Raw genomic sequence first — 447,795 nt, 5'->3', positions numbered from 1 at the left:
AGCTGGCACCCAGCCAAGTTCGGTGGCGATGGGCCCGAGCAGTGAATCCTTGATCATTTCACCCGTCCTTCCTGCCTGAGACGGCAAGTAATTCTGTCAATTGGATGCCCACCGCTTGCGGCGTGATCGCTGCCAGCTGATCGCGGTGGCACGGCCTGCGTATCGTCGCACGGGCTTCGAGAGCCTGGAGCAGCGCTTCGGCAAGCGCGCCAGGGTCTCCTGCCGGGACCAGGCGCGTGCAGGGTGGAGCGTCCGCAACCAGTTCACGGATCGCGGGGGAATCACGGGTGACCAACGGCTTGCCTGCGGCAAGGATCTGGAACACCTTGTTCGGGATCACGCTGGCGGCTTTGTCCGACGTACCGAAGATGCCCAGGCAGACGTCGGCACTGCTGATCGCGCGTCGCAGTTCCGCATATTCGACCCAGTCGATCCAGTGCAGGGTCGCGATGGGATCCGCATCCAGCATTGCTCGGATGCGCGCTGCTTCCTGGCCGCGGCCGATCAAGGTCCACGTGACAGGCGCATCCCGGAGCAGCCTGGCGGCCGCGACGATGGTCCCGATGCCGTGCAGGGGGATGAACTGGCCATAGAAGACGACGCGCAGCGGGCCTTGGCCGGAGGTCGACGGCGGGGCGTCGGCGCTACCGGGAAGGGTCTCACTGGAAGGGACAGGCGCGAAGACGTCGGTTTCCACGCCCACCATGACCCGGCCACAGCGGCCCTGGGGGAGGCCGAACAGCGACTCCATTCGTCGCGCGTGCGTACCGGTGTCCATGAATGGCGCGTCGGCCAGCCGCACGCCCGCCCATTCCGTGGCACGGATCAGTTTCGCCAGCGGGTTGCGCCGACCGATGAGCGCACGATCCAGGACGATGGTGTCGTAGGCGGACAGGAACCAGTCCAGCGCAATGCGCGCCCGCCGCAGCCGCGAAAAAGGCCAGATCACGAACACGTCCGGAATGGAGGGGTATCCCACCAGGACCCAGTCGTGCGGGGGCAGTCGCATGTAGCGCATCAGCAGCGCCGGGTAGCACTTCAGCGCATTCAGTGCCAGCCGGAACCACGTGCCGACGCTCCTGATCTGGCTCTTGTCCTCGATTCCCGCCCACAGGTCGGCGCGGCACTCGATGACTTCGACACCGCATTCGCGCAGTCCCTGCAGCAGTATCCGCACGCGCGGCTTGCCCGTGTCGCAGGTGCCCCACAGCACCACCCGGCCGATGCCGGGACTGGCGTGCGGGGCTTCGCTCAAAGCGCGGCTTCCAGCTCCGGCAGCACCTGGAACAGGTCGCCCACCAGCCCGATGTCGGCGATCTCGAAGATCGCCGCGTCGGCGTCCTTGTTGATCGCAACGATGGTGCCGGCGTCCTTGATGCCGGTGAGGTGCTGGATCGCGCCGCTGATGCCGATCGCGACGTACAGCTCGGGCGCGATGATCTTGCCGGTCTGGCCGACCTGCATCTCGTTGGGGCAGTAGCCGGCGTCGACCGCGGCGCGCGATGCGCCCACGGCGGCGCCGAGCTTGTCGGCGAACTTGTAGATGACGTCGAAGTTCTCCGCCGAGCCCACGCCGCGGCCGCCCGAGACCACGCGCCTGGCGGCCTGCAGGTCGGGACGGTCGGAGCTGCCCGCGGCCAGGCCGACGAAGCGGGTGTGCGTGGGCAGCGTGGCGTCGACGCTGGCGGCCTCGACCGCGGCGCTGCCGCCCTTGCCGGCTTCCTTCCAGGACGCGGTGCGCACGGTGGCGACCACGGCCTGCCCGGCGGGGGCCTCGACGGTGACGATGGCGTTGCCGGCATAGATCGGGCGCTTGAAGGTGTGTTCGCCCTCAACCGACATCAGGTCCGACACCTGCGGCACGCCGAGCAGCGCGGCTACGCAGGGCATCAGATCCTTGCCGAAGGTGGAACTGGGACCGAAGACGTGGCTGTAGCCTTCGGCCAGCTTCGCCACCTGCGGCGCCAGCACCTGGGCGATGGCGTTGGCGTTGGCGTCATTGGCGACGGTGAGCACGCGGCTGACGCCGGTGATCTGCGCGGCCTCGGCGGCCACCGCGGCCGGGTCGGCCGCCAGCACCACGATGTCGATGGCTTCCGGCGACAACGCCTGCGCGGCGGACACGCACTTGGCGGTGGAACCGTTGAGCTTGCCGTCCTGGTGTTCGGCAACGATGAGAACCTTGGCCATCAGAGCAACCCCTTGTCCTTCAGTGCGGCAACGAGCTCGGCCGCGTCCTTCACCATCACGCCCCTGCTGCGCTTCGCGGGCGCGGCGTGCTGCGTGGTCTTGAGCCCCTGGCTTTCTTCCACGCCGAGGTCAGCCCAGGCGATCGACTCCATCGGCTTGGACTTGGCCTTCATGATGTCGGGCAGCTTGATGAAGCGCGGCTCGTTCAGGCGCAGATCGGTGGTGATGACCGCCGGCAGGTCCACTTCAAGCGTTTCCAGGCCGGCGTCGACCTCGCGGGTGACCGTGGCCTTGCCGTCGGCGACCTCGAGCTTCGAGGCGAAGGTGGCCTGCGGGCGGCCCCAGATTGTGGCCAGCATCTGGCCGGTCTGGTTGGCGTCGTCGTCGATGGCCTGCTTGCCGAGGATCACGAGATCCGGCGACTCCCTCTCGACCAGCTTCAGCATCGCGCGCGCGGCGGCGAGCGGCTGCACGTCCTGGCCTGCCTCGGTCACGACGTGGATGGCGCGGTTGGCGCCCATGGCCAGGCCGTTGCGCAGGTGGGCCTGGGCGTCGGCGGGGGCGATGGTGGCGACGACCACTTCGGTGGCGATGCCCTTGTCGCGCAGGCGCAGGGCCTCTTCCAGGGCGATTTCATCGAAGGGATTGGCCGACAGCTTGACGCCGTCGGTGACCACGCCGGAGCCGTCCGGCTTGACCTGGATGCGGACGTTGTAGTCCACCACTCGCTTGTAGCCGACGAGGATCTTCATCGTTGCGGTGAGTCCTTGGGGGAGAAAGTGCGGAACCTGGCGATTTTAGCCGGCAGCGGACGCGTGTGCGAATGTGACGCGGCCTGGCGGTCAGCCGCGGGCCGCGCCGGGATCCAGCACGCGGCGCCCAAGCAGGAACGTGACCGGGACGCTGGTCGCCACCGACAGCAGCGGTGCCAGGCGCGGATCGATGCCCAGGGGGCCGATGGCGAGTTCCAGCACGCCCGCGCCGACGACCCAGCCAGCCAGGCAGACCAGCGGCCACGCCGCGAAGCTGCGCCAGCTGCGCTGCGCGCGAAAGGCGTAGCGGCTGTGCAGCAGGTAGCCGAAGCAGACGCCGAAGACGAAGCTGGCCGCGTAGGCGCCCTGTGGCGGCAGCCACGGCAGGAACAACCAGTACACCACCAGGCAGGACAGGGTGTTGACCGCGCCGACGGCCACGAAGCGCAGCAGGATGGCTGTGCCGCCGTCACCGCGCAGCACGGAAAGGATCCCGTTCATGGCCCGGCCGCGACCAGGGCCAGGAACTCCCCGTAGTCACGGATGTAGTCGTCGGCATCGTAGGCCTGCGACGCGAACACGAGCAGCACGGCGTCGGGCGAGTACTGGAACTGCGTGCCCCAGGTCATCGGCGGCAGGTGCAGGCCGCTGTCGGGCGAGTCCAGCAGGAATTCGCGGCGCTGGCGGCCGTCGTCGGCCAGCACCCGCACCGAGCCGTGCGTGCAGAGCAGGAACTGGTGGCATTCGCGGTGTGCGTGCTCACCCCGGGTTTCGCGCGACGGCACGCCGTACACCAGGAAGTAGCGCTGCGGCGAGAACGGCAGGTCGGCTTTGAACTCGCCCACCGACAGCGAACCACGCAGGTCGATGAAGCGCGGCATGCGGTGCAGGCGCGCGCCGCCGTCGCCGTGCGGGGCCCGCGGGCCCGGGCCCGCGGTCTTCGCCACGCCGGCATCCGCGGCACCGTCGCTGTCGCATTCGGCATCGGTGACATAGCCCACGATGCGCGCGGGATTGCCGACCACGATCGCGTTCGCAGGCACCGAGCGCGTGATCACCGCGCCGGCGCCGATCATCGCCCCGCGCCCGATACGCAGGCCCGGGAGCAGGGTGGCATTGGCTCCGATCGACGCGCCGTCCTCGACCACGGTCTCGCTGTACTGCTCCGGGCGCTTGCGGCTGCGCGGGAACGGGTCGTTGCTGAAGGTGGCGTTGGGGCCCACGAAGACATCGTCGCCCAGGCGCACGCCGTCCCAGAGCTGCACGCCGCACTTGATGGTGCTGCGGTCGCCCACCACCACGTCGCCTTCGATGAACACGCCGTCGCAGACGTTGCAGTCGCGGCCGATGCGCGCACCGGGCAGCACGTGGGCGAAGGCCCATATCCTGGTACCCGCGCCGATGTCGTCGCTTTCGCACAGCGCGTTGGGATGCACGAAATGATCCATCAGTCATCGCCCTCGAAGGTGTCCTCGGAGTGCACCAGGGCCAGCGGACGCCCCTTGGTGTTTTCGAACGTGCGCCAGGCATAGCTGCCGACCACGCCCAGGCCGAGGGTGTTGATGGCGCCGAAGAACAGGATGGTGAACACCGTTGCCGCGTAGCCGGGGACGGTGACCCATCCCGAAACGCGGGCCACCAGCACCACCAGCGCGAGCAGCGCAGCCGTGGCCAGGGCCAGGGCGCCGGTCAGGAACAGGATCCGGACCGGCAGGTCGCTGAAGGCGAACACGCTGTCGGAAAAGTAGCGGAGCTTCTTGCGCAGGGTCCAGGCGCTGCGGCCGTGTTCGCGACGCCGGCGCGAATAGGGCAGGAACACGCGGCGGCCACCGAGCCAGAACAGCTGGGCCAGAAGGCTGGTGTTGGACTCCTGTAGAGCCAGCAGGCGATCGCGGAAGTCGGCGGTCACGGCGAAGATGTCGACGCCGCCGCGCGGGATGTCGGGCATCACCAGTCGGCGGTAGAGCGACCAGAACATGTTGGACGCAAGTCGCGAGAACGCCGGGTCTTCGCGGCCGTCGCGCACGCCGAAGCCGACGTCCGCACGGCCGTCGCGCAGCGCCTCGAGGAAGCGGGGCGCGAGCTCCGGCGGCTCCTGGAGGTCGGCGGCCATCACCGCGATCACGCGTCCGCGCGCGCGCCCGAGGCCGACGCGGATCGCGGGGAACGCGCCGAAGTTGCGCGTCAATTCGACCAGCTGTGCGTTGAAGCCCGCGCCGGGCAGCGCGGCGCGCAGCAGGGCATGGCTGTCGTCGGGGCTGCCGTCGACCACGAACACCGCCTCGAATCCGCCTTCCACCTGCCGTGCCAGCCCCGTCAGCGCCTCCAGCAGCTGCGGGATCGAGCGGGCGTTGCCGTACACCGGTACGACCACGCTCAGGGCCGGGTTCAGAAGCGGTTGCATGCGTTGATCACCCTTTCGACCTCGCGATCGGTCAGTTCGGGAAAGCAGGGCAGGGACAGCACCGTGCGCGCGTGGCGTTCGGTGACCGGCAAGGACAGCGCCGCATGGCGCGCGCCGAAGCAGGGCTGCCGATGGTCGGGCAGGGGGTAGTGCACGTCGCTGGCGACGCCGGCCGCCGCCAGGTGCGCGCCGAGCTGGTCGCGTGCGTCGCAATGCACGACGTACAGGTGGGCGACATGGTCTTCGCCGATGGGCGCGGGCACCGTGATCGCGGGGTTCCGGATGCCGTCGGAGTAGCGGTTGGCGACCTCGCGACGGCGCTGGTTCCAGCCGTCGAGCAGCGGCAGCTTTTCCGAAAGCACCCGCGCCTGCAGTTCGTCCAGGCGACTGTTGCGGCCGCCGCGGGTGGCGTTGACGTACTTGCGTTCCCAGCCGTACTGCCTCAGCGCGCGCAGCCGCGACGCGACCGCGGCGTCGCCGGTGGTCACCGCGCCGGCATCGCCCAGGGCACCGAGGTTCTTGGTGGGGTAGAAGCTGAAGGCCGCGGTGTCGCCGAACGCGCCCGCGCGCCGGCCGTCGCGCGCGCGCGCGCCGTGAGCCTGCGCGCAGTCCTCGACCAGGGCGATGCCGCGCGCGCTGCAGGTCGCGGCGATCGGCTCCATCCGCGCAAGGCGGCCGTACAGGTGGGTAGCCACGACCGCGCGCAGCGGGCGGTGTTGATCGCAGGTGCGTTCGAGCGCGGCGGGATCCAGCGTCGCGTCTTCTCCGACGTCCACGAACACCGGCTCCGCACCGCAGGCCAGGGTGGCGGTGGCTGCGTACATCGCGGCGTTGGCCGCCATCGCCACGCGGTCGCCGGGACCCACGCCCGTCGCCTTGAGCGCCAGTTCCAGGGCATCGCTGCCGTTGGCCACGCCGACGCAGTGCGCGGTGCCGCAGTATGCGGCGAACTCCGCCTCGAACGCGTCCACGCCGGCACCGAGCACGTAGTGGCCGCTGTCCAGGACCGACGCCATCGCGGCAAGCAGCCTCGTGCGCAGCGGCGCGACATGGCGGGCCAGAGAGTTCAGCGGAACGTGTTCGACTTCCATGCGTCATGCCGGGACGGTGGTCCCGCATTCTGACAGAACCCGTTGGATGCCTTGGCCGGCACAGCGGCGCGCGGGGACGGGCCACGTCCAAGCTATGATCCGCCGGGGCCGGCAGGCGGCGGGGACAGCATGCGACGGGGGAACATGGACATCGACGGGCGCGCCGCGCAGGGCCTGCACGCGGGCTGGCTGCTGCTGGTGCTGGCCGCGGCGTATCTCGTGTTCGCCTTCGGGCTGACGCCCAACAGCCCGTTCCCCTATTACCCGGACGACTTCTCGTTCCTGGCCGGTTCGCTTGTCGACATGGGCTGGAGCTGGAAGCGCCCGGTGTCGACCAACATCATCTTCCTGGTGGCCGCCTGCGGCCAGGTGGCCAGCTACGCGATCCTCGCCGCGTCCACCGTGCTGGTCGCATGGCTGGTGCTGCTGCTCCTGCGCGATGTCTTCGGCGTCGGCATCGGCGTGCTGCCGGCGGCCGCCTGCGGCGTGGTGCTCTTCAGCCATGCAGGCGCCTTCGAGCACGGCAAGTACCTCGGGCTGATGACCAACCTCGTGTCCCACGGGTTTGGCCTGGCCAGCCTGCTGCTGCTGTGGCGCGGCTGGCGTGGCGGGACGCCGTGGTCGTGTCTCGTCGCCGCGCTGGCCTACCTGGCCAGTGCGTTCGCCAAGGAGGACTTCCTGCTGCCCCCGCTGCTGCTGCTGGCGCTGCTGTGGACGCTCGATCGCAACGCGGGCGCCGCGCGGCCGGGGCGCCTTGCAGTGCGCGCGCGGCTGGTGCTGTCGCTGCTGTTCGTCGCGATTGCCTGCGGCTCGCTGGCCTGGAGCGCATACGATCGCAATCCCTTCGTCGCCGGGCTGTTCTCGCCGGAGACCAGCAGCGCGTCGTACGCGGTGGAGCTGGCGCCCGCGGCGCTGCTGGGCGCGCTGCGCAAACTGTTCATCGGCTACACCGGCATGGCCACGCTGCTGTCGGCCGGTGCGTGCGCGGCGCTGTGCGTGGTGCCGGCGCTGCGGCTGCGGCTGCTCTGGTTCGCCGCGACCGTGCTGGCGCTGGCGCTGCCCTACGCGCTGATCCCGAACAACATGCCCGGGTACCGCGCCTATGCGTGGCTGCCCTGGATGGCGGCAATGCTTGCCGTCGCGCTGGCGCATTGGCAGCGCGTGCAGGCGCGGGCCGGCGGGCGCCGGAAGGGCGCTGCGGTCCCCCTGCTGGCCGCGCTGCTGGTCGCGCTGCTGGCGGCCTGGAGCCACCACGAAGCGCGCCTTGCGCTCGCCCAGCGCTATGCGGCGGGCGAGTCGGTCAACCGGCGCATGCTGGAGCTGCTCGAATCGGCTCGCGCGGAGCTCGGGGGTGCGCCGGTGGTCGGGCTGCAGGGGCTCGACGGGCCCTCGCCCTGGTGCGGCAACGGCACCCTGTTCCTGCACCGCAAGCGCGGCTTCGAGCAGCGCTGGCTGGTGTTCGCGCCGGGGCCGACGCCCTGCTACCAGAATCCCGTCGCGGGCCGCCGGGCGCGCCACGACCTGCGGCTTTCGGTAGCGTCGCCACTGCAGGCCTGCGCGATGGGCGCGCTGCCGGTGCTCGCGTTCGAAGCCGACGGCAGTGGCCGGCTGGTGACCGCGCGCGAGGTTTGTGCGGCGGCAAGCGGACCGGGCGCCGCGCGCTAGTCCAGCGGCATGCGGCCGGGACCCCGCCACGGCCGCGCCGGACGCTCGATGCGCACGGCATGGCTGCCGGCCGCGGGAATGGCGATCGCCGACTGGTAGCCGTTCACGCGGAACATCGCCACCGGTTGCCCGTCGAGGGTCGCGTGCCAGCGGGCGGTGGGGTCCTCGTTGAGGACCAGCAGGCCCGGACCGGGGGCGTGGACGGTCGCCACGAGCAGGGTCCTGTCGTTGCGCGTGCTCGTGATCCGCCCGTCCAGCCGCCCCGGGCCGGCATGGGCGTCGGCATCGAAGCCGGGGGGCAGGTCGGCGGCGCGGACCATGGCGCGCACCGGGGAGGTGCTGCCAAGCCGGCGCAGCGCATCGACCGGTGAATCGACCACTTCGACCCCCGCGGACAAGAAGAACAGCCGCGGCAGCGCCTGCGGATCGGTGCGCAGCACCAGGCCCGGGCGCAGTGCCTGGTCGCCGGCGCGCGCGGCGTCTTCCGGCCAGAGCGACCAGCGGACGCCGTACAGCGCCGACACGGTGGGGTTGGCTTGGGAAAGGAGCTGGTACTTGGCGTATTCCGTCGGGCCGATGCCGCCGTGGATCGAGCGGAAGCCATGCATGGTCCAGGCGTGCGTGAGCAGGTGGGCGTTGGCGACGCCGGGGCCCAGCAGGAAGCGGTACCGGTCGAGCCCCTCGAGTCGCGACGCGAGCGCCGCGGCATCGGCATGCGCCTGGACGCGGTCGGGATGGAACAGCATCGCGTCGTCGTGCGCGAACGCGATGTTGTGGCGGAAGGGTGTCCAGGCCGTGGCGAAGAACAGCAGCGCACATGCGGACACGAAGCGCGCCCGGCCGCCCGCGCGGCCGCGCATGCACCAGGCCAGCGCGGCGAAAGCCAGCAGCAGTGCCGCCAGGGCGCCGGCCCGATAGCCGGTCCCGGACGCCAGGATGGCCGCGACCCCGGCCGCGAAAGCCAGCGCGGCGAACCAGGCCCAGCCATCGCGTGCCAGCCCGGGCGGGTCGCGCTCGCGCAGCGACTGCAGGCCCAGCGCGGCGACCGGCAACAGCAGCACCACCGCCAGGCAGGACCACCAGATGAGCTCGCGCACCTTGTTGGCAAGCGGGAGCGTTGCCAGCAGCGGCGCCAGCGGTGCGAAGCAGGATGCCGCCGCGAACAGGCCACAGGCGAGCAGCGCGCGCGCGCTGCGGTTGGCGGCCGTTGCCGGAAGGTGCCGGGCGGACACGCACAGCGCCGCGACCACCACCGCCGCGCCGAGAAAGACGTTGCCGATGCCGCGCCGGTATTCGAAGGACAGCAGCAGGCTGGCGTCGGCCGGCGCCAGTGCGTGGTGCCGCAGCGCGGCCAGGGGCACTGGCTGGTGGCCGATGACATGCCCGCCACCCTCGCCCAGCCAGCGGATCGAGCGGCCGTGGAAGGCGAGGACTTCCGACAGGTAGGGCCAGCTGGCGACGAACACGGCCAGAGCCGCCGCCCCGAGCCAGGCGCTGGTCGCGGCCCATGCGCGAAGCGCCCCGGCATCGCGCGCGGCCGCGGCCTGCGCGGCCACCAGCAGCCATGCCCAGCCCGAAGCCCAGGCCGCAAACACCAGGTTCTGCGCTGGATGTGCGTGCACCAGCAGGATGGCGGCCAGCGCCAGCAGCAGCGCCATCGGCGCCTGCCGCTGCCAGCCCGTGCCCCGGTACAGGCGGACCTCCGCCGCCAACACCCAGGGCAGCCACGCCATGCCGGCGATGATGTGCGGCCAGCCCGCGGCGGCGCGCACCGCAGGGAACCAGGGAATCGCCAGCGCCACCACCACCGCCGGCGCGGTGCGAACGCCCAGCGCCCGGGCCAGGGCGTACGTACCCGCGCCAAGCAGGGCCAGGTGCAGCAGGATGATGGCGTTCAGCCGGTCGAGGGTGGCGGCCGGCGAGGCGTCCGCGCCCGCCCAGTTGAAGTAGAGCGGGTAGAGCACGTGGTAGTTCGGGTTCGACCAGTTCGACTCGCCGGCCCGCACGCGCTCGGTGTACATGGCCGCGAGCAGGCCTTCTTCCTCGATGGCGTGGCTGGCCTCGTTGAAGAACGCCAGCAGCATGTCGGCCTGGTCGGGGCCGCGGGCGAGCGTCTGCCCGGCGTAGTGCACGCGCGCGATCGCGAACACCGCGAGCGCGACCAGCACGATGAGCGCGATTTCGCGCAGCAGCCCGTGCGTCCGGGCCTGCGTCGGGATGCGGGGCGAAGCGATCGCCACGCCTCAGTCCAGCGCGCGCAGGGCGCGGTCGGCGGCCTCGAGCACGCGGTCCATGTGCGGGTCGAGGCCGATCCACATCGGCAGCCTGAAGATCCGCGCGGCGATGTCGTCGGTGACGTCGAGCCCGCCGTGTGGGCGGCCCATGCGCGCGCCCGCGGGCGACGAGTGCAGCGGCACGTAGTGGAACACCGACAGCACGCCGTCGGCGCGCAGCGCGTCCAGGACCCGGCCGCGCGCCGCGGTGTCGGGCGCCAGCAGGTAGTACATGTGCGCGTTGTGCTCGCAGTGCGCGGGCACCACGGGCCGGCGCACCCGCCCGGCGCGCTCGTGCCCATCGGCCCAGTCGTGGTAGCGGCGCCACAGGGCGAGGCGGCCATCGGTTAGCTCGCGGGCGTGGTCGAACTGGGCGGCCAGGAAGGCGGCGGTGACTTCGCCCGGAAGATAGGACGAACCGAGGTCGCACCACGTGTACCTGTCGACTTCGCCGCGGTGGAAGCGGCCGCGGTTGGTGCCCTTCTCGCGGATGATCTCGGCGCGCCCGGCCAGCGCCGGATCATTGACGAGGAGCGCGCCGCCCTCGCCGCACATCACGTTCTTGGTCTCGTGGAAGCTGAGGGTGCCGAGTGCGCCCAGGCTGCCCAGCGGCCGGCCGCGATAGCGCGACATCACCGCCTGCGCGGCATCCTCGACCACCAGCAGGCCATGGCGCGCGGCGATGTCGAGGATGGCATCCATCTCGCAGGCGACACCGGCGTAATGCACCACGCAGATCGCGCGCGTGCGCGGGGTGACCGCGGCTTCGACCAGGGTTTCGTCGAGGTTGAGCGTGTCATCGCGCACGTCGACGAAGACCGGCGTCGCGCCGCGGAGCGCGAAGGCGTTGGCGGTGGAAACGAAGGTGTAGGAGGGCATGATCACTTCGTCGCCGGGGCCGACATCGGCCAGCAGCGCGGACATCTCCAGCGCCGCGGTGCAGGAATGGGTCAGCAGCGCCCGGGCCGCGCCCGTCTCGCGCTCAAGCCAGGCGTGGCAGCGGCGGGTGAAGGCGCCATCGCCGGACAGGTGCCCGCTCGCGTGCGCCGCGGCGATGTTGGCGAGCTCGCCGCCGGTCATGCGCGGACGGTTGAAGGGGATCATCGAGGGCCTCCGCGGCGTGCGACCACCACCCGGCTGCCGCCGGCCGGGAAGCGCAGGCCGATGGCGTGCAGGGCATCCTCCACGCGCATGACGCACGCGAAGGCGGCATCCAGCGGGCGCGGCAGGGCGAGTTCGGCCAGTGCGTCGTGATCGGCGCCCGGGCGCTGCGGCCGCAGCCTGGACAGCGCCATCACCGGCAGCAGCAGCGCGGTGAGGCTGCTGCTCCACGCGGGTTCGAAGCCGGTCTCGCGCAGCTTGCCCTCGAGCTCCCCGCGGGCGTAGCGGCGCACGTGGTGCGCGTCGTCGTCCTGCCTGCTCCACAGCCAGGGGTGCTGCGGAACGCTGAGGACCACGATGCCGCCGGGCCGAAGCGCGCCGTGCAGGCTGCGCAGCGCAAGCACGTCGTCGTCGATGTGTTCGAGCACGTCGTAGGCGCCGATGGCGTCGAAGGCCGCGTCGAAGGGCAGGGCGCGGGCGTCCAGCCGCAGCAGCCCCGCACGGGGCACCCGCTGGCGCGCGAACTGCAGGCTGCCGGGAAGGTATTCGCTGCCGGTGACCTGCCACTCGGGGAAGCGCGCGGCCACCGCCGAGAGCACGAAGCCGGTGCCACAGCCCACCTCCAGGTAATCACGCACGCCGCCGCCGTGGCGGCCGAGCAGGCGCAGCAGCAGGCGGTTGCGGGCCCGGAACCAGAAGTTGCCCGCTTCCAGCGCGGCCAGCCTCGGGAAGTGCGCGGCGTCGAACCCACCGGCACGCGTGCTCATGCGGCCACGCACCAGGCCTGGGAGAAGGCGCAGGCGCGGCCGTGGTCGTCGTGCAGCCACGCGTTTGCACGGAGCATGCCGCCAAGCGACGGCCAGCCCGCGCGCACGGTGAGCACGTGGCCGCGTCCGGCGGCCAGGCCGGCCAGTCGCAGCGTCGACCGCGAGACCGGCACCAGCGGGACGCCCGCGGCCTGCGATGCGAGCGCGGCGAACTCCCCGTCGGGCAGCCGGCCATCCGCATCCCCCGCGGCCGCGCCCGGCGCGTGGCGCGTGGCCACGGGGCGCGCCGCGGCCGAGAGCATCGCGTTGACGTGCAGGGTGTCGAAGGCGGCATACAGGTGGAAGCCCTCGCGGCTCCAGACCTTCTGCACTGCGAAATTGTCGGCCTTGGTGGACATCCGCATTTCGCCGAAGCCAAGGTCCCGGTAGTGGGCCTGCGTATGGCGGATCAGGTCGGAGAACAGGCCGCCGCCCGCTTCGGAGGGCAGCACCCCGTAGATGCCGCCGTTCGCGATACCGGCCTGCCGGTCCGCCTGGCAGCTGGCGAACGCGATGGCGCGCCCTTGGCGGCGTGCGATCCAGGTGGTGGTGCCCGGGTCGCTGCGGTGGCGCAGCGCCCATTCGCGATAGCCGGCCAGCGCCAGCGAACGCGTGAACAGCGGATTGGCGAGGTAGTGGCTTGCATAGCCGCCGAAACTGCCTTCGACCAGCGCGCCCACGACCTCGTCGTCCCCGGCGGTAGCCAGTGAGATCGTGACGTCGCGATTCACCACCGGCCGCGCGGCGTAGCGGGCGAGGTCAAGCGTGTAATAGACCAGCACGCCGGCATCGATGACGTCGAAGCCCTGCGCGACCAGCGCGCGGACCGGGGCCGAGCTGCCCACCGGCAGGCGGTAGATGGCGACGTCGGCGGCGCTGTCGAGGAGGCCCGGCAGCGGGTCGCCGTCGAGCCGGGCGGCGCGCCAGACCTCGAGGCCGAAGCGCGCACTGTCGAGTGCGGAGCGCGCGAGAGTGGAGCGCTCAAGCATCGCCGGGTTCCGGCCCGTTGAGTTCGCGTTCCACCACGTAGGCGGGGCGGCGCTTTCCGTCCTTGAACACCTGGCCGACGTACATGCCCACCACGCCCACGCAGAACATCAGGATGCCGCACAGCAGCCAGATCGACGCGATGATGCTGGTGTAGCCGGCCACGCCGGTGCGGCCGCTGGCCCAGAGGTAGACGGCGGCCAGCACCACGCCGAACGCGAACAGCGACACCGACATGCCCGCCTTCACCACCAGGCGCAGGGGCTTTTCCGAATGCGAGAGCACCACGCCAAGGGCGAGACGCGCGGCCTTGCGCAGGCTGTAGGCACTGCGTCCGCGTGCGCGCGCGGCGTGGGTGACGGGGACCGATTCCGAAGGCAGGCCGGTCCAGCGCACCATCAGCGGGAAGCAGCGGTCGCTTTCGGGCATGGACAGCAGCAGCTCGATCACGCGGCGGGAGTACACGCCGAAATTGGCCACGCGGTGGTCCTGGGGGACGCCGGTCAGCCAGGCGAGGAATCGATAGAAGCACCATGAGCTGAAGCGCTTCCCGATCGCGTCGCGTCGCGCGCTGCGCTGCGCATGGACGATGTCCGTGCCGGCGCGCGCGCGCTCGAGCAGCGCGGGGATTTCCTCGGGCTGGTCCTGCAGGTCGCAGTCCATGACCACCACGTGTGCGCCGCGCGCATGCTCGAGGCCGGCGTAGATCGCAGCGTGCTGGCCGAAGTTGCGCGAGAGGCGCAGGCCGCGCACTTCGGGATGCAGGCGCGCGAGCTCATCGATGCGCTGCCAGGCATCATCCGGGCTGCCGTCGTCGACGAGCAGGATCTCGAGATGCTCCGATGCGGCAAGCGCGCGCTTGCTGCGTTCCACGAGTTCCTCCAGGCAGCCTGCGCAGCCGTAGACCGGTGACACGATGCTGAGCGTGGGCGGGAGGGTGGGTGCAGGCATGTCGCAATAGTGCCGCAACGCGGCAAGGTTGGACATGCCCGGGAAATGGCGCGTCGCTATACTCCCGGGCCGACAGGACGCTTGCCGCGGACACCATGGCGCCGAGTCCATCTTCCGTTTCCGGACCGAATCCGGCGCTGCGCGTGCTTCCATGGATGCTCGCGCTGGCGGCGCTGGCCAACGCATTCGCGTTCGCCGGCCGGATGGCGAATCCGCTGGTGTATTCGGACAACTGGACCTTCATCGACACCTTCCTGCGCGTGGCGCTGGACGAGGGCGCGGGCTTCGGCGACTTCCTGGTCAAGCGCGCCGGCGTCGACCACGCCCAGCCGCTCAACAAGCTGTTGATGCTGGCCAATGCGCGCTGGTTCGGCCTGGATTTCAGGCTCGAATCCTGGTTCGGCCTGGCCTGCGCGGCGACCGGCTGGCTGCTGCTGTGTGCGGTCGTGCTCGGGGACCGGCGCCGGGCCCGGGCGCAGGCCGTCGGCCCATGCGCGGCGGCCCTGCTGCTGGCCGCCATGGTTTCGGTGCAGGTATCGCCGGCCACGGCCGACGTCTACGTCTATCCCATGGTCACCATGGCGCACGCGTTCTACCTGCTGGGCTTCGCGACGCTCGCGGGCGCATGGCACGCATACCGCGGCAATGCCGCCTGGCCGATGGCGCTGGCAGCCGCGGCGGCGGGCATCGTCGGCGACGACTCGGCCGTGCTGCTTGTGGCCGCGGTCGCGCCGGCGCTCGTCCTCGCCGGCCTGCGCGAGGGACGCATGCGCGACGCGACGCGGGTGGTCGTGCTCCTGGCACTGGTGCTGCTGGCGTGCCGCGGCATCTACATGGCGTTCGGCGAGATCAGGGGCAGCACCCACCCCGACTTCAACGTCGGCTTCGCCGAGCGCGCGGCGGGCCTGGCCGGGCAGTGGCGCGACGCGTGGCGGTGGCTGGTGACCCCGCTGACTGCGGGCCTGGTGCCGGCGTCGACCCTGCGCGCGGCTTTCGGCGACGGCTGGGAGGCGACGCGCATCGCACTGGCTGCGCTGGTGGCCATCGCGCATGGCTGGTTCTGGCGGCGCGCGCTGTGCCTGCGTCCGGGGGCCACCTGGTTCGTCGCTGTGGCGTTGATGCTGCTGTTCTATGCCATGGTCGCCGGAATCCTCTACGGCCGGGTGTTCGTGCGCGGCGCGGACTTCCTGGAACAGGGGCGCTACGCGGTTTTCTACCAGCTCGGCATCGTGGCGCTGCTGCTGATGGCGCTGGCTCCCGGCGCCCAGCGCGGCGTGCGTGGCGGCGCGCTCGCCGGCGGCGTGGCGCTCGTGCTGCTGGCAAGCCAGGCCGTGTTCGCGGTCCATGCCTGGGACCGCTTGCCCGGATACCGCGCGGCCTACGTGGCGATGGCGCGCGACATGGCGGCGGTGGCGCGCGACCCGCGGACGCCGCCGCAGCCGTGCGCGATCGGCATCGACATCTGCGTTCGCCCGGAGGCGACGCGGATCGCACTGATGGCGATGTTGGTGGAGCATCGCCTGAACCTGTTCTCGCCGCGGTTCCGCGCGAGCCACCCGGACCTGGCCGAAGCCGCCGGCCCGCGCCAGGAGACGCCCGCGCGTTGAGGTCAGAGATTCTGGTAGTTCGGCCCCGAGCCGCCTTCCGGCGTCACCCAGGTGATGATCTCGTACGGATCCTTGATGTCGCAGGTCTTGCAGTGCACGCAGTTGGCGGCGTTGATCTGCAGCCGCTTGCCGGTCCCTGCGGGGCCGTCGGGGTCGTCGACGATCTCGTACACGCCGACCGGACAGAAGCGCGTGCAGGGGTTGCCGTATTCCTCGGTGCAGCGGGTCACGCAGACTTCGGTGTCGTGCACCAGCAAGTGCACGGGCTGGTCTTCGTCGTGCTCGGTGGCGGCGAAGTAGACGCCGGCCAGGCGGTCGCGCGGAGGCAGTTCGCGCTGTCCCCAGTCGCGTTCGGGCTGCACGCGCGTGCCGAGTTTGTCGAGCGATGACCAGTCCGGGGTGACCTTGAGCGTCCACGGCGTATGGCCGCCAACGGCGGTCTCCAGCGCGGCGTTGGCCAGTCCGAACCACAGCCCTTTCTTGAAGCCGGGCTTGATGTTGCGCACGGCGCGCAGCTCGCGCATGGCGTCGGAATCGCGCAGTTTGGCGTCATAACCTTCCGGCGCCAGCTCGCCTGCGGCCAGGTGTTCGGCGGCCAGCATGCCGCTGCGGATCGCCTGGTGGGTGCCCTTGATCTTGGGCACGTTGAGGAGCCCCGCGGTGTCGCCGATCAGCAATGCGCCGGGCATCTCCACCTTTGGCAACGACTGCCAGCCGCCGCTGACGATGGCGCGCGCGCCGGCGGAGAGGATGTTGCCGCCCTCGAGCAGCGGCTTCACCGTGGGATGGTTCTTCCACTGCTGGAAGGCTTCCCAGGGCTTGTAGTCGGGGTCGCGGTAGTCGAGGCCGCTGACGTAGCCCAGCGCGACCTGGTCGTTGTCGAGGTGGTAGAGGAAGCTGCCGCCGTAGGTGGCGTTGTCGGCCGGCCAGCCCAGTGAATGCACGATCCTGCCGGGTTGCGCACGGCCGGCAGGCAGCTGCCAGAGCTCCTTGATGCCGATCGAGTAGGCCTGGGGGTCGCTGTCGGCATCGAGCTTGAAGCGCTTCACCAGGCGCTTGGTCAGGTGTCCGCGCGCGCCCTCGGCGAGCACGGTGACTTTCGCGTGGATGTCGATGCCGGCGGTATAGCCCGGCTTCTGCGAGCCGTCGCGGGCGACGCCCATGTCGCCGATGCGCACGCCGATGACCTTGCCATCGTCGGCGTGCAGGGTCTGCGCGGCGGCAAAGCCCGGGTAGATTTCCACGCCCAGGGCTTCCGCCTGCGGAGCAAGCCATGCACACATGGCGCCCAGGCTGACGATGAAGTTGCCGTGGTTGCGCATGCCCGGGGGCACGATCGGGAACTTGCGGCCGCCATCCTTCGTCAGGTACCAGAGCTCGTCTTCGGCGGCGGGGATGCAGACCGGGGGCGGGTTGTCGCGCCAGCCGGGGAGCAGAGCGTCCAGCGGCTCGGGTTCGATCACCGCGCCCGACAGGATGTGGGCGCCGATGGTGCTCGACTTCTCGATCACGCAGACCGAGATGTCCGGGTTGACCTGCTTGAGCCGGATCGCGAACGCCAGGCCAGCAGGGCCGGCGCCGACGGTGACGACGTCGTACTCCATGACGTCGCGCTCGGGCTCGGGTACCTCGACGGTGGCATTGGGATCTGCTTGCGGATTCATGCGGGCGGCCCGTGTGGTGATGCACGGATTGTCGCGGCTGCGCGCGCAGGCGGCAAACGCGCCCTGTAGGAGCAGCTATAACTGCTCCTACTGTGGGAGCGTGTTTGCGTGGGCTTCGCCGGCTTCCAGCGTCCAGGCGGCGACGTCGCGGCCCAGGGCCTCCAGTGCGCGGGTGTAGGCCTCGGCGACGCTGGCCACGTCGGTGGCGGCGGCGGGTTCGGCGATGGTGAAGGTGCGGGTTGCGGCGATGCCCTGCGCGCGCGCATGCAGCAGCTTTGCGTGCAGTTCGATGGTGGCGCGGGGCACGGTGCCGCCGGCATAGTCGGCTTCGAAGCGGCGCAGGTCCAGCAGCAGCCGGTAGTCAGGCGCGATGCCGCTGCCGCGGCGGGCCACGCCGGGCGCGTGCCCGGAATCCTCCAGCGTGCGCAGGATCACTTGCTCGACCATGTCCGAGGGCGCACGCGCCCAGCTGGCGCCGCCGTAGACCTGGAGCTCGCCCGGCGTGGGCCGCACCGCGATGCGGAAGGTGTCGACGGTGCGCGCCGCCGTTGGCGGATTGATCGAAAGCTGCCAGTCCACGTGTGGCCACGACGGGTCGGCAGCGACCCGCGGGTCGGGCGCGAAGATCGCGCCGCGTTCGCGCTCGCCGCCGCCGAGGATGGAGCAGGCGCCCAGTGCCAGCGCTACCGCAATGAGGGCGCCACGGGCGAGGAGGGTGGTCGGCTTCATTCGGGTTCGAACTCCTTGGGTGCGTCGCGGCCAAGCAGGTAGCGCGTCGGGTTGGAATCGAAGCGGTCGCTGATCCGGCGCAGGTCGCGCACCAGCGAGCGCAGCTCGCCCAGCGTGGGCCCGAGCTGGGCCAGGCCGTCGTTGGCGAAGCTGTTGATGGCGTTGCGGTTCTCGCCCAGGATCGCGTCGGCGCTGCCGGCCGCGGAATCGACCCGTGCCAGCGTGGATTCCAGCTGCGCGACCATGCCCGGCAGCTTCTGGACCAGCTCGCGGTCGATCCCGGACATGGCGCGGTTGGAGGTCTCCACCGCCTCGATCAGCTTCTCGCTGGCCACGCGGGTGTTGGTGATCAGCGCGGCCAGGTCTTCGCGCTGGCCGGCGACCGCGCCGGTCATGCCTTCGATGTGCTCGAGCGTGTTGGCGATGCGCTCCACGTTCGCCTCGCTCAGCACCTGGTCCAGGCGCGCCACCAGGCGGTTGGCGGTGTCGGCGATGTTCTGCAGCGCCGAGGCCTCGGTCAGGATCACCGGGACGTCGTCCTTGTCCTGTGGCAGCAGCCGCGGTGCGTCCGGGCTGCCGCCGGTGAGCTGGATGAAGGGCGCGCTGGTGAGGCCGGCGATCGACATCTTGGCGCGTGTGTCGACCTTCACAGGGACGTCGGCATGGACCCGGATCCGCGCCACCACGCGGCGCGGATCCTGCGGCGCCAGCGAAAGCGAGTCCACCGTGCCGACCGCGATGCCGTTGTATTGCACCGTGCCGCCTTCGGTCAGGCCGGTGACCGGCTCATCGAACACGACGTGGTAGGCCTGCCAGTTGCGGTCGCTGGAATACTTCGCCGCCCACAGCCCGAACAGCAGCATGGCCACCGCCACCGCCAGGGTGAAGGCGCCGATGAGGATGTAGTTGGCCTTGGTTTCCATCGATCAGGGCTCCACGGCGGCGCGTTGGCCCGCCTCTCGTGCCGCGCGGCCGCGCGGGCCATTGAAGTATTCCTGCACCCAGGGGTGGTCGAGGCGCTGGATGTCCCCGATGGTGCCGGTGGCCACCACTTTCCTGTCGGCGATCACCGCCACGCGGTCGCAGATAGCGTACAGCGTGTCCAGATCGTGGGTGATGATGAACACCGTCAGCCCGAGCGCCTGGCGCAGGGTGAGGATGAGGTGGTCGAAGGCCGCGGCGCCGATCGGATCCAGGCCCGCGGTGGGTTCGTCCAGGAACAGCAGCGGCGGGTCCAGCGCCAGCGCGCGGGCCAGCCCGGCGCGCTTGCGCATGCCGCCGGAGAGCTGCGAGGGCAGCTTGTCGATCGCGTCCGCCGGCAGTCCAGAGAGCTTGACCTTGAGCAGGGCCAGCTCGCGGCGGAGGCCGTCCGGCAGCCCGGGATGGTGCTCTTTCAGCGGCACTTCGACGTTCTCGCCCACGCTCAGCGACGAGAACAGCGCGCCGTCCTGGAACAGCACGCCGGTGTTGCGCTCGATGTGCAGCCGGCTGGTGGCGTTGTCGGCGCGGGCATCCACGCCGAGGACTTCGATCGTGCCGGCGTTGGGCGTGCGCAGGCCGATGATCGAACGCATCAGCACCGATTTGCCGCTGCCCGAACCGCCGACCACGCCGATGATCTCGCCCTGGCGCACGTCCAGGTCAAGGCCGTCATGGACCACCTGCGCACCGAAGCGGTTGACCAGCCCGCGCACGCGGACGATGGCGTCGTCGGCGCTCACCAGCCCACCTGCATGTACCAGATCGCGGCCGCCGCATCGAGCAGGATCACCAGCGAGATCGTCTGCACCACGCTGGACGTGGTGCGTTCGCCCAGCGACTGTGCGGTGCCCTCCACCTGCAGGCCCTCGAGGCAGCCGATCAGTCCGATCACCAGCGCGAATACCGGCGCCTTCGACATGCCGACGAAGAAGTGCCGCAGTTCGATGGTGTCCTGCAGCCGCACGATGAAGGCCTGCGGCGGGATGCCGACCTCGAACGCGGCCACCGCCATGCCGCCCAGCAGGCCGGAGATCATGGCGATGAAGGTCAGCAGCGGCAGCATCACCAGCAGCGCCAGGATCCGCGGGATCACCAGCAGGTCGATGGGGTCCAGGCCGAGGGCCCGGATCGCATCGACCTCCTCGCGGCTGACCATGACCCCGATCTGCGCGGTGAACGCGCTGGCGGTGCGGCCAGCCAGGAGGATCGCGGTCAGCAGCACGCCGAACTCGCGCAGGAAGGCGAAGCCGACCAGTTCCACCACGAACATCGAGGCGCCGAAGTCGGCCAGGATGGTGGCGCCAAGGAAGGCGATCACCGCGCCGACCATGAACGACAGCAAGGCCACCAGCGGCATCGCATCCAGCCCCACCTGCTCCATGTGGTGCACGGTGGACGTGAGGCGCAGGCGCCGGGGCTGGCGCACGATGCGCCCGATCTTGGCCAGGCTTTCGCCGAAGAAGCTCACCAGCGCCACGATCTCGCGACCGTTGTGGTGCATGGTCTCGCCCAGGCGCGCGAGCGCGGCGGCGACGCCGTATTCGCGGCGCTTCCTCGGGCGGTCGTCGGCGACGTCCTCGATGGCGGCGACCAGGGCCAGGTGGTCCTCGCGGAATCCCAGTGCGTCGTCCGCCAGGCCGCGACGGTGCGCGAAGCGCAACAGCAGCAGCACGCCCATGGTGTCGAGGCGCTCGATGCCGGTGGCATCCACCGTCGCCGCGCCGTCGGGCGCGCCGCCCAGTACCGCCGACACCGCCTCGGCATTGTCGAGCGTCCAGCCTCCCGACAGGCGCAGGGCGTCGCCGTCAAGAGCGAGCGTCGGTGGGCTGGCGTTGGCGGCGGGCATCGGGTGGTGGCGTGGGCTGTCGGCGGAGGACTGCAGGCGAGGATACCGAACACGGAGCGCTGCGCGCGTGCCATCCTTTGCACATGTCGCGCCCGATCCCCCAGGAAGCCTACGCCCCCCGCATCGCCTTCATGGTCGAATTGGCCGAGCACCTTCATGCCTACGGCACCACGGGCCCGCGCCTGGAAGCGTCGCTGGAGATGGTGGCGGAGAAGCTCGGCCTGGAGTGCGAGCCATGGACCAACCCCACCGGCATGGTGCTGTCCTTCAGCGACCCGATGCGCCCGCCCGGCGACAGCGACACCACGCGCGTGATCCGGATGCCTCCGGGCGAAAACGACCTCGGCCGGCTCTGCGACGTCGACTCCATCGTCGAGGACGTGATTGCCGGCAACGTGGGCCTGGGCGAGGGGCACGCCGCGCTGCGCGCCCTGGACCGCCCGCTGACCGGGCGCCAGAACCTGATGCAGGTGCTTGGATTCGGCATGGTCGCCGCGGGCGTCGCCGGCCTGTTGCGCCTGCCGTGGCTGGATATCGCCACGACGGCGATGGTCGGCCTGGTCATCGGGCTGCTGCAGGTGGCTGCGCGCACGCGGCCGCGGCTGCGCGAAGCAGGCGATGCGGTCAGCGCGATGGTCGCCGCGTCGATCACCATCCTGGTGGCGGCCTACGTCGCGCCGCTCAACCTCAACACCGTGATCATTTCAGCGCTGATCGTGCTGATGCCGGGCCTGGCGCTGACCAACGCGGTCAACGAACTGACCAGCCAGCACCTGATGTCCGGCACTGCGCGCTTTTCCGGCGCGGTGGCGACGATGCTGATGCTCACCGTGGGCACGATGGTCGCGCTGGGCGCCGCCGCAATGGTCGGCATCGAGCCGCAGGTACGCGCCTGGCGGCCGCAGCCGGACTGGGTGGAATGGTGCGCGCTGGGGCTCGCCGCGTTCGCGTTCGCGGTGCTGTTCCGCGCCAAGACCCGCGACTACCTGCTGGTGGCCGCCGCCGCCGCCACCGGCTACCTGGTGTCGCGCTTTGCCGGGCAGGCCTGGGGCAGCGAGGTCGGGATCTTCATCTCGGCGCTGGTGATCACCGCCGCGGGCAACGGCTATGCGCGCTGGGCCGGGCGCCCGGGCGCGGTGGTGCGGGTGCCGGGCATCATCCTGATGGTGCCCGGTAGCTCCAGCGTGCGCACGCTGATCACCTCGGTGCAGCAGCAGGACCTGGTCGTCGGCCAGACCGCCGCGCTGGCGGTGGTCAATATCCTGCTGGCGATCGTGGCCGGGCTGATATTCGGCAACCTGCTGCTGCCGGCGCGGCGGAGCCTGTAACGCGACTTTCCCGCGGATCGCCCCCAACTGCTCCGGAGGGGCGGATGGGGGCAATCCCTCGGGAAACCCTTACTTCGCGATCAAGAAATCCTCGCGGGTCTTCCCCTGCGCGACCTGCTCGGCAAGCCAGCGCGGCTGCTTGCCGCGGCCGGTCCAGGTCTGCTCCGGCTGCGCCGGGTTGCGGTACTTCGGCGCGACCTTGATGCCGGTCTTGCGCGGCGCGCGGGTCGGCTTCGTTGCGCGCGTGCCGGTGGCGGCTGCGCCGGACGCCGTCCCGAACAGCTCCTCGATCGTGTAACCCTCGGCGGTCGCGAGAGCCTTCAGGCGCGCCCGCACGGTGGTGATCGGCTTGCGCTTCTTGAGCGTGGTCTTGCGCTTCTTCGCCTTGTTGATCAGCGAGTCGAGTTCCTTCGCCGAGAGGGTGTTCAGGTCGATTGCCATGCTGTCTCCGATTATCTTGCGGGGCGGTGCCGGGATGCGGCGAATCGATGATCATAATCGGCGCGTGGGCGCGCGGCCATTATTTCGCGTGGTCGTATCGATTATCGCGGCGTATACCCGGTGCCGGTCCGCGTCCCGGGAGGGCCGTGAAGCCTCAGGCTGCCAGGCGCGCCAGCAGCGCTTCGCGATCCAGGTTCTCCGATTCCGCCGAGCTGCGCGCACGGTATTCGAAGGTGCCGGCTTCCAGGCCGCGCGCTGAAACCACCACGCGGTGCGGGATCCCGACCAGCTCCATGTCGGCGAACATCGGGCCGGGACGCAGGCCGCGATCGTCCAGCACCACGTCGATGCCCTTCGCCGCGAGTTCGTCGTGCAGCGCGCTGGCGGCCGCGGCCACGGCCGGGTCGTTCTTCGGATTGATGATGCAGACCGCGACCGTCCACGGCGCCATCGCCTCGGGCCAGAGGATCCCGGCGTCGTCGTGGTTCTGTTCGATCGCCGCGGCGACGATGCGCGACACGCCGATGCCGTAGCAGCCCATCATCGGCACCGCCGCCTTGCCGCCGGCGTCGAGCACGGTGCAGCCCATGTCCCGGGCGTACCTGTCGCCGAGCTGGAAGATGTGGCCGACCTCGATGCCGCGCATGATGCGCAGGGTGCCGCCGTCCTCGGCGCGGTCGCCTTCGAGCACGCTGCGGATATCGGCGACAAGGTCCGGCTCCGGCATGTCGCGGCCCCAGTTCACGCCGGCGATGTGCAGGCCGGGGCGGTTTGCGCCGACCACGAAGTCGGCCATCGCGGCGACCTCGACGTCTGCGACCACGCGCACGGGCTTCGCCGGTGCCACCGGGCCCAGGAAGCCCGGCTCGCAGCCCAGGTGATCCAGGATCTCGGCTTCGGTCGCCATGCGGTAGTCGCCCAGGCCGGCGACCTTGGCCAGCTTGATCTCGTTGGCTTCGTGGTCGCCGCGCACCAGCGCCAGCACGAACTGGTCGCGGCCTTCGGCGTCGTGGCCCATCAGCGCGACCGATTTCACCGTGTGCGCAAGCGCGATGCCCATCAGCTCCGCCACCGCCTCGCAGGTCTTCTGCGTCGGGGTATCGATGTCGCGCATCGTCGCGGCCGCGGCCGGGCGCGGACCGGGTGCCGATGCGCGCGCGGTCTCGACGTTGGCGGCATAGCCGGCGGCGTCGTCGCGGCCGGTGTCGGACCAGGCGATCAGGTCCTCGCCGGAGTCGGCCAGCACGTGGAATTCCTGTGAGGCGTCGCCGCCGATCGCGCCGGTATCGGCCAGCACCGCGCGGAAGCGCAGCCCCAGGCGGGTGAAGATGCGGGTGTAGGCGGCGTGCATCTTCGCGTAGGACGCGGCCATGCCCTCGGCGTCGACGTCGAAGGAGTAGGCGTCCTTCATCAGGAACTCGCGCGCGCGCATCACCCCGAAGCGCGGCCGGATCTCGTCGCGGAACTTGGTCTGCATCTGGTAGAAGGTCACCGGCAGCTGCTTGTAGCTGGCCAGCTCCTGGCGCGCGAAGTCGGTGATGACTTCCTCGTGCGTGGGGCCGTAGGCGTACTCGGCGTCCTTGCGGTCGCGGATCTTCAGCAGCTGGCCGCCGAACTTCTCCCAGCGCCCGGTTTCCTCCCAGAGCTCGCGCGGCTGGATCGAGGGCATCAGCATCTCGATCGCGCCGGCGGCGTCCATTTCCTCGCGCACCACGGCCTCGACCCGGCGCAGCACGCGCAGGCCCAGCGGTGTCCAGGTATAGATGCCGGCGGCGAGCTTGCGGATCATCCCCGCCTTGAGCATCAGCTTGTGGCTGATGAGCTCGGCTTCGGCGGGCGTTTCCTTTTCAGTGTGGAGGTGGAACTGCGACAGGCGCATCGGCGGCTTCATCGGTCTGGTGGCGTGGCCGCTGATTGTGCCATGCAGCACGCGCGTCGCCGCCCCAGCCGTGCCCGTCGCCGCCGGGCCTACTGCCTGCGCCCGTCCACTTCGATGCCGTCACGGGGCTGGATGTCGACCTTCTCATAGCGCCGGCCTCGCGGCGGCGGCTCCTGGGTCACCTGCACCACGCCGGCGTCATCGGTCCAGCGATACAGCACCGGGCGCGCGTCCTCGTAATTGGCCGCCGCCGCCTGGTCGGCGCGCTCGCGACGCGCCTCCGCGGCCTCGGGCGCCTCGCGCGAGAACCACCAGGCCACCGCGATCCCGGCGGCGAGGCCGGCGACGATGGCCCAGCGGGTCTGCATGTCGGCGCGCGCCCGGAACGGTCAGGGCGTGCAGTACGCCTTGACCGCGGCCTGGGCCAGCTCAAGCTGGCTGGTGCGCTGGTCGGCGTCGAGCACGGTGTCGGGCGTGCCGTCGCCGTCGGTGTCCTGCATCACGTTGCCCTCGCCCTCGAGCGCGGCGATGTTGGCGCGCGCGGCGGTGCAGTTTGAATTCTCCGCCGCGGCAACCGGTTCGGACGACGTGGTCGGCGCAGCGGCGCCGGTCGAGGTGATCAGGCGGTGTTCGTAGCTGCCCTTGTCCGGTGGCGTCTGCGAGTAGTGGGTGACGCCGTTGGCGTCCTTCCACTGGAAGACCTCGCCGGCGGTCTGCTGGGCGAAGGCCGGGCTGGCGGCGATCACCAGGATGGCGCCGAGGACGATGCGGTGCATGTGGAACTCCTGCCTTGGAGGGCGATGACCCGCGATTGCAGCACCGGGGCGTCGGCGGCGCAAGCGGCGGAGCGCGGTTGTGTGACCGCGCGGCGCGCCGCGGCAGCGGCCGCGGCGGCGGTACACTTGCGGTCATGGACCCGAATCCCCAGCCGCCGCGCCGCGCCCGCGGTATCTACCTGCTGCCGAACCTGTTCACCACCGGCGGCCTGTTCGCGGGCTTCTTCGCGATCATCGCCGCGTCGCAGGGGCGGATCGAGGCGGCGTGCATCGCGATCTTCGTGTCCGCGATCCTCGACGGCCTCGACGGCCGCGTCGCGCGCCTGACCAATACCCAGAGCGACTTCGGCATGCAATACGACTCGCTGGCCGACCTGGTGAGCTTCGGCATGGCCCCGGCGCTGGTGATGTACCACTGGTCGCTGGTGGCGATGAAGCTCGACGGCAGCACCCTGGGCAAGGTCGGCTGGCTGGCGGCGTTTCTGTACGCGGCCTGCGCCGCATTGCGCCTGGCGCGCTTCAACAGCCAGGTGGGCACGGTCGACAAGCGCTGGTTCATCGGCCTGGCCAGCCCTGCCGCCGCCGGCATCGTGGCCAGCTCGGTGTGGACCATGCACAGCCTGGATCTGAGCGGTGAGTCGATGCGCTACGTCGCGCTGGCGATCACGGTGCTGAGCGGCCTGTTGATGGTCAGCATGTTCCGCTACACCAGCTTCAAGGGCAGCGGCAGCGGGCCGGGTGCCGACCGGGTGCCGTTTTTCTCCACGCTGTTGATCGTGGCGGCGCTGATCGCGCTGTGGATCGATCCGCCGAAAACGCTGCTCACGGTGCTCGGCATCTATGCGCTGTCGGGCCCGGTGACGTGGCTGTGGCGCCTGCGCGGCCGCCGCGGCGCGCGCGCGGAGTGAACGCGGTGGCCTGGGATCCCTGGCAACGCGACGTGCTGGAGGCGCTGGGCCACCAGGTCTACGCGCGTGCGCCGCGGGCGGAAGACCTGGTGCCCGATGCTCCGCTGGCCCATGCGCTGCTGCGCGCGGCCGGGCGCGGGCCCGACTCCGCCGGCGCCGCCGAGCTGCTGCGCAGCCTGCCGCCTCTGGCCGCGCTGCGTGCCGATCCTGCCGCCAAGCGCGCGCTGTGGCCGCGGCTGCGCGCCCTGCGACGCGGGGCCGTGCCGGGATGAGCGCGGTGGTGGTGGCCGACGCGGCGCAGCGTCCGGTCATGCGGCCGATGCGCATCGAAGACCTCGATGCGGTGATGGTGGTCGAGCTCCGTGCCTATCCGTACCCGTGGTCGATCGGCATCTTCCGCGACTGCCTGTTCGCGGGCTATCCGGCCTGGGTGCTGCTTGAAGGCGGCGCCTTCATAGGCCACGGCGTACTCAGCGTGGCCGCCGACGAGGCCCACGTGCTCAACATCTGCATCGACCCCGCGCGCCAGGGGCGCGGCCACGGCCGCTGGCTGCTGCGCGCGATGGTGGAGGCCGCGCGCGGGCGCGGCGCCTGCCGGGTGTTCCTGGAAGTGCGGCCGTCGAATCCGGCAGCCATCGCCCTGTACGAGGACGAAGGCTTCAACGAAATCGGCCGCCGCCCGCGTTATTACCCGGCCGACAAGGGCCGCGAAGATGCGATCGTGATGGCGATGGAGCTGTTGGACTTCACCGGGCTGTAGGAGCAGCTATAGCTGCGACCCCCGCGAATCGGTTGCCCTCACGGACCACGGCGAAAACCGGTCGCGGCTATAGCCGCTCCTACAGTGGCTGCCGCAGGTGGCCGGCGGCACCGGCGGCGGCAGCATCGGTCAGAGGCGCGCGCGCTGGGCGGCGAGGGCTTCGTGCTGGGCGGTCCAGTCGGCCAGGCGGGTGCGCTCCTGTTCGACCACGGCGGCGGGGGCGTTGGCGACGAAGGTTTCGCTGGCCAGCTTGCCTTTCGATTTCGCCAGCTCGCCGGCCACGCGCTTGATCTCTTTGTCCAGGCGCGCGCGCTCGGCGTCGAGGTCGACCAGGCCTTCCAGCGGCACGAACAGCTTCAGTTCGCCGACGAGCGCAGCGGCGGCCGGCGGCGGGTCGCCGCTGATCGACTCGATGCCTTCGATCCGGGTAAGGAAGCCAAGCTGCGAAGAGAATCGCGCGAGGCGGTCGGCGTCCGCGGTGCTGCCGCCCGACACCAGCAGGCGAACGGACTTGCCCGGCGACACGCCGAGTTCGCTGCGAATGCGGCGCAGCGCGGAGACCATGGCCTTGAGCCATTCGACGTCGGCGGCGGCGTCGGCATGGTCCTGGCCGGCGAAGTCGGCCGCCCGCGGATAGGCGCGCGTCATGATGCTGCCGCCTTCGATGCCCAGGCGCGGCGCGACCTGCTGCCACAGCTCCTCGGTGACGAAGGGCGTGAGCGGGTGCAGCAGGCTGAGCAGGCGCTCGAGCACGTGCAGCAGGGTGTGACGGGTGCTCGCGGCCGCCGCGGCATCGCTGCCGTTGAGCGCGGGCTTGGCCAGCTCGACGAACCAGTCGCAGTACTCGTGCCATGCGAACTCGTACAGGCACTGCGCAAGCAGGTCGAAGCGGTAGCTGGCGAAGTGGGACTCGGCCGCGGTGGCGACGGCGGCAAGGCGCGAGAGGATCCACTTCTCGGGAGCGGTCACGGGCTGCGGCGCGCCCGGGAGCAGGCCGGCGTCGCCGGTGTTCATCAGCACGAAGCGGGTGGCGTTCCAGAGCTTGTTGCAGAAATTCTTGTAGCCCTCGGCGCGGGCCAGATCGAACTTGATGTCGCGGCCGGGGCCGGCGAGCGCGGCCATGGTGAAGCGCAGCGCGTCGGCGCCGAAGGCGGAAATCCCCTCCGGGAACTCCTTGCGCGTGGCCCTGGCGATCTTGTCCGCCATCTTCGGCTGCATCAGCCCGGCGGTGCGCTTGGCCACCAGGTCGTCCACCGTGATGCCGTCGATGATGTCGATCGGGTCGAGGATGTTGCCCTTCGACTTCGACATCTTCTGGCCGTCCTTGTCGCGCACCAGGCCGGTCATGTAGACGTCGCGGAACGGCGCGCGCCCGGTCAGCTGGTCGGTCAGCATGACCATGCGCGCGACCCAGAAAAAGATGATGTCGAAGCCGGTGACCAGCACGCTCGACGGCACGAAGTCGTCGAAGCCGCGCTCGCGCATGGCGACGGCGTCCGGCCAGCCCATGGTGCTCATCGGCCAGATGCCGGACGAGAACCAGGTCTCGAGCACGTCGTCGTCCTGGCGCAGCGCCACGTCGGCGCCGAGGCCGCTGCGCGCGCGCGCGTCGGCTTCGTCGCGGCCGACGTGGGCGTTGCCGGCATCGTCGTACCAGGCCGGGATGCGGTGGCCCCACCAGAGCTGGCGGCTGATGCACCAGTCCTGGATGTTCTCCATCCAGTGGCGGTAGGTGTTGATCCAGTTCGGCGGCACGAAGCGGATGTCGGGTTCGGCACCGTCGCGGCCCTCGAAGCGCTCGAGCCCGCGCGCGGCCAGCGTGTCCATGCGCACGAACCACTGGTCGGTGAGGTAAGGCTCGATGGCCTGGCCGGTGCGGTCGCCGCGCGGCACCTGCAGTTTGTGCGGCTTCGTCTCGAGCAGCAGGCCGAGGGCTTCGAGGTCCTCGAGCACCGCCTTGCGCGCGAGGTAGCGGTCCATGCCGCGGTACTTCTCCGGCGCGTTGGCATTGACCGCGGCATCGGGCGTGAACAGGTTGATCATCGGCAGGCCATGGCGCTGGCCGACCGCGTAGTCGTTGAAGTCGTGCGCCGGCGTGACCTTGACCACGCCGGTTCCAAACGCGCGGTCAACGTAGGCGTCGGCGATCACGGGCACCTGGCGCCCGGTCAGCGGCAGGGTGACCGTCTTGCCGATGAGGCCCGCATAGCGCGCGTCATCCGGATGCACCATCACCGCGGTGTCGCCGAGCATGGTTTCCGGGCGCGTGGTGGCGACGACGAGGTAGTCGCGGCGTTCGCGCAGGGTTTCGTTGCCGTCGGCGTCGCGTTCGACGTGCTCGTAGCCGGCACCGTCGCCCAGCGGGTAGGCGATCGACCACAGGAAGCCGTCTTCCTCCTCGTTAAGCACTTCGAGGTCGGAGATCGCGGTCTTCAGCACCGGGTCCCAGTTGACCAGCCGCTGGCCGCGATAGATGAGCCCCTGCTCGTGCAGCTGCAGGAAGGCCTCGACCACGGCCGCCGACGGCGCCGGGTCCATCGTGAACACCTTGCGCGACCAGTCGCCCGACGTGCCCATCCGGCGCATCTGGCGCTCGATGGTGTCGCCGGACTGGCCCTTCCACTCCCACACCTTGTCGATGAAGGCCTCGCGCCCGAGCGAGTCGCGGGTGTCGCTGCTGCCGCTGGCGGCGAGGTTGCGCGACACCACCATCTCGGTGGCGATGCCGGCGTGGTCGCTGCCCATCTGCCACAGGGTGCGGAAGCCGCGCATGCGGTGGTAGCGGATGAGCGCGTCCTGCAGCGTGTGCTGGAACGCGTGCCCCATGTGCAGGGTGCCGGTGACGTTGGGCGGCGGCAGCAGGATCGAATACGCCGGGCCGTCGCCGGCGGGCGCGAACGCACCGCTGGACTCCCACTGCGCATAGAGGCGGGATTCGAAGGACTTGGGGTCGTAGCCGGTGGCGAGGGTCATCGGAGGGCTCTGTGTCGGGGCAGGGCGGGGGCGGGCCCCCGCGTCACATGTCGAATTTCTTCAGGTCGAAGCCGCGCGCCTTGTACTGGGTCCAGCGTGCACGCAGCGGGCCGCGCGCGGATTCGTCGGCCGGGACCACCTCGAGCACGCGCTCGAAGGCGCCCTCGACCGGCGCGTCACGCAGGTTGAGCACCAAGGGGCGCAGCGGCACGTCGGTCTCGGGTGGGACGATGAGTACGTCCGCTTCCTCCTCGTCGCCTTCCTCGTCGTCCTCGAAGCCGGCACCGGCGATCTGGTGCGGCACGTAGGCGTCGGGGTCGAACGACCACAGCAGGTCGTCGAGCTGCTCGGCCTGGGCCATGTCGCGGGCCAGCACCAGCATCGGCTGGCCGGCGGCCACCGCTTTCTTCGCCAGCTCGCAGACCAGCAGCAGGGGCTGGTCGCGGAAGCGGGGCTTGGCAATCAGGTAGAAGTCGGCGCGCATGTTCGGTCCCGGGTCAAAGGCCGGGCCGGGAGCGGCTTTTCGCGTGCGAAAGCCGGCCCCGGCCGCGGGCGTCCTACTTGGCGGCCTGGTCCAGCAGCCACTGCGACAGCAGGCCGACCGGACGGCCGGTGGCCAGCCCGTTCTTGCCGCTGTGGCTGGCACTGCCGGCGATGTCGAGGTGCGCCCAGCGCTGGCCCTCGGTGAAGCGCGACAGGAAGCAGCCCGCGGTCACCGCACCGGCCCAGCGGCCGCCGATGTTGTAGACGTCGGCGAAGCTGGAATCGAGCATGGTCTGGTACTCGTCCCACAGCGGCAGGCGCCAGGCGCGGTCGAACACCTCTTCGCCGGCCGCCAGCAGCTCCTGGCCCAGGTCGTCGTGCTTGGTCATCAGGCCGGTGGCGAAGCTGCCCAGGGCGACCATGCAGGCGCCGGTGAGCGTGGCCACGTCGACCAGGGCCTGCGGCTTGAACCGCTCGGCATAGGTCAGCGCGTCGCACAGGATCAGGCGGCCCTCGGCGTCGGTGTTGCCGATCTCGATGGTCTTGCCGGACATGCTGGTGACGATGTCGGAGGGGCGGTAGGAGTTGCCGTCGATCGCGTTCTCGACCGCAGGCACCACCACCACCAGGTTCACGGCCAGGTCCATGCCGGCCGCGGCCACGAACGTGCCCAGCACCGAACCGGCGCCGAGCATGTCGTACTTCATCTCCTCGATGCCGCCCTGGGTCTTCAGGTTCACGCCGCCGGTGTCGAAGGTGATGCCCTTGCCGACCAGCACGTAGGGCTGCGCATCGCCGCCGTTGTTCCACTTCAGCACGATCAGCTTGGGCGCGTTGGCCGAGCCGCGGGCGACCGCCAGCAGCGAGCCCATGCCGAGCTTTTCCATGTCCTCGCGCTCGAGGACCTCGCAGGAGGCCTTGTCGAACTTCGCGGCGAATTCCTGCGCCTGGCTGGCGAGGTAGGCCGGGTTGCAGATGTTCGGCGGCAGGTGGCCGAGCTCGCGCGTGAACTCGACACCCGCGGCGATCGCCTGGCCCTGGGCCAGCGCGGCAGCGTCATTGCCTGCGATGTCGAGGCGCTCGAGGCCCTTTTCGTCGCGCTTCTTGTTCTTCTCGCCCAGGGTCGCGGTGTAGCGATAGGCAGCATGGCCGGCGGCGATGGCGGCCTGGCGGATGGCCCAGGCGGCGTCGCGGCCGGAAACCTCGACCTCGGACAGGGTCAGCAGCGCCGAACGCACCGGACCGGTGCGGAGCGCGCGCACGGCGTCGGCCACGGCCTTCAGGTACTGCGGCACCGCGAACTTCGCCGATTCGCCCAGGCCCACAACCAGCACGCGCGGTGCAGCCACGCCGGGGACGTCGTGCAGCAGCGAGGTGCGGCCGGTGGCACCGCTGATGTCGCCGCGGGCGGCGAGGGCGGACAGGCGGCCGCCGCTGGCCTCGTCAAGGGTGCGGGCGGCGGGCGTCAGGGTCTTGTCGGCGTAGGCGCCGACCACGATGCAGTCGACGTCGGCCGTGGCCGGGGAGGCGCTGTTCAGGGCTAGTTTGAGGGTCATGGGGTCCTGTACTGGGGTTTGGCGTGAAGTGTTCCTTACAATCCGCAGTCCAGAATGCGGCGATGCGCCGCGGCGCCAGCATGCTGGCGCGGCCTGACGGTGTATGGACGAACCCCCGATTCTAATGCAAGGCCGCATACGGATGCCGAAGCTCGACACCTACCTGTTCCGCGAATTCGCCCAATCCACGTTCGCGGCCCTGGTGGTGCTGATGATCGTGAGCCTGGGCGGGGTGTTCGCCGAGGTCCTCGGCGACATCGCCCGCGGCCGCGTCCCGGCGGGGCTGATGCTGTCCCAGCTGGGCCTGCAGGTGCTCAACTACTTGCCGCTGATCCTGCCGCTGGGCCTGATGCTGGGCCTGCTGCTGGCCGTGGGCCGGCTGTACCGCGACTCGGAGATGCCGGTGCTGGTGGCCACCGGCGTCGGCCCGCGGCGGCTGCTGCGGCCGCTGATGATGCTGGTGCTGCCGGTGGTGGCCTTCATCGGCGCCTGTTCGCTGTGGCTGGGCCCCTGGGCCAACGACTACTCCCAGCGCATGGTCGCCGAGGGCAATCGCAACCTGCTGCTGGCCGGACTCGAGGCCGGGCGCTTCGTCGAGCTGCCCGGCGGCAGCGGCGTGGTCTACGTGGGTGCGATGTCCGGCGAGGGCTCGGCCCTGGGCCGGGTCTTCATCTACCGCCAGGACGAGGAGCGCATGGACGTCACCACCGCGCGCAACGGCCGGCTGGCCGTCGACGGCGCCGAGCGCTACCTGGACCTGGGCGAAGGCTTCCGCGTGGAGGGCCCGCTGGCCGAAGGCCTGGATTTCCGGATGATGCGCTACGCGCGCAACGAGATGCGCCTGCCCGATGCCGAAACCCGTCCCGCCGACGAGGATCCCGAGTACGACAGCACCCTGGCGCTGCTGGGCGACTCGCGCCCCGAGGCGCGCGCGCAGCTGCACTACCGCATCGCGCCGCCGCTGCTGGCACTGGCCTTCGCCCTGCTGGCGGTGCCGCTCGCGCGCAGCCCGCCGCGACAGGCCCGCTACGGGCGGATCGCACTCGGATTCCTGGCCTACGTGGTCGGCATCAACCTGATGCTGCTGGGCACCAAGTGGCTGGCCGACGGCAAGATCCCGCTGCAACTGGGACTGTGGTGGCTGGTGTTGCCGCTGCTGGCCGTCGGCACCTGGCTGTATTTCCGTGACGGCCACGTCGGCGTGCCGCGCCGCGCCCGTGGCGTGGGGACGGCGCGATGATGCCGTTCCCGAAGATCCACGACCTCCACGTGGCACGCGTGGTGGTGGTGACCGTGCTGCTGGTCTGGGCGGTGCTGGTCGGGCTGGACGCCGTGCTCGCGGCGGTCGACGAGATCGACAACATGGGCCAGGGCGAGTACGGCTTCGTCAGCGTGCTGACCTACGTCGTCTACAGCCTTCCGCGGCGTGCTTACACCATGTTCCCGACGGCCGCGGTGATCGGCACGCTGATGGGCCTGGGCCAGCTGGCGGCGTCGTCCGAGCTCACCGCGCTGCGCGCCTTGGGCGTGTCGCGGCGCCGGCTGAGCGTTTCGGTGGCGGTGCCGCTGGCCCTGCTGACCGGGGTGATGATGCTCAGCGGCGAGACCCTGGGGCCCGGCGCGCAGCGCAGCGCCGATGCCATGAAGGCCGCCGCGCGCTCCAGCGACATGATCGTGGCGCAGTACTCGGGGCTGTGGGCGCGCGAAGGCAACACCTTCCTCAACGCCCGCGACGGCCGCGAGCGCAGCGAGGGAGACGAGGCCTGGCTTGAGCTCAACGACGTGCGCCTGTTCGAATTCGACAACGACGGCCGGCTGGAGTCGGTCGCCCAGGTCGGCACGGCCGAACACCGCAGCGGCGGCTGGCTGCTGCGTGACGTGCGCCGGGTGACCTTCGAGGAGCGGTCGGTCACCGAGGTCCGCGTCGATGAGGAGCGCTGGGAATCGCAGCTTGATGCGGTGGCGCTCGCGGCCAGCGCGGGTGGTGCCTTCCGGCCGCGCTACATGTCCGCGCGCGACCTGGCCCAGGGCATCGAATACCGCCACCGCAACCGGCTGGACGCCAGCGAATTCGAGGAGCACTACTGGGGGCGCTGGTTCTACCCGGTCAACGTGCTTGCGCTGTGCCTGGCCGCGATGCCCTTTGCGTTCGGCTCACTGCGCAGCGGCGGGCTCGGGCGCAGATTGTTCATCGGCGTGGTGTTCGCGCTCATGTTCTGGATGCTGCAGAACCAGGTCGCCAAGCTGGCGGCGGTCTACGGCTTCGACTACCGGCTGGCTTATGCGATGCCGCCGCTGCTGATGCTGACGGTGTCCTGGCTGCTGTTCCGGCGGCGCAGCGGCTGACTCCGCGGTTGCGCGACAGGGCGCGCCCGTTGGAGAATCCGGCCCGACGCTGCGGGTGTCGGGCCCCGGCCCGCGGTGGGGACGTCTGCGTGGATGGGGCACCACACATGGAGAAGCAAGCAATGCATGACAGCATGCGAGTGATCGCCGCCGCGGCGATGATCGTGGGCGTCGGCCTGTTCGCGGCCGGGGACGCCGATGCCCGTCGCGGTTCGAAGGCCAAGGAAGCGCCGGCCTGGATGAATGCCGAGGGCGAAGTGACCGATTCGGCCGCGGTGGAGGCAGGCTATGGCGAAACCGTCACCGGTCTCGGTGACTGGGAAGGAGAAATCACCGGGAAGCCGGCGCCGGACACCAGGTTCACCCAGCTGGAGATCGGCATGCCGATGAAGCAGGTGACCGACATCATCGGCCAGCCGACCGATCAGGGCGTCTACATCACCGGCAAGGCGTTCATTCCGTTCTACTTCGGCTCCGACCGGCACCGCTACGAGATGGCCTACAAGGGCCAGGGCCGGCTGGTCTTTGCCGGCAAGGGCTGGGACAGCGGCGGTAACCTGATCTGGATCATCCACAACAAGGACGACTCCGGATACCGCGAGTAAGCGTACGCAGCACCGAGGTATCCAAGGGCCCCGCTTGAAGCGGGGCCTTTCTTTTGGTCCCTCTCCTGATCGAGGGCACGAGTTTGAATCCCGCGCCGCCCACGCCGACAATGGCGCCCCCTGAACTCTGGCCGCAATCCCCATGCCCATCCTCCGCATGACCGACCTCGACCTTGCCGGCAAGCGCGTGCTGGTCCGCCAGGACCTCAACGTGCCGGTGGCCGACGGTCGCGTGACGTCCGACCAGCGCATCCTCGCGTCGCTGCCGACGCTGAAGGCGCTGCTCGATGCCGGCGCCGCGGTGATGGTGATGTCGCACCTCGGCCGGCCGACGGAAGGCAGCTGGAGCGAGGCCGATTCGCTGGCGCCGGTGGCGGCGCGACTGTCGGAGCTGCTGGGCCGCGAGGTGCCGCTGCTGCGGGATTACCTCGACGGCGTCGAGGTCGCGCCCGGCCAGCTGGTGCTGCTGGAGAACTGCCGCATGAACGCCGGCGAGAAGGCCGACGACGATGCCCTGTCGAAGCGCTACGCCGCGCTGTGCCACGTCTTCGTCATGGACGCCTTCGGCACCGCGCACCGCGCCCAGGCGTCCACCCACGGTGTGATCCGCCACGCCGCGCAGGCCGCGGGCGGTCCGCTGCTGATGGCCGAGATCGACGCCCTGGGCAAGGCGCTCAAGGAGCCAGCGCGTCCGATGCTGGCGATCGTGGCCGGCTCCAAGGTCTCGACCAAGCTCGAGCTGCTGTCGTCGCTGGTCGGCAAGGTCGACCAGCTGATCGTCGGCGGCGGCATCGCCAACACCTTCATCGCCGCCATGGGGCACGGTGTCGGCAGCTCGCTGCACGAAGCCGACCTCATCGACACCGCGAAGCAGATCATGGCCGACGCCCGCGCCCGCGGCGCCGACATCCCGGTGCCGACCGACGTGGTGGTGGCGCCGGCCTTCGCCGCCGACGCACCGGCGACGGTCAAGGCGGTGGATGCCATCGCCGAGGGCGAAATGGTGCTCGACATCGGCCCCGAAACCGCCGCGCGCTATGCGGAGATGATCGCTTCGGCCGGCACCGTGGTCTGGAACGGGCCGGTGGGCGTGTTCGAGTTCGACGCCTTCGGCAAGGGCACCGAAACGCTGGCGCGCGCGATCGCGGCGTCGAAGGCGTTCTCGATCGCCGGCGGCGGCGACACCCTGGCCGCGGTCGACAAGTACGGCATCGCCGACGGCGTGTCCTACATCTCCACCGGCGGCGGCGCCTTCCTCGAGTTCCTTGAAGGCAAGGCGCTGCCGGCGGTCGTGGCGCTGGAGCAGCGCGGCGGCTGACTGGAAACGGCCCGGCGGACCGGCCCGGGCCGAAGCGCGGCATCCGATCGCCATGTGGCTCGGCTAGCATTGGGGTCCGTTCCCGAATCGCCCAGCGCAAGGCCCAGCATGTCCGAATACCGCCGCGGTACCCGCATCCTCGCCACGTTGGGTCCCGCAAGCGATGCGCCGGGCGTGCTCGACGCGCTCGTGCGCGCGGGCGTCAACGCGGTGCGGCTGAACTTCTCTCACGGTGTGCCGGCCGATCATGTGCGGCGCGCGCAGGAGGTCCGCGAGGCCGCGGCGCGGGCCGGGGTCGAGGTCGGCATCCTTGCCGACCTGCCGGGTCCCAAGATCCGCATCGACCGCTTCGAGGGTGGTCGCGTGCAGCTTGGCGCGGGCGATCGCTTCGAACTGTATGCCCGCGAAAACGCGCCTCCGGGCGGCGTCGGCGGCGTCGGCGTCAGCTACCTCGGGCTGCCGGGCGACGTGGCCGAGGGCGATGTGCTGCTGCTCGATGACGGGATGGTGCAGCTGCGCGTGCTGTCGGTCGAGGGCGACACCATCGCCACCACCGTGCTCAACGACGGCGTGCTCTCCGATCGCAAGGGCCTGAACAAGCAAGGCGGCGGCCTGTCCCTGGGTGCGATCACCGAACTCGACCGCGAGCTGATCAAGGTCGCGGCCGACATCGGCGTCGACTTCATCGCCGTGTCCTTCTGCCGCACCGCCGACGACATGCACGAGGCGCGTCGGGTCGCGCACAGCCACGGCTGCGATGCCGCCCTGGTGTCGAAGATCGAGCGCGCCGAGGCGATCGAGAACCTGGCCGAGATCATCGACGCCAGCGACGTGGTCATGGTCGCGCGCGGTGACCTTGGCGTTGAAATCGGCGACGCCGAGCTTCCGGGCATCCAGAAGAAGATCATCCGCGAAACCCTGGCCCGCAACCGGGTGGTGATCACAGCCACCCAGATGCTGCAGTCGATGGTGGAAAGCCCGATGCCGACGCGTGCCGAGGTGCTGGACGTGGCCAACGCCGTGATCGACGGCACCGACGCGGTGATGCTTTCGGCCGAGAGCGCCGCCGGCGCATATCCGGTGGCCGCGGTGGAGGCGATGAGCCGGATCTGCGTCGGCGCCGAGAAGCAGTTCGAACACGACACCGATTTCGAAGCGGCCCAGCGCGGGCTGCAGCGCGCCGACCAGGCGATCGCGATGGGCGCCATGTTCCTCAGCGAGCACATCGGCGTGGCCGCGATCGTGGCCATGACCGAATCAGGCGGCACCGCGCGCTTCCTGTCGCGCTTCCGCTCCAGTGCGCCGATCTATGCGTTCTCGCGCCATGCCGGCGCGCGCAGGCGCATGAGCCTGATGCGCGACGTGTTCCCGATGGCCCACGACAGTCGCGGCCAGGGCGCCCGCGAGGCCGCGCGCGACGCCGTGGGCCTGCTGGTGGCCGCCGGCCTGCTGTCGTCCGGCGACCGCGTGGTGTTCACCAGCGGCGAAGCCATGGAAACCCACGGCGCAACGAACACCCTGCGCCTGCTGCAGGTCGGCGATGACGGCGGCGCCGAGGGCCTCGGCAGCCTGTGACCGCACCCTTCCTGGCTTTGTAGGAGCAGCTATAGCTGCTCCTACAAAGGGGGGCGGCTGTGGCGGCTGCCACGGGGGCGTGCCGGGGGCGACCGGCTATACTGGCCGGCCCTGCCGCCTGCCCGGAGTCCCGAAGAATGAGCATCGAACAGCTTGCCGAAACCGCCCTCGCCATGGTCGCCCCGGGCAAGGGCATCATCGCCATCGACGAGTCCTCCGGCACGATCGCCAAGCGCTTCGCCGGCGTCGGCATCGAGAACACCGAGGAGAACCGCCGCGCCTACCGCGAGCTGCTCCTGACCACGCCGGACCTGTCGGAGTACATCAGCGGCGCGATCCTGTTCGACGAGACCCTGCGCCAGAAGACGAAGGACGGCGTGCCCTTCGCCCAGTACATGACCGAGAACGGCATGATCCCGGGCATCAAGGTCGACAAGGGCACGCATGCCCTGGCCGGTTTCCCGGGTGAAGTCGTGACCGAAGGCCTCGACGGCCTGCGCTCGCGCCTGGAGGAGTACTACAAGCTCGGCGCCCGCTTCGCCAAGTGGCGCGCGGTGATCAACATCGGCGACGACGTGCCCTCGGGCACCTGCATCGAGGCCAACGCCCACGCCCTGGCGCGCTATGCCGCGCTTTGCCAGGAGCAGGGCCTGGTGCCGATGGTCGAGCCGGAAGTGCTGATCGACGGCAACCACGACATCGAGACCTGCTACGAAGTCAGCGAGGTCACCCTGCGCGCGCTGTTCGACGCCTTGTACAACCAGAACGTGGCCCTCGAGGGCACGATCCTGAAGGCCTCGATGGTGCTGCCGGGCAAGGACAGCGGTGAGCTGGCGCCGGTGGAAGAGGTCGCCGAAGCCACCCTGATGTGCCTGAAGTCGGCGGTGCCGGCGATCCTCCCGGGCATCGTGTTCCTGTCCGGCGGCCAGTCCGACGAGGACGCCACCGCGCACCTGGACGCCATGAACCGCATGGGCCCGAACCCGTGGCCGCTGTCGTTCTCCTACGGCCGTGCCATGCAGTCGGCCGCGCTGAAGCTGTGGTCGCAGGACCTGGTCGGCAACTACGACAAGGCACAGGCCACCGTGTACGAGCGCGCCAAGGCCAACGGCCTGGCGGCGCTGGGGCAGTGGTCGCGCGGCTGATCGCGTTATCGGCGCGTGTCCGCGCCATCACGCACGAAAAAGGGCGGCCATGGCCGCCCTTTTTCATGGTCACGAATCAGCAGCAGTGTGTAGGAGCAGCTATAGCTGCTCCTGCACAGGCGGGAGACTGCGGCCGGGAATCAGGGCAACCCGGCCAGCCACTCGTCGTCGCTGCCCTCGGCGACGCCCTCGAACAGCGGGGTCGAGAAGTAGCGCTCTCCGGTATCCGGCAGCATCGCCAGGATCACCGCGCCTTCCTCGGCATCCTTCGCCACGTCCAGTGCCGCGGCGACGGTCGCCCCGGCCGAGATGCCTGCGAAAATCCCTTCCTCCGCCGCCAGCTTGCGCGCGGTGGCGATGGCAACGTCGTCGGCCACGGACAGCACGCGGTCGGCGGCTTCGCGGTTGAGCACTTCGGGAATGAAGTCCGGGGTCCAGCCCTGGATCTTGTGGGGGGTGAAGTCGGCACCCTGGAGCATGGCGGCCACGGCCGGCTCCGCGGCCACGACTTCGACCCCGGGCCGGGCCAGCTTGAGCATTTCGCCCACGCCGGTGAGGGTTCCGCCCGTGCCCCAGCCGCTGACGAAATGATCCAGGCGGCGGCCTGCGAAGTCCTGCAGGATCTCGGCGGCCGTGGTGTTGCGGTGGTACGCCGGGTTGGCCGGGTTGGCGAACTGGTCGGCCAGGAACCAGCCGTGTTCGTCGGCCAGTTCCTTCGCCTTGCGCACCATGCCGGTGCCGCGCTCGGCGGCCGGGGTCAGGATCACCTTGGCGCCATAGGCGCGCATCAGCTTGCGGCGTTCGACCGAGAAGCTCTCGGCCATGGTGGCCACGAACTTGTAGCCACGCGCGGCGCAGACCATAGCCAGGGCCACGCCGGTGTTGCCGGAGGTGGCTTCGACCACGGTGTCGCCGGGCTTCAGCAGCCCGCGCTGCTCGGCGTCGAGGATGATGGCAAGCGCCAGCCGGTCCTTGACCGAGCCGCCGGGGTTGAAGGATTCGACCTTCGCATACAGCGTCACCCCTTGGGGCGCGATGCGGTTCAGGCGCACGACGGGCGTGCCGCCGATGGTGTCGAGGATGTTTTCGTGGATCATGGCGTCGTCCTGGGTTTGTGGGAGGGACGTGTCCCCGGGTCCGTCCGCGGGGCAGGGCCAGAGTGCGCCGTAACGCACGAGGGCGCCACCGGTTGACCGGAACGGCGCATTCCGCGCACGGGCCTCATGGCATACGTCGCCGACACACGGGGTCGATAGAATGCACGGCTTCCCTTTGCCGCTGCTGCCCACGATGTCCGACGCCCCCATTTTCCGCTCCGGCCCAAAGGCCTGTTGCGCCATCCTGCTTGCCCTGGTCCTCGCGGCCTGCGGCGCGGAGGGCGAGGCAGACAGCCAGGGCGGTGGCCCGCCCGCGGTGGTGGTGACGACCGCGGCGGTGTCCACCCGGCCTTTCAACGACCGCATCCGCGCGTTGGGCACGGTGAAGGCGCGCGAAGCGGTGGAAGTGACCGCCAAGGTCAGCGAAACCGTGGACCGGGTGCATTTCGAAAGCGGCGACGTGGTGGCCGCCGGCGCGCCGCTGGTCACGCTCAGCGGCGAACAGCAGCAGGCGTCGCTGGCCGCGGCCCGTGCCACAGCCAAAGAGGCCGACAGCATGCTGAAGCGCCAGCAGGAACTCGCCGCGCAGCAGCTGATCGCGCGCGCAACGCTGGACACCCAGCGCGCCACCCGCGACAGCGCGCTGGCCCAGGTGCGGCAGATCGAAGCCAACCTCAGCGACCGCGTGGTCCGCGCGCCATTTGCCGGCGTGCTTGGCGTGCGTCAGGTCAGCCCCGGCGCCCTGATCACGCCCGGGACCGTGGTCGCGACCCTCGACGACCTGTCATCGGTCTACGTGGACTTCCCGGTGCCCGAGGCCCACCTGTCGCACGTGGCCACCGGCCAGCGCATCACCGGCACCAGCACCGCCTGGCGCGGCCGCGGCTTCGAGGGCGTGGTCAGCAACGTCGGTTCGCGCGTGGATGCGACCAGCCGTGCCTTCAGCGTGCGCGCCGATTTCGCGAATCCCGAACACCTGCTGCGTCCGGGCATGCTGATGCAGATCGAGCTCGAGCGCACCGAGCGCGAGGCGCTGCTGATCCCCGAGATCGCCGTGGTCCAGGTGGGCCGCGAGTCCTTCGTCTATCGCGTGCGGCCCGACGCCACCGTCGAACAGGTCGTGGTCATGATCGGCTCGCGTGCCGGCGGCATGGCCGAGATCGTCTCCGGCCTCGAGCCCGGCGAGCGCATCGTCGTCGACGGCACCGGCAAGCTGCGCGACGGCAGCGCGATCGTCGAAGCCGGGCCCGGCGAAGTGGATACCAGCGAAGCCGGCGGACCGGGCGAGGGCTGAGCCATGATGCTGTCCGACCTCTCCATCCGCCGCCCCGTGTTCGCGACGGTGATGAGCCTGCTACTGATGGTCATCGGGGTGATGGCGTTTTCGCGCCTGACCCTGCGCGAGCTGCCGGCGATCGATCCGCCGATCGTCTCGGTGGACGTCAACTATCCCGGCGCGTCCGCGGCGGTGGTCGAGACACGCATCACCCAGGTGCTGGAGGACGCCCTTTCGGGCATCGAAGGCATCGAGATCATCCAGTCGCGCAGCCGCAACGGGCGCTCGTCGGTGACCCTGGAATTCACGCTGAACCGCGACATCGAGGCCGCGGCCAACGACGTCCGCGACGCCATCAGCGGCGTCGCCGACCGCATGCCGGACGAGGCCGACCCGCCCGAGGTCGAAAAGGCCGACAGCGATTCCGACACCATCATCTGGCTCAACATGAGCTCGGCGACGATGGACACGCTGGAGTTGTCCGACTACGCCGACCGCTACATCGTCGACCGCCTGTCGAGCCTGGACGGCGTGGCCCAGGTGCGGATCGGCGGCCGCCAGCGCTATGCGATGCGCGTGTGGCTGGACAGCGCGGCGATGGCCGCGCGCGGCATCACCCCCAACGACATCGAGTCGGCACTGCGCGCCGAGAACGTCGAGCTGCCCGCCGGGCGCATCGAGTCCGGCAGCCGCGACTTCACGCTCCGCGTCGAGCGCAGCTACGTCGAACCGCAGGACTTCGCCGCGATGCCGCTGCGCAAGGGCGCCGACGGCTACGTGGTGCGCCTGGGCGACGTGGCCGAGATCGAGCTGTCCTCCGCCGAGCGGCGCGCGTATTACCACAGCAACGGCCAGCCCAATATCGGCCTGGGCATCGTCAAGACCTCGACCGCCAACGCGCTGGACGTGACCCGCTTGGCGCGCGCGGCCGCGGTGGAAATCCAGAAGTCGCTGCCCGAGGGCACCAGTATCTTCGTCGCCTACGACGATACGGTGTTCATCGAGGAGTCGATCAAGCGCGTCTACTGGACGCTGATCGAGGCGATGGCCCTGGTGCTGGTGGTGATCTGGCTGTTCCTGGGCAGCTTCCGCGCGGCGCTGATCCCGGCGGTGACGGTGCCGGTCTGCCTGCTGGCGGCCTTCATCCCGCTGCTGCTGTTCGGCTACTCGATCAACCTGCTGACGCTCCTGGCCCTGGTGCTGGCGATCGGCCTGGTGGTGGACGACGCGATCGTGGTGCTGGAGAACATCCAGCGCCGCGTGGACCTGGGCGAGCCGCGGCTGGTCGCATCGCAGCGCGGCACAAAGCAGGTGGCGTTCGCGGTGATCGCGACCACTACGGTGCTGGTGGCGGTGTTCCTGCCGGTGGGCTTCATGGAGGGCAACACCGGCCGCCTGTTCCGCGAACTGTCGGTGGCGCTGGCCGGTGCGGTGGCGCTGTCGGCCTTCGTCGCGCTGACGCTGACGCCGATGATGGCCTCGAAGATGGTGCGCCCGCACAGCGAGGAGAAGTCGAACCCGGTCAACCGCTGGTTCAATGCGCGCCTGGGCGCGGTCACCGGTGCCTACGGGCGCGCGCTGGCGTGGATGGCGGACCAGCGGCCGCGCCGGGTGCTGGCGGGGATGCTGCTGGTGATGCTGGCCTGCCTGGCCGGGTCCTGGGGCCTGTCGCGCGTGGTGCCTTCGGAGCTGGCGCCGGCCGAGGACCGCGGTTCGTTCTTCGTCTCGATCGTCGGGCCCGAGGGCGCCGGCTTCGACTACACCGTGCAGCAGGTGCAGGAGGTCGAGAAGGTGTTCGCCAAGCGGGTGGCCGAGGAAGGCAGTGCGATCCGTCGCTACAACACCCGCGCGCCGGGCGGCTGGGGAGCGAGCGAGGAGATGCATACCGGCAACGTGATCGTATTCCTCGAGGACTGGGACAAGCGCGGGCAGAGCACGGCCGAGGTCGCCGACTCGCTGCGCTCCGAACTCGGCACCCTGAGCGGCGTGCAGGCGCAGCCGCGCGTGGGCGGCGGTCTCGTGGGCAGCCGCGGGCAACCGATCCAGATGGTGCTCGGTGGGCCGGAGTACGAGGAAATCTCGGGGTGGCGCGACCTGGTGATGCAGCGCATGGAGGCGCATCCGGGCTTCTTCTCGGTCGACTCCGATTACAAGGAAACGCGGCCGCAGATGCGCGTGAACATCGACCGCGTGCGCGCCGCCGACCTCGGCGTGAGCGTCACCGACATCGGCCGCGCGCTGGAAACCATGATGGGCGGCCGCCGCGTCACCACCTTCGTCCAGGAGGGCGAGGAGTACGACGTGCTGGTGCAGGCCGGCCGCGCCGGCCGCGCCGAGCCGGCTGACCTGGCCGCGATCGAAGTCCGTGCGCGCAGCGGCGAGCTGGTGCCGCTGTCCAACCTGGTGACGCTGTCTGAACTCGCCGAGGCGGGCAGCCTCAACCGCTTCAACCGGATGCGTGCGATCACCGTCACCGCCGGCCTTGCGCCGGGCTATCCGATGGGCGATGCGCTGGCCTTCCTCGAAGACGTCGTGCGCACCGAGCTTCCCGACTACGCCCAGGTGGACTGGAAGGGCGAGTCGCGCGAGTTCACCAAGGCCGGCGGCGCGGTGCTGCTGACCTTCACCCTGGCGCTGCTGGTGGTCTACCTGGTGATGGCGGCGCAGTTCGAAAGCTTCGTGCATCCCTTCGTGATCATGCTGACGGTGCCGCTGGCGGTGCTGGGCGCGCTGCTCGGGCTGGCATTGACGGGCGGCACGATCAACCTCTTCAGCCAGATCGGCGTGGTGATGCTGATCGGCCTGGCGGCCAAGAACGGGATCCTGATCGTCGAGTTCGCCAACCAGCTGCGCGACGAGGGGCGCAACATTGGCCAGGCCATCGTCGAGTCGGCGACCGTGCGCCTGCGCCCGATCCTGATGACCGCGATCGCCACCGCGGCGGGCGCCCTGCCGCTGGTGCTGGCGGGTGGCCCCGGTTCGGCCAGCCGCGCCACCATCGGCGTGGTGATCATCGCGGGCGTGGCGTTCTCCACGCTGCTGTCGCTGTTCGTGGTGCCGGCCCTGTACACCTTGTTCGCACCGTTCACGAGCTCGCCGGAAGCGGTGGCACAGGAGCTCGAGAAGCAGCAGCGCGAAGTGCCGAGCGTGGGCGGACACGCCTGAGCCACCGGCCGCGTTCGCGCGGCCGGTTCGCATTTGCCCGCTGATCGTGGAGAATCGGGCCGGTTCCGGCCAAGGTGAACATGGCGCCGGTGCATCGCGATCCACCACCGGAGCCAGCACTTGGACGAGATCCTCAACACCTTGAACGGCCTGATCTGGAGCAAGGCGCTGATCGCGCTGTGCTTGGGCGCGGGCCTGTACTTCTCCATCCGTACCCGCTTCATGCAGCTGCGCAGCGTGCCCGAGATGATCCGCCTGCTGCTGTCGGGCAAGTCGTCGGAAGCCGGCGTGTCTTCGTTCCAGGCACTGGCGATGTCGCTGTCGGGGCGGGTGGGTATCGGCAACATCGCAGGCGTCGCGACCGCGATCGCCTTCGGTGGCCCGGGTGCGGTGTTCTGGATGTGGGTGATGGCTTTCCTCGGCGCGTCGACGTCCTTCGTGGAGTCGACGCTTGCGCAGATCTACAAGGAGAAGGACGACGAAGGCCGCTACCGCGGCGGCCCGGCGTACTACATCGAAAAGGCGATGGGGCAGAAGTGGTACGCGTGGCTGTTCGCGGTCGTCACCATCGTTGCCGCAGGGTTCTTCCTGCCGGGCGTGCAGGCCAACGGCATCGCTTCGGGCATGGAGAATGCCTGGGGTATCGCGCCTTCGGTGACCGCCACGGGCGTCGTGCTGGCGTTGGGCTTCATCATCTTCGGCGGCGTCAAGCGCATCGCGCGCTTCGCCGAAGTAGTGGTGCCGTTCATGGCCCTGGCCTACATGCTGGTGGCCTTCGTGGTCATGGTGCTCAACGCCGAACAGGTGCCGGAGATGTTCAGGCTGATCTTCCGCAGCGCCTTCGGCATGGAGGCGGGCTTCGGCGCGATGCTCGGCCTGGCGGTGGAGTGGGGCGTGAAGCGCGGCATCTATTCGAACGAAGCCGGACAGGGCACCGGCCCGCACGCCGCCGCCGCCGCCGAGGTCTCGCACCCGGCCAAGCAGGGTTACGTGCAGGCGTTTTCGATCTACGTCGATACGCTGCTGGTGTGTTCCGCCACGGCGTTCATGATCCTCTCCACCGGCATGTACAACGTCGGCATGCCCGACGGCGCGATGCTGGTCGAGGCGCTGCCCGGCATCGAGGCCGGGCCGGGCTTCGCGCAGGCGGCGGTGGAGTCGGTGCTGCCCGGCTACGGCGCGGGCTTCGTGGCGCTGGCGCTGCTGTTCTTCGCCTTCACCACGATCGTCGCCTACTACTACATGGCCGAAACCAATATCGCCTACATCAACCGGAAGGTGCATCGCCCGTGGATGACGCTGGTGCTGCGCGTGGCCATCCTGCTCGCGGTGATCGTGGGCGCGGTGCGTTCCGCGGGCGCGGCCTGGACGCTGGGTGACATCGGCGTGGGGCTGATGGCCTGGCTCAACATCGTCGCGATCCTGATCCTGCAGAAGCCGGCGCTGCTGGCGCTGCGCGATTACGAGCGGCAGAAGAAGCAGGGCCTGGACCCGACCTTCGACCCGGAGTCGCTGGGCATCCGCAACGCCGCCTTCTGGGTGCGCGGGAAGAAGGACTGACATGGCGAAGGCCGGTGGCAACGACGAGGTCCGCCTGCATGGCCTGAACGCCGTGCAGGCGGTGTTCGCGCGCCGCCCGGCGGCGATCCGCAAGCTGTACCTGGCCGAGGCGCTGATCCCGCGCCTGCAGCCGCTGCTGAAGTGGTGCGTGGCCAACCGCGTCGGCTACCGCGTGGTGGATGAAGACGACCTGCGCAAGCTCGCGGCCAGCAGCCACCACGAGGGCGTGGTCGCCGACGTGCTGCGCGAAGCGCCGGTCGCGCTGACTACGTGGCTGCAGGACGTGGGCGAAGGCCCGGTCTGCGCGCTGTGGCTGGACGGCGTCGGCAACCCGCACAACCTGGGCGCGATCCTGCGTTCGGCGGCGAACTTCGGTGCCACGGTGTTCCTGCCCAAGCACTCCCCGCTGCAGCTGTCGGGCGCTGCCGCGCGGGTGGCCGAGGGCGGTGCGGAAGCGGTGCCGCTGGTGCGCCTGGGCCGCGAGGACAACGCCATCGCCCAGCTGCGCGGCGCCGGCTTCACGCTGGCCGCAACCGTGGTGCGTGGCGGTGGTGACGTCTTCGCCACCGAGCTGCCGCCACGGCTGGTCTATGTGCTGGGCGCCGAGAGCGAAGGCATGTCCGAGGCGCTGGCCGATGCCTGCGACCTGCGCGTCTCCATCCCAGGCACGGGCGCCGTCGAAAGCCTCAACGTCTCCGCCGCTACCGCGGTGCTGCTCGCCCGTTGGTGGCAGGCGCGCGACTGAGGTTTCCCGGAGGGGTGGGGCCGGGAAAAGCTTTTGCCACGGATTTGCACGGATCGGCCGCGGATTTACACGGATCAGGCCGAAGCAAGGTCGCTGCCGGAAACCGTTCCCGAAACAAAAGTCGGCCAGAGCGTGATGCGGATGCTTGCCTTGGCCTGATCCGTGTAAATCCGCGTAAATCCGTGGCAAAAAAGCCCTTTGCCGTCAGGTCACGGCGTCACGGCGTCACGGCCGGCGCGCTGCCGAAATCTCCTTCCGCATCCGCCGCCAGGTACGCGAACACCGCATACGCTGCGGCGTTCTGCGCCAGCGCCGCCGGGTCGATCTTGTCCAGGGTGTCGTCCGGCGTGTGGTGCAGGTCGAAGTAGTCGGTGCCGTCCTGGCCGAGCCAGGCCCAGGTGGCGCCGGCGCCGGAGATGCCGATCACGTCGGGACCGGGGCCGCCTTCGTCGGAGCGCTCGATGCCCAGCGGCGCGAGTGCCTCGGCGATGCGGGCCTCGGCGGCTTCGGCGTGGGCCGGCGCGCCGGTGTTGAAGGCGTAGATGCGGCCGGCGCCGAAGTCGCTCTCGGCGACCAACTGGTGGCGCGCGACGTCGGCGCCGTGCTTCTCCGCGTAGGCGAACCCGCCGAGCAGGCCCTGCTCCTCGTTGGCGAAGGCGACCACGCGGATGCTGCGTGCCGGGCGCCGTTCGAGCGCCGCGATGTGCACCGCCGCCGCCATGGTGATGCCGACGCCGGCGGCGTCGTCGACCGCGCCGGTGCCGAGGTCCCAGGAGTCGAGGTGCGCGCCGATCAGCACCACCTCGTCCGGGCGACTGGCGCCGGTCATCTCGCCGATCACGTTCTGCGAGGTGTATTCGCCGTCCCAGCCGCAGTCCAGGGCCAGGCTGATGCGCACCGGACCGCGCTTGAGCAGGCGCGTGAGCTGGTCGGCGTCGGGTACCGACAGCGCCGCGGCCGGTACCGGTTCCAGGCCGTCGTCAAAGCGGGTGATGCCGGTGTGCGGGTTGCGGTGCGAGTCGGTGCCGGCCGAACGCATGATGAAGCCGATGGCGCCGGCGCGGATCGCTTCCGACGGACCGCGGCTGCGCACGCGCGAACCCGGGCCGTAGCCGCTGCCGTCGCGGGCGCGCTCCATGCGATAGTCGACGAAGGCGATTTTTCCGGCCAGCGACCCTGCCGGAGCCGCTTCCAGCTCCGCCAGGCCGGCGAAGCGCACGATTTCGCCCTCGACCGTGCCGCCGGGACTGCCGCCAAGCGCGGTCAGGGCCAGCGGCTGGGCGTTGGCGCCCAGGACCGCGGCGTGCTCACTGCGGCGCACCCACTTCGGGAACGTGACCGGCTCGGTCCAGACGCGGTCGAAGCCGAGCTCGGTGAACTTCGCTTTCGCCCACTCCACCGCGCGCGCATCGGCCTCGCTGCCGGCCAGGCGCGGGCCGATCTCGGTGGTCAGCGATTCGGTGATGTCCCAGGCGAGCGGGCTTGCCAGCGCGGCCTCGCGCAGTCGCGCCGCCGTCGCCATGGACGCGTCGGGAATGCGGGTTTCAACCGACGGCGACGTGGCGGTCGGGGCCGCGCCATCGGCGGCGATGGCGGCGGTGGCCGGGATCATGGACGCGGCGATCGCCACGGTGAGCAACATCGGGACCAGGCGCATGACGCTCCGCTGCACTGAAAGGACGAAGCCGCGAGCTTAACAAGCCGCGGCTCCGTGTCGATGTGCGTGAAGTCCTGCCCGGTGGGCGGGCGCGCTATCGCTTCAGCGAATCGCGGATCTCGCGCAGCAGCAGTACGTCCTCGGACGGCTCCTCGGGTGCAGCCGGTGCTTCCTCGGGCTTGCGGCTCATGCGGTTGATCGCCTTGACCACCATGAAGATCGCGAAGGCGACGATCACGAACTGGATCAGCGCGTTGATGAACTCGCCGTAGCCGATCACCACCGCCGGCACCACTTCGCCGGCGGCGTCCACGGTTTCGGCCTTGAGGGTGAGGACAAGCTCGGAGAAGTCGACTCCACCGATAAGCATGCCGATCGGCGGCATGATCACGTTGTCCACCAGCACGGTCACGATCTTGCCGAACGCGGCGCCGATGACCACGCCGACGGCGAGGTCGACGACGCTGCCGCGCATCGCGAACTCCTTGAACTCACTCATCATGCCCATCGCGTTCTCCCTGGTCTTGCCGTTGGTGGCGATGGTCAGACTACACGCGCCGGCGCGATCCGGCAGCGCAGCACGATGGCGTCGTCCAGGCGGGCCTCGCATTCGTCACCCGGGACCAGGGCGGCCACCCCGGCCGGGGTGCCCATGAACACCAGGTCCCCGGCGCGCAGGGCATAGAGCTTCGACAGCTCGTGCAGGATGTCGGGCACGTCCCAGATCAGGTCCGACAGCGGCGCGGCCTGGCGCTCGACGCCGTTCACGGCCAGCGACAGGCGTCGCGGAGCCAGTTCGCCGATGTCTGCCGCAGGAACCAGTTCGCTCAGCGGCGCCGACTCGTCGAAGCCCTTGCCGGTGTCCCAGGGCAGGCCGGCCTTCTTGGCCGCGGCCTGCAGGTCGCGGCGGGTCAGGTCCAGGCCGACGCCGTAGCCGAACACAAGCGCCGTGGCGGTGGCGGGATCCAGCACGCCATCGGGCGCATCGCGGCCGAGCGCCACCACCAGCTCCACCTCATGGTGCAGGTCGGCGGTGGCGGGCGGGTAATGGATGGTGCTGCCGGTGGTCGCGGCATCGGCGGGCTTCATGAAAAACACCGGACTGCCGCGTTCGGCCTTCGAGGCCGGTGCCTGAGCGCCCATCTCGCGGGCGTGGTCGGCGAAGTTGCGGCCCACGCAGTACACGCGGCGCACGGGGAACTGGCCACCGCCGCGCACGGGCACGCGGGCCGGCGCCGGCGCGGGGATCACGTCGGTCATGAATGGCTCCAGGAACGGGCGCGCGCTGGCGCTCAGTAGGGCAGGGTATGCGCCGGCTTGTCGACGACGCGGTATTCGGCGTCGACCACGGTACCCACGCGCGCCTGCGGCTTGCCGCGACGGCTGAAGATGCGCCGGACCAGGCCAGCCGCGAGCATCGCCGTGCCGACCACCACGCCAAGCACCAGCAGCATGGCCAGAAGCGCCAGGCCAAGCAGGCCGACCGCCATGCGCAACAGCGGATGCCGCGGCTTGCGCGGCGCGAACATGGCGCCGAGCTGGCTCGCATCAAAGCGGGCGTGGAAGGTGCGGAAGCTGCTGTTGATCATGCGGTAATGCCAGAATGTGAGGACTTGGTGATGACGTGAGTATCAGGGCCATGGCTCCGGAAGATGTAAGTGAAACGTTAACCGCCGGTGAAACCGCGCCGCTGCTGACGCTCGACGCGCTGGCCGCCGGGGGCTTCGCGGAAGCCGAGGCCCTGGTCGACGGCGCCGCTGAATCGGTCATCCTCCATCGCGATGCCGGTGGCGACGTGCGTGCCTGGCTGAACATCTGCCCGCATGCCGGGCGACGCCTGGACTGGGCGCCGGGTCGCTTCCTGGAATCGAAGGACGGGCTGCTGGTGTGCGCCGTGCACGGCGCCAGCTTCGAGACCGTGGGTGGCGTTTGCGAAGCCGGCCCCTGCCGCGGCGAATCCCTGCGCGCCGTGGCCGTCGAAGTGCGCGACGGTGCCGTCTGGCTTGCCGCCACGCCCTGACGCGCTCTTGTAGGAGCAGCTATAGCTGCGACCGGTCCCTCCGGAGACGCTGATCGCCCGGAATGAGGGGGGCAGCTACCGGTCGGGTCGCTCAGAAAATCAGGTTCACAAGCGTCACCACCACCGCCAGGTAAACCGCCGACAGTGCGGCGCCCACGCGCCACAGGTCGCGGGCGGAGTAGTCGCCGGGGCCGGTCACCATCGACACCACCGGGTTGGATGCGGTCACCAGGTTATTCGAAGCCGACAGGGCCACGATCAGCGCGAACGCGGTCGGGTCGCCGCCTGCGGCCAGCGCCAGGTTGATCGCCAGCGGCACCATCACGATGGTCGCGCCAACGTGGCTGATGACCAGCGAGAACACCGAGGTCAGCGCGGCCACGGTAAGCTGGATCACCCACACCGGCAGCCCGCTGGGCAGCTCTTCGATCGTGTGGCCTGCGATCCAGGCCGCCGCGCCGCTGGTGTCCATGGCCCAGCCCAGGGGGATCAGGCAGGCCATCAGGAACACCGTCTTCCAGCTGATCGCCGAATAGGCCTCGTCCATTTTCAGCACGCCGCAGACCAGCATGCCGGCGACGCCGGTCATCAAGGCGATCGAGGTCGGCAGGTCCGAGCCCAGGGCGACCAGGATGGTGACCGCGAAGATCGCCATCGCGATCTTGAACTTGTGCGGCCGCTGCTCGCCCTTGGGATAGTCGGTGACCACCACGAAGTCGCGGTTGGCCGCGGTCTTGGCCAGGTCCTGCCAGATGCTGTGCAGGACCAGCATGTCGCCGGCGCGCAGCGGCAGGTTGCGGATGCCCTCGCGCAGCACCTCCTTGTCGCGGTTCACCGCCAGCAGGCTGATGCCGTAGTTCTTGCGCATGGCCAGTTCGGCCTGGGTCTTGCCGATGAATTTCGAGGTCGGTGGTACCACGGCTTCGGAGATGCCGGCGCGGCTGGGGTTGAACAGGTCGCCGAACTCGCGCAGCCGGCTCGACATGCGCAGCATGTTGTTCTGCGAGAAGTCCGCGATCTGCTGCCGCGGACCCATCGCACCGATCACGCTGCCGACCCAGATGCGGGCGTCCGCGGGCGGCGCCAGGCGCGAGTCGTTGCCGGTCTTCAGCGCCAGCAGCAGCGGCGCGCCGTGCAGGCTTTCGGCTTCGCCGAGCGCCATGCCGACCAGCGGGCTGTCGGCGCTGACGGTGAGTTCGAAGACGTCGCCCTCGATGCCGTAGGCGCGCGCAAAGTAGCTCTGCGTGCGTGCCGGGGTCACGCTGCCGTCGCTCTCGCCGCCGCCGCCCAGCAGCCTGTCGCCGAAGAAATGGAAATAGGCCAGCGCGAGCACCAGCAGGGTCAGGCCGATCGGCAGCGGCGCGAACATCGGCAGCGGCTCGAGCGTGGCCACGCCGGAGGGCAGGTTGGCATTGGCCGCGACCAGCAGGTCGTTGAGCAGGATCAGCGGGGAGTTGCCGACCATGGTCAGCGAGCCGCCCATGATGATCGCGGCGCAGATCGGCAGCAGGAAGCGCGACAGGCGCAGGCCGGTGCGCGAGGCCAGGCGCGAGGCGACCGGCAGGTACAGCGCCATCACCGACGGATTCTGCATGAACGACGAGTTGAGGCCGGCGATCGCCGAGGTGTAGAGCAGCAGCCGTTTCTCCGCGCCCTTGGACCGCCGCAGCAGCCAGGCCGCCAGGCGGTTGAGCGCGCCGGTGCGGTCCAGGCCCATGCCCAGGATCATGGTCGCGATGATGCTGATCACCGCGTTGGACGAGAAGCCGTTGAAGATGTCCTCGGGTGCGACCAGGCCGGTCAGGCCCAGCACCACCAGGACGACCAGCGCCACCAGGTCGGCGCGCACGCGTTCGAACAGGAACAGCCCCATCACCATCGCCACCAGCCCGAGGACGAGCTTCATGTCGGTGGTGAGGGCCAGCGTCTCCATGTCCTGCGTCTAGTCCCCGGTCCTGCCGTGCGGCCTGCTTTCGTCGAGCATCCCGTCGTGGGGCACCCTGTCATAGAGCAGGTCCCACACGCCGTGGCCGAGGCGCTGGCCACGGCTTTCGAAATGCGTCTGCGGGCGCCACATCGGCCGCGGCACGTGGCCGCGGGCGCCGGCGCGGTTGCGCAGGCCCTCCGTGGCGTCGAGTACGTCCCACATCTGCCCGGCATAGTCGTGCCAATCGGTGGCGAGGTGCAAGCGGCCATCGGGCGCGAGCTTGCGCACCAGCAGCGCGGCGAACGCGGGATTCACCAGCCGGCGCTTGTTGTGGCGCTTCTTGTGCCAGGGATCGGGGAAGTAGATGCGGACTTCGTCGAGGCCCGCATCGGCGACCTCGTTCTCCAGCACTTCCACCGCGTCGTGGTGGTAGACGCGGACGTTGTCGCTGCCGTCTTCGGCGAGCGCGTTGAGCAGGCGACCGACGCCGGGCGCATGGACCTCGATGCCGATGTGGTCGCGCGCGGGGTCGTGCGCGGCCGAATGGCGCAGCGCCTCGCCGTTGCCGAAGCCGATCTCCAGGATCCGCGGCGCGCTGCGGCCGAAGGCGGCGTCGAAGTCGCGCGGGGTGCCGGCGTAATCCAGCCCGAAGCGCGGCCACAGGTCATCGAAGGCGCGCTGCTGCGCGGGCGTGAAACGGCCTTGGCGCAGCACGAAGCTGCGCACGCGGCGATTGCCGTCTTCGACCGTGAACGGCTTCGGCGGCGCCTTGGAACCAGGACTCGAGAACGGATCGGTCACGCCGCGGGACACCGGCTTTTGTGGGAGCGGCTACAGCCGCGATTGCCGGCTGTCCCGGACGGGAAGGCAATCGCAGCCATAGCTGCTCCTGCAGGGGCGGGAGCGAGGGTCATCAGCCAAGGAGACCGTCGACCGGGGACGAGGCGCTGGCGTAGCGCTTGCGCGGGATGCGACCGGCGCGGAAGGCGGCGCGGCCGGCCTCGACGGCGAGCTTCATGGCGTGCGCCATCAGCACCGGTTCGCGCGCGCCGGCGATGGCGGTGTTCATCAGCACGCCGTCGCAACCGAGCTCCATCGCGATCGCGGCGTCGGACGCGGTGCCAACGCCTGCGTCGACGATGATCGGCACTCGGGCGTTGTCGATGATTTCCAGCAGGCTCCACTTGTTCTGGATGCCGAGGCCGGAGCCGATGGGCGCGGCCAGCGGCATCACCGCCACGCAGCCTATCTCCTCCAGCTGCTTGGCCAGGATCGGGTCGTCGGAGGTGTAGACCATGACGTCGAAGCCGTCGGCGACCAGCAGCTCGGCGGCCTTCAGCGTCTGCACCACGTCCGGGTACAGGGTCTTCCGGTCGCCCAGGACCTCCAGCTTGACCAGCTTGTGGCCGTCCAGCAGTTCGCGGGCCAGGCGCAGGGTGCGCACGGCTTCCTCGGCGGTGTAGCAGCCGGCGGTGTTGGGCAGGATGGTGTAGCGGTCGGGCGGCAGCACGTCGAGCACGTTGGGCTCGCCCGGGTCCTGGCCGGACGCGCGGTTGAAGAGCGGGGTGCGGCGGATGGCCACGGTGACGATCTCGGCGCCCGCGGCCTCGGTGGCCAGGCGGGTCTCGTCGAGGTCCTTGAACTTGCCGGTGCCGGTGAGCAGGCGGGAGCGGAAGGGCGTGCCGGCGATGACGAGGGCGTCGTCGCCGTAATTGTCTGGACTGGTCATTGCGCCATTATTGCGCAAGCGTTGCCGTTCAGCCGCCCCCCAGGGCGTGAACGACCTCGATCCGGTCCCCGGCCTTCAGCGCGTGTTCGGCGTGCAGGCTGCGCGGGATGATGGTGCCGTTCACTTCCACCGCCACCTTGCGCCCCGCCAGCTCGCTGGATTCAAGCAGGGCGAGGACAGTGCAGGGGCCGGGAAGGGTTTGGGCTTCGCCGTTGAGGATGATGTTCATGGCGGGCATTGTCGCCCGCCGGCGGCGCGATTGCATGTCCGCGCCCCGGTGTTGCCGCAGTGCACATTGAGTGGCACGCCGCCCGCGTGGAAAGATGGCGGATTCATATCGGGCGCAGGCGCCTTGATATCCCCCCCGCAAGGAATCCACGATGCCGAAGCCCCGCACCCTCCGTCGCACCCTGCTGACTGTCGCGCTCGCGCTGGCCGCGCTGCCGGTGGCCGCCGTCGCCAATGACCAGCCGTTCTCGCAGACGGTGTTCTTCGGCGACAGCCTCACCGATGCCGGCTATTTCCGGCCGCTGCTGCCGCCGGAAGTGCAGGCGGTCACCGGGCAGTTCACCACCAATCCGGGCCTGGTCTGGTCGCAGTGGCTGGCGCAGCACTACGGCACCGACGCCTCGCCCAACGGCAATGGCCAGTCTGGCGACAACTACGCTGCCGGTGGCTCCCGCAACGGCGTCGACGTCAACGGCGCGCTCGGATTCACGCCGTCGCTGGCGACGCAGGCCACGGCCTACCTCACCGCCAACGGCGGCCGCGCCGATGCGGATGCCCTGTATACGGTCTGGGGCGGTGCAAACGACCTGTTCGCAGTCGCCGCCGACCCGGCCAATGCCCAGGCGATCATCGGCGGCGCGGTGGCGGCGCAGGTCGGGATCATCGGCAGCCTGCAGGCTGCGGGCGCGCGCTACGTGCTGGTGCCCAATATCCCGGACCTCGGCCTGACCCCGGCGCAGATCGCCCAGGGCCCGGGCGCGCAGGCGCAGGCCACGGCGCTTTCGACCATGTACAACGAGACCCTGTTCGGCGCGCTGGCGGCCAACGGCCTGAGCGTGATCCCGGTCGACGCCTTCAGCTTCCTGCGCGAGGTGACGGCCAATCCCGCCATGTTCGGGATCGGCAATGTCACCGGAACCGCCTGCATGCCGCAGATCACCGCGCAGTCGCTGACCTGCAACCCGACCAGCCTGGTGAGCCCGGACGCGCCGCAGACCTATTTGTTCGCAGACGGCGTGCATCCCGCCAGCGGCGCGCACCGCGCGCTGGCCGACCTGGCCATGGCCGCGATCGAAGGCCCGCGCCAGATGGCGGTCCTGCCGCATTCGGCCGCAGGCACCGGCCGCAACCGCGCCGCGCGCGTGGACGCGCAGATCGCCGGCCGCGGCGATGCTGCGGGTTCGCGCTGGTGGACCGACCTGCGCGGGGACTTCCAGCGCTATGCGCACGGCGACCACTACGACGGCGCCGGTCCGGCGCTGACGGTCGGCATGGACTGGGGCAACGACAGCCTCGTCTATGGCGGCTTCATCGGTTACGGCGCGCAGGCCAATGACTGGGGCAAGCGCCGCGGCGAATGGGACCAGGCCGAGATTTCGGTCGGCGGCTACCTGGGCTGGAAGAGCGACGCCGGCGGCTGGATCAACGGCCAGCTCAGCTACACCAGCCTGGACTTCGACATCGAGCGCCAGGTGACCCTGGGCCCGGCGCTGCGCACGCACACCGGCTCGACCGACGGCAGCAACCTCGGCCTGGCGCTGCAGGGCGGCTGGGAGTTCGGCGAAGGCGCGCTGCGCCACGGTCCGGTGCTTGGCGTGGTCATGCAGCAGATCGAGATCGACGGCTTCAACGAGAGCGACCCGGCGCTGTCGACCTCGCTGGGCTACCTCGACCAGGAATTCGATTCCACGGTCGGCAGCGCCGGCTGGCAGCTCGCCTACGAGATCCACGATCACCTGCAGCCCTACGCGCGGCTGACCGTCGACCGCGAATTCGAGGACGAGGCCACGCAGGCCTTCGCCCGCTCGCAGTCGGTCACCGGCTCGCTGCCCTACGCCGTGCCCGGCGTCGAGTACGACCAGTCCTGGGTGACCCTGACCTTCGGCGCGCGCACGCAGCTGTTCGGCATGGACGCCAACATCGGCGCCAGCGTCAACAGCGGCGAGAAGCGTGGCAAGCACGCGATGGTGTTCGCCAGCGTCGGCGCCGGCTTCTGAGTCCCGGCCCGCCGCGCGGCCAGTCCGTGCGGCCGGCCCGGCCGGCGTGCACGCGCGGCGTTGCCAAGGCCCGCGACCGGGCCCTAGACTTGTGCCAGATGCGGGTGTAGCTCAATGGCAGAGCAGAAGCTTCCCAAGCTTACGACGAGGGTTCGATTCCCTTCACCCGCTCCATTTCCTCCCGGCCCATGGAACTCGCGGGCGACCTGCGGTCGCCGACGTGCATGCATCTGGTAATGGGATTCATTATCATCTGCTGTCCCCACGCCCGGAGTCACCATGAAAAACCTGTCCCTGTTGTTTGCCGGCCCCTTGCTTGCGCTGGGCCTTTGCGGCACCGCGCATGCGGACGAGCGCCCAGAGCATTTCGAAGGCGAGGCCTCGGCCACGCTTGACCAGGCGCTGGCCAACTTCGCGAATTACAACGCGCAGCTGGCCGCGGTCCTGGCCGAGGACGACATGCGGCCGGAACACACGGCGAAAATCCACGAGCTGACCTATACCCTCGAAAACGCGCTGGAGAAGATCGCGTCCGAGCTCGATGACCTGGCCGAAACGCTGGAATCCGTGCACGTGGCGTCGGAGCGCTACGAGGTCGACACGGTGAGGGCGCAGGGTCGGAAGTACCTCGATACCGCGGCCAAGATCGCCCGCTGAGCCATTCCCCCACGGCCACGTCCAGGCGCCACGTCGATGAAGCTCGCCATCCTGTCGCGCAACGGCAAACTGTATTCGACCCGTCGCCTGGTCGAGGCCGCGCGCCAGCGCGGGCACAGCGCCCGGGTCCTGGATCCGTTGCGCTGCTACATGCGCATCGGCAAGGAGGGCTTCGCACTGCGCTACAAGGCGCAGTCGCTGGCCGGCTACACCGCCGTGATCCCGCGTATCGGTGCTTCGATCAACCGCTACGGCAACGCCGTCCTGCACCAGTTCGAACTGATGGGTTGCCATACGCCCAACCCGTCGGCGGCGATCATGGCCGCGCGCGACAAGCTGCGCTGCCACCAGCTGCTGGCAGCGCAGGGCATCGACATGCCGGTGACCGTGTTCGGCGACAACCCCGACGATACAGACGACCTGCTGGCGATGCTCGGCGCGCCGCCGCATGTGATCAAGCTCACCGAAGGCACCCAGGGGCGCGGGGTGATGCTGACCGAGAAGGCGTCGGCTTCGCGCGGGGTGGTTGATGCGCTGCGCGGCCTGTATGCGACCTTTCTGCTGCAGGAGTTCATCGCCGAGGCCGGCGGTGCGGATATCCGTTGCCTGGTGGTGGGCGACGAAGTGGTTGCGGCGATGCGGCGGCAGGCGCCCGAAGGCGATTTCCGCGCCAACCTGCATCGCGGTGGCAGCGCCGAGGCCGTTGCGGTGGATGCGGACGTGGCGGCGGTGGCCGTGCGCGCGGCGAAAGTACTGGGCCTGGGCGTGGCGGGGGTCGACCTCGTGTCCTCCGCGCGCGGCGCGCTGGTGCTGGAGGTCAATGCCTCGCCTGGCCTGGAAGGCATCGAGCGTTCCACCGGTGTCGATGTCGCGGGGAAGATCATCGAATTCGTCGCGGCGGCGGCCATCGGGGCGGGAATGGCCTCGCGGACGCGTGCGAGGCGAGCGCCCCAGAAACGAAATTTGACGGGAATTTAACGCCCCTTTAATCAATCCGCGAGTAGCTTTGCCCACGAGCAACGTGTTTCGCGTGCTTCGGAACTCTCCAGTCGTCAGCTGTGGATTGTGGTCAATCGGGTCAACACCTACTTGGGCCCGGGCGAAATTTTCGCCCGGGCCATTTTGTGCCCGCAATTGTGCGAGTCTTGGCGGGCAGGCAGAATCAATCGGCCTGCAGCCCCACGGTACGGGGCTGTCCGCGTCCCACTCCAACATCACTTCGGGGGTTCGAAATGTACAAACCGGTTCTGTTGTTCCTTCTGGCGTTGCTCGTGTCGGCTCCGGCCGTCGCAAATATCAGTGCAGGCGGCGAAGCCTTCCAGCCCGGCAATGGGCTGGACCTGAGCAGCTCGTTCAATGCCCAGCGCGACGCCATCATCAAGGCCCTGGACGATGGCGAGACCTACAGTGAGATCGCGGCCGATGACGCGCAGGTCGTCAAGGCGTCGCTGGCACGCATCACCAGCCTGCTGGCCAGCAGTGCCGGGAGCGTGGACCAGCTTCCGCACAACACCAAAATCCAGGTGTTCAACGAGCAGGAGCGGATCAACACGCTGCTGTCGCGCGCCCATGCGGACAGCCGCATGGTCTGCAGGCGTGAGAAGGTCACCGGTTCAAACATGTCCACCAACGTATGCATGACCGTGGGCGACCGCCGTCGCGCCGCGGAGGCCGCCAGGGACTTCATGAAGAACAATCCCAGGGCCATGTCCCGTCCCACCGAAACCTGAGGTTCCAGTGCGCATCCTCGTCATCGAAGACAACCAGGACATCGCCGCCAACATCGGCGATTACCTCGAAGACCGCGGTCACACGGTCGATTTCGCCGCGGACGGGGTCACCGGCCTGCACCTGGCGGTGGTCCACGACTTCGACGCCGTGGTGCTCGACCTCAACCTGCCCGGGATGGACGGCCTGGAAGTCTGCCGCAAGCTGCGCAACGAGGCCCGAAAGCAGACGCCGGTGCTGATGCTGACTGCTCGCGACAGCCTCGACAGCAAGCTTGCCGGCTTCGATTCCGGTGCCGACGACTACCTGATCAAGCCCTTCGCGCTGCAGGAGGTCGAGGTCAGGCTCAATGCCCTGGCGCGCCGCGGCAAGGGCGTGCAGACGCGCGTACTCGAGGTCGGGGACCTCGAGTACAACCTCGACACCCTCGAGGTGCGCCGCGGCGGCAAGCTGGTGCAGCTCAATCCCACGGCGCTCAAGATCCTGCAGTCGCTGATGGAGGCCTCGCCTGCGGTGGTCACCCGCCAGGAGCTGGAGACCCGCGTCTGGGGCGAGGAGCTCCCGGATTCCGACAGCCTGCGCGTGCACATCCACGGCCTGCGCGCGGTGATCGACAAGCCCTTCCCCACGCAGCTGGTGCAGACCCGCCACGGCATCGGCTACCGGATCGCCGTGCCCGATGTCCCAAGCTGAGGGCGACGCGCCTTCGCCGAAGGCATTCGGCCGGAGGCGCTACCGCCGGCGGCTGCGCAGCCGGATCATCCTCTCGTTCGTCCTGCTTGGGCTCGGCCTGACCGCGATGTTCGCGATCGCCGCCGTCTTCGTTGGCGCGGTGGTGGAGGACCAGACCGTCGGCAGCGTGCTCAAGCACAACGTCGACGAGTACGCCGAGCGCTTCTACAAGGACCGCAGCGCCGAGTGGGCGCCGTTGAGCAGCGTGCGCGCGATCGTCTATGGCCCCGGGCGGCTGCACAACGTGCCGCCGGACTGGGCCGAGCTCGAGACCGGCGTGTACAACATCACCGGCGAGGAGGACGGCGAGCCGTTCGTCTACCGGCTGGTGGTGAAGAAGGACGCGGAGTACTGGTTCTTCCTTGCCCAGGACATGACCAATACCGCCGAGGTGCGCGCCCGGATCAAATTGATCCTGATCGCCGCGGTGGTCCTGTTCACCATGCTGGCCGGCGTGATCGGCTGGTGGTCGGCATCGCGGGTGATGCGGCCGGTGTCGGAGCTGGCCAACCTCCTCGGCGCATCCGGCGACAGCGCACGCCCCGGCGCACTGGCGCCGCATTTCCCCGACGACGAGGTCGGCGAGCTGGCGACCGCGCTCGACGACTACGCCGCACGCCTGACCGAAGTGGTGCAACGCGACCGGGAGTTCAACGCCGACGTCAGCCATGAGCTGCGCACGCCGCTGGCGGTGGTCAAGGGCGCGGTGGAGCTGCTGCTGTCGCGCCCCGACATCGACGACAAGACGCTGGCACGCCTGCAGCGCATCCAGCGTGCCGAACAGCAGTGCACGGACCTGATCAGCGCGTTGCTGCTGCTCTCGCGCGCCGAGCGCGGACATGGCAGCACCGATGTCTGCCGCGTTGCCGAGCAACTGCTGGAGGCCCATCGTTCGCAGCTCGGCGGCAAGGCGCTGGAACTGCGCCTGGAGGGCGAGGCCGGGCGCCTGATGGTGGACGCGCCGGAGGCGGCGGTTTCGGTTGCGCTGGGCAACCTGATCGGCAACGCCGTGAAGTACACCATGGCCGGCACGATCGTGGTCCGCCTGCACGACAACGCGGTCGACGTGATCGATTCCGGGCCAGGCCTCAGCGCGGAGGACGCCGCGCACCTGTTCGAGCGCGGCTACCGCGGCAGCCACGCCGCGCACACCCACGGCGGCGGCATCGGCCTGTCCATCGTGCGCCGCCTGTGCCGGCTCTACGACTGGCAGGTGCGCGTGGTACCGGGCGCCGAGCGCGGCGTGGTCGCCACGCTGTACTTCGATGCCGGGGACGCGGCGACCGGCTGATGCCGGCCCGGCACCCGCTTGTGCCCGGCGCCATGGCCGCCTATGAAGCCAGCGGTTCCAGCCAGCCGCGGGTATCCGGCGTGCTGCCCTCGAACAGGCCGAAAAACAGTTCCTGCAGGCGCAGGGTCACCGGGCCGGCGCGGCCGGCGCCGACCTGGTGGCCGTCGACCGAGCGGATCGGCGTGATCTCGGCGGCGGTGCCGCACATGAACAGCTCGTCGCACAGGTAGAGGTATTCGCGCGGCAGGTCGCGCTCGACCACGGCGATGCCGGCGTCCTTCGCCAGCTGGATGATCGAATCGCGGGTGATGCCGTTGAGGAGCGCGGCGCTCACCGGCGGCGTGTGCAGCGCGCCGTCGAAGACCAGGAACAGGTTCTCGCCCGCGCCTTCGCTGAGCAGGCCGGTCGAAGCCAGGGCGATGCCCTCGCCGAAGCCCAGGCGCCGCGCCTCGCGCGCCACGAGCTGTCCCGACAGGTAGTTGCCGCCGGCCTTGGCGCCGGCCGGGATGGTATTGGGCGCGAAGCGCTGCCAGCTGGAGACGCAGGCGTCGATGCCCTCGCTGAGTGCGCCCTCGCCCAGGTAGGGACCCATGTGCCAGCTCGCCACCGCGACGTCGATCGGCGTCTCCGCGCTGAGCCCGAAGCCGCCCAGGCCGCGCCACGCCACCGGCCGCAGGTAGGCCTGTTCCAGTGCGTTGCGGCGGACGACTTCGTGGCAGGCGGCGTCGAGTTCTTCCAGCGTGTACGGGATCACCATGTCGTAGATGCGCGCCGAGGCGAACAGGCGGCGGATATGGTCCTGCAGACGGAAGATCGCGCTGCCGCCGGGGGTCTTGTAGGCGCGGATGCCCTCGAATACGGACGAGCCGTAGTGCAGCCCATGCGACATCACGTGGGTGTTTGCTTCCGCCCAGGGCTTGATGCCGCCGTTGTGCCAGATCCATTCCGGGTACTGCATCGCGTTGCTCCGCCTTGTGGAATCGTCATTGTGGCGCAGGCGGCCGTGCCGCTGTGCGCTCAGAGCGCGATCCACCAGCAGTCCATGTGTCTGCGCAGTCCGAAGGTGGTGCTGGACGGGGTGATGCCGTCGGCAAGCACCTGGTCGATGCGCAGCGCGACCGGGCGCCGCGGAGGCTCGGGCGTCGCCGGCGGTGGCGGTGGCGGTGGAGCGGCCAGGGTCGCCGGTATGCCCCACGGCGGCTGGCCGGTGGGCGCGACCACGGTCCGGGCCGGGCGAAGGGCGGTGATGTTGAGCAGCGGGCGGCTGGCGATCGCGTCAAGCCGCTCGACCAGCGCATAGGCGCTGCGCGTGGACATGCCGGGCCAGTGGTAGCTGCGGGCCAGCCGGTTGGTGTCGCGGGCGTCGATGGCCGCGGTGACTTCGAACACAAGGTCACGCAGGCGGCGCGAGCAACCGCCGCGGTAGCGTGGCGCGGCGTTGGCACCGGTGCCGCCTTCGACCGCTGGCCGGCTCTCGATCGCGCCCAGCGAATCGCAGCTGCGATCGGTGTATACGGTCCCGCCGTCGGACGTGGTGCACTGCCGGATCTGGGCGTGGGCGGGCGTGGGCAGCGCCGCGGCCACGGCGAGCATCGCCATGGCCGATAGCAGTGCAGCGGCCTGGGCGGGGTGTCGCAGGTACGGCATCGGGCAAGGGTACCGCGCCGGGCTGCCGCGCAGAAGCGCGCGCGGCGCGGGGTTCAGCCCAGCCTGTCGAGGACGGCCGCGGTCGGGCGCGCGAGGTTGAGCGTGTAGAAGTGCAGCCCGGGGGCGCCGCCGTCGACAAGGCGCCGGCACAGGTCGGCGACGAAGTCCGCGCCCAGCTGGCGGATGCTGTCCACGTCGTCGCCGTAAGCCGCCATGCGCTTGGCCAGCCAGCGCGGGATCTCGGCGCCGCAGGCATCGGAGAAGCGACGGAGCTGGCTGAAGTTCACGATCGGCATCACGCCGGGCACGATCGGCACCTCGACGCCCGCCGCCCGGACCTCCTGCACGAAGCGGAAATAGGCGTCGGCGTTGTAGAAGTACTGGGTGATCGCGCCGTTGGCACCGGCATCGACCTTGGCCTTGAAGTGGCGCAGGTCGACGAGGGCGTCCTCGGCCTGCGGATGGGTTTCCGGGTAGCAGGCGACTTCGATGTGGAAATGGTCGCCGTGCTCGGCGCGGATGAAGGCGACCAGGTCGGCGGCGTAGCGGAACTCGCCCGGGTGGCCCATGCCCGACGGCAGGTCGCCGCGCAGCGCAACGATGCGGCGGCAGCCGACTTCGCGGTAGCGCGCCAGCAGGGCGGCGATCTCGGCGCGGGTGCCGCCCACGCAGGAGAGGTGCGGCGCGGCATCCAGACCATGGTCGTCGATCAGGCCGCGCACGGTATCGCCGGTGTAGCTGAGCGTGGAGCCGCCGGCGCCGAAGGTGCAGGAGACGTAGTCGGGTGCCCAGGCCTTGAGCCGGGCCGCGGTGCGGTCGAGCTGGGCGCGCTGGGCGCCGTCCTTGGGCGGATAGAACTCGAAGCTGATCGGGATCATCGGTGGGCGTCCGTCGGGGATTGGTGAATCATATCTCTTTATCGCGATGGATCTTAAGAGAGTCCTGCGGCTGTTAGAGTCACCGGCCTATTCGAGTCCAGGACAGTCGAAATGGCGGACAGGCAGCACGTCTATCCCATCGGTATCCCCGGCCATCCCTGGGGCGAGGCCGAGCGTCTGGCATGGCGCGCGGCGCAGCGCCGCCAGCGCAGCTACCGCGACGAGGTGCTGGCCGCGGTCGAGGGCCTGGCCACGGATTGGGATGTGGTCGAATACGGCGGGCTCGCGTACGACACCGGCCGTTATCCGCTGCTGGCGCTGCGGAGCCGTAGCTGGGACGCGGCGCTGGCGGTGATGCTGGTCACCGGCGGCGTGCACGGCTATGAGACCAGTGGGGTGCATGGCGCCCTGCAGTTCGCCTCGCAGCATGCGCAGGACCATGCCGGTCGCGCCAACCTGGTGGTCGCCCCCTGCGTGAGTCCGTGGGGCTACGAGCATTTCCAACGCTGGAACCCGGAGGCGGTCGATCCCAACCGTTCGTTCCTGCCCGACAGTCCGGCGCCCGAATCCGCGGCGCTGATGCGGTTCACCGAAGGGCTTGGCGGACGCGTGCTGATGCACATCGACCTGCACGAAACCACCGACACCGACGAGTCCGAGTTCCGCCCGGCGCTGGCCGCACGCGACGGCAAGCCTTTCGAGCCGGGCTCGATCCCGGACGGCTTCTACCTGGTCGGTGACAGCGACAACCCGCAGCCGGGCTTCCAGCAGGCGGTGATCGCCGCGGTCGATCAGGTGACGCACATCGCGCCGGGCGACGCCCGTGGTGAAATGATCGGTTCGCCGGTCGTCGCCCACGGCGTGATCAACTATCCGGTCAAGGCGCTGGGCCTGTGCGCCAGCCTGACCGATGCGCGTTACGTCACCACCACCGAGGTCTACCCGGACAGCCCCTCGGCGACGCCGGCGCAGTGCAACGCGGCCCAGGTCGCGGCGGTACGCGCGGCGATCGACTACGCATTGGCGCACGTGGCCTGAGCGTTGGCGGCTGGCGGCAGGCATCGCACCGCAGGTCATCACGCTACCGGTTGCCGGATGCAAGGGGGAGCGCGGTTGATGCAGGCCGGGCCGATGCGCGATGCTGCCGTCCCCCACAGGATTGGCGGATGCCTCAAAGGACGGAGACATGGACGGAGACATGGACGGACACATGGACGGACACATGGACGGGACCAGCCACCTCGAGACCCTGCTGTCGCTGGGCCTCATCGACGAGCGGATCCACCGCCTGGCCGTCGCGCGCCTGCGCGATCCCGGGACCGGCGATCCCGGCTTCGCCAATGCGGGCCAGATGCTGGCATGGCTGAGGGACGAGGGCATCCTCGAGCAGGGTGGGGACGACGACGAATACCTGGCGCGGCTGGATGATCCCGGGAATGCCGAGGCGGTCGAGCAGGTCCTGCAGGATTTCCTGCACGCAAGCCGTGCATCGGCCCCGGACCCGTCCGGCCGGGGCTACGGGCTCCTGAGCCTGGTCCTTGGCGCGGTGGCGGTGGTCGTCCTGGGCGCTTTCGTCTGGGACCTGCTGGTAGCGAGCCGTACGCCAAGTTGCGGCGACAAGGGCATCCTGTCGAGCCTGCGTTCGGGCGCCTCCGCACTGGCGCGCGCGGAGGAGCGGAAGAACCCGCTCGCGGCAATGAACGACCGTGCGGCGGGGAACGGCCTGGGGCGTCAGGTCATGCGCGCCAGCTTTCGCCAGCCGCAGGAGATTGCCTACCTGCAGGAAGAGCGTGTCCGCCTGTGCAGCGTGACCGTGGTTCTCGACGACCAGCAGGATGAGATCGGCTACAGCATCACCCCCACCGAAGGCGGCTACGAGCTGCGGGGCGCTCACAGCGAATGGCTTCGCGCCAAGTACCGGCCGGTCGCCGACGCCGGCGCACCCCTGGGTACTCCGGTGATCACGGAGGCGTTCCGGGTGGCGTCGGACCGGCTGGAGGCTGGGACCGGCATGGCGCGCAAGCTGGCGCGGCAGGGGCCTGCATCGGAGCTCGACCGCGAGGTGCTGCCGCTGGGACCGTGTGTTGGGGGCGATGCCGGTGTCGTGACCTGTTCACTGCTGTTCCAGCGGAACGACCGCCTGATCCAGGCCCTCGGCGGCAGCGGCCTGCAGCTGGTGAAGGGTGACTTCGACTTCGTCAGCGAGGGCGCTGGCTGGCGCGCCGCGGATGGATTTGACGACAGGTACGTCGAGGCCGTGGCGAAGGGCCGGATCGATGAGCTGCTGGTCCAGCCGGGTGCCGAATAGGCGCTGCGGCGTTCACCGGTGCAGCACAGGGCCGGGCGCGCCAAAAGCAAGCGGGCGCCTTCCGGCGCCCGCGGCTGTCGCAACGACCGGCTTTCCCGGTCAGTAGCGGTAGTGCTCTGGCTTGAACGGGCCTTCCACCGGCACGCCCAGGTAGTCGGCCTGTTCCTGCGTCAGCTTGGTCAGCCTCACGCCGATCTTCTCCAGGTGCAGGCGCGCGACTTCCTCGTCGAGCAGCTTGGGCAGGATGTAGACCTTCTTCTGGTACGTGTCCTTGTTGGCCCACAGGTCGATCTGCGCCAGCGTCTGGTTGGCGAACGAGTTCGACATCACGAAGCTCGGATGACCGGTGGCGCAGCCCAGGTTCACCAGGCGGCCTTCGGCGAGCAGGAACATCGCGTTGCCGTTTGCGAACACGTACTTGTCCACCTGCGGCTTGATGTTGATGATCTCCACGCCGTCCACCGCCTTCAGCGCATCGACCTGGATCTCGTTGTCGAAGTGGCCGATGTTGCAGACGATGGCCTGGTCCTTCATCGCGGTCATGTGCTCGACGCGGATGATGTCCTTGTTGCCGGTGGTGGTGACGTAGATGTCGGCCTCGCCGAGGGTCTCCTCGATGGTCGCGACCTCGAAGCCCTCCATCGCTGCCTGCAGCGCGCAGATCGGGTCGATTTCGGTGACGATCACGCGCGAACCATAGGCACGCAGCGACGCCGCGCAGCCCTTGCCGACGTCGCCATAGCCGCAGACCACGGAGACCTTGCCGGCCAGCATCACGTCCAGCGCGCGCTTGAGGCCGTCGGCCAGCGACTCGCGGCAGCCATACAGATTGTCGAACTTCGACTTGGTGACCGAGTCGTTGACGTTGATCGCCGGCACCAGCAGCTGGCCGTCCTGGGCCAACTGGTAGAGGCGGTGCACGCCGGTGGTGGTCTCTTCGGAGACGCCCTTCCAGTCGCGGACCACGGTGGTCCAGAAGCCGGGGCGCTCTTTGGCGACGCGCTTGAGCAGGTTCTTGATCACCTGCTCCTCGTGGCTGGACGCGGGGGCGTTGACCCAGCTCTCGTCGCCCTGCTCGAGCTCGAAGCCCTTGTGGATCAGAAGGGTCACGTCGCCGCCGTCATCGACCACCATCTGCGGGCCGAGAAATTTATCTTTACCGTCGGCGCCCTTGCCGTCGGGGAAGCTCAGCGCCTCGAGCGTGCAGTCCCAGTACTCCTCCAGCGTCTCGCCCTTCCAGGCGAACACGGGAGTGCCGGTGGCGGCGATGGCGGCGGCAGCGTGGTCCTGGGTCGAGAAGATGTTGCACGAGGCCCAGCGCACGTCGGCGCCGATGTCCTTCAGGGTCTCGATCAGCACCGCGGTCTGGATGGTCATGTGCAGCGAGCCGGTTACGCGCACGCCCTTGAGCGGGGCGCTGGCGGCGTGCTTGCGGCGGATGGACATCAGTCCCGGCATCTCGTGCTCGGCGATGTCGATCTCCTTGCGGCCCCAATCGGCCAGGGAGATGTCGGCGATCTTGTAATCACCTTCCATGGAGAAGGTCTTGGCAACGGCATTCATGGTGCAGCTCCGGTTTCTTGTGCCCGCTCCCGCTTGGGAGGGGGTGGGGTGGGGAACCGGGCGCCGTTCGGGTGCGATCCGCCGAGCCTGGCCGTGCTGGTTCCACGGTCGCAGCGCCCCTCGGCGGAGGCGCGGATTATATCGCCTGCGGCTCGCGGGCGAACTGCCGAGGCTGTCCCTGCCCCAAACGGCGGCTCCCGTGGCGGCCGGCGGGACCGCAACCTAGGGTCGCACCGGGTTCAGGGCGCGCCGTGCTTTCACTAGTCTGGGCCCATCCCCCGGAATGATCGGACGCGTGACCATGGCCATCACAGCAATCGGATACACCCAGCCCGCCCCGCCGCCGCCTGAGCCGCCGAAGCAGTACGAAATCGCGCGCGGCGACAGCATCGACAGCATCGCCAAGGCACATGGCACCACCCCGCAGGCGCTGATCGGTGCCAACCCGCAGCTGTCCAATCCCGACACGCTGTACCCCGGCGACATGCTCGACCTGCCGGCCGCCGCCGCCGAACAGGCCGACGCGGGCGGCTCGGCCAAGGTCACCGGCGACGAAACCGCGAAGACCGGCACCGAAGCCAACGGTACGAGTTCGAAGCGCGAAGCCAGCGTCGGCGTGTCAGACGACGGCGTGACCGTGGGCGGGAAGCAGACCGACAAGACCACCACCACCGATGCCGACGGCAACAAGTCCACCAGCGGCACCAGCGTGGGAGGCAGCGTCGCGGTCGATCCCGACAAGGGCACCCTTTCCTTGGCGGGCAACGCCGGGTTCACCGAGAGCGTCAAGAACTCGAAGGGCGTCGGCCTGAGCTTCGGCATCGACGGCAGCACCACGGTCGTGACCGGCCAGAAGACCGAGGACGGCGTCACCACCTACACCGCGTCCAGCGACGTGTCGGTGACGCTGAATGCAGGCGTGGACGTGAAGCAGGCAGGCCTGGAATACGGCCGCACGGACGGCATCAAGGCGTCCTACGAAGTCTCGATGCCGGAGCAGGCGGCGAAGAACACCGACCTGGCCAGCGTCAATCCGTTCGATCCCGCGTCGATGCCGACCGGCACGATCATCAAGATCGACGGTTCCAGCTATTCAAGCAACGAGTTCAAGGCCACCTTCCGGAACATCGCCGCCGAGACCAAGGTGACCAACGAGGAGGGCACCAGCCTCCTGGTGGAGAAGACCGGGGCCGACACCGTGCGGGTGACCGCCGGGCCGACCGAGGCCATCCAGGCGTACAACGGAGTGGGCCTGGATTTCGAGCAGGTCAAGGTCATGCTGGGCAATGACACCAGCCTGAGCAGCGCCACGCTCAAGACCGCGGAGTTCGACCTGTCCACGGCCGAAGGGCAGGCCGCGTACAGCGACTTCGTGGCCAACGGCAACATGCCTGTCGACAACGGCACCGGCGTGTCGGAAGTGAAGACCATCGAGAAGATCGACTATTCCTCGCAGGCCAAGGTCGACGTGAAGCTTGGCCCCGTGGAGCTCGGCCTGGACGGCGCGAAGAACACCGGCAATTCGGTGGTCACCACGTATCCCGACGGCACCATGGAGCGCACGTTCGACGTGCAGTACAGCGACAACGTGCCGATGACGCTGACGCAGAAGTACGATGCCGAGGGCGAGGAAATCATCGGCGAGCGGCAGTACGCATTCACCATGAAGGTCGACGAGAACACGGCGCAGATGATCAACGCCGCGCAGACCGGTGACGTGGACAAGGCGCATGACGGCCCGGTGCAGCCAGGCGACACCATCACCATCAGCTATACCGAGGCCGAAATGGCCGAGCTCCAGGGCCATGCCGAAGGCGCGCTCGAGGCTACCGACGGCATGGATTCCAGGCTGCGCGTCCTCACCCAGGACTACGATGGAAACCCGGTGGAGACTTTCGATTTCGCGCTGGGCCTGGCCCGCAACCTGGGTGGAACGGAGTACGGCAGCGCCGAGAGGCTGTTCACCATCTCGAGCTCGGCCGATGGCAATTACGCCGATGGCAACTATGTGCAGTTGCCGGGCACGGTGACGGTGCAGGACGGCTGACCGCATGCGATGGCAGTGCCGTGGCGGACATGACCGTCGCCACGGTACGCGGGGGTGGTGCACGGGCTAGGCTCGGGGTTTGCCTTGAGCAGGACCCACGCCTTGCATACGCCCGCATTGAAGTACCTCGCCGCTCCGTTGCTGCTCGCCTGCCTGGCGATGGTGCCGGCGCCATCGCAGGCCCGCGACACGGCTCCAGGCGCCGCGACCGCCAGCGACACCACCAGCGACACCAATGGCTACCGCCTGCCGGTGCCCGCGCTGCGCGCGATCGTCGACGCGCCACAGGTGCCGCGCCTGTCGCTGTCGCCCAAGCGCGACCTGATCGCCTACATGCAGGTGCCGTCGCTGCCGGGCATCGATGTCGTCGCCCAGCCCGAACTCAAGCTCGCCGGCCTGCGCATCCACCCGCGCACGCAGTCGGCCAGCGCCTTCAGCTTCATCGATGACCTCTGGCTGCAGTCCGTGGACGACGGCGCCGAGCGCCGCATCCAGGGCCTGCCGCAGCCGCTGGCGCTGGCGTCCCTGCAGTGGTCGCCGGACCAGCGCCACATCGCCTTCAGCCACGTCGACCAGCGCGCCGGGCACGTCGAGCTGTGGCTGGTCGACGTGGCCGCTGGACGCGCGCGGCGCTTGATCGAACAGCCGCTGGGCACAGTGGTCGGCAGCGGCTTCGACTGGCTGCCCGACGGCAGCGGGCTGATCGCGCTGCTGCGGCCCGAAGGGCAGGGCGCGGCGCCGGAAAGCGACGGCATTCCCCGCGGCCCGAACATCCAGCAGACCGACGGCGGCGGCCAGGTGCAGAGCCTGCGCACCTACCAGGACCTGTTGGGCAACCCGCATGACGAAGCCCTGTTCGCGTATTACATGACCCGCCAGCTGGCGCGGGTCGGGCTGGACGGGCGGGTCGCGCCGATCGGTGGGCCGGAGCTGTACGTGGGCGCATCGGTGTCGCCGGACGGCAGCCACTTGCTGCGCCAGCGCCTGGAGCGCCCGTTCTCCTACGTGGTGCCGTATTCGCGGTTCCCGCGGCGCATCGACGTGATCGGAATGGATGGCAGGTTGCTGCATACCGTGGCCACGCTGCCGCTGGTGGAAGGCCTGCCCACGGGCAATGACGCCGTGGCCACCGGCGTGCGCCGCATCGCGTGGCGCGCCGATGCGCCGGCGACGCTGGTCTGGGCCGAGGCGCAGGACGGCGGCGATCCCGCGCGCGAGGCGGCGGTGCGCGACCGCGTGTTCGCCCATGCCGCGCCCTTCACCGGCGAGCCCGGCGTGCTCGCCGACCTGTCGATGCGCTACGGCGGCGTGCGCTGGGGCCACGGCGGGTTGGCGCTGCTGACCGAATCCTGGCGGAAGACGCGGCAGACGCGCGAATGGCGGCTTGCCCCCGACAGCGCAGCCGCGCCCGTGCTGCTGCGCGAAGGCTCATACGAGGATCGCTATGCGGATCCCGGCACGCCGGTGATGCAGCTGGACGATCGCGGCTTCGCGCGACTGCTGACCACCGGCGGTGGCGAAACGATCTACCGCATCGGCGACGGTGCTTCGCCGGAGGGCGACCGGCCCTTCGTCGACCGGCAGGACCTGGCCGGTGGCGGCGTGGAGCGCCTGTTCCAGTCGGAGGCGCCCTGGTACGAAGCGCCGTTCGCGCTGCTGGATGCGGAGGCGTCGCGCATCCTCACCACACGCGAGTCCCCGGTCGAACCCGCGAACATCCTGCTGCGCACTCTCGGTGCCGCTGCGGATGCCGAACCGGTCGTACTGACCGACTTCCCGCATCCAACGCCCGAGCTGCGCGGCGTGAGCAAGGAGCAGATCCGCTATTCGCGCGCGGACGGCGTCGAGATGACCGCCGACCTGTACCTGCCGGCCGGCCATGACGCAAAGCGCGACGGCCCGCTGCCGATGCTGATGTGGGCCTATCCGCGCGAGTTCAAATCCGCGGATGCCGCAAGCCAGGTGCGCGGCTCGCCGCATCGCTTCAACCGCATCAGCTACTGGGGGCCGCTGGCCTGGCTGGCGCGCGGCTATGCCGTGCTCGATGGCCCGACCATGCCGATCATCGGTGAAGGCGACGCCGAGCCCAACGACACCTACGTGAAGCAGCTGGTCGCGAGCGCGCAGGCGGCCGTGGACGCAGTGGTGGAGCGTGGCGTGGCCGACCGCGACCGCATCGCCATCGGCGGGCATTCCTACGGTGCGTTCATGACCGCCAACCTGCTGGCGCACTCGGACCTGTTCCGCACCGGCATCGCGCGCAGCGGCGCCTACAACCGCTCGCTGACGCCGTTCGGCTTCCAGGCCGAAGAGCGCAACTACTGGCAGGCCACCGACGTCTACCACGCGATGTCGCCGTTCAACCACGCCGACAGCATCAACGAGCCGATGCTGATCATCCACGGCGAACAGGACAACAATTCCGGCACTTTCCCGATGCAGAGCGAACGCATGTACGCGGCGATCAAGGGCCTGGGCGGCACCGCTCGCCTGGTGATGCTGCCCAACGAGTCGCATGGCTACCGCGCGCGGGAGTCGATCCTGCACATGCTGGCGGAAACGGACGAATGGCTGGAAACGCACGTCAAGGACGCAGGGCCGAGGTAAGGCCGAAACGACGGAGGCGACGATGCAGGCTGGGCCGGCAGGCGTCCATCCATCTTCAACTGACGGGAGGACGGCCATGCCGTTGAGTGGGCGTATTGCAATTGTCACGGGTGCGGGCGGTGGACTTGGCCGCCAGCACGCCCTTTACCTTGCGCGCAAGGGCGCGCGCGTCGTGGTCAACGACATCGGGAGCGGGCAGGCCGAGGCCGTGGCCGCGGAGATCCGCGCTGCCGGCGGCGAAGCCCTTGTCGCGGCCGGTTCGGTTACCGACGAAGCCGCGGTCGCGGCGATGGTCGCGCACGCGCTCGAGACGTGGGGGCGCATCGACATCCTGGTCAACAACGCCGGCATCCTCCGCGACAAGAGCTTCGGCAAGATGGAGCTGGAGGCCTTCCGCCAGGTCGTCGACGTGCACCTGACGGGCGCGGCGATCTGTACCAAGGCGGTGTGGGAAACGATGCGCGCGCAGGGCCATGGGCGCATCGTGATGACCACGTCCTCGTCGGGGCTGTGGGGCAATTTCGGCCAGGCCAACTACGGCGCGGCGAAGATGGCGCTGGTCGGGCTGATGCAGACCCTGGCCATCGAGGGCGCCAAGTACGACATCCGGGTCAACTGCCTGGCGCCGACGGCGGCCACGCGGATGATGGAAGGCATCCTGCCGGAGGAGCAGCTGGCGGCGCTGGATCCGGCGCTGGTCAGTCCGGCGCTGCTGCCGCTGGTGGTGGAAGGCGCTCCGACGCGTGCGATCGTCTGCGCCGGCGGCGGGCATTTCGCGCGCGCGTACGTGACTCTCACCGAAGGCCGGTACATGGGTGCCGGCGACGATGCCGGTGAGCGCCTGATCGCCGAATGGGATGCGGTATCCGATCCGGCAGGCCAGGTCGTACCCGAGTACGGCTTCACCCAGGCCGAGCGCGAAGTGGCCAGCGCGCAGGCGCACGCGCCGCCGTCCGTGCCGGCCTGAGCGCCAATAAAACCTGTAGGAGCAGCTATAGCTGCGACCTGCGACCCGTGACCGGTAGCGATCGCAGCTATGGCTGCTCCTGCAAAAACGCGGGGAGGGGCTGCGGTCCGCAGCCCCCGGTCCTCAGAGCTTCGCGGCCTTGCGCAGCTCTTCGGCCTTGTCCGTCTTCTCCCAGGAGAAGGCGGTGGCGGTGTGCGTCTTGCCGGCGGCGTCCACATAGCTGACGTCCTGCGGCTTGCGGCCGAAGTGGCCGTAGCTTGCGGTGCGCTGGTAGATCGGGTGCACCAGGTCCAGCATCTTGATGATGCCGTAGGGGCGCAGGTCGAAATGGCGGCGGATCAGCTTCTCGATCACGTCGTCGCCGACCTTGCCGGTGCCGAAGGTGGTCACCGAGATCGAAGTCGGCTCGGCGACGCCGATCGCGTAGCTCAGCTGCACCTCGCAGCGGTCGGCAAGGCCCGCGGCCACCACGTTCTTGGCGACGTAGCGCGCGGCGTAGGCGGCCGAACGGTCGACCTTCGACGGATCCTTGCCCGAGAACGCACCACCGCCGTGGCGCGCCCAGCCGCCGTAGGTGTCGACGATGATCTTGCGGCCGGTGAGGCCGCAATCGCCCACCGGGCCGCCGATCTCGAACTTGCCGGTCGGGTTGATGTGGTACTTGGTGCCCTTGTGCAGCCACTTGGCAGGCAGCACGGGCTTGAGGATTTCTTCGCGCACGGCTTCGATCAGGTCCTTCTGCCTGATGCCCGGCGCGTGCTGGGTGGACAGCACCACGGCGTCGATGGCGGTGGCCACGCCGTCGTCATAGCGCAGGGTGACCTGGCTCTTGGCGTCCGGGCGCAGCCATGGCAGCGGCGACTTCCTCTTCTTGCGCACCTTGGCCTGCTGCTCGACCAGCCGATGCGACAGGTGGATCGCCGCGGGCATGAAGCTCGAAGTCTCGTTGGTGGCATAGCCGAACATCAGGCCCTGGTCGCCGGCGCCCATTTCCTCGGGCTTCTTGCGGTCCACGCCCTGCGCGATGTGCGGCGACTGCTTGCCGATCAGGTTCAGCACGCCGCAGGTGGCGCCGTCGAAACCGACGTCCGAGGAGTTGTAGCCGATGTCCAGGATCACCTTGCGTGTCAGGGCCTCGAGATCGATCCACGCGCTGGTGGTGATCTCGCCGGCCACGATCGCGACGCCGGTCTTGACCATGGTTTCGCAGGCCACGCGGGCAGCCTTGTCCTGGGTCAGGATGGCGTCGAGCACGGCGTCCGAGATCTGGTCGGCGATCTTGTCGGGATGGCCTTCGGAGACCGATTCGGAAGTGAACAGAAAGGACGGGCTGGTCATCGCGACTTATATCCCTTGATGCGGATGAAAGGATGGGCGGGCATGATACACGGGCGTGGAGCCATGTGCATTCTGCAGGCTGGCAATGATCCGGACGTAAAGGCGCGGTCCGGGCGCGTTGGCGTCCGGTTCACGCTGCGCCTGCCGCGCCTTGTCGCGCCATGCCGCGGGCTACCATTCGTCGATGGATTCCCTGACCCAGATTGTCCTTGGCGGCGCCGTTGCCGCGGCCATCGCACCCGCCGCCCACCGTCGCGCCGCGCTGCTCGCCGGCGCCGTGCTCGGCACCCTGCCCGACCTCGATTCGCTGCCGCTCCTGTTGCTCACCGACGACCCGGTGGCGCTGATGACCCTGCACCGGGGCGCCAGCCATTCGCTGTTCGTGCTGCCCTTGCTGGGCTGGTTGATCTGGGCGTTCTTCCGCCGCCGCGGCGGACGCGTGGCGGACGCGCCGCGACGATGGTTCTGGGCGATCCAGCTGGTCCTGCTGACCCATCCGCTGCTCGATGCCTTCACCGTCTATGGCACCCAGCTGCTGTGGCCGCTGCCGCTGCCACCGGTGATGTGGTCGAGCATGTTCATCATCGATCCGCTGTACACGATCTGGCTGCTGCTGGCCTGCATCGCGGCGTTTTTCTTGCGTGAACGCGTCGCCGCCCAGCGCGCGCTTGCCGTGGGTCTGCTGCTGAGCACCGCCTACCTCGGCTGGTCGATGGCGGCCAAGGCCATGGTCGAGCACGAGGCCGAGCGCGCGCTCGCCACCGTCGGCCTCGCCGATGCTCCGCGCCTGTCGGTGCCGATGCCGTTCAACACGCTCCTGTGGCGGGTGGTGGCGATGACGCCCGATGGATATGTCGAAGGCTTCCATTCGCTGGTTGCCGACAAGGGGCAGATGCGCTTCCAGGCCTGTCGGTCAGACCACGCCGCGCTGGTGCAGGCCGCGGACATCCCTGCCGTCGCCCGGCTGGCCTGGTTCAACCACGGCTTCATGGGCGTCCGCGAAGTCGATGGCGAACTGCTGCTGGCCGATCTGCGCATGGGCAGCGAGCCGGACTACTTCTTCGATTTTGCCGTCGCCCGCCGCGGCAGTGGCTGGCAGGCGATCCCGCCGCGGCAGCTGCGGGTCGAGCGCGACCTCGGTGCCACCTGGGACGCGACCTGGCAGCGGATCTGGAACGAACCGGCCGGTGGTCAGAACGCCGCGGCGGCCTGCACCCGGATGTAGCGCTTCCAGTCTTTGCACGCGCTGCGCTGCCGGCCCAGTTCCGCGGTGGCCTGCCAGCGGCAACCGCCGATGAAGCGGCGCCGCGGGTCAGGCGGCCGCTTCGAGGCCCGGCGCCACGCCTGCGGCCAGCGCGTCGAAATAGTCCCGGGTCAGGTCGATCTGCGCGCGCGCGGTTTCGGCGCGGTTGACCACGGCGCGGAAGGCGGCGTTCTCCGGGCGGTCCTTCGCGTACCAGCCCAGGTGCTTGCGCGCTATGCGAACGCCGGACTGTTCGCCGTAGAACGCGTGCAGTGCTTCCAGGTGGCCGAGCAGGATGTCGCGCACCTCGAGCAGGCGGGGCGGCGGCAGGCGTTCGCCGGTGGCGAGGAAGTGCGCGATCTCGCGGAAGATCCAGGGCCGCCCCTGCGCTGCGCGACCCACCATCACGGCGTCTGCGCCGGTGTGTTCCAGCACGGCGGCGGCCTTGTCGGGCGAGTCGATGTCACCGTTGGCGATGACCGGGATGCGCAGCCGTGACTTGACCTCGGCGATGGTGTCGTACTCGGCGTTGCCGGTGTAGTGCTGGTCCCGGGTGCGGCCGTGCACCGCGAGCGCCGCGACGCCGCAGTCCTCGGCGACGCGCGCGATCGCCACCGCGTTGCGCTGGTCCGCGGCCCAGCCGGTGCGGATCTTCAGAGTCACCGGCACGTCCACCGCCGCGACCACCGCCGAAAGGATGCGCGCCACCAGCGCCTCGTCGCGCATCAGCGCGGAGCCGGCCCAGGCGTTGCAGACCTTCTTCGCCGGGCAGCCCATGTTGATGTCGATGATGCGGGCGCCATGGTCGACGTTGTAGCGCGCGGCGTCGGCCAGCTGCTCCGGCTCGGTGCCCGCGATCTGCACGCCGACCGGATCGGGCTCGCCGGCATGGTCCATGCGCCGCAGCGATTTTTCCGTTCCCCAGAACCGCCGGTCGGAAATGGTCATCTCCGACATCGCGAGCCCGGCGCCCAACCGCTTGCACAGCAGCCGGAACGGCTTGTCGGTGACCCCGGCCATGGGCGCGAGGACCACGTCGGGGGCAATGATGTGGGGACCGATGCGCATGACGTTATTGTCGCCGATCGCGGCCGGCGTGCCGGCCGCAGGCGATGCCGGGTCAGCGTTCGAGGTGATAGAGCTCGAAGCCGTTGCCGTCGGCGTCGAGCACCATCAGCAGCTCCCGTGGCCCGATCCGGAGCAGCAGGCCGGCGCTGTCGTGCTCGCCGGGCAGCGAGGCATCGGGCCGTGCGATCCGCGTGTATGTGCGTGGCGCCTCCTCGTTGACCGTGCGCGCGCCGAGGAACGCCAGGCCCGGCCCGTCCATCGGGTACAGGCGCCCGCTGCGGCGCTGGGAGCCGCTGGTCTTGGCGAAGCGGTGGCCCGTGCCGGCGCTGCTGATGCGGGCGTCGAAGAATGGATAGCCGTAGCCCCTGCCGTCGCCGATCTGGATGGAGCGCACGCGCCAGTTGCCGTCGATGTCGCCCGGTGGGAGCGGATCCTGCGCGCGCGCGAGCAGGGCACGCGCCTCGCGTGACGCCTCGTCGGCGCCGGAGGCCGCGCTCCTGGCACGAGCCAGCGCATCGTCGACCATCGCCCGGTGCGCAGGCAGGACCGCGGCGTCCCATCCGGTCGCCGGCGGCAGCTCGGTGGGCTCCTGCAGGGGCCGCGCACGCTCCTCCGGCGTCGGCTCCGGCATGGGGCGATCAGGGCTTGCCTGCGCAGGCGTCGACGTCGCTGGTGGATCTGCCGGCGCGGGCGCGCTGTTGTTGGCGCAGGCTGAAAGCAGCACCACGGTGGCGGCGAGCAGGGCGGTCTTCATCGGGCGGTCTCCGTTGGGCTCCGCAGGCACGCTGCCGCAGCGGGGATGAGCCTGCGATGAAACAGAATGCGTGGATACGGGAGCGGCCGGGCGTCCAGGCCTGGATCAGTCCGGGAAGCGGGCGGCGACGTCGCCTGCAGACGGCATCGAGTCGGCCGCGCCCGGGCGCTCGGTCGACAGCGCGGCGTAGCGCGTGGCGAAGGTGACATGGCCGGCGAACGGCCGTGCCGGCGCCAGTGCCAGCGACGCCGCCAGCGCGCCGTTGAATGCATCGCCGGCGCCCGTGGTGTCGACCACCCGCACCTTGGCCGCCGGGCAGCGGTAATGGGGCAGGGCGTCGCCGCGCAGGCTGTCCTCGCGATGCGAGACGAAGCAGCCGGCGGCGCCGAGCGTCAGCACCACGGTGCCGCGCGGCAGCAGGGTCCGGCAGTGGCGGTGCAGGCGTTCGCCATCCATCGCGGCAAGGCGTGCCGGATCGACGCCGCCGCCGCAGTGCCGTGCCAGCAGGGCGGCGAACTCGGTTTCGTTCGGAGTGAGCAGTTCAGCCACGGCCAGCAGCTCGCGGCTGCAGGCGGCATTGGCAGGCGCCGGGTTGAGGATGGTGTGGGCGCCGCTGGCGCGCGCCAGGCGCAGCGCCTCGACGATGGCCTCGACCGGCGATTCGATCTGTGCCAGCACCACGTCCGCGGCGGCGATCGCCTCGCCCTGCGCAGCGACGAATCCGGGCGTCAGCGTGGCGTTCGCACCCGGGCCGATGACGATGCTGTTGCGGCCGCCGGCATCGACGAAGATGCCCGCGGTGCCGGTTGCTGCCTCGCTGTCCCGGGCGCGCAGGTCGATGCCGTGGGCGGCGGCCAGCCGGCGCCCCAGGCGGCCACCATCGTCGTCGCCCAGGGCGCAGACAAAGGCGGTGTCGGCGCCGGCGCGTGCCGCGGCCACCGCCTGGTTGAAGCCCTTGCCGCCGGCGCCGGTCGCGTACTCGCCCGCGAGCGTTGCGCCTGCCAGCGGCAGCTCCGCGCAGTGCCAGACGTGGTCGACGTTGAACGAGCCGACGACGACGACGCGAGACACGGTCCTGCCCCGCTCAGGCGCCGATGTGCGTCAGCACGCCGGCGATGGTCGCGGTCATCAGCGTGGCGACGGTGCCGCCAAGCACCGCGCGCAGGCCGAAGCGCGCCAGGTCCTGGCGGCGGTCGGGCGCGAGCCCGCCGATGCCACCGATCTGGATCGCGATCGAGCTGAAGTTGGCGAAGCCGCACAGCGCGTAGGTGGCGATCAGCCGGCCTTCGTCGCCCAGGCTCACGCCCTCCACGCGGCCGTTCACGATGTCGGCCAGCTGCAGGTAGGCCACGAACTCGTTGATCACCACCTTCTGGCCGATCAGCGAACCGACGGTGCCGGCATCGGTCCAGGGCACGCCGATCAGCCACGCCACCGGTGCCAGCACGTAGCCGAAGATCGTCGAGAGATCCGTGGGCTTGCCGATCGCGGCCGCCAGGCCGGTCACGTCGCCCAGCCAGGTCAGCGGCGCATTGATCATCGCGATCAGGGCGATGAAGGCCAGCAGCATCGCGCCGATGTTGAGTGCCAGCTTCAGGCCGTCGCCGGCGCCGGCCGCAGCGGCGTCGATCAGGTTGCTGGTGGTCTTCTCGACCTCCATCTTCACCGTGCCGCGGGTCAGCGGCTCGCCGGTCTCGGGGATCAGGATCTTGGCGATCACAAGCGTCGCCGGCGCGGCCATGATCGAGGCCGCGAGCAGGTGCTTGGCGTAGTACGCCTGCTGCGCCGGGTCGCCGGCACCGAGCATGCCGACGTAGGCCGCGAGCACGCCGCCGGCGATGTGGGCCATGCCGCCGATCATCATCGTGATCAGCTCGGACTCGGTCATGCGCGAGATGTAGGGGCGCACCGTCAGCGGCGCCTCGGTCTGGCCGATGAAGACGCTGGCGCAGACGCTGGTGGTCTCGGCGCCGGACACGCGCATCACCTTGGTGATCGCCAGCGCCATCACGCGGACGATGAACTGCATCGCGCCCAGGTGGTAGAGCACGGCCATCAGCGAGGCGAAGAAGATGATCGTCGGCAGCACCTGGAAGGCGAAGATGAAGCCGTAGGTCTGCACGTCCATCAGGCTGCCGAAGATGAATTCGGAGCCGGCGTTGACGAAGGCCAGCACCTGCACGAACAGCTGGCCCAACCAGTCGAAGACCTCGCGCCCGCCGGGCACCAGCAGCACCAGGGCCGCGAATGCGATCTGCAGGGTGACGCCGGTGCCGACCAGCTTCCAGTCGACGCGTCCCTTGTTGTTGGAGAACAGCCAGGTGATCCCGATGAGCACGGCCAGGCCAAACAGGCCGAAGCCAATCCGCGTCAACACTTCCATCGTGATCCCGATCCCCATGCTACGGCCGCGAGCGCGCGGCGACGGGGCAGCGTAGTGCAGGCCGGGGAGCCGGGCAACCGGAACTCAGGGATCGCGGGCGACGATCCGGTTGCCGCCGGGGGCCTTGGCGGACTTGAGCCGGCGGTCGGCGCAGCCGAGCAGGCCCGAGGTGCTGGCGCCATCCTGCGGCCAGGCGGCAAGGCCGGCGCTGAAGGTGAACGCGAAGGCGTCCTGGCCACGCTCGGGCAGGAACGGGCGCTCGGCCAGGGTGCGGCGCAGGCGGTCCAGGCGCTCCCACGCGCTGCCGACGGGGCAGTGCAGCACCATCACGAACTCCTGGCCGCCGATCCGGGCCAGGGATTCGTTGTCGGCAAGCATCTCGCTCATCGTCGAGGCGATGTGGCGCAGGGCCCTGTCTCCGGCCTGCGGGCCGGCCTCGTCGTTGACGCGCTTGAAGCGGTCGATGTCGAGCAGCACCAGGGTGAGCGAGGCGCTGGAATTGCGCGCAGTGGCGAAGACGTGCGGCATCCGCTGCAGCAGCCACGAGCGGTTGGGCAGGCCGGTCAGGCTGTCGTGTCCCGACAGCTCGACCAGCGACTGCATGCGACGGACGATCGCGACGGCCGTGCCGCTGGCGACCACCACCAAAAGCAGGCGCAGCGCGTGCGCACCCGGCGCGGCGGCGCCGGCGTCCGGTGGCACCAGGCCGTCGCCCGCCGAGGCGCGCATGGACAGCACCGCTGCCAGCGCCGCGTACTGCAGCAGGGCGAGTCCGCCGGCGAGCAGGGCCACGCGGCCGTCGGCACGCAGGGCGGTCAGGCCGATCGCCACCAGGTAGAACGACCAGGCGCCCACGTCGTGGATCCCGGTCGCAGCCTCCCTGGCCGCCAGCATCGCGAGCACCGTGGTGACCAGGGTGACGTCCCAGGCCGCGGTCGCGAACGGCAGCCACGGACGGTGCATGCGCGCGAGCACCAGCCACAGCAGCGACACCGCGCTGGCGAGCACCACCGCGCCCAGGTAGAAGAGGATCCGGCCCATGCCCGAGCCCGACGCCGCGGCGAGCAGTGGCAGCGGCAGCGCGAGCACGGTCAGCAGCAGGCGGATGCGCGCGACCAGGCGTTCGCCGCTCGCGGCCAGGTCGCGCATGACTTCGTCGGGCGGCGCCATCAGCTGCCGCAGCATGTCGCCGAACCTGCCTTCGTTGGCGTGCATCGTGCCGTGTCCCCTTGCCTGCGGGGTGAGGATAGCGCGGCGGCGCGCGTAGACTGCGTTCCCGGGCAGGCAAATGGAGTGACAAGCGATGGAATATCGCAGGCTTGGCGCCTCCGGACTGGCGCTGTCGGCGCTGTCCTTCGGCGCCTGGACGACGTTCGGCAAGGGGGTCGCGCGCGGCGAGGCGCGCAACCTGCTGGCCGCCGCCTGGGACCATGGCATCAATTTTTTCGACAACGCCGAGGGCTACGCCCACGGTGAGGCCGAGCGGGTAATGGGCGACGTGATCGTCGACCTGCGCCTGCCGCGCGACGGTTTCGCGGTGTCGAGCAAGGTGATGTTCGGCTCGGTCGCCGATCCGCGGCCGATGCAGAAGGGCCTGTCGCGCAAGCACGTGCACGACGCCTGCCACGGCGCGTTGAAGCGGCTGCGCGTGGACTACCTCGACCTGTACTTCTGCCATCGCCCCGATCCCGACGTGCCGGTGCTGGAAACGGTGGCGGCGATGGACACGCTCGTACGCCAGGGCAAGGTCATGTATTGGGGCACGTCGGAATGGCCGGCGGCGCTGGTCCGCGAAGCGCATGCGGCGGCGCGCGCCAACCACCTGCAGCCGCCGACCATGGAGCAGCCGCAATACAACCTGCTGCACCGCCGGCGCGTGGAACTGGAATACGCGCCGCTCTACGCCGAGCTGGGCATGGGCACGACGGTGTGGTCGCCGCTGGCCTCGGGGCTGCTGACCGGCAAGTACGACGGCGGCGTGCCCGGAGGGTCGCGGCTGGCGCAGGAAGGCTGGCTGCATGACCTGGTGATCGGCGAGGCCGGCGAGAAACGTCTCGAGCGGGCACGGCGCTTCACCGCGCTGGCCACGGAGCTGGGCGCGCGGCCCTCGGCGCTGGCCATCGCCTGGTGCCTGCGCAATCCGCACGTGTCCACGGTCATCCTGGGGGCAAGCCGCGTGGCGCAACTGCTGGAAAACCTCGAGGCGCTGGACCTGGAGGCGCGGCTGGAAGAGGGCGCATGGCGGCGGATCGAAGCCGCGACGGATGACTGAAATCCCCTGTTGACAGGCAAATGAGAATCATTAGCATTGGGTGCTCCCCTCGATGAGGAGCATTCGATGCTTGCCTCCCTTACCCACCCGACCAGCTTCGACGGCGCCACCGACGCGCCGTCCTGCGAGGCGCCGCCGACGCAGTGTGCCCATCAGGAAGAGATGGACAGCGCCGTGCTGCTGCATGGCCAGCGCGAGGTGCTCATCCGCCATGGCAACGAGGTCTATCGCCTCCGCCATACGCGCAACGACAAGCTGATCCTGACCAAGTAGCGCGCACGTCGCCAACGCGCAGCTGCTCCCATACCCCGGCTCGGCGATAATGGCGGACCGTCCTCCAGGAGCCAGCCGTCCATGACCCGCAAGACGATCCTCAACGATTCCCATCGCACACTCGGCGCGAAGATGGTGGACTTCGGCGGCTGGGACATGCCGCTCAACTATGGTTCGCAGATCGAGGAGCACCACGCGGTGCGCCGCGATGCCGGCATGTTCGACGTCTCGCACATGACCGTGGTCGACCTGCACGGCGCGCGCGTGCGCGACTTCCTGCGCAAGCTGGTCGCCAACTCGGTCGACAAGCTCAAGGTCCAGGGCAAGGCGCTCTACACCTGCATGCTCGACGACCAGGGCGGGGTGATCGACGACCTGATCATCTACCACCTTGGCGAGGACTTTCATCGGCTGGTGGTCAATGCCGCGACCCGCGACAAGGACCTGGCGTGGATCAACGCCCAGGCCGAAGCCTTCGGCGTCGAGGTCCGGGTGCGCGACGACCTTGCGATCATCGCCGTGCAGGGCCCGCAGGCGCGCGACAAGGTGCTCGGCCTGGTGCACGGGGACGATCGTGCCGCTGCAGGCAAGCTCGGCAAGTTCGCCAGCCGCGACGTCCGTTCGGTCGACGGCGCGCCGCTGTTCATCGCGCGCACCGGCTACACGGGCGAGGACGGCTTCGAGGTCGCGTTGCCGCAGGAGCACGCCGTGGCGTTCTGGGATGCGCTGGTCGCCGCGGGCGTGCGGCCCGCGGGCCTGGGTTCGCGCGACACCCTGCGCCTGGAGGCCGGGCTGCCGCTGTACGGCCAGGACATGGACGAGTCGGTCACGCCGTACGAAGCCGGCCTCGGCTGGACCGTGGCGCTGGACGAGGGTCGCGACTTCAACGGTCGTGCCGTGCTCGAGGCCCAGCGCGACCGTGGCGACGCGCGCCAGGTCGTCGGCCTGGTGATGGACGAGAAGGGCGTGCTGCGCCACGGCCAGAAGGTGCTCGCCGCGAGCGGCGAAGGCGAGATTCTCTCGGGCACCTTTGCACCGACGCTCGGCAAGTCGATCGCCCTGGCCAGGATCCCCGCCGGCGAGGCGGGCGACGTGCGCGTCGACATCCGCGGCCGCGAGGTTCCCGTGCGCGTGGTCGCCTACCCGTTCGTGCGCGACGGCAAGGCCCGCGAGGGCATTTGATTTCCACCCCGGGCGCTTCGCTACACTAGCCGTCCACCCCAGCCACGCTGTTTCCGGAGTACCAGCAATGAGCGATATCCCCGGCGATCTGAAATTCATGAAGTCCCACGAGTGGGCCCGCGTCGAAGGTGACGGCAAGGTTACCGTCGGCATCTCCGACCATGCCCAGGGCCTGTTGGGCGACCTGGTCTACGTTGACCTGCCCGGCGTTGGTGACAGCGTCCAGGCAGGCGTCGGCTGCGCCGTCCTGGAGTCGGTCAAGGCGGCGTCCGACATCTACGCACCGGTGTCCGGCACGATCGTCGAGGTCAACTCCGCGCTGGCCGATACGCCGGAGACGATCAACGAAGACGCCTTCGGCGAAGGTTGGCTGTTCGTGATCGAGGCGAGCGAGCCGGGCCAGATCGACGAGCTGCTTGCACCGGACGATTACGCCGCCCTGATCGAGGGCGACGACTGACGCATGCGTCGCTGCGCGGATGCGCGGCATCGTCTCGTGGAACGCCGGGCATTGCCCGGCGTTCCTGTTTTCGGGAGCTTGAAATGGCTGCCAAAGACTCGCGCACTTCCGCGCAAAACGGTCATTGCCGCGCCACCAACGGCGTCTTCGCGTCGTGCGCGTACACAAGACCTGCACACCGTCGAACCGGTTGCCGGCATCGCGTCGACGCATGCCCCGTGTTGCGCCGCGTGCGTTGACGGTTCCGGTCGCGACGTTCTGATACCGCTTAAAACAAGTGCTTTTGCGCGTGCATCTCGAAGTCTGTCGAACGCCGGCCCCGGGCTTGCCGCGGCGGCATCGATCGCTTGCAACGCGAAGGCTGGCGACCTGGACGCTTGCACGCCGGCCTTCGGGCGAAGACGGGTGTTGACAGGAAAAAAAAGCGTGATTAGGTTTCGGCACAACAACACGATGGTCACAGAAGAGAGTGAGTGCGACCCGGACAACAACGCGTGACACAACTCAGTCCTCCGCCCGGATGGTCGTAATGGTGGACTCAGGCGTTGTCTTCTTCGCGAAAACTCCAGGCCCATGCATGCATGCAACCCGCGGCGCGATGCGCAGCGGGTTTTTTCGTGCCAGGCAGCACCGGATCCGGAGCGACGCGCGCTGCGCGTCGTCGGTTGGCCGTGGGTCCGATACCCGCGGTGTGTTTCGTACTGGGCAGTAGTACCTGCAAGTTCCACTGACGAGGAGAGCCATCACATGGCCACTAAGAAAGTCGCAAAGAAGAAGGTCGCCAAGAAGGCGGCCAAGAAGACCGCCAAGAAGGCAGTGCGCAAGGCGGCACCGCGCAAGGTCGCGAAGAAGGCCACCAAGAAGGTCGCCAAGAAGAAGGTTGCAAAGAAGGTCGCCAAGAAGGCCGTGAAGAAGGCCGTGGCGAAGAAGGCCACCCGCAAGACCGCGAAGAAGGCGACCAAGAAGGCGGTGAAGAAGGTCGCAAAGAAGACCGCGAAGAAGGCCACCAAGAAGACCGCGAAGAAGGCGGTAAAGAAGGCCACCCGCAAGACCGCCAAGAAGGCTGCGAAGAAGACGGCCAAGAAGGCAGCGAAGAAGGTTGCCAGGAAGAGCCCGGCCAAGAAGGCAGCCAAGAAGGCCACCAGGAAGACTGCGAAGAAGGCGACCGGGAAAGCGGTGAAGAAGACCGCCGCGAAGAAGGCCGCTGCGAAGAAGGCTCCTGCAAAGAAGGCGGCGAAGAAGACCGTCCGCAAGGCTGCGACCAAAAAGACCGCCAAGAAGGCGGCGAAGCGTGCGCCGCGCAAGGCGAAGGCACCGGCCGTTTCGATCCCCACGGCGCCCCTGCCGCTGATCTGACCAGTCCCCGATTGCCGTCGACATGACCCCTCTCCCCGCAGCCCAGGCGGGGGAGGGGTTTTTTCATGTGCGCAAGGTCAGTCCGGCTTTGCGGCGGACGTGGCGGAGCCGCCGCTGCCCCTGGAATCCGACGCGGACGCACGGCCCACGGTAGTCGTGGCACGGTCGTGTGCCGCGGCATCGGCCAGCTGCAATTCGTCCACTTCCTCGAGGTCGACGTCCAGCCAACGCTGTGGACCCAGGCCGATCGCGCTGTCGAGGATCGTCGGCAGCAGGCCCGTGGGCAGGCTGCTCTCGCCGTTCCACAGAACCACCACGCCCAGGTCCCGCTCGGGCATCAGTGCCATCAGGCCGCGATAGCCCTGGACCGCGCCGGCGTGGAAGACGACGCGGTGCCCGGCATAGTCGTAAACGCGCCAGCCGAGCGCGTAGCCGGCGTCATTGAGGCGTTCGCGCCGCCAGCCCGAGCTGCGCATCTCGCGCGGCGTCGACACCAGGGGTTGCTGCAGGGTGGCCAGCAGCGGGGGCGGGAGCACGTCGGGGCGCCGCCCGGACTGCGCGATCAGCCATTGCGCCATGTCGCTGATGCTGGCGTTGACGCCTGCCGCCGGCGCGATCCGGTAGTAAGTCGGCTTGGGCGTGAGCGAACGCCAACCGCCGCCGGCGCGCACGTGCGGCTTTGCCCAGCGCGGACTGGCCTGGATGCCATCGAGTCCGTAGCTCGCGTCGTCCATGCCCAGCGGCTTGAAGATGCGGCCGGTCACGGCCTCGCTGAAGAACTGGCCGGTAGCCGCGAACACCACGTCGCCGACCAGGCTGAAGGCGACGTTCTGGTAGCTGTAGCACTCGCCGACGCCGCAGGTCATGGGTGCGTCGGCCAACCGCTGCACCAGGTTGCGATAGTCCGCGTTTCGCTCGATGTCGCGATCGTAAGTGTTGCGGCCCAGTCCCACGCGGTGGCTGAGCACGTCGGCGACGGTCAGCTTGCCGGCGGCATCGGGCCGGGAGAAGCGCAGCGCCGGCATGAAGTCGGCGACGTTGCTGTCCCAGCGCAGCGAACCTTCGGCGACCAGCAGGCCGGTCACCGTGCCCGCGAAGGGCTTGGACAGGGAGGCCAGGCGGAAGACGGTGTGCGCGTCAACCGGCTCGGCGGCGCTGACGTCGGTGATGCCATAGCCGCGCGCGCTGATCACTTCGCCCTTGTGGACGATGGCCATCGCCAGGCCGGGCACGCGCTGGTTGGCGACCACCGCCTGCGCCATCGCCTCGAAGCGTGCGGCGTCGAAGCCGCTGGCCAGCGGCATGGATGCGGTGCCAGGCGGCAGCAGCGGCGAACTGCCGCCGGTCACGGGTGTCGAATGCGTGGCTGGCGCGGCCAGCGCATCGGCCGGCAGTTGCCACTGGAGCTCCGCCTGTGCCGCCGTCCCGGCCGCTATCGGGGTCAGGCATGCAAACAGGCCGGCAGCAAGGAGAAGGCGGCGAGGCGTTCGCGCTGCGTCTTTCATCGGGCGTTTTCCCTGCGTATGCTGCGACTGCGGGGTGATCATATGCCCCCGGTTCCGCATTTGCATGAACAAGGGGAGCTTTGATGTCCAGCCTACTGATCCTGCTCGTAATTGCCGCCGTGGTCGTGGTTGCGTTGATGTGGGGCGTCGGCATCTACAACGGCCTCGTCACCGCCCGCAACGCATTCAAGAACGCTTTCGCGCAGATCGACGTGCAGCTGCAGCGCCGCTTTGACCTGATCCCGAACCTGGTCGAGACCGCCAAGGGCTACCTCACGCACGAGCGCGAGACGCTGGAGGCGGTCATCGCCGCGCGCAGCGCCGCGATGTCGGGACTGTCGGCCGCCAAGGCCAATCCGGGCGATGCTGCGGCGATGGCCGAGCTCGGCCAGTCGCAGGGCCTGCTCAACGGCGCCCTCGGGCGGCTGATGATGGTTGCCGAGGCCTATCCGGACCTCAAGGCCAACCAGAACATGATGCAGCTCACCGAAGAGCTGACCTCCACCGAGAACCGCGTCGCCTTCGCGCGCCAGGCCTACAACGACTCGGTGATGGCCTACAACATCAAGCGCGAAGTGTTCCCGTCCAACATCCTCGCCGGCATGTTCAATTTCGATGCCGCGGCGCTGCTGGAGATCCCGGCCGACAAGGCCGAGGTCCGCGAGGCGCCGAAGGTCCAGTTCTAGCGCGCGATGAACTTCTTCGAGCAGCAGGCGCAGGCCCGCCGCAGCAGCACGCGCCTGTTCGTCCTGTTCGCGATGGCGGTGCTCGGCATCGTGCTGGCGATCGACGTCGCGGTTGCGTTCGTGGTGGGTCCCGACTGGGGCGTGCTCGCGTTCACCACCCTGGCCACGCTGGCGGTGATCGGGCTGGGCTCGATGTACCGGCTGGCCTCGCTGCGCGGCGGCGGTGACGTCGTGGCACTGCAGTTGGGCGGTACGCCGGTTCCGCAGGACTCGACCGATCCCTCGCTGCGCCGGCTGCGCAACGTGGTCGAGGAGATCTCGATCGCCTCGGGCGTGCCGGTGCCGAGCCTCTACGTGCTCGAGAACGAGGCCGCGATCAACGCCTTCGCCGCCGGCTACTCGACCAGCGACGCGGCGGTCGCGGTGACGCGTGGCGCGCTGGACCGCCTCAACCGCGACGAGCTGCAGGGCGTGATCGCGCACGAGTTCAGCCACGTCCTCAACGGCGACATGCGCCTGAACATCCGCCTGATGGGCGTGCTGTTCGGCATCCTCATGATCAGCCTGATCGGGCGCAAGGTGCTGTACCTGGGCGGTGGTCGCAGCCGCAACGCCGCGGCGGTGATGGTGGCGGCGCTGGTCGCGCTGGCGGTCGGCAGCATCGGCATGTTCTTCGCACGGATGATCAAGGCCAGTGTCAGCCGCTCGCGCGAGCGCCTGGCCGATGCCTCGGCGGTGCAGTTCACGCGCCAGACCGCGGGCCTGGCCGGCGCGCTGAAGAAGATCGCCGGCCTGCCCGACGGCGCGCGCCTGAGCGACAAGGCCGATGCCGAGGAGGCGAGCCACATGCTGTTCGGCGACGGCGTCGGTTTCAGCGGCCTGTTCGCGACCCACCCGCCGATCCTCGAACGCATCCAGGCGCTGGAGCCGGGCTTCCGCGGCGAGCAGCTCGAGCGCATGCGCAGCCAGTGGGCGCTGGCGCCGCCGTCGGGCCTGCAGGAAGACCGGATGATGGGCCTGGACGCGCATGCCGGCGTGCTGCCGGCACGCGATGGCCTGCTCGACGTCACCCCGCCCATGGTGTCCGCCCAGGTCGGCAGCCCCGAAGCCGACGACTACCACCGCGCCGACGCGATCGTCCACGGCATGCCCGAAGCCCTGCGCACGCTTGCGCGTTCGCGCGAGGCGGTGCTGCCGCTGGTGCTCGGCCTGCTGCTTGATGGCGACGCCACCATCCGCGGGCACCAGCGGGCCGAGATCGCCGCGCGCCTGGGCGATGGGGTGGCCCAGGGGGCGCTGGCGCTGCACGGCGGCGACCTGGTCGCCCTGCACCCGATGCAGCGCCTGCCGCTTGCCGCGATCGCGTTCCCGGTGCTGCGGCGGCGGCCGCGGCCCGAACTCGAGGCCTTCCTCGATACCGTGCACGCGGTCGTCCACTGCGACGGACGGGTGTCGCTGTTCGAGTACTGCATGGCGCGCCTGCTCGAGGTGCAGCTGCGGGAGTCGCTGGATCCGCGGCGCCACGCGCGCTTCGGCCGCCGCAAGCCGGGCAGCGTGCGCCAGGAGTTCGCGACCCTGCTCGCGGTGGTGGCGCAGGCCGGCAGTCCCGACGACCCCGCGGCCGCGCAGCGCGCCTATCTCGCAGGCCTGCAGCGCGTGCTGCCGCGCGACCACGTGGCCTACGCGCCGCCGGCCGCCGGCGTGCTCGCGCTTGACGAGGTGTGGCCCGCGCTCGATGCGCTGGAACCGCTGGCCAAGCAGGTGATGGTCGAAGCGGTGACCGCGGCGGCCAGCCACGACGGGCGCATCTCGGTCGCCGAATCCGAGCTGCTGCGCACGATCTGCGGCGTGCTGCACTGTCCACTTCCGCCGGGGCTGGAAGCCGTGGCCTGAGGCGGGGCTGATGGCGCGCCGGCGCGCGCCAAGGTGGCGGCGACGGTCGCCGATCGGATAACGTGCCGCCACGACGGCGGCGACTGCAAGGCAAGGGTTCGATGATCAACGATCAGTCGGGTGCCGACAGGCAGCTGGGACGCTTCCGGGCCGCGCTCGTCGCATCGCCGCCGCTGTGGTGGGCGATGCTGTATTTCTTCAGCCTGCTGTGCGGCTACTACGTGCTGCGCCCGGTGCGCGATGCGATGGGGGCGTCGTCCGATGCCGCAGCGGTGTTCCCGCGCGGACTGATCGCACTCGGCGAGCGCTTCGGCATCGAAGTCGGCGAGTTCACCCTGCAGCTGCTGTTCACCGCCACCTTCATCGCGATGGTGCTGCTGCAGCCGCTGTACGGCGCGCTGGTGTCACGCTTCCCGCGAAGGGTCTTCCTGCCGGCGGTGTACCTGGTGTTCATCGCCTGCCTGCTGGGCTTCTGGTGGGCGTTCGACAGCGGCATCCCGGGGCGCGGTGCGGTGTTCTTCGTCTGGGTGGCGGTGTTCAACCTGTTCGCGGTGACCGTGTTCTGGAGCTTCATGGCGGACGTGTTCGACAACGCCAACGCCAAGCAGTTCTACGGTTACATCGGGGCCGGCGGCACCATCGGTGCGCTGGTCGGCCCGGCGATCACCCGCTTCCTGGTCGGTCCGGTGGGCGTCGCCAACCTGCTGCTGGTGTCGGCCGGCTTCCTGGCCGTGTGCCTGCTGTGCATCATCAAGCTGCGTCCATGGGCCCTGGCGCGCGAGCGCAGCCACGGCGGGAGTGCCGATGGCCGGGCGATGGGCGGCTCGATCCTGGCCGGCCTGAGGCTGGTCTGGCAGCGGCCGCTGCTGCGCGCGCTGGCGGTGCTGATGTTCTTCGGAGTCGGCGTCGGCACCCTGCTGTACAACGAGCAGGCGGCGATCGTGCGCGCCGCCTTCGACACCGCAGAGGAGCGCGCGGCGTTCTACTCGATGCTCGACTGGGCGATCAACGGCCTGACCATCGCCATCCAGCTGCTGCTGACGCGCTTCCTGCTGCAGCGCTACGGCATCGCACCGCTGCTGCTGCTGCCGGCGTTGGCGATCGTGCTCGGCTTCGCGGCGCTGTCTGCGTCGCCACTGCCGATGCTGGTGGCGATCGTGCAGATCGTGACCCGTGCCAGCGAGTTCTCGCTGGCCAAGCCGGCGCGCGAGACCCTGTACACCCGCGTGGAGCGCGAGGAGCGCTACAAGGCCAAGGCGGTGATCGATACCGCGGTCTACCGCGGCGGCGACCTCGCCTTCGTCTGGGTGCACAAGGCGCTGGCGGTGCTGGGCTCGGGCATGGTGTTCCTCGCCGGCCTGGGCGTTGCGCTCGGCATGGCCTACGGCGCATGGCGCGTGGTGCGCGCGGAGCGCGTGCTTCCGCAGGACCCCGGCGCGGGCCCCGTGGATGGACAGCGCAAGCCGACGTGATCTGGTCGAAGCCGGCCGCGCCTACGCTGCCGCGATGGAGACCGCGGCCTATCCGGTGAGCGCCGCGAGCGCGAACAGGGCTGCACCGGTTGCGAACGCCACGTTGAGCCCGTGGACCATCGGATGGTTGACGCGCAGCCACACGAACTGGGTGGCCAGGCGCAGTGCCCAGAATCCGGACATGCCGAGCAGCAGCGCGTGCCCCAGCGGCGTATCGGCCAGTTCGCGGGGATGCCGCAGGCACAGCACCGCGACGAGCAGGAACACCCAGACCAGCTGCACGTTGGCGATCTGCAGGATCGCGCGATTGGGCAGCGTGGTGCCTTCCAGCGTCCGCGGCCATTTGAAGAGGGCCCAGAACGCCAGGTGGAACAGGGCGAACCCCAGGCTGTGGATGGCGCACAGCAGGAGCAGCGTCTGCGTGGTCACGGCCGCGCGGGCTTCGGCGCAGAGGCCATCAGGCGCCCCCTGGCATGCATGGCTGCGGCTCAGGCCGCCTCGCGCGTCCCGTCCGGGCGATGCAGGTCGCGGTAGCCCGCCGAGCGCAGCTCTTCGGTATCGAAGTCGTCGACCGTGATCGCGTCGAGGGTCATCACGCGCAGCTCTTCCAGCTGCGTGCGCTCTTCGGCGGTGATCCAGCCTTCGCGTACGCCCTCGTCAAGCTGGCTGGCGAAGTCCAGGGCCTCGATGCCTTTGTTCTTCAGCGCCTTGAGGAACTTGCGCTCCACCGGCTCGGCGGCAACGGCCGCGGCCAGGTAGCTGTTGATCCGGCCCGCCGGGTTGTTCGCGCCCGGCGTGGTGAACACCCCTTGGGCCAGGCGATCGCGGGCTTCGTTGGGCGTCATCAGCAGCGCGGCGACGCGGTGGCCGAGGCGATCGCCGGGGGCTTCCGCGCGGCGTCCCAGCGGGAAGATCAGCAGCCACATCAGCCAGCCCACCGGCCGGATCGGGAAGTTCCGCAGGGCCGCGGAAAGCGCGGTTTCGATCTGGTGGATGCTGTCGTGGTAGGCCCAGGCCAGCAGCGGCCGGTCGGCCACGGGCGCGCCCTCATCGTGGTAGCGCTTGAGGATGGCGCTGGTCATGTACAGGTGGCTGAGCACGTCGCCCAGGCGGCCCGACAGGGATTCCTTGAACTTCAGCTTGCCGCCCAGCATCAGCATCGACACGTCGGCCATCAGCGCGAGGTTGGCGGAGTGGCGGTTGAGGCGGCGGAAGTAGCGCTTCGTGTAGTCGTCGCCCGGCGCCTTGCCGAAGCGCGAGCCGGTGACCGCGAACCAGATCGAGCGCACGGCGTTGGAGATCGCGTAGCGGATGTGCCCGAACAGGGCGGAGTCGAAGGCCTCCAGGCCCGCGCGCTCGTCGGGGTCCTGCGCCGCCTTCATCTCCTTCATCACCCACGGATGGCAGAGGATCGCGCCCTGGCCGAAGATCAGCAGGCTGCGGGTCATGATGTTGGCGCCCTCGACCGTGATCGCGATCGGCGAGGCCTGCCAGGCGCGGCCGGCGAAGTTGCGCGGCCCGAGGATGATGCCCTTGCCGCCGATCACGTCCATGACGTCCCTGGCGACCTCGCGGCCCATCTCGGTGCAGTGGTACTTGGCGATCGCCGATGGCACCGCCGGCACGTCGCCACGGTCGACGGCGGCGGCGGTGGCCTGCGACAGCGCGCTGATCGCATAGGCCTTGCCGCCGATGCGGGCCAGGGCCTCCTCAACGCCTTCGAAGCGGCCGATCGACAGGCCGAACTGCTTGCGAATGCGCGCGTACGCACCGGTGGTGATGGCGCCGGACTTGGCGCCGCCGCTGGCGGTGGAAGGCAGGGTGATCGAACGCCCGATCGACAGGCACTCGCTGAGCATGCGCCAGCCTTCGCCGAAGCCGTTTTCCTCGCCGATGATCTGGCTCAGGGGCACGAACACCTCGTGCCCGCGCACGGGTCCGTTCTGGAACGGCGAGTTGAGCGGGAAGTGGCGGCGGCCGACGTCCATGCCTTCGACCCCGCGTGGCACCAGGGCAAGGGTGATGCCGATGTCGCGCACGTCGCCGAGCAGGCCGTCCGGGTCGTACATGCGGAACGCCAGGCCGATCAGCGAAGCCACCGGAGCCAGCGTGATGTAGCGCTTGTCGAAGGTGAGCTTGACGCCCAGCACCCGGGCGCCGTCCCACTCGCCCTTGCAGACGATGCCGAAGTCGGGGATCGAGGTCGCGTCGGAGCCGGCGAACGGACCGGTGAGGGCGAAGCAGGGCACATCGCGGCCGTCGGCCAGGCGCGGCAGGTAGTGGTCCTTCTGCGCCGGGGTTCCGTAGTGCATCAGCAACTCACCCGGGCCCAGCGAGTTGGGTACGCCCACGGTGGAGCTGACCACGCTGGAGATCGTGGCGAGCTTCTGGATCACCTTGTGGTGCGCAAGCGCGCTGAAGCCGAGGCCGCCGTATTCCTTCGGGATGATCATCCCGAAGAAGCGCTGGTCCTTCATGAACTGCCACAGCTCCGGCGGCAGGTCGGCGCGGACGTGGGTGATGTCCCAGTCGTCGGTCATCGCGCACAGCTGCTCCACCGGGCCATCGAGGAAGGCCTGCTCTTCCGCGGACAGTTCGGGCTTCGGCTGCGACATCAGTACGTTCCAGTCCGGCGCGCCCGAGAACAGCTCGCCCTCGAAGCCGACCGAGCCGGCCTCCAGTGCGATGCGCTCGGTCTGCGACAGCGGCGGCAGGATCTTCCGGTAGAACTTCAGCAGGGGTGCGGTGACCAGCGGCTTGCGGATCATCGGCAGCAGCAGCGGCACCGCCACCAGCGCGGCGATGGCGATCGCGACCAGGGTGGCGGTGATGTTCGCGCCAAGCAGCCAGCAGGCGGCGAGGCCGGCGGCGGTGATCGCCGCCCAGGTGGCCAGGCGCATCCGGTGGTAGGCGGCGAACGCGCCGACCAGCAGCAGGACGAGGAAGGGGACGACGATACTCATGGCACGGTCTCCGCGAGCGTTGCGCTCGCCTTCGGCTGGTGGGAGCCAGTGTGCACCCGGCGCCAGGCGCGGGTTGCCTCACTGGCCATACGGGTCAGTATGGATTTTGCAGGAAGTACTGTCAACGCCGCGAGGCGGCCGATACTGTCCCGCACGCCGGCGTATGGATACACTCCGGGGAATGAAGAAAACCGCCGCGAAAAGCGAACGCAGCCGGCTCAGTGCCGAGGACTGGGCCGAGGCCGCGCTCGACCTGATCGCCGAACAGGGCGTGGCCGCGGTGGCGGTCGAGCCACTGGCCCGCCGGCTGGGCGTCACCAAGGGCAGCTTCTACTGGCATTTCCCCTCGCGCGACGCGCTGCTGCAGGCGGCGCTCGAGCGCTGGGAGGCCCATGAGGAGCATGACGTCTTCGGCAAGCTGGAGGCGGTGTCCGACCCGCGCGAACGCCTGCGCGCGCTGTTCCAGATGGTCGCGCGCGAGTTCAAGTCGCACGTGGTCTACAGCGCCCTGCTCAAGGCGCCGGACCACCCGGCCGTGCAGCCGGTGATCGACCGCGTCTCGCAGCGTCGCCTCGACTATCTCACCGCGTCCTTCCGCCAGGCCGGACTGGGCCGCACCGACGCCCGGCATCGCGCCCGGCTGACCTACGCCGCCTACGTCGGCTTCCTCCAGCTCAACCTGCAGCTGCACCAGGCGCGGATGCCGCAGGAGGAGTTCGACGAATACGTCGAACACCTGATGGATACGCTCGTCCCCCGCTGAGCGGCGTGGCGCGCCCGGCGGCCCGCGATGGGGATTGTCTTTGACGCACTGCAGCACGGGGGCGCGGGCTGCGCTGGATAGAATTGCGTGTCCAGCCTGAAAGCAGCGCACTTCGGAGGCGCGAGACATGAATGCAGTTCCCCAGCAGGGCGCGAACGCGACGCCCGGCACCCGGCTTGCGTCCCTGCAGCAATGGGTCGACGAAGTCGCGGCGCTGACCCGTCCCGACCGCATCGTCTGGTGCGATGGCAGCGATGCCGAAGCGGCCGCGCTGCAGGAGGCCATGATGGCCGACGGCACCCTGCTGCCGCTCAACCAGGACACCCATCCGGGCTGCGTCCTGCACCGCTCCAGTCCCGATGACGTCGCCCGGGTCGAACACCTGACCTTCGTCTGCCACGAGCGACGCGAGGATGCCGGCCCCAACAACCACTGGATGGCCCCGGCCGAGGCCCACGCCAGGATCGATGCCCTGTTCGACGGCTGCATGCAAGGCCGCACCCTGTACGTGGTGCCCTACTGCATGGGGCCGATCGACTCGCCGCTGGCGCGTTGCGGCGTCGAGATCACCGACTCGCCCTACGTCGTCGCCAACATGCGGGTGATGACGCGCATGGGCGCCGACGCCCTGGCGCGCATCGAGCGCGAGGGCCTGGAGCATGTCGCCCGCGGGGAGCCCGACACCTTCGTCCGTGGCCTGCATTCAACCGGCGAGCTCGACCCGAACCGCCGCTACATCATGCATTTCCCCGAAGAGCTGGCGATCAAGTCCTACGGCTCCGGCTACGGCGGCAACGCCCTGCTGGGCAAGAAGTGCCACGCCCTGCGCATCGCCTCGCACCAGGCCCGCAACGAGGGCTGGCTGGCCGAGCACATGCTCATCGTCGGCATCGAGAACCCGCAGGGCGAAGTCCATTACGTCGCCGCGGCCTTCCCGAGCGCCTGTGGCAAGACCAACCTGGCCATGCTGATCCCGCCGGAGTCCTACCGCGAGAAGGGCTGGAAGGTGTGGACGGTCGGCGACGACATCTGCTGGATGCATCCCGGCGAAGACGGCCGGCTGTGGGCGATCAACCCGGAGGCCGGCTTCTTCGGAGTGGCTCCCGGCACGTCGGAAAAATCCAACCCCAACGCCCTGGCTTCGATCCAGCGCGACACCATCTTCACCAACGTCGCAGTCACCGACGACGGCCAGCCCTGGTGGGAAGGCCTCGACAAGCGCGTGCCGGCGAAGGATTGGCAGGGGCGTGACTTCGACCCCGCCAAGGGTCCGGCGGCGCACCCGAACTCCCGCTTCACCGTCAGCGCGAAACAGTGCCCGACGTTCTCCCCGCACGCCGAGGATCCGCAGGGCGTGCCGATCAGCGCGATCGTCTTCGGTGGCCGCCGCTCGGGCCTGGTGCCGCTGGTCTTCGAGGCGCGCGACTGGGCGCACGGTGTGCTCGTGGGTGCGGCGATGGCGTCGGAAACCACGGCCGCGGCCACCGGCGCGGTCGGCGTGATGCGCCGCGACCCGATGGCGATGAAGCCGTTCTGCGGCTACAGCTTCGCCGACTACTTCGCCCACTGGCTGTCTTTCGACCAGCCGGGTGCGAAGCTCCCGAAGGTCTTCCACGTCAACTGGTTCCGCAAGGATGCCGGCGGCCGCTTCATGTGGCCCGGTTTCGGCGACAACATGCGCGTGCTGGAGTGGATCATCGGCCGCGTCGACGGCGGCGCGAAGGCCGATGCGGCAGTGATCGGCCACGTTCCGGCAGAGGGCGCGCTCGATCTCGATGGTGCCGACGTGTCCGCGGATGCGATGGCCGAGCTGCTACGGGTGGATGAAGCCGGCTGGAAGGCCGAGGCCGCCAGCGTGGCGTCCTACCTTGACGAACTGGGCGTTCCGGGCGATTCGGCGCTGCGCCTGAGCCTCGAGCCGTTGCAAGGCGTCGCGACAGCGAGCTGAGGCGGGCCGGACCCGTTGGCAGCGTGGCTGCCAACGGGCGGGGCCGCGGAGTGGCGGTCACGCGCAGTCGATGCCGGCCGCTTCCAGCATGGTCCTGAGCGGCCCGAGCCGGTGTTCGTAGCGTTTCCACCGCCCCAGCGCGGTGGTGTACATCGGTGCCCGTACCTGCACCGCGCTCGCAGTGGAGACGGGCGTGGTGTTTTTCTCGAACGCCAGGCAAGCGTCGTCCCATTCAAGCCCGCAGTGGGAGATGATCGCGCGGCTGTTCCGCTCCTGCTCCAATACCAGCGACTCGTACTGGACCTCGAAGATCCGTCCGGGGAATGCCGCCTTCCAGTGCGCCATCAGCCTGTCGAACAGGATGTAGTAGTGCCCGATGTCGAGCAGGTCGTAGGAATAGTCGAAATAGGGCGATTCCGGCGCGAACAGCTGCCTGAAGTTGCCGAGACAGGTATCGAGCGGGTGCCTGCGGACACAGATCAGCTTCGCCTTTGGCAGTGCGCAGGCGATGTATCCGAGGTACAGGAAGTTGTGTGGGAGCTTGTCGGTGAAATGGGGCGCGGAGCCCGTGAAAGAGCGGGTGCTGGCGACGTAGTCGTCCCCGAGCTTGCGCCAGTCCAGGGCATCCGTTCCCGCGCCGGCGATGTGTGCCGGGTTGAACATCTCGAACCCCGGGCCGCCCATGGCACGCTTCCAGACAGAGGCGAAATTGTGCAGTTCACCGGCGGACTGGACCTTGGGATGGCTGGACACGATGCGGTCCACGAGGGTGGTCCCGGTGCGCGGCATGCCGACGATGAAGATCGGGTCGACCGCATCGCTGCCGCGAATGGCCGGAACAGGGCAGGGGGGCGGGAAGGCCGAGGCCAGCGCATCGAATAGCGCTTCGTCCTTTGCCGTTGAATATTGCAGCAGGTGCCCTGGTGCGCCCTTGCCGGTGACCCAGCGATCAAAGGCGCCATCGTGGTCGCCGATGTCCTCGAGCTCCTTGGCCAGCGCCATGTTCAGGAACGTGGTCGCGGTGACCTTGCCCTCGGCAGCCGTGGCCAGCGCCGACAAGCGTTCGATGTGGTTGGACTCCGTCGTTTGCCTGCGCAGTTGCGACAGGGAATGGTGGGCCCGCCAGTGATGCGGATCAAGGCGGACGCTGGCCTCCAGCTCACGCTCGGCGCCATCGATGTCGCCCAGGAAGGTCAAGGCGGTGCCGAGGTTGAAGCGGAGCCCCGCATTGTCTGGATCCAGGCGTATCGCCTGTCGAAAAGCGGCTGCCGCACGTTCATGGGCGTTGCACTGGACAAGGACGACCCCGAGGGTGTCGAAGCCGAGCGCGTGCTCGGGATGAAGAAGGGCTTCGGCCTGGCCAGCTGCATCGAGGGCCGCATCGTAGTCCTGCGACGACGCGCAGGCCCTTGCCAGGTACAGGTGGAAGTCGGGGCGCCGCGGGTCGAGGGCGATGGCCTGCCTGAAGTGAGCCTGCGCGCCGATGGCGCCGTGCTGTTCAAGCAGGGCCACGCCGGCGATGAAATGGATTTCCGGGTCGGCTGCGCCAAGGTCGATCAGGCGCAGGGCTTGCGAATGCGCTTGGCCCCATTGCCGGCGGTTCAGGGCGGCAATCATCTGTTGCTTGGGGACGCCGGTGTCCATGGATGGTCGTTAACCTCGTGTTTTCAAAGGCGAAAAAAACTACAGCCCCTTTCGGGGCTGTAGCGTCAAGCGTAGCGGAAGTTCAGAGGATCAGAACTTCTGCTGGTAGCGCATGTAGATGAAGCGTCCGATGTCGTGGCCACCGTAGAACGCGAAGCCCGAGTTCGGAGCCGAGAAGTAGACCGGCGGATCCTTGTCCAGCACGTTGTTGGCACCCACCGCGATGCGGGCGTTCCACGGAGCATTCCAGCTGACCTGCAGGTCGTTGAACGTGGTCGAACCGACCTCGTTCTGCGACACGATGTTGCCCAGGGTGTCCGGAGCCTGATAGTTCGGGAGCGAGCAGTGCTCTTCGAAGTAGCAGCCTTCCTTGGTGCCCGAGTTGTAGCGCATGCCCCAGCTGACCGCGAAGTCATTCAGGGCCCAGCTCAGGTTGAGGTTCGAGCGGACCCGGAAGGTGCCGCCGAAGCCGTTCGCCTGGCCCGGGATGACGCCTGCATCGTCGGTGGACTTGACCTCATACAGGCTGACGTAGGTCGTGGCCCAGCGGGCACCGAACCGGCCGTAGTCGGTATCCATGCTGTAGTTCACGTCGAGGTCGAAGCCTTCGGTCTCGACGTAACCCGCGTTGCGCGAGCCGTACAGCAGCTCGGTGACGATGTTGCCCTGGCCGGGGTCACGCGAGAACAGTCCGCAGCGGCTTTCGATCAGGCTCACGTAGCAGTCGCTGAGGATGTCGTTCGGGTGGTCGCCAACCACCGTGTTCTCGATCAGGATGTTCCACCAGTCCAGCGCCACGCTCAGACCCTGCACCTGGCTGGGGCTGTACACGAGGCCGATGGTCTTGGACTCGGAGAACTCCGGCTGGAGCAGGGGGTTGGAACCCGAGGTGAACGCGACCGGAGTCTGAGCGCCAGGCGTGGTGGTGGGCACGAAGCCCTGCTGCAGCTGGCGGTAGCCGACGGGCACGTCCTGGAGGCAGCGGGCCGTACCGGCGGCGGAACCGTAGAGCGTGTCGCAGGGGTCGCGGAAACCGGTGGTGAAGGTATCCGACGTACCGCCGTACAGGTCGCCGATGGTCGGGGCGCGGAAGCCCTCGGCCCAGGTGCCCCGGACCAGCAGGTCGTCCATCGGACGCCACTTCACACCGAACTTGTTGTTGGTGGTGTCACCGAAGGTGTCGAAATCCGAGTAACGGCTGGCAACGTTGAGGCTCAGCTCCTTGGCGAAGGCCATATCGGCAAGGATCGGAATGTTCAGCTCGAGATAGACCTCGTCGACCGAGTACGAACCGTAGGTCGGACCCGACGCCAGGTTGGTGGAGTCACCCGACTGCGCGATGGAGTCCGGAGTGAAGCCGCCCTCTTCCTTGCGGTACTCGTAACCCACGGCGAAGCCCAGGTCGCCGGCCGGCAGGGTGAACAACGAACCCGCCAGGTTGGCGTAGTAGTTGTTGGTCTCGGTCTTGCCGCTCGCGTGCTCTTCCTTGAACAGATAGTTGACCAGCGACGGATCGTCCAGCGAGTTGGCCACGGCGCCCGTGCCGAAGCCGGCAAAGGGGTTCCACGGCACGCAGCCGGCGATGACGTTACCCGGGGTACCGCAGACGATCTGGCCCTGGCCGTTCATGAACGACGGACCCACTGCGTCGCGGACCGCGGGGATGTAGAAGTTGCCGTTGTTGGTGATGTAGGTGTCGGCCTCGTTGTACATGTAGCCGACGTCCCAATCGAAGTAGCGCTCGCCGATTTCGAACGAGCCTTCCAGCCCCGCGTTCAGGCGCCACGTGGTCTGATCGGTTTCGGTGGTGCGCGGCACTTCCCAGCCGCGACGGCGCCAGTTGACCGCGGACGCGCCGCCGGTCGGGTTGAAGTAGCTGTCCGCGGCCATCGGAGCACCGAGGGCCCCTGACTGGGTCGGGTAACCCGCGATCTGTCGGTCCGACTCGCGCTTGGTGTAGCCCATGTCGGCAACGAAGCGGATGTTGTCGGTCAGGTCATAGTTGGCGTTGACGAACAGCGCGCGGCGCTTGAGCGGCGTCATCGCGTGCATCTGGTCGGACGGGATGCTGGTGTCCGCATCGGTCTGGTCGTGCCAGCCGCCGGGACCGATGGTATCGCTGCCGCGGTCGGCAACCTGCCAGGGATCGGTGTTGGCGGCACTCGGGAGACGCCAGTTGCCCCACTGCCCGACGGGCGTGGTGCTGTACTGCGGATAGCCCGGGTAGCTGTCCTTGGAGAACCAGCGGTTGCGCGCCCACACGCCTTCTTCCTTGTGGGATTCGGCAGCGATGGTGACCGAGCCGCGGTCGCTGGTCATGCCGACCAGGAAGTCGTAGGTCTGCTTCGTGCCGTCGCCTTCGCCGTACTGGCCGAAGTAAGCGTTGGCCTCGGCACCCTCGAAGTTCTTGCGGGTGATGATGTTGATCACGCCGGCCATGGCGTCCGAGCCATAGATGGAGGAGGCACCGTCCTTCAGGACGTCGATGCGATCAACCATGATGGTCGGGATGGTGGAGATGTCCTGGAAGCCATCGGGGCTGATGCCCAGGCGCTTGCCGTTGACCAGCACCAGGGTGCGCTGTGCACCGAGGTTGCGCAGGTCGATGTACTGGCCGCCAGCTTCGGCGTTGGCGGTCAGCGGCGAGGTGCGGCTGAACGTCGGGGAACCGGCCGACGGGATGTTCGCCAGGATATCGGCAACGGTGTTGAAGCCGCCGGCCTGGATATCGTCGCGGCTGATGGTCATGACCGGCTGGGCGGTTTCAACGTCAACCTGGCGGATGCGCGAGCCGGTGACTTCGATGCGGTCCAGCGTGGTCGCCTGGTCCGTGGAGCTGGCTTCCTGTGCAAATGCTGCACCAGTGCCCACGAGCGTGGTGGCACCTGCAACGAGCGCGAAAGTGATCGCGTCGCGGAGCTTGGTGGTCTTAAAGGTCATCTCTCTCTCCGAGTGAGTCTTGGGTAAATCCCATGGGAACCCCACCGGTGGAGTCAAGACAGACACCAAGCCCGGCAAGGCCGCTGCCGATAGTAGCTCCGCCTGAGCAAAAATTAAAGTGTTGTTAATAATTGCGCGCTCCGCCAGGGAAGTCTGCGCAAAATCAAGGACTTAGAGGTCCTGCTCGTACCTGATGTAGGGCACGGTGCCTTCTTCGTCACGACCATTGAGGTTCGGCGAGAACGGATTCCGGCCCTTGGTGACGAGATTGTCGGCGCCCACGGTGAGCTGGCCGCTCCATGGCGTGCGCCAGGTGAGCCCCAATCCGACGCCTTCCCACCGGGGCTGGCCCGGGGTTTCGACGACATGGCCGACGATGCTGGCGCCGAAGCGGCCGTAGCCGCCGCCGATCGTCAGGCTGCGCGAGGTCCAGGCGTCGCCGATGCCGAGATGGGTGGCTTCGGCCGGGGTCATCAGCGTGGCTTTCGCCATGGTGCCGGCGATGGCGACCACGCCTTCGCGGCCGATATTGTGCTGCGCGAAGACGGTCAGGTCGTTGACGTCGACCGTGGCGGCGGCGCCGCGGTTGCCCGTGGCAAGCCATGGCGGAAGGGTGCCGTGGCCGCTGCCGGCGCTCAGGCCCAGGCGCGTGTTGGTGCCGGCCTGGAAGGCTGCGGTACCGCTGGCATGGCTGCCGGAGTCGTCTTCGAAGCTGGCGAGCATGCAGTTGTCGGCAAGGTTGCCCAGCGCGCTGGCCAGGCCGGTCTTGCGGTCGCAGAACACGCCCAGGGAATTGCCGGCATCCAGTCCGAAAGCAGCATCAAGCGCGCTGTCGCCGAAGCCCGCGGCCGAATTCGCCTCGGCGGGCTCAAGCAGGAGCAGGGCTTCGATCTTGCCGCTGGACTGGTTCCATACCGGCAGCACGGCCTGGCCGCGCTTGCCCTGCAACGTCTGCCCGTGCGCGCCCGCTGCCACGCCGAGGGCGAGGACAAGGGAGAGGGACAGCTGTGCAAGGCGCGTCTTCATGGCGTGCCGGATAGACCCCTGACAGATGGCGGAAGTTCCGCCTCGATGATGGCTCCGACTCTAGTCGATTCATGTTTTCTTAACAATCCCTCCGCAGTCACTGCAGTCCCGGCGGAGCAGCCATTGGGCTCAGCTTGGCCGTGAAGAGGGCGTGCAGGGCGCCGGCGTCGAATTCGTAGGCCTGGCCGCAGAACTCGCAGCGGACCTGTGCGGTGCCGTCGATCAGGGCGGCCTCGGCTTCGTCCCTGCCCAGCGAAACCATCATCGCCTCGACCCGCTCGCGCGAACAGGAACAGGCGAAGGCCAGCGGCTTGCCGCCTACCACTTCCGGTGACTCCTCATGGAACAGGCGGTGCAGCAGCTCCGCCCCCGGGGTGGCCAGGAGCTCGCCTGCTCCCAGGGTGGAGAACAGCGCGCTGGCACGGTCCCAGCCGTCATCGTCGCCTTCGTCGGCGGGGAGCTTCTGCAGCATCAGTCCGGTGGCGGCGTCCCCGCCGGCGGCGAGCAGGATCCGGGTCGGCAGTTGCTCGGACTGGATGAAGTAGTCCTCGAAGGCCCGCGACAGGTCGGCGGCGTCCAGCGGTACCAGGCCCTGGTAGCGCGCGGCGTCGCGGCTGCCGACGCCGGGGTTTTCGATGGTGATCGCAAGCAGGGCGCCCTCGCCAAGGCCGTCGATCCCGCTGATGTCGCCGGCATCCTCCGCCATGCGCGCGATGCCGCGCAGGGTGCCGGCAGCGGTGCATTCGGCGAACAGGGTGCGCAGCGCGCCCTCGCCGCGCAGCTGCACCGAGAGGCGGCCGTCCACTTTGACGTGGCCGGTGAACAGCGCCGACGCCACCGCGGCTTCGCCGAGCAGCCCGCGCGCCACCGGTGGGTAATCGTCGCTGGATGCGATGCGGCGCCAGGTTTCGCCCAGGTGCACGTGTACTCCGCGCACGCCGGCGCGCGGCAGCAGGAAGCGGGTCAGGTGGTCGTGGGGCTCGGGGGCGTTTGCGGCATCAGTCATGCGGGGGGATCCGTTGCGCGTTGTGGTGGGGCCGTGCGGCTGGATAATCGCCGCATCGACCCGTGCGGGCGAACCGTGGAGATGGGGATGGAGTCGGGAAGGAACAAGGATGACGCGACGCCGTCCGCGTCGCGCCACGGCCGCCGCCGGCGCAGCCGATGGCACTGGTTGTGGAAGCTGCCGTTGCTGCTGGCGCTGGTGAGCGTGGTGCAGGTGCTCGCGCTGCGCTTCATCGATCCGCCGTTCTCGACGTTCATGGCCATCCGCCAGGTCGAGGCGCTGCGCGCGGGGGATACCGGTTTCCGGATCGCCTACGAATGGCGCGACCTCGACCGGATCGCGCCGTCGCTGCCGCTGGCGGCGGTCGCGGCCGAAGACCAGAACTTCGCCGGCCATCGCGGCTTCGACCTCGAGGCGATTGAACGTGCGCGCGCCCACAACGCCCGCGGTGGCCGCACCCGCGGTGCGAGCACGATCAGCCAGCAGTTGGCCAAGAACCTGTTCCTATGGAGCGGGCGCAGCTGGGTCCGCAAGGGGGCGGAGGCCTGGTACACGCTGCTGATCGAGGCGCTTTGGCCGAAGCAGCGGATCCTCGAGGTGTACGTCAACGTGGCCGAGTTCGGCGACGGCATCTACGGCGCGCAGGCGGCGGCGCGCAGTTACTGGGGCAAGGACGCCGACACCCTGACGGACAACGAGAGCGCACGCCTGGCGGCGGTGCTGCCGAGCCCGCGACGCTACAGCGCGCATCGCCCCGGGCCATACGTGCAGCGGCGCGCGCAGTGGATCGAACGCAACATGCGCAACCTCGGCGGCGAGGCCTGGCTCGGGGCGCTGGAGTGACGCCGGTGCACGCTAGGATGTCGGCATGAGCCGTGACCGACTGACCGTGGTGGTGGCCGCCTTCAACGAGGCGGCGGCGCTGCCGGAGCTGCATCGCCGCCTGGCGGCCGTGCTGGCGCGGCTTGCCGCCGCCGATGGCGTGGCCGGCAGCGTGCTGTACATCGACGACGGCAGTACCGACGGGACCTGGGCGGTGATGCGGGATCTCGCCGCCGCCGACGCGCGGGTGTCGCTGCTGCGGCTGTCGCGCAACTTCGGCAAGGAGGCGGCGCTGACGGCCGGGCTGGATCGCGTGGTTTCGGGCGCGGCCGTGATCCTCGACGCGGACGGCCAGGATCCGCCGGAACTCATTCCGGAGCTGGTCGCGCGCTGGCGCGAAGGCTTCGACGACGTGCACGGCACCCGGCTGGCGCGCGAAGGCGACGGCTGGTTCAAGCGCGCCTCGGCACACCTGTTCTATCGCGTGATGCAACGCCTGTCGAAAACCCCGGTGCCGGCCGACACCGGTGATTTCCGCCTGCTTTCCCCGCGCGCGCTGGCCGCGCTGCGCGAACTGCGCGAGCGCCACCGGTTCATGAAGGGCCTGTTCGGCTGGATCGGCTTCAAGCGCGTCAGCGTTCCCTACCGGCGCGAGCCGCGGCTGGCCGGGCGCAGCAAGTTCAACGCGTGGCGACTGTGGAACTTCGCGCTCGAGGGCATCACCAGCTTTTCCACCGCGCCGCTGCGGCTGGCCACCTATCTCGGCATCGCCACGGCGCTGTTGGCGTTCGGCTATGGCCTGTGGATCATCGCCAAGGCCCTGGTCTGGGGCGATGCGGTGGCGGGCTGGCCGACGATGATGTCGGTGATCCTGTTCCTTGGCGGCGTGCAGCTGATGGCGCTGGGCCTGATCGGCGAATACCTCGGCCGGCTTTACGAGGAGTCGAAGCAGCGGCCGCTCTACCTGGTCGATACCTGGTCCCCGGCCGAAGGGGTATGCTCGGGCGTGCCCCCCACGATCGACGAGCGAGGTCGCGATGCGCACGGTAAGGCAGCTGCTGGAATCCAAGGGTCCTGAGGTCCATGCGATAAGTCCGGATGCGGCGGTGATCGACGCCATCCGGCTGATGGCCGAAAAGGGTATCGGCGCACTGGTGGTGCTGGATGCGGGAGGCGGGCTTGCCGGGATCGTTTCCGAACGCGACTACGCGCGCAAGATCGTGCTCGACGGGCGCTCGTCCAGGGACACGTCGGTGCGCGAGATCATGACCGCCGACGCGGTGACGGTCGGTCTCGACGACGTCGCGCCGGCGTGCATGCAGCTGGTGACCGAGCGCCGCATCCGCCACCTCCCGGTGGTGGTGGACGGCCGAGTGGTGGGCCTGGTCTCGATCGGCGACCTGGTCAAGGCGGTGATCGAGGAGCAGCAGCTCGAACTCGATCACCTGCAGCGCTACATCACCTCCTGAGCGGTGTCCTGCGCCCCTGTGTGGGAGCAGCGGCTATAGCCGCGATCGCCTTGCCATTGCAGGAGCGGCATGGTCGACCGGTAAACCATTCGCGGCTATAGCCGCTGCCACAAATGCAGCTCCTGCAAGTGCGCGCTACCGCGCGTACTCACCGCCGCAGTCGCTGTCTTCGCCGCCGCCAAGCTCCAGCGTGGCCAGCAGTGCTGCCGGGGGCGCGATGCTGGCGAGCGTGAGCGCGATCGCGCCGCGGAGGCCGAGCCTGGCCATGTCGGGACGGAAGCCCGGATCGAGGAAGCTGCCATCGACCACGAGCGGCGAGCGCAGCGCGAGGATGCTGCGGTCCTTGGGCCTGGGCCTGAGCTCCAGGTCCAGCTGCTCCTCGCGCAGGTCGACCGTGCCCTTGCCGACGATGATGGTGTCGCTGGTGTCGAATGCGAGCGCGCGCGCCGTCATCACCCCGTCTTCGACCGCGAAGTCGCCGAAGGCGCAGCGGATCGCCACCTTGCGATCCTTGCCGATCAGGAACTTGAGGGCTTCATAGATATCCAGGCCGGCGAGTTCGACCAGCAGGTTGCTGATCTCGCCGCGGCCCATGCCCAGCGCGATGTCGCCGTCGGCGGTGGCGAGCATGCGGGCCACGGAATTGCCGCTGCCGGCGATGTCGATGTCTCCGCTGATGCTGCCCACCGCATCGGCGGCGAGCTCGGAGTCCGGGAACAGCCGCCCCAGCTCGAGTCCGCGGGCGCTGATCGCGGCGTTGGTGCGGATCGCATCCTTGCGCGCGTCCATGCGCACGGTCGAGCGCACGCGGCCACCGGCAACGCCGAAGTCCAGCGGCTCCAGGCGCAGCAGCCCGGCCTCGAGCACGAGATGCGCGTCCATGTCGTCCAGCGGCCAGCCCGGTGCCTCGATGCGGGTCGCCTTCCAGCGAACGTCCGCGTCCATCGTGCGCAGTTTGTGCAGGTCGTAGGGCGTGTCCGGCAGCAGGCGGCCTTCGGCGGCGCGGGCGGCGGCCTGCGCCTTGAGCTCGGCGTTGCCCGATTCATCACCGTCGCTGTCGGGCGGTGCGCCGACGAAGCCGCCGAGATCGTCGAAGTCGAGCAGTTCGGAATGCAGGTCGCCCTCGAACAGCAGGCGCTCGCCGCCGGTGGTGACCTTCGCCGTGCCACCAAGGTCGCTGTCGCCGACGGTGCCGCTGAAGCCTTCGTAGCGCCAGACGGCGCCGTCGCGGACCAGGCGGCCGTCGAGCGCGTAGCGCGGCGTATGCGGCAAGGCGAGCCCGAGCAGCGGATAGAGGTCTTCCAGGTCCTTGCCCGAAAGCGCCATCTCTACGTCGAACGCGTCCAGCCGGAGCAGCCGGGTGATGGCGCCGCGGGCGTGTGCACTCGTGGCTCCGGCGGTTGCGCGCAGGTCGAGTGCGAACGGCGTATCGCTTGAGCTCAGTTCGAGCGGCGACGCGACCGCGCCGCTGAGTTCGAAGGCCTCGCCGCGCCAGTGGCCATCACCGTGCAGGGTGAGCGGGCGTTCGTCGACGTCTTCGCCCTCGTGGCTGGCTACGGCAAGGTCGATGTCGGTGCCGTTGGCCGCGTCGATGAAGCGCAGGCGCCCCTCGTCTACCAGCAGGCGGTCGATCCGCGGGCCGTCGCCGTTGCCCGGGGTGTCCTTGAAGATCCAGTTGCCGCCCTTGGCGCCGGTCTCCAGCAGCAGGTCGGGCCGGGCCAGGTGGAGCTGGGGAACGTGCGCGCTGCCGGTCAGCAACGAGAACGGGCGCACGTGCAGTTCGAGTGAATCGGCGGTCGCCATCTCGGGCGTGTCGGACCAGTCGGCGTTCCCCAGCACCAGCCTGTCGGCGCGGACGATCGTGGTGAGGCCCAGGTCGACATCGAGGTCGCCGCCGATGTCGAAGCTGCGCCCGGTCTGCGCGGACACCACGCGTTCCACCGGGCCCTTGAACCAGTTCCAGTCCCACAGCAGGAGCAGCACCAGCAGCGCGATGGCGGTCGCCGCGGCGGCGATACGCCAGGGATGCGCGCGGGCGCCGTCCAAGGCCTCGCGATATGCCTCGCGTTGCCGGGGCTCGGGTTGCTGGGGATGTTCCGTCGGCACGCGGCGTTCCGGTGTGGATGCCGGGCCACCTTCCACCGCGGGCGGTAAAACGACGGTGAACGGACGTGGGGGATGTTCAGCCGGGCAGCGTGACCTGGGCCATCACCGCGACGTAATGGCACACGCTGCCGGCGATGCAGAACAGGTGCCAGATCGCGTGCGAATAGGGGATCGATTCGCGATGGTAGAAGACCGTGCCCAGGGTATAGAACACGCCGCCGGCGACCAGCCAGCCGAAAGTCCAGGCGTCGAGTGCGGCCAGTACCGGCTTGATCGCCACCAGCACCAGCCAGCCCATGGCCACGTAGACCAGGGTCGACAGGCGCTTGAAGCGGCCGGTGTAGAACAGCTTGAACACCACGCCGGCAAGTGCCAACGTCCAGATCGCGGCGAACAGGCCCCAGCCCCAGGGCCCGCGCAGGCCGATCAGCGTGAACGGCGTGTAGGTACCGGCGATCAGCAGGTAGATCGCGCAGTGGTCGAACACCTTCAGCCGCCCCTTGAGCACCGGATGCTGGAACGAGTGGTACAGGGTGGAGGCGAGGTAGAGCAGCAGAAGGCTGCTGCCGAATACGATGGCCGCACCAAGCTGCCAGCCGTTGCCGTACAGCGCGGCCAGGGTGATCAACACCGCGCCGCCTGCAAGCGCGGCGGTCGCGCCGAGGCCGTGGGTCAGCGCGCTGGCGAGTTCCTCGCGCCTTTCGCGCAGACTCATGGTGGACACGATGGAATCCCGGGAGGATGAACGGGGTCGATCATGCCATGCGTTGGCGTATAGGAGATGCGGGCAGAAGAGAAAGGGCGAGAGCTTTTTGCCACGGATTTGCGCGGATTACGCGGATCAAGCCAAGACCATGGGTTGCTTCTCGCCTCGACTCACTCCGTCCCGCGAACGCGTGGCAGAACTTCTTGGGCCAGACCCGCGTAATCCGCGCAAATCCGCGGCTGAAAGCTCCTTCGCCTGCTGTGCTCTATCCGTGTAAATCCGCCCTGATCCGCGCAAATCCGTGGCAAAAACGCTCTTCCAGCCCCATCCGTGCGACAGACGCTCAGCCAGCGGCCTGGGTGTGGGCCTGTTCGCGGGTGGCCATGAACTCGACGTCGGGTGAGCGTTCGATGGCGAGCTGGAGGTTGACTCGGGTCGGGGCGAGATAGACCAGCTGGCCGGCGGCGTCGATGCCGAGGTTGGTCGCGTTCTTCTCGCGGAACTCCTCCAGCTTGCGTTCGTTGGCGCAGCGCACCCAGCGGGTGGTCACCACGCCCACCGGTTCGAAGATCGCATCCACGCCGTACTCGGCCTTGAGCCGGTAGGCGGCAACCTCGAACTGCAGCACGCCGATCGCGCCCAGGATCAGGTCGTTGGACATCAGCGGCCGGAAGAACTGCGTGGCGCCTTCCTCCGACAGCTGCGCCAGGCCCTTCTGCAGCTGCTTGAGCTTGAGTGGATCGCGCAGGCGGGCGCGGCGGAACAGTTCGGGCGCGAAGTTGGGGATGCCGGTGAACGAGAATTTCTCGCCCTCGGTGAAGGTGTCGCCGATCGAGATCGTGCCGTGGTTGTGGATGCCGATCACGTCGCCCGGATATGCCTCGACCGCGATCTCGCGGTCGCTGGCCATGAAGGTCAGCGCGTTGGCCAGCTTCATGTCCTTGCCCGTGCGCACGTGGAAGGCCTTCATCCCGGCCTCGAAGCGGCCCGAGCACACGCGCATGAAGGCGACGCGGTCGCGGTGCTGCGGGTCCATGTTGGCCTGGATCTTGAACACGAAGCCGCTGAGCTTCGGCTCACCCGGCGCGACGTCGCGGCCGGTGGTCGCGCGCGGCTGCGGCGAGGGTGCCTGGCGCACGAAGAAGTCGAGCAGCGGCTGCACGCCGAAGTTGTTCACCGCCGAGCCGAAGAACACCGGCGTCTGGCGCCCGGCCAGGTATTCCGCGGAATCGAAGCCGTGGCTTGCTCCCTGCACCAGCTCCAGCTCGTCGCGAAGTTCGCGCAGCATGTCGGCGCCGATTCGCTGCTCCACGCGCGGGTCGTCCAGCGACGGGAAGATCGTCGAGTCCTGGCGGGTGAAGTTGCGGCCCTGCTCGTACAGGTGGACCTCGCCGCTCAGCAGGTGGACCACGCCCTTGAGCCGCTTGCCCATGCCGATCGGCCATGTCACCGGCGCGCACTGGATGCCGAGCACGCTCTCGACCTCGTCCAGCAGCTCGATCGGCTCGCGGCCTTCGCGGTCGAGCTTGTTGATGAAGGTCATGATCGGCGTGTCGCGCATGCGGCACACCTCCATCAGCTTGATGGTGCGTTCCTCGACGCCCTTGGCGACGTCGATCACCATCAGCGCCGAGTCCACCGCGGTCAGCACGCGATAGGTGTCCTCGCCGAAGTCGGCGTGGCCGGGGGTGTCGAGCAGGTTGACGATGCGGCCCTCGTAGGGGAACTGCATCACCGAGCTGGTGACCGAGATGCCGCGCTCCTGCTCGAGCTTCATCCAGTCGGAGGTGGCGTGGCGTGCGGCCTTGCGGCCCTTCACGCTGCCCGCCATCTGGATCGCGCCGCCGAACAGCAGCAGCTTCTCGGTCAGCGTGGTCTTGCCGGCGTCGGGGTGCGAGATGATCGCGAACGTGCGGCGGCGGGCGGCTTCGGCGGAAACGTCAGGCATGGCGGTACGCGCCGCGCTGGCGCCGTCGGGTGTGCGGAAAGTCCGGGATTATACGGGGCTGGTGTGGGTCCAAAGAGCGTTTGCCACGGATTTGCGCGGATCAGGGCGGATTTACACGGATAGAGCAGAGCGGGAGAGAGAGCTTTCAGCCGCGGATTTACGCGGACTACGCGGATCTGGCCGGGGGACTTTTGCCACGCGTTCGCGGAAATGGAAGTAGATCAAGGCGAGGGGCAACCCATCGCCTTGGCTTGATCCGCGTAATCCGTGGCTGAAACGCCTTTTTTCCTCCGCTCTTTCCTGCCTTTGCCCTATCCGTGTAAATCCGCCCTGATCCGCGTAAATCCGTGGCAAAAATGCTCTCCGCTCTTCACTCCACCCCCGCCGCAGCCTCGCTGAAGCGGAGGATCCCGGCCGGGCCGAACATCTTGAAGGGCAGCGACACCAGGCGCATGCCGCGGTTGGCCTGGACGGCGAAGTGCAGGTGCGGGCCGCCGCTGTAGCCGGTGCTGCCGGAGCTGCCGATGCGCTGGCCGCGGCGCACGCGTTCGCCCTCGCGGACCTGCGCGCCGCCCGGGGCGAGGTGGGCGTACACGGCCATGGTGCCGTCGGCGTGCAGGATGCGGATGAAGTTCGCGCGCTCGGTGTCGGCGGGTGAGCCGAGGCCGCCGTTGCGGAAGCGGGCTTCCACCTGCATCACCACGCCGTCGCGCGCGGCCAGCACCGCGGTGCCTTCGGCGACGGCGAAGTCGACCGCATGGCGGTTCTCGTCGTCGCGGTGGCTGAAGGCGCCGCCCCAGCCCTGGCCGATGCTGAGCACGTGGGTCGCCAGCGGCCATGTGTATTCCACGTCACGCGGCTTGGCGCCCGGATGGCCGGGCACCACGTCCAGCAGGAGCAGGGCATCGGCGCGATCCACCCGCGACACCAGCACCCGGCCCCGCGATGGAACGGTGGCGCGTGCAGGCAGCGCGGGATGCGACACGGGTGCACTGCCGCTGGCGCGCAGCACGACCTCGATGGGGCCGGAGAGCAGATTCTCCGCCCAGGCCTCGGGGCCGTGGCCGCGGTCCACCACGTCCAATCGCGCAAGCGGTGCGGGATCCTGGCGCGTGCCTGCAACGGGTTCGGCGGCCCGCGCGGCGCCTGACGGCACGCAGCCCGCGGGCACCGGAATGCACCCTGCAAGCAGGATCGCGGCGGCGAGGAGGGTGCGCATCGGTCAGTGCAGGCAGGCGGTGTCCAGGCGCAGCGCCTCGACGATGTCGCCGAGGTCGAACGCGGTGACCGCACGGTCGTCGTGCACCGCGTACAGCACGCCGCCGGGGAACCGCGGCGTGGCGGCGGCGTGCAGGGCGATGCCGTCGGTGCGCGCCGTGGTTTCGCCATGGAAGCTGCCGACCGGCTCCAGGCTCTCGCGGTCGAAAAGGTGGAAACGCGTCAGCGGCGCCTGCTGGTCCACCGCCAGCCAGTAGCCGGCGGTGGCGCTGCAGGCCCACAACACCACGCCCTCGGCCTCCCCGGTGAACGTGTCTTCGGGCAGGCTGCGTCCGCTCCAGCGGCCGGTGAAGTCGTAGACGTGGATGTTCGACGGGCCGGTCTGGTCCTCCTCGGCGACCAGCAGGCGTTCGTGCGCCGGGTCGCCGGCGATCGACTCGACCATGTTCAGGCGCGCCGGCCCCGCGGTCTCGCCGAAGGATCCGAGATGGGCGGCATCCAGGTGGCCCTGGTCGTCGAAGCGCAGGCGGTAGCGGCGTACGCGCTGCGACAGCTCCTCGGCCGGAGGCACCACGTCGTGGCGCTCGCCGTACATGAAGCTGTCGGTGACGAAGACCTCGAGTTCGCGTGGCGCGCTTTCGTGCAGCCAGATGCCGTAGGGGCTGCGCAGCTCGTCGTGGCCGAAGCTCGCCACAGGCGCGAAGTCCGGCAGCGACAGCAGCTGCACGCGATGGTTGTCACGCTCGACCACGAACAGGATGTCGCCGAAGACCGCCAGGCCGTTGGGACGATTGAACGTACCCGGTGTTTCCCCGCGCGCGCCGACCGTGCGCAGTGCCGCGCCGGACTCGCCGTCGAACACCGACAGGCGGTGGGTGGACTTGCCGGTGGCGAGCAGCCAGGTGTCGCCGTCCCCGGAAACCCAGGTGACCACGGAGTCCAGCTCTTCGCCGTGCACGTCGGGCGAAATCCAAGCCTCGGTGACCAGCACCGAGGCCGGTGTAGCCGGCGACGTCGCGGAAGACTGGTAGGACGGACGGGGCGAAGGGGCGCCGGCGCAGGCGGCAAGCAGCAGGGCGAGCGCACTCGCAACGATGGGTCTCGACATGGCTTGATTATGCGGTGCGCAGCGCGCCTGCGGCGACCGGAAGAAGGACATCTCTTCATCCGCATAAAGCGATTGACATGTGGCGGATGCGCTGCCAAGCTGCCGCCATCCATCGAGACCGGCCGAGGGACAGGCCCGACGACGCCGGGGCAACTGGATGGGGCGCACGCCCCGTCCGCTGTGCCAAGTCCTGCGGGGACCTGTGTGTCCACCGGAAGATGGCTGCGGATCACCCTCGGGGTGGTTCGTCGCGTATTGCCGCTGCTGCGGCGATATCCATCGTTCGGCATGCCCCGCGGCATCGATGGCCTTGTCCACATACGGATATCGCCATGAGCCTCGAAGACCGCGTCGCCCCTGCCTCCACGCTTCCCGCAGCGTGTCCCATCGCACCCGTACCACGGCCTCTTCCCGCGGCCGGGGGGACAGGCCATGCCGCCCTGCGCGGCGAGATCGACGTGGTGCTGCCGATGCGCCATGCCGGTGCCCGCCGCCTTCGCCTGGCCTGGCAGCTGCTTGGGCCCGAAGGCGCGCCGGTGGTGCTGGTGTCGGGCGGCATCTCGGCTGATCGCCACCTCGCCGCCAGCGCCGCGTTCCCGCAGCGCGGCTGGGCAGAGGCGGTCGTTGGCCGGGGCCGCGCACTTGATCCATCGCGCCTGCGCCTGCTCGCCTTCGATCACGTCGGCGCCGACGGCAGCCTCGATGCGGTGATCGACAGCGCCGACCAGGCCGATGCCGCGGCGGTGCTGCTCGATGCGCTCGGCATCGCGCGCCTGCGTGCCTTCGTCGGCTACTCCTACGGCGCCGCCGTCGCACTGCAGTTCGCGGCGCGACACGGCGGGCGCCTGGAGCGGGTGGTCGCGGTCAGCGGTGCGCATCGCGCGCATCCCTGGGCCGCGGCCTGGCGTGCGCTGCAGCGCAAGGCGGTCGCGCTGGGGGGATTGCAGTGTGCGGAAGGGCAGGGCCTCGCGCTGGCCCGGCAGTTCGCGATGCTCGGCTACCGCAGCGGCGATGGTTTCGCGGAGCGCTTCGACGCGCCGGCCGAAGTGGTCAACGGACGCGTCAGGGTGGCATCGGAGGACTATCTGGATGCGGCCGGCGTGCGCTTCGTGGCAAGGACCCCGGCGCTGGCCTGGCAGCGGCTGTCGGAGTCACTCGACCTGCACCGGGTGGCGCCAGCGGACGTGAGGGTGCCGGCCACCGTGGTGGCGGTCGAGGGTGATCCGCTGGTGCCGCTGTCCGACGCGGTGGCGCTGGTGGAGGAGCTGGGGGGGCCGGCCAGCCTTCGCGTAGTGCGTTCGCCCCACGGCCACGACGCGTTCCTGAAGGACGATGGCCGCATCGACGCGATTCTTCAGCGGGCGCTGGCCGCGGAGGTGTCGGCATGAGCCGGCACGACCACGGCCCGGGCCACGAACACGACCCGGGCCACGGCGATGCGACCCGTGCCGTGCGCGCGGGCATCGACCGCGACCAGGCCTTTGGCGCGGTGGTGCCGCCGCTGGTGCTGTCGTCGAACTTCAGCTTCGAAGGCATCGGCGGCAAGCGCGAGTACGACTACACGCGCAGTGGCAATCCGACCCGCGACCTGCTCGGGGCGGCGCTGGCCGACCTCGAGGGCGGCGCCGGCGGCGTGGTGACCTCCAGCGGCATGGCGGCGATCACCCTGCTGCTGCACGCACTGCTCGAACCCGGCGACCGGCTGGTCGCGCCGCACGATGCCTATGGCGGCAGCTGGCGGCTGTTCGAGGCGCTGGCGGGCAAGGGCCACTTCGAGCTGCTCACCGCCGACCTGACCGATCCACGTGCGCTGGCCGACGCATTGGCGACGCGGCCGAAGCTCGTGCTGGTCGAGACGCCGTCCAATCCGTTGCTGCGCGTGACCGACCTGCGCTTCGTGATCGAGACCGCGCACCGCGCCGGCGCCCTGGTGGCGGTGGACAACACCTTCCTGTCGCCGGCGCTGCAGCAGCCGATCGCCTTTGGCGCCGACGCCGTGCTGCATTCGACCACCAAGTACATCAACGGCCACAGCGACGTCGTCGGTGGCGCAGTGGTGGCGGCGACCCCGGAGCTGCATGAGCGCTTCACCTGGTGGGCAAACGCGCTCGGCATCACCGGGGCACCCTTCGACAGCTTCCTCACCCTGCGCGGCCTGCGCACTCTGGACGCACGCATGCGCGTCCACCAGGAGAACGCGGAGGCGGTCGCGCGCCGGCTCGATGCGCATCCGGCGGTGGCGCGGGTCTATTGGCCAGGCCTTGAATCGCATCCCGGCCACGCCGTCGCGGCGCGCCAGCAGAAAGGCTTTGGCGCGATGCTGAGCGTGGATCTGCATGGCGGCGAGGCGGCGGCGCGTGCATTCGTCGACGGGCTGCAGTGCGTCACGCTTGCCGAGTCGCTGGGCGGCGTTGAAAGCCTGGTCGCGCATGCGGCCACGATGACCCATGCGGCGATGACACCTGCGGCCCGCGAGCGTGCCGGCATCGGCGCCGGCTTGCTGCGCCTGTCGGTGGGCATCGAGTCGCTGGCCGACCTGCTCTGCGACCTTGATGCCGCACTCGCGCGCGTCGATGCGGTCCTTGGCGCGATCGCGCGCCGACGGGTGGATGCATGAACGCAGCGGCCATCCATCCACCGCCGGCACGCCCGGATGGGCGATCCGCGGGTGCCGCGCGCCCCTCGCCACGGCTGGCGCTGCTGGGCACGGGCACGGTAGGCAGCGCCTTCGTCGCCCGCTGCGAACGCCTGCGTGGCGAAGGCGTGGATGTTCCCGCGTTTGCCTGGCTGTCCAACTCGCGTGCAGTGAGCGAAACCGGGGATCGGCCGCTGCAGGCGCTGGCCGAGATCGCCGCGGCGCCGGTGCGCCACGGCGCCTGGGCTCCATGGGTGGAGCGCGAAGGCCTGCGCCGCGGCGACGTCGTGGTTGACGCCACGGCGAGCGACCGCGTGGCCGGCTGGCACGGCGAATGGCTGGCACGCGGCGTCCACGTGGTGACCGCCAACAAGCTCGGCAAGGGTTCGGAGCTGGCGCGGGCGGAAGCCATCGCCGTCGCGCAGGCCGAGGGCGGTGCGCACTATGGCGACAGCGCCACGGTGGGTGCAGGCCTGCCGCTGCTGCGCTCGATCGCGGACCTGGTGGCCGGTGGCGACCGCATCCACGCCGTGGAGGGCGTGCTTTCGGGTTCACTGGCCTGGCTGTTCGGACGCTACGACGGCTCCCGGCCATTTTCGACGCTGGTGCGCGAAGCGCGCGAACAGGGCTATGCCGAGCCGGACCCTCGCGTTGACCTGTCCGGCGAGGACGTGCGCCGCAAACTGCTGATACTGGCGCGCGCGGCCGGGCTGCCGCTGGAGCTGCGGCAGGTGCGGGTGGAGTCGTTGCTTGACGGTGCGCTGGCCGCGGCCGGCCCCGACGAGGTGGAGGCGCTGTTGCCAGCGCTCGATGCAAGCCTGCGCAGGCGCCTCCTGCAGGCCCGGGGCAGCGGCGCGCGGCTTTGCTTCGTGGGTCGATTCGACGCCGGCGGCGCCGAGGTGGGCCTGCGCGCGCTGCCCGCGTCGCATCCACTCTGTGCGGGCGCAGGCACCGACAACCTGGTGGCGATCAGCAGCTGTCGTTATGCCACGCAGCCACTGGTGATCCGCGGCCCTGGGGCGGGTGCCGAAGTGACGGCTGCGGCGCTGCTGGATGACGTGCTGAGGACCGTGCGGTCGCTCAGCACTCGATGACGTTCACCGCCAGCCCGCCGCGGCTGGTTTCCTTGTACTTGTCCTGCATGTCGCGGCCGGTGTCGCGCATGGTCTTGATGACTTCGTCCAGCGTCACCTTGTGCTTGCCGTCGCCGCGCATGGCCATGCGCGAAGCGTTGATCGCCTTCACCGAGCCCATCGCATTGCGCTCGATGCAGGGGATCTGCACCAGGCCGCCGATCGGGTCGCAGGTCAGGCCCAGGTTGTGCTCCATGCCGATCTCGGCCGCGTTCTCGATCTGGCTGGGAGTGCCGCCGAGCGCAGCGGTCAGGCCCGCCGCGGCCATCGAGCATGCGACGCCGACCTCGCCCTGGCAGCCGACCTCGGCGCCGGAGATCGATGCGTTTTCCTTGTAGAGGATGCCAACCGCGGCCGCGGTAAGCAGGTAGTCGAACACGCCCTGCTCGCTGGCGCCGGGGCAGAAGCGCTCGTAGTAACGCATCACCGCGGGCAGGATGCCGGCGGCGCCGTTGGTTGGTGCGGTCACCACGCGGCCGCCGGCGGCGTTCTCTTCGTTCACCGCCAGCGCGTACAGGTTGACCCAGTCGAGCACGGTCAGCGGGTCGCGTATCCCGGCCTCGGGGCGTTCGGAGAGCTCGGCATACAGCGCCGGCGCGCGGCGCGACACGCGCAGGCCGCCGGGCAGGGTGCCGCCGTTGGCGATGCCGCGCTGGATGCACGACTGCATGGCATCGTGGATTTCGCGCAGGCCGGCGCGCACTTCATCCTCGCTGCGCCAGGAGGTTTCATTGGCCATCATCAGCTGGGCGATGCTGAGCCCGTGTTCCGCCGCCTGGGCCAGCAGCTGGTCGCCGCTGCTGAAGGGGTAGGGCACCGGCGTGGTATCGGCGACGATGCGGTCTTCGGCGGCCTCGTCCTGGTTGACCACGAAGCCGCCGCCGACCGAGTAATAGTCGCGGGTGGCGATCACTTCCTCGCTGGCGTCGTAGGCGGTGAAGCGCATGCCATTGGTGTGGTGGGGCAGCTTCTGGCGCTTGTTCATCACCAGGTCGCGCTTCTCGTTGAAGGCCACCGGGTGGCGGCCCAGCAGATGGACCTGCTTTTTACCGCGGATGCGTTCGAGCGCGGCGGGGATGATGTCGGGGTCGATGGTGTTCGGGTGCTGGCCTTCCAGGCCCATCAGCACGGCCTTGTCGGTGCCGTGGCCGCGGCCGGTCAGCGCCAGCGAGCCGAAGACCTCGGCGCGGATGCGGGCAACGTCCTGCAGGCGACCGGGTTCATCCAGCCAGTGCTCGACGAAGCGCGCGGCGGCACGCATCGGGCCGACGGTATGCGAGGAGCTCGGCCCGATGCCGATCTTGTAGAGGTCGAACGTGCTGACGGCCATGGCGTCCCGGAAGGGCTGGGGTATTGCCTATGATAGCCGTCGCCGCGTACGGGCCCGTGCGTCGGCGTACCCGAAGCGAGGCCTTGCCGCATGCCCCTGATCCTGTTCCAGCGCGACGACTGCCATCTCTGCGACCTGGCCCTGGAGGTGCTGGCCGCGGCGCGGGTGCCGGCGTTCGAGAGCGTGTTCATCGACGGCGACGAAGCGTTGGAGGCCGATTACGGCGACCGGGTGCCGGTGCTGCGCGACGATGGCGACGGGCGCGAGCTGGCCTGGCCGTTCGATCCGGCGAAGCTGGGGGATTTCCTGCGCCGCTGAGGCGCGGTGTACTTCAGCGAGTGGCTTCGAGTTCTATCCGCACTTCGACCGCATCGCCGATCATCGAATCCCATGCGGTGCTGCCGAAGTCCGCGCGGCTCAGCGTGGCGGTGGCGGAGAACCCGACGGTGTGGCGGAACGGCGGCAGCGGGTGGCGGCGCTCGGCGTTGCGGACGGCATCAAGCACCACCCCGCGGGTGACGCCGCGCAGCGTGAGCCCACCGTGGATGCGGGCGCGCCCGGCGTCCAGCGGTTCGATGCGCGTGGAGTGGAAGGCCGCGATCGGGTGCCGCCCGGTGTCGAGCAGCCCGCGCGCGGCGACCGCGCGGTTCCACGCGGCATCGCCGAAATCCAGCTGCGCGAGCGGGATCCCGACCTCCACGTGCGCGCCTTCCCAGGATCCAGGCACCAGGTGCAGCGTGCCCGTGGCTCCCGACACCGTGCCGATGGCCTTCGAGAATCCGGCGTGGTCGACCGCGATCGCGATCCTCGTGTGCACCGGGTCCAGCGTGTAGGCATGGGCATCGGGATGCAGCGCCGGGGCCGGGTTCGGAGGGGTCGGCACGGAACCGGTCGCGGGGTCGACTGCCGGCGACGCGCCGGCCACCGCTGCATCGCGCGATGGTGCTTGCGCACATGCGCCGGCCAGCGCGCAGAGCGCAGCCAGTGCCGCAGGTCGCAGGCCAGGTCGCCGGTGGATGGCAGGCATGGCGTCCCCAGGGTGTGGCCGCATGGACCGGTGGCCCGATTCTAGGCAGCTCCGGCGCGCGGCGAAACTTGCGCCGGCGTGCGGGCATTGCGAGGATGCCCCGGGGGTCGATCGGTGCCCGGCGCACCGTGGACATGGGGAGTTCAATGCGGGGTTGGGCAAGGGGCTGGTGGCTGTGCCTGCTGTCGCTGCTTGCGGGTGCGGCCGGCGCCAGCGTGCCGCAGCTGCCGCAGCCGCGGCAGGTCAGCGTGATCGACGGGCTGCCGTCCAACCGCGTCAACGCCATCGCCGAAGACCGGCAGGGCTATCTCTGGATCGCGACCCGCGACGGCCTGGCGCGCTACGACGGCGTCGGCTTCCGCATCTGGCGCGTTGGCGACGGGCTGCGCGACAACTTCGTGTGGTCGGTGCACGTCGACACCCGGGACAGGGTCTGGATCGGCACGGCGTCGTCCGGCCTGGCCATGCTCGACGTCGACCGCGAACACTTCACCTGGTACGACCGTGAAACGCAGCCGGAGATGGCGAGCAACGATATCTGGTCGATCAACGGCACGCCCGATGGCGACATCTGGTTCGGCAGTTCGGGGGGCGGCCTGCACCGGCTGTCCGCGGACGGCGCGCTGCGGCGCTATCAGCGCGATCCCGACGACGGCTCCAGCTTGCCCTCCGATGGCGTCTCGCACTTGGTCGTGGACCGCAGCGACGGCACCCTGTGGGTCGGCACCAAGGGTGGCGTCGCGCGCTGGAACGGAAGCGGCTTCGACAGGCTGCCAGCGGAGATGCTTGGCACGCAGATGGTCGACGGGATGGCCATCGACGACGCCGGCAGCCTGTGGATGGGCATCCACGGCGGCGGCATGGTCCGCCACGCCGACGGCCGCCTGGAACCCCTGCCGTGGACCGACCCGATGCTCGGCGAGGTGGCGCTCAACATGCTCATCCAGGACTCGCGGGGCGCGCGCTGGCTGGATACGCGCGGCGGGCTGGCCTGGGTCCACGAGGGACATGTCCGGAACGTGCCGCTGTACAGCACCACCAGCCGCGGCCTGGTGCGTCCGGCCTGGTCGAGCGCATACGAGGATCGCGAAGGCGGGCTGTGGTTCGCCAGCTCCGACTCGGGCCTGTGGCACCTGCCGGCCAACTGGCGGAACTTCACCGTGCTGCAGCGGCGCCTGGGCGATCCGTCATCGCCGGCCAACGCCTTCGTCTACAGCGCCGCGCCCGCGTCGCCGAACGCGGGCAACGGGCTGTGGCTGGTCGGCAGCGGTGGCACGCTCGACCACCTGTCGCCTGACACCGGCGTGATCGAACACCGGCTGGCGGCGGCCTGCGGCGCGCTGTTCATCACCGGGGTGACCGAGGCCACCGATGGCGGCGTCTGGCTCGGTTGCCAGGACCAGCTGGTGCACCTCGACCCGGACACCGGGAACGTGCGCCGCTGGCATGCCGACGGCAGCGCGGATGCGGCTCCGCCGGGGCGCATCGCCCAGTTCGTCGAACAGCGCGACGGCAGCCTGTGGCTGGCGAGCCACCAGAGCATCCAGGTGCGCGACGCGGATGGAACGGTGCTGGACACCCTCCATCGCGGCGACGGCCGCGGGCTGGCCGCGTCGACCGTGGTCGAGCACATGGTGCGCGCGCCGGACGGCGGGGTGTGGCTGGCCACCACCGATGGCCTGCTCGCCTGGAACGACGGCACGGCCCGGTTCGAGCGCGTGCGCGGCGCACCGGAGGCGGCGCTCTACAGCATCGCCTTCGATGGCCAGGGCGTGGCATGGCTGGCCGGCTATGGCGAGCTCGGTGCCTATGCCTGGGACGGCGACGCACTGGCCCCGATGCGCACATTCGGTGCCGCCGAGGGCCTGCCGATGGTCGCCCCGGGCGGCGTGGTGGTGGACGATGCCGGCGTGGTCTGGCTGACCACGGTGCGCGGCCTGGTGCGCATCGATCCGGAGAGCGGCCGCCTTCGTGTCTATGGCGTGCACGACGGATTGCCCAGCCACGAATTCAGCGAATACCCCGTGGTGGTCTCGGCCCAGGGCTATGTCGCCGCCGGCACCGCGGATGGACTGCTGCTGTTCCAGCCCGGCCTGGTGCAGTGGAGCCAGCGCACGCCGACGCTTGCGATCGAATCGGTGGACCTGAGGCGCGGCGACGAACGCATCGTCATGCCGCCGCACGACGAGATCCCGCTGCGCCACGACGACCGCGACCTGCGGGTGGTCGCGCGGCTGCTGTCGTTCACCGATGCCCATGCCCACCGCTACCGCTTCCGCCTCGATGGCTACGATCCCGGCTGGGTCGAGACCGGTGCCAGCGGGGAGCGGATCTTCGCGCGGCTGGCGCCGGGCACCTACCGGCTCAGCGTCCAGGCGCGCACCGCGGACCAGCAGTGGACTCCCGTGCAGGGCCTGCAGCTGCGCGTGCAGCCGCCATGGTGGCAGGCCGCCTGGGCGGTGGTGGCGTTCGCGACCCTGGGCGCGCTGCTGGTGCTGTGGATCGTGCATGCCTACCGGTATCGCCTGAAGCGGCGGCACGCCTGGCAGCTCAACAAGCAGAAGCGCGAGCTCGCCGAGCACGCGTCGCAGGCCAAGACGCGTTTCCTGGCCACGCTGGGCCACGAGGTGCGCACGCCGATGACCGGCGTGCTGGGCATGAGCGAATTGCTGCTGGGAACGTCCCTGGACACGCACCAGCGCAGCTATGCCGATGCCATCCGCCGCGCCGGCGAGCACCTCATGCGACTGGTCAACGATGCCCTGGACCTTGCGCGGATCGAATCCGGGAAGCTGGAGCTCGTGGTTCAGCCCTTCGATCTCGTGACCCTGCTGGAGGAGGTCGGCGGCCTGGTCGAGCCGATGGCACGGCAGCGCGGGCTGCGCTTCCGCTGCCACGTCGATGCGGGCACGCCGCGCTGGCTGCTCGGCGATCCCGGGCGCGTGCGCCAGATCCTGCTCAACCTGCTCGGCAACGCGGTGAAGTTCACCGAAGCCGGGAGCGTCTCGCTGCAGGCCGCGCCGATCGCCTCCGGTGGCGTGCGCCTGGTGGTGTCGGACACCGGCCCCGGGCTCAACGAGGAGCAGCAGGTGCACCTGTTCCGCCGCTTCGAGCAGGCCGAAGGCGCGCGCACCGCCGCGCGCTATGGCGGCAGTGGCCTGGGCCTGGCGATCTGCCAGGAGCTGGCGGTGGCGATGAAGGGGCGGATCGAACTCGACAGCACGCCGGGCCAGGGCACGGACTTCACCGTGGACCTGCCGCTGCCGGCTGCGTCGCCGCCGGCTGCGTCGCCGCCGGCGGCACCGGCCGCCGATGCCGCATCGCCCGCGCCGCGGGGCGCGCAGGCGCCGCTGTCGCTGCTCCTGGTCGAGGACGACCCCACGGTCGCGCGCGTGATCGCCGGGCTCCTGCGTGCGCAAGGGCACGAGGTCGTGCAGGTGCCGCACGGGCTGGCGGCACTCGGCGAGGTGGCGGGCACATCATTCGACATGGCGCTGCTGGACCTCGACCTGCCCGGGATCACCGGCCTGGCGCTGGCCAGCCAGCTGCGGGCGCGCGGGTTCGTCGCGCCGCTGCTGGCGGTCACCGCGCGCGCCGACGCCGAGGCCGAACCGCTGGCGCGCGAGGCCGGCTTCGACGGCTTCCTGCGCAAGCCGGTGACCGGCGCGATGCTGGCCGGCGCCGTGGATGCGCTGCGTCGCCCGCTCGCAGCCGGCTGTGCGGCGGTTCCGGAGTCCGGGTCTTCTGCGCCGGGGTGACGCGCGCCACGGACGCGGGGGTCGTGGCGCGCTATCGTCGGCGGTCCATCCCGACAGTCGCAGGAGTTCCCATGTCTGATCGAGCCACGCCCAGCGTCCACTTCGTGATCGCAGTGGTGCTCGTCGCCGCGGCAGCGTTCGCCCCCCTGCCGGCCGAAGCCACCCGGGTCGTCGCCCAGGCCACCGCTATCTGCCAGGGCGCGCTGCCCGCCTTCGAGACCCAGATCCGCAAGCGCCCGCTGGCGCTGCAGAACGAAGGCGGCACCAACGCCTACGTGACCTGTTCCTTCAACAACCCCGGCAACAACAGCGGCGGCAGCCGCGTCAGCGGATTCACCGTGTACCTGCAGAACATGTCGTCCGCGCGCACCGTCTCCTGCACCGCCGTCAACTCCGGCGCCGGGGCGAACGGCAGCGATGCCCTCTACGCTACGAAGTCGATCCGGGTGCCACGCGACCAGGACGGCAGCACCGCCCTGGTCTTCGAGCCCGGCGACTTCGTCGGGGGCGCATTCGTGCTGCCGGGGGATGCGGTCAGTATCTCGTGCAACCTGCTGCCCGGAATCGGGATCACCAGCACGGTGCTGGTCAACAACGCAAACTGATCAGCGTCGGCTGTGCGCGTGCACCTCGTCCACCAGCACGCGCACGTGCTCCGGATCCATGCCCGGCGACATGCCGTGGCCGAGGTTGAACACGTGGCCCTCGCGCGAGCCGCCGTTGCCGTCGCGGTAGCTGTCGAGTGCGCGCCGCACTTCGCGGCGGATGGCGTCCGGCGTCCCGTACAGCGTGGTCGGGTCGAGGTTGCCCTGCAGCGCGACCTTGCCGCCGGTGGCGCGCGCGGCGTCGCCCAGTTCGATCAGCCAGTCGACGCCGAGGCCTTCGGCGCCCGAGTCGGCCAGTTCGCCAAGGTAGGCGGCATTGCCCTTGCCGAACACGATCAGCGGCGTGCGGTCCGCGCCTTCGCCACGCTCCAGCTCGCGCGCGATCCGGGTGAGGTAGGGCAGCGAGAACTCGCGGTACATCGCCGGCGACAGCACGCCGCCCCAGGTGTCGAACACCTGCAGCGCCTGGGCGCCGGCCGCGCGCTGCGCGGCGAGGTAGGCGATCACCGCCCGGGTGTTGACCTCGAGCAGCGCGTGCAGCGCCTTCGGGTCGGTGTGCGCCATGGCCTTGATGCGGGCGAAATCCTTGCTGCCGCCGCCTTCGACCATGTAGCAGGCGAGCGTCCACGGGCTGCCGGAAAAGCCGATCAGCGGCACGCGGCCGTCGAGCTCGCGGCGGATCACGCGCACAGCGTCCATCACGTAGCCGAGTTCGCCCTCCATGTCCGGCACGCCGAGCTTCGCGATCGAGGCGGCGTCGCGCAGCGGGCGCTCGAACTTCGGGCCTTCGCCGTCGACGAAGTACAGGCCCAGGCCCATCGCGTCGGGGATGGTGAGGATGTCGGAGAACAGGATCGCGGCGTCGAGTTCGAAACGCTCCAGCGGCTGCAGGGTGACCTCGCAGGCCAGCTCCGGGTTCTTGGCCATGGCCAGGAAGCTGCCGGCCTTCGCCCGGCTGGCACGGTATTCGGGCAGGTAGCGGCCGGCCTGGCGCATCAGCCAGACGGGGGTGTGGTCCACGGGCTCGCGGCGCAGTGCGCGAAGGAAACGGTCGTTCTTGAGTGCTTGGGTCACGTCGGGATCCTGTAGTGCCGGCGCGCGGGGCTGCTCTAGGGCCGGGGAACGTCGGCGCCCTGCGCGAACGTCACCTGGAACCCGCGCTTGAGCTGCTGGTCGCGCGCCTGTTCCAGCGCGTGTGTCGCGCTGGCCTGGTCGAGGAACTGCTCGCGGCGCACCGTGCTGCGGCCGCCGATCTGCCCGCTTTCGCGCACCAGCATCCAGCCACCCAGGAGGTCGGGCTGGAGCATGAGCTGCACGAAACGCGGGGCCTCGGGGCCGCCGGGTCGCTGTTGGAGGAGCAGGCGCATCCGGGGATTGTAGCCGGGCGGCGGTTCAGCCCGCCCGGAGCACGTCCAGCACCCGCGCCTCGGGAACGCCGGCCACGACCCGCGCCCGGCCCGGCCCGTCCCACAGCACGAAGCGCAGGCCGTCGGCCTGGGCCTTCTTGTCCAGGCGCATGCGCGCCACCAGCGCGGCCGGGTCCAGGCCGCGGGGAAGCGCCACCGGCAGCCCGAAGCGTTCGAGCACGCCGCACAGCGCGTCGGCATGGGCCGCGTCCGCGAGTCCCAGTCCGGCCGACAGCCGGGCCGCCAGCACCATGCCCACGGCCACCGCTTCGCCGTGGTTGAGGCCGTCGTAGGCCTGCTCGGCCTCGATCGCATGGGCGAAGGTGTGGCCGAAATTCAGCAGCGCGCGCTCGCCGTGCTCGAACGGGTCGCGCTCGACGATCGCCGCCTTGTGCGCGCAGCTGCGGGCGATGGCCGTGGCCAGCGCGGCGTCCTCGCGCTCCAGCAGCGCGCCGGCGTGGCCGCACAGCCAATGCAGGAAGTCTTCATCGACGATGGCGCCGTACTTCACCACTTCGGCCAGGCCGGCGCGCAGCTCGCGGTCGGGCAGGGTGCGCAGCACGCCGGTGTCGGCGAACACGGCGCGCGGCGGATGGAAGGCGCCGACCAGGTTCTTGCCGGCGGCAAGGTCGACCGCGGTCTTGCCGCCCACCGACGAGTCGACCATCGCCAGCAGGCTGGTCGGCAGCTGCACGCAGTCGATGCCGCGCATCCAGCAGGCGGCGGCGAATCCCGCCAGGTCTCCGACCACGCCGCCGCCGAGGGCGTAGACGCAGGCGTCGCGGGTGGCGCCGAGGGCGGCCAGGGCGTCGATGGCGGCGCTGAAGCCGTCGAGTGTCTTGCTCGCCTCGCCGGCGGGAAGCACGAAGGCGTCCACGCGCGCATCCGGGCGTGCATCGCGCAGGGCGTCGCAGACCTGGCGCGCATACAGCGGACCGACGTGGCTGTCGCTGGCCACCAGCGCCTGGCGCCCGCGCAGCGGCATGGCCAGTGCCGCGCCGTCGGCCAGCAGGCCGGGACCGATGGTGATGGCGTAGGGCGCCGGGCCGCCCACGTCGATGCGTTGGCGCGCGCTCACGCCGCCGGCTCCGGCGTGGCCCGCGTCGCCGCGGCCGCGGTGCCGCGGCGCCACGTGGACTCCAGCAGCGCCGCCAAGCGCTGTGCGGCGTCCTGGGCCGGTGCCGGGGCGGGCTCGAAGACGAGGTCCGCCACCTCCGCATAGAGCGGATCGCGCTCGGTGGCCAGGCGCGCCAGGATCGACGCGCGGTCGCCGTGCGCCAGCAGCGGGCGGCTGCGGTCGCGGGCCAGGCGCTGCAGCTGCGCGGGCACGTCCGCATGCAGGTGCACCACGAATCCGTCCCGGGCCAGGCAGCGCCGGCTCCCTTCATCCAGCACCGCGCCGCCGCCGGTGGAGATCACCGCGTCCGGCCCGGCCAGCAGGGCGGCGAGCACGTCGCGTTCGCGCGCCCGGAAGCCGGCTTCGCCCTCGCATTCGAAGATGGTCGCGACGGTGGCGCCGGTGCGCTGCTCGATTTCCTGGTCGCTGTCGGCAAAGGCAAGGTCGAAATGCCGCGCCAGGCAGCGCCCGATCGAGGTCTTGCCGGCACCCATGGGGCCGACGAGCACGAGATGGCGGGCGGGATTCATGGGCGTTGGCGTGGCGGCGTCCAGGGTGTGCCGATGCTAGCAGCCGGCCACCGGCGAAGGCATGCCCTTAACGGTCGCGAGCCGAGGATGGCGTTCGCCACCAGTCCGGTGGCCAATGCGAAAGGAGAACACCATGTCGGTTGCCAAGGTCATCGAGATCAATGCGTCCTCGCCCACCAGCGTCGAGGACGCCGTGCGCAAGGGGCTGGCCAAGTGCGCGGAATCGGTGAAAGGCATCAGGGGTGCCTGGATCAACGAAACCAAGGTCGTCACCGACGGTGACGGCACCATCACCGAGTGGCGCGTGAACCTGCGCATCAGCTTCGTGGTCGACTGACCGCGGAGGCCGCAGCGGTCGGCCGCCGCCGCGCGTCCAGCGCGATGACGTGGTCGGCAATGCCCGGCAGGGTGCGCAAGGCCTGGCGGCTGGTTCGTTCGTAGTGCTGGACGAAGCGTTCGACGCCTGCACGGTCCATGCCGCCGCCGCCGCCGCCGGCGCTGATCGCGTCGCGCAAGCCCTGTTCCGCCTGCCATCGCCATTCCGGCACGATCTCGAACGAGGGCGGCTGAAGCAGGAGCAGGCGATCGATTCGCTGCCACAGAGCGGGATAGTCGCGTGCCAGCGCGTTGTTGCACCAGCGCCGCCAGCGGCCATCGCCGTCTTCCTCGCGTTCCAGGGCGTTGACCGGCGCGGCCAGCGTCGCGTCGTCCTCTGCCGGGGTACCCAGGAACCAGCCTTCGAACACGGCCAGGTCCACTGCGCCCGACGCCGGCCATCGCGCGTCCGGCAGGCGGTCGTCGGCAAGCTTGTCGAAGCGTGGCAGGGCGACATCGCGGCCCTCGCGCAGGGCGTCGAGCACGTCGATCGCGAGCGTGACCTCGTGAGTGCCCGGCGGTCCCCGCGTGGCCAGTAGCGGATGGACCTCGCGCGCCAGGCGCTGCCGGTCCGCGTGGCCCAGGTAGACATCGTCGATGGACAGAACGGCGCAGCGCAGGCTGCGGCTCCGGGCTTCCGCGGCCAGCTGTGCGGCGAAGGTCGACTTGCCGCTGCCCTGCAGGCCGCTGATGCCGAGGATGCGGACACCCTGGCGCAGCGCGTCGTCCAGTGTCGTGGACACAAGGCGGCTGTCGAAACCCGGGGTGGGCCTGTGCATCGGCGTCGCCATCCGGGCACGATAGCGCAGGTGCGCACGCGTCCCGCGCACGCCGACGACAGCAGAACCGCGGAGCCCCCAGCTTATGACCGACCTTTACGCCGAAGCCCTGCACACCTTCGACACGCTCTTTGACGAGGCGCTGGCTGCCGGCGAACCCGATCGCACCGCCATGCAGCTGGCCACCGCCACCGGCGACGGCCGCCCCTCGCTGCGCACTGTGCTGCTGAAGGCGCACGACGCGCGCGGCTTTGTCTTCTACACCCACCTGGAGGGCCGCAAGGGCCGCGAGCTCAAGTCCAACCCGCGGGCGGCCTTGCTGTTCCACTGGCCGCGCGTACGGCTGGGGGTTCAGGTGCGCATCGAGGGCGGCGTGGTGATCGTGGACGAGGCCGAAGCCGACGCCTATTTCGCCAGCCGTCCACGCGGCAGCCAGCTCGGCGCCTGGGCTTCGCTGCAGTCCGAGCCGCTGGAGTCGCGGGAGGAGTTCGATCGCCGCCTGGCCGACTGCGAGCGCGAGTTCGAAGGCCGCGACGTGCCGCGGCCGCCGCGCTGGACCGGCCTGCGCGTGGACCCGGAGCGCATCGAGTTCTGGTACGCCGCTGAATACCGCTGGCACGAGCGCTGGCTGTACGAGCGCGACCTCGCCGGTGGCTGCAGCAAGCGGATGCTCTATCCGTGAGCCGCGCCGCCTCCGCCATGCGCGGCCCCAGGCGCATCGTCTGCCTGACCGAAGAGCCCACCGAAACGCTGTATGCACTGGGCGAACAGGACCGGATCGTCGGCATCAGCGGGTTCACCGTGCGCCCGCCACGGGCGCGCCGCGAGAAGCCGAAGGTCAGCGCATTCACCAGCGCGAAGATCGACGCGATCATGGCCCTCGCGCCCGACCTCGCAATCGGCTTTTCCGACATCCAGGCCGACATCGCCGCCGAGCTCGTGCGCCGCGGCGTCGAGGTCTGGATCAGCAACCATCGCAGCGTCGAGGGCATCGTCGACTATGTGCGTCGCCTGGGCGCCCTGGTCGGCGTGCCGGAGCGTGCCAACGACTATGCCGATGCCCTGCAGCGTGGCGTCGAGGACGTCGAGGCCCGCGCGGCAACGCTGTCGCAGCGCCCGCGCATGTATTTCGAAGAGTGGGACGAGCCGCCGATCACCGGCATCCGCTGGGTGGCCGAGCTGATGCGCATCGCCGGCGGCGACGATGTGTTCCCGGAGCTTGCCGCCGAGCCGCTGGCGAAGCAGCGCATCCTCGCCGACGCGACCGAGGTGGTGCGTCGCGCGCCGGACATCATCGTCGGCTCCTGGTGCGGCAAGAAGTTCCGCCCCGACCGGGTCGCGGCGCGGCCGGGCTGGGACGCGATCCCGGCGGTCCGCGACGGCGAGCTTCACGAAGTGAAGTCGCCGCTCATCCTGCAGCCCGGCCCTGCGGCGCTGACCGACGGCCTGCTTGCGCTGGCCGACATCGTGCATGGCTGGGCAGAGCGACAGCAGGAGCGCGCCCGATAAGAGCGCGCTCGACAGGAGCGCGCTCGACAGGAGCACGCCGGAATGCGGCCGACGTTCGGCAACGGCGGGCCGGCTCGCGCGACTGCAGCGGGCTGACGGCCGCTGTGCGTGTCTGCCATGATCCCGACTCCAGACAACGGGACCGGTCATGAACCAGGCTGCGATGCACGACCTCGCACGACTGCTGCTGCGCATCACCCTCGGGGTGTTGATCCTGCTGCACGGCATCACCAAGCTGCGCGGCGGCATGTCCGGCATCGAGGGCATGGTGGTGGCGCAGGGCCTGCCCGGCTTCCTTGCCTATGGCGTTCTGGTCGGCGAGGTGCTGGCGCCACTCATGCTGCTGGCCGGCTTCCACGCGCGCATCGGTGCCGTGCTGGTCGCGATCAACATGCTGTTCGCGATCGCACTGGCGCACCTTGGCGAACTCGGCCAGCTCAATGCCAGCGGCGGCTGGGCGCTTGAGCTGCAGGGCATGTTCCTGGCCACGGCCATCGCCATCGCGCTGCTGGGGCCCGGGCGCTACGGCATCAACCAGCGCTGAGCCGCCGTTTCAGTCGTTCGCGGCCGAAAGTTCACGGCCGCGTGCGGCGGCGGCATCGATCGCTGCCGCGACCAGCGTGCGCAGGCCGCCGGCCTCGAAGGTTTCGATCGCCGCCTGGGTGGTGCCGCCGGGCGAGGTGACGCGGCGGCGCAGCTCAGCCGGCGCTTCGTCGGAGCCTGTGAGCATGCGGGCTGCGCCGAGCAGGGTCTCCTGCACCAGGGTGCGCGCGGCATCCGCCGGCAGGCCCTGGGCGCGCGCCGCGTCCTCCATCGCTTCGGCAAGCAGGAACACATAGGCCGGGCCGCTGCCGGAAACCGCGGTGACCGCGTCCATCAGCGCCTCGTCCTCGACCCAGACCGTCTTTCCGGTGGTCGCCAGCAGCGCCTGGGCGCGTTCACGGCCGGCAGCGTCGACGGCGGCGTTGGCGTGCAGGCCGGTGACGCCGGCGCCGAGCAGGGCGGGGGTGTTGGGCATGGCGCGGACCACCGCGGCATCGCCGCCGAGCCAGGACGCGAGCTGGCCGGCGGTGATGCCGGCGGCGATCGAGATCGCAAGCGGGCGCGAGGCACGGGCGTGGCCAGCCAGGCCTTCGCAGACCTCGCGCATCACCTGCGGCTTGACCGCGAACACCCAGGCGTCGGCGCCGGCCACGGCATCGGCCGCGCCGGCGTGGACCTGCACGCCGTAGTCGCGGGCCAGCGCATCGCGAAGCGCGTCCACCGGTTCGGCTACGTGGATGCCCGCCGGATCCGCGCCGCGGGACACCATGCCGCCGATCAGGCTGCGCGCCATGTTGCCGCCACCGATGAACGCGGTGGCCCGCGGCGTGGCGGATCGGGCATCGGTCCGTGGATCGGTCATGGCGTGGCTCCTGCAGCGACGGGGCCGGCCATTGTCGCCGAGCGCCGGCGCCGCCGCGACCGTCGCACCCGGGCGGGCGTGGCCCGGCTCAGGCCGGCGTGCGCGGTCCGAACAGCGCGCTGCCGATGCGGACCATGGTCGCGCCTTCGGCGATCGCGAGTTCGAAGTCCCCGCTCATGCCCATCGACAGCGTGTCGGCGCCGGGATGCGCCGCCAGCAGTTCATCGTGCAGCACGCGCATGGCCGCGAAGCCGGCGCGGCGGTGCCCCGGGTCGGGATGCGGTTCCGGGATCGCCATCAGCCCGCGCAGCGCGAGCGCGGGCTGCGCGGCGATGGCCCGGGCGAGTTCCGCCACGTCGGCGGGTGCGCAGCCGTGCTTGCCGGCTTCGCCATCGATGTTGACCTGGATGAGCACGTTCAGGGGCGGCCGTTGCGGATCGCGGGCCGCGGCCAGCGCCGCCACCAGCTTCGGGCGGTCGACCGACTGCACCCAGTCGAACAGCGCCGCCGCCTGTGCCGCCTTGTTCGACTGCAGGTGGCCGATCAAGTGCCATTCGATCCCGGTGCCCTCCAGGGCGGCGACCTTGGCCGACGCCTCCTGGACGTAGTTCTCGCCGAATGCGAGCGCGGCGCCGGGACGCAGGGCCGCCCACTCCGCGGCCAGGGCCGCGATCGCGCCGGCTTCGCGGGTCTTGCCCACGGCGACCAGGCGCGGCGCCGGCCGCGTTGCGCCGCGGATCGCGTTCTCTCCCGAAGCGGTCTCTTCCGAGGCGCGCGCCATGGCTTCAAGGACGCGCGCGAGGGGTCGATCCGGCATCTGCCTGCTCCTCCAGCACCGCTGGTTCTGTGACGCGTTTACGGGGCTATACTGCCTCCGGGGAGTACTCTGGCGCCAGCCGCGACGCGGTTGGGCGTCCCGCAATCAACTTGTGCACTGCCGCTGGGGAGCATGCATGGATATCGCCGAACTTCTGGCGTTCTCGGTCAAGAACAAGGCCTCGGACCTGCACCTGTCGGCAGGCCTGCCGCCGATGATCCGCGTCGACGGCGACGTCCGCCGGATCAACATCCCGGCGCTCGACCACAAGCAGGTGCACGCGCTGGTCTACGACATCATGTCGGACAAGCAGCGCCGCGACTACGAGGAATTCCTCGAGGTCGACTTCTCGTTCGAGATCGCCGGCCTGGCGCGCTTCCGGGTAAACGCCTTCAACCAGAACCGCGGCGCCGGCGCGGTATTCCGCACCATTCCGTCCGAGGTGCTGACGCTCGAGGACCTCGGCACGCCGCGGATCTTCAAGGAGCTGATCGACCAGCCGCAGGGCCTGATCCTGGTCACCGGCCCGACCGGTTCGGGCAAGTCGACCACGCTCGCGGCGATGGTCGACCACGTCAACAAGACCGAGTACGGGCACATCCTCACCATCGAGGACCCAATCGAGTTCGTGCACACCGCGCAGAAGTGCCTGATCAACCAGCGCGAGGTGCACCGCGACACCCACGGCTTCAACGAGGCCCTGCGCTCGGCGCTGCGCGAGGACCCCGACGTCATCCTCGTGGGCGAGCTGCGTGACCTCGAGACCATCCGCCTGGCGCTGACCGCCGCGGAGACCGGCCACCTGGTGTTCGGCACCCTGCATACCTCGTCGGCGGCCAAGACCATCGACCGCATCATCGACGTGTTCCCCGCCGGCGAGAAGCCGATGGTGCGCTCGATGCTGTCGGAGTCGCTGCGCGCGGTGATCTCGCAGGCGCTGTTGAAGAAGGTCGGCGGCGGGCGCACCGCGGCCTGGGAAATCATGGTCGGCATCCCCGCCATCCGCAACCTGATCCGCGAGGACAAGGTCGCGCAGATGTATTCCTCGATCCAGACCGGCCAGCAGCACGGCATGATGACCCTGGACCAGCACCTGCAGGACCTCGTCAAGCGCGCCATGGTGACCCGCCAGCAGGCCCGGGACTACGCCAAGGACAAGCGGCTGTTCGAGTAACCGGAGCACCACATGAGCGCCATCGACTTCACCTCCTACCTCAAGCTGATGGCCCATCAAAAGGCCTCGGACCTGTTCATCACCGCCGGCATGCCGCCGTCGATGAAGGTCCACGGCAAGATCTCGCCGATCACCCAGAACGCGCTCACGCCTCAACAGGCGCGCGACCTGGTGCTGAACGTGATGACGCCGCCGCAGCGCGAGGAGTTCGAACGCACCCACGAGTGCAATTTCGCCATCGGCGTGTCCGGCGTCGGCCGCTTCCGCGTGTCGTGCTTCTACCAGCGCAACCAGGTGGGCATGGTGCTGCGCCGGATCGAGACCCGGATCCCGTCGATCGAAGAGCTCAACCTCCCGCCGATCATCAAGACCCTGGCGATGACCAAGCGTGGGCTGATCATCTTCGTCGGCGCCACGGGCACGGGTAAATCGACCTCGCTTGCATCGATGATCGGCTACCGCAACCAGAACTCCACCGGGCACATCATCACTATCGAGGACCCGATCGAGTTCGTGCACAAGCACCAGGGCTGCATCATCACCCAGCGCGAGGTCGGCATCGACACCGACAACTGGGAGAACGCGCTCAAGAACACCCTGCGCCAGGCGCCGGACGTGATCATGATCGGCGAGGTGCGCACCCGCGAGGGCATGGACCACGCCATCGCCTTCGCCGAAACCGGCCACCTGGTGCTGTGCACGCTGCACGCCAACAACGCCAACCAGGCGATGGACCGCATCATCAACTTCTTCCCCGAGGACCGTCGCGGCCAGCTGCTGATGGACCTCTCGCTGAACCTCAAGGGCGTGGTCGCGCAGCAGCTGCTGCCGACGCCGGACGGCAAGGGGCGCCGCGTGGCGATGGAGATCCTGCTCGGCACGCCGCTGGTGCAGGACTACATCCGCGACGGCGAGATCCACAAGCTGAAGGAAGTCATGAAGGAGTCGACCAACCTCGGCATGAAGACCTTCGACCAGAGTCTGTTCGAGCTCTACCAGGCCGGCGAGATCTCCTACGAGGACGCGCTGCGCTACGCCGACTCCGCCAACGAGGTGCGCCTGCGCATCAAGCTCGCCCAGGGCGGCGATGCGCGCACGCTGGCGCAGGGGCTGGATGGCGTCGAGGTGGCCGAAGTAACCTGACGCGGCGGATCGGGTGCGGCGGCGCATCGCTGCGATTGCGACCCTGCATCCAGGTAAGAGTCAAACGGACGCATTGCCCGTCCTTCAGCAGTGCCAAAAAACAAAACAGGGGAAAGTTTGGATGAAGGGTTTCACGTTTGGAATCACGGCCATCGCGGCTGGCTTGCTGGTTGCTGCATCCGCGTCGGCTGCGCCGGTGATTCGCGCCCATACGGTCAACGCTGCCGGCGCGTGCAACGGCGCATTGCCGTCGTATGAGGGTGAACTCCGCAAGCGTCCGCTCGGCGTGCAGAACGAGGGCACCGCGCCGGCGTTCGTGACCTGCTCGCTGCCTGGCGACTTCTACGCGTCGGCTAACCTGATGCTGGTAGCGGCATTCACCAACCAGAACGCCGCGCCCGTCGACGTCAACTGCACGTTCGTCGACGGCATGACGCCGCCATTCGACGCACCGGCCTACTACCCGCAGACCATCACGGTGGCGGCCAACGGTGCCAACATCGGCGAGTGGCTCCCCCCGGAGGGTCAGGCCTTCAGCTCCCTGGCGAACGTGAGCTGCAGCCTGCCTGCAGGCGTGGCCCTCAACGTGCTCGAAGTGGCGTACGTGGAAGACAACGGCGTCGACGACCCGGTCTGAGGTTTCGCCGCACGACATGCCGACGGGGCGCGCAAGCGCCCCGTTTTCGTTGCTCGATCCGCCAAGGGGTAGGCCTGCACGTCAAGCTGGCGCAAGACCTGGGCGGCGTGGTTGGCCTGGGATGCAGCGTTCCGTGGTGTACCGGCAAGGGCGCCCGCGTGGCGCCCTTGCCTTTGCGCACTTTTTACCTTGCAGCGGCGACAATGGCTGGCCGATCCATCCACCTCTGGAGATCCCCATGGCTTTCACCCTGCCCAAGCTTTCCTACGCCTACGACGCGCTCGAGCCGCACATCGACGCGCAGACGATGGAAATCCACCACACCAAGCACCACCAGACCTACATCAACAACGCCAACGCCGCGCTCGAGGGCACGGAGTGGGCCGAAAAGAGCGCCGAGGACATCATCGCCAACCTCGACCAGCTCCCCGAGGACAAGCGCGGCCCGCTGCGCAACAACGCCGGTGGCCATGCCAACCACTCGCTGTTCTGGACGGTGATGTCGCCCAAGGGCGGCGGCAACCCGACTGGTGAAGTGGCCAAGCGCATCGACAGCGACCTCGGCGGCTTCGACGCGTTCAAGGAAGCATTCACCAAGGCCGCGCTGACGCGCTTCGGCAGCGGCTGGGCCTGGCTGTCCACGGACGCGTCCGGCAAGCTCAAGGTCGAGAGCAGTGCCAACCAGGACAATCCGCTCATGAAGGGCGTCGGCTCGGGCAATACCCCGATCCTGGGCCTGGACGTGTGGGAGCACGCCTATTACCTGAAGTACCAGAACCGCCGTCCGGACTACATCGGCGCGTTCTACAACGTGGTCGACTGGAACGAGGTCGAGCGCCGCTACAAGGCCGCCGTCGCCGGCTGATCCGCGCCCGGTCGCAAGGCCCAACGGAAGAACCCCGCGATCCTGCGGGGTTTTTTCATGGAGCCGGTCACGCCGATGCGTATCCGGGCTTGCGCGGCCGCGTGGTGCTGGCGACGATGCTGCGGTACCCGAGGAGGATCGCGCCAAAGATGGACATCGCCGACAGCCGCATCGCCACCGTGCACTTCACTCTCACCGACGCTGACAGCGGCGAGCAGATCACGAGCACGCGTGGGCACGAGCCCTTGACCTACATGCACGGCAGTGGCGGCATCGTCCGCGGCCTGGAGAATGCGCTGGAAGGACGCAGGGCCGGCGACCGCTTCGACGTCATCGTGGCTCCGGAAGACGGCTTCGGCCCTCGCCACGAGGCGCTGCTGCAGACGCTGCCGCGAACGATGTGGCGCGCGCCGTCGGAGCCGAACGTCGGCGACCGGCTGGAGACCACCACCGCCAAGGGGCCGCTGGAGGTGGTGGTCACGGCGGTGGATGCCGATACCCTCACCGTCGACGGCAATCATCCGCTGGCCGGGCGTCGCGTCCGTGCCGAGGTCGAAGTGGTCGCCGTGCGGGTGCCGACGCCGGACGAGGTGCAGTTCGGCCTCGGCTGAGGCGCCACCGCTGCCTGCTCAGGGACCAGCGGGGCCGGCGTTGTCGAACTGCCTCGGCTGGTCATCGCCGATCCGCAGGTCGGGCCAGCGTTGCGGAACCGCCTGCACCCGGCCACCCAGCAGGTCACGGCGCAGCGCGCGACGCCAGGCCCGCTCCGATGTCCCCGGTGGCCACGCCTGCAGGTTGGCCGTGATGCTCCACTCGCCCGCGTCGTCGCGGGCGAACAGCGCGCATCGCGCGCCATAGCCGTCCCCGAGCGTACACAGCAGCGGGTCGGCGACGCCGTCGCCGTCCAGGTCCGGGGTCAGCAGGATGCAGTCGTCGGCCACCCCGACGCACTCGTTCCTGCCCGGGCGTCCGGTGGCCAGCGCCTCCCACCAGTCGCCGTCGGGCGAATCCGCTCCCTCGGCCAGCTGGACCTGCGCACGCAGCTGCGCGATATCGCGCACCGGTCGTCCGGCGTCGTCGCTCTGCGGCGTGCCCCAGCGGCTGGTCCGCGCAATCACCCGCTCGAGCTCCGCGAGCCGTTCCTCGTTGCCTGCCCACGCGGCGTGGTCGCGCAGTGCAAGCGTGGCTTCGTAGCCGCGGCGGCCGCTGTCGTGACGCAACCAGTCGAGGTCGAAGTCGTCGGCTTCGGTACGGCCGTCGGCCAGGCGTTGCATCTGGCTGCCCACCGCGATCCGCTGCGCGTCCAGCAGCGGGGTATTGGCGAGGATCACCAGCGCCACCACGACCAGCGACATCATCCGGTTCACCGGCCGGATCGTGCCCAGCCAGTCGGAGCGGTTGCGCAGCGTCGCCCAGGCGTAGCCGAACGCGTAGCCGCACACCACCACCGCCAGCAGCACGGCCCAGAACCGCTCCGCGGTCCAGCCATGCTGGTGGATGCGCAACCACAGCGCATACAGCGCCAGCAGCGCGTACACCGGCAGCAGCACCAGGCCGGCATCGACCAGGCGCCGCAGCCAGCCCGGATAGGGGCGTTCGCCCTGGCCGTCCTGCAGCACCGAGTTGGTGAACGCCACCAGCAGGGCGACCACGGCAACCAGCGTCGCCGCCGCCGAACGCATGTCCCACAGCGGGGCAAGCCCGGTGAACGGCAGGCTGGCCACGAACAGCACGGCGATGAAGGCCAGCAGCGGCAGCAGGCCGGTGAAGATCGCGAACAGGATCTGTCGCGCCACCTGCACGGCGCGGTGCTGGGTCCGGCCGATAAGCACGCCCAGGCCGGCCATGGCGCCGGTGGCGAGATAGATGAAGGCGTCCTCGCGGAACAGCTCGCGGAAGAAGTCGATCTTCACCAGCGCGAACAGCGCGCCCCAGAGCCACAGGACCAGCCAGCAGATGCCGGTGAACAACCCCGCCAGCGCCAGCGTCAGCGCGTTCTGCCAGGCATGTTCGAACAGGCAGGGGTAGGGTGCGCGCCAGTGGCCGTGGGCCAGACGGCACTGCAACCAGGGCAGGGCGACGAACAGGCCGATGGCCATCGAAGCACCGAATGGTCCCAGCACGCTGCCGGCGTTGATCCCGGGCCCGCCGGTGGCATTCCACGACGCCCAGGTGGCCAGCCCGGCGAACACCACGGTCGCCGCGATCGCGTGCTGCCAGAAGCGCGCGTCGCGCAGGCGCACCACGCTCAGAGCCATCATCGTGGGCACGGCCAGCACCAGGGTGTACCAGCAGACCCGGCCGGCCAGCTCCGCGAACGGCCACCAGCCCGCGTCGTGCCCCTTCTCGGCGAGGTACAGCAGGCCGCCCTGGAGCACCGCCAGCAATACGATGAAGGCGCGCTCGTTGCGCGGCAGGGGGGCGTCTACGGACATGGAGGTTTTCCGCGGCGGTGGTGAAGGCGCCATGGTAGCCGGCAGCGCGCGCGTGGCGTCGCCACTGGATAGAATGACGCCATGCCGGTCCAGTCCACGCCACTCGCCAACCAGCTGCTGGTCGCGCTGCCCTCGCTGGCCGACGGCAACTTCGCGCGCACCGTATCGCTGCTCTGCCAGCACGATGCGGGCGGCGCCATGGGCGTGGTGGTGAACCGGCGCTCGGACTACACCCTGGGCGAGATTTTCTCGCAGATGGGCATCGCCTGCGGAGACGAGGCGCTGTGCGCGACCCCGGTGCTCGCCGGCGGCCCGGTGCACCCGGAACGCGGCTTCGTGATCCACGATGGCGAGCGCGACTGGGATTCCAGCCTCACCGTGGCCAACGGGCTGCGCGTCACCACCTCGCGCGACGTGCTCGAGGCGATGGCGCGGGGTGACGGTCCGGGCAAGGTCGTGGTGGCGCTTGGCTGCGCCGGCTGGAGCCCGGGGCAGCTGGATGCGGAACTGGCCGAGAACAGCTGGCTGACCGTGCCTTCCGATGAAGAGCTCCTGTTCGCGCTGCCGCTTGACGCGCGCTGGCAGGCCGCGGCGGGCCGCATCGGCGTGGACCTGGCGCACATGCCCGGTTACGCCGGACACGCCTGATGGCCACCATCCGCCACGACGGCACGGTGCTCGGCTTCGACGTCGGCGCGCGCCGCATCGGCGTGGCCGTGGGCAGCGCCTTCGGCCACGGCGCGCGCGCGCTGGAAGTGGTCGACGTACATGCGGACAAGGTCGACTGGGCCGCGATCGACAAGCTGCAGAAGGAGTGGCGCCCCGATGGCTGCGTGGTCGGCGATCCGATGACCCTGGACGGCGGCGACCAGCCGATCCGGCTGCGCGCGCGTGCGTTCGCGCACGAATTGGCGCGCCGCTATGCGGTTCCAGTGGTGATGGTCGACGAACGATCGAGTTCGATCGAAGCCGCGCAGCGCTTCGCCGTGGACCGCGCCGAAGGGCGTCGCCGCCGGCGCGATGCGGCCGCGTTGGACGCGGTGGCCGCCGCGGTCATCGTCGAGCGCTGGCTGGCCGCGCCAGGCGACGCCACCGTGGTCGATCCCGACGCCGCCGAACCGGACGCATCCGCATGACCCTGCAGTCGACCGGCGACGGCCGCCTGCGCCACCTGCTGACCCTGGAAGGCATGCCGCGGTCGACCTTGGTCGGGCTGCTCGACCGCGCCCAGGCCTTCGTCGACCACGGCGGCGGCGCCGATCCGCGCACGGCCCTGGCCGGCACCGCGGTATGCACGCTGTTCTTCGAACCCTCCACGCGCACGCGGCTGTCGTTCCAGCGCGCGGCGCAGCGCCTGGGTGCGGACACGCTGGCCTTTGACGCCTCCACTTCGTCGACCAGCAAGGGCGAGACGGCGCTCGACACACTGCGCAACATCGAGGCCATGGGCGTGCGCGGTTTCGTGGTCCGCCATCGCGAAGACGGCGCGGTGGCGATGCTCGCGGCCTCGGCGCAGCCGGGCACGGCCCTGGTCAACGCCGGCGACGGGCGCAGCGCGCATCCGACCCAGGGCCTGCTGGACGTGCTGAGCCTGCGCCAGGCCAAGGGCGCGGACTTCAGCGGCTTGAAGGTCGCGATCGTCGGCGACATCCGCCATTCGCGCGTGGCGCGCTCGGAGCTGCATGCATTGCGCGTACTGGGCGTCGATGAGATCCGCGCCTGCGGGCCGGCGAACCTGCTGCCCGACGACGCGACCCTGGCCGGCTGCAGCGTCGGCAGCGACCTCGACGCCGCGCTCGAGGGCGTGGATGCGGTGTTCATGCTGCGCCTGCAGCGCGAGCGCATGGAGGAGGGCCTGGTGCCCTCGCTCGAGGCCTACCACTGCGACTACGGCCTGACGGCCGCGCGCCTGCGCCGAGCCGCGCCGGATGCCGTGGTGCTGCATCCGGGTCCGATGAACCGCGGTGTCGAGATCAGCGACGACGTGGCCGACGGCCCGCAGTCGCTGGTCCTGCGCCAGGTGGCGAATGGCGTGGCGGTGAGGATGGCCGTGCTGGAGGCACTGCTGGCCTGAGCTGGCGCCGCGATCCCGCCTGACGCGGCAATCTTCACTGTAGGAGCAGCCATAGCTGCGATCGTGGATCCCGGTCGCAGCTATAGCTGCTCCTACGGAGGGGGTTTCGTCAGCGCAGCAGGACGACTGTCGCGAGCCCCAGGAAGCTGAAGAAGCCCACCACGTCGGTCACTGCGGTGACCACCACGCCGCCGGCCACCGCGGGGTCGACGTCGGCGCGCTTCATCGCCAGCGGCACCAGCACCCCGGCCAGCGCGGCCGAGGCGAAGTTGATCACCAGCGCGGCGGTGATCACCAGGCCCAGCATCCAGTCCTGGAACCAGGCGAAGGCCACCAGTCCCACGAAGCCACCGATCAGCAGGCCGTTGATCAGCGCCACCCGCAGCTCCTTCCACAGCAGCACGCTGGCGTTGCTCGCACCAACCTGGCCCAGCGCAAGGCCGCGCACCATCAGCGTCAGCACCTGCATGCCGGCGTTGCCGCCGATGCCGGCGACGATCGGCATCAGCACCGCCAGCGCCACGATCTGTTCGATGGTGGCCTCGAAGCGCCCGATCACCGCCGCCGCCATGAAGGCGGTGGCGAGGTTCACGCCCAGCCACACGATGCGCCCGCGCACCGCGCGCTTCACCGGCGAGAACAGGTCCTCGTCCTCGTCCAGGCCGGCGGCGCCCAGCGCCTGGTGCTCGGCCTGCTCGCGGATGATGTCGACCACGTCGTCGATGGTGATGCGGCCAAGCAGTACGTTGCCCTCGTCGACCACGGGCGCGGACACCCAGTCATGGTCGGAGAACTGGCGCGCGACCGATTCCGCGGACTCGCCGACGTGGATCGCGGTCAGCGCGTCGTCGATCAGTTTGTTGATCGGGCTGCCCGGATCGCGGGTCACCAGGTCCTGCAGCGCCACCCAGCCCAGCAGCTGGTGGCGGCGGTTGACCACGTACAGGTGGTCGGTGTGCTCGGGCAGTTCGCCGCGCAGGCGCAGGAAGCGCAGCACCACGTCGACCGTGGTGTCGGCGCGCACGGTGACCACGTCGGGGTTCATCAGGCGGCCGGCGGTGTCCTCGGCGTAGGACAGGGCCTGCTCCAGGCGCTCGCGGTTCTCGCGGTCCATCGACTTCAGGACTTCGTCGATCACCGTGTCGGGAAGGTCCTCGACCAGGTCGGCGAGGTCGTCGATGTCGAGGTCCTCGACCGCGGCGACGATCTCGTCGGGATCCATGTCCGCAAGCAGGCTTTCGCGCACCTCGTCGCCGACGTGGACAAGGACCTCGCCGTCGTCCTCGGCATCGACCAGGCCCCAGACCACCATGCGGCGGTCGGGCGGAAGCGATTCGAGCAGGTTGCCGATCTCGGCCGGCGCCAGCGTGTTGACCAGCCGCCGCACCGGCCCCAGGCGGCCGCTGTCGAGCGCATCGGACAGCAGGCGAAGCTGGCGCGCGGTCTTGTCGTGGCGGACGGCTTCGGCCATGGAATGCTTCCGAGGGGGCGCGTCGCGGAACGGTGATGCGCGACAGGGGTCAGGCGTTCATGCCTGCATTATCGCCCGCGCCGATCCCGCTGCCCACCCCGCGACCCGCTCGGCGATCCGCTCAGCGCCAGAGGCGTGCGCGGACCCGCCGCGCGGCGGCGAACAGCCGGCCCGCGAAGCTGCGGTCAAGCTCCGCCTGCAGTACACGCATGTCGCCGTACAGGCGGCGGTTGTGTGCGTCGCGACGGGCGAGCAGCTCGCGCAGCTCCTCGACGTCGCGACCGGTCAGCACGCGTCCCGGTGCGATGTGGGCAGGCAGCGGGCGATCGACATACACGGTGGAATGCGGCGATGCCGCCTCGTCCGCGGGCCGCTCGCGCGTATAGAAGTACAGCGCGATCGAGCGCCGGGTGAGCACGGCCCGCTCCGGCGGCAGGCGGATCGGCGGGAAACCGTGCCAGCTGTGCTCGGTGGTTTCGAAGATCACGCAGCGGTTGTACGCCGGCGCGACCGAGACCACTTCGTCGGCCGCCGGGTCGTGGGGATCGCGATGGAGCTCGAGCGCGCCGCCCCAGTCGTCTTGCCACTCCGGGTTGAGGTACACGATCAGGTTCAGGCGCCGGTGCCAGCCGGTTGCTGGGTGGTGGTTGAAGTCGATGTGGTTGTCGAGGCTCTGGCCGTCGCGGTTCTCGTGGGTGCCGCCGCCGAAATAGCCGGGGTCGTAGAGCAGTCCGTCGATGCCGGTCAGGCGTCCGGCCAGCTCGAGGAACGCGGGCGACTGGATGCAGGCGTCCAGCCGGGCGTAGGCCTCGCCCAGCCCGCGGATCCGCTCGACCGTCGACTTGCCGCCGGCGACTCCGTCCTCGTTGAACGCGTTGCCGTGCTCGAAGGCCGGGAACTGCGCGAGCAGCGCCTCGACGAACGGGGGCGCGAAGAAGCCTTCGATCACGCAGTGGCGGAAAGGCGCGGCGGCGAGGAAGCGTTGCCGGATCGCGGCCGCCTCCGCGACGACGCCGGGCGCGACGATCCCGGCGAGGGCGTCGCCGGCCGTCACGGCGCGGCCGCCGCTGCCGCCAGCCAGCGCGCGATGCCGGCCTCGTCGCGCGCGCGCAGCAGCGCGGGCGTGCGCCGCCGCAGCCCGGCAAGGTCGAGCCTGCGGATTTCGCGGCGCACTTCCAGCAGCGTCGACGGATGCAGGCTGAACTCTTCCAGCCCCAGTGCCAGCAGCAGCGGGGTGAACAGCGGGTCGCCGGCCATCTCGCCGCAGACCGCGGCCGGCCGGCCGTGCGCCCGCGCGGTGGCCAGCACCTGGTGCAGCAGCTGGATCACCGCCGGGTGCAGCGGGCTGTGGAGTTCCTGCAGGGCGTCGTTGCCGCGGTCGGCCGCGAGCAGGTACTGCACCAGGTCGTTGGTGCCGATCGAGATGAAGTCGACCATGTCGATCAACGCCGGCAGCGCGATCGCGGCCGCCGGCACCTCGATCATCGCCCCCAGGGGAATGTTGTCGGCCACCGCATGTCCCTCGCGACGCAGGCGCGCGCCGACCTGGCGCACGAGGCGGCGTGCGGCGACCAGCTCTTCGCGCCGCGCCACCATCGGCAGCAGGATCCGCAGCGGGCCATAGCCCGATGCGCGCAGGATCGCGCGCAGCTGGGTGGCGAACACCTCGCGCCGGCGCAGGGCCAGGCGCACGCCGCGCACGCCCAGCGCCGGGTTGGGCTCGCCGGGCAGCACGAGCCCGCTGTCGTCGGCCTTGTCGGCGCCGACGTCCAGGGTGCGGATGGTCGCGATGCGCCCGGTCATGCCGAGGACCAGATCGCGGTAGGCGACGAACTGCTCGTCCTCGGAGGGCAGCTCGCTGCGCTGCAGGAACAGGTATTCGGTGCGGTAGAGGCCGATGCCGGCCGCACCGAGGGCGTGTGCTTCGGCCACGTCCTCGCGGGCCTCGGCATTCGCATACAGGCGGATGTCGACACCGTCCAGGGTGCGCGAGGGTTCGCGGCGCAGGCGGTGCAGCTGGCGCCGCTCGCGCTTGCCTTCGCGCACGCGTTCGCGGTGCGCAAGCAGGTCGTCGGCGCCGGGATCGACGATCACCAGCCCCGTCGTGCCGTCGATCATCAGCACGTCGCCGTCATTGACCTGCGCCAACGCCTGCGGCGCGCCCACCACCAGCGGGATGTGCAGGCTGCGCGCGAGGATGGCGCTGTGCGACAGCATGCTGCCGCCCGCGGTCACGATCCCGATCACGCCGCGCGCATGCAGCCGCGCGACTTCCGACGGCCCCAGGGCGTCGGACACCAGGATTTCGCCGGCCACGCCCGTCGGCCTGGCGTCGTGGCGGTGCAGCGCTGCATGGATGCGGCCGATGACGTGGTCGATGTCCTCGATGCGGCTGCGGAAATAGGGGTCGTCCATGCTCTCGAACACCGCGGCCAGGCGGTTGCGCTGCATGCGCAGCGCGTAATCGGCGCCGTAGAGGTCACGGGTGATGAGATCGTCCAGGCCCTGCAGCAGTTCGGGGTCGTCAAGCAGCAGGGCGTGCAGGTCGAGGAACTCGCCCACTTCCTTGGCGAGCGCGCCGTGCAGGCGCGAGCGCAGGTCGCGGAGATCGGCCCGCACCATGTCGATGGCTTCATGCAGGCGCGCCACCTCGCCGGGTGCCGCGGCGCGGGTGATGCGCTCTTCGGCGACTTCCAGCGCATGCGGCTGCCGCACCCGGGCGCGGCCCAGGGCGTTGCCCCGCGATGCGCCATGGCCGGGCAGCAGCTGGCGCATCAGCTGTCCTCGTCGAATCGCCGCTCGAACAGTCCGCACACGGCGTCGGCGGCGGCCACTTCGTCCGGCCCTTCGACGCCCAGCTTGACCGCGGTGCCGGTGCCGGCTGCGAGCAGCATCACCCCCATGATGCTCTTGGCGTTGACCTCGCGGCCCTTGGCGGTGAGGGTCGCGTTGACGTCGTAGTCCGACAGCAGCTGCACCAGGCGCGCGGTGGCGCGCGCATGCAGCCCCAGCCGGTTGGAGACGGTGAGTTCGCGTTCGATCATGGCAGTCCCGCCTCAGGCGTCATCGTGCACCACTCCATTGCGCGCGCCCGCGGCGGCCACCGCAGGCAGTTGGTCGAGCGGCAGCTCGGGATAGTTCAATACCCGCAGCAGCATCGGCAGGCTCAGCGCCGAGACGCGGCGCACCGGCGTGCCCAGGTGCGCCAGGCGCGCGGCGAGGTTGGCGGGGGTGGCGCCATAGACGTCGGTCAGCAGCAGCACGCCGTCGCCGCTGTCGGCGCGACGCAGGGCGGCGCTGGCGGTTGCCAGCATGGCGTCGGGATCGGCGTCATAGGACATCTCGAAGACTTCGATCGCAAGCGGCAGCGTACCCAGAAGCCGGCCCGCCACCGCCTTGAACGCGGTGCCGATGCCAACGTGGGTGATGAGCAGGATGCCGACGGCCATCGATACAAATTAACAGAGCCGCATGACCCTCAGGAAGCGGCGCGTGCGGAAGCCACGGGTTCCAGCGATGCGCAGGGGCGGTCCGCGCCGGGTCCGGAGATCAATCCAGCCCGCGGTGATGGGTGGCGACTTCCTTCCAGCCCTGCGCGCGCGCGTGTTCCGCGGCGGCCTCGGCCAGGTAGACCGAGCGGTGGCGGCCGCCGGTGCAGCCGAAGGCGACGGTGACGTAGCTGCGCGTGGACGAATGCATGCGCGGCAGCCAGGCGTCGAGGAACCCGTTGACATGCTGCAGGTACTCGGCGACCTCCGGCTGTGCCGCGAAGAACTCGCGCACCGGGCCGTCGCGACCCGACAGCGGCCGCAGGCGGGCATCCCAGTGCGGGTTGGTCAGGGCACGGGCGTCGAACACGAAGTCCGCGTCCGGCGGCACGCCGCGGCGGTAGGCGAAGGATTCGAACAGCAACGACAGCGATGAATCCATGCTCAGCCCGAGGTCGGTCAGGACCCGGCGGCGCAGCTGGTGCACGTTCAATTCGCTGGTGTCGATGATGACGTCGGCCAGCGAGACCAGCGGGCGCAGCACCTGGCGTTCCAGCGCGATGGCATCCGACAGGGCCAGTCCAAGCCGGGTCAGCGGGTGCCGGCGGCGGGTGTCGGCGTAGCGCTTGAGCAGGATGTCGTCGATGGTGTCGAAGAACACCAGCTTCGGGTCGAAGCCCATCGCACCGACCGCGGACAGCCACTCCGGGATGCTGGCAAGGTCGCCGCGGCTGCGCACGTCGACTCCAACCGCGAGCTTCTGCGACGCGCGCTCGGGATGGGTGGCGCTGCGCACGAAGTCGGGCAGCAGCTCCGCCGGCAGGTTGTCGACGCAGTAGAAATCGAGGTCTTCGAGGGTGTTGAGGGCAACGGATTTGCCGCTTCCGGACATGCCGCTGACGATGATCAGCGAGTTGTTGGCGGTGTTCATTACATGCCCCGCTCAAGGAAGTGGGAGTGGCGCGCGAGGAAGGCCGAGGCCGGGTCCACGCCCTTGGCGCGCAGCACGTGCACGCGGGTCGCGGCTTCGGTCAGCACCGCGAGGTTGCGGCCGGGCATCACCGGCAGGGTGATCATCGGCACGTCCAGGTCCAGCACGCGGCGCGCGCCGAGGTCGCCGGTCAGGCGCACCATGCCGCTGGGGTCGCGTGCCTCGCGGGTGTCCTCGGGCCGTGCGAGATGGACGATCAGGCGCAGGTACTTGTTCCGCTTCACCGCGGTGTCGCCGAACATCTCGCGGATGTTGAGCACGCCAAGGCCGCGCAGCTCCAGCAGGTCCTGCAGCAGTTCGGGACAGGTGCCGTCGAGGACGTCGGGGGCGATCTGCGCGAACTCGGGGGCGTCGTCGGCGACCAGGCGATGGCCGCGGGTCACCAGCTCCAGCGCGAGCTCGCTTTTTCCGGTCCCGGACTCGCCGGTGACCAGCACGCCGATCGAGTAGATCTCCATGAACACACCGTGCAGCGTGACCCTGGCTGCCAGCGCACCGGCCAGGTGGTACTGCAGCACGTTGTACAGCTCATGGCCGCGGCGCTGCGACGACCACAGCGCGATGCCCGACTCTTCGGCCATCTCCACCAGGTCCTCGGGGCAGGGCTGGCCCTTGTTGACCACCAGCGCCAGCGGCCCGAACTGGAGGATCTTTTCCAGTGTTTCCCAGCGTTGCCTGGGTTCCAGGCCGTCGAGCCAGGCAAGCTCCTCGCTGCCGAGGATCTGCACCTTGTTGGGATAGATGATGTTGAGGTATCCGGCCAGCGACGGCCGGCGCGACACGGTGTCGACCGACTCGAGCTGGCGCGTGGCGCCGGCCCGGCCGGCGAGCCACTTCAGTTCAAGCCGTTCGCGGAGCTGGTCGAACAGCGCCTGCGCGGTGATCACCGCCTTCATGCCGATCGCGCCTCGGACGACCCACCCGAGCGCAGGAGCAGCGCACGCAGCGCGTTGATGTCCGGTGCGTGGCGTACTGACTGGCGGAAGTCGGTATCGGCGAACCGGCCCGCCAGTTCCGACAGGGTATCGAGGTGCTGCTGCGTGCGATCGCCGGGCACCGCCATGGCGAAGACCAGGTCCACCGGTTCGCCATCGCGCGCATTGAAATCGACCGGGTTCGCCAGCCTCAGGAAGGCGGCAAGCGGTTCGCTGCAGGAGTCGCTGCGGCAGTGCGGGATGGCGACGCCGTGGCCAATCGCGGTGCTGCCGACGGCTTCGCGGCCGCGAAGGCCGTTGGCGATCAGCAGGGTCCATTCCGGAGAGTCGCCGCCCAACAGGCGGGCGGCGACATCCAGGACCTGGTCACGGCTGCCGGGCGACACCACCTGCACGATGCGGCTGGCGGAGAGCAGGTCGGTGTATGGCATCCCCGGGCCTTCTGTGCCTCAGCCGAACTCGCCGTCGCGCACGGGATTCCCGCCGCGGCGATGGTGGTCGATCATTTTCTTCTTTTCCTTCACCAGCATCCGGTCGAGCTTGTCGGCGAGCAGGTCGATGGCCGCGTACATGTCGGCGGCGCGGGCATCGGCGTGGAGCGTCTTGCCGGCCACGCTGACGGTGGCTTCGGCGCGGTGGTCGGGCTTGTCGATGCTGAGCTGGGTGCGGACCTGCAGCGGCGGGTCATACAGCCGCGACAGGCGGCCAAGCTTGGTCTCGACGTAGTCGCGCAGTGCCGGGGTGACGTCCATCTGCTGGCCGTGGGTCTCGATGAGCATCGCAACCTCCTTCTCGGTGGGAGCCACAGCATCGCGCATGGCGGCGCAGTGGGTGTCATGGACAGGTTAACCCAGCCTCCGGGGGGCGGGAAGCGTCGACGTGGCGTTCAGGCGATCCGCACGCGCTCGTGCGAGGACGGGATGTTCAGCGCCTCGCGGTACTTGGCCACGGTGCGCCTGGCCACGGGAATGCCGCTGTCCTTCAGGCGTTCGGCCAAGCGTGCGTCGGAGAGCGGTTTGCGCGGATCTTCCGCATCTACCAGGCGCCGGATCATGTCCTGGATCGCGATGCTGGAGGCTTCGCCGCCGCCGCCGGTGTCGATTCCCGAGGCGAAGAATGCGCGCAGCGGGATGGTGCCGCGCGGCGTGTGTACGTGCTTGCGGGCAACCGCGCGCGACACGGTGGACTCGTGCATGCCGATCTGCGCCGCGACTTCGCGCAGGGTCAGCGGGCGAAGCGCCTGGGCACCGAACTCGAGGAAGCCCGACTGCTCGCGCACCAGGCAGTGGACCACCTTGAGCAGGGTTTCGCCACGGGCCGCGAGGTTCTTCAGCAGCCAGCGCGCTTCCTGCAGCCGTCCGCGCAGGTAGCCGGCGTCGGCGCCGACGGTGTGCTGCAGCATCTGTTCGTAGCCGCGATGGATGGTCAGGCTGGCGTGGCGGCCGCCGGCCAGCGACACCTTCCAGATGCCGTTATGGCGCGAGATGCTGCAGTCGGGCACCACGTAGGTGTCGTGCGGCATGCCGCCGATGCTGGAGCCGGGCCGCGGGTCGAGGCTGCGGATCAGCTGCAGCGCCATGTTGGCTTCGTCCTCGCTGCAGTGCAGGGCGTCGGCGAGGCCCGGGGCGCCGAGTTTGGCGATGCGTTCGATCAGGGTGGCCACCGCGCGCCGTGCCACCGCGTGGCCGGGCGTGTCGGGGGGCAGGGCGTCCAGCTGCAGCAGCAGGCACTCGCCGAGGTCGCGCGCGCCGACGCCGGTCGGGTCCAGTCGCTGCACCCGCTGCAGCACGGCGCTGATCTCGGCTTCATCGCACTGCAGGTCGGGGGCCATCGCTTCGGAGATGGCGGAAAGTGGCTCGCGCAGGTAGCCATCGTCGTCGATGGCGTCGACCAGGGCCTCGCCGATGGCGAGTTCGCGCGGCGACAGGTGGCTGAGGTTGAGCTGCCATGACAAATGGCCGCGCAGGGTTTCGGACTGGGCGATGCGCTCGGAGGCGTCGCTGCCCGCATCACCGTCGCCGCCACTGCTTCCACGCCCGCTGTCGGCCCATGCGCTGTCGCGCTCGACATCCCAGTCATGGTCGCTTGCCGCGCTTTCGGTCCCGGCGCGCTGGTCGTCGCTGCCGGATCCGTCTTCCGCCGATGCGGACAGTGGCGAGGATTCGTCCCATTCCAGCAGCGGATTGCTCTCGACGGCCGCAGTGATCTCGGCTTCAAGTTCGGGGATCGGGAGTTGCAACAGATGCAGCGCCTGACGCAGCTGCGGCGTCAGTACCAGGTGCTGTCCCAGCGATGTCTGCAAACGAGGCTTCACGGCGTTCCCGATCAAGCGGGGACGCACCCTCCGGTTTACAGTCGGAAGGACTCCCCGAGGTAGACCCGGCGCACGTCCGGGTCGGCCAGCAGCGCGTCCGGAGCCCCCTGCGCGAGCACGCCACCATCACTGAGGATATACGCGCGGTCGCAAATGCCCAAGGTCTCGCGCACGTTGTGGTCGGTGATCAGCACGCCGATGCCGCGATTTTTCAGATGGCGGACGATGCGCTGGATCTCGCCGACCGAGATCGGGTCGACGCCGGCGAAGGGTTCGTCGAGCAGGATCAGGCTTGGACGGGCCGCGAGTGCGCGGGCGATTTCCACCCGCCGCCGCTCGCCGCCGGAAAGGCTCGCGCCATGCTGGCCGGCCACGTGGGTGACCTGCAATTCGTCCATCAACGAGGCGAGTTCGGCCTCGCGGCCCTTGCGGTCCAGGTCTTCGCGCAGCTCGAGCACCAGCATGATGTTGTCGGCCACGCTGAGCTTGCGGAACACCGAAGGTTCCTGCGGCAGGTAGCCGACGCCCAGGCGCGCGCGCCGGTGCATCGGTTCGCCGGTGATGTCGCGGCCGTCGAGCACGATGCGTCCGGCATCGGCTGGGACCAGGCCGACGATCATGTAGAAACAGGTGGTCTTGCCGGCGCCGTTGGGGCCGAGCAGGCCGACGACTTCGCCCGCTTCCAGGGTCAGCCCGAACTCGCGCACCACTTCGCGCTGGCCATAGCGCTTGCGCAGGCCTTCGGCGACCAGCATCAGCCGCCGTCCTGGCCGTCCTGGCCGTCCTTGGCACCCTTGGGCAGGATGCGGGTGCGGATCTGCTGGCCGTCCTGGCCGCCACCCTGCACGCGGCCGGTGGCCATGTTGTAGACGATGCGACCGCCGGCCATGGTGCCGCGGCCGGGCTGGTTGATCTCGACGTTTCCGGTGAAGACCACGGTTTCGGTCTGCAGGTTGTAGTCGACGGTGCTGGCGGTGGCATCGATCGCGCCGCCGTCGTCGAGGTCCTGCTGCAGGCGCACCGGCGACCCCGTCAGGATCACCTTCTGGATGTCGCCACCGCCGCGACGCACGTCGGCCTTGGCGGCGCGCACATCGAGGGTGCCCTGCACGATGCGCACGTTGCCGGTGAAGACGCAGGGACTGCCGTCGTCGGCCAGCGAACAGTCCTGGCTGTTGGAGGTCAGGTCCATCGGCTGGCTGCGGTCGCTGGATTTCGCCCACGCGGGCGCGGCGGACATCGCCGCGGCGATGGCGAGAAGCGTCGTGAGGCTAGCGGCGCGTGGGGACATAGCGGGTCTGGACCTTGGAGGTGAGCTGGAAGCGTTTGTCGGCCAGGTCGGCTTCCATGCCCGTGCCGCGCATTGTAGTGCCGGGCTGGGTGATGGTCACGGCGGCGTCGCTGCGGGCCCGGCGCTGGCCCGGGAACACGTCCAGGGCCTCGGTTTCCATGCGCATTTCGCGGGTGCCGGCGGGGTCGGATACCACCACCACCTCGCCACGCAGGCGCATCTCCTCGCTGTCGGCGCTGATCCAGCCGGTGGCTGCGCGCAGGTCCCAGTACAACTCGCTGCCTTCTTCGGGCAGCAGGAAGACCGGTTCGCGCAGCGACATGGTTTCGTCCACGGGATTGCGATGCAGGTGCGGGGCGCGGAGGGTGAAGGCTTCCCGGCCATCGCTGTCGAGCGACACCAGCTGGAAGTCCTCGAGGATGTAGTCGGAGCGGTCGCTGGTCGTGGTCGCATCGTCGACTTCGGCGTGCTGCCGCCATGCCGACCAGCCGCTGGCGATCGCGGCAACCAGCAACACGAGGATCATCGCGGCGCGCCAGTTCATTGGCGCGCCGTCCCGGCGTCATCGACGGCGTCGTCGCTGCGCGCGGCCAGCAGCAGGTCGCAGAACTCGCGCGCCGCGCCGCGGCCACCGCGGGCCGAGGCCTGCCAGTGCACGCGGCCGAGGATCGCGGGATGGGCGTCGGCCGGCGCCGCGGCCAGGCCGGCGCCGGAGAGCACGGCGAGGTCGGTCAGGTCGTCGCCCATGAACGCCACCTCGTCGGCGGCCAGCCCCAGGCGCTCGCGCAGGCCGTCCACGCAGGCCTGCTTGTCCTTGATGCCGGTGTGGGCCTCGACGCCGAGGTCGCGGGCGCGGATTTCCGCCGCCGGGCTGGTGCGCGCGGTAACGAACGCGACCGCGATGCCGGAGCGGCGCAGCAGCGAGATGCCCAGGCCGTCATGGACGTGGAAGGCCTTGGTCTCGGTGCCGTCGCTGGCGATGTACAGGCGGCCGTCGGTCAGGGTGCCGTCGACGTCGAAACAGACCAGCCGGATGCGCGCGGCGCGCGCGAGCAGCCCGGGGGAGGGGGAGGCGGGAGGCGAGGTCGACATGGACGCGCGATCACACCACGCGCGCGCGCAACAGGTCGTGAATGTTCAGCGCGCCGACCGCGCGGCCATCGCCGTCCACCACCACCAGCCCGCCGATCTTGTGGGCTTCCATCAGCTGCGCGGCCTCGGCGGCGAGCGCGTCGGGACCGATGGTCCGCGGGTCGCGGGTCATCACGTCCGAGATCGGCGTGGTGCGCACGTCGATGCCGGCGTCCAGGCTGCGGCGCAGGTCGCCGTCGGTGTACAGGCCGAGCAGGCGGCCGTCGCCATCGACCACGGCGGTCATGCCCAGCATCTTGCGGCTGATCTCGGCCAGCGCTTCGCTCACGGTCGCGTCGGCGTGGATGCGGGGCACGGCGTCGCCGGTGTGCATGACGTCGGCGATGTGCAGCAGCAGGCGTCGACCGAGCGCGCCGGCGGGGTGCGAGCGGGCGAAGTCGTCGGCTGTGAAGCCGCGCGCCTCGAGCAGGGCCACTGCGAGCGCATCGCCCATCGCCAGCGAGGCGGTGGTGCTGGATGTCGGCGCCAGGTGCAGCGGGCAGGCCTCCTCGGGCACGCTGACGTCGAGGTGCACGGCCGCCGCCCGGGCGAGCGTGGAGCCGGGGCGCCCGGTCATCGCCACCAGTGCGTTGCCCTGGCGCTTGAGCACCGGCAGCAACTGCAGCAGTTCGTCGGATTCGCCCGAGTAGGACAGCGCCAGCACGATGTCGGCGTCGGTGACCATGCCGAGGTCGCCGTGGCCGGCTTCGCCGGGGTGCACGTAGAACGCGGGCGTGCCGGTGGATGCCAGGGTGGCGGCGATCTTGCGCGCCACGTGGCCGGACTTGCCCATTCCCGTGCAGACCACGCGGCCGCGGCAGGCCAGGAGCAGGCTGCAGGCGCGCGAGAAATCGCCATCGATGCGCGCGGCCACGGCCGCGAGGCCGCGGGCCTCGATGGCGAACACACGGTGGCCACTGGCCGCGAAGTCATGCGCGGCCGCGGCGTTCTCGGACTGTTTTCTGGTGCCGGACATTACGGGCCGGGCCCTTATTCGTTATGCTAACCCGTTCATCTTACGCGGATTTGTCCCCCGGCCTGCGGCCCCCCGCGCCGCCGGCGGCAGGCCGCTTACATGCCCTTCATGACCGGGACGACACCTTGAACGCAGACACCATCCGCAATCTCATCGAACAGGGCCTGCCCGGCGCGGAGGTCGAGGTGCGCGGCGATGACGGCGTGCATTTCGAGGCGCTGGTGGTGCATCCGGACTTCGCCGGTCGCCTGCCGCTGGCGCGCCATCGCATGGTCTACGCCACCCTGGGCGCGCTGATGGGCAACGAGATCCACGCCCTGGCGCTGCGCACCCTGACGCCGGACGAGCAGCGGCCGGCCTGATGCAGAAGATCGTTGTCGAAGGCGGGGTGCCCCTGGAGGGCGAGGTCCGCGTGTCCGGCGCCAAGAACGCCGTGCTGCCCATCCTGTGCGCGACGCTGCTGGCCGATGAGCCGGTGGAGATCCGCAACGTGCCGCACCTGCACGACGTGGTCACGACCGCGCGCGTGCTCGACGGGCTTGGCGCCGGCGTCACCCACGACGCCGACGGCAGCCACATGGTGGTCGACCCGCGCAGCGTCGACAGCCACATCGCGCCCTACGAACTGGTACGCACCATGCGTGCGTCGGTGCTGGTGCTGGGCCCACTGGTCGCCCGCCACGGCGCCGCCGAGGTCGCGCTGCCGGGCGGCTGCGCCATCGGCTCGCGCCCGGTCGACCTGCACATCCGCGCGCTGGAAGCGCTGGGGGCACGGATCACGGTCGAACACGGCTTCATCAACGCGCGTGCCGGCCGCCTGCAGGGTGGGCACGTGGTTTTCGACACGGTGAGCGTCGGCGCGACCGAAAACCTGCTGATGGCGGCGACGCTCGCGCAGGGCACCACGGTGATCGACAACGCCGCGCGCGAGCCGGAAATCGTCGACCTTGCCGACTGCCTGATGGCGATGGGCGCCGATATCGAAGGCGCGGGCGATTCGCGCATCGTCGTGCGCGGCGTCGACCGCCTGCACGGTGCGCGCCATGACGTGGTCGCCGACCGCATCGAGGCCGGGACGTTCCTTGTGGCCGCAGCCATCACCGGCGGCCGGATCACGGTGACCCATGCGCGCCCGGACACCATGGACGCCGTGCTGGAAAGGCTTGCCGCCGCCGGCGCCGACATCACCATCGACGGTGACCGCATCACCGCCGACATGCGCGGCCGCCGACCGCGCGCGGTCGACATCACCACCGCCCCGCACCCCGGGTTCCCGACCGACATGCAGGCGCAGTTCATGGCCATGGACTGCATCGCCGAAGGCATGGCGACGATCGACGAGACGATCTTCGAGAACCGCTTCATGCACGTGAACGAGCTGATGCGCCTGGGCGCGGAGATCCACGTCGACGGCAACCGGGCCACGGTCACCGGCGTCGAGCGCCTGAGCGGCGCACCGGTGATGGCCACCGACCTGCGTGCGTCGGCGTCGCTGGTGCTGGCCGGGCTGGTGGCCGAGGGCGAGACCGTGATTGATCGGGTCTACCACCTGGACCGCGGCTACGAACATATCGAGCGCAAGCTGTCGGGGCTGGGCGCGCGGATCCGCCGCATCGATTGAGGGGATACGAAAGGTTTCTATCCCGGTTGAGGGAGAGGCCTACGGCCGGCTAGGCGGAGTGGCTGGTTCTTCTCGAGGCTCTGCGGTGCTGACGTGACAGTTGGGGCGTTGTTGCGCCGGGAGCTGCTCCGTCCTGGTCCGCGCAGCCCGTCCCGCGCACAGGGGGTGTGCTCCCCCGGCCTGTCCGCGTCCTGCTCCCAAGGCCGGCCGCCGGCCATCCATGGCCGGCTGTACGCACACCCCCTGTGCATGGGACGGGCCGTGGCGTTTCTTGGCTTCGGGACGAAGGTCAAGAGCGGGCAGCGCGGACCCTCCCGAAGCAATCAATCGAAAGCCCCCTCAATCGGGATAAGAACCATACAAAAGGGCCCCGCGATGCAGGGCCCTTGTCGTATGGGTGCCGCGGCTTTTCGTCCAGCGGCGCCGGTCAGTCGACCGACGTCAGCTGCAGGTCCACATGGTCGCGACCATCCCGGCGCTGCAGCACCCGCGCCGGCACCGGCAGGCCATCCACGACCCAGGCGATGATTTCGCGCTTGCCGTCCTTGCGCACCACGCGCGTGGCCTGGTGCGATTTGCCGCCGACCTGGATGGTTTCTTCGCCGGCGACCTGGAAGGTCTGGCGCTTGACCCGGCCGTCCTCGACCAGCCGGTAGTCGAGTGGTTTGCCCGCGGCCACGTCGCGCACCAGGACCAGGTTCATCAGCATGCCGTCGAGATCGCCGGCGCGCAGTTTCACCGGCCCCGCGCGATCGTCCTTGACGTCGCCGGTCCAGCGCGCTTCGCCCCGGTCCCAGTCGTAGTCCGCGGTCACCGTCTTGCTCTTGACCAGCATCGCCGCAAGGCCGCTGGTGCCACGCTGGCTGTCGACGCTCTTGAGCGGACGCCATTGCTTGCCGTCGACCTCGAACGTGGTGCTCTGTTCCAGCTCCGCGCCCATGCCGCCGATATCGATGCGGTATTCCCAGCGATCCTTGCCGACGCTGGCCAAGGTCATTTTCGCGGTCGCTTCCATGCCCATGTACTTGGCCTGGTAATCGGCGCTGAACGCTTCGATCGCGAGGGCGGGCGTGAATGCGAGGGCCAGCGACAGGCCGGCACCGATCATCGCGGCACGGCCGCGCAGGGATTTCATGTACTGCATCTATTGGACTCCTTGGTATTCGACCAGCCGCAGGTCGATGGCGTCTTCGCCGTTTTCCCTCTGCAGGATGCGGACCGGCGTGGGTACGCCGCGCGCTACCCAGAAGATCGTTTCATCATTGCCGCCGTTGGTGCGTGAAACCCGCAGGGCCTGGTAGGACAGACCGTCGACTTCGACGTGCTCGGGGACCCCGGCCACCGAGTACTGGTGGTCACGCACGCGGCCGCCGTCCACGAACCGGTAGCCAAGGCTGCGCCCGGGCTCGGCATCGCGGACGATCGCGAGGTTGATCAGCAGGCCACTCATGTCGCCTTGCTGCAGCGCCACCGGCTCCCGGCGGGTTTCCTTGATGTCACCGCTCCACCTGGCGACGCCCGCATCCCAGTCGTACACGCCCTCGATTTCGCGGCCCATGAACAGGGCCTTGCGCCGGGTGTTCTGGCGGAGTGGGCGGTAGCGATCGTCGACCACGTCGAACACGGTGCCCTGGTCGATATCCAGGCGCACCCAGCGCGCAAGGCCGCGGTTTCCTGTCACGTCGAGGTCGATCTGCCAGTGCCCGCCATCCAGGCGCGTGAGGCGCATGCTGGCGGTGCCGGCGGGCTTGCCCTTGTTCCAGGCGTCGTAGGTCGCGACGAAGGGCTGCAGCGCGGGTGGGCCGTGGTCATCGGGGGCCGCGGCCGCGTCCAGCGAGGCCGCCGACGCTTCGCGGGCAGGGACCTGGTTGGCCGCCGCGGGCGCTGGCACGCAGACGGCAAGCAAGGCCGCCAGCCCGATATGGAAGAAGGTGTTCATGACCGGCGGATCATGCCCACAGGCGGTTGGCTGCCAGCTGAAGCGGCGCCTGCAGGGCCTGGCCGTCGAGCTCGACCGTGGCGCCGCGAAGGCGGATGCGGCCGGAGCACAGCAGCTCCAGCGCCGAGATCATCAGCGGATGCTCGACCCCGAGGACCCGGCGCGCGAGGGCGTCGGCGTCGTCGTCCGGCAGCACCGGCACCCGCGCCTGCGCAATCACCGGGCCGCCGTCGAGGTCGGCGCTGACGAAGTGCAGGCTCGCGCCGTGCTCCGCCACTCCGGCATCCAGTGCCCGTGCATGCGTGTCCAGGCCCTTGAACGCAGGCAGCAGCGAAGGGTGGATGTTGACGATCCGTCCCTCCCAGGGCGCGATCGCGTCGGCCCCGAGCAGGCGCATGTATCCGGCACAGATGATGAAGTCCGGCTCCACGGCTGCAACCGCGGCGAACAGCGCAGCGTCGAACTCGCCACGGCTGGCGAAGTCGCGAGGGCGCAGCGCGCGCGCCGGGATGCCCGCGTCGCGTGCGCGTTCGAGCGCAAAAGCCCTGGTGCGGTCACCGAAGGCTCCGGCCACCCGCGCATGCAGGCGACCGTCGGCGACCGCATCGAGGATCGCCTGCAGGTTGCTGCCGCGGCCCGAAGCCAGCACTGCCAGGCGGGGGGTTGCGGCCACGGATACTGCGCTCAGCCGATGCGCACGCGGGGCGTGCCGGCATCTGCCGGCACCACCGACCCGATCGTCCAGTGCGCGAGCGACAGCGCCTGGAGCGCGGCCGAAACCGCGGGCGCACGCGCCGGGTCCACCACCAGCACGAAGCCGATGCCGCAGTTGAAGGTGCGCCACATCTCTTCGGGAGCCACCGCGCCTTCGCGCTGCAGCCATTCGAACACCGCGGGCATCGCCCAGGCGCCGGCATCGATGTCGACGCCCAGCCCGTCGGGCACCACGCGCACGATGTTCTCGGTCAGGCCGCCACCGGTGATGTGTGCCATGGCGTGGATGGACGCGCCTTCGGCGCCGCGCAGCAGTTCCAGCACCGGCTTCACGTACAGCGCGGTGGGCGCCATCAGCGCGTCTTCCAGGCGCACGCCGCCGAGGTCGGTGTCGCCGGGGCGGCCGGCGCGGTCGTAGATGCGGCGGATCAGCGAATAGCCGTTGGAGTGCGGGCCGCTGGAGGCGATGCCGATGAGCACGTCGCCGGCGGCGACGCGGCCACCGTCGCGCAGTTCGGACTTCTCGACGGCACCCACGGTGAAGCCGGCCAGGTCGTACTCGCCGGGGGCGTACATGTCGGGCATCTCCGCGGTTTCGCCGCCGATCAGCGCACAGCCCGCCAGCTCGCAGCCCTTCGCGATGCCGCCGACCACCGCCACCGTGGTGTCGATGTCGAGCTTGCCGGTGGCGAAGTAGTCGAGGAAGAACAGCGGCTCGGCGCCCTGCACCAGCACGTCGTTGACGCACATGCCGACCAGGTCGATGCCGATGGTGTCGTGGCGGCCGAGCTGCTGCGCGAGCTTGAGCTTGGTGCCGACGCCGTCGGTGCCCGAGACCAGCACCGGCTCGCGGTACTTGCCCGACAGGTCGAACAACGCGCCGAAGCCGCCCAGCCCACCCATCACCTCGGGGCGGAAGGTGCGCTTCACCAGCGGCTTGATGCGTTCGACGACTTCATTGCCCGCGTCGATGTCGACGCCGGCGTCACGGTAGGTCAGCGGAGTGGGGCTGGTCACGATGGCTCGCCGCGCAGGAAAACGGCGATTTTAGCAGCCTCGAGGCCAACTTCATGGACGCGGCGGCGCGGCTGCGGCACCATTCCTGCCTGACACTGGTCCAGGGAACGACGATGCCCAAGGCGTTGCTGCTCGCGCTGCTCCTCGCACTTCTGCTCCCGGGCTGGGCCCATGCCCAGCGCGTGGAGGGCGATCGCGCCGGGGCCAGTGGCCTGTACCAGGCCGAAGTCACGGTTGGCAGCCAGGCGGAGGCGGCGCGGCAATCCGGCTTTTCGCGCGCGCTGGCGCAGGTCCTGGGCAAGCTTTCGGGCGATGCCGGCGTCGCCAGGCGCCCGGGGGTTTCGCGCGAACTGCGTCGCGCAGGTGATTTCGTCGAAGGCTACGACTACCGCCAGGACGAAGGCCGTTCGGCCGCCGGTTCGCCGACCTACAGCACGGTGCTGGTGGTGCGTTTCCGCGAGGACGAGGTCCAGGCCGTCGCCGGCGCGCTCGGCCTGCCGCTGTGGCCGGAGCCGCGGCCGAAGCCCGTGCTGTGGCTGGCGATCGACGACGGCAGCGGCCCGCGCCTGGTTGCGCTGGGGCAGAACAACGTGGCGCGGCCGGTGCTGGACCGGGCGATCGAGCGCGGCTACCGCCTCGGCCTGCCCAACGGCACGGCGGCCGAGAAGGCCGCAGTGGGCGCGATCTGGCGTGGCGATACCGCGGCGATCTCGCGCATTTCCGCGCGCTACAGCCCGCCGATGCAGCTGGTCGGCAAGCTCTATCGCGCCGGTGGCGGCTGGAAGGCCGACTGGACTTTCATCGACAACGGCCGCGTGCTCGCGACCTGGTCCGAAGAAGATGCGCAGGCGCGCCGCGCCATTGCCTCGGGCGCGGATGGTGCAGCCAATGCGCTGGTGCGTCGCTATGCCAAGGCCAGCCCCGTGGGCGAGCCCGCGGTCGAACGCGTGGTGGTGACCGGCATCAACAGCGCCAACGACTTCGTGCGCCTGTCCTCCTGGCTGCAGTCCACTTCGGTGGTGCGCGGCATCCGGCCGCTGCGGGCGACGCCCAACAGCCTTGAGCTCGAACTCGACCTGCTGACCGGCCTCGCGGGCTTCCGTCGCGTGCTGGATGAAGCGGTGCTGGTCGAGTCGGGCGGCAACATCGAGGGCGTGCCGCCCGAGTTCTACCTGCGCTGAGGACCTGGATCATGGACGAACACGCTGACGTGGTGGTTTCGCGTTTCCTCATGCGCCTGCAGTGGGCGCTGCTGCTCTGCGCCATCGGCTGGCTGGTGTGGCGGCTGGGCCCGGTGCTGACGCCGTTCGTGTTCGCGGCGCTGCTGGCCTGGATGGGCGACCCGCTGGTCGACCGCCTCGAGGAGGCCGGGCGCTCGCGCAACATCGCCGTGGTGATGGTGTTCACCGTGATGGTGCTGTTCCTGGTGCTTGCGCTGGTGATCCTGGTGCCGATGATCGCGGGCCAGATCAGGATCCTGGGTGAAGCCCTGCCGGGCTATCGCGACTGGCTGTTGCAGAGCGCCCTGCCGTGGCTCGAGGCGCGTACCGGGGTCGATATCGACGCCTGGATGGATCCGGCGCGGATGCTGGACTTCTTCCGCGAACACTCCGAGCGCGCTGGCGGCATCGCCGCGACCGCCTTGGGCGTGGTCTCGCGTTCGGGCATGGCGATGGTGACCTGGGCGGTCAACATCGTGCTGATCCCGGTCATCACCTTCTTCTTCCTGCGCGATTGGGACCTCATGGTCGAGCGCGTGGCCTCGGTGATCCCCCGTGACCATGTGGACACGGCGAGCCGGCTGGCGCGCGAGTCCAGCGACGTGCTGGGCGGCTTCCTGCGCGGGCAGTTCCTGGTGATGGTGATCCTGGGCGTGATGTACGGCCTCGGCCTGTGGCTCGTGGGCCTGGAACTGGGCCTGCTGATCGGCCTGATCGCCGGCCTGTTCACCTTCATTCCCTACATCGGCCCGGCCACCGGCATCGTCCTTGGCATCATCGCGGCGCTGATCGAGTACGGGGACTGGCAGCACCTGCTGGGCGTGTCGGTGGTGTTCGGCCTGGGCCAGCTGATCGAGAGTTACTGGCTGACGCCGAAGCTGGTCGGCGACCGCATCGGGCTGCATCCGGTGGCGGTGATCTTCGCGGTGATGGCCGGTGGCGTGCTGTTCGGCTTCGTGGGCATGCTGATCGCGCTGCCGGGGGCGGCGGTGGTCAACGTCATGCTGCGTTTCGCGCATGAGCGCTACACCGCCAGCAAGCTCTATGCCGGCCGCGCCGCCGAGGCGGACACGGGCGTGCTGGTGGACACCAGCGTTGGCGTGGCCGGTGGGCTGCCGGCGCACCTGCTGGTTCCGGCCACGGCCGTGGCCGGGGCGCCGATGGACCCCGCCGACATGCCCGCGGGGGGTGTCGAGCCCGGGCCGGCCCGCGACGGCGCGTGAACCGGCAGCTGCCGCTGGCGCTGCGCTATCCCCCGGACCAGCGTTTCGACACCTTCGTGGATGCGCCGCCTGGTGCCATCGGGCAGCTGCGCATGCTGGTCGCCGGCAGCGGCGAGTGGCTGTATCTCGATGGCGCGGCGGGCACCGGCAAGACGCACCTGGCGCTGGCGGCGTGTGCGGAAGCCGATGTCCCGGGACGCCGCGCAACCTACCTTCCGCTGGCGCTAGCCGCGGGGCGCCTGCATGAAGCGCTGGAATCGCTGGGGGACGGCCCCGGGCTGGTCGCTTTGGACGGACTCGAGGCGATCGCCGGCCGGCGTGACGACGAGGTCGCGCTGTTCGAGTTCCACAATCGCGCCCGCGCCGCGGGAAGCAGCGTGCTCTACACCGCGTCCGCGGCCCCGGCGGCGCTGCCTCCGGGGCTGCCGGACCTGCGCTCACGCTTGGCCCAGTGCGTACGCATCCCCTTGCAGCCGCTGGACGACGCCGGCCGCGCCGAGGTGCTGCGCCTGCGGGCGCGACGGCGCGGCCTGCAGTTCGACGAGGCCGCGATCGGCTGGTTGCTCAGGCGTGCCGGACGTGACCTGGCTGGCCTGACGACCCAGCTTGATGCGCTGGACCGGGCGTCGCTGGCGGCGCAGCGGCGGGTGACGGTGCCGTTCCTGCGCGAAGTGCTCGGGCCGAATGTCGGCCACGGGCCGCTTCAGGAGTCGTGAGCACTCCGCTGGGGAGGATGCCTGGCAGGGGCCATGGCTCCGATGCGCGGACCGGTGCTCAGCGGTGGTATTCGCCCGCGCGCTCGGGCTGGTAGGTCACTTCCTCGATCAGCACCTTGATGGCGCCGCCGCCGGGCTTGGGCCATTCCATCTCGTCGCCCTGGGACAGGCCGAGCAGGGCGCTGCCCACAGGGGCCAGCACCGAGATGCGGTCGGCGCTGCCGTTGGCATCGCGCGGATAGACCAGGGTGAGCTGGAAGCTCTCATCCGGGCCCACGCGGAAGCGGACCGTGGAATTCATGGTCACCGTGGTGGAGGGGACGTCCTTGGGGGCGACCACGTCGGCGCGCAGCAGCTCGGCCTCGAGCGCGTCGCGGCCGGGGAAGGCGCCGTCGGGAAGGGATTCGAGCAGGCTCTCCAGGCGCTCGGAATCCAGCGTCGAGATGGTGATCTTGGGTCGGGTGTTCACGCGTGCGTCTCCTGACAATGCGCTTTCCGCCAGCAACGCGCCCCGGGCGACGTCTCGCGTCGGCCGGGGCGCGGGTGGGCTGGCGGCTATTGGTGTTCGTTGCCGTCAATGTAGCTGCAGCCGGCCACGATCTCAATCGGTCCGCGCGATCCCATCGTAGCGCCAATGCCAGGGCTCGTGGACGATGCCGTGCGGGTTGTCGCGCGGATAGCTCATCGTGAAGCCGAGCGCCGCGGCGTGGGAGCGGAGCCATGCGAACGCCGCGGTCTGCTCGAAGGATTCCTCGGCCGCCGGCTCGCCGGGCGCGCTGATGTCGATGGCGCGGCCCGAATGGTGTTCGGACCAGCCGGGGGCCGCGTTGACGGCGAGGATGTCGTCGATGGCGAGCCCGCGCGCGAGCTTTCGCTCGATGATGCCGGCCTGGTATGCGTGGCTGCGGTAGCCGGACACGGCGTCCAGCACGATGCCGTCGCGGGCCGCCGCAGCCTTCAGGTGGCGCCAGCCGCGGGCGGCGTCCACGCGCAGCCAGAGCGCCCGCCGATAGCGGTCGTGGCCGGCAAGGTCCAGCCAGGCGGGCTCGGCCTCCAGTGCCAGCCCGGTGCGCGCGGCATAGGCCTCGCCATCGATGCCCAGGGCCTCCAGGCGCCCGGCCAGGCGCAGGGGCGGCAGGGTCGGCACCACGTCGATGCCGGCGCGCAGGCCGGCGTGCGGTGGATGCTCAAGCGCCTCGAGGGCGGCATCGATCCCGGGTTCGCGCGCCAGGCGCGGGACCAGCGGCAGCAGGCCTTCCGGCAGGTCGGCGGCGAGCAGCGTGCCGTCGCGCTTGCGCCGCAGCACCGTGCGTGCGCGGGCCAGGGCGCGGGCGTCGCGGTTGCCGCGGGCGCGCAGTACGCCGCCCGGCCAGAGTTCGATGTCCGGGGTGTTGGCAAGGATGGCGTCGCGACCGCGCATGGCTGGAAGGCTAGCGCCTGGTGCCGGCGTCCGCCATGGCGCGCAGCCGATCGAGCAGCGCCTGCGGATTCACCGGCTGCAGCAGGAGCCCGTGCCCGGCGGCCGTGGGGATCCACAGCAGGCGCTTGCCGCCGGCGGTGGCCACCAACGCCCGTTCGCCGCTGCGCAGGCGGAACCAGCCGCTGCGGAAGCCGGGGATGGAGACGCCGTTGGTCCGCAGCATCGCGCGGAATTCGGGCCGCTCGTCGGGATCGACCACGCGCGCATGCGCGAGGTCCAGCGCATCGAGGCCGAAGTGCCGGCGATAGAAGGTGGTGGCGAGCTCCAGCCCGCCTGCGTCCAGGCGCAGGCGATGGCGGCGGACCAGCGCGGCCAGCGCGCCCCAGAGCACCACGCAGAGCGCAGCGACGCTGGCGAAGGCGCGGACCGCAAGCGCGCCCTGGCCATCGCCGCTGCCGCTGCCCGAAAGCTCGGTCAGGCCGACCAGCACCAGCGGCAGGCCCACCACCAGCGCGAACAGCCAGGCTTGCGCGCGCGCCGAGGCCGGCACCAGCGCCGTGGCGGCATCCTTGCCGTGAATCACGCCGTGGCGGCCGCGGTCATCGCTCACTGTCATTTGCCTTCCCTTTTCGTGGAGCCGGTGGCGGCCCGTTCCGGCAGCCGTCCCGCCTTGCGCAGCGCCTCGCGCAGCAGGTATTCGATCTGCGCGTTGGCGCTGCGCAGGTCATCGTCCGCCCAGCGCTGCACGGCCGCGAGGATCGCGGCATTGATGCGCAGCGGATAGGCCTTCTTCTCAGCCACGGCGCGCCATCAGTACAGCGAGCCGGAGTTGACCACCGGCTGCGCGCCGCGGTCGCTGCACAGCACCACCAGCAGGTTGCTGACCATCGCCGCCTTGCGCTCTTCGTCCAGCGTGACCACGCCGCTCTTCTCCAGTTCGGCCAAGGCCAGTTCGACCATGCCGCAGGCGCCGGCGACGATGCGCGTGCGCGCGGCGACCACGGCGTTGGCCTGCTGCCGCTGCAGCATGGCCTGCGCGATCTCGGGCGCGTAGGCGAGGTGGCTGATGCGCGCCTCGAGCACTTCGACGCCGGCCGAGCCCAGTCGTTCGTCCAGGTGCTGCTTGAGTTCGTTGGAGATTTCCACGGGATGGCTGCGCAGCGACATCTGGCCTTCCTCGTTCTGGTCGTAGGGGTGGGTGGTGGCCATGGCGCGCAGCGCCGCCTCGGACTGGATATGGACGAAGCTCTCGTAATCGTCGACGTTGAATACCGCCTCGGCGGAATCCACCACCTTCCACACGATCACCGCCGCGATCTCGATCGGGCTGCCCTCGAGCTCGTTGACCTTGAGCTTGCCGCTCTCGAAGTTGCGGATGCGCAGCGAGACCTTGCGCTTGGCGAGGAAGGGGTTGTTCCAGCGCAGGCCGTTCTCGTGGACGGTACCGACGTACTTGCCGAACAGGCTCAGCACCGCCGACTGGTTGGGCTCGACCATGTACAGGCCGGCAAGGCAGAACAGCGCGATGCCGCCGATCGCGATCGGCGCAGCCAGCTGGAGCACGGCGCCGCCGTTGACCAGCGTCTGGAAGAAGAGCCAGCCGCAGGCCAGCGCGACCACGAGCAGGAGCAACAGCACTGGAATGCCGTGCATGGAGCGGATCGGGTTTTCCTTCATGGCGTTCTCCGGGGGGCGGGTGGTGGGCTGGTGTCGACTAGTGATATCTAAATGATATCTATATGTCAAGAGGATCGCGGCCACGGCGGTCCGACCTGCGATGATGGCGGCCTTGTGATCCGAGGGAGCCAGCCACCGATGAAAGGCCGCGACGGCTATGCCGTGTTTTTCTTCCCGCAGGCGATCGAAGCCCTGGGGGATGCCATCAAGCCGTATATCCAGGACAGTCCGGTGGTCGGCGCGCACGTGCCCTGCGACGAAGTCGATACCGGCGGGTCACTGATCGAGCTCACCATGAAAGGCCGCATGCCCACGGGTGACGATGTCACCCTGGAGCTGATGGTGCCGACGTCGATGGTGCGGATGATCGTGTCGCGGCAAAGCGGCGGCATGTTCGGCTTCGGGCCGCGCAGCCACGAGGCGGTTGCCCCGGTGGCGCTGCCGGTCATTGGCGCCTCGGCGCCGGCGGCCGAAGCGCCGACCGAAGCAGTGCCGGCAAGCGCCGGGACCGGCTCGCCGGCAGTGGTGGCCCCAGCCGAAGGGGATGCCGCCGCCAAGCCCGCACCCTGAGGCCAGGCGCGGGAACGCTGGTCAGTTGCCGAGGTCGATCCAGACCAGGCGGTGGTCGCTGCCATCGACGATGCCGGCGCCGTCAGTGCCGGGGGCCGGCCAGTACACGCCTGAATCCAGCGCTCGGAAACCGGTGGACGGCAGGGCGTAGTCCAGCCGCAACGGACCCGTGCGCGGACCGAAGTCGCCAGTGGCATGGGCCACGCTGCCGCGGCGGCCGGAGTGGTCGGCACCGGCGGCGTGCGCCGCGCCTTCGCTGCGCGGGGTCGCCATGCGCAATACGCGCGGGTGTTCGAGCAGCTCGATGATGGCCTGATGGCGGCCGTCGCCGTCGACCGGATCGTTGTTGAGGTCGCCGAGGATCACGAAGCGCGCGTCTGCAGCCAGTCCGCCGCAGTGGCCCGCGTCGTCGCAGAGCCACGACGCCTCGTCAGCGCCGATGTATTCACTCCACAGCCGGATTTCATCGTGGTTGCGCGCGCCGTTGCGGTCCTCCGGGCCGTCGAACACCGGCGGCGTCGGGTGCGAGGCCAGCATGTGCACGGTGCCAAGCGGGGTGCGTACCGGCACGTCCCAGTGCGATTTCGACGACAGCCGCAGCTGTTCCCAGATGGCGTCGGCGTACCAGGGCGCACCGGTTGCCGGATCCACCGGCCGCGCGGCGCCGGGCAGGGTGCTCCAGGGCAGGCGCTGGAAGGTGCGTGCGGCTCCGGCGTCGATGGGATGCATGGACAGCAGCAGCATCCCGTACTGCCCGGGATGCAGGCCATAGCCCCAGGCGTCGTTGCCGCGCCCGCGCGCGGCCGCCGCGTCTTCGCCCGGCGCGGGCAGGTCGGCGCCGACGTGTCCGCTGCGGTCGAGGTCGAGGCCGCTGGGCACGCCGGTGTTCACCGGCGCGATGTAGCGGTAGGGATAGTGCAATGCCTCGCCACCGCCGGGCTGCGGGACTTCCAGGTAGTCGCGCTGGAAGGCATCGGCCGCCAGGCCGCCGGCGTCGTAGTCGAACTCGTTGACCAGCACGACGTCGGGCCGGACCCGCTGCAGCACCGCGGCGACCTTGCGCGCATCGGCGTCGGCGGATTCGAGCCGGCGCAGCAGGCCGCCGGCGTCATCGGAATAGAGCGATGCGTTGTAGCTGGCGACGCGGAGGGTCTGGGGCGGGGTCATGGACTGTCCGGGATCTCCGTGGGTGTTGACGCGAACGCAGCCGGCAAGCAGCGCGCAGCAGAGCAGCGCGGCAAGGCGCGCGGTCATGCGTCACCCGCGCGGGCGAGTGCCTGCCAATCGCGGCCGTCAAAGCGTTCGAGGGGCTGGAAGCCGCGCTTGTAATCCATTTTCGTGTGTCCCTGAATCCAGTAGCCAAGGTAGAGGTGGCGGTAGACGTCGCGCCGGGCCCAGGCGAGCTGCTGCAGGATGGCCAGCGTGCCCAGGCCGCGCGCGGCCTCGTCGGGATCGTAGAAGGTGTAGACCGCCGACAGCGCATCATCCACCAGGTCGGTGACAGCCACCGCCAGCAGGCGCCCACCGGCGCGCAGTTCGAGGAAGCGCCCCTGCGACCAGCTGCCGACCAGGAACTGCGCGAACTCCGCCTTGCCATGATCGTCCATGCCGCCGCCGGGATGGCGGCCGACCAGATAGCGGCGGTAGAGCTCGAAGCGCTCGGCGTTCTCGTCGGCGGGGAGGATCCGCGCCTGCACGTCGGCGTTGCGCGCCAGGCAGCGGCGCTGGCTGCGGTTGGGCACGAAGTCGGCCACGGGGATGCGCACCGGCACGCAGGCGCGGCAGCCGTGGCAGTGCGGGCGATAGACCAGGTCGCCGGAACGGCGGAAGCCCCAGGCCAGCGCACGGGCATAGGATTCGGCCAGGCGCGGGTCGCCGGGATCGAGCACCAGGTCGCGTGCGGCGCGCTCCGGCCAGTAGCCGCAGGGGTGTTCCGCAGTGTGGAACAGGCGCAGGGGCGCGGGCTCAGCCATGGCGAACCCGGCGCGGAGATGCATGGACGGCGCGAAGCATGCAGGCAGGATACTGCGCCGTGTCGCAGCGGCTGCGAACCGGCTGCCAGCTGAATGCCGCCGGGCAACCGTCAACCGCATCCGGCGCCATGCGTTGACCGATGCACATGCAGCAATGCCGCTGCCAGCAAAGGAGTCACGCATGAAGCGTCATGCCCTGTTCTTCGCCACCGCCCTGGCCGTGGCTTCCCTTGGCGCCACCGGCCTGGCCGCCGCGCAGTCCGCGCCGGCCGCCAGCGCCACCCAGGCCACCGCCGCGGGCGAGGCCGGCAGCGATGCTCCGCGCGCCGCGAAGGGTGAGCGCCCGATGCGCCACGGCAAGGGCCACGCCGGCCACCGCGGCGGCCATGCCATGCGCGGCGGCATCGAGCGCATGGACAGCGATGAGGACGGCCGCATCAGCCGTGCCGAGTTCGACGCCGCCAAGGCCGCGGGGGAGGCCCGTCGCGCCGCCCGCATCGCCGAGCGCGAGCAGGCCGGTGCCGGCGAATCCCCGCGTCGCGCCCGTGCCGACCACGCTGGTCGCTCCGGCCGCGGCGGGATCGGCCAAGGTGCGCGCATGGGCTTCGATTTCGATTCCATTGATGCCAACAAGGACGGCTACATCGTCCGCAGCGAAGTGGCGGCCCACCGCGACCGCATGCAGGAGCAGATGCGCGGCAAGCGCGCCGAGCGCTTCGCCGAAGCCTTCGCTGCGGCCGATCTGAACAAGGACGGCAAGCTCAGCCGCGTCGAGATCGACGAAAAGATGCCGCGGCTGTCAAAGCGCTTCGCATGGATGGACGACAACCGCGACGGCTTCCTGAGCCGCGTGGAACTGGAAGCCGACAAGCGCCGCTGAGCCAAGCGTTCCGCTGATGGGGTGGCGCCGGTTCAGCCGGTGCCGGGCCCGCGCTCATGGCGCGGGCTTTTTTCATGGTTCTTGTCCTGATTGAGGGGCTCCGGGAGGGTGCGCGCTGCCCGCCTGCATCCTCGGCGGGCCCGGACCTTCGTCGCGGTCGGGAGCCAGGCTTCGGTCACCAGCGAACCCGCTCGGATCGTCACCGGACAAGCGGCACGGCCACGCCAGGGCGACCCCTACGAGCGCGAGCGCGCCCGCTCCTGACCTTCGTCCCGAAGCAGAAAAACTCCACGGCCCGTCCCGTGCACAGGGGGTGTGCGTACAGCCGGCCATGGATGGCCGGCGGCCGGCAGTGGGAGCAGGACGCGGAGACTGCCGGGGGAGCACACCCCCTGTGCACGGGACGGGCAGCGCGCATCCCAACGGAGAAGCTCCCGGCCCAACTGTCACGTCAGCATCTCGGAGCCTCGAGAAGAACCAGCCACTCCGTCGAGCCGACCATGCGCCTCTCCCTCAGTCGGGAGAAGAACCCTTTTTCATGGCCTCAGCCCTTGAGATACAGCAACACCAGCCCGCCGATGATCGCCACGTTGCTGATCACCACGCCGCTGGTGCCGAAGGTCAGCCGATACAACAGCTGCCTCGAGCGCGCGCCTTCGGGGTTGCGGATGGCGTCGCGCCGCAGCAGCGGCTGCATGGTCCGCGCCAACGGACCGAGCAGCTGGTAGTTCAGCACCGCGATCGCGGCCAGTGCCAGTGCATAGGTCGGCACCAGGCTGTCGAAGGTGAAGGCCGAGGCCAGGGTCAGGCCGACAGCCAGCAACGAGCTCCAGATGTAGGTGTTGTAGACGCGAAGGATCCCGCCGCGCTCCGCTTCGTCGTCGGCGTATGCGGTGAGCATCTTCCGGCACAGCCATGCGGTGACGAGGCCGGCGAGCAGGCCGCCGCCAAGCGCGCCCGCGGTGCCAAGCACGCCCTTGCCGAACACGCTGCCGATGACGCTGCCACCGACCTTGGCGAAGCCGGCCGCGGCGACCGGGCGGCTGAAGCCGAGCATCGCCGTGATGCCCACCGCGAACGCGGTGCCGGGCGCGGTCGAGCGGGCGAATTCGCCGACGCGCGACAGCAGGTCTTCGCGCAGGCTCTTGCGCGCGCGGGAGAGGCGCTTGCGCACGGCGGCGTCGGACAGGCCCAGCAGTTCGGCCACCTGGCGCGAGTTCTGGCCCTCGCGGTAATAGAGCAGCAGCACTTCGCGACTCTCTTCCGGGAGTTCGGAGATCAATTCGGCGGCCATGCGCTCGCGCTCGGCATCGATCAGCTGCTCTTCCGGCAGCGCCGAAGGATCGGCGGCATGGTTGATGGCGATTTCCGCGGCCTCACCGCCGATCACGCGCTGGCGGTGGCGACGCAGGTGGTCATAGGCCAGGTTGCGGGTGATCTGGCGCAGCCAGGGCAGGAAGCTTGACGGGTTCTGCAGGCGCTTGAGGTTCTGCCAGGCGGAGAGGAAGGCCTCCTGGGCGATGTCCTCGCTGGCGGTCGGGTCGCGGGTGATGGCCAGGGCCACCGCGGTCACCGTGTTCTGGCTGGCGACGATGATGCGGGTGTAGGCCTGCTGGCAGCCGCCGGCCGCGGCGGGCAGGTCGCGATGGATCAGGGCATCGATGGCGCAGGTGGTCATGGGCTGCTCGCGTGGCGGCACCGGTGGGGCGCCATCCTATCCAGACGCAGCCGCGCTGGAAACGTGACCTTCAGCGTGGGTCTTCGCGCAGCCAGTCCTGGCCTTCGCGGCGCACGGCCAGTTCGCGCGGCTCGTCTCCGCCCACGGCCAGGTGCACGGTGCCGCTGCCGGAGCCGTCGGTGGCGTAATCGGATACCTCCACCGGCAGGCGTTCATCGCCGCAGTCCGAAGCCGGCGCCACGTCGAGGCCCTCGGTGGCCAGCGCTTGCAGGAAGGCGGGGTCCGGGTCGGCACCGTCGATGCCGAGGCAGCCGCGCCGCGTGCCGGCCGCGACCAGCGCTTCGCGCAGCAGGGTGGCCGCCAGCGCGGGCGGCGTGGCGATCACGAAGGCTTCGTCAGGCAGCGTGGCGACAAGCGGCATGTCGGGAGCGGACGCCGTCGCGGGAGCCTGCGTGCGGGCCGGCGTGGACGCGCCCGGGACTGAGGTCGCCGCTCCGGAGGCCAAGGCATCGCCATCGCCACCACCACGACTGGCGCGGTAGGCGATCATCACCAACGCCACCATCACCGCCACCCCGAGCAGCAGCCCGTAGCGGAAGCGTCCGCCACCGCGCGCGGAGAGCGGTGAGCTGGTGCCTCCGGCCAGTGACGGCGGCGGCGGCATGAAGCTTTCGCTGCGGGGCGTGGTGTCCTGCAGCAGGCCGATTTCACGCAGCATGCGGCGCGCCTCGGGCTGCTGGTCGGAGCGGATGACCCAGACAGCCGGCCGCGGGCCGCTGTTGTTGCCGTCGCGATAGCTGAAGTTGCCCCGGATGGCGCCGCGGTAGGAGCGGCCGTTGCTGATCCGGACCTCGATGCCGGCCTCTTCAAGCAGCCGGGCCACCGCTTCGACGTTCTCGATGCGGGCGCTGGAAAACACCTGGCGCACGGCGTCAGCTCCGTGCCGGGACCTGCCCGGGCTGCCCTTCGACCACCCGGATCATCCCTTCCTGCGCGGTGCTGGCCACCAGCCGGCCGGCGCGGTCGTAGATCATGCCGCGGGCCAGCCCGCGCGAGCCCTGCGCGCTCGGGCTGTCGATGGAATACAGCAGCCAGTCGTCGGCGCGGAACGGACGATGGAACCAGAGCGCGTGGTCGAGCGAAGCCATCTGCACCTTCGGCTGGTAGTAGCTGATGCCGTGCGGGAATGTGGCCGTGCCGAGCAGGTGGAAATCCGAGGCGTAGGCGAGCAGCGCGCGGTGCAGCTCGGGCGCATCGCCGACCTTCTCGGCCAGGCGGAACCAGACCTGCTGGTAGGGCGGGCGCTTGGGCGGGTCGAGCTCGTCGCGCGGATAGACGTGGCGGAACTCGAACGGACCGCTACGGTCGAGCCAGCGCTGGATCTTGGTCGGGAGCTTCGCGAGCACCTTGTCCGGGATCGCGGGCGCGGGCTCCAGGTCCTCGGGCTGCGGCACTTCGGGCATGGACAGTTGGTGCTCGGCGCCGCCCTCCGGCTCCTGGAACGACGCGGCGCAGAAGAAGATGACCTTGCCGTGCTGGATCGCGGTCACCCGGCGCACCGAGAAGCTGCCACCGTCGCGGGTGCGGTCGACGTCGTAGACGATCGGATGCTCGATGTCGCCGGCGCGCAGGAAGTAGGCGTGCAGCGAATGCGCGCCGCGCGGCTGGGTCAGCGTGCTCTGCGCCGCCGACAGCGCCTGGCCCAGCACCTGGCCACCAAAGACGTACTTGGTGCCGATGTCGCGGCTCTGGCCGCGGAACAGGTTGTCCTCCAGGCGCTCGAGGGTGAGCAGTTCCAGGAGTTCGGACGCGGGGGCGGGGGTGCTGTTGGGCATCCGCCGATTATACGGTGGCGTGCGGTGAACCCCGGCCCTGCGATGCCCCCCGCGACTGCACTCCCTGTAGGAGCAGCTATAGCTGCGACCTCGACCCCGCGCCACGGCGGTCATGCAGTGGCGCGGTCGCAGCCATGGCTGCTCCTACAAAGGCAGGGGCAGGTGCAGGGGAAGGCGCTGCAAGGGCGTGGCTTCCAGCACGCGCTGCCATGGGAACAGCGGTCCCGGGTCGCGCTTCCGGGGTACCTGCTGCGCCGGATCGTCGCTCGCGGCAACCAGACCCGCATCGAGATCCTCGTGGCCGGCGATCCAGCGCAGCGCGGGCAGGTCGCGGGCCAGCGCCGCCAGCAGCGCCACCAGCGCCTCGATCTGGGCCTCCGGATACGCGTCCTCCATCGCTTGGTGGCGCGAATCCAGCCAGTCCGGCCAGCGCCCGGTGTTCACCAGTTCGACGCCCACCGAGCGCGGGTTGAAGCCGCGGACATGGTGCGCGACCCGCGCGGGATCCACCCAGCGCTCGACGGCCCCGTCGCGGTCCACGTACCAGTGGCCGCTGTTGCCGGTGGCGCTGGCCGGGTACAGCACGCGTTCGCCGTACTCGCGCGCGGTGGCGAGGTCCGGCAGCTCGGTGCAGTGGATGACCACCAGGTCGACCTGCGCCAGCGGGCGCGCCTCAAGCAGGGACTCGTAGGGCAGGGGGTCGATGCGCACGTCGCGGCCGGGGCGGGGGACGGCGCGATGCTAGCATTCACGTTCCCCCGAACCTCCCCGGACCCCATGACCGCACGCGGCCATTGCATCCTCTCGCACGGCTTCGAAAGCGGCCCCGACGCCACCAAGGTCACCGCGCTGGCCGAGGTCGCCGAACGCCTGGGCTGGAGCCACGAGCGCCCCGACTACACCGGCTTCGACGCCATGCATGACGTCAGCGACCTTGGCGACGTCGCCAGGCGCCTGGCCCACCTGCAGGCGCTCGCCTCCGCACGCGCCGCCGAAGGCCCGCTCGTGCTCGCGGGCTCGAGCCTGGGCGCCTGGATCTCCGGGCGGGTATCGCTTGAAGTGCCCGCGCGCGCGCTGTTCCTGATGGCGCCGCCGGTGAACCTGGCCAAGGCCTACCCGCTCCAGGCCGCCGCGGTGCCGACCGCGATCATCCACGGCTGGCACGACGAGCTGATTCCGGCCGCCGACGTCGTCGCCTGGGCGATGCCGCGCCGCGACCGCCTGCTGCTGGTCGACGACAGCCACCGCCTGTCCGCGAATGTCGAGGCCTCGGCCGCGCTGTTCGCCGACCTGCTGGGCGCGCTTTCGCCGTGAAATTCTTCGCAAGCTGCGGCAAGGGCCTGGAATACCTGCTGGCCGATGAACTCGTCGCGCTCGGCTGCGCGCGCGCCACCGCCACCGTCGCCGGCGTCAACGTCGAGGGCGAGCTGGCCGACGCCCAGCGCGCGGTGATGTGGTCGCGCCTGGCCAGCCGCGTGCTGTGGCCGCTGACCGAGTTCTACTGCGACGATGAGGGCACCCTGTACCGGAATGTCGTCGCGCTTCCATGGGCCAGCCACCTGGCGCCCGGCCGCACGCTGGCGGTCGATGCCCGCGTGTCCGGCGAAGGCATCACGCATGCCCGCTATGCCGCGCTGCGGGTGAAGGATGCCGTGGTCGACAGCCTGCGCGCGGAGACTGGCGCGCGCCCGGACGTCGACCTGGATGCGCCCGACCTGCGCCTGAACCTGGTGGTGCGCAAGGGCCGCGCAATCCTTTCCGTCGATCTGGGCGGCGGCTCCCTGCACCGTCGTGGCTGGCGCCGCGCGCAGGGCGATGCGCCGCTGAAGGAAACCCTCGCCGCCGCGGTCCTGCTGCGCGGCCAGTGGCCGCAGGTGCATGCCGAAGGCGGCGCGTTGCTGGATCCGATGTGCGGTAGCGGTACGCTGCTGGTCGAAGGCGCGGCCATGGCCGCGGACGTGGCGCCCGGCCTGCTGCGCCATGGCGAGGTGCAGCCTTCGCGCTGGAGCGGTTTCGACGCCGGCACCTGGACCACGCTGCGTGAGGACGCGCTGGCACGTGAGCGCGCGGGACGGGAGTCACTGCGACCGGTGTTTTACGGCAGTGACGTCGATCCGGCCGCGCTGCGCGCCGCGCATGAAAACGCGATCGCCGCCGGCTTCGGTGACGTGCTGCAGCTGGAAGAGCGCCAGGTCGCCGCGCTGCGGCCAATGGCCCAGGTCCGCGGCCTGGTCGCAAGCAATCCGCCCTACGACGCGCGCCTGGCCGCCGACGCCCAGCTCTACCGCGGCCTTGGCGATGCCCTGCGCCGGATCGCGCCGTACTGGCGCGCGAGCCTGCTGTGCGGAAGCCCGGACTTGGCGCGTGCCACCGGCCTGCGTCCGCAGAAGGTCTACCAGGTGTTCAACGGTGCGCTGGAGTGTTCGCTGCTGGTTGTCGACCCGGTGCAGCCGCCGCTGCGCGAGGACGCCACGCCGCGCCCCCTGTCGCCGGGCGCGCAGATGCTCGCCAACCGCCTGCGCAAGAACCTGCGCGCGCTGAAGTCCTGGCGGGTGCGCGAGGGCATCGGCTGCTACCGCGCCTACGACGCCGACCTGCCCGAATACTCGGCCGCGATCGATGTCTACACCGAGGCCGACGACCCCGACGCCACCTGGCTGCACGTGCAGGAATACGCCGCGCCGGCCGATATCCCCGATGCCGACGTGCGCCGCCGCTTCGGCGAGGTGCTGTCGGCCGCGCGCGAAGTCTTCGGCGTCTCGCGCGAGCGCGTGGCGACCAAGGTCCGCGCGCGCGGCAAGGGCGGCAGCAAGTACGCGGATGCCTCGGCCCTGCGCCGCGGCGAGTACATCACGGTGCGCGAGGGCGCGGCGCTGCTGCGCGTGAACCTGTTCGACTACCTCGACACCGGCCTGTTCCTCGACCACCGCCCGCTGCGTGCGCGCCTGCAGCGCGAGGCGCACGGCAAGCGCTTCCTCAACCTGTTCTGCTACACCGGCGCGGCCACCGTGCATGCGGCGGTGGGCGGGGCGTCCAGCACCACCAGCGTCGACCTGTCGGCGACCTACCTGCAGTGGGCATCGGACAACCTGCGCGGCAACCGCGTCGACGGCCGCATCCTGGGCGGCAGCGCCCACCGCCTGGTGCAGGCCGATGCCGTTGCCTGGCTGGAGGCCGATACCGGCGAATACGACCTGGTGTTTTGCGACCCGCCGACGTTCTCGAATTCAGCGCGCGCCGACGACTTCGACATGCAGCGCCAGCACGTGCAGCTGCTGCAGGCCGCGGTGGCGCGACTGTCGCCCGACGGCGTGCTGTATTTCTCCAACAACTACCGCCGCTTCCGCCTGGACGAGGAGGCGGTGGCCGGGTTCGCCCTGTGCGAGGACATCACCGCGGAGACGATCCCGCCCGACTTCGCCCGCAATCCGCGGATCCACAAGGCCTGGCGGCTGACCCGGCGCGACGGTTGACCCAGGCCCTGGAGGCCCGGGCGTCGGCAGCGGAACCGCAGCGTTTCGCCGACGGTGCTGTGCCCGGGGGCGATGCGGCACCATGATTGGGGTAGTCCCGACGAGGAGTTCCCCATGACCGTTACCCCGTTTGATTCCACCCGTGTGGTGCGCAAGGTGCGCGGCCATGCCGCCTCCGATGGCGCCGGCGTGAAGCTGACGCGGGTGATCGGGAGCACCGAGCTGCCCGACCTCGATCCATTCCTGCTGCTCGATGAATTCGGCACCGATCGCGCCGAGGATTACATCGCCGGCTTCCCGGAGCATCCGCACCGCGGCTTCGAGACCGTCACCTACATGCTCGACGGCCGCATGCGCCATCGCGACAACCACGGCAACGAAGGCCTGCTGGTGCCCGGCAGCGTGCAGTGGATGACCGCGGGCCGCGGCCTGGTGCATTCGGAGATGCCCGAGCAGGAAGAAGGCCGCATGCGCGGCTTCCAGCTGTGGGTGAACCTGCCTGCGAAGGACAAGATGATCGAGCCGCGCTACCAGGAGTTCGCGCCCGACCGCATCCCCCGGGTCGCGCCGGCGGACGGCGTGGACGTCCGCGTGGTGGCCGGGGAGATCGCCGCCGCCGATGGAAGCCGCGTGCGCGGGCCGATCGAACAGCCGGCCACCGACCCGCTGTACCTGGATGTGTCGCTGGCGCCCGGCGTGGCCTGGGAGCACCGGCTGCCCGAAGGCCAGAGCGCGTTCGTCTACGTATTCGAAGGCGAGGCCGGTATCGGCCGCGGCGAAGAGGCGCGCACGCTGGCCAGCCACGAGCTTGGCATCCTTGGCGGCGGCGATGGGCTGCGCGTGGAGGCCGGCGAGGCCGGCGCGCGCATGCTGCTGGTCTCGGGCCGGCCGCTGCGCGAGCCGGTGGCACGCCACGGGCCCTTCGTGATGAACACCCGCGAAGAGCTGATGCAGGCCTTCGTCGACTTCCAGCAGGGCCGGTTCTGAGGAGTACGGGGCGGCGGTGGGCCGCCGCCCCGGTCACGCTCGGGGATTGCCGGTGATCGGCGTGTCTTCGCGGCCCAGCCAGCCGTAGATCCCGCCACCAATGATCGCGCCGACGATCGGCGCCACCCAGAACAGCCACAGCTGGCCGAGCGCACCGGAGCCCGCGAACAGCGCCACCGCGGTCGATCGCGCCGGGTTTACCGAGGTGTTGGTGACCGGGATGCTGATCAGGTGGATCAGGGTCAAGGCCAGGCCGATCGCGATCGGTGCGAAGCCCACCGGCGCGCGGCCATGGGTCGCGCCCATGATCACCACCACGAACATCGCGGTCAGCACGACCTCGCAGAGCGCGGCCGCGGTGAGCGAATAGCCTCCCGGGGAGAGCGCGCCATAGCCGTTGCTCGCGAACGCGCCCGCCGCTGCCGGGTCGATCGCAAAGCCGGCGTTGCCGCTGGCGATGAGCAGCAGGATCCAGCCCGCGAACACGCCGCCGGCGACCTGCGCCAGGATGTAGGGCAGCAGCTCGGACGCCGGAAAACGGCCGCCGGCCCAAAGCCCCACGCTCACCGCCGGATTGAAGTGCGCCCCGGAGACATGGCCGAAGGCGTAGGCGCCGGTCAGCACGGTCAGGCCGAACGCCAGCGCCACGCCGTGGAAGCCGATGCCCAGCGGATTGCCGTCGCCTCCGAAATGCGCGGCCAGCACCGCGCTGCCACAACCGCCGAGCACCAGCCAGAACGTGCCGATGAATTCCGCTGCCAGCTTCCTGGTCATGCGTTCCTCCTCAATAGTGGTCGTGTGGCCGGGATGGCCACTCGCCTGCTGCAGAACGTCGGCGCCCAGCGCCGGAGGCCATGTCCGCGCTCCGTCGAACCGGGCGGCTTGACTCAGTTGGTCGAGAGGCGGATGACGTCGAAGCGCAGCTGCTCGGCCAGTGACATGGCCTCGGACAGCTGTGTTTCGTCGCCGCGCAACGAGATGTGGGCGACGCTGTCGCGATCCAGTTCGACCAGTGTCTCGCGCACTTCGATGCCGGAGGGTCCCGAGAGCTCGCTGCGGTACCACCAGGTGTCCTGGCCGTCGATCACGGTTTCCACCGTCCGGTTGCCACGGCGCGGGCGGAACGGCGCGTCGCCGGTGATCATCACCGCAAGCATTTGCGTGCCGTCGCTGGCGCGGATGGCCTTGCAGAAGGTGTAATCCTTGCCGTCGAGCTTTTCCCAGGCGAGGCCGCTGGTTGCCGGAAGCGCGGGACAGTCACTGCCGGACTGCGCATGCACGCTGCCTGCCGCAAGCAGAAAAGCCGTGGCCAGCACGGTGGTTGCTTTCATGGTTCCTCCCCCTTGGGCGGCACGGATCGATGTGCGCCTCGTTTGATCCTGTCTTGTGCGGCGCGACAAAATCCGTGACGTGCGTCACGTTTGCTGCATCCCGGAGGCTGTTTCCGTCGTATTCGTCACATTCCCGGTGGAAACAGGGCAGGCACGCGTGGACGTGAGCCAGGGGGTCACCCGTCCGCTTCGATCTCCCGCGTCAGCGCGTCCAGCCGCTGCGGCGTGCCGACATCGGTCCAGAGGCCGCGGTGGTGTTCGCCCGCGGCCATGCCCCGGGCCATCGCCGCGCGCAGCAAGGGTGCGAGCTTGAAGCGCGGCGGATGGGCATCCGCGCCCTGTGCATCGCCGATGACGTCGCGCCAGTCGCGAAGCAGCGCCGGCCGGTACACGCCGATGCCGGAAAAGGTCAGGCGCGGCGCACCGTCCGCATGCACCTGTCCTTCCGCGTCGAGCGCGAAGTCACCGCGTGGATGGTGATCGGGGTTGTCGACAAGCACCAGCCAGGCCTCGCCCTCGGGTGCCTCCGGCAGGCGCGCGAAATCGTAGTCGCACCACACGTCTCCATTGACCGCGATGAAGGGCTCATCGCCCAGCAGCGGCAGCGCGTGCAGCATGCCGCCGCCGGTCTCCAGCGGCGTGTCGCCCTCGTGGGAGTAGTGCAGGCGCAGGCCCCAGCGCGAGCCATCGCCCAGCACCAGCGGGAACTGCGGCGCCAGCCACGAGGTATTGATCGCCACGTCGCGTACGCCGGCGGCGGCCAGCTTTTCCAGGTGCCAGGCGATCAATGGTTTGCCGCCGGCATCAAGCAGCGGCTTGGGCGTGGTGTCGGTCAGCGGGCGCATGCGTTCGCCAAGGCCGGCCGCGAAGACGAGGGCTTTCAACGCGCCGCCCTCAGCCGGCCGCCGTCGCGGCCAGCGCGGGGCGCACATGGCGGTCGAGCACGCCGGCCAGCGGTGCGAGTTCCGGGTGTCGCGGCAGTACTTCGTCGAGGTAGGCGAGGAAGCGCGACGCATCGGCGAGGTATTTCGGCTTGCCGTCGCGGTGGTGGAGGCGGGCGAAGATGCCAAGGACTTTGAGGTGGCGCTGCACGCCGACGAGTGCGGCGTCGCGCAGGAAGCGCTCCCGTGACGCCGGCACCGGCACGCCTGCCGCCAGCGCACGCGCGTGGTAGCCGGCCAGCCAGCCATCGACCCGCGCCTGCGGCCAGCTGAGGAAGGCGTCCTTGAACAGGCTCACCGGGTCATAGGACACCGGGCCCAGCACCGCGTCCTGGAAGTCCAGCACGGCCAGTCCGCCGGCCACCGGCATCAGGTTGCGCGGCATGTAGTCGCGATGCACCAGCACGCGCGGCTGCGCCAGCGCACTGTCGATCAACACCCGGTAGACCAGGTCGAGGGCCTCCAGGTCGGCGCAGTCGAGGGTGGCGCCGAGGTGGCGGCCAAGGAACCATTCGTCGAACAGGTGAAGCTCCCGCGCCAGCAGGGCTTCGTCGTAGTCCGGCAGGTCGCTGGGCGCGGGGATCGCCTGGATGCGCAGCAGCTGGTCGATGGCGGCGTCGAAGTGGGCATCGGCGTTGCCGGTGTCGATGGCGTGGAGCAATGTGTCCACGCCAAGGTCTTCAAGCAGCAGGAAGCCGCGCTCCACGTCGCGCGCCAGCACGCGCGGCACGCGCACGCCGCCGCGCTCGAGCAGTTCGTGCATCTTCAGCCAGGGCCGGACGTCCTCCAGCGCGGGGGGCGAGTCCATCACGATCAGGCTGGCGTCGCCGGCGCCAGCCGTGCGCCAGTAGCTGCGGAAGCCGGCGTCGGTGGACGCGCGTTCAAGCGCAAGGCCGGGGCGTCCGGCGGCCATGCGCGCCCAGGCCAGGCGTCCGGTCGCGTGCGTTTCGTCACTGGCTGTGGTCATGCGGGTTGCGGTCCGTGGCCGGCGGGGCGGCGGTGAGCACAGGGTAAACTTCGCGCTCCTCCTTAGACAGCCAGGCACCTTGCCATGACGCAGCTGCAACCCGTGCTCCTCTCCGGTGGCTCCGGCACGCGCCTGTGGCCGCTGTCGCGCGAGGCGTATCCCAAGCAGTTCCTGGCGCTGACCGGCGAGCACACCATGCTGCAGGACACCTGGCTGCGGGTGGCGCCGCTGGCTGCACTGGCGCCGATCGTGGTGGCCAACGAGGAGCATCGCTTCCTGGCCGGCGAGCAGCTGCGACAGGTGGGCGTGGAAGGCGCGGCGATCATCCTCGAGCCGGTCGGCCGCAACACCGCCCCGGCGATTGCCGCCGCGGCGCTGCAGGCCATGGCCGGCAGCGCCGATCCGCTGCTGCTGGTGCTGCCGTCGGATCATGTGGTGCGCGATGCCGGGGCGTTCCGCGCCGCCGTGGGCGAAGCGTGCGCGGCCGCCGAAGCCGGTGCGCTGGTTACCTTCGGCATCGTGCCGGAGGCGCCGGAAACCGGCTTTGGCTATATCCAGGCCGGTGCGGGCAAAGCGGGTGCGGGCAACGGCGTGCGCGAGGTGCTGCGCTTTGTCGAGAAGCCCGACGCCGCCACCGCCCAGGACTATCTGGATGCCGGCGGCTACTACTGGAACAGCGGCATGTTCCTGTTCCGCGCCTCGCGCTACCTGGAAGAGCTGGGCCGCTTCCATCCGGACATGCTCGACGCGGTGCGCCGCGCCAGCGACGGCGCCACCCGTGACGGCGACTTCGTGCGCCTGGACAAAGACGCCTTCGCCGCCGCGCCGTCGGACTCCATCGACTATGCGGTGATGGAAAAGACCGACCGCGCCATGGTGCTGCCCGTGGACATCGGCTGGAACGACGTCGGCTCGTGGTCGGCGCTATGGCAGGTCAGCGAGCAGGACGCGGACGGCAATGCCGGCCATGGCGACGTGATCGCGATCGGCAGCCGCAACAGCTATGCCTGGTCGCGGCGCCTGGTGGCGCTTGTGGGCGTGGACGACCTGGTGGTGGTGGAGACCGACGACGCGGTGCTGGTCGCGCACAAGGACCGGGTACAGGAGGTCAAGGACGTGGTCGCGCGGCTCAAGGCCGATGACCGCAGCCATGCCGTGCTCCATCGCGAGGTGCACCGGCCCTGGGGCAGCTACGATTCCATCGACCAGGACGAGGGCTTCCAGGTCAAGCGCATCAAGGTCAAGCCCGGCGGCCGGCTGTCGCTACAGTCGCACAGGTGCCGCGCCGAGCACTGGATCGTGGTCCGCGGCACGGCGCGCGTGACCCGTGACAACGATGTCTTCGAGCTGCACGCCAACCAGTCGACCTACATACCGCTGGGCGCGAAGCACCGGCTGGAGAACCCCGGCACCGAAGTGCTGGAGCTGATCGAAGTGCAGTCGGGCGACTACCTGGGCGAAGACGACATCGTCCGCTACGAAGACGTCTACGGGCGCTCATGAGCGACGGGGCTGCGATCGACCGCCAGCTCGACCGGCTCGAAGCCGAGAGCCTGCACATCCTGCGCGAGGTCGCGGGACAGTGCCGCAAGCCGGTGATGCTGTACTCGATCGGCAAGGACAGTTCGGTGCTGCTGCACCTGCTGTTGAAAGCTTTCGCGCCATCGCGGCCGCCGATCCCGCTGCTGCATGTCGACACCACCTGGAAGTTCCGCGAGATGATCGCTTTCCGCGACCGTCGCGCCGCGGAAACCGGCGTCGACCTGCGCGTCCACGTGAATCCCGACGGCGTGCGCGATGGCATCGGTCCGCAGAGCCACGGCGCCAGCCGCCACACCGAAGTGATGAAGACCCAGGCGCTGCGCCAGGCGCTGGACGCCGGTGGCTACGACGCCGCGATCGGCGGCGCGCGTCGCGACGAGGAAAAGTCGCGCGCCAAGGAGCGCGTGTTTTCCTTCCGCGACGCCAACCAGCGCTGGGATCCGCGCCGGCAGCGCCCGGAGCTGTGGAACCTGTACAACGCGCGGGTGAATCCCGGCGAGAGCATGCGCGTGTTCCCGCTGTCGAACTGGACCGAGCTCGATGTCTGGCGCTACGTCCGCCGCGAAGGCATTCCGGTGGTGCCGCTGTACTTCGCCGCAGAGCGCCCGGTGGTCGAGCGCGACGGCACCCTGGTGATGGTCGATGACGCGCGTTTCCGGCTCGAACCCGGCGAGGCGCCGATGCTGCGCCGCGTGCGCTTCCGTACCCTCGGTTGCTATCCGCTGACTGGCGCGGTCGAGTCCGACGCCACAGACCTCGACGCGGTCATCGCCGAGATGGAGGCGGGCACGCAGTCGGAGCGCGCCGGTCGCCTGATCGACCACGCCGAAGGCGACTCGATGGAGAAGAAGAAGCGCGAGGGCTATTTCTGATGGCGAGTGACTTCCTGCGCCTTGTCGCCTGCGGCAGCGTCGACGACGGCAAAAGCACCCTGATCGGGCGCCTGCTGGCCGAGGCCGGCCGCGTGCCCGACGATGAGCGCGCCGCGTTGGCGAAGGCCAGTGCAATGCACGGCACCCGCGGCGGTGACGTCGACTACGCGCTGCTGCTGGATGGCCTGGAAGCCGAACGCGAGCAGGGCATCACCATCGACGTCGCCTGGCGCCACCTGGACACGCCGCGCCGCCGCTTCCTGGTCGCGGACTGCCCGGGACACGTGCAGTACACGCGCAACATGGCCACCGGTGCGTCCGTCGCCGACCTCGCGATCGTGCTGGTGGACGCCACTCGCGGGCTGCTGCCGCAGACCTTCCGCCACACCGCGATCGCGGCGATGTTCGGCGTGCGCCACGTGCTGCTGGCGGTGAACAAGATGGACCGCGTCGGCCACGATCGCGCCGCCTTCGAGGCGATCGCAGGCACGTACCGCGCGCACGCCGCGAAGCTCGGCATCGCGGATGCCGTCGCGATCCCGCTGGCCGCCGCGACCGGCGCCAACGTCACCGCGCGTTCGGACGCGATGCCCTGGTATGAGGGACCGACCGTGCTCGAACACCTCGAGTCCGTGCAGGTCGAACCACGCGACGCCGACCTTGCCGCGCGCCTGCCCGTGCAGCTGGTGCTGCGCGACGACGATGGCGGGCGCTGGCTGGCCGGCACCATCGCCTCGGGCACGCTGCGCGTGGACGATGCGCTGCGGATCGAACCCGACGGCGTGGCCGCGACCGTTGCCGGCCTGCGCCGCGGTGGCGTCGAGGTCGGCAGCGCCCATGCCGGCGACGCCGTCTCCGTGCGCCTGGCGGAGGACGTCGACGCCGCGCGCGGAGACGTGCTTGCCGCCGCCCGCGCGCCCCTGGCCGCCACCGACCAGTTCGTCGCCGACCTGCTGTGGTTCGATGAAGCCGCGCTGCTGCCGGGGCGGCGCTATCAGCTGCAGGCGGGGGCCCGCGTTGTCGGCGCGCGCGTCGGTGAAATCAAGCACCTGCTCGATCCCGAAACCCTGCAGCCGCTGGCCGCAAAGCGCCTGCAGGCCAACGATATCGGCGAAGTGGTGCTGTCGCTCGACGCACCGATCCCGTTCGCGCCGTTTGCCGACGAGCCGGCGATGGGCAGCTTCATCCTGGTCGATATGTTGAGCCGTGCCACGGTCGGTGCCGGCATGGTCCGCCACGGACTGCGCCGCGCCGACAACATCCACTGGCAGGTGCTGGACGTGGACCGCAACGTGCGCGCCGCGCTCAAGGGCCAGCGCCCGCGCTGCGTCTGGTTCACCGGCCTGTCGGGCGCCGGCAAGTCGACCATCGCCAACCTGGTCGAGCGCGGCCTGCTCGCGCGCGGCTGCCACACCTACCTGCTCGATGGCGACAACATCCGCCATGGTCTCAATCGTGACCTCGGTTTCACCGATGAGGACCGCGTCGAGAACCTGCGGCGTATCGCCCACGTCGCGCGGTTGATGACCGATGCGGGGTTGATCGTGCTGGTGAGCTTCATCGCGCCGTTCCGGGCCGAGCGCCGGTCCGCGCGCGCGCTGTTCGCCGAGGGCGACTTCATCGAGGTGTTCGTGGATACGCCGCTGGCCGAGGCCGAGCGGCGCGACGCCAAGGGCCTGTACGCCAAGGCACGCCGGGGCGAACTGCCCAACTTCACCGGCATCGACTCGCCCTACGAGCGGCCGGAAGATGCGGAGCTGGTGCTGGACACGATGTCCGGGAGTCCCGAGGCCCTCGCGGAACGCGTGATCGCCGCGCTCCTGGACTGAGGCCGGGCCGGGAAAGGAAAAAGCCGGGCGATGCCCGGCTTTTCCATGTGTGCGAAGTTCGCGCCGGCTCAGCGCCTGCGCTTGCCCTTGATGGCCTCGGCGATGAACAGCAGCACGATCGCACCGACCAGCGATGCGATGAAGCCGACCGGTTCGCCCTCCGCGTACCACCCCAGCATGCGTCCGACCCAGCCGGCGAAGAGCGCGCCAACGATGCCGAGCACGATCGTCATGATGATGCCGATGCCCTGCTTGCCGGGCTTGATCAGGCGCGCGAGTACGCCGACCACGAAGCCCACCAGGATGATCCAGAGCCAGCTGTCGCCACCGAATACGCCTTCCATGTGATCCCCTCGTTGTGGATTGAGCCCGCACTTTGGCAGGGCTCGCGCGCCTGCGCCAGCCCTCACCGGTCGCGTCGTGGCACCGCGCCACGAGGAGGGAGCGGGCAGGACCATGGCTCAGGACTGGGTGTCTCCAGGCGTCGGCACCAGCGCTATCCGTTCGACGTCGATCTCCTCGGTGTAATCCAGCCACACGCGAATCACCAGCTGGTCCGCTGTCGAATCCAGCCATAGCGGCAGGCGGATCCGGCCGCCGCGGCCGTGCGGTTCAACCTGCACCCATTCGCGCGCGCGGATCACCTTGCCGTCATCGGATACGGCTTCCAGCCAGAACGATTGCCCGGGTGGGCCGCGAGTGTGCAGGCGCAGCTGGTACCGGCCGGCCGCCAGCGGCTGGCTTTCCGCGCTCAGGGTCAGGGGCCGGCGTGGGCGCGGACGCGCGTCGGCGACCGTCTCCAGTGGCGCGTCGACCTGGATGCCCTGCTGCAGCTGCGTGTCCGGATACAGGGTCAGGCCGTTGCGGCGGTCCACCACCACTGCGCACCATTCACCGCTGGATGGATCGTCGAGGAATGCGGTGCAGCGGTCGACGTAGGCCAGGATGTTGTCCGGATCGCTGTCGGCGAACTGGCGCGGCGCGTCCTCCAGCACGATCGACTTGATGTTCCAGCTGGTGTCGTATTCGAGCATGACCGGTGGCTGGATCCGCTGCAGGCCAGCGACGACCAGGTCGTTTTCGATTCGCAGCGTGCGCGTCCGGGTGCCGGTCCACAGCTGCCGGGCGAAGCCCAGGTAGAGCGGATAGCGCGCGCCGTCGTCGGCCAGCGCTGCGCTGCTGGCGCTGGCCGAAGGCGTCTGCGCGAGCAGCGACCGGCCGAAGCCGAGCTTGCCCATTGCGGGGTCGAGCAACTGCAGCAGGGTTGCGCCCGAGTCCAGGGTGCTGCCAGCGCGGACGAGCTGCCGCGGCACCAATCCGGAGCCCAGGAACAGCAGCAGGTTTTCCCGGTCCAGCCCGGCCAGTACGTGGCTGAGATCGTTGGGCATGGCCAGGTGATCGGACGCCACCACGATCAGGGTGTCGTCAGCGTAGGTGCTGCCGCGGATCTTCCCGACCAGTTCGGCGATCAGCCGGTCGCTGCACGCCAGTGCGTGCAACAGGTCGATGTCGCCATGTTCGCTGTCGTAGCGGACGTCGTGGCATGCAACCGGCAGATGTCCGGCTGGATGGTGGGTGTCCATCGTCAGTGCGGTCAGCATGAACGGCTGGTCGGCGGCCGACAGCCGCATGAAATCTTCGAACACGTCCTCCAGCAGCACGTCGTCGTGCACGCCCCAGTTGGAGAAGTGCTTGCGTGCTACCCCCTTGTCGCGGAAATGACGCTGGTCCTTGACCGGATCGAAGCCATGGCTGGCAAGAAACTTGTCCTTGGCAGCAAAGGCGGTATCGGCGCCACCGCTGAAATGCACCGCATATCCCTGTTGCTTGAGGTAGTCGCTCAGGCAGTGGGCGCCGGGCAGGAAGCTCTCCATCCGGCCCATGCTGTTCTCGTCGCCACGGGCCGTGGTCAGCGGTACGCCGCATAGTGACGACACCATTCCTGCGATGGTCCAGCCGCTGCCGGGAGAAGATGCAAGACCGCGAAAATCCAGTGCTTCGCCGGCCAGGCGCGACAGGTTCGGCATCAGCCCGGGAAACGCCCGTGGGTCGAAGTAGGTGCGCTCCAGGCTCTCGGCATAGATCCATACGATGTTCTTGCGCTGGCGCAGTGGCCGGGCCGGGACCACGTATTCGGATGCCACCTGGGTCGGGTCGACGGGGCGCGACTCCTGGTACAGGCGCATCGCATCGCTGGCCAGCGGGCTGCCCAGCACGGCCATGGTGAATGCCGTCAGGAAGCCGGCGGACACCCAGACGTGGTGGCGGCGCTGTGGAGGTCGGCAGAGGCGCAGCCGCATGAGGGGCATGAGCGATAGCAGCGACAGCGCGATCAGGCCCGCGATCGGTCGTTTGAAGTCGCCGATCCCGGCGCCATCCATTCCGCTGGAGAGGTGGTACACCGTGGCGGCGTTGAAGCCATTGCCACTAAGCTGGTCAACGAACCACCACAGGCTTAAGGCCAACAGGAAGCTGCTGAGCAATGCCGCCTGCATCCGGGCACGGCCAGGGGCAATCAGCAACAGCGCCAGCATCAGGGCCACGCAGGTTCCCGGTACCCAGGTTGGCAGCGTCATGCCTCGCCGTTCCAGCGATGGCCGTTGGTTCGCAGCGGATGGAAGCTGCTCTTTCGTTGGGGACTCATGGGCAGTGATCGTCTTCAGCGCGGCCGGCGGACAAGCTGCCTGTCGCTTCCTGAATGGGATGTATTTCCATCGCGGCGCGCCCGGTCGGGCGGACGCCGCCACGACATCGGCCGCCGGAGTCGCTGGACTCGAAGGCGGCCGAACAGCCGCCTGTCAGCAGCAACCGTGGTCGCCGTGCCGCGTGCCGCTGTCGGCGGCGACGGCCGCGCCCGTGGTCTCGCCGCGCGCGCTTGCGGCCTGGTGGGCGGCGATCACCTGCGCCACGCTGGCCGTCACCCGCTTGCCCATGTCGATGTGCAGGAACTCGTTGGGTCCGTGGGCATTGGAGTGCGGGCCGAGCACGCCGGTGATCATGAACTGCGCGCCCGGGAACTTCTCGCCGAGCATGCCCATGAAGGGGATCGAGCCGCCTTCGCCCATGTACATGGCCGGGCGCTTGTAGAAGGCCTGGCTGGCGGCGTCGATGGCACTGTCCAGCCATGGCACCATCGCCGGGGCGTTCCAGCCGCTGGATGCCTTCTCGAGTTCAAGCCCGAGCTTCGAGCCGTTCGGCGGGTCGCGCAGCAATGCTTCCTGCAGCAGCTCGCCGGCGCGCTTGCCATCGAGCGTCGGCGGCAGGCGCAGCGACAGCTTCACCGCCGTCTCCGGGCGCAGCACGTTGCCGGCCGATTCCAGCGAGGGCATGCCGCCGATGCCGGTTACCGACAACGCCGGGCGCCAGGTACGGTTGAGCACCAGCTCGGTGAGCTCGTCGCTCATCGGCGTCATCCCGGGCAGGAACGGGAACTTGTCGAACACGGCCGTGTCGAGCACTTCGGCGCACTTGCGCGCCTGCGCGAGCCGTTCGGCCGGGACCTCCACGTGCAGGCCGTCCAGCAGGATGCGGCCGGTGGCCTCGTCCTCGATCCGCGAGAGCAGCTGGCGCAGCAGGCGGAAGCTGGACGGCACCACGCCCGAGGCATCGCCGGAATGCACGCCTTCCTCGAGTACCTTGACGCTGAAATTGCCGCCGGCGAGGCCGCGCAGCGAGGTGGTGCACCAGAGCTGGTCGTAGTTGCCGCAGCCCGAGTCCAGGCAGACCACCAGCGAAGGCTGGCCGATGCGGTCGGCGAGGTGGTCGACGTAGGCGGGCAGATCGTAGCTGCCGGATTCCTCGCAGGCCTCGATCAGCACCACGCAGCGCGCGTGCGGGACCTTCTGCTCCTGCAGGGCCATGATCGCGGTCAGCGAACCATAGATCGCGTAGCCGTCGTCGGCGCCGCCGCGGCCGTAGAGCTTGCCGTCGCGCAGCACCGGCTTCCACGGGCCGAGGTCGTCGTCCCAGCCGGTCATCTCCGGCTGCTTGTCGAGGTGGCCGTAGAGCAGCACGCAGTCGTCGGCGTTGCCGCCGTTGGTCGCCGGGATGTCGATGAAGATCAGCGGCGTGCGGCCTTCAAGGCGCACCACCTCCAGCTGCATTCCGGGGATCGACTGCGCGCGCGCCCAGTCTTCCATCAGCTTGACCGCGTCTTCCATGTAGCCATGTTCAACCCAGTCGGCATCGAACATCGGCGACTTGTTGGGAATGCGGATGTATTCCACGAGCTGCGGCACGATTTCGTCGTCCCACTTGGCGGATACGAACTTCTCGGCGCTGTCGGGGTTGATCAGGCTGGTGTCCATCGCGGATGCCCTTTTTCGGGGGGAAAGCCCGATTCTACGCCGCCGGCGTCAGGGTTTCCGGACGATGCGATGCGTTGCAGGCCGGCGCTTGCGCGGGCGTCGTGGCGATGGCCATGGCCTGCGGCAGGCGTCGAGACTGGCCACGCCGGCGCCAGGATGGCCCGGTGGAAAGGAAATCCAACCATGCAAGGAGAGCGCCATGATTCCCCTGAAGTCCGTACTCGCACCCGTGCTGTTGTCGTTGCTCATGGCCGGCAGCGCCTTCGCCAGTGACAAGGTCAACATCAATACCGCCGACGCCGCGACCATTGAAAGCGTGTTGGTCAACATCGGCATGTCCAAGGCCGAGGCCATCGTCGCCTATCGCAAGGCCAACGGCGCGTTCAAGAGCGCCGACGAACTGGTCAACGTCAAGGGCGTGGGCTTGAAGACAGTCGAGCGAAACCGCGACCGCATCGTCGTCGGTGGCGACGCGGCCAAGGCTGCCGCGGCCAAGGCTGCCGCGGCCAAGAAGCCGGCGCCCGCCAAGCCCGTCGCTGCGTCCACGCCCTGACACGGCTTCGTGTTCCGGGTGCAGGGACGCACCTGGCGCGGCAATGGCGTAGCGGGACGCAGGGACGCGTCCCGCGCGCCTTCGAAGGGCACGCAGGCGGCGCTACACTGCCGCCATGTCCAGCGACGCGGCCTTCGCACGCCACCTTCCCGCCAATGACTACCGGCGCCTGCGCTGGCGCAACGGCCTGGGCTGGACGCGCGAGATCCACGCAGCCTCTCGTGGCGCCGGCGAAGGCTGGGACTGGCGGCTGTCGATCGCGGAGATCGAAGCCGACGGGCCGTATTCCATCTTTCCCGGCGTGCAGCGCGAGCAGGTACTGCTGGCCGGCGAAGGCCTTGTGCTGGACTTCGGCGAAGGGTCGGAGCGCGTGCTGGCACCACCGCACGGACGCCAGCGCTTCAACGGCGAGGCCGCGGTGCAGGCCCGGCTGCAGGCGGGACGGGTCGAGGTGTTCAACCTGATGTGGCAGGACGGGCGCGTGGCACCGCAGCTGTGGCATCGGCCGCTGGTGGGTTCGATGCTGCTGTTCGTCGATCCGGGCGCCGCGTGGGTCGTGCACGTGATCGCGGGTCAGGCCACCGTCGGCGGCGACCATCCGATGCCGCTCCTGGAAATGGGCGACAGCGCCCTGCTGGATGCCGATGCCGCGCGCAGGCGGCGCTGCCTGATCGAAGGCGCCGGCGAGCTGCTGCTCATACGCATCGAGCCATCGCCGCCGAACAACATGTAGGAGCAGCTACAGCTGCGACCCGGACGGCCGCACCGCCCGCGGACCCTGCCGCAGGCATTCCAAGGGCACGACCCACGCACGGCTCGGGCCTCAATACACATCCCGCCGGTAGCGTCCGTCCACGCGCATCCGCTCCACCGCGGCATCGCCCAGGATGTCCCGCAGCGCGGCGTCCACGCCCGGCGCCATGCCCTGCAGGCTGCCGCAGACCAGGATCGTGGCGCCGTCGTCGACCCACTGGCGCAGGCGCGTGGATTCGGCGCGCAGGGCGTCCTGCACGTAGCCATGATGGATGGCCGCGGCGTCGCCGGCGACCGCCGGCGCGGGAAGTCCGGCGCCCTCGGCATCGCGCGAGAACGCAAGGTCCAGGCGCGCCAGCGCGTCGTCGCCGAGCCAGCGCAGGATGTCCTCGTGCAGGTGGAAGTCGCGGTCGGCGCTGCGCTCGCCGAACAGCAGCCAGCTGCGGTGGCCGCCGGCGGCGATGCGCTCGGCCAGGTGTGCGCGCAAGCCGGCGATGCCGGTGCCGTTGCCGACCAGCACCAGCGGCGTGCCGGCGCCGGGGCCGTGGAAGCCGGGGTTGGCGCGGATGCGCAGGTCGATCATGCCGCCAGGCTGGGCGTGGTCGCAGAGCCAGCCGCTGCCGATGCCCGGGCTGCCGTCCGGACGCAGCATGCGCCGCAGCAGCAGGCGCAGCCTGCCTTCCCCGGGGACCGATGCGACGGAGTATTCGCGGTGCGGCAACGGCTCCAGGCGTGAGGCGACGCCCTGGGCGTCGAGTCCCACGAGTTCGCCTGCATCGGGCAGGTGGGAGCGCGCGAGCAGGTCGCGCAGGGACACGCGTCCGTCGCCCACGCGCACCTGCGTCGCGGGATCCAGGCCGGTGGCGACGAGCAGGGCGACCACGGCCCGGGGTGCCTGGCGCGGACCAATTTCGGCGATGTCGCCGGCGCGCCACTGCGGGTCGCTGCCGGCGGGCGGCAAGAGCAGCACTTCGTGCACGGCGCCGCCGAGGCTGCCGGGATTGAGTTCGCGCCGCGCGGCCAGGCTCCAGGGCGCATAGCGTGCGGGCGACCAGTCCGGCAGCTCCGGGGCACCGGCCGCGACGCCGAGGTGGTGTTGCCAATGGCGCAGCGCGGCGGGATCGCCGTTGTCGACCTCGACGATGTCGAACAGCGGGCTGGCCCCCGCGTCGCGCAGCCACTGGTCCAGGGCGTGGCCGAAGGCGCAGTAGTTCTGGTAGCTGCGATCGCCCAGGGCCAGCACGGCGTAGCGGAGGCCGGGCAGGGCGATGCCGGCGTGCATCGTGTCGCGGATGAAGGCTGCCGCCGGGTCCGGCGCGTCGCCTTCGCCGGTGGTGCTTGCGACGAACAGCACCTGCCGCGTGGCGGCGAGCGAGGCGGCATCGAGCGTGGCGATGTCGCGCAGGCGGGGGTGCAGTCCGGCGCTGCGCAGTGCGTCCGCCGTGCGCCGGGCGAAGTCCAGGGCCTGGCCGGTCTGGCTGGCGTGGACCACGAGCCAGTCAGCGTCATCGGGCGCGTCGGCGCCAGCGGCTTCGGAGGCGACCTGCGCACGCGCGCTGCGACGGGCGTGGCGCAGCTTCGCGGCGCTGGCAGCCAGATAGGCGGCCGCAAGCAGGACGGCCAGCCATCCCTGCGTGGCGCCGGGCGGGCCGGGCCACCAGGCCTCGTCGTGCAGCGGGACGAAGGCCAGCGCGGCCGCGGACAGGGCGAGCAGGATGCAGGCCTGTGCGGCGCGCGCGCGCCGTGCGGCGGATGCTCTGCTCACTGCGGGAGTCGCCGTCTGAAGGCGTCCGTGGCGCGTTCGTGCATGCCCGTGGCGTCACGCAGTACGAAGCGCGCGGCCATGCCGCGGGCCTGCGCCAGTTCGAAGCCGCGCCCCGGCCCCAGCACGGTCAGCGCCGTCGCCCAGGCGTCGGCTGCGAGCGCAGTGTCGGCGACCACGGTCACGGCGGCCGGGGCGTGCTCGACCGGGGCGCCGGTGCGCGGGTCGATCGTATGCGAATACAGGCGGCCGCCGTGCTCGAAGCGGTGCCAGTGGTCGCCGGAGGTGGCGACCGCGGCGTCGTCGAGCTGGATCACGCAGGGTGCGGCAGCGCCATCGTCGTCCGGCCAGGCTTCGGCCAGGACCTTCCACGGCGTGCCGTCCGGCTTGCGGCCGTAGCCGCGCAATTCACCACCGACCTCGACCAGCGCGGCAGGCACGCCGCGCGCCTGCAGCCAGTCCACCACGGCGTCCACGCCATGGCCCTTGGCGATGCCGGACAGGTCGAGTCCGGCGCCACCGGGCTGCAGCGCCCGCTGGCCGGCCGGATCGAGAACGACCCGCTGCCAGCCGGTACGCGCGCGCGCCGCGGCCAGCGTCTCTGCGTCCGGCACGCGTCCGCCGCTGCCCCGGGGACCGAAGCCCCAGGCTTCGACCAGCGGCCCGACGGTCGGGTCGACGGCGCCGCCGCTGTCCGCGGCGATCGCCAGCGCTTCGTGCAGCACGTCGAAGAACGGCTGCGGCAGCGCTTGCCACCTACCCGCGGGCGCGCGGTTGTAGAGGCTGATGTCGGAGTCGCGCTCCCAGGTGCTCATCTGCGCGACCACGCGATCCAGGCAGGCCTGGATGCCGTCGTGCAGGACGTGCAGGTCGGCGCCGGACGGCGCCGCCACCGACGCCCGCCAGAGGGTGCCCATGGTGGCGCCGCCCAGCGCGTGCACCGCGAGGGCGGGGCGCGCGTCGACGGCGCCGTGCGGACCCATTACTGCGGCAGCACTTCCAGGGTGGCGACGTAGCCGAGGCGGCGACCGGTGGCCTGCGGCAGGCTGGCCTTGTCGTCCTGCAGGCCGGTTTCCAGCCAGTAGATGCCGGCCTCGGGCCAGGTCACGCGGAGCAGGCCGCCGGCGTCGGTGGTCGCGGCAATGTCGTCCTGGGCATTGCGGTAGCGGGTGCCGCCGCGAACGATCTCGAACTCGAGGCCGGCGGCCGGCTTGCCGTCGACCAGGATGCGGAAGGTCGCTTCTTCGCCCGCGAACAGGTCGTTGGGATGGGTCACCGGCTCCAGCTCGATGCCCGTGCCGGTGGCGACAAGCGCGGTCGCGTTGGGCGCGCCGTTGGTGACGAAGGTTTCGACGCGGCGGACGGTCTCGGTGACCTGCAGGTTCTGCGCGTCCTTCGGCACCTTGGTGGCCAGGTCCTCGGCGGTGGCGCTGCGCAGGAAGCCGCCGCGCGCGGCGGGACCGGTGGCGGGCTTGCCTTCGGCCTCGGCTTTCGCCTTCGCGGCCAGGCTTTCGGCCGTGTCCCAGCGCGCCGACATGCCGCTGCCGGCGTTGGCGATGCGGTAGGTGCCCTGCTGCACGAGCTGCACGTCGAAGGTGCTGCGGTACTTGCCGGTGGCGCCGTTCGCCAGCTCCGCACTGCTGCCGTCGGGCGCGGTCACGGTGATGCCGTCCAGGCGCATCGGCACGTGGTCGGGGAAGAACAGCTGGTTGGACACCGCGGCGTCGAAGGTCACCCAGACGTCACTACCGTTGACCACGGCCTGCGACGGGATGATCCACTGCTTGTGCGCGGATGCGCTCATGGGCAGCACGGCGGCGAGTGCAAGGGCGATTGCGATGGTCTTCTTCATCTTCGGTCTCCGGAAGGGAATGCGTGTCGTGTGGGCGGGTGGGTGGGATCAGGGCTTGATGGCGAGGCCCACCGCGCCGAGTTCGGTCTTGCCCTGGGCCTTGCCCGACTGCGCGGACGTCGCCGGCCAGTCGAAGGGGATCTTCAGCAGCTCGCGGCCGCCGACTTCGCGAACGGCTTCCACCACCACGCTGTAACGCCCCGGCGCGAGGCCGGACAGCCGCGGGTCGCGGGCGTTGAACTTCAGCGCATGGCGGCCCGCGGGACGGGTCGGGCCGCTGACGCCGTCCACCGGCATCTGCTGCGTGCGCCCGGACTTGCGCCACCACTGGCGCAGGTCGGGCAGCCACTTGGTGCCGTGGCCTTCGGCGGTGTCCTTCATCATGTACCAGACCGAAAGATCGGCCGCGGCCTTGCCGTCGGCACCTTCGACATAGACCGCGACGTAGGGACGGTGGTATTCGGCCACGGTCATCGACGGGACTTCGACCTCGACGGTCAGCTCCGCGGCGTAGACCGGCGTGGCCAGCAGGCCGCCGAGGACGATGGTCAGGGGAATGCGCATGCGTGGCCTCTCGTGGATCAATGGATGAACAGCAGGGCGAGCAGCACCGGCACCACCAGGCCCAGCCCCACCCAGGGCCAGGTGGAGGGGCGCTGGCGCGCGTGCATCTGCAGAAGGAACAGCCCGGTCAGCGTGAACACGATGCAGGCGATGGCGAAGATATCGATGAACCAGCCCCACGCCGGCCCGGAATTGCGGCCCTTGTGCAGGTCGTTGAGGTAGGAGACCCAGCCGCGGTCGGTGCGTTCGTACTCGACCGCACCGCTGGCCTTGTCGATGGCAAGCCAGGCATCGCGGCCGGGGCCGGGCATCGACAGGTAGACCTCGTCCTCCGACCATTCGGCCTCGCGGCCGCCGGTGGGTGCGCCGAGTTCGTCGCGCAGCCAGCGCTCGAGCTCTCGCGGCAGCGGCGCGTTGCCTTCGGCGTGGGCGTCGAGCTGCGGCAGCAGCGCCGCGGGCAACTCAAGCTGGCGGTTGTCGACCTCCGGGCTGCCCTCGATCTTCGCGGCGTGGTTGAGCGTGATGCCGGTGACCGCGAACAGCAGCATGCCGACCAGGCACACCGCCGAGCTGATCCAGTGCCACTGGTGCAGCGTGCGCAGCCAGAAGCCGCGGCGCTGGGCCGCGGCGTTGCCGGAAGGTGCGGAGGGTCGGGTCACGTCGGGCCGGCGTCGCGGGTCAGAACTGCACGTTCAGGCTGAGCCACAGGTTCCGCGACTTGTCCTTGTTGTTGTAGTCGTCGTAGTAGGTGGGCTCATAGGCGCCGGTCGGATCCTGCGTCCAGACGGTGCGGAAGCTGGTGAAGTCCTCGTCGAGCAGATTGTTGATGCGCGCGTTGAGGCGGACGTTCTCGCTGAAACGGTACTGCGCGCCGAGATGGAGGACGGTGTAGTCCTCGTAGTCGTGGCGGACGCCGTCGATCACGTCGCGGTAGCGCTTGGAGCGGGTTTCGGACAGCAGCTGCATGCTGAAGTCGTCGGTCGCCTGCCAATTCAGGCTGGCGTTGACCATGTGCTTCGCGGTGTTGGTCAGCGGCAGGCCCTTGTCCTCGCCGCTCAGCTGCTCGCTGTCGGTGAAGGTGTAGTTGGCGCGCAGCGACCAGGCCTCGCTGATGCCCCAGCGACCGGCGACTTCGGCACCCTGGATGCGCACCTCGTCGATGTTGATGTTCTGCGCGTACGTCGTGTAGCCGAGCAGCGCGAAGTCGCCGAGGTTTGCGCAGGGGCGGACGCCGCCGGTCTCCTCGCAGCTCTGGCTGGTCTCGCCGCGGGCGATCTTGTCGTCGAAATCGTTGCGGAAAATGGTGACGTTGAAGTTGTGCCCGCCCTCGGGCGCGGTCCAGTACAGCGCGACTTCGGTGTTGACGCTGGTTTCGGGCTCGAGGTCCGGATTGCCGACGAAGGGCGACGTGCCCTGGCCGCCGAAGCCGATGATGCCGTCGTACAGGTCGGTGGTCTTGGGCGTCTTGTAGCCGGTGCTGACGCCGCCTTTCAGGGTCCAGGCCGGGGCCAGGTCCCAGACCGCGTACGCGCGCGGGCTGAGGCGGCTGCCGAACATGTTGTGGTCATCGTGGCGCAGGCCGACGGTGATGGTCAGCGCGTCGACGGGATTCCAGTTGTCCTCGGCGAACACCGACCACATCTTGTGCTCCTGCACGGTACCGGCGCCGTCACCGCCGCCTTCCATGCCGAACACGCCGTCCTCGAGCTCGCCGTCGACGACCTGGCCGCCCACGATCACGTGGTGGTTCGCGCCCAGCGCGAAGTCGAGCTTGCCGTCGAGCGTGTACTGGCGGCTTTCCATGGTGCGCTTGGGGCGCGGCAGGAAGGCTTCGACCGCCAGTTGCTGGCGCTCTTCGCGGCCCATGCCGGCGTAGGGACCGGTTTCGCAGACGGCGGCGTTGTCGCAGTAGATGTCCTCGTGCAGCAGGCGCTCGGCGACGGTGAAGGGCAGGGTGCGGCCGTGGTTGGCGGTGTCGATATGCGACAGCGACAGGAAGCTGTTGCCGAAATCCCACTGCCCCTGGTGGGTCACGGACCACTGGTCGCGGGTGAACTCCTGGTCGGCGGCGTAGCCGACGCGCGGCGGGGCGCGCCAGATGCCGCCCAGCCCGTCCACCGTGCCCAGCGGATAGGTCTCGGTACCGAGGTTGTTGATGTACGGCGTGTTGTCGTACACCTGCTCGGATTTGTCGTATTCGAACACCACGCTCTGGAACTCGCCGGGCGTCCAGCTCAGGGTCACGCCGGCGCTCTTGTTGGTGTTGTCGACGGTCTTGCCGCCGCCGCCGAAGCCCAGCGAACGCTCGAACTCCGTGCCGTCGGGCGCGGTGATGACTTCGTACTCTGGCGTGGACGAATTGCGGTCGTACCACGAGCCGCGCACGCCCAGGCCCAGCGTGTCCTCGATCAGCGGGCCCATCACCGCGAAGTCGAAGGTGCTGTCGCTGCCGAAGTCGTCGTTTTCCTGCAGGTTGTGCGACACGGTGGCCGAACCCATCCAGCGGTCACCGACCTTGCGGGTGATGATGTTGATCACGCCACCCAGCGCGTCGGCGCCATACAGCGTGGACGCCGGCCCGCGGATCACTTCGATGCGCTCGATCATGTCCAGCGGCGGCACGTGGTTGAACTGGTTGCCGCCGAAGTTGTTGGGGTAGATGTCGCCGTGGTTGTTCTGGCGCTTGCCGTCGATGAGGATCAGCGTGTATTCCGGACCCATGCCGCGCATGCTGACGGTCTTCTGCCCGGTCTTGTCCGAGGTCTCGCCGACGTCGACGCCCTCGAGGTCGCGCACGGCGTCGGTCAGGGTCACGTAGGGGCGCGTGGCCAGGTCCTCGCGGGTGATCACGCTGATGCTGGCCGGCGCGTCGGTGAGCTTCTGCTCGAAGCCGGCGGCGGTCACCACCAGGGTGTCGAAGGTGGTGGCGTCGCCGCCGTCAGGCGTCGCGTCCTGCGCAAAGGCAGGCGACAGCGGCAGCAGGACGGTGATTGCGGAAAACAGGGCGGTGCGCACGGGCGCGCGGCGCACGCTCAGGCGGGCGGCGAGGGTGGACATGGACGGGCGAGCTCCGGAAATCAGTGGGGGTCCACGTCTGGCGGCGGCTTGACGGGGAAGGCGTGCGCGGCAACCCGGGGGCCGTCCGCACGCATTCAGCGGAACGCCATGGTAATGAGAACCATTAGCAACCGCAACGGGGAATCATTCACCCCAGCTCCCACACCGGATCCCCGCGGGTCCCGACGAGGTGCATCAGGGGCTCAGTCCCGGTCGTCCCTCGTCCACACCCCGCCATCCGCCTCCCGCTTGACCGGGAACTTCGCCACGGGCTCGTATGCAGGCGCGCACAGCGCACGGCCGTCGCGGACATCGAACTTCGCCCCGTGCAGCACGCACTCGATCGTGCCGTCAGCCGGTTCGAAGGTCCCGGCGGAGAGTTCGAAGTCCTCGTGGCTGCAGACGTCCTCCAGCGCATAGATCTCGCCGTCGAGGTTGAGCACCAGGATCGGTGCCCCGCTGACCTCGTCGAACACGGTCTTCATTTCGCCCGGCAGCAGCTCGGCGCCGGGGCAGACGAAGGTCCAGGCTTGGCTCACAGCATCTTCTCCAGAACCTCGAACCTGAGGTCGTCGCGACGGGGAACGCCGAAGCGGGTATCACCGTAGGGAAAGGGCCTGTATTCGCCGGTGCGGCGGTAGCCCAGGCGCTCGTACCAGGCGATCAGCTCGTCGCGCAGGTCGATCACCGTCATCCGCATGCGCGGCAGGCTCCATTCCCCGCGCGCGATGCGCTCGCATTCGACGACCACCGCGCGCCCGAGACCGCCGCCCTGCAGGGTCGGCTCCACGGCGAACATGCCGAAGTAGCCGACGCCGCCTGCGTCGGCGACGTGCGCGCAGGCGAGCGGCGCGCCGTCGCGCAGGGCCAGCAGCACGCGGCTGCGCGGTTGCCGGATGTCGGCGCGCACCACGTCGGGGTCGATGCGTTCGCCATCGAGGAAGTCAGCCTCGGTGGTCCAGCCGGCGCGGCTGGCCTCGCCGCGGTAGGCGCGGGTGACCAGGCGCACGATGGCATCGATGTCGGCGTCCGTCGCCGCGCGGAAGCGGAGTTCATCCATGGCGTGATTTTGCCTGTTCGCGCTCGCGTCACGCCAGCAGCTTGCGGACCTTGCGCAGCGCGGCGATGAAGGCGTCGATCTCGTCATGGGTGTTGTAGAACGCCAGCGAGGCGCGGCAGGTGGCGGTGACGCCCAGCCACTCCAGCAGCGGGTGCGCGCAGTGCTGGCCGGAGCGCACGGCCATGCCCTCGAGGTCGAGCAGGGTGGCGAGGTCGTGCGAGTGCACGCCGTCGATCGCGAACGAGACCACCGCGGCCTTGCCCGGCGCGGTGCCGAAGACGCGCAGGCCCTCGACCTTCGCGAATTCTTCGTCGAGGTGCGCCAGCAGCGCCTGCTCCCGGGCCTCCACGCGATCCATGCCCAGCGCCGACAGGTAGTCGACCGCGGCGCCCATGCCGACGAAGCCGGCGATGTTCGGCGTGCCGGCCTCGAACTTGCGAGGCGGGTCGTTGAACACGGTGCCGCCGTCCAGCCGCACCTCCTTGATCATCTCGCCGCCGCCGATGAAGGGCGGCATCGATTCGAGGTGCTCGCGCCGCGCCCACAGCGCGCCGGTGCCCGTGGGCGCGCACATCTTGTGCCCGGTGAGCGCGTAGAAGTCGCAGCCGATGGCGGTGACGTCAACGGGGCGGTGCGGCAGCGCCTGCGAGCCGTCGACCACGGTGACGATGCCGCGGCGGCGCGCCTCGCGGCAGATGTCGGCCACCGGGTTGACGGTGCCGAGCACGTTGCTGACGTGGGCGACGGCGAGCAGCTTCACCTCGCCGGTCATCTTCGCGCGCAGCATGTCCATGTCGAGGCTGCCGTCGGGCAGCAGGTCGACGACCTCGATGCGCGCGCCGGTGCGCTGGGCGACCAGCTGCCAGGGGACGATGTTGGCGTGGTGCTCCATGCGCGTGAGCAGGATCACGTCGCCGGGGCCAAGGCGCGGCAGCGCCCAGGAGTAGGCCACCAGGTTGATCGCGAAGGTGGTGCCGCTGGTGAGCACCAGTTCGTCCGGCCGCACCTTGATGAAGCGCGCCAGCTTGCCGCGCGAGGCCTCGAAGGCCTCGGTGGCCTCGCTGCCGAGCTGGTGGACGGCGCGGCTGACGTTGGCGTTGTGGCGGCGATAGAAATCGTCGACGGCATCGATCACCACGGCCGGCTTCTGCCCGGTGTTGGCGGAGTCGAAGTAGACCAGCGGCTTGCCGTGGACCTCGCGCGCCAGCAGCGGAAAGTCCCTCCGCACCGCGGCCCAATCAGCCATCACACGAGTACCTGCGCTTCGACCGCCCGGTCCAGCCTCGCCTGCAGCAATTCCCGGTGCGCCGGCGTCTCCACCACCGCCAGCAGCGGCTCACGCACGAACGCCGCGGTCATCAACGCCCGCGCCTCCGCTTCCGGCAGCCCGCGTGATCGCAGGTAGAAGATCGCGGCGTCGTCGAGCTGGCCGACGGTGGCGCCGTGCGCCGCAGTGACTTCGTCGGCGTGGATCACCAGCACCGGCTGGGTGTCGATCTCGGCGGTGTCGGACAGCAGCAGGTTCTTGTTCGACAGCTGCGCGTCGGTGCCATCGGCGCCCTCGCGGATCTCGATGCCGCCGTGGAACACGGCGCGGCCGCGACCGGCGGCCATGCCGCGCCAGAGCAGTTCGCAGCGGGTGTCGCGGGCGATGTGCTCGATGCCCAGGCGCGTATCGAGGTGGCGGCGGCCGGCGGCCAGCAGCACGCCGTTGGCGATCAGCTCGGCGTTGTCGCCCTCCAGGCGTACGTTGAGCTCGTGGCGCGACAGCGCGCCGCCCAGCTCCAGGTCCAGGCGCCGATAGCTGGCGTCGCGGGCAAGCACGGCGTCGGTGCGGGTGAACAGCGTGGCGCGGTTGGACTCGTCCTGGATGCGCGCGTGGCGCAGCACGGCGCCGGCGGCGAGATGCACGTGGGCGATGGCGTTGCCGAGGTGGGCGTGGTCGCCGCCGGCAATGTGATGCTCGATCACCGTGGCCGAGGCGCCGCGGCGCAGTTCGATCAGGTGGCGTGCGTGCCAGGCGAGGTCGCCTTCAGCCGGCAGTCCCAGGAACACCAGGTGCACCGGCACGTCCACCGCCACGCCTTCGGCCACGCGCAGCACGGCGCCGTCGTCGGCAAGCGCGGCGTTGAGGCGCGCGAAGACCTCGTCGGCGCGCTCGTAGCTACGGGCCAGCACATTGCTTTCGCGTGGATCGGGATCGGCCAGGGCCTCGGCCATCGACAGCAGGCGGGCGCCCTCGGGCAGGCCGGACGCGTCGGACAGCGCAGCATTGAAGCGGCCGTTGGCGAAGACCAGGCGCGGTGCCGGGATGTCGGCGAGGAGTGCCGGATCCACGTCCGCATGCGGCAAGGGCGCCGGCGAGAAACCGCGACGCTCCAGCGCGCGCAGTGAGGTGTATTTCCAGGCCTCGCTGCGCGCGTGCGGCAGGCCGTCGCGCAGCGCGGCATCAAGCGCGGCGCGGCGTGCGCCGCTGCCGCTGAAGCCGGTCGAGAGGGAGTCGAGCAGTGCGGTCATTACGCCACCGCCTCCGGCACCTTGCGCTCGCGCAGCCACTCGTAGCCCTGGGCCTCGAGCTGCAGCGCAAGCTCGGGCCCCCCGGACTCGACGATGCGGCCATCGGCCAGCACGTGCACGTAATCAGGCTTGATGTAGTCGAGCAGGCGCTGGTAGTGGGTGATCACCAGGAAGGCGCGGTCGGGCGAACGCAGCGTGTTGACGCCGTCGGCGACCTGGCGCAGGGCGTCGATATCGAGGCCGGAGTCGGTCTCGTCCAGGATCGCGAGCTTCGGCTCAAGCACCGCCATCTGGAAAATCTCGTTGCGCTTCTTCTCGCCGCCGCTGAAGCCCTCGTTGACGCCGCGGTGCAGCAGCTTGTCATCCAGGTGCAGGACGCCGAGCTTCTCGCGCACCAGCTTCAGGAACTGCATCGAGTCGAGTTCGGACTCGCCGCGCGCCTTGCGCTGCGCGTTGAGCGCGCTGCGCAGGAAGTAGGTGTTGTTCACGCCCGGGATCTCGACCGGGTACTGGAACGCGAGGAAGACGCCGGCAGCGGCGCGCTCCTCCGGGTCCAGCGCCAGCAGGTCGGCGCCCTCGAACTCCACCGTGCCCGCGGTGACGTCGTAACCGTCCCGACCGGCGACGATGTTGCCCAGCGTGGATTTGCCCGCGCCATTGGGGCCCATGATGGCGTGCACCTCGCCCGGCTTCACCTCAAGGCTCAGGCCCTTGAGGATTTCGCGATCGCCGGCAACGGTGGCGTGGAGGTTCTCGATCTTCAGCATGTCGGTCTCTTGTGTGTGGGAACAGCCGGCCTGCGGGCCAGCCCTTCAGAATTTCGGGGAAGCGTCTGTAGGAGCAGCTATAGCTGCGACCCTGACCTCCGTTACCGGGGCGCGATCCGGGCGACCTCAGCCCACCGAGCCTTCCAGGCTCACTTCCAGCAGCTTCTTCGCCTCCACCGCGAACTCCATCGGCAGCTCGCGGAAGACCTGCTTGCAGAAGCCGTCCACGATCAGGCTGACCGCGTCCTCCTCGCCCAGCCCGCGGCTGCGGCAATAGAACATCTGGTCGTCGCTGATCTTGGACGTGGTGGCCTCGTGCTCGACGGTGGCGCTGGGATTCTTCACCTCGATATAGGGGAAGGTGTGGGCGCCGCATTCCTTGCCGATCAGCAGGCTGTCGCACTGCGTGTAGTTGCGCGCGCCTTCCGCCTTCGAGCCGATCTTCACCAGCCCGCGGTAGGTGTTCTGGCCGCGGCCGGCGCTGATGCCCTTGCTGATGATCTTCGACTTGGTGCGCTTGCCGAGGTGGATCATCTTGGTGCCGGTATCGGCCTGCTGGCGGTGGTGGGTCAGCGCCACCGAGTGGAATTCGCCCGACGAGTCGTCGCCGAGCAGCACGCAGCTGGGGTACTTCCAGGTGATCGCGGAACCGGTCTCGACCTGGGTCCAGACGACCTTGCTGCGCGCACCGCGGCACTCGGCGCGCTTGGTGACGAAGTTGTAGATGCCACCGACGCCGTTCTCGTCGCCCGGATACCAGTTCTGCACGGTCGAATACTTGATCTCGGCGTCATCGAGCGTGACCAGCTCGACCACGGCCGCATGCAGCTGGTTCTCGTCGCGCATCGGCGCCGTGCAGCCCTCGAGGTAGGACACGTGCGAGCTTTCCTCGGCGATGATCAGCGTGCGCTCGAACTGGCCGGTATGCCCGGCGTTGATGCGGAAGTAGGTGCTGAGCTCCATCGGACAGCGCACGCCCTTCGGGATGAACACGAACGAGCCGTCCGAGAACACCGCCGAATTCAGCGCCGCGAAATAGTTGTCGCCCACCGGCACCACGGTGCCCAGATACTGTTTCACCAGCTCCGGATGTTCCCTGATGGCCTCGGACATCGAGCAGAAGATCACGCCCTTCTCGGCCAGCTCCTTGCGGAATGTGGTGCCGACCGAGACCGAGTCGAACACCGCATCCACGGCCACGCCGGCAAGCCTGGCGCGCTCGTGCAGCGGCACGCCGAGCTTGTCGTAGGTGTCGAGCAGCTCCTGCGGCACTTCATCCAGCGACTGGTACTTCGGGCCCTTGGGCGCGGAGTAGTAGCTGATCGCCTGGAGGTCGATGGGCGCGATCGAGAGCTTGGCCCAGTGCGGCACCGGCATGGTCAGCCAGTGGCGATAGGCGGCCAGGCGCCACTCGGTCATCCACTCGGGCTCTTCCTTGATCGCGGACAGGGCACGGACGGTGTCCTCGTCCAGGCCGGGCGGCAGCGAATCGGACTCGATGTCGGTGATGAAACCGGCGTCGTAGCGACGGCCGAGCTGCTCGTGGATCGCCTCGTTGGCGATGGGTTCGATGGGTTCGATGGGTGCTTCGATCTGGGTGGCCATGGGGGCTGCCTGGGTCTTCATATGGTGGCGAGGCGGGCGGGGATGCGCTTTGACGCACCAGGCCCGGCCCCGGGATGGGGATCGCGCGGCGCTTCGAGCATCTGCGCCAGGCTGACGCCGCGCAGGGCGTCGGCGACGATGTCGTTGATGCGCCGCCAGTTGGCGCGCGCGCCGCAGTGATCGGCGATGCCGCAGCTGGTGTCTTCAAGGCTGCATTCGGTCATTGCCAGCGGCCCTTCCATGGCCTCGACGATGGCGATCAGGCTGATCTCGGACGCCGGCCGCGACAGCCGGTAACCGCCGTGTGCGCCGCGGAAGGCCTCGAGCAGCCCGGCCTGTGCCAGGGGCTTGAGCAGCTTGCTGACCGTGGGCGGCTCCAGCCCCGCGCGCTCTGCCAGCTCGACCGCGCTCAGCACGCGCTCCGGCTCCGCGGCAAGCACGGTGAGCACCACGGTGGCGTAGTCGGTGAGGCGGGTGACGCGGAGCATGGGGGTGGCGATCCTCTAATCAGGACCGAAATTGTACCATTTGCGCCGGTCGCGTCCAACCCGCTTCCGCCGGCGCGCGAGGCACGCGAGATCGCAGCTGTGGCTGCTCCTGCAGGGGGTGGCGGCGCGTGTGCGATGGAAGAACGCACGCGCTTCCACCACAATGACCGTTTCCCAGCGAGACGATGCCGCAGATGGCCAAGAGCAAGGACAAGTCCGGCAAGAAGGACAAAAAGATCGAGGCCCGCCAATCGGAGATCCACGGCAACGGCGTGTTCGCCACCGAGCTGATCGAGAAGGGCGAGCGCATCGTCCGCTACAAGGGCAGGCTGCGCAGCCATGACGAGGTCGATTCCGAGTACGGCGAGATCGACGAGAACGGCCATACCTTTCTGTTCACGCTCAACGACGACTACGTCATCGACGGCAACATGGACAGCGGCGTCGCGCGCTGGATCAACCACAGCTGCGCGCCCAACTGCGAAGCGCTGGTGGAACAGGACGACAAGGGTCGCCCGCACAAGGACAAGGTGTTCATCGAAGCGCTGCAACGCATCGAGCCGGGCGAGGAGCTGACCTACAACTACGGCATCACCCTGGACGAACGCCACACGCCGAAGCTGAAGAAGCTCTGGGGCTGCCGCTGCGGCGCGCCGGAATGCACCGGGACGATGCTGCAGCCAAAGCGCTGACCGGCTAAGCGTTGACCGGCCTGGCGCGGCTCACGGCTGCAGTTCGCGCAGGTCCGCCGAAACGATGTGCCAGCCCGGCACCGCGCCTTCCACCACCGAGCTGCGCATGGCGAAGCTGCCGGCCTGGCGCTGCTCGCGGCCGTCCGCGCCGCGGCTGGTGATGGTCACCGGGACCTCCACGTAGCGCGAGCCGGCGGCGCCCTCCACGCGGCCCGGGGTGCCGATCGAGACGCGGATGACGCGGGTGTCCTGGAAGGCCGATGCGAACTGTTCCGGCGTGCGGCCGCTGCTGCGGCCACCGTCGGACCAGGCGGCATATGCGCGATTGAAGTCGCCGGCGCTGATCGCGTCGTAATAGGCGCGGACCGCGGCGGTCGCATGCTCCGCGGACGCTTCGGTGGAGGGCTGAGCGGGCATCGCGGCCGCGCCTGGCAGGGGCTCGGCGCCCAGTCCTGTCTCGGGATTGTCTTCCAGCGGCGGCAGCGTGCCCTGGCCCACGCGGACGTCCGCGAAATGCGGCAGCGTCTCCTGGCCGGAACCCGCACCATTCGCATCCGGCAGCGCGGGAAGCGCCATGCCATTCGAGAACAACGCTGCGCCCGGCTCGGCGACATCGGCCAGCGGCGCGGCCGAACCGGCAAGCGGGACGGCGCCGGGACCGGGTGCATCGGGCATGCCGGTCACGCCACCGCTGCCCGGCTGCGCGGGCGCTGGCAAGGCTTCGAAATCCTCCTCTGTGACCGCGGCAGGCGTGACGGTCTCATCGCCGCAGCCCGCGAGGGCGAATGCCAGTACGGCAATGGACAGCAGTTGCAGTGGGTACATGGCGGCGTGTGCGTGTGCGGGGCTGCGGCAGACGATACGCGCCGGCGATGAACGCATCGTCAGCGCCCGCTGCTGCTCCGGGAGCGTCGCCTCAGGGCAGCGAGGTGAGCACCCGCCGGTGCGGCTGCAGCCACGCCAGCAGCATCCCGAGCAACACCATCGCAACCAGGTCCAGGGCCACCTGGAGCAGCATCAGCGATAGCGGCAGCGGTTGCCCGACGAAGGCGAGGATATGCCAGGGCACGTAGGAGACGAGGGCCACCGCCAGCCCGAAGCGCGCGCCGCGGCCGAGGTCGACGCCATCGCTGGCGGGCATGCGCCGGTACAGCCAGGTCATTGCCAGGCCGAGGGACAGATACGCGGGAATGATCCATGCGGCCTGCGCGTTCGCCTGCTCCGACGAGCGATAGAGCTGGGCGAGCGCCTGGTAGCCGGGCCGCAGCAGCAGTCCGTGGACCAGGAAGCCGAGCAGCAGGCCGGCCGCGCCGACCACGATCCCGCAGATCCAGAAGCGCTTGTCCATGCCGGTCCAATGGAGCGCGGCGTGCCGCGCGATGGCCAAAGCCTAGCGCCGTGCCGCGCAGCCGTCGATCACGGCAGCTCGACCGCCGCGTCCGGTGCCATGCCGCCACGTGCGTGCGCATGCAGCAGAGGCAGCGGATCGATGGCGCCGCCTTGGCCATAGATGCCGTAATGCAGGTGCGGCGGGGTGCCGCGCGCGTTGCCGGTGTCGCCGACCATGCCCAGCGCATCGCCGGGCCAGACCACGTCGCCGACCGCGACGCCTTCTGCCCAGTCGTCCAGGTGCGCGTAATAGTGGCGCTGCCGCGCCGGGCCGGTCACCCAGACCTGGCGGCCGCCGAGCCCGCCTTCGCGCACCGCGGTGACGATGCCGCGCGTGGAACTCGACACCACCGTGCCGCGCGCCGCGAAGATATCGACGCCCTCGTGCCTGCGGTCACGCCCGCGCGGTGCGCCAAAGGTGTCGGCAACCCGGTTGGCCTCCACCCCCTGCACCGGCATTGCCACCGCAACCGGCGGCGGCATGCGCGAGAGTTCCCATTGCGCGCGTGCCTTGGCCATGAACGGCTGGTCCCAGGCCCAGTACGCCAGTGCAGCGAGTGCCGCCAGGACGAACAGCCAGGCGACCAGGCGTGCAACCAGGCGGACGGGCGCGGGCACCGTCAGCTGCGCTGGAGCTCGTTCGACAGGCGCTGGCGCAGGTCCTCGTCGAGCTTGAGCTGGCGCGCGAGTTCGTCGAGGTAGGCGCGCTCCATGAAGTTCTGCTCGTCGACCGCCATCAGGCTGGCCAGGTACATCTCCGAAGCGATTTCAGGCGTGGTCGCTGCGCGGGCGACCTCGGCCGGGTCCAGTGGCTTGGCCAGCTCGGCGTGCAGCCACTGCTGCACTTCGCTGTCCGGGTTCAGGCGTGCGAACTCGCCCTCGATCACCCCGCGCTCGCGCTCGTCGATGTGGCCGTCGGCCTTCGCCGCGCCCACCAGTGCGCGCAGGATCGCCTCGCTGTGCAACGCAGCCTGCGGCGGCGGCAGCCGGTCGACGGTCTGCGGCGGCGCGGCCTGGGTGGTGCCCTGCTGCGTTTTGTAGTCGCCGTAGGCCTTGTAGGCCATGACCCCGATCGCGGCCAGGCCGCCATAGGTCGCGAGCTTGCGCGTGGACTTGTTCTTGCCCAGCAGCAGGCCGAGCGCGCCGCCGGTGATCGCGCCCTTGCCGAAATCGGCGTTGAGCAGGCTGCCGCCCGCCGCTGGCTGCGCGCCCGATGCCTGGGTGGCGGACTGGGACTTGAGGAGGTGGTCGAGGAAGCCTTGCAGGTTCATGCGTGTGCCCTGGTGCTGCGTGGAGGGGGCCGGCATGCCGCCGGCGAACGGACGAGGATGCGCCGAGACGTGTTGCGGAAACGTTGTCGTGGCTCTGAAACGACTCGGGACGGCAATTGCCGTCCCGAGCAGGTGAAGCATTGGAGCGTCGCGATCAGGCAGCGGCGTCCTTCAGCTTCTTCAGCGGACGCACCTTGACCTTCACCGAGGCAGGCTTGGCAGCGAACCACTGCTCTTCCTTGGTGAACGGGTTGATGCCCTTGCGCTTGGGCTTGGCCGGCACCTTGACCGAGGTGATCTTCAGCAGGCCCGGCAGGGTGAAGCTGCCGATGCCCTTCTTGTTGACCGAACCCTGCACCGCGCCTTCGAGCGAGACCAGCACGGCACGGACGTCCTTGGCTGCAAGGCCGGTGGCCTCGACGATGTGCGCGACAAGGCCGGACTTGGTCAGGGCTTCCTTGATCGGCTTCGGCGCGGCCGGCTTGGCAGCAGCGACTTTCTTCGGGGCGGCCTTCTTAACCGCCTTGGTTGCTTTCTTCGCCATGTTTTTGTGATTCCGTTTATCGGTAATGGAGTAGTCGGGCCGACCCCGTCGGCAACCGCAATGTAGGGCATGCCCGGGGCCACGCCAAGTGGAAAACGCAGTAAAACCCGATCTTTCCTGCAGCGCACGGGCCCGGCCCGTGCTCAATCGTCGTCCTGGCCGGGATGCCAGGCAGCGGCCAGCGCCTGCTGCAGCTGCGCCGGAACCGGCTCGTAATGGCTGAAATCAAGTGAGTAACGGCCCCGTCCCGCGGTCGCCGACTGCAGCTCGGCAGGATAGCCCTCAAGTTCCGACAGCGGCACCTGTGCCTTGACCACGATGTCGCCGCCGCGCGCCGCATCGGTGCCGAGGATGCGCGCGCGGCGGCCGGCAAGCCCGCCGCTGATGTCGCCCATGTGCGCCTCGGGTGAGGTCACCACCAGGTCGACGATGGGCTCAAGCACCCTGGGCGAGGCCTTCGCCACCGCGTCCAGGAAGGCCTTGCGCCCGGCGGTCACGAACGCGATCTCCTTGCTGTCGACGGGGTGGTGCTTGCCGTCGTGCACGGTGACGCGTACGTCCTGGATCGGGTGCCCGGCCACGGCGCCGCCGGCCATCGCCTGCTGCACGCCCTTCTCCACCGCGGGGATGAACTGGCCGGGGATGGTCCCGCCCTTCACCGCGTCGACGAACTCGAATCCGGCGCCGCGCGGCAGCGGCTCCACGCGCAGCATGACCTCGCCGAACTGGCCGGCGCCGCCAGTCTGCTTCTTGTGCCGGTAGTGGCCTTCGGCCGCGGCGCTGACGGTTTCGCGATAGGCGATGCGCGGCGGGCGCGTGGAGACGTCCACGCCGTGGCGCTTGCGCAGGCGCTCGAGCTGGATGCGCAGGTGCAGTTCGGAGAGGCCGCGCACCACCGTCTCGTTGGTCTCGGCGTCGTGCTCGACCCGGAAGCAGGGATCCTCTTCCGACAGCTTGTGCAGCGCGGTGGCGAGCTTCTGCTCCTGGCCGCGGCTGCCGGCCTCGACCGCGAGGCCGAACATCGGCCGGGGGAAGGCCATCGGCTCGAGATGGATGTGGTCATGCTCGTGGCTGTCGTGCAGCACGGCATCGAAATGCAGCTCCTCGACCTTCGCCACCGCGGCAATGTCCCCGGCCACCGCCTGCTCGATCTCGAGATGCTCCTTGCCGTGGATCCGGTACAGGTGCGCGACCTTGAACGGCTTGCGGGCGTCGTCGACGAACAGCTGCTGGTCGCGCCTCACCGTGCCCTGGTGCACCCGGAACACGCCGAGCTTGCCGACGAAGGGATCGTTGATGATCTTGAAGACATCGGCGATCACATGCGCGTCGGGATCGGGGCGCGACGCGACCGCCTCCGCGCCGTCGCCGCTGCCGCTTTCGAACGGTGGCGGGTTGGCTTCGCCGGGATGCGGGAACAGCCGGGCGACCACGTCGAGGAACTCGCGCATGCCGGTGCCGGTGCGCGCGGACACGAAGCACACCGGCACCAGGTGGCCTTCGCGCAGGCACTGCTCGAAGGCGTCGTGCAGCTCGTCGCGGCCGAGCGCGGACTCGCCGCCGTCCAGGTAGTGCTCCATCACCGACTCCTCCACCTCGACCACCTGGTCGAGGATGAGCCGGTGCCAGTCGGCGACCGGGCCGAGGTCGCTGTCGCCACCGTCGCCGCCGCCGCCGTCGCCGTCGCCGTCGAAGCAGTCGACCACCCGCGTTCCGCCGTCGGCCGGCAGGTTGACCGGCAGCACTTCGGGGCCGAACGCTTCGCGCAGCTCGTCGAGCAGGCGCGCGCAGTCCGCGCCCTCGGCGTCGATGCGGTTGACCACGATGGCGCGGCACAGGCCCCGGCGCGCGGCGTGCTGCATGATCCGCCGGGTGCCGTGTCCGATCCCGGTATCGGCGTCGACCACCACCGCGACCGTTTCCACCGCCGACAGCGCCGACAACGCGGCGCCGCGGAAATCCGGATAGCCGGGCGTGTCGAGCAGGTTGAGGTGGACGCGGTTGCCGTCCGCCGCGCGATGGTCGATGCCGGCGATCGCGGCATCGATGGAATGCCCGCGCGAGCGTTCCAGCGGATCGAAGTCGGAAACCGTGCTGCCGCGCTCGATGTTGCCTGCCGCCTGGATCGCGCCGCCGGCATGCAGCAGGGCTTCGAACAGCGTGGTCTTGCCGGCGCCGGGGTGGCCTGCGAGGGCCACGTTGCGGATGTCTCGGGTTGCATGGGACATGAGTCCGTTTCTCCCTTGTCTGGGCGGAAAGGACGTCATGGCTGTCCGTCGCATCCTGCGACCGGGCCTGCGCGCGGCGGGCGGTCATGGCGGAAAGGCACAGTAGCGCGGCGCGTGCGCGGGCGTCGCGTTGCGACGCAGCATGCGCGTTGGGCAGGGCGCGCCGAACGTCGTCACCGCCAAACGCCGGCGTAACGATGGAGCCGCTAGCGTGTCGGGTCCATATGAAGAACGGAGCACGAACAATGGGCATCTCGCGCAAGGCCACCGCACACTGGGAAGGCGACCTCAAGTCGGGCCGCGGCAGCATCAGCACCCCCGCCAGCGGGCTGATGCAGGACACCCGCTACGGCTTCAACAGCCGCTTCGGCGACGAGAAGGGCACCAATCCGGAAGAGCTGATCGCCGCGGCGCACGCCGGTTGTTTCACCATGGCGCTGGCCAACGCACTGGCCGAAGCCGGGCATCCGGCCGACTCGGTGGACTCGCGTGCCGAGGTCGACCTGTCGATGGAAGGCGGGCCGACGCTGAGCGCGATCCGGCTGTTCACCAAGGCCAAGGTGCCGGGCATCGAGGACGCGAAGTTCCGCGCCATCGCCGATGACGCCAAGAAGAACTGCCCGGTGTCCAAGGCACTGTCGGCGGTGCCGATCACGCTCGAGGCCGAACTCCTCGCCTGAGGGTCCGGAGCATCAGCGGTACGCGGCGGGCATCTGGCCGCAACGGCACGTTGCCCCGCCGCGCGATCGCGGACATAGTCGGCGCGGTCCATCCACGGAGCCCCGCCGCATGCGCCGCAACGCCACCACGATCCTCGCCCCCGCCATCGCAAGCGTGCTGCTTGCCTTGGCTGGCAATGTCCTTGCCGCTGATGGCGAACAGCTCCTGACCGCGGCGCGGATCCATACGTCCGACGCCGACATGCCCGTGGCCACCGCGATGGTCTGGGGCGCCGACGGCCGCATCCTCGCGGTCGGCGACGCTGAAACGCTGGCCGCGCGCCACCCCGAAGCCGAGCGCATCGATGCTGGCGACGCCACGGTCATTCCTGGGCTGATCGACGCGCATGCCCACCTCATCGGCCTTGGCGAGGCACTGATGCAGGCAGATCTTGTCGGGGCGCGCAGCACCGGTGAGATCGTGGAGCGCCTGCAGGCCTTCGCGAAGGACCTGCCGGAAGGCGCTTGGCTGATGGGCCGTGGCTGGGACCAGAACCTGTGGCCGGACACCGCTTTCCCCACGGCCGCCGTGCTCGATGCCGCCTTCCCGGAGCGCCCGGTCGTGCTCGAGCGGATCGACGGACACGCGACCTGGGCCAACAGCGCGGCGATGCGCGCCGCCGGGCGCGATCTGTCTGGCGACTGGCAGCCCGAGGGCGGCCTGGTGCAGCGCGCAGACGGCCAAGCCACGGGCGTGTTCATTGATACGGCCTCGCGCCTGGTCTACGCGGCGGCGCCCTCGCCGGACGATGCGTGGCAGGACCGCGCCCTGGAGCGCGCGCTGCGCCACGTCGCAAGCCTCGGCCTGACGGGCGTGCACGACATGGGTACCTCCCGCGGCGGGCTCGAGCGGATGAAGCGCTTCGCCGACCGAGGCGCGCTCAGCCTGCGCGTGGGCGCCTACGCCCAGCGTGACAGCGGCCTGGTGGACGAGCTCTGCCGTGATGGTGCCTACAGCCACGCATCCGGCCGCCTGGAAATGCGCGGCGTGAAGCTGATGATCGACGGCGCGCTTGGCAGCCGCGGCGCGGCGCTGATCGAGGACTACAGCGACGATCCGGGCAACCGCGGCCTGCTGGTGCAGAGCGAAGAGGACTTCGAGGCCGCGGTGCGCCGCGCCCACGGCTGCGGCCTGCAGGTGGCCACCCATGCCATCGGCGACCGCGGCAACCGCCTGGTGCTGGATGTCTACGGGCGCGTGCTCGGCGACGATGTGGCAGGCGACCATCGCTGGCGCGTCGAGCACGCGCAGGTGATGGCGCCGGGGGACATCGGGCGTTTCGCCGGCCTGCACCTGGTCGCATCGATGCAGCCCACGCACGCGACCTCGGACATGGCTTGGGCCGGTGAGCGCCTGGGCGAGGCGCGGCTTGCGGGTGCGTATGCCTGGCGCAGCTTCGAAAAGGCCGGCGTGCCGCTGGCGCTGGGCTCGGATTTCCCGGTCGAGTACGCCGACCCGCGCCTGGGCCTGCTGGCCGCGGTGACCCGGCAGGACGCGCAGGGCCAGCCGCCGGGCGGGTGGCTGCCGGACCAGGTGTTGACCGCGAGCGAGGCGCTGCATGGGTTCACCGCCGGCGCGGCGTGGGCGGCCTTCGACGAAGACGAAACCGGGCGTTTGGCGCCGGGCCTGCGCGCGGACTTCGTGGTGCTGGGCGAGGACCCGCTGACGATCGCCGGCAGCGAACTTGATTCGCTCACCGTGCGTTCGACCTGGGTCGATGGGCGACCGGTGTACGAGGCGAGGCCGAAGTCGCCGCTATAGCGGCTCCCACAAAAGCGGCTCCCACAAAGGAGGCTCCGTACAAGCGCGGCTTCCTACAAGCGCGGCTCCTGCAGGGGGGCGGCGGGGCTACCAGTCGATGCTGCCGCTGACGATGCTGCGGGCGCGGCCGCCGGACCAGACTTCGCCGGCTGCATCCACGCGCAGTTCGATGATGGCGTCGTGGCCGACTTCGCGGCCCTGGCTGATGCGGTAGAAGCCGTCGTCGCCGGGCAGGGCGTCACGCTCGGCCAGCCAGGCGGCGAGCGTCGCGTTCGCCGCGCCGGATGCAGCGTCCTCGAACGGCGCCGGCGAGCCCACCCAGGCGCGAACGGCAAGGTAGTAGACCGGGTCCTCGCTGCGCGCGAACGCGCACAGGCCCATGGTCCCGGTGGCTTCGGCCAGGGCCGTGATCGCGGTCCAGTCGGGAGTCGCCGAGCGCAGTTCGGCTTCGTCGCGCAGCTCGGCCAGCCACCAGCGGCGGCCGCCGTCCATCAGCACCGGCGGCAGCGCCCCCGTGGCGAGGCCGGCAAGCGCATCGCGCAGGCGCGGGTCGTCGGCGCCGGCGACCTCGACCACGCTCGCGCGCGGCGTGCGTACGGCGACGGTGCGCGAAGCGCCCTCGCCATCCACGCGCAGCGGCAGTTCGCCCACCGCGCAGGACTGGACCAGGATGCCGTCGCGCGGCGTGACCAGGCCGCGGTCCAGCAGCACGTGCGCGGTGCCGACGCTGGGATGGCCGGCGAAGGGGACCTCGCGGCGCGGGCTGAAGATGCGCACGGCGTAGTCGGCCGAGGCGGTGGGCGAGGGGAAGACGAAGGTGGTTTCCGGCAGCCGCGTCCAGCGTGCGATCGCCTGCATGGTGGCGTCGTTCATGTCGCCGGCATCGGGAATCACGGCCAGCGGATTGCCGGCACCGGCGCGGTCGGAGAACACGTCCAGCTGGACATAGGGACGGGCGGTCATCGGGGGCTCCAGCGCGGGGCGCGCCAGTGTAGCCGCGGCGCCGCGTCGGGACGGTCCGCGCGCGCGGTCCGGGTGACCACCGGACGCGAGCCGGGAAGCGCCGGGACCTTGCACGCGGCTAGAATCGCAGGTCGTGCCCACGCCTCCCGCCATGACCTCCATCCCCGAATCCGCCGCCCGCTGGATCGTGCTCAAGTTCGGCGGGACCTCGGTGTCGCAGCGCGAGCGCTGGGACACCATCGGCCGCCTGTCCGCGTCGCGCGCCGCGGACGGCCGTCGCGTGTTGGTGGTGGTTTCGGCCCTGTCCGGCGTCACCAACGAGCTCACGGCCATCGCCGACGGCGCGGTCGACGCCCGGGTGCGGCTGCACGACCTGGTGGAACGGCACCGCGCCTTCGCGGTGGCGCTGGGGCTTGATCCGGATGCGGCGGTCGGGGCGCGGCTGGATGCCCTGCGCACCCTGGTGGCCGAGCCGCGCGCCGCCAGTCGCCCGCTGGCGTGGCAGGCCGAATTGCTGGCCCAGGGAGAACTGCTGTCGTCCACGCTGGGCGCGGCCTACCTGCGTGCCCAGGGCCTGGATTTCGGCTGGTGCGATGCTCGCGACTGGCTCCAGGCGGAGTCGCTGCCCAACCAGAACGACTGGGCGCGACGCCTGTCGGTGGCCTGCCGCCACGATGCCGTGGGCTCCTGGCGGCCGCGCTTCGACGCCCAGCCCACCGCCATGGTGCTCACCCAGGGCTTCATCGCCCGCCACGAAGACGGCGGCACGGCCACCCTGGGCCGCGGCGGCTCCGATACCTCGGCGGGCTGTTTCGGCGCCCTGCTCGGTGCCGAGCGCGTCGAGATCTGGACCGACGTGCCGGGGATGTTCAGCGCCAACCCGCGCGAAGTGCCCGACGCGCGCCTGCTGGCCCGGCTTGACTATGCCGAGGCGCAGGAGATCTGCACCACCGGCGCCAAGGTCCTGCATCCGCGCGCGATCAAGCCCTGTCGCGATGCCGGCGTGCCGATGGCGATCCTGGACACCGCGCGGCCGGAACTCCCGGGCACGCGCATCGACGGCGGCGCCGACACCGTGCCCGGCGTCAAGGCCATCAGCCGCCGCGACGGCGTGGTCCTAGTGTCGATGGAAACCATCGGCATGTGGCAGCAGGTGGGCTTCCTGGCCGACATCTTCGAATGCTTCCGCCGCCACGGCCTGTCGGTCGACCTGATCGGCTCGTCGGAAACCAACGTCACCGTGTCGCTCGACCCGAGCGAGAACCTGGTCAGCACCGACGTCCTCGAGCGCCTGTCCGCGGATCTTGCCCGCAGCTGCCGGCTGAAGGTGATCGCACCCTGCGCATCGATCACCCTGGTCGGGCGCGGCATGCGCTCGCTGCTGCACAAACTGTCCGATGTCTGGGCCACCTTCGGCCGCGAACGCGTGCACCTGATTTCGCAGTCGTCCAACGATCTCAACCTGACCTTCGTCATCGACGAAGCCGACGCAGAGGGACTCATGCAGGAACTCCACGAAGAGCTCATCGCCAGCGGCGCGATGCCCGTGCGCGAAGCCGACGTCTTCGGCCCGCGCTGGCGCGAGATCCAGGGCGGCCTGCGCCGGCGCCCGGCGCCGTGGTGGCATGCGCGCCGCGATGCGCTGCTGGCGCTGGCCGCCGAAGGCACGCCGCGCTACGCCTACGACCTCGGGACCGTGCGCGCCCGTGCCCGCCAGCTGGCGGCGGTGGCCGCGGTCGACCGCCGCTTCTATGCGATCAAGGCCAATCCGCACCCGGCCATCCTGCGCCTGCTGGTGGAGGAAGGCTTCGGCCTGGAATGCGTGTCTGCCGGCGAGATCGCGCACGTGTTCTCGGTGCTGCCGGAGCTTGATCCGGCGCGGGTGCTGTTCACGCCGAGCTTCGCGCCCATGGACGAATACGCGCTCGCGTTCGAACGCGGTGCCACGGTGACCCTAGACAACATCGAGGCGTTGGACAGCCGGCCCGAGGTGTTCCGCGGGCGCGCGCTGTGGCTGCGCGTGGACCTGGGCCGGGGCGAAGGCCACCACGAGAAGGTGCGCACCGGCGGGCTGGCCTCGAAGTTCGGGCTGCAGGTCGACCGGGTCGCGGACTTCGTCGCCGCGGCGCGCCGGATCGACGTGCGCATCACCGGCCTGCACGCGCACCTGGGCAGCGGGGTCGACACGCCCGACCACTGGCGCGAGGTCTGCGACGAGCTGGGCGGGATCGCCGAGCGCATCGGCAGCATCGACACCATCGACATCGGCGGCGGGCTGCCGATCCCCTACCGCGAGGACGATGAACCGTTCGATCTCGATGCCTGGGCCGCGGGCCTGGCCGAAGTGAAGGCGGCCTATCCCGGCTATCGCCTGGCGATCGAGCCGGGGCGCTTCCTGGTCGCCGAATCCGGCGTGCTGCTGCTGACCGCCACCCAGGTGGTGGAGAAGGGCGGCGTGCGCCGCGTGGGCGCCGACGCCGGCATGAACGTGCTGATGCGGCCGGCGCTGTACGAAGCCTGGCACGACATCCACAACCTGTCGCGGCCGGAGGGTGACGACACCCTGGCGTTCGACGTCGTGGGGCCGATCTGCGAATCCGGCGACGTGCTCGGCCACCAGCGGCCGCTGCCTCGCGACACCGCGCCGGGCGACGTGCTGCTGGTCGCCGACGCCGGCGCCTACGGCATGGCCATGGCCAATACCTACAACCTGCGCGCGCTGCCGGGCGAGAGCGTGCTTTCCGGATGCGCGCCTCTGGAAGGCGTGCGCGGGGAGAGCGGGGAATGAGCATCGTGTTCGATCGCGAGGCGGTGGCATGCTTCCGCTTCGTCGACTGCGCCTTCGATCCGGGCACCGGCGTCGCGCGGCTTGTGTACGCGTTCGACGACGGGCCGGAGCTGGTGGAGACCGTGATCGTGCCCGGCGCGCCGTTCAGGCTCGAAGGCGCGCGGATGGAGGCGGTCACGCAGGCGCTTCGCCTGCTGCACCTGGTCGCCGGCGTCAGCTATTACAAGGCGGCGGTGCCGGAGGACATCCGCATCGATGGCTATGCGATCGATGACGACACGGCGATGCTGCTGGAAGAGATCTACCTGCAGGGCCTCGGCGAGTTCGCGTACCGGAACGGGCTCGACCTCCATGGCCGGATCCGCTTCCCCCGGCGCGCGGCGGACGAAGCCCGGAGCGCCGATGGCGAAGCGGGCGCGCCGGCGCTGGAGCTCCGCCGCCACGCGCTGGTGGCCATCGGCGGGGGCAAGGATTCGCTCGTGTCCATCGAAGCCCTGCGCGCCGCGGGCATCGACCAGACCGTGTCCTGGGTCGGCGGCTCGCAGCTGATCCGCGCCTGCGCCGAGCGCACCGGCCTTGCGACGCTCAACATCCAGCGCCAGCTTGCGACCGAGCTGTTCGAGTACAACCGCCAGGGTGCGTACAACGGCCACATCCCGGTCACCGCCATCAACTCGGCGATCCTGGCCCTGGCCGCGGTGGTGCTGGGGGTCGACCAGGTGGTGTTTTCCAACGAGCGCTCGGCAAGCTACGGCAGCCTGATCGAGGGCGCCGGCGAGGTGAACCACCAGTGGTCGAAGGGCTGGACCTTCGAACAGGCCTTCGCCGGCCACCTCAAGCGGCACGTCGCGGCCGACCTCGGCTACTACTCGCTGCTGCGCCCGCTGTCGGAGCTGGCGGTGGCGCGCCAGTTCGCGCGCAGCGACCGCTACGACGCCTGGTTCTCGAGCTGCAACCGCAACTTCCACCTGCTTGGCGAGCGTCCCACCAGCCGCTGGTGCGGGGTCTGCCCGAAGTGCCATTTCGTGTTCCTGGCGCTGGCGCCGTTCATGCCCAAGCCGCGCCTGGTCGGCATCCTCGGCCGCAACCTGCTCGATGACCCGGCGCAGATCGCGGGCTATGACGCGCTGATGGAGTTCCACGACCACAAGCCCTTCGAATGCGTGGGCGAGGCGCGCGAGTCGCGCGCGGCGATGGCGGCACTGGCGGCGCGTCCGGAGTGGCGCGAGGACGCGGTGGTGCAGCGCTTCGGCCGCGAGATCCTGCCGCAGATCGATCCCGCTGAACTGGAGATCGCGCCGCTGCTGGTGCCCGATCCGGAACACGGCATCCCCGACGCGGTCTGGAGCCGCCTGCATGCGTATTTCGCAGCTTGAGGGCCGCCGGGTCGCGCTGTGGGGCTGGGGGCGCGAGGGCCGCGCTGCATACCGCGCGCTGCGGGCCGGGCTTCCCGCGCAGGCGCTGACCCTGTTCTGCGGTGCTGGAGAGGCGGCGTCGGCAGACGCGCTCGGCGATGGGCTGCTGGCGGCCGAAGCCGAGGCCAGCGCCGGCCGGCTCTCGGCCTTCGACGTCGTGGTGAAGTCACCCGGCATCAGCCCCTACCGCCCGGAGGCGATGGTTGCCGCGCACGCGGGCACCGCCTTCATCGGCGGCACCGCGCTGTGGTTCGGCGCACAGGCAGAGGCGGGCGGGGTCGCGCGCGGCGTCGCCTGCGTCACCGGTACCAAGGGCAAGAGCACCACCACCGCGCTGCTGGCCCACCTGCTGCGCGCCGGCGGCGTGCGCACCGCGCTGGCAGGCAACATCGGCCTGCCATTGCTGGAGCTGCTGGACGACCGGGCCGACGCCTGGGCGATCGAACTGTCCAGCTACCAGACCGGCGACGTGGCCGCGGGCGGCGTGCGCCCGGACGTGGCGGTGGTCACCAATATCTTCCCTGAGCACCTGGACTGGCACGGCAGCGAGGACCGCTACATCGAGGACAAGCTGGCGCTGGTGACGCGCGCGAAGCCGCGGATCGCCGTGCTCAACGCCGCCGACCCGCGGCTGGCGGCACTGGGTGCCCGGCTGCACCCCGATACCGAAGTGCGTTGGTACGGGCGCGAAGAGGGCTGGCACTTGCGCGGCGATGTCCTGCATCGCGGCGGCGAGGCGCTGTTCGACACCCGCGACGTGCCGCTGCCGGGGCGCCACAATCGCGGCAACCTGTGCGCGGCGCTGGCCGCGATCGAAGCCCTGGGCCACGACGCCGTGGCGCTGGCGCCGGCGGCGCACACGTTCCGGCCGCTGCCGCACCGGCTGCAGGTGCTTGGCGTGCGCGACGGCAGCACCTGGGTCAACGACTCGATCAGCACCACGCCGCATGCAAGCCTGGCCGCGCTGGAGGTCTATCGCGATCGCCGCGTGGCGCTGCTGGTCGGCGGACACGATCGCGGACTGGACTGGTCGGATTTCGCTGCGCAGATGCGCACGCACGCGCCCGCGGTGGTGGTGACCATGGGTCGCAACGGGCCGCGCATCCAGGAATTGCTGGCGGCGCCGGCTGCCCAGGCCGGGTTTGCGCTATGCGAGGCTGCCGACCTTGCCGACGCCGTCGGCAAGGCGCGCGCGGCGCTGGCGACGGGTTCAAGGCCGGCGAGCGGCGATGTCATCCTGATGTCGCCCGGCGCGCCGAGCTTCGGGCCGTACCGCGACTACGTGGAGCGCGGCCGCGACTTCGCGCGGCTGGGTGGCTTCGATCCGGACGTGATTTCGGAGATCCAGGGGCTGGGCATTGCTTCGTCGAATCCGGGCTGAGCGCGCGGGTTCCGGCTCGGCCGCTGTGTGGGAGCGGCTATAGCCGCGATGCGGGGTGTCCGGTCGCGGCTATAGCCGCTCCCACATCAGGCACCGCGGTCGACCGCGTGGCGGACCAGACCGCGGAGGGCAGCCACGGCCTGGTTGTCTTCAAGCCCCTCAAGCGCCGCCTCGGCCAGGGCGGCATATTCCCGCGCGCGCTCGATGCTGTATTCCAGCCCGCCGCTGGCATGGATCGCCGCGACCGCCTCGTCCAGCGCGTCGGCATCGCCCTGTTCGACGATGCCGCGCAGGCGCGCGCGCAGCGCCTCGTCGGCATGCGCCATGGCGTGGATCAGCGGCAGCGTCATCTTGCCCTCGGCGAGGTCGTCACCCAGGTGCTTGCCGAGCGCGGCCTCGTCGGCGCTGTAGTCGAGCACGTCGTCGGCGATCTGGAAGGCGATGCCCAGGTTGAGGCCGAAGTCGTGCAGGCGCTGCTGCACCTCGTCACTGGCGCCGGCCAGCAGCGCGCCCAGGCGGGTCGCGGCGGCGAACAGGATCGCGGTCTTGCGCTCGATCACGCGCAGGTAGGCGGCTTCGTCCACGTCCGGGTTGCGCACGTGCAGCAGTTGCAGCACCTCGCCCTCGGCGATGCGGTTGGTGGTATCGGCCAGGATTTCCTGCACCGGCATCGAGCCGAGCTCGACCATCAGCTGGAAGCTGCGCGAATACAGGAAGTCGCCGACCAGCACGCTGGCGGCGTTGCCGAACACCGCGTTGGCGGTGCTGCGGCCGCGGCGCAGGTCGGATTCGTCGACCACGTCGTCGTGCAGCAGCGTGGAGGTGTGGATGAACTCGACCACGGCCGCCAACTGGTGCGCGTCGGCGCCCTGGTGGCCGAGGGCGCGGGCGGCGAGCAGGAGCAGCATCGGCCGCAGGCGCTTGCCGCCGCCGGCGACGATGTGCTCGGCCACCTGGTTGACCAGGACCACGTCCGACGCCAGGCGGCGGCGGATCAGGGCGTCGACCGCGGCCATGTCGGGCGCGGCGAAGGCCTGGGTTTCCGGCAGGGGCAGGGCGGGGCGGGGCGGGGCGGTCTGATCCATGTCGTGCGCGGTTCTGGGGGCCGTCATTATAGGGTCCGGCGCCGGACTACGGACCGCGCGGGATTCGCCCGACGGGGCGCCGGGCGTCGGGCGGATGGCCACAGGGTGGCGGTTATACTCATCCTTTTCCTCCTGCCAATCCCGGCGGAGAGCGCAAGGAACCCAATCCATGGCCCGCGGAATCAACAAGGTCATCCTCGTCGGCAACCTCGGCAACGATCCCGACGTCAAGTACACCCAGAGCGGCACCACGATCACCACGATCAGCGTGGCCACCACCGATGCTTGGAAGGACAAGCAGTCCGGCCAGCAGCAGGAGCGGACCGAGTGGCACCGGGTGAAGTTCTTCGGCCGCCTGGCGGAAATCGCCGGCGAGTACCTGAAGAAGGGGCGCCAGGTCTATATCGAAGGGTCGCTGCGCACCGACAAGTACACCGGCAAGGACGGCATCGAGCGCTACAGCACCGACATCATCGCCGACGAGATGCAGATGCTTGGCGGCGGTGGTGAAGGTGGCGGCCAGCGGGGCGGTGGCGGCGGTGACTATCAGCGCGGCAGCGGTGGTGGTGGTGGTGGCGGCGGTGGCGGCGGTGGCGATTACCAGCGTGCCCCGCGTGAATCGTCCGGCCAGGGCCGGCAGGGCCAAGGGGCTGGTGCTGGTGCGGCTGGTGGTGCGGCTGCCGGAGCGGCTGGCGCCCCGTTCGACGATGGCGGGTTCTCGGACGACGACATCCCGTTCTGAGCCACGCCCGAGCTGGCACGCCCCGGCAATGCCGGGGCCCGGCGACGCACGACGCCAGGCAGGACGGCCGAAGCCGGGCGCGGATTTGGTCGGGCAGGGCCTGCCCGCTATCCTAGGCGGATCAAGCCATCGTCCGCGGCCGCAGGAGCAGGCCGGGGTGGCTGGAGTTCCCGGAGGATTTCCCCACCATGGCCACTTGGCTAGTCACCGGCGGTGCCGGTTTCATCGGCGGCAATTTCGTGCTCGAAGCGGTCGCCGCCGGCGTGCGCGTGATCAATCTCGACGTGCTTACCTACGCCGGCAACCTGGACACCCTGTCCTCGCTGGAAGGCAACCCCGGCCACGTCTTCGTGCAGGGCGACATCGGCGATGGCGACCTGGTCGCCCGGTTGCTGGCCGAACACCGACCGGATGCCGTCATCAACTTCGCTGCGGAAAGCCATGTCGACCGCTCGATTGACGGCCCGGCCGCCTTCGTGCAGACGAACGTGGTGGGCACGCTGGCGCTGCTGGAAGCAGTTCGCGACTACTGGAAGGCGCTGGAGGGCGAGGCGAAGGACGCGTTCCGCTTCCTGCACGTCTCCACCGACGAGGTCTACGGCACCCTGGGTGACACCGGCTTGTTCACCGAGACCACGCCCTACGCGCCCAATTCGCCGTACTCGGCGTCGAAGGCCGCGTCCGACCACTTGGTGCGCGCCTTCCACCACACCTACGGGCTGCCGGTGCTGACCACCAACTGCTCGAACAACTACGGGCCCTACCACTTCCCCGAGAAGCTGGTCCCGCTGGTGATCGCCAAGGCCCTGGCCGGCGAGGCGCTGCCGGTGTACGGCGACGGCAAGCAGGTGCGCGACTGGCTGTTCGTCACCGACCACTGCGAGGCGATCCGCACCGTGCTGGCCAAGGGCCGCGTGGGCGAGACCTACAACGTCGGCGGCAACGCCGAGATGCAGAACATCGAGGTGGTGAAGACCATTTGCGCGCTGCTCGACGAGCGCCGGCCGCGCGAGGACGGCCAGCCGCGCGAATCGCAGATCGCCTTCGTCGCCGACCGGCCGGGGCATGATCGCCGCTACGCGATCGACGCCTCCAAGCTGCGCGACGAGCTGGGCTGGGAGCCGAAATACAGCTTCGAGCGCGGCATCGCCGAGACCGTGGACTGGTACCTGGCCAACCAGCCCTGGGTGCAGCGCGTGCTCGACGGCAGCTACCGGTTGGAACGCATCGGGAGCGCGGCATGACCGCGCGGCGCGGCATCATCCTTGCCGGCGGCTCAGGCACCCGGCTGTATCCGATCACCCGCGCGATCAGCAAGCAGCTGTTGCCGGTGTACGACAAGCCGATGATCTATTACCCGCTGAGCGCGCTGATGCTCGCCGGGATCCGCGAGGTGCTGATCATCAACACCCCGCACGAGCAGGCGCTGTTCCAGCAGCTGCTGGGCGACGGCTCGCAGTGGGGCATGGACATCCAGTACGCGGTGCAGCCGAGCCCGGACGGGCTGGCGCAGGCGTATCTCATCGGCCGCGAGTTCGTCGACGGCAAGCCGAGCTGCCTGGTGCTGGGCGACAACATCTTCCACGGCCACGGCTTCACCGAGATCCTCAAGCGCGCCGACGCGCGCCAGGAAGGCGCCACGGTGTTCGGCTACTGGGTCAGTGATCCGGAGCGCTACGGCGTCGCGGACTTCGACGCCGACGGCAAGGTGGTGGGGCTGGAAGAGAAGCCCGCCAACCCGCGCTCGAACTACGCCGTTACCGGCCTGTATTTCTACGACGGCCGCGCCAGCGACTTCGCGGCTTCGCTCACGCCTTCGCCACGCGGCGAACTCGAGATCACCGACCTCAACCGCTGCTACCTGGAGGAGGGCAGCCTGCGCCTCGAACAGCTCGGTCGCGGTTATGCCTGGCTCGACACCGGCACCCACCAGTCGCTGATCGAGGCCTCGAACTTCATCGAGACCGTCGAGGCCCGACAGGGCCTGCGCGTGTGCTGTCCGGAGGAGATCGCATGGTCCAACGGCTGGATCGGCGACGAGGACCTGGAGCGCCTGGCCGCGCCGCTGGCCAAGAACGGCTATGGGCAGTACCTGCTGTCGCTGGCCAAGCGCGGGGTGGTGCGATGAAGGTCGTCGAGACCGGCCTGCCGGGCTGCGTGGTGATCGAACCGCAGGTGTTCGGCGACGACCGCGGCTTCTTCTACGAATCCTTCAATGCCGACAAGCTGGCGCAGCACGGGCTCACGCCCACCTTCGTGCAGGGCAACGTGTCCTCGTCCTCGCGCGGCGTGCTGCGCGGCCTGCACTACCAGTGGCCCAAGCCGCAGGGCAAGTATGTGTCGGTGACCGAGGGCGAGGTCTGGGACGTGGCCGTCGACATCCGCCGCGGCTCGCCAACCTTCGGCAAGTGGACGGCGGTGGTGCTGAGTGCGGAGAACAAGCGCCACTTCTGGATCCCGGAAGGCTTCGCGCACGGCTTCGTGACGCTCAGCGAGCGCGCGGTGTTCACCTACCTGTGCACCGCGACCTACGACCGTGAAGCCGACGCAGGCATCCGCTGGAACGACGCCACGCTGGCCGTCGACTGGCCGCTGGCCGCGCCTTCGCTGTCGGACAAGGACACGCGCGCGCCGTTCCTGGCCGACGTGCCCGAGGAACGGCTGCCGGTCTACGTGCCTTGAGGCTGCTTCTGCTTGGCGCCAACGGCCAGGTCGGCCATGCGCTGCGCCGCGCGCTTGCACCCTTGGGCGAGGTGGTCTGCACCACCCGCAGCGGCACGTTGCCCGACGGCGTCGCTTGCGAGCGCGCCGATTTCGACCAGCCGGGCACGCTGCCCGGACTGGTCGAGCGGATCGCGCCGGACGTGGTGGTCAACGCCGCCGCCTACACCGCGGTCGACCGCGCGGAGACCGAGCGCGAGTCCGCCTTCCGCGCCAACGCCGAGGCGCCCGGTGCCCTGGCCGAAGCCTGTGCCCGTCGCGACGCGCTCCTGGTCCACTATTCGACCGATTACGTCTTCGACGGCAGCGGCAACCGCCCCTGGCGCGAGGGTGACCCGACCGCCCCCCTGGGCGTCTACGGCGCGAGCAAGCTCGCCGGGGAGGAGGCCGTGCGCGGCAGTGGCGCGCGCCACATGGTGTTCCGCACCGCCTGGGTCTACGACGCCCATGGGCACAACTTCATGCGCACGATGCTGCGCCTGGCGGGGGAGCGCGACGAACTGCGCGTGGTCGACGACCAGCATGGAACGCCGACGGCGGCCAGCCTGATCGCGTCGGTGACGGCATCGGTGCTGGCCTCGACGGAACGCCCGTCCGGTCTCTGGCACCTCACTGCCTCGGGCGGTACCAGCTGGCACGGGTTTGCCAGCGCCATCATCGACAGCGCGCATGCCCGCGGCCTGCTGGCCAGACGCCCGCGGATCGTGCCGGTACCGACCAGCGAGTACCCGACCCCGGCGCGCCGCCCGGCCTGTTCGAGGCTCGACACCAGCGCGCTGCGTGCGCAGTGGGCAATCGAACTGCCCGAGTGGGACCGCGACCTGCAGCGCGTGCTCGACGGTATGGCTCAGGGCTGACGCGGGTATCGTCGGGACTGCTGGCGCTTCATAATGGCGCCGCCAGCGAGGGGCTGGCCGGATTTTCGGGGAAACAGGATGAAGCGTGGAAGTGGGTTCGCACTGGCTGCGATGCTGGCCATGGTGTCCGTGCCGGCGATGGCGGCGACGGGCATCGACCTGGATGCATACGTCAAGAAAGATGCCTTCGTCGACATCAAGCTCTCGCCCACTGGCGAGTACTACGCGGCGACGGTACCGCTGGAAGACCAGATGGGCCTGGTCATCATCAAGGCCTCGGACAACCAGATCTCGACCGCGCTGAGGCTTGGCAAGAACACGCACTTCGCGGGCTTCAGCTGGGTCAGCCCCGAGCGCGTGGTGCTCAGCGTGGCGGAAAAGATGGGAACGATGGACGCGCCGCAGCCCACCGGTGAGCTGTATGCACTGGATGCCGATGGCAGCGACAAGCAGCTGCTGATCGGCCAGCGCGTCGTCGGTTCGGGCTCGGGGACCCGCATCCAGACCCAGCGGGCCGATCGCGTGGCCGCCTTCCTGATCGATCCGCTGCTGGACGACGCGCGCTATTCGCTGGTGTCGACGGAACGTTTCGGCACCGATCCATATACGCGCGCCGAGCGCCTGGACATCTACACCGGCCGCCGCACCCTGGCGGCCACCGCGCCGATCCGGAACGCAAGCTTCACCACCGACAACACCGGGGCCGTGCGCTTTGCGCATGGCGCGGGCTATGACATCGTCAACAAGCTCTATTACCGTGCCGGCGCCGGTGCGGACTGGGTGCTGGTCAACGACGAGTCGGCCAGCGGGCGCGCGGAGTGGCCGGTGGGGTTTTCCGCCGACAACGCGATCGCCTACCTGAACGTCGAACAGGCGGAAGGGCCCGACCGGATCGTCGCGTATGACGTGGCGACCGGTGAGCGGACCACGGTCCTTGCCGACGCGACCGGCGACCCGGTGGTCCTCCATGCCCCGGGCACGCGGGTGCCGGTGGGCGCGCTGTTCGTCGATGGCCGGCCGCGGACTGCGTTCTTCGATCCACAGTCCGAGCATGCACGCCTGTACCGCAGCCTCGAGGCCGCGTTCGAAGGCCATGCCGTGTACATCACCTCCAGCACGGCCGACGGCCGCAAGGTGCTGGTCCAGGTCTGGAGCGATCGCAATCCGGGCGACTTCTACGTCTACGACACGGTCGACAAGAAGGCCGCACACGTCGTGGCGCGTGCGCAGTGGTTCGATCCCGCGATGATGGCCGAGCGCCGCCCGGTCAGCCTCGAGGCGCGCGACGGGTTGAAGCTGCAAGGCTTCGTCACGATTCCCGCCGGGTCGGATGGCCGCGGCCTGCCGATGGTGGTGTTGCCGCACGGCGGACCCTTCGGCATCTTCGATACCTGGGGCTTCGACAACGAAGCGCAGATGCTCGCGGACGCCGGGTACGCCGTGCTGCAGGTGAACTTCCGCGGCTCCGGCAGCCAGGGTCGCGCGTTCGAGCACGCCGGCGCGCGCCAATGGGGTGGTGCGATGCAGGACGACGTCACCGACGCCACCCGCTGGGCCGTGGCCCAGGGCATCGCCGACGCCAGCCGGATCTGCATCTACGGCAGCAGCTACGGCGGCTACGCGGCGCTGATGGGCGCGGCGAAGGAACCCTCCCTGTACCGCTGTGCGGCCGGCAACGTCGGCGTCTACGACCTGCCGACCATGCACACGCATGGCGACGTGCAGAAGCGCGGTTCGGGCATGACCTACCTGAGCGAATGGATCGGCGAACGTGACGCGCTCGGCGCCGTGTCGCCCACGCGCATGGCCGATCGCATCAAGGTGCCGGTGTTCCTGGCGGCGGGCGGCAAGGACGAGCGCGCGCCCATCGAGCACAGCAAGCAGATGGAGCGCGCCCTGGTGAACGCCGGGGTGCCGGTCGAGACGGCCTATTTCCCGACCGAAGGGCATGGCTACTACGACGACGCCAACCGCTACGAGTACTACAGCAGGCTGCTCGCCTTCCTTGGCAGGCACCTGGGCGGCAAGACCGCGGCCGAACGATAGGCCCGGGATGTTTCCTGCGCCCGCCGCCACTGCGGCGCGGCGCGGGGATCTGGACGCGTAGGCCCGGGAGGGCTAGCGTTGGGTCTTCTCCGGGGGATGAACCTTGATGACCGACCATGAACGTGGCTCCGTGCCCCAGCTGACCGTCCGTGCCGTGCTGCTGGCGATCGTGCTGGCGGTGATCCTTGCCGCGGCCAACGCCTACCTCGGCCTGTTCGCGGGCCTGACCATCGCCACCGCGATTCCGGCCGCGGTGGTTTCGATGGGTGTGCTGCGGCTGCTTGGCGGCGGCACGATCCTTGAAAACAACATCGTCCAGACCGGCGCTTCTGCCGGGTCGTCGATCGCCGCGGGCGTGATCTTCACCATCCCGGCGCTGGTGATCCTCGGCTACTGGGATGACTTCCGCTATTGGTGGGTGCTGGCGATCGCCGGTCTCGGCGGCCTGCTTGGCGTCCTGTTCTCGGTGCCGCTGCGGCGCACGATGATCGTCGAGGATCCGCTGCCGTTCCCCGAGGGCAAGGCCGCCGCTGAAGTGCTCAAGGCCGGTGAGAATCCCGGGCAGGGGCTGAAGATCCTGGCCCTGGCCGCCACCGTGGGCGCGGTGGTCAAGCTCGCGGCCCAGAGCGGCCTGCGCATGATCCCGGACAATGCCGTGGCCGCGGGCTTCATCGACAGGTACTTGGGCTACATGGGCACCAACCTGTCGCCGGCGCTGCTGGGCGTGGGCTACATCGTGGGCCTGAACATCGGCATCGTGGTGCTGTCCGGCGCGATCCTGTCCTGGAACATCGCCATCCCGCTGTATCACGCGTTCTTCCTCGGCAGCGACCCGGTGCTTGCCGCGCAGCTGGCCGGTGCGTCGGCCGCGGATGCCGCCGGCGCGATCTGGTCGACGAAGATCCGCTACCTGGGCGTGGGTGCGATGCTGATCGGCGGCATCTGGACGCTGTTTTCGCTGCGCAAATCGCTGCTGTCGGGCGTGAAGAGCGGCATCGCCGCCGCGCGCAAGGGCAACGACGGGGAGGTCCCCGAGACCGAGCGCGACCTGCCGATGAAGTGGATGCTGATCGCGCTGCTGCTGTTCGTGATCCCGCTGCTGGTGCTGTACCAGGCGATCGTCGGCAACTGGTTCGTCAGCGTGCCGATGACGATCATCATGATCGTGGCCGGTTTCCTGTTCGTGTCGGTGTCGGCTTACCTGGCGGGCCTGGTGGGCTCGTCGAACAACCCGGTGTCCGGCATCACCATCGCCACCATCCTGTTCGCCGCCGCGGTCCTGGTGCTGCTGCTCGGGCGCGACTCGCCGGTGGGCGCGGTGGCGGCGATCATGATCGGCGCGGTGGTGTGCTGCGCGGCGGCGGTCGGCGGCGACAACCTGCAGGACCTCAAGGCCGGCTACATCGTCGGCGCCACGCCATGGAAGCAACAGCTGATGCTCGGCATCGGCGCGTTCTCATGCGCGCTGATCATGGCGCCGGTGCTCAACCTGCTGGCCCAGGCCTACGGCATCGGCGCGCCGACGCCTGAACAGCCCAACTCGCTGGCCGCGCCGCAGGCGACGCTGATGGCCTCGGTGGCCAAGGGCATGTTCGGCGGCGAGCTGCCCTGGAACATGATCGCGATCGGCGCGGGCGTCGGCGCGGCGATCATCGCCTTCGACGAGTGGCTGAAGGCGCGCGCCTCGACCTTCCGCGTGCCGGTGCTGGCGGCCGCGATCGGCATCTACCTGCCGATCGAGCTGATGGTGCCGATCTTCCTCGGCGGCGTGCTGGCGTGGCTGGTGGAGCGCCGGCACGGCGTGCATGCCACGGACGAGGCCGGGCGCGATCGCGTCCATCGCCCGGGCACCCTGTTCGCGGCCGGGCTGATCACCGGCGAGGCGTTGATGGGCATCGCCATCGCCGTGCCGATCGTGCTCACCGAGCGCGCCGACGTGCTGGCGGTGGCGGAGTCGCTGCATTTCAACCAGTGGGTCGGCCTGATGGTGATGGCAGTGGTTGCGTGGCTGCTGTATCGCAGCAGCGGGAAGCGGGAAGCCTGACCTTCCGCCTTTGCGCCCGCCGCCGCCGGCCCCTACCATCGGGACTTTCCGTCCGGAGTCCCGATCCATGCCGCGCATCGCCCTGCTGACCCTGTGCCTGTTCGCCGCGCTGCCCGCGGTCGCCGATGCCCGCGGCCTCGAGGCGCGCGACCTCGCCGCCATGCAACGCGTGTCTTCGCCGACGCTGTCGCCGGATGGCAGGCACCTGGTGTTCGCGCAGCGCACCGTCGAGCTCGAGGCCAACAGCGCGTCTTCGGCGCTGTACGCGCGCAACCTGGTGACCCGCGACCTGGCGCCGCCCAAGCGGCTCACGCCGGAGGGCTGGAGCGTCAATTCGCCGTCGTTCTCGCCCGACGGCGCCACGGTCTACTTCCTCAGCGCGAAGAACGGCTCGCAGCAGCTCTACGCGATCCCGCTGGCTGGCGGCAAGCCGCGCCAGCTGACTGCGTTCGAGGCCGATGTCGGCACCTACCACGTCTCGCCGGACGGCAGCCGCATCGCGTTCAGTGCCGACACCTTCGGCGACTGCGGTGCGGACTTTGCCTGCACCAAGGCGCGACTGGACGAACGCGAGGCGTCGAAGGCCACCGGCGTGGTCTACGACCAGCTGTTCGTCCGCCACTGGGATACCTGGGCCGATGGCCGCCGCAACCGCCTCTTCGTCGCCAACCTGCCGGGCGGCAAGGGCAAGCCGGTCGTCGCCGCCACCGCGGTGAGCGGCGCGCTCGACGGCGACGTGCCGGGCAAGCCCTTCGGCGGCGCCGGTGATTACGCCTGGGCGCCGGATGGCGCAAGCATCGTGGCCAGCGTGAACGTGGCCGGCCGCGAAGAGGCCTGGTCGACCAACTACGACCTCTACCGCCTGGACGCCGCGGGTTCCGCCGCGCCGGTCAACCTGACTGCGGACAACAAGGCCTGGGATGCAGGCCCGGTGTTCAGCGCCGACGGCCAGACCCTGTTCTATCGCGCGATGGCGCGCGCCGGCTTCGAGGCCGACCGCTACGCGCTGATGGCGCTGGACCTTGCCAGCGGCGAGCGCCGCGAAATCGCGCCCGACTGGGACCGTTCGCCCAGCAGCATCACGCCGTCGCCCGACGGCCGCGCGCTGTACGTGGCCGCGCAGGACACGGGCGAATACCCGCTGTTCACCGTCGACGTCGCGAGCGGCGAGGTCACGCGCCTGGTCGATGGCGGCAGCGTGTCCTCGTTCGCAGTCGCCGGCGACAGCCTGGTCTTCAGCCGCAACGCCATCGACACCGGCGACGTCATCTACGCGGCCTCGCTTGATGGCCAGGGCCAGCGCGCGATCACCCCGACCGCGGCCGAGCGCCTGCCCGGGGTCGACTTCGGCGCCTTCGAGCAGTTCAGTTTCAAGGGCGCGGACGACGCCACCGTGCACGGCTACGTGGTCAAGCCCTGGAACTTCGAGGAGGGCCGCGAGTATCCGGTGGCCTTCCTGATCCACGGCGGCCCGCAGGGCAGCTTCGGCAACGGCTGGAGCTACCGCTGGAACCCGCAGACCTATGCCGGCCAGGGCTATGCGGTGGTGATGATTGATTTCCACGGCTCCACCGGCTACGGCCAGGACTTCACCGACGCCATCACCGGCAACTGGGGCGATGCGCCGCTGGTCGACCTGCAGAAGGGCTGGGCGGCGGCGCAGGAGAAGTACGACTACCTGGACGGCGACCGCGCCTGCGCGCTTGGCGCCAGCTACGGCGGCTACATGGTCAACTGGCTGGCCGGCAACTGGTTCGACCGCCAGGGCAACGCGCCGTTCAAGTGCCTGGTCAACCACGACGGCGTGTTCGACACGCGCTCGATGGGCTACGTGACCGAGGAACTGTGGTTTACCGAGTGGGAAAACGGCGGCACGCCGTACGACAACCCCAAGGCCTACGAGAAGTTCAACCCGGTCAACCACGTGTCGAAGTGGAAGGTGCCGATGCTGGTGGTGCAGGGCGAGAAGGACTACCGGGTGCCGGTGGACCAGGGCCTGTCCGCGTTCACCGCGCTGCAGCGCCGGGGCATCGAGTCGAAGCTGCTGTACTTCCCGGACGAGAACCACTGGGTGCTGAAGCCGCAGAACAGCATTCTCTGGCACGACACCGTCAACGCCTGGCTGAAACAGCACATCGGCGAGTAGGCGTTACCGCGCGCGGCCGGCCCGGTGCCGGCCGCGCGTGACCCCGCATCCTTTTGATTCGCAGCTATAGCTGCTCCTACACGAGCGACAGGAACCCTGCCGATGGCACCTGCATCCACCGCGCGCGACGCCTCCGCCGAAGCCGCCGCCATCGACGCCATGGATCCGGTCGGCGCAGCCGATGCGATCGACGCCGTTGCCCCGCTGATCACCAACGACATCGTCGTGTTCGGCCTGATCGCAGCATCCCTGGGGCTGATTTTCTGGTTGGCATCGGGCCCGACGCCGTTCTGGAAGAAGTTCTTCGCCTGGGTGCCGGCACTGCTGCTGTGCTACTTCGTGCCTGCGATCTACAACACCGCCGGGTTGATCGATGGCGAAACCAGCGCGCTTTACAACCCGGTTGCCAGCCGCGTGCTGCTGCCGGCGGCGCTGGTGCTGCTGACGCTGTCGATCGACCTCAAGGGCATCCTCAGGCTTGGACCGAAGCTGCTGTTCGTGTTCTGCGCCGGCACCCTGGGCATCGCCCTGGGCGCCTTCGTCAGCTTCCAGCTGATGGAATGGTTCTGGCCGGCCGCCGTGGCCGGCGACACCTGGAAGGGCATGGCCGCGCTGTCGGGCAGCTGGATCGGCGGCGGCGCCAACATGGTGGCGATCCGCGAGATCTACGAGGTCGATGCGACCCTGTTCGGCCAGTTCGCGGTGGTCGACGTGGCCATCGCCAGCCTGTGGCTGGCCACGCTGCTGTTCCTGGCCAACCGCGCCCCGCAGATCGACGCGCGCACCGGTGCCGACACGCGGGCCATCGACGAAATGAAGGACCGCATCTCGGCCTATGAGGCCGCCAACGCCCGCATCCCCACGCTCACCGACCTGATGGTGATCGTGGGCGTGGCCTTCGGCCTGGTCGGCCTCGCGCACTTCATCGCGGACCCGGCCTCGGCCTGGTTCAAGGCCAACACGAGCTGGGCCAGCCAGTTCAGCCTCGACGCGCCCTTCGTCTGGGTGATCGTGTTGTCCACGCTGGGCGGCCTGCTGCTCAGCTTCACGCCCATGCGCCGGCTGGAGAACGCCGGCGCGTCGAAGATGGGTACGGTGTTCCTCTACTTCCTGATCGCCTGCATCGGCATGCAGATGGACTTCTTCAAGCTCGCCGAGCGCTTGGAGCTGGTCGTGATCGGCCTGATCTGGATGGCGGTGCACATCCTCGTGCTGTTCGCCGCGGCAAGGCTGGTGCGGGCACCCCTGTTCTATTTCGCGGTGGGCTCGCAGGGCAACATCGGCGCCGCGGCGTCCGCGCCAGTGGTGGCCGCCGCCTTCCATCCGTCGCTGGCGCCCGTGGGTGTTCTGCTGGGAACAGTGGGCTACGCCACCGGCACCGTGGTCGCCTATGGCATCGGGCAAGTGCTGCGGGTGATGGCGGGCGCATGACCACCGCGCCCGGCACGCCCGCGCCTGGCGGGGACGCGGCGGGGCCCGGGCTTGAGCTCACCATCCTCATGCCCTGCCTCGACGAGGCGGAAACCCTGGCCACCTGCGTCCGCAAGGCACAGGCGTTCCTGGCCGGCTCCGGCGTGCAGGGTGAAGTGCTGGTGGCCGACAACGGCAGCGTCGACGGCTCCCGCGGGATCGCGATCGTGGAGGGCGCACGCGTGGTCGAGGTTCCCGAGCGCGGCTATGGCGCCGCGCTCCTGGCCGGGATCGCGCGCGCGCGCGGCCGCTTCGTGGTGATGGGCGACGCCGACGACTCCTACGACTTCTCGCGGCTCATGCCGTTCGTCGAAGGCCTCCGCGGCGGCAGCGACCTGGTGATCGGCAACCGCTTCCGCGGGGGCATCGCGAAGGGCGCCATGCCCTTCCTGCACAGGTACCTCGGCAATCCCGTGCTGAGCTTCCTCGGGCGGCTGTTCTTCGGCGTCAAGGTGCGCGACTTCCACTGCGGCCTGCGCGGCTTCGATCGCGACCGGTTCCTTGCGCTCGGGCTTGCGGGCCGGGGCATGGAGTTCGCCAGCGAGATGGTGGTGAAGGCATCGCTCGCCGGATACCGCATCAGCGAGGTGCCGACTACCCTGAAGCCCGACGGTCGGTCCCGGGCGCCGCACCTGCGCACCTGGCGCGATGGATGGCGGCACCTGCGCTTCCTGCTGGTGCACAGCCCGCGCTGGTTGTTCCTGCTGCCGGGCGCGGCGCTGGCGGCGGTGGGCATTGCGGCCATGGCCGTGATCGGCATGCACAGCGTGGAGATCGGCGGCCTGAACCTGGATGTGCACACCCTGTCCTATGCCGGCGCGGCGATCGTGCTTGGCGTGCAGATGGTGCTGTTCGCCGTGCTCACCACTTCGATGGGGATCCGCCATGGCTGGCTGCCGGCGGATGGCCGCGGCAGGGGGCTGCTCGCGGCGTTCACGCTGGAGCGCTGTCTGGTCGCAGCGCTGTTGATGTTCCTCGCCGGCATCGCGATGTCGCTTTACGCGGTGTACCTGTGGGCCGCGCGCGACTTCGGCGTGCTGGACCCCAGCACCACCATGCGCTGGGTGATTCCTTCGGTCACGCTGATGGGCGTCGGCGGCCAGGTCGGCCTGGCGGCGTTCTTCCTGGAGGCGCTGCGCCTGCCGGACGCCGCGAGGTGAGCCGCAGACGCGGCATCGGCGCGCAGTACAACGCCGCCCGCGGTGGCGGAGCCACCGATCGCGTGTCCACTTTCATGCGGCGCCGGATGTACGCACGTTTCATCGCCGCTGGCGTGGCGGCGGATGACCGGATCCTCGATGTCGGCGTCACCAGCGACCGCGAGCAGCTCGCGTCCAACTATCTGGAGGCATGGCACCCGCGCAAGGACACGATCACCGCCTGTGGCCTCGACGATGCCTCGTTCCTGGAAGAGGTGTACCCCGGCATGCGCTTCGTGCGCGGCGACGGCAAGGATCTGCCGTTTCCCGATGCGAGCTTCGACTGGGTGCATTCCAGCGCGGTCCTGGAGCACGTGGGCTCGGCGGCCGAGCAGGCCAGGTTCATCGCGGAGCTGCACCGGGTGAGCAGGAAGGGCATCTTCCTGACCACGCCCAACCGCTGGTTCCCGGTAGAGTTCCACACCGTGCTGCCGCTGCTGCACTGGCTGCCCAAGCCCTGGTTCCGCGCGCTGCTGCGGCGGCTCGGGCACCACGCGCTGGCGCTGGAGGAAAACCTCAACCTCATGGGGCGGCGCGAGCTGGCCCGGGCATGCGCGCAGGCGAAGCTGCCGGCGTGGGAGATCGGCAGCGTCTCGCTGCTGGGCTGGCCGAGCAACCTGCTGCTGGTCGCGCACCGTCCCCGACCGGCACCGGCACCGGCACAGGTGGCGGGGCAGCCGCAGTGAGGGCCCGCGGGTGACGCCCGGGGCCGGCATCGACGCGAAGCGGGGATGGACCATGGCCGCCGTCCTCGCGGCGTCGTCGCTCCTGTTCATAACGCTGGTCCACCACCTGCCGGTGTCGATCCTGGTGGGCGCGGGCCACGACGATGCCTGGTTCTGGCAGCGAGCCGAACACATCGCGGCCGGCCGATGGCTCGGCGCGTTCGACCAGATGACCCTCATCAAGGGCCCCGGCTATCCGCTGTTCCTTGCCGCAAGCCACGTCCTGGGCCTGCCGGGCACGACGATGCAGGCCGTGTTGCATTGCGCGGCGTGCCTGCTGCTTGGCGTCGCGGTGCATCGCATGTGCGGCCGCCCGCTGCTGGCGACGCTGCTGGTGGTCGCCCTGCAGTGGCAGCCCGCGGCCCTGGGGTGGAACCGCGTGATCCGCGACAACATCGGCGGCGCCCAGGCCATCCTCGTGCTCGCCTGCCTGCTGCTTTTCATGTACGCACCGCGGCAAGGCCGGCGCGGGTTGCGATGGGCGGTGCTGGCCGGGCTGGCGTCCGGATGGCTGTGGTCCACGCGCGAGGACGCGGTCTGGGTGGTTCCCGGCATCGCGCTGCTGCTGCTGGCCCATGTCGCGACGACCTGGCGCAGCCCCGGGGAGCGGCGGCGTACCGGCATCGGCATCGCGCTCGTCGGGCTCGGCTTCGCCGGATGGCTGTCGCTGGTGGCGGGCATCAACCTGGCCAGCTACGGCGTGTTCACTACGGTCGACACCCGGGCCTCGTCCTACCGCGATGCGCTCTCGGCGCTGCACCGGGTGCGCGTGGGCCCGCCGGTACCGTACGTGCCCGTGCCGGGGCCGGTGAGGGAGGCGGTCTACGCTGCGAGCCCGTCGTTCGCGCGCCTGCGTCCCTACTTGGAGGACCCGGCACGGCGTGGCGGCGACCCCTGCCGGCAGGCGCCGGACGCCTGCATCGACTACGGCGGTGGCCGCTTCCTGTGGGTGTTGCGCGCGGCCGCCGCGTCCATCGGCGAGTACCGGTCGGCACCCGCGGCCGACGCGTATTTCCGCCAGGTGGCCGATGAGATCGGCGCGGCCTGCGACGACGGGTCGCTGGCGTGCACGCGCCCGATCGTGGCCAGCATCCCGCCCGTGGACCGGGCGCAATGGGAGACGGTCCCGGCGCGCATCGGCAAGGCGGCGTCGCTGCTTGCCTGGCAGGGCGTCGGCGGCGGCCAGCCGCCGAGCGACACGGCCGCCGGCCAAGCCGGGGCGATGTGGCGTTTTGTCGGGAGTCCGCCGGTGCGCGATCCACCCGCAGCCCTGGGTGTGCGGGTGGGCGGCTGGTTCCATGGCGCGCCCGGGGAATGGCTGGTGCTGCGCTGCGCGGCGCCGGACGCGCGCATGGCCGTGGAGCGTAAGCCAAGCCCGGACGTTGCCCGCCACTTCCAGGATCCGGGCGCAGGTATGAACCGCTTCGACCTCGCCGCGCCGGCCATCGAGGGCTGCGTATTCCAGTCCACCGCCGGCCCCGGCGACGTGCCGCTCACGTCGTTTGCCGCGACGCCCGCGTCGTCACGCCTGGGTTCGGGCACGCTGAACATCGATGCGATGTCCGCGGGCATCCCGCTGGCGGCGCGCGAGGAGGCTTGGCCGCGCGCAGCGAGGCATGTCGTCTGGGAAATCCATGCGCGGGTCCTGCCGTGGCTGGCCGCCGCAGGCCTGTTCGCCTTTGCCTGGAGCATGCTGCGGGCGGCAGGCCGGCGGCGGCTTTCACCGCTGCAGGCGCTGGCTGCGTCGGCCTGGTGCCTGGTGGCCGCGCGCGTCGGCCTGCTGGTGCTGGTGGACATGTCGGCCTTCGCGGCCATCCGCATAGACTATCTGCAGCCGGCGTTCCCGCTGTTGCTGCTGGCGGCCATCGCGTCGCTTGCCACGCTTGGCGATGGCCGCCCTCAGCAGCAGCGAAACCCGCCGCGCCCGCCGTAGCGGGCCTCCTGGCGTTCGCGGAAGAAGGTCGGGTAGTCCATCGGCTCGCGGTCCGGATGTTTCTCCAGCACGTGGCGCACGTAGTTGTCGTAGTCCGGGATGCCGCAGCACAGCCGGGCGGTCTGCACCATCCTCCGCCACACACGCTTGTGCGTGGCGAAGTGGTCCAGCGTGACCAGCTGGCCGGCCATCAGAGCCAGACCTTCTGCTGCTCTTCGGTCAGCGCGACGTAGGGTGTCTCGCGATCGGTGCGCGCCGGGTTCGCGCGCGCCTTGCGGACCGCGAGCACCGAGTAGAACAGCACCGCCAGCACCACGAACATGAAGAGTGCCGTCAGGCCCGCGTTGACGTAGTTGTTGATCATGATCTGCTGCATGCCGCCGAAGTCCTTCGACGGCGCGATCAGCTCGCCGGCATCCAGCGCCGCGCGGTACTTGTTGGCCTGCGCCATGAAGCCCACGCCGGGATTGCCGTCGAAGATCTTGATCCAGCCGGCGCTGAGCGTGCAGGCCAGCAGCCACACCGTGGGCACGATCGACACCCAGGCGTAGCGGTCCTTCTTCATCTTGAACAGCACCACCGTGCACAGCATCAGCGCGATGCCCGCCAGCATCTGGTTGGCGATGCCGAACAGCGGCCACAGCATGTTGATGCCGCCCAGCGGGTCGGTCACGCCCTGGTACAGGAAGTATCCCCACAGCGCCACGCAGCCCGCGGTGGCGACCAGGTTCGGCACCCAGGCGTCGGTCTTGCGCATGACCGGGACGAAGTTGCCGAGCAGGTCCTGCAGCATGAAGCGCCCGGCGCGGGTGCCGGCGTCGACCGCGGTGAGGATGAACAGCGCCTCGAACAGGATCGCGAAGTGGTACCAGAACGCCATCATGCCGTCGCCCGGGATCACCGCGTGGAAGATCTGCGCGATGCCTACGGCCAGCGTCGGCGCGCCGCCGGCGCGGGAAATAATCGAGGCCTCGCCAACGTCCTCGGCGGTCTGGATCAGCACCTCGGGCGTGACCACGAAGCCCCAGCTCGACACGATTTCAGCCACCGCCGCCGGGTCGGTGCCGATGACCGCCGCCGGGCTGTTCATGGCGAAGTACACGCCCGGGTCGATGATCGATGCCGCGACCATGGCCATGATCGCCACGAACGATTCCATCAGCATGCCGCCGTAACCCAGGTACGGCGCGTGGCGCTCGTTGGCCATCAGCTTGGGCGTGGTGCCGGATGCGATCAGCGCGTGGAAGCCCGAGACCGCGCCGCAGGCGATGGTGATGAACAGGAACGGGAACATCGAGCCCTTCCAGACCGGGCCGGTGCCGTCGGTGAACTGGGTCAGCGCAGGCATGCGCAGCTCCGGCATCACGATCAGGATGCCGACCGCCAGGCCGATGATCACGCCGATCTTGAGGAAGGTGGACAGGTAGTCGCGCGGCGCCAGCAGCAGCCACACCGGCAGCACCGCGGCGACGAAGCCGTAGCCGATCAGCATCCAGGTGATCTGGACGCCGGTGAAGGTGAAGGCCGGACCCCAGGTCGGGTGCGCGGCGACCTGGCCGCCGTACCAGATCGCCGCCACCAGCAGCACCAGGCCGATGACCGAAATTTCGCCGACCCTGCCGGGCCGGAGGTAGCGCATGTAGATGCCCATGAAGATCGCGATCGGCATCGTTGCGATCACGGTGAACATGCCCCAGGGACTCTCGGCCAGGGCCTTCACCACGATCATCGCCAGCACGGCCAGGATGATGATCATGATCAGGAAGGCGCCGAACAGCGCGATGGTGCCGGGCACCTGGCCCATCTCCTCGCGCACCAGGTCGCCGAGCGAGCGGGCGTCGCGGCGGCTGGAGACCACCAGCACCATGAAGTCCTGCACCGCGCCGGCAAGCACCACGCCGACGATCAGCCACAGGGTGCCGGGCAGGTAGCCCATCTGGGCCGCCAGCACCGGGCCGACCAGCGGGCCGGCGCCCGCGATCGCGGCGAAGTGGTGGCCGAACAGTACGTGCTTGTTGGTGGGCACGTAGTCCAGGCCGTCGTTGTTGATCATCGCCGGCGTTGCGCGGGTCGCGTCCAGCTCGAAGACCCTGTCGGCGATGAAGCGCGCGTAAAAACGGTACGCCACGAGGTAGATCGAGACCGCCGCGACCACGATCCACAGCGCGTTGATGGGTTCGCCGCGACGCAGGGCGATGGTTCCGAGGCAGAACGCACCGAGCAGCGCAAGCACCGCCCAGGCCAGTTTTCCGAGTCCACCCTTCATGTGATTCCCCGTCAGGTTGCAGGCTGCAACAAGGGTCTACCCATGGTCCGCCGGGGTCAATTGTCAATGCTGCGATGCGACACGATCGAGTCTACGACTTTGGTCGCAGGCCGCGGGCGTTGCTCAGAGCCACCGCACCTTGCGCAGGTACGAGTAGAGCGCGACCACCACCACCGCCACCACCCCCACCAGGACCGGATAGCTCCAGCGGCCCGACAGCTCGGGCATGTGTGCGAAGTTCATGCCGTACCAGCTGGTGATCAGGGTGGGCGCGGCCAGCAGCGCGGCCCAGCCGGCGAGGCGCTTCACGACCTCGCCCTGTGCCAGCGTCACCAGCGCCTGGTTGACGCTGATCGCCGTGCCCAGCATGTCGCGGAGCATGTCGATGCTGTCGTTGATCCGCACCGAATGGTCCAGCACGTCGCGCAGGTACAGGCGGATCTCGTCGTGCAGCAGGGGCGTGCTGCTGCGCAGCAGCTGCGACAACACGTCCTGCATCGGGGTCAGGGCCACGCGCATGTACGTCAGTTCGCGCTTGAGGTCGTACAGGCGGCGCAGGATGCCGCGGTGGAAGGTGTCGCGGAAGATGTCCTGTTCCAACGCCAGCAGCGTCGCCTTGAACTCGTCCACGATCGGCACGTAGTCGTCGACGATGGCGTCGAGCACCGCATACAGGGCGAAGCCGGGACCCAGCCCCAGCAACCCCGGATTGCGCTCCACCCGCGCCCGCGCAGGGGTGTAGGACGCCGAGGCGCCATGGCGCACGGTCACCAGGTAGCGCGCGCCCAGGAAGGCATGGGTTTCGCCGTAGCGGATGCGTTCGTCGACCACCTGCGCGGTGTTGGTCGTGACGAACAGCGAGTCGCCATAGGCTTCCAGCTTCGGGCGCTGGTGGGCGTGGTGGGCGTCCTCGACGGCAAGCGCATGCAGGTCGAACTCCTCCTGCAGCTTGGCCAGCACCGCCTCGTCGGGCTCGAACAGCCCGACCCAGACGAAGCTGCCGTCATCAACGGCGAGCACATCGCTGATTTCGTCGAGGCTGATGTCGCGCCGCCGGCCTTCGCGGTCATATGCGGCGCTGTTGATGACGCAGGCGGGCAGCGGCGGCGCGGGGGCGGTCATCGCCGCATCATGCGCCTTCGCGCCGGGGGCGGCGAAGGACCGCCACCAGGGCCAGATGCAGCGGCAGCATCAGGGCGATCCAGTGGCCGTTGCGTTGTGACTGCAGCGGCATCCACAGCAGGAACGGTGACAGCAGCACCAGCGCGGCGACGATCGCCGACAGGACCCGGAACGCCGTGCCGCCTTCGCCACCACGTGCGACGCGCCATGCGCCCGGGAGCAGCAGCAGGCACAGCGGATTGAACAACACCAGGTTGTGGTTGGCCCAGCCGAAGCGGTGCGCGGTGCCCAGCCAGATGTAAAGCATGAGTGCACCGACCAGGGCGCAGGCCAGCCAGGTCGCCATCGCCGCCCACGCCACGGCGCGGGGGCGCCCGCGCTGCGACCAGGCGAACGCGGCCAGCGCGAGTCCTGCAACAAGCCACGGGACCCAGGCGACCCGGCGCGGTTCGGGCTCGGGGCCGATCCGGTGCGGCAGCAGCGCTTCCTCCGATGCCACCAGCGGCCGCCCGTCCGCATGGCTCACGTCGCGCAGTGCGGTGGCCAGTCGCATCGGCACGAAGGCATCGTCCCAGAGCGCGTTGGGGCGGTCGGCGGCGGGCCCCAGGCCGAGATCGAAGCCCAGCGCCATCCAGGCCGCGGGGCGTGCCAGGCGTACGGCTTCGCTGCGGTAGGTATTGCCCTGCGAACGCCCCTGCATATGGCGGCGCAGCGCACCGCCAAGGCTCTCGTCGATGGCGTCGCGCACGCGCGTTGAGCAGTTGTCGGTGAAGTAGTCGTAGGCGTACTCGGCGTTCTCGGGGCGCGCGTTTTCGGCGAGACGGGCGGCGAGGCCGGCGGCCTGGGTGGCGTCGAGATCAAGCCATTGGATCGAAACGCCACGGCCGACGTCGCGATAGTAGGCAAGGTCGTCGGTGAGCGGCAGGACGACCAGGCGGTAGCGCATGTCGCCGCGCGCGAACCGGGCCACGAAATCCGGCTCGGTTGGATCAAAGAAGCCGAAGTTGTAGGAGAGCGGCGGGCCGGCCGCCGGGTCGTCGACCACGATCGCGTTGTGGCCGAAGCGTTCGAAGAAGATCTCGCCCGGCTGCATGGTGGCCACGCCGATGCGCGGCGCCGCCAGAGCCGGCAGCGTGCAGGCGAGGAGCACCAGCAGCAGGGTGCGGGCCAGGCGCCGGGCAAGGGTGCGCATGGCGCGTGGCGTGCGATCGGGGCCCGCGGGCATGCCGGCGGCTGCCCGGCGGGACTCAGTCGCCATGGATCGACAGGTGCAGCGCATGCAGCCGGCGCGCGTCGGCGCTGGCGACGCGGAAGCTGAACCGGCCCAGCGTCAGCTCCTCGCCGGTTTCAGGCAGGTGGCCGATGGCGGCAGTGACCAGGCCGCCGATGGTGTCGTACTCGTCGTCGTCGAAGTCGGCGCCGAAACGCTCGTTGAAGTCGTCGATCGGGGTCAGCGCGTCGACGACGTACTGGCCGTCGGCCTGGGCGGCGATCTGCGCGTCAGGATCGTTGGCATCGTCGTGCTCGTCGTCGATCTCGCCGACGATTTCCTCGAGCACGTCCTCGATCGTGATCACGCCGGCCACGCCGCCGTACTCGTCGATCACGATCGCCATGTGGTTGCGCGACTGGCGGAACTCGCGCAGCAGCACGTTGAGCTTCTTCGACTCCGGGATCAGCACCGCCGGGCGCAGCAGCTCGCGCACCGTGCCCGGGCCGTTGTCGGCGACCACGCCGCGCAGCAGGTCCTTGGCCAGGAGGATGCCCAGGATCTCGTCCTTGTCGTCGCCGTGCACCGGGAAGCGCGAGTGGCCGGATTCGACCACGTCCTTCATCAGGTCGATGAAGCGGGATTCGACCGGCAGCGAGACCATCTGCGAGCGCGGGACCATGACGTCGCCCACGGTCATGTCGGACACCGCGATGGCACCTTCCATCATGCGCAGGGTGTCGGCTTCGACCAGGCCGTCGGCCTGGGCATCGCGCAGCAGCTCGACGAGGTCGTCGCGCGTGCTGGGATCACCGGAAATCGCGGAGCTCAGGCGCTCCAGCCAGCCGCGGCGCCGTTCCGGGTGATCCGGAGTGGCACCGTTGTTGCCCTGGCTACTACTGTCGTCTTCGGACATCTCGCTCGTGTCATCGCCCTGGGGGAAGGGCGGCCCTGCAGTTTACCGCGTCCGCTCAGGCCGCGCGGTAGGGATCGTCGATGCCCAGTCCGGCCAGGATGTCCCGCTCCAGTTGCTCCATCGCCTCGGCCTCGACGTCGTTGCCGTGGTCCCAGCCCAGCAGGTGCAGGCTGCCGTGGACGGTCAGGTGGGCGTAATGGGCGGCCAGCGGCTTGCCCTGTTCGCGGGCCTCGCGGGCGATGACCGGAGCGCAGAGCACCAGGTCGCCCAGCAGCGGCATGTGCACGCCGGGGGGCAGCTTGATGTCTTCGTCAAGCTCGGCCGGGAAGCTGAGCACGTTGGTGGCGTAGTCCTTGCCGCGGTAGTGGCGGTTGAGGGACCGGCCTTCCTTCGCGTCCACCAGGCGGATGGCGAGGTCGGCCTCGCGGATGCGTCCGGCCAGCGCCGCGGCCACCCATTTGCGGAAGCTCACCGCCGCCGGCAGCCCGGCGCGGGGCAGGGCATAGCCAACGGCGACATCGAGGCGGACCGGACCCTTGGTCATGGGCGGCAGTCTACGCCGGGCCGCTGGACGCGTCCTGCGCGTCGCGGCGCTCGTAGGCGTTGACGATGCGCGCCACCAGCGGATGGCGGACCACGTCGCGCGACTCGAAGAAGGTGAAGCTGGCGCCTTCAACGTCGTGCAGCACCTCGACCGCGTCGCGCAGGCCCGACTTCACCGACTTCGGCAGGTCGATCTGGGTGAGGTCGCCGGTGACCACCGCCGTGCTGCCGAAGCCGAGCCGGGTCAGGAACATCTTCATCTGCTCGATGGTGGTGTTCTGGGCCTCGTCGAGGATCACGTAGGCGTCGTTGAGGGTGCGCCCGCGCATGTAGGCCAGCGGCGCGATCTCGATGACGTTCTTCTCCAGCAGCCGGAGCACGGTTTCCACGCCCATCATTTCGTAGAGCGCGTCGTACAGCGGGCGCAGGTAGGGATCGACCTTCTGCGACAGGTCGCCGGGCAGGAAGCCGAGCTTCTCGCCGGCCTCGACCGCCGGACGCACCAGCACCAGGCGCTGCACGCGCGATTCGTTGAGCGCCTCGACCGCGCTGGCCACGGCCAGGAAGGTCTTGCCGGTGCCGGCCGGGCCGATGCCGAAGTTGATGTCGTGGGTGGCGATCGCGTGCAGGTACTTCTGCTGGTTCGCGCCGCGGCCGCGGATGGTGCCGCGCTTGACCCGGATCGCGACGTCCTGGGGCACGAAATCCGGGTCGGCGTTGCGCGCGGCCCGGGCGCTGCTGCCGGCGTCCTGGTCGTCCTGGGCGGCGCGGACTGCGTTCAGGCGCAGGTTGATCGCGTGGCCATCGAAGGTTTCGGTGCCGGCTTCGCCATAGAGGTCGTGCAGCAGGCGCTCGGCGCCATCGACGCGCCCGGCATCGTCGCCGGTGACGCGGAATATGTTGCCGCGATTGGCGATCTCCACGCCAAGCGCCAGTTCGATCTGGCGCAGGTGGCCGTCGAAGGGCCCGCTGAGGTTGGCCAGCCGTTCGGTGTCGGCGGGTTCGAGGGTGAAGTCGCGCTGGTGTGTGCTGGCCATAGGCGGGGAAGGGTAGCGTGCCGCCCGTCCCGGGACCATGGTCGCGCTGTGACGGGTGGCTGGGCGCTGCACCGGGGATTGCGCCGGCGCACCCTGGCCCGGCTGGCTGCCGGACCCGATCCACGGCCCGGCCGATGCTTACCGCGGCGGTGGACGGTCCGTCCGGCCAGGCTGGGGGCGGGCAACGACCGGCAGGCCGCGCGCCAGCAGAACGAAGCCGATCACGGCCATCAGCAGCGATCCGCCAAACCAGATCCAGCCAACGGCGCCGGCCGCGCCGCCGTCGCGCACCAGGTACATCCAGGTGCGCGCCAGGCCCAGGATGGCCAAGCCGCAAAGCCACAGCCCCAGCGGGTCGAGCCGCCTGCGCGGTGGCGGCGCGTCCGCGTGCTGGCGCCGCGGGGCCACGGCGTCTCCTCAGGCCCCGACCGGTGCTTCGGCGGATGCATCGACCGTGGCCACCCGGCCGCGCAGCGAGTTGCTGAGTGCGCCGGTGATCAGCACGTCGACGAACTGGCCGACCAGTCGCGGCGGGCCGGCGAAGTTCACCGAGCGCATGTTCTCGGTCTTGCCGGTGAGCTCGTTCGGGTCCTTGCGCGACGGTCCGGTGACCAGCACCTTCTGCACGCTCCCGAGCATCGCCCGCGAGATGCCCGCGGCGTGGTCGTTGATGCGCGCCTGCAACCGAGACAGCCGCGCGTGCTTTTCCGCGGCCGTCACCTTGTCTTCGAGGTCGGCGGCGGGCGTGCCCGGGCGGCGCGAATAGATGAAGGAGAACGACTGGTCGAAGCCCACCTCCTCGATCAGCTTCATGGTCTTCTCGAAGTCGGCGTCGGTTTCGCCCGGGAAGCCGACGATGAAGTCGGACGAAATCGAGATGTCGGGCCGCACCGCGCGCAGCCTGCGGATCTTCTGCTTGAACTCCAGCGCCGTGTAGCCCCGCTTCATCGCCGACAGGATGCGGTCGCTGCCGGACTGCACGGGCAGGTGCAGGTAGTTGGCGAGCTGCGGCACGTCGCGGTAGGCCTCGATCAGTGAATCCGAGAACTCCAGCGGATGCGAGGTGGTGAAGCGGATGCGGTCGATGCCCTCGATCTCGGCGATTGTGCGGATCAGCAGGCCGAGGTCGGCGAACTCCGGCCCGCCCGCTGTCGGGTCACCGCCGGAATCCCCGTCCGCGGCGTCGGCCGCGGCGATCGGCCCGCGATAGGCGTTGACGTTCTGGCCCAGCAGGTTCACCTCGCGCACGCCCTGCGCGGCCAGCTGCATGACCTCGACCAGCACGTCCTCGAACGGCCGGCTGACCTCCTCGCCGCGTGTGTAGGGCACCACGCAGAACGAGCAGTACTTGCTGCAACCCTCCATGATCGAGACGAAGGCGCTGGGGCCATCGGCGCGCGGCTCGGGCAGGCGGTCGAACTTCTCGATCTCCGGGAAGCTGATGTCGACCTGGGGCAGGCCGGTCTCGCGGCGCCCGCGGAGCATCTCGGGCAGCCGGTGCAGGGTCTGCGGGCCGAACACCAGGTCGACGTACGGCGCGCGCTTCACGATCGCCGCGCCCTCCTGGCTGGCGACGCAGCCGCCGACGCCGATCAGCACCGGACGGCCGCCCTGCTTGAGCGACTTCCAGCGGCCCAGCTGGCTGAACACCTTCTCCTGTGCCTTTTCGCGGATCGAGCAGGTATTGACCAGGATCACGTCGGCTTCGTCGACGTTCGTGGTGAGTTCGAGTCCGTCGGAGGCGGCCAGCACGTCGGCCATGCGCGCCGAGTCGTACTCGTTCATCTGGCAGCCGTGGGTCTGGATGAACAGCTTGCGGGCGGGCGCGGCGGCGGCTTCGGGCGTGGAGCCCGGCGGGGTCTTGGTGGTCATGGTGGTTCCGGGGCACGGCGGTCAGTCCGGGCCGGATGGCAGATGCGGAGCCGCCAGTCTAAACCCCGCGAAAGCCACGCCGCAGCCCCGCTGTTGCAGGAGCTGCAGCCGCGAATGCGCCAAAGCCCCTCTGGCCCGGTCCTGTAGGAGCAGCTATGGCTGCGAAACGGGCGCCGCGGTCATCCCGAGGTGGGTCGGTACCCCTCAGGCAATGGCCGGAGGGGCGGTGGGTGGCCGTTTCCTTGGGTATGGTCACGGTTTCAGGCCTTGGCAAGGCCGCCTCAAGCATGGAGACTGCGCGCGATGGAGGGGCGGGGATGAATCGCTACGGCAAATTCACGGGTTTCGCCTGCGCGGCGACGATCGGCCTTGCCTGCATGGCGGCGGCCGGCCCGGCCGTGGCCGGCACCATCTACCGCTGCGACGCCGGTGACGGCGTGGCGAGCTATGTCAGCAAGCGCATCAAGGGCGCGAGCTGCACCGTTGCCAGTACCTACCGGCCCAGCCGACCGTCCCGTCCCAGCCAGCCGTCCACCACGCCGGGCGCCGTCGGGGCGGTGAACGCATCGACCGCGGTCCAGGGATCGCCCGCCTCGCTGGATGCCAACGCGCCGGCCAGCTTCATGGGCGCCGGTTCCACGGCACCCGCGGTGGTGCAGGTTCCGTCCGCGCCCTCGTCGGGCAGCGGCGCGCGGCGCCTGGTCCAGGGCCAGGTCTACTCCTACGTCAAGGACGGCGTGCGCCACTACACCAGCCGCAAGCCCGCTGGCGGCGGCGGCGCCTCGGCGCTGCGCACGATCAGCTACAGCTTCTTCGAAACCTGCTACGCCTGCGGCTCACCTGGCCTGAACTTCGGCAACGTCCGCCTCAACACCAGCGCCTACGATGCCGAGGTCAAGGCGGCGGCGACGGAGTTCGGTGTCGAGGAAGCGGTGATCCGCGCAGTGATGCATGCAGAATCCGCCTTCAACCCGAATGCGCTGTCGCGCGTCGGTGCCCAGGGCCTGATGCAGCTGATGCCGGCCACCGCCGACCGCTTCGGGGTCACCAATGCCTTCGATCCCGCGCAGAACATCCGCGGCGGGGTCCGGTATCTGGCCTGGTTGCTCAAGCGCTTCAACGGCGACCTGACCCTGGCCGCTGCGGGCTACAACGCCGGCGAAGGCGCGGTCGATCGCCACAAGGGCGTGCCGCCGTACAAGGAAACCCGGCGCTACGTCGAGCGCGTGGGCGTCCTTGCGGCTCGCTATCGGGGGCAGTTGGCGGCCAATTGAGCGGCCGGCGTGGCGGAACCGCGTGTTCCACGTTGTCCCCTGAATCGGCGTTCCGCTACACTTCATTGTCTTTGGCGGCGGGCCGGCAGGCCGGGCCCCGCCGGGACAGCGACTTACACATGGCGACCGTACGATTTTTCGGAGTGGCGGATGGGCAATGAAGGGGTTCTGGATCCTGTCGAGGGGGGCACGGTCGATCATGGCCGCCGCCGCTTCCTGACAGCCACCACTGCGGTGGTCGGCGCCGCGGGCGCCGGCGTGGCCGTGGTTCCATTCGTCAAGACCTGGTTCCCGAGCCAGCGCGCGCAGCTCGCGGGCGCGCCCGTGACCGCGGACATCAGTGCGCTGGCCGAGGGCGAGCGCCTGGTGTTCGAGTGGCGCGGCCAGCCGATCTGGATCGTCAAGCGCTCGCAGGAAGTCCTGCAGTTGCTGCCGACGCTGGACGACCAGCTGCGCGATCCGATGTCCGAGAACATCGAGCAGCAGCCGGAGTACATCCGCGAGGCGAACCCCGAACTGCGCTCGCTGAAGCCGGAGATCTCCGTGCTCGTGGGCATCTGCACCCACCTGGGCTGCTCGCCGGAAATGGTCGCCGAGATCCGCCCGGCACCGTTCGACGCCAACTGGAAGGGCGGCTACTTCTGCCCCTGCCACAAGTCGAAGTTCGACATGGCCGGCCGCGTCTACCAGGGCGTGCCGGCACCGACCAACCTCGTGGTGCCACCGCACCATTTCGTCGACGACAACACCATCGTCATCGGCGTCGATCCGCAGGGGGCCGCGTAAGCCATGTCGAACGTGATCACGCGAACCGCCAACAACCTGATGGACTGGGTCAACGAGCGTGCGCCCGGCATGATGCCGATGTACCGCAAGCACATGACCGAGTACTACGCGCCGAAGAACTTCAACTTCTGGTACTACATGGGCTCGCTGGCCATGCTGGTGCTGGTCAACCAGCTCGTCACCGGCATCTTCCTGACGATGCACTACAAGCCGTCCGCGGCCGAGGCCTTCTCCTCGGTCGAATACATCATGCGCGACGTCGAGTGGGGCTGGCTGATCCGCTACATGCACTCCACCGGCGCCTCGCTGTTCTTCATCGTCGTTTACCTGCACATGTTCCGCGGGCTGATGTACGGCAGCTACCAGAAGCCGCGCGAGCTGGTGTGGATCCTCGGCATGCTGATCTACCTGGTGCTCATGGCGGAGGCCTTCCTGGGCTACGTGCTGCCCTGGGGCCAGATGTCGTTCTGGGGCGCGAAGGTGATCATCTCGCTGTTCGGCGCGATCCCGATCATCGGCAACGGCCTGGTCGAATGGATCATGGGCGACTACCTGCCCAGCGATGCCACGCTCAACCGCTTTTTCGCGCTGCACGTGATCGCGCTGCCGCTGGTGCTGCTGCTGCTGGTCGTGCTGCACCTGGGCGCGCTGCATGAAGTGGGCTCGAACAACCCCGACGGCGTCGACATCAAGAAGGGCCCCAAGGGCAACCGTTGGGACGCGAACAAGCCGGCCGACGGCATCCCGTTCCACCCCTACTACACGGTCAAGGACCTGGTGGGCGTGGGCTTCTTCCTGATGATCGCGGCCTTCATCATCTTCTTCGCGCCGGCCTTCGGCGGCTGGTTCCTCGAGCATGACAACTTCACCGAGGCCAACCACCTGGTGACGCCCGAGCACATCAAGCCGGTGTGGTACTACACGCCGTACTACGCGATGTTGCGCGTGGTGCCGGACAAGCTCGGCGGCGTGCTGGTGATGTTCGGCGCCATCGCGATCCTGTTCCTGGTGCCCTGGCTCGACCGCGCCAAGGTCAAGTCGTATCGCTACCGCGGCCTGATGTCGAAGGTGCTGCTCGGCCTGTTCGCGCTCACCTTCATCTGGCTGGGCAAGATCGGCGCCGGCCCGGGTACCGACCCGGTCGAGACCATCATCGGCCGCTTCCTGACCTTCTTCTACTTCGCCTTCTTCATCACCATGCCGCTGTGGACGAAGCTCGACAAGACCAAGCCGGTGCCGGATCGGGTGACCACGCATGACTAAGCCCATGACCCTCATCAGCCGCGTCGCGGTGTTCGCGGCCTCCATGCTGCTCTCGTTCTCGGCCCTGGCCGCGGCCGGTGGCCCGGTGCAGCACGCCGGTACCGACCTCAGCGACAAGGCGTCGCTGCAGCGTGGCGCGCAGCTGTACATGAACTACTGCTCCTCCTGCCATTCGCTGAAGTACCTGCGCTACTCGCGCATGGCAGAGGACCTCGGGCTGACCGAAGACGAGGTGATGGCCAACCTCAACTTCACCGGCGCCGCGTTCGGCGAGCAGATCCTGACCGCGATGCCGGCCGAGCACGCCGGCGACTGGTTCGGGACCGTGCCGCCCGACCTCAGCCTGACCTCGCGCGTGCGCGGCGGAGACTGGATCTTCAGCTACCTCAAAGCCTTCTACATCGACGAGGAGCGTCCGCTTGGCTGGAACAACACCGTGTTCCCCAACGCGTCGATGCCGAACGTGCTGTGGGAAATGCAAGGCATCCAGCGCCCGATCTACGGTGGCAAGGACGAGGCTACGGGCGATCCGCTGATCGATCGCCTGGAAGTGGCATCGCCGGGCACCATGGATCCGCTGCAGTTCGACCAGGCTGCGCGCGACATCACCGCGTTCCTCGAGTACGCCGGTGAGCCGGTGGCGGTCAAGCGCGAGGCGATCGGCGTGTGGGTACTGCTGTTCCTCGCATTCTTCACCTTCCTGGCGTGGCTGCTGAAGAAGGAATACTGGAAGGACGTGCACTGAAGGGAGTTGTTCGATGATGGCAGCGAGTCCGCGCATGCGTAATGCACTCACGCTCTTTTCCTCCGCCGATGATGTCCTGTGCCACCGCGTGCGGCTGGTGCTCGCGGCCAAGGGCGTTACCTACGACCTGATCACCGTCGATCCCAAGGACCCGCCCGAGGACCTGCTCGACCTCAATCCCTATCATTCGGTGCCGACCCTGGTGGAGCGGGACCTGGTGCTGTACGCCTCGAGCGTGGTCACCGAGTACCTGGACGAGCGTTATCCGCATCCGCCGCTGATGCCGGTCGATCCGCTGTCCCGCGCGCGGCTGCGCCTGGCGATGCTGCGCCTCGAGCACGACTGGGTGCCCGAGGTGCGCATGATCCAGACCGGCACCAAGGCCCAGGCCGATGCCGCGCGCAAGCGCCTGAAGGACTTGCTGACCGCGTCCGTGCCGTTGTTCAAGGCCTACAAGTTCTTCCTCAATCCCGAAATGAGCCTCGCCGACTGCGCGATGGCGCCGATCATCTGGCGCCTGGAAGCGCTTGGCGTGCCGCTGCCGAAGGATGGCAAGGCGATCGAGGACTATGGCAGCAGGATTTTCCGCAACCCCGGGTTCACGCGCAGCCTGACCCCGCAGGAGCGCCATCTGCGCGAGCTGCCGGCCTGACCCCGGCTCGCGGTAGAATCCGGGCATGAATGACGTGTCCCGGATGACCAGCCACCGCCCCTACCTGCTGCGGGCGCTGTACGAATGGATCGTGGACAACGGGATGACGCCCCACCTTCTGGTGGATGCGCTCGGTCCCGGCGTGCGCGTGCCCCCCCATACCGTGAAGGACGGGCGCGTGGTGCTCAACGTCGCCGAGCGCGCGGTCTCCCGATTGCACATGGACAACGAGGCGGTGAGCTTCACCGCGCGCTTTGGCGGTGTCAGCCATCCGGTGACGGTGCCGGTCGGCGCAGTGCTGGCCATCTATGCCCGGGAGACCGGGCAGGGCATGGCGCTGCCCGATGACCAGGTGGGCGGTACCGCAGGCGGCACGGACGGCGATGCGGCGGGCGCCGACGAAGATGTCCGTGGAACGTCCGGTAGCGAAGTCGTGCTCGGCGTGGTGCCCGGCGGCGTGGATGACGAAGCCCCGCGCGAGGATCGCGGCGGCGACGGAAGCGATGACGGCGACGGTGACGACGATGGTTCACCAACCCCGCGCCGCGGTGCGCACCTGCGCGTGATCAAGTAGGCGATCCGTCAGGGCCAGGTCGGCGTGGCTCAGTCGTCGCCCTGCAGGCTGGACGCCACCGCCGGTGCCGGGCCGGTGAACGACACCAGCCGGTTTCCGTGGAAGACCATGCGGCCGCGCTGGCGGTCGGTGCCATCGTGCGAATACTCGAAGCGGAAGCTCCGCTCCAGCCCGAGTCGCCCGTCGCTGCGGCGGCGCAGGCGCGACCCGATGGCATGCACGGTCTGGTCGAGCAACTGCACGCCGGCAGTACGGCAGGCGGCGCGGCCGACGTCGATGGCGTGTTCGCTGGCCGCGCGGGCCGCGTTCCACCACGCGTAGGCGATGGCGCCGGCTATCATTAGCAGGATGAGACTGGGCATGGCTGTGCAATCTGGGGCCAACCCGCAGTTTGAGCAAGCCTTTGCGCGGGCTTCACGCACCACATCCCAGTTTCCACCTATGAACAGCCTCCGCAACGCAGATGAAACCCTCGACCTGCCGACGCCGTCACCGATCGCGCGCGCGGCAACCACGGCCACCGTCGTGCGTCCGGCGCTGCCGCGCTACGTGCTGCGCGGCGTGGCTGGGGCGGGCTTCGGTCGCACATTCCCACTGGTGGGGCCAACGGTGCTCGGCCGCGCGCCGGACTCCGGGATCCACCTCGATCACCCGGGGATCTCACGCCAGCACGTTCGGCTGACGCCGACCGCGGAGGGCCTGCTGGTGGAAGACCTCGACTCCACCAACGGCTGGCTGCTCAACGAGGAGCCGCGGCAGCGCGCCTGGGCGCAGCATGGCGACGAGCTGGGCTTCGACGTGCTGCGCTTCCGCGTGGTGGCACCGGGCGCTGCGGTCGAACGCCCACGGCCGGGGCGCAAGCCAAGGCGTGCGGCGGGGGGCTCCGCAGTATCCGCATGGTGGTGGGTCGCCGCGCTCGCCGTGCTGGCCGCGGCGGCGTGGCTGTTGCTGCGCTAGCGCCAGCTAGGCCGGAACCGGCCCGAGCTTCAGCGAAAGGTCGATTGCCTGCACATGCTTGGTCAGGCCGCCGATCGAGATGCAATCGACGCCGTCGGCGGCGATCGCGCGCAGTGAATCCAGGTCGACCCCACCCGACACCTCGAGCGGAATCCGGCCCGCCGTGATGCGCACCGCCTCGCGGCGGGTGTCGGCGTCGAAGTCATCGATGAGGATGCGGTCGCAGCCGGCCTCGAGCGCGTCGCGCAGCTCGGCCAGGGTCTCGACCTCCACGATCAGCGGTAGCCGCGGCTGGCTGGCGCGCGCGGCCGCGATGGCCGCGGCGATGGAGCCGGCGGCGCGCACGTGGTTTTCCTTGAGCATCACCGCATCGTGCAGGCCCATGCGGTGGTTGTCGCCGCCGCCCACGCGTACCGCGTACTTCTGCGCGATGCGCAGGCCGGGCAGGGTCTTGCGGGTGTCGAGGATGCGCGCACGGGTGCCGCGCACGGCTTCCACGTGTGCGGCCACGGTGGTCGCCGTGCCGGACAGCGTTTGCATGAAGTTGAGCGAGGTGCGCTCAGCGCTGACCAGGGCGCGGGTGCGGCCCTGGAGCGTGGCCAGCACGGTGCCGGCGCGTACGTGGTCGCCGTCGCTGAAGCGCCAGTCGATGGCGATCTCCGGGTCCAGCGCGCGGTGGCAGGCGTCGAACCACGGCCGGCCGCAGACCACGGCGTCCTCCTTGCACAACAGGTAGGCCGATTCCGGTGCGTCCGGAAGCAGGGCGGCGGTGACGTCGCCGCTGCCGATGTCTTCGGCCAGCGCGCGCTCGACGTCGGCGGAGACGATGGCGGCGTCCGGACCGGTGCCGACGGCGCTCATGCGCCCGGGAAGCCGCCGACCTGCGCGGTGGCGATCGCGTCCTCGGCCAGCAGCACCGGGATGCCGTCGTCGATGCGGTAGACGGTGCGGCGATCGCGGGTCACCAGGGCTTCGCGCAGTGGCTCGGCCTGCACGGCCTCGTCGCCGCGCTGCACGCCACCGGCGTTGATGGCGCGGTTCAGCGCGTCGAGCCCTGCGGGTTCCAGCAGCGCCAGCGGCTGGCGGCTGGCGGGGCAGACGAGGATGTCGAGCAGCTTGCGGTCCATGGCGGTACGTCGCGGCGTGGGGCCGCTAGAATACGTCTTTGCCACCGGGGACGGCCAATGACCGCCACCAACAGTCCGCCCGTCGTCGGCGTCGTGATGGGTTCGCGATCCGACTGGGACACCATGCAGCACGCGGTGCAGAAGCTTGAAGAGTTCGGCATCGCGCACGAGGTGCGCGTTGTTTCCGCGCACCGCACGCCCGACGTGCTGTTCGAGTACGCGGCCGGCGCGCGCGACCGCGGCCTGAAAGTGATCATCGCCGGTGCCGGCGGCGCTGCGCACCTGCCGGGGATGATCGCGTCCAAGACGCCGCTGCCGGTGCTGGGCGTGCCGGTGCAATCGAAGGCGCTCAACGGCATGGACTCGCTGCTGTCGATCGTGCAGATGCCGGCCGGCGTGCCGGTGGCGACGTTCGCGATCGGCAATGCCGGCGCGGCCAATGCGGCGCTGTTTGCCGCGGCGCAGCTTGCCGCGGCGGGCGACGCGGACGTCAGGGCCGCGCTGGATGCCTTCCGCCAGCGCCAGACCGATGACGTCGCCGCCGGCGACGACCCGCGCCGATGAGCGCGGGCGTCCGGCCGGCTTCCGGCGCGAGGTGCGTGCGATGACCACCGTCGGCATCCTTGGCGGCGGTCAACTGGCGCGGATGATGGCCCTGGCCGGCGCACCCCTGGGCCTGCGCTTCTCGGTGATGGACACCAGCGCCGACGCCTGCGCCGGACAGCTCGTGCCCCTGCTGGTAGGTGACTACCGCGACGCAGGGGTGCTGGCGGAATTCGCGTCGGGCATCGACATCGCCACCTTCGATTTCGAGAACGTGCCCGCCGAGTCCGCGCAGTGGCTGGGCGAGCGGGTGCCGCTGTTCCCCAACCCGCGCGCGCTCGGCACCAGCCAGGACCGGCTGGCCGAGAAGACCCTGTTCCGCGAGCTCGGCATCCCGGTGCCCGGCTACGTGCCCGTCGATACCCGCGCCGACCTCGACGCCGCGGTGGCCGAACTCGGCGTGCCCTGCATCCTCAAGACCCGGCGCCTGGGCTATGACGGCAAGGGCCAGTACCGGATCCGCGCGGTAGCCGATGCTGCGTCGGCCTGGGAGGCACTTGGTGCCCAGGCAGTGACCGTGGGCCTGATCCTCGAGGCCTTCGTGCCCTTCGAGCGCGAGCTGAGCGTGGTCGCCGTGCGCGGCCGCGATGGCGAGTTCCGCACCTGGCCGCTAACCGAAAACTGGCACGTCGATGGCGTGCTGTCGGCCAGCCTTGCGCCGGCGCGCGTGGCGCCTTTGCTGGAGGCCCGCGCGGTGGAGTACGCCCGCGCGTTGGCGGAAGCGCTGGATTATGTCGGCGTGTTCGCGCTGGAACTGTTCTGCCGGGATGGCGAGCTGCTGGCCAACGAGATGGCGCCGCGAGTGCACAACTCAGGCCACTGGACGATCGAAGGCGCCGAGACATCGCAGTTCGGCAACCACCTGCGGGCCGTGCTCGGACTGCCGCTGGGCGCAACGCGCGCGCTGGGCCGGAGCTGCATGCTCAACTGGATCGGCGAGATGCCGGACCCCGTCGCGGTGCTGGCCGAGGCTGGCGGACACTGGCACGACTACGGCAAGGCCGCGCGTCCCGGGCGCAAGGTCGGCCATGCGACGCTGCGCGCTGACGGGGATGCGGAGCTGGCCGATACGTTGGCGCGCGTCGGCGCCGTGCTGGGCCGCGAGTCCCAGGTGGAACCCGTCATCGCCCGCCTGCGAAACGACCCGGCCCCATAGATTCCCGGGCCCTCAGCATGATGTAGGAGCAGCCCTAGCTGCGACCCGCGTCATGTTGGAGCAGCTATAGCTGCGATGGCGAGGTGTCCCGCCGCGCGGGGGCTATTTGAGGTTCGAGGCGACGAAGGTCCAGTCGACCAGGTTCCACGCGGCTTCGATGTAGCGGCCGCGGGCTTCACGGTGGTCCAGCAGGTAGGCGTGCTCCCACAGGCTCAGGGTCAGCAGGGGCCGATCGTCGCCGGTGAGCGGCGAGGCGGTGTTGGCCGTCAGTGCCAAGGTGAGCGAGCCGTCCGGCCGCTGCAGCAGCCAGATCCACCCCGACCCCTGCAATGCGCAGGCCATCGCCGCGAAGCGCTGGCGGAAACGCGCCATGTCGCCAAACCTGCGCACGAGTGCATCGGCCAGTTCACCCTGCGGCTCGCCGCCGCCGCCGGCCGCGGCAGGTTTCAGGCAGCGCCACTGGAACGCCAGGTTCCAGGCCTGCGCCGCGTGCTGCTGCAGCGCGCCCTGGGCGCGGCGCACCAGTTCATCGAGCGTGGCCGTACCCATGCCCGCCGCTGGCGCCAGGGCGTTGACGGCTTCGACATGGGCACGATGGTGGCGACCGTGGTGGAGGTCGAGGGTCTCGCCCGAGATGTACGGCTCGAGCGCGGTGCGGTCCCAGGGCAGGGCGGCAAGTTCAATGGCCATGGACGCTACAATAGCGCGATCCCCATCACGCGCTGCGTGGCCACGGCCCGCTGCACACCACGTCGGAGCCCCCATGGCCATCGTCGAAAAGATCCAGGCCGAAATCAGCGGCCACCCCATCGTCCTGTTCATGAAGGGTACGCCGCAGTTCCCGATGTGCGGCTTCTCCAGCCGCACCGTGGGCGCGCTGCGCGAAGCCGGCGCCGACATGGCGACCCTGCACAGCGTCAACGTGCTCGAAGACCCCGAAGTCCGCGCCAACCTGCCGCGCATTTCCAACTGGCCGACCTTCCCGCAGCTGTTCATCAACGGCGAGCTGATCGGCGGCTGCGACATCACCATGGAGCTGTTCGAGTCCGGCGAGCTGGCGCGCATGGTCGCGGAGACGCAGAAGGCGTGAGTACGCCCCCGGCCGCCGCGGAGGCGCCCGACGCGCCGGCCGCACTGGCCGGGCGCGTGGTGCTGGTGACCGGTGCCCACGGCGGCCTGGGCGCGGCCGCGGCACACGCCTGCGCGCGCGCGGGTGCGACCGTGGTCCTGCTTGGTCGCAAGGTACCCAAGCTCAACCGCGTGTACGACGCGATCGCGCGCGACCCGGCCGGGCTGCCGGAACCGGTCAACTATCCTTTCGACCTGGCCGGGGCGGACTACGGCGACCATGTCGAACTTGCCGGGCGCATCGGCGCCCAGTTGGGCCGGCTGGACGGCATGCTGCACTGCGCCGCCGACTTCACCGGCCTGACTCCGCTCGAACACACCGATCCGGGTCACTTCGCCCGCATCCTGCACGTGAACCTCAGCGCGCGCTGGTGGCTGACCCAGGCCTGCCTGCCGCTGCTGCGCGAGGCGCCGGATGCCTCGGTGGTGTTCGTGCTCGACGACGAAGCGCCGGCCGCCTACCGCGGCGCCTACGGCATCGCCCAGCACGGCCAGCGCGCCCTGCTCGACACCCTGCACGCCGAACACAGGAACGGCACCGTGCGTTTCCACGGCCTCCGCCCCGGCCCTTTGCGCACGCCGCTGCGCGCGCGCGCCCACGCGGTCGATGAAGACCGCCGCGCCCGCGATCCCGCCGCCGCCGCCGCTGCCTGCGTCACCCTGCTGTCGCCCGCGGGCACGGCCCATCGCGGGCAAGCCTGGGCGCCGCGCGCATGACCATCGCGTCCGCGGCCCTGCTGCTGTTCCTGATCCTGGATCCGCTGGGCAACATCCCGGTGTTCCTCAGCATCCTGCGCAACCTGCCGCCCAAGCGGCAGCGCATCGTCCTGGCGCGCGAGCTGCTGATCGCCCTGGGCGTGCTGATGGTCTTCCTCTGGGTCGGCAAGCACGCCCTGGAGGTCATGCACCTGCGCCAGGAATCGGTGTCGATCGCCGGCGGCATCGTCCTGTTCCTGATCGGCATCCGGATGATCTTCCCGCCGCCCGAGGGCCTGATGGGCGAACTGCCGGGCGGGGAGCCTTTCATCGTCCCGCTGGCCGTGCCGCTGGTCGCCGGGCCGTCGGGCATGGCGGCGGTGATGCTGATGGGCACCCGTGAACCCGACCGGCTTTGGGAATGGAGCCTGGCGCTGATGATCGCCTGGGGCGCGACTGCGGCCATCCTGTTCTGCGCGCCCTACCTGTACCGGCTGCTCGGCGCCCGCGCCCTGACCGCCGTGGAGCGCCTGATGGGCATGCTGCTGGTGGCGATTTCAGTGCAGATGCTGCTCGACGGCCTGGCCAGCTATCTGGTCAGCATGCGCCCGGCCTGAAGTCGTCATCCGGCTGTCATATAGCCGGACTACCGTGTTAATCTGTTGTTAACCGCTGCCGCTCCGGCGGTCGCGGCGTGATCAGGACAACCCGAGTTTTTCCTGCCGTGCCCCGGGGTGCGGTCCGTTTACTTGCCACCAAGAGTCCAGCCATGACCCGTCGCAACGTCTTCCGTGTGTCGAAACTTTCGCTCGGCCTGATCGCCGCGCTTGCCGCCGCACCCGTCTTCGCCCAGAGCGGCACGTCCGCCGGCGTGGGTGGTGTCGTCCTTGGAAGCGACGGCCTGCCGGTCACCAATGCAGAAGTCACCATCGTCCACGTCGAGTCCGGCACCACCAGCCGCGTGACCACCGACGCGAGCGGCCGCTACAGCGCCCGGGGCCTGCGCGTGGGTGGCCCGTACGAGATCATCATCACCAAGGCCGGCGCCGGCACCAGGACTCAAGACAATGTCTTCCTCGGCCTGAACCAGGCCAACACCGTCAACGCCCAGCTTGCCGGTGACGTGACCACCCTCGCCACCGTGACCGCGGTCGGCGTGGCAGGTGGCTCGGAGATCTTCAGCGCCAACAAGATGGGCACCGGCACCAACCTGGACAACGCGACCATCGAAGCGCTGCCCTCGGCCAGCCGCAACATCCAGGACTACATCCGCCTCGACCCGCGCATCTCGCAGGTCAGCAAGGCCGATGGCTCGATCTCGGCCGGTGGCCAGAACTCGCGCTTCAACGTGATCCGCATCGACGGCGTCAGCAACTCCGACCCGTTCGGCCTTGAAGCCAACAACATGCCGACCGAGCGCCAGCCGGTCTCGATGGACGCGATCGAAGAAATCCAGATCGACCTGGCCAACTACGACACCACCATCTCCGGCGGTACCGGCGCTGTGGTCAACGCCGTGACCAAGTCGGGCACCAACGAATTCCACGGCAGCGCGTACTACGCCCTGCGCGACGGCGACTGGGTGCGCAGCGACCTGCGCGGCGTCGAGTTCAACGGCTTCGACAAGGAAGAGACCTACGGCTTCACCTTCGGTGGCCCGATCATCAAGGATCGCCTGTTCTTCTTCGCCAACTACGAGCAGTTCAAGCGCGCGCGCCCGGGCACCAGCCTGTCGGGCACCCCGTACGGCGACGGTGACATCACCGATGCCGACATCGCCCGCGTGATCGCCGCCGCCAACAGCTTCGGCTTCGATCCCGGCACCATGAATCCGCCGAGCATTTCCGAGACCGACATCGAGGAATACGCGGTCAAGCTCGACTGGAACATCAGCGACAACCACCGCGCGGCCCTGCGCTACAGCAAGACCGAGGAAATCGTGCCCAAGCTGGTCGGCTTCGGCGGCAGCAGCATTTCGCTGTCGAGCTACTGGTACGACCAGAACAAGACCTTCGAGAGCACGGTCGTCGAGCTGTTCAGCGACTGGAGCGACAACTTCTCCACCGAATTCAAGGTCTCGCAGCGCGACTACTCGTCGATCGCCGCCACTTATGCGGACCTGCCGACCATCATCATCAACAACGTCGGCGCGGGCCAGGACACCATCAACCTCGGCACCGAGCGCAACCGCCACGTCAACGTGGTCGACACCGAGCAGCTGACCGTGTTCGGCGCGGGTACCTGGTACGTCGGCGACCACACCCTGAAGTTCGGCTTCGACTACGAAGACAACGACATCCTCAACTTCTACGGCCGTGACGTGAACGGTGCGTGGACGTTCGACAGCCTCGACGCCTTCGAGGCGGGCGAGGCGCTGAACTACCAGCTGCGCGCGCCGCGTGCCGGCGGCAGCATGGCCGACATCCCGGCGGCCTACTCGTTCGAGAACCTCGGCCTGTTCGTGCAGGATTCCTGGGCGCTCAACTACAACCTGACCCTGATGTTCGGCGTGCGCGTGGACATGCCTGATTTCGGCAACTCGCCGATCTACAACCAGCGCATCCAGGACATCTACGGCCTCGACAACTCGGTGACCGTCGACAAGAAGCTGTGGCAGCCGCGCTTCGGCTTCAACTACACCTTCGATACCGAGCGTCCGACCCAGCTGCGCGGCGGCGTCGGCCTGTTCCAGGGTGGCAACCCCAACGTGTGGCTCGCCGGTCCGTTCCAGAACACCGGCCTGAACTTCGACTCGTACAACATCAGCGGCCCGGGCGTCCCGGACTTCGATCCAAGCGTTCCGCCGTCGATCCCGACCGGTGGTGCCGCCGCCGCGCCGCGCATCACCGCCGACATCATGGAGCCGGGCCTGGCCCTGCCGTCGATCTGGAAGGCCAACCTGGCGTTCGACCACGAGCTGCCCTGGTACGGCCTGGTGGCATCGGCCGAGCTGCTGGTCACCAAGAACAAGAACGCCTTTTGGTTCGACCGCATCGATATCGGCAGCCCGACCCACTACGGCCAGGACGGCCGCGCGATGTACTGGAACGAAGCCGGCTACAACCCGGACAGTATCTCGGGCAATGGCATCAGCAACGGCCGCAACGGCGCAGGCAACCGCGCCAACAAGCACCCCGAGGTCGACCAGGCCATCGTGATCCGCAACACCGACAAGGGTTCGGCCCGCCAGCTGACCGTTGCGCTGTCCAAGCCGATGGTCGACCAGTGGGCCTGGACCTTGGGCTACACCTACACCAGCGCCAGCGAGTTCAGCCCGGCGACGAGCTCGCAGAACTCGTCGAACTGGAACAACACCATGGTGTTCAACTCCAACGACCCGGTCAGCTACAACTCGCGCTATGCGATCAAGGATCGCTTCACCGCGGCCGTGACCTGGCAGAAGGCGCTGTTCGGCGACAACATGACCACCGCGGGCCTGTTCTATGAAGGTCGCTCGGGCCGTCCGTTCAGCTACATCTACTACAACGATTTCAACGGCGACAGCGCCGGCACCAACGACCTGTTCTACGTGCCCGCCGGCCCCGGCGACGTCGAATGGGCCGGAAATGCCAACATGACCCCGGGCCAGATGGAAAATGCGTTCTTCGACTGGATGGCCAGCGAAGCCCCCGAGCTGCAGCGCTTCCGCGGCGAAGTGGCCCCGGCCAACGCGTTCCGCAGCGACTGGACCAACAGCTTCGACGTCCGCGTGAGCCAGGAAATCCCGATGTTCTTCGAAGGTCACAAGGCCGAAGTGGCCCTGGACATCATGAATATCGGCAACCTGATCAACAAGGACTGGGGCCTGATCGACGACTACGGCTTCTACTCCACCCGCCGCGTGGCCAACTACGCGGGCATCAACCCGGAGACCGGCAAGTACGTCTACAACTTCACCGGCTCCACCGACAACTCCGGCATCCAGGAGAACAACGGCGACGGCATCAATACCGCTGTTTCCCGCTGGTCGGTCATGCTGAGCGTCAAGTACAAGTTCTAAGCGGCGACGCACAGCGATACACGGAACGGCCGGGGCATGCCCCGGCCGTTTCCTTTTTTGCGCTAGAGTCGACCACCGAAAACGACGACGACGACAAGAAGAAGAGAACACCGATGACCCAGGCAACAATGCCCGAAACCACCACGCTCCCCACCGTCGACGCCCGCATCTACCCGCGCGGCGGCCTGGACGTGCTCTCGCGCGAGGAAGTGGCCCGGCTCAAGGACGCCTCATCCGGCGGCCTGCACGACCTGCTGCGCCGCTGCGCGCTTGCCGTGCTCACAAGCGGCAGCGCCAACGACGACCCCCGCGCCGCGCAGGAGATGTACCCCGACTTCGACATCCAGGTGCTGCAGCAGGACCGCGGCCTGCGCATCGAGCTGGTGGCCGCGCCCGCCATGGCCTTCGTTGACGGCCAGATCATCCGCGGCGTGGCCGAACTGCTGTTCGCCACCGTGCGCGACCTTGCCTACATGGCGATCGAACTCGGCCCCGAGAACGCCGCCGACCTCGAATCGTCCGCCGGCATCACCGACGCCGTGTTCGGCCAGCTGCGCAACGCCCGCCTGCTGTATCCCGTGGAGCCCAAGCTGGTGGTGTGCTGGGGCGGACACTCCATCAACCGCGTCGAGTACGAGTACACCAAGCTGGTGGGCTACGAGCTCGGCCTGCGCGGCCTGGACATCTGCACCGGCTGCGGCCCCGGCGCCATGAAGGGCCCGATGAAGGGCGCCAACATCGCCCACGCCAAGCAGCGCCAGCGCCGCCCGCGCTACATCGGCATCACCGAGCCCGGCATCATCGCCGCCGAGTCGCCGAACCCGATCGTCAACCAGCTGGTGATCATGCCGGACATCGAGAAGCGCCTGGAGGCCTTCGTCCGCGTCGGCCACGGCATCATCGTGTTCCCCGGCGGCGTGGGCACCGCCGAGGAAATCCTGTACCTGCTGGGCCTGCTGCTGCGCGAAGAGAACGCCGAACTGCCGTTCCCGCTGATCCTGACCGGCCCGGTGGCGTCAGCGCCGTACTTCGAGCAGATCGACAAGTTCATCCGCCTGACGCTGGGCGACGCCGCGACCGAGCGCTACGAGATCATTGTTGGTGATCCGCAGGCAGTGGCCAGGCGCATGGCGGCGGGCGTGAAGCGCGTGCGCGAGGCGCGGATCGAGCACAAGGACTCGTTCTACTTCAACTGGGGCCTGGATATCCCGCTGCCGTTCCAGCAGCCGTTCGTGCCGACGCACGAGGCGATGGCGGGGCTGGACCTGCACCATGGGCGGAAGCCGCATGAGTTGGCGGCGGATTTGCGGCGCGCGTTCTCGGGGATCGTGGCGGGGAATGTGAAGGAAGACGGGATGCGCCGGATCGAGGCATTCGGGCCGTTCCAGATCCATGGCGACAAGGACATGATGGAGTCGCTGGATGCGCTGCTGCGAGCGTTCGTGGAGCAGCGGCGGATGAAGATCAGCGGGGAGTATCGGCCTTGTTATGAGGTGGTGACTTGACTCAGGTCGCGACAGGAGCAGCGGGTAGGCGGATAGTGGCGACGTAGCGCCCGTCCGCCGCGTCGGTGGACAGTGCACCGCGGCCGTCGGTCATGGCCTCGATGCGGCTGGCCACGGACGGCAGCCCCACGCCATGGCCCGGTGTGGGGGCGGTGACATCGGTGCGGTCCGGCAGGTCATTGCGCACCGTAACGTTGATCCATGTGTCATCGACGGTGACCAGGATGTCTATCCGCCCACCCTCCACGCGCCGCTCGATGCCGTGGCGGACGGCGTTCTCGGCCAGCGGCTGGATGGAGAGGGCAGGGACTTCGACTTCGGGCAACGCGGGTGGCAACTCCCATCGGACCGTCAATCGCTCCGCGAGCCTGAGCTGCTCGATCTCCAGATAACGGCGCACCAGCCCAACCTCCTCCTCCAAGCGTATGTGGCGCGGCCCGGCCAGCGCGGCACGGAACAAGTCCGACAGGTCGAGCAAGACCCGCTCGGCCTCCGCGGGGCGCTGGTGGACCAGGGCAATGGCGGTGTTGAGGCTGTTGAAGAGGAAGTGGGGGTGTGTGCGGGCCTGCAAGGATTCGAGTTCGGCGTGCTTGGCGCGGACGGCGGATCTCTGGGCCTGCCAGTGATTGTGCAGCGCTGCGAGGCCCAGCACGCCGACCGCGACCACGATCCCCGTGATCCGCAGCACGGGCCATAGCCAGAAGGCATCCGAAGCCCCAAGCACCGACGGTCCGAGCAGCATCCGCACGGAGCCGACCGCGATCCACGTCCATACCAGCAGACCCAGCAGGCCCAGGCAGGCCACGTGCAGCGGCCTGAGCCGTCGGACCCAGGCCCGCAGCCCATACAGAGAACCAAGTGTCAGCAGGATCACCCACTGGATCAGGAACGAAGCCAATCCGAACAGCACCAGCCTGTTGGCTTCGACTCCCGGCGACAGGGCCAGCACCAGCGCGAGGCATTCGCCGGCAAGGATCGACCAGACGATGGCGGGCGCCTGCCACAAGGTATCGATGGGGTGGCTGGATGCATCCCGGGTCATCGCGACATCATAGGGGCTGCCGCTGCCGTTCGGAGGTCCAGCGCGGCCACCCATCGGCCAATGGTGGCCCCCGTGCGTGGTTCTCCTTAGTCTGCATGTGACGAAAAGGAACGATGCAGGGGAGTGCATGTATGTCCGTGGTTGGATCCGCCCGGGATGCCGCTGCGCCGCGCCGACGGCCCGAACGTGGCTTCACGTTGATCGAACTGCTGGTGACCGTGGCCCTGCTGGCAATCCTGGCGGCCATGGCCGTGCCCAGCTTCACCACGCTGATCAACTCTAACCGGCTGTCAGGGGCGGCGAATGACATCGTTGCTGCACTCCAGGTCGCACGCATGGAAGCGATCCGTCGCGGCGAGAGCGTGGTCATTTGCCCGTCGACAAACGGCACAGGCTGCGGCGGCGCCGACTGGTCGCGGATGATCGTTTTCTCGGATCGAAATGGAAACCGGGCCGTTAATGCACCGCAGGATGTTGTGGTCCGGGACGTCACGCTTGCCGCATCTGGCATCCAGGTGCGTCCGAGCGCCAGGGTCAGCACGAACAACTGGATCCGGTTTTCTCCGGACGGGCTGGCAAGGATCGGAACGCACCGCAACGGTGCGATCAGCGTGTGCAGCACGCGCGTCCCCGCAGACAGGAACACGCGCGACGTCCGGATCGTGACCAGTCGCGTCTCGGTCAGCACCCGGAACGGAACGGCGGCCTGCAGCGCGCCATCGGATACCTGACATGACCAGGCAACGGACCACGATGCACAACCATTCTTCCAGCCGCGCCCATCGCGGCAGCTCCCTCCTTGAAGTCATGATCGCCGTCCTGGTGTTGGCCATCGGCATGTTGGGATTGGCGGCGCTGTCTACCGTGACGATCAAGAACAGCAACAGTGCGGCCGCGCGCTCACAGGCGATGATGCAGGTGTATTCGCTGTTCGACACCCTGCGGCTCGATCGTGCCCAGGCTACGGCTGGGGCCTTCAACGTGTCCGACTGGACCTGCGCCGCCGCCACCGACCCTGACTCGGGCGTCGACTACTCGGTGTTCAATGGCTGGCTCAGTCAGGTGCAGACCAGCTTGGGCGACCCGGCAGCCTGTGGGCGGATCGTCTGCGGCACCGCGTCCTGTACGGCGGGCATCCGGTGGGATGACAGCCGCGGCACCGAGGGAAATTCCGAGCACCAAGTCGTCAATACCAGCAGGCTTTGAAAATGAGCAAACATTTAGCATTCCAGCGCTTCGGCGCAGTGCGCCGCCAGGGAGGCGCGACGCTGATCGAACTGATGATCGCGCTTCTGCTGGGTCTGGTCGTGGTCGCTGCCGCCAGCGGCCTTTTCCTCACCAACAAGCGGGTGTATGCGTCCACCGAGACGCTGAATCGCATCCAGGAGAACAGTCGGGTCTCGTTCGAGATCATGTCGCGGGATATCCGCGAGGCGGGGGGGAATCCTTGCGGCGCAAACTCCACGATCGTGAACCAGTTGACGACAGGGGATAACGCTTGGTGGGAGCAGTACGGGGATGGCATCCGCGGATACGAGGCGGGAACGACGGCGCCCGGTACGGCGCGCGTGTCCGGAACGGATGCGATTGACATCCATCTCGGAGCTGGCGGCAACATCAGCGTGATCACGCACGACAACCCGAGTGCGAACCTGATAGTTACCGACGCTACCAGCATCTCCAACAACGACATGCTGATGGTCTGCAATACCGAACTCTCGATGATCTTCATCGCGACCGGTGTGAGCAGTGCGGGAGGTGCAGTCGGCATCCAGCACAACGGCGGCAACACCGGTACGGGGGCAGAAAACTGTGGCCAGGAATTTCAGTTCGTGCGGAACTGCAGCCCCGGTGCGAGTGGCGACAACGGGTACTGTTTCATCGTTCCACCCGGCAGTTCGTTGAACCCGAATTGCGACCGGCACAGAAGTGACCCCGCCCAGGTGGTGAAGATCCAGAGCTTCAGGTGGTACGTCGCAGAGAATGGCCGTGGAAGCCGCTCCCTCTATCGCGCGACTCTGGTCAACAAAACTGCCACCAACATTCCAACGGTTGCAGAGACCGCGGAGATCGCCGAAGGCATCGATGATCTCCAGCTGGAGTATCGGGATCCGGCCGCAGGTGCCTGGCAGTCGGCATCCGCCATCGGAGACTGGTCAGTTGTCAATGCAGTGAGGGTCACGTTCACGGCTCAGGGCACGAGCGGTGCCGTGGAGGGACGTTATCTTGAAGGCACGGACGGCAGTGTATTGAGTCGTGACACCACCCACGTGGTGGCGATCCGCAACCGGGAAGGCGTGTTGTGAGCGTCGTGCGTACCCAGCGTGGCGCCTCCCTGATCGTGGTATTGCTGCTTCTTCTGGTGGTGACCTTGCTCGGTCTGGCATCGATGCGCAGCACCCTCCTGCAGGAGCGCATGGCTGGCAATCTGATCGCCCGCGGCAACGCATTTCAGGTCGCCGAAGCTGTGCTTCGTGAGGCCGAGGGCCGGGCCACATCCAAGCCGACGCCGCCCAGTACTGGCTGCACCAATGGCGTCTGCGCGCGACACTGGCCCACGACCCAGCAGCCGCTGTCGCCATGGCAGGCGGCCAATTTCTGGGAAACGGGTGGCAGTGGTTTCAGCCTTGCGGAAGCGGAAATCAACGGAGTCCGTGCGCAGTATGTGATTGAGGACTATGGCAAGGGCGATAACAGCGCCTGCACAGCCTCCATCGACATGTCCGCGTCCGAATGCGAGGTGGAGACACAAATCTACCGGATCGTCGTGCGCAGCAAGGCCCAGGATGGGGCGGCCGTGCTGCTGCAATCACTGTACGAAGTGCCTTGAGGAAGATGCATATGAAGCGCAGCACTCCTAAAACTATCAAGGGACGCCGGTTGGCGGTCGTGATGGGGTTCCTGGTCGCTCTGGTTGGCGCAGAGACGGCGGCTGCACCGTTTCCGGAGTATCCGCTTCAGACGGGAACCGGGTCGATCCCGCCGAATATCATGTTCATCCTGGACGATTCGGGGTCCATGGCCTGGGACTTCATGCCAGGCGCATATGCGGGCGACAGGACTACGCTCAACAATCGCACCGATCCGCTGCAGATCGGCGCGCGTACAAGCGTGCACAACAAGCTCTATTACGATCCATCGGTGACCTACCGCCCCTGGATGCAGGCAAACGCCACGCGCCATAGCGGTGGCGAGACTGCAAGCAACGTCTATACGAACACCGCGACGTTGACGGGTGATAGCACTCTGGCTAATCGAAGCGAGGACGAGCGTACCTACTATGTCCCCAAGACCGCTGGCGTGAACGTGAATGACAGTTCGCAGTATTACCGCTTCCAGGTCCGGCAGGTCGGTGGATCCGGGGGGCTGCGCGTCGTGCGCAGCGAGTATCTGAGAGCGACCGGTGATAATCGCGGACTCGCCCAGGCAGGCTGCGATGCCACTTCGGTCGGCAACCTGGGTTGGCGGCAGTGCCAAGAGGTGACGCCGACCGCGACGCGCAATGCATCAGCCGAAATCGCAAACTTCGCGACATGGTACTCATACCATCGGACGCGATCCAAGGTCGCCAAGGCCGGAGCCGCGGAAGCGTTCGGTCAGCTCGGTGAGAATTTCCGCGTCGGCTATGACTCCATATGGAACAGGAATGGTTCAAGCAGCGTCACGGGAAACTTGCCTGCATTCCAGATCCCGGTTCAAGGCAACGACGAGGGGCTGTTCAAAGGTGCCAATCGCACCAGCTGGTTTGACTATATCTTTCGTGCCAATGCCAGTGGCGGTACTCCGCTGCATGGTGCCTTGCGTCGGACAGGGCAGTATTACGAGACCCAGACAGGGGCGTCCGGCGCTTGGGGGCCGCAGGCAGGAGATGCCCAGCTCAGTTGCCGCCAGAGCTACGCCATTTTGACGACTGATGGTTATTGGAATGACGACGACAACTTCGCGTCATCGGTCCGTCCGGGTGATGCCGACTCCACCGACGGAGTGGAGATCGTGTCGGCGGATGGGCAGACCAAGTACAGGTACAGGGCTGCGCGTCCGTTCAGGGACGACGTGGGGAATACGCTTGCTGACGTGGCGATGCATTACTGGAAGCGCGACCTGCGGACCAATCTTGCCAACAACGTCCCTTCATCGTCCGCGAACCCCGCTTTCTGGCAGCACATGTCTACGTTCGGGATTTCGATCGGACTGGAGGGTACACTGTCGCTGGACGACGTCCAACTGATCGAACAGGGATCGGAATCCTGGCCGAACCCCTGGCGGACAACCGGAAGCAATCAGGACAGCTGGTCCAACGAGTCGGCAAGGCGAATTGACGACCTGATGCATGCGGCGGTCAATGGTCACGGTAGCTTTGTTGCGGCCACCAATCCGCAAGAGTTCGCAGATGCGCTGAAGGATAGTCTTGCGATGATCTCCCGTCGGCGGTCGTCCGGCTCGAACGTGGCTTCGAACGGCCCTTCACTCAACAATGGGTCGCATCTGTTCCAAGCGACGTATACGTCAGGCGAATGGGCCGGTGACGTCGTGGGCATCAGCATCGTCGGTGGTGCCATCGCGAACATGCCATCTTGGAGCATGGCGGCGATTGCAAATGAGAATGCCGCTGCGTTTGCTTCGCGGCCTGTCTACACATGGGGTAGCAGCGGAGCAAAATTCCCCACGCCAGGGCAGGTCGGTGCTCTTGTTCGGAATGCCGGACTTCCGACGGAGGTGAGCGGGAACGCGAATGCGAACTATATCAAGGGAAGCCGTTCCGGAGAGGGAAGTTCGCCTTCAGCACTGAGGCGGCGCGTGTCACCTGTTGGTGACATAGTCAATTCCTCTCCGTTCTATGTTGCCGAGACGGATGACCTGTTCATCGGCGCGAACGACGGCATGCTTCATGCGGTGGATGCTTCCAATGGCACGACGCTGTTTTCGTACGTTCCTAAGGGGCTTAACTTCAACAATCTTGGGAGGCTGAGCAGTCAAGACTATACCCATCGTTTTTTTGTTGATGGGGGAATTGACGTCACCACGCGAGCGCAAGGCAAGAACAGGAATATCCTGGTCGCAAGCCTTGGGCGCGGCGGCAAGGGAGTGTTCGCGCTGGATGTGACGCAGACGGATCCCGCGCAGATCAGCAACAGCATCGTTCGCTGGGATCGTACGTTCCAGAAGAGTGGTGACACCGACTACGATGCCGATATGGGGCATGTCCTCGGGGCGCCGCTCGTACGGCAAGGAAACAATGGCAAGACCATCGCCATCGTGCCAAACGGCATCGATAGTGCGAACGGTCAGTCCGTGCTGTTCGTGTATGTGCTCAACGACAACGGCTCCCTGGACAGTACGATTCGGATTCCCACCAATACGGACGGCACTGCGGCGCAGCCCAACGGCCTGTCGGAGGCGCGTGCTGCCGATGTGAATGGCGACGGCAAAGCCGACTACATTTATGCCGGGGATCTTCACGGAAACCTGTGGAAGTTCGATATTAGCGATTCCAATACGAATAAGTGGGATGTCGCTTACAAGCAAGGCAACAGCGGGAGGCCGATCTTCCAGGCGACAGGGCCCTCGAGCATTTCGCAGCCGATTACGGCCGCCGTAGCGCTTGCGAAACACCCTGTCACGGGTCGCATCTTCGTGATGTTCGGAACGGGCAGTTACGTTACCAATGGAGACCTGACTTCTACTGGCGTACAGACGCTTTACTCGATCATCGACGAGGGCGCGTACCCGATCACCAAGACCCAGCTCCAGCACCGTACGATTCCGGTGACGGGCGTGGATTCGCTGGGCCGTGCCGCCAGAGCGTGGGAGCCCTACTCGGCGCTCGCCGACGGCAAGCGCGGCTGGTACGTCAATCTCGGCGTGCCTAGTCCGGCCTCCGATGGCGAAAGGGTGGTGACGGCGCCGTTCGTGAGGGGGCGGGCGCTCTGGTTCTCGAGCATCATCCCGATTCCCGGCGAGGGCTGTGATGCCGGCGGGACCGGTTACCTCAATGCGGTGGATGCCTTTACCGGGACCAATCCCCGAATGGAGGGTGGGAGCTCGGGGACGTTCATCGACGTCAACCAGGACGGTGTGGGGAATGACCGCATCGCAGGTCAAACGGGTACCGGTGAGGCTGGGTTCATCACTTCCGTCGACCTCGGCATTGGAATGCCTTCTCAGGGTATCGGCGTGGGTAACGCAATCTATGTGTGTGGCTCGGATGCGGAGTGCGGCAGGGCGCCCACGCCTCCCGGGTCCGGCGGGCCAGCCCGGTTGCAATGGCATGAAGTCGTGGCAGGGGAATGAAGCGCATGGACCGGAGGATGCGAGTTGCTGGCGGCTTCACGCTGATCGAGCTGATGGTGACCGTGGCGATCATCGCCATCCTGGCCGCCATCGCCTATCCGAGTTATACCAACCACGTGGTCAAGACCCGCCGTGGTGCGGCGGCCGCTTGCCTTATGGAGACGGCGCACTTCATGGAGCGACACCATACGACGGTACTGACCTACGTCGGCGCGGCGCCGCCAAACACCAACTGCATGGGTGAGCTTTCGGATTTCTATGAGATCCGGCTAGCGCCAGCGCCGGCGGTGACTGCTTCGACTTTCGCGGTCGAGGCAGCGCCGAAGGGGGTCCAGGAGACTCGCGACACGCGCTGTGGAACGCTCTCGATCAACCAGGCTGGAAGCAAGCGGGCATCGGGTTCGGCCGGCGCCGCCGGGTGCTGGTAGGACAGGACAGGTTGCATGGACCGGCTCAGCTGCCGGGGCAGGGTTGCCTTTCCGCCGGTCGGTCGGTTCGTGTCCGACCGGCGTTGTTGACGACGATGGTGGCCAGAAGATCCTGGCTGCTGTCCCGGGAGCAGAGATGCAGGCTGGCGTTGCTGCCCGATGCCCAGCCGTGGGGTAGATAGCGGATCCGCATGCGTCCCGCGGTGGACCGCAGGGCAAGGCTTCCCTTGATCGCGGCGGCGGCCTCGACGACCTGCGCCTGCGAAGCCGGTTGCTGGCTGCGCCCCGGATCGAGGAAGACGATCCAGCCCGCGGACCAGTCCCGTCCACCCGTGCATGAGGTCGCGTCGGTGCTGGGGCACAGCGTGACGGGATAGCCGCGACTGACGGCAAGACTTCGCGCGAGCGCGAGGCTGCTGGTGGTGGCATGCAGCGCCTGCAGCGCGTTGGCTCGCTGCCACGCACGGGCCATGCCGGGTGCCGCAATCGCCGCCAGGATTGCGGCGATCGCCAGTGTTGCCATGAGTTCGAGAAGCGTGAATCCCGCCGGGCGCATATTGTCCATGCGGGAAGACTAGGCGCCAGCCGCGTCGCACTCCCTAGGTGGATTGCACGGATTCTGTCAGTGCTGCACTTCCAGTCGCGACGGAAAACTGCGGGCCTCAGGCTCAGCGCACCACCTGTCCAGTTCCGGGCGCGCTTCGGAGGGGTGGACCGACCAGCCTTTTGTAGACACTCACTGGCCGCTCTGCGCGTAGCGCCGTTCAAACTCTACCGGTGAGACGTCGCCAGCTACATCCGTGGCTCCTGCAATCCCACGCGCCTGCACTCGGCGCTTGGCTACATGTCACCCGACGACTAAGGCCGGAAATGGCCGCTAAGCTTCAAAATTGATGGCTAACCGGTGAGCGCACCTTGCGGCGCCTGGAGCATAGCGGCCAGACCAGCACGGAGAACCTGGTCAACGCTGCCATTGCGCTTCGATGCGAGGAGCATCTTGCGGACCTGTTCCCTGTGCCAGCCGCGCGCACCATGGACGCATTGCTCCACCGGCAGCGCCGGGCGGCCGAGCCGCAGCAGCGCCAGCGCGCGCGGAGGGGCAGGCGCACATGAGGCTTGCGGACGGCGCACCGCTTGGCATCGCGCTTGCATTCGACGCCGCACGTCTGCGCTTGCCCGTCGGGGGCGCCTGGCGCTGGATCGGGGCATCGCACAGCTCGAATGGTCGCCCGACATCCTGGAACGCAGCCTCCAAATAGCCGCGCTCAGTATTCGAGCCGGCGACGGATGCCAGCGGAGACTGGTGGCTGGCGCCCGCGTATGACCTGACCTACGCGCTGGGCCCAGGCGGCGAGCATTATCTGGATATTGAAGGCGAAAGACGGGCGCCAACGCGCGCGCATGAGCGGGGTCAGCGTTGCCTCCAGCACGCTGATACGCAAAGCGCATGAGCGCGCGTGGGCAGACTTCTGCATGCCGCTGGAGCGGTTGGCGTCATGCCCTCGGACCACGCTCCTCCCGCACCTTCGGTCGTCTGTCACTGAACAGCACACTCAGCACAATTCCGAACCCCAACGCCGAAGCTAGCAGGAACATCCCCATCGCCACTGCCGGGTAGCCAAACAACGTAGGTCCGGCCACATCCCCACGCATCAGCATCGCACTCGCCAGGATGAGCGCAGCCACGATCACCCCCGCCGCCACCCGATTCGCGATCTTCTGCAGGTTCTCCGTCAGCCGCGACTCCTGCAGCCCCACCATCCGCACCTGCAGCTTGTTCTCCGACAGCAGCGACAGGATTGTCGACATCTTCCGCGGCGCTTCCTGCAGCAGGTTCTGCAGTTCGATCGCGTCGCCGGCCAGCCGTGCTGGTGAGAGCGCCTGGCGCACGCGCTGGCGCATCAGCACCTGCAGGTGGCCCTCCACCACGCGTTTGACGTCCAGCTCCGGCGTCAGCGCGTTGCACACGCCTTCAAGGTTCAGCAGGGTCTTGCCCAGCATGTGAAGTTCGGGAGGCGAGCGCAGTCCGCAGGCCACGCTCAGTCGCGCCAGCTCCATCATCAGCCGGCCTTCCGACAGCGCCTGCGAGCTGCCATGTGCCGCATAGCGCGCGACCAGGTGACTCACCTCGCGCACGTAGCGGACTTCGTCGAAGTCTTCGAGCAGGATCGACATCGCGATGGTCTCGTCCGCCACCTCTTCACCACGACCGTCGATCGCCGAGAACAGCAGCTTCAGCAGATGCTCGCGCTGCCTCGGCGGCACGTGCGCGACCATGCCGAGGTCGAAGATCGCGAGCCGCTCGTCCTCGGTCACCAGCATATTGCCGGGATGCGGGTCGGCGTGGATCTCGCCGTGCACGAAGACCTGGTCCAGATAGCCGCGCATCAGTGCGGCGGTGAGCGCTGCGTAGTCGTGCTCGGTGCGGCGAAGGCCGCTGAGTGCGGTGACCTTGGTGCCGCGGATCAGTTCCATGGTCAGCACGTGGCGGGTGCTCAGGTTGCGCAGCGGGGCGGGCACCAGGATTTCAGGGTAGTCGGCCAGGCGTTCGCGGAACCGTTCGAGGTTGTCGGCTTCAAGGTGGTAGTCGAGTTCGGCCAGCAGGGTCTTGCGGAATTCGTCGACCCAGTCGGAGAAGCGCAGGCGGCGTCCGATACGGGTGCTGGCATCGGCGCGGCGCGCGATGTTGGCAAGTGTGTCGAGGTCGGAGCGGATCTCGAGATCCACGCCCGGTCGCTGCACTTTCACGGCGACCTCGCGGCCGTCGTTGAGCACGGCACGGTGTACCTGCGCCAGTGAGGCGGAGCCCAGCGGCACGTCGTCGAACTCGCGGAACAGCTTGCCCAGGCGCACGCCCAGTTCGGCTTCGATCAGTTCGCGGATCGCAGCTGCGGGTACCGGCAGGACGTCATCCTGCATGCGTTCCAGTGCGACGAGATAGGGCGCAGGCACCATGTCCGGTCGGGTTGAAAGCGACTGGCCGATCTTGATGAATGTCGGCCCCAGGGCCTCAAGGTCGTCGACGAAGGCCTCCGGTCCGGTGGTGTCGTCGTTGGATGCCACCACCTCTGCGTCCAGATCGGCGATGTCCACGTCGGCACCTCCGAACAGGCCGGCACCGCGATGCTTCAACACGAACCGCAAGACCTGCGCGCTGCGCGCCATGCTGCTGTTTCCGGCCATGGGCCCCTCCTTGAATCGGGCCAAGGTAGCGGGAGCGATGTCAAGGTGGACTGAGGGCCGCAGCGGCCTGTTCACGCATCTCCTACGGACCGCGTTCTAGTGTCGACGCCTACCCCTTCGGAGGCACGCCATGAGCCGCTATACGATGATGCTTGCGCTGGGCGTCGGTGCCCTGGTCCTCGCGGGCTGCAACGATCGCAGCGACATGCGCACCGATGCGGGCGAGGCGCGAAGCGAGGCGGAGGACTGGCGCATGCCGCAGGAGTCGCTGCCTGCGGACCAAGGCCGTCCGAGCGGGACACCTGCGCCGATCCAGGGCTCCGGGATGCAGGAGGGCGCCGGCAACGCGAATGCCACCTTGGCGATGTCCGGCTCGCCGTCCTCGCACTTGGTGGATGGCGCTGGCAGTGCGGTCTATGTGCTGGCCGGCAATACCGATGGCAGCAAGTGCGACGCGGTCTGCGAGGAGGTCTGGCCGCCGGTGATGGCGCACGACCTGCAGCCCTCGGGGGGCGCCGGCGTGGAGTCGGCGCGGATTGGCACCCTTGAGCGCGAAGGCCGCATCCATGTGACCTATGGTGGCGAGCCGCTGTACCGCTATTCGGGCGATGCCGGTGCGGACCGCACGAGCGGTGCCGGTGTTGATGACCAGTGGGGAAAATGGTCGCTGGTGGGCCTCGACGGCCAGGCGTTGCCCGATCCTCAGTAGGGCGCAGCATCAGTCGTGCAAGCGCGTCATCAGTTCAATCGCCTGCATCGTTCTTGTCCGGCCCTTCCTTGCCGCTCCAGCGTTCGCTGCGTTCGTCGCGGTCATCCGTGCGCCATCGGCTGCGGTCCGAAGCCTCACGCTCGGCGGGCGACTGCCGGTCCACGTGTTCGCCTGCGGCCCGGCCGGCATGGTCGCCGCGCCCGGGGCCACGCTCCGCGTAGCCGCTGTGGTCCTGGTCCTGGTCGAGGCTCCGGGTCGCGTCCTGATGCGTCTCCGGCTGGACATCCGCATCGGCATCGGTTCGGGCGCGGTTGCGCACGTCTTGCGCATCTTCGGGTCGTGTGGGCATGTCGTATCTCCTGCGTCTGGCGAAGTTATCGTGCGCCCGGGTAGGCGACGTGAAACCTCAGCGTTTGGCTTCGACGTCCGCGGATGTGCGCCTTCGCGAGATGCGCATTCAGGCGGTGCTTGGCGGAGTCATCAATGTGATTTTCGGTGAAGGAATTGTCGACACCGGATGGACGGGTAGCCGGGAACCAAGCGGGTCGGGCAAAGAAAAAGGTTCTTCACGGATTACCGGGGAAGGCGGCCTTGATCTTCAGGAAGAAGTAGTCGTGGTTGCGGTAGCCGTAGGCCATGCGCTTGATGACCTTGATCTTGTTGTTGATGCCTTCCAGCTGGCCGGTGTGCATCGGCCAGCGCACGCGGCTGAGGATCCCGCAATGGTTCTGGTTAGCCTGACCATTACGATGATTCGGCAGCGCCGGTTCCCACGGCCTGTGCGATTGGGCGGAGATGTTCGCGCTGGCCCATGGCGACTGCATTGGTTGCGAATTGGAGATATTTGGCAAATAATGAGCCATATGTGAATCAAATTGATAAATACGTCAAATGCAGACGGTTCTAGAGCTCGGTGAAGCAGTCGCGGCCCGAAGACGGTCCCTTGGCTTGAAGCAAGGGGATGTCGCCGCCCGCGCGGGCGTTTCCCAGGAATCCCTGTCCCGATTCGAACGCGGGAAGCTGGCCGAGTTCGGTTCGCGCAAGCTCCTGGCCGTGCTGGCGGCGCTCGGCATGGAACTCGAATTCGCCGAAGTGGGGGCGTCCGGGTCGCTGGACGAGCTTCGCCGTGAGCGCGGGGGCGGTGCGTGAGCCTGTCCGTATACGTGCTCGGCCGCGAAGTCGCCACGCTGGAAGCAGATGGCGACTTCAAGAGTTCGATGAGGTATCACGAAGGCGTGGCCGCGGACGATTTCGTTTCCCTGACCATGCATGTGCGTCCCGAGCCCTACATCTGGGACGATGTTCTGCACCCAGTCTTCCAGATGAACCTGCCCGAGGGCTACCTGTTGCAGGTGCTGCAGGAGCAGTTCGGTCCCGTCATCGGAGCCAGCCCGATGGCGCTTCTATCTGTCATCGGTCGCAACATGATCGGACGCATCCAGGTGGCTCCGCCGGGGGCGAGCCTGGAGGAGCCGGCCCAGCCCGTAGACGTGGCTGGCCTGTTGCAGGGTGACAACTCCGAAGAAGCTTTTGCAGAACTCGTTCGCCGGCATGCCACCAGCGGTGTATCAGGCGTGGTGCCGAAGTTCCTGGACGTCGATGCTGAGAGGGTCGGCACCGGCCCGCATACGAAGACCACGCTGTTCACCCACAAACACATCATCAAGGGCTCCTCCCGGCTCCTGCCGTTCGTATCCCTCAACGAGCACCTGTGCATGCAGGTGACCCGCCGGGTGATGCCTGCCGCGGAGACCGAAGTGTCCCGTGACGGCCAGGCCTTGGTCGTCCATCGCTTTGACGTGGACGAGAACGGCGCTCGCCTCTGCGGCATGGAGGACTTCTGCGCCCTGCTGGGCCTGCGGCCAGCGGCCAAGTACGAAACCACTTGGGAGCGCATCGCCAAGGCGGTCCGCGATCACGTCCCGGCCGCCAATCGGTCGGTCGTCTTCCGCGAGATGGCGACCATGCTGCTGCTGACCTACGCCCTGCGCAACGCCGACTGCCACGCCAAGAACGTCGCCCTGCGCTACACCCGTCGCGACGACGTCCATCTGGCGCCGGCCTACGACATGATCACCACCGCCGCGTATCCCGATTACGCCAGGAACCCCCCGGGAATAGCCTTCATGGGCAAGAAAACCTGGGATCCGGGCAAGCACCTGCAGACCTTCATTACTGCAACGTTCGGGTTGCAGCCGCGGGAGCAGGCGGAAATTGTCGAGCAGATCGGTCTTGCGATGGCCGAAGTGGGCCCCCAGGTCCGCGAAGCGATGGACGTGCATCCGGGCTTCGTGGAAATCGGCAAGCGCATGCTGCTCGCCTGGCAGGAGGGTATCGCTGGCCTGCGGGACAAGCGCATCTATGCCATGGCCGGCGCCGAACTGGGCGAGGCATTCACCAGTTTCTCGGATCCAAAGCCAATCAAGAACGAGCGTCAGGTGATCGGCCGCTCCGAATTGCTGGGAAAGCACTGAGAAGATCAGCTCCTGAGCGCAGGCCTCGCGAGACGTTGTTACGTGCGCTGTTACGTGGCCAAAAAAAAAGGGCCTGCGGATTGCTCCACAAGCCCTTGAATTCTTTGGCGCCCGAAGTTGGACTCGAACCAACGACCCCCTGATTAACAGTCAAGTGCTCTAACCAGCTGAGCTATTCGGGCGGGGACGCACATTTTAGTGCTTGTTCCCGCCGGGTCAAGGAGGGAAGCACTGTTCCCGGCTCAGGGACATGCCGTTTCCTGCCGTGGCCGCTCGCTTCGCACCCTCCCGAGGCGGTTCACCACCACCTTTCCGCGCAGCAGTCCGCGGGCGCAGGCGTTCACGCTCAGGTTGCTGTGTGCGGCCATGCCGTTGGCCTGGTAGCGGAGCCAGGGGCGCGTGGAGGTGAGGCGGAGGCGCTCGGCGCCGCCGGCGGGGGCGTCGGTCGTGCGCAGGACATCGCCCGGCGCATCGGGCCGCCGGTTGCCATCCGGATCCCGGAACACCAGCCAGCCGCCGCTCCAGTCGTGGTCGCCGGCGCAGCCGGTCTCCGCGCGGCCCGGGCAGACCACGACCTGCTCGCGGCGCATGATCGCGCTGCTGCGGGCGCTGGCCATGTCGGCGGTGAGCAGGTGCAGGCTGGTGGCCAGGCGCTGGCGCTCCAGCGTGCCGCTGAAAGCAGGCAGGCCCAGGGCCAGGGCAACGGCCAGGATGGCCACCACGGTCATGGCCTCGATCAGGGTGAACCCGTGCGAATGGCGCCTGGGCATGTCCAGCCTCCTTGCCGGTCATGTCTGTATCGGGGCACCACGCTAGACCGAGCGTCCGGCTACCGCTGTCGGCGTCCAGCGCCGGCTGGCGTCGGGAAAGCGCGGAGGGCGGCGTCCGCGCAGGCGCACATGGATCGGCGCCGGTGTGCCAGGCCGCGTTCGCGGACCGTTCGCACGGCCCACCTACAATGGCCGCATGAGAGCAGCCGCACACACGCCTTTCCAGCTCGTCTCCCCGTACCAGCCCGCCGGTGACCAGCCGCAGGCCATCGCACGCCTGATCGCCGGCTTCGAGAACGGCCTTGCGCAGCAGACCCTGCTCGGCGTCACCGGGTCGGGCAAGACCTACACCATCGCCAACGTGGTCGAGGCGGTGCAGAAGCCGACCATCGTCATGGCGCCCAACAAGACGCTGGCGGCGCAGCTGTACGGCGAGTTCAAGTCGTTCTTCCCGCACAACGCGGTCGAGTACTTCGTCAGCTACTACGACTACTACCAGCCCGAGGCCTACATCCCGTCGTCGGACACGTTCATCGACAAGGACAGCGCGATGAACGAGCACATCGAGCAGATGCGGCTGTCGGCGACCAAGGCGCTGCTGTCGCGGCCGGACGCGCTGATCGTGGCCACGGTGTCGGCGATCTACGGCCTCGGCGACCCGGAGGACTACCTCAAGCTGCGCCTGATCCTGGCGCGCGGCGAGCGCATCGAGCAGCGCGCGCTGATCCGCCACCTCACCGAGCTGCAGTACACGCGCAACGACACCGAGCTGCGCCGCGGCACCTACCGCGTGCGCGGCGAGGTGATCGACGTGCATCCGGCGGAGTCGGAAGCCGAGGCGTTGCGCATCGAACTCTTCGACGGCGAGGTCGAGAACCTGGCCCTGTTCGATCCGCTCACCGGCGAGGTACAGCGCAAGGTGCCGCGCTACACGGTCTATCCCAAGACCCACTACGCCAGCACCCGCGAAAGCGTGCTCAACGCGATCGAGACCATCAAGGTCGAGCTCAAGGAGCGGCTGGAATACCTGTACGCGAACAACAAGCTGGTCGAGGCGCAGCGGCTGGAGCAGCGCACGCGCTTCGACATCGAGATGATGGCCGAGGTCGGTTTCTGCAACGGCATCGAAAACTACTCGCGGCACATGACCCGGCGCGAGCCGGGCGCGCCGCCGCCGACGCTGTTCGACTACCTGCCGCCGGATGCGCTGCTGGTGGTGGACGAGTCGCACGTGACCGTGCCGCAGATCGGCGGCATGTACCGCGGCGACCGCGCGCGCAAGGAAACGTTGGTCGAATTCGGCTTCCGCCTGCCATCGGCGCTCGACAACCGGCCGCTGCGCTTCGAGGAGTGGGAGGCGCGCGCGCCGCGCAAGATCTTCGTCTCGGCCACGCCCGGCAAGTACGAGCTCGAGCACTCCGGCGACGAGATCGTGGAACTGGTCGTGAGACCCACCGGCCTGATCGACCCGGAGGTCGAGATCCGTCCGGTGGCGACCCAGGTTGACGACGTCCTTGGCGAGATCACCAAGCGCGTGGCCATGGGCGACCGCGTGCTGATCACCACCCTGACCAAGCGCATGTCCGAGAACCTCACCGAGTACCTTGGCGAGCACGGCGTGCGCGTGCGCTACCTGCATTCCGACATCGATACCGTGGAGCGGGTGGAGATCATCCGCGACCTGCGCCTGGGCAAGTTCGACGTCCTGGTCGGCATCAACCTGCTGCGCGAAGGCCTGGACATGCCCGAGGTGTCGCTGGTGGCGATCCTGGATGCCGACAAGGAGGGCTTCCTGCGCTCCACCGGCTCGCTGATCCAGACCATCGGCCGCGCCGCGCGCAACGTGCGCGGCAAGGCGATCCTGTACGCCGACAGGGTCACCGACTCGATGAAGCGCGCGATCGACGAAACCGACCGCCGTCGCGCCAAGCAGGTCGAATACAACACCGAGCACGGCATCACCCCGCGCTCGGTGGCGCGCCCGATCATGGACATCATGGAGGGCGCACGCAGCGATGCCGCGGAAGCCCGCAGCAGCCGCGGAAAAGGGGCACGCAAGGTGGCTGAAGCGGCCGACGACTACGCCCGGCTCGAACCGGCCAAGGCCGCGGCGCGGCTCAAGGCCCTGGAGCAGCAGATGTACCAGCACGCCCGGGACCTCGAGTTCGAGGAGGCCGCCGCCGTCCGCGACCGCATCCACCAGCTCAAGGAGGCCATGCTGGCCGTCCGCTAGGAAAAAGCCCCTGTCCGCCAGGAAGAGGCCTGTAGGAACGGCTATAGCCGCGACCGGAACTGGCGGCCGACCGGCGGTCGCGGCTATAGCCGCTCCTACAGGGCAGTTGGTGCGCCGGGCTTGCCGTGGGGCGGACCAGCCGCTAGAATTCCCGTCCCTTCGGGCGGTTAGCTCAGTGGTAGAGCATTACCTTGACATGGTAGGGGTCGGGGGTTCGAAACCCTCACCGCCCACCACTTAAGACCTTGAATTAACGGGATTAAGTGACGAAGGAACGAAACCCGGCCACTGCGCCGGGTTTTTCGTGTTCGCTGCAAGGCCATGGGACGGCTTGTGACCAAGGCAGGTGCTCAGTCGCCGTCGGCATCCAGCGGGCCGGCAAGCTCCCTGACATCCTGATGCAGGATCCGCCTGATCTCCAGGATCGCAGGCGCGGACTCCTGGATGCTGTGCCCGCCGACGATCACTTTCTCCGACACCGCGCCGGGCAGGTGGGCGCTGGGGTAGGGCACCAGCCCGTCATCCGAGGCCTCCAGCGGCACCGCCGGGTCGGCATGCGCGATGATGCTGTGGTACTTGACCTTGGGCGATATCGGCAGGTCGGCGGCGGCGCGGACGAAGGGGTCGCTTTCGCTGAGGTTCTCGATGCTGTTGGGCAGTGCGATCGGCTCCTGCGTTCCGTCTTCGCCGACCAGGAGTTCGCCCACCTCCTCCAGCACCGTAAGCGGCAGCCGGACCAGCTTCCCGATCAGGCGCCCCAGCCGGTTCCCGGCCACCTTCGTACCGCGATGCGGCGAGGCGATGAACACCACGCGCTCCACGCTCGGCAGCGGCTCGAAGCGCAGCATCCGGTCCAGCCTGGGGCCGGCGCGCTCCAGGCGCCCGTCGTCGAGCTCGTAGTTCTCCCGCAGCCAGGTCCACAGCTGGTCGTCGGCGGACGACACCAGCAGCCGCGACAGCACGCCGCCCATGCTGTGGCCGATCAGCACGGTGTCCTGCGACGCGCGCGCATTGCCTTCGGGATCGAAGTGCTGCATCGCGTCCACGATGATGCGGCGGATCGCGGACTGATTGAGCACCAGCGGCATATTGGTGGGGTAATAGATTTGCCAGATCTGGAATTCGCGGCGCAGCACGTCGTCGCCCAGCACTTCGTTGGCGACGTTCACCCAGGCCTCGGGGCTGCTTGCCAGACCGTGGATCATCAGCAGGATCCGGCGGTCGGGGTCGTAGGGCTGCATCATGTAGAGGTGCGGGCGGGTGATGCCCTGCTCGCGCCCGAACAGGGTCTGCAGCGACTGGCGGTTGAAGCCGGAGCGAGCCAGCCACAGGCCGTAGCCGGCGCTGTAATTGGCTGAAAGGGGCACGCGCAGGCCGTGCAGGTCGATCGCGTCTTCGACGTATGGATCGTGGCCGCTGATGAGCAGCTCCCGCGTCGCCAGCACGCTCGCAAGGTCGTCGCCCGGGAAGCGGATCAGCAGGGTGAGCGTGGGCGAGGGCATCTCGCTGAAAGGGCGGGGGCGGTCGCCGCGCCGACGATCGGCTCCATCGCCGCGCGTGCGCTCGCCGGAGGCCGGGCCGGTGGCCTGCGCCGGCTGTGTCGCGGTGGTCACCGGGTCGTCGCCCATCACCGCAACCACGTCGGCGCCAAAGCCGTCACGCCGGTAGATGCTGCGCAGGCCGGCGAAGGAAATCGACGACGCAGGCACCAGCTCCCTGGGCAGCTCCACGCCTTCCGGCATGCGCATGCCGGACATGTCGCTCCTGATCGTCCAGCCGGCGATCGACAGGCTGGGGTCGACGCCAGCGTCTCCCGCGGCATTCGAGCCGGCCCCCGCCGCCACCGGCCGATCCTGCCAGCGCTGGAACAGCCCCGACGCCGCCTGCTGCACGGCGTAGTTGTAGTAGTCACGCACCTGCGTCTGGCGGTCCTCGAAGGCGCGCTCGCCGGGGGCGCGCTCGCTGAAGAACAGGTAGGCGTAGGCGTGGCGCGCGGCTTCCAGCCAGGCGTCGATCTGGGCATCGGCGGTGGGCACCGAGCCTGCCGGCGTCAGCGCGATGGCCTGTTGCGTCCAGAGCTCGGCCAGGGACGCCAGGCGGCGCTCGTCGGTCAGGCCCTGCACCTGTGCCAGCGCGGCCATGCAGGCGGGCGCCGGCGGTTCGAGGCAGGCGTTGTCATCGAGGCCGGCGACGCGCAGTGCTGCCTGGGTGGCCGGGCTGAGTTCATCGGTGGTGAGGATGTCGCTGCGCTTGATGGCGATGTATTCGCCCGGGCCCAGCTGCCCGGCTTCCACGCGCGGCGCGAATTCCTTGAGGATCGCGCAGCCGCCGAGCAGCAGCAGGCAGCTGGCCAGCGCCAGCGCGCGGGCTGCACGGTGCGCGGAGCCCTTCGTGGAGACCATGGGATGCGTAATGGTCATTGCCCCAGCTCCGCCGCCGTGACGCCGGGCACCTGCTGCCGGATGGCCCGCGAGAACGCCTGTGCATCGGGCGCATCCGCCGGTACGCGCAGGGCGCGCGGGTTGATGTAGCCGCGTGCCTGCAGTTCGGCGAAGTCGTGGCCGGGAACCAGTGCGCCCTGGTCATGGGCGTAGCGGGCGAAGTGCCCCGACAGCAGCAGGCGATAGTCCATCGGAAGTCCCGGGGCGATGTGGCGTGCGATCTCGAAGATGATGGTCGTGCAGTTGCTGGTCAGCGAATTGTAGAAGGCGGGCCGCTCCTGCAGTTCGCCGGCCTTGGCGACGTAGCCGAGGAACATGGCGCGCAGCGCTTCGCGTGGAATGTCCAGGCGGTACAAGTACACGTCTTCGTCGCGTGTGTTGCTGCGCGTGCGCACGATGTCGCGTTCGTCCGCGGCCACCAGTACCTGCTCGAACCTGCGGAAGAAGCCGCCCAGCGCGGAGAACGATTCGTGGCGCTCCTTGCGGATCTCCAGCGAGAACACCACCCGGCTGCCGTCCTCGAAGCCGAATGAGACCAGGGTGTGGGCGATGTGCGGCCCCATCCAGTACGACATCACCAGGTCCGCGCTGGCCAGTTCGGCGAGGTCGTAGCGCCGCGTTTCCCAATGGGACGTGTAGTCCTCTACGGTGCGCCATTCGAAGTTGCGGACGTTGTGCAGCACCACGGTGTCGCCTTCGACTTCGGCCTCGAGCAGCCGCGCGACGTCGTCGGCCCAGTCGCGGTCGTGGGAGGGCGCAAGGCTTGCCCACCAGGCGAACAGGCCCGCCAGCGCCAGGGCAAACGCCGCCAGCAGCAGGCTGCGGACAGGGCGCAGGCGCTGGCCCGCGAGCGACGCGATGGCCACGACGCCGAGCAGCGACCATGCGGCGATCACGATGCCGCGGACGATCCCGGGTCCGGGCAGCTGGTAGCCAAGCAGCAGGGCGCCCCAGCCCGTGGCTGCGGCCAGGCTCACCGCCAGCAGCGCGCCTGCGGTGCGTGGCAGCCAGCGGCTGCGCTGGCGCGCGGGTGCGCGGAAGGCGTGTTCGGGCATTGGAATCACGGGCTGGAGGAAGGCCGGAAGGGTACCCCGCCGCGTGGGATGGCGACGCAGCGGGCCGGCGGGCGCCCCCCGGTCGTGGCCAGGCAAGCAGCGTCGGAGTGGCGCCGCGGCTCCGCGCATGATTGACTGAGCGGTCATTCAAACGAGATTCCTGCGCGTCATGAAGACCCCGGGTGGCCTGCAAGCGCTGATCGACGACGGCGTGATCGACGAAGTGATGCGGCCGCTGAAAAGTGGCAAGGAGGCCGCGGTGTACGTGGTCCGCTCCGGCGACGACGTCCGCTGCGCCAAGGTTTACAAGGACATGGCGCAGCGAAGCTTCCAGCAGCGCGTGCAGTACCAGGAAGGGCGCAAGGTCCGCGGCAGCCGCGAGGCGCGCGCGATCGGCAAGGCGACGAAGTACGGCCGCAAGCAGCAGGAAGCGGAGTGGAAGAACACCGAGGTCGAGGCGCTGTACACGCTGCGCGACGCCGGCGTGCGCGTGCCCGAGCCGCACGGCTACTTCCACGGCGTGCTGGTGATGGAGCTGGTGGTCGACGCGGACGGGCATTCGGCGCCGCGCCTGGGCGAGGTGGAGCTGTCGCCCGACCAGGCCCGCGGCTACCACCGCTACCTGGTGCGCCAGGTGGTGAAGATGCTGTGCGCCGGCCTGGTCCACGGTGACCTGTCGGAATACAACGTACTGGTCGCGCCCGACGGCCCGGTGATCATCGACTTCCCGCAGGTGGTCAGCGCGGCCGGCAACAACGCCGCGCGCAGCATGCTGCTCCGCGACGTCAACAACCTCACCGCAAGCCTTGGCGCCTGGGCCCCCGAGCTGCTCGACACCTGGTACGGCGAAGAGATGTGGGCGCTGTTCGAGGCCGGCGAGCTGCGGCCCGACAGCGAGCTCACCGGCGTGTTCGTCCATGACGAGTCGGTGCCCGACATCGACGGCGTGCGTGATGCGATCAACGATGCGCGCGAGCAGGCGCTGATCCGCCAGCAGGGGCGCGAAGCGGCCGCCGAGGACGATTGATCGGCTTCACGGCGGTCACACCGTGCCGGACCTAGCCTCGTCCGAAGCCCGCATCCGCGGGTGGACGGAGTCAGACATGATCAAATGGGCCATCATCTTCGCCGTCATCGGCCTCATCGCCGGTGCGCTCGGCTTCGGCGGCGCGGCGGGCGCGGCCATGGGCATCGCCAAGTTCCTGTTCTTCGCCGCGATCATCATCGCTGTGATCCTGTTCGTGCTGGGCATGACCATCTACAAGAAGGTCACATGACCTCGGATGCAGCGACCTCGCGTACGAAGCAGGCCTGGTAGGTGGCGATGTCCGGCAGCCCGATGCCGTAGGGGTCACCCGTGACGTACAGCGTGACGTGGGGAATGCCGCAGTCCAGCGCAAGTCCGCTGGCCTGCGCCAAGTGATGGCGGAATTCGGCGAAGGCCGGCGCTTGCAGGTGCTCGATCAGCGACCAGGCCGGCAGCGGTCCGTTCCATTGATCCTTGATCTTGTGCACGAGGGCGTAGCGGCCGGTGCCGCGGGGGCGCCAGTGAAGCGGTTCGAACAGCCCACGGATGCGACCTTCGCCCAATTTCGTGCGCAGCGTGTCGCCGGCGTCGCGGCCGAGCAGGGTCATGTGCAGTTCGCGCTTGCGCTCGAGTACCTGGCCGTCCAGCCTCAGGCGCTGCGGCGAGCCGGTCGGCAGCAGCGGCAGCGGGTCGAGCGGCAGTACCAGGCTGCCGTCTTCGCGGAATCCGGGCCACTGCATTGCTGCGACTCCTCGTCAGGGGACCAAGCATCGAGCTTACGCCAGGCAGCGATGCCGGACCTGCAGGACGCTGCCACCCTGGTGCCGCACAAGCCTGACGACGCCATGAACGTGGATGTATCCGAGCGTGGGCGAGCCCTTGCGTGCAGCGTATCGTTGGGGGCTGCTCCCCCCGCAAAACCAACGAGGTGACCCATGAAGCACGTCTTCCTCACTGCAGCACTCGCCGCGATGGCCTTCGCCGCCGCGCCGATCGCCGTCCATGCTCAGGACGAGCCCGAAGAGGCCGCGCGTTCGCGGGCCAAGGACTCCCGCAAGGCCGATGACCGTTTCTGCATCGAGCAGACCGGGTCGCGGATCACCGCGGCACGCAACGCGCGCTCGAAGTCCGACCAGAAGGAATGCGTGACCGCAGGCGGTCGCGTGTATACCCGGGAGGACATCGAACGCTCCGGTTCGGTCGATCTGCAGGACGCCCTGCGCCGACTGGATCCGTCGATCCGCTGACGCCTGCGCACGCAGCATCCGGACGCCCGGCACCGCCGGGCGTCCTCGGTTTGGAGGCCCAGCGTTGGCCTCCGGGACGCCCGGCCATATGTCGGGCGTCTTCTTTTCGCGCGATGCGATAATCCGGGGCCCAGTCCACCGGTGAGCCGCCCATGTCCACGCGCCACGACCCTTCCCGCACCATCCGCGCGCCCCGCGGCACCGAACTCAGCTGCCGCTCCTGGCTGACCGAGGCGCCGTACCGGATGATCCAGAACAACCTGGACCCGGACGTGGCCGAACGTCCGGAGGACCTGGTGGTGTATGGGGGCATCGGCCGCGCGGCACGCGACTGGGAGAGCTTCGATGCGATCCTTGAATCCCTGCGCACGCTTGGCGATGACGAGACCCTGCTGGTGCAGTCCGGCAAGCCGGTCGGCATCTTCCCCAGCCATGCCGATGCGCCGCGGGTGCTGATCGCCAACTCCAACCTGGTGCCGGCCTGGGCCAACTGGGAGCACTTCAACGAGCTCGATCGCAAGGGCCTGATGATGTACGGCCAGATGACCGCCGGCTCGTGGATCTATATCGGCAGCCAGGGCATCGTGCAGGGCACTTACGAGACCTTCGTGGAGATGGGGCGCCAGCACTACGGCGGCAGCCTCGCCGGGCGCTGGATCCTGACCGCGGGGCTGGGCGGCATGGGTGGCGCGCAGCCGTTGGCGGCGTCGCTTGCCGGCGCCAGTTCGCTGACCATCGAATGCCGCCAGGCCAGCATCGACTTCCGCCTGCGCACGCGCTACGTCGACGAGCAGGCCACGGACATCGATGACGCGCTGGCACGCATCGCGAAGTACACCGCCTCGGGCGAAGCCAGGTCGATCGCGCTGCTCGGCAACGCCGCTGAAATCGTGCCGGAGTTGGTGAAGCGCGGCGTGCGCCCGGACTGCGTCACCGACCAGACCAGCGCCCACGATCCCGTGCACGGTTACCTGCCGATCGGCTGGACGGTGGAGCAGTGGCTGGCGGAGCAGGAGGCGAATCCGGAGACGGTGCGCGACGCGGCCAAGCAGTCGATGCGCGTGCACGTGGAGGCGATGCTGGCGTTCCACGCCCAGGGCATCCCGACCGTCGACTACGGCAACAACATCCGGCAGATGGCGAAGGACGAGGGCTGCGCGAATGCGTTCGACTTCCCGGGCTTCGTGCCGGCCTATGTGCGGCCGCTGTTCTGCAAGGGTATCGGGCCGTTCCGCTGGGTCGCGCTGAGCGGTGATCCCGAAGACATCTACAGGACCGATGCCAAGGTGAAGGAGTTGATCCCGGACGATCCGCAGCTCCATCGTTGGTTGGACATGGCGCGCGAGCGCATCGAATTCCAGGGCCTGCCGGCGCGCATCTGCTGGGTCGGCCTGGGCCAGCGTCACCGCCTGGGTCTGGCGTTCAACGAGATGGTCCGCAACGGCGAGCTGAAGGCGCCGGTGGTGATCGGGCGCGACCACCTCGACAGCGGCAGCGTGGCCTCGCCAAATCGCGAAACCGAGGCGATGAAGGACGGCAGCGACGCGGTCAGCGACTGGCCGCTGCTCAATGCCATGCTCAACGTGGCCGGCGGTGCGACATGGGTCAGCCTGCATCACGGGGGCGGCGTCGGCATGGGCTACTCGCAGCACAGCGGCGTGGTGATCGTCTGCGATGGCAGCGAAGCGGCGGACCGCCGACTCGCGCGCGTGCTGTGGAACGACCCGGCGACCGGCGTGATGCGGCATGCGGATGCGGGCTATGACATCGCGGAGCAGTGCGCGAAGGAGCAGGGACTCAAGCTGCCGATGCTCTGAGCCGCCCGCGCGCGCAGCTTCAAGCGCATCGGGAAGGCGCCGGTGGCGATATAGTCGACGAAGCACTGGAGGCCGTGCGCGCCATCCTGAGTGAGGCCACGTGCGTGGCTCACCCCACGCCCGGATACCGCTCGGCCCTCAGCAGGCGCGCCAGATGCGCGGCATTACTCGCCGCCATCTCCACGCTCTGCGTGACCTTTTCCGGCACCTCCGGCAAATCCTTGAAGTCCGTCTTTTGCATCGCTTCGCCCACCCAGTAGGCGCTGCCTGAGGCGGGAATGGTGAAGCCGACATCGGCCAGCGCCTGGTAGAGCTCGGCGGTGACGTGGTGGGCGCCGTCCTCGTTGCCGACCACGCCGGCCAAGGCCACCTTGCCGAAGGTCGGGAAGCGGCCACGGTCGTCGCCTTCGCCGAGGAAGGCATCCATGCGTTCCAGCACGCGCTTGACGATGCTGGACGGCTGGCCCAGCCAGATGGGCGTCGCGAGCACGACGATGTCGGCCTCCATCACCTTGCCGCGCAGGCCGGGCCAGGCATCGCCGTCGCCTTCATCCACGCTGACGCCCGGCTTCACGTCGTGATCGGCCACGCGGGTGCTGGTCGAGGCCACGTTGTGCTTGCCCAGGGCCTGCAGCAGCAGGTCCAGCATCTTCTGCGTTGAGGATTCGCCAGGCGAGGATTTCAGGGTGCAGTTGAGGCCGAAAGCGCGCAGTGCCATGGGAGGCTCCGGGTGGACGAGGAGCAGTCCATCGTGGCCGCCATGGGGTGCAGGGCATGTCGCCGGCGGGGTTGGATGCCGCAGGCCCAAGCCGTCGCGCCGTTGGGCGCCAACGGCCTGCGCATTCGCGGTCAGCTGTTCGGGTCGTCGAACAGGGTCCGGTAGTTCTCGAGCGCACCGTGCATGTCGGCGACCGGCGCGGCGTCGGCCGGGTTCTCCTGCAGCGCCTGGGTGCCGGCCATCAGCCGCGCCAGGATCGCATGCAGGGCGATGTCGGGTTCCGTGGGCAGGCTGCAGTTGGCGAACATGTATTCGACCGCGTCGTCGACGTCCGATGCACGGGCGATCACGGTGGCTTCGTCCGGATGGGCCTCAAGGCCAGCGACCGCGGTGCGGACGCGGGACATGCCTTCGATCAGGGGCGCATCCGGGGCCCAGGGCTGGTGGTTGTCGGGCACCGGGAAGTCGACGCCGAGGGCGTCCGCGGCGGCGTGTGCGTGGTCAGCATCATGTGCCGTGTCGTGCGCGTCGTGCGCTTCGTCTTCCGCATGCGCGACCTGCTCGATGGCGCCGGCGTCCGCGGCGTTGGCGGCCGGGGTGCTGTCCCGGGCGCAGCCGGCCATGGCGGCGATCGCCAGCGTGAGCGCGAGGGCGAGGGGAATCTGCTTCAGGTTCATGGGGATCTCCAGTAGGGATGACCGACGCCGGATGTCGCATCCGGGGTGTCTACATGGAACATCGTAGGGGCGGCGCTCGAAGCGGGACATGACCCGGGTCAAGCCTGCCGGGGCCCGGTACCGGGCGGCATCGCGGCAATGCATGGCGTTGCAGCTACCCGGTACATAGAACCGCCAGCCCTATTCATAAATGCGCCGATGTGTTACAATTCGCCTCGTAAGTTGTTGTAAACATTGAATTTATGGAGGAAGAAATCAAAAACTACCTGAAGCAGTCGTTCCTGTCCCTGATCCCCGGCAGCCGTCGCCGCCATCACGACACGCGCAGCCATGCGGCTCCCGCTCAAAGCATTACCCGCATCCAGGCGGGCATCCCACAGGCGCATTCCACGCCTGCGCACGTAAAGATGGCGTACCGCCGCCGCCGTTCGCTCCCCGGCTATACCCACGCCAGCTATCTGTCCCGGCCGCTCCGCGATTCGCGCGCGGGCCAGCCGATGTTCCGCATCAGCTGACCTGGCTGTAGGCCGCAACCGCCCCGCGCACGTACCGCGCGCCGCGCATGCACTCAGTCCGGCGCAATCCGCACCATCCTGTCCATCAGGTGTTCGACGATCGCGTCCATGTCGCCGCAGCGGCCCATGTGCACCGCCGAGGTCTGGATGATCGCGCTGCGCTTTGCGGTCAGCCAGTGGAAGCGGGCGCGCTGCGGCAGCAGGCCGATGGGGCCTGCATCCGGGCCGCCTTCGCAGATGCGCTGGATGGCGTCGAGGTGGCGCCGCAACGTGTCCAGGTCGATGCCGGGGTCCAGCGCCCGCAGGCGGGCATCGTCCGGTTCAATTACGGCCTTGAGATAGCCGGTCTTCTCGCAGGACACGATTACGCCGACGTTGATGAACTCGCCGCGCTCTACTCGGGGCACGACGCGGATCACCGCGTAGTCGTAGCTGTCAGGCGCGCGCACGTTCGGCCTCCTCGATGAAGGCATGCGGCAGTGCGAGGCGCTGCTGCAAGTAGCGCGTGTAGGCCGCGCGCTGCTGCACGGGAGTGCCGAAGGCGTCCCCGGCCTGCAGCCATGCATCCGGAATGTCTTCCACGATTCCAGCCAGTCGTTCCGGTGGCAGCAGCGCGGTGAGGCGTTCATCCGCCGCGGCGAGTTCGCTCGCCCACGGCAGCAACACGTGGTCGCGGATCAGCGGGAAGGGCTTGCCGGCGCCGCCGGTGTCGCCATCCCAGCCATGGTGGAAATACAGCGATGCGCCATGGTCGATCAGGGTGAGCTGGCGATGCCAGACCAGCAGGTTGGGGTTGCGCGCGGTGCGGTCGACGTTGCTGGTGTAGGCGTCGAACCAGACGATCGCCGACGCAAGCTCCGGCGTCGGCTGCGTGGCGACCGGGTCGAAGTTCATCGCGCCGGGAAGATAGTCGAGCGCCAGGTTGAGTCCGGCGCTGGCCTGGATCAGCGCCTGGATCTCGGGGTCGCCCTCGGTGCGCGCGAGTTCGGCGTCGAGTTGGATGAGCACGATCTCCGGCAACGGCAGGCCGAGCGCGTGCGCGATCCCGCCTGAGACCAGCTCCGCCACCAGCGCACGCGGCCCCTGGCCCGCGCCGCGGAACTTGAGCACGTACATGCCATCGTCGTCGGCCTCGACGATCGCGGGCATCGAACCGCCTTCGCGCAGGGGCGTGACGTAGCGGGTGGCGGTGACGGTGCGCAGTTGCATTGATGAAGCATAGCGCCGTGCCACGTACCGCGGCCGCTTCGATGCGATCTTGCCCGGCCCTTTCGGCATTGTCCGGCCGACGCCGGCCGGCGTAGTCTGGGCGCTTCGTTCCGCGCCGCAGGGCCATCGAAGCCTGCTGCACGGACGGCCCACGCCTCCGCATGAGCGATCCAATGAGCCAGCAGCCCCGCGCCAGCAGCAGTCCGTCCCGCAGTCTCTTCCGCACCAAGTCCATCGAGCAGACCATCGCCGATTCCGTCGAGCCGGGACGCGAGCTCAAGCGCTCGCTCACCGCCTGGGACCTGATGATCCTGGGCGTGGCGGTGGCGGTGGGCGCAGGCATCTTCTCGGTCGGCGCGCGCGCCGCCGGCAGCTTCGCCGGCCCGGCAGTCACGGTGTCGTTCATGCTCGCCGCGCTTGCCTGCGCGCTGGCGATCATGTGCTACGCGGAGTTCGCATCCAGCATTCCGGTTGCAGGCAGCGCCTACACCTACACCTACGCGACGCTCGGCGAGTTCCTTGCCTGGATCATCGGCTGGGACCTGATCCTGGAGCTGCTGACCGCCGGTGCGGTGATCGCCAAGTACTGGGGCATCTATCTGGCGATGGTGTTCGAGCTGTTCGACGTGCACATACCGACCACGATCAGCGTGCTCGGGCTGGCCATGGACTGGGGCCCGCTTTTCATCGTCGGCGTATTCACCGCGCTGCTGATCCTTGGCACCAAGATGTCGGCGCGGGTCAACAACGTGTTCACCCTGATCAAAGTCGGCATCGTGGTGTTCGTGATCGTGGTCGGCCTGACTTACTTCAACGCCGACAACCTCACGCCCTTCGTGCCGCCGTCCGAGCCCGCAGGGGGCGCAGGCGGAGAGGTCTGGTCGCAGTCGCTGCTGTCCTGGCTCACCGGCGCAGCACCGGCGAAGTACGGCATCGCGGGCGTGCTGTCGGGCGCGGCCCTGGTGTTCTTCGCCTTCATCGGTTTCGACGTGGTCGCGACCTCGGCGGAAGAGGTCAAGGATCCGCAGCGCACCCTGCCACTGGGCATCTTCGGCGGCCTGGCCGTGGTCACGCTGCTCTACATCGGCGTCGCCTTCGCGCTTACCGGCATGGTGCCGTACACGGTGCTGGCCGAAGCGGAGAATCCGTCGCTGGCGACTGCGTTCGTTGCCGTGGGCGCGCCCTGGGCGGCGCAGGTGATCTCGGTCGGCATCCTGATTGGCCTGACCACGGTGATCATGGTGCTGCTGATGGGTCTGTCGCGGGTGCTGCTGGCGATGAGCCGCGACGGCCTGCTGCCGCGCTGGCTCAGCGTCACCTCTGAAACCCGCAAGACACCGGTGCGCCTGCAGCTGATCAGCGGCGTGGCGGTGGCGCTGCTGGCCGGCTTCACCCAGGTCGAGATCCTGGAAGAGATGATCAACATCGGCACGCTGTCGGCCTTCGTGCTGGTGAGCCTGGCGGTGGTGGTGCTGCGGCGCACGCGCCCGGACCTGAAGCGCGGCTATCGGGTGCCGTTCTCGCCGGTGCTGCCGATCGTCTCCGCGCTGCTGTGCTTCTACCTGATGCTCAACCTGACCACGCTGACCTGGGTGCGCTTCGCCGTCTGGCTGGCGATCGGTACCGTCATCTATTTCGCCTACGGGCGTCGGCATGCGCGCGTGGGTCATCTGGACGCGGCCGGAGAAGGTTGAGCGTGATCGAGGTTGCGATCCTCACGCCCGACCCCGCGGTCGGCGAATACGAGCAGCTGTGGCCCGTGGTGCTTGCGCGCCTGCAGGCCACGCTGCATGACGAAGGCATCCACGCAACGCCAACACCCTGGACGGCGCACGTGGGCGATGCCGCCCGACTGCGCGATTTCGCGCAGGTGCTGCCGCTGCTGGCCTGGAGCTACCACCTCGACCACGCGCGCTGGCTCGAGGCTTGCGTGACCTGGCGGCTCGCAGGCGTGCCAATGGCCAATCCCGCTGATGTGCTGGCGTGGAATTCCGACAAACGCTATCTCGTCGACCTGTCCGCGCGTGGCATCGCGATCCCGCACACGGTGTGGATGCAGGAGCCGTCGCGCGTCCAGCTCGAACAGACTTTCGATGACACCGGCGCCAGCGAACTGATCGTCAAGCCGTCGGTCTCCGGCGGCGCATGGAAGACGCAGCGCGTAGGCCGCGACGGCATCGATGAAGCCGTGGCCGCGGCCGCCGGCGGCGGCGACATGCTGGTGCAACCCTACCTGCCAACGATCGCCAGCGAAGGCGAAACCTCGCTGCTTTACTTCGGCGGGAAGCTCTCGCACGTGGTGAACAAGCGTCCCGTGCCCGGCGACTTCCGCGTGCAGGAAACCTTCGGCGGGCAGTACACGCTGCTGCGGGAGCCGCCTGCGGGCGCGCTTGAACTGGCCGGAAAGACACTCGCGGCCATCGACGCACCGCTGCTGTACGCGCGCATCGACGTCGTGCCCGGCGCAGACGGCCGCTGGCTGCTGATGGAAGCGGAGCTGATCGAACCCGATTTCTACCTGGGCGTCGATCCCCGGCGTGGCGCGGCCTTCGCACAGGCGCTGCGCGCCCGGATCTGAGCCCTGCTATCGTTCTGGCGCGACCGGTGGGGACCGGGCGATGAAGGGGGTGCGCATGCGGGTGGAAATGTCATCACGGCGGAGCGCTCGGGTGTTGGGCAGGCTGCTGCTCGCCGGCGTCCTGTGCCTGGGCGCCGCGGCGCTGGCCAATGGCGAAGCCCTTGCCGATGACCCCGCCGATGCCGTCGCGCGCGCGGAGGCCCTGGTCAACGCCGAAGCCCTCACCGAGGCCCGTGCCATCCTCGATGCAGTGCTCGAGGCCGATCCCGGCTACGCGCCGGCCCATCGCGAGTACGCGCGCATCCATATCAGCGAGGCTCACCTCTACGGCGAAGGCCATGACCCGCAGGGAATGACCAGGGCGGCGCAGGCGCTCGGGCGCGCGATCGAACTGTCGCCGCGGTTCGCGGAAGCGCATGTGCTGATGGGTCACGTGCACGCGCTCGAGGGCCGCAACGACGCCGCCCGCGTCTCCCTGACGCTCGCCGGAGACATCGGGGGGGCGAGTCCATGGCTGCACCTCAACTGGGCCACCCTGCATACGAACGAAGGCGACCACGAAGCGGCTCTCGAGCGTTGCAGGCGTGTGGACGTTGCGGCGGTGACGACACGCATTCTGTACGCCACCAACAGCTGCGTGATCAACGCGCTGATCTCCCTGGAGCGGCTTGGCGAAGCCGATGCCGCTTATGTCGAAGCCGTGGCTGGGGAGCCCGGCCATGCCTGGCGTCGCGGCAACTATGCTGCCTTCCTGCTCTGTCGCCGCGACCAGCCCCTCGAGGCTGCAGCGTACGCGCGCGAAGCGATCGATCTGGCGGACTCCGTCTGGGCGCGCGCGACGCTCTCGAGCGCCCTGTACGCGCACTGGGCGCGACAGTTCCGGTCGGGCGATGCCGATGCCGAGGCCGATGCATGGCAGCGCGCCATCGTGGCCTCGACCTATGAGCCGGTCGACGCCACGAACTTCCTGTGCGGTGGCCCCGCCACCATGGACCTCCTGCAGGCGCTGCGTGACAGTGGCCGCGGCCTGGCGGTGTCGCCCATGCTCGCGGTGCTGACCGCGGCCGAGGCGGCTGATGAGGGCGTGCCCGGGATGTTCGCTCTCACCGTAGCGGCGACGGGCAGCACCGAGAGCGGCTCCGTCTACCTCAATTCCGAGGAGGACTACCGTGACCAGCGCAACCTGACGATCCGGTTTTCCACCGCGGCCGCCGGAGCCTGGCGGACCTTGCACCGGGAAGATCCGCAGGCGCTGAAGGGCCGGCATGTCACCGTGATCGGCTATGTCTACAGGAAGCGCATCGACTTCACCGCGGCCGGCCTCCCTACCGGCAAGTTCTATTACCAGACCCACCTGATGGTCCACGAGGCGTCACAGGTCATGGTCGGCAGCCCGCCCGCGCCTCCCGCGCCGCGAATGGACCGCGACCGCATCTAGCCGCGGGGTGGGCTGCTACAGCGCAGCCACCCGGAACTTGCGGCCCTTGATCTTGCCCTCGCGCAGGCGTGCCAGCGCCTGCGGCGCCTGCGCGCGCGCGATCGCGACATAGGCGCGCGTGGCCAGCACGTCGATCTTGCCGATCGCCTTCGCCGACAGGCCGGCGTCGCCGGTCAGCGCGCCCAGGATGTCGCCGGGGCGCAGCTTGTCGCTCTTGCCGGCATCGATGCGCAGCGTGGCCATCGCGGCTTTGGGCACGCCCTTCGGCCGTCCTTCGACCGGCTGCGCGCGCTCGCGCGGCAGGGTGCGGAACTGGTGGTCCTCGATCGCCTCCATGCGCCGCAGCTCCTGCGGCGTGCACAGCGTCAGCGCCAGGCCTTCGCGCCCGGCACGCCCGGTGCGGCCGATGCGGTGCATATAGGTATCGGGGTCCGATGGCACGTCGTAGTTCACCACCGCGGCGAGGTCGTCGATGTCCAGGCCGCGCGCGGCGACGTCGCTGGCGACCAGCACGTTGCAGCTGCGGTTGGCGAAGCGCAGCAGGGTCTCGGCGCGGTCGCGCTGCTCCATGTCGCCGTGCAGGGCAAGCGCGTCGAAGCCGTAATGGTTCAGCGAGGCGGCGACTTCGTCGACGTCGCGGCGCATGTTGCAGAACACCACGCATGACTCGGGGCGATGCTCGAGCAGCAGCGACGCCAGCTGCGGCGCCTTGCGCTCGGGTTCGGCGTCCACCACCACCTGGGTGATGGCCGGCGCGCCGGCGCTGCCGCCGACGCTGACTTCCGCGGGGTCACGCAGCATGGTCCTTGCCAGCGCGCGGATCGTATCGGGGAACGTCGCCGAGAACAGCAGCCGCTGGCAATTGCGCGGAACGTGCCGGGCGACATCGCGGATCTGGTCCTCGAAGCCCATGTCGAGCATGCGGTCGGCTTCGTCGAGCACGAAGGTCTGGACGCCGCCAAGCTGCAGTGCGCCTTGGCCAAGCAGTTCCAGGATGCGTCCCGGGGTGCCCACGACCACGTGCGGCGCGTGAGCCAGCGACGCCAGCTGCGGCGCCAGCGGAATGCCGCCGCACAGCACCGACAGCTTCACGTTCGGAACCCCCAGGGCCAGCTTGCGCAGCTGGGCGCCGACCTGCTCGGCAAGCTCACGGGTGGGACACAGCACCAGCGTCTGGGTGCGCACCTGCGCCGGGTCCAGCCGCTGCAGCAGGCCCAGCCCGAAGGCAGCGGTCTTGCCGCTGCCGGTGGGCGCCTGGGCGATGAGGTCGCGGCCTTCTAGGATCGCGGGCAGCGCCTGGGCCTGCACCGGCGTCATCGCGGTGTAGCCGAGCGCTTCGACGCCGCGGAGCAGGGCCGGCGGCACGGGGAGGGTGGAGAAGGCGAGGGGCTGGTCGATATCCATGGCGCCATGATCGCAGCATTCCCTGCTGTGGGAGCGGCCATGGCCGCGATTCGGCGATGCCGGTCGCGGCTGTAGCCGCTCCCACAGGGTCGTCGCGAGACGGTGGCTGTCGGCGCTGCTCGCGACCTCGCCGTCTCTGTCAGCGTCGCTCGCGTCCTTCGTCGTCGCTGATCGTGTCGCTGCGCACGTCATCGGCGAAGGAACGGCCGTCGGCATCGACATCGCCCGGCTGGTCGTCCAGGGCCACGTCCAGGAGGTCGGCGCCGGTGTCGACGCCGATGTTGTCCATCGCTGAAATCGCGCGCGGGTCTTTCAGCTTCGGGCCGCTGGTCTCGGGCAGGTCGGTGCCGTCGTCGAGGCTGGATTCTTCCGCCGGGGCGTCGGGTCGGGTGGGGTTGGACTTGGCCATGGGGACACTCCGCTGCGTGGGGGAGACCACTGTGGTCGCTGGCGCGTCAAGGCCAGGCAAACATGGGCTGGGTCCTGCGCAGTCGCATGGGGTGAGACGCCGAACGTGCAGGCTGCGTGCCACGCCGCCTCGGAGCCCGCTTTGAACGCCATCACCCGGCCTGCCCAGGACATCGCGCCCATGGGCGGCAACACCCTGGCCGCCAGGCTCGAGGCCAAATACCCCGGCCGCGTCACCGGCAGCCTGCTCCTGCCCGGCCAGGAGGGTGAATACGAGCCGCTACCCGACGACCTGCCGGAGCAACTGGCCCGCGCCCTGCGCGCGCGCGGCATCGATCGCCTGTACAGCCACCAGGCCCGCGCCTGGAAGGCGACGCAGGCCGGCCGGCACCTGGTGGTGGCCACGCCCACGGCGTCGGGAAAGTCGCTGTGCTACACGCTGCCGGTGGTCGCCGGCGCGCTGCGCGAGCGCGGCAAGGCGCTGTACCTGTTCCCGACCAAGGCGCTGGCACAGGACCAGGTGTCGGATCTGCTGGAGCTCAACGCCGCCGGCGACCTCGGCCTGCGCGCGGCCACCTTCGACGGCGACACCCCGGGCGATGCGCGCCGCGCGATCCGCGTCAGCGGCGACATCGTGGTCAGCAATCCCGACATGCTCCACCAGGGCATCCTGCCGCACCACACCAAATGGGCGCAGTTTTTCGAGAACCTGCGCTACGTGGTGATCGACGAGATCCACACCTATCGCGGCGTGTTCGGCAGCCACGTTGCCAACGTGATCCGCCGGCTGCGGCGGGTGTGCGCGTTCTATGGCGCGTCGCCGACCTTCATCCTCTGCTCGGCGACCATCGGCAACGCCGGTGAGCACGGGCGCGCGCTGATCGAAGCCGCGATCGACGAAGTCGAGGTGATCGAAGACAGCGGTGCGCCGCGCGGCGACAAGCACGTACTGCTGTGGAATCCGCCGGTGATCAATCCCGACCTGGGTATCCGCGCGTCGGCGCGTTCGCAGTCGAACCGCATTGCGCGGCTGGCGATTCGCGCCGGGCTCAAGACCCTGGTGTTCTGCCAGTCGCGGTCGATGGTCGAGGTGCTGACCAAGTACCTGAAGGAAGTCTTCGACCACGACCCGCGCAAGCCGCGGCGCATCCGTGCGTATCGCGGTGGCTACCTGCCGACCGAGCGCCGCGCCGTGGAGCAGGACATGCGCGCCGGGCGCATCGACGGCATCGTCAGCACGTCGGCGCTGGAGCTGGGTGTGGACATCGGCAGCCTGGACGTGGTGGTGCTCAATGGCTATCCCGGAAGCATCTCCGCCACCTGGCAGCGCTTCGGGCGTGCCGGGCGCAGGCAGCAGCCGTCGCTGGGCGTGCTGGTGGCGAGTTCGGAGGCGCTGGACCAGTACGTGGTGCGGCATCCGGAATTCTTTGCCGCGGCCAATCCGGAGCAGGCGCGGATCGAACCCGACCAGCCGCTGATCCTGCTCGACCACATCCGCTGCGCCGCCTTCGAGCTGCCCTTCCGCGACGGCGACGGCTTCGGGCCCGTGGACCCGGGTCCGTGGCTGGAGGTGCTGGCGGAGAGCGGCGTGCTGCACCAGGAGGGCGAGCGCTGGGAGTGGATCGCCGACAGCTATCCGGCCCAGGCGGTGAACCTGCGCTCGGTGGCCGACGGCAACTTCGTGGTGGTGGACCGCACCGACGGCCGCCAGGTGATCGTGGCCGAGGTCGATTACTCGGCGGCCGCGCTGACGCTGTACGAGGGCGCGATCCACATGATCCAGTCCGAGCCCTTCCAGGTGGAGCGCCTGGACTGGGAGGGCCGCAAGGCGTACGTCAAGCGCACGCAGGTCGACTACTACACCGATGCCATCGACTACACCAAGCTCAAGGTGCTTGACGACATGGAGCAGGCGCCGGCCGGGCAGGGCTCTGCGCACATGGGCGAGGTGCACGTGCTGCGGCGGGTGTCGGGCTACAAGAAGATCCGCTTCCACACCCACGAGAACATCGGCTACGGGCCGGTGACGCTGCCCGACCAGGAGCTGCATACCAGCGCGGTCTGGTGGCAGCTGCCGCAGCTGGTGCTGGAGGATGCGTTCGCGATGCGCCACGAGGCGCTGGACGGCTTCCTCGGCGCCGCGCACGCGCTGCACCTGGTGGCGCAGGTGTCGGTGATGGCGGAATCGCGCGACCTGCTGAAGGCGGTGGGCAGCGGAGACGGGGCGTGGTTTGCCGGGCGCAACGCGAGGGGGCGTGGGCAGCTGCGTGGTGGTGATGGCGAGGCTGGAGACGGTGCAATGGCGCTGCGCGGCGACGCCAACTCCAACGTACATGTGCTTGATCCAGCCGGTCGTTTCACACCAACGCTGTATCTCTACGACAACTATCCCGGCGGAGTGGGGCTGTCTTCGCCGCTGTACGAACGTCGCGAGGAGCTCGTTGCGCGCGCACGCGCGGTGGTGTCGGATTGCGACTGCCATGCCGGCTGCCCGGCCTGCGTCGGCCCGATCCTCGAGGCCGACGAGGGTGGTAGCGGCACGCCGCGGCAGCTCGCGCTGCGGGTGCTCGACCTGCTGGTCGCGGCGTGAGCGCGCTGGCCAGGAAGCTCGCTGGGCTGCGCAAGCAGGCGGGCGTGGCAGCGGGCATGACGGGTGGGGTGGAACCGGTGTCCGAACGCGTCGCGGCTGCTCCGCACCGTCACGATGCCACCGCATCCGCGCGCGCGGCCAAGGCATCGCATGAGGCCACGATCGCCCAGCTCCGCACCCTGCTGAGGATCCGCGCGCCGGCGCCGGTCGCCGCCCCGCGCAGTATCGACCGCGCGCTGCCTGGCGAGGAGGTTTCGCCCGGTCTTCGCTATTTCGAGCAATGGGCGCCTTGGCCGGAGGGCGAGGATGTCCTGCCACTCCACGGCATCGGCCAGGACACGATCGCCCGCGAACACCTGCTCGCCTTCGACACCGAAACCACCGGGCTTGCCGGCGGCACCGGCACCCGCGCCTTCATGATCGGCGCCGCCGACTGGCGCGACGGCGGCCTGCGCATCCGCCAGCTGTGCATCACCCGGCTGGCGGCGGAAGAGGCGATGCTTCGTGCGTTCGCCGGCTGGCTGGACGAAGGCACTGCGCTGGTCAGCTACAACGGCAAGAGCTACGACCGCCCGCTGCTGTCCACGCGCTACCGCCTCGCGCGCCTGCCGGATCCGGTGTTCGGGCGCCGCCACATCGACCTGCTGCACCCGGTGCGGCGGCGCTACCGCGGCGTCTGGGCCAACTGCCGGCTGGCGACGGTGGAGCGGGAACTGCTCGGCGTGCTTCGCGAGGACGACCTGCCGGGCTCCGAAGCGCCCGGCGCGTGGCTGGGCTACCTGCGCGGCGGCAGCGCGTCCAAGCTGCGCCGCGTCGGCCTGCACAACGCCCAGGACCTGCGCAGCCTGTGCGGCCTGCTGGAAGCACTGCAGGACAAGGGCGAGGGCGAGGGCGAGTCGACGGTCGGCCCCCTCCCGGACATCGCCTGAGACGCCCCCACAAGAGCCGCTTCCCACAGGGCCGCTCCCACAGCGGAGAGCCCGGTCTCCGAAGCGGGCGCGCACGTCGTTGTCACCCGCGCGGTGATTACATCGGGGGCCGAACCCCATGTGGAGACGATCATGACCGACCCCCGCGAACTCGAAGAGAAATTCTGGAAGGCACTTGAGAGCGACCGCACGGTCATGCTGGGCCTGGATGGCCAGGAGGACGGCCACGCCAGGCCGATGACCGGGATGGCGGAAGAGCGGCGCGCGCCGATCTGGTTCTTCACCTCGGCCGACAACCTGCTGGTGAAGCAGCTGGGTTCCGGCAGCGGCCGCGCCATCGCCGGCTTCGCATCCAAGGGCCACGACCTGTTCGCCAGCATCCGCGGCGCCCTGCGCGTGGACACCGACCGCGCCGTGGTCGAGCGGCTGTGGAATCCCTTCGTCGGCGCCTGGTACCAGGGCAAGGACGATCCCAAGCTGCGCCTGCTGCGCCTGGATGCGGAGGACGCCGAGGTCTGGATCGATGCCTCCAGCATGGTCGCCGGCGTGAAGATGCTGCTGGGCATGGATCCGAAGAAGGAATACAGCGACAAGGTCGGCGACGTCGACCTGCGCTGAGCGGAGCGCGCAGTGGCCCGGGGTGATCTGGTGGTTTCGACGCCCGAAGGGCTGTACTGCCCCGCCGGCGATTTCCACATCGATCCCTCGCGGCCGGTGCCGCGCGCGGTGATCACCCATGGCCACGGCGATCATGCGCGTCCGGGCATGGGCATCTACCACGTTGCGGAGCAGGGGCTGCCGATCCTGCAGTGGCGGCTGGGCGAGCAGGACTACCGCGCGCACGCGCTCGGCGAGCGTGCAGCCGTCGGCGGTGCGCTGGTGTCCTTCCACCCGGCCGGGCACGTGCTGGGCTCGACCCAGGTGCGGATCGAGGCGGGCGGGGAGGTCTGGGTGGCGTCGGGCGACTTCAAGCGCGATCCGGATCCAACCTGCCTGCCGTTCGAGGTCGTTCCCTGCGACGTGTTCATCACCGAGTCGACCTTCGGTCTGCCGATCTATCGCTGGCCAGCGACGACGGATGTCGCGCGCGACATTGTCGAGTGGCGCGAAGAGTGCGCCGGCAATGGCGAAGCCGCGATCCTGTACTGCTACGCCCTGGGCAAGGCGCAGCGCGTGTTGGCCGAACTTGCGGCACATACCGATCGGCCGGCGTTCGTGCACGGCGCGATCGACGCCGGCGTGCAGGTCTATCGCCAGGCCGGCGTGGCGATGCTCGATACCCGCCGCGTCGCCGACGAGGCGCGCGGCTCGGACTTCGCCGGCGAACTGGTGATCGCGCCACCATCGGCGGCGGGCAGCCCGTGGATCCGCCGGTTCAGGCGCGCGCAGCAGGGCTTCGCCTCGGGCTGGATGCGCATCCGCGGCAATCGCCGCCGGCGCAATTACGACCGTGGCTTCGTCGTGTCCGACCATGCCGACTGGCCGGCGCTGCTGCGCACCGCGCACGAGACCGGCGCGCGCCGGGTGATCGCCACCCACGGCAACACCGACGCGCTGGTGCGCGTGCTCAACGAACGCGGCATCGACACCGGCGTGTTCGCCACGGACTACGGCGAGGACGACTGATGCGCCGCTTCGCCGCCCTTTACGAGCGGCTCGACCGCAGCACCGGCACGAGCGACAAGCGCCGTGCGCTGGTCGCCTACTTCCGCGATGCGCCGCCGCGCGATGCCGCATGGGCGCTATGGCTGCTGGCCGGCGGCAAGGTCGGCGGCGCGCGCGCGAAGATCGCCGGCACCGGCGAGTTGCGCGCTTGGATCGGTGAAGAAAGCGGCACGCCTGACTGGCTGGTCGAGGCCTGCCATCACCAGGTCGGCGATCTGGCTGAGACCTTGGCCCTGCTGCTGGACGACCCGCCCGTCGACCACGGGAGCGACGCCCGTGGACAGAGCCATGACGCGGTCGATACCGGCCGCGACAGTGGCAGCAATGGTGGCCCCGCGGAAGAGGCCGGCCTCGCCGACTGGGTCGAATATCGCCTGGCGCCGATCGCCAACGCCGAGCCTGAAGCACGCCGCGCGGTGGTCGTCGGCGCGTGGCGCAGCCTCGTGTTCCGCGAACGCCTGGTATTCAACAAGCTGCTGACCGGCGCATTGCGCGTGGGCGTGTCGCAGGGCCTGGTGCAGCAGGCGCTCGCCGAACTGTCGGGCGTCGACATCGCCCTGATCGCGCAGCGCATGCTCGGCCGGTGGACGCCGAGCGCCGCCTTCCTCGAAGGCCTGCTTTCCGCGGAGCCGCAGGCCGGCGACGCCGCGCTACCGTATCCCTTCTTCCTGGCGTCGCCGCTGGAGGTCGCGCCGGACGCGCTTGGTCCGATCGAAGAGTGGCTGCTGGAGTGGAAGTGGGACGGCATCCGCCTGCAGCTGATCCGGCGCGAGGGTGACGTCGCTCTGTGGTCGCGTGGCGAGGAGCGCATGGACGGACGCTTCCCCGAAGTCGAAGCCGCCGCGGCGCTGCTTCCGCGCGACTGCGTGATCGATGGCGAACTGCTCGCCTGGCAGCCGGGTGAAGCGGATCCGATGCCGTTCAGCGCCCTGCAGACCCGCATCCAGCGGCTCAAGCCCGGTCCGAAGTCGCTCGCCGCCGCCCCCGCCCGCGTGCTTGCCTACGACCTGCTGGAGCTTGAGGGCGAAGACCTGAGGACGCGCCCGCTGCACGAGCGCCGCGCGCTGCTGGCGGAGCTGATTCCCGATTCCGGCACCGGCCGCATCGCGCTTTCTCCCAGCGTCCCCGCCGACGACTGGACCCACGCCGCCACGCTGCGCGAACAATCCCGCGGCCGCGGCGTCGAAGGCCTGATGCTCAAGCGCGCCGACTCGCCTTACCGCCATGGCCGCAAGCGCGGCGACTGGTGGAAGTGGAAGGTCGATCCGCTCAGCATCGACGCGGTGCTGATCTACGCCCAGTCCGGCCACGGCCGGCGCAGCACGCTGTTCACCGACTACACCTTCGGCCTGTGGGATGGCGACGCGCTGGTGCCGGTGGCCAAGGCCTACTCGGGTCTCGATGACGCCGAAATACTGCGCCTGGACCGCTGGATCCGCGTGCACACGCTGGAGCGCTTCGGACCGGTGCGCTCGGTGGAGGCGGTGCACGTGTTCGAACTCGGCTTCGAGGGCGTGAACCGCTCCGCGCGCCACAAGTCCGGCATCGCCGTGCGTTTCCCGCGCATCCTGCGCTGGCGCGAGGACAAGCCCGCGAGCGAAGCCGACCGGCTCGACAGCCTGCGGGCGCTGGCGCGGTGATGGCGGCGGGCAGCGCCATCCGCGGGTCCGGCGCGAACGTTGGCCGCGGCCGCGCCGACGCAGCCCTCATCGCATGGTTCACGGCCCAGGGCTGGCGTCCCGCAACATTCCAACGCGAAGCCTGGCGCCGCTACCTGCGCGGCGAGTCCGGGCTGCTGGTCACGCCGACCGGCAGCGGCAAGACCCTGGCCGCTGCCGGCGGGCCGCTGCTGGAAGCTTTGCGCCTGGGTGATGTGCCGGCGCCGAAGCGCGCGTCCGCGTCCACGCCGCCGCGCCTGCGCCTGCTCTGGATCACCCCGCTGCGCGCGCTCGCCGTGGACACCGTGCGCGCGCTGCGCGAGCCGATCGACGCACTCGGCGTGCCCTGGATCGTGGCCATGCGCACCGGCGACGCCGGCGCCCGCGATCGCCGGCTCGCGCGCAAGGGCCTGGCCGACGTGCTGGTCACCACGCCGGAATCGTTCGCGCTGGCGCTGTCGTACCCGGATGCCGGCGACATCCTGTCCGGCGTGCGCGCGGTGGTCGTCGACGAGTGGCACGAACTGCTCGGCAACAAGCGCGGCGTGCTGCTGCAGCTCTGCCTGGCGCGGCTGCGCGCGCTGGCCCCGGCCGCGCGCACCTGGGGCCTGTCGGCAACGCTGGGCAACCTCGACGAAGCCCGCGACGTGCTGCTCCCGCACGCGCCGGCGTCGGCCATCCTGTCCGCGCCGCGGCGGCGGAAGATGACCCTCGAGACCCTGCTGCCCGGCGAGGGCGAACGCTTCCCCTGGGCGGGCCATCTCGGCCTGTCGCAGCTCGAACGCGTCGCCGCCGTGCTGCAGCGCGCCCGCAGCAGCCTGCTGTTCACCAATACCCGCTCGCAGGCCGAACTCTGGCATCGCGCGCTGCAATCGGTGTGGCTGGATGATCCGTCCACGCTTGCGCTCCACCACGGCTCGCTCGATGCCTCGCTGCGCGCCGTCGCCGAGGCCGGCCTGCGCGACGGCAGCGTGCGCTGCGTGGTCGCCACCTCCAGCCTCGACCTCGGCGTCGACTTCCCCGCCGTAGACCAGGTGCTGCAGGTCGGTAGCCCCAAGGGCATGGCGCGGCTGCTGCAGCGCGGCGGGCGGGCGCGGCATCGGCCGGGCGAAGCCGGGCGCGTGGTCTGCGTGCCGACGCACGCGCTGGAACTGGCCGAGTACGCCGCGGCGCGCAGGGCGCTGACATCCGGACGCATCGAATCACGTCCGCCGCCGCGGCTGTCGCTCGACGTGCTGGCCCAGCACTGCGTCACCCTCGCGCTGGGCGGCGGCTTCGAACCCGACGCGCTGCTCGCCGAAGTTCGCGGCACCCATGCCTTCGCCGAACTGCCCGACGCCGCCTGGCAGGCCGTGCTCGATTTCATCGTGCGCGGCGGCAGCGCGCTGGAGTCCTATCCCGACTACCGCCGGGTGCTGCGCGACGACGACGGCGTCTATCGCGTGCACGACCGCCGCGTCGCCTTCCGCCACCGGCTGTCGATCGGCACCATCACCAGCGACGGCGGCGTGCAGGTGCGCTTCCTCAAGGGCGGCCACCTGGGCACGATCGAGGAGGCGTTCGTCTCGCGCCTGCGGCCGCGCGACGGGTTCCAGTTCGCCGGCCGCACGCTGGAGCTGGTGCAGCTGAAGGACATGACCGCCTACGTGCGCATCGCCAAGCGCAGCGACGGCGCCGTGCCGCGCTGGCAGGGCGGGCGCATGCCGCTGTCGAGCGAGTTGGCCGCGGAGGTCGAGGCGATCCTCGGGCAGCCCGCTGCGAGTCCGGAGATGCGCGCGCTGGCACCGCTGCTCGCGCTGCAGTCGAAGCTCTCGGCGCTGCCCACGCCCGACACCCTGCTGGTGGAGGCGGCGAAGACCCGGCAGGGCTGGCACCTGTTCGTCTTTCCCTTCGCCGGCCGTTCGGTGCACGAAGGCCTGGCGCCGCTGCTCGCCCTGCGCTGGGCGCGCGAGGCGCCCAACACCTTCGCCTGGGCGGTGAACGACTACGGCCTGGTGCTGAACGCGCAGGCCGAGGCCTGGCCCGACCCGGCGCTGCTGGAACGCATGCTCGCGCCCGATCGCCTGCTGGACGACCTCAACGCCAGCCTCAACCTGGCCGAGCTGGCGCGCAGGCAGTTCCGCGAGATCGCGCGCGTGGCCGGGCTGCTGCCGCCGTCGCTCCCGGGGCGCGCGATCCGCTCGCTGCGCCAGCTGCAGGCCTCCAGCGGCCTGCTGTACGACGTGCTGCGCCGCCACGATCCCGACCACGTGCTGCTGGCCCAGGCGGAGCGCGAGGTGCTGGAAGCGCAGCTCGAGATCCGCCGGCTGGGCGAGGCGCTGGAACGCTGCCGCGGGCGCCGGCTCGACCTGCACCGGCCCCGCGGCCTGACGCCGCTGGCCTTCCCGCTGTGGGCCGATTCCCTGCGCGGGCAGCTCAGCACCGAGGACTGGCGCACGCGCGTGCGGCGCGCGGCCGGGCAGCTCGAGAAGCGCCATGGATGAAGCCATGGGCGATGTCACCGACCTGCGCATCGCCGGCGAGCCGATGCGCCTGCACGCGGAGCGCGCGCTGTACTGGCCGGCACGCGGGCGCCTGCTGATCGCCGACCTGCACCTGGGCAAGGGCGACATCCTGCGCGCGGCCGGCATCCCCGTGCCCACCGGCGGCACCGGCCACGACCTCGCGCGCCTGGACGCGCTGCTGCGCGCCACCGCGGCCCGCGAGCTGTGGGTGCTGGGCGACTTCCTGCACGGCCGCCGCCATCCGCGCGTGGAGGCCGCCTGGCGCGCGCTGCTCGCCGCGCACCCCGGCGTCGTGGCCAGCGTGGTTGCCGGCAACCACGATCGCAGCCTCGCGCCTGAGGCCGTCGGCATCGTGTGCCTGCCCGATGATGTGCGCGATGGGCCATTCCGCTTCCGCCACGTGCCAGTGGCCGGCCCCGACAGCGATCCGGCCGGTTTTGATCGGGCGACGGGCTACGTGATCTGCGGCCACGTGCATCCGGTGGTGCGTCTGCCGGGTCTTCCGGGCCGCCATCCGGCGCTCGCGCTGGAGGCGCACCAGGCCATCCTGCCCGCGTTCTCGGCGTTCACCGGTGGCTGCGAGCTGGGCCCGGACAGGAGCTGGATCGCCTGCGCTGGCGGCGCGCTGCCTGGCCACAGGGCGCGTGCGTGGACTGCCGGCGCTGCGCCCTGATCGCCACGGCGCGCGCGCGTGGCGGGCGTGGCCGGCGGTCGGCCCGGCGTGGATTGGGCATACTCCCGGTCCCATCGAAGGAGACCGGCGCATGCTTTCCAGGGGTGCCAACCACCTGCGCGTTACCGCGCTGCTAGCTGTTTCGCTGCTCGCCTGCGCGGGCTCTGCCCAGGGCGCGCCCGCACAGGAGCCCGGCACGGACCCCGCGCCGCCGGCAACGGCCGCGACCGGCGCGCCCGCCGCCGATACGCCCGCAGGCGCGCTGCATGCGCTGTTCGACGCCCACGGCAAGTGGAACGAGCGGGAATACGGCTATGCACTCGTCGACGGGCGCTGGCGTGCACCTGGCCACCTGCCATCGAACACTCCGGAGACCTGGGAGCGCCGCGCCGCGTATTGGGCGGACACGCTGGCAAAGCTCGATGCGATCCCGGTCGATACGCTCTCGCGCGAGGACCGGGTCAACCTCGCCGTGTTCCGCGCCACGATCGAGGCCGACCATTCGAACGCCGTGCGCCGCACCTGGGAGGCGCCGTTCAACAGCGACACCTTCTTCTGGACCGGCTTCGCCCCGCGCGAACCTTGGCGCGAAGAGTCCGACTGGCGCAGCTACATCAGCCGCCTGCATGACTTGCCGCGCCACTTCCGCGAACACATCGACAACATGGAGCGCGGGCTGGCCCGCGGCTGGAGCGTGCCGCGGGCATCGCTGGACGACCGCGACAACACGATCGAGAGCTACACGCTCGAGGACGCGGGCAATCCCATTCTCGCCGCCTTCGACGCCATCCCGTCCTCGGTGCCCGAGCCCGCGCGCACGCGGCTGCGTGACGAGGGCAGGCGGGTCGTGCTGGAGGAGGTGGTGCCGGCCTACCGCCATCTGCTCGCTTACATGCGCGAGGACTACCTCCCGCGCACGCGCACCAGCATCGCGGCCAGCGCGCTGCCCGACGGCGCTGCGTTCTACCGCACGCAGATCCGCGAGTACGTCACCCGCGACATGGATCCGCGCGAGATCCACGAGCTGGGACTGGCCGAGGTCGCGCGGATCTCGGCGGAGATGCGCGAGGTGATGGCGCGCGCCGGCTTCGAGGGCACGTTCGAGGAGTTCCTGGCCTACCTGCGCTCGGATCCGGCGTTCTACGCGAAGACGCCGCGCGAACTCCTGGCCACCGCGGCCTGGGTCGCCAAGAAGGTCGACGGCCAGCTCAAGCACGTGCTCGGCACGCTGCCGCGCTACCGCTTCACCATCCTGCCGGTGGCCGACGACATCGCGCCCAACTACACCGCCGGCCGTGGTGGCCTGGACGCGTGCTGGTTCAATACCTACGACCTGCCGTCGCGGCCGCTGTACAACCTGCCGGCGCTGGTGCTGCACGAATGTTCGCCCGGCCACAGCCTGCAGGCGGCGCTCTCGCTGGAGGCGCCGGAGCGCCCGGCTTTCCGGGCAAGGACGTATTTCTCGGGCTACGGCGAGGGATGGGCGCTGTACACCGAGTGGCTGGGCACGCAGATGGGCATCTACGAGACGCCGTACGAGGACTTCGGCCGGCTCACCTTCGAGATGTGGCGCGCCGCGCGGCTGGTGATCGACACCGGCATCCACGAGTACGGCTGGAGCCGCGAGCAGGCGATCGAATACCTGGCAAGCCATACCGCGCTGGCGCGGCACGACATCGTCAACGAGGTCGACCGGTACATCTCCTGGCCGGGGCAGGCGCTGTCGTACTACATCGGCTACAAGACCATCCGCGACCTGCGCGCCGAGGCCGAGCGCGAACTGGGCACCGGCTTCGACCAGAAGGCGTTCCACGACACCATCCTGCGCCTGGGCTCGGTGCCGCTGCCGGTGCTCGACGACGAGATCCGTGCGTTCATCGCCGGGCAGAAGCAGGCCGCGGCCACCAACTGACTCCTGCGGAAGCCACCGCCCGTGGGAGCGGCTAAAGCCGCGATGGTCGCAGGGTCGCGGGCTTTTGGTCGCTAGAGGTTCGCCGAGGGTCCGGATGCTCCGCTGGTGGTGGATGCGGCGCCAACCGACGGCGGCGGGCCGACCCGCAGCGCGTTTTCCACGTCGCGCACGCCGCCGCAGTCATCGGCCAGGTCCTCGGCCAGTCGCTTCATCATCCGGTGTGGAACGCTGCCGGCGAGTTTCACCACGCCGTCCTGCACGGTGACGGTGATGTCGCTGGCGTCCAGGGCATCGCTGTCGGTGAGGGCATCGCAGACGTCCTCGCGCACGCGTCCGTCGTCGCGGCGGTAGCCTCGCGGGCCGATGCCGCGGTAGCCGTGCACGGTCACGCCGGCACCGGCAGCGCCAGCACCGCCTGCCGCGCGGCCCATGTTGAACTCTTCACGCTTCTCGCCCAGCCAGTCGCGGGCGGCGCCGACGCAGCGGCCACCCAGCTTCATCGCATCGCGCGCCACGTCGCGGAATTCCTCGCTCGCGGGGCCTGTGGTGGATCGGGTCATGGGAATGTCTCCATCGGGGGAAGTCGCGGGCACCCGGCCCGCTGTGGGCAGTGTCCACGGGGAGACGTTCAAGCGGCGTCATGCCTGCCTGTCGCAGGTTCAGCTGGCGTCGTCCATCGGATAGACCGCGCGGATCGGGCAGCCGAATTTGGCACCCAGGATCTGAAGCTGGTCGGACCCGGTCATCAGGAAGTCCGGATGCCTGCCGCTGGCCGCCGCCAGGGGCAGGCCGCGGCCGCTGTCCATCGCGATGCCGCCGCCGCCGCGGGTCCCTGTCCTGATGTCGTCACCCGGATTCCCGCAGATCAGGCCGATGCCCATGCCCGAGTGGAAGGCGGCCTCGACCGGACCGGCAAGATGCGGGCAGGACCGCATCAGTTCCACGCGGTAGTAGCGGTTGCCGCCCGAGCGACGCGGATTCACTTCCACCACCACGCCCTTGGGATCCTCGGACCAGCCGCGCACGTGCCGGGGGTTGAAGCAATAGCTGTGCGAGGCCGCAAACCCGTGCCGGCGCTCGCCCTTGACCACGACCGTCGCCAGCGTGGTGCTGCCGTCGGCGCCGGTCTGGCTGGCGCGCGCATGCCGGGCATATTCGGCGGAGGTGATCGGTTCGACCTCGTTGACCGGGCAGCTCCGCTCATCCATCGCCACGTATTCGTTGCCGGTGCCGCACATCCAGCCATCGGCGGCCAGCAGCCGCGCATTGCCGGTATCGGTGGCGCCGGAACAGTCCGCGCCCAACCCGACGCGGAAGCGCCGGCCATCGGACTGCACCATCGCCAGGGTCCGCTCGTCGGACTGGAACACTTCGCGCACTTCGCGTGCGTCCAGGCACTGCGGCTCGGGCGGGGTGCGCGCCTGGGCGAAGGCGGCGGACGGGGCGAGCAGCGCGAATGCCGCGCTGATGAACAGCAGTGGCAGGGCGAGTGCGGTCATGGCATCCATACCGGCGCAGGGGTGCATTCGAGTGTAGCGCATGCATCGTTTCGGCTGGCCGCTTGCCTCGTGCGCACCGGCGTTCCACGATGGCCGCCATCGAACGGACGGAGCGCCCCATGCAGACCATCAACGTGCCGGTGTCGGTCGGCGAGCTGGCCGACAAGATCTCGATCCTGCAGATCAAACACGAGCGGATCGGTGACGCTGCCAAGCGCGCGCATGTCGAAACCGAACTGGGTGGACTGCGGCCGATCTGGCGCGCGCTGGTCGACGCGCAGCCGGAACTCGCCGGATGCTACGACCGGCTGAAGGTGGCCAATGAGCTGATGTGGGACGTGCAGGACGGCCTCCGCGCCAGGGAGGCGGCCAAGGCCTTCGACCACGAATTCATCGAACTTGCGCGCGCGGTGGCCGTGCGCAACGGCGAGCGCGTGGCGATCAAGAACGAGATCAATCGCCTTTCGGGCTCCGCGTTCGTCGAGGAAAAGCAGTACCAGGCCGGAAGCTGATCGGTGCCCGACCCGCAGTAGGAGCAGCTATAGCTGCGACCGGGGTTTCCCCAAGGGTGCGGGTCGCAGCTGTAGCTCCTACGGGGACTATTTCGGGGTCGGGAGGGACTTGCGGGGCATGCGCTCTTCGCGCATCGCGGCGTGGTACGCGAACGAGGCGACGATGGCCGCGGCTTGCTTCAGGTCTTCCGGCTCCACGTGGTCCCAGGTGTCCAGGTGGGTGTGGTGGACGTTGGTGAAGTAGTCCAGCCGGTCCTGGATGAACTGGAAGCCGGGTAGGCCGACGCGGTCGAAGGCGATGTGGTCGGTGCTGCCGGTGTTGCGGGTGGCGACGGTGGTGGCGCCGACGTCGTGGAAGGGCTTGAGCCAGGCCTCGAAGATCGGCATCGCCGCCAGGTTCTCCTGGGCATGGATGCCGCGGAAGCGGCCGGAGCCGTTGTCCATGTTGAAGTAGACCGAGAAGCGCTCGTAGTCGGGCATTTTCTGCAGCGCGCCGGTCGGCTCGCGCAGCGAGGCCGGCAGGGCCTTCTGCGCAGGGTCGGTGGGCTCGGGGTACTTGGCGAACTTGCGCGCGACGTAGTCCTGCGAGCCAACCAGGCCCTGCTCCTCGCCGCTCCACAGCGCGACGCGGATGGTGCGCTCGGGCTTCGCGCCGACCGCCTTGAGGATGCGCATGGCCTCCATCATCACCGCCACGCCGGCGGCGTTGTCGGCGGCGCCGGTACCGGTGTGCCAGGAATCCATGTGCGCACCGAGCATGACGATCTCGGCGGCCTTGCGCCCGCGCCCGGGGATCTCGGCGATGGTGTTGTAGCCGGGCTGGTTGGCCTCGTCGATGAAGCGCGCATCGACGTTCACGCGAAGGCGCACGGTCTGCTCGGCCTTGAGCGCGCGCACCAGCGGATTGAAGTGCTCGGCGATCATCGCCAGCTCCGGGATGCCCACCGGTTCGCCGGCCTTGCGCGAGCCACCACCGGCCACGCGGATGATGCCGTTGTCCCAGCTGCTGATGCTGATCGCGGCCAGCGCGCCTTCCTCGGCGAAGAAAGTATTGACCGCCCGGTTGAGCTCCTGGCGCTCGGCGTACTCCTTGACCCGCTCGGCACGGTCGGCGGCCGCGGTCTTCGGCACCGTGAACTGCTGCAGGCCCTCCAGTGAGGTGGCGTCGTGGCGGTGCGAGTCCGGCTCGGTGCCGCGCTTGTATTCGCGCGCCTCGCCCAACAGCAGGATCTTGCCGCCCAGCTTGCCGCGGTAGTCCTCGATGTCGGCCAGCTTCTTGATCTCGACGTGCACCAGCTCGCCTTCCACCGGGCCGTTGGTGCCGGGGGTCCAGGCCTTGGGCAGGGCGTGCAGCTGCTGCGCGCGGTCGCTGAGCATTTCCACGCTGGCGGAGCTGAACTCCCAGCCGCGGCCGAAGTCGTCGAAGGCGTCGTCGTGGACCTTGGCCAGGCCCCATTCGTTGAACTTGCCGCGGGTCCAGGCATTGGCCTCGGCCATCTGCGGGGAGTTGGTCAGGCGCGCGCCGATGTTTTCGGTGAGGTGGCTGAAGGTCGCCATCACCTGGGAGTTGTGGAAGGCCTCCTGGCGGATCCGGCTGACCATGTCCAGGTCAACGGGCTCGTTTGCCACGGCCAAGCCGCTGAGGAGGGCCAGGCCGGCCACCAGTGCGCAACGCTTCAACATCGGGACTTCCTTTCGCGCCGCGGTGGGGCGCCTGCAGCGGGAAACTGTAGCGGCAGCGGGCGCCGGGCTCACCGGCCTTTAGTCACGGGGGCCGCCACCGGGCCCCCGCGCCCGCGCCGCGGACTCAGCCCCCCAGCGTCGCGCTGTCGATGACGAAGCGGTACTTCACGTCGCCCTTGAGCATGCGCTCGTAGGCGTCGTTGATCTCCTCCATGCGGATCATCTCGATGTCCGCGACGATCCCGTGCTCGGCGCAGAAATCCAGCATTTCCTGCGTTTCCGGAATGCCGCCGATCAGCGAACCGGCCAGCGAGCGTCGCTTCAGGATCAGGCTGAAGACGTTCGGCGACGGATGCGGCGTGGCGGGCGCACCGACCAGGGTCATCGCGCCGTCGCGCTTGAGCAGGGCGAGGAACGCGTCGAGGTTGTGCGGCGCGGCCACGGTGTTGAGGATGAAGTCGAAGCTCTTGCGGTGCGCGCGCATCTCGCCGGGGTTGCGCGAGACCACCACTTCATCCGCGCCCAGCGCCAGCGCCGCGTCCCGCTTGGATTCGGAGGTGGTGAACGCGACGACGTGCGCGCCCAGCGCGTGCGCGAGCTTGATGCCCATGTGGCCGAGCCCGCCGATGCCGACCACGCCGACCTTCTGCCCCGGACCGACCTTCCAGTGGCGCAGCGGCGACCAGGTGGTGATGCCGGCGCAGAGCAGCGGCGCCACCGCGGCCAGCTGGTCCTCGGGGTGGCGCACGCGCAGCACGTAGCGCTGGTCCACCACGATCTGCTGCGAGTAGCCGCCCAGGGTGTGGCCAGGTGCATCGGGCGTGGGCGAGTTGTAGGTGCCAACCATGCCGTCGCAATAGTTCTCCTGGCCGTCCTCGCACTCTCCGCACGTCCTGCAGCTGTCGACGATGCAGCCGACGCCGACCAGGTCGCCGACCTTGAACGCCGACACCGCGTCGCCCACCGCCGACACGCGGCCGACGATTTCATGGCCCGGCACGCAGGGGAACACCGTGCCCGCCCATTCCGCACGCACCTGGTGCAGGTCGGAGTGGCAGACGCCGCAGAAGGCGATGTCGATCTGTACGTCGCCCACGCCGGGGGCGCGACGGGTGATATCGATGGGTTCCAGTGGCTTGTCGCCGGCATGGGCGCCGTAGGCTTTGACTTGCATGGGAGTGTCCTCGTGGGTCGGTGTCAGGGGATTGTGCGCCGGTGGCGTTTTTACTGGCCAGCGCGGCCGCCGCTCAACCCAGGCGCAGCGCCAGGGCCGCCAGCGTGACCAGCAGCACCGGAAGCGTCAGCACCACCCCGACCCTGAAGTAATAGCCCCAGGTGATCCGGACGTCCTTGCGCGCCAGCACGTGCAGCCAGAGCAGGGTGGCCAGGCTTCCGATCGGCGTGAACTTCGGGCCCAGGTCGCTGCCGATCACGTTGGCATAGACCATCGCCTCGCGCACGCTGCCTTCGGCGTGGCTGGCGTCGATGGAGAGCGCGCCGACCAGCACCGTCGGCAGGTTGTTCATGATCGAGGACAGCAGGGCGATCAGCAGGCCGGTCCCGAATGTCGCGCCCCACACGCCGTATCCGGCGAACAGGTCCAGCACCTCCGCAAGATGGTCGGTCAGACCCTGGTTGCGCAGGCCGTAGACCACCAGGTACATGCCGAGCGAGAACACCACGATCTGCCACGGTGCCTCCCTGATCACCTTTCGCGTCGATATCCGGTGCCCGCGTGCCGCCACGCCCAGCAGGAGCAGGGCGCCGGCGCCTGCCACCGCGCTGATGGGGACGCCGATCCGCCCCAGCCCGAAGAAGCCCACCAGCAGCAGGGCCAGCACCGCCCAGCCGGCGTTGAAGGTCGTGGTGTCGACGATCGCCGAGCGCGGCTCCTTCAGTTCGGCAAGCTCATAGCGGTCCGGGATGTCGCGACGGAAGAACCACATCAGCATGCCCAGCGACGCCGCGACGGAGACCAAGTTGACCGGTGCCATGACCGATGCGTACGCGGCGAAGTCGATATCGAAGTAATCCGCCGAAACGATATTGACCAGGTTGGAAACGACCAGCGGAAGACTGGCGGTGTCGGCGATGAAGCCGGCCGCCATCACGAAGGCCAGCGTGGCCGCGGGGCTGAAGCGCAGCGCCAGCAGCATGGCGATCACGATCGGGGTCAGGATCAGCGCTGCGCCGTCGTTGGCGAACAGCGCCGCCATCGCCGCGCCCAGCAGCACGAGCAACGCGAACAGCCTGCGTCCGCTGCCCTTGCCCCAGCGCGCCACGTGCAGCGCGGCCCATTCGAAAAATCCGGCTTCATCCAGCAGCAGGCTGATGATGATCACCGCGATGAAGGTGAAGGTGGCGTTCCAGACAAAGCCCCAGACCGTCGGGATGTCTGACAGATCCACCACGCCGGTCAGCAGTGCGAGTACCGCGCCGAAGGTGGCGCTCCAGCCGACGCCGAGGCCTTTCGGCTGCCAGATCACCAACACGATCGTGGCGACGAAGATCAGCAGTGCCGTCAGCATGGGTCAGGCCTTGGGCTTTGGAGGTATCGCCTCGGCCATGTCGGCCGCCTCGTCGTCGGCTTCCACGAAGCCGATGCGGTCGAGCGCCTGCTTCAGGGACGAACGGTCATCCCAGACATCGGCCGGCAGCGCCAACAGCGCCTGCAGGCGCGCCTTGACGATGCGGTGGGCCTGGCTGAAGGCTTCGCGCTTCGCATCATCGTCGCCTTCGACCGCCGCCGGATCCGGCAAGCCCCAGTGCGTGCGCAGGAAGTCTCCGAATACGATCGGGCATGCCTCGGCCGCGGCCGAGTCGCACACCGTCACCACCAGATCCATCGGTGCCGCATCCGCGGAGGCGAACTCGTCCCAGGACTTGCTGCGCAGCCCGGCAGTGGCGATGCCGTCGGCCGCCAGTTGGCCCAGCGCGTACGGGTTGACCGTGCCGGCAGGCTGGCTGCCGGCGCTGAAGACCTCGAAGCGGTGGCCGGCCCACGCGCGAAGCGTGGCCTCGGCCAGCACGCTGCGGGCCGAGTTTCCGGTGCAAAGAAACAGGACGCGACGTTTCATCGGTTGGATCCAGACGGTGGGAATGGGCAGTTGTTGCGATCAGCAGGCGCGGCCAACCGCCGTGCCCGGCGCGCAGGCTTCGTCCGACGAGTCCGCGCAGCAGTTGTGGGTCAGGTAGGCGACAAGCCCGTTCATGGCATCGAACCTGGCGCGGTAGCAGACATTGCGGCCGCGGTTTTCGCTCTCGACCAGGCCCGCGTGCACGAGTTCCTTCAGATGGAAGGACATAGTGGCGCCGGGCACGGTGAGGGCCTCGGCGATTTCGCCGGCCATGCGGCCGTCGGGGCCGGCTTCGACCAGCAGCCGGAAGGCCGCGAGCCGGGTCGCGTGGCCCAGCGCCGTAAGCGCCGCGATTGCCTGTGCCGTTTCCATTATTCTAGAATAGTCGAATGAATAACGAGCAGCAAGCACCTCAACTCCCCGACCTCCCCCATCTGGCGACCGGCCTGTTGCCGGCCCCGCGGCGCGACGTCCTCGGTACCGGCGCCGACGCGCACGGGCCCCGCATCCTGTTGTTGTACGGCTCGCTCCGGCCGCAGTCCTTCAGCCACAAGCTGGCGCTGGAGGCCGAGCGCATCCTGAAGCACCTCGGCGCCGAAACCCGGGTGTTCGATCCCCACGGCCTGCCGCTGCTGGACAGCGTCGACCGCGACCACCCCAAGGTCCGACAGCTGCGCGAGTGGTCGCAGTGGTCGGAAGGCCAGGTGTGGGTGTCGCCCGAACGGCATGGCACGATCACCGGCGTGTTCAAGAACCAGATCGACTGGCTGCCGCTCGAGGACGGCAGCGTACGGCCGACGCAGGGCCGGACGCTGGCGGTGATGCAGGTCTGCGGCGGCTCGCAGTCGTTCAACGTGGTCAACGCGCTGCGCGTGCTGGGGCGCTGGATGCGGATGGTGACGATCCCCAACCAGTCGTCGGTGGCCAAGGCCTGGCAGGAGTTCGATGACGCCGGCCGCATGCGCGCGTCTCCGTTCTACGACCGGGTGGTGGACGTCATGGAGGAGCTGGTGAAGTTCACCCTGCTGGTACGTGGGCGCAGCGATTACCTGGTCGATCGCTACAGCGAGCGGAAGGGCGCGGATGAGGCGCGTCGCCTGGCCCGCGAGTCCGGTGCCGTCGAAGAAGCGACCGGGGCCGAGGTCCGGTGAGCGGTCAGGCCGGCCTCGCGCCGAGCATGATGATGCCCATGCCGACCAGGCAGAAGCCGACGCCGACCCAGTCGGTAAGCGTGGGCCGCACCGAATCCACCGCCCACAGCCACATCAGCGCGACGCTGATGTAGACGCCGCCATAGGCCGCGTACACGCGCCCCGCGGCCTGCGGATGCAGAGTGAGCAGCCAGGCGAACGCGGCCAGGCTGAGCGCCGCCGGCACCAGCAGCCAGGCCGAGCGGTCCTGCCTGAGCCACAGCCAGGGCAGGTAGCAGCCGATGATCTCGGCCAGCGCCGTGGCGATGAACAGGCCGAGGATTTTCAGGATGTCCAAGTGCGTTCGACTCCGTGTGGCCGCTGGGCCATGACGCGGGTGCGGCCGGGACGCATTGTCGGGCCTTTGCTTGCCGTATGCGTGCGGCATCGCAGGACGCTCAGGGCAGGGGGCCCCGGTGCCGGACGACATCAACCTTGCGCCCGCAGCCAGCAACGCTGCCGCGTCATGAATGAGCTTGGTCCCATCAGTACCACTGCACCCGATTTTCCTCTGGCTACCGCCGCCATTGCGCCTTTGCGCGCCAAGGCCGAAAGCCGAGGCTCCGGTGATTTCTCACGTCTGTGGTCCGGTCAGAATGCGAGTGGATGCAAGGAGATACCAGCCGCGCACCTCACCCGTGAATTGGTCGCGGGCTTCTAGCAGTGGTTGCCGTGGCTGGACGCGCGCGCGCCGTGATGGATGCCTACGGCAACACCAACTATCGCCACAGCGATGGCTCGACGACCCGTGCTACGACTGATGTCTATGGCAATACCACCTACCGCCAAAGTGACGGCACGACCCGACGCTGCAGCACCGACACTTATGGCGACACCACCTGCCGCTGAGAATGCCGGCGCACGCCGGAGTTTATTGCGCCCCGCCACCGCGCACGACTTCGCCTTCTGCGAAGACCTCAGCCGCACCAACATGGCCTGCTACCTCCGGGCCCGCGGCATCGCCTGGGACCCGGAGCGCTTCCGCGCCAGCTGGGCGGAGTTGGAGAACCTGGTGATCGTCGCCGGCGACGAGACCATCGGCCTGCTGCGCCTGCTCCCCGAAGGCGAGGCGCTGGGGCTGCGCGACCTGCAGATCGTGCCGTCACGCCAGCGGCAGGGCATCGGCGGCAGGGCGATCCAACAGGCGCAGGCCATAGCCGTGCGGCGCGCCCATCCGCGGCTGCAGCTGCGGGTCTATGCGGATAACCCGGCGCGGGTGCTGTATGCGCGGCTCGGGTTCGCGGTCGAGGCGGAGGTGGACGGCACCCTGCACATGGCCTGGTCGCCGCGTGCGGTGGGGTGACAGACATTGCCATAGGTGGACGGCGTGGCGACGCAGTACGCTTGCCGCTCCATCGCACGGGATCGAAGCCATGAAGCGACTGTTCGCAGCCCTGCTGCTGCTCGCGCTGCCCCTGTTTGCACACGGCCAGGCGGCCTGTCCTTCCGGCGAATCCTTCGACAAGGCGCGCGCGGTCGTCGCCGACCTGCAGCGCATCGTCACGCCGGACGGCGTGCAGGACACGTACGCCGCGCGCATCGGCGGCATCGACCAGTGGATCCAGGTGCGTGGCAGGGACCGTGCGAACCCGATGATCCTGTTCGTGCACGGCGGGCCGTCGTCGCCGGCGATGCCGAGCGCCTGGCAGTGGCAGCGGCCGGTGGAGGAGTACTTCACCGTCGCGCACTACGACCAGCGCGGTGCCGGCAAGACCCACCGCGCGAACGACCCGGACGTGGTCGCCGGCGACATGGCCATCGACCGCTTCGTCGACGACGCCATCGAGGTGGCTGAACACCTGCGCGCGCGCTACGGCAAGCAGAAGCTGGTGCTGGCCGGCCACAGCTGGGGCACGGTGGTGGCGATGCACGCGGCGCTGCGGCGGCCGGACCTGTTCCACGCGTACGTCGGCATCGGCCAGGTCATCGACACCCGGCGCAACGAGCGGCTGAGCTTCGAGTACGGCCTGGAGCGGGCGCGCGCGGACGGCAATGTCGCGGCGATCGCCGAGCTGGAATCGATCGCGCCCTATCCGGGCGAGGCGCCGATCACCCGCGAGCGCATCATCGTTGCGCGCAAGTGGCCGCAGCACTACGGCGGCCTGAACGCGTACCGCGACGCGGAGCAGGAGTATTACTACGGTGCCTCGCTGCTCTCGCCGGACTACGACTGCGAGGACCGCCGCGCCTTCTTCGCAGGCAACGTGTTCACCCTGGACCACGTGCTCGACGAGTTCCTGCAGGTGGATTTCAGCGGCGTGCGCGAGTTCCCGATCCCGGTGGTGATGTTCCTTGGCCGCCATGACTACACCACGCCCTCGGCGCCGACCGCGGAATGGCTGGACCAGGTGCGGGCGCCGCACAAGCGCGCGGTGTGGTTCGAGCACGCCGCGCACATGATCCCGTGGGAGGAGCCGGGGCGGACGCTGCTGGCCTTGCTGGAACACGTGCGGCCGCTGGCGGTGGAGACGGCGGAGGGCGCACCGCTGCCGGCGGATGACCATGTACAACCCTCCCCACCCGGGTGAGTTCATTCGACGGCGTGTTCAAGTCGATGTCGTATCTGGCTCATCCGCCAGCGGCAGCACAATCTCCAGCCGCTCCTGCTCCAGCTGTATCGGCTGGCGCGCCAAGTCCGCGGCCACGTTGTGCCAGCCGGCGCGCCGCGCCCAGCGCTGCATCGCGGCCAAGGTGGAGGCGGTCGGCTGGCCGGGCGCGGGATCGTCAAGTGACTGCAGCAGCGTCGCCATCGACATCCGCCATGGCTGCAGCGCACGCCCGGCGCTGGAGGCGACCTCGGCCAGCACGGCAGCGATACGAAAGCCGCCCTCGTCGATGTCGCCCCAGTGATACAGGGCTGTGGTGGCCGGCAGGCCGTCGATGATCCGCCGGTAGGCGCGGCGCCAGGCAGGCGAGGGCATGCCGCCGGTATAGAGCAACAGGCCGTGAGCGGCGGCGGGATCGGATGCCGCGTCGTGGAAGCTGGCGAGGTTCTCGATCGTCAACAGGTAGCCGGCGCTGGTGGCCGCGCTGCGCAGGGCGTCCACGGGCACGCCCAGGTACGGGCGCACCAGCGGCAGCACGATGCCGTCCAGGTCCACGTGGCCAGGGCCGGCCAGCAGCAGCGGCTGCGGTTCGCGGCGCAGGCCGATGGCTGACCAGACCTCTTCGCGCGCGAGCCCGGTCGCGGCGGGCTCGCCGGTGACCAGGAGCTCCAGCCAGGGCGTCAGCTTTTCCAGCCGCTTGCTGTCGCCGAACAGGCGCACGCTTTCGCGCCGCAGGATGCGTTCGCCGCCGGGGGCGGCCTGCAGGGTGGCAACGGCGCGTGCGGCATCGGCCAGGGCGGCGGCGGCCTCGGGGCCGTGGCCACGCAGCGTGCGGTCGCCGCGCCAGGCCTGCAGCACTGTGTCGAGGATCGGGAAGCGCGCCTGCCACGGCTGCAGCAGTAATGCCGCGGTCGCGGCACGGGCATCCAGCAGCTGCACGCCCAGGTGCGCAGCGAGCGCTTCCAGGTCGGCCACCGTGATCCGCAGCAGGCGTTCGCCGTCGCCGCGATGCCGATCGCGTTCCACGTTCACGGCCCCGATGCGCTCGGCCATGGCGATGCCGGCATGGAAGGCCTCGCGTTCGGCCAGTGTGCCCAGCGCCAGGTAGTCCTTCGCGCTGGCGGCGGTCGTCATCGGCAGGGACGCCGCTGATGCGTCGCCGCGCAGCCGCGCGCGCTCGCCCTTGCGCAGCAGCCGTTCCAGCGTGCCGCGCGCCGGGCTCACGCCGGCGGTGCCTGCTGCGCTTCGATCCGGGCCGTTTCCTCGGCCAGCAGCTCCGGGTGCAGGTCGAACTGATCGCCCAGCAGCAGTTCGCGCGCGGCTTCCTTCACCTCGATGCGTTCGGCCTGCAGCAGGTCCTCGTCGCGGAACAGTTCGATGTAGCTGTCGAGCACGCCGCTGAGCGTGCCTTGCGCGGTGTCGGGCGCGGCCAGCACCAGCTGCAGGCCGAGCGAGCGCAGGTAGTTGGTGGTGGCGCGCGCGTTCTGGGCGTCGATCTTGTCGCCGAATTCGTCAAGCAGGATCAGGCCGAGTCCGCCGGGACTTGCGTCGGACTTGCCGTAGGCGGCCGCCAGCGCGGCACCGGCGATCACGTACAGCGGGGCGCGGTGCTCGCCGCCGGAGCCCGAGCGCATGCGTTCGCCGAGCGTGCCGATCACGCGCTCGTCCTGGCGGATCTGCACGCCGAAGTGAAAGAAGCGGCGGTAGTCGTCCAGCGGCGAGTCGATCGCGCGTGCCGAGGCACTTTCGTCCATCAGCTCGCCGAACGCGGCCGGGACCTCGCCGGCGCTGCCGAACAGGTTGTCCTCGCCGCCGAGGTCGGCCACGCGCCTGATGAAGCCGTGCAGGTCGCGGTACTCCGGCAGCACCTCGTAATGGAAGCGGTAGCGCTCGTTGTTGGAGAACGCGGGGCTGCTGCGCAGGGTGCGGTTGAGGGCCTCGATCTGCGTCTTCAGGCGCACGAAGTTGTCGTGCAGGGTGTTGGCGACGTTGCTGCGAAAGGTCTCGACCGCGGTTTCGTAGGCCTGCCGGGCCTGCGCCTGGTAGTTCACCAACTCGCTTTCGCGCAGGCGGAACAGCTCCTGCTGCAGGAAATCGCGCGCCTTGCGCCACTGCCCGGAGTCGAACGGCAGCTCCACGCCGTGGCTGCCGGCGTACTTCTGGAGTTCGCTCCAGGCTTCGGGCAGCAGCTTCTGCAGTTGGTCGGCGTTGTCGCGGGCACGCTTGCCGCAGGCGGCGCCGCGCTCTTCCAGCGAGGGCAGCTTCTGGTCGAGCTCTTCGCGGTGGCGTTCGACCAGGTTGGCGTCGACGTCGGCGTCCTTGAAGGCGTCGACCGCGTTGCGTGCGGCGTTTTGCTCCTGCACCTGCAGGCCTTCGAGCAGGCGTTCCTTCTGCGCAAGCCCACTGCGCGCCAGCGCCTCGGCGCTGATCAGGGCTTCGACGCGGGCTTCGCCTTCGTCCAGCTCCCGCTTCAGCGCCGCCACGCGTTCGCTCATGCGCAGCAGGTCGGGGTCGAGCGCGGCCTCGCGGCTTTCCTGGCTGCTGCGGTAGCGGCCTTCGACCTGGCGATGTTCCAGCGCGTGGTCGTGCAGGGCCTGGGCCAGCGCGTCCGGATCGGCCAGCCGCGCGAGGCCGCGTGCGCAGGTCTCTGCGCCCTTGAGTTCGGGCTCGATGCGGCGCAGCGCGTCCTCGGCGGCCTGGACATCCTCGCGCAGCGCCCGCGCGCGCTCGCGGCTGCTGGAGGCGCCGATCTTCAGGTCGATCGCTGCCGGCAGGCGCAGGCGTTCGATGCTGCCGCCGCGGGCAAGCAGGCCGTCGCGGGCCAGGCCCTGGCGGCTGCGGAGCAGTTCGGCCTCGGTGTCCACGCAGCGCAGTTCGCCGAGCTGGCGGCGCAGGAAGGCGAGCGCCTCGGGGCTGTCGCCTTCCAGCAATGCGGCGACGCTGCCGGCCGCGGGTTCGGCGCTGCGTGATGCGCGTGCGTGGCTGGACAGCGCCAGCTTGACGCCGTACACGGCGCGGCCGTCGCGCAGCGAGCGGTAGAGTTTCGTCGCGCGTTCCTCGTCGGCTTCGGCGACCAGCAGCGCTTCGACGTTGCTGCGCAGGTAGGCCTCGATCGCCGGCTGCCAGGCCGGATCGGCCACCCGCACCAGGTCGCAGACCGGTCGGGCGGTGATGCCTTCGTCCTGCAGGTAGTTCATCAGCCGCACGGCGTCGGCGCCCAGCTCGGCCTGTCCGGCGGCCAGGCGTTTCAGGTTGCGCCGCGACGCCTCCAGCCGGTCGCGCGCGGCTTCGTGCGCGGCATGGCGCTCGCGCGCATGGCCGTTGACCGCGGCGACCAGCGGTGCGGCTGCGGCCGCCGCGGCCTGCGCCTGGGCGTGCAGCTGTTCGGGCGGCCACGGCAGGGCGGCATCGCCCTCGAGCGCCGCCAGCGCCTCGTACAGGGGTGTCCAGGCGGCCTGCGCGCGGGCCAGCACGGTGCCGTCGACGGTGGGCAGCCCGAGCCGGTCGACCGCAGCCAGCTGCTCGCGCACGGCCACGATGTCGCGTAGCAGGCCATCACGCAGCTGCAGCAGGCGGTCGCGGTCGCGGTTGGCCAGCTCGTCCAGCTGCGCCTGCCCGCCGTAGCCCTGGCTGCCCTGCAGTAGCGCCTGCGCGCGGCCGTGGTCCTCGCGCAGGCTTTCGCGCTGCACGCGCGCGTCCTGCAGCGCGCGCTGCGTGGCCGCGAGCGCGACGGTGGCGGCGTCGAAGTCCTCCTGCGCCTGTTCGGCCTGTTCGCCCAGCAGGTCGCGCTCGTACTCGGCGGCCAGCGCGCGGTAGGAGGCCGCGCGCACCGCCTGCGCGGCGATCCTCCCGTATTGCCCCTCGACCCCGGCCGCCGATTCGATGCGGTGCTGCAGCTGTTCGATCCGCTCCTTGATCTGGCGGAAGCTGTCGAGCAGGGCGCGGAAGCGGGCGACGTCGGTTGGCCGGTCCTCGGCCACCAGCGTGCGAACGAACAGGTCCACGTCCTCCACCCGCTGCAGGTTCAGCGCGTTCTGGAACGCCTTGCGGAAGGCGTTGAGGTCGGCGTGCGCGCCCGGCGCGGCGCGCAGGCGGTACAGCAGGTCCTTGACGAAGCGCTCGCCGCTGGCGTGGAACTCGGGGCTGGTGCCGGCCTCGCGGCAGCGCCGCCCGGCAAGCTCGCGGAAGCGGCTCCACTCCAGCGGCAGCTCGCGGCCGTTGATCCGTTCGACGTGGTCTTCCAGCTCAAGCGCCACGCCCGGCAGCAGGTACAGGCCGTGCTGGCGATGGTCGGGCTCGTCGATCGAGGCGCCCAGCGCGATGCCGGCGGTCAGCGGCAGGCCGCTGTCCTGGTCACGGAAGACCAGGCTGATGTAGGTGGTCGCGGTGCGGCGCTTGCGGCCGTCGTCGCCGCTGCGGTACACGCCCAGGCAGTAGTCGCGGATGTTGCGCGCACGCGCCTTGCCGCCGGCCTGGGCATTGAAGTGGATGTAGCGGCGGTCGCCGCCGAGCAACACGATCTGCAGCGCGTCGAGGAGCGCGCTCTTGCCGGCGCCGTTGGGCGCGATGATCGCGCTGGTGCGGTCGAACTCCAGCGTCTGCGATTCGAACAGGAAGAACTGCAGCAGGTGCATCCGTTCAAGCAGTTGCATCGTCGTCCTCCATGGCTTCGCCGGTGTCGTCGTCGCCAAGGGTGTGCTGGTCCAGGCGCTGCAGCCACTGCTCGCCGACGATGTCGACGATGGCCGGGCGCACCAGCAGGTGGAAGGGCTGCAGCTCGTCGGCCTCGCCCTCGACCAGGCGGCAGACGCCCCAGCGCTTCAGCGTGGCGGCCAGCATGCGCAGGGTGCCGGTCTCCGGCATGGGCCGGTCCGCCAGCGCGGGGTAGGCCTCCTGCAGATCGGGCAGTTCCACCACGACCTCGCCATGTTCCTCGACCAGGCCCTGGCGGATGGACTCGTCGTAGCGCTGGCGCAGGACCAGCAGCAGCAGGGTTTCGTCCAGCCGCACCGGCGTGCCGTCGCCGTGCCGGGGCAGGGCGACGATGTAACGGTGGTTGCCGTTGCGCTCCAGGCGGATGCCCAGTGGCGACAGTGCCGCGGCGAAGTCGGCGAGGAACTCCTCCACCAGGTGGTAGGCCACGCGCGTGCGGTGGTCGGCGGCGTACAGCACCTGCTCGGTCACCAGGCGGTAGGCCGCGCGCTCGAAGTCCTGCTCGGTGTACGTGCCGTTGGTGAGTTGGCTCAGCGTGCTCCAGCTGCGTTTCATGCGGTGGTCCGTTGCGGTGGCGCGAGGCGGTGGATGACGAAGCGCGGTGCGCGCAGGTGTGCGTTGTCGCCGGGTTCACCGGCGTCGAGCAGCTCGACGCGGAAGCCGTGCAGCAGGCGACCCAGCGGGTCGTCGCGGCGCAGGCCGCCGATGCGCCGGCTGCGCTGGGCCAGCGTCAGCAGGGTCTGGTAGGCGCGAAGATCCTGGATCGAGGCGATGTCCAGCTGCGATGACTCCACGCTGCCCGTGGCCGGCAGGTGGCGGCCGACGTAGCGTGCCATGTCCTCGGCAGTCACCAGGCGCGCGCGCTTCATCCGCCGCAGCAGGGCCAGCCGCGCGAGCTGTTGGGGCGTGGGGCGCTGCATGCTGTTGGCGCTGCGCGGGATCGGCCGTGGCTTGCGGCGCGGCTGCCGCAGCTGGTGTTCGTCCATCAGCGCGCCCGGTGCCACCGGCATCCGCAGCGCGTCCTCCGGTGCCCGCTGCACGCCGCGGCAGGCGCGGCGCAGCAGGACGTCGAGGCGGTCGGGCGCGCGCAGGCGATAGTCGAGGAAGGCCAGCGCGCGGCGGTTGGCCTGGCGCATGTCCTCGTCGAGTCGCGCCAGGTACTCGTCGATGCGGTCCAGCTCCTGCAGGCGGCGCACTCCGCGCTGCAGTCGCGCCTCGGCGCGCTGCGCGTCGCCGTCGGAGACATGTTCGCCGTACCAGGCCAGCAGGCGGCCGCGCAGCGGTTCGGCCTCGAGCTGTCGTGCCATCGCCAGGATCGCGCTGCGCCGCGCCAGCGGATGGTCGGCCTTGTGCAGGTCGGCGTAGTCGCCGATGAAGAAGCGGCCGACGTAGCGCTCGAACCACTGGCGGGCGAACTGGGCGGTGGTTTCCGAGCGGCTCAGCTCCGGCATCAGGTCGCGGACCTGCAGGCTCATCGAGGCCAGCGAGGCCAGCAGCCGGCGGGCCTGGTCGGCGGCTTCGTCCAGCGTGTCGCCGCCGGCGCGGCCTTCGAGCACCTGCTGCAGCTGCAGTTCGATCGAGCGGATGCGGGCCGAGACGAAGGTGGGGCCGCGCTCGGTGAACTCGATCAGCAACGACAGCAGCTGCGAGACCGTGGGCGTCATCGACGCCATCTCGCGCGCACCGAGCTTTTCCTGCCGCAGCCAGCCGGCCTGGCGGAAACGTTCGTAAATGGCGTTGGCGCGGATGGTGAGCGGCGTGTCCGGCGCCTGCCCGTCCTCGTCCTCCCAGGGATCATCTCCGAGCAGGTAGCGTTCGATCGCCGAAGTGATCTCGCGCCGAGGGTAGCCGTGGCTGGGCGGTGGTGGCGCGTCCGGGCCGAAGAATTCGTCGAACAGGCGGCACAGCAGCAGCCAATAGTGCTCCCGGTTGGCGGAGGCCAGCGGTCCGAACACGCCTGGTGGGACCATCGAGAACAGGGCGGGCGGCGATGTCGTCAAGCAAGCTTCCTTGCCGGGTCGGCTCCCCGGGACTGCTTTGGTTCCCGCCAGTATCGTCGCGCGTGTCCCGGCACGCGAGACTCAGTCCAACCCTTTGATCTGCAACATCTCTCAGTCCTTGAGACCGCTTGGCGCTGGAATCCTCCGACAGCCGGGCTTGCTTATGTCCGCCAAGGTAAATAGATTTTTACCCATGACCGACGACCTCACTCCCCGACAGCGCGACGTGCTCGGCTTCATCCAGGCCCATTCCGGGGCCGAGGGCGCGCCGCCCACGCTGCAGCAGATCGCCGACGCCTTCGGCTTCCGCCAGGCCTGCGCGGCGCACAAGCACGTGCGCCGGCTGCAGCAGGCCGGCTACCTGGAGGTGCGGCCCAACGAGGCCCGCGGGATCCGGGTGGTCGGGGGCATGGTGCAGGACACCGCCGCGGCGGGTCGGGCAGGGCGCACGCGCCACGTCCCGGGCACGCGGCTGAAGGTCCGCGATGACCGCCTTGAGCTGCCGGTGCTGGGCCGGGTGGCGGCGGGTGCGCCGATCGGGGCCGATGCCGGGGTGGAGCGCCACGTGCTGCTCGACCGCGCGCTGTTCTCCAGCAAGCCCGATTACCTCCTGCGGGTGAAGGGCGATTCGATGCGCGACGACGGCATCTTCGACGGCGACCTGGTGGCGGTGCAGCGCGCCAGCGATGCGCGCAGCGGGCAGGTGGTGGTGGCGCGCATCGACGGTGAGATCACCATCAAGCGCCTGGAGCGCACGCGCACCCGGCTGCGCCTGTTGCCGCGCAATCCGGATTACGCGCCGATCGAGGTGCCGCCGGGCGCGGACTTCGCCATCGAGGGGCTGTACTGCGGGCTGGTGCGCACGGAATGAGCGCGCTGTCTTCCATCGTGCCGCCGTCCATCGGGGCGCTGCCCGACATCGACGCCATGCTTTCGGCGCGTACGGTGTGGCGTGCGGGTCGTGCGCCGGCGGCGGCGGCCGACGGTGAACCCACCGGTCATGCGTCGCTCGATGCGCTGCTGCCGCAGGGTGGCTGGCCGCGCGCGTCATTGACCGAACTGCTGCTGCCGGCCGACGGCGTTGGCGAGCTGTCGCTGCTGCTGCCCACGCTGGCACGGCTGACGCAGGCCGGCGGCATCGTGGCGCTGGTGGCGCCGCCCTACCTGCCGTATGCGCCGGCGTGGCAGGCGGCGGGCGTGGACCTGCGTTTCCTCGAGATCGTCGAAGCCGATGCGCGCGGCGCGCTGTGGGCCTTCGAACAGTGCCTGCGCAGCGCGGCCTGCGCGGCGGTGCTGGGCTGGCCGCTGCAAGCCGATGCGCAGGCATTGCGCCGACTGCAGGTTGCGGCCGACAGCGGGAACTGCCTGGGCTTCGCGTTCCGCGATGCGAAGCACGCGGCGAATCCGTCACCGGCCGTGCTGCGCCTGGAGTACGCGGCGGCTGGCGAGGGCGGCTGGTACGTGCGCAAGTGCCGCGGCGCGAATCCGCCCGCCCGCCCCTTCGCTACCCGGCGTGCAGACAGATACTCCATCGCGGCTATAGCCGCTCCCACAGCGTTTTCCTGAGGCGCCGACCGTGCTCTGGGCCTGCATCGCGCTGCCGCGGCTGGCGCTGGACGCCGTCCTTCGCCGGATGCCGGATCCGTCACGGCCGCTGGCGCTGGTCTCCGGCCCGGCGCAGCTGCGCCATCTGCACGCGGTCAACGCCGCCGCCGCCGCCGCCGGGCTGAAGCCGGGCATGCGACTGTCGGCCGCGCACGCGCTGCTGTCCGACGTGGCGATGGTCGAATACGACCCGGCGTCGGAAGCGCGCTGGCAGCGGTTCCTCGCCGCCTGGGCGTATCGGCACAGCTCGCAGGTCAGCGCGCAGTGGCCAGGGGCGATCGTGTTCGAGGCGCGCGCAAGCTTCCGCCTGTTCGGGCCGTGGCCACGCTTTGAAGCGCGACTGCGCGAGGAACTCGACGGCCTCGGCTTCAGCCATCGCATCGCCCTGGCGCCGACGCCGCGCGCGGCGCTCGTGTTCGCAGGGCTGCGCGACGGCTTCGCGGTCACCACGGAAGACGCGATGCGCGATGCGCTGGCGCGGGTCCCGGTGCGCCGCGCGGCGCTGCCCGACAATGCCGGCGAGCGACTGCAGCGCATGGGCGTGCGTACGCTCGGCGCGCTGCGCACGCTGCCGCGCGACAGCCTGCGGCGGCGCTTTGGCGTGGAGCTGCTGCAGCACCTCGACCGCCTGCACGGCGAGGCCGACGATCCGCTCGAGCTGTACGCGCCGCCGGACCGTTTCGACAGTCGCATCGAGCTCGGTTTCGAAGTCGAAAGCCACCAGGCGCTGCTGTTCCCCTTGCGCCGGCTGATCGCCGACCTGGCCACGTACCTGTCCGCCCGCGACGGCGGCGTGCAGCGCTTCAGCCTGCGCCTGGAACACGAAGCGCGCCACGCGCTGCCCTCGCACGAGGCCGACCAGGTCCAGCAGGACGCGGTGCGCTTCACCGAGGTGCCGGTGGGCCTGCTCGCGGCCGAGCGCGATGCGGCGCTGCTGTTCGAGCTCACCCGCAACCGCCTGGAGCAGGTGGCCCTGCCGGCGCCGGTGGTGGCGGTGCGCCTGCTGGCGCGCGAGCTGCCGCCCTTCGTGCCGGCCGAGCGCGACCTGTTCGATACCCGCCCGGCGCAGGCGGTGCCCTGGCCACGGCTGCGCGAGCGCCTGCGCGCGCGGCTGGGTGACGAGGCCGTGCATCGCGTCGCGCCTTCCGGCGACCCGCGTCCCGAGCGCGCCTGGCGACGCGCCGGTTCGGGCGAGGATGGCGATGCGGCCTGCACCACGCCTGCACCGCTGCGCCCGCCGCGTCCCGCCTGGCTGCTGCCACGCCCGGTGCCGCTGCGCGACCCGCGGCTGCGCATCGTCTCCGGTCCCGAACGCCTGGAAAGCGGCTGGTGGGACGGCGACGACGCGCGCCGCGACTACTACGTGCTGGAAACCTCGCGCGGCCAGCGCGCCTGGGCCTTCGCCCCGCCGGGCGTGCAGGGCGACTGGATGCTGCACGGCTGGTTCGCATGAGCCGGGACGACGACCATCGCGACCTGCCGCCCGGCGTCGCCCCGGACACGCCCGGCGGAGGGCCGCCGCGCATCGTGCGCATGCAGCGGCAGATGCAGCTGCGGATGGAATTCGAAGCGGCTGCCGATGCCGCCAACGAAGCTCACCACGGCTCCGCCCCTCCCGGTTCCACCAAATCTGCTTCCGCGACGCTCGTTCCTTCACGACAATCCCTGCCGGCGTACGCGGAGCTGCACTGCCTGTCCGATTTCAGCTTCCTGCGCGGCGCAGCCAGCGCCGAAGAGCTGTTCACCCGCGCCGCGCAGTGCGGCTACGAGGCGCTGGCGATCACGGACGAGTGTTCGCTGTCGGGCATCGTGCGCGCGCACGAGGCGGCGAAGATCAGCGGAGTGAAGCTGGTGGTGGGCGCGGAGTTCCGTCTCGACGACGGCCTGCGCCTGGTGCTGCTGGTCGAGAATGCCGTCGGCTACGCGCAGCTGTGCCGGCTGATCACCGTGGCGCGACGCGCAGTGCCAAAGGGCGGCTATCGTTTGTCGCGCACCGACATCGAAGCCGGGCTTTCCCAACCAGAAGCCACCTGTAGGAGCAGCTATAGCTGCGACCAATCCTCAGCCGGCCTCTTTGCGCTGTGGCTGCCTGCTCGCGAACCCGATGCAGGCGAAGGCGCCTGGCTGCGCCGCGTTTTCGGCGACCGCGCACACCTCGCCGTCGAGCTGCACCGTGAACAAGACGATTCCGCGCGTCTCGCGCATCTTCTGTCGCTGGCCGAGGCACTCGAGCTCACGCCCTTGGCTGCCGGCGACGTGCACATGGCCACGCGCCGCCAGCGCGTGCTGCAGGACACTATGGTCGCCATCCGCCACGGCCTGCCGCTGGCCGAGGCCGGCGCGCATCTGTTCCGCAACGGCGAGCGCCACCTGCGCCACCGCTACACCCTGGGCAACATCCATCCGCGCGTGCTGCTTGCGAACGCCGCCGCGCTTGCGCGTCGCTGCCGTTTCTCCATGGCCGAGGTGAAGTACAGCTATCCCGCCGAACTCGTGCCCGAAGGCGCGACACCCGCCAGCCACCTGCGCACGCTGACTGAAGCCGGCATGCGCGCACGCTGGCCAGAGGGCGTGCCGCCGAAGATCGCCGCGCAGATCGAGGACGAACTCGCGCTGATCGCCGACCTGGCGTACGAAGCCTTCTTCCTCACCGTCGAGGACATCGTCCGCTTCGCGCGCAGCCAGGGGATCCTCTGCCAGGGCCGCGGCTCGGCCGCCAACTCGGCGGTGTGCTACGCGCTCGGCATCACCGCGGTCGACCCGGCGGAGAGCCGGCTGCTGATGGCGCGCTTCCTGTCGAAGGAGCGCAACGAGCCGCCCGACATCGACGTCGACTTCGAGCACGAGCGACGCGAAGAGGTGATGCAGTACGTCTACCGCAAGTACGGCCGCGAGCGCGCCGCGCTGGCCGCGACCGTGATCCGCTACCGGGGGAAGAGCGCGATGCGCGACGTGGCCAAGGCCTTCGGGCTGCCGCCCGACCAGGTCGCGCTGCTGGCCGGCTGCTTCGGCTGGGGCAACGGCGAGACGCCGATGGACAGGCGCCTGGCGGACGTGGGCTTCGACATCGACAACCCGCTCATCGCGCGCATCCTGGCGGTCACCGCGATGCTGCGCGGCAGGCCGCGGCACCTCTCGCAGCACGTGGGCGGCTTCGTGATCTCCGATGCGCCGCTGTGGCAGATGGTGCCGGTGGAAAACGCCGCGATGGCCGACCGCACCATCATCCAGTGGGAGAAGGACGACCTGGAGGCGCTGGGCCTGCTCAAGGTCGACTGCCTGGCACTGGGCATGCTGACCTGCATCCGCAAGGCCCTGGACCTGGTGCGTGCGCATCGCGGCCGCGACCTGGAACTCGCGACCATTCCGAAGGAAGACGGGCCGACCTACGACATGGTCCAGCTGGCCGATACCGTCGGCGTGTTCCAGATCGAGTCGCGCGCGCAGATGACGATGCTGCCGCGGCTGAAGCCGGAGAGGTTCTACGACCTGGTGGTGGAGGTCGCGATCGTGCGGCCCGGGCCGATCCAGGGCGGCATGGTGCATCCCTACCTGCGCCGGCGCATGGGCCAGGAGCCGGTGACCTATCCCTCGCCGGGCATCGAGGAGATCCTCGGTGCCACCCTGGGCGTGCCGCTGTTCCAGGAACAGGTGATGGAGCTGGTGATCCATGCCGGCTATTCGCCCGACGAAGCCGACGGCCTGCGTCGCTCGATGGCCGCCTGGCGCCACGGCGGCGACATGGAGCCGCACCGGCTGCGCATCCGCGAGTTGATGGAGAAGAAGAACTATTCGTCGGAGTTCATCGACCAGATCTTCGAGCAGATCAAGGGTTTCGGCTCCTACGGCTTCCCGCAGAGCCACGCCGCGTCCTTCGCCAAGCTGGTGTACGCCAGCTGCTGGCTGAAGCGCCACGAACCCGCGGCCTTCGCCTGCGCGCTGCTGAACTCGCAGCCGATGGGCTTCTATTCGTCGAGCCAGATCATGCAGGACGCGCGGCGTGGCAAGGCCGCGCGGGCGGGCGTCGAATTCCTGCCCGTGGACGTGACGCACAGTGACTGGGACAGCACCTTGGTCCAAGCCACCCCCCCCCATTGTGGGAGCGGCTATAGCCGCGATGGAAATCCCGACCTTGCCCGGGATCGCAGCCATAGCTGCTCCCACAAGAGCCGCTCTTGCGAGGCATCAGCGGTGTGTGGGAAAGGGGTAGGGCCGGGAATCATCGAAAGTCCCGCCATCCGCCTTGGCCTGCGCGAGATCCGCGGACTGTCCGAAGCCGCCGCCCGCGCCATTCTCGCCGCCCGCGCACGGGCGCCCTTCCGCGGCATCCCCGATCTCTGCCGCCGCGCAAACCTCGACGACAAGGCCCGCACCGCCCTGGCCGAAGCCGGCGCGCTGCAATCCCTTGCCGGCCACCGCAACGACGCGCGCTGGCAGGTCGCCGGCATCGAGCGCCAGCGGCCGCTGCTGCCGGGGAGCCCCGTGGAGGAGGCCGTGGCCCTGCCGGTCCCCGGCGCCGGCGAGGACGTCCTTGCCGATTACCGCAACATCGGCCTGAGCCTGCGCGCGCACCCGCTGGCACTGCTGCGCGACCAGCTGCGCACGCGCCGCCTGCTGGCCTCGCACGAAGTGCAGGGGCGGCGCCACGGCAGCCACGTGGCGGTGGCCGGCATCGTCACCCAGCGACAGAAGCCGCAGACCGCCAGCGGCACCATCTTCGTCACCCTGGAGGACGAACACGGCATGGTGAACGTGATCGTCTGGCCACGCGTGGCCGAGCGCCGGCGCAAGGCGCTGCTGGGCTCGACCCTGCTGGCGGTGCGCGGGCGCTGGGAGCGTGTGGACGGCGTGGAGCACCTGATCGCCGGCGACCTCGAGGACCTGTCGCCGCTGCTCGGCGGCCTGCACGCCGAATCCCGCGATTTCCGCTGACCTTGTGGGAGCGGCTATCCCCACAGGAGCCAGCTACCTCCGCAGGAGTGGCCCCCACAGGAGCCGCAATGGCGGGTTCACGCGGCATTCCTTCCCCGTGAGCCGGCTGGCACTAGACTGGGGATGGACCCCGACCACGCCCGCCCATGCCCACCCTGTTCCGCGCGCTTGCCCTTTGTGCCCTGCTGGCCGGCTGCAACGCCCAACCCCCCGAACCGGCCCCCGAACCGGACTCCGCCGCGATCGCGGAGGCCAACGGCATGGGCGAATTCATCAGCGCCCCGGTGGACGCCCCGCCCAAGCCCTACGACGTCAGCAAGGGCACCGATTGGCCGGACGCAGCCCTGGCCGACGGCACCGCTTCGGTCAGCTGCGAACTCGACTACGCGACCGTGGGCGACGGCGAACCGCTCACCGACCTGTCCTTCCTCAACGTCGCCGACACCCTCCAGCCCTGCCAGGAAGTCGGCCTGCTGCGCCTGCGCTACGAAGGCAAGATCAACGCCGGCTTCACCGCTCTGGTCGAGCGGGTGGCGGCGATCGCCGACCGCATGGACATCGGCAAGCGCGTGCTCGACATCAACTCCAGCGGCGGGCAGGTGGAAGACGCGATCAAGGCCGGCGACGCCATCGGCGCCTCGGGCTGGACGATCTGGGTGCGCGAGGGCGCGAACTGCCACAGCGCCTGCGTGCTGATCCTCGGCGCCGGCGACGTGCGCATGATCTCGGGGCCGGTCGGCATCCACCGCATCATCCGCATGAGCTCCACCGCGACCTCGCGTGCGCAACTCAACGAAGAGCTGCAGGCCGTGTACGGGCGGGTCAAGGAATACCTGGCGCGCAACGGGGTGGCGGTGGCGGTGGCCGACATGATGATGGCGGTGCCCAACCGCAACCTTCGCCTGCTCACGGCCGAGGAACTGCTTGAACACGGACTGGACGGCACCAATCCGGCGCAGGACGACCTGGACCGGCTACAGCTGATGCGCAAGTGCGGCGAGGACTTCGTGCGCCGCCGCGACGGCTTCCAGCGCAACTTCGACCGCCAGTGCAAGATGCCCGATCGCGACCTCGAAGAGCTCAACGAGTGCGGCCTGGCCCTGCGCGATGAGTTCGGCTTCCCCGACGCAACCTGTCCGGACGACAGCCCGATGAGCGAGTTCGACGCTGTCCGCAGCGCCTTCTTCCAGCGTCGCGCGCCGGCGGAAAAGTCGGGTGACGAACCGCAGGACAACGAGTCGGCATCGGCACGCATCGAAACCGCACCCGCCTCCGGTACCAGCGGCTCGCCGTAACGCTCCCGTAGGAGCAGCTATAGCTGCGACCCGGATCGCCAAGCGTCGCGGAGGCGTCGCGGAGGCGTCGCGGAGGCGGAGGGTGGGCGGAGGGTGGGCGGGTACTCCGCCGGCGTCGCGGTGGAGCTGCTCCTTATTGCCGGCGGATTACCCGCCCACCCTCCGCTGCCAGCGGCGCGGTGGGGTGGTGGGATGAGCAGGGGCGTCGCGCTTTTGATTTGCTGCTTTTTACTGTGGCCCGCGGGAAGGCGCCCACGGAGTACCCACCGACCTGCCGTACCGCGCGCCGATCTCGCAGCCGCGCGGGGTCAGGCTTCGGAGTCGGTCAGGAAACCGCCGGACTGGCGGCGCCAGAGCTGGGCGTAGATGCCGCTGCGGGCCACCAGCTCGTCGTGCGTGCCCTGCTCGACGATCGCGCCCTGGTCCATGACCACCAGCCGGTCCATGGCCGCGATCGTCGACAACCGGTGCGCGATCGCGATCACCGTCTTGCCTTCCATCAGCCGGTACAGGTTGCCCTGGATCGCCGCTTCGACTTCCGAATCCAGCGCCGAGGTCGCCTCGTCCAGCACCAGGATCGGCGCGTCCTTCAGCAGCACCCGGGCGATGGCGACGCGCTGGCGCTGGCCGCCCGACAGCTTCACCCCGCGCTCGCCGACGTGGGCGTCATAGCCGCGGCGACCCTTGGAATCCGACAGCTCGAGGATGAAGTCGTGCGACTCCGCCTGGCGCGCCGCTTCAAGCATCTCGGCATCACTGGCGTCCGGACGGCCGTAGAGGATGTTCTCGCGCACCGAACGGTGCAGCAGCGACGTGTCCTGGGTGACCACGCCGATGCGCGCGCGCAGCGAATCCTGCTGCACGCTGGCGATGTCGATGCCGTCGACCAGGATCCGCCCGGCTTCGACGTCGTGGAAGCGCAACAGCAGGTTCACCAGCGTCGACTTGCCGGCGCCGGAGCGCCCGATCACGCCGATGCGTTCGCCCGGCCGCACGTGCAGGTCCAGGCGCTCGATCACCCCCGAACCCTTGCCGTAGTGGAAGCCCACGCCCTCGAAGTGGATGTCGCCCTTGATTGCCGGAAGCTCCGGCGCATCGGGCGCGTCGTCGACCGTCGGCGGCAGCGAGATCGAATTGATCCCGTCCTGCACGGTGCCGATGTTCTCGAACAGCGCGGACAGCTCCCACATGATCCACTGACTCATGCCCACCAGCCGCAGCGCGAGCGCCAGGCCCACCGCCACCGCGCCGGCGCTGATCGCACCGCCCAGCCACAGCCACAGGCCGATCGCCGCGACCGCGAACACCAGCGCCATGTTGAGCGCGTAGTTGCCGGCGCCGACCCGCGTGCCCAGGCGCATCTGCCGGTACACGGTGCCGAGGAAGCCATCCATCGCCTCGCGCGCATAGGCCTGCTCGCGCCGCGAGTGCGAGAACAGCTTCACCGTCGCGATGTTGGTGTAGCTGTCGACGATGCGCCCGGTCATGTCCGAGCGCGCGTCGGCCTGCTCGCGCGAGACGCGCTCCATGCGCGGCACGAAATACAGCATCAGCAGCACGTAGCCGACCAGCCAGCCGGCGAAGGGCAGCATCAGCCTCCAGTCGGCGGCGGCCGCGGCCAGCATCGCGCCAAGCACGTACACCAGGATGTACACACCGACGTCAAGCAGCTTGACCACGGTCTCGCGCACCGCCAGCGAGGTCTGCATCAGCTTGGTGGCGATGCGCCCGGCGAACTCGTCCTGGAAATAGCCCATCGACTGCCGCAGCAGGTAGCGGTGCACGTTCCAGCGGATGCGCATCGGGAAGTTGCCGAGCAAGACCTGCAGCTGCACCAGGTTGTCGATCCACACCAGCAGCGGCAGGCCGATCGCGACCAGCGCCGCCATCCACGCCAGGCGCGTGCCTTCGACGGCAAGGAAGGTGGCGGGCGTGTGCTCGCCCAGGCGATCCACCAGCGCGCCGAGATAGACGTACATGCCCAGCTCGGCGACCGCGATCAGCGCGCCGAGCACGCCCATCAGCGCCAGCCAGCCGCCGGCGCCGCGGGTGTAGTGCAGGCAGAAGGCGACCAGCCCGCGCGGCGGCTGTTGCGGCGGCGCTTCGGGGAAGGGTTCCAGGCGGGATTCGAACCAGTCGAACAGCCCGCGCAGCCGCCGGCTGTCAGCGCCCACCACCGCCTCCACCACCGCCGCCGCCACCGGAAAAACCGCCGCCGCCCGCACCCGACGAACTTCCGGGCGGCGTGGACGACGATGCGATCTGCGAGCTGAGCGCGCCGCCGACCGCGCTGGTCAGGTTGCCGATGTTGCCGAGGCTGGCGCCGTGGTACCAGGTGATGGCCGCGGTCGCGGCAGCCGCGGCGGCGCTGCCGACGGCCACGGTGAACTTCTTCGTCCACGCGTCCTCGACGTCCAGCGCGACTGCGTACGGCAGCAGGCGTTCGAAGCGCCCGGCGTCGAGCGCGGGCTCGGGTGCATCGCCCCCGGCCGCCTCCGGCGCCTGCACGCGCGCGATGTCGTCCTGCTCGGCCACGCCGAGGTAGCGGCGGAAGCCTTCGATCTCGTCAAGCAGTTCGCGCCCGGCGGCCGTCGGCGCGCCGATCACCAGCGCGAACGCGATCGTCGTCGCCAGCATCAGGCCGAGCGGGAGGAAGACCCAGGGCAGGCCGCCGCCGTCGGTGAACACCATCGCGACCATGGCCAGCGCGCAGGTCGTGAACAGGATCGCCATCGCGATGCCGATGCTGCCTGCGTTATGGGTGAACATCGCCGGCTGGAAGCGATCGTCGAAGCCCTTGCGGTGCGCCTGCATTGCACGCTGGATGCGCGTGGCGTTCTTCTTGTCCAGGGTGAGCGTTGTGCCGGGAGTGGGAAGCAGGGCCTCCAGCAGCCCGCGCTGGTCGGCGTTGTCGATTCCGGGCGAGGCGCCGTCGCTGCGTTCGAGCTTCCATTTGTCGCCGAGCATGCCCTCGTCGCGATGGATTCCCACCGCGCCCTGCACCGCACAGGCCAGAAGGTCGGCTGAGAAGCCGCGTGCGTCGTGGTTGCGGCGCGTCATGTAGCGCAGCGCCGCCGGTGATTCGCCACGCGGCGGCTCGTACCGTGCGATCACCACGCCGGGCGCCGGATCGCGGCCGACCTTGCGCCAGCGCCGCACGCAGAACAGCAGCAGCCCCGCGAGCCCGGCCAGTGCGATCAGGATCGACAGGTTGTCGCGCAGCAACCAGAACGCGTGGCGCGTCGACGACGGCGGCGCGACGATGCCCTTGGGAAACGACAGCACCGTGGTCAGGCCTTCGCGCGGGGCCAGCGGCCGGGTCAGCGTCCAGCGCGCAACGCCGGGCGCCGCGATGACTGCCTCGAAATCCTGCCCGCGTGCGCCGCGGGCGCCGGAATAGCCTTCCACTGCGAGGTCGGCCATCGCCACGGGCTCGGGCAGCCGCACCTCGATCGTCCCGGTTTCGATCGGGAAATCCCATCCCTGGCCGATCGCATTCCAGTACAGCTCGTCGTGGTCTTCGAAGAAGCCGAGCTGGCGATCGGTGCGGTAGCGCAGGGTGTAGGTGTATTCGGCCGGCACCTGCAGCAGGTCGTCGTTGCCGGTGTTGACGCGCACGCCGTTGGCCACGCGCTCGGTGAACCAGGGCTCCTTGTGGCCGTCGCGCTCGACGCTTTCGACTTCGAAGGCGACCACGACGTTGTTGCCGCGGCGATCCTTGTAGCGGGTGGGGAAGTCGCGGGTGATGCCGCGGCGGATGCGGGACCCTTCCGCGCGCACGCGGATGTGTTCGGTCACGTCGAGGCTGCCGTCGGCCTGGACCTCGACCACGCTGTCATAGGCGAGGACGCGCTCCTTGGCCACGGCCGCCGCGGGCGCGAGCAGCACGGACACCGCCAACAGCCAGGCGCCGGCGAGGGTGGTCAGCCGGTTCACCGCGACAGCTCCACGACGGGCGCCGCACGGCTGTCGGCACCGGCCTGGAAGAACGCCGCTTCGCGGAAGCCGAAGCCGCGCGCCACCAGCACGTCGGGTACGCGCTGCACGGTGTCGTTGAGATCGCGCACGGCGCCGTTGTAATAGCGCCGCGCGTACTGCAGGTGTTCTTCCACCTCGACCAGGTCATCCTGCAGGCGGGCGAAGTTCTCGCTGGCCTTGAGGTCGGGGTAGGCCTCCTTCAGCAGCAGCAGTCGGCCCAGCGCCTGCTCGAGTTCGGCTTCCACGTGGCCGAGCTCGCCCGGATCCTGCAGGCCGAGCGCGCGCGTGCGCAGCGCGGTGACGGCCTCGAACACCGCGCCTTCGTGGGCGGCGTAGCCCTGCACGGCGGAGACCAGCTGCGGCACCAGGTCATGCCGGCGCTGCAGCTGCACGTCGATGTCCGCCCACGCGGTCGCCACCTGGTTGCGCAGGCGCACCAGGCGGTTGTAGGCGAACACGACCCAGGCCACGACCGCGGCCGCCAGCAGGGCGGCGGCGACCAGGGCGGTCACGGCGTCGTTCCCGCGACGACGTGGACCTCGGCGTCGCCCAGCGACACCACCTGTCCGGCGCGGATCTTGGCGGTCTTGCGCGACTCCTGCACGCCATCCACGCGCACCGCGCCCGACGCCACCAGGGCCTTTCCTGCGCCGCCGCTGTCGCAGAGACCGGCAAGCTTGAGCAACTGGTTGAGCTCGACGTATTCGCCCTCGAGTTCGAAATCGATGTGCTGCATGCGGATACCCCGGCGAATGGAAGCAGGAGCGTAACGCAGTGCGTGGAATGGCGTTAACCTCCGCGTGGAACGTTCCGCCGGGGCGCGAGGGAGAGGCCGACGATGGGCACCGAACTGCAGATGCTGGCCTGGGCGATCGCGCTCGGCCTGGTCCACCTGATGCTGGATGCGGGGATGAAGACCTCGGAGCGCGGCCTGGTGTGGAATGCCAGCGCGCGCGATGGCCAGTCCAAGCCGCTAGGCCCCGTGGCCGGGCGCGTCAATCGCAGCTGGCAGAACTTCCTCGAAACCTTCCCGATGTTCGCCGCCGCCGTGCTGGCGGTGGTGCTGGCCGAGCGCACCGGCGACCAGACCGCGCTTGGCGCGCAGGTCTATTTCTGGGCGCGGGTAGCCTATATCCCCGTCTATGCCTCGGGCATTCCGTACGTGCGCAGCCTGATCTGGGGCGTGTCGCTGGTCGGCATCCTGCTGGTGCTTGTCGCGCTGTTCTGATCCGCTCAGCCGGCTTCGAAGCCGGCGATCTCGTCGAGGATGCGCCGGCTGCGGCGGATGCCGTCGCCGCCGTCGCAGCGGGGCTTGGCAGGGTCATCCATCCGGGGCTTGCGCAGCCAGGCGTAAAGCCCCGTCACGACCAGGCCGGCGATGCCGACGCCCAGGCTGAGGGCGATCCAGCCGGGGGTGCCGCCACCCGCAGGCACGTCGCCGAGTCCGGCCGCTGCCACTACCACCAGTACCCACATGATCCACCACGGCAGCCCGCAGACGTTGGCGTTGAAGCCGTAAACGCGAAGCAGGCGTGCAAGCTGTCGCTGGATGTCGAGCACGGATGCGCCGTAGTCGATGCGTGTTGCCAGGGCGATGGTGATTCCCGCGAACACGAGGGTCACCAGGCCAAAGGCGTGGACCGCGATGCCGGCGGCGAGCAGCCCGGGAGTATCCAGGTTGCGCGTCCAGCAGGCCACGCCCAGTACCACCAGCGCCACACCGAGCACAGCCTGCAGCACCTGTCCCCAGACCAGTGGCCGCAGGCCCCGGCGTGCGGCGTCCAGCCGGCGCTCGCGGTGGATCTGCAGATGGATGCTGTCGTGGCGTTCCAGTTGGCGGCCCAGCGCCTGCCAAGCCTGCTTGAGTTCGTCGAGTTCCATGGTGATGTCCATTCAATGCGTGCCGGTGGATGCGACGTGGTCGCGGATGCGCTGCTTGAGGCGGCTGATACGGGTGGTGACGTTGCTTTCGGAGATGCCGAGCACCTCGGCCATGTCCCGCGTGCTGCGGTCCTCGAGGTAGAGCAGCAGCAGCGCGCGATTCAGCGGTTCGAGCGTGGCGATGAAGCCGTGCAGCAGGTGCAGCTGCTGGTCACGTTCGTGGTCGACGGTGTCGGGGGCGACGGGCACGTGCAGTCCCTCATCCAGCGACACCAGGTGGCGGCGTCGCCGGCCGTCGCCACGCAGGTGCGAGATGCCGACGTTCAGCGCCACCCGGTACATCCAGGTGGAAAAACTGCGAGAAGGGTCATAGCGTGGCCAAGCGCGCCAGAGCTGGGCAGCGATATCCTGCGCGAGGTCCTCGCGATCTTCCGCGCCGCGTGCGTAGGTGCCTGCGACCTTGAAGACGATGCCGCGATGCTGCTGCAGCAGCGCCGAGAACTCTTCGCCGTCCTCGTGCTGGCGGTGACTGCTGATGGCGTCCATCCCGGTGGCGGGTCCCTTGATTCTGCGTGACAGGGAGGTGATTCGCGGGCGGAGGGGATTTGTCACGCATTCAAGGCGCGCGGATGGGCGGATCCTTGTGGGGACGGCCAAGGCTCTTGAACCACCACCACCCGCTGGCCCCTTCCGGATTTCGCAGCGGTAGCCGCTCCTGCACGCTTCCCGGGATCAGGGAAGGGGAACGCGGATCGGGCGGCCGTCGAGTTCGAGCAGGATGCCATCGCGATCGATGGCGGTGACGCTGGCTTCACCGATGCGATCGCCCTCGGCCTTGCGTTGGCCGTCGATGACCACGAAGCGGCGCACGGGATCCTCGTTCCACATGTGCATGGTCAGCTTCATCGCCGGCAGGCGCTGGCGCTGGGCGGTAGGAAGTTCGGTGATGCGCGGAGCGTCGGTGGCAGGCCGCAGGGCAGGGCGCGAGGCTGGAGCGGTGTTTGCGGTCTCGCTGGCAGACGCAGGGAGCGCGGTTTCGGCCGGTCCGGTTTCTGGCGGAGGCGGCATGCGCGATGCGGGCTCCCGCGGCGTGATCCGGTCGACCTGCGGGAAGGCATCGGAATCGCCGGCCCTCGGCATGCTGGTCGATGGGGTTGCGGGCGACGGGACAGGTGCGGAGGTGGTGGCTGCCGGTGCGCCATCGTCGCCGACGCCGGTCCCGCTCCCGCGCGGCCACAGCGCGACGAGGAGAAGCACCAGCACGAGCGCCGCGCCGGCGATCCAGGTCCAGGTCCAGGCGGGCAGGTTGCGCCGGGCTGCGGTTGCCAGGGGCGGGAGCTCCACCCGCAGGCCGGGCGCTTCGCCGCGGCGACGTTCGGCTTCCGACTTGCGCAGGGCTTCAAGGATCAGTGACATGCGCGTACCTCAGTCCAGCTGCCGGAGCAGTCGCGGGCCGGCGTCGCCGGACGCCAGTGCGAACAGGGTTTCCGGACCCACCACGCCGTCGATGGCAAGTCCACGCGCACGCTGGAAGCGCCGCACGGAATCCGCCAGGGCGGCGTCGAAGGGCGTGCCTGGCGCTGCCGCGGCAGCTACGCCTTCGCGCACCAGGCGCTCGCGCAGCCAGTCGACGGATGTGCCATCCGCGCCGCGAACGGGCGCGGGCAGCAATCCCGCGGAGGAACGCCAGAGCGCGGCATAGCGCCCGCTCCAGGCTTGCTGCAGCGTCGCACGGTCGACGTCGGTGACCGCATCATCCAGCAGCAGGCGCGCGCGGCGGCCGTCGGAGCCCTGCAGCAGGGCCCAGGCGCTGGCGTTGCCGGCGTCGAGCTCGAGCAGCGCGGGACGTCCGATGGCGATCAGGCGGTCGAGGTGGGCGGTGCCGCGGACGCAGTACGTACCCGCGGCGAGCTCCGGTGCGCAGCCGCTCGCGGCGCGCGCGTCTTCGACCGTGTGCGGCAGCGACCAGGCGGTGAGCAGGGCCTGCCACGGGGCGTCACGGGATGCGTGGCCCGCGGCGGCGATGCGGGTCGCGAAGCCAGCGGCGTCCGTGGAGGTACTCGCGAAGGAGTCGGCGCTGGCTGCCGGATCGCGGGGCGCTGGGGATCCGATCCCGGCGGAGGCGACGACAGCGTCCCGGTCGACCGCCTGCGGCCATAGCGCGGCCACCGCGATCGCCAGCACTGCCGCGGCGCCCACTCCGGCCATGGCAAGCAGCAGGCTGCCGCGCCGTCCGCCCGTCGTCACCGCTGGAGGCAGCGCTTCGCGTGCGGCTTCTTCGACCAGCGCGGCATCGATCGTGGCGCGATCGCGGGCATAGCCTGCCAGCAGGGCGCGTTCGGCAAGCACGTTGACCAGCCGCGGGATGCCGCCGCTGCGCAGGTGGATGCGCTGCACTGCGCCGGCATCGAAGGGGAAGTGCTGGCCGCCGGCGACGCGGAAGCGATGCCGCAGGTACTCCGCGGTGCCGGCCGCATCGAGCGGAGTGAGGTGGAAGCGCGCGGTGATGCGCTGCGCCAGCTGGCGCAGGCCGGGCTCGGCGAGCATGTCGCGCAGTTCTGGCTGGCCGATCAGGATGATCTGCAGCAGCTTCTGGGTGTCGGTCTCGAGGTTGGTCAGCAGGCGCACCTGCTCCAGCGTTTCCACCGGCAGCGCCTGCGCCTCGTCGATGATCAGCACCACGCGCAGGCCCTGCGCATAGGCTTCGAGCAGGTGTGCGTTCAGCGCGTCGACCAGCGCCTTGGCGTTGCCGCGGCGGCCGTTGAGCTCGATGCGCAGCTCCTCGCACACGGTCTCCAGCAGCTGCACCGGGTCCTGGCGCGGGTTGAGCACCAGCGCCACGCGGGCGTTGTCGGGGATCTGGTTCAGCAGCAGCCGGCTCAGCGTGGTCTTGCCGGTGCCGACCTCGCCGGTGAGCTGCACGAAGCCGCCGCCGCCGCCTTGGGTGATGCCGAACAGCAGGTGCGCGAGCGCGTCGCGGTGGCGTTCGCCAAGGAAGACGAAGCGCGGGTCCGGCGTGATCGAGAATGGCGGCTCGGTGAGCCCGTAATGCTCGAGGTACATGCGCTGCGCGGCGGGACGGGGTCGCCAGCCTGCCACGGATCAGTCGGTGACGTCGCGCGACTCCCCCACCGCCAGCGCCTCGGGATGGGTGATGCGGCGGGGTCGGGTGAGCACCGGATGCACCAGCACCGCCGCGAGGATGATCACCACGCCCAGGTAGAAGGGCAGGCGGAGCTCCTGCTGTTCGGACAGCAGCACGATCGCCAGCACGATGGCGTAGACCGGCTCCAGGTTGACCGCCAGCTGCGCCGAGAACGCGCTCATGTGGCGCAGCGCCACCAATGACAGCGCGAACGGGAACAGGGTGCAGGCGAAGGCGAGCAGCAGCAGGTAGCCGGCGTCCGACATGCCGGGCAGCGTGAACAGCGGCCCGGCAAGCGCCGGGAACACATACGGCATCAGCGGTGCGAGCAGGGTCAGTGCGAGGGTGCCGGCACCGAGCTCGACCGCGGTCACCACCAGCGGATCGGCGTGTTCGACCAGGCGCTTGTTGAGCGAACCGAACAGCGCGACGAACAGCGCCGATACCGCGCCGACCGCCACCCCGATGCGCATGTCGTCGGGGATGCCACCGACCACCAGCGCGACCCCTGGCAGCACGGATACGCCCAGCGCGAGCTCGGCGCGCGAGAAGCGCCGCTTCGCCAGCCTTGGCTCGATCATCGCCACGAACACCGTGGCCAATGCCATGCATGTGGCAGCAACGGACGCGTTGGCGAGCTTGACCGCGCCATAGAAGGTCAGCCAGTGCAGCGCCACCAGCACGCCGATGCCGGCGTAGGACAGCAACAGACGCCGCGGCATCGCACGCAGGCCACGCCATACCCGCGGAACCAGCGCCAGGGCGACGGCGACCAACAACATGCGCCACCAGACCAGCGGCAGCGCCGGCAGCGTGATCAGCTTGCCGAGGATGGCGGTGAAGCCCCACAGCAGTACGCAGAGATGGACCTGCAGCTGGGCCTTGGTGGTCGGTGTCATGGTGCGGCGTCGCGGATGGGGAGGGCGATCAGGTCGCGTCGGCAAGCCGCTCGTGCAGGGCCATCGCCGCGGCCGGATTGCGCTCCTTGGCGGCGGAGATGAAGAACACGAAGACGTCGCGCGGGACCGCTGCGCCGCCGCTGGCGGGTTCGACGCGCGGCAGGTCGCCGGGATCGCGGCCCGCGGCCCAGGTGCGGGCGCGTTCCGCCCAGCGTGCGAGCTCGGCCCCGGGATAGCCGGTGGGCGTTCCGGCCCGCGCGCGCATCAGCCGTGCGTAGACGAAGTCGGCGGTGACATCGGCAAACGAGGGGTGTTCGTCGGAGTCCGTGAACACCGTGGCCATGCCGTTCTGGCGCGCCAGCGCAAGGTAGCGCGCGTCGACGAAGCCGTGGTCGCGGACATCGAGCACATGCCGCAGGGGGCGGCCCTCCACTTCGCGCGGTAGCAGGGCGAGGAAGGCGGCGAAGTCCTCGCGCTCGATGCGCGTGCCGCGGTCGAACTGCCACACCAGCGGACCCAAGCGGTCGCCCAGCGTGGCGATGCCGCCGATGAAGTCCTCCACCTGTGACCCGGTTGTCGCCAGGGTCCTTGATTGCGTGATCCGCTTCGGCGCCTTGGCCGAGAACACGAATCCGGCCGGGGTTTCGTCGCGCCATTTCGCGTACGTGGCCGGCGTCTGCGCGCGGTAGTAGGTGCCGTTGACCTCGATCGCGGACAGTTTTCGGCTGGCGTATTCCAGCTCGCGACGCTGCACCAGGCCCTTGGGGTAGAAGTTGTCGCGCCAGGGCGCAAAGGTCCAGCCGCCGATGCCGGTGCGGATGCCGTCGACCGGCGCGATCGCGTTCTCGAACAGGGAGTCCATCGCGGCGGTGCCTTGCGCCGGAGCGCCCGGCCGAGGCGCGATCATAGCCCCGCGTGTTCCGGTGCGGAGCGCAGTCGCCGATACTGGCGGGCAGTCCAAGCCGGTAACCCCGCCAATGCGCACGCCAGACACCGTCCTCGCCGTCTCCCTGCTGCTGTCCTCGGCCATCCTCCTGTCACCGGTCGCGGCCGCGCAGAACGCACCGCCCGCGCCGCTCGGCGGCCTTGATGCGCAGGTTGAAGCAGTGCGGGACACCTTCAAGGTTCCCGGCATCGCGGTGGCCGTGGTGAAGGATGGCGAGGTGGTATTCGCCGGCGGTTGGGGCCAGCGCGAGGTCGGCAAGCCCGAAGCGGTGGATGCCGACACCCTGTTCTCGATCGCCTCGATCACCAAGGCCTTCACCTCGGCATCGCTGTCGGTCCTGGCCGACGAGGGCAAGCTCAAGCTCGACGACCGCGTGATCGACCACCTGCCCTGGTTCCGCATGTCCGACGCCTACGTCACCCGCGAGATGCGCATCCGCGACCTGCTGGTTCACCGCAGCGGCCTGGGCCTTGGGGCCGGCGACCTGCTGTTCTGGCCGCCGTCGGACTACAGCACCCGCGACGTGGTCGAGCGCCTGGCGCAGGTGCCGATCGAAGGCGGCTTCCGCGACCGCTATGCCTACGACAACGTGCTCTACGCGGTGGCGCAGCTGGTGATCGAGGATGTGTCCGGACAGCCCTACGCCGACTTCGTGCGCGAGCGGCTCTTCACGCCGGTGGGCATGGCCGGCACCCGCATCGACAGCAACGCGCTGCGCCCGACCGACACCAACGTCGCCACGGGCCACGCGCGGCCGGGCTTCAGCGGCGATCCGGAACCGGTGCCGGCGATGTCCTGGTCGAACAACACCGCCGCCGGCGGCATCTACTCCAGCGTCAACGACATGGCGAAGTGGATGCGCGTGCAGCTGGACGGTGGCGTGCTTGAAGGCGAGGGCGATGATGCCAATCGGCTGTTCAGCGCCAAGCGCCACGAGGCGATGTGGTCGTTGGTGACGCCGATCCCGATCCGCGAGCCTGCGGTCCCTGAGCTGGCCGCCACGAAGCCGAACTTCGCCGGCTACGGCGAGGCCTGGAGCCTCAGCGACTACCGCGGCCAGCGCCTGGTCTGGCACACCGGCGGCTGGCCGGGCATGGTCTCGCGCCTGACGCTGGTGCCGGAGCTGGACCTGGGCGTGGTGGTGCTGACCAACCAGGAAGTCGGCGCTGCGTTCAACGCGATCACGATGCATGTGCTGGACGCCTACATGCAGGCGCCGGAGACCGACTGGGTCGCGGCCTATTCCGCGGCGATCGCCAAGGGCGGCGACAAGGCCGAAGAGGACTGGGCGAAGCACCAGGCCGCCCGCGACGCGCGTTCGAAGCCCTCGCTGCCGCTGGCCGGCTATGCCGACACCTATCGCGACCCCTGGTATGGCGACGTCATCGTGGCCGAAGGTCGCAAGGGCCTGGAAATGCGCTTCAGCCGCACTCCGCAGCTGGTCGGCGACCTGGAGCACTGGCAACACGACAGCTTCATCGTGCGCTGGCGCGATCGCACGCTCAACGCCGATGCCTTCGTCGACTTCAACCTCGACCACGACGGCAAGGTGCGTGAAGCGCGGATGGAAGCGGTGTCGCCGCTGACCGACTTCAGCTTCGACTTCCACGACCTGCGCCTGGTACCCGAAAAGGACTGACGGCCCAGCTGTTGTAGGAGCGGCTATAGCCGCGACCACAAGGCCAAGAAGTCGCGGCTATAGCCGCTCCCACAGGTTGGGACGCGGTCGCAGCCGTAGCTGCTCCTGCAGGTTCGAGGGATCCGGGTCGCAGCTTTAGCTGCTCCTACAGGATCGGTTCGTCCAGCAGGAGCTGGCGGGTGAAGCGGACGGGTGGGGCGCCAAGGTCGTCGAGTTCGGAGTCGAAGCGGTGGTCGCCGATCTGCGTGGCGGATACCGGGGACAGGGCCAGGCCCTCGTCGAGGAAGCGCGCGGAGACCGCGGCGAAGGCCTGGTCCTGCGCGCTGTCGGGACATGGTGGGTCTCGTGGTGCGGTAGCAATCGCCCAGCATAGGGCCGGCGGGATGCCGACGCCCGGGCTGATGGTTTACCTTGCGATCCATCGCGCTCAAATACCCCTGCAAGGGAAAGGACCCGTTGGATGGATAGTCGCGTGCTGCGGGGACTGTGCCTCGGTGCCGGTCTCCTGCTGGTGGTGGCCTGCTCGAAGGACGTGACACAGGCCGAACTGTCGGCTGTAGGCGCGGCGCAAACGGCCATGGCGCCGCCTGATGCCGGTGACAATGCCGCTGCGGCCTACCTGGCGTATGAGCACACCGCCGGCGTCAGGGTGGCGGGCAGCCGCATTGCCGAACGCGTCGAGGCAGTGCAGGCGGCCTGCCGCGACGGTCGTTTCGGCCAGTGCGTGGTCCTCGATGTCTATCGCCAGGGGGGCGACCACCCTTCGGGCCGCATCGGCATGCGCATTGTGCCAGCGGGCGTCGAACCGATGATCGAACTGGCTGGCGACGGCACCGAGCCCGGCACGCGCAGCACGCGCGCCGAAGACCTGGCCGTGGTGGTGCGCGACAACTCTCTGGCACGGGAGCGGCTGCTCAAGGAGTCGGAGCGCCTGGGCGAATTCCAGGCACGCGGCGACCTTTCGGTGGGCGACATGATCACCCTGTCGGAACGCTTGGCCTCGGTCGAGGCGCAGCTGGAAGGCGCCGAACGCGAGGCCGCGCAGCATCGCCGTCGTATCGACACCCAGCTGTTGACCATCGACTTCAATGCTACCCGCAGCCAGGCGGCGCGCGGCGAGGTTGCACAGGCACTGCGCGATTTCGCCGGCACCCTCGCCACCGGCACCGCATGGACGATCCGTGCGACGGCGTTCCTGTTGCCACTGTCCTGTGTGCTGCTGGGGCTGGTGGCGCTTGTCCGGCGCTGGCGGAGACGTCGTCGGGGCTGAGTTGCGGAACGGTCGCGGGTCGCCGCACTCCCGGACTCAGTCCTCGTCTTCTTCCTCGAACTCGACCAGCGCGTCGAGGTCGAACGCCAGCGCCTCGACGGCTTCGCGCACGCGACGTGCGGTCGACGGGTTGGGCGCATCGACCTCGATCGTGTGGCCCTGCGGACCGCCGACGTCGCTCAGGCCGGCCGAGCTCGAGTCGGCGTCGTCGAGCTGTGGCATGAGGTCGTTGATCTCTTCGACGTGCTCGATTCCGTCGAGGCTCTGCAGCAGGTTCATGACGGCGCGCGTGGTGTCGTCGCTGCCGGTGAGGCGGATTCGGAGCAGGGCCATCGCGGGCGATCCTCTGGGGTTTCGGTGGCCGTCGGGGGCCGGGACTGCAGGCTAGGAAGCCGCAGGCCAAGGCCGCGTGACGGGCCGCATGCCGCGCCCCTCAGGCAGCCGGCGGCGCACGCACCGGCACAGTGATGTTGCACAGGTCGATGTGCCCGGCCGGCTGCAGGTACCAGTCGTCGCGGCGGTTCCGGCGCGACTCGACCACGGCGTCGAACAGCGGCGTGTCGGTGCGCAGCACCTGGATGTCGGTGCGTTCGGCCGCGGGGATTTCGGACGCCAGGCGCACCGCCTTGATCGGCACGCGTTGTGCGGCGTACTCGTGGAAGCCGAGCGGACCGGTGCCGCGCGGTACCACGCTCAGCAACTCCATGCCCTGCAGCACCCGGCCGACCTGGGTGATGTTGCGGTCGAGCTGGCGCGGGGCCTGGCCGATGACCACATAGAGCTCGGTGCCGTTGCTGGAATCGGCGGCCATGTCGCGCCCGGCGCCGAGCGTGCCGTAGCAGTGCGCCATCCAGGCCTGGCCTTGAGCCGGATCGCGCGCGGCGGGGAAGCCGGCGGCGAACCCGGTCTCCGGCGCCCAGCCGTCGGGGTCGGGCAGGGCGTGGAAGGGGAGGCCTTCGCTCTGGCGCGAGAACTCCGCAGGCAGGACAGCCTTCGCGCTGCCGATCGGCTTCGGCACCCCGCCTTCATCGGTGATGTCGCCGAACTGGACCACGAAGTTGTCCTGCGAGCGGTAGATCGCCAGTCCGTCCCAAAAGCCTTCCTTCGCCAGGGTGCGGATGTTGGCGACGTGCTCCGGCGCGAAGTCGGGCGCGAGCTCGATCACCACGCGGCCGTCTTCGAGTTCCATGTACAGGGTGCTGGCGGGATCCGGGCGGCGCCAATCGGTGGGCAGCGAGGCATCGAGCAGCTCCTGCGTGGTCCTGGGGCGGATCGCCAGGGTTCCGGCCTGTGCCGTGGCGGCCTCCGCGCTTGCAGGCGCCGTGCCGGCCTGGGCCGGTTCGCTGGCAGGGTCGGAACCGGGGGACGCGGCGGCAGCGCTGCAGAACAGGGCGGCCACGAGGGCCAGGGGGCGGATGCGGTGGCTTCGGTGCACGTCGTGACTCCGGTCGGGTTGCCGCGATTGTTGCCGATTCGCTCGTGGTCCTGACTATCGGCACATTCACTATATGGAAGTTCGCACTAGCATCCAGCCATGGTCGAACAGCCGCCCCCACCCGACATCGACGCCGCGATGCGCAAGTTCCAGCGCGAGCTGAGCTCCGGCGTGGTCGCCCTGGCCCTTCTGGCCGTGCTGTCCCGCGCCGAGGAGCCGATGTACGGCTACCAGATCGCCAAGAGCCTGGAGCGCTTCGGCGAGGGCGTGCTCAGCGGCAAGCAGAGTGCGCTGTACCCGGTGCTGCGCAACCTGGAGGCGACCGGACTGCTGTCCAGCCACGTCGGGCCCTCGGAGTCGGGGCCGCCGCGGCGCTATTACCGCATGACCGAGGCAGGGCAGGCCGCCCTGCGCGAATGGGCCGCCGCCTGGCGCGCGACCCGCGATTCCGTCGATACCGTCCTGGAGGGGACCCCGTGATGAACAGCCTGCCGCACACCATTCCCGAATACCTCGAACAGCTGCGGCGCTCACTGGCCGGTGCCGACCCGGCGATGATCCAGGACGCGCTGTACGACGCCGAGGAATACCTGCGTTCCGAGCTTGCCGAGAACCCCCGCCGGTCGGAGGCCGAGGTCATCGCCGCGGTCGCGTCGACGTATGGCGCACCCGACGAAGTTGCGGACATCTACCGCGATACCGAGGTGACGGTGCAGACCGCGCTGCGGCCGCCGCGGCCGGTGGAGCGCAAGTCGGTGCTGGGCCGCTTCTTCGGCGTCGCCGCCGATCCGCGGGCCTACGCCTCGCTGTTCTACATGGTGCTGGCGCTGGCCACGGGTATCTTCTACTTCACCTGGGTGGTGACCGGGATCTCGCTGTCGATCGGGCTTGGGATCCTGATCATCGGCATTCCGTTCGTGATCCTGTTCTTCGGTTCGATCCGCGTGCTGTCGCTGGTGGAAGGCCGGATGGTGGAGGTCATGCTGGGCGAGCGCATGCCACGGCGGCCGTTGTACAGCGCGCGGGGACGCGGCATCTGGCGGCGGATCGGCGACATGTTCACCGACCCGCGCACCTGGAGCACGCTGCTGTACATGCTGCTGATGCTGCCGCTGGGGATCATCTACTTCACCATCGCGGCCGCGATGGTCAGCATCGGAGTGAGCCTGCTGGCGACCCCGCTGGCGCTGCTGCCGGGTATCCATCTGAACGTATGGATGTTCGGCATCGACGTTCCGGCCGACGCGCCCTGGCTGCTGCCGCTGCTCGCGCTGTCAGGCGTGCTGCTGCTGTTCGTGACCCTGCACGTGGCCCGGGGCATCGGCCGCGTGCACGGCCTGCTGGCCAAGCACCTGCTGGTGAAGACCGCCCAGTATTCCTGAGCGGTCGGCGCCGGTTTCAGCGGCGCTTCGCGCCGGTGCGGGTCGCCTTGGCGGCGCGTGCCGGTGCGGGGCGCTTCAGCGGTACGACCTGCTTGGCCGGCGCCGCGTCATGGCTGGCGAAGAAGTCGCGCACCTTCGGATAGACCTGGGTGCGCCAGCGGCGGCCGCTGAAGATGCCGTAGTGGCCGGCGCCATCCACGGTCAGATGTTCGCGGTCCGCGTCGGCGATGCCGGTGCACAGATCGTGCGCGGCGCGGGTCTGGCCCAGGCCCGAGATGTCGTCGAGCTCGCCTTCGATGGTCATCAGCGCGCAGCCCTTGATCGCCGACGGGTCGACGCGTTCACCGGCCACGTCCCACTCGCCGCGCGGCAGCAGGTGTTCCTGGAAGGCCACGCGGATGGTGTCGAGGTAGTACTCGGCCGGCATGTCGAGCACGGCGTTGTACTCGTCGTAGAACTTGCGATGTGACTGCGCGTCCTCCTGGTCGCCCTTGACCAGGTCCTGGTAGAAGTCCCAGTGCGACATGAAGTGGCGCTCGGGGTTCATCGCCACGAAGCCGGTGTGCTGCAGGAAGCCCGGGTACACGCGGCGGCCGTGGCCGGGATAGTTCGGCGGCACCACGTGGATCACGTTGTTCTCGAACCACGACAGCGGCTTCTTCGCCGCCAGGTTGTTGACCGCGGTGGGCGACTCGCGGGTGTCGATCGGGCCGCCCATCATCACCATCGAGCGCGGCAGTTCTTCACCGCGCGACGCCATCAGCGAGACCGCGGCCAGCACCGGAACCGTCGGCTGGCAGACGCTCATCACGTGCAGGCGCTCGGCGCCGATGTGGCGGATGAATTCCTGGATGTAGGCGACGTAGTCGTCAAGCGTGAACGTGCCGGCGTCCTTGGGCACCATGCGCGCATCGACCCAGTCGGTGATGTAGACCTTGTGGTCGGGCAGCAGCGTGCGCACGGTGTCGCGCAGCAGGGTGGCGTGGTGGCCGGACAGCGGCGCGACCACCAGCACGGTGGGCTGGTCCTTCATGCCGAGGATGTTCTGCGCGTCGTCGGTGTAGCGCTTGAAGCGCAGCAGGCGGCAGAAGGGCTTGTCGAGCGCGACCTTTTCCACCACCGGCACGTCATGCCCGTCCTTGGCCACCTGGTGGATGGCGAAGGGCGGCTTCTCGTAGTCCTTGCCGATGCGGTGCAACAGCTCGTTGGCGGCCGCCATGCGCGGCGCGCCGGGGATCGAGGACAACCAGGTGCCGTCGGTGCCGAAGATCTTCGCGTTGGCCTGCGCCAGTTCCGTGAACGGGGCAAGCAGGGTGCGGTTGAATTCGTGCAGCTGGTACATCATCGGCGGGCGTGCTCGTTCATTGCGCGCTGCAGCATAACGCAGGCGGGCGGAGGCCGGTGTCGGCCTTTCGTCACATGACCCGGGCCCCTGTTCAGGCCAGTTCGAGCGCGGTTGCGCCGGGCACCAGGGCGGGGGCCAGCCAGCAGTGCGAGCCCAGTGCACGGAAGCCGGCGGCCTGGAAGCGGCGCCGGTAGAAGGCGCCGGGGCGGCCGATGAATCCGTCCTCGTCGCCCTCGGCGGCGTCCTCGCGGGCGAAGGCCTCGAGGAAGGCGACGCCGCCGCAGAGCTCCGCCAGGCCGGGCAGTCCGCGATCGATCTCGCGCGCCGGCAGGTAGTGCAGCACGTCGCTGCAGACCACCAGGTCGGCCGGCGGGCAGGGGCGGAGGTGTTCGAAGTCGGAAAAGCGCGCGAAGTGCAGGTTGCGGCGCGCGCCGTGGCGGCTGATCGCGTACTCGCTGCTGTCGAAGCCGATGTAGCGCAGCTTCGGGCGCAGCTTCAGCAGCGGCGCGCGCCAGGCGCCTTCACCGCAGCCGATGTCGAGCACGGTGCGCAGCGGGCGCTCGAGGTGGTATTCGGCGGTGGCCACGGCCAGCGCGATCTTGCGGGCCAGCCGCTGGCGTCCGCCGATGCCGCCCTGGCGGTACCAGCGGTCGAAATAGTCCTGGTCGTAGGTCTTGTCCATGGGCGCGCACGATACCGGCTGCGGCCGCCTCCGTGCGATCCTGTCGCGCATTACTCCAAGGGGTTTCAAGCAAATGCAGAGCTATTTCTGGGTCAAGGCCGTCCACATCGTGCTGGTGATGGCCTGGGTCGCCGCCGCGTTCTACCTGCCGCGGATCCTGATCAACATCGCCGAGGACGGCGGCAACGCTGCGGTGCGCGAGCGCCTGCTGCTGATGGGCCGCCGCCTGTACCGCTTCGGGCACGTGATGTTCGGACTGGCCGTGGTCGCGGGCATCGTGCTGTGGCTCGGTTACCGCGTGATCCCGGAGTTCCCGACCATGGTCGGCAGCGGCACGGGCTGGCTGCACGCGAAGCTGCTGCTGGTCGCGGTGATGTTCGCGATGTACATCTTTGAAGGTCGCCAGCTGAAGGCCGCCGCGCGTGGCGGCAGCCTTCCTTCCACGAAGATGCTGCGGATCCGCAATGAACTGCCGGTGCTGATCCTGCTGGTCATCGTCTGGCTGGTGCTGGCGAAGCCATTCTGAACTGTGGGAGCGGCTGTAGCCGCTCCCACAGGGTCGCGGCTAGTGTGCCGGCCAGGCTTCAACCTTTGGCAGCTCCACCGGCACGCCGTCGTCGTTGCAATGGCCTGCAGCGCACAGCTGCGCACGCAGCTTCGGGGTGGCCTGCACGATCACGTGATAGATGACGTTCTGCTCCAGCGTGCCGCGGAACGCGGCGCTGCCGGGGCCGCGTGCCCAGATGCCGACGTCATCGCCGCCGTGGGTTTCCGACCCCAGCGGCACCAGCGCTTCCTGCAGGTAGTCCGGGTGGGTGGTGTCGACCTGGCCCAGGTCCGGGCGACCGATGGCGGGCTGCGCGGCCTCGAGGTCGTGGTAATGGTGCTTGGGGCCCGCGGGTTGCGCGTTGCTGGCGCCCGCATAGCCGGGGCCGTTCGCATAGCTCAGCGTGGTGTAGGGCAGGCCCAGGGCATCCAGCGTGGGACCATCGCCCTCGCCCCGCACCTTGCCGAGGATCGGATTGCCGCGGCGCGGATAGCCGGCGAAGTTCAGCACGTGCGAGTGGTCGGCGGTGACCACGACCAGGGTGTCCTCCGCCGAGGTCATCTCCACCGCCGCCTGCACGGCGCGCGACATCGCCGCGGTCTCGTCCAGGGCGCGATAGGCGTTGCCCTCGTGGTTGGCGTGGTCGATGCGCGCGCCTTCGACCAGCAGCACGTAGCCCTCGTCGCTGCCAGACAGCGATTCGATCGCGAACCGGGTCATGGCCTCGAGATCGGGCTCGCCTTCGGGTCCACGGTCGCGGTCGTGCTCGTACTGCATGTGGCTGAGCTCGAACAGGCCCAGCACGGCCGGCGCACCACGCGCGGCTTCGAACTGCTCGGTGGTGTAGACGAACGCGCCGCCGGGATTCAGCGCCTTCCATTCGGAAACGAGATTGCGGCCGTCCTTGCGCTGGCCGCGAATGCCCGGCAGCACCTCTTCGTCGGGAAGGAACTCGCGGGCGCCGCCGGCAAGCACCACCTGCGGGCCGCCTCCGTGGCGCGCGAAGTTGATGAACTGGCTGGCGATGTCGGCGCAGCCGGCGTCGTGCATCCCGGCCGGCGTCGACGCATCGCTCTCCCAGCCGCGGTTCGGCACGTGGGCATAGGTGGCCGCCGGGGTGGCATGGGTCAGGCGCGCCGTGGTGACGATGCCGGTGGCGAGACCGGCTTCCTTGGCCAGCGAAAGCCAGCTCTGCAACCGGTTGCCCCTGGACTGCGCGCAGTCATCGATATCGCCCGCGCTGACCCCGATCGCCCCGATATGGCTTTTGACGCCCGACGCCATGGCGGTCATGGTGCCCGCCGAGTCCGGGGTCTGTGCGTCGGTGTTGTAGGTCCTGGAGAATGCGGTGGCCGGGAAATGCTCCCAGGACAGCAGGTTCTCCTCGCCGGAGCCGCCCTCGCGCTGGCCGGCGTAGATCCGCGCCGCGGCCACCGTGGTCAGGCTCATGCCGTCGCCCACGAACAGGATCACGTTCTTCGCGCGCCCGGCCATGGCACCGTTGGCGGCCGCGTGCGCGGCGCCGCTGCGATACCACCATGCCGCGGTTTCGCCTTCGGGGCGGCTGATCGCGGGCACGTCGACGTGGAACGACGCCGGCGTCGCGGCGGCGCTGGAGGCTGCGGGAGCGGCGGTGCCGGCGGGCTGCGTGGCACAGGCGGTCGCGAGACAGGCCGCCATCACGGTCAGCATGGCGGGCAGGCGGTTGCGGATGGAAGCCGGGGAGAGTGGTGCGGTGCTGGTCATGGAGGTCCTGCGCGGTTCGGGCGGCCGATGGAAGGGACATTATGGCTGGCAGGCAGCGTCCCGGTGATGACACTCCGGCGTTCCGCCACGGTCATCGCTGCCGGGATGGCCATGGGCTAAGGTGCCTTACTGCCACTTTCGCTGGATGCCGATGAAGCACCTCAAGGCCTGGTTCAAGATCCCGTTCTGGCAGCGGGTGGCCGCAGGCTTCGTGCTCGGCGCGCTTGCCGGCTGGCTGCTCGGACCGGCGGCGGAGACCTGGTTCGGCCCGCTGGGCACGGTCTACGTCAACCTGATCAAGATGATCGCCATCCCGCTGGTGTTCTTCGCGGTGGTCAGCGCCGTGGGTTCGCTGGCGGGCCAGCGCTCCATCGCCGCGCTGGCGGCACGCACCTTCGTCTGGTTCGCGATTACAGCCGTGCTGGCGGTGGCCGTCGGGCTGACCTTCGGGCTGGTGCTCAAGCCCGGCGTCGGCGTCGATGCGGCCAGCCTGCAGGTGGCCGAGACCTACCAGCAGCGCGACGTCCCCGGCCCGCTGGACGTGCTGGTCAACATCGTCCCGGAGAACCCGTTCCGCGCGATGGCCGCGCTGGGCGCCGGCCGCACCGAGGACGGGCAGCGCGTCATCGTCCCGAGCAACTTCACCATCCTGCAGGTGATCTTTTTCGCGGGTCTGGTCGGCTTCGCCCTGGTCAGGCTGGGCGCAAAGACGCTGCGCCTGCGCGCGCTGATGGACGAGTCGCGCGAGATGATGATCCAGGTCACCCGCTTCGTGCTGGAAGCCACGCCGCTGGGCACCTTCGGCCTGATCGCGGCGCTGGTGGGCACCTATGGCTTCGAACAGCTGATCCCGCTGGGCAAGTTCGTGATCGCCCTGTACCTGGCGTGCGCCTTCCACATCCTGGTGGTCTACACCGGGCTGCTGCTGGCGCACGGGCTCAACCCGCTGAAGTTCTTCCGCGGCGCGGCGCCGGCGATGCAGATCGGCTTCGTGGCGTCATCGAGCTTCGCCGCGCTGCCGCTGTCGCTGACCTCGGCCACGCACAACCTGGGCGTGAACAAGGATTACGCCAGCTTCGCCGTGCCGCTGGGCGCGAGCATCAAGATGGACGGCTGCGGCGCGATCTACCCGGCGCTGGGCGCGGTGTTCATCGCCCAGTTCATGGGCATCGAGCTGTCCACGGGCCAGTACTTCCTGATCGCGCTGGCTTCGGTGCTGGGCAGCTTCGGCACCGCCGGCGTGCCGGGCACGGCGGTGATCATGGCCACGGTGGTGATCAGCGCCGCCGGCCTGCCGCTGGAGGCGATTGGCATCCTCTACGCGATCGACCGCATCCTCGACATGATGCGCACGATGACCAACGTGACCGGCCAGGTGCTGGTGCCGGTGCTGGTGGCGAAGGAGACCGGGCTGCTCGACCGCGAGGTATATGAGCGGGCGTCGAGCAACGTCGGGATCGAGGAGGGCGAGGAGCCCGCGGAGCCGGAGCGCGCCGGCCAAGCGTAATTCGCTGCGGCCAAGCACTCTTTCGGTGTGGCGCGCGCAGCCCGTCCCGTATGCCCGCTCAGCGCCTGCCGCTGACCCGCTCGGACTCGAGCTGCTCTTCGAAGGCGCGCTCTGCGGCATCGGCGTACTCGATGCAGGTCATAGGCTTGGATGCCGCCGGGTCGGCGAAGTCGTGGCCGCTGGCGCCCGGATGAGGAGTCAGCAGCAGGTCGCAGGGCAGGGCGCGGACCACGTCGAAGCTGCGGCGGTAGTCCTCGACGATGCGCGGATAGCGCGGGTTCCCGATCAGCTGGTATCCCGGAGCGCTCAGGCTGTCGGCGTAGGCGATGCGCAGGTCGCGGCCATCGTCGCGATCGGTCCAGGTCCAGGCCGTGCTGCCCGGCGTGTGCCCGGGCATGAAGTGCCCGGTGAAGCGCATGCCGCCGAGTTCGACGACTTCGTTGTCCAGCAGCAGGCGGTCCACCTGTACCGGCGGGAATGTGATGGCGTCGCCGAAGTGGATGTCGTCGCTGCCGCCGCGCGCCAGCAGCACCGCGGACTCGGCGTTCGCGGCGACGCGGGCCCCGGTGTTCCGGCGGATTTCGGCGAAGGGGCCAACGTGGTCGGCGTGGGCCTGGCTGGACAGGATCAGCTTGAGGTCTCCCGGCGCCACGCCCAGCTCGGCCATGTGCCGCAGCAACATGTCCGCTGCCTGCGGCATGCCGCCGTCGATCAGCACCGCGCCCGCCGGGGTCTTTACCAGGATCGCGCTCAGGTTGGCCGTGCCGATGTACCAGGTGCTGTCGGCGATGCGCACAGGTGCGATGGGCTGGCGCCAGCTTTCGTGGACGGTGTAGGCCTCGAGCTGCGGCAGCGGCGGCTCCGCGGCGGCCCCGGCCCGGGGCGACAGGAGGACGGCGAGGGCAAGGGCGGTTGGCAGGGCGCGGAGGGGCATTGTTCACCGGCAAGGCAGCGGAAAGGCGGCAGTATCCACCGGATGCCGGCCCTGCGTCGCGGGCATGACGTCCGGCCGGCCACCGGCCCGGGCATCCGCGGTATGTTCGCGATTCGTTCACAAGGGAGATGGGGGACAGATGAAACTGCCCAGGCATATCGCGTGGCTGTCCGCGCTGCTGATCGCGGCGCCGGCCTTCGCCGCCGACACCGACCGCTGGGATATCCCGGTGGCGACGAAAATCCTCGACAACGGCCTGACCGTGGTCGTGTCCGAGGACCGCAGCGCGCCCGTGGTCGGCGTCAGCGTGGTCTACGGCATCGGCATGCGGCTCGAGCCGCGCAACCGCACCGGCTTCGCGCACCTGTTCGAACACTTGATGTTCGAAGGTTCGGCCAACGCGCCGGAGGGCGTGTTCGACCGCGTGATCACCGGCGGCGGCGGGCGCAACAACGGCTCCACCCGCGCCGACTTCACCAACTACATCGAGATCGCGCCCTCGTCCGCGATCGAGCCGATCCTGTGGCTCGAGGCCGACCGCATGCGCATGCTCGACTTCAGCGAATCGACGCTGAAGAACCAGCAGGACGTGGTCAAGGAGGAGATCCGCAACAACGTGCAGAACCAGCCCTATGGCGGCTTCATGTGGATCGACATCGGCATGCATGCGTTCCAGAAGTGGGAGAACAACCACGATGGCTACGGCAGCTTCGAGGATCTTGAAAGCGCCAGCCTGGAGGACGTGAAGGCGTTCCACCGCGACTATTACGGGCCGAACAACGCGATCCTTTCGCTGGCCGGCGACATCTCGCCCGACGAAGGCTTCGCGCTCGCGGAGAAGTATTTTGGCGACATCGCGCGGCGCGAAACGCCTGCCGCACCCGATTTCAGCGAAGGCCTCAATACGCAGGAAAAGCGCCTGCAGCAGGGTGACAAGCTGGCCCAGGTGCCGGCGATCGCCGTGGCCTGGAAGATGCCCGACCGCGGCAGCGCCGACCAGGCGCCGATGGCGGTGCTGGGCGCGCTGCTGGCCAACGGCGACGCCTCGCGCCTGTACCAGGGCCTGGTGAAGGGCCGGGAGCTGGCGCTCAACGTCGATTCGCTCTACGGCCTGACCAGCGAGTGGGAGTACGACGGCCCGACGCTGTTCACCGTGTTCGCGCTGTACAAGCCCGACACCGATGCCGACGCCATGCTGGCCGCCATCGACGAGGAGATCGCGAAGGTGGTCGCCGATGGCGTCGACGACGCCACGCTGGCCCGCATCAAGACCCGCATGCTGGCCGACTGGTACGACGGCCTGGAGTCCTTCCTGTCCCGCGCCGACGCCCTGGCCAAGCTGCAGCTGATGTGGGACGACGCCCAAGTGGTCAATCGTATCCCCGGCTGGATCGATGCCGTGACCTCGGCCGACGTGCAGCGCGCCGCGCGCACCTACCTGACGCGCGACAACCGCACCGTCATCGACCGCAAGCCCGAAGCGATGCTGCAGGCCGCCACGGCCGGCACCGACGCCGCGGACGCGGACGCAGGCACGCCCGCCACCAATGGCCAGGACTGAGGAGACTTCCATGACCATCTTCTTCAAGCACAGCCTGCTCGCCCTGGCCGTCTCCGCGCTGGCCTGCGGCGCCGCCGTCGCCGGCCCCGCCGCCGACCTGCCGAAGGACCTGCCGCCGTACGCGGCCGACAAGCCGCTGCCGGTGCCCGAGATCGCACGCAGGACCCTCGCCAACGGCCTCGAGGTCTGGGTGGTGCCGCGCGACGGCATCCCGCGCGTGGACTACGTGCTCGCGGTGCGCAACGCCGGCTACGTGGCCGACGCGCCGGACGCGCCCGGCTTCGCTTCGCTGCTGGCCGGCCTGCTCCCTGAAGGCACCGCCGAGCGTGATTCGCGCGAGATCGCCGAATTCGCGCAGGCCCAGGGCGGTGGCATCGGCGCCACCGTCAACAGCGACGGCGCCATCGTGTATGCCAATGCGTTGGCAGCCAATGCCGGCCCGATGCTGTCCCTGCTGGCCGAGGTCGCGCGCTCGCCGGCCTTCCCGGAAGGCGAGGTCAAACTGGCGCAGGCCAACGCCCTGCAGGCCCTGAAGGCGGCCGAGGCGCAGCCGGGATTCCGCGCCACCCGCGCGCTGCTGTCGGCGGTGTACGGCGACCATCCCTACGCGCGCACGCAGGCCACCGAAGCGTCGATCACGGCCGTGACGCCCGAAGCGCTGCGCAGCGAGCACGCGCGGCGCTTCCATCCCGGGCGCAGCCTGCTGGTGGTGGCCGGCCGGGTCGAGGCCGACGAGGCGTTCCGCCTCGCCGAAGAGGCCTTTGGCGACTGGAAGGCGCAGGGATCTGCCGACGTCGCGGCCACGCCCGCCGCCCCGCGCCAGGCCGAAGCCCAACGCCTGCTGCTGCAGCGCGACGGCAGCGTGCAGTCGACCCTGCGGCTGGCGAGTCCGGCGGTGCCGGCCAGCGACCCCGACGCGATTCCGCTGCAGCTCGCGGGCACCGTGCTCGGCGGCAGCTTCTCCAGCCGCGTGATGCAGAACCTGCGCGAGGAGAAGGGGTATACCTACGGTGCCCGTGCCGGTGCCACGTCCTCGGCCGAGGGCGGCTACGTGGTCGGCTCCGCGGACGTTCGCAACGAGGTCACCGGCGCGTCGCTGACCGAGTTCTTCAGCGAGTACGCGCGCCTCGCCACCGAGCCGGTGCCGGCGACCGAGCTCGATGACACCAAACGCTATGTCGCCGGCAGCTACCTGATCGGCAACCAGATGCAGGCATCGGTGGCTTCATCGCTGGCCTCGAACTGGCTGGTCGGACTGCCGCCGGAATACCTCGGCGGGTTCGTGCCCAAGGTGCGCGCGGTGACCGCCGGCCAGGTGCAGGCGATGGCGGCCAAGTACTTCGTGCCGGAGCGGCAGAGCATCATCGTGGTGGGCGATGGCGACGCGATCGCCGGGCAGTTGGCCGAGTGGGGCGAGTTCAAGACGGTGGAATGAGCGGAAGCGCCTTCCCCGCGCCTCGTCCCGCACGCCCGGGGACGAGGCGCGGAAGCCGGGTCAGGCCACCGCCGGGACCGCGCGGGGCCGGTTGAGCCACCAGGCGAACGCTGCCGCAGTGAAGAACATCAGCAGGCTGTACACCGCTGCGGGGATCGCCATCGCGGCGTTGCCCAGCACGTTGAGCGCGATGAAGATCGCCAGCGTGCCGTTGTGGATCCCGATCTCCATCGAGATTGCGACTGCCTGCGGCCGCGGCAGCTTCAGCGCCAGCGGCGCCGCATACCCTGTGCCCAGGCTGGCCAGGTTGAACAGCAGGCAGGCCATGCCGACCACGGCCACCGACGACAGCAGCACCTGCCAGGACTGCGCCACCGCCACCGCGACCAGCAGTGCCAGCACCAGTACCGACAGTAGCCTCAGCGGCTTGGCCGAACTCGCCGCGAACCCCGGCGCGAAGTGGCGCACGGCCATGCCCGCAGCGACCGGCAACAGGATGATCACGCCGACTTCGACCACCTTCGCCACCGGCGGCGGGACGTACTGGCCGGCGCCCACGAAATACTCGAGCGACAGGTTGAGGATCACCGGCAGGGTCAGCAGGCAGAGCAGGCTGTTGATCGCAGTCAACGTGATGTTGAGCGCCACGTCGCCGCGTGCCAGGTGGCTGTAGATGTTCGCCGTGGCGCCGCCCGGTGAAGCCGCCAGCAGCATCAGCCCGACCGCGAGCGCCGGCCGCAGCCCGAAGCCCAGTGCCAGGCCGAAGGCCACCCAGGGCAGGATCAGGGTCTGCAGGGCCAGGCCGGTCAGCACCGCCTTGGGATAGCGCGCCACGCGCCGGAAATCGTCAATGGTCAGGCCCATCCCGAGCCCGAGCATGATCACCCCCAACGCCAGTGGCAGCAGGAGGTTGGTCAGCAGCGTCGCCTGCATCGCCGTCCTTTATCGTGGTTTCCCCGGTGCCGAGCTTCGCCCGTCGGGCGGGGGCGTGCACGCCGCGCTGCAACGAGGTCCAGGCAGCGGAAACAGGAAGGCCGCCCGGGAGGGCGGCCTTCGGTTCCAACAGCAGGGCGTCAGGCAGGAGCTCAGCTGTGCAGACCGTCCACCCGGCGCGCCTGCAGGAACTTGCCGGCCCAGTAGCCGGTGTCCAGGCGCGATACCGTGACATCGCGGCCGGTGCGTGGCGCGTGCACGAACTGGCCGTCGCCGACGTAGATGCCGACGTGGTCGACGCGCTTGCCGCGGCGGCCGAAGAACACCAGGTCGCCGGCTACAAGCGCCGCGCGTTCCACCTTTTCGCCGTTGCCGGCCATCTCGCGCGACACGCGCGGCAGTTCGATGCCCAGCGCGGTGCGGAACACATAGCCCACCAGGCCGCTGCAGTCGAAGCCGGAGTCCGGCGACGTGCCGCCCCAGCGGTAGGGCGTGCCGAGCAGGCCCATGGCACGCTGCAGCAGGGCCTGGATCCGCCCATGCGGCTGGGCGTCGACGCTGGACTCGCCGGCTTCGATCAGCTGCAGGACGTCGGCGGCGCTCAGCATGTCGCGGCTCGGCGCGATGGCGCTGCCCGTGAGGGTCTGGCTGGTAGAGCCGGAAAGCATCTGGTCGGCGGAGTCGGCACCCAGCGGGGCGGCGAATGCCGGGGTCGCGCAGAGCAGCAGCAGGCCACTGAAGAGAAGCGATCGCACCCGGAAGGTGGAGCGGCTGGCGGAGGCGATTCCTGGAAAAAATGTCACGCGGTCTTCACAAGTCGACAACAGCAGCGCGTGATGGTGCCGTAGAGAAGCCTCCGGCTTGTTAGGATTTCATTAGCCGGACGTGAAGGGCGCGGGACGCGTGTCCTCGATTCAGCGCAGGATGCGTTTTGCGCCGCTGTAGTTGCGTCGCCAGTAGCTTCCGTCGAGATGGTCCAAGCGGACCGTGCCTCCGGTGCTGGGGGCATGCACGAAGCGGCCTTCGCCGATATAGATGCCGACGTGGGTGACGCTGCCGCCGCTGCCGAAGAACACGAGATCGGAGGTCGCCAGCTTGTCGGGCTGGATCTTCGGCCCCTGGTAGGCGGCCAGGTCGCGCGAGGTGCGCGGAAGCTTGAGGTCCAGCATGTCCCGGTACACATAGTTGACCAGGCCCGAACAGTCGAAGCCGCCCTCGGGGGTATTGCCGCCGTAGCGATAGGGCGTGCCGACCAGGCTGATGGCGCGCATCAGCACCGCATTGGCCGCGGCCGGATCGGCCGGCGTGACCTGGGGCCACGCGCGCTCGGCGGCGGCCGGAGCCCGGGCCGGCGTCGGAGCGCGGACATTGTCGCGGCCGCAGCCGGCGGCGAAGGCCAGGATCAGCAATACCGCGGCGGCGATTGGCGCGCGGTGGCCGGTGTCTGGATAATGCATGTCCTTGCCCATCGGCCGGCATCTTGGCCGAGCCTCCGCATTCCTACAAGCGGCCGCGTGCCGCGCTTCCGGACCCCTTGCACATGAAGATCGAAAAAGACCGCGTCGTCCGCTTCCACTACACCGTCTCGCAGAAGGGCGGCGAACCGGTGGAGACGTCGAAGGACCGCGACGAGCCGCTGGCGATCCTGCACGGCCACGGCAACATCATCCCGGGCCTTGAGAAGGCGATGGAAGGCCACGTCGCCGGCGACAGCTTCAGCGCCGACGTGCCCTGCGCCGAGGCCTATGGCGAGCGTCGCGAGGGTATGACCCAGCGCGTGCCGAAGAAGCATTTCAGCGGCCAGAAGCTCAGCGTCGGCGACCAGGTGGTGCTGAACACCAACTTCGGCCCGCGCGCGGTGACCATCCAGAAGGTCGGCATGAGCGTGGTCGATGTCGACCTCAACCATCCGATGGCCGGCCAGGACCTGCACTTCGAGGTCGAGATCGTCGACGTGCGCGAGGCGCAGCAGATCGAAATCGAACACGGCCACGTGCACGGGGCGGGTGGCCATGACCATGGCGACGCGGCCGACCAGGAAGACGTGGCGGCGGCTCCGGCCGAAGCCTCCGGCAGCGACGACCCCACCGGCAAGGCCGGCTGACGGCCGCCTGCGCCGCTGGACTTCCGCATGGACGACCGCGTTGATGTGGTGGTGGTGGGTGGCGGCGTCATCGGCCTGTGCACCGCGCTGTGCCTGGTCGAAGCCGGGCGCAGCGTGCGCGTGCTGGAAGCCAGGACCGTCGGCAGCGGCAGTTCGCACGGCAACTGCGGGACGCTGACGCCCAGCCATGCCGCGCCGCTGGCCGCACCCGGCGCCATCGTCCAGGCGCTGCGCTGGATGTTGACGCCCGATGCGCCGTTCTACGTGGCGCCGCGGCTGGACCCGGGCCTGTGGCGCTGGCTGATGGGCTTTGCCAGGCGCTGCAACGCCCGTGACTGGCGCACGGCACTGGTCGCGCGCGCGGCCATCCTCAACGATTCGATCACCGCCTATCCCGATTGGGTGGCGCGCCATGCACCCGCGGCGGAGTATGCGTCGGAGGGCGTGGACTACCTGTTCCGCAGCGCGTCGGGTTTCGACGCGGCCGCGCGCGACATCCCGCAGCTGGCCGAAGTCGGCATCGGCGCAGAGGTGATCGAGGGCAGCGACTACGAGCGTTCGGACCCGGCGCTGAAGCCCGGCATCCACGCCGTGATCCGCTTCCCCGGCGATGCCAGCCTGCGGCCGGACCGCTATGTGAGCGGCCTGCTGCAATCGCTGCGCGCGCTTGGCGGCGTGATCGAGGACGGCTGGGACGTGCAGGGCATCGACGAGGATGCCGACGGCGTGACCGTGCACGGCAGCCGTGGACGCGTGCAGGCGCGCGACGTGGTCATCGCCACGGGTGCCTGGTCGCCGACGCTGATGCGATCGGCGGGCCTGGGCGCGCTGCCGGTCCAGCCCGGCAAGGGCTATTCGATCACCTACGACCGCCCATCGCTGGTGCCGCGCCGTGCGCTGTCGCTGCACGAGCCGGGGGTCTGCGTCACCACCTGGGGCAGTGGATACCGTCTCGGCAGCACGATGGAGTTCTCGGGCTACAGCACCGATCTCAACCGCCGGCGGCTCGATGCGCTGGAACGCGGCGCTGCGCAGTTCCTGCACCAGCCGGTAGGCCCGGTGAAGCACGAGGAATGGTACGGCTGGCGCCCCTTGAGCATCGACGACGTGCCGATCATCGGCCGCGTGCCCGGGCGCCGCCATGCCTGGATCGCGACCGGGCATGGCATGCTCGGGGTCAGCATGAGCCCCTCCACCGGACAACTTGTCGCCGACATGGTCTGCGGCCGCGCGCCGCGGATCGATCCCGCGCCGTATTCGCCGGCGCGGTTCCGGTGAGCGCCGTCCGCGGCATCGAGGTCGACCTCGCCGTCGTTGGCGGCGGCTCAGGTGGACTGGCCGCTGCCTTTCGCGCTGCCAGCCACGGCGCGCGCGTCGCGCTGCTTGAGCCGGGCGAACTTGGCGGCACCTGCGTCAACGTCGGCTGCGTGCCGAAGAAGGCGATGTGGCTGGCGGCCGATCTCGGCGCGCGCATCGGCATGGCTTCGGCGCTGGGCTTCCCGGTCAAGCGTGCCTACCCGGACTGGACGCAGCTGGTGGCCAGCCGCCAGCGCTACATCGCCAACATCCACGCCAGCTACCGCCGGCGCCTGGACGAGGCCGGGATCGTGCTGCTGCCTTCGCGCGGCCGGCTTGCCGGCGATGGCGTGGTCGAGTGCGGGGATGGCACCCGGGTGCGTGCGGCGCATATCGTGCTTGCCACCGGCGGCCGGCCGGTGCGGCCGGACATTCCCGGCGCGGACCTGGGCATCGATTCGGACGGCTTTTTCACCCTGTCGGAGGCACCGCGACGGGTGGCGATCATCGGCGGCGGCTACGTTGGCGTCGAACTTGCCGGGGTGATGCAGGCGCTGGGCAGCCACGTCGAGCTGTTCGTGCGCGGCCAGGGCCTGCTCAAGGGCTTCGACCACGAGGTGATCGAGCGCCTGCAGGGCAACCTGCACCAGTCCGGCATCGCACTGCACCTGGGCTATTCGCTTGCCGCGCTGGAGGCCGGCGAGGCCGGCGGCGTGCGTCTGCGCGAGGAGGCTGGCGATACCGGCCAGCCCTTCGACGTGGTGATCCTCGCCACCGGGCGGCGTGCGAACACCGACGACCTCGGGCTGCAGGCCGCCGGCGTGGCGACCGACGGCCGTGGCTTCATCAAGGTGGACGGGTTCCAATCCACCGGCGCCGACGGGGTGTACGCGGTCGGCGACGTGACCGGCCGCCTGGCGCTGACACCGGTGGCGATCGCCGAGGCGCGGCGGCTGATGGACCGCGTGTTCGGCGGCGAGCCGGACGCGCGGGTCGATCATGCGAACGTGCCGACCGTGGTGTTCTCGCATCCGCCGATCGGCAGGGTCGGCCTGACCGAGGCCGAGGCCCGCCAGCGCTTCGGCGGCGATGCGGTCAGCTGCCACCACACCACCTTCCGGCCGATGCTGCATGCCCTGGCCGACGTCCAGCAGCACAGCATGTTCAAGGCCGTCTGCGTGGGCGAAGAGAAGCGCGTGGTCGGCCTGCACCTGCTTGGCGAGGCCGCGGACGAGATCCTGCAGGGCTTCGCGGTGGCGGTGAAGATGGGCGCCACGCTTGCCGACTTCCACGCCACCGTCGCCATCCACCCGACCAGCGCCGAAGAGATCGTGCTGCTGCGCTGAGCGGTTAGGATCGGGGGATGGAGACCTTCACCCTGCACCGCGGCAGCGCGCCGCTGCTCGTCAGCCTTCCGCACGACGGCACCCATGTCCCGGACGCGATCGCGCGGCGCCTGACCGCCAGCGCGCGTGCCGTGCCCGACACCGACTGGCACGTGGCCCGGTTGTACGATTTCGCGCGTGAGCTGGGCGCCTCGATCCTCGTGCCGACGCATTCGCGCTACGTGGTCGACCTCAACCGCGACGAAAACGACACCTCGCTCTATCCCGGGCAGAACACCACCGGGCTGTGCCCGGTGCGGCAGTTCAATGGCAGCGCGGTCTACCTTGAAGGTCAGGAACCCGCGCCCGGGGAGGTCCTGCAGCGCGTCGACGCGTACTGGCGGCCCTACCACGCGGCGCTGCGCGGCGAGATCGATCGCCTGAAGCAGGCGCACGGCCGCGTGGTGCTGTGGGAAGGCCACTCGATCCGCGGCGAACTGCCCTGGCTGTTCCCCGGGCGGCTGCCCGACCTCAATCTCGGCACCGCCAGCGGCGCCAGTTGTGCACCGGAGCTGGCCGAGCGCCTGGCGCTGGTGCTGGCGAAGCAGGGCGGCTATGACTGGGTGGCCAACGGCCGCTTCAAGGGCGGCTACATCACGCGCCATTACGGCCGTCCCGAGCAGGGCGTGGATGCCGTGCAGCTCGAGATCGCGCAGCGCACCTACATGGACGAGACGACTTTCGACTGGCGGCCGGAGCGGGCCGCGGCGTTGCAGCCAGTGCTGCGCGCGCTGCTCGAAGCGAGCGGGTGCTGATCGCTGCGATGTCCTGTGGGCGGGCCAAACGTCGTCTCTTGGGTAACCGCGGACTGTCCGCGCACCCATGGAGAGGTCTTCAATGCGTATATCAATGGGGATGTTCTTGATTCCCGCCGTGCTGTTACTGGCCGCAGCATCGCCGCCTGCGTGGTCCGTCGAGGCCCAGACCATGGCGGCAGGGGCGTGCAAGAGTGCGCTGCCGATATTCGACGGCAATATCCGCAGCAGGCCGCTGGCAGTGCAGAACGAGGGGACGTCGTCCGCCTTCGTCACCTGCACGCAACAGGCTGAGCTGGGCAACGAGCCCAGGAGCATTGGGATCAGCCTGATCAACACGGGCGCGGCCGCCACGACCGTGAACTGCACCATGGTGAATAGGCCGCTTTTGTCGGAGTACTATCCCGAATCGATTCAAGTCGCCGCCGGTGCAATCACCTGGCTCATATTCACACCATCGGGTGCACCGACGTTCACAGGCACGCTGCATGCCTTCAGCTGCAATCTGCCGCCAGGTACCGGCGTCAATCGAATCGCCTACCTATACGATTGAGCCCCGGTCGCGTCATCCGTGCGATGCACGGGTGACGCGGACCGACCAACTTCAGACCTCCAGCGAAGCCAGGTCGCCCTTTTCCTCCAGCCAGGCCTTGCGGTCGGACGCGCGCTTCTTGGCCAGCAGCATGTCCATCAGCGAGCGCGTCTGGTCGGCATCATCGATGGTCAATTGCACCAGGCGGCGGGTGTCGGGGTGGATCGTGGACTCGCGCAGCTGCGGCGGGTTCATTTCGCCCAGGCCCTTGAAGCGGGTGACGTTGACCGTGCCCTTCAGCTTCTCGCGTGCGATCTTTTCCAGCAGCAGGCGCTTTTCTTCCTCGTCCAGGGCATAGAACACCTGCTTGCCGATGTCGACGCGGTACAGCGGCGGCATCGCCACGAAGATGTGCCCGGCGCGCACCAGCGCCGGGAAGTGGCGCAGGAACAGCGCCGCCAGCAGGGTCGCGATATGCAGGCCGTCCGAGTCGGCGTCGGCCAGGATCACCACCTTGCCGTAGCGCAGGCCGGAGATGTCGTCCTTGCCCGGGTCGCAGCCGATGGCGATGGCGAGGTTGTGCACTTCCTCGGAGGCCAGCACGCTGGTCGACGCGACCTCCCAGGTGTTCAGGATCTTGCCGCGCAGCGGCAGGATCGCCTGGAAATCCTTGTCGCGCGCCTGCTTGGCGGAGCCGCCGGCGGAATCGCCCTCGACCAGGAACAGCTCGGTGCGCGACAGGTCCTGGCTGATGCAGTCGGCCAACTTGCCCGGCAGTGCGGGCCCCTGGGTGACCTTCTTGCGGACGATCTGCTTTTCGGTCTTCAGCCGAGCGCTGGCGCGGTCGATCGCCAGCTGCGCGATCTTCTCGCCGATCTCGACATGGCTGTTGAGCCAGAGGGTGAAGGCATCCTCGGCGGCGCCCTCGATGAAGCCGGCGGCCTGGCGCGAGCTCAGCCGCTCCTTGGTCTGGCCGCTGAACTGCGGGTCGCTCATCTTCAGGCTGAGCACGAAGGCGACGCGGTCCCAGACGTCTTCGGGCGCCAGCTTGACCCCGCGCGGCAGCAGGTTGCGGAATTCGCAGAACTTGCGCAGGGCATTGGTGAAGCCCGAGCGCAGGCCGTTGACGTGGGTGCCGTGCTGCGGCGTCGGGATCAGGTTGACGTAGCTTTCCTGCACCAGCTCACCGTCGGGGATCCAGGCCACGGCCCAGTCCACCATCTCGGTGTCCTTCTTCAGGCGGCCCAGGAACAGCTCCGGCGGCAGCGGCTCGCGGCCGGTGAGCTCGCCGGCCAGGTAGTCGCGCAGGCCATCGGCGTAGTGCCACTCGTCGCGCTCGCCGCTGGCCTCGTCGAACAGGGTCACGGTCAGGCCGGGGCACAGCACCGCCTTGGCACGCAGCAGGTGGCGCAGGGCGCGCAGGCCGAACTTCGGCGTGTCGAAATACTTCGGGTCAGGCCAGAAACGCAGCCTGGTGCCGGTGTTGCGCTTGCCCACGGTGCCGACGATGTCCAGGCCGCTGACGGGGTCGCCGTCGCGGAACGACATCAGGTACTCGTTGCCATCGCGCTTGATATGCACCTCGACCAGGGTCGACAGCGCGTTGACCACGCTCACGCCCACGCCGTGCAGGCCGCCGGAAAACGCGTAGTTGCGGTTGCTGAACTTGCCGCCCGCATGCAGGCGCGTGAGGATCAGCTCGACGCCGGGGACTTTTTCTTCCGGGTGGATGTCCACCGGCATGCCGCGGCCGTCGTCGGAGACTTCGCAGCTGCCGTCGCGGTGCATGGTCACCGCGATCGCGCGCGCATGGCCGGCCAGGGCCTCGTCCACCGCGTTGTCGATGACCTCCTGCGCGAGGTGGTTCGGCCGGGTGGTATCGGTGTACATGCCGGGACGGCGCTTGACCGGATCCAGGCCGGACAGGACTTCGATGTCGGCGGCGTCGTAGCGTGAATTCATTGCGGAAAGGGCAAGGCCCGGAGAGCGTGGGGAGCCGACCAGAATGGCGTCGGGGCAGGGGCGGGTCAAGGCAGGTGTTGACGGGGGTCAATCCCGGTCCCGCGGGCCCGCGCGAGAATCGGCGCCCCCACCAGGAGACCGCCATGACCGCCGCGACCGACGCCTACGCCGACCTGCACCAGAGCTATGGCCGCTGCCTGCGGGACAAGGAGTTCATCGGCCGTTTCTACGACGTGTTCCTGGCCAGTAGTCCCGATGTCCCCGCGCTGTTCGCCCACACCGACTTCAACAAGCAGCGCATGGCTCTGCGCAAGGGCATCACCATGGCCATCTTCCATGCGGGCGGAAGCCGGGTCGTGGACCGCGGGATCGAGGAGATGGGCGCCGTCCACTCCCGCGACGGCCGCTGCCCGGTGCCTGCGGCGCTGTACCGGGACTGGATCGCCAGCCTGCTGCAGGTGGTGGAAGCGACCGATCCCGAGGCCGATCCGGCGCTGATGGCGCGCTGGCGCGAGGCCATGGCCGTGGTGGTGGATACCTTCACGGCACGCGACGCCGACCCCGCTGGGGAGATGGCCGCCCGGGAAGGGGCCCGAGGCCTGTTCTCGCGCGTCATGCAGGGGCTGCGGCCGCGACAGGGCTAAGGCAAGCGGCGATTGCGGCAGCGCGGCGGTGGCGGCAGGCGGCGATCGCGGCCATGGCCGCTCCCACAAAAGCAGAACACCCCGGGCGCGCTGTCAAGGTCGCCCCTGCAACCGCCAGCCGCTAGACTATGGCTTTCCTGCGGCAGCCTGATTCATGACTCCCCTGATTTTCGTCACCGGCGGCGTGGTGTCCTCGCTCGGCAAGGGCATTTCCGCGGCTTCGCTCGCGGCCATCCTCGAAGCCCGCGGTCTGCGGGTGACGATGATGAAGCTCGACCCGTACATCAACGTCGACCCCGGCACCATGAGCCCGTTCCAGCACGGCGAGGTCTACGTGACCGACGATGGCGCCGAGACCGACCTCGACCTGGGCCACTACGAGCGCTTCATCAACGTCCGCCTGTCGGGCAAGAACTCGATCACCACCGGCAAGATCTACGAGAGCGTGATCCGCAAGGAGCGCAGAGGCGACTACCTGGGCGCCACCGTGCAGGTGATCCCGCACATCACCGACGAGATCAAGCGCTGCATCGACACCGCCACCCAGGGCTTCGACGTCGCTCTGGTCGAGATCGGCGGCACGGTGGGCGACATCGAATCGCTGCCGTTCCTGGAGGCGATCCGCCAGATCCGCACCGAACGCGGCCCGGACAAGGCCATCTTCATGCACCTCACGCTGGTGCCGTATATCGCGGCGGCCGGCGAGCTCAAGACCAAGCCCACCCAGCACTCGGTGAAGGAATTGCGCTCGATCGGCATCCAGCCCGACGTGCTGCTGTGCCGCAGCGAGCAGCCGCTGCCCGACAGCGAGCGGCGCAAGATCGCCCTGTTCACCAACGTGTCCGAGAAGGCGGTGATCTCGATCGTCGACCTGGACAACATCTACAAGATCCCGGCCTGGCTGCAGAGCCAGGGCCTGGACGCGTTCGTTGTCGAGCGCCTGCGCTTGGCCGACAAGGCCGCGCCGGTGGCGGACCTGTCCGAATGGGCGTCGGTGGTCGACGCCACCCAGAACCCGATCGGCGAGGTCACCATCGCCGTGGTCGGCAAGTACGTCGACCACAAGGACGCCTACAAGTCGGTGGCCGAGGCACTGCGCCACGGCGGCATCCGCCAGCGCACGCGGGTGAACCTGAAGTGGGTTGAATCGCAGGACATCGAGCGCGACGGCGCCGCGGCCGCGCTGGCCGGCGTCGATGGCGTGCTGGTGCCCGGTGGCTTCGGCGACCGCGGCTTCGACGGCAAGGTGCTGACCTCGAAGCATGCGCGCGAAACCGGCCTGCCGTACTTCGGCATCTGCTACGGCATGCAGGCGGCCGTGGTCGACGTGGCACGCCATCTGGCCGGGCTGGACGGCGCCAACAGCACCGAGAACGACCGCCAGACCCCGCACCCGGTGATCGGCCTGATCACCGAATGGCGCACCAAGACCGGCGAAGTGGAACGTCGCGGCGAAGACAGCGACCTGGGCGGCACCATGCGCCTGGGCCTTCAGGAGCAGCGACTGAATCCGGGCACGAAGGCACGCGCGCTGTACGGCAAGGACGTGGTCGCCGAGCGCCACCGCCATCGCTACGAATTCAACAACCGCTACCGCACCCAGCTTGAAGACGCAGGCCTGGTGATCAGCGCCAAGTCGATGGACGACCTGCTGGTGGAGATGGTCGAGCTGGCCGACCACCCGTGGTTCATCGCCTGCCAGGCGCACCCCGAGTTCCTCTCCACCCCCCGCGGCGGCCACCCGCTGTTCATCGGCTTCGTCCGCGCCGCGCGCGAGCGCAAGGCTGGCGGGAAGCTGTTGAAAGAAGCAACGGCATGAGCATTTTTGGCCACGGATTTACGCGGATAAACGCGGATCAAGCGAAAACCCGTAGGAGCAGCTATAGCTGCGACCCGGGAGCTTGGTCGTGGGGCGGTGACAGTGGCTATCGCAGCTATAGCTGCTCCTACAAAATCATGGCTTCTGCTCTATCCGCGTTTATCCGCGTAAATCCGTGGCCAAAAAAGGCTCTTCTATGAACCTCTGTGGATTCAAGGTCGGCCTCGACCAGCCGTTCTTCCTGATCGCCGGCCCCTGCGTGATCGAGAGCGAGCAGCTGCAGCTCGATGTGGCGGGGCAGCTGAAGGAGATCACTTCGGCGCTCGGCATCAACTTCATCTTCAAGTCCAGCTTCGACAAGGCCAACCGCACCTCGGGCACCGCGTTCCGCGGCCCGGGCATGGAAGAAGGCCTGCGCGTGCTGGGCGAGGTGAAGCGCCAGATCGGCGTGCCGGTGCTGACCGACGTGCACGAGTACACGCCGATGGACGAGGTCGCGAGCGTCGTCGACGTGCTGCAGACGCCGGCCTTCCTGGTGCGCCAGACCGACTTCATCACCAGGGTCTGCGCGGCCGGCAAGCCGGTGAACATCAAGAAGGGCCAGTTCCTGTCGCCGTGGGACATGAAGCCCGTGGTCGAGAAGGCGAAGGCCACCGGCAACCAGGACATCATGGTCTGCGAGCGCGGCGCCAGCTTCGGCTACAACAACCTGGTCTCGGACATGCGCAGCCTCGCAGTGATGCGCGACACCGGCTGCCCGGTTGTCTTCGACGCCACCCATTCCGTGCAGCTGCCGGGCGGGCAGGGCACCTCCAGCGGCGGCCAGCGCGAGTTCGTGCCGGTGCTGGCCCGCGCCGCGATCGCCGTCGGCGTCTCCGGCGTCTTCATGGAAACCCACCCCGATCCCGCCAAGGCGCTCAGCGACGGCCCCAACGCCTGGCCGCTGGACAAGATGCGCGCGTTGCTGGAAACCATGCTGGAACTCGACGCGGTGACCAAGCGTGGAGGCTTCCTCGAAAGTGAAGTTTGATTTTTTGGCCACGGATTTACGCGGATAAACGCGGATAGAGCAGGAGCTCTGCTTTTGTAGGAGCAGCTATAGCTGCGACCGGAAGGGTTGGGCCATTTGGCGGTCGCCGCTATAGCTGCTCCTACAGTTACCGGAAGTTTTTGCTTTATCCGCGTTTATCCGCGTAAATCCGTGGCAAAAAAGCTCTTCCCGCAATCCCACACCCACAAAGCGACACAGCGAGCCCATGACCAATATCGCCAAGATCCACGCCCGTGAAATCCTCGACAGCCGCGGCAATCCGACGCTCGAGGCCGAGGTGACCCTCGCCGATGGCGCGTTCGGCCGCGCGATGGTGCCCTCGGGCGCCTCGACCGGTGCCCGCGAAGCCGTGGAGCTGCGCGATGGCGACAAGACGCGCTACCTGGGCAAGGGCGTGATGCAGGCGGTGGCCAACGTCAATGGCACGATCGCGGATGCGCTCAAGAACTTCGACGCCGCCGACCAGGCCGGCCTCGACAAGCGCCTGATCGATCTCGACGGCACCGACAACAAGGGCCGCCTGGGCGCGAACGCGCTGCTGGGTGTTTCCATGGCCGCGGCACATGCGGTCGCGGCCTCGCGCCGGATCCCGCTGTGGCAGCTGCTGGCCGGCGACCGCGCGCCGGTGCTGCCGGTGCCGATGATGAACATCATCAACGGCGGTGCGCACGCCGACAACAACGTCGACCTGCAGGAATTCATGGTGCTGCCGGTGGGCTTCGACTCGTTCTCCGAGAGCCTGCGCGCTGGCACCGAGATCTTCCACGCGCTGAAGTCGGTGCTGAAGGGTCACGGCCTGTCGACGGCGGTCGGCGACGAGGGCGGCTTCGCCCCCGACCTGCGCAGTAATGTCGAGGCGCTCGACACCATCCTCGAAGCCATCGGCAAGGCCGGCTATCGCGCCGGTGATGACGTGCTGCTGGGCCTCGACGTCGCCTCCAGCGAGTTCTATGACAACGGCAAGTACCACCTGGTTGGCGAAGGCAAGCGCCTGACCGGCGAGCAGTTCACCGACTTCCTCGCGTCCTGGTGCGACCAGTACCCGATCATCACCGTCGAGGACGGCATGGCCGAGGCCGACTGGGACAGCTGGAAGCTGCTGACGCAGCGCCTGGGCGATCGCGTCCAGCTGGTCGGCGACGACCTGTTCGTGACCAACCCGGCGATTTTCCGCGAGGGCATCGACAGCGGCACCGCCAACGCCATCCTGATCAAGGTCAACCAGATCGGCACGCTGACCGAGACCCTGGAGGCGATCGCCATGGCCGACGCCGCCGGCTACGCCGCGGTGGTTTCGCACCGCTCGGGCGAAACCGAGGACACCACCATCGCCGACATCGCCGTGGCGACCACTGCCACCCAGATCAAAACCGGCTCACTGTGCCGCAGCGACCGAGTCGCGAAGTACAACCAGTTGCTGCGCATCGAAGAGTCGCTGGGTGCGAAGGCGCGCTTCGCGGGCCGCGACGCCTTCGTCTCGCTGAAGCGCTGACGCGACCGCCATGCGCACGCTGCGGATCGTGCTGGTGGTGCTGGTCGCGCTGCTGGCGTGGCTGCAGTACCGGCTGTGGTTTGGCAACGGCGGCAACCAGGAGGTTGCCGACCTGCAGGCCCAGGTCGAGCAGCAGGCGCGGCAGAACAACGGCCTGCGCGACCGCAACGCCGCGCTCGCCGCCGAGGTCGCCGATCTCAAGTCGGGCGAGGCGGCGATCGAGGAGCGCGCGCGCGCGGAGCTGGGCATGATCCGGCCCGGCGAGACCTTCTATCGCGTGATCGATCACGCGCAGCCGGCGGCGACGGCGGCGGACACCGGAGAAGAAGCGCAGTGAACCGGATCATCCCCGGAAACGACAAGGACACCCGATGACCTGGGTGGTGATCCCCGCCGCCGGTCGCGGCGCACGCTTCGGCGGCGACGTGCCCAAGCAGTACCTCGAAGTCGCGGGCGAGCCGCTGATCGCGCACAGCCTGCGCGCGCTGTTCGCCCATCCCGGCGTCGAAGGCGCGGTGGTGTCCCTGGCCGAAGGCGATGCCCGCTGGCAGGGCTGGAGCGATGGCAGCGGCCGCCGCGTGATCGCCTGCGCCGGCGGTGGAACGCGTGCGGAATCGGTGTTGGCCGGTTTGGCCGCGCTGCCCGACGACGTGCGTGCCGACGCCTTCGTGCTGGTGCACGACGCGGCGCGCCCGAACCTGCGCCTGGCCGACCTGGCCGCGCTGCTGGAGCGCGGACGCGAGGATCCGGTCGGCGCCATCCTCGCCACGCCCGTGCGCGACACGTTGAAGCGCGCCGGCGACGACGGCGGCATCGATGCCACCGAGCCACGCGAGCGCCTGTGGCGCGCGCAGACGCCGCAGCTGTTTCGACGCCTGCAGCTGCGCCGCGCGCTGGAAGCCGCCGCAGCCGACGGCGTCGAAGTCACCGACGAGGCCATGGCCATGGAGCGCCTGGGCGCGCGCCCGCTGCTGGTCGAGGGTGCCGAGGACAACATCAAGGTGACCACGCCGGCCGACCTGGCCCACTTCGAATTCCTGCTCGCGCGACGCGCGACGGGGGAGGACGCATGACCATCCGCATCGGCAACGGCTACGACGTCCACGCATTCGGCGAGGGCGACCACGTCATGCTCGGCGGCGTGCGCGTGCCCCACGGGCGCGGGCTTGTCGCGCACAGCGACGGCGACGTGATCCTGCATGCGCTGTGCGATGCGATCCTCGGCGCGTTGGCGCTGGGCGACATCGGCGTGCATTTCCCGCCCTCGGACGATCGCTGGAAGGGCGCCGACAGCCGCGCGCTGCTGCGCCATTGCGTGGTACTGGCCGGGGAGCGGGGCTGGAAGATCGGCAATGTCGACGCCACGGTGATCTGCGAGCGGCCCAAGATCGGCCCGCACGTGCAGGCGATGCGGGAGGTGATCGCCGCCGACCTTGGCGTCGCGCTCGATGCGGTCAGCGTCAAGGCCACCACCAGCGAGCGCCTGGGTTTCGTCGGGCGCGAGGAAGGAATCGCGGCGCAGGCCGTGTGCTTGCTCGTGGCCGGCTGACGAAATGCGTCCGCATCAGAGGCCGGACGCGGGAGCGGGCGTGTGCCGGTGAACAACCCGCCACCCCGCGCCCACGGCGCGCCGGTGCTTGCGGCGCGTATCCGCGTCGCGCCGGAAGATTTCGACGTCACCGAGCTCGATGGCTTCGAGGCCAGCGGTACCGGTGAGCACCTGCTGCTGACGATCGGGAAGCGCGGCATGAACACCGCCTTCGTCGCCCGCCTGCTGGCGGAATGGGCGGGCGTTGACGAGCGCGCGATCGGCTATGCCGGGCTCAAGGATCGCCACGCGCTGACCCGCCAGCGTTTCAGCGTGCACCTGCCGGGGCGCGCGGCGCCCGACCTTGCCGCGCTTGAGCGCGACGATCCCGCCACCGGGCAGTCGTTGCGGGTGCTCGACCACGCCCGGCACGCGCGCAAGCTGCCGCGCGGTGCGCTTGCGGGCAACCGCTTCGTGCTGGTGCTGCGGGAGCTGGAGTGCGATCGCGCAGCGGTCGATGCGCGCCTGCAGGCCATCGTTGCGCGTGGCGTGCCCAATTACTTTGGCGTACAGCGCTTCGGCCGCGGCGGCGCCAACATCGACAAGGCCCGGCACATGTTCGCCGGCCAGCGCGTGCGTCGCGACGAGCGCGCGATGCTGTTGTCGGCGGCGCGCTCGGCGCTGTTCAACCGGGTGCTGGCCGCGCGCGTGGCCGATGGAAGCTGGGACCGTGGCCTGGAAGGCGAGGCCTGGATGCTTGATGGCAGCCGCAGCGTGTTCGGGCCGGAACCCTTCAGCGATGCGCTGGCGGAACGGCTGGCGGCCTTCGACATCCACCCCAGCGCACCGCTGTGGGGGCGCGGCGAACTTCGCAGCACCGACGATGCGCGCGCGCTTGAGCTCGCCGCACTCGCCGATGACGACAGCCTCGCGCTTTGCGCTGGCCTGGAAGGCGCGGGCCTGAAGCAGGAGCGGCGCGCGACCCGCCTGCGTCCCGACGGACTGGCCTGGCGCTGGCTGGATGGATCCGCGGTGGACGGACCCGCGCTGGAGCTGGCGTTCGCGTTGCCGCCCGGCACCTATGCCACTTCGGTGCTGGCTGAACTGGGCGAGGTCGTCGACGCGGGCGCCCACTCCGGCGCGGACCGGGCGTAGCCGTCAGCGCCGGTCCAGCAGCACCAGTACCGCGCCGGTCCCGCCCTGGGCGGCAGGTGCCGAATGGAAGGCCAGTACGTCCGCGCGGTGGCGCAGGATGCGATCGACCACGTTTTTCAGCACCGGCAGGCTGTCGTCGGAGTTGATGCCCTTGCCATGGACCACGCGCACGCAGCCGTGGCCGGCGTCGCGCGACTCGACAAGGAACCTTCGCAGCATGGCTTCCGCGGTCGCGGCATCCGCATGGTGCAGGTCAAGCTCGTCCTGGGCGGCATAGAGCCCCTGTGACAGCCGCTTGAGCGTGCGTGCCGGAATCTGCTCGCGCCGGTGCGAAAGCACGTCGCCGCGCTCGATCGAGAACGCGTCCCCGCGGCCAAGCCGGAAGTCCTCGCGCGCCTGGGCTTCGTCGCGCTCGGCCATGCGTGCCCTCGGGCGTGGCCGCGGGCGCTCGGGCGGCGCCGGCGTGGCGGGCAGCTCGCGCACCGGGCCGACGGCGGCGCGGAACAGCGCCGCGTCGTCATCGTCGTCGTGTTTTCCGCCGGTTCCTGCCATCACGCAAGCCTAGCGCGCGGGACCCGCCGCGTCGCCTTCCGCTATCATTGCGGCAATGAAAATCCTCGTTAGCAACGACGACGGCGTCGACGCCCCCGGCATCCGCGCACTCGCCGCAGGCCTGCGCGCCGCGGGCCACGAGGTCACCGTCGTCGCCCCCGATCGCGACCGTTCCGGCGCCAGCAACTCGCTGACCCTGGACCTGCCGCTGCAGGCCGTGCAGCTGGATGCGTCTACCTGGCGCGTGCACGGCACACCGACGGACTGCGTGCACGTGGCGATCACCGGCATGCTCGAGGACGAGCCCGACATCGTGGTCTCGGGCATCAACGACACCGCCAACCTCGGCGATGACGTGATCTACTCCGGCACCGTGGCCGCGGCGATGGAAGGCCGCTTCCTGGGCCTGCCCGCGGTGGCGGTGTCGCTGGTCACCGGTGGCAAGCCCGGCCAGCACTACGACACGGCCGCGCGTGCCGCGGTCGAGATCGTGGCGCGGCTGAAGGCCGACCCGCTGCCGGCCGACACCATCCTCAACGTCAACGTGCCGGACCTGCCGTGGGCGGAGATCGAAGGCTTCGAAGTCACGCGCCTTGGCAACCGCCATCGCGCCGAGGCCTGCATCCCGGCGCAGGACCCGCGCGGCCGCCATTTCTGGTGGATCGGCGGCGCCGGCAAGGAGCAGGACTCCGGCCCCGGCACCGACTTCCACGCCGTGCGCACCCGGCACATCGCGATCACCCCGATCCAGGTCGACCTGACGCGCTACCAGGCGCTGGAGCAGGTCGCCGCATGGGTCGGCGGGCTGGAGCTGGCGCTGCGCAACGGAGCCACGCCGTGACCCCGCGGCTGCGCCTGCAGCCCGAGGCGCTGGGCATGGGCATGACCTCGCAGCGCGTGCGCGACCGCCTGATCGAGCGCCTGCGCGACAACGGCATCGCCGACGAGCGCGTGCTCAACGCCATCCGCACCGTGCCGCGCCACCTGTTCATCGACGAGGCGCTGGCCACCCGCGCCTACGAAGACACGGCGCTTCCGATCGGCCACGGCCAGACCATTTCCCAGCCCTGGGTGGTGGCACGGATGACCGAAGCCCTGTTCGCCGACGGCGCGCATCCCGAGCGCGTGCTCGAGGTCGGCACCGGCTCGGGCTACCAGGCCGCGATCCTCGGCGCGCTCGGCCTGAAGGTCTACACCGTCGAGCGCATCGGCGACCTGCTGCGGGTGGCGCGCAAGCGCTTCCGCTCGCTGGGCCTGAACGTGCGCAGCAAGCATGACGACGGCCGCATCGGCTGGCCGGAGGAGGCGCCGTTCGACGGCATCCTGGTCACCGCCGGCGCGCCGGCCCTGGTCGATGCGCTGACCGCGCAGCTCGCCCCCGGTGGCGTGCTGGTGGCGCCGGTCGGCGCCGGTGGCGCGCAGTCGCTGCTGCGCCTGCGCAAGGATGCCGACGGCCGTATCACCCAGGACACGCTGGCGAGTGTCGCCTTCGTGCCGCTGCTTTCCGGCCTGGTGGACTGACCCGCATGGCTGATCCAATGCAGGACTCCAGGCGCGCGCCGGACCCCGCCAGCGACACCGCCGGCGACGGATCCCTCCGCACCCAGCTCGAAGGGATCATCGCCAGGCTGCCCAGCGGCTCGATGACCCTGGGCGAGCTGCTCGCCGTGATCGGCGACGAGGGCCTGCTGGTGCTTTCGATCCTCTTGACCCTGGTGTTCCTGATCCCGGTGTCGATTCCCGGCGTGAGCACGGTGTTCGGCGCCGCGATCCTGCTGGTCGGCCTCAGCCGGCTGTCGGGCCGCCCGCTGTGGGTGCCGCGGAAGCTGGCCGAGCGCTCGCTGCCCGCCGACCGCCTGCGCCCCGCGCTCACCGGCGGCATGTCCTGGGTGCGCCGGCTTGAGCGCATCAGCCGCCCGCACCGCATGGCCGGCGTGGTCGACGGACGCGCGCAGCAGCTGTTCAACAACCTCGCCTTCATTTTCGCCGCGCTGCTGCTGATGGCGCCGTTCGGATTCGTTCCATTCAGCAACACCATCCCCGCGATCGCACTGCTGCTTTACGCTGTCGGCTTCATCCAGCGCGATGGCGGTGCGGTGCTTCTCGGCCATCTCGCTACCATCGGTACCGTGGTCTACTTCAGCGTGCTGATCGGTGGCAGTGGATTCGCCCTACAGCACATGTGGCAGCGTTTCGCCGACTGATGCGTCCCGCCATGCCCAACCCGGAGGTCCACTCGCGCATGCCCCCGATCCGTCGACTTGTCCGCATCGCCCTGGTTCCCGCCATCGCCGCGCTGCTGGTGCTTGCCGGCTGCGGAACGAGCAAAGTGGTCCGCGAAGGCGGAAGCGCCAGCGCGCGCAGCTCCACGCCCAAACCGGGCCAGACCATCACCGTGCGCAGGGGCGACAACCTCTATCGCCTGGCCACCAGCAACGGCATCAGCGCGCTCGACCTGGCGATGTGGAACGGCATCGCGGCGCCGTACACGATCTATCCGGGGCAGACCCTGCGTCTGTACCCCTCCGCGGGCACGCGCACGTCCACTGCGTCCAGGGGGCGCACGGGAAGCACGGCGCGCCCACCCACCGACAGCCGCGGGCGGGTGGTCAGGCCCACGCAGGCACCGCCGCAGCCCACTGGTAGCGCCCCGCTCAAGAGCGCCGTGGCCTGGCGCTGGCCAGCCGAGGGCCAGCTGGTCAGCCGCTTCACCGAAGGCGACCCGACCCGGCAGGGCATCGGCGTGGCTGGCTCGGCCGGGCACGCGGTGCGCGCGGCCGGAGACGGGGTGATCGTGTATTCGGGCTCGGGCCTGGTCGGCTACGGCGAACTGATCATCATCAAGCACGACGAACAGTGGCTGTCGGCCTATGGCCACAACCGCAAGCGCCTGGTGGGCGAAGGCGATCGCGTGAAGGCGGGCCAGCAGATCGCGGAAATGGGCCGCACCGGCGCCGACCGCGACATGCTGCACTTCGAGATCCGCTACAACGGCAAGCCGGTCGACCCGCTGCGCTATCTGCCGCAGCGCTGAGCGCCATACCCGAGCCGCCGTAGACCACCCCTGCAGGAGCAGCTATAGCTGCGACCACCGTCAGGCTCGCGCCTGAGCCGCCGGCATGTCCCGGCTCAGTCGCTGGACAGGATGAACCCCGCCACCACCCGCCGGCCCTCGCTGGCCAGCACGTTGAAGGTGCGCGCGGCGGCGGCGTTGTTCATCGATTCCAGGCCCACGCCGCGCGCCAGGCACGCGGCCAGGGTGCGTGGCGGCGGGAATCCCTGGCTGTCGCCGGTGCCGATCACCAGCACTTCGGGCTCAAGCGCGAGCAGCGGCTCGAGGTCTTCCGGCGTCAGTCCGGCAACCGCGGTGGCCGCCCAGTCCTCGACCAGGCGGTCGGGAGCCAGGATGAAGCTGGCCTGCAGCTGGCGGTCGTTGACCAGCGCCGAGCGGCCGTTGGCGGCGCGCAGCACGTAGTCGTAGTCGGGGCGTTCCTGGACGAGATCCATGGCGAACCGGGCCTCAGGCCCGCGGCAGCACGATCTGGCGCTTTTCGCTGTTGGCCCGGTACAGCACCGCCACGTGGCCGATGCGCTGCACCAGCGTGGCGCCGGCGCGCGCGACCAGGGCGTCGATCAGCGCGTCGCGCTCCTCGCGATCGGCGGCAGCCACCTTCACCTTGATCAGCTCATGGTGTTCCAGCGCGCCGGCGACTTCGGCGACCACGGAGTCGGTCAGGCCCTTGCCCCCCAGCTGCAGCATCGCCTTGAGTCCGTGGGCCTGGCCGCGCAGGAAGCGGATCTGGGCGGAAGTAAGGTCGACGGTCATGGGGGTGGCGGTCATGTTCGGAAGGGCACGCAGGGTATCATGGCGGCCCGCATGCGCCCCCACGAAGCGATGGCCACCCGCAGCAGAAGCAGCCAGCGCTGGCTCCAGGAACACTTCGCCGACCCCTTCGTGAAGAAGGCGCAGGCCGAAGGCATGCGTTCGCGGGCGGCCTACAAGCTTGAAGAACTGGTCGATCGCGACCGCCTGCTCAGGCCCGGGATGACCGTGGTCGACCTCGGCGCCGCCCCCGGGGGCTGGTCGCAGTGGGTCCGCCAGGCGCTGGGCGACAGTGGCCGGGTGGTCGCGCTGGACATCCTGGAGATGCCGCCGCTGGCCGGCGTCGAGTTCATCCATGGCGATTTCCGTGAAGATGCGGTGCTCTCGCAGCTGGAATCGGTGCTGGACGGGGCATCGGTCGACCTTGTGTTGTCCGACATGGCCCCCAACAAGAGTGGTGTGAATGCCGTAGACCAGCCGCGGGCCATGTACCTGGCCGAGCTTGCGATGGATTTCGCCGATCGGCACCTGAGGCCGGATGGCACATTCCTGATCAAGCTGTTCCATGGTGTTGGGTTCGACGACTACGTGCGCGAGCTGCGGCGGCGCTATGCGAAGGTCGTGATCCGCAAGCCGGCGGCCTCGCGCCAGCGTTCGCCGGAAGTCTATGCGCTGGCGCAGGGCAAATTGGCCCACCCCAAGTAATATGGCGGCATTGCCGCGGAGCAGAGCTGAATGAATGACCTGGTGAAGAATCTGATGCTGTGGGTAGTGGTCGCCGTCGTGCTGATGGCGGTCTTCAACAGCTTCAGCCCCAAGGTGGCCGGCAGCCAGGACGTCATGTACTCGCAGTTCATGACCGATGTCCGCAACGACCGGATCAAGGCCGTGGACATCGCCAGCGACGAGCGCTCCATCCAGTTCCAGCGCAAGGACGGCAGCGCCGGCATCACCACCGCGCCGCGCCGCGACGAGCGCATGGTCGACGACCTGATCAACCACAACGTGGAGATCAAGCAGGCGCCGCCCGAGTCGGGCATCACGCTGTGGTCGCTGCTGCTCAACTTCCTGCCGGTGCTGCTGATCATCGGCTTCTGGTTCTTCATGATGCGGCAGATGCAGCAGGGCGGCAGCAAGGGCGCGATGTCCTTCGGTCGCTCGCGCGCCAAGCTGCTCAACGACGATCAGATCAAGGTCACCTTCGCCGACGTCGCCGGCTGCGACGAGGCCAAGGAAGAGGTGTCGGAGCTGGTCGAGTTCCTGCGCGATCCTTCGCGCTTCCAGAAGCTCGGCGGCAAGATCCCGCGCGGCGTGCTGATGGTCGGCCCCCCGGGCACCGGCAAGACCCTGCTCGCCAAGGCGATCGCCGGCGAAGCCAAGGTGCCGTTCTTCTCGATCTCCGGTTCCGACTTCGTCGAGATGTTCGTCGGCGTCGGCGCAAGCCGCGTGCGCGACATGTTCGAGCAGGCCAAGAAGCACGCGCCATGCATCATTTTCATCGACGAGATCGACGCCGTCGGCCGCCACCGCGGTGCCGGCCTGGGCGGCGGGCACGACGAGCGCGAGCAGACGCTGAACCAGTTGCTGGTCGAGATGGACGGCTTCGAGGGTGGCGAGGGCGTGATCGTGGTCGCCGCCACCAACCGTCCCGACGTGCTTGATCCGGCGCTGCTGCGCCCGGGCCGCTTCGACCGCCAGGTCATGGTGGGCCTGCCCGACGTGCGCGGCCGCGAGCAGATCCTGCAGGTGCACATGCGCAAGGTGCCGCGGGCCGACGACGTCGAGCCGATGGTGGTCGCGCGTGGCACGCCGGGCTTCTCCGGCGCCGACCTCGCCAACCTCGTCAACGAGGCGGCGCTGTTCGCCGCGCGCGAGAACGCCAAGGAAGTGCGTATGGATCACTTCGACAAGGCGCGCGACAAGATCCTGATGGGCTCCGAGCGCCGCTCGATGGCCATGAGCGAGGAAGAGAAGACCAATACCGCCTACCACGAGGCCGGCCACGCCATCGTCGGTCGCCTGGTGCCCGACCACGACCCGGTCTACAAGGTCACCATCATTCCGCGCGGGCGCGCGCTGGGCGTGACCCAGTTCCTGCCCGAGGGCGACCGCTACAGCTCCACCCGCGAAAGCCTGCACAGCCGCCTGGCCACGCTGTACGGCGGCCGCGTGGCGGAAGAGCTGATCTTCGGCACCGACAAGGTCACCACCGGTGCGTCGAACGACATCGAGCGCGCCACCAAGATGGCCCGCAGCATGGTCACCAAGTGGGGCCTGTCGACCGAACTGGGCCCGATCGCCTACGGCGAGGAAGAGGACGAGGTCTTCCTGGGCCGCTCGGTCACGCAGCACAAGAGCGTGTCCGACGAAACCGCGCGCAGGATCGACGAGGAGGTGCGCGACATCCTCGACAAGGCCTACAACCGCACCAAGGGCATCCTCACCGAGAACCTCGACAAGCTGCACACGATGGCCAAGCTGCTGCTCGAATACGAGACCATCGACGTGCCGCAGATCGACGCGATCATGGAAGGCCGCGACCCGCCGCCCCCGATCGGTTGGAACAAGCCCGCGGCAAAGGGCGATGACGGCGACGGCGACGGCGGCAAGCGCCCGCTGCCGATCTCGCCGGATCCGGCACCGCAGGCCTGAGTCACCCGGAAGGGGCGGGAAACCGCTCCTTCTTCATTTTTCTGTGGGAGCGGCTGCAGCCGCGATCGCCACCACGAAAACGCTGGAAGGCCGGGCTTCGAACCCGGCCTTTTTTTGGCCACGAGAATCCGCGCTATCTGCGTCATCCGCGTCCGAAAAAGCTTTCGAACCATCCCCACGACAGCCACCCACCGCCCCGGGCGATAATCCGGTTTTCCCCACCGGAGTGCGCCATGTTCGACACAGTCCCGACCATCGACTGCGCCGGTCGCCCGCTGCGCCTCGACCGTCCGCGGGTCATGGGCATCGTCAACGTCACCCCGGACTCCTTCTCGGACGGTGGCGACCATTTCGATGCCGACGCCGCGATCGCCCACGGCCTGCGGCTGGCGGAGGAGGGCGCGGACATCCTCGACGTCGGCGGCGAATCCACCCGCCCGGGTTCGGACAGCGTCGGCTCCGAGGAGGAAATCCGCCGCGTGCTTCCGGTGATCGAGCGCCTGCTGCGGGAGACCGCACTGCCGGTCAGCATCGACACGTGGCGCCCGGAAGTGATGCGCGCTGCGGTGGCCGCCGGCGCGGGCATGATCAACGACATCCGCGCACTGCGAGCCGAAGGCGCGCTCGACGCCGCGGCCGGACTTGGCGTGCCGGTAGTGCTGATGCACATGCTTGGCGAGCCGCGCTCGATGCAGGAGTCACCGGAGTACGACGACGTGGTCGGCGAGGTCCACCGTTTCCTTGCCGAACGCATCTTCGCCGCCGAAATGGCCGGCATCCCGCGCAGGCAGCTCATTGCGGATCCGGGCTTCGGCTTCGGCAAGACCACCGCCCACAACATCAGTCTGCTGGCGCGATTCGAGCGCTTCACCGAACTTGGCGTGCCCGTTCTGGCCGGCCTGTCGCGCAAGCGCAGCATCGGCGATCTCACCGGGCGCGAGGATGCGAAGGCGCGGGTGCATGGTTCGGTGGCCGCGCACCTTATCGCCGCGCAGCGCGGCGCGATGCTGCTGCGCGTGCACGACGTCGCCGCCACCGTCGATGCGCTGAAGGTATGGGCGGCGGTGGATGCGGTGCCGGCGCCGCGCGCCGCAACGCCGGCGCCCGCGATCTCCTGGCCGGACGACGCCTGAGCCCGGGCCGCCCGGGCGCGGACGCCACGCGTCCGGCCAGGCAATGGCACCAGCCACTGCGGTGTGCATCGCGGGATGCCTGCGTTAGGCTGGGCCACCGCTGGCGCCGGACGGGCGGTGGCACCGACCGGGGAGTCCTGCGCCCATGCTCCAGACCAGCACGCCGCTCATCATCACGTTCCTTGTCTATCTCGCCGGCATGGTGCTGATCGGTTTCTACGCCTGGCGCTCGACCAAGAACTTCGACGACTACATCCTTGGCGGCCGTAAGCTCGGCCCCACGGTGACCGCGCTGTCGGCCGGTGCCTCGGACATGAGCGGCTGGCTGATGATGGGCCTGCCGGGTGCGCTGTACGCCAGCGGCCTGGCCGAGGCCTGGATCGCGATCGGCCTGACCCTGGGCGCCTGGTTCAACTGGCGCTACGTCGCCGGGCCGCTGCGCGTGTACACCGAACGCACCGGCAATGCGCTGACCCTGCCCGACTACCTCACCAACCGCTTCAACGACCGCAACCGCTCGCTGCGGGTGCTGGCGGCGCTGATCATCCTGGTGTTCTTCGCGGTGTACTGCGCCTCGGGCGTGGTCGCCGGGGCGCGGCTGTTCGAGAGCGTGTTCGGCCTGCCGTACGCCCAGGCGATCTGGTGGGGCGCGGCGGTGACCATCCTCTACACCCTGGTCGGCGGCTTCCTCGCCGTCAGCTGGACCGATGTCGCGCAGGGCACGCTGATGCTGTTCGCGCTGGTGCTCACGCCGGTGATGGTGCTGATGGCCAACGGCGGCCTGGACGACAGCATGGAGCTCATCCGCGAGGTGGATCCCGCGCGCCTGGAGTGGGTCGGCGCGGGCGGGACCATCGCGATCGTCTCGGCGATTGCGTGGGGCCTGGGCTATTTCGGGCAGCCGCACATCCTGGCGCGCTTCATGGCCGCCGAAAGCGTGCAGTCGATCCCGAAGGCGCGGAAGATCGGCATGGTCTGGATGATCCTTTGCCTGGTCGGCTCGCTGATGGTGGGCTTCTTCGGCATCGCCTTCTTTTCGCTCCATCCAGATGCGGTCGCGCCGGTGGACGCCAATCCGGAGCGCGTGTTCATCACCGCCGTGGAGATGCTGTTCAATCCCTGGATCGCCGGCGTGATCCTCTCGGCCATCCTGGCCGCGGTGATGAGCACGCTGTCGAGCCAGCTGCTGGTGTGCTCCAGCGTGCTGTCGGAGGATTTCTACCGCGGCTTCCTGCGCAAGCAGGCCAGCCAGCGCGAGCTGGTGTGGATCGGGCGCGCGAGCGTGCTGCTGGTCGCGCTGGTGTCGCTGTGGCTGGCGCGCGATCCGGAAAGCCGCGTGCTGGGCCTGGTGTCGTACGCCTGGGCGGGCTTCGGCGCCGCGTTCGGGCCGGTGCTGGTGCTGTCGCTGTTCTGGGGGCGGATGACGCGCGACGGCGCGCTGGCCGGCATGGTGACCGGTGCGATCGTTGTGATCGCCTGGAAGCAGGTCGCGGTGGTGCGGATGGGCTTCGAGCTGTACGAGATCGTGCCCGGCTTCGCCGCGGCCACGCTTGCGATCGTCGCGGTCAGCCTGCTCGGGCGCGAGCCCGCGCAGGACATCCGCGACACCCACGACGAGGTGCGCGCCTCGCTGCGCGAAACCGGGTACTGAGCCGGCGGGCCGGCGCGGCCGTGGCCACGCGGCCCGGCCCCGCGCCGCGTCGTGCGGGATAATCCGCGCATGATCGACACCCGCCCGCCCGTCATCGCCCTGATGGGCCCGACCGCGTCGGGCAAGACCGCGTTCGCCATCGACTGCGCGCAGCGGCTGGGCGGGGAGATCGTCAGCGTCGATTCGGCCCTGGTGTACCGCGGCCTGGACATCGGCGCCGCCAAGCCCACGCCGCTGGAGCAGGCCGGCGTGCCGCACCATCTGATCGATATCCGCGATCCGTGGCGGCCGTATTCGGCGGCCGGGTTCGCCGCCGACGCCCGCGTCGCGATCGACGCCATCGCCGCGCGCGGCCGGATGCCGATCCTGGCCGGCGGCACGGGCCTGTATTTCCGCGCCCTGCTGCAGGGGCTGTCGGCGATGCCTTCGGCCGATGCCGCGCTGCGTTCGCAACTGGCCGAAGAGGCGGGCGAGCGCGGCTGGGCGGCGCTGCACGCGGAGCTGGCGCAGGTCGACCCGGTGGCCGCGCGGCGCATCCACGCCACCGACGCGCAGCGGATCCAGCGCGCGCTGGAGATCCATCGCCTGACCGGCCGCGGGATCAGCGAGTGGAACGCGGATCCGTTGCCGCCGAGGCTGCCGTACCGGGTGCTCAAGCTGGTGTTGGCGCCACGCGATCGCGCGGTGCTGCACGGGCGCATCGCGGGACGCTTCGATGCCATGCTCCGGGCCGGCTTCCTGGCCGAGGTCGACGCCCTGCGCGCGCTTCCGCAGCTGCGCGAACATCCCGCGCCGCTGGACCTGCCCGCGCTGCGCGCGGTGGGCTACCGACAGGCGTGGGAGCACCTGGAGGGCGCGACCGCTGCCGATGCGTTCCGTGACCGCGCGATCGCCGCCACCCGGCAGCTGGCCAAGCGGCAGATGACCTGGCTGCGCGGCGAGCTCGACGCCCGCTGGTTCGATCCCGCCACCGACACGGACCCGCTGGGGCGCGCACTCGATGGATTCCTCGGCTGAATGCCGTGCCGGCCGTCACGCCACCGCGCCACGCGCCGGCCACGGCGGCCCGGGTCGTATAAGATCGGCGCGTCGCCCCCGGGGAGCGGTTGGGCGACGCGGCATCCGCACCATTCCATAACAACAATAAATCAGCTGGGGAACACCGAATGTCCAAGGGACAGTCCTTGCAGGATCCTTTCCTGAACGCCCTGCGCCGTGAGCGGGTACCGGTCTCCGTGTATCTGGTCAACGGCATCAAATTGCAGGGAACGATCGAATCGTTCGATCAGTTCGTGGTGCTGCTGCGCAATACCGTCAGCCAGATGGTCTACAAGCACGCGATCTCCACCGTGGTGCCGGCGCGCAACGTGCGCGTGGGCCCGGGCGGCGGGGTGGTGCAGGCCGCCGACGAGGATGACGCGCCGGGCGCGGGCGCCGACGAGGCCGAATGATGCTTGCGTCGGCGGCATCAGGCCCCATGTCTGGGACCATGACATCCAGCCGACGACCGAATGCCCACTGAGCTCTTCGAGCGATCCCGCGGAGGCGAGAACGCCCTCCTGGTCCAGCCGCACTCCGGAGGGCCGCCCGACGAGGGCGTGCTCGAGGAGTTCGCCGAGCTGGCGCGCTCGGCCGGCGCCAAAGTGGTGCACGTCATGCCCGCGCGCATGGCGCGCCCCAATCCCGCGACCCTGCTTGGCAGCGGCAAGCTCGACGAGATCAAGGCCGCGGCCGAGGCCACCGGCGCCGACCTGGTGCTGATAAACCATCCGCTGAGCCCCGGTCAGGAACGCAACCTCGAGAAACTCCTGGAGCGGCGGGTCGTCGACCGTACCGGGCTGATCCTCGACATCTTCGCGCAGCGCGCGCGCAGCCACGAAGGCAAGCTGCAGGTCGAACTCGCCCAACTGCGCCACATGGCCACCCGCCTGGTACGCGGCTGGAGCCACCTGGACAGCCTGCGCGGCGGCTCCATCGGCCTGCGCGGACCCGGCGAGACCCAGCTCGAGACCGACCGCCGGCTGCTGCAGAAGCGCGTCGAACAGCTGCAGGCCCGCCTGGACAAGGTGGACGTCCAGCGCACCCAGATGCGCCGCTCGCGCGTGCGCAGCGAACTGCCGCGCGTGGCCCTGGTCGGCTACACCAACGCCGGCAAGTCGACGCTGTTCAACGCCCTGACCGGCGCCGACGCCTATGCCGCCGACCAGCTGTTCGCGACCCTGGACCCGACGGTGCGCAAGATCACCCTGCCGGGCGGCCACGTGGTGCTGGCCGACACCGTGGGCTTCGTCCGCGACCTGCCGCATGAACTGGTGGCGGCCTTCCGTTCGACCCTGAGCGAGGCCCGCGAGGCCGATCTGCTGGTGCATCTGATCGACGCTTCCGACCCGCTGCGCGACGAGCGCGTGGCCCAGGTGGACGCGGTCCTGGCCGAGATCGGTGCCGGCGACATCCCGCAGCTGCTGGTCTACAACAAGATCGACCGGCTTGGCGTGCCCGCGCGCCACGACCAGCCGCACGCCGGCGACCATGCCGACGAAGCCGCGGTCCGCGAGCGCGTATGGATTTCCGCCCGCGACCACGAGGGCATGGACCTGCTGCGCGCCGCGCTGGGCCGCCGCCTGGGCCTGCGCAGGCTGCACGGCGAAGTGCGCCTGCCGCCCGATGCCGGCCGCCTGCGCGCGCACCTGCACGAGATCGACGCCATCCGTGCCGAGGCACACGACGAGCACGGCTGGACGCTCGACATCGATCTTCCCCTGAGCGACGCCCGGCGGCTGGCGGCGCAGGCCGGCGGCGAACCCCTGCGGCCGCTGCTGCCCGCGGCCTGATGACGAAAGCACGCGCGCGGCCGACTTGCCGCACGCGCACCTTGTAGAATGTCCCTTCGCTGCCGGTCCCGGTGGCGGGATCCCCAGACTGGAGCCAGCATGGCCTGGAACATCCCCGGCAAGAACAACGACGACCGCGGTTCGGGCCGCGATGGCGACAACGGTCGCCGCCAGAATCCCTGGCCGCCGCGCCGCAGCAGCGGCGGTGGCCGCGGCCGTGGTCCCTTCGACGGCATCCTCGACCAGCTTCGCGGCATGTTCGGCGGCAGCGGCGGCGGCAACCCGCTGCGCTGGATCGGCATCGCGCTGGTGCTGTGGCTGGCCTTCAACTGCTTCGTTCTGGTCGGCGAACAGGACCGCGGCGTGGTCCTGCGCTTCGGCAAGTTCGCGCGCGTCATGCAGCCGGGCCCCAACTTCAAGCTGCCGTGGCCGATCGAAAGCGTCACCAAGCTCAACACCACCGGCGTGCGTACCTTCAGCAACGCGCTGCCGGTGCTGACCCGCGACGAGAACATCGTCACCGTGTCGTTCAACGTGCAGTACCGCATCAGCGATCCGCAGACCTACCTGTTCGGTTCGCGCGACGCCGACCGCGTGCTGGAACAGGTGGCGCAGAGCGCCGTGCGCGAGCAGATGGGCCGTGCCAACCTGGACTCCGCGCTCAACGCGCGTGGCCCGCTGTCCGCCGCGGCCGCCACGTCGCTGCAGGCATCGCTCGACACCTACCGCACCGGCCTGATCGTGACCGAGCTCAGCCTGCAGGACGCGCGCCCGCCGGAGGCCGTCAAGCCGGCCTTCGACGAGGTCAACAGTGCCCAGCAGATGAACGAGCGCCTGGTGAACGAGGCCCGCGCCTACGCCGCCCGCATCGTGCCCGAGGCACGCGGCCAGGCGCAGCGCGTGCGCACCACCGCCGAGGGTTACAAGACCGCCGAGGTCGCCCGCGCGACCGGTGACGCCGAGCGCTTCACCCTGCTGGTCAACGAGTACGCCAAGGCGCCGGAAGTCACCCGCAAGCGCCTGTGGCTGGAGACGCTCGAAGATGTGCTGGCCGACAACCGCAAGGTCGTGGGCGGCGACGGCCAACAGCTGATCTACGTGCCCATGAACGGGCAGGGCGGCACGCCGCAGCAGCCGTTGCTGACCCCCGACATGGTCTCGCCGACCGTCAACGCCGCGCCTGAGCTTGATCCGAGGCCCGCGGCGGCGCCCGCCAACCTGCCGCGCCCGCCGCGCGAGGGAGCCACCCGATGAAGCCGCAATTCCTCGTTCCCATCGTCCTGGTCGTGATCCTCGGCCTGCTCGGCTCGATGTTCATCGTCCGCGAAGGCCAGGTCGGCCTGGTGCTGAACCTCGGCCGCGTTGCGCGCACCGATCTCGGTCCCGGCCTGCACTTCAAGATCCCGATGGTGGAAAGCGCGCGCGTGTTCGATCGCCGCTTCACCGCCAACGAGTTCCCGCCCGAGCGCTCGCTGACCTCCGAGCGCAAGGACGTCAGCGTCGACTTCGTCGCCATCGGCTTCATCGTCGACGTGGCGGACTTCTACCGCGCCACCGGTGGCAACGAAGAGCTGGTGACCGACCGCCTGGCGCCGATCATCAAGGACTCGCTGCGCAACGAGATCAACTCGCAGACCCTGACCCAGCTGGTGTCGGGCAATCGCGCCGAGCTGATCGACCGCCAGCTGCCGGGCATCAACGAAGGCGCGCAGACGCTGGGCATGCAGGTGGTCGACATCCGCTTCAAGCAGATCGACCTGCCCACCGACAGCGAAGTGATCGGCCAGGTCTACGATCGCATGCGTGCCGAACGCCGCCAGGTGGCAAGCGCCCTGCGCGCCGAGGGCGAGGAGCAGGCGCGCATCGTCCGCGCCGAGGCCGACCGCGAGCAGACCGTGCTGCTGGCCGAGGCCGAGCGCGACGCGCAGATTTTGCGAGGCGAGGGCGATGCCGAGGCGGCGAGCATCTACGCCTTGGCTGCGAACCGCGACCCCTCGTTCTTCGCCTTCCAGCGCAGCCTGGACGCCTACCGGCACGCGTTCTCCTCCGGTGAAGCGGTGATGGTTCTGGAGCGCGACGACCCCTTCCTGCAGTACATGCGCAGCGACCGCTGACGCGTGGGTGCCCGGCATGAGTGACCTGTGGGCCGCCCTGTGCCTGGTGGCCGTGTTGGAGGGGCTGCTGCTGTTCGCCGCCCCGGGCGCCTGGAAGCGGGCCATGGCGCAGATGCTGGCCACGCCGGACGGGCAGCTGCGAAGGATCGGAGGCGTCGTGCTGGCCGCCGGCCTGCTGGCCCTGTGGTGGCTGCGCCAGGGCTGAACCGCGCCACGGCAGCACTCCGGGCTGGCCCCCGGCGCCGAAAGCCGGGATAATCCACAAAAGCCGGAAGGGCCCGCTGCACAGCGCGGACCTCCGGCTTTTTCCCGTTCAAGGAGCAGTGTCATGGGTCAGTCGGTGGTGGTGCTTGGCGCCCAGTGGGGCGACGAGGGCAAGGGCAAGATCGTCGACCTGCTGACGCAGGACATCGGCGCGGTGGTGCGCTTCCAGGGCGGCCACAATGCCGGCCACACGCTGGTGATCGGCGGCAAGAAGACCGTGCTGCACCTGATCCCGTCGGGCGTGCTGCGCGATGACGCGCTGTGCCTGATCGGCAACGGCGTGGTGCTGTCGCCGGCGGCGTTGATGAAGGAAATCGGCGAGCTTGAGGAAGCCGGCGTCGAGGTGCGCTCGCGGCTGAAGATCAGCCCGGCCACGCCGCTGATCATGCCGTACCACATCGCCCTCGACCAGGCGCGCGAGAAGGCCGCCGGCGGCAAGGCCATCGGCACCACCGGCCGCGGCATCGGCCCGGCCTACGAGGACAAGGTCGCGCGCCGCGGCATCCGCGTGGCGGACCTGCACTACCCGAAGCAGCTGGAAGAGCTGCTGCGCACCGCGCTCGATTACCACAACTTCGTGCTCACCCGGTACCTGGGCGTGGACGCGGTGGACTTCCAGCAGACCTACGACGAAGCGCTGGCCTTCGGCGAGTACGTCGAACCGATGAAGTCCGACGTCGCCGGCATCCTCCACGACCTGCGCAGGCAGGGGAAGAAGGTGCTGTACGAAGGCGCGCAGGGCTCGCTGCTCGACATCGACCACGGCACCTATCCCTACGTCACCAGCTCCAACACCACCGTTGGCGGCGCGCTGGCCGGCACCGGCGTGGGTGCGGACTCGATCGACTACGTGCTGGGCATCTGCAAGGCCTACGCCACCCGCGTGGGCGGCGGCCCGTTCCCGACCGAGCTTGACGACGAGGACGGCCAGCGCCTGCGCGACCGCGGCCAGGAATACGGCGCCACCACCGGCCGCCCGCGCCGCTGCGGCTGGATCGACATCGTCGCGCTGAAGCGCGCGGTGGCGATCAACGGCATCAGCGGCCTGTGCATCACCAAGCTCGACGTGCTGGACGGCCTGGACAAGCTGAAGATGTGCATCGCCTACCGCTATCGCGGCAAGGAAACCGAGTACGCGCCGCTGGACGCCCAGGGCTGGGCGGAATGCGAGCCGGTGTACCTGGAGTTCCCGGGCTGGACCGAGGACACCCACGGCATCACCGAGTGGGACAAGCTGCCGCCGGCGGCGCGCGCCTACCTGCGTGCGCTGGAGGAGTTGGCCGGCTGCCCGCTGTCGATCGTGAGCACCGGACCGGACCGGAAGCACACGATGGTGCTGCAGGATCCGTTTGCTTGAGCGAGCGGCTTTCTGCATATGAAGGAACCCCGCTGCTGCGGGGTTTTTTCTGATGGACGCGCTGAAGTACCTCGGCGGTTATCCGCTGGAGGTGCAGGCGAAGGTGCGCGCGCTGATCGAGCAGGACCGGCTGGGCGCGCTGCTGGCCGCGAAGTACGGCGAAGGCCACGCGGTGCGCAACGACAGCCAGCTGTACGGCTACGTCCAGGACCTGAAGGACCGCCACCTGCGCAAGTCCGCGCCGCTGGGGAAGGTGATCTACGACGGCAAGCTGCAGGTGGTGAAGCACGCGCTCGGCACCCACACCACCATCTCGCGCGTGCAGGGTGGGAAGCTCAAGGCGAGCCGCGAGATCCGCATTGCCAGCGTGTTCCGCGACGCGCCCGCCGAGTTCCTCAAGATGATCACCGTGCACGAGCTGGCACACATGAAGGAAGCCGAGCACGACAAGGCGTTTTACCGGCTGTGTACGCACATGGAGCCGGATTACCACCAGTTGGAGTTCGACACGCGGCTGTATCTGACGCACCTGGACCTGGTGCGCCGGGCGGGCGGCCGATCACCGTCAGCGGGTTGAGTCCTGCAGTCCGGCCGAAGATCGCCTCGCTTCCAGCATTTGCAAAATGGGAATCGTTCGCATTTAATGTGCGACGACGGTGTCGGGCTCCGGCCGGCCGCGAAGTACAACCCGATCGTCCCGCCAGCCGAGGTCGCCAGCGGACACAGGGCTCGTCCCCTACGTCCGACAACCAGCGACCCTCAATGCCCTCCATCCGTCCGATCCCCCTGCGGCCAGCCCGCGACCGCTTCGCCGATCCCGCGTTCCGCGCCAGCCCGCTCCGCAGCGCCATCGCGCTGGCGCTGCCGCTCATGCTCGCCGCGGCCCCCGGCCTGGCCGCGGGCCAGTCCGCCGAAGCCGAATCTCCGCACGGCGCCACCGCCGCCACCACGACCGGCACCCTCGCCGCCACCGACCTCGACACCATCCGCGTCGTCGGCCAGCGCGCCAGCCGGGTCAGCAACGGCGCCACCAACCTCGACCTCTCGATCCGCGAGACCCCGCAGTCCATCAGCGTGGTCACTGCCGAACAGATGCGCCAGTTCGGCGCCGACAGCGTCAACGAGGCGCTGCGCCTGGCCACCGGCGTGCGCGTGGACGAGTGGGAGACCAACCGCACCAGCTACAGCGCGCGCGGCTTCGACATCCTCAACACGCAGGTCGATGGCGTAGGGCTGCCCAACGGCTGGGGCGTGACCACCGGCGCGGTCGATGCCGCCGGCTACGAGAAGGTGGAGGTGATCCGCGGCGCCAACGGGCTGCTGACCGGCGTGGGCAACGCGGCGGGCACGATCAACTACGTGCGCAAGCGCCCCACCAACGAGCGCGAGGGCAGGGTGGGGCTGTCGTACGGTTCGTGGAACACGCTGCGCGCGGAGGTCGACTACTCGACGCCGTTCACCGCCGACGGCACCTGGGCCGGGCGCGTGGTCGCGGCTCACGAGCACGGCGATTCCTGGCTCCAGGCGAACGAGAACGCGCGTGATTTTTTCTACGGCGTGGTCGATGGCCAGGTCGGCGAGAAGGGTACGCTGGCCTTCGGCTATTCGTACCAGCGCGCGGAGTCCGACGGCATCATGTGGGGCGCGCTGCCCTTCACCAACAGCGACGGCACGCAGCGGGCGTGGCCGCGCGGCGCCAGCACCACGCAGGACTGGACGTACTGGGATACCACCGCGCACGCGGCCTTCGCCGAATACACGCACGACGTGGCTGGCGACTGGGAGCTCAGGCTGTCGTACAACTGGCGCCGCAACACCGGCGACGACCGCATGTTCTACGCCTTCGACGGGCCGGGCACGGGGCTCGATCCGGAGACCGGCCTCGGCCTGGCGGGCTACCCCTGGGCCGGCGACGACGAGGCCACGGCGCACCTCGGCACCGCCACGCTCAACGGCACGTACCGCATGTTCGGCCGCGAGCACGAGGCGATGGTCGGTCTGAGCCGCGCGCGCAGCACCACCGACAACCGCGAGCGCACGGCGGTCGCTTCGTCGCCGGCATGGGGCCCGCTGCCGCCGTTCCCGTATCCGACCGATGCGATCCCGGAGCCGGCCTGGAGCGACCCTGCGCTCTATTCCGAACTGGACCAGGCGCTGACGCGCGCCTTCGCCGCCACGCGCATCGCGCTCACCGAGCGCTTCAAGGCCATCGTCGGCGCCAACCACGCGCGCTACCGCCGCAGCGGCCACTCCTACGACCTGGCCTTCGATCAGGCCACGCGCCACACCAGTCCCTACGGCGGCCTGACCTTCGACTTCAGCGACACCGTGCTGGGTTATGTCAGCTACTCCGACATCCATCAGCCGCAGGACCAGGTCGACGCCGACAACCGCTACCTCGACGCCAGCCAGGGCGTGAATTACGAGGCCGGTCTCAAGGCCGACTGGCTCGACGGGCGCCTGCTGACCACGGTCGCGGTGTTCAAGGCCGACCAGGAAGGCCTGGCCACGCCGACCGGCCAGTACAACGAATTCGGCATGGCGATCTACGCGCCGGTGGACGTGCGTTCGAAGGGCGTGGAACTGGAGGCGGTCGGCCGGCTCACCGAAAACCTCCAAGTGGTGGCCGGCTACACGGCGCTGCGGCTCGACGGGCTCAACGGCGGCGACACCTATCCCTGGGTGCCGCGCCGCGCGGCCAACCTGCTGCTGAGCGGGCGCTTCGCGACGCTGCCGACGCTGTCCTGGGGCCTGGGCGGACGCTGGCAGGGCGGCATCTTCAACACCGAGGCCAGCGGCTACCGGGTACGGCAGGACAGCTATGCGGTGGTGAACGCGTTCGTGGCCTGGGACATCGCGCCCGACGCCACGCTGCGGCTCAACGCCAACAACGTCACCGACGAGAAGTACATCAACACCCTGCGCTACAGCGGGTACTACGGCGCGCCGGCCAACTACACGGTCAGCCTCGACTGGCGGTTCTGATGGTTGCCATGCAGTCCACCACGAGCGTGCTGTCGCGCATCGCCGCCGCGGTGCTCGGTGGCTACGGCTTCGCCTGGGGCGTGGTGGCCGCGGCCACCGGCCTGATGGTCGCCGCCGGCATGGGTTTCCACGACGCCGAATTCCTGTCGAGCCTGCTCGGCGTGCTGGCCTTCCTGTGCGCGCTGCTGTGGGCGGTCGCGGCGCGGCGGCTGTGGCCGGTGTGGGCGGTGCTGGCGATCGGCGGCGCGGTGCTGGCCGGCACGGGATCCGCGGTGCAGGCCGCGCTGACCTGAGGAGGACGCAGCCGATGTTCGCAACGTTCCGCCAGGCGATGGCCTGGCTCCATACCTGGTTCGGCCTGGTGCTCGGCTTCGTGCTGATGGCCGCGTTCTTCTTCGGCGCGCTGTCGGTGTTCGACCGCGAGTTCGACCGCTGGGCGATCCCGGCCACGCGCATCGAGCCGCAGCCCATGCCTTCGTACGAGCAGGTGCTGCGCCCGGCCTTCGAGCGCATGCAGCCGACGGCGCAGGCCATCGATGCGATGCGACCGCAGGTCGACGGGCCCATGCCGGAGCGCTTCGACACCGTCGCCTACTGGAGCGCCTACACCACCCACCGCGATCCGGTGGTGGCGCTGTTCGCGGGTTGGGAGCTGCCGAACGCGAAGCACGATGGCGGGCAGATCTACGCCGAGGCCACCGTCGACCCCCGCGACGGCCACGTGCTGCCGGACGACCAGCTCAAGATCGGCAGCGGCTTCTTCTATCCGATGCACTACGGCCTGACGCTGGACTGGAAGAACCTCGGCGTCTGGATCGTCGGCTTCTCGGCGCTGGTGATGCTGGCGGCGCTGGCCAGCGGCGTGGTGATGCATCGCAAGCTGTTCCGCGAGTTCTTCACCTTCCGCCCGGGCAAGCAGCGGCTGCGCAGCGTGCTCGACCTGCACAACCTGACCGGCGTGGTCGCGCTGCCGTTCCACTTCTTCTTCGCGCTCACGGGCCTGCTGATCTTCGCGGCGACGTACTACTTCCCGCTTGGCCACACCCAGCTGCACGCGCTGCACGATCGTGCCGCGGCGCTGGAGGCGCAGCAGACCGGGCTGCCGCACACGCGCGCCGGCGTGCCGGCGGGCCTGGCCAACGTCGATGCGATGGTGGCCGACGCCCGCGCGCGCTGGGAGCAGGCCGGCAAGGCCGGCGACGTCGGCTTCCTGGTGCTGATGCATCCCGGCGACGCCAATGGCTATGTGAGCGTGTACCGCGCCGGCACCGACCGCATCGCGCTGGTGGGCGACGGCATCCACTTCAAGGCATCGAGCGGCGAACTGATCCGCGAGGACCCACCGCCGACCGCGGTCGGGCGCATGGCCGAGTTCCTCACCGGCCTGCACCTGCAGCATTTCCGCCACTGGCTGCTGCGCTGGCTGTACGTCTTCGGCGGCCTGGCCGGGGCGGTCTGCATCGCCACCGGCTTCGTGTTCTTCGTCGAGAAGCGCAAGCGCCAGCACGCCGCCCGCGGCCTGCAGGGCGCGCGCGTGGTCGATGCACTGGCGGTGGCCTCGGTGACGGGCATGGTGCTGGCCGCGCTCGGCATCCTCATCGCCAATCGCGTGCTGCCCTGGGACCTGCCGGCACGCGGCGACTGGGAGCAGCGTGCGTTCTGGGCCACCTGGGTGCTGGCGCTGCTGCATGCCGCGTGGCGGAGCGCGCCGGTGGCGCGCGGCCTGCCCAATCCGGCGTGGCGCGAGCAGGCGTGGGCGATCGCCGCATTCGCCACCGTCGCGCCGCTGCTCAACTGGGCGACGACCGGGGACCACCTGCTGCGCACACTGTCCGAAGGCTATTGGCCCGTTGCCGGCGTGGACCTGGCGCTGCTGGGCGTGGCCGCGGTCGCCGGTCTCGCGGCGCGCCGGCTGGGCCACCGCGCGAGCGTGCCGGCGCGCAGCCCGCCGAGGCCGGCCGCGGAAGCGCGCCATGCATGACCCCGCCGCGGCTTTCTGGCTGCTGGCCGCGGCGGCGTGCGCCTTCGCCGGCATGGGCTGGCTGGCGCTGGCCATGCCGCCGCACGCGCTGCAGGCCTGGGGCGAAGTGCCCGCGCCGGCGCAACTAAAGCGGCTGCGCGTGGCGGGCTGCGTTGCCATCGCGCTGGCGCTGGCCTGCTGCCTCGGCTGCGACCACGCCAGCATGGCGGTGCTGGTCTGGCTGATGCTGCTGGCCGCGGCCGCGGTGGCGAACGCCTTCCTGCTGGCGAGCCGGCCGCGGCGGCTGCGCCTGCTCGCGCCGTGGCTGCAGTAGGGGCGGATCGCCGACATGGATCGTATCCGCCACGCCGCTTTTCGTGGCTGCGTCTCAGCGTGGCGTAAGTCGCCTGTCACATTCCGCAACGACAATCTCGGTTCCGCATCCACGCGCTGGATGCGGAACGCGGTTGGCGCGCGACGCGCCTGATTCCGGTCTCCAGGAACGCCGCGCCCTCCCCAGCCTGAAGAGATAGTCGTCCATGTCCGTGATCAAGAATACGGCGCTGTACAGCGCCGTGATGGTGGCCCTGTGCATTTCGCCGGGTGCGTTGGCCAATGAACGGGTCGCCGCCCAGGAGCAGTCACCTGGCAACGAGTCGGTCGGCACCGGCACCGTCCTCGGCCGCGTGCTCGACCCGGCCACTGGCGAGTACCTGCGCAATGCGCGCATCAGACTGGACGGGCGTCAGGTGACCACCTCCGGCGACCGGGGCGAGTTCCGCATCACGGATGTCCCCACGGGCGGCCATGTGATCTCCGTCGAGTTCACCGGCTTCAGCCCCGATGAGCAGCAAGTCGAGGTTCGCGCCGGCGAAACCAGCGAACCCGTGTTCGAGATGTTCAGCAGTATCAGCACCGCGCAGGACGCAACACAGCTGGATACAGTGCAGGTGGTGGGAGCCCGCGAAGGCGATGCCAGGGCGATCATGGAGCAGCGCGCTTCGATGAACATCACCAACACCCTGTCGGCGGACAGCTTCGGCGAGATCGGCGACGGAAACGTCGGCGAGTTCCTGAAGTACATGCCTGGTGTGGACTTCGACGTCGTCGCGGACGATGCACCCCGCAATATTTCCCTGCGCGGACTGCCGGCCAAGTACACCGGCGTGACCGTGAATGGCGTCAGGCTTTCCGGAATCGACGCCAACTCGTCCAGCTCGCGGACCTTCAGCTTCGAGCAGATCGCGCTGGCCGGCGTCGACTCGATCAACATCTACAAGACCACCAGCGCGGACATGGACGCCAACGCGCCCGCCGGAACCATCGACATCCGCACCAGGAAGGCCTTCGACCGCAAGGGCCGCAACATCACGTTGAAGCTCGGCCTCACCACGCATTCCAACCTCTGGGACAGCTATGACAGCGGCCCGATCGAGGGTGGCTATGACAAGAAGTTCCTCCCCGTCAGCGAACTCGGCTTCTCCGACGTGTTCCTCGACGGGCGGCTGGGCGTGGCGGCCGGGATCAGCAGCACGACCAACCTGGTCGAGCAGGAACAGGTCACGGCCGGCCGCAACTACGTGCCGACTGCGGCCAGTCCACATGCATATGCGGTCCCATCGATCTCCGCGAACAACTATGGCCGCGAGTACAACCGCCGCGTGGCGCAGGTGGGCCTGGATTTCAAGGCCACCGACCAGTTGATCCTGTCGTTCATGGGCTCGGTCAGTCGTGGCGACATCGAACCGAACATCATCAATCCCGCGCTCACCACGCATGCGCGCTCGCGCGGCGTCATCGGCGATCCATCGCTGGACTTCACCACCCTGGCCGCGCCGACCGCGAACACCCTGAACGTCAACCACACCTACAACTACAAGGTCGGCTACACCCGGAACTTCATCCCGAGCTTTGAATTCAACAGCGAGAACTTCAAGCTCGACGGCAACCTGTTCTCGTCGCGCTCCAACAGCCGCTACGACGCCGGCAAGATGGGCCAGGTCGCGGACCTGCTCAACCCGGTGACTTCGCGCGGCAACTTCTCGGCGTCGCGCGACAGCTGGATGACCCAGGACTGGGACATCCAGCAACTGGATGGCTCGGACTGGTCCGACCCGGACAGTTTCGCCCTCGGGAACTGGGAGGGCTCCACCCGCCCGGCGGTCCGGACGAACTCCGGCAGCAGCGCCGAGCTGGACCATCGCGGTGGCGCCTTGAACTTCACGTTCTATCAGGACATCGGCGATGTGCCTGTGACCTGGAAGACGGGCTTCAAGGCGACCCGGGCCGACTATGGGTTCGACAACAACTCCGACGCCCTCCACTGGACTTACAACGGACCACTGAGCAATGCGGAGTTCCTGCGTGCCGTGCAGAGTGGCAACCAGTTCTCCGCGGGCGACACCGGCATGCACATCAGCACGTTGGGCGGTGGCCACGTGTACGTCCACAGCCTGACCAAGATCTACCAGATGATGAAGGACAACCCGGACGAATGGACGCACGCGATCACCCCGGACAAGTGGTACAACGCATACGTCGCCAACGTCCGTGAAATCGAGGAAAGCGTCAGCTCGCTCTATTTCATGGGAACGGCCGAGTTCACCGGCAAGCTCACGGGCCAGGCGGGCCTGCGCTGGGAGAAGACCGGGACCAGCAGCTTCGATTTCGATCCGCTGAGTCCCGAAGAAGTCATCGCCGCCGGCTACGACGTGTCGCCGGGAAGCGGCCGCGCGACGACCATCGACGGCCTGGAGTACCAGTACCTGACCCGGCCGAAGGTCGAGCGCAAGGGCGACTACGACCAGTTCTTTCCAAGCGCGTCCATCAAGTACAGCGTCACCGACAGCTTCGACGTGGTCGCGGGGTACAGCAAGACCATCCAGCGGCCCGAGGTCGGCGACCTGGCTGGCGTCTGGTCGATCGATTACGAAAGCGAAGACGGCGTGGTGCTCAATGCGCCAAACCAGAACCTCAGTCCGGAGATCTCGGACAACTTCTCCATCCGCGCAGTGAAGTACTTCGAGCCGGTCGGCTTGCTTTCGGTCAACTACTTCCGGAACAAGATCGACGGCCTGATCAATGAAGTCACCCTGAGCCCGGAGGACTTCGGATACATCGGCAATGATCCGGTCGACCTGGTCGTCACCAAGACCAACCTCGACGACTCGATCGAGATCGACGGCTATGAGTTCGAGTTCAATCACGCGATGGACTACCTGCCCGGCATGCTGCAGGGGCTCACCGTGCGTGCTTCGTATACGCACACCAACTCGGACTTCGTCCTGCCGCGCGTTGCCACGCAGGTGGCCAGCGTTGGCCTGGCGTGGAGGCATGGCCGGGGGCGCCTCAACCTCAACACGGTCTGGAGCGATGAGAAGGACCGGGGGCTGACGGGCAGCATCGTCAACGCCCATGGCGTCCGGATGAATCAGAAGCAGCCCTTCGACGACTACATGGAGGTCAACCTGTCCGGCAGCTACACCTTCATCCCGAAGACCAAGGACAACTTCATCGGCCTTGAGGCGTACTTCTCGGCGAACAACCTCTTCGACCAGAACCGGCACACCGTGTATTCGAACGGCGAAACCGGCTTGAGTGACAAGGGGCATCACAGCCAGATCTACATCCACAGCGGACGCCGGGCGGCATTCGGCATCCGTGCCCGCTTCTGACGATGGTCGGGAAGTTGACCAGGATCGTCGGAAGGCAGGGGCACCCCGTGCTCGATCGTCGCAAGTTCCTGATGGGCGCTGGTGGCCTGGTCCTGTTCGCGGGGCTCGGTCGCAGCGGTCACCTGTGGGCGGACCCGAAGTTCAGCGTCTACCCGTTCTCGCTGGGGGTCGCTTCGGGCGACCCCTGGCCGGACGGCTTCGTCATCTGGACGCGGCTCGCGCCGGAGCCGCTTGGCGAACATGGCGGCATGCCGATGCTGACGGTGCCGGTGCGATGGGAGGTGGCGGATGACCCGGCGTTCGCCCGCGTGGTAGCGCGGGGCGAGGCGCTTGCGCGGCCGGAGCTGGGCCACAGCGTGCACGTCGAGCTCGAAGGTCTCGCGCCCGCGCGCCCCTACTGGTACCGGTTCATCGTCGCAGGATCGGAGGCCAGCCCGGTCGGCGTGGCGCGGACGGCTCCCGCAGCCAATGACATGCCCGGACAGGTGCGCCTCGCCGTGGCCGGATGCCAGGCGTACTACCAGGGCTGGTTCGACGCGTATCGCCACCTGGGCAGGGAGCAGGACCTCGACGCGGTTTTCCACTACGGCGACTACATCTACGAGGGGCCGGCCGGCCGCCACAAGGACAGGTTCCCGACCTGGGACGCGGATGGCGGACTCGTGGCCGAGCGTGACCACGTTGGCGGCGAGATCCATTCGATCGACGACTATCGCCGGCGGTATGCGCTGTACAAGTCCGATCCCGACCTGCAGGCCGCGCACGCATCGGCGGCCTTCGTGATGTCGTTCGACGATCACGAGGTCGATAACGATTGGGGCGGCGCGTGGGACCAGGACGGTACGCCGCCCGAGGTCTTTGCGCTTCGCAAGTTCGCGGCCATGCAGGCCTGGTACGAGAACCTGCCGGTACGGAAGGCCCAGTTCCCGCGCGCGGATGGCGGCGCACGCCACTTTCGCCGCCTCGACTACGGACGGCTGCTGCGGATGCACGTGCTGGATACGCGAAGCCATCGCTCCAACCAGCGCTGCCTGGATCCGCGATCCGCGCGATGCAGGCATGAGGACGGCAAGCCGTCGAGCATCCTGGGTCAGGCACAGGAGGCCTGGTTGGATGAGGGACTGGGGACCGATGCGCGCTGGAACCTGATTGCCCAGCAGGTGTTCGTGATGCCGCTGAAGTCACGCAATGCCGATGGCAGCGAACAGCCATGGTTCCCGGACAAGTGGGAAGGCTACCCCGGCTCCACCAGCCGCATGATCGAGTCGATCACCGACAGGAAGCTGAGCAACGTCGTCATTGCCACCGGCGACGCGCACATGAACGCCATCGGTGAAGTGCCCCTGCGCAGCGACGAACCGGATGGCGCGGCGGCGGCAGTCGAGTTCCTGGCGACCTCGATCTCCTCCAACGGCGACGGCGCGATCGACTCGCCGAACGCCAAGCGGTTCCTGGACGGCGACAATCCGTTCCTGAAGATGGCGGACAATCTGCGCGGCTACCACACCTTCGATATCACGCCCCACGAATGGCGTGCGGAGGTGAAGGTGATGGACCAGGTGCAACGCAAGGGCGGCACGCTCCGCACCCGGGCGCGATTCGTGGTGACCCCGGACCGCGCGAAGTTGCACGAGGCATGAGCGCCGCCATCGCAACGCAGTGTCGGCGACTGCTACTGCTGTTGGCCGCTGCCCTGCTGGCCGTCGGCCATGCGCTGGCGCAGGCTGGCCCACCGGTCCCCGAGCTTGGCCTGCCGATGCCGCCATGGTCCAGGGGCGAGCTTGATATCCACCACATCAATACCGGTCGTGGTGAAGCGCAACTGCTCATCCTTCCCGATGCCACGAGCCTGCTGGTGGACACGAGCGGCAAGACTCTGGAGCTGCCCCCGTTCTCGCTGCCAACCAGGCCCGATGCTTCGCGTCCGCCCGGTGAATGGGTGGCACGGTACGTCGAGCGCGTGTTGCCGGGACCGGGGAAGGTGATCGACTACGCCGTGCTGAGCCACTTCCACGGCGACCACATGGGCGCGGTCGTTGCGGATTCGCCGGCATCGGGGCTCGGCGATTACCGGCTCAGCGGAATCACCGAGATCGCCGAACACCTGCCCATTGCCAGGATCATCGATCGGGGCTGGCCGGACTACGACTTCCCGGCGCCGATCGCGACGCCGACGATGGAGAACTATCGCCGGTTCCTGACATGGCAGGCCGCGAACCGCGGACTCCAGGTCGAGCGCTTTGAAGTCGGTCGCGCCGATCAGTTGAAGCTGCTGCGTGATGCCGGCGCCTGGCCGCAGTTCCAGATCCGCAACCTGTATGCGAACGGCGTCCTCTGGTCGGGTGTCGGCGAGGGCACGCGCGCCCTGTTCCCGCCCTTGGACAGCCTGGAGCCCGGCGACCGCCCGACCGAGAACACGTTGAGCATCGCGTTCCGCGTGACGTACGGCCAATTCGACTACTTCACCGGTGGCGATCTGTCGTCCATCGATGCAGAAACGGCGTTCTCGCCAGCGCCGTGGAAGGACGTGGAAACTCCGGTCGGGCAGGCCAGTGGCCCCGTGGACGTGATGAAGGCCAACCACCACGGCAGCTGGGATGCCAACAGCATTTCCTTCCTCGCTGCGCTGCGCCCGCGCGTCATCGTCGTCAGTGCGCGCGCCGAAGGGCATCCGGCGGTCAACGCCTGGAGGCGCATGACTTCGAAGAAGGCCTGGCCCGGCGAACGCGACATCTTCGTCACCAACGCATCCGAGGCGACGTTCCGGACCACGTATGGCCTGGACCAGGCCCGCAGCACCCGGGGCCACGTGGTGATCCGCGTGGCCGAAGGTGGCCACAGCTACCGCGTCTTCGTCCTGGACGATGAAGACGAACGGATGACCGTCAAGGCGGTGTCCGGCCCATACCCCGCACGCTGACAGAGATCGTTCCCACATGAATCCCACTGTTTTTATTTCGAGCAAGCTGCTGGCCGTCGCCCTGGCAGCGGGCATTTCGTCGCTTTCGGCCGCGCCGGCGCAGGCTTCCGGTTACAGCAATGGCGACTGCGGCACGTTCACTGTCGCGGTGATCCCGGACACCCAGAACTATGCCGACTACCGCCACCAGAAGTGGTCCGGATTCCCGTTCGACGGGATCGAGCAGTATTACGGGCAGATGCAGTACATCGCTGCGAACGCGCGGAGCAACGGCGGCGACATCGTGTTCGCCACCCACGTCGGTGACCTGTGGCAGCACTACTCGGAGTGGATGGACCCGGAGCACGAAGCCCGCGGCTTCAAATGGAAGCCGAACCTGCTCGGCTCGGACGTGGCGCGGTCGCCAAAGGTCCATGTGCGCGGCTACGAGATCCCCGCCGTTGCCCAGGGCTTTGGCCTCATCCAAGGCAGGCTCCCGTTCTCGGTGGTGCCCGGAAACCATGACTACGACGCGCTGTGGACCGATCCTGCGCAGCCCTCTTCAGTCGACCCGGAGACCGGCAAAGTGACAAACGGCGTTCGCCATGTTGGCGGACTGAGCGGCTACAAGACCGTGTTTTCCGACCAGTCGGTCTTCTTCAAGGACCAGCCCTGGTACGTGGGTTCACACGACGACGGTGCCGACAGCGCGCAGGTCTTCGCCGCGGGCGGGTGCAGGTTCCTGCACATCGGCCTCCAGTACCACGCTCCGGACTCGGCACTGGAATGGGCGGCGGACATCATCGCGCAGCATCCCGGCCTGCCGACCATCGTCACCACGCACGATTACCTGGACCGCAACGGCGAACGCAACGTGCGCTCGAATCCGCAGAACAGCGTGCTCGACCCCGAGGACAACAGCCCCGAGATGATCTGGGACGGATTCATCAGCCGGCACGACCAGGTGTTCATGGTTCTGAGCGGCCACATCGGCGGCCAGGGCTACAGCGTGGACCGCAACCGTAACGGGCGCGAAGTGCACCAGGTGATGGCCGACTACCAGAGCCGCGGCCAGACCATCAAGGATGCCGGCGGCACCGGCTCCCTCGGCGACGGCTGGATGCGCCTGCTCGATTTTGACCTGGACGGCCCGCAGCCGCAGGTACGCGTGCGCACGTACTCGACCCATTACGGCAAGCACGCCCACGAAATCCCGGAATACGCGAGCTGGTACAAATCGCGCGAAGGGCAGGCGCAGGTGGTCGATGCGGATTTCCTGGCGCGCGACGAGTTCATCATTCCACTGGCGGATTTCAAGCAGCGCTTCAGCGACCAGACCGCCGAGTGACGATGGTGCTGCGCGCGCCCACGGCGTGCGCAGCACCCCTGAACGCCCGCAGGCGGGTGGTGAGTCGCCTCGACATCCGGTCTTCCTCCATCACCCGTGGATTATCGGTACGCTGATATCTTGCCCGCCGTCCCGATACGAGCCCGTGAGATGCCGATCCATCTTCGACTGCTGGCACTTTCCAGCCTGCTTGCCCTGTCCGCCTGCGCCGACACCAGCGCGCCGGAGGCCACGCCCAGCCTGACCGTAACGCTTGCCACGCCACAGCATCGGGAGGTGGCGCGCGAGGTGGTGGCCTCGGGCGCCGTGGCGGCCTGGGAAGAGGTGTCGATCGGTGTGGAACTCTCCGGCCTGCGCGTGGCCAGCGTGGACGTGGAGGTCGGCAGCGTGGTGGCGCAGGGCGACGTGCTGCTGCGCGTGGACGATCGCACCATGGCGTCGCAGCTGGCCCAGGCCGACGCCCAGGTCAAGGAGGCCGCGACCAATCTCGAGACCACGCGCCGCAAGGCCGCGCGCGTGCGCGAGCTCGCCGATTCGCAGATGGTGTCGCTGCAGGATGCCGAAGAGGCCGAGGCCGCGCGTGACAACGCGCAGGCACGCCTCAACACGGCCATCGCCAGCCGCGATGCGGCGCGCGTGCAGCGCGACTTCACCGTGGTGCGCGCGCCGGTGGCCGGGGTGGTGTCGGCGCGCAGCGTGCAGCCAGGGCAGGTGGTGGGCGCCGGCGGCGAGCTGCTGCGCCTGATCCGCGACGGCCGCCTGGAGTGGCGCGCCGAGCTGGCCGAGGCCGACCTGATGCGCGTGGACGTGGGCACGCCGGTGCGGGTGGAGTCGGCGGCGGGGCTGGTGGACGGCACCGTCCGCCGCGTGTCGCCGGCGCTGGACGTGCAGAGCCGCACGGGCACGGTGTACGTGGACCTGCCCGAACCGGGCGCGCTGCGGGCCGGTATGTTCGCCCAGGGCCGGATCGCGCTCGGCCGGGTGCAGGCGCTGCTGGTGCCGCGCGATGCCGTGGTGCGCCGCGACGGCCGCGCCTATGTGTTCACCGTGGCCGACGGCGGCCGCGTGCGCGAGGTGGGCGTGGACGTGGGCGGCTCTCACGGCGACATGGTCGAAGTGCGAGAAGGCCTGGCGGAGTCCGACCGCGTGGTCGCGCGCGGCGCCGGCTTCCTCGGCGATGGTGATCTGGTGCGCGTGGTCAGCGAAGGCGAGGCCGATGCGGCCGCGCCGGGGCCTGACACCCGATGAACTTCTCCGCCTGGTCGATCAATCGCCCGCTGCCGGCGATCCTGGTCTTCATCCTGCTCACAGCCGCGGGCCTGGTCGCGTTCAACAAGCTTGCCGTGTCGCAGTTCCCGGACCTCACCGTGCCCGTGGTCAACGTGACCGTGGTCCTGCCGGGCGCAAGCCCCAGCACGCTGGAAACCCAGGTCACGCGCAAGGTCGAGGACGCCACCGCCAGCATCCCCGACCTGCGCAACATGGCGTCCATCGTCAACGAAGGCGTGTCGACCACCATCCTCACCTTCGAGATCGAGAAGGACGGCACGCTGGCCAAGGACGAGGTGCGCGACGCCATCGACCGCGTGCGCATCGACCTGCCGGCCGACGTCGAACCGCCGATCGTCTCGCTGGTCAACGTGACCGGCGGCGACATGCTGACCTATGCCGTCACCGCCGACGGCTGGAGCGACGAGGAGCTCAGCTGGTTCATCGATGACACCGTCTCCAAGCGGCTGTTTGCGGTGCCCGGCGTGGGCTCGGTACGGCGCATCGGCGGCGTCGACCGCGAGATCCGCGTGGCCCTGCGTCCGGAGGCGGTCCAGGGCTTCGGCGCCAGCCCGGCGCTGATCAGCCAGCAGCTCGCGCGCATCCAGCAGGAGCAGCCCGGTGGCCGCACCACGGTGGGCGGCAGCGAGCAGGCCGTGCGCACGCTGGGCACCGTCGACACCGCCGCGGACCTTGCGGATTTCCCCATTTCGATGCCCGACGGCCGCAGCGTGCGCCTCTCCACCCTGGCCACGGTGAGCGACGGCAGCGCCACCATCAGCCAGCGCACCACGCTTGATGGCCGGCCGGTGATCGGCTTCGCCGTGCAGCGCACCACCGGCACCAGCGAGGTCGACGTCGGCAACGCCGTGCGCGACAGCGTGGCGACGCTTCAGCAGGAGCAGCCGCGCGTGCGCATGGTGGAGGTGGCCTCCACCACCCAGGTGGCCGAGGACTCGTTCGAATCCTCGATGCACATGCTCTACGAGGGCTCGGCGCTCGCGGTGCTGGTGGTGTTCCTGTTCCTGCGCGACTTCCGCGCCACCTTCATCAGCGCCATCGCGCTGCCGCTGTCGATCATCCCGACGTTTGCGGTGATGTACTGGCTGGGCTTCAGCCTCAACATGATCACCCTGCTGGCGCTCGCCGTGGTGGTCGGCATCCTGGTGGACGATGCGATCGTGGAGGTCGAGAACATCGACCGCCACCTGCGCATGGGCAAGTCGCCGAAGCAGGCCGCGACCGAGGCCGCCGACGAGATCGGTCTCGCGGTGATCGCCACCTCGTGCACGCTGGCGGCGGTGTTCATCCCCGTGGCCTTCATGCCCGGCATCCCCGGCAAGTTCTTCCGCGAGTTCGGCTGGACCGCCGCCGCCGCGGTGATGTTCTCGCTGCTGGTGGCGCGCCTCATCACCCCGATGATGGCGGCCTACATGCTCAAGCCCATGCCCGAGCACAAGGGCGACTCGAAGCTGATGCAGTGGTACCTGCGCTTCGTCGACAACTCGCTGAAGCACCGCAACCGCACGCTGCTGATCGCGCTGGCGATCTTCATCGGCTCGCTGGCCCTGCTGCCGCTGCTCAAGGTCACCTTCATCCCGCCGACCGATGGCATCCAGAGCAACGTGCTGATCGAACTGCCGCCCGGCACCGCGCTCGCCACCACCGAAGCCGTGGCCGAGACCGCGCGCCAGCGCATCGCCGACATCCCCGAGATCGAGCACGTGTTCGTGACCGCCGGCAGCAACTCCGGCGCGAATGGTCCGGCCGGCGACCTCACCAGCGCCGAGCTGCGCAAGGCCACGCTCACCATCCGCTGGACCGACGACCGCGACCTCACCCAGTACGAGCTGGAAACGGTCGTGCGCGAGCGTCTGGCCGATCTTCCCGGCGTGCGCCTGAGCTTCCAGGGCGGCGAACCCGGCCGCGCGCTGCAACTGGTGCTGGCCGGCGACGACCCGGTGAAACTGGCCGCCACCGCACGCGACGTGGAGCGCGAGATCCGCCAGCTGCCGGGCCTCGGCACCGTCGGCTCATCGGCCTCCCTGGTGCGCCCGGAAGTGATCGTGCGCCCGGACCCCGCGCGTGCAGCGGACCTGGGCGTGTCCACCGCCGACATCGCCGCCGCCACCCGCGTGGCCACGCGCGGCGACTACGAGCAGTTCCTGGCCAAGCTTAACCTGCCCGAGCGCCAGGTGCCGATCCGCGTGCAGCTGGACGAACGCGCGCTGTCGGATCCCTCGCTGCTCGGCCAGCTGCGCGTGCCCACCGCCACCGGCGGCAGCGTGCCGCTGTCGTCCGTGGCCGAGATCACCACCGCCAGCGGCCCCTCGCAGATCGACCGCTTCGACCGCCGCCGCAACGTCACGATTACCGTGGACTTGAACGGCATGGCCATGGGTGAGGTGGAAGGCCAGATCGACGCGCTGCCTTCGCTGCAGAACCTCCCGCCCGGCGTGGACCGCCAGGCCGCCGGCGACAGCGAGATCTTCGAGGAGATGTTCAGCGGCTTCGCCATGGCCATGGTCGCAGGCATCTTCTGTGTCTACGGCGTGCTGCTGCTGCTGTTCAACCACGCCAGCCAGCCGATCACCATTCTGGTGGCGGTGCCGCTGGCGGCGGGCGGCGCATTTGGCGCGCTGCTGATCACCGGGCTGGATATTTCGCTGTCGGTGCTGATCGGGTTGATCCTGCTGATCGGCATCGCGGTGAAGAACTCGATCCTGCTGGTGGACTACGCGGTCATGGCCGAAGGGAAAGGCATGGGCCGGCACGAGGCGTTGATGGACGCCTGCCACAAGCGCGCGCGTCCGGTGATCATGACCACGATGGCGATGGGCGCCGGCATGATGCCGATCGCGCTGGGGCTGACTGCGGATGCGAGTTTCAGGATGCCGATGGCGGTGGCGGTGATCGGCGGGCTGATCACGTCGACGGTGCTGAGCCTGGTCGTGGTGCCGGCGGCGTTTACGCTGGTCGACGATGCCGAGGCGTGGGTGGTTGGAAGGCTCAAGCGGAGCGGCGCAGGGCGCGCCGCTGAGGCTTAGCGGATCTGATCGCCGACCATCTTCGGCCAATTCACCGCTGTAAAAAGAGTCCGATGCTAGGCGCCACTTGCTGGTAAGTGCTGGAAGGAATGCCTCAGTCCGATTGACTGACCTCTAACCAGCAGAACAGTTGATCAAGTACGCCTCTCGATCGAGAAAGTCGTCGATCTCCTCGCGAAAAATGTCCATAGCGGCAACAACTGAGGAAGCGTACGTTTCCACGTTTTCTTGAGAAAGCACGAAGCTATTTTCACCGTGCGCGATGCTGTTTCTTATGTGCACTAGTCGATCGATCTCGGCCGTAACGTTGCAAAAACGATTGAACTTAAAGCCATACATATCGCATATTTCGGCGAGTACATCACTCTTGAGATTCGACTTCGTATCAATTTTCTTTGCTATTCGCAGCGACGAACTCAATAGTGCTCGAAACTTCTCGATAAAAGCCGACCTTTGATCAAATGATTGTTTTCCGCTGAGGGTCCTGAATGTGTCACCCAAGCCAATAACCACCAGCCTCGTCTGAACAGCCGATGTCGCGAGATCCATCTTGTTCAGGTGTTCAATTAAGATTCGAAGCGAACTTACGACGAAGCCTTCCCAATGCGCGTAGATCATAGGAATGCATAGCCGGCACCATAGCCGTTCATCGACTCCGTTCTGGTTCGTACGTAGTTTCGCGAACTCGCCGTCCCGCCACTCGTTGGTAGAGAGGATTTCTTCAGTTACACGATGCATCGCCAAAGATCTCTGAGGCTCGATTCATGCGGTTCCGGATTCGGGTGTTGGAAAATGTGCTGGTGCCAATAGCTTGGTAGTTGGCATCTCCCAAGAGTTGCTCAATCTTTTCAGCAATTCGCTCCTCGTTGCCCGCAATGATTGGAAAAGCCTTGGGGACCGCGTATGCAAGTGAATCAAAAATATGCTGAGCGAAGTTGCCCTTAGGGCGGAATATTTGGCTGCCGTATCTTGCACTTAGGAGCTCAATGAAAGAAGTGAGATAGGACTTCTCAGCAGCGAGGTCGAGTTCAGTGACACCCATAGACACGGATCTCATGTACTCCGTGAGGAATTGTGGGACTGTCGTTCTAAACTCTCCTGCCAGGTGTTTGAAAGCGAAGAATCGCAAGGCCAATTCCTCTAAGAACATCTGTTCCTTCTTGGATTCGCTTGGCTTAATCAGGGTGCAGAACTTTTCGTCCGCCGCGATCTCCTTCAGGATCGCGTTCAAGTCGATTGGGTATGCTCTGAAAATACAGTTGCGAATTTCTTGGTCGGAGAGTGGGCTTGCGCCAGTGTTCAACCGATTGAATAGCTCATAGCGCACGTCTTCTGTGCTGTCCCAGCGAACAATCTCGACCCTACATACCGATCGCTTCAGCGTCGTTTTCAACTTGATCGGGATCGTGTCCTGCGTGTAACCAGCGAGCTCTGGAATCAACTCGCCTTCGGTCAGCGGAAAATTGTTCTTATCGGGCCTGCCTTCCAACAGCCCGAAGAAGGCAAAGACCGTCGAGATTCTTTGCAGTCCGTCAACTAGCTCCCATTTGCCATCCTGATCTTCTGCCACGAATATTGGTGGAATTGGGATTCCAAGCAGTACTGACTCAATGAATCTAGTTTGCTGGAATGGGTGCCAGCGAAAGACGCGTTGATACTCCGGAGTAATAAACAGGTCGCCGTCAGCGAACATGCTCATCAGCTCTCCAAACGACATGTCGAGGCGGTCTGTCTTTAGCGAGTTCCGTTTTCGCGTGATGGCTTGTTCGAGATTGCTCACGAAGTGCTTCCTGTTGTGTGTCGGTGTTTTGTTGTACGAAGTGGGCCTGAGTATAAATCTCTTTGCCGATCGCTTAGGCTTTTTAGGTTCTAGCGCCATCCGTAAGCGGTGGCTCGGTGGCTGCATTGCGTCGAGAGCTGTCGCCCTAGAGCAGGGGCCATTTGGCGATGTGGATGTAGCAACCCTTCATGCCTCTGCTCATCAGCGTTTTGTACGTATTGCGCACGATGAGTTCCAACCGCGCGCGCGTGGCATCCGGATTTTCCTTGAGTGCCTTCTTGTACCCGCGAACCGTACGGTCCATCGATGACCTTGCCTCAGGGAAGACGCTTGGCACACCATCGACCCACTGCAGATCTGGTCCGATGATCACGCCGACATAGTCCAGTTCCAGCCCTTGGCAGGTGTGGATACAGCCAACCTCCTCCACGGAGTCCGGTGCCACGATCCAGAGGCTTCCATCCTTGTCCAGGTTCCATCTCGCCCTGTAGCTGAACTCGGGGAACTCGATATCCCAAGCATCCGGGTTCTTCTTGCTCTTCCAGTCCCAGCAATACCCCGCGACTACGCGCGCCTTATTGTTGAGCTTGTTCTTCTCTCGTATCAGCTCATGCAGCTCGACGGGTGAGTCAACAATGCGGAAGTCGAACGCGTCGCGGTCGAAGTCGGTGTTGGCGCTCTCGCGGATTCCCAGGAAGTTGTCCAACCAGGCGATGTATCCGTCCGAGCCTCCGCAGCGGAACTGCGACGCCAGCTCCAGCCGGGTGACCTCCGCCCCCTTCTCCAGCGCCCAGCGCTCCAGCTCGGCGATGCGGCCGATGTCTGACAGCGTCACGACCTGATCGTCATCAGCAAAGAACACCGTGCAGCGGGCGCTGCGGATCAGCTCCATGATCTGGTTCTGGCCGAGGTTGCCGTACAGGCCGCTCTTCTCGTTGAGGCGGTGCGCCTCGTCCACAACCAAGGTGTCGAAGGTGTTGGCTTGCGCTTCGTGGAAGGCGCCCGAGCCTCCGAACAGGTTGCCGATCTCGACGCGGCGCAGCGTTCCTGCCAGCTTCTGCGCATAGACCGCCCGCGGCGCGGCGTTCTTGGACACGTACTTGGCCAGCTGCCCGCGCTTGGTCAGCTCGACCAGCAGGTTCACCGCCACCACCGACTTGCCGGTGCCCGGACCACCCTGGACGATCACCACCTGCTTGCGCGCGTCGTTGGCCTGTTGGGCCTTGGCGAGGCAGGTCTCGTAGACCACCTTCTGGTCGTCCACCAGCACGAACTCGCGGTTGCCCTTGAGCATCTTCGCAAGGCTGTCGGCCAGCATCTTCGATGGGCGGATTCGGCCTTCGGCGATCTCGTACAGCAGCTTGCCGCGGTCGCCCTTGCGCACGTGCTGCTTGATGAAGGCGCGCAGCTTTTCCAGCTCGTCCGTACCGTCGAGGAAGACCGGCGCTTTTTCCAAGTAGGCCGTGTAGTGCGGATGGCGGATGACGCCGTCATCCTTGTAGTTGTGCAGATAGGCGCAGGGCCGCAGCTCGGTGCCGGATTCGTACACGGCCTCGTTGAAGCCGTTAAGCAGCGCGGCGTATGACCACGCTTGATAACTGGGATGGGGACCTTCGATCTCGGCCTTGCCACCGCGGTTGGCGATGATGATCCCGTCCTTCTCGCTGATGCGCGAGTTGGACCACTGCTTCAGCTCGACGATAACCAGGTGCGGCGTGTCGTCATCGGCGGCGCCTGAGATCACGAAGTCGATTCGCTTGGCGGTCTGGGCGATGCCGAACTCGATGCCCACGCCGATGTCGTCCGGAATCTCGCGGTCGCGCAGCACGCGCGCCATGGCGGCCAGTGAATGGCGCCACGATCTGAACTCGCCCTGTGAGACGTAGCGCCCGACTTTCTTGACGAACGCCCGCTGCACCTCGTCCTCGATCTGCGCGTGATCGTTGTCGTGCAGGAATCGTTGCTTGGTTGCCTGGTAGACGATCACGACAGCCTCCCTCCGTCGTTCGCGGGGTTCAGAGCTCGGTGTATTTCCGGCTCGTGCCCCTGGCCTTGTCGGCGGGGTAGCGCTCGGCATTCAGCGCGAGCTTCTGGCGGGCGGCGTCCAGCGGGTCGATGCCAAGCCGGTCGGACAGCTGCAGCAGGTACAGCAGCACGTCGGCGATCTCGTGCGCGACTTCCTGGCGGCGGGCGTCATCGAGGTTCCGGCTCTGCTCGTCGGTCAGCCACTGGAAGTGCTCCAGCACTTCCGCGGCCTCGATGGACAGGGAAACGGCCAGGTTCTTTGGCGAATGGAACTGGCCCCAGTCGCGCTCCTCGGCGAAGCGGCGCAACGCGGCCTGCAGTTCCTCGATCTGGTGTGCCATGCATTCCCCCTGGTCGGGTCGAGTATAGGGGCGGTAGACCGCAGCTGCCTCGCTGTTCACGATGGTCTGACGCTGCGCTCAGCAACCTGCAGCCCCCGGGGCCTTGCGGCTGCTCCACGCCATGCACCTCATCGAACTCTTCCCCCTCCACGACAACGCCGGCGCCGCGTTCCCCAAGGCGCTCGACAGGCGCATCATGGCCATCGTGGTCCACGAACCCGCACCGCGCCAATGACGATGGAGCCTGCCATGTCCGCAAGATCCCGCATGCTGCCGTTGGCCGCCGTACTGCCCATAGCGATGGCCCTCGCGCTCGCCAGCTGCGCCACGACCGAAAAAGCGCCGGCCGTGCCGGTGCCCGAGGAGGTCTCCATGCAATCCCCACCGCTCGAACGCTTCACGACTCCCACCGACGGGATCCACACTGGCGGCAGGATCACCGCCGACGACCTGCCCGCACTGCGCGCGGCGGGCATTCGCCACGTGATCGACCTGACCCCGGACTCGGAGACGCCCGGCTTCGACGAGGCGGGCGCCGTACGCGCGGCCGGCATGGGCTACGACAACCTGCCCATCGCCGGCGCCGGTGACCTGGACCGCGAGGCCGTGGTGGCCTTTGACCAGCTGCTGCGGGCAGCCGACGGGCCGACGCTCGTGCACTGCGCCAGCGGCAACCGCGTGGGCGCGCTGGCGGCGCTGCGTGCCGCGTGGCTGCAGGGTGCCGACGAGGACGCAGCCGTGGAAGAGGGGCGGCGCTGGGGGCTGCGCGGGCTGGAAGGCGAGGTGCGCGGGCACCTCGCGCGCGAGCGCTGCCTGGCCGACGCGCGGGGCAGCGACGGCGCGGCGCGCTGCGATGGGGGCAGCTGAGGCCATGTCCGCCACGCCCCTGATGCCTGCCGCCTTCCTCGGCCACGGCAGTCCGATGAACGCGCTCGAGCGCAACCGCTACACCGAAGCCTGGCGCGCGTTCGGCGCCTCGGTGCCGCGGCCGCGCGCGATCCTGGTGGTGTCGGCGCACTGGTACGTCAACGCCACCGCGGTCACGGCCATGCCACGGCCGCGGACCATCCACGACTTCTTCGGCTTTCCGCAGGCGCTGTTTGACGTGCAGTACCCGGCGCCGGGGCTGCCCGAACTGGCGGAGGAGGTGGCCGATGTTGCGAAACCCGACTTCGTCGGATCCGACATCGACGGCTGGGGGCTGGACCACGGCACCTGGTCGGTGCTGGTGCATGCGTTTCCCGATGCCGACATCCCGGTGGTGCAGCTGTCGATCAACGCGCAGAAGCCGGTGGAGTTCCACATCGAACTTGGCGCCCGCCTGGCCGCGCTGCGCGCGCGCGGCGTGCTCGTGGTGGGCAGCGGCAACGTGGTGCACAACCTGCGGGCGATCGACTGGAAGCAGCCGGATTCCGGGTTCGACTGGAACCAGCGTTTCGATGCCGATGTGAAGCAACTGCTGGCCGAGCGTCCGGGTGATGCGGCCGGACTCATCCGGCACCCGGACTACGCTGCCTCGGCACCGACAGCGGAGCACTTCCTGCCGCTGCTGTATCTCGCCGGGATCGCTGCGGCGGCGGGCAAGGGCGCCGACGTGCTGGTGGAGGGGCCGGCGTATGGGTCGCTGTCGATGACGTCGTACACCGTGGGCGCGCAGTGCCCGCCGGAGAGTGGCGTCACCGCGGGCGCGGCACCGCTGGCCGCCAACGTGCCCGCGGGCGAATCCAACCTGTAGCGCGGTCTTGTCACAGCACGCAACGGGCCTGACCCGCAAGGCCATCGCGCGCCAGGCCTGGCCGATCATCCTCGCCAACGCGGCGGTGCCAAGCCTCGGCCTGGTCGACACCGCCGTCATCGGCCACTACGGCAGCGCGGTGGAGCTGGGTGCGCTGGCGCTGGGCGCGCTGCTGTTCAACTTCGTCTACTGGAGCTTCGGCTTCCTGCGCATGGGCACCACCGGCTTCGTGGCGCAGGCGGCGGGCGCCGGCGACGAGGCCGAGGTCCGCGCCACGCTGGCACGCGCGGTGCTGCTGGCCGCGGGCCTGGGCGGCGCGCTGTTGCTGCTGCAATGGCCGATCACCTGGCTCTACTTCGCGCTGATGGATGGCAGCGCCGGGGTGGAGGCAGCGGCCGGCGACTACTTCCGCGCGCGCATCTGGGGCGCGCCGGCGGCGCTCGCCCTGTTCGCGATCAGCGGCCTGCTGATCGGCCTTGGCCGCAGCCGCGAACTGCTGCTGGTGCAGCTGCTGCTCAACGGTCTCAACGCCGGCCTGGACATCTGGTTTGCAGGCACGCTGGGCATGGGCGTGCGGGGCATCGGCCTGGGCACCGCGATCGCCGAATGGAGCACCTGCGCCGTCGCCATCATCGTGGTGCTGCGCGTGTTGCGTGTGCGCCACGGCGATGCCGCGCCGTTCCTGCCCTGGGCGCGCATCGCCGACTGGCAGCGCATCCGCGCGTCGCTGGCCGCCAACCGCGACATCCTGGTGCGCACGCTGTGCCTGCTGCTGGCCTTCGGCTGGTTCGCCAACGCCGGCGCGCGCTTCGGCGACGTGACCCTGGCGGCGAACCACATCCTGCTGCAGCTGGTGTCGTTCAGCGCGTTCTTCCTGGACGGCTTCGCGTTCGTGGCCGAAGCGCACGTGGGCGCGGCATGGGGTGCGCGCGACAGCGGCAGGTTCAGGCGCGCGGTGCGGCTGAGCAGTGAGCTGGCCGGAGGCACGGCGCTGGTGCTGGCGGTGGCGGTCCTGTTGCTGGGCGACGCCGCGGTGATGGCCCTGACCAGCCTGCCCGCGGTGCGCGAAGTGGCCGCGACGCACCTGCCATGGGCCGCGCTGTACGTACTGCTCTCGGTGGCCGCGTTCCAGCTGGACGGCGTGTTCATCGGCGCCACCCGCACGCGGGAGATGCGGCATGCCGGCCTGGTGTCGTTGGGGGTGTTCCTGCTGGCCGCATGGCCGCTGGCGGCCCTTTGGGGCAACCACGGTTTGTGGGCGGCGTTCGTGGTGTACGTGGTGGCGCGCGCCGCGGCGCTGCTGGGGTATTACAGCCGTCTCGTCAGGCGAGCGGAGGCCGCATCCTGAAGGTGGTCCGCCCCTCGGCGGACCCGGCCTGGATCGTGCCCTCGTGCTCCATTCCCCGTCACACCACCGGGGCCAGGTGGTAACGGTTGCGCCCGGCTTTCTTGGCCTCGTAAAGGGCGGCGTCCCCCGAGGCCATCAGGCCTGCCGCATCGGCCGCCTGCCCCGCATGGGCGACGCCGATGCTGGTGCTGACCGTGAGCCGGGTGCCACCGACGTCGACCGGCTCCGCCATGGCGGCGAGCACCTTGCGCGCCACGGCCTCGGCGGCTTCGGCCGATGCGTCCTCGATCAGGATCACGAACTCGTCCCCGCCCAGGCGGGCGACCAGGTCGGTTTCGCGCACGCTGTCGCACAGCCGCTTCGCAAAGGCCTTCAGCACGATGTCGCCGGCGGCGTGGCCGTGGCCATCGTTGACGTCCTTGAAACGGTCGATGTCCATGCACAGCAGTGCGATCGGGATTGCGTGGCGCTGCTGGCGCTTGAGCGCCAGCGCAAGGCGCTCGTCGAACTGGCGGCGATTGGCCAGGTCGGTGAGCGGATCGACGCGCGACAGCCGTTCCAGCTCGCGCCGGCTTTCCGCCAGGGCGTGCTCGGCGGCCACGCGGCGGCTGATGTTGCGGGCGGCCACCATGATGTCGACCGCGCCGCCGCCGTCATCGGCGGGTATGCAGCGCAGCACGCCCTCGACCCAGACGTAGTGGCCGTCTTTGTGCCGGATGCGGTATCTCTCGGTGCGCGTGTCGCCCGATGCCAGGACATCGGCCATCGCCTGCGCCTGCCGCGCGCGGTCGTCCGGATGCACGAAATTCCAGCGCGTGCCGGTCATCTCGGTGGGCGTGAAGCCGAACATCTCCACTGCCGACGGCGAGACGTAGAGCAGCGCCCCGTCGGGCCCCACGCGCGCGATGACGTCGTGCGAGTGGTCGGCAAGCATGCGGTAGCGGCGTTCGCTTTCGCCCAGCCGCGCAGCCAGCCGGTTACTTTCGGCCATGACCAGGCAGACGGGGATCGTCATCAGGCAGCCGCCCGCCAGGTAAAGCTGCAGCAGGGCCAACCGGCCGGCGTCGCCCAGGCTCGGGTGCGACAGTGGGCCGTAGTCCAGCGCAGTGGCGGTGGCGACGACCAGCCCCAGGGCGATCACTCCCAGCCCCACGCCGGCGAACCCATGGCGAACTGCGACCAGCAGCAGCGGCGGATAGGCCAGGAACAGCAGCGGATACCTGAAGAAGGCGACGCCCACCGCCACCGCGATCAACAGTCCCATGGTAGTCACCAGGCTCCAGCCACGGCCGGGCTCCACGAACAGTCCCAGACCCTTGCGCTGTACGACCAGCGTGGTCGTCGCCAGCACCACCATGCCGACGACGTGCGCCGCATACCAGCTGCCTGCTGCGCGCAGGAAATGCTGTCCGTGCATGAAGTAGGCCAGGGTCGCCGCCATCAGTCCCGTCAGCGCGCAGGCGACCAGCGTGGCCGCTGTCGCAACCCCTCCCAGGGTGAGCCAGTCCGGATCGCGGATGTCGGGAATACGGATGCGGACGAGCCAGGCCACCGCCAGCGCTTCCACGAGGTTGCACATCGCGATGGCCAGCGCGTACGGGGGCTGGTCGCCGGCCAGGATGCGCGCGGAAAGCTCGGCGAAGAACGCCACTGCCAGGTAGCCCGGCCAGGTGGCAGTGCGGCGGGACAGCAGCCAGCCGGTGAGGATGCCGTTGCCGATCCAGATCGCGGAGAGTTCGCCGGGCCCGCGGGCCAGCGTGAACGAAAGCCATGCGGTCCCCGCGATCAGTAACGCCAGGACGGTCCGGTCGGCCCGGTAGGTGCGTGGCAATCTCAAGCGATGGGCCATGGCGGCCTAGTCTAGCCGCAGGTATGCGCGGCCGCCCTGCCGCAGGTCACGGGATGTTGATCGCCGGTCCGGGAAGGTGGAAATCCCGATTGAAACGGAGATATCCATGACGCTGGTCCCCTCCGACACTCTGGTCGAGTCGCCGACGGCTCCGGCGCGCGCCTGTTCCGCAACGCCACTGTGAGCTACGAAGCCCGCTACTCGGCGGTGGAACCCGCGCGTGCGGAGCTCGATGCCATGGAAGGCACCCTGCTGCTGGAGTTCGGCACCGACTGGTGCGGGCACTGCCAAGCGGCGCAGGCGCCGATCCAGGTGCTGCTGGGCGAGCACGCGGGCGTCGTGCACCTGAAGATCGAGGACGGTCGCGGCCGGCCGTTGGGCCGGGCGTTCAAGGTGAAACTGTGGCCGACGCTGGTGCTGCTCCGTTCCGGCCAGGAGCTGGGGCGGGTGGTGCGGCCGGTGTCCAGCGCGGACCTGGAGCCGCTGCGCGACGCGTTGGCCCGGATCTAGCGGACCGGCGGGCGGAGCTCAGGTCCGGAGCAGGTCCCAGCTTTCGATTTCGGCCAGCACGAACGCCGGCCTGCGCGCCGCCAGAGCCGGCTGCGTGCGCCATGCGGGCTGCGTCTCCAGGCCGGGTCCGCTGCCCGGGTCCGCACTCCAGCGCGACAGGCCGGGAAGGCCGGCCTCCCCGGCGGCATGCAGTGGCACGTCCGCCAGCTGGACGTCGCCCCGGGCAAGGCCCACCAGCAGTTCGATGGAATGGCCATCCAGCGGGCGGTAGGCCGCCATGCGCAGGCGACCGTCGGCGCGCTGCGCGATCGCGGCCAGGAGTGCGTCGTCGCGCTGCAGGGCCACGACCGCGCCGCCAAGGTCGACCGGGCCGATTTCGATCCACCAGCCCGCGCCTTCGGCGGCCAGGCATTCGCCGGCATCGTCCGGTGCCAGCAGTTCGGCCAGGCGCGCCATCGCCGGTTCCATGGCCTGCCAGTCAGCCGTTTCACGGGCGGCGCGCAGCTGCAGGCCGTGCAGCATGTCGGCCAGCGGCAGTTCGCCGTCGTTGGCAACGGCGGCCTGGAAGGCGGGGAGTGCAACCGGGTAGGGAATGGCGGGCAGGCCGAGGCCGGTCAGCGCGTCGGCCGTGGGGTGGAGTTCGATCATCTGGTGCATGGCGCATATTGTCCGTGTCTTCGTCGCACCAGGCGTGACTGCGGCATGACCCTTATGTGCAATCGCGGCGCCGAATGCACTTGACTTCGCACACGAAAACGGCCCCGCCGGGGCGGGGCCGTTGCCTGCCGTCTTGCGCCGCCGGCGTCAGTGGCCGGACGCTGCGTCGATCGGTTGGTCGCTGTTGAAGATCGTCGAGTCGGCTTCACCGTTCACCGTGAGGATGCCGGTCAGGCCCTTCTCGGCGCGCGACAGTGCGTGGTCGACCAGGATGTACTTGCCCGGGTAGTCGACCTTGAACTCGACCATGGTCGCGCCGCCCGGAGGCACGATCGTGGTCTGCACGTCCGTCAGCGGCGGGCTGGTGAACGAGGCCAGGTCATAGACCCGGTCGAACACTTCGCCGATCAGGTGGAAGCTCGAAATCAGGTTCGGGCCGCCGACGCCGAAGAAGATGCGGACTTCCTCGCCCACGTTCGCGTTCATGTCGTAGGTCTTGGTGAGCGCGTCCATGGAGCCGTTGAACATCAGGTGCTCGGGCTTCTCGTCAAGCAGCTTGTCGACCGAGAACTCCTGCAGGCCGCTGGAGCCGTGCTTCTGGGCGGTGTAGAGCTCGCCCTGCATCACGTAGTACTCCTTGTCGACCGCCGGCAGGCCGCCTTCGGGCTCGACCAGGATCATCCCGTACATGCCGTTGGAGATGTGGTGGGCGATCATCGGCGTTGCGCAGTGGTACACGAACAGGCCCGGGTGCAGCGCCTTGAACGTGAAGCTCTTGGTCTCGCCGGGGCGCACCTGGGTCACCGCCGCGCCGCCACCGGGGCCGGTCACGGAGTGGAAGTCGACCGAGTGGATGTTGACGCTGTCTTCGGCGTTCTTGAGGTTGATCGTGACCGTGTCGCCCTGGCGGATGCGCAGGAGCGGACCCGGGACCGTGTTGTCGAAGGTCCAGTAGCGGTACGTGCTGCCGTCGGACAGGCGGCCTTCAACCTCGGTGGTCAGCAGGTCGTAGGTGACATGCTCGGCGGCGCGGTCACCGACGGGCGTGCCGACTTCGGCCGGGTTCTTGGAGACATCCAGCGCCGTGCTCACTTCTTCCTTCACGTCGCCGACGATCAGCTTGCCGGCCATGCCCGCGAGCTTGTGCCCGGGGATGGTGCAGATGTATTCGAAGGTGCCGCCCTTGGTGGCCCGGAACACGATGGTGGTCGAGGAGCCGACGCCGACCAGCTGGTCGGACTGGGCGCCGAACTCGGGCACCGCGATGTCATGCATGGCGCCGTCGTTGTTGGTGATCGTGATCGCGACCACCGAGCCTTCGGGCACGCGCAGGTCGGGGTTGACCACGTCCTTGATCGCGCCGGAGTTGCCGATGAAGACCATCTGGCCACCGGTGATCTCGGTGCGCAGGCTGAAGTTGACGTCGGCGATCATGTCGACCGATGCCGATCCCTGCGCGGCGACGTCGGCCGGGACGAATCCGCCAGCGGCGGCGAGTGCAAACAGCAGTACCAGGTTTCTCATGGTGATGACCTCAGTGATTAAAGGGCTTGAATAAAATCGGGGGCCGATGATGCGTCGTGGTGCCCGGCCGTTGGAGCGCACGTTACCGTTGTGCAGCGGTGAGCCAAATGACCTGGATCAAGTGCGTACGTTTGCGTATGGAAAGCGCCCGGCCTTGACCTGCGTCAGATCCATTCCGGTGCCTGGCGCCGACAATCCGCACTGAAATGAACGCGAAGGCATTCCAGCACTGGATGGGGCGGATCGGACTGGCGGCAGCGCTGTTGCTGATGCTGGTGCCGACCACGACGCGACTGCTGGAAGCCACGGGCGAGGCCCGCGTCGTGCATGGCCCTGCCCACGATGGCGGACACGGCCGGCATCGCCTGCACGATGGAGTGGATCCGGGCGATGCGCGTCCCGCGATCGGTGATCCGGACTGCGATTACTGTCCGCTGCTGGCAGCGTTCACGCACTCGGCGCCGGTGGTGTTCAAGCTCTTCGCATTGCCGGCGGCGACCGCGCCGGCGCTCGCGCCAGCCGCACCCAGCGTGGCATGGCTGCACCCGAACGGACTGGGCTCGCGCGGACCACCGCGCATCGGCTGACCCTCGCCACGCCGCCCGGCATCCGCCACGCGGCACCCCATCGCATTCCGCTCCATGGAGTCACGCCATGTCGATCCCCCGCTGCCCGGTGATCCGTTCGTCCTGCCTGTTCGTGGCGATTGCCGCCGCTCTTGCCAGCCCCTTCGCCCATGCACTGGACGCCGCGCCCGACACCCCGTCGGACGCGACGCGCACGGTGGATTTCGAAGCGCTGGTCGTCACGGCCGCCGCGCCGGTGTCCGCACTCACCTGGGAAACCAGCCCCAAGCTTCCGCGCCAGCCGGTTCCGGCCAGCGACGGTGCCGACTACCTCAAGACCATTCCTGGCTTCAGCACCGTGCGCAACGGCGGCAGCAATGGTGATCCGGTGCTGCGCGGCATGTTCGGCTCGCGCCTGAACCTGCTGACCAACGACGGCGCCATGCCCGGTGCCTGCCCTTCGCGCATGGACAACGCGATGTCCTACATCGCGCCGGAAACCTATGACGCGCTGGTGGTCACCAAGGGTCCGCAGACGGTGCTCTGGGGTCCGGGCGCATCGGCCGGCACGGTGCGCTTCGAGCGCGACCGCGAGCACTTCATCGAGCCCACCTGGAAGCTCGCCGGCAGCGCGCTCGCCGGCAGCTGGGGCCGCAACGACCAGGTGGTCGACGTGACCCGGGGCGCGCCGCTCGGCTACGCCCGCATCAGCGCCAACCGCTCCGAGTCCGGCGACTACGACGACGGCAACGGCGCCCGCGTCGGCTCGGCGTGGAAGAAGTGGAACGCCGACTTCGCGCTCGGCTGGACGCCCGACGAGGACACATTGCTCGAACTCGGCGTGGGCATCGGCGACGGTCAGGCGCGCTATGCCACCCGTGGCATGGATGGCAGCAGCTTCGACCGCAGCAACTACAGCCTGCGCTTCGAGAAGGCGAACATCGGGCTCGGCGCGCTGCAGGAATTCGAGGCCAGCGTCTACCACAACGTCGCCGACCACGTGATGGACAACTACAGCCTGCGCGACCCGAACCCGAACGGTTCGATGCCCATGCCGATGGCGTCCAACGTCGAGCGCAGCACCAGCGGCGGGCGCGCGGCGGCCACTTGGCGCGGCGCCGCGTTCGAGCTTGTCACCGGCATCGACGCCCAGGACAGCCGCCACCGCCGCCGCGCCGGCATGGGCCGCAACGCGTATCTCGCCATGCCATGGGTCGTGGACGCGCGCTTCGACAACCTCGGCCTGTTCGCCGAAGGCACCTGGTTCCAGGGCGACGACAGCCGCTGGATCGCCGGCGCGCGCGCGGACCGCGCAGGTGCCGAGGACGGACGGCTGACGGTGGCCGGTGGCCACGGCCACCCGGCAATGCCCAATCCGACAGCCGGCCGGTCGCGCGAGGAAACGCTGAAGGCGGGCTTCGTCCGCTTCGAGCGCGACGTCGACAAGGCGCTCAGCTGGTACGCCGGCATTGGCCACACCGAGCGCATGCCCGACTACTGGGAACTGTTCTCCGCGGACATGGGCCCGATGGGCTTCGCCAACGCCTTCGCCGGCCTCGATACCGAGAAGACCACCCAGCTCGACGTCGGCCTGCAGTACCGCGGCGAACGCTTCGATGCCTGGATCTCGGCCTACGCCGGCCGCGTCGATGACTTCATCCAGTTCCGCTACATGGACACGATGATGGGCGCGACCTCGATGGTGTCGAACATCGATGCGCGGACCAGCGGCGCCGAGCTTGGCGGCGAGTACCGGGCGAGCGAGGACTGGACGCTCGGCGGCAGCCTGGCCCATGCCCGCGGGAAGGACCGCGACAGCGGCCGCCCGCTGCCGCAGATGCCGCCGCTGGAAGGCCGCTTCAGTGCCGACTGGGACAACGGCACCTGGTCGGCCGGCGCGCTGGTCCGGCTGGTCGACGGACAGGACCGCGTCGCCGAGGGCTATGGCAACGTGGTCGGCCAGGACATCGGTCCGAGCGCCGGCTTCGCCACGCTCGCGCTCAACGCCGGCTACCGCTTCGCCAGCGGCGTGCAGCTGACCGCCGGCGTCGACAACCTGTTCGACCGCGCCTACAGCGAGCACCTCAACCTCGCCGGAAACGCCGACTTCGGCTATCCGGCGGATGCGGTGCGGATCAACGAGCCGGGACGCACGCTCTGGCTGCGGGTCGGCTACACGTACTGAGGGCAGCCGCAGGCGGGAGCGGGTGGCGGCGCTACTTCGGCGCCACCACGTCGCCATCTTCCTTGGTAAACGACGCGCTGATTGGCGGCAGGATCTCGAGCACCGCTTCCGACGGCCGCGCCAGCCGCACGCCCATGTTGGTGCGCACGAAGGGCCGGTTGACAAGGATCGGATCCGCGAGCATCGCATCGAGCAACGCGGCCTCGGACAGTGAAGGATCGTCCAGGCCCAGTTCCGTGTACTTCGCCTCCTTGGCGCGGATTGCATCGCGAACGCCGATGCCGGCCTCGCGGATCAGCGCGATCAGCTCCTCGCGCGTGGGCGTGTCCTTCAGGTATTCGATGACCTCGGGCTCGATGCCGGCATGACGGATCAGTGCCAGCGTGTTGCGCGACGTTCCGCAGCGCGGGTTGTGATAGATCGTGGCGTGCATGGTGGGCCTCGCTGGGGGCGCTCCACTGTAGCGGTGCGGGGAAGGCGAGGCACCCGTGCGCGCCTGCAATCCGCTGGGCCCGCAGCCGCCGCTGCTGGAACGCGAGCTGCACAGCCTGCAGGAATGCCTGGCGCGTGAGCCCGGCGCCGATGCGGGATTGATCCGCAGCAGCTGATCGGGGCCCGGTCAGCGTCTCCTATTGGCCCATCGACGAGGCCGGAGCTTCGTCACCGTGCGTGCCCAGGCGATCGACCAGTGACTGGCTCGCCCGGTTCAGGCCGACCACTTCCACCGTCGCGCCGTGCTTGCGCAGCTTCAGCACCACGCGGTCCAGGGCGCCGACCGCGCTGGTGTCCCAGAAATGCGCATCGCGCAGGTCGATCAGCACCTTCCCGGGCGCGTGCAGGTAGTCGAAGCTGTTGGCGAACTGGACGGCGGATGCGAAGAACACCTGGCCGGTGACACGGTAGCTGCGGCGGCCATCGTCGTCGCGGTGTTCGACCTGCAGCATCGAGCTCACCCGGCGCGTGAATGACAGCGCGGTCAGCAGTACGCCGGCCAGCACGCCCTTGGCCAGGTCGTGGGTGGCGACGGTGACCACCACGGTGCCGAACATGATCAGGCTGGCGCTCTTCGGGTGGGTCTTCAGCTCGCGAAAGCTCTTCCAGTGGAAGGTGCCGATGCTGACCATGATCATCACCGCCACCAGCGCCGCCATCGGGATCATCGATACCCAGTCCGACGCATAGACCACGAGCAGCAGCAGAACCACGCCGGCGACCATGCACGACAGCCGCCCGCGGCCGCCGGAGCCGACGTTGATCACCGACTGGCCGATCATCGCGCAGCCGGCCATGCCGCCGAACAGCCCGGCGACGATGTTCGCTGAACCCTGGCCAGCGCACTCGCGGCGGCGGTTGGTGGGCGTGTCGGTCATGTCCTCGACGATCTGCGCGGTCATCAGCGACTCCAGCAGGCCGACCACGGCCAGCGTGGCCGACACCGGCAGCAGGATCCACAGCGTGTCCAGCGTCCACGGAATGTCCGGGAACAGGAACGTCGGCAGCGCGTCCGGCAGCTCGCCCATGTCACCCACGGTGCGGATGTCCAGGCCCAGCCAGAGGCTGAGCGCGGTGAGCAGGATGATCGCCACCAGCGGCGAAGGCACAGCTTTCGTGACCAGCGGCAGCAGGTAGATGATCGCCAGTCCCGCCGCGCATACGGCGTACACCGTCAGCGGCATGCCGATCAGCTCCGGCAGCTGCGCCATGAAGATCAGGATCGCCAGCGCGTTGACGAAGCCGATCACCACCGAACGCGACACGAAGCGCATCAGCGTGTTCAGGCGCAGTACGGCGGCGAGGATCTGCAGCAGGCCGGCCAGGATGGTCGCCGCCAGCAGGTACTGCAGCCCGTGGTCGCGCACCAGGTCGACCATCACCAGCGCCATCGCCCCGGTGGCGGCGGAGATCATCCCCGGTCGGCCACCGGCCACTGCCGTGACCACCGCGATGCAGAACGAGGCATACAGGCCGACCCTGGGATCGACGCCGGCGATGATCGAGAACGCGATGGCCTCTGGGATCAGCGCCAGTGCGACCAGCACGCCGGACAGGACATCGCCACGGATGTTGCCGAACCACTGCTCGCGCAGCGGCGGATAGATGACGGACATGGAGCGGCTCCGTGGGCGTCGGCGACGACGCGCACTGCAAGGGTGGAAGGGTGGAGGACGGACCCTGGGGGCGGGTGCAGCTCAGCGTGCGTGGCGCGCCTTGGGCTCGTGTACGTCGATGCCGGCCTTGTGCTGGATGTGGTCGCGCAGCCACGCGGCGAATTCGGCTTCGGGGAGGCTGCCCTCGGCAAGGGCGAGATAGACCGGGTACAACTCGAGGTCTTCGGCTTGTAGTGAGCCGCCGTTGAGCACGATGAACACTTCGCAGGCCACGGCCGCAGTGCGCTTGTTGCCGTCAATGAAAGGATGGTTGCGTGCCAGGCCAAACGCCAGGCTCGCGGCGAGATCGGCAAGGTCCGGCGGCGGGTCGCCGTAAGCGTACAGCTGCTGCGGACGGGCGAGGGCGGAGTCCAGCAGGCTTTCGTCACGCACACCGCCGTTCCCGCCGTGCTCGCTCAGTTGGCGGTCGTGGATGGCAAGTGCAAACGGCTTCCCGATCCAGGTGATCATGGCCGCCACTACTGCGCGAGCTTGTTGAGCAGTGCACGGCGATCGCGCATGACCTGCTCCGCGACCTCCATCTGCTCGGCCAGCGTCGGATCGAACACGGTCAGCCTGATGCCGTCGGGTGTTTCCAGCGCGAACAGTTCGTCACCCTTCTGCAGGCGCAGCCGGGCCAGCAGCTCCTTGGGCAGGATGACCCCGGCGGAGTTGCCGATGGTGGTGATCTTGAGCTTCATGACCGGTATCCCTGGGCGGTTATAACCAATGTTATACCGCCCGGGCCGGCCGGACAATGTCGCGGGGTTCGGAGCCCCGTGGTTTCAGCTTCCCGAGTGTTTCGTCACCCAGGCCACATAGCCGTCCACCCAGCCCTGCAGGAAGCCGCGGCTGGACTCACCAACGCTGCCATCGGCTTCGAACAGCCCGTCCTTGGCCTGCAGGAAGATTTCCGGTTGGCCATAGGTCGGCATGTCGAGATAGCCGGCGATGGCCCGCAGGTGCTGCTGCGCGCAGGCGGTGCCGATGGCGCCGATGGAGATGCCGACGATGCCCGCGGCCTTGCCCGCGAACGCGCTCTGCCCATACGGCCGCGATGCGTGGTCGATGGCGTTCTTGAGCACGCCTGGCACCGAGCGGTTGTACTCGGGGGTCACGAACAGCACGCCGTCGGCCTCGGCGATCAGCGCCTTGAGCCGCTTCGCCGGGGCGGGCTGGTTGTCGTCCTCGTCCTGGTTGTAGGGAGGCAGGTCGTCGATGCGCGCGTACTCGAAGCTGACGCCTGCCGGCAGCAGCTTTTCGAGCGCCTGCGCGAGTGAACGGTTCAGGGATTCCTTGCGGATGCTGCCGACGAGCACCGCGATCTTGAGGTCGGCCATTGGGTTGCGCTCCGGTCCAGGGTGGACCCCATCATCCAAGCGTTGCCGTTAACAGGCTGTTGCTGCGAGGTGGACGCGTTGCGCGGCCGCCACCGCTTGCGCCATGATCGGGCGATACCGGGGAGGAGAGGATTGATGATGGATTGCACGCAGCGCGGCACGGTGGGCAGGTGAGCATGGAGATCGTGCCGGTCTGGAAAAAAGTGACGCCCGAACTGTCGTCGGAGCTCATCGCCATGTGGGCGCGCAACGGTGCGCTGCCGGATCCAACCAAGGCCGCCGAGCGGGCGCAGCAGGCGGTGGCGGTGGGCCGCGATGATGAAGGCCGTATCTGGGGCGTCGGCACCGCGGTGCTGGGCATCGTGCCGTCCTTCGGCCAGCCGACCTATCTGTACCGCCAGTTCTTCGACGTCGGCGCGCGTGGCCTGAAGCAGACCATGCCCTTCCTCAACGCCATCCGCGACACGCTGGAGGCCCATAACGCCTCGCTGCCGAAGCCGGAGTCGGTCGGGGTCATGATCGAGCTGCAGAACGACGACATGGCCGTTCGCTACCAGGACATGTACGAGGCCGAGGCCAAGGCGCACTTCATCGGCTGGTCGCCGCGCGGGCGGCAGCTGCGGATGATGTACTTCAAGGATGCCCGGATCATGCTCCCGTTCGATGCCGTGCCGCGGCAGCGTCCGGCTGCCGCGTCCTGAGGCCGCGCCGGCTTCACCGCACCGCGACGCGCACGGTCGGATTCTGGGCCGTCCCACTCCGATGAGGTGTTCCAGATGGCACGCGGAAGCTATGACGAGGCGCAGCTGCACGAGCTGCTGTACCAGGGCATCGAGACCGAACTCGGTGGCGAACAGGTCTACCTGAAGGCGATCGAGTGCGCGGTCAATGACGACCTGCGCAAGGAGTGGAACGATTATCTCGACGAAACCCGCAACCACCAGAAGGTGTTGCTGGGGGTGTTCGAGAAACTGGGGCTGGATCCCGACGTCCGCACGCCCGGCCGCGAGGTCGTGGCGCACCACGGCAAGTCGCTGGTGAAGGCGATGGAGATGGCGCAGGCGGCTGGTGATCCGGTGGCCGCCGAACTCGTCGCCGCAGAGTGCGTGGTCCTGGCCGAGACCAAGGACCATCTCAACTGGGAACTGATCGGCTACGTCTCGAAGAAAGCCACCGGCGATGTCGGCAAGGCGCTCAAGGACGCGTACGAAGAGGTCGAGCAGCAGGAAGACCACCACCTGTACCACACCAAGGGCTGGGGCCGGGAGCTGTGGCTGCAGTCGCTCGGTCTGCCGGCGGTGCTGCCGCCGCCCGAAGAGGTCAAGAAGGTCGAGACCGCGATCGGCGCGGCGCGCGCGGAGAACGCGCGCGACCAGATGCGCAAGCAATAGTGCAGGTTACCGCGTGACTGGATGAAGGCGCGTCGCGACCGCAAGTCGCGGCGCGCTCCTGCTTCAGGCCCGCCGCAGCAGGCGCAGCCCGAACCAGTCGCAGGCATCGTTCCAGCCATCGACCACTCGCAGGCCGGCCTCCAACGCCAGCGCGCCAATGCGCGCGTCGGTGTACTTCTGGCTCTGCTCGACCTGCATCGGCTCGCCGCGCGCGAAGGCGAAGCGCTGGTGTTCCACGGTGACGACCTGCTCGCGCAGGCTTTCCAGCGTGGTCACGATGCGGCCTTCGGATTCCACGTAGCGAGCGCGGTGAACAAAGCCCGCGAGGTCGAAGTCGCTGCCGAGGTCGCGGTTGAGGCGGCCCAACAGGTTGAGGGTGAACTCCGCGGTGATGCCCGCGGCATCGTTGTACGCGGCCTCGATGATGGCTGGCTCCTTCTCGAGGTCCAGGCCGAGCAGCGCTGCGCCGTCGCGGCCCATGGTGTCGCGCATCGCGGCAAGCAGGCGGACCGATTCATCGCGGCTGAAATTGCCCAGCGTGGAGCCCGGGAAAAACACCAGCGCCGAGTCGGCCACGCGCGAAGGCCGGGGCAGGGGCACGGCCTGCGTGAAGTCGGCCAGCACCGGCAGCACTTCCACGTCGCCGAACTCGCGGTCCAGGCGCTCCGCGCTGGCGGTCAGTGCCGAGCGCGAGATCTCGATCGGCGTATAGGCCACCGGGTCCTCGAGTGCGTCCAGCAGCAGCCGTGTCTTGCGGCCGCTGCCGCTGCCGTACTCGACCACGTGCGTGCGCGGGCCGATCGCCGCGGCGATCTCGGGGCCGCGGTCGGCCAGCAGCGCAAGCTCCACGCGGGTGGGGTAGTACTCGGGCTGGCGGGTGATCGCCTCGAAGAGTTCGGAGCCGCGCTGGTCGTAGAAGTATTTCGACGGCAGGTACCTGGGACTCGAGGAGAGGCCGCGCAGTACGTCACCGGCGATATCGTCGGCGCTGGGATGGAGGTCGGTGAGCTGCAGCTTCGAGGTCAAGCGATGTCCTTTGCCAGGCGCAGGCCGGAGAACTGCCAGCGCGCGTGCGGTGCGAAGAAATTCCGGTAGCTGGCGCGCGCGTGTCCCGGCGGAGTGGCACAGCTGCCGCCGCGAAGCACCAGCTGGCCGCTCATGAACTTGCCGTTGTATTCGCCCAGCGTGCCGGCAAGCGGGCGGAAGCCGGGGTAGGGCACGTACGCGCTCGAGGTCCACTCCCAGGCCTGGCCGGTGCCGGCAAGATCGGCGGCTGAGGCTTCCCATTCGGCTTCGGTGGGCAGCCGGGCGCCGGCCCAACGGGCGAAGGCATTGGCCTCGTAGTGGCTGATGTGGCGGATGGCGGCCCCGGGATCGCGTTCGCGCCAGCCTGCCAGGGTGAACTCGCGCGCACCGTCCTGATGCCAGTAGAGCGGGCGCCGCCAGCCTTCGCGGTGTGCGAGATCCCAGCCGTCGCTCAGCCACAGGGCGGGCGTGTCGTAGCCGCCGTCGCTGATGAAGTCCGCGTAGTCGGCATTGCTGACAGGGCGGCGGGCGATGGCATGGGCAGCGATCAGTACGCGGTGGCGCGGAGTTTCGTTGTCGTAGGCGAAGCTGGTGCCAGGACCGGGCCAGGCGGGCGCGCCGATTTCGGCGATGGTTTCCGGGCGGGGAAGCCACCGGGGAGCCGGATCCGCGACGTGTACGGCTCGCGCAGCGTCGCGGCCATGGCCGCTCCCACAGTCGGGTCCGCCGTCGGTCCGGTAGGCGGGCTGCAGGGGGTTGCACCAGAAGGCGTGCTTGATGTCGGTCAGCAGGAGTTCCTGGTGCTGCTGTTCGTGATGGGTGCCGAGGAGCAGCACGTCGAGCGCGTCGGAAGCGAAGCCGCCGGCGTCCAGGTGCTCGAGTACACGTGCGTCGATGGTTTCGCGCCACGCCAGCACCTCGGCCAGCGTCGGCCGCGAGACTTGGCCGCGCTGGGCGCGCGCGTGCCGTTCACCGGCGCCCACGTAGTAGCTGTTGAACAGGTAGTCCCAGCCGGCGGGCATCGCCTCCGGTGCGTCACCCAGCACGAAGCGGGAGAAGAACCAGGTGGTGTGCGCAAGGTGCCACTTGGCCGGACTGGCCTCGGGCATCGACTGCAGCTGCGCGTCTTCGGCCGTAAGCGGTGCGGCAAGCGATACGGTGCGCGCACGCACGTCGGAGTAACGGGTGGCGCGATCGCATGCCATGTCGGCAGGGTAATCGCTGTCAGGTGCAGGTTTCAAAGCGCACACCCTGCGCGTGCGCTGCGCCTGGGGTGCACACGCTCAGGCGCCGGCACGCGCGGCCGGTGCCTGGGCGCGGATACGGAGGCCGGCCATATGTTCAGGCCAGCGTCCGCAGCTGGTCTCGGCGAAGAAGTTGTCCGGCCAGCGGTCGAGCACCATGCGCCCGACCACCTGCAGCGGCACCAGCGCCTGGGGAATGATCTTGGTGGGATCGAGGTGGTCGAAGGGGGGGATGCGCTCGTGGTCGAAGTGCATGATCTTTTCGCGCCCGACGTTGCCCGCGGGCTTGGGCCGGGGCGGCTTGGGAGCGGTGGGCGGCTGCGCGCCAGGTAGCGTCGTGGTCGGGGTCTTGGGCCTGGCCATGGGCTGCTCCGCTGCGGGGGAGCAGCCATCCTGTGGCCGAGGGCGTAAAGCCGGCGTGGTCGCGGATCGGATCGCGGCTATAGCCGCTCCCACAGGGCAGGCATGCGTGTCGTGGGAGTGGCCATGGCCCAGCCGATCGCGACGTGCAGTGGGAGCGGCCATGGCCGCGATTGCGACCAGGCCTCCTTGCCCCGGCGGTGCTTACGCCACGTCAGGCTCGCTGAATGCCTCCGGCTCGTCCTCGGCCGACCCGATCGGGATGCAGCTGCAGAAGACATTCTTGTCGCCGTGCACGTTGTCCACGCGCGCCACCGGCGGCCAGTACTTCTGCTGGCGCAGGCTGGGCAGCGGGAACACCGCCAGTTCGCGCGGGTAGGCGTGGGTCCACTCGCTGGCCGAGGCCTGCGCCGCGGTGTGCGGGGCGTGCTTGAGCGGGTTGTCCTCGCGGTCCATGCGGCCGTCCTCGATCGCCCGGATCTCCTCGCGGATCTGGATCATGGCGTCGATGAAGCGGTCGAGTTCGTGCATCGACTCGCTCTCGGTCGGCTCCACCATCAGCGTGCCCGAGACCGGGAAGCTCAGCGTGGGCGCATGGAAGCCGAAGTCGATCAAGCGCTTGGCCACGTCCTCGGCGCCGACGCCTGTGGCGTCCTTGAGCGGGCGCAGGTCGAGGATGCACTCGTGCGCGACCAGGCCGTTGCGGCCGGTGTAGAGCGTCGGATAGTGCGGTTCCAGGCGCTTGGCGACGTAGTTGGCGTTGAGCAGCGCGACCTGGGTGGCGCGGCGCAGGCCTTCGGCGCCCATCATCACGATGTACATCCAGCTGATCGGCAGGATGCTGGCCGAGCCGTGGGTGGCCGCCGACACCATGCCGACCTCGCCCTCGCCGCCGAAGGCGCGCGGCAGGTAGGGCGCCAGGTGCGACTTCACAGCGCATGGGCCCACGCCCGGGCCGCCGCCGCCGTGCGGGATGCAGAAGGTCTTGTGCAGGTTGAGGTGGCTGACGTCGGAGCCCCACTTGCCGGGGCGGGCGACGCCGCAGAGCGCGTTCATGTTGGCGCCGTCGGTGTACACCTGGCCGCCGTGGGCGTGGACGATCTCACAGATCTCGACCACGTCCTCCTCGAACACGCCGTGCGTGGACGGGTAGGTGATCATGATCGCGGCCAGGCGGTCGGAATGCTTCTCCGCCTTGGCGCGGATGTCCTCGACGTCGACGTTGCCGTTGGCGTCGCAGCGGGTCACGACGACAGTCATGCCGACCATCTGCGCCGAGGCCGGGTTGGTGCCGTGCGCGGACTCGGGGATCAGGCAGATGTCGCGGTGGCCTTCGCCCTTCGAGGCCAGGTACGCGCGGATCGCCAGCAGGCCGGCGAACTCGCCCTGGGCGCCGGAGTTGGGCTGGAAGCTGACCGCGTCGTAGCCGGTGATCTCGGCCAGCATCGCCTCCAGGCCGTCGATCAGCACCTTGTAACCCGCGGTCTGGTCGGCCGGCGCCAGCGGGTGGATCTCGCTGAACTCCGGCCAGGTGATCGGGATCATCTCGGCGGTGGCGTTGAGCTTCATGGTGCACGAGCCCAGCGGGATCATCGTGCGGTCCATGGCCAGGTCCTTGTCGGCCAGGGCGCGCATGTAGCGCAGCAGCTCGTGCTCGCTGTGGTGGGTGTTGAACACCGGGTGGGTCATGAACGCGGTATTGCGCTCGAGGCCTGCGGGCAATGCGTCGGCAGCCTCGGCGTCGAGCGCGTCGATGTCGTTGATCGCGGCGCCGAACAGCGCGGCCAGCGCGGCCACGTCATCGCGCGTGGTGGTTTCGTCCAGGCTGATGCCGACGCTGCCAGCGTCGATCGCGCGCAGGTTGATGCGCGCGTCGCGGGCCTTGGCATGCACCGCCGCGGCGTCCAGGCCGCTGACGTGCAGGGTGTCGAAGAACGCGTCGCCAACGGTGGCGCCGGCACCGCGCAGCGCGGTGGCCAGGATCGTGCTGAAGCGGTGCACGCGGCGCGCGATCCGCACCAGGCCCTCGGGGCCGTGGTAGACGGCGTACATCGACGCCATCACCGCCAGCAGCACCTGCGCAGTGCAGATGTTGGACGTCGCCTTTTCGCGGCGGATGTGCTGCTCGCGGGTCTGCAGGGTGAGGCGGTAGGCGGCATTGCCCTCGACGTCGACCGACACGCCGATCAGGCGCCCCGGGATCTGCCGCTTGAACGCGTCGCGGCAGGCCATGTAGCCCGCGTGCGGGCCACCGAAGCCGAAGGGCACGCCGAAGCGCTGGGTGTTGCCGATGACGATATCCGCGCCCCATTCGCCGGGTGCCGCGATCAGGGTCAGTGCCAGCAGATCGGCGGCCACGGTGACCACGCCCTTGCGCGCGTGCACGGCCTCGGCCACCACGCGGTAGTCGTTGATGCGGCCGAAGGTGTCGGGGTACTGCAGCAGCACGCCGTAGCTGTCGACGGTGGCGGCGTCCGCATCGTCGCCCACGTGCAGTTCGATGCCGAGGCCGCCGGCGCGCGTGCGCAGCACTTCCAGCGTCTGCGGATGCACGTTCTTCGACACGAAGAAGACGTTGGACTTCGACTTCGCCGAGCGCTTGGCGAGCGTCATCGCTTCCGCCGCCGCGGTGGCCTCGTCAAGCAGCGAGGCGTTGGCGATCTCCATGCCGGTCAGGTCGGCCAGCATGGTCTGGAAGTTGATCAGCGCCTCCATGCGGCCCTGCGAGATCTCCGCCTGGTAGGGCGTGTAGGCCGTGTACCAGGCCGGGTTCTCGAGGATGTTGCGCAGGATGACGTTGGGCACGTGGGTGCCGTAGTAGCCCTGGCCGATGAAGCTGCGGAAGACGGTGTTGCGGTCGGCGATGGCGCGGATCTTCGCCAGCGCGTCGACCTCGGTCATCGGCGGTGGCAGGTCGAGCGCATCGCCGGAGCGGATCGAGCCGGGCACGATGGCATCGGTCATCGCATCGAGCGAATCGTGGCCGATCACGCGCAACATCTGCGCGATCTCGTCCTCGTTCGGGCCGATGTGGCGTTCCACGAACGCGTCGTGGTGCTCGAGCGAGCGGAGGGAGGCGGGCTGCTTGGACATGGCGTTGGACTCTGGCGGGCGCGGGTGGGCCGCGTGCACGCACGCGGGGCGCCCCTCTGTCCTTTTGCCTGAGAGTTCAGGGCGGGCGCTAACCCACCCCATGCACCTTCGGCGCCGGGTTTGACCGGTCTCTCCAGAGTTGTCCCCGCCAGCGGTACGTGGGCCTGAGCGATTACGGGCGTTGCGCCTTCGGCAGCCGGCCCCGGTTGGCTGGGGCGGCTTCTCCCGCTGGTGGGTACTGCCTGCCGATTATAGCCCGCCCCCGGCCGCCTGACCGGTATCCTGATGCGGTGCAAAACTCCCTGATCGAAGACCGGCTCCGCGCCGCCCTGTCCGCCGCGGGGCCCTGCTGATGGCCGCGCCGCACCTTCCGAAGTCCACCGGCCGGCTGGCGTTGCTGCTGGCGGGCCTGTCGATGTTCGGTCCGTTCTCGATCGACGCGATTTTCCCGGCATTCCCGGTGATCGGCGAGGCGCTGGGCGCCGACAAGCTGGCGATGCAACAGACCATCAGCGTCTACCTGGTGGCCTATGCGCTGATGAGCCTGGTGCATGGCCCGATGTCGGACGTGTTGGGCCGCCGCCGGGTGATCCTGGTCGGGCTGGTGGTGTTCATCGCTGCGTCGGTGGGCTGCGCGCTGTCCAACGATCTGGCAACCATGCTGGTCTTCCGCGCCCTGCAGGGCCTGTCGGCGGGCGTGGGCCTGATCGTGGGCCGTGCGGTGATCCGCGACCTGTTCGATGGCGACGACGCGCAGAGGCTGATGAGCCAGGTGTCGATGATCTTCGGCATTGCGCCCGCCATCGCGCCGGTGATCGGCGGCTGGATCCTCGGCTGGGGCCACTGGCACGACATCTTCTGGTTCCTGGTCGGCTTCGGCGTTCTGCTGCTGGCGGCGACCTGGATGTGGCTGCCGGAAACCCATCCCGTGCAGAACCGGAGCACACCGGTGCCGCGGCGGATGCTGGCGGACTACGTGCTGATCTTCACCAACCGGCGCTTCCAGCGGCTGGCGGCGGCCGGTGCACTCAACTTCTCGGCGCTGTTCCTGTACATCGCGTCCGCGCCGGCGTTCGTGCTTGACCTGCTGCGGCTCGACGAGCGCAGCTTCGCCTGGTTCTTCGGGCCGATGATCGGCGGGATGATGCTCGGAGCCTTCACCTCCGGGCGGGTCGCCGGGCGCATGCCGCACGTCGTGCAGGTCAACATCGGCTTCGCCTGCTGTGGGCTGGCGGCGGTGGCCAATGTCACCTACGGCCTGCTGGTGGACGTGCCGTCGGTGCCCTGGGCCGTGCTGCCCGCGGCGCTGGGCGCCTTCGGCGTGGCCATGGTGTTCCCGGTGCTGACCCTGGCGATCCTCGACATGTATCCGCGCCAGCGCGGCTCGGCGTCATCGCTGCAGGCCTTCACCAGCCTTGCGCTGAACGCCGTGGTCGCAGGGCTGCTGTCGCCGATGGTCAGTGGTTCGATGCTGACGCTGGCGCTGGCCGGCGCGGCGTTCACGCTCGCCGGCTGGCTGGTGTGGCGCTTGGAGCGCTATCGGACCAAGCGACTGCCGGCGGGGCAGTGCGAGCCGGGGATGCCGGACCCGGCCGAACACGTCTGAGGTCCGGTGGCCCGGGCGGGAAGCCGAGGTCCGGCTGGAAAGCTCTCGGCGCGATGCGTAGTATCCGGCTTTTCCAAGGAGGGGAAGACATGAGCCAAGCCATTCCGGATGTTGCGCTGGTCGACAACTCCGAGCAGCGCACGCCACTGGTGCTGGTTCTGGATTGCTCGGGCAGCATGGGAGGGGCGCCGATCACCCAGCTCAACGAGGGTCTGCAGATCCTTCGCGACGAACTGCAGGGGGACATCGTCGCCGCCAAGCGCGTGCGCGTGCTGGTCGTCACCTATGGCGGCATGGACGGGGCTGAAGTCTCCGATGACTGGCGGGATGCCATGGATTTCCAGGCGCCGGCACTGTCTGCCAGCGGCACCACGCCGATGGGGCACGCGGTGGAGCTCGCGCTGGACGAGATCGAGGCCGAAAAGGCGCGCTTCCGTCAGGCCGGCATCGCCTATACGCGCCCTTGGATGTTCCTGATGTCCGACGGAGTGCCGACGGACGACTGGGAGCAGGTCGCAGACCGCTGCCGCGCTGACGAAGCGGCCAACAGGGTCGCCGTGTTCCCGATCGCGGTGGGCGAGGCCGACACTGCGGTGCTGGGGCGCTTCAGCCAGAACGGTGGTCGCGCGGTGAAGCGCCTGAACGGCCTGCAGTTCCGCGAGCTGTTCGTCTGGCTGAGCGCAAGCATGCAGGTCGTTTCGCAGTCCACTCCAGGTGGGCAGGCGCAGCTTCCGTCGACCGACACCTGGGCGCTCGCCCCGCTCTGATGGCCTGGCGCGTGGTGGGCGCCGCAGCCATCGGCCGCGCGCATATCGATTCCGGCACGCTCTGCCAGGACGCCTTTGCACACAGGGGCGATGGCGAGGTGCTGGTCGCCGCGGTCTGCGATGGAGCAGGGTCCGCGACACTGGGCGGCACGGGTGCGCGCCGCATCGCCGATGGCGTGGTGGACGCACTGTGGCGGCAGCTCGAGCGCCATGGCATGCCCTGCGAAGCCGCGTCGCGACAGGCGATGGCCGCGGATGCGGTACGTAAGGCGCGAGGAGCGCTGGAGGCGGAAGTCGCCGCCGGCGGCGGGAAGCTTGGCGACTACGCCTGCACGCTGGTGGCCGTGGTCGCTTCCTCCAGCGGTGGCTGGTTCGTGCACGTCGGGGACGGCGTGGGCGTCCGCGAGGCGCCGGGAGCCGGTGGTACGGTGCTGTCGCTCCCGGAAAACGGCGAGTACGCCAACGAGACCTGGTTCGTCACCATGCCCGGGTGGGAAGCGCGGCTGCGGATCACGCCTTTCGAGGGCGCAAGCACGCTGCTCGCGCTGATGAGCGATGGCACCCAGGCCTTCGCGATGGCCAGGGATGGCGGCGGCCTGTTCCAGCCTTTCATCACCCCCGTGATGCGCTTCCTGCACGGCGTGGACGAGGCGCGCGGAGTGGAGGCACTGAAGGCCACCCTGGCCGACCCGCGCACCGACGCCATCACCACCGACGACAAGACGCTGCTCCTGGCTTGGCCGGCTCCGGCTGGCGGAGGCTGAGGTGCCTTCGCGCCAGGGTCAGCGCATCCGCGACAGCCGCGGTCGCAGGCTGAAACTCGGCCGCCTGCTCAAGAGTGGCGGCGCCGGCAGCGTGTTCCTCCTCGAAGACTCGAGTGACGAGGTGGCGAAGCTCTACCACCCGGGCGTCGACCTGGCGGTCTACCAACGCAAGCTGGAGGCGATGCTTGGGCTGTGTCCGGACCTTCCGGACCGGATCGAGGGCGGCAGGCGCCACGTGCAGATCGCCTGGCCGCGCGCAACGGCACTCGATCGCGCCGGCCGGTTCATGGGCTTCGTCATGCCCAGGCTGCCGCTGGAAGAAACCAGCGACCTGGAGCACGTGCTGCTGGAGCGGCAGGCACGGGCCGCCGGCTTGCCGACCGGGCTTGGCCCCAGGGTCACGCTGGCGGCCAACCTGGCCACGACGCTCGCCGCACTGCACGGGCGCGGGCATTACGTTGTGGACCTGAAGCCGCTCAACCTCCGCTTCCATCGCGAATCGCTGCACATCGCGATGCTCGACTGCGACGGCTTCAGCATTCTTGGCGAAGGCGAGCGCTTTCCGGCGGGCCAGGTCACACCGGACTACCTGGCGCCGGAATTCCAGCGCGGCGGCGTCGCGACCGGCGGCGAAGAGGCCCAGGACCGCTTTGCGCTGGCGGTGATCGTGTTCCAACTTCTCAACCACGGCATCCATCCCTACAGCGGTCGTCCGGCCACCACCACGCTGCCGTCCGACCTGCCGGGTCGCATCCGCGAAAACCTCTACGCATACGGATTGCTGCCCAACCGGCGTATCAAAGCATCTCCGGCCAGCGGCCACGACTGCATGCCCGAACGCCTGCGGCGGCTGTTCGACCGTGCGTTCGCGCGCGATTCGCGGCAGCGCCCCCCGGCCAGCGAGTGGGGCGCGGTGCTCGTCGAGTACGCGCAGCGGCAGGGCGGCCTGCTGGTGGCATGCGCGCGCAGCAGCGAACACCAGCATTTCCGCGACGAGGCCTGCACCAGCTGCCGCCGCGAGGGCCTGGTAGAGGCCGCGCGGAAGCGGGCGGAGCGCGCGCCGAAACCAGCCCGACGTCGCAGGGGCCAGCCGCGTCCGCGGCGGGCCGCGCCCGCGGCCGCGACAGGGCGCCCGCCTGCCATGACGGCCCCCGCGCAGCCGGTGCCGCTTTCCCACCGTACGCAGCGGTTTGTCCACGCGACCCTCTACGCGCTGGTGGCGCCGTTGATCCTTGGCTGGGCGCTGGGGTGGGGTTTCGAAGAGTTCCGGCGCTTCGAGTTGGTGTCCCGGGCCGGGAGCTACATGTCCCTGATCCTGCCGAGCGCAGGGCTGGTCATCATGAGCCTGCTGATGGGGCTGGTGTGTGTGCTGGTGCTGGCGGGCTTCGTGCTTTTCCTGATACGGGGCCGCTCGCCATGAAGAGCGTGTGGTGGGGCTTCCTGGGGCTTGTCATCGTTGCGACAGGATTTGCCGCGGCGCCGTTGCTCGCGATGGTCGCCGCGCTTCCCTATCATTTCGTCGACTGGGCCGGCGGGCTGCTCGGCGCCGGGGGCTGGTCCGACACCCGCATGGCGTTTCGCGTCGGAGTCATCCTCGGCAGCGGCCTTTCGGTCTGCATGCTTCTGGGGCTGGGAGCGCGCGAGCTGGATGCGCGCTACCTGCTGTCGGCGGTCTGCGTCGTGCTGGCGTGCATGTTCTTCGGCGCGCTGGCGATTCCGCTGAAGCCGATTCCAACGCCGGCTGGCCCGAGCAAGCCCACCCTCGTCCACGGCGAGGGCAGGGAGCCACGGTACCCGGGCGGTGCCGGCGTCCTCGAAATGCCCCCGGCGCCGGCGCGGGCGCCTCGGCCCTCAGCGTTGCCGGGCACCAACCTTGGCGCAAGCGTGGATCCCGCCTCGCGCAACATGAGGCCGCCCCGCTATCCGCCGGAAGCGGCGCGCGCCGGGATCGGCGGTGTGGTCATGCTGCTGATCGACCTCGACGCCAGCGGCAATGTGACCCATATTTCGATTGAGCGCTCCAGCCACGATCGCAATCTCGACCGCGCCGCAATCGAGGCGGTACGCCACTGGCGATTCAATCCCGCCATCGAGGATGGCGTCCCCGTCGCCGCGCGCGTCAGGGTTCCGGTGAAATTCCGCCTCGACTGAGGCGGCGATGACCTGCGCGCGCCCGGCTCACCGGGCGGCGCGCGTCCAGGCGGTTCGATGGCGGCTCAGCTGCCCGCCGCTGCCTGCCAACCACAGGTCTTGCCCTCGTTCTGCTCGACCAGCCAGGCCTGCAGTGGCTCGAAATACTCCAGCACCGCTGCCGCGTCCATGGTTTCGCCGCCGGTGAGTTCCTTCATCGTCTGCTGCCAGGGCTGGCTGTTGCCCTTGGACAGCATCGCCTGGAACTTCTCGCCCGCGGCCTGGTTGCCGGCGAAGGTGCACGCGGACAGCGGGCCGTCGTGGCCGGCGGCATCGCACAGCGCCTTGTAGAACTGGAACTGCAGCACGTGCGAGAGGAAGTAGCGCGTGTAGGGCGTGTTGCCCGGCACGTGGTACTTGGCGCCCGGGTCGAAGAACTCCTCGCCGCGCGGCGTGGCTGGGGCCACGCCCTGGTAGCGGGCCTTCAGGTCCCACCACGACTTGTTGTAGTTGTCCGGGGTGATCGAGCCGTCGAACACGCCCCAGCGCCAGCGGTCGATCATCAGGCCGAAGGGCAGGAAGGCGACCTTGGACAGTGCCATGCGCATCTGCGCGTTGATCAGCGCTTCCTCGCCCGGCGCCTGGCCTTCCACCAGTCCGATCGACTGCAGGTAGCCGGGAGTCATCGCCAGTTCGATGGTGTCGCCGATGGCCTCGTGGAAGCCGTCGTGCGCGCCGTTCTGGAACAGCGGCGGCTGCTTGCCGTAGGCCAGGTAGTAATAGACGTGCCCCAGCTCGTGGTAGATGGTGGTGAAGTCTTCCTCGTTGGGCTTGATGCACATCTTGGTGCGCACGTCGCTGGCATCGGCGTTCATCTGCCAGGCGCTGGCGTGGCAGACCACGTCGCGGTCGCGCGGCTTGATGAACTGGGTCTTCTGCCAATAGCTTTCCGGCAGCGCCGGCATGCCCAGCGAGGTGTAGAACTCCTCCGCCTGGCGGGTCATGGCCTTGGCATGCTCGAGACGCGCGGCGTGGGCGATCTCGGCGCGCTGGTCGGTTTCCAGCAGCGCGTTCTCGCGCACCAGCTGATCGTTGAGGGTGGCCTGATACTGGCGCTGGAGCGCGCTGGTGACGTCGAGCTGGCCGGCTTGCGGATAGGGCGCCAGCAGCGACCAGAGGTTGCTCCAGTCCTGCTGCCACATGTTGCCCATCAGGTGCGCGGGCAGCATGCCGTCGATCGAGCCCCGGCCGGGATACTCGGCTTCAAGGCGGGTGCGCGCGTAGCAGTGCAGCTGTTCGTACAGCGGCTCGACCTGGCTCCAGAGGCGGTCGGTCTCGGCGGAGAGTTCGGCCGGGGTCATGTCGTAGCCGGCGCGCCAGAGTTCGCCGGCGTCGGCGAAGCCGAGGTCGCGCGCGCCTTCATTGACCAGCCCGGCGAAGCGCACGTAGTCCTCGCGCATCGGCATCGAGATCGTGTGCCAGCCCTGCCAGGCGTCGAGCTGGGCATCGTAGTCGCGGTCGTTGCGCAGCACGTCCTCCAGCGCACCAAGCTGGCGGCAGGAGCGGGCTTCGCCCTCGCCGGTGCAGTACTCGCCGCGGCCGTAGGTGCCTTCCATCTTGCTGGCCAGGCGGGTCAGCTCGGACAGCTTGGCCGGGTCGCGCGGCGGCGGCATCGACGTGCCGAGCTTGAGCAGGCTGATCGCGCGCTCGGTGTCCGGCGACATCTCCTTGCCCTCGAAGCGCCGCGACTGCTCGACCCATTGCTGGGTGCGGGCGAGGTAGCGCTCGTTGCCCTTCGACGCGAGCAGCTCGCTGTCGTCGTTGCTGTAGGTGGAAGCGACCCACTGCGAGGCCGTCAGTTCCGGCATCAGCTGGGCGAGTTCGTCGTTGACGCGCGCGATGAATTCATCCGCGGTCTCCTTCTCCAGCTGGGCCTGTGACGGTGTGCCGTCCGGGCCGGGGGCGGTGGAGGGCGTCCGCGAGCAGGCGGCAAGGACCAGCGCGGTGGCGACGGCAAGGGCAAGGCGGGTGCGTGGCTTCACTGCGGATCTCCGATGGCGCCTGCTGGCGGCGCGAAACCCCCGCAGGCTAGTGGGCGGGTGAGGCGCCCGCAAGTGGCGGCTCAGTCCGGCAGCAGGCCGCGGGCGTCGAGCCAGGCGCGGGCGTCGTCGGCGTCGCGTTCGAACCAGGCGCGGGTGGAGCCGAGGCGGAAGGTGTAGCCCCAGGCATCCATGTCCGCCATCAGGCGGTCGCGGCCGACCTCCGGGAGGGCATCGGCCAGGAGGATCTGCAGGTAGCAGGTCGCGTCTTCCTCGGCTACCGAATCGGTGGCGTCGGTATGCACCCGGGCGCGGCGTTCGGGCGGCAGCACGATCAGGTGGCAGGCTTCGTGCAAAAGCGAGTGCACCGGCGTGTCGGCGCGCGCATAGACGGTCGAGCCGATGATGCCGGCCTCCGGTTCGCCCCAGTAGCTGCCGGGAATCGGCGCCCCATCCTCGACGCCCACCAGCTCCAGCCCGTGCAGCGAAAGCAGCCGCGCCACCTCCGTAGATGCAATCCCGCCCAGGACCAAAACCCCCGCCGCCCCCACAGTGGGAGCGGCTACAGCCGCGGTGTCCACAAGGGCACGCTCAGCCGGTCGCGGCGCGTTCGTCGGTCAGGGCGACGGTGATGTCGAGCACGTCGTGCTCGCCATCCTTGGTCAGGTCGACCTTGACCGCGTCGATGTCGACGCTGACGTACTTGCGGATCACCTCGAGCAGCTCGCGCTGCAGCAGCGGCAGGTAGTCCGGGGCGCCGCGGGAGCCGCGCTCCTGGGCGACGATGATGCGCAGCCGCTCCTTGGCGATCGATGCGGTGTTCTTCTTGACCTTGAGAAAATCAAACATGCCCATGCCTCAACCCCCGAACAGCTTGCTGAAGAAACCCTTTTTCTCCAGCTGGGTGAAGCGCATCGGGCGTTCTTCGCCGATGATGCGCGCGACGGCGTCGTCATAGGCCTGGCCGGCATCCGACTCCATGTCCAGGATCACCGGCTCGCCCTTGTTGGACGCGTTGAGCACGTCGCCCGACTCCGGAATCACACCGATGGTCGTCAGGCCCAGCACGTCTTCAACGTCGGTGATGGAAAGCATTTCCCCGGTCTCCACGCGCACCGGGTTGTAGCGGGTCAGCAGCAGGTGCGAGGTGATCGACTCGCCGGCCTCGGCCTTGCGGGTCTTGGAGTCCAGCAGGCCGATGATGCGGTCGGAGTCGCGCACCGATGACACCTCGGGGTTGACCACGACCACCGCCTGGTCGGCGTAGTACATCGCCAGGAACGCGCCCTTCTCGATGCCGGCGGGCGAGTCGCAGACGACGTAGTCGAAGCCCTCGGCGTCGAGTTCCCTGAGCACCTTTTCCACGCCTTCGCGGTTCAGCGCGTCCTTGTCGCGGGTCTGCGACGCGGCGAGCACGAACAGGTTGTCGAAGCGCTTGTCCTTGATCATCGCCTGCTTCAGCGTGGCTTCGCCCTGCGTCACGTTGACGAAGTCGTACACCACGCGGCGCTCGCAGCCCATGATCAGGTCGAGGTTGCGCAGGCCGACGTCGAAGTCGATGACGGCGGTCTTCTTGCCGCGCCGGGCCAGGCCGCAGGCCAGGCTCGCGCTGGTGGTGGTCTTGCCGACGCCGCCCTTGCCGGACGTGACTACGATGATCTCGGCCAAAGTCTATCTCCTGTGTGCGCGCTGCTCAGTCGAGCGCTGCTATTTTCAGCTGGTCGCCATCCAGCCACACCTGCACGGCCTTGCCGCGCAGGTCGGCGGGGATGTCTTCCAGCACCTTGTAGTGTCCGGCGACCGCCACGAGTTCGGCATGGAACTCGCGGCAGAAGATGCGTGCCTTCGCGTTGCCCTGCGCGCCCGCCAGCGCACGCCCGCGCAGCGCGCCGTAGATATGGATCGAACCGTCGGCGATGACCTCGGCCCCGGCGCCCACGGCGGCCAGGACGGTGAGGTCGCGGTTGTCGGCGTAGACCTGCTGGCCGGAGCGTACCGCAGTGGTCTGGACCACGCCGGGGCCGCCCTGGGCCGCGGCCGCCGGCGCGGCGGCTTCCGGCCGGTCAGGGGCGGCGCGCTGCCGGGCGACCGGCTCGGGCCCGGCTGCAGGCGCCGACCCGCCGAGGGGCTCGTACTGGGCGCGGAACCGCGCCAGCAGCGGCAGGCCCAGCTCGACCGCCAGCTGCTCGTTCTCGCTGTTGCCCCAGGCCAGGGCCACCGGCAGCGCCCCGGCCTCGCGCAGGGCGGCGAGCAGCGCGCGCGCGGTGGCCGGGTCCGGAAGCGCGGCCAGGCCGCCGAAATCGAGCACGACCGCGCCGCGGGCGAACAGCTTGGGCGCGCGCTGGACGCGCTCGCGCATTTCCGCGGCCAGGCGCTCGATGTCGAGGGTGCGGATGCGCAGGTTGGCGATGCCGACCTGGCCGATCTTGAGCTCGCCGGCGGGTTCGAAGTTCGCGGCCGGTGCGCCCACGGTGCCCGCCATCAGCGGGTGCCCGTCGCGAGGCGGGCCTGGCCGACGGGCCGCGGCTGCACCAGCCAGGGGACGTCGGGCAGGTCGTCGCCGTAGGCGTCGCGGACCCAGGCGTAGCTGCAGAGTTCCTTGGTCAGCATCGAAGCACGGATGCCGGTGTCGGGCATCACGTGCTGGCCGACCTCGCGGAAGCCGAAGCTGCCGTGGAAGATGCGCGCGGGATCGCTGTCGTGCTCGATGAGGACTTCGCAGGCCAGCACCGGATAGCGCAGCTCGGCGTAGCCCTGGACGTCGGCATAGATGGTGCGGCCGACGCCGCCACCGCGACGGCGGCTGGCGACCACCACCCGGTCGATGTACATGAATTCCGGATGGCGCTGGGCGAGCCAGTCGAAGTTGCTGCTGTCGTGCCCGCGCCGTGAGCCGAAGCCGATCAGGAAGCCGGCCAGGGTGCCGTCGCGTTCCGCGACCCGGAAATAGTCGGCGTTGTCGTGGAAGTGGTGCACGCGGGCCGAATCCAGGGGAAGGATCGACGGACCGGCGGCATTGTTCAGGGCAAGGACGGAATCCAGCTCGTGCTCGCGCACGTCGCGGATGACAATCGACATTCCAGACTCCGTGGTGTGGCCAATGACCGCAACGTGGCGCGCGCGGCGCATGGGCCAGCGGCGCCCGTCCGGCGACAGCGGCCATTATCGCATGGCGCGATCGCGTGGCCATACCCGGATGGCCGCCGGCGCGGGCATGACTTCCGGACCGTAGCCCCGGGGGCGCTTGCGCCTACCATGCAGCCATGCTCCAGCGCTTCGACCACAACCGGCTGCTACGTTACGCGGGACTGTTCACCTGGGCGGTGATCGGCCTGCCACTGCTGCTGCTGACCATTCCCCAGACCGACCGCGAGGGCCTCTCCGTGCCGGCTGCCCCCGGCGCCATCCGCGCGTGGCTGGCGTGGGCGGTTTTCGGCGCCAGCTATGCCTGGTTGACGCGGGGCCTGGGGCGGCACCGGGTCGGGGCGGTGGACCGGGTGCTGCTGGCGGGCCTGGCCGGCGGCGCCATCGCGATCAGCTATTACAGCCAGAGCGGGCTGGGCAGCATCCTGTTGATGGTGGTGGCCAGCGTGCTGCCGTGGCTGCTTCCGGTCTGGCAGGGCGTGGCCCTGCTGGTGCTGTGCGAATTCGTGATCGTGCCGGTCTATGTGCGCGGCTTCGACTTTTCCTGGGGCGAAGCCATCCTGCAGGCCAGCCTCTACGTCGGCTTCACCGGTTTCGCTTTCGTCACCGGCCTGGTGGCCCGACAGCAGGCCCAGGCCCGTGACGAACAGCGCCGGCTGAATGCCGAGCTGCGCGCGACCCGGGCCCTGCTCGCGGAAAGCGTGCGCGTCAACGAGCGCACGCGGATCTCGCGCGAGCTGCATGACCTGCTCGGCCACCACCTGACCGCGCTCAGCCTGAACCTGGAGGTGGCCAACCACCTCACCAGCGGAAAGGCCCAGGAGCACGTGGGCCAGGCGCACACCCTGGCGCGGCTGCTGCTGTCCGACGTGCGCGAAGCGGTCAGCCAGATCCGCGGCAACGAGACCATCGACATGGCCGCCACCCTGGAGCCCCTGGTGGGCAACGTGCCGGGGCTGAAGGTCGAGATGCGGCTGCCGCGGCCGTTCCCGATGGAAGATCCCGAGCGTGCCCACGTGCTGCTGCGCTGCACCCAGGAAATCATCACCAACGCCGTGCGCCACGCGCAGGCGAACGTGCTGCAGCTGCAGTACCGGCTCGACCGCGGCGCGGTGTACCTGGTGGCCCGTGACGACGGTCGCGGCGCCGACGGCTTCACCGCCGGCAATGGCCTGCGCGGCATGCGCGAGCGACTGTCGGCGTATGGTGGCGAAGTCGACGCGGAGACCGCGCCGGGGCAGGGCTTCACCCTGCGCCTGCGGCTGCCCACCGACGACGTCCCAGACATCGCGATGCCCGTGGCGGGACCGCCCGCGGCGTCGTCAATCACCACGGAGGCTCCATGACCACCGGTACCAGCGATCCCCAGCGCGCCATCCGCGTGTGCCTGGTCGATGACCAGACCCTGGTACGCCAGGGCATCCGCTCCCTGCTCGCGCTTGATGGCGGCATCGAAGTGGTGGCCGAGGCCTTTGACGGCCGCCAGGCGGTGGAGATGATCCCGCAGGTCGCCCCGGATGTCGTGCTGATGGACATGCGCATGCCGGCGATGTCGGGCCTTGAGGCGCTGCAGGCGCTGTCACAGGCCGGGACCCTGCCGCCCACGATCATCCTCACCACCTTCGACGACGACCAGCTGGTGCTGGCCGGGCTCAAGGCGGGGGCCAAGGGCTACCTGCTCAAGGACGTATCGCTGGAGCAACTGGTGGGGGCCATCCGCACCGTGGCCGGCGGCGGCTCGCTGGTGCAGCCGGCGGTCACCCAGCGCCTGCTGTCGGGCCTGGAGCACATGCGCAACGATTTCGTCAGCCTCGACCGCCCGGATCCGCTGACCGATCGCGAGACCGAGATCCTGCGCCTGATGGCCTCGGGGTTCTCCAACAAGGAGATCGCGAACTCGCTGGGCGTGGCCGAAGGCACGATCAAGAACCACGTGTCCAACATCCTCAGCAAGCTCGGGGTGCGCGATCGCACGAGGGCGGTGCTCAAGGCTTTCGAGCTCCAACTGGTCTGAGTCGACGCGCGCGCGGTGGCCGCGGCGCACCCGCGAAGCCGGATATCGAAAAAAAGCGCGCTGCGAAGGTCGCGGCGGCGGCGGCAATCTTGCTAGGATTGCCGGTCTGCGCCCCGGCCTCGGCCGGTCCTGGTCCCGGAGAACCCTGAATGACCCGTTTTCTTGAGCTCCTGATTTCCCTGGCGATTGTCGCCGTGCTGTTCATCGTCGTCGGCGTGCTGCTGCCGTCCAGCCGTTCCCTGACCGAAAGCGTAGAGACCAATCGCAAGCCGGCGATCGTGTTCGACACGCTCAACAGCTTCAAGCGCTTCGACGACTGGCATCCCTTTGCGCTGGGCCAGGTCGCGCTGAACCGTTCGGGCCCGGATTCGGGCGTCGGCGCCCGCATCGACTACGACTCGGAAGTGTCGGGCGTGGGCAAGGGCAGCTGGGAGATCGTCGAGTCCGACCAGGACGCGCGCGTGGTCTACAAGATCGAGGACATCAAGCGCGGCTCCAACAAGCAGACCAGCTTCACACTGAAGCCGACCGGTCGCGGTGGCCGCAACATCGAGATCACCCAGCACTACAGCGTCGACTACGGCTGGAACCTGCTCGGTCGCTACGCTGGCCTGTATGTCAGCCGCAACACCGGCGACACCATCAAGCTCGGCCTTGGTCGCCTGAGCAACATGCTGGCCTCGGTGCCCAACTTCGACTACCGCGTGGAGGGCTCGACGCTGACCGGCCTCGAGCTCGCCGAGATCCCGGCCGAGAACCTGCTGGTGGTCAACGCCGGCGCGATCGAGCGCAACAACGACGTCATCAAGAAGGCGATGAAGGACAACGTCGAGTGGATCAACCGCACCATGGCCGAGAGCGATCTCGAGCCGATCGGTCCGGTGCGCATCGTGACCACCGAGTTCGCGAGTGCGACCTACACCTTCGACGTGGTCCAGGCCGTGCGCCGCAAGGGCACCGGTGCCGCCAATGACGATGCCAATGCCGCCGCGGACGACGAAGCCACGGGTGAAGGCGAGGATGGCGAGCAGGCACCTGCCGCCCCGGCCTTCGCGGTGACCGAATCGGAAGCCATCGACGAGGATTCGCTCAAGCTGCTGGGCCCGGTGACCTATGTCCGCAGCGAGCCGCTGTACGTGGTCCGCGGCGACTACAAGGGCTACATGGCCGAACTCGACGCTGCGCGCAACGCGACCCGCGCCTGGGCGCTGACCCAGGGCGAGGAAGCCATCGGCCGGCCGTACGAGTACTACGTCAACGGCATCGATGCCGCGTTCACCGCCGAAGGCCAGTTCAAGGTGTTCTGGAACCTGAAGCGCTGAGCCGCGAGGCCGGATGAATGATGTGCCACGCAGAACGCCGCATCCCTGGATGCGGCGTTCTGCTTTTACGGAGCAGCACGCGATGATCAATGCCGATTTCACCCAGGCGCGGCCTGCGGGCCTTCGATCCCTTGCTGCCGCGGGCGCGCTGCTGGCGGCGGTTGCGGTGGCGCTGGCCGCATACGCGTCGCATGCCGCGGGTCCGGAAGCCGGAATGCGCCTCGGCTTGGCCGCCGCGTTCGCCTTCGGCCACGGGCTGGCGCTGGCGGCGCTGGCGCCACGCGCGCGCGGACGCCTGGCCACGGCGGCCCTGTGGGCGCTGCTGCTGGGCGTGCTGCTGTTCGCGGGTTCGCTGGCCGGCGCACATTTCTTTGCTCTGCCGACGCGGTTGGCGCCGGCGGGCGGGAGCCTGATGATCCTCGGCTGGCTCGCCCACGCCGTCGCCGCGCTGCGAGGCTGAGGCGATGCCCCGGTTCTCGCGAGGCTACGACACCCTCGAGGCGGAAGCCTGGCTGGCGCGCCGCGACCGCCGCCTGGGCACCTGGATCCGGCGCCTGGGTCCGATCGACCCTGATCCGAGGTGGCGGCGTAAGTTCGACCCGGTCGATGCGCTGGCGCGGGCGATCCTGTTCCAGCAACTCAGCGGCAAGGCGGCCTCGACGATCGTGGGGCGGGTCGAGGCGGCCATCGGCAGCGCGCGCCTGCACAGCGACACCCTCGGCCGCATCGACGATGCGACCCTGCGCGCCTGCGGCGTCTCCGGCAACAAGGCCCTGGCCCTGCGCGACCTGGCGGCACGCGAGGCCCGGGGGGAGATTCCCGACCTGCGGCGGATGTCGGTCATGGACGCCGACGCCATCGTCGCGGCGCTGGTGCCGATCCGCGGCATCGGCCGCTGGACGGTCGAGATGATGCTGATGTTCCGCCTTGGCCGCCCGGACGTGCTGCCGGTCGACGACCTGGGCATCCGCAAGGGTGCCCAACTGGTGGATCGCACGGAGGACATGCCCAAGCCGCGCGAGCTCGCGGCCCGGGGCGAGCGCTGGGGGCCGTACCGCACGCATGCGGGTCTGTACCTGTGGCGCATCGCCGACTCCGCCGCTACCGCCACCCCGACCAATCGCTCGCAGGGCTGATGCGGAAGCCTTTGCCACGGATTTGCGCGGATAGGGGCGGATTTACACGGATAGGGCAGAAGCTTTTCAGGCACGGATTTACGCGGATTACGCGGATATGGATCAGGCCAACGTGTTGCCCCTGGGCTCATCCAGCCCGCCTCGTCCAGTAACCGTTTGGAAGAAGGGAGCCCCGTACGGAGCGCCTTGCCCGCGCTGGCCCCGCTCCAATCCGCGTAAATCCGTGGCAAAAGCTTTTGCTATCGCCGCCATGGCCCCTCCCGCCGCGGGTCAGCGGCTGGGCGCGAGGACGGACAGCAGGCCGCGGGCGGCCTGGAGGCGCTCCTCCGGCGTCGGCAGTTCCAGGGTGAGGCGGAGCTTGTCGGGGCCGTCCATGCGGTAGTTCTTCGGCTGGCCCTGGACCAGGTTGATGATTGCCATCGGATCGATCGACGGCTTCTCGACGAACTGCACCCGCCCGCCGCTGGCGCCGATGTCGATCTTGCGGATGCCCAGGTCGGTTGCCCGCTGCTTCAGCTCGGCGATCGCGAACAGGTATTTTACCGGGTCGGGCAGCAGGCCGAAGCGGTCGATCATCTCCACCTGCAGCTCGCGCAGCGCCTCGGCGTCGCGGGCCGAGCTGATGCGCTTGTACAGCGTCAGTCGCGCATGCACGTCGGGCAGGTAATCGTCCGGGATCAGGGCCGGCGTGTGCAGCTCGACCTCGGCGCCGCGCGCGGCGGTGCCGTCGACGTCGGGCAGCTCGCCGCGCTTGATCGAACGCACCGCGCGCTCCAGCAGTTCGGTATAGAGGCTGAAGCCGACCTCGGCCATCTGTCCGCTCTGGTCCTCGCCCAGCAGCTCACCCGCGCCGCGGATCTCGAGGTCGTGGGTGGCGAGCGTGAAGCCGGCGCCCAGCTCGTCCATCGATGCGATCACGTCCAGGCGCTTGCGCGCGTCCGAGGTGATCGAGCGCTTGTCCGGGATCACCAGGTAGGCATAGGCGCGGTGGTGCGAACGTCCGACGCGGCCGCGCAGCTGGTGCAGCTGTGCCAGGCCGAACTTGTCGGCGCGGTTGATGATGATGGTGTTGGCATTGGGGATGTCGATGCCGGATTCGATGATGGTCGAAGCCAGTAGCACGTTGAAGCGCTGCTTCTGGAAGTCGAGCATCACGCGTTCCAGCTCTCGCTCGGGCATCTGCCCGTGGGCCACGCCGATGCGCGCCTCGGGCACCAGCTCCTGCAGCTGGCGCAGCATGCGGCCGATCGACTCGACGTCGTTGTGGAGGAAGAACAGCTGGCCGCCGCGCGCGAGCTCGCGGTCGAAGGCCTCGCGCAGCTGGGCATCGTCCCAGGGCACGACGAAGGTCTGCACCGCCAGCCGGTTGGTCGGGGCGGTGGCGATGATCGACAGGTCGCGCAGCCCGGCCATGGCCATGTTGAGCG

Annotated in this window: 411 protein-coding genes, 3 tRNA genes, 7 pseudogenes and 4 riboswitches (2 of these 425 running past the window's edge); of the genes and pseudogenes, 209 read left to right on the top strand and 212 right to left on the bottom strand. The window is 69.3% G+C overall.

Translation table 11 applies throughout. From position 1 onward, the window contains the following. The 8 genes from ACW7GZ_RS02615 to ACW7GZ_RS02580 all read right to left on the bottom strand — a co-directional run. Positions 1–57, bottom strand: the 5' end (the start) of a protein-coding gene (locus ACW7GZ_RS02615) for a class I SAM-dependent methyltransferase (RefSeq protein ID WP_457007646.1). Its footprint begins 738 nt before the window's first position; only the first 57 of its 795 coding nucleotides appear in the window; its start codon is at positions 55–57; its stop codon lies off the left edge, out of view. Between the two features lies 1 nt (position 58). Further along, positions 59–1,255 carry a glycosyltransferase gene (locus ACW7GZ_RS02610; protein ID WP_457007644.1) on the bottom strand — a complete coding sequence of 399 codons (1,197 nt, stop codon included), beginning with the start codon at positions 1,253–1,255 and terminating at the stop codon, positions 59–61. Further along, a complete protein-coding gene (locus tag ACW7GZ_RS02605; RefSeq protein ID WP_457007642.1) occupies positions 1,252–2,190 on the bottom strand; it encodes an electron transfer flavoprotein subunit alpha/FixB family protein in 939 nt (312 codons plus the stop codon). Before ACW7GZ_RS02605 ends, ACW7GZ_RS02610 begins: the two co-directional genes overlap by 4 nt. Next, positions 2,190–2,942, bottom strand: coding sequence for an electron transfer flavoprotein subunit beta/FixA family protein (locus ACW7GZ_RS02600; protein WP_457007640.1), 753 nt, complete (start codon positions 2,940–2,942; stop codon positions 2,190–2,192). Before ACW7GZ_RS02600 ends, ACW7GZ_RS02605 begins: the two co-directional genes overlap by 1 nt. A gap of 90 nt (positions 2,943–3,032) precedes the next feature. Next, entirely contained in the window at positions 3,033–3,443 is a 411-nt protein-coding gene (locus ACW7GZ_RS02595; protein WP_457007638.1) for a GtrA family protein, read from the bottom strand. After that, positions 3,440–4,390, bottom strand: a complete 951-nt coding sequence (locus tag ACW7GZ_RS02590; protein ID WP_457007636.1) for a WxcM-like domain-containing protein — start codon at positions 4,388–4,390, stop codon at positions 3,440–3,442. The genes ACW7GZ_RS02595 and ACW7GZ_RS02590 overlap by 4 nt, the downstream gene beginning before the upstream one ends. Beyond that, entirely contained in the window at positions 4,390–5,346 is a 957-nt protein-coding gene (locus ACW7GZ_RS02585) for a glycosyltransferase family 2 protein (RefSeq protein WP_457007634.1), read from the bottom strand. Before ACW7GZ_RS02585 ends, ACW7GZ_RS02590 begins: the two co-directional genes overlap by 1 nt. Next, complete coding sequence (locus ACW7GZ_RS02580; RefSeq protein ID WP_457007632.1) at positions 5,331–6,437, bottom strand: DegT/DnrJ/EryC1/StrS family aminotransferase; 1,107 nt, start codon at positions 6,435–6,437, stop codon at positions 5,331–5,333. The genes ACW7GZ_RS02585 and ACW7GZ_RS02580 overlap by 16 nt, the downstream gene beginning before the upstream one ends. Positions 6,438–6,566: 129 nt before the next feature. On the opposite strand from ACW7GZ_RS02580, the gene ACW7GZ_RS02575 reads away from it, so the two are divergent. Next, entirely contained in the window at positions 6,567–8,102 is a 1,536-nt protein-coding gene (locus ACW7GZ_RS02575) for a hypothetical protein (protein WP_457007630.1), read from the top strand. On the opposite strand, the gene ACW7GZ_RS02570 is transcribed toward ACW7GZ_RS02575, so the two are convergent. Genes ACW7GZ_RS02570 through ACW7GZ_RS02550 form a run of 5 tightly spaced genes read right to left on the bottom strand, consistent with a single transcriptional unit; the run spans position 8,099 to position 14,220 of the window. Beyond that, a complete protein-coding gene (locus ACW7GZ_RS02570) occupies positions 8,099–10,342 on the bottom strand; it encodes a hypothetical protein (protein ID WP_457007628.1) in 2,244 nt (747 codons plus the stop codon). The two genes, ACW7GZ_RS02575 and ACW7GZ_RS02570, sit on opposite strands and share 4 nt — an antisense overlap. 3 nt (positions 10,343–10,345) lie before the next feature. After that, positions 10,346–11,479, bottom strand: coding sequence for a dTDP-4-amino-4,6-dideoxygalactose transaminase (rffA, locus tag ACW7GZ_RS02565; protein ID WP_457007626.1), 1,134 nt, complete (start codon positions 11,477–11,479; stop codon positions 10,346–10,348). Further along, positions 11,476–12,243: a class I SAM-dependent methyltransferase gene (locus tag ACW7GZ_RS02560; RefSeq protein WP_457007624.1), complete on the bottom strand. Its 768-nt coding sequence runs from the start codon at positions 12,241–12,243 to the stop codon at positions 11,476–11,478. The genes rffA and ACW7GZ_RS02560 overlap by 4 nt, the downstream gene beginning before the upstream one ends. Beyond that, positions 12,240–13,271, bottom strand: coding sequence for an N-acetyltransferase family protein (locus ACW7GZ_RS02555; RefSeq protein ID WP_457007622.1), 1,032 nt, complete (start codon positions 13,269–13,271; stop codon positions 12,240–12,242). Before ACW7GZ_RS02555 ends, ACW7GZ_RS02560 begins: the two co-directional genes overlap by 4 nt. Then, on the bottom strand, positions 13,264–14,220 hold the full coding sequence (locus ACW7GZ_RS02550) for a glycosyltransferase family 2 protein (protein ID WP_457007620.1): 957 nt from the start codon (positions 14,218–14,220) through the stop codon (positions 13,264–13,266). The genes ACW7GZ_RS02555 and ACW7GZ_RS02550 overlap by 8 nt, the downstream gene beginning before the upstream one ends. A gap of 143 nt (positions 14,221–14,363) precedes the next feature. On the opposite strand from ACW7GZ_RS02550, the gene ACW7GZ_RS02545 reads away from it, so the two are divergent. Next, on the top strand, positions 14,364–15,827 hold the full coding sequence (locus ACW7GZ_RS02545; protein ID WP_457007618.1) for a hypothetical protein: 1,464 nt from the start codon (positions 14,364–14,366) through the stop codon (positions 15,825–15,827). 2 nt (positions 15,828–15,829) lie between these two features. Here the strand turns inward: ACW7GZ_RS02545 and ACW7GZ_RS02540 are convergent, their stop codons facing one another. The 5 genes from ACW7GZ_RS02540 to ACW7GZ_RS02520 all read right to left on the bottom strand — a co-directional run bounded on the left by ACW7GZ_RS02540 (position 15,830) and on the right by ACW7GZ_RS02520 (position 21,047). Beyond that, a complete protein-coding gene (locus tag ACW7GZ_RS02540) occupies positions 15,830–17,491 on the bottom strand; it encodes a 4Fe-4S dicluster domain-containing protein (RefSeq protein WP_457007616.1) in 1,662 nt (553 codons plus the stop codon). An 87-nt stretch (positions 17,492–17,578) separates the two neighbouring features. After that, the gene (locus ACW7GZ_RS02535) at positions 17,579–18,220 is read right to left on the bottom strand and encodes an ABC-type transport auxiliary lipoprotein family protein (protein ID WP_457001191.1); all 642 of its coding nucleotides are present in this window, start codon (positions 18,218–18,220) and stop codon (positions 17,579–17,581) included. Beyond that, positions 18,217–19,143, bottom strand: a complete 927-nt coding sequence (locus ACW7GZ_RS02530) for an MlaD family protein (RefSeq protein WP_457001193.1) — start codon at positions 19,141–19,143, stop codon at positions 18,217–18,219. Before ACW7GZ_RS02530 ends, ACW7GZ_RS02535 begins: the two co-directional genes overlap by 4 nt. Positions 19,144–19,146: 3 nt before the next feature. Beyond that, positions 19,147–19,941, bottom strand: a complete 795-nt coding sequence (locus tag ACW7GZ_RS02525) for an ABC transporter ATP-binding protein (protein ID WP_457007614.1) — start codon at positions 19,939–19,941, stop codon at positions 19,147–19,149. Further along, positions 19,938–21,047, bottom strand: coding sequence for an MlaE family ABC transporter permease (locus ACW7GZ_RS02520; protein ID WP_457001197.1), 1,110 nt, complete (start codon positions 21,045–21,047; stop codon positions 19,938–19,940). The genes ACW7GZ_RS02525 and ACW7GZ_RS02520 overlap by 4 nt, the downstream gene beginning before the upstream one ends. Positions 21,048–21,124: 77 nt before the next feature. Between ACW7GZ_RS02520 and ACW7GZ_RS02515 the strand changes: the two genes are divergently transcribed. Beyond that, a complete protein-coding gene (locus ACW7GZ_RS02515) occupies positions 21,125–22,375 on the top strand; it encodes a threonine/serine ThrE exporter family protein (protein ID WP_457001199.1) in 1,251 nt (416 codons plus the stop codon). Positions 22,376–22,447: 72 nt separating this feature from the next. Here ACW7GZ_RS02515 and ACW7GZ_RS02510 read toward each other — a convergent pair. The 4 genes and pseudogenes from ACW7GZ_RS02510 to ACW7GZ_RS02495 form a co-directional block, all read right to left on the bottom strand. Next, a pseudogene (locus ACW7GZ_RS02510) lies at positions 22,448–22,816 on the bottom strand (H-NS histone family protein); the annotation flags it as partial. A gap of 154 nt (positions 22,817–22,970) precedes the next feature. Beyond that, entirely contained in the window at positions 22,971–24,695 is a 1,725-nt protein-coding gene (locus tag ACW7GZ_RS02505; RefSeq protein ID WP_457002802.1) for a proline--tRNA ligase, read from the bottom strand. A gap of 89 nt (positions 24,696–24,784) precedes the next feature. Next, entirely contained in the window at positions 24,785–25,063 is a 279-nt protein-coding gene (locus ACW7GZ_RS02500; RefSeq protein WP_457001201.1) for a DUF4124 domain-containing protein, read from the bottom strand. Positions 25,064–25,084: 21 nt separating this feature from the next. Then, complete coding sequence (locus tag ACW7GZ_RS02495) at positions 25,085–25,471, bottom strand: DUF4124 domain-containing protein (protein ID WP_457001203.1); 387 nt, start codon at positions 25,469–25,471, stop codon at positions 25,085–25,087. A gap of 134 nt (positions 25,472–25,605) precedes the next feature. Here ACW7GZ_RS02495 and pssA point away from each other — a divergent pair, with 134 nt between their 5' ends. The 3 genes from pssA to rimI are packed head-to-tail and all read left to right on the top strand — an operon-like array spanning position 25,606 to position 27,139. After that, complete coding sequence (gene pssA, locus ACW7GZ_RS02490; protein WP_457001205.1) at positions 25,606–26,379, top strand: CDP-diacylglycerol--serine O-phosphatidyltransferase; 774 nt, start codon at positions 25,606–25,608, stop codon at positions 26,377–26,379. A 5-nt stretch (positions 26,380–26,384) separates the two neighbouring features. Continuing rightward, the gene (locus ACW7GZ_RS02485; RefSeq protein ID WP_457007612.1) at positions 26,385–26,651 is read left to right on the top strand and encodes a hypothetical protein; all 267 of its coding nucleotides are present in this window, start codon (positions 26,385–26,387) and stop codon (positions 26,649–26,651) included. Then, positions 26,648–27,139, top strand: coding sequence for a ribosomal protein S18-alanine N-acetyltransferase (gene rimI / locus ACW7GZ_RS02480; RefSeq protein ID WP_457001207.1), 492 nt, complete (start codon positions 26,648–26,650; stop codon positions 27,137–27,139). The genes ACW7GZ_RS02485 and rimI overlap by 4 nt, the downstream gene beginning before the upstream one ends. A gap of 129 nt (positions 27,140–27,268) precedes the next feature. On the opposite strand, the gene ACW7GZ_RS02475 is transcribed toward rimI, so the two are convergent. The 3 genes from ACW7GZ_RS02475 to ACW7GZ_RS02465 form a co-directional block, all read right to left on the bottom strand. After that, the gene (locus ACW7GZ_RS02475) at positions 27,269–30,112 is read right to left on the bottom strand and encodes a valine--tRNA ligase (RefSeq protein ID WP_457007610.1); all 2,844 of its coding nucleotides are present in this window, start codon (positions 30,110–30,112) and stop codon (positions 27,269–27,271) included. Positions 30,113–30,155: 43 nt separating this feature from the next. Next, entirely contained in the window at positions 30,156–30,596 is a 441-nt protein-coding gene (locus ACW7GZ_RS02470) for a DNA polymerase III subunit chi (protein WP_457007608.1), read from the bottom strand. 73 nt (positions 30,597–30,669) lie between these two features. Then, positions 30,670–32,151: a leucyl aminopeptidase gene (locus ACW7GZ_RS02465; RefSeq protein WP_457007606.1), complete on the bottom strand. Its 1,482-nt coding sequence runs from the start codon at positions 32,149–32,151 to the stop codon at positions 30,670–30,672. Between the two features lie 142 nt (positions 32,152–32,293). Between ACW7GZ_RS02465 and lptF the strand changes: the two genes are divergently transcribed. The 6 genes from lptF (at position 32,294) to ACW7GZ_RS02435 (ending at position 39,140) form a co-directional block, all read left to right on the top strand. After that, positions 32,294–33,391, top strand: a complete 1,098-nt coding sequence (gene lptF, locus ACW7GZ_RS02460; protein ID WP_457007604.1) for an LPS export ABC transporter permease LptF — start codon at positions 32,294–32,296, stop codon at positions 33,389–33,391. Beyond that, positions 33,388–34,497 carry an LPS export ABC transporter permease LptG gene (gene lptG / locus ACW7GZ_RS02455; protein WP_457001216.1) on the top strand — a complete coding sequence of 370 codons (1,110 nt, stop codon included), beginning with the start codon at positions 33,388–33,390 and terminating at the stop codon, positions 34,495–34,497. Before lptF ends, lptG begins: the two co-directional genes overlap by 4 nt. Positions 34,498–34,673: 176 nt before the next feature. Beyond that, entirely contained in the window at positions 34,674–35,102 is a 429-nt protein-coding gene (locus tag ACW7GZ_RS02450; protein WP_457002804.1) for a hypothetical protein, read from the top strand. Between the two features lie 142 nt (positions 35,103–35,244). Then, a complete protein-coding gene (locus ACW7GZ_RS02445; RefSeq protein WP_457001218.1) occupies positions 35,245–36,420 on the top strand; it encodes a phosphoglycerate kinase in 1,176 nt (391 codons plus the stop codon). A gap of 108 nt (positions 36,421–36,528) precedes the next feature. Then, positions 36,529–37,995: a pyruvate kinase gene (gene pyk / locus ACW7GZ_RS02440; protein ID WP_457001220.1), complete on the top strand. Its 1,467-nt coding sequence runs from the start codon at positions 36,529–36,531 to the stop codon at positions 37,993–37,995. Positions 37,996–38,132: 137 nt separating this feature from the next. Beyond that, on the top strand, positions 38,133–39,140 hold the full coding sequence (locus ACW7GZ_RS02435; protein ID WP_457001222.1) for a class I fructose-bisphosphate aldolase: 1,008 nt from the start codon (positions 38,133–38,135) through the stop codon (positions 39,138–39,140). Between the two features lie 140 nt (positions 39,141–39,280). Here the strand turns inward: ACW7GZ_RS02435 and cysK are convergent, their stop codons facing one another. Continuing rightward, positions 39,281–40,237: a cysteine synthase A gene (cysK, locus tag ACW7GZ_RS02430; RefSeq protein ID WP_457001223.1), complete on the bottom strand. Its 957-nt coding sequence runs from the start codon at positions 40,235–40,237 to the stop codon at positions 39,281–39,283. A gap of 193 nt (positions 40,238–40,430) precedes the next feature. Here cysK and ACW7GZ_RS02425 point away from each other — a divergent pair, with 193 nt between their 5' ends. The 4 genes from ACW7GZ_RS02425 (at position 40,431) to ACW7GZ_RS02410 (ending at position 46,983) form a co-directional block, all read left to right on the top strand. After that, positions 40,431–41,531 carry an efflux RND transporter periplasmic adaptor subunit gene (locus ACW7GZ_RS02425; protein ID WP_457001225.1) on the top strand — a complete coding sequence of 367 codons (1,101 nt, stop codon included), beginning with the start codon at positions 40,431–40,433 and terminating at the stop codon, positions 41,529–41,531. A gap of 3 nt (positions 41,532–41,534) precedes the next feature. Further along, positions 41,535–44,678, top strand: a complete 3,144-nt coding sequence (locus tag ACW7GZ_RS02420; RefSeq protein ID WP_457001227.1) for an efflux RND transporter permease subunit — start codon at positions 41,535–41,537, stop codon at positions 44,676–44,678. Between the two features lie 120 nt (positions 44,679–44,798). Beyond that, a complete protein-coding gene (locus tag ACW7GZ_RS02415; protein WP_457001228.1) occupies positions 44,799–46,238 on the top strand; it encodes an alanine/glycine:cation symporter family protein in 1,440 nt (479 codons plus the stop codon). Continuing rightward, entirely contained in the window at positions 46,138–46,983 is an 846-nt protein-coding gene (locus ACW7GZ_RS02410) for a TrmH family RNA methyltransferase (RefSeq protein WP_457002806.1), read from the top strand. Before ACW7GZ_RS02415 ends, ACW7GZ_RS02410 begins: the two co-directional genes overlap by 101 nt. 217 nt (positions 46,984–47,200) lie before the next feature. Here ACW7GZ_RS02410 and ACW7GZ_RS02405 read toward each other — a convergent pair whose 3' ends face one another. The 4 genes from ACW7GZ_RS02405 to ACW7GZ_RS02390 all read right to left on the bottom strand — a co-directional run bounded on the left by ACW7GZ_RS02405 (position 47,201) and on the right by ACW7GZ_RS02390 (position 50,229). Beyond that, complete coding sequence (locus ACW7GZ_RS02405; protein WP_457002808.1) at positions 47,201–48,595, bottom strand: M28 family peptidase; 1,395 nt, start codon at positions 48,593–48,595, stop codon at positions 47,201–47,203. Between the two features lie 139 nt (positions 48,596–48,734). Next, positions 48,735–49,148 carry a large-conductance mechanosensitive channel protein MscL gene (gene mscL / locus ACW7GZ_RS02400; protein WP_457001230.1) on the bottom strand — a complete coding sequence of 138 codons (414 nt, stop codon included), beginning with the start codon at positions 49,146–49,148 and terminating at the stop codon, positions 48,735–48,737. Positions 49,149–49,183: 35 nt separating this feature from the next. After that, a complete protein-coding gene (locus ACW7GZ_RS02395) occupies positions 49,184–49,900 on the bottom strand; it encodes a fumarylacetoacetate hydrolase family protein (RefSeq protein ID WP_457007602.1) in 717 nt (238 codons plus the stop codon). A 32-nt stretch (positions 49,901–49,932) separates the two neighbouring features. Further along, complete coding sequence (locus ACW7GZ_RS02390) at positions 49,933–50,229, bottom strand: hypothetical protein (protein WP_457001233.1); 297 nt, start codon at positions 50,227–50,229, stop codon at positions 49,933–49,935. A gap of 50 nt (positions 50,230–50,279) precedes the next feature. On the opposite strand from ACW7GZ_RS02390, the gene ACW7GZ_RS02385 reads away from it, so the two are divergent. Beyond that, positions 50,280–50,660, top strand: a complete 381-nt coding sequence (locus tag ACW7GZ_RS02385; RefSeq protein WP_457007971.1) for a Rieske (2Fe-2S) protein — start codon at positions 50,280–50,282, stop codon at positions 50,658–50,660. Positions 50,661–50,751: 91 nt separating this feature from the next. On the opposite strand, the gene ACW7GZ_RS02380 is transcribed toward ACW7GZ_RS02385, so the two are convergent. The 4 genes from ACW7GZ_RS02380 to thiS all read right to left on the bottom strand — a co-directional run bounded on the left by ACW7GZ_RS02380 (position 50,752) and on the right by thiS (position 54,545). Further along, positions 50,752–52,593, bottom strand: a complete 1,842-nt coding sequence (locus ACW7GZ_RS02380; protein WP_457001235.1) for an SLC13 family permease — start codon at positions 52,591–52,593, stop codon at positions 50,752–50,754. 9 nt (positions 52,594–52,602) lie between these two features. After that, positions 52,603–53,388: a tRNA (guanosine(46)-N7)-methyltransferase TrmB gene (gene trmB, locus ACW7GZ_RS02375; RefSeq protein WP_457001237.1), complete on the bottom strand. Its 786-nt coding sequence runs from the start codon at positions 53,386–53,388 to the stop codon at positions 52,603–52,605. A 112-nt stretch (positions 53,389–53,500) separates the two neighbouring features. Beyond that, positions 53,501–54,316, bottom strand: a complete 816-nt coding sequence (locus ACW7GZ_RS02370) for a thiazole synthase (RefSeq protein ID WP_457007600.1) — start codon at positions 54,314–54,316, stop codon at positions 53,501–53,503. Between the two features lie 28 nt (positions 54,317–54,344). Then, a complete protein-coding gene (thiS, locus tag ACW7GZ_RS02365; protein ID WP_457007598.1) occupies positions 54,345–54,545 on the bottom strand; it encodes a sulfur carrier protein ThiS in 201 nt (66 codons plus the stop codon). Positions 54,546–54,696: 151 nt separating this feature from the next. Here thiS and ACW7GZ_RS02360 point away from each other — a divergent pair, with 151 nt between their 5' ends. The 7 genes from ACW7GZ_RS02360 to ACW7GZ_RS02330 all read left to right on the top strand — a co-directional run bounded on the left by ACW7GZ_RS02360 (position 54,697) and on the right by ACW7GZ_RS02330 (position 60,949). Next, positions 54,697–56,541 carry an autotransporter domain-containing protein gene (locus ACW7GZ_RS02360; protein WP_457007596.1) on the top strand — a complete coding sequence of 615 codons (1,845 nt, stop codon included), beginning with the start codon at positions 54,697–54,699 and terminating at the stop codon, positions 56,539–56,541. Positions 56,542–56,641: 100 nt separating this feature from the next. Continuing rightward, a tRNA-Gly gene (locus ACW7GZ_RS02355) sits at positions 56,642–56,715 on the top strand. Between the two features lie 105 nt (positions 56,716–56,820). Further along, a complete protein-coding gene (locus ACW7GZ_RS02350) occupies positions 56,821–57,198 on the top strand; it encodes a DUF6746 family protein (protein WP_457007594.1) in 378 nt (125 codons plus the stop codon). A gap of 36 nt (positions 57,199–57,234) precedes the next feature. Continuing rightward, on the top strand, positions 57,235–58,176 hold the full coding sequence (gene rimK, locus ACW7GZ_RS02345; protein WP_457001246.1) for a 30S ribosomal protein S6--L-glutamate ligase: 942 nt from the start codon (positions 57,235–57,237) through the stop codon (positions 58,174–58,176). Positions 58,177–58,430: 254 nt separating this feature from the next. Next, positions 58,431–58,928 (top strand): hypothetical protein, encoded by a 498-nt coding sequence (locus tag ACW7GZ_RS02340; RefSeq protein WP_457001248.1) that lies wholly within the window; start codon positions 58,431–58,433, stop codon positions 58,926–58,928. A 7-nt stretch (positions 58,929–58,935) separates the two neighbouring features. Continuing rightward, positions 58,936–59,619, top strand: a complete 684-nt coding sequence (locus ACW7GZ_RS02335) for a response regulator transcription factor (protein WP_343256111.1) — start codon at positions 58,936–58,938, stop codon at positions 59,617–59,619. After that, positions 59,606–60,949, top strand: a complete 1,344-nt coding sequence (locus ACW7GZ_RS02330; RefSeq protein ID WP_457007592.1) for a sensor histidine kinase — start codon at positions 59,606–59,608, stop codon at positions 60,947–60,949. Before ACW7GZ_RS02335 ends, ACW7GZ_RS02330 begins: the two co-directional genes overlap by 14 nt. A 40-nt stretch (positions 60,950–60,989) precedes the next feature. Here ACW7GZ_RS02330 and ACW7GZ_RS02325 read toward each other — a convergent pair whose 3' ends face one another. The 3 genes from ACW7GZ_RS02325 to metF are packed head-to-tail and all read right to left on the bottom strand — an operon-like array spanning position 60,990 to position 63,474. Then, the gene (locus tag ACW7GZ_RS02325) at positions 60,990–61,907 is read right to left on the bottom strand and encodes a branched-chain amino acid transaminase (RefSeq protein ID WP_457007590.1); all 918 of its coding nucleotides are present in this window, start codon (positions 61,905–61,907) and stop codon (positions 60,990–60,992) included. Positions 61,908–61,966: 59 nt separating this feature from the next. Beyond that, a complete protein-coding gene (locus ACW7GZ_RS02320; RefSeq protein WP_457007589.1) occupies positions 61,967–62,596 on the bottom strand; it encodes a DUF4124 domain-containing protein in 630 nt (209 codons plus the stop codon). A gap of 53 nt (positions 62,597–62,649) precedes the next feature. After that, on the bottom strand, positions 62,650–63,474 hold the full coding sequence (metF, locus tag ACW7GZ_RS02315) for a methylenetetrahydrofolate reductase [NAD(P)H] (protein WP_457007587.1): 825 nt from the start codon (positions 63,472–63,474) through the stop codon (positions 62,650–62,652). Between the two features lie 111 nt (positions 63,475–63,585). Between metF and ACW7GZ_RS02310 the strand changes: the two genes are divergently transcribed. Continuing rightward, entirely contained in the window at positions 63,586–64,512 is a 927-nt protein-coding gene (locus ACW7GZ_RS02310) for a M14 family metallopeptidase (protein ID WP_457007585.1), read from the top strand. Positions 64,513–64,660: 148 nt separating this feature from the next. Further along, positions 64,661–65,782 (top strand): hypothetical protein, encoded by a 1,122-nt coding sequence (locus ACW7GZ_RS02305; RefSeq protein WP_457007583.1) that lies wholly within the window; start codon positions 64,661–64,663, stop codon positions 65,780–65,782. Between the two features lie 99 nt (positions 65,783–65,881). Here ACW7GZ_RS02305 and ahcY read toward each other — a convergent pair whose 3' ends face one another. Next, positions 65,882–67,345 (bottom strand): adenosylhomocysteinase, encoded by a 1,464-nt coding sequence (gene ahcY / locus ACW7GZ_RS02300; protein ID WP_457007581.1) that lies wholly within the window; start codon positions 67,343–67,345, stop codon positions 65,882–65,884. A 51-nt stretch (positions 67,346–67,396) separates the two neighbouring features. Beyond that, positions 67,397–67,473: riboswitch (S-adenosyl-L-homocysteine riboswitch) on the bottom strand. Between the two features lie 173 nt (positions 67,474–67,646). Between ahcY and ACW7GZ_RS02295 the strand changes: the two genes are divergently transcribed. The 3 genes from ACW7GZ_RS02295 to ACW7GZ_RS02285 all read left to right on the top strand — a co-directional run bounded on the left by ACW7GZ_RS02295 (position 67,647) and on the right by ACW7GZ_RS02285 (position 72,966). Then, entirely contained in the window at positions 67,647–69,392 is a 1,746-nt protein-coding gene (locus tag ACW7GZ_RS02295; protein ID WP_457001261.1) for a LysM peptidoglycan-binding domain-containing protein, read from the top strand. A gap of 159 nt (positions 69,393–69,551) precedes the next feature. Continuing rightward, positions 69,552–71,999 carry a S9 family peptidase gene (locus tag ACW7GZ_RS02290; RefSeq protein ID WP_457002811.1) on the top strand — a complete coding sequence of 816 codons (2,448 nt, stop codon included), beginning with the start codon at positions 69,552–69,554 and terminating at the stop codon, positions 71,997–71,999. A gap of 76 nt (positions 72,000–72,075) precedes the next feature. Continuing rightward, complete coding sequence (locus tag ACW7GZ_RS02285; RefSeq protein WP_457001263.1) at positions 72,076–72,966, top strand: SDR family NAD(P)-dependent oxidoreductase; 891 nt, start codon at positions 72,076–72,078, stop codon at positions 72,964–72,966. 123 nt (positions 72,967–73,089) lie between these two features. Here ACW7GZ_RS02285 and metK read toward each other — a convergent pair whose 3' ends face one another. Continuing rightward, positions 73,090–74,304, bottom strand: a complete 1,215-nt coding sequence (gene metK, locus ACW7GZ_RS02280) for a methionine adenosyltransferase (protein WP_457001265.1) — start codon at positions 74,302–74,304, stop codon at positions 73,090–73,092. 184 nt (positions 74,305–74,488) lie between these two features. Between metK and ACW7GZ_RS02275 the strand changes: the two genes are divergently transcribed. Then, a complete protein-coding gene (locus ACW7GZ_RS02275; RefSeq protein ID WP_457007579.1) occupies positions 74,489–75,529 on the top strand; it encodes a metal-dependent hydrolase in 1,041 nt (346 codons plus the stop codon). An 87-nt stretch (positions 75,530–75,616) separates the two neighbouring features. Here ACW7GZ_RS02275 and dusB read toward each other — a convergent pair whose 3' ends face one another. The 5 genes from dusB to ACW7GZ_RS02250 all read right to left on the bottom strand — a co-directional run bounded on the left by dusB (position 75,617) and on the right by ACW7GZ_RS02250 (position 80,967). Then, positions 75,617–76,615 carry a tRNA dihydrouridine synthase DusB gene (dusB, locus tag ACW7GZ_RS02270; protein ID WP_457007577.1) on the bottom strand — a complete coding sequence of 333 codons (999 nt, stop codon included), beginning with the start codon at positions 76,613–76,615 and terminating at the stop codon, positions 75,617–75,619. Positions 76,616–76,667: 52 nt separating this feature from the next. Next, entirely contained in the window at positions 76,668–77,369 is a 702-nt protein-coding gene (locus tag ACW7GZ_RS02265) for a DUF4893 domain-containing protein (RefSeq protein WP_457007575.1), read from the bottom strand. A 105-nt stretch (positions 77,370–77,474) separates the two neighbouring features. Next, positions 77,475–78,440, bottom strand: coding sequence for a ribokinase (locus tag ACW7GZ_RS02260; protein ID WP_457007573.1), 966 nt, complete (start codon positions 78,438–78,440; stop codon positions 77,475–77,477). A 13-nt stretch (positions 78,441–78,453) separates the two neighbouring features. Beyond that, on the bottom strand, positions 78,454–79,752 hold the full coding sequence (locus ACW7GZ_RS02255) for a NupC/NupG family nucleoside CNT transporter (RefSeq protein ID WP_457001274.1): 1,299 nt from the start codon (positions 79,750–79,752) through the stop codon (positions 78,454–78,456). A gap of 84 nt (positions 79,753–79,836) precedes the next feature. Next, complete coding sequence (locus ACW7GZ_RS02250; protein WP_457001276.1) at positions 79,837–80,967, bottom strand: diguanylate cyclase domain-containing protein; 1,131 nt, start codon at positions 80,965–80,967, stop codon at positions 79,837–79,839. 88 nt (positions 80,968–81,055) lie between these two features. Here ACW7GZ_RS02250 and ACW7GZ_RS02245 point away from each other — a divergent pair, with 88 nt between their 5' ends. From ACW7GZ_RS02245 to gcvH, 4 genes are all read left to right on the top strand, one after another. Continuing rightward, on the top strand, positions 81,056–82,024 hold the full coding sequence (locus ACW7GZ_RS02245) for an aldo/keto reductase (protein ID WP_457007571.1): 969 nt from the start codon (positions 81,056–81,058) through the stop codon (positions 82,022–82,024). A 66-nt stretch (positions 82,025–82,090) separates the two neighbouring features. Continuing rightward, positions 82,091–82,297 (top strand): hemin uptake protein HemP, encoded by a 207-nt coding sequence (gene hemP, locus ACW7GZ_RS02240; RefSeq protein ID WP_457007569.1) that lies wholly within the window; start codon positions 82,091–82,093, stop codon positions 82,295–82,297. An 81-nt stretch (positions 82,298–82,378) separates the two neighbouring features. After that, entirely contained in the window at positions 82,379–83,479 is a 1,101-nt protein-coding gene (gene gcvT, locus ACW7GZ_RS02235; protein ID WP_457007567.1) for a glycine cleavage system aminomethyltransferase GcvT, read from the top strand. Between the two features lie 67 nt (positions 83,480–83,546). After that, positions 83,547–83,939: a glycine cleavage system protein GcvH gene (gene gcvH / locus ACW7GZ_RS02230; protein ID WP_457001283.1), complete on the top strand. Its 393-nt coding sequence runs from the start codon at positions 83,547–83,549 to the stop codon at positions 83,937–83,939. A 743-nt stretch (positions 83,940–84,682) separates the two neighbouring features. Here the strand turns inward: gcvH and ACW7GZ_RS02225 are convergent. Both ACW7GZ_RS02225 and ACW7GZ_RS02220 read right to left on the bottom strand, forming a co-directional pair. Further along, complete coding sequence (locus ACW7GZ_RS02225; RefSeq protein ID WP_457007969.1) at positions 84,683–85,084, bottom strand: hypothetical protein; 402 nt, start codon at positions 85,082–85,084, stop codon at positions 84,683–84,685. A gap of 288 nt (positions 85,085–85,372) precedes the next feature. Beyond that, positions 85,373–86,800, bottom strand: coding sequence for a serine hydrolase domain-containing protein (locus tag ACW7GZ_RS02220; RefSeq protein ID WP_457001287.1), 1,428 nt, complete (start codon positions 86,798–86,800; stop codon positions 85,373–85,375). A gap of 83 nt (positions 86,801–86,883) precedes the next feature. On the opposite strand from ACW7GZ_RS02220, the gene ACW7GZ_RS02215 reads away from it, so the two are divergent. The 3 genes from ACW7GZ_RS02215 to ACW7GZ_RS02205 all read left to right on the top strand — a co-directional run bounded on the left by ACW7GZ_RS02215 (position 86,884) and on the right by ACW7GZ_RS02205 (position 90,851). Next, complete coding sequence (locus ACW7GZ_RS02215) at positions 86,884–87,486, top strand: LemA family protein (protein WP_343280939.1); 603 nt, start codon at positions 86,884–86,886, stop codon at positions 87,484–87,486. Between the two features lie 6 nt (positions 87,487–87,492). Next, positions 87,493–89,379 carry a M48 family metallopeptidase gene (locus ACW7GZ_RS02210; protein WP_457001289.1) on the top strand — a complete coding sequence of 629 codons (1,887 nt, stop codon included), beginning with the start codon at positions 87,493–87,495 and terminating at the stop codon, positions 89,377–89,379. A gap of 104 nt (positions 89,380–89,483) precedes the next feature. Further along, positions 89,484–90,851, top strand: a complete 1,368-nt coding sequence (locus tag ACW7GZ_RS02205; RefSeq protein WP_457002813.1) for an NTP/NDP exchange transporter — start codon at positions 89,484–89,486, stop codon at positions 90,849–90,851. 48 nt (positions 90,852–90,899) lie between these two features. On the opposite strand, the gene ACW7GZ_RS02200 is transcribed toward ACW7GZ_RS02205, so the two are convergent. Beyond that, on the bottom strand, positions 90,900–91,280 hold the full coding sequence (locus tag ACW7GZ_RS02200) for a hypothetical protein (RefSeq protein ID WP_457001291.1): 381 nt from the start codon (positions 91,278–91,280) through the stop codon (positions 90,900–90,902). 59 nt (positions 91,281–91,339) lie between these two features. Beyond that, the gene (locus tag ACW7GZ_RS02195; RefSeq protein ID WP_457001293.1) at positions 91,340–93,814 is read right to left on the bottom strand and encodes an acyl-CoA dehydrogenase; all 2,475 of its coding nucleotides are present in this window, start codon (positions 93,812–93,814) and stop codon (positions 91,340–91,342) included. 181 nt (positions 93,815–93,995) lie between these two features. Between ACW7GZ_RS02195 and ACW7GZ_RS02190 the strand changes: the two genes are divergently transcribed. Further along, positions 93,996–94,577 carry a TetR/AcrR family transcriptional regulator gene (locus ACW7GZ_RS02190; protein WP_457001295.1) on the top strand — a complete coding sequence of 194 codons (582 nt, stop codon included), beginning with the start codon at positions 93,996–93,998 and terminating at the stop codon, positions 94,575–94,577. Between the two features lie 127 nt (positions 94,578–94,704). Next, positions 94,705–96,525: a phosphoenolpyruvate carboxykinase (GTP) gene (locus ACW7GZ_RS02185; protein WP_457001297.1), complete on the top strand. Its 1,821-nt coding sequence runs from the start codon at positions 94,705–94,707 to the stop codon at positions 96,523–96,525. A 57-nt stretch (positions 96,526–96,582) separates the two neighbouring features. Here ACW7GZ_RS02185 and ACW7GZ_RS02180 read toward each other — a convergent pair whose 3' ends face one another. The 4 genes from ACW7GZ_RS02180 to hslO all read right to left on the bottom strand — a co-directional run bounded on the left by ACW7GZ_RS02180 (position 96,583) and on the right by hslO (position 103,141). Continuing rightward, positions 96,583–98,169, bottom strand: coding sequence for a sulfotransferase (locus ACW7GZ_RS02180; RefSeq protein WP_457001299.1), 1,587 nt, complete (start codon positions 98,167–98,169; stop codon positions 96,583–96,585). 90 nt (positions 98,170–98,259) lie between these two features. Next, positions 98,260–101,109: a TonB-dependent receptor domain-containing protein gene (locus tag ACW7GZ_RS02175; protein ID WP_457007565.1), complete on the bottom strand. Its 2,850-nt coding sequence runs from the start codon at positions 101,107–101,109 to the stop codon at positions 98,260–98,262. A gap of 171 nt (positions 101,110–101,280) precedes the next feature. Next, complete coding sequence (locus ACW7GZ_RS02170) at positions 101,281–102,135, bottom strand: XOO1806 family protein (RefSeq protein ID WP_457001302.1); 855 nt, start codon at positions 102,133–102,135, stop codon at positions 101,281–101,283. A 97-nt stretch (positions 102,136–102,232) separates the two neighbouring features. After that, on the bottom strand, positions 102,233–103,141 hold the full coding sequence (gene hslO, locus ACW7GZ_RS02165; RefSeq protein ID WP_457001304.1) for an Hsp33 family molecular chaperone HslO: 909 nt from the start codon (positions 103,139–103,141) through the stop codon (positions 102,233–102,235). Positions 103,142–103,222: 81 nt separating this feature from the next. On the opposite strand from hslO, the gene mtgA reads away from it, so the two are divergent. The 3 genes from mtgA to ACW7GZ_RS02150 are packed head-to-tail and all read left to right on the top strand — an operon-like array spanning position 103,223 to position 105,432. After that, on the top strand, positions 103,223–103,984 hold the full coding sequence (gene mtgA, locus ACW7GZ_RS02160; protein ID WP_457002814.1) for a monofunctional biosynthetic peptidoglycan transglycosylase: 762 nt from the start codon (positions 103,223–103,225) through the stop codon (positions 103,982–103,984). 25 nt (positions 103,985–104,009) lie between these two features. After that, positions 104,010–105,041, top strand: a complete 1,032-nt coding sequence (locus ACW7GZ_RS02155) for a glycosyltransferase family 2 protein (RefSeq protein ID WP_457007563.1) — start codon at positions 104,010–104,012, stop codon at positions 105,039–105,041. Then, positions 105,001–105,432, top strand: coding sequence for a CBS domain-containing protein (locus tag ACW7GZ_RS02150; RefSeq protein ID WP_457007561.1), 432 nt, complete (start codon positions 105,001–105,003; stop codon positions 105,430–105,432). Before ACW7GZ_RS02155 ends, ACW7GZ_RS02150 begins: the two co-directional genes overlap by 41 nt. 135 nt (positions 105,433–105,567) lie before the next feature. Here the strand turns inward: ACW7GZ_RS02150 and ACW7GZ_RS02145 are convergent, their stop codons facing one another. From ACW7GZ_RS02145 to ACW7GZ_RS02125, 5 genes are all read right to left on the bottom strand, one after another. Next, entirely contained in the window at positions 105,568–107,478 is a 1,911-nt protein-coding gene (locus tag ACW7GZ_RS02145; protein ID WP_457007967.1) for an AsmA family protein, read from the bottom strand. 136 nt (positions 107,479–107,614) lie between these two features. Next, the gene (gene trhA, locus ACW7GZ_RS02140) at positions 107,615–108,253 is read right to left on the bottom strand and encodes a PAQR family membrane homeostasis protein TrhA (protein ID WP_457002818.1); all 639 of its coding nucleotides are present in this window, start codon (positions 108,251–108,253) and stop codon (positions 107,615–107,617) included. A gap of 334 nt (positions 108,254–108,587) precedes the next feature. Then, entirely contained in the window at positions 108,588–110,192 is a 1,605-nt protein-coding gene (locus ACW7GZ_RS02135; protein WP_457001310.1) for a peptide chain release factor 3, read from the bottom strand. A 370-nt stretch (positions 110,193–110,562) separates the two neighbouring features. Further along, complete coding sequence (locus tag ACW7GZ_RS02130) at positions 110,563–111,411, bottom strand: M23 family metallopeptidase (RefSeq protein ID WP_457007559.1); 849 nt, start codon at positions 111,409–111,411, stop codon at positions 110,563–110,565. A gap of 3 nt (positions 111,412–111,414) precedes the next feature. Further along, positions 111,415–112,518 carry a phytase gene (locus ACW7GZ_RS02125; RefSeq protein WP_457007557.1) on the bottom strand — a complete coding sequence of 368 codons (1,104 nt, stop codon included), beginning with the start codon at positions 112,516–112,518 and terminating at the stop codon, positions 111,415–111,417. Positions 112,519–112,624: 106 nt separating this feature from the next. Further along, positions 112,625–112,743: riboswitch (SAM riboswitch) on the top strand. 107 nt (positions 112,744–112,850) lie between these two features. On the opposite strand from ACW7GZ_RS02125, the gene metX reads away from it, so the two are divergent. From metX to ACW7GZ_RS02110, 3 genes are read left to right on the top strand one after another with little or no spacing between them, the layout of a single operon-like run. After that, complete coding sequence (metX, locus tag ACW7GZ_RS02120; RefSeq protein WP_457001316.1) at positions 112,851–113,906, top strand: homoserine O-succinyltransferase MetX; 1,056 nt, start codon at positions 112,851–112,853, stop codon at positions 113,904–113,906. Next, entirely contained in the window at positions 113,903–115,135 is a 1,233-nt protein-coding gene (gene metB / locus ACW7GZ_RS02115) for a cystathionine gamma-synthase (protein WP_457007556.1), read from the top strand. The genes metX and metB overlap by 4 nt, the downstream gene beginning before the upstream one ends. Beyond that, the gene (locus ACW7GZ_RS02110; protein ID WP_457007554.1) at positions 115,132–116,247 is read left to right on the top strand and encodes a homoserine dehydrogenase; all 1,116 of its coding nucleotides are present in this window, start codon (positions 115,132–115,134) and stop codon (positions 116,245–116,247) included. Before metB ends, ACW7GZ_RS02110 begins: the two co-directional genes overlap by 4 nt. On the opposite strand, the gene ACW7GZ_RS02105 is transcribed toward ACW7GZ_RS02110, so the two are convergent. Beyond that, a complete protein-coding gene (locus tag ACW7GZ_RS02105; protein WP_457001320.1) occupies positions 116,234–117,616 on the bottom strand; it encodes an L-serine ammonia-lyase in 1,383 nt (460 codons plus the stop codon). The two genes, ACW7GZ_RS02110 and ACW7GZ_RS02105, sit on opposite strands and share 14 nt — an antisense overlap. Before the next feature lie 90 nt (positions 117,617–117,706). Here ACW7GZ_RS02105 and ACW7GZ_RS02100 point away from each other — a divergent pair, with 90 nt between their 5' ends. Beyond that, positions 117,707–117,934 (top strand): glutaredoxin family protein, encoded by a 228-nt coding sequence (locus ACW7GZ_RS02100; RefSeq protein WP_457001322.1) that lies wholly within the window; start codon positions 117,707–117,709, stop codon positions 117,932–117,934. A gap of 16 nt (positions 117,935–117,950) precedes the next feature. Here ACW7GZ_RS02100 and ACW7GZ_RS02095 read toward each other — a convergent pair. Further along, positions 117,951–118,499, bottom strand: a pseudogene (locus tag ACW7GZ_RS02095) (YceI family protein); the annotation flags it as partial. 290 nt (positions 118,500–118,789) lie between these two features. On the opposite strand from ACW7GZ_RS02095, the gene ACW7GZ_RS02090 reads away from it, so the two are divergent. Both ACW7GZ_RS02090 and ACW7GZ_RS02085 read left to right on the top strand, forming a co-directional pair. Continuing rightward, positions 118,790–122,401 (top strand): two-component regulator propeller domain-containing protein, encoded by a 3,612-nt coding sequence (locus ACW7GZ_RS02090; RefSeq protein WP_457007552.1) that lies wholly within the window; start codon positions 118,790–118,792, stop codon positions 122,399–122,401. A 71-nt stretch (positions 122,402–122,472) separates the two neighbouring features. Next, complete coding sequence (locus ACW7GZ_RS02085; protein ID WP_457007550.1) at positions 122,473–123,006, top strand: hypothetical protein; 534 nt, start codon at positions 122,473–122,475, stop codon at positions 123,004–123,006. Here the strand turns inward: ACW7GZ_RS02085 and hemE are convergent, their stop codons facing one another. From hemE to ACW7GZ_RS02065, 4 genes are read right to left on the bottom strand one after another with little or no spacing between them, the layout of a single operon-like run. Continuing rightward, positions 123,007–124,080 (bottom strand): uroporphyrinogen decarboxylase, encoded by a 1,074-nt coding sequence (hemE, locus tag ACW7GZ_RS02080; RefSeq protein WP_457007548.1) that lies wholly within the window; start codon positions 124,078–124,080, stop codon positions 123,007–123,009. A 35-nt stretch (positions 124,081–124,115) separates the two neighbouring features. Further along, the gene (locus ACW7GZ_RS02075; protein WP_343275152.1) at positions 124,116–124,373 is read right to left on the bottom strand and encodes a WGR domain-containing protein; all 258 of its coding nucleotides are present in this window, start codon (positions 124,371–124,373) and stop codon (positions 124,116–124,118) included. 25 nt (positions 124,374–124,398) lie between these two features. Beyond that, the gene (gene aroB / locus ACW7GZ_RS02070) at positions 124,399–125,490 is read right to left on the bottom strand and encodes a 3-dehydroquinate synthase (protein WP_457001330.1); all 1,092 of its coding nucleotides are present in this window, start codon (positions 125,488–125,490) and stop codon (positions 124,399–124,401) included. Beyond that, the gene (locus ACW7GZ_RS02065; protein WP_457001332.1) at positions 125,487–126,059 is read right to left on the bottom strand and encodes a shikimate kinase; all 573 of its coding nucleotides are present in this window, start codon (positions 126,057–126,059) and stop codon (positions 125,487–125,489) included. The genes aroB and ACW7GZ_RS02065 overlap by 4 nt, the downstream gene beginning before the upstream one ends. Before the next feature lie 133 nt (positions 126,060–126,192). Here ACW7GZ_RS02065 and ACW7GZ_RS02060 point away from each other — a divergent pair, with 133 nt between their 5' ends. After that, positions 126,193–126,396 carry a dodecin family protein gene (locus tag ACW7GZ_RS02060; protein WP_343255698.1) on the top strand — a complete coding sequence of 68 codons (204 nt, stop codon included), beginning with the start codon at positions 126,193–126,195 and terminating at the stop codon, positions 126,394–126,396. Here the strand turns inward: ACW7GZ_RS02060 and ACW7GZ_RS02055 are convergent. After that, positions 126,377–127,225, bottom strand: a complete 849-nt coding sequence (locus ACW7GZ_RS02055; protein WP_457007965.1) for a kinase — start codon at positions 127,223–127,225, stop codon at positions 126,377–126,379. The genes ACW7GZ_RS02060 and ACW7GZ_RS02055 overlap by 20 nt on opposite strands. Positions 127,226–127,298: 73 nt before the next feature. Between ACW7GZ_RS02055 and pdxH the strand changes: the two genes are divergently transcribed. From pdxH to ACW7GZ_RS02040, 3 genes are all read left to right on the top strand, one after another. Continuing rightward, positions 127,299–127,895: a pyridoxamine 5'-phosphate oxidase gene (gene pdxH, locus ACW7GZ_RS02050; RefSeq protein ID WP_457001337.1), complete on the top strand. Its 597-nt coding sequence runs from the start codon at positions 127,299–127,301 to the stop codon at positions 127,893–127,895. A 17-nt stretch (positions 127,896–127,912) separates the two neighbouring features. Further along, complete coding sequence (locus tag ACW7GZ_RS02045; RefSeq protein WP_457007963.1) at positions 127,913–128,722, top strand: cobalamin-binding protein; 810 nt, start codon at positions 127,913–127,915, stop codon at positions 128,720–128,722. A gap of 148 nt (positions 128,723–128,870) precedes the next feature. Continuing rightward, positions 128,871–129,266, top strand: coding sequence for a DoxX family protein (locus ACW7GZ_RS02040; RefSeq protein ID WP_457001339.1), 396 nt, complete (start codon positions 128,871–128,873; stop codon positions 129,264–129,266). A 9-nt stretch (positions 129,267–129,275) separates the two neighbouring features. Here the strand turns inward: ACW7GZ_RS02040 and proC are convergent, their stop codons facing one another. Both proC and ACW7GZ_RS02030 read right to left on the bottom strand, forming a co-directional pair. Next, on the bottom strand, positions 129,276–130,127 hold the full coding sequence (proC, locus tag ACW7GZ_RS02035; protein ID WP_457007546.1) for a pyrroline-5-carboxylate reductase: 852 nt from the start codon (positions 130,125–130,127) through the stop codon (positions 129,276–129,278). Between the two features lie 88 nt (positions 130,128–130,215). Then, the gene (locus ACW7GZ_RS02030) at positions 130,216–130,908 is read right to left on the bottom strand and encodes a YggS family pyridoxal phosphate-dependent enzyme (RefSeq protein WP_457007961.1); all 693 of its coding nucleotides are present in this window, start codon (positions 130,906–130,908) and stop codon (positions 130,216–130,218) included. A 172-nt stretch (positions 130,909–131,080) separates the two neighbouring features. Here ACW7GZ_RS02030 and ACW7GZ_RS02025 point away from each other — a divergent pair, with 172 nt between their 5' ends. The 5 genes from ACW7GZ_RS02025 (at position 131,081) to ACW7GZ_RS02005 (ending at position 135,374) form a co-directional block, all read left to right on the top strand. Continuing rightward, a complete protein-coding gene (locus tag ACW7GZ_RS02025) occupies positions 131,081–132,118 on the top strand; it encodes a type IV pilus twitching motility protein PilT (RefSeq protein WP_343255691.1) in 1,038 nt (345 codons plus the stop codon). Positions 132,119–132,130: 12 nt separating this feature from the next. Further along, positions 132,131–133,261 (top strand): PilT/PilU family type 4a pilus ATPase, encoded by a 1,131-nt coding sequence (locus tag ACW7GZ_RS02020; protein ID WP_457007544.1) that lies wholly within the window; start codon positions 132,131–132,133, stop codon positions 133,259–133,261. A gap of 121 nt (positions 133,262–133,382) precedes the next feature. After that, complete coding sequence (locus ACW7GZ_RS02015; RefSeq protein WP_457007542.1) at positions 133,383–133,898, top strand: hypothetical protein; 516 nt, start codon at positions 133,383–133,385, stop codon at positions 133,896–133,898. A 238-nt stretch (positions 133,899–134,136) separates the two neighbouring features. Then, entirely contained in the window at positions 134,137–134,763 is a 627-nt protein-coding gene (locus ACW7GZ_RS02010) for a superoxide dismutase (protein WP_457007540.1), read from the top strand. Positions 134,764–134,912: 149 nt separating this feature from the next. Continuing rightward, on the top strand, positions 134,913–135,374 hold the full coding sequence (locus ACW7GZ_RS02005) for an FKBP-type peptidyl-prolyl cis-trans isomerase (RefSeq protein WP_457001346.1): 462 nt from the start codon (positions 134,913–134,915) through the stop codon (positions 135,372–135,374). Positions 135,375–135,392: 18 nt separating this feature from the next. On the opposite strand, the gene ACW7GZ_RS02000 is transcribed toward ACW7GZ_RS02005, so the two are convergent. Further along, positions 135,393–137,198 carry a DUF4153 domain-containing protein gene (locus ACW7GZ_RS02000; protein WP_457007538.1) on the bottom strand — a complete coding sequence of 602 codons (1,806 nt, stop codon included), beginning with the start codon at positions 137,196–137,198 and terminating at the stop codon, positions 135,393–135,395. An 81-nt stretch (positions 137,199–137,279) separates the two neighbouring features. Here ACW7GZ_RS02000 and ACW7GZ_RS01995 point away from each other — a divergent pair, with 81 nt between their 5' ends. Genes ACW7GZ_RS01995 through ACW7GZ_RS01985 form a run of 3 tightly spaced genes read left to right on the top strand, consistent with a single transcriptional unit; the run spans position 137,280 to position 139,272 of the window. After that, positions 137,280–137,846 carry a YqgE/AlgH family protein gene (locus ACW7GZ_RS01995; RefSeq protein WP_457007536.1) on the top strand — a complete coding sequence of 189 codons (567 nt, stop codon included), beginning with the start codon at positions 137,280–137,282 and terminating at the stop codon, positions 137,844–137,846. Continuing rightward, positions 137,846–138,334: a Holliday junction resolvase RuvX gene (ruvX, locus tag ACW7GZ_RS01990; protein ID WP_457001351.1), complete on the top strand. Its 489-nt coding sequence runs from the start codon at positions 137,846–137,848 to the stop codon at positions 138,332–138,334. The genes ACW7GZ_RS01995 and ruvX overlap by 1 nt, the downstream gene beginning before the upstream one ends. Then, positions 138,331–139,272: an aspartate carbamoyltransferase catalytic subunit gene (locus tag ACW7GZ_RS01985; protein WP_457001353.1), complete on the top strand. Its 942-nt coding sequence runs from the start codon at positions 138,331–138,333 to the stop codon at positions 139,270–139,272. The genes ruvX and ACW7GZ_RS01985 overlap by 4 nt, the downstream gene beginning before the upstream one ends. A 109-nt stretch (positions 139,273–139,381) precedes the next feature. On the opposite strand, the gene mgtE is transcribed toward ACW7GZ_RS01985, so the two are convergent. The 15 genes from mgtE to ACW7GZ_RS01910 all read right to left on the bottom strand — a co-directional run bounded on the left by mgtE (position 139,382) and on the right by ACW7GZ_RS01910 (position 151,869). Then, on the bottom strand, positions 139,382–140,743 hold the full coding sequence (mgtE, locus tag ACW7GZ_RS01980; protein ID WP_457001354.1) for a magnesium transporter: 1,362 nt from the start codon (positions 140,741–140,743) through the stop codon (positions 139,382–139,384). Positions 140,744–140,864: 121 nt separating this feature from the next. After that, a complete protein-coding gene (locus ACW7GZ_RS01975; protein ID WP_457007534.1) occupies positions 140,865–141,797 on the bottom strand; it encodes a 2OG-Fe(II) oxygenase in 933 nt (310 codons plus the stop codon). Next, complete coding sequence (ptsP, locus tag ACW7GZ_RS01970) at positions 141,794–143,518, bottom strand: phosphoenolpyruvate--protein phosphotransferase (protein ID WP_457001357.1); 1,725 nt, start codon at positions 143,516–143,518, stop codon at positions 141,794–141,796. Before ptsP ends, ACW7GZ_RS01975 begins: the two co-directional genes overlap by 4 nt. Next, positions 143,518–143,787 carry an HPr family phosphocarrier protein gene (locus ACW7GZ_RS01965; protein WP_457001359.1) on the bottom strand — a complete coding sequence of 90 codons (270 nt, stop codon included), beginning with the start codon at positions 143,785–143,787 and terminating at the stop codon, positions 143,518–143,520. The genes ptsP and ACW7GZ_RS01965 overlap by 1 nt, the downstream gene beginning before the upstream one ends. A 12-nt stretch (positions 143,788–143,799) precedes the next feature. Continuing rightward, positions 143,800–144,192 carry a PTS sugar transporter subunit IIA gene (locus tag ACW7GZ_RS01960; RefSeq protein WP_457001361.1) on the bottom strand — a complete coding sequence of 131 codons (393 nt, stop codon included), beginning with the start codon at positions 144,190–144,192 and terminating at the stop codon, positions 143,800–143,802. Between the two features lie 100 nt (positions 144,193–144,292). Then, a complete protein-coding gene (rapZ, locus tag ACW7GZ_RS01955) occupies positions 144,293–145,162 on the bottom strand; it encodes an RNase adapter RapZ (RefSeq protein WP_457001362.1) in 870 nt (289 codons plus the stop codon). After that, positions 145,162–146,118 carry an HPr(Ser) kinase/phosphatase gene (gene hprK, locus ACW7GZ_RS01950; protein ID WP_457001364.1) on the bottom strand — a complete coding sequence of 319 codons (957 nt, stop codon included), beginning with the start codon at positions 146,116–146,118 and terminating at the stop codon, positions 145,162–145,164. Before hprK ends, rapZ begins: the two co-directional genes overlap by 1 nt. Continuing rightward, positions 146,115–146,588: a PTS sugar transporter subunit IIA gene (locus ACW7GZ_RS01945; protein WP_457001365.1), complete on the bottom strand. Its 474-nt coding sequence runs from the start codon at positions 146,586–146,588 to the stop codon at positions 146,115–146,117. Before ACW7GZ_RS01945 ends, hprK begins: the two co-directional genes overlap by 4 nt. An 18-nt stretch (positions 146,589–146,606) precedes the next feature. After that, positions 146,607–146,936, bottom strand: coding sequence for a ribosome hibernation-promoting factor, HPF/YfiA family (gene hpf / locus ACW7GZ_RS01940; RefSeq protein ID WP_343255674.1), 330 nt, complete (start codon positions 146,934–146,936; stop codon positions 146,607–146,609). Positions 146,937–147,043: 107 nt separating this feature from the next. Then, entirely contained in the window at positions 147,044–148,471 is a 1,428-nt protein-coding gene (locus ACW7GZ_RS01935) for an RNA polymerase factor sigma-54 (protein ID WP_457007532.1), read from the bottom strand. A gap of 35 nt (positions 148,472–148,506) precedes the next feature. Next, positions 148,507–149,226 (bottom strand): LPS export ABC transporter ATP-binding protein, encoded by a 720-nt coding sequence (gene lptB / locus ACW7GZ_RS01930; RefSeq protein ID WP_457001369.1) that lies wholly within the window; start codon positions 149,224–149,226, stop codon positions 148,507–148,509. After that, complete coding sequence (lptA, locus tag ACW7GZ_RS01925; protein ID WP_457001371.1) at positions 149,226–149,711, bottom strand: lipopolysaccharide transport periplasmic protein LptA; 486 nt, start codon at positions 149,709–149,711, stop codon at positions 149,226–149,228. The genes lptB and lptA overlap by 1 nt, the downstream gene beginning before the upstream one ends. A gap of 31 nt (positions 149,712–149,742) precedes the next feature. Beyond that, a complete protein-coding gene (lptC, locus tag ACW7GZ_RS01920; protein WP_457001373.1) occupies positions 149,743–150,306 on the bottom strand; it encodes an LPS export ABC transporter periplasmic protein LptC in 564 nt (187 codons plus the stop codon). Then, on the bottom strand, positions 150,303–150,854 hold the full coding sequence (locus ACW7GZ_RS01915) for a KdsC family phosphatase (RefSeq protein ID WP_457007530.1): 552 nt from the start codon (positions 150,852–150,854) through the stop codon (positions 150,303–150,305). Before ACW7GZ_RS01915 ends, lptC begins: the two co-directional genes overlap by 4 nt. Positions 150,855–150,864: 10 nt before the next feature. Then, positions 150,865–151,869: a KpsF/GutQ family sugar-phosphate isomerase gene (locus ACW7GZ_RS01910; RefSeq protein WP_457001376.1), complete on the bottom strand. Its 1,005-nt coding sequence runs from the start codon at positions 151,867–151,869 to the stop codon at positions 150,865–150,867. A gap of 125 nt (positions 151,870–151,994) precedes the next feature. Between ACW7GZ_RS01910 and ACW7GZ_RS01905 the strand changes: the two genes are divergently transcribed. Together ACW7GZ_RS01905 and murA are read left to right on the top strand one after the other, a co-directional pair. Beyond that, on the top strand, positions 151,995–152,231 hold the full coding sequence (locus ACW7GZ_RS01905) for a BolA family protein (protein WP_457001378.1): 237 nt from the start codon (positions 151,995–151,997) through the stop codon (positions 152,229–152,231). Further along, complete coding sequence (gene murA / locus ACW7GZ_RS01900) at positions 152,231–153,490, top strand: UDP-N-acetylglucosamine 1-carboxyvinyltransferase (RefSeq protein WP_457007528.1); 1,260 nt, start codon at positions 152,231–152,233, stop codon at positions 153,488–153,490. The genes ACW7GZ_RS01905 and murA overlap by 1 nt, the downstream gene beginning before the upstream one ends. Positions 153,491–153,917: 427 nt before the next feature. Here the strand turns inward: murA and ACW7GZ_RS01895 are convergent, their stop codons facing one another. From ACW7GZ_RS01895 to purM, 4 genes are read right to left on the bottom strand one after another with little or no spacing between them, the layout of a single operon-like run. Next, a complete protein-coding gene (locus ACW7GZ_RS01895; RefSeq protein WP_457002822.1) occupies positions 153,918–154,625 on the bottom strand; it encodes a DUF3108 domain-containing protein in 708 nt (235 codons plus the stop codon). Positions 154,626–154,634: 9 nt separating this feature from the next. Beyond that, the gene (locus tag ACW7GZ_RS01890; protein WP_457001381.1) at positions 154,635–155,429 is read right to left on the bottom strand and encodes a DUF3108 domain-containing protein; all 795 of its coding nucleotides are present in this window, start codon (positions 155,427–155,429) and stop codon (positions 154,635–154,637) included. Positions 155,430–155,439: 10 nt separating this feature from the next. Continuing rightward, positions 155,440–156,102 (bottom strand): phosphoribosylglycinamide formyltransferase, encoded by a 663-nt coding sequence (purN, locus tag ACW7GZ_RS01885; RefSeq protein WP_457007527.1) that lies wholly within the window; start codon positions 156,100–156,102, stop codon positions 155,440–155,442. 11 nt (positions 156,103–156,113) lie between these two features. Then, positions 156,114–157,160 (bottom strand): phosphoribosylformylglycinamidine cyclo-ligase, encoded by a 1,047-nt coding sequence (gene purM / locus ACW7GZ_RS01880; protein WP_457001385.1) that lies wholly within the window; start codon positions 157,158–157,160, stop codon positions 156,114–156,116. Positions 157,161–157,273: 113 nt separating this feature from the next. Between purM and ACW7GZ_RS01875 the strand changes: the two genes are divergently transcribed. From ACW7GZ_RS01875 to hda, 3 genes and pseudogenes are all read left to right on the top strand, one after another. Continuing rightward, positions 157,274–158,341 (top strand): DUF2066 domain-containing protein, encoded by a 1,068-nt coding sequence (locus tag ACW7GZ_RS01875; RefSeq protein WP_457001387.1) that lies wholly within the window; start codon positions 157,274–157,276, stop codon positions 158,339–158,341. A gap of 11 nt (positions 158,342–158,352) precedes the next feature. Further along, positions 158,353–159,441, top strand: a pseudogene (locus ACW7GZ_RS01870) (AI-2E family transporter); the annotation flags it as partial. A gap of 158 nt (positions 159,442–159,599) precedes the next feature. Then, positions 159,600–160,319: a DnaA regulatory inactivator Hda gene (hda, locus tag ACW7GZ_RS01865; protein WP_457007525.1), complete on the top strand. Its 720-nt coding sequence runs from the start codon at positions 159,600–159,602 to the stop codon at positions 160,317–160,319. A gap of 58 nt (positions 160,320–160,377) precedes the next feature. Here hda and rnk read toward each other — a convergent pair whose 3' ends face one another. The 5 genes from rnk to ACW7GZ_RS01840 form a co-directional block, all read right to left on the bottom strand. Then, positions 160,378–160,788 carry a nucleoside diphosphate kinase regulator gene (gene rnk, locus ACW7GZ_RS01860; protein WP_343275116.1) on the bottom strand — a complete coding sequence of 137 codons (411 nt, stop codon included), beginning with the start codon at positions 160,786–160,788 and terminating at the stop codon, positions 160,378–160,380. Between the two features lie 132 nt (positions 160,789–160,920). Beyond that, on the bottom strand, positions 160,921–161,739 hold the full coding sequence (locus tag ACW7GZ_RS01855; RefSeq protein WP_457001390.1) for a M15 family metallopeptidase: 819 nt from the start codon (positions 161,737–161,739) through the stop codon (positions 160,921–160,923). Between the two features lie 10 nt (positions 161,740–161,749). Beyond that, a complete protein-coding gene (locus ACW7GZ_RS01850) occupies positions 161,750–162,355 on the bottom strand; it encodes a hypothetical protein (RefSeq protein WP_457001391.1) in 606 nt (201 codons plus the stop codon). After that, positions 162,352–162,540, bottom strand: coding sequence for an Arc family DNA binding domain-containing protein (locus tag ACW7GZ_RS01845; RefSeq protein ID WP_457001393.1), 189 nt, complete (start codon positions 162,538–162,540; stop codon positions 162,352–162,354). The genes ACW7GZ_RS01850 and ACW7GZ_RS01845 overlap by 4 nt, the downstream gene beginning before the upstream one ends. 9 nt (positions 162,541–162,549) lie before the next feature. Then, positions 162,550–163,416, bottom strand: coding sequence for an SPFH domain-containing protein (locus tag ACW7GZ_RS01840; RefSeq protein ID WP_457007523.1), 867 nt, complete (start codon positions 163,414–163,416; stop codon positions 162,550–162,552). 138 nt (positions 163,417–163,554) lie between these two features. Between ACW7GZ_RS01840 and ACW7GZ_RS01835 the strand changes: the two genes are divergently transcribed. Next, positions 163,555–163,986, top strand: coding sequence for a hypothetical protein (locus ACW7GZ_RS01835; protein ID WP_457007521.1), 432 nt, complete (start codon positions 163,555–163,557; stop codon positions 163,984–163,986). 21 nt (positions 163,987–164,007) lie between these two features. On the opposite strand, the gene ACW7GZ_RS01830 is transcribed toward ACW7GZ_RS01835, so the two are convergent. Continuing rightward, positions 164,008–165,240, bottom strand: coding sequence for an endonuclease/exonuclease/phosphatase family protein (locus ACW7GZ_RS01830; RefSeq protein WP_457001398.1), 1,233 nt, complete (start codon positions 165,238–165,240; stop codon positions 164,008–164,010). After that, positions 165,237–165,983: an arginyltransferase gene (locus tag ACW7GZ_RS01825; RefSeq protein WP_457001400.1), complete on the bottom strand. Its 747-nt coding sequence runs from the start codon at positions 165,981–165,983 to the stop codon at positions 165,237–165,239. Before ACW7GZ_RS01825 ends, ACW7GZ_RS01830 begins: the two co-directional genes overlap by 4 nt. Positions 165,984–166,140: 157 nt before the next feature. Here ACW7GZ_RS01825 and ACW7GZ_RS01820 point away from each other — a divergent pair, with 157 nt between their 5' ends. Next, positions 166,141–166,839, top strand: coding sequence for a hypothetical protein (locus ACW7GZ_RS01820; RefSeq protein ID WP_457001402.1), 699 nt, complete (start codon positions 166,141–166,143; stop codon positions 166,837–166,839). A 544-nt stretch (positions 166,840–167,383) separates the two neighbouring features. Here ACW7GZ_RS01820 and ACW7GZ_RS01815 read toward each other — a convergent pair. From ACW7GZ_RS01815 to ACW7GZ_RS01800, 4 genes are all read right to left on the bottom strand, one after another. Further along, a complete protein-coding gene (locus ACW7GZ_RS01815; RefSeq protein WP_457001404.1) occupies positions 167,384–168,517 on the bottom strand; it encodes an RNA polymerase sigma factor in 1,134 nt (377 codons plus the stop codon). A gap of 70 nt (positions 168,518–168,587) precedes the next feature. Next, entirely contained in the window at positions 168,588–169,445 is an 858-nt protein-coding gene (locus ACW7GZ_RS01810) for a hypothetical protein (RefSeq protein ID WP_457007519.1), read from the bottom strand. Positions 169,446–169,449: 4 nt separating this feature from the next. Then, the gene (gene tesB / locus ACW7GZ_RS01805) at positions 169,450–170,352 is read right to left on the bottom strand and encodes an acyl-CoA thioesterase II (protein WP_457001407.1); all 903 of its coding nucleotides are present in this window, start codon (positions 170,350–170,352) and stop codon (positions 169,450–169,452) included. Between the two features lie 144 nt (positions 170,353–170,496). Continuing rightward, positions 170,497–171,063, bottom strand: coding sequence for an N-acetylmuramoyl-L-alanine amidase (locus tag ACW7GZ_RS01800; RefSeq protein WP_457007517.1), 567 nt, complete (start codon positions 171,061–171,063; stop codon positions 170,497–170,499). Between the two features lie 66 nt (positions 171,064–171,129). Here ACW7GZ_RS01800 and ACW7GZ_RS01795 point away from each other — a divergent pair, with 66 nt between their 5' ends. From ACW7GZ_RS01795 to ACW7GZ_RS01785, 3 genes are all read left to right on the top strand, one after another. Then, positions 171,130–171,666, top strand: coding sequence for a hypothetical protein (locus ACW7GZ_RS01795; protein ID WP_457007515.1), 537 nt, complete (start codon positions 171,130–171,132; stop codon positions 171,664–171,666). Continuing rightward, on the top strand, positions 171,663–173,825 hold the full coding sequence (rlmKL, locus tag ACW7GZ_RS01790) for a bifunctional 23S rRNA (guanine(2069)-N(7))-methyltransferase RlmK/23S rRNA (guanine(2445)-N(2))-methyltransferase RlmL (protein WP_457007513.1): 2,163 nt from the start codon (positions 171,663–171,665) through the stop codon (positions 173,823–173,825). The genes ACW7GZ_RS01795 and rlmKL overlap by 4 nt, the downstream gene beginning before the upstream one ends. Before the next feature lie 114 nt (positions 173,826–173,939). Continuing rightward, positions 173,940–174,812, top strand: a complete 873-nt coding sequence (locus ACW7GZ_RS01785) for a pirin family protein (RefSeq protein ID WP_457007511.1) — start codon at positions 173,940–173,942, stop codon at positions 174,810–174,812. A 33-nt stretch (positions 174,813–174,845) separates the two neighbouring features. On the opposite strand, the gene aqpZ is transcribed toward ACW7GZ_RS01785, so the two are convergent. From aqpZ to ACW7GZ_RS01765, 4 genes are all read right to left on the bottom strand, one after another. Further along, complete coding sequence (gene aqpZ, locus ACW7GZ_RS01780; protein ID WP_457001415.1) at positions 174,846–175,586, bottom strand: aquaporin Z; 741 nt, start codon at positions 175,584–175,586, stop codon at positions 174,846–174,848. Between the two features lie 113 nt (positions 175,587–175,699). Then, positions 175,700–176,143, bottom strand: coding sequence for a hypothetical protein (locus tag ACW7GZ_RS01775; RefSeq protein ID WP_457001417.1), 444 nt, complete (start codon positions 176,141–176,143; stop codon positions 175,700–175,702). Between the two features lie 176 nt (positions 176,144–176,319). Continuing rightward, entirely contained in the window at positions 176,320–177,027 is a 708-nt protein-coding gene (gene murU / locus ACW7GZ_RS01770) for an N-acetylmuramate alpha-1-phosphate uridylyltransferase MurU (RefSeq protein ID WP_457001419.1), read from the bottom strand. Positions 177,028–177,037: 10 nt separating this feature from the next. Then, entirely contained in the window at positions 177,038–178,051 is a 1,014-nt protein-coding gene (locus tag ACW7GZ_RS01765) for an aminoglycoside phosphotransferase family protein (RefSeq protein WP_457001421.1), read from the bottom strand. Between the two features lie 84 nt (positions 178,052–178,135). Between ACW7GZ_RS01765 and ACW7GZ_RS01760 the strand changes: the two genes are divergently transcribed. The 3 genes from ACW7GZ_RS01760 to cysC are packed head-to-tail and all read left to right on the top strand — an operon-like array spanning position 178,136 to position 182,294. Then, positions 178,136–179,554 (top strand): mannose-1-phosphate guanylyltransferase/mannose-6-phosphate isomerase, encoded by a 1,419-nt coding sequence (locus tag ACW7GZ_RS01760; protein WP_457007509.1) that lies wholly within the window; start codon positions 178,136–178,138, stop codon positions 179,552–179,554. Next, on the top strand, positions 179,551–180,465 hold the full coding sequence (cysD, locus tag ACW7GZ_RS01755) for a sulfate adenylyltransferase subunit CysD (RefSeq protein ID WP_457001424.1): 915 nt from the start codon (positions 179,551–179,553) through the stop codon (positions 180,463–180,465). Before ACW7GZ_RS01760 ends, cysD begins: the two co-directional genes overlap by 4 nt. After that, on the top strand, positions 180,465–182,294 hold the full coding sequence (gene cysC / locus ACW7GZ_RS01750) for an adenylyl-sulfate kinase (RefSeq protein WP_457007507.1): 1,830 nt from the start codon (positions 180,465–180,467) through the stop codon (positions 182,292–182,294). Before cysD ends, cysC begins: the two co-directional genes overlap by 1 nt. A gap of 68 nt (positions 182,295–182,362) precedes the next feature. Here cysC and ACW7GZ_RS01745 read toward each other — a convergent pair whose 3' ends face one another. The 3 genes from ACW7GZ_RS01745 to ACW7GZ_RS01735 form a co-directional block, all read right to left on the bottom strand. Continuing rightward, positions 182,363–182,638 (bottom strand): GlsB/YeaQ/YmgE family stress response membrane protein, encoded by a 276-nt coding sequence (locus ACW7GZ_RS01745; RefSeq protein ID WP_457001428.1) that lies wholly within the window; start codon positions 182,636–182,638, stop codon positions 182,363–182,365. Between the two features lie 117 nt (positions 182,639–182,755). Next, positions 182,756–184,870, bottom strand: coding sequence for a phosphoglycerol transferase I (locus ACW7GZ_RS01740; RefSeq protein ID WP_457007505.1), 2,115 nt, complete (start codon positions 184,868–184,870; stop codon positions 182,756–182,758). A 222-nt stretch (positions 184,871–185,092) separates the two neighbouring features. Beyond that, a complete protein-coding gene (locus ACW7GZ_RS01735) occupies positions 185,093–186,601 on the bottom strand; it encodes a M20 family metallopeptidase (RefSeq protein WP_457007503.1) in 1,509 nt (502 codons plus the stop codon). A gap of 199 nt (positions 186,602–186,800) precedes the next feature. Between ACW7GZ_RS01735 and ACW7GZ_RS01730 the strand changes: the two genes are divergently transcribed. Next, entirely contained in the window at positions 186,801–187,154 is a 354-nt protein-coding gene (locus tag ACW7GZ_RS01730; RefSeq protein ID WP_457007502.1) for a ComEA family DNA-binding protein, read from the top strand. A 115-nt stretch (positions 187,155–187,269) separates the two neighbouring features. Beyond that, entirely contained in the window at positions 187,270–187,887 is a 618-nt protein-coding gene (locus ACW7GZ_RS01725; protein ID WP_457001434.1) for a HutD/Ves family protein, read from the top strand. Between the two features lie 90 nt (positions 187,888–187,977). Here ACW7GZ_RS01725 and ACW7GZ_RS01720 read toward each other — a convergent pair whose 3' ends face one another. From ACW7GZ_RS01720 to ACW7GZ_RS01660, 13 genes are all read right to left on the bottom strand, one after another. After that, positions 187,978–189,672, bottom strand: coding sequence for a sulfite reductase subunit alpha (locus ACW7GZ_RS01720; protein WP_457007500.1), 1,695 nt, complete (start codon positions 189,670–189,672; stop codon positions 187,978–187,980). Next, a complete protein-coding gene (locus ACW7GZ_RS01715) occupies positions 189,669–190,652 on the bottom strand; it encodes an FAD:protein FMN transferase (RefSeq protein WP_457007498.1) in 984 nt (327 codons plus the stop codon). The genes ACW7GZ_RS01720 and ACW7GZ_RS01715 overlap by 4 nt, the downstream gene beginning before the upstream one ends. Next, complete coding sequence (locus ACW7GZ_RS01710) at positions 190,652–191,521, bottom strand: DUF4198 domain-containing protein (RefSeq protein ID WP_457007496.1); 870 nt, start codon at positions 191,519–191,521, stop codon at positions 190,652–190,654. Before ACW7GZ_RS01710 ends, ACW7GZ_RS01715 begins: the two co-directional genes overlap by 1 nt. Before the next feature lie 48 nt (positions 191,522–191,569). Further along, entirely contained in the window at positions 191,570–192,085 is a 516-nt protein-coding gene (locus ACW7GZ_RS01705; RefSeq protein WP_457001441.1) for a DUF2271 domain-containing protein, read from the bottom strand. Between the two features lie 17 nt (positions 192,086–192,102). Beyond that, positions 192,103–192,744: a PepSY-associated TM helix domain-containing protein gene (locus ACW7GZ_RS01700; RefSeq protein WP_457001443.1), complete on the bottom strand. Its 642-nt coding sequence runs from the start codon at positions 192,742–192,744 to the stop codon at positions 192,103–192,105. A gap of 19 nt (positions 192,745–192,763) precedes the next feature. Beyond that, positions 192,764–195,142: a TonB-dependent receptor domain-containing protein gene (locus tag ACW7GZ_RS01695; protein WP_457007494.1), complete on the bottom strand. Its 2,379-nt coding sequence runs from the start codon at positions 195,140–195,142 to the stop codon at positions 192,764–192,766. 203 nt (positions 195,143–195,345) lie between these two features. Then, positions 195,346–195,681: a non-heme iron oxygenase ferredoxin subunit gene (locus ACW7GZ_RS01690; protein ID WP_457001446.1), complete on the bottom strand. Its 336-nt coding sequence runs from the start codon at positions 195,679–195,681 to the stop codon at positions 195,346–195,348. Beyond that, a complete protein-coding gene (locus ACW7GZ_RS01685; RefSeq protein ID WP_457007492.1) occupies positions 195,678–196,202 on the bottom strand; it encodes a GNAT family N-acetyltransferase in 525 nt (174 codons plus the stop codon). Before ACW7GZ_RS01685 ends, ACW7GZ_RS01690 begins: the two co-directional genes overlap by 4 nt. A gap of 28 nt (positions 196,203–196,230) precedes the next feature. Beyond that, complete coding sequence (locus ACW7GZ_RS01680; protein ID WP_457007490.1) at positions 196,231–197,448, bottom strand: cysteine desulfurase; 1,218 nt, start codon at positions 197,446–197,448, stop codon at positions 196,231–196,233. Then, a complete protein-coding gene (gene sufD / locus ACW7GZ_RS01675) occupies positions 197,448–198,719 on the bottom strand; it encodes a Fe-S cluster assembly protein SufD (RefSeq protein WP_457007488.1) in 1,272 nt (423 codons plus the stop codon). The genes ACW7GZ_RS01680 and sufD overlap by 1 nt, the downstream gene beginning before the upstream one ends. Beyond that, entirely contained in the window at positions 198,719–199,486 is a 768-nt protein-coding gene (gene sufC / locus ACW7GZ_RS01670; protein WP_457001454.1) for a Fe-S cluster assembly ATPase SufC, read from the bottom strand. Before sufC ends, sufD begins: the two co-directional genes overlap by 1 nt. 126 nt (positions 199,487–199,612) lie before the next feature. Beyond that, positions 199,613–201,091: a Fe-S cluster assembly protein SufB gene (gene sufB, locus ACW7GZ_RS01665; protein WP_457001456.1), complete on the bottom strand. Its 1,479-nt coding sequence runs from the start codon at positions 201,089–201,091 to the stop codon at positions 199,613–199,615. Positions 201,092–201,108: 17 nt separating this feature from the next. Then, on the bottom strand, positions 201,109–201,579 hold the full coding sequence (locus ACW7GZ_RS01660) for an SUF system Fe-S cluster assembly regulator (RefSeq protein WP_457001458.1): 471 nt from the start codon (positions 201,577–201,579) through the stop codon (positions 201,109–201,111). A 194-nt stretch (positions 201,580–201,773) separates the two neighbouring features. Between ACW7GZ_RS01660 and ACW7GZ_RS01655 the strand changes: the two genes are divergently transcribed. Beyond that, on the top strand, positions 201,774–202,271 hold the full coding sequence (locus ACW7GZ_RS01655) for an SET domain-containing protein (RefSeq protein ID WP_457007486.1): 498 nt from the start codon (positions 201,774–201,776) through the stop codon (positions 202,269–202,271). Positions 202,272–202,301: 30 nt separating this feature from the next. Here ACW7GZ_RS01655 and ACW7GZ_RS01650 read toward each other — a convergent pair whose 3' ends face one another. From ACW7GZ_RS01650 to fusA, 6 genes are all read right to left on the bottom strand, one after another. Beyond that, positions 202,302–203,096: a hypothetical protein gene (locus tag ACW7GZ_RS01650; protein WP_457007484.1), complete on the bottom strand. Its 795-nt coding sequence runs from the start codon at positions 203,094–203,096 to the stop codon at positions 202,302–202,304. A gap of 91 nt (positions 203,097–203,187) precedes the next feature. Continuing rightward, a complete protein-coding gene (locus ACW7GZ_RS01645; protein ID WP_457007482.1) occupies positions 203,188–203,619 on the bottom strand; it encodes a hypothetical protein in 432 nt (143 codons plus the stop codon). A gap of 68 nt (positions 203,620–203,687) precedes the next feature. Beyond that, the gene (locus ACW7GZ_RS01640) at positions 203,688–204,284 is read right to left on the bottom strand and encodes a M23 family metallopeptidase (RefSeq protein ID WP_457007959.1); all 597 of its coding nucleotides are present in this window, start codon (positions 204,282–204,284) and stop codon (positions 203,688–203,690) included. Beyond that, positions 204,281–204,931, bottom strand: a complete 651-nt coding sequence (locus ACW7GZ_RS01635) for a tellurite resistance TerB family protein (protein WP_457001466.1) — start codon at positions 204,929–204,931, stop codon at positions 204,281–204,283. The genes ACW7GZ_RS01640 and ACW7GZ_RS01635 overlap by 4 nt, the downstream gene beginning before the upstream one ends. Positions 204,932–205,085: 154 nt before the next feature. Continuing rightward, on the bottom strand, positions 205,086–205,475 hold the full coding sequence (locus ACW7GZ_RS01630; RefSeq protein WP_457001468.1) for an HU family DNA-binding protein: 390 nt from the start codon (positions 205,473–205,475) through the stop codon (positions 205,086–205,088). A 143-nt stretch (positions 205,476–205,618) separates the two neighbouring features. Continuing rightward, a complete protein-coding gene (gene fusA, locus ACW7GZ_RS01625; RefSeq protein ID WP_457007480.1) occupies positions 205,619–207,703 on the bottom strand; it encodes an elongation factor G in 2,085 nt (694 codons plus the stop codon). 245 nt (positions 207,704–207,948) lie between these two features. On the opposite strand from fusA, the gene ACW7GZ_RS01620 reads away from it, so the two are divergent. Both ACW7GZ_RS01620 and ACW7GZ_RS01615 read left to right on the top strand, forming a co-directional pair. Next, positions 207,949–208,383 (top strand): OsmC family protein, encoded by a 435-nt coding sequence (locus ACW7GZ_RS01620; protein WP_457001472.1) that lies wholly within the window; start codon positions 207,949–207,951, stop codon positions 208,381–208,383. A 109-nt stretch (positions 208,384–208,492) separates the two neighbouring features. Further along, entirely contained in the window at positions 208,493–210,184 is a 1,692-nt protein-coding gene (locus tag ACW7GZ_RS01615) for an amidohydrolase (RefSeq protein WP_457007478.1), read from the top strand. Positions 210,185–210,271: 87 nt separating this feature from the next. Here the strand turns inward: ACW7GZ_RS01615 and ACW7GZ_RS01610 are convergent, their stop codons facing one another. Then, positions 210,272–211,147 (bottom strand): PhzF family phenazine biosynthesis protein, encoded by an 876-nt coding sequence (locus tag ACW7GZ_RS01610; protein ID WP_457001476.1) that lies wholly within the window; start codon positions 211,145–211,147, stop codon positions 210,272–210,274. Between the two features lie 151 nt (positions 211,148–211,298). Between ACW7GZ_RS01610 and ACW7GZ_RS01605 the strand changes: the two genes are divergently transcribed. Genes ACW7GZ_RS01605 through murD form a run of 3 tightly spaced genes read left to right on the top strand, consistent with a single transcriptional unit; the run spans position 211,299 to position 216,731 of the window. Then, positions 211,299–213,935, top strand: coding sequence for a bifunctional aspartate kinase/diaminopimelate decarboxylase (locus tag ACW7GZ_RS01605; RefSeq protein WP_457007957.1), 2,637 nt, complete (start codon positions 211,299–211,301; stop codon positions 213,933–213,935). Next, positions 213,932–215,311 (top strand): UDP-N-acetyl-alpha-D-muramoyl-L-alanyl-L-glutamate epimerase, encoded by a 1,380-nt coding sequence (gene murL / locus ACW7GZ_RS01600; RefSeq protein ID WP_457007476.1) that lies wholly within the window; start codon positions 213,932–213,934, stop codon positions 215,309–215,311. Before ACW7GZ_RS01605 ends, murL begins: the two co-directional genes overlap by 4 nt. Then, positions 215,292–216,731: a UDP-N-acetylmuramoyl-L-alanine--D-glutamate ligase gene (gene murD, locus ACW7GZ_RS01595; protein WP_457007474.1), complete on the top strand. Its 1,440-nt coding sequence runs from the start codon at positions 215,292–215,294 to the stop codon at positions 216,729–216,731. The genes murL and murD overlap by 20 nt, the downstream gene beginning before the upstream one ends. Positions 216,732–216,817: 86 nt before the next feature. Here the strand turns inward: murD and ACW7GZ_RS01590 are convergent, their stop codons facing one another. After that, a complete protein-coding gene (locus tag ACW7GZ_RS01590; RefSeq protein WP_457001484.1) occupies positions 216,818–217,816 on the bottom strand; it encodes a polyprenyl synthetase family protein in 999 nt (332 codons plus the stop codon). Positions 217,817–217,985: 169 nt separating this feature from the next. Here ACW7GZ_RS01590 and ssb point away from each other — a divergent pair, with 169 nt between their 5' ends. From ssb to ACW7GZ_RS01530, 12 genes are all read left to right on the top strand, one after another. After that, complete coding sequence (gene ssb / locus ACW7GZ_RS01585; RefSeq protein ID WP_457007472.1) at positions 217,986–218,558, top strand: single-stranded DNA-binding protein; 573 nt, start codon at positions 217,986–217,988, stop codon at positions 218,556–218,558. Between the two features lie 188 nt (positions 218,559–218,746). Further along, positions 218,747–219,802 (top strand): dTDP-glucose 4,6-dehydratase, encoded by a 1,056-nt coding sequence (gene rfbB / locus ACW7GZ_RS01580; RefSeq protein WP_457007470.1) that lies wholly within the window; start codon positions 218,747–218,749, stop codon positions 219,800–219,802. Then, entirely contained in the window at positions 219,799–220,686 is an 888-nt protein-coding gene (gene rfbA / locus ACW7GZ_RS01575) for a glucose-1-phosphate thymidylyltransferase RfbA (RefSeq protein ID WP_457001489.1), read from the top strand. The genes rfbB and rfbA overlap by 4 nt, the downstream gene beginning before the upstream one ends. After that, a complete protein-coding gene (gene rfbC, locus ACW7GZ_RS01570; RefSeq protein ID WP_457007468.1) occupies positions 220,683–221,240 on the top strand; it encodes a dTDP-4-dehydrorhamnose 3,5-epimerase in 558 nt (185 codons plus the stop codon). Before rfbA ends, rfbC begins: the two co-directional genes overlap by 4 nt. Then, positions 221,237–222,136 carry a dTDP-4-dehydrorhamnose reductase gene (gene rfbD / locus ACW7GZ_RS01565; protein WP_457001493.1) on the top strand — a complete coding sequence of 300 codons (900 nt, stop codon included), beginning with the start codon at positions 221,237–221,239 and terminating at the stop codon, positions 222,134–222,136. Before rfbC ends, rfbD begins: the two co-directional genes overlap by 4 nt. Positions 222,137–222,214: 78 nt before the next feature. After that, a complete protein-coding gene (locus tag ACW7GZ_RS01560; RefSeq protein WP_457001495.1) occupies positions 222,215–224,182 on the top strand; it encodes an alpha/beta hydrolase family protein in 1,968 nt (655 codons plus the stop codon). Positions 224,183–224,288: 106 nt separating this feature from the next. Continuing rightward, positions 224,289–226,226: an OPT family oligopeptide transporter gene (locus ACW7GZ_RS01555; RefSeq protein ID WP_457001497.1), complete on the top strand. Its 1,938-nt coding sequence runs from the start codon at positions 224,289–224,291 to the stop codon at positions 226,224–226,226. Positions 226,227–226,293: 67 nt separating this feature from the next. Next, positions 226,294–228,372, top strand: a complete 2,079-nt coding sequence (locus tag ACW7GZ_RS01550; protein ID WP_457001499.1) for a prolyl oligopeptidase family serine peptidase — start codon at positions 226,294–226,296, stop codon at positions 228,370–228,372. A gap of 159 nt (positions 228,373–228,531) precedes the next feature. Continuing rightward, a complete protein-coding gene (locus ACW7GZ_RS01545) occupies positions 228,532–229,803 on the top strand; it encodes a DUF819 family protein (protein WP_457007955.1) in 1,272 nt (423 codons plus the stop codon). Then, on the top strand, positions 229,800–231,002 hold the full coding sequence (locus tag ACW7GZ_RS01540) for a glycosyltransferase family 2 protein (RefSeq protein WP_457007466.1): 1,203 nt from the start codon (positions 229,800–229,802) through the stop codon (positions 231,000–231,002). Before ACW7GZ_RS01545 ends, ACW7GZ_RS01540 begins: the two co-directional genes overlap by 4 nt. Continuing rightward, entirely contained in the window at positions 230,999–231,727 is a 729-nt protein-coding gene (locus tag ACW7GZ_RS01535) for a class I SAM-dependent methyltransferase (RefSeq protein WP_457007464.1), read from the top strand. Before ACW7GZ_RS01540 ends, ACW7GZ_RS01535 begins: the two co-directional genes overlap by 4 nt. 52 nt (positions 231,728–231,779) lie before the next feature. Continuing rightward, a complete protein-coding gene (locus ACW7GZ_RS01530) occupies positions 231,780–233,699 on the top strand; it encodes a hypothetical protein (protein ID WP_457007463.1) in 1,920 nt (639 codons plus the stop codon). Here ACW7GZ_RS01530 and ACW7GZ_RS01525 read toward each other — a convergent pair. The 9 genes and pseudogenes from ACW7GZ_RS01525 to miaB all read right to left on the bottom strand — a co-directional run. Beyond that, positions 233,666–233,890, bottom strand: a complete 225-nt coding sequence (locus ACW7GZ_RS01525) for a YbdD/YjiX family protein (RefSeq protein WP_457001501.1) — start codon at positions 233,888–233,890, stop codon at positions 233,666–233,668. The two genes, ACW7GZ_RS01530 and ACW7GZ_RS01525, sit on opposite strands and share 34 nt — an antisense overlap. After that, positions 233,890–235,965 carry a carbon starvation CstA family protein gene (locus ACW7GZ_RS01520; protein WP_457007461.1) on the bottom strand — a complete coding sequence of 692 codons (2,076 nt, stop codon included), beginning with the start codon at positions 235,963–235,965 and terminating at the stop codon, positions 233,890–233,892. The genes ACW7GZ_RS01525 and ACW7GZ_RS01520 overlap by 1 nt, the downstream gene beginning before the upstream one ends. A 123-nt stretch (positions 235,966–236,088) precedes the next feature. Next, positions 236,089–237,087, bottom strand: a complete 999-nt coding sequence (locus ACW7GZ_RS01515) for a magnesium and cobalt transport protein CorA (RefSeq protein WP_457001505.1) — start codon at positions 237,085–237,087, stop codon at positions 236,089–236,091. A gap of 7 nt (positions 237,088–237,094) precedes the next feature. Next, a complete protein-coding gene (locus ACW7GZ_RS01510) occupies positions 237,095–238,279 on the bottom strand; it encodes a lipoprotein N-acyltransferase Lnb domain-containing protein (protein WP_457007459.1) in 1,185 nt (394 codons plus the stop codon). Positions 238,280–238,334: 55 nt separating this feature from the next. Then, complete coding sequence (locus ACW7GZ_RS01505; RefSeq protein ID WP_457001509.1) at positions 238,335–239,213, bottom strand: HlyC/CorC family transporter; 879 nt, start codon at positions 239,211–239,213, stop codon at positions 238,335–238,337. A gap of 55 nt (positions 239,214–239,268) precedes the next feature. Then, positions 239,269–239,757: an rRNA maturation RNase YbeY gene (gene ybeY, locus ACW7GZ_RS01500; RefSeq protein WP_457001511.1), complete on the bottom strand. Its 489-nt coding sequence runs from the start codon at positions 239,755–239,757 to the stop codon at positions 239,269–239,271. 10 nt (positions 239,758–239,767) lie between these two features. Beyond that, complete coding sequence (locus ACW7GZ_RS01495; RefSeq protein WP_457007457.1) at positions 239,768–240,793, bottom strand: PhoH family protein; 1,026 nt, start codon at positions 240,791–240,793, stop codon at positions 239,768–239,770. A gap of 138 nt (positions 240,794–240,931) precedes the next feature. Then, positions 240,932–241,201 carry a hypothetical protein gene (locus tag ACW7GZ_RS01490; protein ID WP_457007455.1) on the bottom strand — a complete coding sequence of 90 codons (270 nt, stop codon included), beginning with the start codon at positions 241,199–241,201 and terminating at the stop codon, positions 240,932–240,934. 9 nt (positions 241,202–241,210) lie between these two features. After that, a pseudogene (gene miaB / locus ACW7GZ_RS01485) lies at positions 241,211–242,608 on the bottom strand (tRNA (N6-isopentenyl adenosine(37)-C2)-methylthiotransferase MiaB); the annotation flags it as partial. Positions 242,609–243,042: 434 nt separating this feature from the next. Between miaB and ACW7GZ_RS01480 the strand changes: the two are divergent. From ACW7GZ_RS01480 to ACW7GZ_RS01455, 6 genes are all read left to right on the top strand, one after another. Continuing rightward, positions 243,043–243,939, top strand: coding sequence for a transglycosylase SLT domain-containing protein (locus tag ACW7GZ_RS01480; RefSeq protein ID WP_457007953.1), 897 nt, complete (start codon positions 243,043–243,045; stop codon positions 243,937–243,939). Between the two features lie 150 nt (positions 243,940–244,089). Continuing rightward, positions 244,090–244,725, top strand: coding sequence for a ubiquinol-cytochrome c reductase iron-sulfur subunit (gene petA / locus ACW7GZ_RS01475; protein ID WP_457001517.1), 636 nt, complete (start codon positions 244,090–244,092; stop codon positions 244,723–244,725). A gap of 3 nt (positions 244,726–244,728) precedes the next feature. Continuing rightward, positions 244,729–245,988, top strand: a complete 1,260-nt coding sequence (locus ACW7GZ_RS01470) for a cytochrome b (RefSeq protein ID WP_457007453.1) — start codon at positions 244,729–244,731, stop codon at positions 245,986–245,988. Next, positions 245,981–246,733: a cytochrome c1 gene (locus ACW7GZ_RS01465; protein ID WP_457001520.1), complete on the top strand. Its 753-nt coding sequence runs from the start codon at positions 245,981–245,983 to the stop codon at positions 246,731–246,733. The genes ACW7GZ_RS01470 and ACW7GZ_RS01465 overlap by 8 nt, the downstream gene beginning before the upstream one ends. Before the next feature lie 16 nt (positions 246,734–246,749). Then, a complete protein-coding gene (locus ACW7GZ_RS01460; protein ID WP_457001522.1) occupies positions 246,750–247,385 on the top strand; it encodes a glutathione S-transferase N-terminal domain-containing protein in 636 nt (211 codons plus the stop codon). 25 nt (positions 247,386–247,410) lie between these two features. Continuing rightward, the gene (locus ACW7GZ_RS01455; protein ID WP_457001524.1) at positions 247,411–247,959 is read left to right on the top strand and encodes a ClpXP protease specificity-enhancing factor; all 549 of its coding nucleotides are present in this window, start codon (positions 247,411–247,413) and stop codon (positions 247,957–247,959) included. Between the two features lie 29 nt (positions 247,960–247,988). Here ACW7GZ_RS01455 and ACW7GZ_RS01450 read toward each other — a convergent pair whose 3' ends face one another. Continuing rightward, positions 247,989–248,321, bottom strand: a complete 333-nt coding sequence (locus ACW7GZ_RS01450) for a DUF3301 domain-containing protein (protein WP_457001526.1) — start codon at positions 248,319–248,321, stop codon at positions 247,989–247,991. 79 nt (positions 248,322–248,400) lie between these two features. On the opposite strand from ACW7GZ_RS01450, the gene ACW7GZ_RS01445 reads away from it, so the two are divergent. Next, positions 248,401–248,916, top strand: a complete 516-nt coding sequence (locus tag ACW7GZ_RS01445; protein WP_457007451.1) for an FHA domain-containing protein — start codon at positions 248,401–248,403, stop codon at positions 248,914–248,916. Between the two features lie 6 nt (positions 248,917–248,922). Here ACW7GZ_RS01445 and nadC read toward each other — a convergent pair whose 3' ends face one another. Both nadC and ACW7GZ_RS01435 read right to left on the bottom strand, forming a co-directional pair. Then, a complete protein-coding gene (nadC, locus tag ACW7GZ_RS01440; protein ID WP_457001529.1) occupies positions 248,923–249,777 on the bottom strand; it encodes a carboxylating nicotinate-nucleotide diphosphorylase in 855 nt (284 codons plus the stop codon). Next, positions 249,774–250,043 carry a Trm112 family protein gene (locus tag ACW7GZ_RS01435; RefSeq protein ID WP_457001531.1) on the bottom strand — a complete coding sequence of 90 codons (270 nt, stop codon included), beginning with the start codon at positions 250,041–250,043 and terminating at the stop codon, positions 249,774–249,776. The genes nadC and ACW7GZ_RS01435 overlap by 4 nt, the downstream gene beginning before the upstream one ends. A 57-nt stretch (positions 250,044–250,100) precedes the next feature. On the opposite strand from ACW7GZ_RS01435, the gene purE reads away from it, so the two are divergent. Both purE and ACW7GZ_RS01425 read left to right on the top strand, forming a co-directional pair. Next, entirely contained in the window at positions 250,101–250,607 is a 507-nt protein-coding gene (gene purE, locus ACW7GZ_RS01430; protein WP_457001533.1) for a 5-(carboxyamino)imidazole ribonucleotide mutase, read from the top strand. Positions 250,608–250,647: 40 nt separating this feature from the next. Further along, positions 250,648–251,802, top strand: a complete 1,155-nt coding sequence (locus ACW7GZ_RS01425; protein ID WP_457007449.1) for a 5-(carboxyamino)imidazole ribonucleotide synthase — start codon at positions 250,648–250,650, stop codon at positions 251,800–251,802. Positions 251,803–251,904: 102 nt separating this feature from the next. Here ACW7GZ_RS01425 and ACW7GZ_RS01420 read toward each other — a convergent pair whose 3' ends face one another. Further along, complete coding sequence (locus tag ACW7GZ_RS01420) at positions 251,905–252,492, bottom strand: Fe-Mn family superoxide dismutase (RefSeq protein WP_457001535.1); 588 nt, start codon at positions 252,490–252,492, stop codon at positions 251,905–251,907. Positions 252,493–252,565: 73 nt separating this feature from the next. Between ACW7GZ_RS01420 and grxD the strand changes: the two genes are divergently transcribed. The 5 genes from grxD (at position 252,566) to ppnN (ending at position 259,131) form a co-directional block, all read left to right on the top strand. Further along, positions 252,566–252,892 (top strand): Grx4 family monothiol glutaredoxin, encoded by a 327-nt coding sequence (gene grxD / locus ACW7GZ_RS01415; RefSeq protein WP_457001537.1) that lies wholly within the window; start codon positions 252,566–252,568, stop codon positions 252,890–252,892. After that, positions 252,889–253,647: an SDR family NAD(P)-dependent oxidoreductase gene (locus ACW7GZ_RS01410; protein WP_457007447.1), complete on the top strand. Its 759-nt coding sequence runs from the start codon at positions 252,889–252,891 to the stop codon at positions 253,645–253,647. Before grxD ends, ACW7GZ_RS01410 begins: the two co-directional genes overlap by 4 nt. Then, positions 253,644–254,243, top strand: a complete 600-nt coding sequence (locus ACW7GZ_RS01405; protein WP_457001540.1) for a YhgN family NAAT transporter — start codon at positions 253,644–253,646, stop codon at positions 254,241–254,243. The genes ACW7GZ_RS01410 and ACW7GZ_RS01405 overlap by 4 nt, the downstream gene beginning before the upstream one ends. 152 nt (positions 254,244–254,395) lie before the next feature. Next, positions 254,396–257,626: a TonB-dependent receptor gene (locus tag ACW7GZ_RS01400; RefSeq protein ID WP_457007445.1), complete on the top strand. Its 3,231-nt coding sequence runs from the start codon at positions 254,396–254,398 to the stop codon at positions 257,624–257,626. 128 nt (positions 257,627–257,754) lie between these two features. After that, the gene (gene ppnN / locus ACW7GZ_RS01395) at positions 257,755–259,131 is read left to right on the top strand and encodes a nucleotide 5'-monophosphate nucleosidase PpnN (RefSeq protein ID WP_457002831.1); all 1,377 of its coding nucleotides are present in this window, start codon (positions 257,755–257,757) and stop codon (positions 259,129–259,131) included. A 1-nt stretch (position 259,132) separates the two neighbouring features. Here ppnN and ACW7GZ_RS01390 read toward each other — a convergent pair whose 3' ends face one another. Beyond that, positions 259,133–260,173 carry a sensor histidine kinase gene (locus ACW7GZ_RS01390; protein ID WP_457007443.1) on the bottom strand — a complete coding sequence of 347 codons (1,041 nt, stop codon included), beginning with the start codon at positions 260,171–260,173 and terminating at the stop codon, positions 259,133–259,135. 113 nt (positions 260,174–260,286) lie between these two features. On the opposite strand from ACW7GZ_RS01390, the gene ACW7GZ_RS01385 reads away from it, so the two are divergent. From ACW7GZ_RS01385 to ACW7GZ_RS01360, 6 genes are read left to right on the top strand one after another with little or no spacing between them, the layout of a single operon-like run. Continuing rightward, on the top strand, positions 260,287–260,904 hold the full coding sequence (locus ACW7GZ_RS01385; protein WP_457007441.1) for a GspH/FimT family pseudopilin: 618 nt from the start codon (positions 260,287–260,289) through the stop codon (positions 260,902–260,904). 1 nt (position 260,905) lies between these two features. Beyond that, on the top strand, positions 260,906–261,379 hold the full coding sequence (gene pilV, locus ACW7GZ_RS01380) for a type IV pilus modification protein PilV (protein ID WP_457007439.1): 474 nt from the start codon (positions 260,906–260,908) through the stop codon (positions 261,377–261,379). Positions 261,380–261,381: 2 nt separating this feature from the next. Further along, complete coding sequence (locus ACW7GZ_RS01375) at positions 261,382–262,479, top strand: PilW family protein (protein WP_457007437.1); 1,098 nt, start codon at positions 261,382–261,384, stop codon at positions 262,477–262,479. Further along, entirely contained in the window at positions 262,476–263,003 is a 528-nt protein-coding gene (locus tag ACW7GZ_RS01370) for a pilus assembly PilX family protein (RefSeq protein WP_457007435.1), read from the top strand. The genes ACW7GZ_RS01375 and ACW7GZ_RS01370 overlap by 4 nt, the downstream gene beginning before the upstream one ends. Before the next feature lie 11 nt (positions 263,004–263,014). Beyond that, on the top strand, positions 263,015–266,464 hold the full coding sequence (locus ACW7GZ_RS01365) for a pilus assembly protein (protein ID WP_457007433.1): 3,450 nt from the start codon (positions 263,015–263,017) through the stop codon (positions 266,462–266,464). Further along, positions 266,461–266,892, top strand: a complete 432-nt coding sequence (locus ACW7GZ_RS01360) for a type IV pilin protein (RefSeq protein ID WP_457007431.1) — start codon at positions 266,461–266,463, stop codon at positions 266,890–266,892. The genes ACW7GZ_RS01365 and ACW7GZ_RS01360 overlap by 4 nt, the downstream gene beginning before the upstream one ends. Before the next feature lie 25 nt (positions 266,893–266,917). Here the strand turns inward: ACW7GZ_RS01360 and ACW7GZ_RS01355 are convergent, their stop codons facing one another. Together ACW7GZ_RS01355 and ACW7GZ_RS01350 are read right to left on the bottom strand one after the other, a co-directional pair. Then, positions 266,918–267,457 carry a GspH/FimT family pseudopilin gene (locus ACW7GZ_RS01355; RefSeq protein ID WP_457007429.1) on the bottom strand — a complete coding sequence of 180 codons (540 nt, stop codon included), beginning with the start codon at positions 267,455–267,457 and terminating at the stop codon, positions 266,918–266,920. A gap of 929 nt (positions 267,458–268,386) precedes the next feature. Then, on the bottom strand, positions 268,387–270,075 hold the full coding sequence (locus tag ACW7GZ_RS01350) for an ABC1 kinase family protein (RefSeq protein WP_457007427.1): 1,689 nt from the start codon (positions 270,073–270,075) through the stop codon (positions 268,387–268,389). Positions 270,076–270,205: 130 nt separating this feature from the next. On the opposite strand from ACW7GZ_RS01350, the gene ACW7GZ_RS01345 reads away from it, so the two are divergent. Then, positions 270,206–270,784, top strand: a complete 579-nt coding sequence (locus ACW7GZ_RS01345; protein ID WP_457007426.1) for a COG4315 family predicted lipoprotein — start codon at positions 270,206–270,208, stop codon at positions 270,782–270,784. Positions 270,785–270,818: 34 nt separating this feature from the next. On the opposite strand, the gene ACW7GZ_RS01340 is transcribed toward ACW7GZ_RS01345, so the two are convergent. After that, on the bottom strand, positions 270,819–271,133 hold the full coding sequence (locus tag ACW7GZ_RS01340) for a hypothetical protein (RefSeq protein ID WP_457007424.1): 315 nt from the start codon (positions 271,131–271,133) through the stop codon (positions 270,819–270,821). Between the two features lie 217 nt (positions 271,134–271,350). After that, positions 271,351–271,503 (bottom strand): annotated as a pseudogene (locus ACW7GZ_RS01335) (transposase); the annotation flags it as partial. A 172-nt stretch (positions 271,504–271,675) separates the two neighbouring features. Here ACW7GZ_RS01335 and ACW7GZ_RS01330 point away from each other — a divergent pair. Further along, positions 271,676–271,933, top strand: a complete 258-nt coding sequence (locus ACW7GZ_RS01330; RefSeq protein WP_457001564.1) for an XRE family transcriptional regulator — start codon at positions 271,676–271,678, stop codon at positions 271,931–271,933. Continuing rightward, positions 271,930–273,258, top strand: coding sequence for a type II toxin-antitoxin system HipA family toxin (locus ACW7GZ_RS01325; protein WP_457007422.1), 1,329 nt, complete (start codon positions 271,930–271,932; stop codon positions 273,256–273,258). Before ACW7GZ_RS01330 ends, ACW7GZ_RS01325 begins: the two co-directional genes overlap by 4 nt. Positions 273,259–273,363: 105 nt before the next feature. On the opposite strand, the gene ACW7GZ_RS01320 is transcribed toward ACW7GZ_RS01325, so the two are convergent. Then, positions 273,364–273,440: transfer RNA gene (locus ACW7GZ_RS01320), tRNA-Asn, on the bottom strand. A gap of 60 nt (positions 273,441–273,500) precedes the next feature. Then, on the bottom strand, positions 273,501–274,028 hold the full coding sequence (locus tag ACW7GZ_RS01315) for a GspH/FimT family pseudopilin (protein WP_457007420.1): 528 nt from the start codon (positions 274,026–274,028) through the stop codon (positions 273,501–273,503). A gap of 196 nt (positions 274,029–274,224) precedes the next feature. Here ACW7GZ_RS01315 and uvrB point away from each other — a divergent pair, with 196 nt between their 5' ends. Together uvrB and ACW7GZ_RS01305 are read left to right on the top strand one after the other, a co-directional pair. Next, the gene (uvrB, locus tag ACW7GZ_RS01310) at positions 274,225–276,261 is read left to right on the top strand and encodes an excinuclease ABC subunit UvrB (RefSeq protein ID WP_457001570.1); all 2,037 of its coding nucleotides are present in this window, start codon (positions 274,225–274,227) and stop codon (positions 276,259–276,261) included. Between the two features lie 161 nt (positions 276,262–276,422). Continuing rightward, a tRNA-Val gene (locus ACW7GZ_RS01305) sits at positions 276,423–276,497 on the top strand. Positions 276,498–276,611: 114 nt separating this feature from the next. On the opposite strand, the gene ACW7GZ_RS01300 is transcribed toward ACW7GZ_RS01305, so the two are convergent. Beyond that, the gene (locus ACW7GZ_RS01300) at positions 276,612–278,681 is read right to left on the bottom strand and encodes an esterase/lipase family protein (RefSeq protein ID WP_457007418.1); all 2,070 of its coding nucleotides are present in this window, start codon (positions 278,679–278,681) and stop codon (positions 276,612–276,614) included. Then, positions 278,678–279,757: an Lnb N-terminal periplasmic domain-containing protein gene (locus ACW7GZ_RS01295; RefSeq protein WP_457007416.1), complete on the bottom strand. Its 1,080-nt coding sequence runs from the start codon at positions 279,755–279,757 to the stop codon at positions 278,678–278,680. Before ACW7GZ_RS01295 ends, ACW7GZ_RS01300 begins: the two co-directional genes overlap by 4 nt. A 169-nt stretch (positions 279,758–279,926) precedes the next feature. On the opposite strand from ACW7GZ_RS01295, the gene ACW7GZ_RS01290 reads away from it, so the two are divergent. Together ACW7GZ_RS01290 and ACW7GZ_RS01285 are read left to right on the top strand one after the other, a co-directional pair. Beyond that, entirely contained in the window at positions 279,927–280,784 is an 858-nt protein-coding gene (locus tag ACW7GZ_RS01290) for a PA4780 family RIO1-like protein kinase (RefSeq protein WP_457007414.1), read from the top strand. 76 nt (positions 280,785–280,860) lie between these two features. Beyond that, positions 280,861–281,034, top strand: a complete 174-nt coding sequence (locus ACW7GZ_RS01285) for a DUF1328 family protein (protein ID WP_343253768.1) — start codon at positions 280,861–280,863, stop codon at positions 281,032–281,034. Here the strand turns inward: ACW7GZ_RS01285 and ACW7GZ_RS01280 are convergent. Next, positions 281,027–281,524, bottom strand: coding sequence for a hypothetical protein (locus ACW7GZ_RS01280; RefSeq protein ID WP_457007412.1), 498 nt, complete (start codon positions 281,522–281,524; stop codon positions 281,027–281,029). The two genes, ACW7GZ_RS01285 and ACW7GZ_RS01280, sit on opposite strands and share 8 nt — an antisense overlap. A gap of 195 nt (positions 281,525–281,719) precedes the next feature. Here ACW7GZ_RS01280 and ACW7GZ_RS01275 point away from each other — a divergent pair, with 195 nt between their 5' ends. Then, positions 281,720–282,031 (top strand): hypothetical protein, encoded by a 312-nt coding sequence (locus ACW7GZ_RS01275; protein ID WP_457007410.1) that lies wholly within the window; start codon positions 281,720–281,722, stop codon positions 282,029–282,031. 152 nt (positions 282,032–282,183) lie between these two features. Beyond that, on the top strand, positions 282,184–283,848 hold the full coding sequence (hutU, locus tag ACW7GZ_RS01270; protein ID WP_457007408.1) for a urocanate hydratase: 1,665 nt from the start codon (positions 282,184–282,186) through the stop codon (positions 283,846–283,848). Positions 283,849–283,957: 109 nt separating this feature from the next. Here hutU and ACW7GZ_RS01265 read toward each other — a convergent pair whose 3' ends face one another. Both ACW7GZ_RS01265 and ACW7GZ_RS01260 read right to left on the bottom strand, forming a co-directional pair. Further along, positions 283,958–284,566: a flavodoxin family protein gene (locus ACW7GZ_RS01265; protein ID WP_457007407.1), complete on the bottom strand. Its 609-nt coding sequence runs from the start codon at positions 284,564–284,566 to the stop codon at positions 283,958–283,960. A gap of 131 nt (positions 284,567–284,697) precedes the next feature. After that, positions 284,698–285,243, bottom strand: coding sequence for a hypothetical protein (locus tag ACW7GZ_RS01260; RefSeq protein WP_457007405.1), 546 nt, complete (start codon positions 285,241–285,243; stop codon positions 284,698–284,700). 242 nt (positions 285,244–285,485) lie between these two features. Here ACW7GZ_RS01260 and ACW7GZ_RS01255 point away from each other — a divergent pair, with 242 nt between their 5' ends. After that, the gene (locus ACW7GZ_RS01255; RefSeq protein ID WP_457001588.1) at positions 285,486–285,758 is read left to right on the top strand and encodes a hypothetical protein; all 273 of its coding nucleotides are present in this window, start codon (positions 285,486–285,488) and stop codon (positions 285,756–285,758) included. A gap of 53 nt (positions 285,759–285,811) precedes the next feature. Here the strand turns inward: ACW7GZ_RS01255 and ACW7GZ_RS01250 are convergent, their stop codons facing one another. Next, the gene (locus tag ACW7GZ_RS01250; protein WP_457001590.1) at positions 285,812–286,207 is read right to left on the bottom strand and encodes a DUF3037 domain-containing protein; all 396 of its coding nucleotides are present in this window, start codon (positions 286,205–286,207) and stop codon (positions 285,812–285,814) included. Further along, a complete protein-coding gene (locus tag ACW7GZ_RS01245; RefSeq protein WP_457002833.1) occupies positions 286,194–286,961 on the bottom strand; it encodes a HipA family kinase in 768 nt (255 codons plus the stop codon). Before ACW7GZ_RS01245 ends, ACW7GZ_RS01250 begins: the two co-directional genes overlap by 14 nt. A gap of 179 nt (positions 286,962–287,140) precedes the next feature. Between ACW7GZ_RS01245 and ACW7GZ_RS01240 the strand changes: the two genes are divergently transcribed. From ACW7GZ_RS01240 to ACW7GZ_RS01230, 3 genes are all read left to right on the top strand, one after another. After that, entirely contained in the window at positions 287,141–288,661 is a 1,521-nt protein-coding gene (locus tag ACW7GZ_RS01240) for an amino acid permease (protein WP_457001592.1), read from the top strand. Positions 288,662–288,663: 2 nt separating this feature from the next. After that, positions 288,664–289,545, top strand: a complete 882-nt coding sequence (locus tag ACW7GZ_RS01235; protein WP_457007403.1) for an ATP-grasp domain-containing protein — start codon at positions 288,664–288,666, stop codon at positions 289,543–289,545. A gap of 94 nt (positions 289,546–289,639) precedes the next feature. Beyond that, positions 289,640–290,983, top strand: coding sequence for a hypothetical protein (locus ACW7GZ_RS01230; RefSeq protein WP_457001595.1), 1,344 nt, complete (start codon positions 289,640–289,642; stop codon positions 290,981–290,983). 15 nt (positions 290,984–290,998) lie between these two features. On the opposite strand, the gene dbpA is transcribed toward ACW7GZ_RS01230, so the two are convergent. Together dbpA and ACW7GZ_RS01220 are read right to left on the bottom strand one after the other, a co-directional pair. Beyond that, complete coding sequence (gene dbpA, locus ACW7GZ_RS01225; protein ID WP_457007401.1) at positions 290,999–292,387, bottom strand: ATP-dependent RNA helicase DbpA; 1,389 nt, start codon at positions 292,385–292,387, stop codon at positions 290,999–291,001. Positions 292,388–292,526: 139 nt separating this feature from the next. Continuing rightward, positions 292,527–292,796 carry a hypothetical protein gene (locus ACW7GZ_RS01220; protein WP_457001598.1) on the bottom strand — a complete coding sequence of 90 codons (270 nt, stop codon included), beginning with the start codon at positions 292,794–292,796 and terminating at the stop codon, positions 292,527–292,529. 180 nt (positions 292,797–292,976) lie between these two features. Between ACW7GZ_RS01220 and ACW7GZ_RS01215 the strand changes: the two genes are divergently transcribed. The 8 genes from ACW7GZ_RS01215 (at position 292,977) to ACW7GZ_RS01180 (ending at position 304,726) form a co-directional block, all read left to right on the top strand. Beyond that, positions 292,977–295,385, top strand: a complete 2,409-nt coding sequence (locus ACW7GZ_RS01215) for a DEAD/DEAH box helicase (RefSeq protein WP_457002834.1) — start codon at positions 292,977–292,979, stop codon at positions 295,383–295,385. Beyond that, on the top strand, positions 295,382–296,314 hold the full coding sequence (locus ACW7GZ_RS01210; RefSeq protein ID WP_457007399.1) for a ribonuclease H-like domain-containing protein: 933 nt from the start codon (positions 295,382–295,384) through the stop codon (positions 296,312–296,314). Before ACW7GZ_RS01215 ends, ACW7GZ_RS01210 begins: the two co-directional genes overlap by 4 nt. A 132-nt stretch (positions 296,315–296,446) precedes the next feature. Continuing rightward, the gene (locus tag ACW7GZ_RS01205) at positions 296,447–296,932 is read left to right on the top strand and encodes a pyridoxamine 5'-phosphate oxidase family protein (RefSeq protein ID WP_457001603.1); all 486 of its coding nucleotides are present in this window, start codon (positions 296,447–296,449) and stop codon (positions 296,930–296,932) included. Positions 296,933–296,944: 12 nt separating this feature from the next. After that, positions 296,945–297,940: a ligase-associated DNA damage response exonuclease gene (locus ACW7GZ_RS01200; RefSeq protein WP_457007397.1), complete on the top strand. Its 996-nt coding sequence runs from the start codon at positions 296,945–296,947 to the stop codon at positions 297,938–297,940. After that, complete coding sequence (locus ACW7GZ_RS01195) at positions 297,940–299,619, top strand: ATP-dependent DNA ligase (protein WP_457007395.1); 1,680 nt, start codon at positions 297,940–297,942, stop codon at positions 299,617–299,619. Before ACW7GZ_RS01200 ends, ACW7GZ_RS01195 begins: the two co-directional genes overlap by 1 nt. After that, positions 299,619–302,120, top strand: a complete 2,502-nt coding sequence (locus ACW7GZ_RS01190; RefSeq protein ID WP_457007393.1) for a ligase-associated DNA damage response DEXH box helicase — start codon at positions 299,619–299,621, stop codon at positions 302,118–302,120. The genes ACW7GZ_RS01195 and ACW7GZ_RS01190 overlap by 1 nt, the downstream gene beginning before the upstream one ends. A 4-nt stretch (positions 302,121–302,124) precedes the next feature. Then, positions 302,125–302,814, top strand: coding sequence for a ligase-associated DNA damage response endonuclease PdeM (gene pdeM, locus ACW7GZ_RS01185; RefSeq protein ID WP_457007952.1), 690 nt, complete (start codon positions 302,125–302,127; stop codon positions 302,812–302,814). 91 nt (positions 302,815–302,905) lie between these two features. Continuing rightward, on the top strand, positions 302,906–304,726 hold the full coding sequence (locus ACW7GZ_RS01180; RefSeq protein ID WP_457001609.1) for a DUF885 domain-containing protein: 1,821 nt from the start codon (positions 302,906–302,908) through the stop codon (positions 304,724–304,726). 71 nt (positions 304,727–304,797) lie between these two features. Here the strand turns inward: ACW7GZ_RS01180 and ACW7GZ_RS01175 are convergent, their stop codons facing one another. Together ACW7GZ_RS01175 and ACW7GZ_RS01170 are read right to left on the bottom strand one after the other, a co-directional pair. Next, a complete protein-coding gene (locus ACW7GZ_RS01175; protein ID WP_457007391.1) occupies positions 304,798–305,286 on the bottom strand; it encodes a BON domain-containing protein in 489 nt (162 codons plus the stop codon). A gap of 99 nt (positions 305,287–305,385) precedes the next feature. Continuing rightward, entirely contained in the window at positions 305,386–306,225 is an 840-nt protein-coding gene (locus ACW7GZ_RS01170) for a hypothetical protein (RefSeq protein ID WP_457007390.1), read from the bottom strand. A gap of 119 nt (positions 306,226–306,344) precedes the next feature. Between ACW7GZ_RS01170 and ACW7GZ_RS01165 the strand changes: the two genes are divergently transcribed. Then, entirely contained in the window at positions 306,345–306,737 is a 393-nt protein-coding gene (locus ACW7GZ_RS01165) for a hypothetical protein (protein WP_457001615.1), read from the top strand. Between the two features lie 87 nt (positions 306,738–306,824). Here the strand turns inward: ACW7GZ_RS01165 and ACW7GZ_RS01160 are convergent, their stop codons facing one another. The 5 genes from ACW7GZ_RS01160 to ACW7GZ_RS01140 all read right to left on the bottom strand — a co-directional run bounded on the left by ACW7GZ_RS01160 (position 306,825) and on the right by ACW7GZ_RS01140 (position 311,869). Further along, a complete protein-coding gene (locus ACW7GZ_RS01160) occupies positions 306,825–308,420 on the bottom strand; it encodes a M20/M25/M40 family metallo-hydrolase (RefSeq protein ID WP_457007388.1) in 1,596 nt (531 codons plus the stop codon). Between the two features lie 124 nt (positions 308,421–308,544). Next, complete coding sequence (locus tag ACW7GZ_RS01155) at positions 308,545–309,594, bottom strand: NAD(P)-dependent alcohol dehydrogenase (RefSeq protein WP_457001619.1); 1,050 nt, start codon at positions 309,592–309,594, stop codon at positions 308,545–308,547. A gap of 73 nt (positions 309,595–309,667) precedes the next feature. Then, on the bottom strand, positions 309,668–310,948 hold the full coding sequence (locus ACW7GZ_RS01150; protein WP_457001621.1) for an arsenic transporter: 1,281 nt from the start codon (positions 310,946–310,948) through the stop codon (positions 309,668–309,670). Positions 310,949–310,951: 3 nt separating this feature from the next. Then, positions 310,952–311,497 (bottom strand): arsenate reductase ArsC, encoded by a 546-nt coding sequence (locus tag ACW7GZ_RS01145; RefSeq protein WP_457001622.1) that lies wholly within the window; start codon positions 311,495–311,497, stop codon positions 310,952–310,954. 39 nt (positions 311,498–311,536) lie between these two features. Continuing rightward, a complete protein-coding gene (locus ACW7GZ_RS01140) occupies positions 311,537–311,869 on the bottom strand; it encodes an ArsR/SmtB family transcription factor (protein ID WP_457007386.1) in 333 nt (110 codons plus the stop codon). 17 nt (positions 311,870–311,886) lie between these two features. Between ACW7GZ_RS01140 and arsH the strand changes: the two genes are divergently transcribed. Beyond that, complete coding sequence (gene arsH / locus ACW7GZ_RS01135; protein WP_457007384.1) at positions 311,887–312,648, top strand: arsenical resistance protein ArsH; 762 nt, start codon at positions 311,887–311,889, stop codon at positions 312,646–312,648. Between the two features lie 4 nt (positions 312,649–312,652). Here the strand turns inward: arsH and ACW7GZ_RS01130 are convergent, their stop codons facing one another. Beyond that, positions 312,653–312,976, bottom strand: coding sequence for a YnfA family protein (locus ACW7GZ_RS01130; protein ID WP_457002838.1), 324 nt, complete (start codon positions 312,974–312,976; stop codon positions 312,653–312,655). A gap of 585 nt (positions 312,977–313,561) precedes the next feature. On the opposite strand from ACW7GZ_RS01130, the gene ACW7GZ_RS01125 reads away from it, so the two are divergent. Together ACW7GZ_RS01125 and ACW7GZ_RS01120 are read left to right on the top strand one after the other, a co-directional pair. Then, a complete protein-coding gene (locus tag ACW7GZ_RS01125; RefSeq protein WP_457007382.1) occupies positions 313,562–313,990 on the top strand; it encodes a GNAT family N-acetyltransferase in 429 nt (142 codons plus the stop codon). Between the two features lie 70 nt (positions 313,991–314,060). Continuing rightward, positions 314,061–315,215 (top strand): alpha/beta fold hydrolase, encoded by a 1,155-nt coding sequence (locus tag ACW7GZ_RS01120; protein ID WP_457007380.1) that lies wholly within the window; start codon positions 314,061–314,063, stop codon positions 315,213–315,215. Between the two features lie 18 nt (positions 315,216–315,233). Here ACW7GZ_RS01120 and ACW7GZ_RS01115 read toward each other — a convergent pair whose 3' ends face one another. The 4 genes from ACW7GZ_RS01115 to ACW7GZ_RS01100 are packed head-to-tail and all read right to left on the bottom strand — an operon-like array spanning position 315,234 to position 321,946. Beyond that, positions 315,234–316,457: a Wadjet anti-phage system protein JetD domain-containing protein gene (locus ACW7GZ_RS01115; protein ID WP_457007378.1), complete on the bottom strand. Its 1,224-nt coding sequence runs from the start codon at positions 316,455–316,457 to the stop codon at positions 315,234–315,236. Next, on the bottom strand, positions 316,454–319,885 hold the full coding sequence (locus tag ACW7GZ_RS01110; protein WP_457007376.1) for an SbcC/MukB-like Walker B domain-containing protein: 3,432 nt from the start codon (positions 319,883–319,885) through the stop codon (positions 316,454–316,456). The genes ACW7GZ_RS01115 and ACW7GZ_RS01110 overlap by 4 nt, the downstream gene beginning before the upstream one ends. Continuing rightward, complete coding sequence (locus tag ACW7GZ_RS01105) at positions 319,872–320,501, bottom strand: DUF4194 domain-containing protein (protein WP_457001635.1); 630 nt, start codon at positions 320,499–320,501, stop codon at positions 319,872–319,874. Before ACW7GZ_RS01105 ends, ACW7GZ_RS01110 begins: the two co-directional genes overlap by 14 nt. Continuing rightward, positions 320,498–321,946 (bottom strand): Wadjet anti-phage system protein JetA family protein, encoded by a 1,449-nt coding sequence (locus ACW7GZ_RS01100; RefSeq protein ID WP_457007374.1) that lies wholly within the window; start codon positions 321,944–321,946, stop codon positions 320,498–320,500. The genes ACW7GZ_RS01105 and ACW7GZ_RS01100 overlap by 4 nt, the downstream gene beginning before the upstream one ends. Positions 321,947–322,139: 193 nt before the next feature. Between ACW7GZ_RS01100 and lexA the strand changes: the two genes are divergently transcribed. The 5 genes from lexA (at position 322,140) to ACW7GZ_RS01075 (ending at position 329,778) form a co-directional block, all read left to right on the top strand. Next, the gene (gene lexA, locus ACW7GZ_RS01095; RefSeq protein ID WP_457007372.1) at positions 322,140–322,817 is read left to right on the top strand and encodes a transcriptional repressor LexA; all 678 of its coding nucleotides are present in this window, start codon (positions 322,140–322,142) and stop codon (positions 322,815–322,817) included. Next, a complete protein-coding gene (imuA, locus tag ACW7GZ_RS01090) occupies positions 322,814–323,512 on the top strand; it encodes a translesion DNA synthesis-associated protein ImuA (RefSeq protein ID WP_457007370.1) in 699 nt (232 codons plus the stop codon). Before lexA ends, imuA begins: the two co-directional genes overlap by 4 nt. A 10-nt stretch (positions 323,513–323,522) precedes the next feature. Further along, the gene (locus ACW7GZ_RS01085) at positions 323,523–325,004 is read left to right on the top strand and encodes a Y-family DNA polymerase (RefSeq protein ID WP_457007368.1); all 1,482 of its coding nucleotides are present in this window, start codon (positions 323,523–323,525) and stop codon (positions 325,002–325,004) included. A gap of 212 nt (positions 325,005–325,216) precedes the next feature. Next, on the top strand, positions 325,217–328,483 hold the full coding sequence (locus ACW7GZ_RS01080) for an error-prone DNA polymerase (protein WP_457007950.1): 3,267 nt from the start codon (positions 325,217–325,219) through the stop codon (positions 328,481–328,483). Positions 328,484–328,629: 146 nt separating this feature from the next. Beyond that, a complete protein-coding gene (locus ACW7GZ_RS01075) occupies positions 328,630–329,778 on the top strand; it encodes a hypothetical protein (RefSeq protein WP_457001647.1) in 1,149 nt (382 codons plus the stop codon). A 308-nt stretch (positions 329,779–330,086) separates the two neighbouring features. Here ACW7GZ_RS01075 and ACW7GZ_RS01070 read toward each other — a convergent pair whose 3' ends face one another. From ACW7GZ_RS01070 to ACW7GZ_RS01055, 4 genes are read right to left on the bottom strand one after another with little or no spacing between them, the layout of a single operon-like run. After that, the gene (locus ACW7GZ_RS01070; protein WP_457007948.1) at positions 330,087–331,922 is read right to left on the bottom strand and encodes an ABC transporter ATP-binding protein; all 1,836 of its coding nucleotides are present in this window, start codon (positions 331,920–331,922) and stop codon (positions 330,087–330,089) included. A 19-nt stretch (positions 331,923–331,941) separates the two neighbouring features. Beyond that, positions 331,942–333,714: a DUF2207 domain-containing protein gene (locus ACW7GZ_RS01065; RefSeq protein ID WP_457007366.1), complete on the bottom strand. Its 1,773-nt coding sequence runs from the start codon at positions 333,712–333,714 to the stop codon at positions 331,942–331,944. Next, positions 333,711–334,268: a LemA family protein gene (locus ACW7GZ_RS01060; RefSeq protein ID WP_457001651.1), complete on the bottom strand. Its 558-nt coding sequence runs from the start codon at positions 334,266–334,268 to the stop codon at positions 333,711–333,713. Before ACW7GZ_RS01060 ends, ACW7GZ_RS01065 begins: the two co-directional genes overlap by 4 nt. Further along, positions 334,265–334,492 carry an RNA-binding S4 domain-containing protein gene (locus ACW7GZ_RS01055; RefSeq protein ID WP_457001652.1) on the bottom strand — a complete coding sequence of 76 codons (228 nt, stop codon included), beginning with the start codon at positions 334,490–334,492 and terminating at the stop codon, positions 334,265–334,267. Before ACW7GZ_RS01055 ends, ACW7GZ_RS01060 begins: the two co-directional genes overlap by 4 nt. 102 nt (positions 334,493–334,594) lie before the next feature. On the opposite strand from ACW7GZ_RS01055, the gene ACW7GZ_RS01050 reads away from it, so the two are divergent. Beyond that, positions 334,595–334,984: an MAPEG family protein gene (locus tag ACW7GZ_RS01050; RefSeq protein ID WP_457007364.1), complete on the top strand. Its 390-nt coding sequence runs from the start codon at positions 334,595–334,597 to the stop codon at positions 334,982–334,984. 5 nt (positions 334,985–334,989) lie between these two features. On the opposite strand, the gene ACW7GZ_RS01045 is transcribed toward ACW7GZ_RS01050, so the two are convergent. The 6 genes from ACW7GZ_RS01045 to ACW7GZ_RS01020 form a co-directional block, all read right to left on the bottom strand. Then, entirely contained in the window at positions 334,990–335,649 is a 660-nt protein-coding gene (locus ACW7GZ_RS01045; protein WP_457001656.1) for a serine/threonine protein kinase, read from the bottom strand. Next, positions 335,650–336,183, bottom strand: a complete 534-nt coding sequence (locus ACW7GZ_RS01040) for an RNA polymerase sigma factor (protein WP_457001657.1) — start codon at positions 336,181–336,183, stop codon at positions 335,650–335,652. A gap of 186 nt (positions 336,184–336,369) precedes the next feature. Further along, the gene (locus tag ACW7GZ_RS01035) at positions 336,370–337,053 is read right to left on the bottom strand and encodes a general secretion pathway protein GspB (RefSeq protein WP_457007362.1); all 684 of its coding nucleotides are present in this window, start codon (positions 337,051–337,053) and stop codon (positions 336,370–336,372) included. Positions 337,054–337,062: 9 nt separating this feature from the next. Next, positions 337,063–338,736, bottom strand: a complete 1,674-nt coding sequence (locus ACW7GZ_RS01030; protein WP_457007360.1) for an AAA family ATPase — start codon at positions 338,734–338,736, stop codon at positions 337,063–337,065. Positions 338,737–338,739: 3 nt separating this feature from the next. Next, the gene (locus ACW7GZ_RS01025; protein WP_457001662.1) at positions 338,740–339,681 is read right to left on the bottom strand and encodes a DMT family transporter; all 942 of its coding nucleotides are present in this window, start codon (positions 339,679–339,681) and stop codon (positions 338,740–338,742) included. A gap of 28 nt (positions 339,682–339,709) precedes the next feature. Next, on the bottom strand, positions 339,710–340,543 hold the full coding sequence (locus ACW7GZ_RS01020; protein ID WP_457007358.1) for a DUF72 domain-containing protein: 834 nt from the start codon (positions 340,541–340,543) through the stop codon (positions 339,710–339,712). Between the two features lie 115 nt (positions 340,544–340,658). Here ACW7GZ_RS01020 and ACW7GZ_RS01015 point away from each other — a divergent pair, with 115 nt between their 5' ends. Next, a complete protein-coding gene (locus ACW7GZ_RS01015) occupies positions 340,659–342,266 on the top strand; it encodes a serine hydrolase (RefSeq protein ID WP_457007356.1) in 1,608 nt (535 codons plus the stop codon). 460 nt (positions 342,267–342,726) lie between these two features. Further along, positions 342,727–343,536 (top strand): DUF4349 domain-containing protein, encoded by an 810-nt coding sequence (locus tag ACW7GZ_RS01010; RefSeq protein WP_457007354.1) that lies wholly within the window; start codon positions 342,727–342,729, stop codon positions 343,534–343,536. Positions 343,537–343,572: 36 nt separating this feature from the next. On the opposite strand, the gene ACW7GZ_RS01005 is transcribed toward ACW7GZ_RS01010, so the two are convergent. Further along, positions 343,573–343,869 (bottom strand): hypothetical protein, encoded by a 297-nt coding sequence (locus ACW7GZ_RS01005; protein WP_457001671.1) that lies wholly within the window; start codon positions 343,867–343,869, stop codon positions 343,573–343,575. A 100-nt stretch (positions 343,870–343,969) separates the two neighbouring features. Further along, entirely contained in the window at positions 343,970–344,971 is a 1,002-nt protein-coding gene (locus tag ACW7GZ_RS01000; RefSeq protein ID WP_457001672.1) for a peptidylprolyl isomerase, read from the bottom strand. A 99-nt stretch (positions 344,972–345,070) separates the two neighbouring features. Between ACW7GZ_RS01000 and ACW7GZ_RS00995 the strand changes: the two genes are divergently transcribed. Both ACW7GZ_RS00995 and ACW7GZ_RS00990 read left to right on the top strand, forming a co-directional pair. Then, the gene (locus ACW7GZ_RS00995) at positions 345,071–345,451 is read left to right on the top strand and encodes a PadR family transcriptional regulator (RefSeq protein ID WP_457001674.1); all 381 of its coding nucleotides are present in this window, start codon (positions 345,071–345,073) and stop codon (positions 345,449–345,451) included. Further along, on the top strand, positions 345,451–346,353 hold the full coding sequence (locus tag ACW7GZ_RS00990; RefSeq protein ID WP_457007352.1) for a sensor domain-containing protein: 903 nt from the start codon (positions 345,451–345,453) through the stop codon (positions 346,351–346,353). Before ACW7GZ_RS00995 ends, ACW7GZ_RS00990 begins: the two co-directional genes overlap by 1 nt. 16 nt (positions 346,354–346,369) lie before the next feature. On the opposite strand, the gene ACW7GZ_RS00985 is transcribed toward ACW7GZ_RS00990, so the two are convergent. Together ACW7GZ_RS00985 and ACW7GZ_RS00980 are read right to left on the bottom strand one after the other, a co-directional pair. Further along, a complete protein-coding gene (locus ACW7GZ_RS00985) occupies positions 346,370–347,698 on the bottom strand; it encodes a polyhydroxyalkanoate depolymerase (protein ID WP_457001678.1) in 1,329 nt (442 codons plus the stop codon). Between the two features lie 91 nt (positions 347,699–347,789). Next, positions 347,790–348,380 (bottom strand): class I SAM-dependent DNA methyltransferase, encoded by a 591-nt coding sequence (locus ACW7GZ_RS00980; RefSeq protein WP_457001680.1) that lies wholly within the window; start codon positions 348,378–348,380, stop codon positions 347,790–347,792. A gap of 73 nt (positions 348,381–348,453) precedes the next feature. Here ACW7GZ_RS00980 and ACW7GZ_RS00975 point away from each other — a divergent pair, with 73 nt between their 5' ends. Continuing rightward, positions 348,454–348,906, top strand: coding sequence for a CopD family protein (locus ACW7GZ_RS00975; protein WP_457002842.1), 453 nt, complete (start codon positions 348,454–348,456; stop codon positions 348,904–348,906). 39 nt (positions 348,907–348,945) lie between these two features. Here ACW7GZ_RS00975 and ACW7GZ_RS00970 read toward each other — a convergent pair whose 3' ends face one another. Beyond that, positions 348,946–350,673 carry an alkaline phosphatase gene (locus ACW7GZ_RS00970; RefSeq protein WP_457001682.1) on the bottom strand — a complete coding sequence of 576 codons (1,728 nt, stop codon included), beginning with the start codon at positions 350,671–350,673 and terminating at the stop codon, positions 348,946–348,948. A 151-nt stretch (positions 350,674–350,824) separates the two neighbouring features. On the opposite strand from ACW7GZ_RS00970, the gene ACW7GZ_RS00965 reads away from it, so the two are divergent. After that, on the top strand, positions 350,825–352,180 hold the full coding sequence (locus ACW7GZ_RS00965) for a dicarboxylate/amino acid:cation symporter (protein ID WP_457001684.1): 1,356 nt from the start codon (positions 350,825–350,827) through the stop codon (positions 352,178–352,180). Between the two features lie 58 nt (positions 352,181–352,238). On the opposite strand, the gene bla is transcribed toward ACW7GZ_RS00965, so the two are convergent. After that, positions 352,239–353,114, bottom strand: a complete 876-nt coding sequence (bla, locus tag ACW7GZ_RS00960) for a subclass B3 metallo-beta-lactamase (RefSeq protein ID WP_457007350.1) — start codon at positions 353,112–353,114, stop codon at positions 352,239–352,241. Between the two features lie 139 nt (positions 353,115–353,253). Between bla and ACW7GZ_RS00955 the strand changes: the two genes are divergently transcribed. Further along, entirely contained in the window at positions 353,254–354,675 is a 1,422-nt protein-coding gene (locus tag ACW7GZ_RS00955) for a M16 family metallopeptidase (RefSeq protein ID WP_457007348.1), read from the top strand. 10 nt (positions 354,676–354,685) lie between these two features. Beyond that, positions 354,686–356,110: a M16 family metallopeptidase gene (locus tag ACW7GZ_RS00950; protein ID WP_457001689.1), complete on the top strand. Its 1,425-nt coding sequence runs from the start codon at positions 354,686–354,688 to the stop codon at positions 356,108–356,110. Positions 356,111–356,170: 60 nt separating this feature from the next. Here the strand turns inward: ACW7GZ_RS00950 and ACW7GZ_RS00945 are convergent, their stop codons facing one another. The 3 genes from ACW7GZ_RS00945 to ACW7GZ_RS00935 all read right to left on the bottom strand — a co-directional run bounded on the left by ACW7GZ_RS00945 (position 356,171) and on the right by ACW7GZ_RS00935 (position 358,500). Next, on the bottom strand, positions 356,171–357,043 hold the full coding sequence (locus ACW7GZ_RS00945) for a bile acid:sodium symporter family protein (RefSeq protein ID WP_457001691.1): 873 nt from the start codon (positions 357,041–357,043) through the stop codon (positions 356,171–356,173). Positions 357,044–357,195: 152 nt separating this feature from the next. Then, positions 357,196–357,846 (bottom strand): C40 family peptidase, encoded by a 651-nt coding sequence (locus tag ACW7GZ_RS00940; protein ID WP_457001693.1) that lies wholly within the window; start codon positions 357,844–357,846, stop codon positions 357,196–357,198. 111 nt (positions 357,847–357,957) lie between these two features. Then, the gene (locus ACW7GZ_RS00935) at positions 357,958–358,500 is read right to left on the bottom strand and encodes a C40 family peptidase (RefSeq protein ID WP_457001695.1); all 543 of its coding nucleotides are present in this window, start codon (positions 358,498–358,500) and stop codon (positions 357,958–357,960) included. Positions 358,501–358,520: 20 nt separating this feature from the next. Between ACW7GZ_RS00935 and ACW7GZ_RS00930 the strand changes: the two are divergent. The 5 genes and pseudogenes from ACW7GZ_RS00930 to ACW7GZ_RS00910 form a co-directional block, all read left to right on the top strand. After that, a pseudogene (locus tag ACW7GZ_RS00930) lies at positions 358,521–359,063 on the top strand (FKBP-type peptidyl-prolyl cis-trans isomerase); the annotation flags it as partial. A 111-nt stretch (positions 359,064–359,174) separates the two neighbouring features. Beyond that, a complete protein-coding gene (locus ACW7GZ_RS00925; protein WP_457001696.1) occupies positions 359,175–360,425 on the top strand; it encodes an NAD(P)/FAD-dependent oxidoreductase in 1,251 nt (416 codons plus the stop codon). Continuing rightward, positions 360,422–361,789, top strand: coding sequence for a glutathione-disulfide reductase (gorA, locus tag ACW7GZ_RS00920; protein WP_457001698.1), 1,368 nt, complete (start codon positions 360,422–360,424; stop codon positions 361,787–361,789). The genes ACW7GZ_RS00925 and gorA overlap by 4 nt, the downstream gene beginning before the upstream one ends. 17 nt (positions 361,790–361,806) lie before the next feature. Then, positions 361,807–362,583 carry an N-formylglutamate deformylase gene (gene hutG, locus ACW7GZ_RS00915; RefSeq protein ID WP_457001700.1) on the top strand — a complete coding sequence of 259 codons (777 nt, stop codon included), beginning with the start codon at positions 361,807–361,809 and terminating at the stop codon, positions 362,581–362,583. Between the two features lie 100 nt (positions 362,584–362,683). Continuing rightward, a complete protein-coding gene (locus ACW7GZ_RS00910; protein ID WP_457007346.1) occupies positions 362,684–363,136 on the top strand; it encodes a hypothetical protein in 453 nt (150 codons plus the stop codon). Between the two features lie 51 nt (positions 363,137–363,187). Here the strand turns inward: ACW7GZ_RS00910 and parE are convergent, their stop codons facing one another. Beyond that, positions 363,188–365,077, bottom strand: coding sequence for a DNA topoisomerase IV subunit B (parE, locus tag ACW7GZ_RS00905; protein WP_457001704.1), 1,890 nt, complete (start codon positions 365,075–365,077; stop codon positions 363,188–363,190). 143 nt (positions 365,078–365,220) lie between these two features. Here parE and ACW7GZ_RS00900 point away from each other — a divergent pair, with 143 nt between their 5' ends. The 8 genes from ACW7GZ_RS00900 to truD all read left to right on the top strand — a co-directional run bounded on the left by ACW7GZ_RS00900 (position 365,221) and on the right by truD (position 372,766). Further along, on the top strand, positions 365,221–365,721 hold the full coding sequence (locus ACW7GZ_RS00900; RefSeq protein ID WP_457001706.1) for a globin: 501 nt from the start codon (positions 365,221–365,223) through the stop codon (positions 365,719–365,721). Positions 365,722–365,875: 154 nt separating this feature from the next. Beyond that, positions 365,876–367,540 carry a CTP synthase gene (locus tag ACW7GZ_RS00895; protein WP_343277841.1) on the top strand — a complete coding sequence of 555 codons (1,665 nt, stop codon included), beginning with the start codon at positions 365,876–365,878 and terminating at the stop codon, positions 367,538–367,540. A gap of 196 nt (positions 367,541–367,736) precedes the next feature. Then, a complete protein-coding gene (gene kdsA, locus ACW7GZ_RS00890) occupies positions 367,737–368,570 on the top strand; it encodes a 3-deoxy-8-phosphooctulonate synthase (RefSeq protein ID WP_457007344.1) in 834 nt (277 codons plus the stop codon). 226 nt (positions 368,571–368,796) lie between these two features. Next, positions 368,797–370,083: a phosphopyruvate hydratase gene (eno, locus tag ACW7GZ_RS00885; protein ID WP_457007342.1), complete on the top strand. Its 1,287-nt coding sequence runs from the start codon at positions 368,797–368,799 to the stop codon at positions 370,081–370,083. 10 nt (positions 370,084–370,093) lie between these two features. Further along, positions 370,094–370,420 (top strand): cell division protein FtsB, encoded by a 327-nt coding sequence (ftsB, locus tag ACW7GZ_RS00880; protein ID WP_457001712.1) that lies wholly within the window; start codon positions 370,094–370,096, stop codon positions 370,418–370,420. A 34-nt stretch (positions 370,421–370,454) separates the two neighbouring features. Then, positions 370,455–371,156, top strand: coding sequence for a 2-C-methyl-D-erythritol 4-phosphate cytidylyltransferase (gene ispD, locus ACW7GZ_RS00875; RefSeq protein ID WP_457001714.1), 702 nt, complete (start codon positions 370,455–370,457; stop codon positions 371,154–371,156). Next, the gene (ispF, locus tag ACW7GZ_RS00870; protein WP_457007340.1) at positions 371,153–371,632 is read left to right on the top strand and encodes a 2-C-methyl-D-erythritol 2,4-cyclodiphosphate synthase; all 480 of its coding nucleotides are present in this window, start codon (positions 371,153–371,155) and stop codon (positions 371,630–371,632) included. The genes ispD and ispF overlap by 4 nt, the downstream gene beginning before the upstream one ends. Before the next feature lie 48 nt (positions 371,633–371,680). Further along, positions 371,681–372,766 carry a tRNA pseudouridine(13) synthase TruD gene (gene truD, locus ACW7GZ_RS00865; RefSeq protein ID WP_457001716.1) on the top strand — a complete coding sequence of 362 codons (1,086 nt, stop codon included), beginning with the start codon at positions 371,681–371,683 and terminating at the stop codon, positions 372,764–372,766. A 3-nt stretch (positions 372,767–372,769) separates the two neighbouring features. Here truD and ACW7GZ_RS00860 read toward each other — a convergent pair whose 3' ends face one another. Continuing rightward, on the bottom strand, positions 372,770–373,318 hold the full coding sequence (locus ACW7GZ_RS00860) for a Smr/MutS family protein (RefSeq protein WP_457001718.1): 549 nt from the start codon (positions 373,316–373,318) through the stop codon (positions 372,770–372,772). A 55-nt stretch (positions 373,319–373,373) separates the two neighbouring features. Between ACW7GZ_RS00860 and surE the strand changes: the two genes are divergently transcribed. From surE to ACW7GZ_RS00840, 4 genes are read left to right on the top strand one after another with little or no spacing between them, the layout of a single operon-like run. After that, positions 373,374–374,159 (top strand): 5'/3'-nucleotidase SurE, encoded by a 786-nt coding sequence (gene surE, locus ACW7GZ_RS00855; protein WP_457001720.1) that lies wholly within the window; start codon positions 373,374–373,376, stop codon positions 374,157–374,159. Beyond that, positions 374,156–374,839, top strand: coding sequence for a protein-L-isoaspartate(D-aspartate) O-methyltransferase (locus tag ACW7GZ_RS00850; protein ID WP_457001722.1), 684 nt, complete (start codon positions 374,156–374,158; stop codon positions 374,837–374,839). The genes surE and ACW7GZ_RS00850 overlap by 4 nt, the downstream gene beginning before the upstream one ends. A gap of 5 nt (positions 374,840–374,844) precedes the next feature. Next, the gene (locus ACW7GZ_RS00845; protein WP_457007338.1) at positions 374,845–375,522 is read left to right on the top strand and encodes an exopolysaccharide biosynthesis protein; all 678 of its coding nucleotides are present in this window, start codon (positions 374,845–374,847) and stop codon (positions 375,520–375,522) included. A 38-nt stretch (positions 375,523–375,560) separates the two neighbouring features. Further along, positions 375,561–376,352 (top strand): peptidoglycan DD-metalloendopeptidase family protein, encoded by a 792-nt coding sequence (locus ACW7GZ_RS00840; RefSeq protein WP_457001726.1) that lies wholly within the window; start codon positions 375,561–375,563, stop codon positions 376,350–376,352. 95 nt (positions 376,353–376,447) lie between these two features. Here the strand turns inward: ACW7GZ_RS00840 and ACW7GZ_RS00835 are convergent, their stop codons facing one another. Continuing rightward, complete coding sequence (locus ACW7GZ_RS00835) at positions 376,448–376,825, bottom strand: Mth938-like domain-containing protein (protein WP_457001728.1); 378 nt, start codon at positions 376,823–376,825, stop codon at positions 376,448–376,450. Between the two features lie 13 nt (positions 376,826–376,838). Further along, complete coding sequence (yhbY, locus tag ACW7GZ_RS00830) at positions 376,839–377,144, bottom strand: ribosome assembly RNA-binding protein YhbY (RefSeq protein WP_457002843.1); 306 nt, start codon at positions 377,142–377,144, stop codon at positions 376,839–376,841. 69 nt (positions 377,145–377,213) lie between these two features. On the opposite strand from yhbY, the gene rlmE reads away from it, so the two are divergent. The 22 genes from rlmE to ACW7GZ_RS00720 all read left to right on the top strand — a co-directional run bounded on the left by rlmE (position 377,214) and on the right by ACW7GZ_RS00720 (position 406,325). Further along, positions 377,214–377,846, top strand: a complete 633-nt coding sequence (gene rlmE, locus ACW7GZ_RS00825; protein WP_457002845.1) for a 23S rRNA (uridine(2552)-2'-O)-methyltransferase RlmE — start codon at positions 377,214–377,216, stop codon at positions 377,844–377,846. Positions 377,847–377,876: 30 nt separating this feature from the next. Next, positions 377,877–379,793 carry an ATP-dependent zinc metalloprotease FtsH gene (gene ftsH / locus ACW7GZ_RS00820; protein WP_457001730.1) on the top strand — a complete coding sequence of 639 codons (1,917 nt, stop codon included), beginning with the start codon at positions 377,877–377,879 and terminating at the stop codon, positions 379,791–379,793. Positions 379,794–380,026: 233 nt separating this feature from the next. Then, positions 380,027–380,926: a dihydropteroate synthase gene (gene folP / locus ACW7GZ_RS00815; RefSeq protein WP_457007336.1), complete on the top strand. Its 900-nt coding sequence runs from the start codon at positions 380,027–380,029 to the stop codon at positions 380,924–380,926. Positions 380,927–381,071: 145 nt separating this feature from the next. Further along, positions 381,072–382,577, top strand: coding sequence for a sodium/proline symporter PutP (putP, locus tag ACW7GZ_RS00810; RefSeq protein WP_457001734.1), 1,506 nt, complete (start codon positions 381,072–381,074; stop codon positions 382,575–382,577). Between the two features lie 69 nt (positions 382,578–382,646). Further along, on the top strand, positions 382,647–383,594 hold the full coding sequence (gene miaA, locus ACW7GZ_RS00805; protein ID WP_457007334.1) for a tRNA (adenosine(37)-N6)-dimethylallyltransferase MiaA: 948 nt from the start codon (positions 382,647–382,649) through the stop codon (positions 383,592–383,594). Between the two features lie 149 nt (positions 383,595–383,743). Then, on the top strand, positions 383,744–384,028 hold the full coding sequence (hfq, locus tag ACW7GZ_RS00800; RefSeq protein WP_457001738.1) for an RNA chaperone Hfq: 285 nt from the start codon (positions 383,744–383,746) through the stop codon (positions 384,026–384,028). Positions 384,029–384,088: 60 nt separating this feature from the next. Continuing rightward, positions 384,089–385,408: a ribosome rescue GTPase HflX gene (gene hflX, locus ACW7GZ_RS00795; RefSeq protein ID WP_457001740.1), complete on the top strand. Its 1,320-nt coding sequence runs from the start codon at positions 384,089–384,091 to the stop codon at positions 385,406–385,408. Positions 385,409–385,507: 99 nt separating this feature from the next. Then, entirely contained in the window at positions 385,508–386,662 is a 1,155-nt protein-coding gene (gene hflK, locus ACW7GZ_RS00790; protein ID WP_457007332.1) for an FtsH protease activity modulator HflK, read from the top strand. Further along, entirely contained in the window at positions 386,659–387,522 is an 864-nt protein-coding gene (gene hflC, locus ACW7GZ_RS00785) for a protease modulator HflC (protein ID WP_457001744.1), read from the top strand. The genes hflK and hflC overlap by 4 nt, the downstream gene beginning before the upstream one ends. 16 nt (positions 387,523–387,538) lie before the next feature. Continuing rightward, a complete protein-coding gene (locus ACW7GZ_RS00780) occupies positions 387,539–387,727 on the top strand; it encodes a DUF2065 domain-containing protein (RefSeq protein ID WP_457001746.1) in 189 nt (62 codons plus the stop codon). Between the two features lie 123 nt (positions 387,728–387,850). Further along, entirely contained in the window at positions 387,851–389,143 is a 1,293-nt protein-coding gene (locus ACW7GZ_RS00775) for an adenylosuccinate synthase (protein ID WP_457001748.1), read from the top strand. 52 nt (positions 389,144–389,195) lie between these two features. After that, positions 389,196–389,720 carry a YgjP-like metallopeptidase domain-containing protein gene (locus ACW7GZ_RS00770; protein WP_457007330.1) on the top strand — a complete coding sequence of 175 codons (525 nt, stop codon included), beginning with the start codon at positions 389,196–389,198 and terminating at the stop codon, positions 389,718–389,720. A gap of 185 nt (positions 389,721–389,905) precedes the next feature. Continuing rightward, positions 389,906–392,128, top strand: a complete 2,223-nt coding sequence (locus ACW7GZ_RS00765) for a TonB-dependent siderophore receptor (protein WP_457007328.1) — start codon at positions 389,906–389,908, stop codon at positions 392,126–392,128. Positions 392,129–392,136: 8 nt separating this feature from the next. After that, positions 392,137–392,421, top strand: a complete 285-nt coding sequence (locus tag ACW7GZ_RS00760) for an iron uptake protein (RefSeq protein ID WP_457001772.1) — start codon at positions 392,137–392,139, stop codon at positions 392,419–392,421. A 14-nt stretch (positions 392,422–392,435) separates the two neighbouring features. Then, complete coding sequence (locus tag ACW7GZ_RS00755; protein ID WP_457007326.1) at positions 392,436–394,109, top strand: PepSY-associated TM helix domain-containing protein; 1,674 nt, start codon at positions 392,436–392,438, stop codon at positions 394,107–394,109. Continuing rightward, positions 394,102–394,422: a DUF3325 family protein gene (locus ACW7GZ_RS00750; protein WP_457001776.1), complete on the top strand. Its 321-nt coding sequence runs from the start codon at positions 394,102–394,104 to the stop codon at positions 394,420–394,422. Before ACW7GZ_RS00755 ends, ACW7GZ_RS00750 begins: the two co-directional genes overlap by 8 nt. Positions 394,423–394,627: 205 nt before the next feature. Then, on the top strand, positions 394,628–397,762 hold the full coding sequence (locus ACW7GZ_RS00745; protein ID WP_457001778.1) for a TonB-dependent receptor domain-containing protein: 3,135 nt from the start codon (positions 394,628–394,630) through the stop codon (positions 397,760–397,762). A gap of 47 nt (positions 397,763–397,809) precedes the next feature. Beyond that, positions 397,810–399,402 (top strand): alkaline phosphatase D family protein, encoded by a 1,593-nt coding sequence (locus ACW7GZ_RS00740; RefSeq protein ID WP_457007324.1) that lies wholly within the window; start codon positions 397,810–397,812, stop codon positions 399,400–399,402. Beyond that, complete coding sequence (locus ACW7GZ_RS00735; RefSeq protein ID WP_457007322.1) at positions 399,399–400,682, top strand: ComEC/Rec2 family competence protein; 1,284 nt, start codon at positions 399,399–399,401, stop codon at positions 400,680–400,682. Before ACW7GZ_RS00740 ends, ACW7GZ_RS00735 begins: the two co-directional genes overlap by 4 nt. A 16-nt stretch (positions 400,683–400,698) precedes the next feature. After that, entirely contained in the window at positions 400,699–402,009 is a 1,311-nt protein-coding gene (locus ACW7GZ_RS00730; RefSeq protein WP_457001784.1) for a hypothetical protein, read from the top strand. 150 nt (positions 402,010–402,159) lie between these two features. After that, positions 402,160–403,257 (top strand): efflux RND transporter periplasmic adaptor subunit, encoded by a 1,098-nt coding sequence (locus tag ACW7GZ_RS00725; protein ID WP_457001786.1) that lies wholly within the window; start codon positions 402,160–402,162, stop codon positions 403,255–403,257. Continuing rightward, positions 403,254–406,325, top strand: a complete 3,072-nt coding sequence (locus tag ACW7GZ_RS00720; RefSeq protein ID WP_457007320.1) for an efflux RND transporter permease subunit — start codon at positions 403,254–403,256, stop codon at positions 406,323–406,325. Before ACW7GZ_RS00725 ends, ACW7GZ_RS00720 begins: the two co-directional genes overlap by 4 nt. Positions 406,326–406,439: 114 nt before the next feature. Here ACW7GZ_RS00720 and ACW7GZ_RS00715 read toward each other — a convergent pair whose 3' ends face one another. The 4 genes from ACW7GZ_RS00715 to ACW7GZ_RS00700 form a co-directional block, all read right to left on the bottom strand. Further along, positions 406,440–407,063: an MAE_28990/MAE_18760 family HEPN-like nuclease gene (locus tag ACW7GZ_RS00715; RefSeq protein WP_457007318.1), complete on the bottom strand. Its 624-nt coding sequence runs from the start codon at positions 407,061–407,063 to the stop codon at positions 406,440–406,442. Next, positions 407,047–408,105 (bottom strand): DUF262 domain-containing protein, encoded by a 1,059-nt coding sequence (locus ACW7GZ_RS00710; RefSeq protein WP_457007316.1) that lies wholly within the window; start codon positions 408,103–408,105, stop codon positions 407,047–407,049. Before ACW7GZ_RS00710 ends, ACW7GZ_RS00715 begins: the two co-directional genes overlap by 17 nt. Positions 408,106–408,250: 145 nt before the next feature. Next, positions 408,251–410,092, bottom strand: coding sequence for a DNA/RNA helicase domain-containing protein (locus ACW7GZ_RS00705; RefSeq protein ID WP_457007314.1), 1,842 nt, complete (start codon positions 410,090–410,092; stop codon positions 408,251–408,253). Between the two features lie 28 nt (positions 410,093–410,120). Continuing rightward, positions 410,121–410,471: a nucleotide pyrophosphohydrolase gene (locus ACW7GZ_RS00700; RefSeq protein ID WP_457001795.1), complete on the bottom strand. Its 351-nt coding sequence runs from the start codon at positions 410,469–410,471 to the stop codon at positions 410,121–410,123. A 249-nt stretch (positions 410,472–410,720) separates the two neighbouring features. On the opposite strand from ACW7GZ_RS00700, the gene ACW7GZ_RS00695 reads away from it, so the two are divergent. From ACW7GZ_RS00695 to ACW7GZ_RS00685, 3 genes are read left to right on the top strand one after another with little or no spacing between them, the layout of a single operon-like run. Beyond that, entirely contained in the window at positions 410,721–411,338 is a 618-nt protein-coding gene (locus ACW7GZ_RS00695) for a beta-lactamase hydrolase domain-containing protein (protein WP_457007312.1), read from the top strand. A gap of 4 nt (positions 411,339–411,342) precedes the next feature. After that, the gene (ygiD, locus tag ACW7GZ_RS00690; protein ID WP_457007310.1) at positions 411,343–412,206 is read left to right on the top strand and encodes a 4,5-DOPA-extradiol-dioxygenase; all 864 of its coding nucleotides are present in this window, start codon (positions 411,343–411,345) and stop codon (positions 412,204–412,206) included. 7 nt (positions 412,207–412,213) lie between these two features. Beyond that, complete coding sequence (locus ACW7GZ_RS00685; RefSeq protein ID WP_457007308.1) at positions 412,214–413,554, top strand: MATE family efflux transporter; 1,341 nt, start codon at positions 412,214–412,216, stop codon at positions 413,552–413,554. Positions 413,555–413,612: 58 nt separating this feature from the next. Here the strand turns inward: ACW7GZ_RS00685 and ACW7GZ_RS00680 are convergent, their stop codons facing one another. Further along, on the bottom strand, positions 413,613–415,403 hold the full coding sequence (locus ACW7GZ_RS00680; RefSeq protein WP_457007306.1) for a diguanylate cyclase domain-containing protein: 1,791 nt from the start codon (positions 415,401–415,403) through the stop codon (positions 413,613–413,615). Between the two features lie 180 nt (positions 415,404–415,583). On the opposite strand from ACW7GZ_RS00680, the gene ACW7GZ_RS00675 reads away from it, so the two are divergent. Then, the gene (locus tag ACW7GZ_RS00675; RefSeq protein WP_457007304.1) at positions 415,584–415,913 is read left to right on the top strand and encodes a thioredoxin family protein; all 330 of its coding nucleotides are present in this window, start codon (positions 415,584–415,586) and stop codon (positions 415,911–415,913) included. Positions 415,914–415,931: 18 nt separating this feature from the next. Here ACW7GZ_RS00675 and ACW7GZ_RS00670 read toward each other — a convergent pair whose 3' ends face one another. Further along, positions 415,932–416,570: a hypothetical protein gene (locus ACW7GZ_RS00670; protein WP_457007302.1), complete on the bottom strand. Its 639-nt coding sequence runs from the start codon at positions 416,568–416,570 to the stop codon at positions 415,932–415,934. 147 nt (positions 416,571–416,717) lie between these two features. Beyond that, on the bottom strand, positions 416,718–418,094 hold the full coding sequence (nirK, locus tag ACW7GZ_RS00665; RefSeq protein WP_457001807.1) for a copper-containing nitrite reductase: 1,377 nt from the start codon (positions 418,092–418,094) through the stop codon (positions 416,718–416,720). 206 nt (positions 418,095–418,300) lie between these two features. Here nirK and ACW7GZ_RS00660 point away from each other — a divergent pair, with 206 nt between their 5' ends. Together ACW7GZ_RS00660 and ACW7GZ_RS00655 are read left to right on the top strand one after the other, a co-directional pair. Next, positions 418,301–418,681 carry a DUF2946 family protein gene (locus ACW7GZ_RS00660; protein ID WP_457001809.1) on the top strand — a complete coding sequence of 127 codons (381 nt, stop codon included), beginning with the start codon at positions 418,301–418,303 and terminating at the stop codon, positions 418,679–418,681. 67 nt (positions 418,682–418,748) lie between these two features. After that, the gene (locus ACW7GZ_RS00655; protein WP_457007300.1) at positions 418,749–420,845 is read left to right on the top strand and encodes a TonB-dependent copper receptor; all 2,097 of its coding nucleotides are present in this window, start codon (positions 418,749–418,751) and stop codon (positions 420,843–420,845) included. 31 nt (positions 420,846–420,876) lie between these two features. Here ACW7GZ_RS00655 and arsC read toward each other — a convergent pair whose 3' ends face one another. From arsC to ACW7GZ_RS00630, 5 genes are all read right to left on the bottom strand, one after another. Further along, positions 420,877–421,278: an arsenate reductase (glutaredoxin) gene (arsC, locus tag ACW7GZ_RS00650; protein WP_457007298.1), complete on the bottom strand. Its 402-nt coding sequence runs from the start codon at positions 421,276–421,278 to the stop codon at positions 420,877–420,879. A gap of 196 nt (positions 421,279–421,474) precedes the next feature. Then, positions 421,475–422,953, bottom strand: coding sequence for a SulP family inorganic anion transporter (locus ACW7GZ_RS00645; protein ID WP_457007296.1), 1,479 nt, complete (start codon positions 422,951–422,953; stop codon positions 421,475–421,477). An 81-nt stretch (positions 422,954–423,034) separates the two neighbouring features. Continuing rightward, positions 423,035–423,463: a type II toxin-antitoxin system death-on-curing family toxin gene (locus ACW7GZ_RS00640; RefSeq protein ID WP_457007294.1), complete on the bottom strand. Its 429-nt coding sequence runs from the start codon at positions 423,461–423,463 to the stop codon at positions 423,035–423,037. A gap of 8 nt (positions 423,464–423,471) precedes the next feature. Continuing rightward, positions 423,472–423,693, bottom strand: coding sequence for an AbrB/MazE/SpoVT family DNA-binding domain-containing protein (locus ACW7GZ_RS00635; protein WP_457007292.1), 222 nt, complete (start codon positions 423,691–423,693; stop codon positions 423,472–423,474). An 84-nt stretch (positions 423,694–423,777) separates the two neighbouring features. Further along, the gene (locus tag ACW7GZ_RS00630) at positions 423,778–424,332 is read right to left on the bottom strand and encodes an NADPH-dependent FMN reductase (RefSeq protein WP_457007290.1); all 555 of its coding nucleotides are present in this window, start codon (positions 424,330–424,332) and stop codon (positions 423,778–423,780) included. A gap of 170 nt (positions 424,333–424,502) precedes the next feature. On the opposite strand from ACW7GZ_RS00630, the gene ACW7GZ_RS00625 reads away from it, so the two are divergent. Together ACW7GZ_RS00625 and ACW7GZ_RS00620 are read left to right on the top strand one after the other, a co-directional pair. Then, positions 424,503–425,033, top strand: coding sequence for a hypothetical protein (locus ACW7GZ_RS00625; protein WP_457001823.1), 531 nt, complete (start codon positions 424,503–424,505; stop codon positions 425,031–425,033). A 75-nt stretch (positions 425,034–425,108) separates the two neighbouring features. Beyond that, a complete protein-coding gene (locus ACW7GZ_RS00620) occupies positions 425,109–425,723 on the top strand; it encodes a hypothetical protein (protein ID WP_457007288.1) in 615 nt (204 codons plus the stop codon). A 63-nt stretch (positions 425,724–425,786) separates the two neighbouring features. Here ACW7GZ_RS00620 and egtD read toward each other — a convergent pair whose 3' ends face one another. From egtD to gcvP, 4 genes and pseudogenes are all read right to left on the bottom strand, one after another. Next, positions 425,787–426,749: an L-histidine N(alpha)-methyltransferase gene (gene egtD, locus ACW7GZ_RS00615; RefSeq protein ID WP_457007286.1), complete on the bottom strand. Its 963-nt coding sequence runs from the start codon at positions 426,747–426,749 to the stop codon at positions 425,787–425,789. Then, a complete protein-coding gene (gene egtB / locus ACW7GZ_RS00610) occupies positions 426,746–427,954 on the bottom strand; it encodes an ergothioneine biosynthesis protein EgtB (protein ID WP_457001829.1) in 1,209 nt (402 codons plus the stop codon). Before egtB ends, egtD begins: the two co-directional genes overlap by 4 nt. A 156-nt stretch (positions 427,955–428,110) precedes the next feature. Next, a pseudogene (locus ACW7GZ_RS00605) lies at positions 428,111–428,356 on the bottom strand (catalase); the annotation flags it as partial. Between the two features lie 201 nt (positions 428,357–428,557). Beyond that, the gene (gene gcvP, locus ACW7GZ_RS00600) at positions 428,558–431,446 is read right to left on the bottom strand and encodes an aminomethyl-transferring glycine dehydrogenase (protein WP_457007284.1); all 2,889 of its coding nucleotides are present in this window, start codon (positions 431,444–431,446) and stop codon (positions 428,558–428,560) included. A gap of 51 nt (positions 431,447–431,497) precedes the next feature. Beyond that, positions 431,498–431,588: riboswitch (glycine riboswitch) on the bottom strand. Then, a riboswitch (glycine riboswitch) is annotated at positions 431,589–431,684 on the bottom strand. A gap of 114 nt (positions 431,685–431,798) precedes the next feature. Here gcvP and ACW7GZ_RS00595 point away from each other — a divergent pair. From ACW7GZ_RS00595 to ACW7GZ_RS00575, 5 genes are all read left to right on the top strand, one after another. Then, positions 431,799–433,052: a multidrug effflux MFS transporter gene (locus tag ACW7GZ_RS00595; protein ID WP_457007282.1), complete on the top strand. Its 1,254-nt coding sequence runs from the start codon at positions 431,799–431,801 to the stop codon at positions 433,050–433,052. Positions 433,053–433,141: 89 nt separating this feature from the next. Further along, a complete protein-coding gene (locus ACW7GZ_RS00590) occupies positions 433,142–433,819 on the top strand; it encodes a vWA domain-containing protein (protein ID WP_457001834.1) in 678 nt (225 codons plus the stop codon). Beyond that, positions 433,819–434,583: a PP2C family serine/threonine-protein phosphatase gene (locus ACW7GZ_RS00585; protein ID WP_457007280.1), complete on the top strand. Its 765-nt coding sequence runs from the start codon at positions 433,819–433,821 to the stop codon at positions 434,581–434,583. The genes ACW7GZ_RS00590 and ACW7GZ_RS00585 overlap by 1 nt, the downstream gene beginning before the upstream one ends. Position 434,584: 1 nt before the next feature. Next, on the top strand, positions 434,585–436,003 hold the full coding sequence (locus ACW7GZ_RS00580) for a hypothetical protein (RefSeq protein ID WP_457007278.1): 1,419 nt from the start codon (positions 434,585–434,587) through the stop codon (positions 436,001–436,003). Next, positions 436,000–436,734, top strand: a complete 735-nt coding sequence (locus ACW7GZ_RS00575; protein WP_457007276.1) for an energy transducer TonB — start codon at positions 436,000–436,002, stop codon at positions 436,732–436,734. The genes ACW7GZ_RS00580 and ACW7GZ_RS00575 overlap by 4 nt, the downstream gene beginning before the upstream one ends. 65 nt (positions 436,735–436,799) lie before the next feature. Here ACW7GZ_RS00575 and ACW7GZ_RS00570 read toward each other — a convergent pair whose 3' ends face one another. The 6 genes from ACW7GZ_RS00570 to ACW7GZ_RS00545 all read right to left on the bottom strand — a co-directional run bounded on the left by ACW7GZ_RS00570 (position 436,800) and on the right by ACW7GZ_RS00545 (position 441,830). Then, complete coding sequence (locus tag ACW7GZ_RS00570; protein ID WP_457001842.1) at positions 436,800–438,755, bottom strand: M2 family metallopeptidase; 1,956 nt, start codon at positions 438,753–438,755, stop codon at positions 436,800–436,802. Between the two features lie 80 nt (positions 438,756–438,835). Next, the gene (locus ACW7GZ_RS00565; RefSeq protein WP_457002849.1) at positions 438,836–439,303 is read right to left on the bottom strand and encodes a hypothetical protein; all 468 of its coding nucleotides are present in this window, start codon (positions 439,301–439,303) and stop codon (positions 438,836–438,838) included. Between the two features lie 40 nt (positions 439,304–439,343). Continuing rightward, positions 439,344–439,607 carry a cell division topological specificity factor MinE gene (gene minE, locus ACW7GZ_RS00560; RefSeq protein ID WP_457001844.1) on the bottom strand — a complete coding sequence of 88 codons (264 nt, stop codon included), beginning with the start codon at positions 439,605–439,607 and terminating at the stop codon, positions 439,344–439,346. Between the two features lie 3 nt (positions 439,608–439,610). After that, positions 439,611–440,420 carry a septum site-determining protein MinD gene (gene minD / locus ACW7GZ_RS00555; RefSeq protein WP_457001845.1) on the bottom strand — a complete coding sequence of 270 codons (810 nt, stop codon included), beginning with the start codon at positions 440,418–440,420 and terminating at the stop codon, positions 439,611–439,613. 25 nt (positions 440,421–440,445) lie between these two features. Further along, positions 440,446–441,234, bottom strand: a complete 789-nt coding sequence (gene minC / locus ACW7GZ_RS00550) for a septum site-determining protein MinC (RefSeq protein ID WP_457007274.1) — start codon at positions 441,232–441,234, stop codon at positions 440,446–440,448. After that, positions 441,234–441,830: a GNAT family N-acetyltransferase gene (locus ACW7GZ_RS00545; RefSeq protein ID WP_457001849.1), complete on the bottom strand. Its 597-nt coding sequence runs from the start codon at positions 441,828–441,830 to the stop codon at positions 441,234–441,236. The genes minC and ACW7GZ_RS00545 overlap by 1 nt, the downstream gene beginning before the upstream one ends. A gap of 185 nt (positions 441,831–442,015) precedes the next feature. Between ACW7GZ_RS00545 and ACW7GZ_RS00540 the strand changes: the two genes are divergently transcribed. The 5 genes from ACW7GZ_RS00540 to ACW7GZ_RS00520 all read left to right on the top strand — a co-directional run bounded on the left by ACW7GZ_RS00540 (position 442,016) and on the right by ACW7GZ_RS00520 (position 446,368). Then, on the top strand, positions 442,016–443,242 hold the full coding sequence (locus tag ACW7GZ_RS00540) for a sensor histidine kinase (RefSeq protein ID WP_457001851.1): 1,227 nt from the start codon (positions 442,016–442,018) through the stop codon (positions 443,240–443,242). After that, a complete protein-coding gene (locus ACW7GZ_RS00535; RefSeq protein ID WP_457001853.1) occupies positions 443,239–443,910 on the top strand; it encodes a response regulator in 672 nt (223 codons plus the stop codon). The genes ACW7GZ_RS00540 and ACW7GZ_RS00535 overlap by 4 nt, the downstream gene beginning before the upstream one ends. Before the next feature lie 149 nt (positions 443,911–444,059). Then, positions 444,060–445,232 (top strand): polyketide cyclase, encoded by a 1,173-nt coding sequence (locus tag ACW7GZ_RS00530; RefSeq protein ID WP_457007272.1) that lies wholly within the window; start codon positions 444,060–444,062, stop codon positions 445,230–445,232. A gap of 82 nt (positions 445,233–445,314) precedes the next feature. Beyond that, positions 445,315–445,692, top strand: coding sequence for a DUF423 domain-containing protein (locus ACW7GZ_RS00525; RefSeq protein WP_457007270.1), 378 nt, complete (start codon positions 445,315–445,317; stop codon positions 445,690–445,692). Positions 445,693–445,696: 4 nt separating this feature from the next. Further along, positions 445,697–446,368, top strand: coding sequence for a DNA-3-methyladenine glycosylase family protein (locus tag ACW7GZ_RS00520; RefSeq protein ID WP_457007268.1), 672 nt, complete (start codon positions 445,697–445,699; stop codon positions 446,366–446,368). A 270-nt stretch (positions 446,369–446,638) separates the two neighbouring features. Here ACW7GZ_RS00520 and mfd read toward each other — a convergent pair whose 3' ends face one another. Continuing rightward, positions 446,639–447,795, bottom strand: partial view of a transcription-repair coupling factor gene (gene mfd, locus ACW7GZ_RS00515; RefSeq protein WP_457007266.1) — the 3' portion only. It continues 2,359 nt past the right edge of the window; only the last 1,157 of its 3,516 coding nucleotides appear in the window; its start codon lies beyond the right edge, outside the window — the gene reads right to left on this strand; it ends in the stop codon at positions 446,639–446,641.

This window comes from Luteimonas sp. A537 (assembly GCF_054052065.1).
Note: the sequence above shows the minus strand (reverse complement) of the source record. Positions and strands in the feature narration are given on the sequence as shown.

Bases quoted from the DNA above. Each gene is read 5' to 3' on its own strand.
- ACW7GZ_RS00535 (WP_457001853.1), top strand. From the start codon at position 443,239: ATGACCACCGGTACCAGCGATCCCCAGCGCGCCATCCGCGTGTGCCTG.
- lexA (WP_457007372.1), top strand. From the start codon at position 322,140: ATGACCGACGACCTCACTCCCCGACAGCGCGACGTGCTCGGCTTCATC.
- ACW7GZ_RS01590 (WP_457001484.1), bottom strand. From the start codon at position 217,816: ATGGATCAGACCGCCCCGCCCCGCCCCGCCCTGCCCCTGCCGGAAACC.
- ACW7GZ_RS02090 (WP_457007552.1), top strand. From the start codon at position 118,790: ATGCGGGGTTGGGCAAGGGGCTGGTGGCTGTGCCTGCTGTCGCTGCTT.
- sufC (WP_457001454.1), bottom strand. From the start codon at position 199,486: ATGCTGAAGATCGAGAACCTCCACGCCACCGTTGCCGGCGATCGCGAA.
- lptA (WP_457001371.1), bottom strand. From the start codon at position 149,711: ATGTCCGCCGCGCCCGCGTGGGCGAAATCCAGCGACCGCAGCCAGCCG.
- ACW7GZ_RS02175 (WP_457007565.1), bottom strand. From the start codon at position 101,109: ATGACCTTTAAGACCACCAAGCTCCGCGACGCGATCACTTTCGCGCTC.
- ACW7GZ_RS02505 (WP_457002802.1), bottom strand. From the start codon at position 24,695: ATGCGCCTGTCGCAGTTCCACCTCCACACTGAAAAGGAAACGCCCGCC.
- ACW7GZ_RS02000 (WP_457007538.1), bottom strand. From the start codon at position 137,198: ATGTCCGTAGACGCCCCCCTGCCGCGCAACGAGCGCGCCTTCATCGTA.
- pdxH (WP_457001337.1), top strand. From the start codon at position 127,299: ATGACCGACCTTTACGCCGAAGCCCTGCACACCTTCGACACGCTCTTT.
- ACW7GZ_RS01465 (WP_457001520.1), top strand. From the start codon at position 245,981: ATGACTAAGCCCATGACCCTCATCAGCCGCGTCGCGGTGTTCGCGGCC.
- ACW7GZ_RS00945 (WP_457001691.1), bottom strand. From the start codon at position 357,043: ATGCAGGCGACGCTGCTGACCAACCTCCTGCTGCCACTGGCGTTGGGG.
- ACW7GZ_RS02395 (WP_457007602.1), bottom strand. From the start codon at position 49,900: ATGACCGACGTGATCCCCGCGCCGGCGCCGGCCCGCGTGCCCGTGCGC.
- ACW7GZ_RS01045 (WP_457001656.1), bottom strand. From the start codon at position 335,649: ATGGACATCACCATGGAACTCGACGAACTCAAGCAGGCTTGGCAGGCG.
- ACW7GZ_RS02045 (WP_457007963.1), top strand. From the start codon at position 127,913: ATGCGCGGCCCCAGGCGCATCGTCTGCCTGACCGAAGAGCCCACCGAA.
- pyk (WP_457001220.1), top strand. From the start codon at position 36,529: ATGTCCGAATACCGCCGCGGTACCCGCATCCTCGCCACGTTGGGTCCC.
- ACW7GZ_RS02065 (WP_457001332.1), bottom strand. From the start codon at position 126,059: ATGAATCCCGCCCGCCATCTCGTGCTCGTCGGCCCCATGGGTGCCGGC.
- ACW7GZ_RS00770 (WP_457007330.1), top strand. From the start codon at position 389,196: ATGGACGCGCTGAAGTACCTCGGCGGTTATCCGCTGGAGGTGCAGGCG.
- ACW7GZ_RS01850 (WP_457001391.1), bottom strand. From the start codon at position 162,355: ATGACAGTGAGCGATGACCGCGGCCGCCACGGCGTGATTCACGGCAAG.
- mtgA (WP_457002814.1), top strand. From the start codon at position 103,223: ATGGGGATGGAGTCGGGAAGGAACAAGGATGACGCGACGCCGTCCGCG.
- metK (WP_457001265.1), bottom strand. From the start codon at position 74,304: ATGACCAGCCCGTCCTTTCTGTTCACTTCCGAATCGGTCTCCGAAGGC.
- ACW7GZ_RS01985 (WP_457001353.1), top strand. From the start codon at position 138,331: ATGACCCTGCAGTCGACCGGCGACGGCCGCCTGCGCCACCTGCTGACC.
- ACW7GZ_RS02600 (WP_457007640.1), bottom strand. From the start codon at position 2,942: ATGAAGATCCTCGTCGGCTACAAGCGAGTGGTGGACTACAACGTCCGC.
- ACW7GZ_RS02295 (WP_457001261.1), top strand. From the start codon at position 67,647: ATGGCCATCACAGCAATCGGATACACCCAGCCCGCCCCGCCGCCGCCT.
- ACW7GZ_RS00995 (WP_457001674.1), top strand. From the start codon at position 345,071: ATGGTCGAACAGCCGCCCCCACCCGACATCGACGCCGCGATGCGCAAG.
- ACW7GZ_RS00680 (WP_457007306.1), bottom strand. From the start codon at position 415,403: ATGGCCCATCGCTTGAGATTGCCACGCACCTACCGGGCCGACCGGACC.
- ACW7GZ_RS01455 (WP_457001524.1), top strand. From the start codon at position 247,411: ATGAATGACGTGTCCCGGATGACCAGCCACCGCCCCTACCTGCTGCGG.
- ACW7GZ_RS01405 (WP_457001540.1), top strand. From the start codon at position 253,644: ATGACCATCGCGTCCGCGGCCCTGCTGCTGTTCCTGATCCTGGATCCG.
- ACW7GZ_RS01895 (WP_457002822.1), bottom strand. From the start codon at position 154,625: ATGAAATCCCTGCGCGGCCGTGCCGCGATGATCGGTGCCGGCCTGTCG.
- ACW7GZ_RS02605 (WP_457007642.1), bottom strand. From the start codon at position 2,190: ATGGCCAAGGTTCTCATCGTTGCCGAACACCAGGACGGCAAGCTCAAC.
- ACW7GZ_RS01620 (WP_457001472.1), top strand. From the start codon at position 207,949: ATGGGCATCTCGCGCAAGGCCACCGCACACTGGGAAGGCGACCTCAAG.
- ACW7GZ_RS00925 (WP_457001696.1), top strand. From the start codon at position 359,175: ATGGACGACCGCGTTGATGTGGTGGTGGTGGGTGGCGGCGTCATCGGC.
- ACW7GZ_RS01635 (WP_457001466.1), bottom strand. From the start codon at position 204,931: ATGAACCTGCAAGGCTTCCTCGACCACCTCCTCAAGTCCCAGTCCGCC.
- ACW7GZ_RS02535 (WP_457001191.1), bottom strand. From the start codon at position 18,220: ATGAAGCCGACCACCCTCCTCGCCCGTGGCGCCCTCATTGCGGTAGCG.
- ACW7GZ_RS01010 (WP_457007354.1), top strand. From the start codon at position 342,727: ATGGATAGTCGCGTGCTGCGGGGACTGTGCCTCGGTGCCGGTCTCCTG.
- ACW7GZ_RS01510 (WP_457007459.1), bottom strand. From the start codon at position 238,279: ATGCGCACCCTTGCCCGGCGCCTGGCCCGCACCCTGCTGCTGGTGCTC.
- hflC (WP_457001744.1), top strand. From the start codon at position 386,659: ATGAAGCCGCAATTCCTCGTTCCCATCGTCCTGGTCGTGATCCTCGGC.
- ACW7GZ_RS00575 (WP_457007276.1), top strand. From the start codon at position 436,000: ATGAAGAGCGTGTGGTGGGGCTTCCTGGGGCTTGTCATCGTTGCGACA.
- ACW7GZ_RS01915 (WP_457007530.1), bottom strand. From the start codon at position 150,854: ATGTCGACCTCGCCTCCCGCCTCCCCCTCCCCCGGGCTGCTCGCGCGC.
- ACW7GZ_RS01730 (WP_457007502.1), top strand. From the start codon at position 186,801: ATGATTCCCCTGAAGTCCGTACTCGCACCCGTGCTGTTGTCGTTGCTC.
- ACW7GZ_RS02210 (WP_457001289.1), top strand. From the start codon at position 87,493: ATGAACTTCTTCGAGCAGCAGGCGCAGGCCCGCCGCAGCAGCACGCGC.
- ACW7GZ_RS02380 (WP_457001235.1), bottom strand. From the start codon at position 52,593: ATGGAGACGCTGGCCCTCACCACCGACATGAAGCTCGTCCTCGGGCTG.
- ACW7GZ_RS01745 (WP_457001428.1), bottom strand. From the start codon at position 182,638: ATGGAAGGCGTATTCGGTGGCGACAGCTGGCTCTGGATCATCCTGGTG.
- ACW7GZ_RS02265 (WP_457007575.1), bottom strand. From the start codon at position 77,369: ATGAAGACCGCCCTGCTCGCCGCCACCGTGGTGCTGCTTTCAGCCTGC.
- ACW7GZ_RS01300 (WP_457007418.1), bottom strand. From the start codon at position 278,681: ATGACCATTACGCATCCCATGGTCTCCACGAAGGGCTCCGCGCACCGT.
- murL (WP_457007476.1), top strand. From the start codon at position 213,932: ATGAGCATCGTGTTCGATCGCGAGGCGGTGGCATGCTTCCGCTTCGTC.
- ACW7GZ_RS01275 (WP_457007410.1), top strand. From the start codon at position 281,720: ATGAAGCACGTCTTCCTCACTGCAGCACTCGCCGCGATGGCCTTCGCC.
- ACW7GZ_RS02495 (WP_457001203.1), bottom strand. From the start codon at position 25,471: ATGCACCGCATCGTCCTCGGCGCCATCCTGGTGATCGCCGCCAGCCCG.
- ACW7GZ_RS00585 (WP_457007280.1), top strand. From the start codon at position 433,819: ATGGCCTGGCGCGTGGTGGGCGCCGCAGCCATCGGCCGCGCGCATATC.
- ACW7GZ_RS01740 (WP_457007505.1), bottom strand. From the start codon at position 184,870: ATGACGCTGCCAACCTGGGTACCGGGAACCTGCGTGGCCCTGATGCTG.
- ACW7GZ_RS02170 (WP_457001302.1), bottom strand. From the start codon at position 102,135: ATGAAGACGCGCCTTGCACAGCTGTCCCTCTCCCTTGTCCTCGCCCTC.
- murA (WP_457007528.1), top strand. From the start codon at position 152,231: ATGCAGAAGATCGTTGTCGAAGGCGGGGTGCCCCTGGAGGGCGAGGTC.
- grxD (WP_457001537.1), top strand. From the start codon at position 252,566: ATGGCCATCGTCGAAAAGATCCAGGCCGAAATCAGCGGCCACCCCATC.
- cysK (WP_457001223.1), bottom strand. From the start codon at position 40,237: ATGATCCACGAAAACATCCTCGACACCATCGGCGGCACGCCCGTCGTG.
- ACW7GZ_RS01505 (WP_457001509.1), bottom strand. From the start codon at position 239,213: ATGTCCGAAGACGACAGTAGTAGCCAGGGCAACAACGGTGCCACTCCG.
- rfbA (WP_457001489.1), top strand. From the start codon at position 219,799: ATGACCGCGCGGCGCGGCATCATCCTTGCCGGCGGCTCAGGCACCCGG.
- ACW7GZ_RS02250 (WP_457001276.1), bottom strand. From the start codon at position 80,967: ATGCACGCCAACGAAGGCAGGTTCGGCGACATGCTGCGGCAGCTGATG.
- ACW7GZ_RS01685 (WP_457007492.1), bottom strand. From the start codon at position 196,202: ATGGATGAACTCCGCTTCCGCGCGGCGACGGACGCCGACATCGATGCC.
- ACW7GZ_RS00980 (WP_457001680.1), bottom strand. From the start codon at position 348,380: ATGGACAAGACCTACGACCAGGACTATTTCGACCGCTGGTACCGCCAG.
- ACW7GZ_RS01655 (WP_457007486.1), top strand. From the start codon at position 201,774: ATGGCCAAGAGCAAGGACAAGTCCGGCAAGAAGGACAAAAAGATCGAG.
- ACW7GZ_RS01155 (WP_457001619.1), bottom strand. From the start codon at position 309,594: ATGCAAGTCAAAGCCTACGGCGCCCATGCCGGCGACAAGCCACTGGAA.
- rapZ (WP_457001362.1), bottom strand. From the start codon at position 145,162: ATGAACACCGCCAACAACTCGCTGATCATCGTCAGCGGCATGTCCGGA.
- ACW7GZ_RS00520 (WP_457007268.1), top strand. From the start codon at position 445,697: ATGCCCCGGTTCTCGCGAGGCTACGACACCCTCGAGGCGGAAGCCTGG.
- bla (WP_457007350.1), bottom strand. From the start codon at position 353,114: ATGCCCCTCCGCGCCCTGCCAACCGCCCTTGCCCTCGCCGTCCTCCTG.
- ACW7GZ_RS01480 (WP_457007953.1), top strand. From the start codon at position 243,043: ATGGCGGCGGCCGGCCCGGCCGTGGCCGGCACCATCTACCGCTGCGAC.
- ACW7GZ_RS00955 (WP_457007348.1), top strand. From the start codon at position 353,254: ATGAAACTGCCCAGGCATATCGCGTGGCTGTCCGCGCTGCTGATCGCG.
- ACW7GZ_RS00965 (WP_457001684.1), top strand. From the start codon at position 350,825: ATGAAGCACCTCAAGGCCTGGTTCAAGATCCCGTTCTGGCAGCGGGTG.
- ACW7GZ_RS02550 (WP_457007620.1), bottom strand. From the start codon at position 14,220: ATGCCTGCACCCACCCTCCCGCCCACGCTCAGCATCGTGTCACCGGTC.
- ACW7GZ_RS02595 (WP_457007638.1), bottom strand. From the start codon at position 3,443: ATGAACGGGATCCTTTCCGTGCTGCGCGGTGACGGCGGCACAGCCATC.
- ruvX (WP_457001351.1), top strand. From the start codon at position 137,846: ATGGCCACCATCCGCCACGACGGCACGGTGCTCGGCTTCGACGTCGGC.
- ACW7GZ_RS02255 (WP_457001274.1), bottom strand. From the start codon at position 79,752: ATGGAAGTGTTGACGCGGATTGGCTTCGGCCTGTTTGGCCTGGCCGTG.
- ACW7GZ_RS01365 (WP_457007433.1), top strand. From the start codon at position 263,015: ATGAAGCGCAGCACTCCTAAAACTATCAAGGGACGCCGGTTGGCGGTC.
- ACW7GZ_RS01055 (WP_457001652.1), bottom strand. From the start codon at position 334,492: ATGCAGCACATCGATTTCGAACTCGAGGGCGAATACGTCGAGCTCAAC.
- rlmE (WP_457002845.1), top strand. From the start codon at position 377,214: ATGGCCACCCGCAGCAGAAGCAGCCAGCGCTGGCTCCAGGAACACTTC.
- ACW7GZ_RS01840 (WP_457007523.1), bottom strand. From the start codon at position 163,416: ATGAAGGAAAACCCGATCCGCTCCATGCACGGCATTCCAGTGCTGTTG.
- trhA (WP_457002818.1), bottom strand. From the start codon at position 108,253: ATGAGTCTGCGCGAAAGGCGCGAGGAACTCGCCAGCGCGCTGACCCAC.
- minE (WP_457001844.1), bottom strand. From the start codon at position 439,607: ATGGGCATGTTTGATTTTCTCAAGGTCAAGAAGAACACCGCATCGATC.
- arsC (WP_457007298.1), bottom strand. From the start codon at position 421,278: ATGCACGCCACGATCTATCACAACCCGCGCTGCGGAACGTCGCGCAAC.
- ACW7GZ_RS01765 (WP_457001421.1), bottom strand. From the start codon at position 178,051: ATGACCACAGCCAGTGACGAAACGCACGCGACCGGACGCCTGGCCTGG.
- sufB (WP_457001456.1), bottom strand. From the start codon at position 201,091: ATGGCCACCCAGATCGAAGCACCCATCGAACCCATCGAACCCATCGCC.
- ACW7GZ_RS01205 (WP_457001603.1), top strand. From the start codon at position 296,447: ATGACCGACCCCCGCGAACTCGAAGAGAAATTCTGGAAGGCACTTGAG.
- folP (WP_457007336.1), top strand. From the start codon at position 380,027: ATGTTCGACACAGTCCCGACCATCGACTGCGCCGGTCGCCCGCTGCGC.
- metX (WP_457001316.1), top strand. From the start codon at position 112,851: ATGAGCCTCGAAGACCGCGTCGCCCCTGCCTCCACGCTTCCCGCAGCG.
- ACW7GZ_RS00735 (WP_457007322.1), top strand. From the start codon at position 399,399: ATGAGCGCCGCCATCGCAACGCAGTGTCGGCGACTGCTACTGCTGTTG.
- ACW7GZ_RS01175 (WP_457007391.1), bottom strand. From the start codon at position 305,286: ATGACCCGATCCACCACAGGCCCCGCGAGCGAGGAATTCCGCGACGTG.
- nadC (WP_457001529.1), bottom strand. From the start codon at position 249,777: ATGAGCGCCGTCGGCACCGGTCCGGACGCCGCCATCGTCTCCGCCGAC.
- pssA (WP_457001205.1), top strand. From the start codon at position 25,606: ATGGACCCGAATCCCCAGCCGCCGCGCCGCGCCCGCGGTATCTACCTG.
- ACW7GZ_RS00700 (WP_457001795.1), bottom strand. From the start codon at position 410,471: ATGGCACACCAGATCGAGGAACTGCAGGCCGCGTTGCGCCGCTTCGCC.
- ACW7GZ_RS02055 (WP_457007965.1), bottom strand. From the start codon at position 127,225: ATGGCGACGCCGATGCACAGGCCCACCCCGGGTTTCGACAGCCGCCTT.
- ACW7GZ_RS01555 (WP_457001497.1), top strand. From the start codon at position 224,289: ATGACCGACCATGAACGTGGCTCCGTGCCCCAGCTGACCGTCCGTGCC.
- ACW7GZ_RS02110 (WP_457007554.1), top strand. From the start codon at position 115,132: ATGAACGCAGCGGCCATCCATCCACCGCCGGCACGCCCGGATGGGCGA.
- rimK (WP_457001246.1), top strand. From the start codon at position 57,235: ATGAAGCTCGCCATCCTGTCGCGCAACGGCAAACTGTATTCGACCCGT.
- ACW7GZ_RS02275 (WP_457007579.1), top strand. From the start codon at position 74,489: ATGGATTCCCTGACCCAGATTGTCCTTGGCGGCGCCGTTGCCGCGGCC.
- ACW7GZ_RS02360 (WP_457007596.1), top strand. From the start codon at position 54,697: ATGCCGAAGCCCCGCACCCTCCGTCGCACCCTGCTGACTGTCGCGCTC.
- ACW7GZ_RS02370 (WP_457007600.1), bottom strand. From the start codon at position 54,316: ATGACCAGTCCAGACAATTACGGCGACGACGCCCTCGTCATCGCCGGC.
- ACW7GZ_RS01995 (WP_457007536.1), top strand. From the start codon at position 137,280: ATGCCGGTCCAGTCCACGCCACTCGCCAACCAGCTGCTGGTCGCGCTG.
- ACW7GZ_RS02305 (WP_457007583.1), top strand. From the start codon at position 64,661: ATGGACGGAGACATGGACGGACACATGGACGGACACATGGACGGGACC.
- kdsA (WP_457007344.1), top strand. From the start codon at position 367,737: ATGAACCTCTGTGGATTCAAGGTCGGCCTCGACCAGCCGTTCTTCCTG.
- ACW7GZ_RS02425 (WP_457001225.1), top strand. From the start codon at position 40,431: ATGTCCGACGCCCCCATTTTCCGCTCCGGCCCAAAGGCCTGTTGCGCC.
- gcvT (WP_457007567.1), top strand. From the start codon at position 82,379: ATGACCCGCAAGACGATCCTCAACGATTCCCATCGCACACTCGGCGCG.
- hutU (WP_457007408.1), top strand. From the start codon at position 282,184: ATGTCCACGCGCCACGACCCTTCCCGCACCATCCGCGCGCCCCGCGGC.
- ACW7GZ_RS01260 (WP_457007405.1), bottom strand. From the start codon at position 285,243: ATGAACCTGAAGCAGATTCCCCTCGCCCTCGCGCTCACGCTGGCGATC.
- ACW7GZ_RS01015 (WP_457007356.1), top strand. From the start codon at position 340,659: ATGCGCACGCCAGACACCGTCCTCGCCGTCTCCCTGCTGCTGTCCTCG.
- ACW7GZ_RS00660 (WP_457001809.1), top strand. From the start codon at position 418,301: ATGAACGCGAAGGCATTCCAGCACTGGATGGGGCGGATCGGACTGGCG.
- ACW7GZ_RS01285 (WP_343253768.1), top strand. From the start codon at position 280,861: ATGATCAAATGGGCCATCATCTTCGCCGTCATCGGCCTCATCGCCGGT.
- ACW7GZ_RS01005 (WP_457001671.1), bottom strand. From the start codon at position 343,869: ATGGCCCTGCTCCGAATCCGCCTCACCGGCAGCGACGACACCACGCGC.
- ACW7GZ_RS00745 (WP_457001778.1), top strand. From the start codon at position 394,628: ATGTCCGTGATCAAGAATACGGCGCTGTACAGCGCCGTGATGGTGGCC.
- ACW7GZ_RS00845 (WP_457007338.1), top strand. From the start codon at position 374,845: ATGGCTGATCCAATGCAGGACTCCAGGCGCGCGCCGGACCCCGCCAGC.
- ACW7GZ_RS02030 (WP_457007961.1), bottom strand. From the start codon at position 130,908: ATGGCGCGCGCCTCGGAAGAGACCGCTTCGGGAGAGAACGCGATCCGC.
- minC (WP_457007274.1), bottom strand. From the start codon at position 441,234: ATGGCGGGCACCGTGGGCGCACCGGCCGCGAACTTCGAACCCGCCGGC.
- ACW7GZ_RS02100 (WP_457001322.1), top strand. From the start codon at position 117,707: ATGCCCCTGATCCTGTTCCAGCGCGACGACTGCCATCTCTGCGACCTG.
- lptG (WP_457001216.1), top strand. From the start codon at position 33,388: ATGATGCCGTTCCCGAAGATCCACGACCTCCACGTGGCACGCGTGGTG.
- ACW7GZ_RS01460 (WP_457001522.1), top strand. From the start codon at position 246,750: ATGGCAGCGAGTCCGCGCATGCGTAATGCACTCACGCTCTTTTCCTCC.
- ACW7GZ_RS02560 (WP_457007624.1), bottom strand. From the start codon at position 12,243: ATGAGCACGCGTGCCGGTGGGTTCGACGCCGCGCACTTCCCGAGGCTG.
- ACW7GZ_RS01825 (WP_457001400.1), bottom strand. From the start codon at position 165,983: ATGCATCTCCGCGCCGGGTTCGCCATGGCTGAGCCCGCGCCCCTGCGC.
- ACW7GZ_RS01295 (WP_457007416.1), bottom strand. From the start codon at position 279,757: ATGCCCGAACACGCCTTCCGCGCACCCGCGCGCCAGCGCAGCCGCTGG.
- ACW7GZ_RS01110 (WP_457007376.1), bottom strand. From the start codon at position 319,885: ATGCAACTGCTTGAACGGATGCACCTGCTGCAGTTCTTCCTGTTCGAA.
- ACW7GZ_RS00750 (WP_457001776.1), top strand. From the start codon at position 394,102: ATGCATGACCCCGCCGCGGCTTTCTGGCTGCTGGCCGCGGCGGCGTGC.
- ACW7GZ_RS00695 (WP_457007312.1), top strand. From the start codon at position 410,721: ATGTCCGCAAGATCCCGCATGCTGCCGTTGGCCGCCGTACTGCCCATA.
- rfbC (WP_457007468.1), top strand. From the start codon at position 220,683: ATGAAGGTCGTCGAGACCGGCCTGCCGGGCTGCGTGGTGATCGAACCG.
- ACW7GZ_RS00725 (WP_457001786.1), top strand. From the start codon at position 402,160: ATGCCGATCCATCTTCGACTGCTGGCACTTTCCAGCCTGCTTGCCCTG.
- ACW7GZ_RS01140 (WP_457007386.1), bottom strand. From the start codon at position 311,869: ATGGAAACGGCACAGGCAATCGCGGCGCTTACGGCGCTGGGCCACGCG.
- ACW7GZ_RS02220 (WP_457001287.1), bottom strand. From the start codon at position 86,800: ATGAAAGACGCAGCGCGAACGCCTCGCCGCCTTCTCCTTGCTGCCGGC.
- murD (WP_457007474.1), top strand. From the start codon at position 215,292: ATGCGTATTTCGCAGCTTGAGGGCCGCCGGGTCGCGCTGTGGGGCTGG.
- ACW7GZ_RS01550 (WP_457001499.1), top strand. From the start codon at position 226,294: ATGCCGCGCATCGCCCTGCTGACCCTGTGCCTGTTCGCCGCGCTGCCC.
- ACW7GZ_RS02435 (WP_457001222.1), top strand. From the start codon at position 38,133: ATGAGCATCGAACAGCTTGCCGAAACCGCCCTCGCCATGGTCGCCCCG.
- thiS (WP_457007598.1), bottom strand. From the start codon at position 54,545: ATGAACATCATCCTCAACGGCGAAGCCCAAACCCTTCCCGGCCCCTGC.
- ybeY (WP_457001511.1), bottom strand. From the start codon at position 239,757: ATGACCAAGGGTCCGGTCCGCCTCGATGTCGCCGTTGGCTATGCCCTG.
- ACW7GZ_RS00835 (WP_457001728.1), bottom strand. From the start codon at position 376,825: ATGGATCTCGTCCAGGAACGCCCCGACTACGACTACGTGCTGCGCGCC.
- ACW7GZ_RS01145 (WP_457001622.1), bottom strand. From the start codon at position 311,497: ATGAAACGTCGCGTCCTGTTTCTTTGCACCGGAAACTCGGCCCGCAGC.
- lptB (WP_457001369.1), bottom strand. From the start codon at position 149,226: ATGCTGGTCGCCGAAGGCCTGCGCAAGCGCTATGGCCAGCGCGAAGTG.
- metB (WP_457007556.1), top strand. From the start codon at position 113,903: ATGAGCCGGCACGACCACGGCCCGGGCCACGAACACGACCCGGGCCAC.
- ACW7GZ_RS01520 (WP_457007461.1), bottom strand. From the start codon at position 235,965: ATGAAGGGTGGACTCGGAAAACTGGCCTGGGCGGTGCTTGCGCTGCTC.
- ACW7GZ_RS01470 (WP_457007453.1), top strand. From the start codon at position 244,729: ATGTCGAACGTGATCACGCGAACCGCCAACAACCTGATGGACTGGGTC.
- tesB (WP_457001407.1), bottom strand. From the start codon at position 170,352: ATGCCCAACAGCACCCCCGCCCCCGCGTCCGAACTCCTGGAACTGCTC.
- cysD (WP_457001424.1), top strand. From the start codon at position 179,551: ATGAGCGACGGGGCTGCGATCGACCGCCAGCTCGACCGGCTCGAAGCC.
- ptsP (WP_457001357.1), bottom strand. From the start codon at position 143,518: ATGCGCCAGCTGCTGCCCGGCCATGGCGCATCGCGGGGCAACGCCCTG.
- ACW7GZ_RS02185 (WP_457001297.1), top strand. From the start codon at position 94,705: ATGAATGCAGTTCCCCAGCAGGGCGCGAACGCGACGCCCGGCACCCGG.
- ACW7GZ_RS01420 (WP_457001535.1), bottom strand. From the start codon at position 252,492: ATGGCCATTGAACTTGCCGCCCTGCCCTGGGACCGCACCGCGCTCGAG.
- mscL (WP_457001230.1), bottom strand. From the start codon at position 49,148: ATGGGCATGATGAGTGAGTTCAAGGAGTTCGCGATGCGCGGCAGCGTC.
- ACW7GZ_RS02075 (WP_343275152.1), bottom strand. From the start codon at position 124,373: ATGCGCCTGCTCCTCCAACAGCGACCCGGCGGCCCCGAGGCCCCGCGT.
- ACW7GZ_RS01450 (WP_457001526.1), bottom strand. From the start codon at position 248,321: ATGCCCAGTCTCATCCTGCTAATGATAGCCGGCGCCATCGCCTACGCG.
- ACW7GZ_RS02105 (WP_457001320.1), bottom strand. From the start codon at position 117,616: ATGGCCGTCAGCACGTTCGACCTCTACAAGATCGGCATCGGGCCGAGC.
- ACW7GZ_RS01775 (WP_457001417.1), bottom strand. From the start codon at position 176,143: ATGAAAGCAACCACCGTGCTGGCCACGGCTTTTCTGCTTGCGGCAGGC.
- egtB (WP_457001829.1), bottom strand. From the start codon at position 427,954: ATGGCATGCGATCGCGCCACCCGTTACTCCGACGTGCGTGCGCGCACC.
- ACW7GZ_RS01160 (WP_457007388.1), bottom strand. From the start codon at position 308,420: ATGTTGAAGCGTTGCGCACTGGTGGCCGGCCTGGCCCTCCTCAGCGGC.
- gcvP (WP_457007284.1), bottom strand. From the start codon at position 431,446: ATGTCCAAGCAGCCCGCCTCCCTCCGCTCGCTCGAGCACCACGACGCG.
- ACW7GZ_RS01120 (WP_457007380.1), top strand. From the start codon at position 314,061: ATGAAGCGACTGTTCGCAGCCCTGCTGCTGCTCGCGCTGCCCCTGTTT.
- ACW7GZ_RS01425 (WP_457007449.1), top strand. From the start codon at position 250,648: ATGACCACCGTCGGCATCCTTGGCGGCGGTCAACTGGCGCGGATGATG.
- ACW7GZ_RS01435 (WP_457001531.1), bottom strand. From the start codon at position 250,043: ATGGACCGCAAGCTGCTCGACATCCTCGTCTGCCCCGCCAGCCGCCAG.
- ACW7GZ_RS02180 (WP_457001299.1), bottom strand. From the start codon at position 98,169: ATGGACACCGGCGTCCCCAAGCAACAGATGATTGCCGCCCTGAACCGC.
- ACW7GZ_RS02445 (WP_457001218.1), top strand. From the start codon at position 35,245: ATGCCCATCCTCCGCATGACCGACCTCGACCTTGCCGGCAAGCGCGTG.
- ACW7GZ_RS00900 (WP_457001706.1), top strand. From the start codon at position 365,221: ATGACCGCCGCGACCGACGCCTACGCCGACCTGCACCAGAGCTATGGC.
- ygiD (WP_457007310.1), top strand. From the start codon at position 411,343: ATGTCCGCCACGCCCCTGATGCCTGCCGCCTTCCTCGGCCACGGCAGT.
- ACW7GZ_RS00970 (WP_457001682.1), bottom strand. From the start codon at position 350,673: ATGACCAGCACCGCACCACTCTCCCCGGCTTCCATCCGCAACCGCCTG.
- ACW7GZ_RS02040 (WP_457001339.1), top strand. From the start codon at position 128,871: ATGAACCAGGCTGCGATGCACGACCTCGCACGACTGCTGCTGCGCATC.
- ACW7GZ_RS01645 (WP_457007482.1), bottom strand. From the start codon at position 203,619: ATGGACAAGCGCTTCTGGATCTGCGGGATCGTGGTCGGCGCGGCCGGC.
- ACW7GZ_RS01835 (WP_457007521.1), top strand. From the start codon at position 163,555: ATGAAAGGCCGCGACGGCTATGCCGTGTTTTTCTTCCCGCAGGCGATC.
- ACW7GZ_RS01710 (WP_457007496.1), bottom strand. From the start codon at position 191,521: ATGAAGAAGACCATCGCAATCGCCCTTGCACTCGCCGCCGTGCTGCCC.
- ACW7GZ_RS01190 (WP_457007393.1), top strand. From the start codon at position 299,619: ATGGCGGCGGGCAGCGCCATCCGCGGGTCCGGCGCGAACGTTGGCCGC.
- ACW7GZ_RS01795 (WP_457007515.1), top strand. From the start codon at position 171,130: ATGACCGCACGCGGCCATTGCATCCTCTCGCACGGCTTCGAAAGCGGC.
- ACW7GZ_RS02310 (WP_457007585.1), top strand. From the start codon at position 63,586: ATGGCGGACAGGCAGCACGTCTATCCCATCGGTATCCCCGGCCATCCC.
- aqpZ (WP_457001415.1), bottom strand. From the start codon at position 175,586: ATGACCAGGAAGCTGGCAGCGGAATTCATCGGCACGTTCTGGCTGGTG.
- nirK (WP_457001807.1), bottom strand. From the start codon at position 418,094: ATGAGAAACCTGGTACTGCTGTTTGCACTCGCCGCCGCTGGCGGATTC.
- ACW7GZ_RS02125 (WP_457007557.1), bottom strand. From the start codon at position 112,518: ATGTCGAGACCCATCGTTGCGAGTGCGCTCGCCCTGCTGCTTGCCGCC.
- hflX (WP_457001740.1), top strand. From the start codon at position 384,089: ATGCCCACTGAGCTCTTCGAGCGATCCCGCGGAGGCGAGAACGCCCTC.
- rimI (WP_457001207.1), top strand. From the start codon at position 26,648: ATGAGCGCGGTGGTGGTGGCCGACGCGGCGCAGCGTCCGGTCATGCGG.
- ACW7GZ_RS00775 (WP_457001748.1), top strand. From the start codon at position 387,851: ATGGGTCAGTCGGTGGTGGTGCTTGGCGCCCAGTGGGGCGACGAGGGC.
- putP (WP_457001734.1), top strand. From the start codon at position 381,072: ATGCTCCAGACCAGCACGCCGCTCATCATCACGTTCCTTGTCTATCTC.
- ACW7GZ_RS01150 (WP_457001621.1), bottom strand. From the start codon at position 310,948: ATGCTGACGGCACTGCTGATCTTCGTCGCCACGATCGTGTTGGTGATC.
- ACW7GZ_RS02405 (WP_457002808.1), bottom strand. From the start codon at position 48,595: ATGATCCCGGCCACCGCCGCCATCGCCGCCGATGGCGCGGCCCCGACC.
- sufD (WP_457007488.1), bottom strand. From the start codon at position 198,719: ATGACCGCACTGCTCGACTCCCTCTCGACCGGCTTCAGCGGCAGCGGC.
- ACW7GZ_RS00640 (WP_457007294.1), bottom strand. From the start codon at position 423,463: ATGATCACCTGGATCGGGAAGCCGTTTGCACTTGCCATCCACGACCGC.
- ACW7GZ_RS00780 (WP_457001746.1), top strand. From the start codon at position 387,539: ATGAGTGACCTGTGGGCCGCCCTGTGCCTGGTGGCCGTGTTGGAGGGG.
- ACW7GZ_RS02390 (WP_457001233.1), bottom strand. From the start codon at position 50,229: ATGATCAACAGCAGCTTCCGCACCTTCCACGCCCGCTTTGATGCGAGC.
- ACW7GZ_RS02340 (WP_457001248.1), top strand. From the start codon at position 58,431: ATGTACAAACCGGTTCTGTTGTTCCTTCTGGCGTTGCTCGTGTCGGCT.
- ACW7GZ_RS01875 (WP_457001387.1), top strand. From the start codon at position 157,274: ATGCCCAAGGCGTTGCTGCTCGCGCTGCTCCTCGCACTTCTGCTCCCG.
- ACW7GZ_RS01220 (WP_457001598.1), bottom strand. From the start codon at position 292,796: ATGGCCAAGTCCAACCCCACCCGACCCGACGCCCCGGCGGAAGAATCC.
- yhbY (WP_457002843.1), bottom strand. From the start codon at position 377,144: ATGACCGTCGACCTTACTTCCGCCCAGATCCGCTTCCTGCGCGGCCAG.
- ACW7GZ_RS02085 (WP_457007550.1), top strand. From the start codon at position 122,473: ATGTCTGATCGAGCCACGCCCAGCGTCCACTTCGTGATCGCAGTGGTG.
- ACW7GZ_RS01650 (WP_457007484.1), bottom strand. From the start codon at position 203,096: ATGTACCCACTGCAACTGCTGTCCATTGCCGTACTGGCATTCGCCCTC.
- parE (WP_457001704.1), bottom strand. From the start codon at position 365,077: ATGAATTCACGCTACGACGCCGCCGACATCGAAGTCCTGTCCGGCCTG.
- ACW7GZ_RS00975 (WP_457002842.1), top strand. From the start codon at position 348,454: ATGCAGAGCTATTTCTGGGTCAAGGCCGTCCACATCGTGCTGGTGATG.
- ACW7GZ_RS01340 (WP_457007424.1), bottom strand. From the start codon at position 271,133: ATGCCCACACGACCCGAAGATGCGCAAGACGTGCGCAACCGCGCCCGA.
- ACW7GZ_RS00590 (WP_457001834.1), top strand. From the start codon at position 433,142: ATGAGCCAAGCCATTCCGGATGTTGCGCTGGTCGACAACTCCGAGCAG.
- ACW7GZ_RS01540 (WP_457007466.1), top strand. From the start codon at position 229,800: ATGACCACCGCGCCCGGCACGCCCGCGCCTGGCGGGGACGCGGCGGGG.
- ACW7GZ_RS01630 (WP_457001468.1), bottom strand. From the start codon at position 205,475: ATGGCGAAGAAAGCAACCAAGGCGGTTAAGAAGGCCGCCCCGAAGAAA.
- miaA (WP_457007334.1), top strand. From the start codon at position 382,647: ATGATCGACACCCGCCCGCCCGTCATCGCCCTGATGGGCCCGACCGCG.
- ACW7GZ_RS01375 (WP_457007437.1), top strand. From the start codon at position 261,382: ATGAGCAAACATTTAGCATTCCAGCGCTTCGGCGCAGTGCGCCGCCAG.
- ACW7GZ_RS02555 (WP_457007622.1), bottom strand. From the start codon at position 13,271: ATGCTTGAGCGCTCCACTCTCGCGCGCTCCGCACTCGACAGTGCGCGC.
- ACW7GZ_RS02330 (WP_457007592.1), top strand. From the start codon at position 59,606: ATGTCCCAAGCTGAGGGCGACGCGCCTTCGCCGAAGGCATTCGGCCGG.
- hprK (WP_457001364.1), bottom strand. From the start codon at position 146,118: ATGAAGGCGGTGATCACCGCGCAGGCGCTGTTCGACCAGCTCCGCGAA.
- ACW7GZ_RS00530 (WP_457007272.1), top strand. From the start codon at position 444,060: ATGACCCGTTTTCTTGAGCTCCTGATTTCCCTGGCGATTGTCGCCGTG.
- ACW7GZ_RS00765 (WP_457007328.1), top strand. From the start codon at position 389,906: ATGCCCTCCATCCGTCCGATCCCCCTGCGGCCAGCCCGCGACCGCTTC.
- ACW7GZ_RS00730 (WP_457001784.1), top strand. From the start codon at position 400,699: ATGAATCCCACTGTTTTTATTTCGAGCAAGCTGCTGGCCGTCGCCCTG.
- ACW7GZ_RS01195 (WP_457007395.1), top strand. From the start codon at position 297,940: ATGCGCCGCTTCGCCGCCCTTTACGAGCGGCTCGACCGCAGCACCGGC.
- ACW7GZ_RS01945 (WP_457001365.1), bottom strand. From the start codon at position 146,588: ATGCCATACACCGACCTGCTCTCCGCCAGCCGCATCGTGCAGGTGGTG.
- ACW7GZ_RS00895 (WP_343277841.1), top strand. From the start codon at position 365,876: ATGACTCCCCTGATTTTCGTCACCGGCGGCGTGGTGTCCTCGCTCGGC.
- ACW7GZ_RS00860 (WP_457001718.1), bottom strand. From the start codon at position 373,318: ATGGCAGGAACCGGCGGAAAACACGACGACGATGACGACGCGGCGCTG.
- ACW7GZ_RS00670 (WP_457007302.1), bottom strand. From the start codon at position 416,570: ATGCACCAGATGATCGAACTCCACCCCACGGCCGACGCGCTGACCGGC.
- ACW7GZ_RS00840 (WP_457001726.1), top strand. From the start codon at position 375,561: ATGCCCCCGATCCGTCGACTTGTCCGCATCGCCCTGGTTCCCGCCATC.
- ACW7GZ_RS00655 (WP_457007300.1), top strand. From the start codon at position 418,749: ATGTCGATCCCCCGCTGCCCGGTGATCCGTTCGTCCTGCCTGTTCGTG.
- hpf (WP_343255674.1), bottom strand. From the start codon at position 146,936: ATGCTCATCGAGACCCACGGCCAGCAGATGGACGTCACCCCGGCACTG.
- ACW7GZ_RS00910 (WP_457007346.1), top strand. From the start codon at position 362,684: ATGTTCTTGATTCCCGCCGTGCTGTTACTGGCCGCAGCATCGCCGCCT.
- ACW7GZ_RS00645 (WP_457007296.1), bottom strand. From the start codon at position 422,953: ATGTCCGTCATCTATCCGCCGCTGCGCGAGCAGTGGTTCGGCAACATC.
- ACW7GZ_RS02590 (WP_457007636.1), bottom strand. From the start codon at position 4,390: ATGGATCATTTCGTGCATCCCAACGCGCTGTGCGAAAGCGACGACATC.
- ACW7GZ_RS02520 (WP_457001197.1), bottom strand. From the start codon at position 21,047: ATGCCCGCCGCCAACGCCAGCCCACCGACGCTCGCTCTTGACGGCGAC.
- ACW7GZ_RS00715 (WP_457007318.1), bottom strand. From the start codon at position 407,063: ATGCATCGTGTAACTGAAGAAATCCTCTCTACCAACGAGTGGCGGGAC.
- ftsH (WP_457001730.1), top strand. From the start codon at position 377,877: ATGAATGACCTGGTGAAGAATCTGATGCTGTGGGTAGTGGTCGCCGTC.
- ACW7GZ_RS01025 (WP_457001662.1), bottom strand. From the start codon at position 339,681: ATGACACCGACCACCAAGGCCCAGCTGCAGGTCCATCTCTGCGTACTG.
- surE (WP_457001720.1), top strand. From the start codon at position 373,374: ATGAAAATCCTCGTTAGCAACGACGACGGCGTCGACGCCCCCGGCATC.
- ACW7GZ_RS01680 (WP_457007490.1), bottom strand. From the start codon at position 197,448: ATGGCTGATTGGGCCGCGGTGCGGAGGGACTTTCCGCTGCTGGCGCGC.
- ACW7GZ_RS01515 (WP_457001505.1), bottom strand. From the start codon at position 237,087: ATGACCGCCCCCGCGCCGCCGCTGCCCGCCTGCGTCATCAACAGCGCC.
- ACW7GZ_RS00595 (WP_457007282.1), top strand. From the start codon at position 431,799: ATGGCCGCGCCGCACCTTCCGAAGTCCACCGGCCGGCTGGCGTTGCTG.
- ftsB (WP_457001712.1), top strand. From the start codon at position 370,094: ATGCGCACGCTGCGGATCGTGCTGGTGGTGCTGGTCGCGCTGCTGGCG.
- ACW7GZ_RS00525 (WP_457007270.1), top strand. From the start codon at position 445,315: ATGATCAATGCCGATTTCACCCAGGCGCGGCCTGCGGGCCTTCGATCC.
- hfq (WP_457001738.1), top strand. From the start codon at position 383,744: ATGTCCAAGGGACAGTCCTTGCAGGATCCTTTCCTGAACGCCCTGCGC.
- rffA (WP_457007626.1), bottom strand. From the start codon at position 11,479: ATGATCCCCTTCAACCGTCCGCGCATGACCGGCGGCGAGCTCGCCAAC.
- ACW7GZ_RS01385 (WP_457007441.1), top strand. From the start codon at position 260,287: ATGCAGGGGAGTGCATGTATGTCCGTGGTTGGATCCGCCCGGGATGCC.
- ACW7GZ_RS01705 (WP_457001441.1), bottom strand. From the start codon at position 192,085: ATGCGCATTCCCCTGACCATCGTCCTCGGCGGCCTGCTGGCCACGCCG.
- ACW7GZ_RS00540 (WP_457001851.1), top strand. From the start codon at position 442,016: ATGCTCCAGCGCTTCGACCACAACCGGCTGCTACGTTACGCGGGACTG.
- ACW7GZ_RS00935 (WP_457001695.1), bottom strand. From the start codon at position 358,500: ATGCATTATCCAGACACCGGCCACCGCGCGCCAATCGCCGCCGCGGTA.
- eno (WP_457007342.1), top strand. From the start codon at position 368,797: ATGACCAATATCGCCAAGATCCACGCCCGTGAAATCCTCGACAGCCGC.
- ACW7GZ_RS00755 (WP_457007326.1), top strand. From the start codon at position 392,436: ATGTTCGCAACGTTCCGCCAGGCGATGGCCTGGCTCCATACCTGGTTC.
- ACW7GZ_RS02190 (WP_457001295.1), top strand. From the start codon at position 93,996: ATGAAGAAAACCGCCGCGAAAAGCGAACGCAGCCGGCTCAGTGCCGAG.
- ACW7GZ_RS01215 (WP_457002834.1), top strand. From the start codon at position 292,977: ATGGGCGGCAACACCCTGGCCGCCAGGCTCGAGGCCAAATACCCCGGC.
- petA (WP_457001517.1), top strand. From the start codon at position 244,090: ATGGGCAATGAAGGGGTTCTGGATCCTGTCGAGGGGGGCACGGTCGAT.
- ACW7GZ_RS01605 (WP_457007957.1), top strand. From the start codon at position 211,299: ATGACCTCCATCCCCGAATCCGCCGCCCGCTGGATCGTGCTCAAGTTC.
- ACW7GZ_RS00990 (WP_457007352.1), top strand. From the start codon at position 345,451: ATGAACAGCCTGCCGCACACCATTCCCGAATACCTCGAACAGCTGCGG.
- ACW7GZ_RS02530 (WP_457001193.1), bottom strand. From the start codon at position 19,143: ATGGAAACCAAGGCCAACTACATCCTCATCGGCGCCTTCACCCTGGCG.
- ACW7GZ_RS02575 (WP_457007630.1), top strand. From the start codon at position 6,567: ATGCGACGGGGGAACATGGACATCGACGGGCGCGCCGCGCAGGGCCTG.
- ACW7GZ_RS02135 (WP_457001310.1), bottom strand. From the start codon at position 110,192: ATGCCTGACGTTTCCGCCGAAGCCGCCCGCCGCCGCACGTTCGCGATC.
- fusA (WP_457007480.1), bottom strand. From the start codon at position 207,703: ATGTCCCATGCAACCCGAGACATCCGCAACGTGGCCCTCGCAGGCCAC.
- ACW7GZ_RS00950 (WP_457001689.1), top strand. From the start codon at position 354,686: ATGACCATCTTCTTCAAGCACAGCCTGCTCGCCCTGGCCGTCTCCGCG.
- ACW7GZ_RS02060 (WP_343255698.1), top strand. From the start codon at position 126,193: ATGTCGGTTGCCAAGGTCATCGAGATCAATGCGTCCTCGCCCACCAGC.
- uvrB (WP_457001570.1), top strand. From the start codon at position 274,225: ATGAGAGCAGCCGCACACACGCCTTTCCAGCTCGTCTCCCCGTACCAG.
- ACW7GZ_RS01960 (WP_457001361.1), bottom strand. From the start codon at position 144,192: ATGGCCGTCGGCATCCTGCTCATCACCCACGTTGGCATCGGCACCGCG.
- ACW7GZ_RS01350 (WP_457007427.1), bottom strand. From the start codon at position 270,075: ATGGCCGGAAACAGCAGCATGGCGCGCAGCGCGCAGGTCTTGCGGTTC.
- ACW7GZ_RS01560 (WP_457001495.1), top strand. From the start codon at position 222,215: ATGAAGCGTGGAAGTGGGTTCGCACTGGCTGCGATGCTGGCCATGGTG.
- proC (WP_457007546.1), bottom strand. From the start codon at position 130,127: ATGACCGATCCACGGACCGATGCCCGATCCGCCACGCCGCGGGCCACC.
- metF (WP_457007587.1), bottom strand. From the start codon at position 63,474: ATGATCCCGATCAGCTTCGAGTTCTATCCGCCCAAGGACGGCGCCCAG.
- arsH (WP_457007384.1), top strand. From the start codon at position 311,887: ATGAATAACGAGCAGCAAGCACCTCAACTCCCCGACCTCCCCCATCTG.
- ACW7GZ_RS01855 (WP_457001390.1), bottom strand. From the start codon at position 161,739: ATGCGCGGTCGCGACGCCATCCTTGCCAACACCCCGGACATCGAACTC.
- ACW7GZ_RS01760 (WP_457007509.1), top strand. From the start codon at position 178,136: ATGACGCAGCTGCAACCCGTGCTCCTCTCCGGTGGCTCCGGCACGCGC.
- ispF (WP_457007340.1), top strand. From the start codon at position 371,153: ATGACCATCCGCATCGGCAACGGCTACGACGTCCACGCATTCGGCGAG.
- ACW7GZ_RS01075 (WP_457001647.1), top strand. From the start codon at position 328,630: ATGCCCACCCTGTTCCGCGCGCTTGCCCTTTGTGCCCTGCTGGCCGGC.
- ACW7GZ_RS01180 (WP_457001609.1), top strand. From the start codon at position 302,906: ATGCTTTCCAGGGGTGCCAACCACCTGCGCGTTACCGCGCTGCTAGCT.
- ACW7GZ_RS01355 (WP_457007429.1), bottom strand. From the start codon at position 267,457: ATGGACAATATGCGCCCGGCGGGATTCACGCTTCTCGAACTCATGGCA.
- ACW7GZ_RS02215 (WP_343280939.1), top strand. From the start codon at position 86,884: ATGTCCAGCCTACTGATCCTGCTCGTAATTGCCGCCGTGGTCGTGGTT.
- ACW7GZ_RS01105 (WP_457001635.1), bottom strand. From the start codon at position 320,501: ATGAAACGCAGCTGGAGCACGCTGAGCCAACTCACCAACGGCACGTAC.
- ACW7GZ_RS02325 (WP_457007590.1), bottom strand. From the start codon at position 61,907: ATGCAGTACCCGGAATGGATCTGGCACAACGGCGGCATCAAGCCCTGG.
- ACW7GZ_RS01315 (WP_457007420.1), bottom strand. From the start codon at position 274,028: ATGCCCAGGCGCCATTCGCACGGGTTCACCCTGATCGAGGCCATGACC.
- mgtE (WP_457001354.1), bottom strand. From the start codon at position 140,743: ATGGCCGAAGCCGTCCGCCACGACAAGACCGCGCGCCAGCTTCGCCTG.
- ssb (WP_457007472.1), top strand. From the start codon at position 217,986: ATGGCCCGCGGAATCAACAAGGTCATCCTCGTCGGCAACCTCGGCAAC.
- ACW7GZ_RS00620 (WP_457007288.1), top strand. From the start codon at position 425,109: ATGGCACGCGGAAGCTATGACGAGGCGCAGCTGCACGAGCTGCTGTAC.
- pilV (WP_457007439.1), top strand. From the start codon at position 260,906: ATGACCAGGCAACGGACCACGATGCACAACCATTCTTCCAGCCGCGCC.
- ACW7GZ_RS00545 (WP_457001849.1), bottom strand. From the start codon at position 441,830: ATGTCGATTGTCATCCGCGACGTGCGCGAGCACGAGCTGGATTCCGTC.
- hslO (WP_457001304.1), bottom strand. From the start codon at position 103,141: ATGACTGATGCCGCAAACGCCCCCGAGCCCCACGACCACCTGACCCGC.
- ACW7GZ_RS02195 (WP_457001293.1), bottom strand. From the start codon at position 93,814: ATGAGTATCGTCGTCCCCTTCCTCGTCCTGCTGCTGGTCGGCGCGTTC.
- rfbB (WP_457007470.1), top strand. From the start codon at position 218,747: ATGGCCACTTGGCTAGTCACCGGCGGTGCCGGTTTCATCGGCGGCAAT.
- dbpA (WP_457007401.1), bottom strand. From the start codon at position 292,387: ATGGATATCGACCAGCCCCTCGCCTTCTCCACCCTCCCCGTGCCGCCG.
- imuA (WP_457007370.1), top strand. From the start codon at position 322,814: ATGAGCGCGCTGTCTTCCATCGTGCCGCCGTCCATCGGGGCGCTGCCC.
- ACW7GZ_RS01265 (WP_457007407.1), bottom strand. From the start codon at position 284,566: ATGGCACTGCGCGCTTTCGGCCTCAACTGCACCCTGAAATCCTCGCCT.
- ACW7GZ_RS02005 (WP_457001346.1), top strand. From the start codon at position 134,913: ATGGACATCGCCGACAGCCGCATCGCCACCGTGCACTTCACTCTCACC.
- ACW7GZ_RS02475 (WP_457007610.1), bottom strand. From the start codon at position 30,112: ATGACCCTCGCCACCGGCTACGACCCCAAGTCCTTCGAATCCCGCCTC.
- ACW7GZ_RS02580 (WP_457007632.1), bottom strand. From the start codon at position 6,437: ATGGAAGTCGAACACGTTCCGCTGAACTCTCTGGCCCGCCATGTCGCG.
- ACW7GZ_RS01725 (WP_457001434.1), top strand. From the start codon at position 187,270: ATGTCCAGCGACGCGGCCTTCGCACGCCACCTTCCCGCCAATGACTAC.
- ACW7GZ_RS01890 (WP_457001381.1), bottom strand. From the start codon at position 155,429: ATGAACACCTTCTTCCATATCGGGCTGGCGGCCTTGCTTGCCGTCTGC.
- ACW7GZ_RS01785 (WP_457007511.1), top strand. From the start codon at position 173,940: ATGACCGTTACCCCGTTTGATTCCACCCGTGTGGTGCGCAAGGTGCGC.
- ACW7GZ_RS02245 (WP_457007571.1), top strand. From the start codon at position 81,056: ATGGAATATCGCAGGCTTGGCGCCTCCGGACTGGCGCTGTCGGCGCTG.
- gcvH (WP_457001283.1), top strand. From the start codon at position 83,547: ATGAGCGATATCCCCGGCGATCTGAAATTCATGAAGTCCCACGAGTGG.
- ACW7GZ_RS02285 (WP_457001263.1), top strand. From the start codon at position 72,076: ATGCCGTTGAGTGGGCGTATTGCAATTGTCACGGGTGCGGGCGGTGGA.
- ACW7GZ_RS00635 (WP_457007292.1), bottom strand. From the start codon at position 423,693: ATGAAGCTCAAGATCACCACCATCGGCAACTCCGCCGGGGTCATCCTG.
- pdeM (WP_457007952.1), top strand. From the start codon at position 302,125: ATGGGCGATGTCACCGACCTGCGCATCGCCGGCGAGCCGATGCGCCTG.
- ACW7GZ_RS01280 (WP_457007412.1), bottom strand. From the start codon at position 281,524: ATGCAGTGGCCCGGATTCCGCGAAGACGGCAGCCTGGTACTGCCGCTC.
- hflK (WP_457007332.1), top strand. From the start codon at position 385,508: ATGGCCTGGAACATCCCCGGCAAGAACAACGACGACCGCGGTTCGGGC.
- ahcY (WP_457007581.1), bottom strand. From the start codon at position 67,345: ATGAATGCCGTTGCCAAGACCTTCTCCATGGAAGGTGATTACAAGATC.
- ACW7GZ_RS01330 (WP_457001564.1), top strand. From the start codon at position 271,676: ATGCAGACGGTTCTAGAGCTCGGTGAAGCAGTCGCGGCCCGAAGACGG.
- ACW7GZ_RS01545 (WP_457007955.1), top strand. From the start codon at position 228,532: ATGGATCCGGTCGGCGCAGCCGATGCGATCGACGCCGTTGCCCCGCTG.
- ACW7GZ_RS01530 (WP_457007463.1), top strand. From the start codon at position 231,780: ATGGCCGCCGTCCTCGCGGCGTCGTCGCTCCTGTTCATAACGCTGGTC.
- purE (WP_457001533.1), top strand. From the start codon at position 250,101: ATGACCGCCACCAACAGTCCGCCCGTCGTCGGCGTCGTGATGGGTTCG.
- ACW7GZ_RS01360 (WP_457007431.1), top strand. From the start codon at position 266,461: ATGAAGCGCATGGACCGGAGGATGCGAGTTGCTGGCGGCTTCACGCTG.
- ACW7GZ_RS02585 (WP_457007634.1), bottom strand. From the start codon at position 5,346: ATGCAACCGCTTCTGAACCCGGCCCTGAGCGTGGTCGTACCGGTGTAC.
- ACW7GZ_RS00760 (WP_457001772.1), top strand. From the start codon at position 392,137: ATGCAGTCCACCACGAGCGTGCTGTCGCGCATCGCCGCCGCGGTGCTC.
- ACW7GZ_RS01020 (WP_457007358.1), bottom strand. From the start codon at position 340,543: ATGGACTCCCTGTTCGAGAACGCGATCGCGCCGGTCGACGGCATCCGC.
- ispD (WP_457001714.1), top strand. From the start codon at position 370,455: ATGACCTGGGTGGTGATCCCCGCCGCCGGTCGCGGCGCACGCTTCGGC.
- ACW7GZ_RS01830 (WP_457001398.1), bottom strand. From the start codon at position 165,240: ATGACCGCGCGCCTTGCCGCGCTGCTCTGCTGCGCGCTGCTTGCCGGC.
- ACW7GZ_RS02155 (WP_457007563.1), top strand. From the start codon at position 104,010: ATGAGCCGTGACCGACTGACCGTGGTGGTGGCCGCCTTCAACGAGGCG.
- ACW7GZ_RS01345 (WP_457007426.1), top strand. From the start codon at position 270,206: ATGAGCCGCTATACGATGATGCTTGCGCTGGGCGTCGGTGCCCTGGTC.
- ACW7GZ_RS02320 (WP_457007589.1), bottom strand. From the start codon at position 62,596: ATGCCGTACCTGCGACACCCCGCCCAGGCCGCTGCACTGCTATCGGCC.
- hemP (WP_457007569.1), top strand. From the start codon at position 82,091: ATGCTTGCCTCCCTTACCCACCCGACCAGCTTCGACGGCGCCACCGAC.
- ACW7GZ_RS02420 (WP_457001227.1), top strand. From the start codon at position 41,535: ATGATGCTGTCCGACCTCTCCATCCGCCGCCCCGTGTTCGCGACGGTG.
- ACW7GZ_RS01390 (WP_457007443.1), bottom strand. From the start codon at position 260,173: ATGACCCGGGATGCATCCAGCCACCCCATCGATACCTTGTGGCAGGCG.
- dusB (WP_457007577.1), bottom strand. From the start codon at position 76,615: ATGCGCATCGGTCCCCACATCATTGCCCCCGACGTGGTCCTCGCGCCC.
- ACW7GZ_RS01820 (WP_457001402.1), top strand. From the start codon at position 166,141: ATGAAGCGTCATGCCCTGTTCTTCGCCACCGCCCTGGCCGTGGCTTCC.
- ACW7GZ_RS01815 (WP_457001404.1), bottom strand. From the start codon at position 168,517: ATGACCACCTGCGCCATCGATGCCCTGATCCATCGCGACCTGCCCGCC.
- ACW7GZ_RS01715 (WP_457007498.1), bottom strand. From the start codon at position 190,652: ATGGGTCCGCACGGCGCCGTCGACGCGCGCCCCGCCCTCGCGGTGCAC.
- ACW7GZ_RS01445 (WP_457007451.1), top strand. From the start codon at position 248,401: ATGAACAGCCTCCGCAACGCAGATGAAACCCTCGACCTGCCGACGCCG.
- ACW7GZ_RS02130 (WP_457007559.1), bottom strand. From the start codon at position 111,411: ATGCGCACCCTCCTCGCCGCCGCGATCCTGCTTGCAGGGTGCATTCCG.
- ACW7GZ_RS01735 (WP_457007503.1), bottom strand. From the start codon at position 186,601: ATGGACACCAGCCTGATCAACCCCGACAGCGCCGAGAAGTTCGTATCC.
- ACW7GZ_RS01695 (WP_457007494.1), bottom strand. From the start codon at position 195,142: ATGTCCACCCTCGCCGCCCGCCTGAGCGTGCGCCGCGCGCCCGTGCGC.
- ACW7GZ_RS01525 (WP_457001501.1), bottom strand. From the start codon at position 233,890: ATGGCCGGCCAGCTGGTCACGCTGGACCACTTCGCCACGCACAAGCGT.
- ACW7GZ_RS01615 (WP_457007478.1), top strand. From the start codon at position 208,493: ATGCGCCGCAACGCCACCACGATCCTCGCCCCCGCCATCGCAAGCGTG.
- ACW7GZ_RS01400 (WP_457007445.1), top strand. From the start codon at position 254,396: ATGACCCGTCGCAACGTCTTCCGTGTGTCGAAACTTTCGCTCGGCCTG.
- cysC (WP_457007507.1), top strand. From the start codon at position 180,465: ATGGCGAGTGACTTCCTGCGCCTTGTCGCCTGCGGCAGCGTCGACGAC.
- ACW7GZ_RS01240 (WP_457001592.1), top strand. From the start codon at position 287,141: ATGAGCCAGCAGCCCCGCGCCAGCAGCAGTCCGTCCCGCAGTCTCTTC.
- ACW7GZ_RS01050 (WP_457007364.1), top strand. From the start codon at position 334,595: ATGGGCACCGAACTGCAGATGCTGGCCTGGGCGATCGCGCTCGGCCTG.
- ACW7GZ_RS02290 (WP_457002811.1), top strand. From the start codon at position 69,552: ATGGTGCCGGCGCCATCGCAGGCCCGCGACACGGCTCCAGGCGCCGCG.
- ACW7GZ_RS01610 (WP_457001476.1), bottom strand. From the start codon at position 211,147: ATGACCGCCCGTCCCTATGTCCAGCTGGACGTGTTCTCCGACCGCGCC.
- ACW7GZ_RS02540 (WP_457007616.1), bottom strand. From the start codon at position 17,491: ATGAATCCGCAAGCAGATCCCAATGCCACCGTCGAGGTACCCGAGCCC.
- ACW7GZ_RS01165 (WP_457001615.1), top strand. From the start codon at position 306,345: ATGCAGACCATCAACGTGCCGGTGTCGGTCGGCGAGCTGGCCGACAAG.
- lptF (WP_457007604.1), top strand. From the start codon at position 32,294: ATGCCGAAGCTCGACACCTACCTGTTCCGCGAATTCGCCCAATCCACG.
- ACW7GZ_RS02020 (WP_457007544.1), top strand. From the start codon at position 132,131: ATGAGCGCCATCGACTTCACCTCCTACCTCAAGCTGATGGCCCATCAA.
- ACW7GZ_RS00720 (WP_457007320.1), top strand. From the start codon at position 403,254: ATGAACTTCTCCGCCTGGTCGATCAATCGCCCGCTGCCGGCGATCCTG.
- ACW7GZ_RS00630 (WP_457007290.1), bottom strand. From the start codon at position 424,332: ATGGCCGACCTCAAGATCGCGGTGCTCGTCGGCAGCATCCGCAAGGAA.
- ACW7GZ_RS01040 (WP_457001657.1), bottom strand. From the start codon at position 336,183: ATGGACGCCATCAGCAGTCACCGCCAGCACGAGGACGGCGAAGAGTTC.
- ACW7GZ_RS01290 (WP_457007414.1), top strand. From the start codon at position 279,927: ATGAAGACCCCGGGTGGCCTGCAAGCGCTGATCGACGACGGCGTGATC.
- hutG (WP_457001700.1), top strand. From the start codon at position 361,807: ATGGAGACCTTCACCCTGCACCGCGGCAGCGCGCCGCTGCTCGTCAGC.
- ACW7GZ_RS01965 (WP_457001359.1), bottom strand. From the start codon at position 143,787: ATGATCGAACGCGAACTCACCGTCTCCAACCGGCTGGGGCTGCATGCG.
- ACW7GZ_RS01255 (WP_457001588.1), top strand. From the start codon at position 285,486: ATGGAGGAAGAAATCAAAAACTACCTGAAGCAGTCGTTCCTGTCCCTG.
- ACW7GZ_RS00985 (WP_457001678.1), bottom strand. From the start codon at position 347,698: ATGATGTACCAGCTGCACGAATTCAACCGCACCCTGCTTGCCCCGTTC.
- ACW7GZ_RS01660 (WP_457001458.1), bottom strand. From the start codon at position 201,579: ATGCTCCGCGTCACCCGCCTCACCGACTACGCCACCGTGGTGCTCACC.
- ACW7GZ_RS02385 (WP_457007971.1), top strand. From the start codon at position 50,280: ATGGCTCCGGAAGATGTAAGTGAAACGTTAACCGCCGGTGAAACCGCG.
- ACW7GZ_RS02150 (WP_457007561.1), top strand. From the start codon at position 105,001: ATGCGCACGGTAAGGCAGCTGCTGGAATCCAAGGGTCCTGAGGTCCAT.
- ACW7GZ_RS01035 (WP_457007362.1), bottom strand. From the start codon at position 337,053: ATGTCACTGATCCTTGAAGCCCTGCGCAAGTCGGAAGCCGAACGTCGC.
- ACW7GZ_RS02025 (WP_343255691.1), top strand. From the start codon at position 131,081: ATGGATATCGCCGAACTTCTGGCGTTCTCGGTCAAGAACAAGGCCTCG.
- ACW7GZ_RS02500 (WP_457001201.1), bottom strand. From the start codon at position 25,063: ATGCAGACCCGCTGGGCCATCGTCGCCGGCCTCGCCGCCGGGATCGCG.
- ACW7GZ_RS01495 (WP_457007457.1), bottom strand. From the start codon at position 240,793: ATGGCCAGCACACACCAGCGCGACTTCACCCTCGAACCCGCCGACACC.
- ACW7GZ_RS02470 (WP_457007608.1), bottom strand. From the start codon at position 30,596: ATGCGCGCCGACTTCTACCTGATTGCCAAGCCCCGCTTCCGCGACCAG.
- ACW7GZ_RS02010 (WP_457007540.1), top strand. From the start codon at position 134,137: ATGGCTTTCACCCTGCCCAAGCTTTCCTACGCCTACGACGCGCTCGAG.
- lptC (WP_457001373.1), bottom strand. From the start codon at position 150,306: ATGAACTGGCGCGCCGCGATGATCCTCGTGTTGCTGGTTGCCGCGATC.
- ACW7GZ_RS02015 (WP_457007542.1), top strand. From the start codon at position 133,383: ATGAAGGGTTTCACGTTTGGAATCACGGCCATCGCGGCTGGCTTGCTG.
- ACW7GZ_RS02350 (WP_457007594.1), top strand. From the start codon at position 56,821: ATGAAAAACCTGTCCCTGTTGTTTGCCGGCCCCTTGCTTGCGCTGGGC.
- ppnN (WP_457002831.1), top strand. From the start codon at position 257,755: ATGCCCGAAACCACCACGCTCCCCACCGTCGACGCCCGCATCTACCCG.
- ACW7GZ_RS02465 (WP_457007606.1), bottom strand. From the start codon at position 32,151: ATGACCCTCAAACTAGCCCTGAACAGCGCCTCCCCGGCCACGGCCGAC.
- ACW7GZ_RS01910 (WP_457001376.1), bottom strand. From the start codon at position 151,869: ATGTCCGGCACCAGAAAACAGTCCGAGAACGCCGCGGCCGCGCATGAC.
- ACW7GZ_RS01170 (WP_457007390.1), bottom strand. From the start codon at position 306,225: ATGACCGCACTCGCCCTGCCACTGCTGTTCATCAGCGCGGCATTCGCG.